This window comes from Solirubrobacter soli DSM 22325 (assembly GCF_000423665.1).
Lineage (GTDB): Bacteria > Actinomycetota > Thermoleophilia > Solirubrobacterales > Solirubrobacteraceae > Solirubrobacter > Solirubrobacter soli.
In genome coordinates, this window is record NZ_AUIK01000010.1 from 1 (window position 1) to 412,209 (window position 412,209).

The window sequence follows — 412,209 nt, forward strand, 5'->3', positions numbered from 1 at the left end:
GGGTCTCGGGCGGGGTGGGCGGCGCGGGCGGGCCGGGCGGCGCGGGCCGGCGGAGGGTCGCGGGCGGCGCGGACGGGCGGAGGGTCGCGGGCGGGGTGGGCGGCGTGGGCGGGCCGGGCGGCGCGCCGTCGCCGCCGCGCCACGACGAGGTGCGTCGGGCGTGTTCCGGATTCCGCAACGCAGCCGGCTCACCCGGCGCCGGGAGGGGCGGGACGAGGCGCAGGCGCCCGCGGCGGGCGGCGGCGACGTGCGGCTCGGCGGTCGGGTCGTCGGGCGTGTCGCTCATGCGCGCGCCACCTCCAGACCGAGGTCGCGGACGAGGCGCTCGGCCTGCTCGGCGACGACGCCGCCGCGGATCCACAGGGCGACGGTGCCGTGCGAGCCGGAGGAGGGGTAGAGGCCCATGTCCACGATGTCGATGGTGGCACGCCCGAGTGCGAGGGCGATCTCGGCGACGATCCCCGGGCGGTTGGGGACGAGCACGCGCAGCTCGTGGACCTCTCCGCCGGCGAGGTCTGACTCGAGCAGGCGGCGGCGGTCCTCGCGGGCCGAGTCGTTCCACACCCGGATGCCGTCGTCGTCACCGCCGGCGAGCTGGTCGCGGACGACCGTCAGGCGCGCGACCATGTCGTCGATCGCCGCCACGAGCGCGTCGGCGTTGGCGCGGTAGATGCCACCCCAGACGACCGAGTTCGCGCCCGCGACGCGGGTGACATCGCGGAAGGACGGGCCGGTCGCCGGCAGCCGCTCGCCCTCCGCGCTCAGGACCCGCGCGGCCTGGGCGACGAGCACGTTGGCCAGCACGTGCGGCAGATGTGACACCGACGCCATGACGACGTCGTGGGTCTCGGGCTCGATCGCGGTCGGCCACGCGCCGATCCGCGTGATGAAGCGGTGCAGGCGCTCGTACGCGGTGCCGCGGGTGGTGCCGGTGGGCGTGAGATACCAGGTCGCGTCGGCGAACAGGTCCGCCCGCGCGTGCTCGACCCCGGAGGTCTCCGCACCCGCGAGCGGGTGGCCGCCGATGAAGCGCTCGTCGTCCAATGGGCCGACGACCGCCCGCTTGACCGAGCCCACGTCGGTGACCACGCAGTCCTCGCCGGCGACGTCGAGCACGGAGCGGACCATGTCGGCCAGCATCTGGACGGGCGCGGCGACGAAGGCGAAGTCGGCGCCGTCGACCGCCGCGGCGACGGTGTCGTGGGCCTCCACCACCGCGCCGCGCGCGATCGCCGTCTCGCGCGCCGCCGCCGACGGGTCGTAGCCGCTCACGTGCGCCCCGAGGCGCTGGCGGGCGGCCAGGCCGATCGAGCCACCGATCAGCCCCACGCCGACGACGGCGACCTTCACGCGGCCGCGCTCAGCACTTTCCCCGCGACCGCCGCCGCGCGCTCGACCTGCTCGAGGTACGCCGGGAAGCTCTCGCTGTAGATCTGCTGCGGCCCGTCGCAGATGGCCTCTTCGGGGTTCGGGTGCACCTCGACGATGATCCCGTCCGCGCCCGCCGCCGCGGCGGCCAGCGACAGCGGCAGGACCATGTCGCGACGCCCGGGGGCGTGCGACGGGTCGACGATGACCGGCAGGTGCGAGAGCTCCTTGAGCATCGGGATGGCCATGATGTCGAGCGTGAAGCGGTAGGCGGTCTCGAACGTGCGGATGCCGCGCTCACACAGCATCACGTTCGGATTGCCCTCCTTGAGCACGTACTCGGCGGCCATCAACAGCTCTTCCAGCGTCGAGGACAAACCTCGTTTGATCAATACGGGCTTCCCCGTACGTCCGATCTCGGCCAGCAGCGGGTAGTTCTGCATGTTGCGCGCGCCGACCTGGATCACGTCGGCGACCTCGAGGATCGGCTCGACGTCGCGCGCGTCCATCAGCTCGGTGACGATCGGCAGCCCGGTCTCTGCCTTGGCCTCCGCGAGGATCCGCAGCCCGGCTTCACCCAGGCCCTGGAAGCTGTACGGCGAGGAGCGCGGCTTGTAGGCGCCGCCGCGGAACATCGACGCGCCCGCCTCGGCCACCACCCGCGCGGTCGAGAGCGTCTGCTCGCGCGACTCCACCGTGCACGGGCCGGCGATCATCGAGAAGTGCTCCCCGCCGATCCGGCGGCCGTCGATCTCGATCACCGTGCGCTCGCCATGAGCCGCGAACTGGCGCGAGGAGAGCTTGTACGGCTTCAGGATCGGGACGACCTGCTCGACCCCGGCGTGCTGCTCGAGGTTCAGGCGCTGCACGTGCTCGCGGTCGCCGACCGCGCCGATCACGGTCACCTCTTCGCCGCGCGAGGGGTGCGCCTTGGCGCCACAGCTCTCGATGCGGTCGATGACGGAGAGGATGTCTTCCTCGGTGGCCGTCGGCTTCATGACGATCATCATCTGCGTACTCCTGAAAAGTCCTGGCTGGAAACGGTAACGACGAGTGAGAGCTCCGGCGCTCGGCCCCTGGGCCGTTGATGCGGCGGCGTTCACACGCCGACCGAGCGCCTAGCTAAATCGCCAGGTGGAATACGCGTAGGTACGACCGTACGTCCGGAACCGGTGTGAAGAAGCGGTGATGGCGGACGTACGAGCCATGGCGCGAGGCGCGAGGTTACAGCAACGCGCCCAACGTTTCCAGGAACCGCTCGTTCTCGGCCTGGGTCCCGACCGTGACCCGCAGCGCGCCTTCGCGCCCGAGCGCCCCGCCGGCGCGCACGAGGATTCCGCGCTCGGCCAGGCCGCGCATGACGTCGGCCTCGACGCGCTCCTCACCCAGGTCGAACCAGACGAAGTTCGCCTGCGACTCGGCGGCGGTGATGCCCAACTCGGCCAGCCCGTCGGTGAGCGAGATGCGCTCGGCGAGGTTGCGCTCGACGCGGCGGGTGACCTCGTCCTGGTGCTTCAAGGACTCAAGCGCGGCGGCCTGCGCGGCAGCGTTGCAGAAGAACGGCTGGCGGACCTGGTCGACCGCGGTGCGGAAGTCCTCGGAACCGCACAGCGCGTAGCCGACCCGCAACCCGCAGAGCCCGTAGACCTTCGAGAACGTCCGCAGCAGCACCAGGTTCGGGTGCTTGGCGAGCAGGTCGACCGACTCGTCCGGGTCCTGCAGCACGTTGAACTCGATGTAGGCCTCGTCGAGGATGACCGCGACGTGGCGCGGGACGGAGCGCACGAAGTCCGCGATCTCGTCCAGCGGCAGCGCCGTCGAGGTCGGGTTGTTCGGGTTGCAGACGATCACCAGCCGCGTGGCGGCGGTGATCTCCTCGGCCATCTTGTCCAGCTGGTGGTAGTGCTTGGCGTCGAGCGGGACCTCGATCGCGCGCGCCCCGGACGCCGCGGCGAGGTGCGGGTAGACGCTGAAGGACGGCCACGCGTAGACGAGCTCCGCGCCCGGCTCGAGCAGCGCGTCGCCCGCCGCGAGCAGGATGTCGCAGGAGCCGTTGCCGATCGCGATCCGCGTCGCCGGCACGCCGGTCCGCTCGCTCAGCGCGCGACGCAGCGCGGCGTTGGTCGGATCGGGGTAGCGGTTCAGGCCGGTGAGGGCCTTCGTGACCGCCTCGACCACGGCCGGGATCGGCGGGTACGGGGACTCGTTGGAGGCGAGCTTGGCGATCGGCCCCTCCGAGGCATAGCCATCGGCGGCCGGATAGACGGGGATGCGGCGGACCTTCTCGGCGTACTCGATGGCCATCGTGGCCAAGAGGTTATCGGCGCAACGAGGCCTCGAAGCCGTCCAGCAGCCAGTTCAGGCCGTCCTCGAAGGACTGCATGACGGGCGGGCGGCCCAGCGTCAGGAACTGCTCGAGCATCGGGAACTCCCCGCTCTCGATCAGGTAGCGGATGTGCGGCTCGTTGTAGTCGTCCCGGAAGCGCTCGGCGATCTTGCGGCCGCGGTCCTCGGAGGCCGTGCCGCCCGCGAGCTCCCGCAGCGTGTAGCCGATCGTGTAGTCGTCGACGGCGGTGACGATCCCGGTCAGCCGCGCCGGATCGTGCCCGGCCTCGCCCAGCTCCCGCACGGACTGGGCGGACTGCTCGATGTGGCGCAGGAGGTTCGGCGAGACGCGCGGGCGGTCCTGGAGCGTGGTGAGCATCCACGGGTGCGCGACGAAGGCCGCCCGGCTGTGCTGGGCGATGGCCGTCAGTGCCGGCCGCCAGCCCGCGGGCAGCGACGGCACGAGCATCTCCGCGGCGACCCGGTCCCCCATCAGGTCCAGCAGCTCGTCGCGCGAGTCGAAGTAGTGGTACAGCGACATCGCGCCTGAACGCAGCTCGCGCGCGATCCGCCGGATCGAGACCTCGGCGAGCCCTTCCTCGTCGGCGATCTTGAGCGCCGTCTCGACGATCTGCTTGCGCGACAGCCCGCGGCTGCGCGGCTCAGGCCGAGCCCAGATCGGCGGCTTGGCCTCCCTTGACATTCGTACAGCGTACTACTAGCGTACGCCGTACGATGACGTACGCTGTACGAACCGAAGACCTCGGTCGGCGCTTCGGCGAGACCGAGGCCCTGAGCGGGCTGGACCTGTGCGTCGAGCCGGGGACCGTGCTCGGCCTGCTGGGCCACAACGGCGCCGGCAAGACCACCGCGGTGCGGATCCTCACCACGCTCCTCACCCCCACCTCTGGCCGCGCGCTGGTCGCCGGCCATGACGTCGCCCGCGAGCCGCAGGCGGTGCGCGAGTCGATCTCGCTCGCCGGCCAGCAGGCCTCGCTCGACGAGCGCCTGACCGGGCGCGAGAACCTGCGGCTGCTCGGGCGCCTGCAGAAGCTGACCAAGCGCGATGCGATCGACCGCGCGGCCCAGTTGCTGCGCCGGTTCGGCCTCGAGGACGCCGCCGACCGCCAGGTCGGGACCTACAGCGGCGGCATGCGCCGGCGCCTGGACCTCGCGGCGTGCATGGTCGTCCGCCGGCCCGTGATCTTCCTCGACGAGCCGACGACCGGGCTCGACCCCGGCGCGCGTGCCGAGATGTGGGGAGCGATCGAGGGCTTGGTGCAGGACGGCGCCGCGCTGCTGCTGACCACGCAGTACCTCGAGGAGGCCGACCGCCTCGCCGACGAGATCATCGTCCTGCGCGACGGCAGGACCGTCGCCGCGGGCCGGCCGGCGGAGCTGAAGGCGCGGGTGGGCGAGCGCCGCGTGCACCTGACGATCCCGGGCGACGGCGAGCTCGCCGGGGCGGCCCGGGTGTTCGAGCGCCTCGAGCCGGAGCTCGACGTGCGTGCGCGGCGGCTGAGCATTCCCGCCCCGGATGGGCCGCGCGACCTGCGCGCCGCCCTCGACGCGCTCGAGGCCGCGGGCATCGGCGTCGACGAGGCAGCGCTCTCCCAGCCCACGCTGGACGACGCCTTCTTCGCCCTCGCCGGAGAACGGGAGGCAATCGCCGCATGACCGCGACGCTCAACGAGGTCCGCTTCCTCGCGGGCCGCTCGCTGCGCCACATCCCGCGCATCCCCGAGAAGGCGTTCGGCGCGGTGCTGCTGCCGCTCGTCTTCGTCCTGCTCTTCGCCTACGTCTTCGGCTCCGCCATCGAGGTCCCGGGCGGCGGCGACTACCACTCCTACCTGGTGTCGGGGATCTTCGCCCAGACGATGATCGGCACGCTGCCGGGGATCGCCGTCGGCGTCGCCTCCGACATCCGCTCCGGCCTGATGGACCGGCTGCGGACGCTCCCGATCGCGCGTGGCTCGGTGATCGCCGGCCGCACCGTCGCCGAGCTGGTCGAGCTCTCCGGGGGCGTGGTGGTCGTCGCGCTCTGCGGGCTGGTCGTCGGCTGGGCGCCGCACGGCAGCGTCCTCGAGACCGTCGGCGCGTTCGCCCTGCTGCTCTTCATGGCCTTCGCCTTCACGTGGGCGGGCGTCTGGATCGGCCTGATGGTCCGCGACCCCGACGGCGCCGACGGGATCGTGATGTCGATCATCTTCCCGGCGATGTTCCTGAGCGGGATCTTCGTCCCGGTCGCGGGCCTGCCCGACGGCCTGCGTCAGATCGCCGAGCTGAACCCGCTGACCGCGCTCGCGACCGCGCTGCGGCAGCTCTTCCACTCCCCCACCGGCCCGCTCCCGGACGTCTTCACGCTCCAGCACCCGGTGATCACGTCGTTCATCTGGGCGGGCGTGATCATGGCGGTCTTCATCCCGCTGGCGATCCGCCGCTACCAGCGGATGGGCAAGTGAGCTACTGGGCGCCGGCGAGGTCCAGCCGGAGCTTGACCGCGTCGCCCAGGTAGACGTGCTCGGGCGGTGTGCCGTCCGGCTTGTAGGCGTGGATCAGCACGCGGATGACCTGTGGGAGCGCGCCCGGGACCGGGATCTCGCGGGCGCAGAGCAGCGGTACGGAGGACAGACCCATCTCGCGCGCGGCCACCGCGGGGAACTGGGCGTCGAGGTCCGGCGTGAGCGTGAAGATGCAGCTCACGAGGTCGTCGGCGCCGAGGCCGTTGCGGGACAGGATCTCGCGCATCAGCGCGTCCGTGGCCGAGAGGATCGCCTCGGAGGTGTTCTCGGTGACCGTGTTGGCACCGCGTAGCGCGACCAGCCGCATATGGCGGTCATTCAACCAAGCGAGCGGAGCTGTTCGATCTCCGATGCCTTCAGCTCGCGGAACTCGCCCTCACCGAGGCCGCCGAGCCGCAGCGGGCCGAACTGCACCCGCTCCAGGCGGTGGACCGGGTGACCCACGGCCTCGAGCATCCGCTTGACCTGGTGCTTGCGGCCCTCGTGGATCGTCAGCTCGAGCTGGTTGGAGGAGATCCGGCGCACCTTGGCGGGCGCGGTCGGGCCGTCCTCGAGCTCGACGCCGTCGCGCAGCGTCCGCAGCGCGGGCTCGTTGACGGGCGCGTTGGCGACCCGCGCGCGGTAGGTGCGCGGGACCTCGAAGCGCGGGTGGGTGAGCTTGTGCGCGAGGTCGCCGTCGTTGGTCAGCAGGATCAGCCCGGTCGTGTCGTAGTCGAGGCGTCCGACCGGGTAGAGGCGCTCGCCGGTGCGGACGAGCGAGACGACGGTCGGGCGGCCCTGCGGGTCCTTGGCCGTCGAGAGCACGCCGGCCGGCTTGTTGAGCAGGTAGACGTGATGCGTGGCGGCGGTCTTGACGCGCCGGCCGTCGACCTTGACGCTCTTGGAGTCGTCGACGTCGCGGGCGGGGTCGGTGATGACGGTGCCGTCGACGGTCACGCGGCCGTCGGCGATGATCAGCTCGGAGGCGCGCCGGGAGGCGACGCCGGAGTGGGCGAGGTACTTGGCGAGACGCATGGAAGTCGGCCTGCCACGATAGGTGGCGTGGATTTGCAGTTGCTGAACCAGGTGCTCGAAGGCGAGCCGGCCTTCCGCGCGCGCCAGGTGTGGCGCTGGGCGTCGGGCGGCGCGCACGCCTACGAGGAGATGACCGACCTGCCCGCCGCGCTGCGCGCGAAGCTGGCCGAGGAGGTCCCGTTCAGCACGCTCTCGCTGGTCCGCGAGGCCCACGCCTCCGACGGGACGGTCAAGGCGCTCTTCCACACCCACGACGGCCGCGCCGTCGAGGCGGTCCTGATGCGCTACCGCGACGGCCGCCGCTCGATCTGCGTCTCCTCGCAGTCCGGCTGCCCGCTCACGTGCACGTTCTGCGCCACGGGCACGATGAAGTTCGGCCGCAACCTGACCTCGGCGGAGATCCTGGACCAGGTCCTGCACTTCCGCCGCATCGAGCCGGTCGACCACCTCGTGTTCATGGGCATGGGCGAGCCGATGATGAACCTCGACAACGTGCTCGCCGCCTCGCGGCTGCTGCCCGACGTCGGGATCACCCACCGCCGCACCGGGATCTCGACCGTTGGCTGGGTCCCGGGCATCGAGCGACTGACCGAGAGCGACATGCCGATCCGCCTGGCGCTCTCGCTGCACGCCCCCGAGGACACCCTGCGCTCGCAGATCATGCCGGTCAACGAGCGCTACCCGCTGGCCGAGGTGCTGGGCGCCTGCGAACGTTTTTACGATAAGAAGCGCCGCCAGGTGTTCATCGAGTACGTGATGCTGGCCGGCGTGAACGACGGCTACGCGCAGGCCGTCCAGCTCGCCGAGCTGCTCGATCCGAAGATCTACAAGCTCAACCTGATCCCGTACAACCCGACGGACTCGATCTATGACGGGTCCTCGCGCAACGCGATCGACGCCTTCAAGGCGGCGCTCGAGGAGCACGGGCTGCGGGCCACGGTGCGGCTGACGCGCGGGCGCGACATCGACGCCGCCTGCGGCCAGCTCGCGGCCAAGCAGGCCGTCGCGAATTGACGCGCCCGCGCGCGGTCATCGCCGATGACGAGCTGCTGCTGCGGCAGGGGCTCGAGCGGCTGCTGACCGACGGCGGGGTCGACGTGGTCGCGAGCGCGGGCGACGCAACCGACCTGATCCGCAAGACCCAGGCGCACCGCCCGGACATCGTCATCACCGACGTCCGGATGCCGCCTGAGCTGACCGACGACGGCCTGCGGGCGGCGATCGCGATCCGCCGCGCGCTCCCCGGCACCGGCGTGCTGGTCGTCTCCCAGCACCTGGCCGAGCGCTACGCGCTGCAGCTGCTCGGCAACGACGCCCAGGGTGTCGGCTACCTGCTCAAGGACCGGATCGCCGACCTCGACGACTTCCTCGACGCCGTCCGCACCGTCGCCTCCGGCGGCACCGCGCTGGACGCCGAGGTCGTCGCCCGCATGATGGGCCGCCGCCGGCGCGAGAACCCGCTCGAGCACCTCACCCCGCGCGAACGCGACGTCCTGGCGCTGATCGTCGAAGGCCTCTCCAACCACGGCATCGCCGAGCGCCTGCACGTCGGGCCGCACGCGGTCGAGAAGCACGTCACGAGCATCTTCGAGAAGCTCGAACTGGGCCACGACCGCGCCGATCACCGCCGCGTGCTCGCCGTACTGAAGGTGCTCAGGGCGTCCTAGCAGGCGTCGTAGCCGAGGGCGTTGGCGATCGCGGTGCGCTTCGCGACGCCGAGCGGCTCGCCTGAGACCGCCTTGGGGATCGGGTTGACGTTGACGATCACGCCCGCGTGCCGTCGGCCGTCCTCGCTGTTGAGGAACTCGCTGCTGAAGCCCGGGAGATCGCCGCCGTTGCCCCAGACCGCGCCGCACCGCGGGCCGTACTGCGTCCAGCGGAAGATGCCGAGCCCGTAGCTGCCCGGGTAGCCCTTGGCGATCGGAACGGTGGTCTTCATCGCCTGCAGCTGCTCGGCGGGCAGCAGCTTGCCGCCCAGCAGGCCGCGCCAGAAGCGTGCCATGTCGGGCGCCGTGGTCACCGCGCCGCCGCCGGCCCAGCCCGCGGAGGCATTGAAGTCCGTCACGTCGCGCAACGTCCCGCCGACGTCGCCGTAGCCGTGCGTATGCCGCCCGCGGATCGCCGGCGTCGCCCCCGGGAGGTAGGTGTCGCGCATGCCCAATGGCTTGAAGATGCGCCGCGCGAGCTGCTCCCCCACGCTCTCGCCCGAGGCGCGCTCGATCATCATCCCGGCCAGGATGTAGCCCGTCGTCGAGTAGTTCCAGCCCGCGCCGGGAGCGAAGTCGGGGGTGTCCTTGACCATCGCGACGAGCTCGCGCGGCGTGTAGTCGCGTGTCAGGGCAGCGTGGTCGGCGACCATCTTGGGCTCGAGCCCGGGGACGTAGTCCGGAACCCCGCTGGTCATGTTCAGCAGCTGGCGCAGGTTGACCTGATCGCCGTACGGCAGGACTCCGGGCAGCCAGTGCTCGACCGTGTCCGACAGCGACAGCTTGCGCTCGGCGACGAACTGCAGCGCGAGCGTCGCGACCATCGTCTTGGTGTTGCTGCCGGCGCGGAAGCGATCGGTCGGGCGCAGCGCCCGCCGACTCGCGGTGTCGGCGACCCCGGACGCCTTGAGCGAGAGGCCGTGACCGTCGTCGACGGATGCGATGACACCAGGCGATCCGGCGGCGACGATCTGCCGCAGCTCGGACTCCAACGTGGGACGCGGGGGTGCGGCCCGTGTCGTGGGCGTCTGATCGGCGTGGCCGCAGGCGGCGACGGCGAGCGCCGGGAGCACTGCCACGGCTGCGAGGGCGATGGCTCTTGGGTGCGGTCTCATGGTCGTCCAGCATCGGGATCGCCGCAGGGCCTCACCATCGTGCTCGCCGGGGTGGCGCCATTCCCGTCCCGGCACGGGCACGTTCGCCGATGCGCCGTGGCGGCGCGTGCTGGCCGTACGTCGGTCAGGCGATCGGGAGCGAGGCGACGATCGTCGTCCCGCGGCCGGGCGGGGAGTCGACGGTCAGCGTGCCGCCGAGCGCGCCGACGCGGTCGGCGAGGCCGTGCAGGCCGCTGCCGCCGAGCGGATCGGCTCCACCGCGGCCGTCGTCCGAGACGGTCACGACCAACCGCCCGTTCTCACGCCCGGCGGCGACGTGGACCGCGGAGGCGTTCGCGTGCTTGGCGGCGTTGGCCAGCGCCTCGGAGACGACGAAGTAGGCCGCGGCCTCGACGTCGGCGGGGTGTCGTTCCTCGATGACTTCGAGGTCGACCGGGAGCGCGGCGTCGGCCGTCAGGTCCTCGAGCGCGGCGGCGAGACCGTGGTCGGTGAGGACGGCGGGATGGATGCCGGCGGCGAGGTCGCGCAGCTCGCGGACGGCGCGGCGGGTCTCCTCGGCGGCGGCGTCGAGGACGGGCGAGGGGGCGGAGCGGCGCGCCTCCTCGATCCGCAGCAATGCCTGGACGAGCCGCTGCTGCGCGCCGTCGTGCAGGTCGCGGACGATCCGGCGGCGCTCCTCGGCGGCCGCGGACACGATGCGGGCGCGCGACGCGGCCAGTTCCTCCGCCCGCGCCTGCTCGGCCACGGCGCGGGCGTTGTTGGCCTCGGCCTCGAGCTGGGCGGAGATGTCACGGAAGACGACGACCGCGCCGTTGCCCTCCTCGGTGGCGAAGGGCGCGCTGGCGTAGCCGACCGGGACCATCGTGCCGTCGCGGCGGACGAACCAGTCCTGCTCGACGCGGATCGGGCGCCCGGCGTGGCGGGCGTTGAGCAGCGGGCACTCGGACGCGGGGAACGGCGTGCCGTCGGGGCGGGAGTGGTGGATCGTCGAGTGGCTGTCGCGGCCGATCAGCTCGTCGGCCGAGTCATAGCCGAGCACGGCGACGCCCGCCGGGTTGACGAAGCGCACCTCGCCGTGCACGCCGACCAGGTAGATGGCGTCGGCCACCGTTGCCAGGAGGGCGTCCAGCAGGTCATTCACGCACTCACGATTATCCGGGAAATCACGACGAGCGGACAACGAGCCAGATCGCGTGCGCGGGCTCGGCGGCCGGATTGGCCCATGAGTGGGCCAGCAGCGTGCGGAAGTGGATCGAGTCACCGGCGCCGACGGGGTACTCGCGACCGTCGACGGTGAACCGCATCCGGCCGGTCAGGACGATCACCAGCTCCTCGCCCGGATGGCTCATCGGCGTCGGGCCGCTGTCGGCGTAGGGCTCGATCACCGCGTCGGCGCCGGCGATCAGGAACGGGCCGTAGCGACCTGAGATATTGCGCAGCTCCAGCCCCTGCTTGGAGGTGAAGACCTTCGCGCGCTCGTCCTGGCGGACGAGGTTGACGTCAGGCGTGTCCGGCTCCTCGACGAAGAACGACACGCTGCGCCCGAGCGCCGCCGCGATCTTCATCAGGCTCGCGATCGTCGGCGTCATGCCGCTCTTCTCGATCTTGTGCACGGCGGCGGGCGACATCCCCGCGCGCTGGGCGAGTTGCGCCAGCGACCAGCCACGCTCGGCCCGTTCGGCCGCCACCTTCGCCCCGAGACCGGAGACCTTGCGTTCGATCTCCCCTAGCGCTGCCGCGGCGTCGTCGGACACGCGGAATGATCCTACTTCGGCGGCTTCCAGGGCTGGCCGGGCTCGCGCGGAGGCGGCGTCCAGCCCTTGGCCGTCATCTGCAGCGTGTCCATCGCGCGCCGCTTGACCGCCCACGGGACGCGCTTGTAGAGCGGGACGAAGAGCAACCGCCAGGCGCGGCCGTCGGTGCCCTTATAGGGCGCCACCGTCCCCGGTGCGCCCTTGCCCAGCCGGCGTACGGAGTCCTGGAGCAGATAGTGCTCGGACCGCTCGCGCAGGCGTTGCTTGAGCTGGCTCATCACCGCAGCGCCGCGAGGCCGTTCTGGGCAGCGATGGCGATCGGCTCGAAGAGCGCGCCGATCGGCGGCGAGTAGATGTTCTCCATCCACGCCAGGTCGTCGAGCGTCGCGCCACGCTTGGCCGCGAAGGCGAGGAAGTCCGAGCGCTCCTTGACCCCCTCCCCACCGTGGATCTGGGCGCCGATGATCTTGTGCGTGTCCGGCTCGGCGAGGAGCTTGACGTGGGTGCGGGTCGCGCCCGGGAAGTAGCGGGCGCGCGAGACGCCGACGCCCTTGGCGACCACGTATGGGACGCCCATCGCGGTCGCAAGCGTCTCGCCGATCGAGAAGCCGCCGATCGTGTAGTCGCCGGCGACCATCCCCCACGGGATCCAGACCGGGTCGTAGACGAGGTCCTGCCCGGCGATGTTGAACGCGGCGACGCGCCCCTGTCCGTAGGCGTGCGAGCCCGTCAGCCCGCGGATCGGCAGCATCGAGAGCCCGTGCGGGACCTCGACGACGTCGCCCGCCGCCCACACGTTCGGCTTGGACGTGCGCATGCGCTCGTCGACCATGATCGCGCCGGTCGTGCCGAGCTTGACCCCGGCGGCCTGCGCGAGCCCCGCGCTCGGGACCTTGTGCAGGCAGACGATCACCGCGTCGCACTCGAGCTCGCCCGCGCTCGTCTGGACGGCGCGTACGCGCTCGTCGCCCACGAAGCCCTCGACCTTGGTGCCGAAATGGAGCTTCACGCCGCGGTTGATCAGCGACTCGTGCACGGGCTCGGCGACATCGGGGTCCAGCAGCTCGCTCAACGCCCACGGGCCTTCGTCGACGAAGTCGACCTCGAGCCCGCGGTGGCCGAGGTTGCCGGCCATCTCGACGCCGATCGGCGTGCCGCCGAAGACGACGATCTTCTTCATGGAGTCCAGTTCCTTGTCGAACTCCATCGCGGCGCGGATGTCCTTGACGTAGTGCAGCCCGGGCAGGTTGGAGCCGGGCACGCTCGGCTTCTCCCACGTCCAGCCGGTGCAGATCGCGAGCTTGTCGAAGCCCTCGTGGGTGTTGCGCGCGGTGACCGTGCCGCGGTCGAGGTCGATGTCGGTGACCGTGGTCTCCATGCGCATGTCGAGGCCGTCCTCGACGTAGCGCTCGACCGTGGAGAGGAACAGCGACTCGAACTTGTCGATCTCGCGGCCGTGGACGAACGGGATGCCACACGGCGAGTACGCGATGTCCGGGAACTCGGTGAACAGCGTGACCTTGAGGTTCGGGTTCAGCCGCTTGGCGATCGTGGCCGTCGCGGTGCCCGCGCCACCACCCCCGATGACGATCAGCCGCTCACTCATGAATCCTCCGTTCGGTACTCGATGTCAGGCGGCGCGGCGAACGTGTTCGAGACCCAGCAGAGCCGCCGGGCCCGCGCCATGTAGGGATCAAGCGGGACGTCGGCGCGCGCGGTGACGAGCATGCGCCCGTAGCGCAGCTCGCGGCCGGCGCGCTCCGCTTCGACCTCGACGGTCAGCCCGGGCAGCTCCTCGCCCTTCCCGCGGGCGACGTGGCCGAGCGCGAGCGCGAAGCAGCTCGCCAGGCCCGCGGCGACCAACTCGGTGGGCATCGAGCCGGTGTTCTCGCCCATCGGCTCGGGCTCGTCGACGGCGATCGTGTGGCCGCGCACGTCGACCGTGGCCGAGTAGCCGCCGTTGAAGGTCGCGGACACCTTCACCGCGCCACGCTCCCCACGGCCTCGTAGGCCGCCTCGTGCTCGGCGCCGGAGCGGTCCCAGCCGAATTGGGCCACGACCTCGTCGCCGCCGTCGCGCAGGCGGGCTCGCAGGTTCGGGTCGCGGGCGACGCGGGTCATCGCCGCGGCCAGCGCCTCGGCGTCGCCCACGGGGTGCAGCAGCGCGCTGCGCCCGTGGGTGAGGAAGCCGCGGAAGACCTCGATGTCGGAGGCGACCAGCGGGAGGCCGGCCGCGAGCGCCTCCAGCGCCGCGAGGCCGAAGCCCTCCTTGACCGAAGGGAACGCGAAGACGTCGGCGGCGCGGAACAGCTGCTCGATCTCGTCGGGCTCGAGCGGGCCGAGGCGGCGCACGTGGCGGGTCAGGCCGAGCTCCCTCAGGCGCTCCTCGAAGCGGTCGATCTCGTGCCGGTAGTCGAAGAGCGTCACGCCGCCGGCGATCAGCAGCAGCGGGTCGCGGTAGGCAAGCGTCTCGCGCAGGCGGGCGAAGCCGTCGAGCAGCGTGAGTGAGCCCTTGCGCGGCTCGACACCGCCGACGGTGAGGACGGTCAGGCGGTCCTCGACGCCCGCGGCGCGGCGGGCGGCGGCGCGCTCGGCGGCGTCGCGCGGCGGGCGGAAGCGGTGCGTGTCGACCCCGTTGCGGACGAGCCCGGCGCTGACGCCGAACTCGTCGCGCAGCCTCCTGACCCAGGGCGGGGAGACGCAGAGGACGTGGTCGGGGCTGACGATCGACCGGTCCTGGCACTCGACCAGCGACGGCGAGGTGAAGTCGTCGACGTGATGGACGGTGCGGATCACGTGCTCGATCGCGCCCTCGTCGCGCAGGATCAGCGCGGCATTGGCCGACAGGCAGTCCTGGGCGTGGACGATGTCGAAGCTCCCGCCGCCGAGCAGGGGTTTCAGCCCGTCGGCGTAGGCCTCGATCATGCCCTCGATGCGGCGGTCGAACGGGCCGTCGGCCGGCGTGTGGCGGACGATCCGCGTCGGTACCGGCGTGTCGCGGAAGAACGCGTCGCCGGGGCGGCCGAGCGCCATCAGCTCGACCTCGTGTCCGCGTCGCTGGAGCGCCTCGGCGACCTCGACCGCGTGCACCACGCCACCGCGCGGCTTCACCGAGTAGGTGAGCATCGCGATCCTCATGCGACGGCTCGTCTCGCGAGGCGTGCCGCGGCGGCATTCGTCGGGGCGACGATCACGCCCGCCGCGCGCAGGGTCTCCTCCTGGCGGCCGGCGTGCTGGGGATCGGAGTCCGTGCCACAGACGTGGGCGATGACCGGGATCCGGGTGCTGAGCCGCGCGAGCGCCGCCGCGAGGCCGCCCGCGGGGTCGGGGTGCGAGCCGTGCCCGATCACGACGTCGAGCAGGACGCAGCCGAGGCCGTCGCGCTCCGCGGCCTGCTCGAGGAACTGCAGGCGCACCTCGAGGTCGACCATCGGGTGCGGGCGGCCCTGGGTGTACTCCTCCTCCCCCAGGTCGAAGATCTCGTGCGGACCGCCCCCGTGGCCGGCGTTGCCGCCGATCGGACCGAGGACCGGTTCGAGGATCGTCACCGCCTCGTGGGCGAGCGAGCCGCCCGAGTACAGGCCGAGCAGCGTGCCGCCGCAGCGGCGGGCGTCGACGAGCGCCTCGAGGTCGTCGACGTTCGGCGCCTCGACGTTGGCCGCGGCGAACGCGCCCGCGTCGAGCGTCGCGTGGATCTCGAACGGGGCGTCAGGGGAATCCCAGCCGACGAAGGCGGCGACGACGCGCTTGCCGTTGACATCGACGTCGGCGAGCCGCTGGACGACCTCGGGCGCAGGCGGCTTGGAGACCAGCAGCAGGGTGTCGGTGTCCGCGTCGGCGGCGAGCATCCGCATCGCCTCGCCGAACATGATCCCCCCGACCTCGAGGGACAGGTCGCGCCCACCGACGCCGACGATCTGCGAGACGCCGACCTCCGCGCCGTCGAGCAGGCTCGCGGCTTCCTGCGCGCCGGTCCCGGCGGCGGCGACGATCCCGACGCTGCCGGCCCTGACGACGTTGGCGAAGCCGAGTCCGACCGTCCCGAGCATCGCGGTGCCACAGCCCGGGCCCATGACCAGCAGGCCGAGCTCCGCGCCGCGGCGCTTGAGCTCCACCTCGTCCTGCTCTGAGACATGGTCGGAGAAGAGGAAGACGTGCATGCCCTGCGTGAGCGCGCGGTGCGCCTCGAGCGTGGCGAACTCGCCGGGGACGGAGATCAGGGCGACGTTGGCCTCGGTGAGCGCGCGGGCGGCGGCGGGCAGCGAGCGCGGCGGCTCCTCGGCCGGCCCGTCCGAGGTTGCCGGAGGCGCGGTGAGGTCGTGCTCGGCACCGTCGAGCGCGGACTCCGGCCCTTCGAGGGCGATCACGATGTCACTCGGTCCCGCGTCGCACGTGACACCGAGGGCGGCGAGCGTCTCGAGGTTGGCGGGCGTGCCGATCGCGACCTCCGCGCGCCCGTGGGCGCGCAGGTCCTTCGCCACCTTCATGAGCTTGACGCTGTCCACGTAGCGGTTGCGGACGACCCGCACGGACCAGCTCATGCCGCGACCGCGAGCGTGGGAACCACCCACGTTCCACCCCTGCCGCCGACCGCGCCGACGAGGGTCTCGGCGTCGGTGATCAACGCGCGGCCGCCGCCCGACTCCTGGACGAAGCGCGCCGCCGACTCCATCTTGGGCCCCATGCTCCCCGCCGGGAAGTCGCCCTCGGCCAGGCCGCGCGCGACGTCTGGCGCGGTCATCCGGGAGAGCGTGCGCTCCCAGCGGGTGCCGAAGTCCAGCGACACCTGCGGGACGCCCGTGAGCAGCACCAGCACGTCGGCGTGGATGTCGACCGCCAGGCGCTCGGAGCAGCGGTCCTTGTCGATCACGCCCGCCACGCCGGTGACCGCCAGCCCCTCGACCGAGACCGGGATCCCGCCGCCGCCGCACGAGATGACGACGGTCCCGCGCTCGAGCAGCGCGACCACGTTCTCCTCGCCGAAGACCTTGATCGGATGCGGGCTCCCGACGACCCGCCGCCAGCCGCGGCCGGAGTCCGGCGCGACGTCCCAGCCGAAGCGCTCGGCGCGCGCCTTCGCCTCCGTCTCGTCGTAGAACGGGCCGACCGGCTTGGTCGGGTTCGCGAACGCCTCGTCGGCCGGATCCACGAGCACGCGCGTGAGCAGGCACGCGGTCGGGACGCGCGGATCGAGCGCCGCGAACGCGCTCTCGAGCAGGTAGCCGATCTGGCCCTGTGTCATCGCGATCAGGGCGTCCAGCGGGAGCGGCGCAGCCTCGCCCTCGCCCGCGGCGTTCTGGAGCAGCAACGCGCCCACCTGCGGGCCGTTTCCGTGTGTCAGCACGACCTCGTGGCCGGCCGCCCGCAGCTCGAGCACGGCCTGCGCGATCTCGCGCACATTGGCCAGCTGCTCGGGCCAGGTGCCCGCCTGATCGGCCCGGATGAGGGCGTTGCCACCGACTGCGACGACGATGCGCACTCGCTCGAACTCCTCCTCTTGAGTGGCTTGCGTTTCCTATCGTATATGCGGCCTCCCGGGGCGAGCGTTGGGTTTTCCCACCGATTTGGCTACACCAGGTTGCGGCGCGTTCACGATCCGATACGTTCGCAATCGTTCGTTTCGATCCCATGGGGAGGACACGTGGCGAAGTCCGACGTAATCCAGCGGCCTGACGCGGGCACCGAGCTTTTCGACACCTCGGAGAAGATCTTTCCCGACGTCAAGGCCGAGCCCGGCGAGAGCGCCTACACGTTCATGCACACGGTCCCGTACGAGGGATCGGTCGGTCTGGTCAACCTGCTCACGACCACCCGCGTCCAGCGCAAGGGGTTCAAGACGCACCTGGTGCTCTACGGACCGGGCGTGCTGATGGCCTCCGGCTCGCGCGGGTTCCCGAAGGTCGGCGATGAGGCCTTCCCGGGCCACATGGCCATCAACAACCAGCTGCGCACGTTCATGGACGAGGGCGGGACCGTGTACGCCTGTCGCTTCGCGTCCGGTGCGCTGTACGGGTTCCCGGAGAACCTGCTGATGGAAGGCGTCAAGCCGTTCCACCCGCTCGACGTACTCGACGCCGCGCTGACAGCGTGGCGCGACAAGGCGTTCCAGCTCAACACCTGGACCGTCTGAGCACATGCTCGTGCTGGACCGCGAAGCCGCAGTCGAACACTGGCGGCGCGCCGAGGCGCGGATCTATCCCTCCGTGATGGTCAACGCCGAGCTCTACCAGCAGTACATCGGCGTCGTGCGAGCCGTCGCCGAGGAGCTGCGCGACGTGCGCACCGAGGACGACCTCGTCGCGGCCTGGCACGAACGCGGCGACGTGGTGCGGGAGGTCGTCTCCCGCTCCGCTCCGCCGATGCTGGCGATCATGGACCTCGGCGCCGTGCGCGACGCGGCGTTCTGTCATCGCCACCGCGAGCTCACGCGCGAGCAGGGCAAGGCGCTGGCCGCCGAGCGGCTGCTGCGCGCGCGGATGTCAGGAGCCGAGTGGGTCGTCCTGTTCGAGGACGTCACGCCGCTCGGCTCCCACCGGCTCGAGATGCACGTCGCCTCCGGGCGCGCGATGCACGCCGCGGCCGAGCTGCCGCTCGACGCCGGCAAGCCGAAGTTCACGCTCGAGGTCGTCCAACTGGACCCGGCCGACGGTGCGTGGCAGCTGGACAAGGCACCGGCGATGCCGGAGCAGACCTTCGACACGCGAGAGGAATGGGAGGCGCGCATCGAGCAGGCCCGCGTCCTGTTCGGGAGGCGCTGAACATGGCCACGCACCCCCAGAAGATCATCGACGCGCACTGCCACATCGGCGAGATCCCGCCGTGGAAGTTCTACGACCTCGAGCACCCGGTCAAGCCGACGGTCTACGACTACAAGGACACGAAGGTCTTCGTCAAGAACCACATGGACGAGTTCAAGGTCGAGCGGGCCTTGGTCATGTCCAACTACGGCGTGCCGATCCACGAGTTGTCGTTCGATCTCAACGATGTCGTGATGGAGGCGGCGACGACGAATGACCGCATCCTGGCCGGCATCTGGGTGTCGTTCCTGCCGCGCAACGCGGAGCTGACGCGCAAGGCGCTGAAGCTGGCGGGCGAGTCGCGCGTGGTGGCGTTGAAGACGACGTTCCTGCTCGGCGGGAACCCGGATCCGGGCACGTGGGACGAGGAGACGACGGCCTTGGCCGACGAGATCTTCGACGTCTGTGAGAAGCACGACCTGATGTTCCACTTCCACACGTCGCCCGGCGGGAACTCGGACATCAACAACTTCATCCCGCTCGTGGAGAAGTACGGCAAGCGCTGCAAGTTCTACCTCGTGCACTTCGGCGGCGGCGTGTCGGGTCACATCAAGCTCGTCCCGAAGTTCCTGCAGTGGGTGCGCGACGGCTACAAGGTCTACACCGACACGTCGTGGGCGGTCGGGTTCGGCGCGCGCTGGCTGCTGACCGAGATCGAGAAGCAGGGCGTCGGCGGCGACCGCGTCTTCTTCGGCTCCGACGAGCCGTGGTCGGACTTCGACTCGGAGTACTGGAAGCTCAACGGCGTCCGGAACATCTCGCAGGAGCTCAAGAACCGCGTGTTCTGGCAGAACTACGAAGAGGTCTACGGCAACCATGCTTAGCCTCGACGACCGACAGCTGCTGGTCGAGCTGCAGTCGCTGGGGGTACGCGTGGTCGACGAGACGGCCGGGCCGCTGCCCGGCCGCCTTGGCGGGGCCGGCCCGTCGGACGCGCTGTTCCTGTGGGTGCGCGGCCTGCCGCTGACCGTTCCCTCGCACGCGGGCTACGTGTCCGCGTCGCCGTACGTCGTGCGGGTGGAGGGCCGCCGCGCGTCGTTGTACCGGTACGACGAGCTGATCGGGCCGGTGACGCTCCCGCCGCGCCCGCGGATCTATGACATGGAGACCGCGGACGGAGTCCCGTACTGGAAGATCGCGCTCCTGCACCTGGACTCGATCGCGTCCACGGTCGTGCAGAAGTGCATCTATTGGGGCACGGACGAGCAGTGCGGGTTCTGTGGGATCGAGCTGACGCGCGGCGAGCAGACGATCCCGGTCAAGACGCCGGCGCAGCTCGCCGAGGTGTGCACCGCGGCGCGCGACTACGACCACGCCGTGGATGTCACGCTGACCACGGGGTCTCTGAACCGCCGCGACCGGGGCGCGATCTACATCTCGCGCTGCGCGGCGGCGATCAAGGAGGCGTCCGGGCTGCCGATCCAGGTGCAGTTCGAGCCGCCGGACGATCTGCGGGTGCTGGACGAGGTGGCCCGGGCGGGGGTCGACGCGGTCGGCATCCACTCGGAGACGTTCGATCCGGACGTGCTGGCGCGGGTCGCGCCGGGCAAGGCGCAGTGTGGCATCGAGGGCTACTTCCGGACGTGGGAGCGAGCCGTCGACGTCTTCGGGCGCGGCTCGGTGACGACGTACGTCCTGTTGGGGATGGGCGAGCGCGAGGAGCTGATCATCGAGGGCTGCCGGCGGGCGATCTCGATGGGTGTCTACCCGTTCGTCGTGCCACTGCGGCCGGTGCCCGGGACGTTGATGGAGGATGCCTCGCCGCCCGACTCGGACTACGTCGCGCGGGTGTACGGCGAGGTGTCGCTGATGCTCGCCGACGCGGGCTTCGACCATCTGGACGCGAAGGCCGGGTGCGCGCGCTGTCAGGCGTGCTCCGGGCTCTCCGCGTGGGAACGCGTCATGCGTCGTGAGGACGGCGCCGGGCTCGATGATCTCTTCGTCGGCTCCCACAGCTGAGCTCGCGGTCGCGACCGACCTGGCGGCGCATCTCGCGGTGCGCCACCGGGTCTTCGTCGAGCTGCAGGGGCTCTTCGAGGGCACCGATCGCGACGCGCGCGACGAGGCGGCCGACACGGTACACGTGGTCGCGTGCGTGGACGGGGACGTCGTCGGCACGGTGCGGCTCTATCCGCTCGGCGACGGCCTGTGGAAGGGCGACCGGCTGGCGGTGCTGCCGGACGCGCGGGTGCATCGGCTCGGCGGCGCGCTGGTGGACTTCGCGGTGCGGACCGCGGGCTCGCTGGGCGGGCGCGTGATGGTCGCGCAGGTGCAGGTGGCGAACGTGCGGTTCTTCGAGCGGCTCGGGTGGGTGCGGGACGGCTCGCCGGCGCTCTACTGCGGCGTCATGCACCAGCCGATGGCGATAGGCCTGTCAGCGGCTGCTGAGTGAGATCCCAGGCCGTGGCCGTCGTGTCGCCCTGTCGGAGCTTGAGCGTGCGCGTGGCGTCGAAGCTGCCGCACGCCGCGGCCGCGAGGCCGTGCTCGGTGAACACGTCGATCGCGTGCTGCGCCGCCTCCGGCCGCGCCGCGAGCAGGAACCCGAAGCTCGGGAAGGTCAGGAGCCAGCGTTCGAGCGGGGTGCCGTCCGGCCTCGGGATGGCGTCGAGATCGAGCGTGGCGCCGACGTTCGCTCCCTCCGCGAACTGGAGCAGCGAGCCGGCGATGCCCGGCATGCTGATGTCGCGGGCGGCGTGCGCGAAGCCGCGTTCGGCGACCGTGATGAGCGCCTCGCCGTCCGTCTTCAGGGCTTCGGGATCGCGGTCGTGGAGGGCGGTGAAGAAGTCGTTGGCATCGGACATGTACCGGCCGTCGGTGGCGAAGGCCGCGATCAGGATGTCGTCCGGTCGCGCGTTGCTCGCTCGCAGCGGCGCCTTCGTGAAGCCGGTGGCGGAGGCGGACAGCGCGGGGGCGTGGCCGATCGTCAGGTGTCCGCCGAGGATCGGCACGCCGAGCTTGTCCGCCGCCCAGCGCATGCCTTGCAGCACCTGGTCGGCGTGCTCGTGGCTGGGCGAGACGAGCATGTCGACGATGCCATGTGGGCGGGCGCCCATCGCGCGGACATCGCTGATGTTCGTCACGACCGCGGCGCTGCCCGCGCCGTACGGGTCGGCGAGCAGGAACGGCGGCGAGATCGCCTCGCCGCAGACGACGAAGTACCCGTCCCCGTGTGGGATCAGCGCGCCGTCGTCGCCGTCCAGGCTCTGGTCGAGCCCGTTGACGACTGCGAGGTCGCGCTTGCCGAGCAGGCCGGGCGCGGTTGAGACGAGCGCGACCAGCGCTTCGAGATCGGCCATTGCGGCCATTGAACCAGTGCGGAGCTTTCGATGACACCTCGTGCCGATGTCCTTAGTCGCGTCGAAGCCGTGAACCTCGGGCTGACCCAGTTCGCCGACGCGCTGCGCTCCCAGGGCGCACCGGTCGTTCAGGTCGACTGGCGGCCGCCCGCGGGCGGCGACGCGGCCATGCTCGCGGTGTTGACGCGTCTCTGGGGGCGCCATGGCTCGGCCGTGGCCGCCGCCAACCGGCATGCGGTGTCGGTGATCGAGGGCTGCGCGCCGCGGGCGGTGACGGTCGCGCGGGCGGGTGCGGTGATCCCGGGGTTGTCGACGGACGGCGTGCTGCTGCACTCCGGGCCGCCGATCGAATGGGAGCGCGTCTGCGATCCGCAGCGGCGGGCGCTGCTGGCCGCGGTCGTCTTCGAGGGATGGGCGGCGTCGCGCGCGGAGGCGGCGGCGTTGTTGGAGCGCGGTGACGTGGTTCTGGCGCCGGGGAACGAGCACGGCCACGTCGGGCCGATGACGGGGGTGTGCTCGCCGTCGATGCCCGTGTGGGTGGTCGAGGACGGCGACGTGCGTGCGTTCTCCACCTTGAACGAGGGTCCCGGCCGCACGCTGTGGTTCGGCGTCGGTGACGACGAGGCGGTCGAGCGCTTGAAGTTCTTCCGCGACGACCTCGGGCCGCGGCTCGCCCAGATGCTCGAGTGGCGCGGCCCGCTGGACGTGTTCGGCCTCGCTGCGCAGGGGCTCAACATGGGCGACGAGCTGCACATGCGCTCGCAGGCGACGGGGAATCTGCTGATGCGCGAGCTGCTGGCCGCGTTCGCGGTCGTCGGCGGCGAGGAGGCCGCCCGGTTCATCGCGGGCAACCACCACTTCTACTTGAACCTGACGATGGCGGCGTCCAAGTGCGCGTCCCTGCGATTGGGATCGTGCCGCGGCTCGAGCGTGGTGTCCCTGATCTCCCGCAACGGCGTGGACGTCGGCATCCAGCTCGCGGGGATGCCGGACCGTTGGTTCGTCGCTCCTGCCGCGCCGGTCGCGGACGCGCTGCTGCGCGAGGGGAACTCGCCCGCGGACGCCGCGCGGGACATCGGCGACTCCGCGGTCATCGAGTGCGTCGGATTGGGTGGCATGGCCCTGGCCGCCGCTCCGGTCGTCGCGTCGTTCTTCGGCGGCGACGCGGCCGCCGCGGCCGCCCGCACCGAGCTGATGGCGCAGATCTGCGCGGCCCGGTCGGCCCGGTTCACCTTGAGCGGGCGCGACGGCATCGGCACGCCGGTCGGGATCGACGCCCGCCTGGTCGCCGAGCTCGACATCACGCCCCAGATCACGACCGGCGTGCTGCACGGCTCCTCGGGCGCGGGCCAGATCGGGGCGGGGGTCGCCCACCAGCCGGTCGAACCCTTCCGGGCCGCGATCACGGCGCTGGCCGAGGAGCTCGATGGTGCGTAGCGCCGCCGCGCCGTCCCTTACGCGGCCTCTCTGGGCCGGGCCGGGCGCCGCTCGCGTCCTCGCTCGCGCGTCGCGGGTCGGTGTCGTCGAGATCGCGTTGCACCCCGGCGGCTACGTGCGGTTCGGGGAGGACGACTGGGTGCTGGTCGCCGTGCCGAGCGCCCCGCGGGGGCCGTTGACCGTGCTCGTCGCGGGCCTCGACTCGGCGCCGCTCCGGCCGGGCGACGAGCTCCACGTCGCGCGAGTGTCGAGTTTCTCGAGCTGTGGTCGAGAACGTCGACACTCGCGAGCGGCGGGCTGGCGCGACGCGCTGTCGGCGGCGCTCGCCGAGGTCCCGCCGGCGCCGCCGGCGTTGGCGCCCGGGCTCGACGCGCTCCGCCGCGGCGACCTCGCCGCGGGCGTGCACGCGCTGGCCGGCCGCGGCGAGGGCCTGACGCCGGCGGGCGACGACGTCCTGGCCGGCTACGCCGCGTGGCGCCACGCGGCCGGCCGCCCGGTCGCGCTGGCCTCGGCCGCGCCGACCGTCGCCGCGCCCACCCCCGCGCCGCGCCTCGCCGCGCCGACCGTCGCCGCGCCCACCCCCGCGCCGCGCCTCGCCGCCCCGACCGTCGCCGCGCCCACCCCCGCGCCGCGCCTCGCCGCGCCGACCGTCGCCGCGCCCACCCCCGCGCCGCGCCTCGCCGCGGTCGCCCGCGAGCGCTGCTCTCCCCTCGGGCTCGCGTATCTCCGCTGCGCGCAGCTCGGCGAGCTCGCGGAGCCCGCCGACGCGGTGCTCCGTGCCGTGTGGGCCCGGGACGTCGCCGGGGCGCGGCAGACGGCGCGCGGGCTCGCGGGTTGGGGGTCGTCGTCCGGAGCCGCGATCCTATGGGGCATGGCGGTGGCCGCTTGATCGAGGCGAACTTCATCGCTCGGCCCTATCGGGGTGTGAGCGTGCAGGATGCGCCGTCGCTGGAGCCGGAGGCGCTGCTCGCGCACGTCCGGTCGCGGCGGGTGTATCGGCGGACGGAGTTCATCGTCGCGGTGCACGGTGATGAACGCGCCCTGGTGCAACTCGAGCGCGAGGACGGGGATGAGATCCTCCTCGGTGTGCGCGACGCCCGCCTGCTGGCCACGCCGGACCAGGTCGTGTTCGTCGTCGACCACGAGGTCGACACCGGGAACGCGAGCCAACTCGCGCGCGCGGCGAGGGCGAGCGGAGAGGACGCGCTCGTGTACGTGGTCGAGGGGCGCTATCAGCACGTCAACTTCATCTACGCGCCGACGCCGGTTCGCGTCCGCGTCGTGGAGGTCGTGCCGCCGCATCCGCCGAAGCTGCTCGACATGGCCCGGACGGTGCTCGAATACGACGAGGATCTACCGCCGCTGGAGCTCGACTTCGTACCGATCGACCTGCGCGAGCTCGCCGCCGCCCATCCCGCCGGGCACTATCTCTTCCCGTGCCGGTGCGCGGGGCTCGACCTCGATGCGACCGTCGATTTCCTCGACGCCGGGCCGCCGAGGGCGGCGGATTGGACGCTGATCGGGTGCGAGCGCTCGCGCCAGATCCACGAGGCGCTCTACGGTCACGAGCCGCACGCGCGGGTCGACTTCTGCCCGCTGCTGCACGACACCGACGAGCCGGACGCGCTCACGCTGCGCAAGTGCTGCCTGCGCGAGCGTGGCATCGAGCGCGAGGGGTCGCGGATGACGGTGCCGTGGGGTGCGAACCTCGAAGAGGTCCGCACCGCGTTGCGCTCGCTGGCGGGGGTGGCGGCATGAGTCAGGGGATCGACCTCGCCGACTCCGTGATCTACGGCCACCTGTGGGCGACCGACGAGGCGCGGGCGCTGCTGGGTGACGAGGGCCGCACGCGGGCGTGGGTGCGGATCATCGCGGCGCTCGCCGCCGCGCAGGGTGAGCTCGGGCTGATCCCGCCGGGGGCGGCGGCGGAGCTCGAAGGCCTCGACGCCACGGGCCTCGACCTCGCGGCGGTCGGCGAGGCCACGCGCGCCAGCGGCCACTCGACGCTCGGCCTGATCCGGGTGCTGCGCGAGGACCTCGGCCCGGAAGCAGCCGAATGGCTCTACTACGGCGCGACCGTCCAGGACGTGACCGACACGTGGTTCGGCCTGGTGATGCAGCGGATGCTGGCGATCGCCCGTCGCGATCTGGAAGCGACCGCGCGGGCGCTGTCCGAGCACGCGGAGCGCCACCGGGACACCGTCATGCTCGGCCGCACGCACGGCCAGCCCGGCCTGCCGATCACGTTCGGCTTCAAGGCCGCGGTCTGGGCCGCGGAGGTCCACCGCCACCTCGAGCGCATCGGCCAGGCCGAGCCGCGGCTCGCCGTCGGGCAGTTGGCCGGCGCCGTCGGGACGCTGTCCGCGTACGGCGACGCCGGGCTGGAGCTGCAGCGCCGGCTCATGGACCGGCTCGGTCTCGGTGTGCCCGACGCGAGCTGGCTCGTCGCACGCGACCGCGTCGCCGAGTTCGTCACGCTCCTCGCGCTGATCACCGGCACGCTGGCCAAGGTCGGCAACGAGGTCTACAACCTCCAGCGCCCCGAGTTGGGCGAGGTGTCCGAGGCGCCGACCGCGGGCGTCGTCGGCTCCATCACGATGCCACAGAAGCGCAACCCCGAGCGCTCCGAGCACCTGTGGACGCTCGCCCGCCTGGTCCGCGGTCATGCGGGTCTCGCGCTCGAAGGTCTCGTCGGCGAGCACGAACGCGACGGTGCGGCCTGGAAGACCGAGTGGGCCGTCCTCCCCCAGGCCGCCGCGGCCGCGTCCGTGTCGCTCGCGCTCGGCCGCGAGCTCGTCGAGGGCCTCCGCGTCGATGCCACCCGCATGCGCGAGAACCTCGACGCCCAGCGCGGCTACGTCCTCGCCGAGCCGGCGATGCTCGCGCTCGCCGCCCGGATCGGCAAGCACCACGCGCACGAGCTCGTCCACCGCGCCGCGCTGGCGGGTCAGGAGGCGGGGATGACGCTCCAGGAGGCGCTCGCGGCCGACGCCGAGATCGCGGCCGCGCTGTCGCGCGACGAGCTCGCGGCGCTGCTGCGCCCGGAGGCCGCGTTGGGCGCCGCGGGCGAGATGGTGGACGAGGTCGTCGCACGAGGGCGGACGCGATGAGCCCGGCGCCGCGCGGCGAGGCCGCGGGCAGCGACGCGGCGGCGCGCGGCGAGGCCGCGGGCGGCGACCGGGCGGCGCCCGCCGAGGCCGCGGGCGGCGACCGGGCGGCGCGCGGCGAGGCCGCGGGCGGCGACGCGGCGGCGCCGGGCGGCGCCGTTTCGCCTCCTCCCGGGTATCTCGGTGCGGAGGGGCGGGTGCGGAGTGGGCCGGCGCCGGAGCTCGTGGCGGCCGGGTATGAGCTCGAGCTCGCCGACGCGGATCTCCTCCACGGTGGGCTGACGCTTGCGGACCTCGCGCATGTCATCGCGCACCCGGCGATCCCGGACGGGGATCGGCGGACGTTGCTGAGAGCGCTGCTCGAGCTCGACGCCGGCGGGCCGGCCATCGAGGACCCGCGGTACGGGGATCTCGTCAACGTGCGCGAGCGGGAGTTGGAGCAGCGGATCGGGACCGCGGCGGGGTGGTTGAACGCCGGGCGGCCGCGGCGGGAGGCGGGGCGGATCGCCTTCCGGGTCGCGCTACGCACCCGTGTGCTCGACCTCGAACAGGCGGCGCTGCGGCTCGCCACAGCGCTCACCGATCAGGCGACCCGAGAGCGCGACACGCCGATGCCGGACTTCACGTACCTGCAGGCCGCGCAACCCACGACCGCCGGGCACTGGCTGCTCTCGCACGCCGCGCCCGCGCTACGGGACGCGGAACGCACGGCGCGCGACTTCGCCGCGATCAACCAGAGCCCTGCCGGAGCCGGCGGCGTCAACGGCTCGCGCTACCCGCTCGACCGGGAGCGCCTGGCCGCCCTGCTCGGCTTCGACGCCCCGATCACCCACACCCGCGACGCGATGTGGCGCACGGACGACATCACCGAGACCACCCACCATGCCGCCACCGTCGCCACGACCGCCTCGCGTTTCGCGGAGGACGTCGAGCTCTATTCCAGCGACGAGTTCGGCCTCATCCGCATCGGTGACGCCTTCTGTCGCGCCAGCGCGTTGATGCCACAGAAGCGCAACCCGTACGCGCTGGTCGTGATCCGCGGCGCGGCGGGCACGCTGCTCGGCCGCGCGACCGGCGTGCTCGCCACCCAGCGCACACCGTCGGGGCGCACCGACAACCTGCTCTACGCCTACGGCGAGGTCACCGGCGCGGTCGAGCTCGCCACGCGCACCGTCGACCTCGCCGCCGCGGTCACCGAAAGCCTCGACTTCAACGCGGCCGAGCTGCCCGAGGCGACCTTCGCCGCCGACGTCGCCGAGGCGCTCACGCGCCACCGAGGCATCGACTACCGCACGGCGTACAAGATCGTCGCGGCGGGCGGGGAGCTCGGGTTCGACCCGGCGCCGTACATGCGGTTCGACGCCGCGATGGCGACCCGGACGGTCACCGGCGGCGCCGCACCCGGCCCGATGGACGCCATGCTCGCCGACACACGCGAGACGATCGCCGCGGCGACGACGCGCCTGAAGCGGCGGCGCGAGGCGCTGAGAACCGCCGAGGCGGCGCTGCGTCAGCTCGCCGTCTGCTGAGGCAGCAGATCCAAGGTGTCGAAGCGCAGCCCGCGCCGCAGCGTCTCCAGCGCGATCACGTCCTCGGCCGAGATGTTCCCGAGGTTGACGTTCGGCCCGATCCGCCGCAGCAGCCACGCCTGCTGAGCACGCTGCGGCGCCTCGAAGATCACGGTCTCCTGCCCGACCGCGCCGACGATCGCGTCGACCAGCTCGCCGTGCACGGCGCCTGTGGCATCGAAGAGCCCGACGGTCCCGCTCTCGCGCCCTTCGGCGATCACCAACGCGGCCCCCGCCGCCAGATCCGAGAGCATCTCCGCGCACCAGTCGCTGGCGACCGCCTCGTCGCTCTTGGACCCCACCTCGGCGATCACCGTGAACTCGCGCGCCAGCTCGGCGATCAGCTCCGCCTTGCGCTCCCGCGCCAGCGGCAGCGAGCCGTTGGAGACCTCGACGTGATCGATCCCGAGCTCGCGCAGCCACTCGACGTAGCGGTCGAGCTTGCCCTGGTGCGCGGCGATCTCCAGCAGCGTCCCGCCGGGGCACACCGCGATCCCCGCGTCGCGACAGATCGCGACCTTGTCCGGCACGGCGCCGGTCACGTAGGCCGTCCCCCACCCGAGCTTGATCATGTCGATGTGCTCGCCCGCGGTGACGAGCAGCGACTCGAGCGCGAGCGGCGAGAGCCCGCGATCCATGACGTGCGTGATCCCCGCCCGGCGCGGCTTCACCGTCCGCGCGGGCAGATCCAGGAACGTCGGCATCCGGCGGCGCGGGACGTGCGGCGGGCCGACACCGTCCAGTCGCCAGGTACGATCGTCCACAGCTGAGAGTCTAGGCGCCGAGCAGGCTCTGCACGTGCTCCAGCAGCTCACCGGGCGTGAACGGCTTGGCCAGGAAGCGCGCGCCCGCGTCGAGCTGCACGTCCTCGCCCGCGTAGCCGGAGATGAACAGCACGCGCGTGCCCGGCGCGCGGGCCAGGATCCGGTCGGCCAGCTCGCGCCCGTTCATCCCCGGCATCAGGATGTCGGTGATCAGCAGGTCGGGATCGGCGCGGCGCAGCGCCTCCTCGCCCCCGCGCGCGAGCGTCACGCGGTAGCCGGCCGGCTCGAGCACGACCCGCACCAGGTCACGCAGCGCGTCGTCGTCCTCGACGACCAGAACCGACCCGGAACCGCTCCCCGGCACGACCTGCGCCGCCGGCGCGTCGACGTGGATCGGCGCGTCCTCGGAGCGCGGGAGCGAGATCGCGAACGTCGAGCCGACGTCGAGGCGGCTCTCGACCGCGATCCGCCCGCCGCTCTGGTGGACGATCCCGAACACGGTGGAGAGCCCGAGCCCCGTGCCCTTGCCCTCCTCCTTGGTGGTGAAGAACGGCTCGAAGATCTGCGCCTGCGTGCGGTCGTCCATGCCGGAGCCGGTGTCGGTGACGACGAGCCGGACCCAGACGTCGTCCACGCACTCGGTGGCGATCGTGAGCCGCCCGCGCCCGTCCATCGCGTCGCGGGCGTTGATCGCGAGGTTCATCACGACCTGCTCGAGCTGGGCGCGATCGGCGATCAGCGGGACCGGTTCGGCCTCGAGCGCGAACACGAGCTCGATCCCCTCCCCCAGCAGACGGCGCATCAGCGTCTCCATCTCACCCACGACGTGGTTGAGGTCGAGCGCCTTGGGCCGCAGCGTCTGCCGCCGGCCGAACGCCAGCAGCCGTTGCGTGAGCTCGGTCGCGCGCTCGCCGGAGCGCTTGGCCTCCTCGACGAACTCGCGCGTCGGGTCGCCTTGGCCGAGGCGCGCGAGCGCCAGCTCCGAGAACCCGATGACGCCGGTCATCAGGTTGTTGAAGTCGTGCGCGATGCCGCCCGCCAGACGCCCGACCGACTCGAGCTTCTGGGACTGCAGCAGCGCGCGCTCGAGCTCCTTGCGGGCGCTGATGTCGCGGGCGATCTCGGCGATCGCGACCACCGCGCCTTGGGCGTCGCGCACCGGCGAGAGCGTCAGGCTGACATCGATCTCGCGACCGTCGCGGGTCAGGCGGACCATCTCATGGCCTTGGATCGACTCGCCCCAGGCGACGCGGTCGAGCATCGCGCGCAGCTCGTCGACCTGGTCGGGACGGGCGACGAGCTCGATCGAGTTTCCGACCGCCTCGTCGCCGACATAGCCGTACAGGCGCGCGGCGCCGCGGTTCCAGGTCTCGATCCGCCCGTCGGGACCGAGCCTGACCATGCCGTCGTCGGCGGACTCGACGATCGCCGCCATCGCCCGCAGCGCCTCCTCGGCGCGACGGCGCGCGGCGATCTCGGCCGACAACTCCGACGTGCGCTCCTGCACGCGCCGTTCGAGGTGCTCCTGCAGCAGCGCCCGGTCCAGCGCGGCGCCGACCTGGGCCCCGAAGCCGTCGAGCGTGCGCAGCTCGTCGTCGTCGAGCAGGCGCTCGTCGGGGCCGACGAGCTGGAGGCGGCCGAGGATGCCGGGGCCCGTGCGGAGTGGCACCGTGAAGTCGACCGCCGGAGCGCGCTCGAGCGAGGCCATCCGCGCGACCGTCCCGGCGCTCCCGGCGAGCCGGTTCCCCTCGATCACGATCCAGGCGCCGCGCACGCCGGGCAGCTCCAGCGCGCGGGCGAGCGCCTCGAGCACGACGTCGCGCTCGGTCGTGCAGCGGTTCAGGCCCTCCGCGAGGCGGTAGAGCAGGTCGAGCGAGTGGTAGGAGCGGGTGAGCTCGTCGTCGAGGTGGACGGTCTCCTCGAAGGTCGAGAAGAGGAACTCCAGCACCTGCTCGCGCTCGGCGCCGACGGTGGCCGCCACCGGCACGCGGCTGCGCTCGGCGCCGTCGGCCAGGCAGCGCTCGACGCGCGCGAGCAGCGACGCGCTCTCGTACGGCTTGCGCACGAAGTTGTCCGCGCCGCACGCGAGCCCTTCGATCACGTCCTGCGGGCTCGTCAGCGAGGTGAGCAGGATCACCGGCGTGTCATTGAGCGCCGGGTCCTGCTTGATCGAGCGGCACAGCGTGTAGCCGTCCATGCGTGGCATCACGACGTCGGTCAGCACGAGATCGGGCGGGTGCGAGCGGGCGAGCTCGAGCGCGGCGACGCCGTCGGCCGCGGACACGGTTTCATAGCCGGCCTGCTCGAGCAGGTGCAGGAGCTGCTGTGCCTGGGTCGGGCTGTCCTCGACGACGAGAACCCGTCGGCTCATCGGACCCGCTCCGCCTCGACCACCCGCAGCGCCTCCGCGATCGCCGACGGCGCCAACACCTCGCACGCGGCCTTCAGCCGCACGGCCTCGCCCGGCATCCCGTAGATCACGCTCGACGCCTCATCCTGGGCGATGGTGAGCGCGCCCGCGTCGCGCATCTGGCGCAGGCCGTCGGCTCCGTCGCGGCCCATCCCGGTGAGCAGGATCCCGACCGCCTCGCGACCACAGCTGTCCGCGACGGAGTTGAACAGGCGGGTGATCGACGGGCAGAAGCCGTTCACCGGCGGCCCTTGCTCGAGCTGGACGCGGCCCTCGCGGGTGACCGTCATGTGCCGGCCGCCACCGGCCACGTACATGGTGCCCGGCTCGAGCGGCTGGCCGTGGGCCGCGACGACGACGCGCATCGACGTGCGGCTGCCGAGCCATTCGACGAATCCGTCGATGAAGCCATCGGTGATGTGCTGGACGAGCAGGACCGGGACGCCGAGCGGCGCGGGCAGGCCCTCGAGGATCGCCGACAGCGCCTGGGGGCCGCCGGTCGAGGCGCCGATCGCGATCACGCGAGGCTCGCGCGGACGGGTGAAGCGCTCAGGCGGGTGCTGCGCGACGCCGTTGGCCGAGCGGCGGCGCACGACCTTGACCTCTGACATCAGCTTGAGCGTGCGCAGCAGGCCGGCCGCGGCCTCGTCGTGGCCGTCCTCCCACAGCGCGGGCGGCTTGGCCAACAGGATCAGCGCGCCGGCTTCGAGCGCCGTGAAGCCGCCGCGGGTCTCGGACTGGCTCGAGCTCGCGGTCGCCATCACGATCGGCGTCGGCGCGACTTCCATGATCTTGCGGGTCGCCTCGTAGCCGTCCAGGACCGGCATGTGGACGTCCATCAGGATCACGTCGGGGCGCAGGCTCGCGGCCATGTCGACCGCTTCCTGGCCGTTCTTGGCCGCGCCCACGACCTCGATGCCAGGGTCCTCGTCGAGCAGGTAGGTGAGGTAGGCGCGGGTGACCGCGGAGTCCTCGGCGAGCAACACCCGGATCACTGGGGCGTGACCCCGAGCCGGTGGATGATCTCGAGCAGGTTGGACTGCTCGAAGCTGGATTTGACGACGTAGGCGTTGGCGCCGACCTCGATCCCGCGCTCCTGGTCCTCGCGGGCTTCGAGCGCCGAGACGAGCACGACCGGCAGGTCCTGCAGCGTCTCGTCGGCGCGGATGCGCTGGGTGAGCTCGAACCCGTTCATGCGCGGCATGTCGACGTCTGAGACGACGAGGTCGAAGCGCTCGGTCTTCAGCGTGGTCCAGGCGTCGACGCCGTCGACGGCGACCTTCACCTGGTAGCCGGCGAGCTCGAGCAGGCCGCGTTCCATCGCGCGCGTCGTGACCGCGTCGTCGACGACGAGCACCCACGGAGGGCTCTCCGGCGGTGTGACATCGGATGTCCTGGCCCCGCGCGGCTCGGCGGCGCCGGCGACGAGGTCGGCGGGGCGCAGCACGAGGACGAGCTCGCCGGCGCCGAGCAGGCCCGCGGCGGCGATGTGGCGGACGCGGATCAGCGGCGGCTCGAAGTCCTTGATCAGCACCTCGCGGTCGCCGACCATGTCCTCGACGAGCACGCCGGCGCGCCCCGAGCCGGTGTTCAGGATCGCGCACGCGACGTGCTCACCGGCCTCGAGACCGAGCAGCTCGGCGAGTGGCGCGCACGGCAGCAGCTCGTCCTCGTAACGGACCTTCAGGAGTCCGCCCTGGGCGATCGGCTCGGCGGCGATCACGCGCTCGATGGCGTCCAGCGGCAACAGGAAGCGCTGGCCGCCGGCGCGCACGAGCAGACCGCGGAAGGTGGCGATCGTCGCGGGCGCGAGCAGCCGGATCGTCGTGCCCTGTCCCCGGGTGCTCTCGAGCTCGACGCTGCCGCCGAGCTTGCCGACCTGATCCTTGACGATCGCGAGGCCGAGCCCGTGGCCGGAGACGTCGGTGATGACGAAGCTCGTGCTCAGGCCGGAGCGGAAGACGAGCGCCAGCGGGTCCTCGTCCGGGGCGACCGCGATCCGCGCCCGCCGGGCGGCGTCGTGGACCCTGTCGGAGTCGATCCCGCGGCCGTCGTCGGTGAGCACGAACTCGACGCGCCCACTCTCGAGCGCTCGCACGGTCGCGGTGATGCGCCCGGTCGGCGACTTGCCCGCCGCCGCGCGCTCCTCAGGCGTCTCCAGCCCGTGGTCGACCGCGTTGCGGACCATGTGGATCAGCGGGTCCTTGATCGCCTCCAGCACGCGCCGGTCGATCCGGGCGTCGCCGCCGGTCGCGCTGAACACGACCTGCTTGCCCTGCGCGCGGGCGAGGTCGCGGACGATCAGGGGCAGCACGTCGAGAACGCTGGACGCGGGCATCATGCGCACCCGCTGCGCCTGCTCGAGCAGCCCGTCGACCGCGCCGGCGATCGAGCGCCGGTCGCGCCGCAGCCCGCCGACCATCGCACGCGCGCTCGCCTCCAGGGCCTTCAGCTCGGCCAGCGGGTCCGCCGCGCGGGTGGCGCGCCGCAACTGCTCGTGCAGCGCCTCCGCCCCGGCCAGCCACTCGTCCGCGGCGAGCTTGATCGCGAGCAGGTCCTCCCCGCGCCGCAGGAGCGTGTCGAGATCGTCCGTGGCGAGGCGGATCGTGGAGGGACGCACGGCGGCGGCGAGCGCCGTGGGGGCGGCCGCGTCCGCGGCGGGGGCGGCCGTGGCGACGGCGGGCGCCGGCGAGGCCGCGGCAACGAGAGCCGACGAGCCGGCCGCGGGCGTCGGCGAGGCCTCGTCGGCCGCGGGAGCGGCGGGCGGCGCGTCGACGGCGGCCGGGTCGATCTCCGCGCGGTCCAGGCGTTCGAGGAGCTCGTTCGGGACCGGGGTGCCGGGGCCGCCGGCGACGAGCGAGGCGATCGCGGCGGTCGCTTCTTCGAGCAGCGCGACGATCGCCGGACTCGGCGCCGTCTCCGCGCGGGTCAGGGCCGAGAGCAGCGCCTCGCAGCTCGCGCACACGCGCTCGACGTCACGCTGGCCGACCGAGCGGGCCGCGCCCTTCAACGTGTGCATGTCGCGGAACGTCGTCTGGACGAGCTCGTGCGCGGCGGCGTCGCTCGTCGCGCCCGCGAGGTCGAGCAGGTGGCGGCGGAGCGCGGTGAGGTGCTCGTCGGCCTCGACTCCGAACGTCGCGAGGAGCCGCGCCATCAACTCCGCGTCACGCCTCGGCATGCGCCCCCGCCAGCGCGCGCTCGCGCCGCCCGTTGGTCGAGACCAGGCTCGTGAGGCGTTGGGCGAGGCCGTCGAGCTCGCGGGCGGCCTGCTCGACCTGACGGGTGGCCGCCATGTTCTGCGAGGAGGCCTGGCGGATGTTCTGCATGGCCATCGCGACCTGGTCGACGCCGGTCAACTGCTGCTGGGCGGAGGCGAGGATCTGCTGGGCGGAGTCGGCGGACTGGGCCAGGCGCTCGCCGAGCAGGCGGATCGCCTCGCCGGCCTCGCTCGTGATCGCCTCGCCCGCCTCGGACGCCTTGACGCCCTGCTCGGCCGCCATCACGGCCGCCTGCGTGGCCGTCTGGATCTCGCTCAGGATCTCGCGGATCTGCGCGGTGGCCTGGCGCGACTGCTCGGCCAGCGACTTGACCTCGCCGGCGACGACCGCGAACCCGCGTCCCGCCTCGCCCGCCTTGGCGGCCTCGATCCCCGCGTTCACACTGAGCAGGTTCGACTGCTCGGCGAGCCCGTTGACGGTGCGGACGATCTCGCCGATCGCCTGCGCCTGCTCGGACAGCGCGAGGATCCGCTCGGCCAGCGCCTCCATCCGCGTCCGCGCCTCCTGGGTCCCGCGCACGCTCTCGTCGACGGCGCGCCGCCCGTCGCGCGAGATCTCGGCGGTCTCGCGCGCGTCCTTGGCGACGAGCCGCGCCTTCTCGGTGGTCAGCGCGACCGTCTGCCTGACCTCGTCGGTCGTCGCGGTCGTCTGGTGGATCGCGGTCTCCTCCTCGGCGGCCCCGCTCGCCTGCTGGGCGGTCGCGGCGAGGATGCCGCTCGACGCCGCCGACAACGTCGCGACCGCGTCGTGCAGGTGACGCGTGACCGCGCGCCCGAGCAGCCACGCGAGGATGATGCCGACGATCGCGGCGACCGCCGCGACGATCACGACCAGCCAGATCGAGCGGAGCGCGGAGTCGCTGGCATGCGCGGCGGTGGCGGCGGAGCGCTTGCGTTCCGCGGCCACCAGGTCCACCGCCAGGTTGCGGGAGGTCGACCGGACGGGGATGACCTTGTCGTTGTAGGCGCGCAGCGCCCCCTCGTCGTCGCCGGAGCGCTTGAGCTCGATCGCGGCCTGCACCTCCCGGTTCCAGGTGTCCAGGTCGCTGACCACGTCCGTCCAGCCCGCGACCTGTGCCGGCGTGGTGCTCGACTCGCGCACCGCGACAGCGGCCGCGCGGGCGGTCTTGAAGCGCTCGTTGATCGTGTCGATGGCCGTCGAGCGCCCGGTCAGCAGATAGCTCGTGAAGGCCACCGAGGCGGCATCCATCCCCTGCAGCGTCTCCGTGCCCTGCAACGCGCGGTCCTGCAACGTCGCGACCGCGGTCGAGTAGTCCTCGCGCGACGCGCGCAGCGCCAGCACCGCGACGATCGCGGTCGCGACCAGCAACACGATCAGCACGGCGTAGCCGGCGGCCATGCGGCGGCCGATGGTCCAGGTGCGCATTACCGCTCCGCTTCCTTCATTCGTCGTCGATCCGCAGCCGCGGGTCCGCGGCCAGCGCCTCTAGATCCAGCACGGTCACCAGCGCCTCGTCGAGCGTCTCGCCAGTGGTCTCCTCGACGGCCTCGGCCGCGATCCCGAAGGTCACGCCGTCCACGGACACCGCCACGGTGTCCGTCAGCTCAGCCGCCGCGTCGCCCTGCGGCACGAGCTGCCGGCGCAGGTCCATCACCGGGAGCACGCGCCCGCGGTGGTTGACCACGCCGAGCAGGAACGGCGGCGTTCCCGGCACCGGCGTCGGCTCGCCGAGCGGCAGCGCCTCGAGGACGTGCTCGGCCGCGACCGCGAACGACTCGCCGCAGAGCGTGAAGCGAACGACGTCGCGGTTGCCGTCGGCGTCGCCCGCCTCCGGAGGCGTCGCCAGCGCGCGCGCCCGTTCCTCCAAGAGCGCTTGCTCCTCGGCGGGCGACAGCCGCGCGTCGAGCGCGTCGCGTGCAGCGGCGAGCCGCTCGCGCGCGAGGTCCCAGTCGAACTGTTGTGGCGTCACGAGCCGACCCGGGCGAGCAGCGGTGCGGGAGCGGCCTCGCCGAAGAGCTCGGCGGCGGTCGCGAGGCTGCGGCGCGCGGCGATCTCGTCGCCGCGGCGCAGCAGCAGCGTGCCGAGCCGGAAGTGGGCGGTGGGCGATTCGGGCGCGGTGTAGATCGCGCGCCGTACGGCGGCGATCGCCGCCGCCAGGTCCCCTCGTTCCTCCTCGACGGCCGCCATCAGCAGGTGCGCCTCGGCGTCGAGCGGGTCGTCGCGCAGGGCCTGCAGGCAGAGCGTGAGCGCGGCGTCGGAGCGGCCCTGGTCGGCGGCGGCGCGGGCGCGCTCGAGCGCGGGCGGCAACGGCGGCGTGGCCTCCGCGACGGGCTTTGGCGCGGGCGCCGGTTCCGGCTCGGGCGCGGGGACGTCGTCGCTGCGGGCGAGGAGGCGGACGCCGCCGGCGTCGTCGGGCTCGAGCAGCGGCTCCTCGAGCTCCGGCGAGGAGTCGAGCGGGCTCAGCGCGAGGCGGCCGGTCGGCGCGAGCGCGGCGCCCAGGCGCCGCACGGCCTCGGCGCGGACGTCGTCGGTCATGTACATCAGGACGTTGCGACAGACGATCAGGTCGAGCGAGCCAGGGAACGGGTCCATGGCAAGGTTCAACGGCGCGAACGTGACCATCTTGCGGATAGCCGCGGCGAGCGTGTGACGCTTGTCCGCGTCGGCACTGAAGTGTCGGCGCGCCCACACCGGCAGGTCGCGCAGCGCCCAATCGCTGTAGACGCCGGCGCGAGCCGCTTCGAGCGCGTCCTCATTGATGTCCGTGCCGAGGATCGTCACCTCCCACGCAGCCAGATCCGGCAGCAGCCGGTCCAGCACCATCGCCAGCGAGTAGGGTTCCTGGCCCTCGGAGCAGCCGGCGCTCCAGAACGTCAGGCGCAACTCGCCGGCGGCGCGCCGCTCGGCGACGAGCGCGGGCAGGACGCGCTCCGCGAGCGCGTCGAAGAGCGCATGGTCACGGAAGAAGTAGCTCTCCTGCACCGTGAGGGCGGCGATCAGGGTGCGCCACCCGCCGGAGGTGAGCGGCTCGTCGGCCAGCGCCGGGGGCGTGTCGCGGAGCGCCCGCGCGAGATCCTCCTCGCGGCGCGACGGGAAGTCGAGCCCCAGGCGATCGCGGACCAGCGCCCGCGCGAGATCCAAGGGAAGCGTCATCGTTCCGCCCCGGTCAGCGCCGTCGCGAGTTGCTCCTCGTCCGCGGCGGTCAGGAAGGCGTCGACGTCGTAGATCGCCAACACGCCCTCGGGCAGCGCGGCCGTCCCGGCCATCGGCGCGGGCACGCGCTCGATCGGCGGTCCGATCGCGTCGACCTCGATCACCCCGTGGACCTCGTCGACCGGGAGTGCCACGCGGCGGGTCGACGTTCGCGCCAGGACGAGCTGTGCCGCTGCCCCGCGGTCACGTCCCGGACGGCCGATGCGCACGTCGAGGTCGAGAACCGGCACGATCTCGCCGGCGACGTTGACGGCTCCGCGGACACCCGCCGGGGATGCCGGGAGCGGGGCGATCGCGACCATGCCGACGACCCGCTCGACCGAGGCGAGCGGAAGTGCCCAACGTTGCCCGCCGACGTCCACGGCGACGAGTTCCAGTGACATGGCGACGGCCTGTATAGCGCGGTGAGCGGCGGCGTGCCGCAGTTTCCATCGGCGCTCGGCCGGGATCGCCCGTGGCCGCTCGATTTCCCGGAAACCAGCGGGGGGAAAGTCGCAAGTCAGCGCGCGGACCTGCGGACCTGGACGTCCGCTTGTCATGAGGCGAAGCGGCCAGCTCCGCCTCATGAGCTTGTGCGGTCAGGCGGCCGTCGGCTTCACCGGCGCGCTCGTGGCGAGGACGTTGCCCGCGGCGTCGTAGGCGCGAAGTGCCACAAGCGTGGCGCTCGACTTCGCCGTCACGGCCGTCTCGAAGCCGTCGCGCTTGGCCGATCCGATCGGGGCGAGGGCGGTCGCGTCGGCGCCGGCGAGCAACTCCCAGCGGGCGACGTTGGTCGCGCCGTTCCAGCTCACCCGCGCCGTGATCGCGCCGCTCTTGGTGGTGGCGACGGCCTTGGGCGACGTGTCCGGCTGCCCCTGCCACTCGTAGCGGAAGGCGCGGTAGTTGTCGTTGCCGCGCGCCAGGTGGCCGTCGAAGAGCACCTCGCCGGTCGGGCTGAACTCGGTGAACCAGCGCTGCGAGCCCCAGCCGACGAACTCGTTGCCGTTGGGGAGGCGCTCGACGTTGCCCTGGCTGGCGGAGAGCAGCTTGCGCGGGTGGGTGAACGCGTTGATGACGGTCGCGGTCTTGGCCTGCGTGTCGAGCTTGAAGCTCAGGACGCGCGACGACTTGCGGACGGCAGGCGCGGCGCTGTTGTCGTAGAGCTTGTAGGTGCCGTCGGGCTGGGCGCGGATCGAGTGCTGCCAGTCGAACCGCATGCCCGGCCCCAGCTTGAAGTCGGACTTCTTGCCGCCCAGGCGCCACATGATCTTGCCGGTGGCCCGGTCGACCTTGTAGATCGTCGAGGTGTTGCGGGCGGAGATCAGGAAGTTGCCGTCGTTGTCCAGGTCGACGGCGTTGGCGTGGAAGTACTCCCACTCCGAGCCCTTCTCCTTCGGGACCGGGACGTTGGACTCCTCAGGCGAGACGTTGCCGAAGCTGTGCCACTCGAACAGCACCAGGCCGGTCTTGAGGTCGACCTCCTGGATGATGTTGTCGACGATCTTGGCGTCGGTCGGGCCGCCGAAGGCCTTCAGGCTGCGGTTGTAGCGCTCGTAGGCGATGACCAGCGCGGTGTTGCGCGGGGTGATCGTGAACTCATGCAGGTCGAACGTGTACCCGTTGCCGGTGCGGACGGTCGCGACCTGCTTGTAGTTGGTGTCGAAGATCTGGCCGACGCCATCGCCGTCGCCGACGAACAGCTGGCCCTCCCACCACGTCAGCACCGGCTTGCCGTCGTAGGTCTGGACGCGGAAGTCGGCCGCGATCTTGCCCTTCATCGGCTTGAACCAGACCAGGTGCCCCTGGTTGTCGATGATCATCGGGCCGTCCTGGCCGCGGCCGGCCTTGGGGGCGAGGAACACCAGGCCGGGTGCCGTGCCGGGCTTGTTGGTCGAGACGGTCACGGCCGGCGGGGTGATGTCCGTGCGGGTGGCGTAGGACTGGATCGCGCCGCGGCCGACGTCCGGCGCCTCGACGGGGCGCAGCGTGCGGCGGGTCTCGTCGCCGATCTGGAACGAGTAGTCGCCGCCCTTGATGCCGGCGATCGTGCGGTCGGTGCTGACGGTCACCGTCTCGTTCTCGGTGAACGGCTTGCCGGGCACGAAGCTCACGCCCTGACCGTCGGAATGCGGCTCCAGCGTCCCGGTGTGGGTGCCGCTCTTCGAGCCCTTGACCGTGATCGCGCCGATCGACGCCGCGTCACCGCCGCGGAAGGTGATCTGCGTCTTGGCCGACGCGGTCAGCGTCCCCGGAGCGGGATAGACCGAGTACGTGATGGGTTGCGTCTGCGCTTTCGCCAGACCGAGGAAGGAGAGGCAGCCGAAGGCCGCCAGCGCGCCAAGCGCGACGAACAGTTTCCGCACGCCGCTCGCAAAACCTGAGCACCGCAATAGTTGCGCTCATCTTTCTGTCATCCTCGCTGGTGTTCTCGCGTCCGCCTCACTCGCCGGCTGGGTCGCGCTGATCGCGACGGTGATCGGCCTGCTGGCGTTCGACCTGTTCTTCGCACATCGCGGAGACACGCACATCTCGTTGCGTCGAGCCGCCGGCTGGAGCGTCCTCTGGATGGTCGTCGGAGTCGCGTTCGGCCTCGTCGTGCTCGCCGCTTTGGGCACCGGCGCCGCGGGCGAGTACTGGTCCGGCTTTTTGATGGAGAAGGCGCTCTCGCTCGACAACGTCTTCGTGATCGCGGTGCTCCTGGGCACGTTCGCGGTGCCCGAAGCCTTGAAGTCCGACGTGCTGACCTTCGGCATCGCGGTCGCGCTGATGCTCCGAACCGTGTTCATCGTCGCCGGCGTGACGCTGCTCGAGCTCTTCCACCCGGTCTTGTACGTGATGGGCGCGCTGCTGATCTTCACGGGCATCCGGCTCGCTCTGTCGGCCGACACCGGCGAGGACTTCGCCGAAGGTCGCACGATGCGGGCGCTGCGGCGGGCGTTGCCGATCGGCCGCGAGTTCCACGGTCGTGCGGTGCTTGCGCACGAGCACGGCGCGCGGGTCGTCACGCCCTTGCTGGCGGCGTTGCTCGCGGTCGCTCTGGCGGACGTGATCTTCGCGATCGACTCGATCCCGGCCGTGCTGGCGATCACGACCGACACCTTCCTGGTCTTCGCCGCCAACGCGTTCGCTCTCTTGGGGTTGCGCGCGCTGTACTTCCTCTTGGACGGGATGGCGCAGCGCTTCGAGTACCTGCACTACGGGTTGGGCGCGCTGCTCATCTTCGTGGGCGTGAAGATGCTGGTCGAGGACGTCGTGGGACACCTGCCCGTGGGTGTGTCGCTGGCGGTGATCGCCGCGGTGCTGGGCGCGTCGGTGGGCGCGTCGCTGCTGCTCTCGGGGCGCAGGTCGACGACGCCCGCTTAGGGGCCGGCGCCGTGGACACCCCCGACTGCGCCTGGCTGCCGGGGGTGATCCCGGGGACTTTCGCCTGGCGAAAGCGCACGGGATCACCCCCACCAACGCGCCAACTCGAACAGTGCGAAGGTGTTCGCAACGCACTGTCTCAGCGCAAATCGATCACGATCGATCTCGCACGGCGCGGCGGCGCCGTCGGCCAGGCGCCGCGACGGACCGCGGCACGACCTATGCCGGGTACGACGGGAAGGTGCCGTCCTCGTTGCGTGCGAGCGGCGGCATGACGTCCAGCGGGCGGTCGAAGCGCTCTTCGGTCTCGCGGGGCGGCGGGGCGTCGGCGCGGGCGATCTCGATCCGCTGGGTGACCTTGACGGCGACGAGGATCGCGAGGAGGGCCATCGGGACGTCGAGGCCGTCGGAGACCGCGTAGGCCAGGGCGGAGTCGCGGAACTCCTGCGGGGTGTCGTCGCTGAGGGAGCGCAGGGCGAAGTTGCCGATCCAGCCGGTGACCAGGAACGCGGCCCACCACCAGGCCAGCCAGGCGGGTGGCGCGGTGCCGCCGGAGCGCCAGATGTCGTTGATGACCTCCTTCGGACGCCAGAGGTTCAGGAACGGGACGAACCAGCCGCCGATCGCCCAGCCGTGGCCGTAGCGGCGCTGCTCGGGGGCGACCGCGTCGAGGTTCTTGTAGGCGCGGTGCAGCCAGCGGAGGAAGACCACGACGCAGGCGATGTAGAGCCCGAACTGCAGCAGGCTGACGATGCCCACGCGCGTGTCGTCGGCGCTGAACTCGGCGTCGGTGACGTCCTCGCCCGCGATCACGCGATCCATCAAGCGCACTTCGAGGATGTCGGACACGCACGCGGCCAGTGCGGCCACGGCCATCAGCGCGAAGACGATCTTCAACGCTTTGAGGCGACCGTCCAGTGACTCATAGCCATCCGGGTTCATGGCGGGGCTCATACCCAGCTCACAACCGGTCTAACGCGCGGCGGCGGCTTCTCCTCGCGCCTCGCCCGCACGGAGCAGGCGATCCCGCAGGGCGGTGGCCTCCTCGGGTGACGGGTCCCACTGCGCGATGTCCGGCAGCTCGTCGGGCGACCCGAGCCCGAAGAGCTTGAGGAAGAGCCCCGTCGTGCGGTACAGGACGGCGCCGAACTGGCTGCGGCCCGCCTCTTCGATCAGCCCGCGGTCGGTCAGCGCGGAGGTCGCGGACTCCGACGCCACGCCGCGGATGCGGGCGACCTCGGGACGACTGACCGGCTGCAGGTAGGCGACGATCGCGAGCGTCTCGGCCTGGGCGGGTGTGAGCGCGGGCGTGCGCGGTCGGCCGAGCAGGCGCCGGGCGGCCTCCTCGGCGTCAGGATGCGACGCGAGCGCGAGCCCGCCGGCGAGCCGCCGCAGCACGAGGCCGCGGTCCTCGAGGTCGGCCTCGAGCTCGTTCGCGGCCTGGCCGACCGCCTCCTCGCCGACCTGCAACGCGTCGGCGAGCTCCTCGACCGAGACGGGGTCGGGCGCGAGGAAGAGCAGCGCCTCAAGCTGGGCGGCGAGCGTCACGGGCGCGCGCCTCGCGCGGCGGCGCGGCCCGGCGCGGCGGCCCGGCGCGGCCCGGCGGCGCGGCCCGGCCCGGCGGCCCGGCGCGGCGCGGCGGCGCGGCCCGTGGCGGCGGCCCGGCGCGGCCCGGCGGCGCGGCCCGGCGCGGCGGCGCGGCCCGGCGCGGCGGCCCGGCGCGGCGCGGCGGCGCGGCCCGTGGCGGCGGCCCGGCCCGGCGCGGCGGCGCGGCCCGGCGCGGCGGCGCGGCCCGGCCCGGCGGCGCGGCCCGGCCCGGCGGCGCGGCCCGGCCCGGCGGCGCGGCCCGGCGCGGCGGCGGCGCTCATGCCGCGGCCCTCTGGCGCGCGTCGGACGTCACCGTGATCGGGCCGAACGGCTCGTCCTGCTCCCACGCGGCCTCGCCGCGCTTGTAGAGCTCGAGCAGCGCGAAGACGGTGACGCAGATCGTGACGCGGTCGGCGTCCTTGACCGCCTCGTCGAAGCTGAACGTCCCCCGGCGCAGCAGGTCGCGCAGGACCTTCAGGCGCTCGGCGACGGTCACGCGCGGCATCGCCATGTGGGTCAGGTCGATCGGCGCGGGCACACGCAGCAGCGCGCCCAGAGAAGCGCCGAGCACGTCCGCGTCGTACGCCTTCTCCGCGCCCGCCTCCGACGCCTTGCGGAACTCGGGCGGCAGCGGCGCGGTCCGGTACAGGTAGCCCTGGCCGTGGTCGTGGCGACCCGCGAGATGCCCGCCGGCGCCGCGGAAGCGCGCGTACTGCAGCATCCGCTCGACCAGTTCCTCGGCGGCCTCGGCGGGCGCCAGCTCGTCGAGCTCCTCGATCTCCTCGCCCGGGAGCATCAGCCGCGACTTGAGCTCCAGCAGCGCCGCGATCAGCACCAGGAACTCGGTCGCGGACTCCAGGTCCAGCTCGTCGAGCGACTCCAGGTGGTCCAGGTAGGCGATGACGACCTCCGCCAGGTCGACCTCGAGCAGGTCGAGCTCCTCCCGCAGGATCAGCGAGAGGAGCAGATCGAAGGGACCGGCGAAGACGTCGAGGTCCAGCTCCAGCTGGGCGATGCGCACGCCCGAGAGGCTAGGTGGTGCTTCGGACGGGCTTTCCGACGCCCATCGCCTCGCGCACGTCGGCGAGCACCGGCGCCGCGATCGCCTGTGCCTTCTCGGCCCCCATCTCGAAGATCGACTCGATCGCGGCGGTGTCCTCGCGCAGCTCGAGGTAGCGCTCGCGGGTCGGTCGCAGCCATTCCGCGACCTCCTCGCCGACGGCGCCCTTGAAGTCGCCGTAGCCCTTGCCCTCGAAGTCGTGCTCGATGGCGGCCGGCGACGTCCCGCGCACGACCGAGAGGATCTCGATCATGTTCGTGATGCCGGGCTTGTCGTCGCCGCGGACGATCTCGCGCCCGGAGTCGGTCTCCGCGCGCTTGAACTTCTTGACGATGCTCCCCGGCTCCTCGTCGACGTAGACCGTGCCGCCGGGCGTGCCGCCGGTGGTCGACATCTTCTTGTCGGGCTCCTTGAGGTCGCGGATCCGCGCGCCGACCTTCGGGATGTTGCCCTCCGGGACGACGAGCGTCTCGCCGAAGCGCTTGTTGAACGCCTCCGCGACGTCGCGCATCAACTCGATGTGCTCGCGCTGGTCCTCACCCACCGGTACCTCGTGCGCGCGGTAGGCGAGCACGTCGGCCGCCATCAGCACCGGGTAGTACAGGAGCCCGGCGCTCACCCGGTCGCGCGCCGCGCCCGCCTTGTCGCGGAACTGGTGCATGCGGTTGAGCTGGCCCACGGACGTGACGCTCGACAGCAGCCACGTGAGTTCGGTGTGCTCGGGCACGTCGCCCTGGCGGAAGAGGATGCAGCGCGCGGGATCGAGCCCCGCGGCGACGAGCAGCGCGGCCGTGTCGCGGGTGCGCGTGCGCAGCTCCTCCGGCTCGTAGGCCACGGTCGTGCCGTGGAGGTCGACGATGCAGTAGATCGCGGGATCGGCGCGATCCTGACCCTCCACGTACTGCAGGATGGCCCCGATGTAGTTGCCGAGGTGCTTGCGCCCGGTGGGCTGGATGCCGGAGAAGATGACCATTTCGCCGCCGCCACGATATCGCCGCGGCGGCCGGAGCCCCGGCCGCCGCGAGCGGTTCGAACCTAGGGAGCCGGTTGACGAATACCGGTTCGCCCGCCGCGGCACATCCGCGGCGTCTCGCGCCACCCGCGCTGCTCGCGGCCCAGAGGGCCGCATCGCGAGCGCGTGCGACGCGAGCCACTGGCGACTGCACCACGCCGGTCGGACCGACCATTCATCAACAGACTCCTAGAGCGGCTGTCTGATGACAGGCCGCTTGGCCGCGCCGGCCTCGTCGAGGCGCCGGACCGGCGTCCCGTACGGGGCGTTGCGGGCGATCTCCGGGTCCTCGGCGCCCTCGCGCAGGATGTTCGCGAGCGCTTCGGCGAACGCGTCGAGGGTCTCCATCGTCTCGGTCTCGGTCGGCTCGATCAGCAGTGCCTCGTCGACCAGCAGCGGGAAGTAGACCGTCGGCGGGTGGAAGCCGTGGTCGAGCAGCCGCTTGGCCAGATCGAGCGTGCGCAGCCCGAGCTCCTTCTTCATCGGCGACCCGCTCAGCACGAACTCGTGCATGCACAGGCGGTCGAAGGCCGGCGGGAGGTACTCGGTGACGCCGAGCTGCTTGAGCTTGGCGAGCAGGTAGTTGGCGTTCAGGACCGCGGTCTCGGACGCCTCCTGCAGGCCGTCGGAGCCGAGCGACAGGATGTACGCGTAGGAGCGCACGAACACGCCGTAGTTGCCCTGGAAGCCGCGCAGGCGACCGATCGACTTCGGCCGGTCGTAGTCGAGGTCGAACGTGCCGTCGTCGAGCTTGACCACCTGCGGCTTGGTCAGGTACGGCTCCATGCGCTCGGACACCGCGATCGGGCCGGCGCCGGGACCGCCGCCGCCGTGCGGCTGCGTGAACGTCTTGTGCAGGTTGAAGTGCACGATGTCGAAGCCCATGTCACCCGGGCGCGTGCGCCCCATGACCGCGTTGAGGTTCGCGCCGTCGTAGTACAGCGTCGCGCCGACGCCGTGGACGATCTTGGCGATCTCCTCGATGTTGCGGTCGAACACGCCGAGCGTGTTCGGGTTGGTGAGCATCAGGCAGGCGACGGAGGAGTCGGCCTTGGACCGCAGGTCGTCGACGTCGACGCCGCCGTCGGCGTTGGTGCCGACCTTGACGACCTCGTAGCCGCCCATCGTCACCGTCGCCGGGTTGGTGCCGTGCGCGGTGTCCGGGGTGAGGATCTTGGTGCGGACGTCGCCGCGGTCCTCGTGGTAGGCGCGGGTGAGCAGGACGCCGGCGAGCTCGCCGTGCGAGCCCGCGGACGGCTGCAGCGAGACGTGCGGCAGCCCCGCGACCTCCCCCAGTGCGCCCTGCAGCTCGTGCATCAGCTGCAGCGCACCCTGCGCCCGCTTGGGCGACTGCAGCGGGTGCAGGCGCGAGTTGCCCGGCAGCGCCGCGACCCGCTCGTGCAGCTTCGGGTTGTGCTTCATCGTGCACGACCCGAGCGGGTAGAAGCCGGTGTCGAGGTCGAAGTTGCGCTTCGACAACCGGTTGTAGTGACGGACGATCTCCGGCTCGGCGATCTCCGGCAGCTTCGCCGGCTCCGAGCGCCGGAACTGCTCGGGCAGCTCGTGCTTGGGGACGTCCAGCTCGGGCGCGACGAACGCGCGCCGGCCGGGCTTGGACTTCTCGTAGATCGTCTTCGCGTGGTCGCGCTGCATGTCGGTCTCGACAAGCGCGCTCCGGCGCGGGTGCTGCTCGTGGGCCTCGATGCCGGGATCGGCGTGGAGGCGGTTCTCGGCGATCGTCATGCCACTGCCTCCTTGAGCACCTCGGCGAGGCGGTCGATGTCTGCTTTCGAGCGCTGCTCGGTGATCGCCACCAGCAGCACGTCGTCGCCCACCGGGTGGCCCGGGTTGACGCCCCGCTCGGCGCAGAACTCGACGACGTCGTGCACGTTCGGGATGCGCAGCGCGAACTCGCGCACGACCGGCTGGTCGTGGACGGCCTCGATGCCGTCGATGGCGGTCAGCGTCTCGCGGGCGTAGTGCGTCCGGGAGACCAGCAGCTCGCCGAGCTCGATCAACCCCTCGCGGCCGAGCCAGCTCAGGTAGATCATGCCCGCGAGCGCGTTCAGCGCCTGGGCGGTGCAGATGTTGTGCGTCGCCTTCTCGCGGCGGATGTGCTGCTCGCGCGTCTGCAGCGTGAGCACGAAGCCGCGGCGGCCGTCGACGTCGGTCGTCTCGCCCGCGATCCGGCCCGGCATCCGGCGGAGGTACTTCTGCTGGGCGGCGAAGAAGCCGAAGCTCGGGCCGCCGAAGTCGAGCCGGTTGCCGAGCGTCTGGCCCTCGCCGACGCAGATGTCGACGTCGAACTCGCCCGGGGGCTTGAGCACGCCGAGCGTCAGCGGGTCCGCCTGGACGATCAGCAGCGCGCCGTTCTTGACCGCCGCGAGCTGCTGGAGGTCCTCGATCGCGCCGTAGAAGTTCGGCTGGGCGACGAAGATCGCCGCGACGTCGTCGCCGACGTCCTGCAGGTCGGTCAGGCCGTTGGCGAGCGGGATCGTCTCGATCGTGGTGCCCCAGCCGGCCGAGGTCGTCTCGAGCGTCTCGCGGCTGTGCGGGTGCAGGCCCTCGGAGACGAGGAAGCGCGACTTGCGGGTCTCGGCGTGGGCGAGCCAGCCGGCGGCGGCGACCGCGCTCGGGCCCTCGTAGACCGACGCGTTGGAGACCGGCAGGCCGGTCAGCTCCGAGATCGCGGTCTGGTACTCGAACATCACCTGCAGCCCGCCCTGGCTGATCTCGGGCTGGTACGGCGTGTACGGCGTCAGGAACTCGGACCGCTGCAGGATCGAGTCGATCAGCGCGGGCACGTAGTGGTCGTACATGCCGGCGCCGAGGAACGTCAGCTCGTCCTCGGCCGAGACGTTGGAAGCGGCGAGGTCGCGCAGCTTCGCGTAGACCTCCTGCTCCGGCTTGCCGGCGGGAAGATCGAGGGCTCGGCCCAGCCGGACGCCCTCAGGGACGTCGGCGAACAGGTCGTCGATCGATTCAACACCGACGGCCGCCAGCATCTCCTGCCGGTCGGCCTCAGTGGCGGATGTGTAGCGGCTCATAGTGAGCCGCTCAGCTTATGACAGGGACTCCTGGTAGCTCGCGGAGTCCATCAGAGCGTCGATCTCGGACGGGTCGGAGAGCTTGACCTTGACGAGCCAGCCCTCGCCGTAGGAGTCCTCGTTGATCTGCTCCGGAGCGTCCTTGAGCGCATCGTTGACCTCGATGATCTCTCCGCTGACCGGGGCGATCACGTCCGAGACCGCCTTGACGGACTCGACCTCGGCGTACGGGGAGTCCTTGGAGATCGACGTGCCGACCTCCGGCGGGTCGAAGAACACGACCTCGCCGAGCTGGTCCTGGGCGTACCAGGTGATGCCGAGCACGGCGGTGTCGCCGTCGACGCGCGCCCAGTCGTGCTCGGCGTGGTACTTGAGGTCGTCGGGGTAGCTGGCGTCGGCCACTTAGGTCTCCTTGGTGTAGAGCGGCTTGCTGCGGACCTCCGCGGTGCGCGTGCGCCCGCGGACGTCGATCTCCAGAGTGGTGCCCGGCTCGGACTTGTCGATCGGGACGTAGGCCATGCCGATGCCCTCGTTCAGGGAAGGGCTGAGCGTGCCGGAGGTGACCTCGCCGCCGCCGTGGATCGGGTTGCCCTGGCGGGCGATGCCGCCGCCGGTGATCACGAACGGGACGAGCAGCTCGGACGGGCCGTTCTGCCGGGCGACCTTGATCGCCTCGGCGCCGATGAACCCCGTGTCCTCCTTCACGCACCAGCCGAGGCCGGCCTCGATCGGGCCGCGGGACTCCATCAGGTCGTTGCCGTAGAGGTGGAAGCAGACCTCCAGGCGCAGCGTGTCGCGCGCGCCGAGACCCGCGGGCTTGACCCCGGCTTCGAGCAGCGCGTCCCACACGTCGCCGGCATGGTCGGGCGCGACCAGCAGCTCCACGCCGTCCTCGCCGGTGTAGCCGGTGCCGCACACGAGGACGTCCGGCGCGCCCGCCACGGTGCGCGTGGCGGTGCGGAAGCGCTTGGGGAGCTCGCCGTCGGTGAGGGTCGCCACGATGGCGCGCGCCTCCGGGCCCTGGACCGCGAGCATCGCGTAGTCGTGCAGGCGATCGACGAGCGTGACGTCGAACGCCTCCGCCTGCTTGGTGAACCACGCGAGGTCCTTCTCGTGGTTGGCGGCGTTCGTGACCGTCAGGTAGCGGTTCTCGCCCAGCTTGTAGCTGAACAGGTCGTCCAGGACGCCCCCGTCCTCCTTCGTCAGGACGGAGTACTGGGCGCCGTCGTCGGCGAGCTTGGAGACGTCGTTGGAGAGGATGCGCTGGAGGAAGCGCTCGGCGTCCGGACCCGTGGTCTCGATCTCGCCCATGTGGCTGACGTCGAAGACGCCCGCGTGGGCGCGGACGTCGAGGTGCTCCTCCTTGATGCCCGCGTACTGCACCGGCATCTCCCAGCCGGCGAAGGGCACGAGCTTGGCGCCCGCCGCGACATGCCGGTCGTACAGCGGGGTGCGCTTCAGGGTGTCAGTGTCGGCCGCCATTTCGGACCGGACCCTAGCGCGAACTACCCTGTGGCCGTCGATGCGCAAGGAAGCCGCACTGCTGCTGGTGTTCGCGACGCTCGCGCTGCCCGTGGGGCGCGCGCAGGCCGGCACCTACGAGGTCACCGCGTGCGGTCCGGACCTCGTCAACCGGGCGTGGACGTTCGAGCGCTACAGCATGCTCGGCCGCGAGCTGTCCGATCCGTCGGCGTTCGTCACGTCCGCGGACCTCGCCCGCTGCGGTTCCGAGGACGGGGTCAGCGTCGTCTCGCGCGACGAGACGGGCGTCAAGCGGCTCGTGCGGACCGGCGAAGGCGCGGCCTTCGTGTTCCGCGCGCCCGCGGGCACCTCGGTGCGGTCGATTCAGCTGTGGCGCAACGCGGTCGTGCGCGAGAGCACCGACGATCCCGCGACGGCGCCCGTCGAGTCCGGCGTCTGGACCTACGTGGCGCGGACCGGCGACGCGTTCCCGCCGACGGGAACGATCGCCGCCGAGACCTGCCCGGGCAACCAGCACGGGTCCGACGGCGTGTACTGCCGGCGGGGGAACGCGCCGCGCTCCACCGTGGTCCCGGTCTCGTACGCCGTCGGCGCCTCGACGGTGGCGGTCGGGATCGAGTGCCAGGGCGACCCGTCGTCGTGGTGCTTCACCAACACCGGGGCGCAGGGCCAGGGCAACGCGGGGCTCAACTTCCAGCGGGCGATCGTCACGGTCGACGATCCCGTCGCCCCCACGGTGAGCATCGCGGAGGAGGCGTGGCGCCGGCCGGGAGACGCCATCGCGGTCACCGCCACCGACTCCGCCGGCGTGGGCCGCGTGCGGGCCACGATGGACGGCACCGACCGCGTCGTGGAGTCGCCGGCGTGCGACTACCGGCAGGCCGCGCCGTGCCCGACGAGCGCCTCACCCGGCGTCCCGCTGACCGGGCTGGCCGACGGCCGCCACTCGCTCGCGGTGATCGCCGTGGACGTCGGCGGCAACATCGCGCTCGCGAGCCGCGCCGTCGACGTCGACGGGACCGCGCCGACGGTCCGCTCGGTGGCGTTGAACGGCCGCGTGGTCTCGGCGGTCGTCGCCGACGCGCTGTCGGGCATCGCGGGCGGGGAGCTCTCGGTGCGGGCCGGCAAGGACGGCGCCTATACGGCGTTGCCGACCACCGTGCGCGGCGGCCGCCTGGTCGCCACCGTGCCGAGCACGATCTCCCGCTCGCGCCTCGGGATCCGCGTCAGCGTGAGCGACCGCGCGGGGAACGTCACGGCTGGCGCGGCGACGGCGTTGAGCCTCTCGGGCATCCGTGGTGGGCGCGCGACCGTCCGCTACGGGCGCTCGCTGCGGGTGAGCGGCCGGCTGACGCTGACCGACGGGACGATCCTGGGCTCGCAGTCGATCGCCGTCACCGCCACGTCGCGGGTCACCGGCGCCCGTCCGCGCACCCTGTCCCCCATGCGCACCGACGCGTCGGGTCGCTTCTCGTTCGTCATGCCCGCCGGCCCGAGCCGCGACCTGAACATCGGCTTCGCGGGTGCCGATGGGTTTCTCGCCTCGTCGCGCACCCTCTCCGTCCGCGTCCCGGCGTCCTCGTCGATCCGCGCGTCCTCCCGGACGCTGTCCGGCGCGGGGACGATCCGCTTCTCCGGCCGCCTGCGCACCCGCGGCGCGTCGATCCCGGCCGGCGGCAAGATCGTCGAGCTCCAGGCCCGCCAGGGGAACCGCTGGTCCACCGTGGCGACCACCCGCGCCCGCCCCTCCTGGCGTGCCGTCGCGCGCTTCCGCGGCACGCCGGGCCGCTACGCGATCCGCCTGCGCATCCGCCGCGAGGCCGCGTTCGGCTACGAGCTCGGCTACTCGCCCGCGGTCAGCGTCCGCGTCCGATGAGACGCCCCGTCGAGCTCGGCCTCGGGATCGCGACGCTGCTGCCGATCCCGATCTTCCTGGCGTTCGTCGCGCTGCTGATCGCCGATCCGCCCGCGGATGGCGAGTTCCCACTGGCACCGGTCCTGCTGATGGTGCTGTGGACGGCGGTGAACTTCCTCCCGGCGATCATCCTCGCCGTCGACGCCTACCAGCACGACGAGCCCGCTTGGACGGTGCTGCTCGTGATGTTCGGCGGCTTCCTGACGCCGGTGTACTTCTGGACGCGTCGCTGGCCGCGCGTCAGGTGAGCACGAACGGCACGGCCTTCGCCGAGGCCGTGGCGACGAAGGCGGCGACGACCGCCGGGTCGAACTGGGTGCCCGCGCAGCGCTGGAGCTCGGCGAGCGCCTCCTCGTGGGTGATCGCGGCGCGGTACGGGCGGCCGGCGGTCATGGCGTCGAAGGCGTCGGCGACGGCGACGATCCGCGCGCCGAGCGGGATCGCGTCGCCGGCGAGGCCGTCCGGGTAGCCGGCCCCGTCCCAGCGCTCGTGGCTTGACCGCACCAACCGCGCCACGGCGGTCAGGGCGGGCGCGGCGGCGATGATCCGCTCGCCGGCGAGGGTGTGGCGGCGGACGAACGTCCACTCCTCCTCGGTCAGCGGTCCGGCCTTGGCCAGGATCTCGTCGGGAATCGCGACCTTGCCGACGTCATGCAGCTCGGCGGCGAGGCGGACGACCTCGAGCTCATCGCGCGACAGACCGAGGCGGCGGGCGGTGCGCTCGGACAGCTCGGCGACGACGTTCATGTGCCCGCAGAGGGCGGGATCGCGTTCGGACAGCGCGCTCAACAGCACGTCCTTGGACTGTTTGGACGCGGAGCTACGGCTGGCGTGCTTCTGGGCGTACATGCGCTGGTCGGCGATGCGCAGGGCCTCGGCGGCGTCGGCCGCCTCGGTCGGAACCGCGATCGCGCCGTAGGAGGCGCCGATCCAGAAGCCCTCGCCCTGCTCGCTCAGCGCCAGCGCGGCGCCGTCGAGCAGCTCGACCTTGTCGGCGCCCGGCGCGATGGTGAAGAGCGCGCAGAACTCGTCGCCGCCCATGCGGAAGACCGTGCCGCGGGTGCCGAGGTACTTGCGCAGGTTCGCGCCCAGGCGGGTGAGCAGGACGTCGCCGGCGGGATGGCCGAAGGTGTCGTTGTAGTGCTTGAAGCCGTCGAGGTCGAAGAGCGCCAGCACGAGCGTCGCGTCGCCGGCGAAGGCCTCGTCGAGCGCGGCGGTCAGCGCGCGGCGGTTGCCGAGGCCGGTCAGCGCGTCGGTCATCGCCTCGTCGCGCGAGGCGCGCAACATGCCCACGTTCTGGCGGAACGTGAGCGTCAGGCGGACCATCACGAAGATCAAGGCCGCGGCCGCGAGCGCGACGGCGAGGAAGTTGAGGTCGCTCAGCGAGCCATAGACCAGGAGCTCCAGCGCGACCGCTCCGGAGGCGAGCGGGGCGGCCAGCAGGCGCAGCGAGTCGACCGCGGCGCGCGTGCGTCGCTCGGGGACCGGCTGCCAGGCGGCGAGGGCGATCAGGAACAGCCCGCCCCACCAGCCCGCGTCGAACCACCCGCCGGACTCATAGGTCCCCTCGGCGGCGCGCACGAGGTACAGCGAGTCCGCGAGCCAGAACAGCAGGATGCCGCCCACGAGCAGCGCCCAGGTGCGGTCCAGGCGCCAGCCAGTGCCGGCGAGCGCGCCGACGCCGACCGACAGCAGGATCAGGTCCAGCAGCGGATACGCGAGGCTGGTGCCGACGGCGACCGCCTCCCCGGAGGCGTGCTCGAGCACGGTCTGGAAGACGATCGCCGCGCTCAGCGCGCCGACGGCGAGCGCGGTGGCGATGCCGTCGACGATCAGCGCCGGCGACGACTTCGCGCGCGAGCGCAGCAGGAGGAACATGCCGGCGAACGTGAGCAGTGGGAAGAGCTGGTAGCCGACGTCGGCGGGCGACGGGATCGGCGGGGCGCTCTCGTCCCACAGGACGAACGTGAAGTAGATCTCGCCGAGGGTCCAGGCGAGGACGCCCGAGCCGATCAGCAGCCAGGCGGCGCGCTCGGCACGTACGCGCAGCGCGCGCCAGAGGATCGCGGCGGAGGCGCCCAGGAGGACGACGTCATGGGCGAAGCGCGAAGCGAGCGGGCCGACCGGGGTGTCCGGGAACGCGACGACGCGCAGCTCATACAGCGCCAGCCACACCGCGCTGACGGCGAGCAGCGCCACCAATCCGGGGTGCGGCCTGAGTTTCACGCCCCAGGTATCGGCGTATTGGACGCCGAACCTTGAGCGGGCCCGTCAGCGAAGGAACGGCGGGATGTCGAGATCGTCGTCGCGGATCTCGAGCGAGGAGCGCTGACGCTCGTCGATCCGCGGGCCGCGATCGCGCGGCGGGCGGGCTCGCTGCTCCTGGGCGGCGCGGACGCCGCCGTGGTCGAAACCGGTGGCGATCACCGTGACGCGGATGTCGTCGCCCATCCCCTCGTCGATCACCGCGCCGAAGATGATGTTCGAGTTGGCGTCGGCGGCGGAGTGGATCAGCTCGGCGGCCTCGTTGACCTCGAACAGGCCGAGGTCGCGGCCGCCCGTGATGTTGAGCAGGATGCCGGTGGCGCCCTCGACGGACTCCTCCAGCAGCGGGCTCGAGATCGCCTGCTTGGCGGCTTCTGACGCCCGCGACTCGCCGTTGGCGGTGCCGATGCCCATCAGCGCCGACCCGGCGTTGGCCATGATCGTGCGCACGTCGGCGAAATCGAGGTTGATCAGGCCGGGGATCGTGATCAGGTCGGTGATCCCCTGGACGCCCTGGCGCAGGACGTTGTCGGCCTCGCGGAACGCGTCGAGGATGCTCGTGCGGCGCTCGACCATCGCGAGCAGCTTCTCGTTCGGGATCACGATCAGCGTGTCGACCATCTCGCGCAGGCGGTCGATGCCCTCCTGCGCCTGACGGGAGCGCTGCGAGCCCTCGAAGGCGAACGGGCGGGTGACGACGCCGACCGTCAGAGCTCCTATTTCGTTCTTGGCGATCTCCGCGATCACGGGCGCGGCGCCCGTGCCGGTGCCACCACCCTCACCGGCGGTGACGAAGACCATGTCCGCGCCCTTGAGCGCTTCCTTGATGTCGTCGCGCGACTCCGCGGCGGCGCCCTGGCCGATCTGCGGGTTGGCGCCCGCGCCGAGACCCTTGGTGAGGTTGGCGCCGATGTGCAGCTTGAGGTCGGCGTCGGTCATCTGGAGCGCCTGGGCGTCCGTGTTCGCGGCGATGAACTCCACGCCGGACAGGCCTGCGTCGATCATCCGGTTGACGGCATTGGTTCCACCGCCGCCGACGCCGACGACCTTGATGACTGCGAGATAACCGCTGGCTTCCATGAGAAATTCCGTCCGTGCCTCTAGTTAGGGTCGAGCGTTTTAGCACGCTCGCTGACCGGGCGGATTACCGCAAGGTACGGGGATTTCGTTCCCGATGTCAACGAGAGCGAACCGCCGCAAAGATCGTTGCAGAAGGCCAAAGTCTCTACCCGCCGTTGAGAGTTGGGCTATTCTCACCCTCAGGTGGAGCGTTCGGGTCTGTACCCGCCGGCTCGACCGGCGCGAGCCCTCCTGCGGCCACCCGCCCGGGAATCCTGAGGTCGAGATAGGTCGCTCCCGCGGCTGAGCTCTCGGCCAGTACACGCGCCGCGGCGACCCACTTCGCGTGCGCGTCCGCGTCCGTCCCGAACACCAGTTCGGGGCCGTTTTTCAGACTCGCGACCACGCCTTGCTTGTTGACCGCGAGCGCCGAGACCTTTCGCAGCAGCTCGTCCGGGGCGGCCCCGGCGATCGTCAACGCGCGCAACGCGCGCTTGTCCGTGAGCTTGGAGCTGATCGCCGAGTCGGCGACGACGAGGCTCGGCAGGTCGCGATCCGCGGTCACTCCGGTCATCACGACACCGTCACCCGTGACCGGGATCCGGTCCTCGCCCTTGGGCGCGAGCGCGGCCACCGGCCGGCGCTCGTTGACGTGGATGCGGAGCGTGTGCGGAAAGTCCTTGGTCACCTCGAGCGACTTGACCGAGCTGAGGTTCGCGGTCGCGTCGCGCAGCGCCTGCGGGCGCACGTGCAGCGTCGTCATCTCCATCGCCGCGGTCTCGAGCGCGGTCTTGACCTGCTCACCGTCGGACGCGGTGACGCCGGTGATCTGCACGTCGCGGACTTCGACGAGGCTGGAGTCGCGCAGCCACATCCACCCCGCGGACAGGGCGGCGGCCAGGACGATGAGGCCGAAGGCCAGGCGCAGGAGGCGCCGGCCACGGCGTGTGACGGTCACGGCGACCATTGGCGCAGAGCTTCGACCCCGTTCCGCCGGTCCCTTCTATATGAGGGCCTTTCCCACTTGGTCGACGTCGCCCGCGCCCATCGTGAGGAGCAGGTCGTCCTTGCACAATTCGTTGCGGAGAAACGCCTCCGCGGCGGCATGGGTGCGCATCCAGGCGACGCGCTTTCCGCCGCCCGCGTCGTAGGTCGCCTCGGCGACGAGCAGGCCGGTGACGCCCGGGAAGTCCTCGGCGCGCTCGCGTGCGGGATAGACGTCGAGGACGACGGCCAGGTCGGCGAGCGCGAGCGCCTGGCCGAACGCTCTCGCCTCGCGTTGCGTGCGCGAGTACAGGTGCGGCTGGAAGCAGGCGATCACGCGGCGGGGTCGCAGAGTGCGCGCGGCCTCGATCGTCGCCCGCACCTCGGTCGGGTGGTGGGCGTAGTCGTCGACGACGAGCGCGCCGTTCGGGGTCGTGCCCACGTGCTCGAAGCGGCGGCCTGCGCCGATGAACGTCTCGAGCCGGGCCGCGGCCGCGTCCACGTCGCCGCCCGCGAGGCGGATCGCGGTGAGGGCCGCCGCCGCGTTGCGCGCGTTGTGGGCGCCCGGCACGCCGAGCCGCACCGGGTGGCCGTCGAACTCGAACGGCTCCCCCGCCTCGAACGTGGCCGCGCCGGGCGCGAGCCGCGTGAGGTCCGGCGGGACCACCTGCTCGCGCGCGAGCGCGAGGAAGGCCCGGAACGTCTCGTCGACGTCGCGCTGCGAGGAGTACGTCGTGTGGTGGTCGAGCTCGGCGTTGGTGACGACCGCGATCGTCGGGTGCAGCTTGAGCAGGCTGCGGTCGGACTCGTCGGCCTCGACGACCAGCCACTCCCCCGGGCCCCAGCCGGCGTTGGAGCCGGTGCTGCGGACCTCGCCGCCCACGAGGTAGCTGTCGGCCTGCAGGGCGTGCACGAGCATCGACGACGTGGTCGTCTTGCCGTGGGTGCCGGAGACCGCGATCGTCGGCTTGAGCCGCGTGATCTCGCCGAGCAGGTCCGCCCGGTGCATCTCGGGCGCGCGACGCTCCGGGTTCGTGGACGGGATCGCACTCGAATAGACGACCTCGGCGCCCTCGGGGACGTTGTCCGCGGCGTGGCCGACGATCGGCTCGATGCCGGCGGCTTGGAGCGTCGCGGCGTACGGGGAGCCCGCCGCGCGGTCGGAGCCGGTCACGCTCGCGCCGAGCGCCTGCGCGACGACCGCGAGGCCGCTCATGCCGGCGCCGCCGATCCCCACAAAGTGCAGTCTTCGTCCTGACCAGGGCTGGTCCATCCCTGTCACCCTAGGGCGCCTGGCCGACGAATCCCCGATCGACCGTGTGGCGCGCGAGGCGTTCGGCTACTCGGAGCTGCGGCCCGGGCAGCGCGAAGCGATCGAATCGGCCCTCGCGAAGCGCGACGCGCTGGTGGTCATGTCGACCGGGTCGGGGAAGTCGGCGATCTACCAGATCGCCGGGCTGCTGACCCCGGGCGCGACCGTCGTCGTCTCGCCGCTGATCGCGCTCCAGCGCGACCAGGTGGAGACCTTGAACGAGCTCGCCGCGGGCGGCGCCGCACAGCTGAACTCGACGATTAGCGCGGCGCAGCGCGAGCACGCGCTGCACGAGCTCGCGGAGGGGACGCTCGAGTTCCTCTTCCTCGCCCCCGAGCAGCTGGCGCGCCAGGACGTGCTCGACGAGTTGAGCGTGGCCCACATCTCGCTGTTCGTCGTCGACGAGGCGCACTCGATCTCCGAATGGGGCCACGACTTCCGGCCGGAGTACCTGCGGCTGGGCGCGGCGATCGACGCGCTCGGACGCCCACCCGTGCTCGCCCTGACCGCGACGGCGGCGCCGCCGGTGCGCGACGAGATCGTTGCGCGACTCGGGCTGCGCTCGCCGGACGTGCTGATCCGCGGGTTCGACCGGCCGAACCTGCACTTCAGCGTCGAGCGCTTCCACGGCGAGCAGGGCCACGAGCGCAAGTTGCGGGCGCTGGAGGCGCGCGTGGCTGCTGCTTCCGGCCCGGGCATCGTGTACGTGTCGACCCGACGCGAGTCCGAGGAGTTGGCGGCGGCGGTGCCGAACGCCGCCGCCTACCACGCCGGGATGCGATCGCACGAGCGCGACGAGGTGCAGGAGCGGTTCATGGACGGCTCGCTCGACGTCGTGGTGGCGACGACCGCGTTCGGGATGGGCATCGACAAGCACGACGTGCGCTGGGTGTTCCATGCCGAGGTCGCCGAGTCGCTGGACGCCTACTACCAGGAGGTGGGGCGCGCGGGCCGCGACGGCGAGCCGGCCGACATCGTCCTCTTCTATCGGAGCGAGGACGTCGGGCTGCGGCGGTTCTTCGCGGGCGGGCACGTCGAGGTCGACGAGATCGCCCACGTGCTCGACGCCGTGCGGCGCGCCGGGCATCTCGGGGCGGACGCGTTGCAGCACCGGACCGAGCTCTCGCACACGAAGCTGGCCTCGGCCCTGGCGCGGCTGGAGGACGCGGGCGCGGTGCACGTGCGCACCGACGGCGAGGTCGAGCGGGTCGACGACGCGCCGGCCGACGCGGTCCTGCGCGCGACGGAGGCGGAGGAGATGCGGCGCTCGTTCGACCGCTCCCGCGTGGACATGATGCGCGCCTACGCCGAGTCCAACGACTGCCGGCGGGCGTTCCTGCTGTCCTACTTCGGCGAGCCGTTCGAGCCGCCGTGCGGGCGCTGCGACAACTGCGAGGCGGGGCGGGTGCACAAGCCGCCTGCCGACGTGCCGTTCCCGGTCGGCGCGCGGGTCGTCCACGGCCAGTGGGGCGAGGGCGTCGTCCAGCGCTACGACGACGACGCGCTCGTGGTGCTCTTCGACGAGGCGGGCTACAAGACGCTCGCGCTCGCGGTCGTCCGCGAGCGCGAGATCCTTCGGCTCACCCAGTGAACTTCGGGGTGACCTTCGCGGCGGCGGCGCAGCCGCTGACGCGGGTGGTCAGCGTCTTGGTCGTGCCGTCGGTGAACGTGACCTTCGCGACGAGCTTGTGGGAGCCGGGCTTGAGCTGACCGAGCTTCGCCGTGGTGCGCTTGACGGTGCGCAGCTTGCGGCCGTCGAGGGTGAAGGCGACGGTGCGGATCGCGGAGCCTGAGACCCGGAGCGTCCTGGCCGTCTTCACGCAGGCCTTGGGCGCGGAGAGCTTGGCCGAGGTCTTGACGTGGGAGTCGCTGACGCCCAGGACCTCGACCTCGTTGGCCACGGGGACCTCGACCGGGCGGGGATCCGGCGCGGAGACGGTCGGCGTGGGCTCGGGCTCGGGGGTCGACGTGGGGGTCGGCGCCGGCGTGGTCGTCGGGGTGGGCGTGGCCGTGGGCGTCGGGGTGGGCGTCGGCGTGGGCGTCGTCACCGGGACGGGCGTCTTGGTGGGCGTGGGGGTCGGGGTGGCCGTCGGGGTCGGCGTCGGCGTCTTGACCGGCGTGGGGGTCGGCGTCGGGGTCTTCACCGGCGTCGGCGTGGGCGTGGGGGTCGGCGTGGGCTTCGGCCCGCACTTGCCCTTGAAGGAGACGTGGTGGATCTCGCCGGAGCCGGTGTGGCTGAAGCTCGACGCGACGATCTGGCCCTCGACGTTGGAGCGCGTCTGCAGCGAGACGGCGGCGCGCGGGGCGAGGATCGTGCCCTCGACGGTCGCGCTGTCGGCGGTCAGCGTCACCGACGTCGCCGACGGGAAGTCGAGCAGGATGCGGTCGGCGCCGGCCGCGCCGGCGAAGTTGGGGGCCTTCCAGATGCCGGTCGTCCAGTCCGGGACGACGATGAGCAGCGTCGCGTCGGCCGGCATCGAGCGGAACGTGACCGTGCCGAGACGGCGGAGCTGGGACGCGCTCAGGCGCCACACGTTCGTCCCGCTGGACAGGCTCAGATACGGGTTGACGGTCGTGGCGTTCCAGTCGAGGGAGCCGCCGTTGGCGTTCGTCGCGGAGACGTCGTTGCCGTAGGTCGCGTACGTGTCCGCCTCGTCGCGCAGCGCCGCGAAGGCGGAGTTGAAGTCGATCGCGTTCGACGGCGCGCCGAACATGCTCGTCGTCGCCTGGCCGGTGTTGATCGCGATCGAGCCGGTGCCGCGGCTGGGCGCGATCGTCGCGGTCGCGCCGCTCTTGGCGCCGGTGGCGCCGGTCGCGTTGACGATCCGCGCGTACTGGTTGCCGTTGATCGTCAGCCGGCCGCCGTTGAAGCGGACGGTGCCGCCGACGTAGAGCGCGGTCGGCGCGCTCGTGCCGGTCGCGGTGAACGCCGACTTGACGTTGTTGCCGACGCGGTAGTCGCCGCTGGACGGAAGGACGAGGTCGCCGCCGGACGCCATCGAGCCGTCGTTCTCGTTGGCCGTGACGGTGGCATCGCCGGCGCTGAACACGGTGAAGCCACGCGCCGCGGACAGCGGGTCCGCCGCGGAAGCGGAGGCGGGCAGCGCGAGAACAACCAGCAGCGACGGCGCGAGCACGCGCCAGCGTCGCCGAACGGCGGGGAATGCCAGCATGGAAACTCCTGAGAGCGAGGTGGGGAGCGGCCGGCAAGGGGGGAAACTCGGCCAGCACCTACCGTAGAGCCGTCTTGAGCGATTTGTGGCTTCTGGCCATATGTCCGATCAAGAACGAAAAAAGCCCGCCCGGCGGATGCCGGACGGGCTCTCGATGTGGCTCTGTGAGCGGTCTCAGCTGCCGCCGCCGGCGGCGTTGAGCTGGTCCTGCGCGTCCTCGAGTTGCTTCTTGACGTCGTCCGGGATGTCGGAGTCCTTGGCGGCGTCGATCGCGTCGTTGGTCAGCTTGTTGGCGTCGTCCTGGATGTCCTTGGCGGCCTGCTCGGCGTCGACCTTGCCGGACTTGATGTCCTCGGCGGTCTTCTGCGCCTTGTCCTGGAGCTCCTGGGACTGCTTCTGCAGCTTGTTGGCCTCGTCCTGGGAGATGCCATTGTCGTTCCCGCAGGCGGCGATCCCGACGGACGCGGTGATGAGGAGGCCGGCGAGCGAGGCGCGGATGATCATGGGGAGGTTCATTGCGGCGAACTCTCACATTTCTGTGTCGCGCATTCCTCACCCCGCGGGGTGAACAATTTCGCCCGTAACTGTTACGAGGATCTCGTGTGCGATGTCCTTTGCCGCGTCCGGCCTGGCCAGCGCGCTCGCGGCGTGTGACATCGCGGCGCGGTCGGCCAGTATCGCGTCGGTCTCGGCGCGGAGTCGCTGCGGTGTCAGCTCGGTGTCGGTGACGATGCGTGCGGCGCCGGCGTCGGCCATCCACCTGGCGTTGGAGCTCTGATGGTCGGCCGACGCGTGCGGGTACGGGATCAGCACGGCGGGAAGGCCGTACTGGGCGAGCTCGAAGACGGAGCCACCGGAGCGGGCGACGGCGGCGTCGGCGGCGGCCAGCGCGGTCCCGAACGGCGTCAGGTAGTCGAGCAGGACGTAGTGGTCGCCCGGTGGCGTCAGGTCGGGGTAGTCGCGCGTGCCGGCCACGTGCACGACCCGGTAGGGCGCGTCCTTGAACGCCTCGATCGCGGCGTGGTTGATCGAGCGTGCGCCGAGCGAGCCGCCGAAGATCAGCACGCACGTCTCATCGGGGCCGATGCCGAGCTGCGCTCGCGCGTGGGCCCGGTCGGTGACCTTCGGTGGCACCGGGCGCCCGGTGACGAGATAGCGGTCGCCCGTGCGGCCCTCGAGCGGGAACGCGAGACAGACGCGGCGGGCCTTGCCGGCGAGCGCGCGGTTGGAGATGCCGAGGTGGCTGTCGGCCTCGGACAGCACGAGCGGCGTCTTGGTCAGCACCGCGGCGAGGCCGACCGGGCCCGCCACGTATCCCCCACCGCCGAGCACGGCGTCCGCGTCGCGCTTCTTGAGGATCCCGCGGGCCTGCTGCACCGCGCCCGCCGCCTTGCCGAGCGCGCGAGCGGCCTTGAGCGGGTTCGTCCGGCTCAGGCCCTCGACCTTGAGCTGGTCGAGCGCGTAGCCGGCCTGTGGCACCAGCTCGGCCTCGGCGCGCTCGCCGCCGACGAAGGTGACCTCGGCGCCCTCAGCTCGCAGCGCGTCGGCGACCGCTATGGCCGGCACCACGTGTCCCGCGGTCCCTCCGGCTGCGATCACGATCTTCGGTCGAGCGGTCACTGGGCTGCGGAACCGCTCGCAGGTGGGTGGAGCCGCGGCCGCTCGCCACGTTGAGCAGCAGCCCCATCGCACCGAGCATCACGATGAGGCTCGTCGAACCCGACGAGATGAACGGCAGCGGGACGCCGGTCAGCGGCGCAAGGCCGAGAACCGCGTAGACGTTGAGGGTGGCTTGGCACAGGATCAGGGAGGTCAGGCCGCCGGCGAGGAGCTTCAGGTAGATGCCCTTGGCGTTGCGGGCGGTCCGCAGCCCGGCGTACCCGATGATGCCGTACAGCGACAGCAGCGCCAGGATCCCCGCCAGGCCGAGCTCCTCCCCGATGACGGCGAGGATGAAGTCGGTGTGGGCCTCGGGAACGTAGAAGATCTTCTGGATCGACGCGCCCAGCCCGTGGCCGAACAGCCCGCCGGAGCCGATCGCGATCTGCCCCTGCACCGCTTGGAACCCCGCGCCGGACGCGTGGTCCCACGGGTCCAGGAAGCTCGTCAGCCGCGCCCGCCGGTAGGGCTCGAGGATCGCGAACAGCATCACCAGCGTCGCCCCGGCGCCGAACGCCAGGCCGAGCTGACGCATCGGCAGCCCCGCCGCGACGACCATCGCGCCGACGGTCGCGCAGATCACGAGGTCGGTGCCCAGGTCCGGCTGCAGCGCGATCAGCAGCACCGCCGCGCCCGCGACCCCGATCACTGGGCCGGTCAGCGTCCGAATCGAGCGGGCGATCTTCGGCCGGTTGGCGATCACCCCGCTGATGTGCAGCACGAGCGCGATCTTCATGATCTCGCTCGGCTGGAACTGCAGCGGACCGAAGCCCAGCCAGCGGTGCGCGCCGTTGACCCGCACACCCACCCCTGGCACCTTGACCATCAGCAGCATCACGAACGCGGCGATCAGCAGCGCCCCCGTGTAGCGCCGCACGTGCTCCAGGTTCAGCCGGGACACGACGTGCATCCCGAGCAGCCCGACCGCCCCGTACGTGACGTACTTGATCAGGTACGACGTCCCATCGCCCTGACCCTGGAGCAGTGTTCTCGCGCTCGACGCCGAATACACCATCACCGCGCCGCCCGCGAGGAGGCAGAACGTGGCCGTGAGCAGCAGTCGATGCTCGAGCGGCTGCTGCATTTTTCGGCCCATCGGAGCGCCATTCGACGCGCCCCGCCGGACGCCTGCCGCGATTATCCGAGGTTCTCGACCAGGCGGCGGAAATGGTCCCCGCGCTCCTCATATGAGCGGTATTGGTCATACGACGCGCACCCGGGCGAGAGCAGCACTATGTCCCCCGGCCGCGCGTTGTCGCTCGCATGCGCGAACGCGGTCGCGAGGTCGTGCGCGTCGTCGATCGGGACGCCCGTGGGTCGCAGCGCCTCATCGATCCGCGGCGCGGTCTGGCCGATCGTGTAGACGGCCGTGCAGCGCTCCTTGACGGGCGCCGCGAGCGGCGTGAAGTCCGAGTGCTTCTCGCTCCCGCCGGCGATCAGGTGCACCCCGCGCGGGAAGCTCCGGACGCCCACCTCCGCCGACGCCACATTGGTCGCCTTGGAGTCGTTGACGTAGGTGACACCACCGACCGTCGCGATCTCCTCGAGCCGGTGCGGCACCCCGGCGAACGTCATCAACCCCTCGCGCACGGCGCCGGGGCCGATCCCCCGCGCGAGACACACCGCCGCCGCGGCCATCGCGTTCTCCCGATTGTGCGGTCCGCGCAACCGGATCTCGTCGGCCCGGACGAACGCCTCGCCGCGCCAGAAGAGCGACCCGTCGCGGTGCACGAGGTCGGCCTCCTCGCCGCCCGCCGCCCCGCCAGGCGCCGGCTCGCCGCCCACCGCCTCGCCCGGCGCCGCCTCGTCGTTCGGCGCCACCTCGCCGCCCGCTGCCGCGCCGCCCGGCGCCGCATCGCCGCCCGCCGCCCCGCCAGGCGCCACCTCGCCGCCCACCGCCCCGCCAGGCGCCGGCTCGCCGCCCACCGCCTCGCCCGGCGCCGCCTCGCCGTTCGGCGCCGCCTCGCCGCCCGCTGCCGCGCCGCCCGGCGCCGCGTCGTCGCCCGCCGCGCCGCCCGCTGCCGCGTCCTCGCCGAACGTCACCCTCGTGGCCTCGCCGCCGGCGTCCTCCAGCGGCAGTCCGGCCGGGACGACCGCGAGGGCGCCTGGCGGTTGGTGGGCGAAGATGGCGAGCTTGGCGGCGCGGTAGTTGGCGAACGTGCCGTGGCGGTCGAGGTGGTCCTCCTGGAGGTTGAGCAGGACGGCGGCGTCGGGCGCGAAGGCCAGCGTGTCCTCGAGCTGGAACGACGAGGCCTCGCAGACGATCACCGCGTCCGGGTCGAGCGTTCCCGGCAGCGAGGTCAGGGCCGTCCCGACGTTGCCGGCGACCGTCACCGGCACGCCCGCCGTACGGTGGATGTGACCGATCAGCTCGACCGTGGTCGTCTTGCCGTTGGAGCCCGTGAGCGCGATGAACGGGTGCTCGAGCAGCCGCCAGCCGAGCTCGAGCTCGCCCAGGACCGTGATCCCTCGCTCGAGCGCGGCGGCGACGAGCGGCGCCTCGCGCGGCACGCCGGGGCTCTTGATCAGCGTCGCGACCCCCTCGAGCAACTCGAGCCCGCCCTCCCCATCTCGGACCTCGGCGCCCATCGCCCGCAGCGCCTCCCGCACGTCATCGCCAACCCGCCGCGCGTCGGACGCCACGACCCGACCCCCGCGCGCCGTGAGCACGCGTGCGGCCGCGACCCCCGAACGGGCGAGTCCGAGCACGAGATACGGCCCAGGCGGCAACGGCGGACGAACGATCACGCGCCCCATTCAAGCGGCCGCCCCGGTCGGGAGGGGGTGTGATGCTCCGCTCCCGCATATCGAAACACCACCATCACACCCCACGACCGTCGCCCAGGAGGCTCACGAGACGCCACGGTCGGACCTGGACCCCGGCCGGCCGAGCTCGCCGCGCCGACCCGCCGCATCTCAGCTCGCCCGCGAGGCCGCGCGCTTCGCCAAACGGGGCCCGGCGCCCCGGGGGTGTGATTCTGAACCGTCCTGTCAGGACGGCAGAGCATCACACCCCAGACGAATCGCCCAGGCTCGCGAGACACCGCGGTCGACGGCATCACGGCCGCAGCGCCACCGGCCGCGCCGCGCAGCGACGAGGCTCGCGGGTCACGGCCGCGCCGCGGACCCCCGCCGCGCGAGTCACGAGCCGCGCCGCGCAACGACGAGGCGCGCGGGTCGCCGGCCGAGCCGCGCAGCGACGAGGCGCGCGGGTCGCCGGCCGAGCCGCGCAGCGACGAGGCACGCGGGTCACGGCCGCGCCGCGGACCCCCGCCGCGCGAATCACCCGCCATGCCGCGGCGCGACGAGGCGCGCGGCCTGGGGCCGCGCGGAACGGCGTTGCGGTGCGCTGCGGTGCGCCGGGGCACGCCGCGTCGTGCGAGGGTCGTGACGACGAGGCGCGTGCGGAGGGCTGCCGAGGGGAGCGCGTGACGGGGCGGGCAGCGCCGCGGGTGGTCACGCCGCCGCGGCGGGCTCGGGCGTGGCCGCGGCGGGCTCGGGCGTGGCCTCGCCGGACGGCGGGGTGAGGCGGGGTGGGCGGATGCGGGCGGCCTTGTCGGCGCGGCCGCCCTCGAACTCGAGGCCCTCGGACTCGAGGAGGCGGCGGACCCTGGCCGGGTCGCCGAGGGCGGTGCCGCCGATCGTGCCGTCGGACTTCAGGACGCGGTGGGCGCCGTCCAGCTCCTCGCGGATGAAGCGCTGGTTGAGGGTGCGCGCGTGGATGTCCGAGCCGCCCGCGGCGGCCGCGACGTCGCCGTAGCTCATCCAGGCGCCGGGCGGGATGGCGGCGACGGTCTCGCGCATCAGGTCGAGGTCCATGACGAGGGCTCCTTCCGGGTGGTCTTCACCGGGCCAGCACATCATGGGATCCGCGCGAATCCCCTGGATTGCGCAGATTTGTTGCAAAGAATGTGCAGTTATGTGAGGGACTGCTGGTAAAGCGTGAAGCCGATCGCCGCGCAGACCGCCGCGACGATCCAGAAGCGGAGGATGATCTTGGTCTCCGACCACCCTTCGAGCTCGAAGTGGTGGTGGATGGGCGCCATCTTGAAGACCCGCTTGCGGAAGGTCTGGAAGGAGAAGACCTGGATCAGGACCGACAGGGCCTCGATCACGAAGATCCCGCCGAGGATGATCAGCAGCACCTCGGTCTTGGTCATCACGGCCATGCCGGCGATCGCGCCGCCCAGCCCCAAGGACCCGGTATCCCCCATGAAGATCGACGCGGGGAACGAGTTGAACCAAAGGAAGCCCACGCACGCGCCCACCAGACAGCCGGCGACCAGCGACAACCCCAGTTGACCGGTCGTGAACGTGATCGCGATGTACGCGAGGAGCACGATCGCCGCACAGCCCGCGGCGAGCCCGTCCAGGCCGTCCGTCAGGTTCACCGCCGACGTCGTCCCCGCCACGACGAGATAGATGAAGAACGGGTACGTGATCCCGAGGTTGATGGAAGCGTCGACGATCCGCAGGTTCAGCGTGTCCGGCAGCCCCGCGCCCTCGGTCGCGGCCAGCCACAACCCGACCGAGATGAGCAGCGTGACGATCAGCTTCGTGCGCCCGCGCAGGCCCAGGGAGCGCCGCTTGACCAGCTTCGTGTAATCGTCGGCGAACCCCAGCAGCGCGCACGCGACCGCGACCCCGAAGACCCCCCACGACCGCCAGTCGATGTAGTCGGTCAAGAGCAGGAACGGCACCGCGATCGCGGTGAAGATGATGATCCCGCCCATCGTCGGCGTGCCGGCCTTCGCGTGGTGACCCTCGGGGCCCTCCTCGCGGATGTTCTGGCCGAACTCGCGCGCCCGCAGGAACGCGATGAACTTCGGCGACAGGAAGACGCAGATCAACAGCGAGGCGGTCCCGGCGATCAGGACCTCACCCACGCGCCAGCGCCTCCGCGACCGTCTCGAGCCCGATTCCCCGCGAGGCCTTCACGAGCACCACGTCGCCCGGCCGCACGAGCGACGACACCAGCGAAGCGGCCGCGGCAGCGTCGTCGACATGGTGCGACTCGCCCTCGTACGTGGAGAGCATGTGCGCGGACAACGGCCCCACGGCCACCAGGACGTCGGCGACGGAGGCATCCACACCGAGCGACCGGTGCTCCTCGACCTCGCCGTCCCCGAGCTCCAGCATGTCCCCGAGAACGGCCAAACGTCGCCCCCCATCAGGCGCCTGCGTGGCGAGATCGTCGAGCGCGGCGCGCATGGACAGCGGGTTGGCGTTGTAGCAGTCGTTGATGATGACGACCCCCGAGGGCAGCTCGATGCGCTCCCCCCGCATCGCCCCGAACGACACGTCGACGCGGCCGGAAGGCTCCACCCCGACCGCCTGGGCCGCCGCAACCGCGGCCGTCAGGTTGACGAGCTGGTGTCGGGAAGTGAACGGCACCTCGAGCTCCACCCGCAGCTCGCGGGCGAGGATCGTCACCCGCGGCGGGTCGAAGTCCTCCAGGGCGACATCCGAGCCGAACCGCACGACATCGAGCTCGGAAGCCAGATACGGATCCAACAGCGGCTCCTCGGCCGGAACCACCGCCACCGGCACGTGCGCCAGCAGTTCGCCCTTGGCGCGCGCGACGCCCTCCAAGGACCCCACGAGCTCGAGGTGGACCGGGCCGATGTTCGTGATCACGCCCACGTCGGGCTCCGCGATCCGCGCCAGCTCGTCGATCTGCCCGAACCCGCGCATCCCCATCTCCAGCACGAGCACCTCGGTGCCGGGCGGAGCGGCGAGGATGGCCAGCGGCAGCCCGATCTCGGTGTTCCAGTTCGCCGGGTTGGCCGCCACGCGCCGCCACGGCGAGATCAGCGCGGCGATCAACTGCTTGGTCGACGTCTTGCCGACCGACCCGGTCACGCCGATCACGGCCGCGTCGAGCTCCCGCCGCCATGCGGTGGCGAGCGTCTGCAAAGCGACCAGCGGGTCCGGGGCGACGAGAACGACGCCGGAGAGCCCCGCCGCGTGCTCGGGAGCGACCAGGACGCCCCACGCGCCGGCCGCGAGCGCGTCGGCGGCGAAGCGCCCCCCGTCCACCCGCTCCCCGCGCAAGCCGACGAAGAGGTCCCCCGGCTCGATCGAGCGGGTGTCGATGACGGCACGCGTCGGGCCCGCGTCCGCCGCCCCCGCAACCAGCGACGCTCCCGCGGCCGCGCCCACCTGTTCCGCGCTCCAGCCGATCACGCGCGCTCCGCGATCGCCTCACGGGCGACGGTCGTGTCGTCGAACGGCTCCTTGCGGCCGTTCTCGAACTCCTGGCCCTGCTCGTGGCCCTTGCCCGCGATCACCACCACGTCACCCGGCTCAGCCATCCCGATCGCGCGGAAGATCGACGCACGCCGATCCACATCGTGCGAGACCACGGCGTGCGGAGAGGACGGAATCCCGGCGACGATCTCGTCGATGATCGCCGACGGCTCCTCCGATCGCGGGTTGTCGGAGGTGATGAAGGCGTAGTCGGCCAGCCGAGCCGAGATCTCACCCATGATCGGGCGCTTGCCCCGGTCGCGGTCGCCGCCCGCGCCGACGACGACGATCAGCCGCCCCGAGGCCATCTCACGGGCCGCCAGCAGCACCTGCTCCAAGGCATCCGGCTTGTGGGCGTAGTCGACGACGACGCCGAACGGCTGGCCCGCGTCGACGGGCTGGAAACGGCCCGGGGCCGTGGCGGCGTGCGCCAGCGAGTCCGCCAGACCGGAAGCCGGCGCGCCAAGCGCCCGCGCCGCCGCCCACGCTCCCAGCGCGTTGAGCACGTTGAACCGGCCCGGCAACGGCACCCGCGCGGCGAACGAACCGTCCGGCGACTCCACGACGAAGTCGCACCCCGTCGCGTCCGTGCGCACATCCACCGCCCGGTAATCAGCGTCGCGCGAGATCGCGAACGTCACGCAGTCGAACTCCTCGATCAGCCGCCGCCCGTAGTCCGAATCCGCGTTGACGATGCGCGCACCTGTGAGCTCGGACGCGAACAGCAGCCGCTTGGCCTGGAAGTAGTCCTCCATCGTGGGATGGAAGTCGAGGTGATCCTGGGTCAAGTTGGTGAACACGGCCGCGGCGACGTGGATGCCGGTGGCGCGCTTGAGCTCCAGCGCGTGCGAGGAGATCTCCATCGCGCACGCCGCGTCGCCGGCGTCGAGCATCTCGCGGAACGTGCGCTGGAGGTCGAACGCCTCGGGCGTCGTGCGCACGACCGCCCGCTCCTCCCCGCCCACGACGGACTTGACCGTGCCGAGCAGGCCGGTCCGGATGCCCGCGCCCTCGAGCAGCGCGCGGGTGAGGAACGCCGTCGTCGTCTTGCCGTTGGTGCCGGTGATGCCGGCGACGCGCAACTCCTTCGTCGGGTCGCCGTAGAAGCGCGCCGCGGCGATCGACATCGCCTCGCGGACGTCGTCGACCAGGACCTCGGGCACGCCGAGCCTGAGCGGGCGCTGGACGACCAAGCCGACGGCGCCGCGCGCCACGGCATCCGGGGCGAAGTCATGCCCGTCACGGGTGAACCCGGGCACGCAGAAGAACAGGGTGCCCGGCGCGACGAGCCGATTGTCGAAAGTCAGGCCCGTGACGACCACGTCGGGGCCGTCCCCGAGCAGCTCGCGGAGCGTCATGCGTCCGGCAGTCTACGAGCGCGTCCGGCGGCGAGAATGCGCGGAGTGCCCATCGTCGGAGATATCGATCGCCCGGAACGCCGCACGCTGGTGGATGAGAACGGCCGGTCTGTCGCGCGCTACGTCCACGTCGAGCGCGACGGGCGGCCGATCGCGGACCTGCTCGCGCTCGACGTCCCGGTCGAGCGCGCGTTGCCCTACATCACGCGTGAGCTGCGGGGCATGCGCGTCGCCGGTTCGGAGGACCTCGGCCGCGCGCTCGTGGCCGTGGGCGCGCGGCTGTACCGGCACTCGCACGCCTACACGCACGATCTCGTCGCGCTCCCGCCGCTCGACTCCAGCCACCTCCTCACCCCGGTCGATCGCCCCGCGAGCGAGCTCCTCCCGGTCTACCTGACCGCGTTCGCCGTCGGCCACCCGGACCGGATGGAGGCCGACGAGGCCGCGCGCCACCTGGACGGTGTCGTCGCGGGCAAGCTCGGCGGCCTCCTCCCGGGGAGCGGGCTGGCGATCGAGGACGGCCGCGTCGTCGCGGCGATCCTGATCGGGACGATCACCGACGCCCCACCGCCGTTCGGCGGTCCGTGGATCATGGAGGTCTTCAGCACCGCCCGCGGGGCAGGACGTGCGCTGCTGGCGCGGGCGCTGCACCGCACCGAGGGAAGCCTGGGGCTGGCCGTGACGGAGGGGAACCCGGCGATCGCCGTGTACGAGTCGCTCGGCTTCCGCCGCACGTTCACGGCCTACACGGTCGATCTTTAGAGCTCGAGCGCGCGGGCAACGATCGCCGGCCCGTCAGCACCAGCCGGCAGCGTCCCGTAGACGCGCCCGCCGCCGCCCAGGCGGGCCGCGCAGAACGCGTCGGCGACGAACGGGGGAGCGAAGCGCACGAGCAAAGACGCCTGGAACGCCAGCGCGAGGTCCTCGACGGCGCGGCGCGCGCTCCACTGGTCGAGCTCGTTCGACAAGCCGTTCAGGTGCGCGTCGAGGCGGGCGTCGGCGCCGCGGGCGAGCTCGCACTCCGCGAGGAAGGCCTCGAGGCCGTCCGGCTCGCGGGCCAGTGCGCGGAGGACGTCGAGCGCGATGACGTTGCCCGACCCCTCCCAGATCCCGTTCAGCGGCGCGTCGCGGAGCAGGCGCGGCATCGGCGACTCCTCGACGTAGCCGTTGCCGCCGAGGCATTCGAGCGACTCGACCGCGTGCGGTGTCGCCCGCTTGCAGACCCAGTACTTCGCGATCGCGGTGGCGAAGCGGCGCAGCGCGTGATCGCCCTCGTCGTACGCCCGCGCCAGACGCAGGGCGGTCGCGGTGGCGGCCTCGCTCTCGAGCGCGAGGTCGGCGAGCACGTTGATCATCGCCGGCTGCTCGACCAGCCGCGCGCCGAACGCGGAACGGTGCCGCGCGTGCCAGATCGCCTCGGCGACGCCGCGCCGCATGGATGAGGCGCTGCCGATCACGCAGTCCAGGCGCGTGTGCGTGACCATCTCGATGATCGTCGCGACCCCGCGGCCCTCCGCGCCCAGCAACCGCGCCTCCGCGCCGCGGAACTCGACCTCCGAGGACGGCAGTGACCGCGTGCCCAGCTTGTCCTTGAGCCGCTGGAACTCCATCCCCTCGCCCCGCTCGAGCAGGAAGCACGAGACGCCGGCGTCGGTCTGCGCGAGGACGAGGAAGATGTCGCACGGCGGGTAGGAGCAGAACCACTTGTGGCCGGTCAGCTCGTACCAGCCGTCGCCGACCGGCTCGGCGCGGGTGACGTTGGCGCGCACGTCCGAGCCGCCCTGCTTCTCGGTCATCGCCATCCCGCAGAGCGCGCCGTCGAGCAGCCGCGGCTCCCACTCGGCCGCCAGCGACGGGTCGACCCGCAGCGCCGGCACCGCCGAGTACGTCATCGAGACCGGGCACATGACGCCCGCGTTGGCGTGCGTCCACACGTATTCCAAGGCCGCGCGGGCGACATGCGCGCCGGGCCGCGGATCGGCCCACGGCGCAGACGCGATGCCACGTGACACCGCGCCGTCGAGCAGCCAATGCCAGGACGGGTCGAGCTCGACCTGGTCGACGCGGGTGCCGAAACGGTCGAAGGCCACGAGCCGCGGCTCGTTGCGCTCGGCCCGGCGCGAGTGGGCCTGCGCCTCGGCCGAGGCGGCCACGACGCCCGCCTCGCGCACGCGATCGACGGCCCACCCCGCGCCCTCGCGCTCCAGCGCCTCGCGCAGCGCCGGGTCGCCCGCGAGCAGGTCGACATCCTCGAAGGGGACCGACTGGTTCACACGCCTAGTGTCGCGAATCGGAAGTTCGCGCGTTGATAGCGGCCCGCATCGTCGTGGCTGGGGGTCGCCGGTGATCCAGCGCATACTGGTGGTACGTGCGGGATCGCCGGCGGCCGCCCGGCGCGGCGAGGCGTCCGCTAGCGGCCCGCGAACTTCTGAATCGGGACATCAGTCTGGCGCGATCTTCAAGTAGGAGAGCGAGAAGTTCACGATCTCCTTCCAGGCGGGCGCGGCGACCTGGCCGCCGTAGATCTCTCCATTGGGCTCGTCGACCATCACGGCCACGAGCAGCTTCGGCTTGTCGGCGGGCGCGAACCCGATGAACGAGGCGACGTACTTGTCCTTGGAGTAGGTGCCGTTGATCGCCTTCTCGGCGGTGCCGGTCTTGCCGGCCAGCGTGTAGCCCTTGATCTCGGCGCCGGACGCGGTGCCGCCCGGCCCGAGCACGCCCTCGAGCATCTTGCGCACGGAGGCCGCGGTGGCCGCGGAGATCACGCGGTGGCCGGCCGGCAGCTTGGTCTTCTTGCCGCCGACGGAGGCGACGATGTGCGGCGGGCGCAGGATGCCGCCGTTGGCGATCGCGGCGTAGCCCGCGGCCATCTGCATCGGCGTGACGCCGATGCCCTGGCCGATCGGCAGGTTGCCCATCGTCGCGCCCGAGTACTGCTTGAGCGGCAGCACGAGGCCCTGCTCCTCGCCCGGCAGATCGACGCCGGTCGGCTTGCCGAAGCCCCAGGTGTGGATCCACGAGTCGAACCGGGGGGTGCCGACGCGCTTGGCGATCAGCACCGCGCCGATGTTCGAGGAGACCTTGAGGATGTCCGAGACCGACTTGGTCTCGTACCCGTGGGCCTCCGCGTCCTTGATCTCGCGGTCGGCGACCTGGAGCGTCGGCGGAAGATCGAACGTCGTGTCCGGCGTGACCTTGCCGTCCTCCAGCGCCGCGGCGACGGTGAACGCCTTGAAGGTCGAGCCCGGCTCGTAGATGGCGCCGATCGCGCGGTTCAGGCTGGCGTACGGCGGCGCCTCGTCGAGCGCGTTGGCGTTCACGAGCGGCCAGTTGGCCAACGCGAGGATCGCCCCGCTGTTGGGGTCCATGACCAGTGCGGTCGCACCCTTCGGCCGCCAGGTCTTGCCGACCTCCTTGAGCACGTCCTCGGCGCGGCCCTGGATGTTGGCGTCGAGCGTCAGCCGGACGTTGTGTCCCGGGCGGACCGGCTTGATGTCACGCATCTCGATCGGCTGGCCCATCGCGTCCTTGACCAGCTTGCGCTCGCCGTCGGTGCCGGTGAGCTGCTTGTCCAGCGAGATCTCGAGCCCGCCGAGGCCCTGGTCGTCGGTGCCGGTGCTGCCGAGCAGCTGCGATGCCAGCCAGTCGTTCGGATAGTCGCGCTTGTAGCGCGGGATGAACTCCAGCCCGGGGATCTTGAGCTTGACGATCTTGTCGGCGGTGTCGGCCGGGATGCCGCGGCCGAGATAGACGAACCCGGCGCGCTTGGCGAGCTTGCGCAGCAGCTCGTCCTCGCCCACGCCGATCAGCGGGGCGAGCTGTTGCGCCGCCTTGGTGACGTCCTTGATCAGGTACGTCGTCGCGGCGATGTCGACCGCGGGCTCCGAGACCGCGAGGTCGTTCCCGTTGACATCGGTGATCGACCCGCGGCGCGCGGGGATCGTGACGTCGGCCTCCTGCTGGATCACCGCGGCGCGCTTGAGCGGGCCGGCCTTGACGACGCCGAGCCACGCCGCCTTGGTCGCGCCGACGGCGAGCGCGAACAGGAAGACCGCGAAGAGCAGGCCGATGCGGCGCTCTACTAACGACACGACCTAGCCCACCGGCGACGTCGCCGCGCCCGTCGCGGGATCGGTCGTCACCGAGGGTGTCGTGGTGGGAACCGCGGTCGCGGTGGGGACCTGCGCCGTCGTGGCGGGCGGCGTGGCCGTCGCCTGCGGCGTCGTCGTGCCCGCCTGTGGCGTCGTCGACGTGTCCGCCTGCGGTGTGGCCGTTGCCACAGGCGGCGTCGCGCCCGCGGCCGCGGTCGACGCGTTCAGCGAGGCCGCCAGCTGCGCGGCCGCGGAGCCCGGCTCAGCCATCGCCCCGGGCAGCATGCCGTTGTTGGCCATGATCGCCTGCGCGCGCTCGCTCGGCGGCTTGTAGCGGCGTGCCGCGCGGGCGGGATCGGTCGCCGGGCGTGCCTCGAGATAGCGGGTCTGGCCCGCGGGCGGGTCGACCATCTGCCCCCCGGCGGCGCCCGCCGTGACGCGATCGCTCGATGTCAGCTCCGCGATCGAGCTCTGCAATCCCATGTTCTGCTTCTCGAGCGTCTGCTGCGTCTGGACCGCGCGGCTGATGCCACTGTTCAGGCGCAGCAGCGACACCTGCATCGCGACGATGCCACCGAGCAGCAGGCCGATCAGCCAGATGACGCCGCGGCTGCGCAGGACGCGGTCGACCACGAAGTGGTCGGGGAAGCGGCTGATGCGCTCGAAGACGCCGGTATGCCCGCGCGGGATCGGCGCCGCCGGCGCCAGCCTTCGCGACGGACCGGAGACCCGGCGCGGGTGGATCGGTGCGGTGCGGGTACGTACAGCTGCGTGCTCGGGCATGACTAGCGCTCCTCCCTGAGCTTGCGGGCGGCCCGGAGGCGAGCCGACTTCGATCGGGGGTTCGCCGCGATCTCGCCCGGGGTGGGCACGATCGAACGACGGTGCACGAGCTCCGCCTCGGGCGTGTTGCCGCACACGCACACGGGCAGGTCGGGCGGGCAGATGCAGCTGCGGGCCTTCTCGGCGAAGAACCGCTTCACGCGACGGTCCTCCAGCGAGTGGAAGGTGAGCGCCGCGACGCGGCCGCCGACCTTCGTCGCCTGCCAGGAGAGCGGGAGCGCCTCGTCGAGCTGCTGCAGCTCGCCGTTGACGGCGATCCGGATCGCCTGGAACGTCCGCTTGGCGGGGTGGCCGCCGGCGAAGCGGGCGGGCGCGGGGATCGCGGCCGTGATCGCCTCGTTGAGCTCGAAGGTCGTGGTCAGCTCCGCGCGGCCGCGGCGGCGGACGATCTCCCCCGCGATCCGGTCGGCGAAGCGCTCCTCGCCGTACTCGCGCAGCGTGCGCGCGATCCGGCGCCGGTCCCACGTGTTGACGACCTCGAAGGCGGTCAGCTGCTGGTCCGGGTCCATGCGCATGTCCAGCGGCGCGTCGTACGCGTAGGCGAAGCCGCGCTCGCGGTTGTCGACCTGCATCGAGCTCATCCCGAGGTCCATGTAGACCAGGTCGGCGCGCATGCCCTCCTCGATCAGCTGTGCAAGACCGCTGACGAAGTCGGCGCGGATGAACCGCGTCTCGCACGCCACCTCGGCGGCGAACTGGTTGAACGTGGCCTCTGCGGTCGGGTCGCGATCGATCGCGATCAGCGTTCCCGTGGGGCCGATCCGCTCGGCGACGAGGCGCGCGTGACCGGCGCCGCCGAGCGTGCAGTCGACGGCGATCATGCCGGGGCGCGGGTCAAGCGCCTCGATCAGCTCACCGGCAAGAACCGGGACGTGCGTCTGAGGCATGTCAAGAAGTGTGGCCAAGGGACTCGGTGAGGTCAGAGGCTCGCGCCGTCAGGTCGGATTCGTAGCCCTCCCAGGTGGAGCGGTCCCAGAGCTCGAGACAGTCGCCGACGCCGGTGATGACGACCTCGCGGCCGATCCCCGCGTGATCCAGGAAGCGCTGCGTCAGCATCACGCGACCGGCCGAGTCCAGCTCGGTCTCCAAGGCGTTGCCGTAGAGCAGGCGCCGGAGTTCCCGTCCCTGCTGAGAGAGCGGGTTCGGCACCTGCGAAAGGGCTTGCTCCGCCATCTGCGTATAGGTCTGTGCGGGATACAGCGACACGCAGTTCTCCATTGCCCTCGAAAGGAAGACGCCCTTGCTGAGGTCCGCCCGGAACTTGGACGGGATGGTCAGCCGGTTCTTGGCGTCGAGGTTGTGTTCGAAGGTGCCGGTGAAGGCCAAGGCGCATGTCGGATCGCGAAGCGGGAGGGGAGGTCAGTCGATCCCGGGTGGCGGAGTGGGAGGAGCCCCGCCACCCGGGAACGGCTTCGCATGAGGCAAAGTACCCCACTTCGTCCCACTCTGCAACACAGAACCCGCATTGCGACCCACATCAGCTCACGTTTGTCCGATCGCGCACGTGAAAGTCTTTGATTTGCAGGGAGTTCGTGGTGGGGCGATTTTCGTGCAGATCGACCGGCGTTTTGCACGTGGCGCTGCAACCCGCGCGTCTGCACGGCGGCTTGCGGTTCGGGGGCCCGAACTCGCCCCTTTGGGGGACGAAGTGGGAGGAATTGGCGTCAGCGTGTCGTGAGCGCGGGGATCAGCGCCGCGGCGATCAGCAGCAGCACCGCGGGCACGAGCAGCAGCGCGACGACCAGCTGGATCTTCGGGGCGGCCTTCGCGGCCTGCTCCGAGCGTTGGGCCGCGCGCTTGGCCCGCGCCTCGAGGGCCTGGGCCTGCAGGGTGGTTGAAAGTGGGGCGCCCTGTCGCTCGGCACGCTTGAGGGCGGCGACCAGCGGCGCGGCCAACGGGGCGCGGTGTTGGAGGTTGTCGAGCGCTTGTGCGGCGGGCTCCCCCATGTCGGCCCGGTCGGCGGCGCGCTTGAGCTCCTTCGCGAGCAGCCCGGGGTGGCGGCGGCCCACCTCCTGAAGCGCTCTGCGCGGTGCCAGACCGGCGGCGATGGCGACCCTGAGCAGGTCGAGCACGTCCGGCAGTTCGGACTCCATCACGCGTGCGCGCGTACGTGCGCGGGAACGGAGGGCGTACTCCGGCGCGAGGTAGCCGGCGATCGGCGCGGCGAGCAACAGCGCCGGCCCGAGGCGCCCCGGCGCGGTGGTGGCCAGTGGGAGGGTCGCCAACGAGGTCAGGAGCGCGAGCCCGGCCTGCAGGGCCACGATCTCGCTCGTCGGACGGTCGATGCCGGCCGCGGCGACGCGTCGTTGCAGCCCACCGGAGGGCTTGAAGCCGAGGCTGCGGCCGAGCTGCGCGATCAGGTGGAGCACGGTGGGACGGCGTGTGCGGGGGCGTCGCGCCGCGAGTACATCGGTGAAGCCGGCCGCCGCGGCGAGCGCGGCGGCGAGCGCGAGGACGACGCTCACCGCGTGCCCGCCCTCACCGCGCCGCGCCCGCACGGCCCGCCGCCCGGCGCGACCCCGGCGCCGCGCGCGCACGGCCCACCCACCGGCGCGACCGCCGCGCCGCGCGCGCACGACCCACCCACCGGCGCGGCCGCCGCGCCGCGCGCGCACGACCCACCCACCGGCGCGGCCGCGGCGCCGGGTGCGCCGGTTTCGTCGCGGAAGGCCAGACCAAACCGGCTCACCTGGTGACCGCCTTGGCGAGGCGGCGGACCGCGACCAGCGCGACGAGCTGCAGCAGCAGGGCGAGCGAGGTCAGCCACGCGCTCACCGGGTTGCTGAACAGGCCTTCGATGAGGCCGGGCTGGGCGAGCTCGGCCAGCAGCGCGGCGCCCACCGGCAACGTGAGGACGACCTTGGCGGTGAAGCGCGCTTGGGCGGTCGCCGCGATCGCGTCGCGATCCTGGCGTGCGGCGGCCTCCAGCGTGCGCGCGAGGTCGCGGAGCAGCGCGGGCAGGTCCCCGCCCGCGTCGCGCTGGAGCAGGATGCCCGCGACCATCGCGTCCCAGGCGGGTGAGGCGGCCTTGCGGCGGAGCCGTTCGAGCGCCGCCTCGGTGGGTGCCCCCAGCCGCAGATCGCGCGCCGTGTTCGTCAACTCATGGCCGGCCGGGCCGGGCGTCTGCGCGGCGACGAGGTCGAGCGCGCCCCGGACCGCGTGACCGGCGGACAGCGCGTCGGCGAACGCGCGGGCGACCCCGGGCGCGGCGGCGTTGACCGCCGCGCGAAAGCGCTTTCGTCGGGCTCGGAGCAGGGTCGCCGCGGCGGCCGGCCCGGCAACGGCGGCGACGAGCGCGAGCGGCACCCCGCCGACGAGCCACCCGGCCGCGGCCAGCGCCGCCGCCGCCAACATCGCCAGCCGCCGCCGCTCGCCGGTCGTCGGCGAGACGCCGTGACCCGCTCGGACGACGGGCGCGACCGCGTCCGTGACGGCCGCGACGACCCGCGTCCGCTCGACGGCCCCGAGCAGCTCCCACGCCCCGACGACACCGGCGGCGCCCGCCCCGAACGCGAGCACGACCGCAGGCGTCACGCCGCGGCCTCCAGCCGCGCCGCGAGGGCGTCTCCCAGCGCGGAGGACCAGTGCGGGGCTCCGTCTCGCCACACGTAGAGGTCTCGAGTGGCCGGGCCGGCGGCGACGCGGATGACTTCGGCGACCGCGACGACGCGGCGGGTGCCGTCGGGGCAGCGGGCTTGGCAGACGACGAGGTCGAAGGCGTCGGCGATCTGTTCGCGGATCGCGGCGTGTGGGAGGCCGACGTCGGACATAAGGGCGAGCACCTCGACGCGGCGCAGGGCCTCGGTGGGTGAGCCCGCGTGGACGGTGCAGAGCGAGCCGTCGTGGCCGGTCGACAACGCGGTGAGCATGTCGAGCGCCTCGGCGCCCCGCACCTCGCCGACGATGATCCGGTCCGGGCGCATGCGCAGGGCGTTGCGGACGAGGCGCCGGATCGTCACCTCGCCGCGGCCCTCCAGGTTGGGCGGGCGCGCTTCCAACCGCACCACGTGGGGCTGGCGCAACCGCAACTCGGCGGCGTCTTCGATCGTCACGACGCGCTCGTCGTCGCCCACGAATGAGCTCAACACGTTCAAGGTCGTCGTCTTGCCGGAGCCGGTCCCGCCGCACACCAGGATCGTCGCCCGCGCGCGCACGGCACGGCCGAGGAAGTCCAACAGCGGGCGGGTCAGCGTCCCGTTCTCGACCAGCTCCAACGGAGAGAACCCGCGACGGCGGAACCGCCGGATCGTCAAAGCCGGGCCATCCAGAGCCAAAGGCGGCAGGACGACGTTGATGCGCGAGCCGTCGGGCAGCCGGGCGTCCGCCAGCGGCTCCGCCTCGTCGACGCGCCGCCCCAGCGGAGCGAGGATGCGTTCGATCGCGTCGCGCAGGTCGGCCTCGCGCTCGAAGCGCACGCCGGTCGCTTCCAACCGCCCACCCCGCTCCACCCACACCGGCGCGGTCCCGCTGACCATGATCTCGTCGACCGACGGATCGCCCAGCAACGGCTCCAGCGGGCCGAGCCCGAACGCCCGCTCGGCGATCCGCGCCACGAGCTCCGCGCGCCGGTCCTCGCTCAGCACTCCCGCCTCGCGGTCGACCAGCGCGCGGATGCGCCCCGGCAGGTCCGGACCGTCCTCCCCCGCGCCCGCCAACAGGCGCTCCCGCAGGTCGGTGGCGAGGCGGTCGAGAAGGTCCATGTACCTCCTAGCTCACCCCGCGGAGACTTCGCCCCCCAGGTACGCATCGCTCAGCGCCCGCAACGCGGCGCGCGCGTCCGAGTCGTACGCCTGCGCGTCCGCCCGCGCCTCCGCCAGGCCGTTGAAGTACCGGCCGGAGACGTCGGTGCGCCCGACCAGCGACAGCGTCGCCTCCACCCCCTGCTCCAGTGACGAGATCGGATCGATCCCCGCCTGCACGACCATCTTGGTCGGCATGAACGTCGCGGGATGCAGGGCGTTCGCGGTCACGCCCGCCTCGGCGAGGTCGAACGCGTGCATGATCTGGGCGAGCTTGCTCTGGCAGTACGCGCGGTCGCCGCTGTAGCCCCGGGTGATCATCGGATCGTCGAAGTCGATCGGCGCCTGCCCGGCGCTCGCCACGTTGATCACCCGCGACGGAGCCAACGCGCCCGCCAGCAGATAGCCCGCCAGGTAGTTGACCTGGAAGCGCAGCTCGATCCCGTCCTCGCTCTCCTCCCGATCACCGAACCCGAGGCCGGCGTTGTTGACGAGGACGTCGATCGGCGGGAGCGCCGCAGCCAACCCGCGGACCGCATCCAGAGACGCGAAGTCGGCGAGGAAGAGCTCGCTGGCGCCGGTCTCGGCCAACGCGGCGGCGCCGCGGTCGGGGTCGCGGCCGTGGATGAGCACGGTGTCGCCGGCCTGCACCAATTCGCGCGCGAGCGCCCGGCCGAGGCCGTCGGTCGCGCCGGTCACGAGGACGGTGGTCATAGGCTGAGAGCATGATCGACCCGGTCCGCATCGCGCAGGAGTACTTCGGCCTCGACACCACCGCGACGCCGTTGCCGGGCGAGCACGACCTCAATTACGGCCTCGAGGAGCGCCACGTCCTCAAGGTCCATCGTCCGGGCGCGGACCTCAGTTATGAGGACGCGGTGCTCGAGCACCTGCGCGACGAGCCGTTCGCGCCGCACCTGCTCGGCCGCGTCCAGCACGAGGACCGGACCGTGCGGCTGCTCAGCTGGCTTCCGGGGCGGATGTGGGCCGAGCACCCCGGTGACATGGCGTCGCTCGGCCGCGTCGTGGCGCATGTCGACCGGGCGCTGGCGAGCTTCGACCAGCGCCGCGACCACCCGTGGGAGCTGCGCCACGCGCGCGACTTCGGGATCGACGTCCCGGAGCTCGACCACCTCCCCCACCAGGTCATCCACAACGACGCCAACGAGCACAACGTGCTGGTCGGCGACGACGGCATCGTCACCGGGCTCATCGACTTCGGCGACGTCGTCTACTCCGCGCGCGTCTGCGGCCTGGCGATCGCCGCCGCCTACGCGATGCAGGGCGCCGCCGATCCCGCCCGCGCGGTCGTCCCCGTCGTCCGCGGCTACCACGAGGTCACGCCGCTGCGCGAGGACGAGCTGGAGGTGCTGTACCCGCTGATCCGCGCGCGGCTGCAGATGAGCGTCGCGATGGCGGTCACCCAACACGCCGCCGCCCCGGACAACGAGTACCTGCTGATCTCGCAGGCCGGCGTGCGCGAGGCGCTGTCACGGCTGGAGGGCGAGGACGCGAGGCTGGCGCACTTCCGCTTCCGCGACGCGTGCGGATACGAGGCGAGCCCGCGGGCGCGCGCGGTCCGGCAGTTCCTGGCGACGTCGCGCGCGCACCCCGTCATGGACGGCGACCTCGCCAACGCGCCCGTGCTCGACCTCGGCAACGGGATGCCGCCCGTCGACGGGCTGGCGATCGGGCGCTACGACGAGGAGCGCTCGATCTACACCGCGCCCGAGTTCGAGACGCCGGACGGGCGCTGGCGGACGCGGCACATGGCGGTCGACATCTTCGCGCCGGCAGGCGCGCCCGTGTACGCGCCGTTCGACGGCACCGTGGTCGTGCGGGAGAACCGCAAGGCGCTCGGCGACTACGGCGGCCTGCTGGTGCTCGAGCACGACGGCTTCTTCACGCTGCACGGGCATCTGGATCCGGAGTCGCTGGCGACCGGCTCGGTGCGTGCGGGTGAGCCGATCGCGCGGCTGGGGTCTCCCGAAGTGAACGGCGGGTGGGAGCCGCACCTGCACCTGCAGCTGTTCACCGACCTGGTCTCAGACCTCCCCGGCGTGGCGTTGAGCGACGAGGCGGACCTGTGGCGCAGCGTCTGCCCTGATCCGAACCTGCTGCTCGGGCTGCCGGGCGGCGTCGCGGCGCGACCGCCGCGGACGGACATCGCGGCGCGGCGGCCGATCGTGCTCAGCCAGGCGCTCTCGAACACGGGGTTGCACATCGTCCGCGGCTCGGGCGCCTACCTCTATGACGCGGAGGGACGCGAGTACCTCGACCTCGTCAACAACGTCGCCCACGTCGGCCACTGCCACCCGCGGGTGGTCGAGGCGGGCGCGCGGCAGATGCGCGTCCTGAACACCAACACGCGCTACCTGCACGGCTCGGTGATCGACTACGCGCGGCGGCTCGCGGCGACGCTCCCGGACCCGCTCCACGTGTGCTTCTTCGTGAACAGCGGCTCCGAGGCCAACGACCTCGCTCTGCGGCTCGCGGCCGCGCACACGGGGCGCGAGGACGTCATCGTGCTCGACCACGCCTACCACGGGCACCTGCGCTCGACGATCGATCTGAGTCCGTACAAGTTCCGCGACGCTCGTCCGTCACGCACGCACGTCGCCGCGCTGCCGACCGAGCCGGGCGCGCTGGAGTCGTTGTACGCCGAGATCGACGCTCCCGCCGCCTTCTACGCCGAGTCGGTCCAGGGCTGCGGCGGGCAGATCGTCTACCCGCGGGGATATCTGACGGCGGCGTTCGAGGCGGTGCGCGCGGCCGGCGGTGTCTGCGTCGCCGATGAGGTGCAGGTCGGCTTCGGGCGCATCGGCGAGCACTTCTGGGGCTTCGAGCTCGACGGCGTCGTCCCCGACATCGTCACTCTGGGGAAGCCGATCGGCAACGGCCACCCGCTGGGCGCCGTCGTGACGACGCCGGAGATCGCCGACTCCTTCCTGACCGGGATGGAGTACTTCAACACGTTCGGCGGGAACCCGGTGTCGGCGGAGATCGGGCTCGCGGTCCTGGATGTGATCGAGGACGAGCGGCTCCAGGAGCACGCGCTGGAGATGGGCGCACGGTTGACGGCCGGGCTGCGCGAGTTCGACTTCGTCGACGTGCGCGGGCACGGGCTCTTCCTCGGCGTTCAGCTGGAGAGCCGGGAGCACGCTCACGCGCTGAAGGAAGGGCTGAAGGCGCGCGGCGTGCTGATCTCCACCGACGGCCCCAACGACGATGTCCTGAAGATCAAGCCGCCGCTGGTGCTCTCGGCGGCGGACTGCGACCGCTTCCTGGAGGCACTGTGGGATGTGCGCTAGTCACCGGGGCGGGAAGCCCCGACGGGATCGGGTTCGCCACCGCGCGGCTGCTGGCCGCGCGGGGGTTCGACGTGGTTTTGAGCTCGACGACCGAGCGGGTCCACGAGCGCGCGTCGGAGCTGGGCGCGCGGGGCGTGGTGGCGGATCTGACCGTCTGGGACGACGCGGAACGGCTGGTCGCGGACGCCGGGCCGATCGACGTGCTCGTCAACAACGCGGGGATGGTCCAGACGGGCGTGTCATCGCCCGATCGCCTCTTCACCGAGACCACCGAGGCCGAGTGGCTGCGCGGGATCGACATCAACCTGCACACGACGTTCCGGCTGTGCCGGCTGGTGGCGCCGTCGATGGGTCCCGGCGGGCGGATCGTCAACGTCTCGTCGCTGACCGGGCCATACACGGCGCTGATCTACTCGGCCGCCTATGGTGCGGCGAAGGCGGGCGTGGACGGGCTCACGCGGGCGCTGGCGCTCGAGTTGGCACCGCGCGGCGTGACGGTCAACGCGGTGGCACCGGGGTGGATCGGGACCGGCTCGTCGACCGAGGAGGAGCTGCGGGCGGGTGCGAACACGCCGGTCGGGCGGCCGGGGACGCCGGACGAGGTCGCCGAGGTGATCGCGTTCCTGGCCTCGCCGGGCGCGTCCTACGTCACCGGTCAGTCGATCGTGATCGACGGCGGGAACACGCTCCAGGAGCTGAAGCTATAGGCGGACGAGGACGTCGGCTCGTGAGGCCGTCATCTTCACGAGGTCCGCGTTGCGCTCGTCGGAGCGCATCACCCACGCGCGGGCGTACTCCGGGGTCTTGCCGAACTGGATGTGACGCTGGATGAGGCGCTGCACCCGCAGCTCCTCGTCGGTCTCCACGTACCAGGTCTCGTCGAGCAGCGCTCGGATCGGACCCCAACGCTCGTCGTCGAGCAGCAGGTAGTTGCCTTCGGTGACGACGAGGGGCGTCGTGCTCGGGATCGCGATCGCGCCCGCGATCGGCTCCTCGATCTCGCGGCGGAACTCGGGCGCGTAGACGACGGGCTCGTCGGACTTCAACCGCGCGAGCAGGGCGGCGTAGCCCGCGGCGTCGAAGGTGTCGGGCGCGCCCATCCGGTCCCTGCGGCCGAGCCGCACGAGCTCCGACTGCGCGAGGTGGAACCCGTCCATCGGCACCAGCCGCGCCTGCTCCCCCAGCTCGGCGACGACCTGCCGCGCCACGGTCGACTTCCCGCCGCCCGGCGGGCCCGCGATGCCGAGGATCCTTCGTTCGCCGGCCTGCGCGAGCTCACGCGCGCGGGTGACGAGCGCCGCTCCGTCCTCAATGACCATGCGGGCACACTAGAGGCCGTCGTCGACGACCAGCGCTCCCACCTTCCGGCGGTCGCCGGGCGCGCGGGCCAGGAGGCGCACGTCGCGGGCGAAGGTCTGCGCGGCGGCGAGGTAGACCGCCTGGGCCGCGCTGACGCGCAGGGTCGCCGTGACCTTCGGGCCGTTCTCGTCCTTGGCCGGGCGGGCGGCGAGGACCTCGACGTCCTCGAGCGCGACCCGCGTCGCCCCGTGGTCGTTGCGGTCCGTGGTGACGAGGACGTCCACGTGCGTGCCCGCGGTCACGGCCTGCGGCGAGCCGGTCGCGTTGATGTCGACCGCGCGCTGCCCGCGCTCGATCGCCGCCTCGGGCGCGGCCGAACGCCGCACGAGCAGCTCGGGCGTGACCGGCGCGCCCTTGGGCACCGGCACCGCGAGCTTCTGCCCGGCCAGCGCCGCCGCGAACGCCGGCTCCCCCGGCGGCGCGTACCGCTGCGGGAGCGAACGGACGCCGAGGTCGGACAGCTGGAGCGTCCGCCCGGCCGGCAGGTCGGTCCGCGCGACCACGACGTCGACCGCGGGCCCGAGCTGCGCTTTGAGGGCCGCCTCGCGGCGGGACATGTGCGTCGCCGACAACGTCCCGAGCAGCAGCGCGAGCCCGAGAAGGACCGCGGCCCGCCGACGGCGCGTCACGCCGCGCCGAGGTCGTCGGGGGCGAAGCGGCGGCGGGTCTCGGCGCGCGCGCCGAGACCGCCGTGCGCTGCGGCGCGGGCGTGCGTCGGGTGCGCGGCGGCGGAATCGGGCGCGAGCGGCGTCACGCGGCGGCGGGGTCGTGGGCGGCGGGCATCTCGAGCATCAGCCGGGCGCCGCCGTCCGAGGGCGCGGCGTGGAGGCGACCGCCGTGGTGCTCGGCGATCGCGGCCGCGATCGCGAGCCCGTGGCCGCGCCGACCCCGGCGCGCACGGGCGGCCGCGGTGAGCACGGAGACGCTCGCCGGCAGCCCCGGCCCGTCGTCGGCGACCTCGATCAGCACACGCCGGCCGGTGGCACGCACGCGCACCCGGACGACCCCTCCCCCGTGCTCGGCGGCGTTGCCCACGAGGTTCGCGCACGCCTGCGCGATCCGCAGCGGGTCAGCGAAGACCACCGCGGCCGGCGAGGCCGCGCGCGGCGAGCCGGCCGCGGCGTGACGCGGCGACGCCGCGGGCGGCGACGCGGCAACTGCGGCGTGGCGCGGCGACGCCGCGGGCGGCGACGCGGCAACCGCGGCGTGGCGCTGCGACGGCGCGGCGGGCGACGGCGTCGCGCGCGACGGCGCGGCGGGCGGCCTTGCGGCGGCTGCGCGGGCGCGGCGGCGAGACCACGCGCACGTCGCGGCCGCCGCGGGCGACACGGCCTCCCCGGTCGCGACGATCAGCGGCGGTTCCACCCGCAGCTCGGCGCCGTAGCCCGCGGCCAGGGTGCGCCACGCCGGGGCGTAGGACTCAACGAGGGCGATCACGTCGACGAGCTCGCGGGCGGTGCGGGGCTTCGCGCCCGCCGGGGCGGCGGCGAGGTCGTCGAGGGCGCGGCCGGCGCGGGCGAGTTCGAGCTCGATCGCGGCCAGGCGGGCGGGTTCGCCGCCGAGGGCGTGCAGGCCGAGGCCGACGGCGAAGAGCGGGCCGCGGAGCTCGTGGGTCGCGCGCGCGACGCGCACCAGTCGCAGGTGGGCGCGCAGGTAGGACACGATGAACGCGATCGTCAGCGCCCAGCTCGCCAGCATGAAGATCATGCGGCCCCGCTCTCGATCGGGCCGTCGACGAGGCGATAGCCGATGCCCCAGACGTTGACCACGAAGGCGTCTCCGTCGGCTCGCAGCTTCGTGCGCAGGCGGCAGGCGTGGGAGTCGAGCGTCCGGGTCGACCCGTGGGTGCGGAAGCCCCACACGTCGCGGAGCAGCTCGTCCTTGGTGAAGACGCGCGTCGGGGACGAGGCGAGCATCCGCAGCAGCGCGAACTCCTTCGCCGCGAGGTCGACGGGTTGTCCGCGCAGCTTCGTGGTGCGGCCCGCCGGGTCGATCTCCAGCTCGCCCACCCGCAGCAGCCCGCGCTGCATTCGCAGCTGGGAGCGTCGCAGCACCGCCGCGATCCGCAACCGGAGCTCCGGGTACGAGAACGGCTTCACCACATAGTCGTCGAGGCCGCGTTCAAAGCCGCGGATGCGGTCCAGGTCCGATCCGGAGCCGGAGAGCATCAGCAGCGGGAGCTCGGGGTCGAGGCGGCCGACGACCCCGTCCGCCGCCCGCACCCGACGGACGAGCTCGAGCCCGGAGCCGTCGGGGAGCTTGAGGTCGATGATCGCGAGGTCGGGGCGTTTGAACTCGAGCTCGCGGAGGGCGTCCTCGAGCGTCGACGTGACCACCAGCTCGTAGCCGTCGGCGGTCAGGTTGTCGGCGAGGAATGTCCGGATCAGCGGGTCGTCTTCGAGCAGCAGCAGGGTGGCGGTTTCGACGGACATGCCCAGCAGAGGGCGCGCCCGCGAAAGTTCGCCCCCCTCAGCGCAGCTGCACGGAGGTCGGCCGCGCGATCGAGCAGCGCGAGATGACCTTGCCGCCGCTCTTGATCACGGCGCTGCCGGTGACGGTCGCGGTGGCGGTGGTCGCGGAGGTGAAGCGGCCGTTCAGCTTCCAGGTGAACTCGCCCGTGCGCCCCGCCACACCGCCGAAGTTGCGCTCGGTTCCACGCACGGTCGCGGAGAAGCGTCCGCCGCGGGCGCGGACGGTCGGCTTGGCCTCGAGCGTCGAGACCCACGCCTCCTGGAGCCCGCCGCCCTTGCACTTGCCGTCGAAGCCCATGCGGACGAGGAACTTGTTGCCGTCGCGCGTGTCGGTCTCGATCCGCATCTGCTGCTGGCGCGGGAACTTGAGCGTGCCGCTGAGGATCGCGCCCGGGCGCGGGACCACGTCGGCCGCGACGGCGGTTCCCGCCAGCACAAGCGGGACGGCGAAGAGGGCGACGAGGGCGCGAACGGTCATCACACGAACCTATCCGCGCCAGCCGTACCTAAACACGGTGTATTGGGCACACCCTGGCTACTCGTCTAGTCACGGGCCGCCGGTAAACTCGCGGAATGGGCCGAATAGCCCGCAGGACGGCGACGACCGAGTGTCGCCTTTGCTTGACGTACTGCGACCGCGTGATCGCGCCCGCGAGCTGCGTGAGGGCGCAGTGCTCCTCGCTCTACGCGTACGACGACCCGCTCAGCGGCAACCGCTACATGGGCTGTGCACAGAACGTGTTCGCGACCGAGATCGACGTCGCGCTCTTCGAGGAGGCCGAGCGCGGGCGCGGGTACGGCACGTTGAAGCTGGCGCGCGAACCGCTCGCCTGCTGCGCCTTCTCGGTCGAGAAAGCGCACGAGAGTCCCGAGTTCCTCTGCCGCAACCGGCGCTTCGCGGATTTCCCCGAAACCGGTCCAGATGCCATAACGGCGTTCGACCTCAGACACGGTTTGGCGTCCTCATGAAAGATCGCCTTCAAGGGCAGACCGAGGGCAGGAACCGCGCATAAGATGCAGACGCCCCGGCGACCCCGGGCCCTCACGTTATGGATCAAATTCGCCGCGGCAACTATGACTCCGGTCAGGACTACGTGCTCGAGTACGGGGAGCTCCGCTTCACGTTCAACGAGCGCGACTTCAGCGAGCGGGTCGAGCAGGCCGCCCGCAAGCTCGGCTTCGTCGGGAACCCTCTCGAGGAGACCGAGCTCGAAGACCTCGTGAACCTCACGGTCAACGGCGAGGTCGTCGACCCCGCCTCCGGCCTGGGCGAGCACGTCAACGACTGCTGGCCCGACCTCGTCGGCCCCGCCGACCGCTCGCTCGTCCACTGGCTGCGGCGCCTCGTGTTCCGCTCCGCCTGGCTCGACCAGCGCGTGAAGGAAGGCGAGCTCGACGTCGTCTTCGACGAGATCACCCACACCTTCGGCTACGTCCAGCCGGAACGCGACCGCGAGCCGATCGAGCTCTCGCCCGAGCCGTCCTGGCGCCGGGTGGCCTACGGGCCGCGCCGCTTCTAGGGCGGGCGGCGCGGCGCGGGCCGGGTGGGGTGGGCGACGAGAGGGTCCGCTGTGGACCTTCTCGTCGCCCACCCCCAGGACGCGGCGCCGGCGACGGGTGCCGCCGGCGCCAGGATGACCGCTAGCTCGCGGCCGGCTTCTTGGCGGCGGGCTTGCGCTTGGCGGCGGGCTTCTTGGCCGCCGCCGGCTTCTTCGCGGCGGCGGGCTTCTTCGCGGCCGCCGCGGGCTTCTTGGCCGCCGCGGCCGGCTTCTTGGCCGCCGCCGCCGGCTTCTTCGCCGCGGCCGGCTTGGCCTTCGCCGCGGGCTTGGCCTTCGCGGCCGGCTTCTTGGCCGCCGCCGCGGGCTTCTTGGCCGCCGCGGCGGGCTTCTTCGCGGCCGCCGCGGGCTTCTTCGCCGCCGCCGCGGGCCGCTTCTTCGCGGCCGCCGCCGGCTTCGCCGCGGGGGCGGGCGTCGCAGCGGCCGGCTTCGCCTCGGGCGTCGCGGCGGCCGGCTTCGGCGTCGCCGTCTCGGCGGCCGCGGCCTTCGGCGCGCGCTTGCGGGCGCGGCCGGCCGGCTTCTTCGCCGCCGCCGGCGGAGTGGAAACGACGGGCTCGGCGACGGGCGCCGGCTCCTCGACCACGACGGGCGGCGCGGGCGGCGCCTCGACGAGCAGCTCCGGGCGCAGCGTGCCCGACTCCTCCGCGATCAGCGACGGGAAGGTGCCCGTGCGGCCGAGCGCGATGACCGTCGTCTCGCCGCCGAGCGCCGCCGGGGCGGTCGCGATCAGCGTCAGCGAGCCCGCGCCGGCCAGGTTGCGGCCCGCGGCCAGGGCACGGCGCGCGGCGGTGGCCGGGAGGTACTCGAGGGTGTCGATCAGCACGACGGCGTCGCCCCCGCGGGCGGCGACGCGGCGACCCACCTCGACCGCCTGCTCGATCGCCTGCGCCTGCGCGTCGACAGACGCCGCGAAGGTCAGCGCCGCGCCCGGCGCGATCGGGAACTCGGCGATCTCCTCGGGCCGCACGCCGACCAGCACCGCCGAGACCTCGAGACCGGAGGTGCCGGCCAGGGCGCCTGCGATGCGCCGCAGCGCCTCGGACTTGCCCGAGCGCGACGGCCCGGCGATCACGACGCGCGAGCCCTTGCCGAAGCGCACCGTGTTCGAGATCCCCTCGAGCGTCGGGTCGTTGCCGCCGAGGACGATCAGCTCGTTCGGCCACGCGACCGCCAGCTCCTCGAAGCGGGTGCCCTCGGCGACCTCCTCGGCCGGGCGGCCGTTGATCGTGTCGACGCGGATCAGCGACGGGAAGCGCTCCGAGCGACGCGCCGCGCGGACCGGGCCGGCGACGCGGTCGCCGGAGACGAGCTCGCAGCGCTTGACCTGCGCGGCGGAGATGTAGACGTCGTCGTCGGTCTGATCCGGCGGCGAGAGGCGCAGGAAGCCCGACCCGTTGGCGAGCAGCTCGACCGCGCCCTCGACGACACGGTCCTCGCCGCCACCGCGCGGCTCGGGCGTCTCGTCGCGCTCCTCGCGCCCGTCGCCGCCCTCGTCCTCGTCGCGGCGGCGGCCGCGACCGCCGCGGCGCCCGCGGCGCGAGCGCTTCGGCTGGTCGTCGTCGTCGGAGGGAGCAACGGCGGCGGCGGGAGCCTCCTCACCCGACTGGCGGCTGAGAATGGCGTCGACGAGGTCCTCCTTGCGGAGGCGGCGGAAGCCGTCGACCCCGAGCTCGTTGGCGAGCAGGTGCAGGTCGGCGAGTGGGCTCTGCTCCAGGGCGGAGCGGTCCAGGACGGAAGGCATGTTCTCCTCGAGAGAATCGGTGGGCTCCGGCCGCGTTGGGTTCAGCGACCGGCGATCGGGGCGCAGCCTAGCGTGCGCTACAGCGAGAGATGATCAGGGACACCGTCTGGGTACCGCTCGGGCGACAACCCCTCAAGCGGCCCGAGCACCCGCTCACCGCGCAGCACGGACCGCACGGCGAAGTAGTCGAACGCCCCCGCGACGTCGTGCACGCGCAGGATCGAAGCGCCCTCGTCGGCGCCCCAGCCCAGAGCGGCGAGCGTGCCCGCGTCGCGCTCCGCGGGCGCCCGCCCGGTGATCGCGCCCACGAAGTCCTTGCGCGACGCGGCCAGCAGGATCGGGCGGTCAAGTGCGCGCAGCAGGTCCATCCGCCGCAGCACCGCGACGGTCTGCGCGGGCGTCTTGGCGAAGTCCGGCCCCGGGTCGAGGATCAGCTGCTCGAGCTCGACGCCCGCCGCCAGCGCCACGACCATCCGCGCACGCAGGAACGACACGACCTCGGCCGACGGATCGCCATATGTCGCCGGATCGAGCAGCGTCCCCTTGGGCTCGACCGCGGTGTGCATGATCACGAGCGCCGCCCCTGTCGACGCGCACAACGACGCCAACCGCTCGTCCCGCAACCCCGACACGTCGTTGACGATCGACGCCCCCGCCGCGATCGCTGCCGCCGCGACGTCGTATTTGTACGTATCGATCGACGTGATCACGTCGTCCTTCACCAGCGCGGCGACGAGTTCTTCGACCCTGGCGATCTCCTCCGCCGCCGACACCGCCGGCCGGTCGCCGCGCGCGGACTCCCCGCCCACGTCGACGATGTCCGCCCCCGCGGCGACCAACGCCCGGCCCCGCGCCAGCCGCACGGACACGGGCTCGTCGCCGCGCCCGTCCGAGAACGAGTCGGGCGTGGCGTTGAGGATCCCCATCAGCAGCGGTCGCCCGCCGAGCGAGAGACGCTGCTGCCCCGCCCGCAGGATCACGACTTCTTGATGGTCAGCTTCGTCTCCTTGCGGGTCACGTTGCCCGCCTTGTCGACGGCGGCGACCTTCAGGGTGAACTTGCCGCGCTTGTAGCGGTGCCGCGTCGTGCGGGTCTGCGTCGTGGCCGACTTGTCGCCGTAGTCCACGGTCACATGATCCAGGCCCGAGCCGCCCGCGTCACGCACGGTCACGGAGATCTTCAGCGACTTGCCCGCCGCGCGCTTGCCGGAGACCTTCACGGTCAGCGTCGGCGGCGTCGCGTCGATCTTCAGGGTCCGCACGCGGCTGCGCGAGACCTGGCCCGCGCGGTCGACCGACACGACCTGCCAGGTGTGCTTGCCGGTGGTCAGCGGCGTCGCCGGCACGAGCGTCGAGGCCGTGGTCTGGCCGATCTGGACGCCGTCCATGAAGACCTGGAACGTCTGCACGCCCCACGGGTCGTTGCCGGGTCGCCAGCGCAGCTCCGGGCGCGTCTGGCGCTTGTAGGCCTCGGTCTCGTCGATGAACGGCGCGCCCGGCGGACGGTCGTAGATCGCGACCGCCAGCGTCCGCGCGCCCGGCGTGCCCTGGACCATCGCGACCGCGACGTCGCCCGAGCGATCCGCGGACACGGAGACCCCCGGGTCCGCCACCGGCCCGAGATCCGCGCGCGAGAGCGTCACCTCGGCGCCGAGCGCGCCGTTGGCGTCCTCGCCGTCGTGGTAGCGGGCGCGCACGAGCGAGCTGCCGTCCAAGCCGTTGAGGCGCCACGCGATCGCCGAGTCCTGCTGGTCGGTGGACGCGACCTCGGGGTTGTCGCCGCCGATCGAGTCGATGCTGTCCAGCCGCGCCGGCGAGTTGAAGTGGTCGTGATCGAGCCAGGCGCCGAAGACCTGAGCCCCTGCGGGCGTCTGCGCGACCGCGTAGCCCTGCCCGAGCCCGTTCATGTCGACCCGCGGGTCCTTCGACGGCACGCCCGCGTCGATGTACTCGGGCGCCTCGTACTGCGAGCCGACCAGGCGCCGCCCCATCGTCCGCGACGTCCCGCCCACGTCCTGGCGGAACACGATCCACGCGTAGGAGCCGTCGTTCTCGATGTCGATGTCCGGCGAGTCCGCGTTGCCCTCCCCGGGGATGTTGAGGTCCTGCGGGACCAGCGAGAGGTTCATCCCGGTGATCCGGCGGCCCCAGACGTGCGAGATGCCGTCGGGCATGACCTCGCCCCAGGTCGCGACGGCATAGCCCTCGGCGGAGACGGCCACGCGGGGCCGCAGCGCGCCCGTGCCGGCGATCCGGTTCGGGTCGATGTCGAGCGGCTGCGCGATCCGCGTCCACGTCGTGTCCTGCAGCCGGGCGGAGACGACGTTCCCGCCCTCCTGCCAGATCGCGTAGGCCGCGCCGTTGACGCCGAGGTCGACGTCCAGGTCCGACGCGCCCGGGCCGCCGATCGGCACCGCCGGGACGAACCCGCCCGGCGTGTCCCCGCCGGGCGTGACCGTGGCCCACACGTTCCCGTCGGCGATCCACGCGACCGCGAGCCGGTTGCCGTCGCCCGCGGCGACCTTGACGTCGGTCACGGTGCCGCCCGCGTAGCTGATCCGCTCGGGGGTCTGCCAGGCGCCGCCGTAGATCCGCGAGACCCACGCCTGCGGGACGCCGTCGCCGTTCTTGAGGTACGCGACAGCACCGGTGCCGTCGCGGGCGAGGTCGACGTTCCCGAGCGAGATGACGTCGGCGTTCGGACCGTCGACCGGGGCGGCCGGGAACCAGCCCGCGTGGGCGGGGCCCGCGAACGCGAGTAGGAAACCGAAGGTGAGCAGGACGATCAGACGGCGTGGCAAAGCGGCTCCAGGTCGAGGGGCTCCGCCGCCTCCAACCGGCGAGGGACCCGAAAGTTCCGGCGGACCTTACGACCCCGGCAGGATGCCTTCCGCGCGGGCCTCGTCGCGGAACGCGCCCGCCTCGCGCGCGACGCGCGTCTCATCCCAGCCGAGTTCGGCGCCCATCACGGCCGCGACGCGCTCGACGGCGTCGGATTCCAGGAGCGGTCGCGCCGCCGTCAACCCAAGCCGGGTGCGGCGCAGGAGCACATCCCCGACGGTGCGCGCCTGCTCGCGCCGCGAGGCGTAGATCACCTCCGCCATGAGGTCGGGCCGGCCCTCGACGACGGGCTCCAGGCGCCCGCACGCGATCACGTCGTGGGCGATGTGGCCGTAGCGGGCGGCGAGCTGCTCACGCGACGCGGGCGGCGCGGCCACGAGGTCCGCGGCGTCCACCGGCATCCCGAGCGGGACCGCGTGCGTGCGGCACTTTGTCTCCGAGCCGTCGCGCCAGACGATCCGGTCGACGGTCTCCTTGGCCATCCGCCGCCAGGTCGTGAGCTTGCCGCCGGTGATCGTGATCATCCCGGACGAGGTCTCGTAGAGCTCGGCCTTGCGCGAGATGTCGACCGACTTGCGCGGGTCGCCGGTCGAGATCAGCGGCCGCACCCCCGCGTAGGCGCCGACGAGATCGCCCTGATCGAGCGAGGTGGCGAAGAACGCGTTGACGGCGTCGAGCAGGTACGAGACCTCCTGCGACGACGGCTGGACGTGCTCGGCGGGACCGTCGTGATCGGTGTCGGTGGTGCCGATCAGCGTCTGGCCGAGCCAGGGCAGCACGAAGATCGTCCGCCCCTCCCCCGCCGGGACGATCGCGCCGGCGGTCAGCGGGAGCTGTTCGCGCTCGATGACCAGATGCGTACCGCGCGAGGGCCGGATGACCGGGACCTCGGCCTCGTCGTGCAGCTCGGCGGGCCTGAGCCGGTCCGCCCACACGCCGGTGGCGTTGACGACGTTCGTGGCGCGGACCTCGAGCTCGGAGCCGCTCTCGGCGTCGCGCAGGAGCGCCCCGATCGCCCGCCCGCCCTCCTCCAGCAGCCCGACGGCGTCGAGCCGGTTGGCGAACACCGCGCCGAAGCGTTCCGCCTCGGCCAGGACGGTCAGGACCAGGCGGGCGTCGTCGGTCTGGCAGTCGTAGAACAGGTAGCCGCCCGTCGGGGTGCGGTCGGCGAGCGCGGGCAGCAGCTCGAGGACGTCCGCGCCGGAGATCGCGCGGTGGCGCGCCGGGCTCCAGTCGGCCTCGTCGCGCCGGCGTCGCCGCAGCCGGTCCACGGCCATGACGTCGTAGGCGTTGAGGCCGAGCCCGACGACGCGATCGAGCCGCGCGCCGTCGAACGCGGGGACGACGAACCGCAGCGGCCGCACGAGGTGCGGCGCGAGGTTGACGTTGATCTGGCGCTCGAGCAGCGCCTCTCGCACCAACCCGAGATCGAAGTTCTGCAGGTAGCGCAGGCCGCCGTGGACCAGCTTGGAGGAGCGCGACGACGTGCCGGACGCGTAGTCCGCGCGCTCGATCAGGGCGACGCTGTACCCGCGCGTGGCCGCGTCGAGCGCGACGCCGGCGCCCGTGATCCCCCCGCCGATGACGAGGACGTCGAACGGCTCTGAGGCCAGCGTGGCGACGGCGTCGGCGCGGGAGAGCACGTCCTGCGACCCTATCGACCTCGTATGGCCGACGGGTATGTGCAGGGTCTGTGGCGATTCCCCGTGCTCGGGATGAAGGGCGAGCAGCTGCGTTCCTCGCAGGTGGACACCCGCGGGGTCGCTGGCGATCGCCAGCATTTCGCCGCCGGTCCCGAAGGGCAGCTGGACGCCCGCGATCTGCCCCGCCTGGCGCTCTGGGGCGCCGCGTACCCGTTCAACCCGGACGGGGCGATCATGCCCGACCGCCCGCCGCCGTTCCCGCTGCTGACGGCGCCCAACGGGCAGAAGGCGTGGCGCTGGGGCGATCCGCGGCTCGCGTACGCGCTCGAACGCGACCTCGGCCGCGAGGTGGAACTGGTGCGCGACCTGGACCTCACCCGCGGCGTGATCGTCGCCGCCAGCCCGCCCGACGGGGACCGCTCCGCGGCCGGGATCAACGTGCAGCTCAAGATCGCGCCGCCGGAGGGCGGATGGTCCGGCCGGGAGCTCGCGTTCCGCGACGGCGTGCGGCTCCGCCTGGTGGCTTCACGCGGCGACGGACCGGGAATCGAAGCGCGCGTGGTCGAGGCCGGGCGGCTGTTGCTCGGCGAGCCGGTCACGCTCAGTTAGGCTTCGCACGTTCAACGCGAAACTCGAAGGGAGACCCGACGGCCGTGCTGCGCATCGATGAGACTTCTGGGACGCTCGTGGCGCCGCAGGCTTCAGGCCTCGTGCAGGAGAGCCCGCCCGACCGCGAGGAGCTGCTCGGGCTCGTGACCTCCTCGTGGGACGCCTTCGCCGGCGAGCTCGGCCTGTCGGGCGTGCGGCTGCTGGCGCGCGAGCCCGTTCCGTACGTGGATCTGCTCGGGGTCGACGAGGCCGCGGGCCGCGTCGTCGTGATCCTGGTCACCGGCGACACGGTCGAGTGGCAGCTCGGGCGCGCGCTCGGCGCCGCGGCCGACGTCGCCTCGTGGGACCGCGAGCGCCTGCTGAGCGTCAACACCGAGCTCGAGTCGATCGACGGCAACCAGTCGCCCGCGCTCGTGCTCGTCGCGGGCGGGTACGACCCGCGCGCGCTGGCGACGATCGACTGGCTCGCGAGTCGCCACGACGTGCCCGTGTCCGCCTACACGGTGGCGATGGTGCGCTTCGGCGGCGAGCGCCTGCTGTCGGTCCGCCGCGAGCCCTCGGAGGAGTCCGAGCGCCCGCACGACGTCGACTGGCTGCTCTCCGGCGGCTCCTCCTCCGCAGCCCCGCGCCCGGCGCAGCCGGACGAGGCCGACGAGTACACGGAAGCTCCCTAACCAAAGAAGAGGCTGAACACGCCCCAGAGCTCGTCGGGGCGCCACTGAACCGGCGCCCCGCTGCGCATCCGGACGACGTCGCGGCCGGGTGTGCAGCCGAGCGCGCGCAGCGTCTCGAGCGCGGCGGCGTTGGACTCCGGGACGGCGAGCCGCAGGCCCGGGGCGATCAGCGCGCGCAGCAGGGTCGCGCCCGCGTCGGGGTCCGAGGCGACGATCGGGAGCGCGGGCCACGGCGGCCGGAAGGCGACGGCGGAGAGGTCCGGCGTGGCGATCGCTCCGTCCAGGCCGACGTCGAGCACGAGCGAGCGGGCCTCGCCGGTGACGCGGGCGTCGAGCGCGGCGACGGCGTCGCGGTCCGCGGCGGTGAGGCGGCGCAGGCCGTTGGCAGCGGGCGTCGCGGATTCCGGCCCCCACATCACCACGTAGCGCTCCTCGACCTCGAAGCCGAGGCGCTCGTAGATCGGGCGGCCGGCGTCGCTGGCCAGCAGGAGCAGGGTCTCGCGCGGGCCCAGCGCGTCGATCACGGCCTCGGTCAGCGCCTGGCCGAGCCGGGCGCCGCGGGCCTCCGGGGCGACCGCGATCCCGCCGATCCAGCCCGTCGGGCCGAACCCGACGCTGGCGCCGGTGGCCACGATGGCGCCGTCGCGCTCGACGGCCAGGAAGTGGCCGTCGTCGGCCTCGGCGACGGTCGTGTGGACGGTCGGGGGGCGGACGACGATCGAGAACGCGTCGCCGATGACCTTCAGGGCGGCGGGATATTCCTCAGCACGGACGGGGCGGATCACGGCGCATTGTCCTAGCACTGACCGCGGTCCTGCCCGATGGTCCAGGCGTTCGGGCACGCGAGCGAAAAGCCCTTCACGCGCCACCCATGCGTGTGTAGGTTCGCGCCGCTGGGTCGGAGAACGCTGACGGGAGGGTGAAGACAAGGATGTCGGGTCGACGCGCGCTGCGCGCCATGGTCGTGGCGTCCCTTGCCCTGTTCGCGGCCGCCCCCGCGCAGGCCGCGAAGCCCAGGCCCGACCTCACGGTCTCCAAGGCGAGCGCGAAGGCCGCGAGCGGCCGCTACGACGTCACGTGGACGATCAAGAACGGCGGCAAGGGCGCGGCGGGCAAGTCGACGACCGCGCTCGTCCTGTCCGCCGACGCGAAGCTCGACGCCAAGGACGCCAAGCTCGGCACCGCCGCCCAGAAGGCGATCAAGGCCAAGAAAGCCGCGACCGGCAAGCGCACGGCGACCGTCCCGCCCACCCTCGCCGCGGGCCGCTACTCGCTGCTCGTCTGCGCGGACTCGGCGAACAAGGTCAAGGAGAACTCGGAGGGCAACAACTGCCGCGTCGCGACCACGGTCGACGTCAAAGCCACCCTGCCCACGACGCCCGCCGCCACGCCGATCCCGCAGCCGTCGCAGCCGACGCCGCCGCCCGGCCCGATCGACAACCCGCCCGAGCCGCTCACCGTCGGTATCGACGCGCCCGCCGTCTTCGGCTCCACGACGGTCACGTTCAAGTTCGTCTCCGCCGGCACCTTCGAGTGCCGCATCGACGCCCGCCCGTACCAGGCCTGCGACGCCACCCAGACCTTCACCGGCGTCCTCGCGGGCGAGCACACCGTCGACGTGATCGCCCACCGCGGCGGCGAGACCGCCACCGCCCACAAGACCTTCCGGGTCGAGTTCGAGGCCCCCGCCCCCGGTCCCACCCCGCCCGCCGCGGCCGACCCGCAGACCCGCGCGACCGGCGTCACCGACGCCCAGGTCACGACGGTCTCGGACGCCACGAAGTTCCTCTACACCGGCAACGACCCGATCCAGAAGGGCGTCGCCGCCGACGCCGTCAAGCCGCTCCAGGCCGCGGTCATGCGCGGCCGGGTCGTCAGACGCAACGGCACCCCGGTGGAGGGCGTCGAGGTCACCGTGCTCGACCACCCCGAGCTCGGCCGCACCGCGACCCGCACCGACGGCGGCTTCGACATCGCCGTCAACGGCGGCGGGTCGGTCACGCTCAGCTTCGCCCGCGCCGGCTACATCCCGAGCCAGCGCCGCCTGGACGTCCCGACGCAGGACTACGACATCGTCGACCCCGTCGTGATCGTCCCCTACGAGGACAAGGTCACGGGCGTCGATCTCGCCACGAACGAGATCCAGGTCGCCACCGGCTCCGAGATCACCGATTCAGACGGCACCCGCAAGGCCACGCTGCTGCTGGACCCGGGCACGAACGCCACCGCGACGCTCCCCGACGGCACGACGAAGGACCTCGGCGACACGCTGAACATCCGCGCGACCGAGTTCACGATCGGCGACTCCGGCCCCGCCGCGATGCCCGGCGAGCTGCCGCCCACCTCGGCCTACACCTACGCCGTCGAGTACTCGGTCGACGAGGCCGACGCGCAGAAGGCCGTCGACGTCGAGTTCGACAAGCCGGTCGTCACCTACGTCGACAACCTGCTCGACTTCCCCGCCGGCACGGCCGTCCCGATGGGGTACTACGACCGCGAGAAGGCGCAGTGGGTCGCGGCCAAGAACGGCATCGTGATCAAGATCGTCGGCGAGTCCGGCGGCCGCGCGCAGCTCGACGTCACGGGCGACGGCCGGCCCGACAGCGTCACCACGCTCGGCATCGACGACGCCGAGCTGCAGAAGCTGGCGCAGCTCTACGACCCGGGCAAGAGCCTCTGGCGCGCCGCGATCGACCACTTCACGCCGTGGGACTACAACTGGCCGTACGGCCTCCCGGACGGCGCCGGCGGCCCCGGTCAGGGCGGCCCGAACGGCGGTGACCCGCCCGGCGACGACCCGTGCAACTCGCACGGCTCGATCATCCTCTGCGAGAACCAGGTCCTGGGCGAGCGCTCGCCCATCAGCGGCACCCCGTACACGCTCGCCTACCAGTCCGACCGCGTCCCCGGCCGGCGCACGGGCGACACGCTCGTGGTCCCGCTCACCGGCGCGACGCTCCCGCCCTCGCTCAAGCGCGTCGACCTGCAGATCGACGTCGCCGGGCGCACGTTCAAGTTCCCGTTCACCCCGAAGGTCAACGACAGCTACACGTTCGTCTTCGACGGCAAGGACGCCTACGGACGCCGCGTCCAGGGCCGGCAGAAGGCGGACATCACGCTCGACTACGTCTATCCGGCCGTCTACCGCACGCCCGACACGTTCCAGTCGAGCTTCGCGCAGGTCGGCGGCGCGATCCTCTCGACCAACTCGACCCGCACCGAGATCTCCGTCGCGCAGCGGTGGAGCGGCGTCGTCGGCGACGGCCTCCAGGCGCCGGCGAGCGCCCTGGCGGGCTGGAGCATCGACGTCCACCACACCTACGACCCCGTCGGCCACACGCTCTACCTCGGCGACGGGTCCAAGCGCAGCGCCGACGGCCAGAACTTCGACGTCATCCGCACCTTCAAGGCCGGCTTCGCAAGCCCGGAGGGCATGACCCGCACCGCCGACGGCGCGCTCCTGATCGCCGACGGCGCCGCCCAGGTGATCCGCAAGGTCGAGCCCGACGGGACCTCCACGATCGTCGCCGGCACGCTCAACAGTGCCGGCTTCGGCGGCGACGGCGGGCCCGCCACCGACGCCGAGCTCGACCACCCCGCCGACGTCGCGGTCGGCCCCGACGGCGCGCTCTATATCGCCGATCAGGGCAACAACCGCATCCGCCGCGTGCTCAAGGGCACGATCAGCACGATCGCGGGCACCGGCGACGGGGGCTATGCGGGCGACGGCGGACCCGCGCACCAAGCCCTGCTCGACGAGCCGACGGACGTCGCCGCCGACGGCAGCGGAGCGGTGCTGATCATCGACCGCGCCAACCAGGCGGTCCGCCGGATCGGCCCCGACGGCGTCATCACGACGCTCGCCGGCACGGGCGTCCCCGGCTTCAGCGGTGACGGCGACGTCGCCACCAAGGCCAAGCTGCGCAACCCCCGCGACCTCGTCGTCACCGGCGACGGCAGCGTCCTGATCGCCGACAGCGGCAACCAGCGGGTGCGGCGGATCGGCCCGGACGGCGTCATCGCCACGATCGCCGGCAACGGCGAGACGACGTTCGGCGGCGACGGCGGCCTGGCGACCGCCGCCCACCTGGACACGCCGTCGGCCGTCGCGCCCACCCCTGACGGCGGCCTGGTGATCGCCGACTCCGGCCACTGGCGCGTGCGCAAGGTCCAGTCCGACGGGACGATGGTCACGATCGCCGGCAACGGCGAGCAGGGCACGCGCGGCGACGGCGGGCCCGCCGGTCAGTCGCGGCTCCAGTTCCCGTCGGCGATCGTCCTCGGCGCCGACGGCACCATCTACTTCAGCGACGAGACGGCCGGCCGCGTGCGCAGCGTCGCCCCGAGCCTGCCCGCGCTGCAGCTGGGCGAGACCACGATCGCCTCCGACGACGGCCGCTCGGTCTACGTCTTCGACCCCAACGGCCGCCACCTGCGCACGGTCGACTCGCTCACCAAGGCGACCGTGCTGACGTTCGGCTACGACGCCGCGGGACGCCTGACCAGCATCACCGACGGCGACGGCCACAAGACGACGATCACCCGCGACGGGGCCGGCACGCCGACGTCGATCCTCGCCCCATACGGCCAGGTCACGACGCTCGGCGTGACCAACGGCTACCTGAGCTCGATCAAGAACTTCGCGGGCGACGAGATCAAGGCCACGTACGACGCCGGCGGCCTGCTCAAGACCCTGACCGACCCGCGCGGCGAGCTCCACAGCTTCGACTACGACCCCGCCGGACGCCTGATCCGCGACACGGCGCCGGGCAACGCGTCCCAGACGCTCACCCGGACCTCGAACGGCGACATCGTGACCGTCGTGCGCCGCAGCGCCGAGGGCCGCACGACGACCTACCGGGTCGAGCCGCGCAAGTCCGGGGAGATCGAGCGCTCGGTGACCGACGGGAAGGGCGCGAAGACGACGACGCTCGTCGGCACCGACGGCGTCGTCACCGTCACCCGCCCCGACGGGACGGTCGTGACCGAGGAGGCGGGGCCGGACCCGCGCTTCGGCATGGACGCGCCGCTCACCGCGCGGATGACCGTCACCAGCCCCGCGGGCCTGCGCACGGTGATGTCGCGCGCGCGGACGGTCGACCTCGCCACGCCCGGCGCGCCGCTCTCGCTGCGCTCCTTCACCGAGACGACCACGGTCAACGGCCGCGTGCAGACGTCGCGCTTCGACGCCGACACGCTGCGCTGGACCGACACCTCCCCCGCCGGGCGTCAGAAGGTCACGACCGTCGACGGCCAAGGCCGCCCGCTGCGGGTCGAGAGCGCGCAGATCACGCCCTCGGTCTTCACGTACGTCGACGGGCGGCTGACGAAGTCCGCGCAGGGCGCGCGCACCGAGTCCTACGCGTATGACGCGCGCGGGCGCGTGCAGAAGGTCACCGACGCGCTCGGGCGCGACACGACGTTCACCTACGACGACGCCGACCGCCCGCTCACGCAGACGACGCCCGACAACCGCGTCATCGCGTACTCGTACGACCGCAACGGCAACCTGCTGACGACGACGCCGCCCGGGAAGACGGCCCACAAGTTCGACTACTCCACCCGCGGCGTGATGACGAAGTACACACCGCCGCAGGTCGGCGCGACGACGGCGCCCACGTCCTACACCGCCGACGACGACGCGCTCGTGACGGCGATCGACCGCCCGAGCGGGGACGACATCGCGTTCGCGTACGACGACGCCTCGCGGCTGGAGAAGATCACCCACGGGGCGCGGTCGACCACGTACGCGTACAACAACGCGACCGGCCGCCTGACCAGCGCGACCGCGGGCGTCGAGAAGATCGCCTACCTCTACGACGGCGCGCTGCCGACCAAGACGACGGTCACCGGCAGCGTCGCGGGCGTGATCGACGACACGTACGACGACGAGTTCCGCGTCAAGACCGAGGCGGTGAGCGGCGGGCCGGCCGTCGCGTACGCGTTCGACCCCGACGGGCAGCTGACCGGCGCGGGCGCGCTGACGATCGCCCGCAACCCGGCCAACGGCCTGATCACCGGGCTGACCGCCGGCGTGAGCACGACGACGATCACGCCCAACGCCTTTGGCGAGACCGGCGCGTTCGACGCCGACGTCTACGCCGAGACCTACGCGCGCGACGACAGCGGCCGGATCACGGGCAAGACCGAGAAGCGCACCGCGGCCATCACGACGTACGAGTACGGCTACGACACCGCCGACCGGCTGGCGACGATCAAGCGCAACGGCGCGACGGTCCAGTCCTTCACCTACGACGCCAACGGCAACCGCGACAAGACGTCCGACGGGCAGCCGCTGACCTACGACGGCCAGGACCGGATCAACTCCGCGGGCTACGAGTACACCCCGGCGGGCGAGCTGCACAAGACGCCCGACGGCACGACCTACGACTACGACGCGCTCGGGGCGCTGCGCAAGGTCACGTTCGCCAACGGCAAGACGATCGACTACGCGATCGACTCCGGCGGCCGGCGCGTCGCGGAGAGCGGCGACGGCAGCACGCTCAAGCGGCGGTTCCTCTACGGCCGCGGGCTCGGGCCGGTGGCCGAGCTCGACTCCAACGACAACGTCGTCAGCCGCTTCATCTACGCGACGCACTCCAACGTCCCGGACCTGATGATCAAGGGCGGCAAGACCTACCGGATCGTCACCGACCAGGTCGGCAGCCCGCGCTCGGTCATCGACGTCGCCACCGGCACGGCGATGCAGGAGATCGACTACGACGCGTTCGGCAACATCACCCGGGACACGGACCCGGGCTTCCAGCCGTTCCGCTTCGCCGGCGGCCTGTACGACGTCGACACCAAGCTCGTGCGCTTCGGCGCGCGCGACTACGACCCGCGCACAGGCCGCTTCCTCGCCCCCGACCCGCTGCGCTTCGGCGGCGGCGGGACGAACCTCTACGGCTACGCGCTCGCGGACCCGGTCAACCTGACCGACCCGAGCGGCCAGATCCTGGACACGATCCTCGACATCGGGTTCATCGCGTACGACCTGTACCGGATCGGGAAGTCGCTGATGAACGGGTGCGGCGTCGACCCGTGGGACGTCGCCGCGCTCGGCGCCGACGTCGCGGGCGCGTTGATCCCGTTCGCCACCGGCGGCGGCGCCGCGGTCCGCGCCGGGCGCGAGGCCACCGAGGGCGTCTATGAGGTGGTGACCAAGGAAGGGCTCCCCTACGTCGGCCAGTCCAACAACATCGACCGGCGGCTCGCCGAGCACGTCCGCGACGGCAAGATCACGCAGGAGGCGGCGGACGCCGCCGCGCGCACCGAGGTGCTGGGCGGCAAGACCGCCCGCGAGGTCGCCGAGCAGCGGCGGATCAACGACCTGACCAACGGCGTCGGCGCGTCGGACCCGGGGATCGCCAATAAGGTGAACCCGATCGGGCCCAAACGCCAACACCTGATGGACCTGTATTGACGATCGGCGAGATCGACGGCCTGCCCGCCCTCGTCGTGCTCGAGGGCGGGTGGCGGGACGAGTACGCGCGCACGATCTCCGAGCGAGGGCTCGAGGTGCTCTCGATCCGTGAGGACGACCTGTCGTTCCTCGCGCAGGTACCGCGGCTGCGCGGGCTGGTCCTGAACGGGGGCGGCGTGCGCGACCTCTCCCCCGTGGCGCGGCTGGGCGCGTTGGAGACCCTGACGCTGAACACGCCGTCCAAGCCGAAGCTGCCGCTCGACTTCGGCGCGTTCGGAGCGTTGAAGACCCTGCGCATGTACTGGAACCCGGGCTTCGAGTCGGTGTTCGATTGCGGGTCGCTGGAGTCGCTGTTCGTCTTCGGGCCGCCGGACGCGGATCTGACCCGCTTCGGCGCGTTCGGACGCCTGCGCCGGCTGGAGCTCTCGCAAGGGCGCAAGCTGACCTCCACCGCCGGACTCGGCGCGAGCGTGCGCTTCCTCGGCCTCTACCAGCAGGGCGCGCTCAGCGAGCTGGCGGACCTCCCGCCGCTCGAGGTGCTGGCGATCGAGGGCTGCAAGCAGCTCGCGGAGATCGTCACGGTGCCGACGCTGCGCTCGCTGAAGGTCGCCAACTGCGGCGACATCGCCTCACTCGCGCCGCTGCGAGGCCTCACCCACTTGGAGGAGTTCTTCGCGTGGGAATCCACCCGCGTCCTCGACGGCGACCTGTCTGTGTTGCTCGAGCTCCCGCGCCTGCGGACGATCGGGATGCGCGACCGCCGCGAATATCGCCCGCGCGTCGCCGAGATCGAGGAGGCGTTGCAGGGTAGGTGACCTGCGATGAGCATCAAGGCCACCAGCGACCTGTGGTTCAAGGACGCGATCTTCTACTGCCTGGACGTCGAGACGTTCCTGGACTGGGACGGCGACGGCTGCGGCGACCTGCTGGGGCTGACCGAGCGCGTCGACTACCTCGCCGGCCTCGGGATCAGCTGCCTGTGGCTGATGCCGTTCTATCCGTCACCCAACCGGGACGACGGCTACGACATCACGGACTACTTCACCGTCGACCCGTCGTTGGGCACGTTCGGCGAGTTCACCGAGCTGATCCGCACCTGCCACGACCGCGGCATCCGCGTGATCGCGGACTTCGTCATGAACCACACGTCCGACCAGCACCCCTGGTTTCAGGCGGCGCGTGCGGACCCGGAGTCGCGGTACCGCGACTTCTACGTCTGGCGCGACGAGCGGCCGCCGGAGAAGCCGGGCGACGTCGTCTTCCCGGACCAGGAGAGCTCCAACTGGGCGTATGACCGCAAGGCCAAGCGGTACTACCTGCACAAGTTCTATGCGCACCAGCCGGATCTCAACCTCTCCAACCCGGCGGTCCGCGACGAGCTCGCGCAGGTCATGGCCTTCTGGCTCGCCCAGGGGCTGAGCGGGTTCCGGGTCGACGCCGTCCCGTTCCTGATCGAGGGCTCGATCGACGATCCGCACCAGGTCCTGCGCGACCTGCGCGCCTCCCTGAACCGCCGCGACGGGCAGGCGGTCCTGCTCGGCGAGGTCAACCTCGAGCCGCCCCAGGTGCGCGAGTTCCTCGGCGACGCCGACGGCGACGAATTGCACATGGTGCTCGACTTCATCGGCAACCAGGCGCTCTACCTGGCGCTCGCCCGCGGCGTCGCCGAGCCACTCGAGCGGGCGCTGCGCGACTTCCCGCCGATCCCGCCATCGGCCTCGCTCGGGCGCTTCGTGCGCAACCACGACGAGCTGACGCTGGACAAGCTGAGCGCATCCGAGCGCGCCGAGGTGTTCGCCCGCTTCGGTCCCGAGAAGGAGCTGCAGCTCTACGGCCGCGGCCTGCGGCGCCGGCTGCCGACGATGCTCGACGGCGACGAGCGCGCGATCCGGATGGTCTACTCGCTCGTCTTCTCGCTCCCCGGCACGCCGGTGCTGTTCTACGGCGAGGAGATCGGCATGGCCGAGAACCTCGCGATCGAGGGCCGCTACAGCGTGCGCGCGCCGATGCAATGGTCGCCCGACGGCGGCTTCTCCACGTCGGACACGCCGCGGCGGCCGCTGGTCGAGGGCGAATACGGGCCTGAGCGCATCAACGTCGCCGCCCAGCGCCGCGATCCCCACTCGCTGCTGAACTGGTTCGAGCGCCTGATCCGCCGCCGGCGCGAGTGTCCGGAGCTGGGGTTCGGGACGCTGACGCTGCTCGACACCGGCGCGCCGTCGGTCCTCGCCCACCGCTGCGACTGGGAGGGCGAGACGATCGTCGCCGTCCACGAGCTCTCCGGCCGCCCGGTCCGCGTCTCGCTGCCGGTCGAGGACGGCCTGGCGCTCGTCGACCTCCTGGGCGACCCGGAGCATCCGCTCCCGGCGACGCTCGACCTCGAGCCCTACGCCGCCCACTGGTACCGCGTGCGGCGCGCGGGCCGCCGCATGCCGCCGTGAACCTAAAGGGGCCTGACCCCTTTAGGTGTCGCGGCCGCGCAGCCGGTCGAACTGGCGGCGGTCGCGCTTGGTGGGGCGGGCGTTGCGGTCCACGCCCTGCGGGCGGGTCATCCGCATCTCGGCGACGCGCCGCTCGCGCTCGGTGCGGCTCTCCTCGGTCTCGGCGTAGAGGAGTTGCGCGTCGGCCGCGGGCAGGCGGCGCTCGGCCGTGGCCTTGATCAGGGCCTCGAGGCGGATCACGCCCTGGCTGAACTCGATCCGGTCACCGGGCTTGACGTCCTTGCTCGGCTTGGCCGGGAAGCCGTTGAGCTTCACGCGGCCGCCGCGGATCGCGTCGACCGCCAGCGCGCGGGTCTTGACCAGGCGCGCGGCCCACAACCACTTGTCGATCCGGACGGGTGTCTGATCCATCGGTCCTCATATTGTTCCCAACCTTCTCGGCGAACCGACGTTGTCGGAGTATGAGAAGGCTCCTCCCACTGCTCGTCGTGCCCGCGGTGGCACTCGTTCCGAGCACTGCACTCGCCCACGGCAAGTCCAAGACGAAGGTCTACAAGGGCACGTTCACGCTCGTCGGCGCCGACGGCGACTACGTGACCGGCAACTTCGGCAAGGTCCAGCTCGTCGACAACAAGCGCAACGACAAGCTGAGCGTCCATGTCCGCCGCGTCGCGGCGAAGACGACCTACACGTACAAGCTCGTTGCGGGCGTCTGCAAGCAGGGCGCGGCCGGCGGCGCCGAGGTGCCGGGCTTCAAGTACAAGCCGCTCAAGACCAACCGCAAGGGCGTCGGCAACTCGACCGCCCGCTCTCGGACGTTCACCGCCAAGCGCGGCGTCACGTACTCCGTCACGGTCTCGGCCGGCGGCGAGGTCGTCCTGTGCGCGCAGCTGCGCACCAAGGACTGGCCGAAGGAGCACGGCAAGAAGGACAAGCCGCACGGCAAGTCCGACAAGCCGCACGGCAAGTCCGAGGACAAGTCCAAGGGCAAGAAGGACGACGACCAGGGCGAGGACAAGGGCAACCAGGGCAAGCGCGACGACGCCCCGGGCCACGCCGAGGACAAGCAGCGCGGCAAGAGCGAGGACGCTCCCGGGCAGGCCGACGACAAGCAGCGCGGCAAGTCCGACGACGCCCCCGGCCACGACAAGGACAAGGGTAAGCCCCGCAAGTAGGGGGCGATCGCGACCCGCCGCCACCCCTGCGGCGGCGGGTCGCACAGCTCGCTAGTCGCGCGCGGCGGTGTCCAGCCAGCGCTGCAACGCGGCGTGGCCGGTCAGCGTGACCTCGCCGTCGGAGTCGATCCAGTCGCGCACCCGCAGCTCGCGCACGAGCCCGAGCGCGTCGCTCGGGCCGGGGCCCTCGCCGGTGGAGGACAACGCGCTCGTGCCGGGCTCGACGGTCCAGCGGCCGGAGTCCAGCGCCGCGAGCGCGCGGCCCTGATCCTCGGTCGGGACGTCGAGCGGGTCCGGGCCCGCGCCGGTCGGGAACGTCGTCCACGGCGTCTCGGCCGGACGCGACTCGCTGGATGGGCCCGGCCGCGACCCGGCGGTGTTGAAGGCGTCGGTCTGCGCGCGCAGCCAGCTGCCCGCGTCGTCCATGAAGCGCTTCGCGCGGTCGGAGTCGACGCCGAACTCGCGGGCCAGGTCCTCGATCTCGCCGCGCTGGACGCGCTCGATCCCGCGGGTGACCTCGTCGGCGAGAGCGCGCAGCGTCTCCTCGAAGGACTTCGGCTTGTCTTCGTCGCTCATGGACGCGATCATCGCACCCGAACATGCACGCCAGATCAAGGATCGTCGTGCTCGCCGCGATTGGCCTGCTGGCCGCATGCGGCGGTTCGGGTAAACCCCCGGCGCAGGCCTGCGGCAAGGTCGATCGCGGCGTCCTGCCCACCTGGGCGCGCGGCGGGTTCTCCGACGCGGAGCCGAAGATCCCGCACGTGATCGGCGACCGCGGCCAGATCACCGCGATCCTCTTCGAGGACATGACCACGGGCGACCGCGAGAAGAAGGTCCTGTGGGTCGCCCGCGAGCCCTGGACGGGAATGACCGACCTCAAGATCAGCGCGCGCGACGGCAAGGACGTCGTCCAGCGGACGGTCGCCGGCGGCCCCGGCCCTTCGGGCCTCGAGCTCCCCCACGCCGGCTGCTGGGACCTCACATTGCACTGGGCAGGGCGCCAGGATCGCCTCCAACTTGCTTACGGAGCATCGGATCCGGGACAATCGGTCCGGTGAGGGGACGGATCCTGGCCGCGAGCGCCGCGGCAGCAGTACTCGTAGGCGCAGGGGCAGCTTGGGCGGATCTGACTCCGGAGGCCGGGTCGCCATACGCGACCGGTCCCGGCCCGTACGGCGTCTACGCCGCTGACTTCAACGCGGACGGCCGCCCCGACCTGATCACGGCCAACGGCGACACCGGCCCGCCCGGGACGATGACGCTCTATCTGCGCCAGGCGGGCGGCGGCTTCGCCGAGGAGACCTCCTCGCCGCCGTACTCCGGCGGGACCAGCACCGGCGCGGTCGGGGACTTCAACGGCGACGGGCTGCCGGACATCGCGATCGCCGACTACACGGGCGGCACGGTCGCGATCAGGATCCGCTCGGCCGCCGGCGGCGGGTTCACGTCGGAGACGTCGCCGGTCGGCGGGTTCGGCTTCAGCGACGTGGCCGTCGCCGACTTCAACGGCGATCAGCGGCCGGACCTCGCGATCTCCAGCCTCGGCACCAACAACGTGACGATCGCGGTGCGCAACGCCGCCAACACCGGCTTCGACGTCCTCACGAACATCGCGGCCGGCGCCGGCCCGCGCGCCGTCGCGGCCGCCGACTTCGACGGCGACGGCGACAACGACGTGGCCGTTTCCGACGAGTCCGGCAACGACGTGATGCTGCTGCGCAACAACGGCCCGGGCGGCTTCGGACAGGAGAACCCGTCCGGAACGCCCACAGGAGCGCGTCCGGGCGACCTCGTCGCCGCCGACTTCAATGGCGACGGCCGTCCCGACGTCGCGGTCGTCAACCGCGACGCGAACACCGTCTCGGTGCTGCTGCGCAACGCGAGCAACGACGGCTTCACGGCCGGACTCGGCTCACCGATCGCCGTCAGTGCCGGCCCGAGCGGGATCGCCACCGCGGACTTCGACCGCAACGGCCAACCCGACCTGATCGTCGCCTCCTCCAGCGGCTTCGCCACCGTGCTGCGGCGCTCGGGCGACGGCTTCGCCGCCGACGCGCCGATCGCGCTGACCGGCAGCCCGGTCGCCGCCACGACGGCGGACTTCAACCTCGACGGCGTCCCCGACGCGGCGGTCAGCTCGCTCGGCTCCAACCACGTGGCCGTGCTGCTCTCGCCCTCCCCGCCCGCGCAGCCGACGCCCACACCGACCCCGTCCCCCACGCCCACCCCGCTCGACCAGCCCAAGTCGGGCGAGGTGAACCTGTTGCCCGTCAAGGGCACGGTCAAGGTCAAGCTCAAGGGCGCGAAGTCCTATGTGGACCTCAAGACCGGCATCCAGATCCCGGTGGGCGCGTCGGTCGACGCGCGCAAGGGCACGGTGACGATCGTCGGGCCCGGCAAGGACGACAAGGCGAACTTCTTCGACGGGCTGTTCAAGATCAGCCAGGCCAAGGGGCTCACGACGCTGACGCTTACCGAGGCGCTGGACTGCCGGACGAAGGCGAAGACCGCCGCGAAGAAGCCCAAGTCGCGCAAGCTGTGGGGCGACGGCAAGGGCAAGTTCCGCACGAAGGGCTCCTACAGCGCGGCGACCGTGCGCGGCACGAAGTGGCTCGTCAAGGACACGTGCACGTCGACCACGACGACGGTGACGCAGGGCGTCGTCCAGGTCGAGGACTTCGTCAAGCACGTCAAGAAGACCGTGCGCAAGGGCAAGCACTACACCGCGCGCAAGAAGAAGCGCTGACTCACCGCTGCATCCTCGGATCCTGGGTGGGGTCCGCGTACATGGCGGGGCATCCCTGCGCCGCGGCGTCGGGGCGCAGCTCGTAGTGCCAGGGCTCGTTGGCGTAGATCTGGCAGAGCCCGTAGGCGGCGCCGTGCCGCGACAGCCACGCCGTCGCGGTCGCGGGACCGACGTCGACCGCGTCTCCCGACACGTGCGCCGACGTCTTGGGCGTGGCCACCCAGCGGGCGGCCTCCTGGACCGAGCCGTACTTCGCGATCGCCTGATCGCGTAGGTGCTTCTGGTAGGCGGACGAACGCCAGCCGCTGTCGACCAGGAACTCGAGCCCGGCATCGGTCGACGCGCGGCGCACGGCGTCGAGGAGGTCGGCGTCGAGGTTGGCCACGCCCGGCACGTCGTCGTCGAAGACGGTCGTGCCGTCCGGGACCGCGCCGCCGGCCACGCCGAGCGCGGCGCGGGGCGGTTTCTCGTGATCCGGGCGCTCGGTGTGAAGGACGGGCGCGACCGTCTCCGACGAGGAGGCCGGCAACTGATGGCCCACGGCGATCGCGGCGAGCAGGCCGACGAGGACGGCGACCCGTCGCCGGCGAATCCGCGTCCGGTAGATCGTTGGTGGTGCGGTCACGCCGCCATTGAAGGCAGCGGGGCGTTGCCGGCACGTATGTGGTTTTCGATATGCCGACGATATGGCGACGGCCCTAGCATCCGTACATGCGCGATCGGCCGCCCGGCTTGAGCGTTCGCCTCAAGCTCACCCTCAGCTACGCCGGATTCGTGATCGTCGCCGGCGTCCTGCTCCTCGCCGTCGTGTGGGTGTTCCTGCTGCGCTACGTCCCCGACCGCTACATCTTCGGGCCCGGCCCGTCGTTCCCGAACCGCACCGACCTCCTGCGCGCGTTCGTCCCGAAGGCGGCGATGATGTCGGGGTTCCTGGTCGTGTTCGGCCTGGTGGGAGGCTGGCTCCTCGCCGGCCAGATGCTCAGGCCGCTGACCCGCATCACCGACGCCACGCGCATCGCGGCGACCGGGTCGCTCTCCCACCGCATCCGGCTGCACGGCCGCAACGACGAGTTCCGTGAGCTCGCCGACGCCTTCGACGCCATGCTCGCGCGGCTCGAAGCCCACGTCGCCGAGCAGCAGCGCTTCGCCGCCAATGCCTCGCACGAGCTGCGCACGCCGCTGGCGGTCACGCAGACCTTGCTCGACGTCGCCCGCAAGGATCCGAGCCGCGACCCCGCCGAGCTCGTCGAGCGCCTGTATACCGTCAACACCCGGGCGATCACCCTCACCGAGGCGTTGCTGCTGCTCAGCCGCGCGGACCAGCGGTCCTTCGCCCTCGAGCACGTCGACCTGTCACTGATCGCGGAGGAGTCCACCGAGACCCTCCTGCCGCTCGCGGAGAAGAGCGGCCTCACGATCGAGACGTCCGGGGACGCGGCCCCCACCGTCGGCTCTCCCGCGCTCCTGCAGCAGTTGAGCACGAACCTCGTGCACAACGCAATCGTCCACAACCTGCACGACGCGGGCACCGTGTGGGTCACGACCAGCGTTCACCCCAAGAGCGTGGTGCTGACCGTCGAGAACACCGGCGAGAAGCTGACGCCGCAACTGGTGTCCACGCTCGTCGAGCCGTTCCGCCGCGGCACCGGACGCATCCACGGCGACCATGTGGGCGTCGGCCTCGGCCTGGCGATCGCCAAGAGCATCACGCAGGCACACGACGGCACGCTCACCCTCACGCCCCGGGCAGCCGGCGGCCTGCGCGTCGCGGTCGAGCTCCCCGCCGCCTCTTAGAACGGCATCGTCGCCGGCGGGCCAGGCCGCCACTTGCCGAACGTCGCGTACGCCTCGCTCGGCTGCGTCGTCTCGGTCTCGACGCCGGCGCCGTGCTCGAGCGCGGTCTCGTCGCGTGTGTAGACGGCGCTGCCGCGATGCTCCCGCGCGCCCGCCATGAAGATCACGCACGGACCGTCGCCCGCGCCGACGAAGATGTGCTCGGTGCCCGGCGGGCAGTGGACGAAGTCCCAGGCCTTCAACGTTCGCGCTTGGCCGTCGAGGATCGCGACGCACTCGCCGGAGAGGACGAGGAAATCCTCCTGGTCGTCCTCGCGGTGGTACATCCCGTTCGGCTGTCCCGGCGCCAGGACCGCGAGCGTGTAGCCGATCTGGCCGAAGTCGACCGGCCCGCCCTCGAAGATGCAGCAGTCACCGAACGTTTCGCTCGTCACCCAGGCGGCGTCGCGGACGTTGACGGTGAACCAGCCGTCGTCGGCGGCGACCAGCCCGTATTCGCTGTCTACCAGTTGCGCTTCGTGTGTCATGCACGCACTGGTACCCGCACGCGCCGCAACGAGTCCCACGTGAAGACGCACACCGCGGCCCAGACGAGCACGAACCCCGCCCAGCGCGAGGCGGGCATGGCCTCGTGCTTGATCGCCACGCCGATGACGAACTGGATGATCGGCGCGACGTACTGGAGCAGGCCGATCGTGGTCAGCGGGATGCGCACCGCCGCCGCGCCGAAGAGGATCAGCGGCACCGCGGTCGCGATCCCGCCGCCCGCGAGCAGTAGCACGTGCCCGGTGCCCTCGGTCGTCAGCGTGCCGCTTCCGGTCGCCTGCAGGACGAGGATGCACGCGAGCGCGGGGACGAACAGGAACGTCGTCTCGACCGCGAGGCTCTGCGTCCCGCCCACGCCCACCTGCTTCTTGACCAGGCCGTAGAAGCCGAACGAGAACGCCAGCGTGAGCGCGATCCACGGCGGGCGGCCGTAGGCGATCGTGAGCACGACGACGGCGACGGCCGCGATCCCCACGGCCACCCACTGCGGGCGGCGCAGGCGTTCTCCCACCACGAGCACCGCGAGCGCGACCGTGACGAGGGGGTTGATGAAGTAGCCGAGCGCGGTCTCGACGACGTGGCCGCTGTTGACGCCGTAGATGTAGCCGCCCCAGTTGACCGTGATCAGCGCGGCGGCGAGGCCGAGCAGGAGCGTGCGGCGCCGGCCGAGCTCGCGCACCCAGCGAAAGCCCTGCGTCGCGGCCAACAGGACGGCGACGACGACCATCGACCAGACGATCCGGTGGGCGAGGATCTCGACCGCGCCCGCGGGCTCGAGCAGCGGCCAGTACAGCGGGAAGAGGCCCCACAGCAGGTACGCCGCGAGACCCGCGGCGAAGCCTGAACGGAGCACTCGTTTGACGATAGCCTGCCCTTGATCGATCTTCAGGCCATCCTCGACGCCACGATGGACGTCGTCGCCGTGTTCGACTCGCAGCGGCGCTTCGTCTTCGTCAACGCCGCGGCCTGCCGGTTCTACGGCCGCCCGCGGGAGGAGATCGTCGGCTCGCGGCTGGACGACTTCATCGGGGCCGAGCGCGCCGAGGCCGACTGGAAGGACTTCCTGACGCCGGAGCGGATCGCCGTCGGCATGGTCGAGCACGTCTGGGACGGCGAGCAGGACGGTCGCCGCACCGTGCTCGAGGTGCGGTCCACGCCCGAGTTCCTCCCGGGTCTGCACCTGTTCGTCGTGCGCGACATCACCCAGCACCGGATCACCGAGGAGCAGCTGCGCCAAGCGCAGAAGATGGAGGCGGTCGGGCAGCTGGCGGGCGGGATCGCGCACGACTTCAACAACCTGCTGACGGTGATCGCGGGCTACGGGGAGATCGCGCGGCGGCGGATCGGCGCCGGTCCCGGCTCGGGGGAGCTGGAGGAGATCGTCCGCGCCGCCGGCCGTGCGGGCGACCTGACGAAGCAGCTGCTGGCGTTCGCCCGCCGCCAGGTGCTCGAGCCGGTGCTGCTGGACGTCAACGCGGTCGTCGCGGGGCTCGTGCCGATGCTCTCGCGGCTGATCGGCGAGGCGATCGAGATCGCGATGCTGGCCGGCCGCGAGCTCCCGCCGGTGCTGGCCGACCGCGCCCAGCTCGAGCAGGTGGTCATCAACCTCGCCATCAACGCGCGCGACGCGATGCCCGCGGGCGGCACGCTGGCGATCGAGACCTCGGTGGCGGAGGACCACGTGCGGCTCGCGGTCTCCGACACCGGCACGGGGATCGACCCCGGGTCGCTCGAGCGGATCTTCGAGCCGTTCTACACGACCAAGGACGTCGGGCTCGGAACGGGGCTCGGGCTCGCGACCGTGCACGGGATCGTCAGCCAGTCGGGCGGGCACGTCGAGGTGCGCTCAGAGCACGGGCTCGGGTCGACGTTCACCGTCTTCCTGCCCGCGGCGGCGGGCGTGCGGGCGCCCGCGATCGAGCCGCCGCAGCCCCGGCCGCGGCACGGCGGCCACGAGACGCTGCTGCTGTGCGAGGACGAGGCCGGTGTGCGCAAGCTCGTCGAGGTCGTGCTCAGCGGCGCCGGCTACACGGTCCACGCGGCCGCGCATCCGGACGAGGCGCTGGCCATCGCGGGTCGCTGCGGCGGCGCGATCGACGCGCTCGTCACCGACATCGTGATGCCGGGCATGTCCGGGCTCGAACTCGCCGAGCGCCTGGCACCGATCCGCACGCTGTTCATCTCCGGCTACTCGGCCGAGGCTTTCGAGCGCGCCGGTGGCCTCCCGGCGGGCAGCTCGTTCCTGGAGAAGCCGTTCGACCATGGCGCGCTGCTGGCGGAGGTCCGGTCCCTGCTGGACTCCGCGCGCCCCATAGAGTCCCGCCCATGATCGACGAGAGCACGGATCTGGGGGCGCTGGTCGGGCGCCACCTGCGCGACGACCGCATCGTCTGGCTGACGACCGTCACGCCCGGCGGCTCCCCGGTGCCCAGCCCGGTGTGGTTCTGGTGGGACGGGGACAGCACGGTGCACGTGTTCTCGTTGCCCGATACCGCCCGCACCCGCAACATCGAGGGCAACGCGAAGGTGTCGCTGAACTTCGCGGGCGACGGCTCGGGCGGGGACATCGTGATCCTCTCGGGCGTCGCGTCGCTCACCGCGGACGGTCCGGGCGCCCACGAGTTCCCGGGCTTCGTGCGCAAGTACGGCTGGGGCTTCGAGCGGTTGCGGATCACCCCCGAGCAGTTCGCGACGCGCTACTCGATGCCGGTGCGGATCCGCTTGACCAAGGTGCGAGGGCACAAGTGACGGACGCCGTCCGCGTGGCGGCGGGCCCGGACGACGCGGCGGTCGTCGCCTCGCTCCTGATGGCCTTCCGCGACTGGATGGGCTACGCGCCGCCGGAGGTCGAGACGGTCCCCGCGACGGTCGCGCGGCTGATCGAGGACCCGAACACGGTGTACCTGCTGGCCGGCGACGCCGGGTTCGCGCAGGTGCGCTTTCGTCTGAGCGCCTGGACCGGCGTCGAGGACTGCTGGCTGGAGGACGTCTTCGTGCGCGAGTCCGCTCGCGGCACCGGGCTCGGGCGGGCGCTGGTGGACAAGGTCCTCGCCGTCGCCCGCGAGCGCGGCTGCAAGCGGGTCGAGCTCGACGTGCAGTCCGACAACGCCGGCGCCCGCGCGCTCTACACGTCGGTCGGGTTCTCCGACACGCCGAAGGGCCCGGTCCACACCTACTTCATGAGCTGCCGGCTCGACGACAGCAGCGCGGCGTAGGTGATCAGGCACAGCGCCAGCGCGAGTGGCACCGCGGTGTAGACGCCGAGCCCCGGCGCGGCGAGCGCGACCGTCACGGTGAAGACCAGGTAGGCGCGCAGCCCGCCGATCAGGCCCCGCAGCGCGGTCGCGGCGGACCGCGGGCCGCGGGTGCGGACGAGCAGGACCGCGAACGCCGTGCTCAACGCTGGGAACGCGCCGATCGCGCCCGCCGCCGCGGGCCCGGCGAGCTCCGCCGTGGTCAGCGCCGCGGCGACCATGACGAGGGCGGCCGCGGCACCGACCGCGGTCGCGCCGCGCATCGGGCCAGAGCGCGCCGGAACTAAGGGGTCTGACCCCTTAACGCTGCGTTCGCATGAAAATGCCTGCTCAGAGCGATTTCGCAATGTTGAGGGGTCTGACCCCAGGGTGAGGGCCGGGATGGCGAGGACGATGGCCAGCGGGGTTGGGAGCGGGGCGAGAAGCAGCGAGCCGAGGGCGAAGGCGGAGGCGCCGGCGAGGACGCCGAGGGCGGCGCCGCGGCGTTCGACGACCGCGGCGAAGGCGAGTGCGAACGCGACTTGGGCGACGACGTGGGCGGCGGCGCCGGCGGCGAGGGTCGCGCCGGCGTCGGCGCCGAGCTCGGCGCCGACGGCGAGCAGGATGACCGAGAGGGCGACCGGCATGGCGGCCATGGCGCCGGCGACGGCGGCGCCGAAGCGGCGCTCGGCGGCCGATACCGCGAACATCAGGGAGGGAGCGGCGACGAGGGGAACGAGGACCATGTCCTTTCACCCTCGGTGACGCGACGCGTTATTTCCAGCGACGGTTTCACACGGAAAAGCGTGAGATAATCCGAACGATGGAGCTTCGACGGCTGCGGCTGCTGCACGAGTTCTCGCGCCGTGGGACGGTCGCGGCGGTCGCCGAGGCGCTCAGCTACAGCCCGTCGTCGGTCTCGGTCCAGCTGGCCGAGCTCGAGCGCGAGGCGGGGACGCCGCTGCTGCGGCGCGTCGGGCGCACGCTGGAACTCACGCCCGCCGGGGTCCGCCTCGCCGAGCACGCGGCGCAGGCGCTCGCCGCGGACGAGGCGGTCCTCGCCGAGCTGGCGCGCCTGAGCGGCACGCCACGCGGCACCGTGCGGATGACGTTCGTGCAGACGCCGGCGCTCGCGCTGCTCTCCACCGCCCTGCGCGAGCTGGCCGAGACCGCGCCCGAGCTGCGTGTCGAGGTCACCCATCGCGAGACCGCGCCCGCGATCGCGTCACTGCGTTCCCGCGAGGTCGACCTCGTGGTGGGCATCGACTACGACCCGGTCCCCGTCCCCCGCCACCGCGACGTCGACCGCGAGGACCTGATCCGCGAAGCCGTCCTGCTCTGCGTCCCGACCGACCACCCGGCCGCCGCCGCCCCAGGCCCGATCTCGCTCGCCGCCTTCGAGCACGCCGCTTGGGCGGCCGACTTCCCCGGCAGCGGCCATCGCACCGCGCTCGAGCATCTCTGCAACGGCCTCGGCGGCTACGCGCCCGACATCGTCCACCACACCGACGACGCCCTGATCCTGCGAGCGCTCGTCGCCTCCGGCCGCGCGGTGACGATCCTCGCCGCCCTGATCGCCGCCGCGACCCCGCAGGTCGCCGCCCGCCCGATCGCCGAGGGCGCCGTGCACCGCACGATCTTCACCGCCGCCCGCGCCACGACCGTCGACGCGCCCGCGATCCAGGCCGTTCGCACCGCCCTGCGTCACGCCGCGGACGCCGCCACCCAGGGTCGTGAGGACGTCACGCTGCTCGCGGACTAGGCTTGCCCACGTGTCGTTGGTCCCGGGGCCGGAGTACGACCGCGCGAAGCTGATCGGCGGAGTGGTGCACTTCGGTGTGGGCGGCTTCCATCGCGCGCACCAGGCGATGTACCACGACCGCCTGCTCAACGCGGGCAAGGGGTTCGAGTACGGGATCGTCGGCGTCGGGGTGATGCCGCAGGACCGGGCGATGAAGGACGCGCTCGAGCGCCAGGACCACCTCTACACGCTCGTCGTCAAGCACGCGGACGGGACGTACGAGCCGCGGGTGATCGGGTCGATCGTCGACTACCTGTTCGCGCCCGACGACCCCGAGCGCGTGGTCGAGCAACTGGCGGCGCAGACCACGCGGATCGTCTCGCTGACGGTCACCGAGGGCGGCTATGAGCCCGACAACGTCGTCTTCCGCTACATCCTCGACGCGCTGGCGCTGCGCCGCGAACGAGGCCTCGAGCCCTTCACGGTGATGTCATGCGACAACCTGCCCGGCAACGGGCACCGGACGCGCCAGGTGTGCCTGGAGCTCGGGGGACCGGGGGCGATCGAGGGCGTCGCGTTCCCGAACGCGATGGTCGACCGGATCACGCCGCAGACGACCGACGCCGACCGCGCCGAGGTCAAGCAGCGCTTCGGCATCGAGGACGCGTGGCCCGTGGTCTGCGAGCCGTTCACGCAATGGGTGCTGGAGGACCACTTCACGCTCGGCCGGCCGCCGTACGAGGAGGCCGGTGCGCAGTTGGTGGCCGACGTCGAGCCGTACGAGCTGATGAAGCTGCGGCTGCTCAACGCGTCCCACCAGGCGCTCTGCTATTTCGCCTACCTCGACGGCTACCGGCTCGTCCACGAGGCGGCGCAGGATCCGCTGTACCGCACCTTCCTGCGGGATTACATGGACCGCGAGGGAACGCCGACGCTGCCGCCCGTCCCCGGCGTCGATCTCGACGACTACAAGACGACGCTGATCGAGCGATTCTCCAATCCGGAGGTCCGCGACACGGTCGCCCGCCTGTGCGCCGAGTCCAGCGACCGGATCCCGAAGTGGCTGCTCCCCGTCGTCCGCCACAACCTCGAGCACGACGGCGAGATCGAGCGCAGCGCCGCCGTCGTGGCCAGCTGGGCGCGCTACGCCGAGGGCACGGACGAGCAGGGCGAGCCGATCGCGGTCGTCGACCCGCTCGCGGACCGCGTGATGGTCAACGCGCAGGACGGCGGGTTCCTCGAGGACGCGGAGCTCTTCGGCGACCTCGGCGCCAACCACCGCTTCCGGTCGGCGTTCGACGAGGCGCTGAACTCACTGCACGAACACGGCGCCCGCAAGACGCTCGAGCGCTACCAGAGCGTGTAACCGCCGTCGAGAACGACCACCGAGCCGGTCATGAAGCTCGACGCGTCCGAGGCCATGAAGACGACCGGCGGCCCCAGCTCCTCCGGCAGCGCGTAGCGTCCCATCGGCGGGTCGTCGACCCACAGCGGCTTGAACTTCGGGTCGTCGACCGGTGCCATCTCGGTCTTCACATAGCCGGGCGCGAGCGCGTTGACGCGCACGTTGTGCGGCGCCCACTCCGCCGCCAGCGACTTCGTCAGCTGATGCACCGCCGCCTTGGACGCGTTGTACGCGGGCTGCCACTGCGGCCGGTTGACGATCTGCGCCGAGATCGAGCCGATGTTGACGATCACCCCTCCCCCGCGCTCGATCATCTGCTCGCCGACGACCCGCGAGCAGTTCCAGACGCCGTCGACGTTGACGTCCCACACGGACCGCCACTCGTCGTCGGGCACCTCGAGCGCCGGCCGGTGGTAACAGACGCCGGCGTTGTTGACCAGCACGTCGATCGGGCCGACCTCGGCGACCATCGCGCGCACGCTGTCGACGTCGGTCACGTCGGTGATCACGCCCTCGCTGCGCGACGCGATCACCACCTCGGCGCCGGCCTCGCGGAGTGCCGTCGCGACGGCGGCGCCGATCCCGCGGCCGCCGCCGGTGACGACGGCGCGTTTGCCGTCCAGGCGGAACGAGTCCATGACCGTCATGCAATGGAGTATCCCGCCGGAACAACGGGAATTGGCAGACGAGGGCGAAATACGCAACGCTGTGAGCTGACAGTGTCGAGGATGGGGGAGTGAAGCGGGATGGCCGAGATCACGTTCCAGAACGTGTGGAAGCGGTACCCGGATGGCTTCGAGGCCGTCAAGGACATGAATCTCGAGATCGGCGACGGGGAGTTCATGATCCTCGTCGGCCCGTCGGGCTGCGGGAAGTCGACAGCGCTGCGGATGGTCGCGGGTCTGGAGGACATCACCGACGGTGAGTTGGTCATCGGCGGCGAGCGGGTCAACGAGCTCGCCCCGCGCGACCGCGACATCGCGATGGTCTTTCAAAACTACGCGCTGTACCCGCACATGACCGTGCGCGAGAACATGGGCTTCGCGCTCAAGCTGGCCAAGGTCAACAAGTCAGAGATCGACAAGAAAGTCGACGAGGCCGCCGAGATCCTCGAGCTCGGCTCACACCTGGACCGCAAGCCCGCCAACCTCTCCGGCGGCCAGCGCCAGCGCGTCGCGATGGGCCGCGCGATCGTGCGCGACCCGAAGGCGTTCCTGATGGACGAGCCGCTCTCCAACCTCGACGCCAAACTCAGAGTGCAGATGCGCACCCAGGTCGCGCGCATCCAGCAACAGCTCGGCACCACGATGCTCTACGTCACCCACGACCAGACCGAGGCGATGACCCTCGGCGACCGCGTCGCCGTCATGCGCGCCGGCATCATCCAGCAAGTCGACACGCCCAAGGTCCTCTACGAAGACCCGATCAACCTCTTCGTCGCCGGCTTCATCGGCTCCCCCGCGATGAACTTCGTCCCCGCGCGCCTGGAGGAGAACAAGGTCCGCCTCCCCTTCGGCGACGCGCCGATCCCCGCCGGCGTGACCACCGACAAGCGCGAAGTGATCGCCGGCATCCGCCCCGAGCACTTCGAGGACGCCGCCTACGGCGACGACATCGTCGACGGCCTGCGCTTCAAGACGACCGTCGACGTCGTCGAGTCGATGGGCTCCGAGCTCTACGCCTACTTCGACATCAAGGGCGCCGAGGACCTGCACTCCGAACAGCTGGACGAGCTCGCCGCAGACGCCGGCATGGACGACGTCCCGGGCGGCGGCGCCTCGCACGTGGTCGCTCGCCTCGACGCCCGCTCCCAGGCCGAGCACGGCAAGGAGGTCGAGGTCGTCCTCGACACCTCGCAGATCAAGCTCTTCGACACCGACGGCGGCCGATCCCTCACGACGAAACGCTGACCACCTGGTCGGGGGCGTTCCGGCTGAACAGCGTCCCCGTCTGCGTGAACGGAGTGCTGGTGAAGAGCCCGCCGCCCCGGCGGGTTCCGCCGATCAGCCGGTTGGCCGTGATCGCCACGTGGTCGAGCGTCAACTCGACCGGCGGGCCTGACAGGGCGACGCCGTTCCAGACGCCGCCGCCCTCGGTCCGGCCGGCCGCTTGGACGCTGTTGTCGTGCACGAGCGTGCGGCGCAGCGTGAGGAGGCTGTTGTTGAAGACGCCGCCGCCGCGTGCGACGGCGTCGCCGGTGCGGGTGATCGCGGTCGCCTGGTTGCCCGCGACGACACTGTCGGTCATCACGACCGGCTTCGGATCGCCTTCGAAGGTGAAGACCGCGAGCGCGCCGTAGATCGCCGCCAAGCCCTGCGTGGTGCGCTGGACGGAGACGTTGCGGGTGAGGGCGGTGCGGGTCAGCGTGCCGCCGCCGTCGAGCTCGACCGCCCCGCCCGCGTCGCCCGTGTCCTCGGTGCTGGTGGCGACCCCGGTCAGGCGGTTGGCGTCGATCACCGTGTCGGAGATCGCCGCCGGTCCCTGCAGCAGCATCGCGGAGTTGAACGCCAGCGGTGCGCCGACCGGGTCGACGGCGGAGATCTCGTTGCGCGAGATCGAGCTGCGGTCGATCGTCGCGCTGACGCTCGGGTCGGTGTGGATCGCGCCCGCGTGGGCGTTCATGTCGATGTTGGCGTCGCCGACCTTGGCCGGCAGCGTGCTGGTCAGGTCGGCCACGTTGTCGTCGATCCGCGAGTCGCGGACGGTCAGCGTCCCACCGGTGACGAACAGGCCGCCGCCCTCGGCGAAGCGGCCGTGGGGTGGGACGGCGACGGCGCGGTTGTCGCTGACGACGCTGTGGTCGAGCGTAAGGCTGCCGGCGCCGCTGGAGATGCCGCCGCCGTCGGCGTCCGAGCTCAGAGGCCCGCCGGCCTGGTTGCCGGTCACACGCGTGCGGACCAGGGTCAGGTTGCCCCAGTTGTCGATCCCGCCGCCGGAGCCGAGCCCGAACCGGCACGGGCCGCCCGGGCAGACCGCGCGGATGCTCGACACCGTCTGCCCGTTCGCGGCGCGGTTGCCGGTGATGACGCTGTCTGTGATCGTCACGGTCGCGGGCGCGATGTCGTCCGGCGGCGGGCCGATCTCGACGCCGCCGCCGAGCGCCGTGCCCTTGACGTAGTCGGGCCCGCACAGCGGGCCGCAGTAGTCGCTGGCGGTGGTCACGCCGCCCGTGATCGTCACACCGTCGATCGAGACGGCCGCAGGGGCGTCGATCCGCACGACCGGGCCGCCGCCGCGGATCACCGACCCGTTGCCGATCAGCGCCAGGCTGTGGTCGATGTGGATCGGGCCGGCGTACGTGCCGCGGGTCAGGCGGATCGTGTCGCCCGGCTTGGACTGGTCGATGCGGGCCTGCAGCGAAGGCGCGGCCTGTGCCGCGGGGGCGAAGGCGAGCGCCGCCGCGAGCGCGATGAACGGAGTGGGCTTCATGGTCAGGCGACGCTAAGCGGCGGCGTGCGGCGCGGAAACAGGTCCCGCACCGAACCTCCGTCAGGGTCTGCCCTGATCTATCCGCGCAGGTAGGTGAGCACGGCGAGGACGCGGCGGCTGCTGTCCGAGGACTCGAGCAGGCCGAGCTTGATGAAGATGTGGCGCACGTGGCTCTCGACCGTCTTCGGGCTCAGGAAGCAGAGCTCGCAGATGCGCTTGTTCGAGTGGCCTTCGGCCATCAGGCCCAAGATCTCCCGCTCTCGCGCGGAGAGCTCGTCGAGTGGCCCCGGCTCGCGGACGCGGTTGAGCAGGCGGTTGACGATCGCGGGATCGAGCACGCACTCCCCGTGACTGATGCGGCGCAGGGCGTCGCCGAGCACGCCGGGGTCGCCGACGCGCTCCTTGAGCAGATAGCCCGTACCCGCCGGGTAGTCGGCGAACAGCGCCGCGGCGTAGCGGGCGTCGAGGTAGCTCGAGAGCAGCAGCACCGCCGTCTGCGGGTGATGCTTGCGGATCTCGGCCGCCGCCTTGAGGCCCTCGTCGGTCTGCGTCGGCGGCATCCGGATGTCGACCAGCGCCGCATCCGGGCGCTCGCGCGCGATCAGCCGGAGCAGCGCCTCGGGCTCCTCGGCCTCGCCCACGACCTCGAAGTCGCGGTCGGCGAGCAGCCGCGCCAGGCCGGCGCGCATGAGCGCCATGTCCTCGGCGATCACGATCCGCACGGCAGCCTCCCTTCCGCACCGCCGGACGCGATCGCGAGCGTGCCGCCGAGCGCCTCGAAGCGGTCGGCCGCATCCTGCAGGGCGGGCAGCGCGACGCCCGGGAGCGCGATCCGCGCGCTCACCTGCTCCGCGTCGCGCTCGACCGTGATCCGGACCGCGCGGCCGTCGCCGTGCCGTTCGGCGCACCGCACGCCGTCGAGGATCAGGCGGTAGACCGCGGATTCAAGGCTCGGGTGCAGGCGGTTGTGCGGCATCGCCTCGATCTTCAGCGGCACCGCCGCCTCGTCGGCGAGCTCGAGCGTCGCCGACTCCAGGCCGGCATCCGTGAGCGCGGCGGGATGGATGCCGTGCGCGAGCGCCCGCAGATCCGCCAGCGCTGCCTTGACCTCATCGCGAGCGCGGTCGTCGAGGGTCATCGACAGCGCGATCAGCCGCTGCTGGGCTCCGTCGTGGAGGTCGCGCTCGATCCGGCGGCGCTCGGCGTCGCCGACCTCGACGATGCGCCGGCGCGAGGCCGCGAGTTCGCTCAGCTCGGCCCTGACGCGGGCGCGCAGCGAGGCGTGCTCGAGCGCCAGACCGGCGCCGCGAGCCGCGGCGGCGACGTGCTCGGCCGTGGCTTGGTCGTGGCGCAACTCGGCGATGACGTCCGCTCCGCGGGTGACCTGCGTGACGGCGCGGCCCGGACTCGCCGGCGCCGGACGTCCGTCGGCGTCGACCGCACCGGCCCCGTGCGGGAAGACGATCTCGAGGCCGGGATCGCCGAACGCGGCGCGCAGTCCCACGGGCGACGGGAGCGCGGCCGCGACGAGGTCGGCGATCCGGCGGCTCAACCGCCGCGCGCGGACGTACTCGAACGCGACCGTGCCCGCGGCTACAGCCAGCGCGGTGGTCTGGGCGAGCCAGAGGGTGCGAGTGGTCTCGTCGATCGTCGGCACGCCGTGGGTCGCGTTGACCGCGAACCCGGCCGCGCCGAGCAATGCGGCCGCGGCCGCCGCGGCCCGCCGCCGCAGCCCGAGGAGCCCCGCCGCGGCGCAGGTCAAGGCGGCGGCGTAGAGGCCGCTGTGGACGAGCGCGTCGTGCAGGTCGGCGTCGGAGACGACGAGCAGGAGGTTGCGCGGGCAGTCGAAGCAGCCCGTGGCCTCCGGGTCGAACGTCGCGGTCGCGAGCAGACCGAGCCAGCCTGCGGTGGCCGCGAGCGCCGCGACCGCGAGGGCGGGGGGCACCCGCGATCCGGCGCGTGCGGCCACGCCGGCCTGCGCCGGCGCGACGGACTCGCGGCCTCGGCGCGGCGCGCGCCGGTGCAGCAGCGCGGCGGTCGCGGCCAGCGCCGGCGCGGTCGCGCCGAGCGTCAGCGCGGCCGTGAAGGCGAGCGCGCCACCGGCCTCGGGCAGCGGCCAGGCGGCGAGAAACAGCGCGGGGCCGGCGGCGGCGAGTGCGATGCCGCCCCGGTCGCGGGGCGCCACGTACACGCCGGCCACCCAGGCGCCGAGGCCGGCGACGAGCATCAGCGCGAGCGCCGCGGCTTCACCGCCCGTCAGCGTGTCCGCCGGGTGGGCGCGCGCGTGGGCGGCCGCGGCGACCCCGAGGGCGGCGACGACGCATGTGGAGGGGATCCCCATGGCCGGGCGATCATCTCGCGTTTGACAGGGGCCAGTGCACCGGTTCAGGGTCTGCACTGATGACAGTCGGCGCGCGAGGCGCGAGCGTGAGACCATGAGAGCCCTCCTGAGCACCGCGGTCGTCTTCGCCGCCGTCGCGCTGGCCGGCTGCGCGAGCGCGTCCGACAAGACCGGCGGCCGCGTCACCGAGCACGTGACGCTGACGCTTCAGATGCCGGACGCGGGCGACCCGCTCGGCGAGCGCTTCGCCCAGCTCGTCACCGAACGCTCCGGCGGGAGCGTGCGCATACGGGTCGACGACCGGTTCCGCTACGACAGCCGCGATCCGGCGGCCGAGGTGCGGCTCGCGCAGGCGTTGCGCGCGGGCAAGGAGGACATCGGCTATCTGCCGGCGCGCGCGTGGGCCGTCGAAGGGCTGTCGGCGTTCCGCGCGCTGCTCGCCCCGTTCACGGTGACGACCTATCCGGCCGCGCAGGCGCTGGCGACCGGCCCGATCGCGCGCGACGCGCTCGCCTCGCTGCCGGACACCGTGATCGGGCTCGCGCTGGTTCCCGCCCAGCTGCGGCGGGTGATCGCGACACGCCCGCTGACGAGCCTCGGCACGTTCCGCGGGCTGCGGGTCCGCGTCATCGACAATCCGCAGTCGGCGCGCGACTTCACCGCGCTCGCCACCGACCCGGTCGAGGGCCTGCACGCCGACGACGTCAGCGAGTTGCTGCATTCCGGTGGCCTCGACGCCGCGGAGACCTCCCCGAAGCCCGTGCTCGACAACAGCTACGGGGTCGACGCGAAGTACCTGACCTCCTACGCGATCTTTCCGAAGTTCCAGAGCATCGTCATCGGCGCCCATGTGTGGAAGCGACTGTCTGACCGCCAGCGATCGGTCCTGCGGTCGGCGGCGCGTGACGTGGTGGCGGCGGCCGGGACCGAGATCCCACGCGATGAGACGTCGCAGCTCGCGCAACTGTGCCGGACCGGCGTGCGGGTCCTGGTCCCGACGCCGGCGGAGCTGGCGTCGCTGGCGAAGGCCGCCGAACCCGCCGCGGCTGAGCTGGACCCGAAGCTGCTCGCCGCGCTGCGCGCGCTGCCCGGCGCCGGGCCGCAGGCCGAGGCGACCCGGCTGCCGCAGGACTGTCGCTCGCCCGCGGCGCCGCACCGGCCGGCGGCGAAGGGCCCGCGCTTCCCCGAGGGCGTCTTCGTCACCCGTATCACCGAGGAGGACGAGCGCCGCGGCAACGTCACCAACGAGGACATGCTGCAGGATCTGACGATCCGCACCCGCATGCGCGACGGGCGCTGGTACCAGACGCTGGACCCGAACCCACCCGGCCAAGGTCCCTTCAGCGGCACCTACACCGTCGATGGCGACGAGCTGACGTTCGTGATGCTCGAGGCCAACGGACCGGTCGCGGCCCCCGAGACCCTCCGCTGGAGCTACTTCAACGGGCGGCTGCGCTTCGAGATCGTCGAGGTCGCCGACTCCGCCGGGCGCGTCATGTACGCAGCGCACCCATGGCGAAAGGTCGGCTGATCGCAGGAACCGTCGTGGCGCTCGGCGTCGCGGCCGAGCTGCTGGGAGGCGTGACGGCGCGCGGCCTCGCCGTGGCCGACCTGCTCACCGGCATCGCCGCCGGCCTGGGCGGTGCCTGGCTGCTGCGCCGCGCCGGCGCCACGGCGGACCTGGCGGTGGCGACCGCGGTCGCGTGGTTCGCCGGAACGCTCGACGGGAGTGCGAACGCGGCGCTCGACGCGATCGGCGGCGTCTGCGTGCTCGCCTATCGCGGGCCGCTGCTGCATTTGCTGCTCCGCGTGGTGGGTGGGCGTGTGGCGCGCGGCCTCGTCGTCGCGGCGTGGCTCGGCGCGTTCCTGCCGAGCACGGTGACGATCGCGGTGGCGGCCGCGACGGGCGCCGTGGCACTGGCCCACGCGCGGCGTGCGGGAGCGGACCGGCGCCGGGCGCTGCTCGCGGCCGCCGCCTGCGCCATCGCTCTCGCGGCGCTCTGGACCGCGGCGCTCGAGGGAGGCGGCAGCACGGCGCTGACGCTGCTCAACGACGGGCTGGTGATCGCGACCGTGTCCGTCGGGCTCGCCGCCGCGAGCGGCCTGTGGGCGCGGGCGGCGGCGAGCCGCCTCGTCGTGGCGCTCGACCGCGACCGCCACCCCGGCCGACCGGTCACCGCGCAGCTCGCCCGCGCCCTCGCCGACCCGGACCTCGAGCTCTGTTACGCCGTACCCGGCCTCGGGTGGGTCGACGAGCGTGGCCAGCCGGTGACCGAGCCCGACGGTCGGGTCGTCTCCCGTGCGGCGGCGCCCGGTGGAGCGGAGGTCGCACTGGTGCACGGCGGCACCGCCGACCCGCGGCTCGTGGCGGCGGCGACTGCGGCCGCGGCGCTCGCACTGGACTCGGCGCGGCTCGAAGCGGAGCTGCGGGCGACCGCGGCCGGGGTGCGGGCCTCCCGGCGCCGTTTGCTGACGACCGCCGACGACGAGCGGCGCACGCTCGGGGAACAGCTCGAGACGCGCGTCCTCGCCCGCTTGCGGCGGGTCGAGCCGCTGCTCGCCGACGACCGCGCCCGCGCCGAGCTTGAAGCGGTGCGGGGCGAGCTCGCGGCGCTCGGGACCGGGCTCTACCCGCCCGCGCTGCGCAACGGCACGGGGATCGCCGAGGCGCTGAACGAGCTGGTCGCCCGCGCGGTCGTCCCGACCGACGTGATCGTCGACGGCGAGGACGACCTGCCCGCCGGCCACCGCGCGGCCCTCTGGTTCGTCTGCGCCGAGGCGCTCGCCAACGTGGACAAGCACGCGGGAGCGGCGAGCGCGACCCTTCGGCTGCGCCTGTCCCCGCGCACGGTCACGCTCGAACTGGCCGACGACGGCCGCGGCGGCGCCGTGCCGCGGCGCGGCCTGCGCGGCATCGGCGACCGGGTCGAGGCCCTCGGCGGCCACCTCGAGATCACGAGCCCGCCCGGCGGCCCGACGGTCGTGACCGCCGTGATCCCGCGCTGACCGGAATTCGTCGACCGGCTCCTAGGCGGCCGCGACCAGCCGGTTCGCCTTGCGCCTGGCGAACAGCGCGCGGGCCAGGTAGAGCGGGGTCGGCGGGACCCAGCCGAGCTGCAGCGCCGTGCCGAGGTCGTCGCGGTTGGCCCAGTGCTCGATCACCTTGCCGTCGGCGATCCGCAGCCAGTGCGTCTGCGTGCTCGCGAACGTGCGGCCGGTGGGCGGGAAGGCCTGCTCGACCCGCGCGTGCTCGTCGTAGTCGAGGAACACCTGGGTGTGGCGGCCCTTCATCGTGCAGTGCACGACGACCATGTCGCCCTCGGCCACGACCTCGCCGATGTCCCAGTGCAGGTCCTCGAAGGCGTGGCGGAGCCACTCGGCGGTGGCGTAGCAGGCCTCCGGGCCGCGGCCGCGGGCCGCGGGCGGCTCGTCCTTGGCCTCATGGTTGAGGAACTCGGGGTGCAGGACCTCGCGGAACTCATCCAGCGTGCCGTTGCCCATCAGGTGGATGGAGCGCACGGCGAGCGCCTTGGCGTCGTCGATGTTCATGGCGCCGATGCTCCCGGGACAGCGGGTCCCTTCGCATCAGGGGCAGCACCTGATCTTTCACGACAACGCGCGTGAGACGTCGCCGCGCGCCTTGACGTCGAGCTTCTGGAAGACGTGGCGCAGGTGGGTGTCGACGGTGGCGGCGGTCACGAAGAGCTCCTGCGCGATCTGGCGGTTCGTCAGGCCGGTGGCGGCGAGCTGCGCGACGCGCCGTTCGGACGGAGTGAGCGCGTCGGCGCCCTGCAGGGCGAGCCGGCGGGGCCGCGCTCCGGTGGCCAACAGCTCCGTGCGGGCGCGGTCGGCGAGCGGGTGCGCGCCGAGGGCGTGGGCGGCGTCCATGCCTTGGCGGAGGGGTTCGCGGGCCTTGGCGCGTTCTCCTCGGCGTCTGCGCGCGGCGCCGAGGTCGATGCGGGCGCGGGCGAGCTCGAGCCGGTGCGGCGAGGGCTCGAGGAGTCCCACCGCGGTCTCGAGCGCGTCGAGGTCGCCGGTGATCAGGCCGACGCCCCGGTGCGCGGTGGCGATGGCGAGCGGCGTCCCCCAGCGGTGGGCGAGCTCGAGCTCCTCGGCCGCGAGCGCTTCGTCGTCGGACAGGATCGCCGCGAGCGAGCGCCAAGGCGGCACGGCGCGGCGGATGTTCAGGCGGGCGTAGCGGCGGCCGACCTCCTGCGCGTCGGCGAACGCGTCGTCCTGGCGACCCTGGAGCAGGCGGGTGCGGCTGCGCCAGTACAGCAGCAGGTTCATCACCTGGTGCTCCGGGAGCGTGTCGGCGAGGTCGTGGCGCTCGAGCAGCTCGTCCGCGCGCTCGAACTCCCCCTGCTCGGCGACGACCACCGCGAGCAGCCCCGCCGCCGACGCGATCACCGGTTCCGGCAGCGCCACCTCGGGACCGAGCTGGAGTGCTGCCTCGAGGTCGTCGCGGGCCGCGCCCAGCTCCCCGCGCTCGGCCGCGGCCCACGCCCGCATCGACAGCATCGAGGCGTGCTGCTGGATCAGGCCGCCGGCGCGCGCCCGGTCGAGCACCTCCGACGCGATCCGCTCCGCCTCGTCCAGTCGCGCCGCCCGGATCAGGTTCGACACGACGCCGGTCTCGGTCACCCGTGCGCCGTCCGCCACGGTGCGTTGCAGCAGCCCCGCGACGCGGGCGTGCTCGGCGGCGGTGTCGACCGGCGTGATCAAGGCCGCGGCCGCGATCGCCCACCGCTCCGCGGGCGTGTCGCCGCCGAGCGTCTTCGCGAGCGCCGTCAGCCGCTCGGGCTCGGCGCCGCCGATCCGCGGGTCCATCCGCGCGCAGTCGGCCGCGAGCGCGAGCAGCCGCAGCCCGAGCTCACGGTCGTCCGTCTCGACCTCGCGCACGACCGCGACCGCCTCCGCCCACCGGGTCTGGTCGGCGAGCATCGTCGCCAGTTCGAGCGCGACCTCCGCGCTGCCGGTCGCCTTCCACGCTTCCCGCAGCCGGTCAGGCCCCTCGACCGACCCGGCCGCGTGCTCGGCGCGCCCGAGCTCGAGCAGCAGCGGGACATCGTGTGGCTCCACGAGCGCGTGGCGCAGGTACGTGGCAGCCAGCTCCGGTGCTCCCTGGGCGGTCGCCTCCAAGGCGGCGGCGCGGAGGGTCTCGGTCGCCCAGGCGTCGTGCGCCGGCGGGGCGGCGAGGAGGTGGGCGGCGAGGACGCCCGGTGGGCGGCCGCGGGCGGCCAGCAGGTGGGCGGCGCGGGCGTGGGCCTCGCCGCGCTCGACGGCCGGGAGGCGGTCGGCCACCGCGGCGCGGATCAGCGGGTGGCGGAAGCGCAGCAGGGGGTCGTCCTCGAAGAGGTCGGCGGCGACGAGCTCCGCCGCGGCCGCACGCGCCGCGTCCTCTCCCACGCCGGCCAGCGGAGCCGCGACCGCGAGCTCCGCGCCGTCGCCGAGCACGGCGACCGCGGCGGCCAGCGGCTCGGCGGCCTCGCCCAGCGCGGCGAGCCGCAGCCCGACGCGCCGCCCGATCGAGACCACCGCGCCGTCGGCGAGCGCCTCCTCCACCAACAGCGCGTTGCCGGCGGTCACGTGGTGGATCTCCGCGATGAACGCCGGGTCGGCCCCGGGGCCGGCGAGCGTGGCGATCGCGTCGGCGGTCAGCGGCGCCACCGCGAGGGTCGACGCGGACGCGGCGATCGTGTCGAGGATCGTCCGGTCCTCGGCCGGGAGCGGCGGGCGGGCGGCGAGCAGCAGCACGACGCCGAGGTCCGCCACGCGGCGGGCGAGGAACGCGAGGAAGCGCAGGCTGAGGTCGTCCGCCCACTGCGCGTCGTCGACGCACACCAGCACCGGGCCGTCCCGCTCGGCGACCAGCCAATACAACGCGTGCAGCACGGCGAAGCGATCGCCCCCGGAGAGGAGGTCGTCGACGCGCCCGAGCAGCTGGCGGACGACGCCGAACGCGAACTCGTGCTCGAGCTCCGAGCCCGAGGCGGACAGCACCGTCATCCCCGACGCCGCCGCGCGGGCCTCCCGCAGCAGCGCGGTCTTCCCGAGCCCCGCGGCACCCTCGACGACCACGACGGACCCGCGGCCCTCGCGTGCGCCCGCCAGCGCCGCGGCCAGCCGCGCCAGCTCGTCCTCCCGCTCCAGCAGCCGCACGTCAGTCGCCGACGACGCCGCCGCCGTCGGGCAGCTTCCGGCGGGCGAACTCGCCGGGCGACGCTCCCGCGAACTGCTGGAAGTCGCGGACCATGTGGGCCTGGTCGTAGTAGCCGCAGCGCGCGGCGATCTCCGCCCACCCGGGTCCGCCGCCCACCAGGGACACCGCTCTTTGGAACCGCAGGATGCGACCGAGGAGCTTCGGCGACACGCCCACCTGCTCGCGGAACCCGGCGGCGAGGTGCCGGCGGCTGCAGCCGATCTCCGCGGCGAGCGCGTCCACCCGCACCGTCCCGCCGCTCGCCCGCAGCCGGCCCAGCGCGCGGGTCACCGACGGGACGGGCGACAGCGCATCGTCGAGCCGCTCGAGGAGGAAGTCGTCCAGCAGCGCGAACCGCTCCTCCCAGCCGGAAGCGCCCGCGAGCGCCTCCCACAGCAACAGCCCCGCCCGGCCGAACAGCGCGTCGAGCCCGACCACCCGCCCCGCGAGCTCGTGCATCGGCACCCGCCACAGCAGGTGCGCGCCGACCGGGGAGAAGTCGATCTGCACGCCGCGCTGCGCGCCCACGGTCTCGCTCACCGCGAACGTGTCGTACATGCCCGCCAGAAAGCCGAACGCCTGATCCGTCCACCCGTCATATGGAGACAAGACGCGAATCGGGGCGCCGAAATTCACGATCGCGACAACTCGGTCCGACGGGAGCTCGCGGCGGCGCACGAACGAGCTGGTCCGCTCGTCGTACGCGCAGTAGCCGAGCACGTGGCCGCCCAGCCGCGGGTCCGGCGCGCCGTGGACCATCTCCCACCGGTCGCGCTCGGACTCGTGGCGGACGATGCGGGCCATCACACAGGCGGCTGGTGGAGTCCGAACGAGGACCCCTGGTCGTCCTTGCAGAACTTGAAGCGCCCGAACCGCCGGATCGACTCCTCGGTCTCCTCCGAGCCCATGTCCGGGAGGATCTCGCCGCCCAGCGTCTTGACCCGCTCGATCGCCGCGTCCATGTCGTCAACGGCGAAAAACAGATACGGGCCGCCGCCGGCGTCGCCGGGATGCATTCCGCCGCGAATGTTCGGCGTCTGCAGCATCCAGCCGTTCCCGGACGGCCCGGTCTCGAACCCCCAGCCGAACAAGCCCTCGTAAAACGCACGCCCAGCAGGGCTTTCGCCGACGCCGAGCTCGAAGAAGCTGATCGCTCCGTGCACTGTGCTCATGGTCGCAAACGTACGTCCTGGGATCCGCGAAATCTTGGACGAATGAGAGGTGTGAAAATCTCGACCTTTGAGCACTGGCGTTTCGGCCGTTCCGTTGGCACTCTTCCGCGCCATGGAGACGTATCGGTCGATCGTGATCGTCCCGTCCAGGACGATCGACAAGTTCCACGAGCCCGCGGCGGAGACGCAGGCATACGAGGAACGGCTGCTGTGTCTCCTGCTGATGCTCAGAGATCCGGGGCTACGGGTGGTCTACGTGACCTCGTCGCCCGTGGCGGAGCCGATCCTCGACTACTACCTGTCGCTTCTCGGGCCTGAGCTGGCGCTCGACGCCCGCGACCGGCTGACGATGATCAGCGCCGACGACGCCTCCGTGCGCCCGCTCTCGGCCAAGCTGCTCGAGCGCCCGCGCCTGCTCCGGCGCATCCGCTCGACGATCCCGGACATCGAGCGCTGCCATCTCGTCCCGTACGTCTCGACCGAGCTCGAGCACGCGGTGGGCGACGCGCTGGGCATCCCGGTCCACGGCGCCGATCCCGGCCTGGCCTACCTGGGCACGAAGAGCGGCTCGCGCGAGCTGTTCGAGCGCGCCGGCGTGCAGCACCCGCTGGGCGTGGAGCGGATCACCGGCCGCGCCGACGCCGTCAAGGCGATCGCCCGCCTGCGTGCCGCCAAGCCGGAGCTCCAGCAGGTCGTCGTCAAGCTCGACGCCGGCGTGTCCGGCGAGGGCAACGCGATCGTCGAGCTCGCCGGCCTGCCCGCGCCCGGGTCGCGCTACGAGAAGCACCGCATCGGCCTGCGCTTCGACGCCATGCAGCTGGAGGCGACCGGCGTGCCGATGGCGGTCTACCTCGAGCGCCTGTCGCACGGCGGCGTGGTCGAGGAGCGCATCCAGGGCCTCGAGCTGCGCAGCCCGAGCGTCCAGCTCGAGCTCTCCCCCGGCGCGCCCGCGCGGATCGTCTCCACGCATGATCAGATCCTGTCCGGCCAGCGCTATCTGGGCTGCCGGTTCCCGGCCGAGCCCGCGTATGCGCGGGCGATCACCGAGAGCGCGCGGCGGGTGGGCGCTGCACTCGTCGAATCCGGCGCGCGGGGCCGTGCGGGAATCGACTTCGTCGTCGCGCGCGACGAGACCGGTGTCTGGAACGCGTACGCGATCGAGGTCAACCTGCGCAGCGGCGGGACGACGCACCCGCTGGCGGCGCTGGAGCTGCTCTCCGGCGGCTACTACGACGCGGACACGGCGATCTTCACCGCCCCCTGCGGCTCCCCGCGGCACTACGTCGCGACCGACCACCTCGAGTCCCCGCGCCTGCGGGACCTCGGCCATGGCGGTCTGCTGCGGCTCGCCGCGCTGCCGCGGCTGGCGGCGGACGGCTGCGGCGTGGTGTTCCACATGCTGAGCGCGATCGACGAGCTCGGCCGCGTCGGGCTGACCGCGATCGGCACGACCGCCGCCGACGCCCAGAGCCGCTTCGAGCAGGTGCAGGCACTGCTGCTCGACGGCGTCGGGGAGTACGCCGTAGCCTGAGGCCCTTGCGGGCTCGATGGATCTGCGCGGCCGTCGCGGTCGCGCTCGCCGGATGCGGCGGCTCTTCCAAGCACCAGGAGAAGCCGCCGCCGAAGCGCACGCCGACGGCGACCCCGAAGCCGAAGACGACCGCCGCCGCGGTGGCGGCGCGCTCGCACGTCCCGGTCCTCTGTTACCACCAGATCCGCCCCCGGACGGGTGCCGACAGCGCGACCGATCGCCAGTACATCGTCAGCCCGTCGGTCCTCGACAAGCAATTTCAGGCGCTGGCGGACGCCGGCTACACGCCGATCAGCGGCGAGGACTATGTCGCCCACATGGCGCGCGGGGCGAAGCTGCCGCGCAAGCCGATCCTGCTCACGTTCGACGACGCCTCCGCGGGCCAGTACACGCAGGCGCTGCCGATCCTCCGCAAGCACCACTTCCGCGCCACCTTCTTCGTGATGACCGTGGTGTTGGGCAAGCCCGGCTGGCTGACCAAGGGCCAGGTCCGCGCGCTCGACCGCGCGGGGATGACGATCGGCGCCCACACCTACGACCACAAGGCGGTCCCGGAGTACACGACCGCCGACTACAAGACCCAGTTCACGGACCCGGGCCGCGAGCTGCGCAGGATCGTCGGCCACAAGGTCGAGCTCTTCGCGTACCCGTTCGGCTCCTACTCCTCCGACGCGATCCAGCCGATGTTCAGCGCCGGCTACCGCGCCGCCTTCCAACTCTCCGACAAGCTCGACAAACAGCACCCACTCTGGTCGATCCGCCGGATCATCGTGCCCGAGCTGACGGGCAAGCAGCTCTTGCGCGAGATCCGGCGCGATTTCTAAAGGGGCCTGACCCCTTTAGGTTCGGACGGAGTAGACGGGCGGGAGGTGGGTCGCCGCGGTGAACCAGGTGGCGCCCGCGTCGGGGGAGCCGAAGACGTCGCCCGAGGTCGCGCCGAAGTAGAGCTCCAGCGCGTCGCCCTCGCCGCGGCGGTCGAAGGCCTCGCGCAGGATGGTCAGGTAGGCGTGCTCGGCCGGCAGGCCCTCGCCGCGGGGCGCCCACGTCTCCCCCGCGTCGCGGGTCTCGTAGACGCGGACGTGGCCCTCGCAGGTGACGCGGTCCATGTCGGCCTTGAGCGGGATCACGTAGGCGCTGTCCGGGTCGGCCGGGTCGACGACCAGCGGGAAGCCGAAGTCCGACGGCAGCCCGGCGCCGATCTCCGTCCACGACTCGCCCGCGTCGTCTGAGCGGTAGACGCCGCCGTGGAACTGGATGAACATCCGCTCCGGCCGCCGCGGCGCGCGCTGGAGGTCGTGCACGCACAGGGTGAGCGTGTTCTCCTGCTGCTCCTGCGGGAGGTAGCGGGCGCCGAGGCCCTTGTTGCCGTGCCGCCACGTCTCACCGCCGTCGTCGGTCAACCACACGCCGACTGCCGACAAGGCCAGCGCGAGCTTGCCCGGCTCATTCGGCCATGGCGCGATCGAGTGCAGGCAGAGCCCGCCGCCGCCCGGCTGCCAGTCCGGCCGCGTCGGGTGCTCGAACAGGCTGCGCACCAGCTCCCAGTTGAGCCCGCCGTCGATCGACTTGAACAGCACGCCGGGGTCGCCGCCCGCGTAGAGCTCGCCGTCGGCCTCCCCCGGGACGATCACCCAGATCCGCGCGAGCGCCTCCTCGCCGCCCTCCGGCAACGCCAGGCCCCGCGCCTGCTCCCACTCCCCGCCGGCGTCGTCGGCGACGAAGATCTTCGGTCCGTAGAACGGGTTGATGACGCCCGCGAGGATGCGCCCCGTGCGCGGGTCGCGCATCGCGTACTCGACCGGCTCGCCGGCGAACGCGCGCGCCGTGACCTCGAACGGCTCCCCCGGCTCACCCTCGAGCACGAAGAGGCCCTTCTTCGTTCCCACGAGCAACTCGGTCATGCGCATCCTCCTGAGATCGCGGGAAGGACGTCGACGCAGTCGTCCGGCGCGATCGCCGTCTCCTCCCCGCCCCTCTCGCCGTTGACGAAGACGTTGATGTGGCGGCGGATCCGGCCGCGTTCGTCGAGGATCCAGCCGTGCAGCGCCGGCCGCTCGCGCTCCAGCGCGCCGAGCAGCTCAGCGATGGTGTCGCCCGCGACGGGGAGCTCTCCTCCCCCGGCGAGCGTCTTCAGCGGTCCGCGCAGGCGGACGAGTGCCATGGAGTGCATTCTCCACAGTTGGACTCGCGCCGGGCGCGAAAGTCATCGCTGCCGGCTAAAGGAGTGCTTTGAGGTCGTCGCGCAGGGCGCGCAGCCCGTCCGCGTCGAGCGAGGGGTTCGCGGTCTCGTTCATCCCGCGCTGGATCTCCTCGGGGATCAGCAGCGTGCCCATCCCCATCGACTCCATCACCCGCTCCATCAACCCTTCGATCTCCGAGCGGAGACCATTCACGTCCTCCTCCATACAGAGGACTATCTCAGAGCGCTTGGACCTCGGACAAGATGTCCGACACCGACGTCTTGGCGTCGCCGAAGAGCATCGCGGTCTTGGGGTCGTAGAAGAGCGGGTTGTCGATGCCGGCGAACCCGCTGTTCATCGAGCGCTTGAGGACGATGACGCTGCCGGACTTGTCGACGTCGAGGATCGGCATGCCGTAGATCGGCGACTCGCGGACCGTGCGGGCGGCCGGGTTGGTGACGTCGTTGGCGCCGATCACCAAAGACACGTCCGTGCGGGCGAACTCGCCGTTGATGTCGTCCATCTCCTTGAGCTTGTCGTAGGGGACGTCGGCCTCGGCGAGCAGCACGTTCATGTGGCCGGGCATGCGGCCCGCGACGGGATGGATCGCGTACAGGACCTCGACGCCGCGCTTCTCGAGCTCGGTCGCGAGATCGGCGACCGCGCGCTGCGCCTGGGCGACCGCCATGCCGTAGCCGGGGACCACGACGACCAGGCGGGCGTAGGAGAGCTGGATCGCGACGTCCGCGGCGGAGGTCGAGCGCGCCGTCCCGCCGCCGCCCGGGGCGGTCAGCGCGCCGCCGCCCCCGGTCCCGACGCCCGCGAAGAACACGTTGGCGATCGAGCGGTTCATGGCGTCGGCCATCTGCTTGGTGAGGATCGAGCCCGACGCGCCGACGAGCATGCCGGCCACGATCAGCGCCGTGTTGTCCAGCGCGATGCCCGCCGCCGCCGCTGAAAGGCCGGTGAAGGCGTTCAAGGTCGAGATCACCACGGGCATGTCGGCGCCGCCGATCGGCGCCACCGCGAACACGCCGAGTGCGCCCGCGCTCAACAAGATGAGCCAGAAGAGCGCCTCGGAGTCGCTGCCGGCGGCGATGACGACCGCCGCCGCGACCGCGATGGCCAGCAGCGCCGCGTTGACCGCCTTCGGCGTCGCGATCCCGCCCTTCCACAGCTCCTGCAGCTTCAGGAAGGCGACGTTGGAGCCCCAGAAGGAGATCGAGCCGATGATCGCCGCGAACAGGATCGGGATCAGCGTCTCCAGCGGGAGATCGCTCTCCGAACGGAACTCGACCACCGAGATCAGCGCCACCGCCCCGCCGCCGACGCCATTGAACAGCGCGACCATCTGCGGGATCGCGGTCATCTTCACGCTGCGCGCGCTCGGGATGCCGACGGCGACGCCGATCGCCACGCCGATCACGATCAACAGCCAATCGCCGACGCCCGGCTTGAGCAGGGTCGCGCCCACCGCGATCGCCATGCCGACCGCCGCGACCTGGTTGCCGCGCACGGCCGTCTTGGGCCCGCGCAGCATCCGCAGCCCTGTGATGAACAGGGTGAACGCGACGATGTAGAGGAGGTTGATGAGGTCGTTACGACTCATCGCGCTCGGGCTTCTTCCCCTTGAACATTCCCAACATGCGGTCGGTGACGAGGAAGCCGCCGATCACGTTGATCGTGCCGAACGCGATCGCGATCACCAGCAGCAGACTGTTCAGGAAGCCCTCCGCCGGCCCGATCAGGATCAGGCCGCCGAGCACGACGATGCCGTGGATCGCGTTCGTGCCGCTCATCAGCGGCGTGTGCAGCGTGTTCGGCACCTTCGAGATCACCTCGAAGCCGACGAACGCGGCGAGCACGAGGATCGCCAGCTCGGTCAGCAGGTCCACTCAGACCACCTCTCCATCGCGCACCACGGTCGCGCCCTTGACCACCTCGTCCTCGAAGTCGAACCCGAGCTCGACGAGGCTGAGGATGTTGCGCGCGTACAGCGCGGACGCGTGCTCGGCCATCTCCGACGGCAGGTTGAGCGGGCCGACGATCTTCACGCCGCCGTCGGTCACGAACGTCTCCCCCGGCCGCGTCAGCTCGCAGTTGCCGCCCGCCTCCGCCGCCAGGTCGATGATCACCGACCCCGGCTTCATGCCCTCGACCGCGCTCGCCGGGATCAGCTTCGGCGCGGGCCGCCCGGGCACGAGCGCGGTGGTGACGATGACGTCGGACTTGCCCATCTGCACGCTCAGCGCATCCTGCTGGATCTGCTGCTCCTCCGGCGTCAGCTCGCGCGCGTAGCCGCCCTCGGCCTCCGCGTCGCCCAGGCCCTCGACCTCGAAGAAGCGCGCGCCCAGCGACTGGATCTGCTCCTTCACGGCGGACCGGATGTCGAACCCGGTGACGACGGCGCCGAGCCGGCGCGCGGTCGCGATCGCCTGCAGCCCCGCCACACCCGCCCCGAGCACGAGCACCTGCGCGGGCGGAACCGTCCCCGCCGCGGTCATGAACATCGGGAAGAAGCGCTCGAGCTCGGTCGAGGCGATCAGCACCGCCCGGTACCCCGACACCGTCGCCTGCGACGACAACGCATCCATCGACTGCGCGCGGCTGATCCGCGGGATCCGCTCCATCGCCAGCGCGGTCGCGCCCGTGGCGGCGATCGCCTTCAACCCCTCCGGGTCGCCGAGCGGGTTGAGGAAGCCGACGAGGATCGTCCCTGAGCGCAGCTTGGCCAGCTCGGCCTCCGACGGCGGCGCCACCTTGGCGACCACCTCGGCGCTCCAGGGATCGCCGATCGACGCCCCCGCGGCGACGTACTGCTCGTCCGTCGCACCCGCCTCCAGGCCCGCGCCGGACTCGACGACGACCTCGTGCTCGGCCGCGCGAAGCCGCCGGACCACGTCCGGAACCAGGGCCACGCGACGCTCGCGCGCGGCCGTCTCTTTCGGCACGCCGATCTTCAAGAGGGCGGAACCCTAACTGACGAAGGCGACGTCTCCCAGGAACAACCGGCCGGTGGCGTCCAGCGACCCCACATCGGACGTGTGCAGGAAGCCGTCCTCGTCCAGGTGCGAGCTCGAGTCGCGGTGGTAGCCCTGGAACAGCGACCAGCCCTTGACCGCGATCCGCCCGCGCTCACCCGCGGGCAGCTCCTCCCCGGTCTCGAGGTCGAGGATCTTGACGAGGATGCCGTGGAACGGCCGGCCGACCGAGCTCAGCCGCAGCTCGTGGCTGTCGTCGAGCTGGCCGAGCGTGATCAGCCCGCCCGCCTCGGTCGAGCCGTACATCGACACCTGGGTGACCTCGGGGATGCGCTCGGCGGTCGTCTTGAGCAGGTCCGGACTGCCGTCGACGGCCACGAGCCAGAGCTCGGAGCGGTCGCGGCCTTCGAGCTCGTCGAGGATCGCGGCCCACAGCGCGTCGATCGCCGGGAACGCGGCCGTGCAGCGCTCCTCGGCGATGATCCGCGCCGCCTCGGCGGCGTCGAACTGCGCCATGCCGAAGTACGTCGCCCCGACCGCGAGGCAGCCGTTGAAGGGCTGCAGCGCGCCGAGACCGGCCAGCGGCAGCGGGTTGAAGAGGCGGTCGCCGGCCTCGAGCGGGAAGCGCTGCTCGGCGAGGATCCGCGCGGAGCGGATCATCCCCTCGTTGCTCAGCCGGCAGCCGCGCAGCGAGTCCGCGGGCGCGTACATGATGATCGCCGTGTCCGAGAGCGCCGCCGCGCGCTGCGCCTTGCGCACGACCGCTCCGGGCGTCTGCGCCGCGAGCGCCCGCAGCTCCGTCCCGGGCTGGATGAAGTGCTCGAGCTCCGGCGCGTCCGGGCGCTTGACGTCCGGCCCCGCGATCAGCGTCGTCAAGCCGGCGTGACGCGTGACGTCGCGCAGCTGCGCGCTGCGCAGGCCCGGGTCCAGCGGGACGCCGATCGCCCCGAGGCGCGCCGCGCCGTAGAGCGCCGTCAGCGCGGGGATGCCGATCGGCAGCAGTACGCCGACCGGGTCGCCCGCCCCGACGCCGAGCGCCGCCAGCGCCCGGGCGAACTCGAACGTCGCGTCCGCGAACTGCTCGAACGTCCGCCGGACGCCGTTGAAGACGAGCGCGTCGGCCTCGGGCCAGAGCGCGGCTGCGCGATCGACATGGTCGGCCAGGGTCCAGCAGGCGCTATACGGCTCGGGTCGACTCATCTCGCTGAGGGAGCCAGATGATGTCGAAGCGCGTCCGGAATCGCCGCAAGGCTCGGACCAGCGCCGGTCCGAAGGCCAGGCAGAAGAGCACGTTGCCGGTCGCGTGGGCGATGTCGAACGGCAACGAGGAGGCCGAGTAGGCGACCAGCTTGGCCGTCGTGTGGTCGCCCGAGAACGTGATCCAGGTGCCGAAGTTCATGATCGCGCCGAAGCCGAGGCCGGCGAGCCCGCACGCGACGGCGAGCGGGACCCGGCCGAGCTCCTGGCGCGTGAGCCGCCCGAGCCCCGCGCCGAAGAGCCCGACGCCGCCCCAGGCGACCATCTGCCACGGCGTCCACGGGCCCTGGCCGAAGAAGAGGTTGCTGGCGAGCGCGGCGGTCGCGCCGACCATGAACCCGGGCGCGCCGCCGAGCACGTACCCGGCGATCAGGACGATGTCGGTCGTCGGCTTGACGTTGGGTAGCGCGGCGAACGCGACCCTGCCGAGCGCGGCCATCGCCGCCAGCGTGGCCACGAGCGCGATCACCCGCGTGCTCGGGTGGGTGCGCTCGTACCAGGCGAAGCCGACGACGATGACGGCGCCGAGGATCAGCGACGAGGCGAGAATCCAAGTCACGCAACCACACCCGGGATGCCTGAAACCTGCGCCCGGGGCCTCGCCGGCCGCTGGCCAGGCTCGCTCATGCGGGAACCCTTTGCAGCAGCGCCGCGCCCTGCGCGGGGGTGAGCGCGCCGCCGGCGCCGCCGAGCACCCGCGCGACCTGCGTGGCGAAGTACCAGCCGCCCGCGAGCACCTCCGGCGGCGTCGCGTCGGCGACCGGGCGGCCGTCGCCGAGCAGGATCACGCGGGTGGCGAACGCCGCGGCGAACTCTGGGTCGTGGGTGGCGACGATCGTCACGCCGCCGCGCTGCGTCAGCCGCTGCGCGAGCGCGTCGCGGCGCCGCGGATCCATCCCGCGGGTCGGCTCGTCCAGCAGCAGCACCTCGGCCGGCGCGTTGAGCATGATCTCCAGCGCCGACCGCTGCCGCTCGCCTCCGGAGACGTCCCGCGGGTGGCGTTCGGCGAGCTCGGAGCCGGGGACGTCGGCGCCGATCGTGTCATGCAGCAGGTGGTCGCCCGGATGCTGGGTGAGCAGCGCGACGTCGGGCGTCTTGACCTTGCCCCGCGTGGCGTCGAGCAGGCCCGCGATGACCTTCAACAGCGTCGACTTGCCCGCGCCGTTTCGCCCCATCAGCGCGATCCGCTCGCCGGCGTGGGCGTGGACGCTGACCCCGCGCAGGACCGCCGGCCCGTCGCGCAGCTCGAGCCAGACGTTCTCGACTGAGAGGAGCGCGCCCTTGCGGGAGGACGGGCGGCTCGGCGGCACGGTCTCGTGCGGGAGCTCGGGGAGCTGCCGCCGCGCCTCCTTCACCGTGACGGGAGGCTCGCCCAGCCCGGCGAGCGCGAACAGCTGCGCCGCCGGGGTCGCGTGCGTCCGCGCCAGCCAGGCGCGCGGGGTCTCGTCCGCGACGAGGCGGCCGTCCTGCAGCTCGAGGACGCGGTCGGCGGCGGGCAGGCACCGCTCGAGCCGGTGCTCGGCGAGCACGATCGCGGTCCCCCACTCCTCGTTGAGCCGGCGCAGGACGCCGAGCAGCTCGTCGCCCGCGACCGGGTCCAGCTGCGAGGTCGGCTCGTCCAGCAGCAGCAGCCGCGGGCGTCCCGCCAGAGCGGCCGCGAGCGCGACGCGCTGCAACTCACCGCCGGAGAGCTCGTGCGTCGGACGGTCGAGCAGGCCGCCGAGGCCGAGCGCGAGCGCGGCCTCCTCGACGCCGCGGGCGACCGCGGGCGCGGCCCAGCCGAGGTTCTCCAGCCCGAAGGCGATCTCCGCCCGCACCGTCCCCATCACGACCTGCGTCTCGGGGTCCTGGAAGAGCGTGCCGGCGACCGCGGCGAGCTTCGCGGGGCCGTGGTCGCGGGTGTCGAGGCCGCCGGTCTCGACGCGCCCGCCGAACGTCCCGCCGTGGAAGTGCGGCACGAGCCCACAGGCCGCCCGCAGCAGCGTCGACTTGCCGGAGCCCGACCCTCCGGCCAGCAGCACCAGCTCGCCCGGCTCGACGGTCAGCGTGACGCCGTCCAGCGCCGGCCGCGCCACGCCCGGGTAGCGGTAGCTCAGGTCCTCGACGCGCAGCGTCATCCGATCCCCCGCCGATCGGCGAACGGGAGCAGCGCGGCCACGGCGAGCACGGCGATGATCACGAGCGTCGCGGCCGTCAGCGGCGCCTGGAGGCGCGGGTAGGGATCGAACGGCGCCCACAGGCCGAGCGCGCCGCCGGCGGCGATCGCGAACAGCACGACGGTGCTGGCTCCGAACGCGAAGTCGTGCCGCGACCAGGGCCGCGGCATCCGCGGCGGGCGCCCGCCGGAGCCGAAGCCGCGCACCTCGAGCGTCGCGGCGACGTCGGTGGCGCGGTCGAGCGCCCCGGCGGTCACCGCGTGCAGCACCTGCATCCGCGAGACACCGCCGCCGGGCAGGCAACGCTGCGCGTCGGCCATCCGCGCGGCGTCGCGCTTGAGCACGCCGAACAGGCGCATCGCCAAGGCGGCGGTCACCCCCGACCGCACCGAGACGCGCCGCAACGCCCGCAGCAGCTCGTCGTTGTCGATCGCGGCGGTGAGCAGGACCGCGGTCGCGAAGATCACCAGCATGCGCAAGCCGAGCACGGCGCCGTAGGCCGTCGCCTCGAGCGTGAAGTCGACCTGCCCGAAGACCGGCAGGTGCGGCCCGCGGAAGATCACCGTCGCCCCGTCGCGCGTGAGCAGCACGTTGACGGCCAGCACCACCAGCGCGAACGGCACGCCCCAGCGCGCCGTCTGGCGCAGTTGCGGCCCGAGCCCTGCGGCGACCCCCACGACGACCACCACCGCGAGCACGGCGACCAGCACGGCGGGATGCTCACACAGCCCCGCGACCGCCCCGAGCGCCAGGCACCACGCCCCGCCGACCCCCGCCCGGGTGGCGTGGAGCGGGCTGCGCCTCATCGCGCCACCGGCGGCGTCGCCCGCCGCGGCGCGTCCGCGCCGCGCGTCACGGCGCCTCGAGCGGCAGCGGGACTCCCCGCCCGGCGTCGATCGCGACCGCGAAGTGGTAGCGCAGCTGGTCCTCGTTCAGCGCCGCGGCCGCCGCCGCCACGCCCACGTCGTCGGTGCCCGTGACGATCCAGGTCGGGTGATCCTCCTGGTAGGAGGTGGCGGCGACCAGGCCCGAGCCGGGGCCGAGCGTGCGCTCGACCTGGCCGTCCGGGTTCATCAGCGCGATCGAGTTGCCGGCCGCGTTGGGCTTGGCGAAGACGCCGGACACCTCCGGCCCCTCCTCGAGCTGGCGAGACGCGATGTCCTTGCGCACGTCGGACCACTTGCCGACGAGGATGCGCAGGACCTCACCCGGCGAGGACTCGAGGTTCGAGCGCGCGACGTTGCGCACGCCCGCGCCGCTCAACCGCTGCTCGACCTCGTTGCACGAGCGGTCCTCCGCGGCGAAGCAGACGAGCCGGATCGGCAGCTTCTTGCCGTCCTGGCCGGAGCGGAACGGCTCCGGGAACGCGCCGACGACGGCCGGAACGCGCATCGCGGTCTCCCAGTCGTGGTGGTCCCACCAGACGCGGTCGCCGGGGTGCAGCTTGCGCTCGCCCGCGCCGATCGAGGACTCGATCCCGTTGACGTAGTAGAACCAGTCGACCCGGCGGCCGTCCTCACGCCCGCCCGAGACGCCGTCGATCTCCTGCACGAAGTTGCCGCCATAGCGCGTCTTGACGTCCGACGAGCGCTGCAGCAGGCGCATGACGGTCTCCCCCTCGCTCGCGGTCTGCCGGCTGGTGGGCACGAGCTGGGCGCGGCCGAAGTTCTGCGTGACGGCCACGGTGACCGACCCGCCGGTCTTCTTGCCCGCGCCGAAGCCGCACCCGGCCAGGGCGATGACGATGATGAGGAGGAGGCCGAGGCGCTTCATCGGACCGTGAACACCACCTGCGTGGTGCCGCGGACGAGCGGCGTGCGGTTGCCGGCGCCGTCGATCGCGATCGCGTCGAGCGTGTAGCGGCCCTTGCCCAGCCGCGCGGGCAGCAGGTAGGTCCAGTCGGCGCGATCGCCGATCGCGAAGTACTTCTCGGTGCCGCAGGCCGTGCGCCGGAACTTCTCCATGGTCCCCGAGAAGTACCAGCACTTGCCCCCGGAACGCTTCGCCAGGCGCAGCTTGACGGTCTTGATGCCCGACGGGTCGGCGCCGAAGGAGCCCTTGAGCTCGCGCGGCCCGGTCTTGAAGATCTGCTTGTCCTTGATGCCCGTCAGCGTGGCACTCGGCGCCGTCTTGTCGGGGGTGGCCGGGGTGACCGTCGCCGGCGGGCCCTTGGTCGGCGTCGCCACCACCACGTCATGCGTCTCGGACCGGACGAGACCGGCCTTCGTCGCCTGCAGGCGGACGGTGCCGTCGGCCGGGAACGTCGCGGTCGCCTTGCCCGCCGCGTCGGTGGTGACGCTCACGCCCGGGCCCGAGATCGTCGCGCCCTCGACCGGCGTGGCCTTCCCCGTCGTGTCGTACTTGACGACCGACAGCTCGGCGGCCTGCCCCGCCTGGACCTGCGCCGGCGCGGTCATCGCCAGCGGCTCGACCGGGGCGTTGGTGCACTCGAAGGTGGTCGGGTCGGCCGTGCAGTGGTCGACGAAGAACAGGACGTCGTCGCCCTCCTGCAGCTCGAACGCGCACGCTCCGACCATCGAGGACTTGTGGTTGACCCACACCGACCAGTAGTCGTCGCCGCTCGGCGTCTCGCCCTTGATCGTCTTGATGAAGTGGCCGAGGCCGTCGAAGTAGCCCGCGTCCCAGTCGCCCGCGGTGGCCTTGTCCAGGGCGCCGCCGGCGCTCGTCCCCGAGCAGTCGTGGCCGGCGCGCGAGACGGGCGCGGTGGTGGTCAAGACGCGCGTGGTCTCCACGCGCGTCGTCGTCGCGCCCTCGACGCGGACGGTGACGTTGGCGGGCGCGGCCAAGGCCGGCGCCGCGAAGGCGAGGAGCCCGGCGACCGTGCCGGTGATGACAGTGAGCTTCATGCTGAAAGCCCCTTTCCACGAGGGCGAATCGGCTTGGCGGTCGGAGGGAGGTCTCCTGGCTTCCGGGCCTTCCCTGTCGCGCCTTCCCGAGTTTCCTCAGTGGCCGGCGTTGCGCCGTGCGACGGGCTGCCCCCGGTGACAGTGGCGGGTCCGCGCCGGACTCGCACCGGCTTCCCTGACCACCGACCTGGATCGACGAGCATGGTATTACGGACGCCAAGCCATGACCGTGAACCTGACCCGCATCTATACCCGGCTCGGCGACGGCGGCGAGACCCACCTCGGCGACATGAGCCGCGTTCCCAAGACGCATGAGCGCATCGAGGCCTACGGGACCGTCGACGAGCTCAACGCCCAGCTCGGGGTCGCGCTCGCCCAGGGCGCTCTCAACGAGCGGACCGCGCAGTGGCTCACCCGCGTGCAGAACGACCTCTTCGACGTGGGTGCCGACATCAGCGTCCCGGAGGGCGGGGAGCGCGAGCGGCTGCGCGTCGTGCCGGAGCAGACCAAGTGGCTCGAAGCGGCCTGCGACGAGGCGAACGCCGAGCTGCCGCCGCTGAAGTCCTTCGTCCTTCCCGGTGGGACGCTCGCGGCCGCGCAACTGCATGTCTGCCGCACGGTCTGCCGACGCGCCGAGCGCCGGACGATCGCCTGCGGCGAGCGCGTCAACGCGGAGTGCGTGCGCTACCTCAACCGGCTCAGCGACCTGCTGTTCATCCTCTCGCGCGAGGCGAACGTGGGCGCCGCCGAGCCCCTATGGGAGCCGGGACGCTACCGCTGAGCACGAGCGCGCCCGCCGCGATCGCGAGCGCGCCGACGACGAACGTCGTGTTCGCGGTCGCGTAGGCGAACGCGTCGGCCGGCCGTAGGGCGACCGCGAAGACACCCGCCGCGGCGAGCACCGACCCGCCGAGCGCCGCGCCGCTCAGTGACGGCGTCCATTCGAGCCGCAGCAATGCGCTCGCCGCGCACGCCCAGGCCGTCGCCACCAGCAGGCCGCCGACGATGTCGCTCGGGTAGTGCGAGCCGAGCACGAGGATCGAGAAGACCGTCGCGACCGTGAGCAGCCCGCCGGCCGCCGAGGCGAGCGGGCGCAGCCGCGCGGGGCTGACGATGATCAGCGCGAGCGCGAGGCTCATCACCGCGGTCGTGTGGCCGCTCGGGTAGGCGACCGGGCCCATGAAGTGCGCCTCGGGGTAGTCGCGCTGGAACGCCAGCAGCGGCTTGAGCACCTGCGTCGTCACGCCCGCCCCGAGCATCGTCACCAGCGCCGCCGCGGCCGCCCGTGGGCGCCGGGCGATCGCCGCACCCGCCACGAGCGACAGCGACAGCACCGCGAACGGGACGGGGTTGAACATGCTCACGAGATCGAACGCGGCCGCCTTCCCCGGGAGGCCCATGAAGCCCTCCAGGACCCGCAGCTCGACGTCCGCGACCGCGGGGACGTGGATCGCGGCGTACAGCACCGCACCGGCGACGATGCAGGACAACGCGCTGGCGAGACGGAGCATTGCCGTGAGACGCTACTCGGGAGTTCTCAAGATCTCCTGAGGCGCAACCGGACGTCCTCCAACGGCGGCGGCGCGAGCATCCGCTGCCACCCGCGCGGCGAGAGCGCGAACGCCCCGTCGCGCTCGTTGAGCACGAGCCGCCCATCGGCGACCGCCAGCGGCGCCTCCGACAGCGGCCAGTCGCCGTACTCGCCCAGGTGGGAGATCGCGCGCCGGACCATCCGGTGCGAGACGCCGCGCTCGAGCAGCGTGTGCACCATCGCCGCCTCCGTGACGTCCTCGACGCTGTAGACGTGCGGATCGCCGGTCGACTGGGACGCGCGGATGTACCCCCAGCGCGCCCACTGGCCGATCGTGTTGCCGGTGACGCCCGCCAGCTCACCCACCTCGCCGGCGAGGAAGCTGCCATGGGCGCGCACTAGGAGTCTCTTGCCGAATGGTCGGTCCCACCGATGTGGTGCAGCCGCCAGTAACGCCGTGCCCGCCCACCCGCCCGCGCTCGCGATGCGTGCCTCTGGCACGTGAGCAGCGTGGGTGGCGCGAGGCGCTGCCCGAGGCGAAGCCGGTGACGAGCCCGCAGGGCGAGGCAGGATGCCGCAGCGGACGTACCGGTATTCGGCAAGCGGCTCCTAGTTGTCCGGGTCGAGCAACCTCACTGCCGCGTCGCGGTCCGGGACGCGCAGCTTGCGCAGGATCGCCGCCACGTGCGAGCGGACCGTGGCCGGCGAGACCACGAGCGTGCGGGCGATCTGGGCGGTCGTCATCTTGCGGCGCATCAGCTCCAGGACCTCCCACTCGCGGGAGGTCAGGCGCGGCTCGCCTTCGCGGGAGGGCATCAGCGCCCGGCGCCGCGGCGCGCGGTCGCGGAACTCCTCGACCAGCCGCGTGACCAGCGTGACGGGCAGCGCTGCCTCGCCCGCCATCACGTCGCGCAGGGCGTGCGGGAGCCGCTCCTGCTCGGTGTCCTTGAGCAGATAGCCGGCGGCGCCGGCCCGCAGCGCCGCGAAGACGTGGCTGTCGTCGCGCGAGATCGTCAGCATCACCACGCGGGTCGAGGGGAGCCGCGCCGTGATCTCCCACGCCGCGGCCAGGCCCGAGCCCGGCATGTTGACGTCCAGCAGCGCGAGGTCCGGCTGCTCGCGCAGCGCAGCGTCAACCGCCCCCGGCGCATCCTCCGCCGTGGCAATGACCTCGAAACCGCCGTCCTGACCCAGCGCCGTCGCGATGTCCTCGCGCGTCGGCGCGTGGTCATCAGCGACAAGAACGCGCACCCGGTCTATGGCAGCACCACCTGCACGAGAGTACCTGCGCCGCGGACGGATTCCAGCGAGAACTGTCCTCCGACCTGCTCGGCGCGCTCGCGCATGGCGATCAGGCCGTAGCCGGCGACCCCGAGGCCGCTGTTGGCGCCGTCGCGGAAACCGCTGCCGTCATCGATGATCCGGACGGCGAGCGGGGAGCCCGCGAGATCGACGCGCACATGGCGTGCGCCGCCGTGGTTGGCCGCGTTGCGGACCGCCTCGGAGATGATCCGGACGATCTCGCCGCGAACCTCGTCGCGCACCATCGTGTGGACGCGCACGTTGACCTGCACCTCGAGGCCGCACTCGGTCGCCAGGCGCGCGCCGAGGCGCTCCAGGGCGACGTGCAGCGGCTCGTGGGCGGGCGGGACGAGCGCCTCGATCGCGCGACGCGAGTCCTCCAGCGCGCGGTCGGCCGCGGCCGTGATCTCGATCCCGTCGGGCAGCTCGGCCAGGCGGGTCGCGCGGCGGCGGATGAACGCCAGCTCCTGCGCCACGCCGTCGTGCAGCTCGCGCGCCAGGCGGCGGCGCTCGGACTCGATCGCGGCCTGCGCACGCTGACGCATGTGGGTGCGCATCTCGCCGATCGCGGCGTAGAGCAGCACGCCCCAGGCGGCGACCCGCAGGACGTCACCCAGATGGACGTCGCTCGGGCCGACGGGCGGGAACAGCGCATAGTCGAGCTTGGCGAAGCCCGCGAGCACGACCGCGACGGCGACGAGGCGCAGCAGCGGCTCGCCCCGGCGGGTGAGGCCCGCGGCGGCGACGATCAGCGTGATGCCGGTCACGACCTGCACGATCACGCGGCCGATCTCCGGGTGGAACGTCGGCCAGCTCGCATTGGGTGCGCGCAGCGCCGGTCCGACGCCGGCCAACAGCGCGGCGAGCGCGAACACCACGACACCGAGGCCGGCTGCCGGGATGAGCACGTGCCGCGGATGGACCTTCAGCTTGTGCGACGGCGCGAACGCGGCGATCGCGAGCATCAGCGTGCCCGCGAGGTTGCCGCCCATCGCGTAGCGCGCCTTGTCGGGACCCCATGCGCCCGCGACGATCAACGACGCGGCGGTGAGTGACGTCAGCGCGAGGATGACCAATCCCGCGGTGAGCCACAGGTGATCGGCGCGCGACCGAAGCCCGCACTGCCGTACCAAAAGGCCGACGGTCGCAACCGCCAGCAGCGAACCACCCGTTTCGAGAGCGACCCGTAAGGACGGGGCCTCTACCGACATCCGCAGCCACGGAACCGCGACTACCGCAAGTGACACCCCCGCAGCGGCTGCTGCGGCGATCGACACCGTAGGAAGCGCCGGCTTCCGAGCCGGTCCTTGCTCCATCTGTTCCACCCTCCGAACCTCCGAACCCGGCGAGAGTTCTACCTGAAGCGTCAAACCGAGCACAAGGGCAGGAAAAGGTCCAAATCCGGTCAGGTGGTGTCCTGAGGCGCTTTACAACGAAAAACCTTTTACTGGTTTTTCGCTCTACGCGGCGGTTTGCGGGGTGTCGTTTTGCCGATCGACGGAAACCCGAGGCGGCCGTCAGTACATACGTCCAGTCTTGGCGTCGTTCGTTAGGTCCTGACCAATAGGTCAGTAAGGGGTGGAGGGCGGTTCTTTGGCGGCGTCTGCCTGATGTGCGGGGCCCGCCTCAGCACGAACCTGGACCACATGTTCAGAACGGGTTCAGGCCTCATCGACGCCGAGTACGCCTTCACCCGCGCCCGCCGCGCGAGCCGTCGCGCCGCGTTGGCACGGTCGCTCCGCCTCGGGCAGACCGCACGGCGCCTGCCCGTCCATTGCACGTCACAGCGCGCGAGGACGCCGGGGGCCGGCGGCTTGCGCGAGATCCCGCTGGACGCGATCTCCGGCACCCTCGAACCCGCCCGCGCGGCGCAGTTCGACGGCGCCTTCCGCCCGGTGACGAAGGCCGCCCGCTGCCGCTGGGAGCGGATCTGGCTCGCCGAGGACCGCGGGACCGTGCTGCCGCCGATCTCCGTGGTGCCGGTCGCCGACGGCGAGTACGCGCTGGTGGACGGCCACCACCGCGTGTCCGTCGCCCACGCCCGCGGGGCCGTCGCGATCGACGCGACCGTCGCCGCCCGCTGAGCGGCGTAGCCTTCGGCCCCATGCATGAAGACTTCGGGGCCAACGCGGGCCGGGAGCCCGACGCCGCCGAGCGCGCGTACCGCATCGACGTGCTCCTGGACGGCATCCCCGAGGTCGCCGGCTTCGTGCTGATGCAGCGGATCGCCGACCTGATCGTCGAAGAGGGCCTCGCCACCCCGGAAGGCGGCGACGTGCGCGCGGTGATCGGCATGCACCCGCACACCTGGACGCCGGAGCTCGCCGACGCGTTGCACGTGGTCGTGCCGCGGGCGGTCCCCCAGTCCCCGGACCTCGGCGCGAACTACTCGCCGAACTAGCCGCGCTCCGCGAGACGTCCGTTACAAGACTCGCCCCTCGGGCAACGTGCGTCACGCACGTCGGGAACGCGGCCCTCCCCTACGTCGCGAGAACGATCGCGACCTGCGGGCGCACGTTCGCCTGCGCCGCTTGGGCAGTGCGCGGGCGTGCGCTCAGGTCATCTCGCAGCGAAGCGACGGCGGCGCGGGCGTCGTCCAGCGTGTACTCGGCGGGCTCCGGAGCGGACGCCACGTGGAACTCGGCGCTGTCGGAGGCGCGTGACTTCGACGGCGCGGCCGACTCCCGTTTGGGGGCCGGCGCGGAAGCGGGCACGAAGCGGCTGACAGCTCCGACGTTGAAGTTCACTGGCATGCCCCATTCATCGGCCGACCGCGAGCAGTTCCCGCGAAGTTGGACGATTGGACGAGCGGCCCCACTTGACCCGGTCCGGCCCAGACGTCAGTCTCGCGTTCGTGGATGATCCAACGCTCCACGAGCTGATGATCCAGCGGGCAAGCTTGGTCGAACGCGGAGAGCTCGACAACGAGCGCGCCCGCGAACAACACCGCTTGATCGCAGAACGGTTCGACACGGCGATCGCCGCGCTCAAGTCAGAGGACGGGCTTCAAGAGGATCTGAGCGAGGTGTTCGGCGCGGCACGTCGGTTCTTCGAGGCCGAGAGCGCGCACCTCCCGTCGTCGCTCACGAGCACGGCGGGCGTGATCGAGCTGGCCTGCTCGGTGTCCGACGTCGACCCGAACTTCTTGGGATTGAAGGCGGACGACCTTCGCGTCGCCGTTGATTCGGCCGAGAACCTCGCCCGGGCGGCCGAGCTCCTCAAGCTCGCGCTGGCGCGCGGCCTCATCACCTAGTGAGAACGACGAAACCCGCCTGGCAGGCGGGTTTCTTTTAGTACCGCTACGGGGATTCGAACCCCGGTTTCCGCCGTGAGAGGGCGGCGTCCTAGTCCCCTAGACGATAGCGGCAGGGACCACTGCGCCCCAGCGTAGCAACGGGCGCAGAGAGTGCGGCTGAGAGGACTCGAACCTCCACGGGCGTAAAGCCCACAGGCACCTGAAGCCTGCGTGTATACCAATTTCACCACAGCCGCCAGCTGCGAGGCCGGGAAGCATAGCGACTAGGAGGCGCGTTGGACGGAGAGGATCGCGATGTCGTCGCGCAACCCGCCCTCCGGCGGTTGAAGCGCGGCCAGGAGGGCGCTGAGGTCGGCGGTCTTCGCGGCCGCGTCGGCGAGGCGGCGGAGGCTGGCGTCGATCGGCTCCCGGCGGCGCTCCACGAGGCCGTCGGTGTAGAGGATCAGCCGCTCCCCCGGGGCGAGGACGTCGGTCCCGGAGCCTGTCCACGCGTCGTAGGCGAGCAGCGGGGTCGACGCGCCGGCGGTGAGGAATCGAACCGCCCCGTCGGGCGCGACCACGGCGGGCGGGAGGTGGCCGGCGCTCGCGTGGCGCAGCGCTCCGGTCGCCGGGTCGAGGACCACGATCGCGACCGTCGCCATGTGGCCGGCGCGGTCGGCGAGGCGGTCGAGCACCCGCAGCGCCTCGTGCGGCGCGGCGCCCGAGAGCACGCCGGCACGCAGGCCGCCGCGCAGCTCGCCCATCAGCGTGGCGGCCGGGATGCCCTTGCCGGCGACGTCGCCGATCCCGAGCGCGAGTTGCCCGTCGTCGAGCTCGACCGCGTCGTACCAGTCCCCGCCGACCATGCCGGCGGCGGGCTCGAAGAGCGCGGCGAGCTCCAGGCCGGCGACATCCGGCAGGCGCTCGGGCAGCAGCGCGCGCTGGAGGGTCTCGGCGATCCCGCGCTCGCGGTCGAGCAGCTCGGCCGTGCGGCGGCGCTGGCGGACGAGCTCGCGGTGGGTGCTGACGAGCTCGTCGTTGAGCTCGAGCACCTTCTCGACCAGCCGCTCCTGCTCGTCGACGAGCGGCTCGCCGATCACCAGCAGCTCATCGCCGTTGCCGGCGATCCAGAGGCGGCGGTCCGTGGCGGGCCGGCCGGTCTCGCTGCGGAACGCAAAGGTGCCGGGACGCCAGCCGTCATCGGCGGCTGACAGGCGGCGCTCCAGCGCCGCGTGCTGATTCGGCTCGATCAGGTCGGCGAGCGAAGCACCCAGGCGGCCGCCGAGGTGCTCGAGCGCCGGATTGGCGCGCGTGATCACGCCGTCCGGCGTCAGCGCGGCCGCCAGCACGGCAACCGAACGCCACGTCCACTCCTCGATCGAGACGCCGACCACTTAGAAGAGGATCGCAAGCTCCTGCGCGAACCTCGCCGCATCGGGCGCGTAGATGTCCGCCCCCGTCCGGAAGGCGACGTCCGGGTCACCGCCGAAGGCCTGGCCGCCGACGGCGATCACGGGGACGGTCTCCAGCGCGCGCAGCGCCTCGACCGCGCGGACGATCTCGGGCATGCGCTGGCCGAGCGCGGCCGACAGCGCGACGACGTCCACGCGCTGCGCGGCCGCCAGTTCGGCGACGGCGGAGGGCGGCGAGAGCGCGCCGACGAACAGGACGTCCCAGCCGTCGGCCTCGAGGAAGTCGGCGACCATGCGGACGCCGATCGAGTGCAGTTCGCCCTCCGCGCAGGCGACCAGCGCGCGGCGGTCACGGCGCGGTCCGCCGTCCAAGCGCTCGGCGAGCCGCGCCATCGAGCTCTGGATCGCCGCGGTCGCCAGGTGCTCCTGCGCGACGGAGATCTCGGCCTCCTCCCAGCGGCGCCCGATCTCGTAGAGGGCGGGCTGCAGGACCTCGATGTAGAGCGCGCGGACGTCGGTGCCCGAGTCGACGATGAGGCGCTCCGCGGCGGCCAGATCTCCGGCCACGAGGGCGTCGACGTACCGGGTGCGGAGCTCCGACATGTCCGGCAGGCTACTTCCGCACAGATCTTTACCTCGCACTTGCACTTCTTAACGACAATGAGCGCTGCAAGGCACTGACCACGCCGTCCCGGAGGTTGCCCGTGGCCATCGCCGACCCTCGACTGAGTACGGAAGCGCCCACGCAGGAAACCGGCACGCTGCCCCGTCTGCCGGAGCAGGAACGCCGGAGAGCACCGAGAACCATGCCGCGCCTCTCACCGGGGCGCTATCTCGCGATCGAAGTCGGCGCGGACGTCGTCCTGCACGCCCTCGACCGAGACCTCACCCACATCGGGCGGAGCCCGTCGTCGGACATCGTGCTCGACGACGCGTCGGTCTCCCGCCGCCACGCGCTGATCACCCGGCGCGGCGAGCGCACCGTGATCCTCGATGACCGCAGCCGCAACGGCGTGCACGTCAACGGCGTGCGTGTCAGCGAGGCAGACCTGCACGACGGCGACACGGTCGCGTGCGGCCACGTCGCGCTCCGCTTCATCGAACGGTCTGAATAACTGAGCGTCCCCCGGACGGGGGGTTTTCGGACCACCCCGTCCGCATGACACTTACACTCCGCCGGGTCTCATGCCCCGGACGGATCACACGCGGGTCGTCTTCATCTCGCTGCTGCTGGCGGGGATGGCGTTCGCGCTCTCGCAGACCGTCGTCTCCCCCGCCCTGCCGGAGATCCAGCGCGAGTACGGCGCGGACCCGGCCTCGGCGGCGTGGATCCTGACCGGATACCTGCTCGCGGCGTCCGTCGCGACACCGATCGTCGGCAAGCTCGGCGACCTCTTCGGGCGCGGGCGGGTGCTGACGATGGTGCTGCTCGTCTTCGCCGCCGGCAGCGCCGTCTGCGCGCTGGCGCCGTCGCTCGGCGTGCTCGTCGTCGGTCGCGTGATCCAGGGCGTCGGCGGCGGGATCTTCCCGCTCGCCTTCGGGATCATCCGCGAGACCTTCCCGCCTGAGCGGGTCGCGACCGCGATCGGCGGGATCAGCGCGACGTTCGGCATCGGCGGCGGCGTCGGCCTGGTGATCGCGGGGCTGATCGTGTCCGCGCTGGACGCCTCCTGGCTGTTCTGGCTCGGATTGATGGCGCTGCCGGCCGCGTACGCGATCCATCGCTACGTGCCGCGCGAGGCGACCCGCCCGGACGCCAAGGTCGACTGGATCGGCGCGGCGCTGTTGTCCGTCGCTCTGGCGTCGTTGCTGTATGGGTTGAGCAAGGCGAACGCGTGGGGCTGGGGGTCGCCGAAGGTCGTCGCGCTCTCGCTGGGCGGGCTGCTGGTGGGCGCGTTCTGGGTCTGGGTGGAGACGCGTGTCGACCAACCGCTCGTCGACATGCGCGTGCTGCGCCGCCGGCCGGTGCTGATGACCAACGTCACCGCCGTGCTCGTCGGCTTCAGCATGTTCGCCTCGTTCCTGCTGATCCCGCAGCTGGCGCAGACCGACGAGAAGTTCGGCTACGGGTTCAGCGCGTCGGTGACGGGAGCGGGTCTGCTGATGCTGCCGAGCACGCTCGTGATGCTCGTCGCCGGGCCGCTGGCGGGGCGGATCGCCACGCGCGCGTCGTCGCGACTCCCGCTCGTGATCGGGACGTTCAGCGGGATGCTCGCCTTCATCTTCTACGCGCTCTTCCACAGTTCCCCGTGGGAGATCTGCGTCGGCGGGGCGTTCCTCGGCGTGGGCATCGGCTTCTCGTTCGCGTCGATGGCGAACCTGGTGGTCGAGTCCGTCCCGCGCGAGGAGGTCGGCGTGGCCACGGGGATCAACACGATCATGCGGTCGCTCGGCGGCGCGCTGGGCGCACAGCTGGTCGCGTCGTTGCTGGTCGGGAAGACGATCGCGGGGTCGGCGATCCCCGCCGAGGCCGCCTACACCGACGCCTTCATCGTCGCCGCGGTCGCCGCGGGGCTGGCGATGCTCGCCGCGCTGGCGATCCCGAAGACGCGCCGGCCGGAGCCGCAGCCCGCTCCGGAACCGGTCGCGGCCTAGTCAGAGGCTGAATAACATGGCTCGGCATGCGCCGTGCCGTTGCCGTACTCGCCTGTCTCGCGCTGCTCGCCGGTTGTGGGTCAGACGACTCCCCGCCCGCCTCCGGGTCCAAGCCGCAGCTGACCGTCTCCGCCGCTGCGTCGCTCAAGAACGCGTTCACCTCGTACGGGCAGGGCTTCGATGCGGCCACGGTGCGCTCGTCGTTCGCCGGCTCGGACGAGCTCGCGGCGCAGATCCGCCAGGGCGTCAAGCCGGACGTCTTCGCCTCGGCCAACACGAAGCTGCCGGATGCGTTGTATGAGGCGGGGCTGGTCGAGAAGCCGATCGTGTTCGCGGCCAACGAGCTGGTGCTGGCGGTTCCGAAGGACAGCACGGTGCGAGGCCTGGACGACCTGACCAAGAAGGGGACGACGATCGCCATGGGCTCGGAGTCCGTGCCGGTCGGCTCCTACACGCGCAAGGTCCTCGACGGGCTGCCGGCGGAGAAGAAGGCCGCCATCCTGGCCAATGTGCGCTCCAACGAGCCCGACGTCGCCGGTGTGGTCGGCAAGATCGCCCAGGGTGCGGTCGACGCGGGGTTCGTCTACGTGACCGACGTCGAGGCGACCGAGGGCAGGCTGCGCGCGATCGACCTCCCGGCCGACCTGAAGCCCCAGGTGGCGTACGGTGTCGCCGTGGTCAAGGGCGCAAAGCACCCCGAGCAGGCCAAGCAGTTCATCGACGGGCTGTTGTCGGGAGCGGGCCGCGAGGCGCTCGACCGCGCCGGCTTCCTCCCGCCGCCCGGTACGTGACCTGGTTCACCGCGCTGCTCGCCGGGGCGCTGGCCGTCGCGCTGGCGTTCCTGGTGCTGCCGGTGGTCGCGATCTTCGTCAACGTCGGCCCGGCGGACCTGCTGTCGTCGCTCGACGACCCCGCCGCGGTCGACGCGCTCCTGCTCTCTTTGCGGACCTCGCTCGCCGCGCTCGCGCTGATCGTCCTGTTCGGCACGCCCGCGGCCTGGTTTCTGGCGACGCGGTCGTTCCGGGGGCGCGAGCTGGTCATCACGCTGGTCGAGCTCCCGCTCGTCCTGCCGCCCGCGGTGGCGGGGATCGGGCTGCTGGCGGCGGTGGGGCCGCAGGGACTGCTGGCGCCGGTCGGCGTGTCGTTCACGCTCTCCACGGCGGCGGTCGTGGTCGCGCTGACGTTCGTCTCGGCGCCGTTCTACATGCGGCAGTCGCAGGCCGCGTTCGCGGCGCTCGACCGCTCGTGGCTGGACGCGTCGCGGACCCTGGGCGCGAGCGAGGCGCGGACCCTCGCGCGGGTCGCGATCCCGGCGGCGCTGCCGGGGATCTCCGCGGGTCTGGCGCTGGCGTGGGGGCGCGCGCTGGGCGAGTTCGGCGCGACGCTGATGTTCGCCGGCTCGTTCCGCGGGGTCACGCAGACGGTGCCGCTGGCGATCTACGAGCGGTTCTCGACCGACTTCACCGGCGCGCTCGGGTTGTCGGCGGTGCTCGTGTGCGTGTCGGCGGGGTTGTTGCTGGCGGTCAAGTTCGCGTTCCGTGTTGCGGATTGAGCTGACGACGGCGCGGGCCGGGCTGTCGCTCTCGCTCGAAGTGGGCGCGGGCGAGTGCGTCGCGCTCGCCGGGCCGTCGGGCGCGGGGAAGACGACGGTCCTGCAGGCCGTCGCGGGGCTCTTCCGGCCGGAACGCGGGCTCGTGTCGTGCGGCAGCGAGGTCTGGCTCGACACAGATTCGCGCGTGTTCGTCGCACCTGAGCGACGCCGTTGCGGCTATGTGTTCCAGGACTACGCACTCTTTCCGCACTTGAGCGCGTGGCGCAACGTCGCCTACGGGATATACGGACGCGAGCGTAGAAAACGCGCGTATGCGTATCTGGAGCGGTTCCAGATGACGGCGCGCGCCGAGGCCCGCCCCGCCCAATTGTCCGGCGGCGAGCGGCAGCGGGTGGCGCTCGCGCGCGCTCTAGCGCGGGATCCGGAGGTGTTGCTGCTCGACGAGCCGCTGTCGGCGCTCGACCCCCGCACCCGCGCGGCGGCCACCCGCGAACTGCTCGCGGTTCTGCACGAATTGCGCATTCCGTCGCTGTTGGTCACGCACGACTTCGCCGAGGCGGCACAGTTCGGCGATCGCGTGGGCGTGCTCGACGAGGGCGCGCTGGTGCAACTGGGCCCGCCGGCGGAGCTGTCCGCGCGGCCCGCGTCGGCGTTCGTCGCCGACTTCACGGGCGCGAACGTCCTGACCGGCGTCGCAACGGCAGGCCCCGACGGGCTGACCCTGGTGGCGCTGGACGGCGGCGGGTCGATCGTGTCCACCGACGTCGCCGACGGGCCGGTCGGCGCGAGCCTCTACCCGTGGGAGATCGTGCTCGAGGCGGGTGCCGCGCCGTCCTCGGCGCAGAACCACCTGGACGCCGAGGTCGTCTCGATCACCGAGATCGGCGGCCGCGCCCGCGTCGCCCTGCTCGCCGGTCAGCCGCTCGTGGCCGAGGTCACGGTCGCGTCGGTGGCGGCGCTCGGCCTCGCCCCGGGCGCGCGGGTCACCGCGACGTGGAAGGCGGCGGCGACGCGCTTGACCGCTCGCTGAGGGAGATGCTCAGCGCGACGGCGCGCTCGGCGTGCAGGCAGGTGGTGTCGAACACAGGCACGGGCGAGTCCTCGGCCCCCACCAACAGGTCGATCTCGGTGCAGCCCAGGAGGATGCCCTGCGCCCCCTCGCCGGCCAGCGCGCGCATGATCCGCCGGTACTCCTCGCGTGACTCGTCGCGCACCACGCCCAGGCAGAGCTCGTCGTAGATGACGTCGTGGACGATCTTGCGGTCGGCCGCGCCGGGCACGACCACCGCGAGCCCGTGCTCGCGCAGGCGGCCGACGTAGAACTCCTGCTCCATCGTGTACGCGGTCGCCAGCAGGCCCACGCGGGTGAGGCCCGCCCGCTTCACCGCATCCGCCGTGGTGTCGGCGATGTGCACGAAGGGGATCGAGATCGCCGCCGTGATCACCGGCGCGAGCCGGTGCATCGTGTTCGTGCACAGCACCAGCAGCTCGGCGCCTGCGGACTCCAACGCCCGCGCCTCGCCCGCGAGGATCTCCCCCGCCTCGTCCCAGCGGTCCTCGCGCTGCAGCACTTCGATGTCCGCGAAGTCGACGCTGCGCAGCAGGCAGTCCGCAGAGTGCAGCCCGCCGAGCCGCTCCGCGACGAGCTCGTTGACGAGCCGGTAGTACTCGATCGTCGACTCCCAGCTCATCCCGCCGAGCAGGCCGATCCGCTTCATCGCCCCACCGCCGGGAACACCGGCTGGACGGCGGGCGGGGCCACACGCACACGCGCGTCGACCACGGCGGCGCCGCGCGGGCCGGCCATCACCGGGTTGAGGTCGAGCTCCGCGATCGCGGGATGCGCGTCAGCCAGCGCGCCGACGCGGACGGCGATGTCGACGAGCGCGTCGAGATCCGCCCGCGCGCGCCGCAGCAGGGCGTGCGAGCGCAGTCCGGCGAACATCTCGCGCGCCTCCTCGACCGCGAGCGGGGCGAGTCGCACCGCGACGTCCTCGAGCACCTCGGCGGTGCCGCCGCCCGCGCCGCAGGCGACGACCGGGCCGAACCGCTCGTCCGCGAGCACGCCGACGAGCATCTCGACGCCCCCGCCCACCATCCGCTGCACCAGGAAGCCCTCCGCGGGCGTGCCGGCGGCTTCGAGCCTGCGCGCGATCTCCCCCGCCGCCCGCCGCACGGCGGTCGGACCGGAGAGCCCGAGCGTGACCGCGCCGGCCTGCGCCTTGTGCACCACTCCGGGAGCGACGCCCTTGAGCGCGACCACGCCGCCGAGCTCCGCCGCGGCCTTGGCCGCCGCCGCGACCGAGCCGACGCGCCGCTGCTCGACCAGCGCGATCCCGTACGCCTCCAGCAGCGTCTCGACCTCGTCCGGCCGCAGCCACCCGCCCCCGCGGGCCAGGGAGCCGGCGAGCACGGCGGCCGCGGCGTCGCCGTCGACGTCCTCGAGCCGCGCCGGCTCGGCCGGCGGACGAGCGCGGAAGCGCCCGTACGCCGCGGCCCGCCCGAGCGCCCGCGCGGCCGCCTCGGGCGCCCGGAACGTGGGGACCTTGACGGGGGTGGCGCGAAGTTTGTCCGGCAGCGGCCCAGGGGTCATGAAGACGGTCAGCAGCGGGATGCCCGCCGCGTGCAGGTCCGGTGCGGCGGCCGCCAGCGCGGCGGCGACCTCGTCGGCGCCGGTGGCGATGTGCTCGACGAAGATCGCGATGACGGCGTCGACGCCGTCTTCGGCCGCGACGCGCTCGACGGCGGCGCGGAAGCCCGCGGGCGTCTCGGAGGCGACCAGCTGCACCGGTCCGGCGACCTCCAGCCCCGCGTCGATGCACGCGTCGACGCAGACGACGGTGGGGCCGCGGGCGTTGCAGACGATCGCGACGGAGCCGCCACGCGGGGTCGGCTGCTCGGCCAGGACCGCCGCGGCGTCCAGCAGGTCGTCCAGGCCGTCGCAGCGGATCACGCCCGCGGACGCGAACAGCGCGTCGACCGTGTCGTCGGCGGCGGCGATCAGCGCACCGGTGTGCGAGGACGCGGCGCGGGCGCCCGCCGAGGTCCGCCCCGCCTTGACCGCCAGCACCGGCTTCGCGCGCGCCACCCGCCGCGCGACGCGGCCGAACTTGCGCGGGTTGCCGAACGACTCCAGATACAAGGCGACGACCTGCGTGGCCGGGTCCTGCTCCCAGTACTGCAGGACGTCGTTGGACGAGAGATCCGCCTTGTCGCCCAGCGAGACGAAGGCGGAGAGCCCGATCCCGCGGCGCGACATCCCGTCGATCGCCGCGGCCCCGAACGCCCCGCTCTGGGACACGAACCCGACCGTCCCGGACGGCACGTCCGCCCGCCCGAACGTGCCGGTGAAGGACACGGACGGATCGGTGTTGACCACGCCCATGGAGTTCGGCCCCACCAGGCGCATCCCGGTCGACCGGCACGCCTCGAGCAGCTCCGCCAGCCGCCCGGCGCCCTCCGCGCCCGCCTCGGCGAACCCCGCCGTGATCACCACCAGCCCCGAGACACCGGCTGAGGCGCACTCCCGCGCCACCTCCGGGACGGCCTCGGCCGGCACGGCCACGATCGCCAGGTCGACCGGCCCGGGCGTGTCCTTCACCGACGCCGCCGCGCGGCGGGAGCCGATGAAGTCCGCGTTCGGGTTGACGGGGTAGAGCTCGCCGCGGAAGCCGTTGTTCAGCACGTGGTGAAACGCCGCGCCGCCGAAGGAGCCCGCCCGCCGCGAGGCACCGATCACCGCGACGGAGCGTGGCTTGAGCACCCGCCCGACCGCCGCCACCGCGGCGACCCGGTCGCGATCCTCGAACTTGCGCCGCGCGTCCTCCCCCAGCTCCGTCGGGAACTCGAGCTCGATCCCGTCCGGCGACGCGCGCACGTGCACCGGGAAGCCGGACTCGCGGAACACGCTGATCATGCGCCGGTTCTCGGGGAGGACCGTGGCGGTGAAGGTCGTCACCCCGCGCGCGGAGGCGACCTGCGCCAGGTGCGCGATCAGGACCGTGGCCAGGCCGCGGCCCTGCATCTCGTCGGCGACCGCGAAGGCGACCTCGGCCCGGTCGGGCCGCTCGAGCTCGAACACCGCGTGGGCGACGACCCGCTCCTCCGCCCCCGTCGTGACGATCAGCCCGTAGCCCTCCGGCCGATCGCCCTTGGCGGCCATCGCCGCGGCCTTGTCGAGGTTCACGCCGAGCGAGAAGAACCGCAGCCAGCGGGAGTTCTCGCTCAGCCCGCCGAGGAACGTCCGCAGCGCGGGCTCGTCGGCGGGCGAGACCGGCCGGACGTGCGCGGTCGACCCGTCGCGCAGCGCGATGTGGACATCGGCGGCGACCGGGCCTCCGGTCACGGAGCCACCCTGGAACGCCCGAAACCGCACGGTTGGTCCGGCGCAGCCGGGGGCCGGGCTCTCACACGACCGCCTCCAGGATCGGCTCGGCGCCGAACCGCACGGGGTCGGTGGCGGGAAGGCCGGTCTCGGCCGCGGTGGCCTCGCAGGCCGCTCGTGCCTCCTCGTCGGAGAGCCCGCGCGTGTTCAGCGCGATCGCGACGACCTTCGCCGGGCGGACCCACCCGACCGCCGCCTCATACGACGCGATCAGCTCGATGAGCGGCGGGATCGGCGTCTCCGGATAGTCGTCGATGAAGGTCGTGCCGGCGCGGTGGCACAGCACCAGCGCGTCGGGCCGGCAGCCGTGCAGCAGCCCGAGCGTCACGCCGGAGTACGCCGGATGCCCGAGCGCGCCCTGACCCTCGACGAACAGCAGCGGCGCCCGCGTCGCGCCCTCGTCGACCAGCCGCGCGGCGGCGCCCGCGATGAAGTCCGAGATCACGTGGTCGACGGCGATCCCCCACCCGGTGATCGCGATCCCGGTCTGCCCGGTCGCGACGAACGCCGACTCGAGACCACGCTCCCGCGCGGCCGCGTCGAGCTCGAGGGTCACGGACATCTTCCCGATCGCGCAGTCGGAGCCGACCGTGTGGACGACCCGGACCTCGGGGCGCGAAGCGGGCGGGACGCTCAGGCCGGGCGGAGCGGCGCGCAGATCCCGCAGCTCGACCCCCGCCGAAGCGGCCGCCGCGGAGAGCTCGTCGTCCTCGGAGAGCACGGTGTGCAGACCCGCCTCGACGTGCATCCCGGCCTCGATGGCCTGCAGGATCGCCGCCCGCCACTCCGCGGTGAGATGGCCACCGAACGGCGCCACACCGATCACCAGTACGTTCGAGCCGAGCTTTACCGCTTCCTCGACGGTCGCCACGACCGGCACCTCGCGCCGCGCGTAGGGCACGACATCAGCGGCGACCGCGCCGGCCGACGTGTCGTCGACCACGCAGACCACCTCGCGGGTCCCGTAGCGGAGGATCCCGTGCGCGGTCTTGGCGTGCGAGTCGGCGAAGACGCCGCCGGTGAAGAGGGCGAGCCGGTCAGCCACGGGAGACACCCAGCCCGGGCGCGTCGGAGAGCACCAGCCGGCCTTCTGAGAGCCCCAGCCCGGTGAAGGGCGCGTTGGAGATCAGCAGGTGGCCGTCGAGGTCGATGTAGTCGACGAGCGAACCGAGCTGCGCGGCCGCGGAGATCCCCAGCTCGGACTCGATCATGCAGCCGAGCATGACCTCGAGGTCCAGCGCGCGCGCCGCATGGATCATCCGCAGCGCCTCGTGGATGCCGCCGGACTTGGCGAGCTTGATGACGATCCCGTCGGCGTACATCGCGATCGACGGGATCGAGCCGAGGTCCTTGCAGCCCTCGTCGATCAGCACCGGCAGGCGCTCGGGGAGCTGGCGGTACTCGACGAAGCTCTCGATGTCGGCCGCCGGGAACGGCTGCTCGACGAACTCGACGCCGAGCGCGATCAGCTCGGGCGTGAGCGCCTTCGCGGTGTCGAGGTCCCAGCCCTCGTTGCCGTCGATCCGCAGCCGCGCGGACGTCTCCGCACGGACCGCCCGCAGGCGTTCGAGGTCGCCCGGCCCGCCGACCTTGATCTTGTAGACCTCGTAACCGGGGTGGCGACGCACCTTGTCGGCCGTGCCCTCGACCGTGTCGATCCCGATCGTGTACGACGTCGGCGGCGTCAGCCGGTCCGTGCCGAGCACGTGGTGCAGCGGCTGCCCGAGCCGCTTGCCGAGCCAGTCGTGCACGACCCCGTCGAGCGCCATCTTCGCGCCCTGCGGACCGTCCCAGGCCCGCAGGCGGGCGGCGATCGCCGCGCCCGCGAACAGGTCGTCGCCCAGGAGGGCGGGCCCTTCGGCCTCGATCGCCTCGGCGATCCCCTCGGGCGTCTCGCCCCAGTAGTCCACCGGCGCGCCCTCGCCGAACGCGACGATCCCGTCGCGCTCGAGCTCGGCGACGACGACGGTCTCTTCGTCGGCGGCTCCGCGCGCGATCTGGAACGTCTCGCGCAGCAGGAGTTTCGGCAAGGAGGTCCGCATTGGGCGTATCCTCGCATCAGGACGTTCGACAGGGAGGCCCCGTGAAGGGCACCACGACCCTCGAGCTGCCCCGGCAGGCGGACTCGGCGGGGATCGCAAGACTCATCGTGACCGCGCACGGCTCCGCGCTGGAAAGCGAGCAGCTGCGCAATGCGAACGTCATGGTGAGCGAACTGGTGTCCAACGCCTTCAAGCACGGCGCCGGGCGGATCGAGCTGACCGTCGAATCCGGCCCCGACGGCGTATGGGCGTCCGTGCACGACGAGGGCACCGGCGTGATCGCCACCCCGGACCCGCGGCCGGCCCGCGGCGGCTGGGGCCTCTACTTCGTCGAGCGGCTGGCGGACTCCTGGGGCGTCGCCGAGGACGACTCGCGCGTCTGGTTCCGCGTCGCCTGACGCCCGATCGGCACGCACAACGGCGTCCCGGTGACCGGATCGGGGATCACCCGCGACCGCAGCCCGAACACGGACCACACGAGCTCCTCGGTGACGATCTCCTCGGGCGCGCCCGCGGCGACGACCACGCCTTCCCGCAACGCGACCAGATGGTGCGCGTAGCGGCACGCGTGGTTGAGGTCGTGCAGGACGATGCCGATCGTCCGCCCCGCCTCGTTGAGCTCGACCAGCAGGTCCAGCACGTCGAGCTGGTGGGCGAGGTCGAGGTAGCTCGTCGGCTCGTCCAACAAGAGGATCGACGTGTCCTGAGCCAAGGCCATCGCGATCCACGCCCGCTGGCGCTGCCCGCCGCTCAACCGGTCCAGCGGCCGGTCGCGCAGCTCCGAGATCCCCGTCGCCGCCAGCGCCCAGTCGACCCGCGAGCGATCCTCCGCGCTCGACCGCCGCCCCAGCCGCTGGTGCGGGAACCGCCCGCGCCGCACCAGGTCCTCGACGGTCAGCCCTTCGGGCGGCAACGGCGACTGCGGCAGGAACCCGAGCCGCCGCGCGACCTCGCGCGTGGGCAACGACCCGATCGCCACCCCGTCGAGCAACACCGCGCCGGACGACGGCTTCAGGAGCCGCGCGAACGAGCGCAGCAGCGTCGACTTCCCGGACGCGTTCGCACCCACGATCGCCGTGATCCGCCCCGCCGGGAGCGGCACGTCGACGCCGTGCAGCACCTCCCGCTCGCCGTACCCGACGACGAGGCCGGAAGCGGTCAGGCCGTCCGCGTGCGCCACAGCAAGACCGCCAGGTAGGGAGCGCCGATCATCGAGACGACCAGGCCGGAGGGGATCTCGGTCGGGGCGAACAGGGTGCGCCCGACGGTATCGGCCAGGCCGAGCAGCAGGGCGCCGAGCGCCATCGCCAGCGGCAGCGACCGCCGGTGGTTCCCGCCCGCGAGCAGCCGCGCGGCGTGGGGCGCGAGCAGGCCGATGAACGCGATCGCCCCGCACACCGCCACCGCCGCGGCGCCAAGAGCGGCGCCGACCGCGAGCAACGCGCCGCGATTGACGCCCACCCGCAGCCCGAGCGCCGCGGACAGCTCGTCGTCGAGCATCAGCACGTCGAGCCGGCGGACGGCCACCAATGCCACCGGCAACAGGACGAGCGCCGGGGCCGCGAGCAGCCGCAGGTCGCTCCAGCCGGTCGCGTAGGTGGACCCCGCCAGCCACGTGATCGCGGTCGCCGCCGCCGGCTGCGAATGCAGCAGCATCAGCTCGGTCACGGCCGCGCAGGCCGCCGTCACCGCGAGGCCGACCAGCGCCAGGCGCGCCGGTGAGCTCCCGCCCGCGAACGCGAGCACCAGCGCCATGGCGGCCAATGCGCCGCCGAACGACGCGAACGGCAGCACCAGCGACGACGCGCCCGGGAAGACGAGCAGCACGGTGAACGCGCCGACCGACGCGCCACCGACCACGCCCGCGAGCTCCGGCCCCGCGAACGGGTTGCGCACCGCCGCCTGCAGCACGGTCCCCGACGCCGCCAGGCACGCGCCGCCCAACAGCGCCACGCACAGCCGGGGCGCGCGCGAGTCCAGCGCGATCTCCCCCAGCGGAGAGCCGTCGCCGACGATCGAGCGGACGACCTCGCCCGGCCCGATCCCGATCTCGCCGAGGCAGAGCGAACCCACGACGGCCACCGGGAGCGACGCGGCGGCGAGCAGGACCAGCCGCGGGCGCCAGCGCGCCGCGCTCGCGGCCTTGTCGACCGCCGATCCGACCTCGCCGCGCAGCCGCCGCGCGATCACGATCAGCACCGGCGCGCCGATCAACGCGCACACGACGCCCGCCGGCGTCTCCGTGTCGAGCCCGGTGATCAGCCGGCCCGCGACGTCGGCCCACAGCAGGATCGCCGCGCCCCAGGGGATCGCGACGAGCAATGCCGAAGCATGGCCGCGCGGGCGCGCGAACCGCGCGACCCCGCCGGCGAGGATGCCGACGAACGCGATCGGCCCGCACAGCCCCACGGCGACCGCGGTCAGCACCGCCGCGCAGACGACCCCGACGACCTGCGTCAGCCCCGACCGCAGCCCGAGCCCACGCGCGGCCTCCTCCCCCAGCACCGCGACGTCCAGTGCACGCGTCAACGCGAAGACGACCAGCACCGCCGGGACGGCGATCAGCACTGCCGCCCGCACCGGCCCCCAGCCCGTCTGCAGCAGCGAGCCCGAGCCCCACAGAAACAGCCCGCTCGTCTCGGTCTCGCGCGCGAGCCGCACCGCACCCGACGCGGCCGCCAGCGCCAGGCCCACAGCCATCCCCGCCAGGATCAGCCGGACCCCGCCGCCGCCCGCGAAGGCCATCGCGCCGATCAGCGCCGTCCCGAGCGCCACGCCCACGAACGCCACCGCGATCGTCGGCGCGCCCGGGGCGAGCGAGGCGTACGCGGCCACCAGCGTGACGGTCAACGCGCCACCAGCGCTCAACCCCAGCGTCGCCGGCTCCGCCAGCGGGTTGCGCGTGATCGCCTGCAGCACGACCGCCGCGCACGCCAGGGCGCCTCCCGCGATCACGCCGGCAAGCGCTCGCGGCAGCCGGATGTCGGTGAAGAGCGCGTCACCCAGCGCGTCGCCGTGCCGGAAGATCGCCGCCCACACGTCGACGTCGCCCTGTCCCTGCCAGACGTCGGCGACCGCCGCGACGACCGCGAGCAGGACGCCGGCGGCCGCGACGCGCCGAACCACCTACGTGATTGCCGCCGTGAGGCGGTCGGCGAAGAGCATCGTCGAGCGCGGACCGCCGAACAGCCACGTCGTCCCGCCCAGCGTGCGCACGTGGCCCGCCTTCACGACCGGCAGCTTCTTGTACGCCGACTGCTTGGTGATCGAGTTGACCTGCTTGGCGAACTGCGGCGGGTAGACGAACGCCAGCCACCCGTTCACGCGCGAGAGGCCTTCGAGCCCGATCGTCGTGAAGCCGTAGCGGGCGGTCCCGGACCAGCCGTCGCGCAACCCGAGCCGGCGGACCACGTCGGCGCTCTGCGAGTTCGTGGTGAACATGCGGATCGCCGGGGCCGAGGACGTGCCGCCCGGCGTCGAGATCGCCACCGCCGTGCCCGCGCGAGCGCCGCGCTTGATCGCGGCCTTGTTGCGCGCGAGGTTGTTCGAGAGCTCCTGCAGCACCTTCTCGCCCCGGTCCTTCCGGCCCACGGCGACGGCGAGCCGCCGGAAGTCGGTGACCATCGCCCCGAACTGCGAGCCGGAGGCGGGGTACGGATGCGTGACCAGCACGGTCGCGATCTTCTTGAGCTGGCTGAGGTTCTTGGTCGAGCGGTAGTCCGGCACGACGATCAGATCCGGCTTGAGCGCCGCGATCCGCTCGATCGACGGCGACTGGCGCGAGCCGACGTCCTTCATCCCGCGCGGGCGCGGGGCGGCGACCCAGGTGTCGTAGCCCTTCATGTCCGCTGCGCCGACGGGCGCCATGCCGAGCATGTGCAGGTTCTCGACGGTGTCCCACTCGATCGCGACGACGCGCTTGGGGGCGGCGTGGGCGGTGGCGGGGACGAGCAGCGCGGCGCACAGGGCCGCCAGGAGCGCACGTTTCACTTCAACCTCAGCTTCTTCGACACGGTCTTGCCGCCCGCGTTGGTGGCCTTGACCGTCACCAGCAGGGGCTTGGTCTTCAACGTCTTCAGCGCGCTCGTGGACAGCGTGAACCTGACCGTCCTGCTCGATCCCGCGGCCAGCAAGTAGGCGACCTTCTTCGTCGCCTTGGTCATGGACACCGTGCCCTTGCACGGCGCGTCCGCGCACGCGATCGAAACGCTCACCGACCGGCCGGACCGCTTGAGCTTGGTCGTGCGCAGCGTCAGCACCGGGGCCTTGACCGCGGGCGGGGTGATCACGGGAGCGCTCGCCTCGATCCCGACGGTCTCGAACGCGCCGGCCACCGCGGCCGTCGGCGGCGCCGTGCCCTCGCCCGTCCCGGGCTGGCAGTCGATGTTGAGCTTGAGGCCGCCGGTGCCGATCGTCGCGCTGATGAACGCGCTGCCCGTCGGCTGGACGTTGCCGCCCGACGAGCCGACCGGAAGCGGCGGGAGCGAACCGGCGCCCGCCTGCGAGAACGCGACCGGCGCGGTGCCGGCGGACCACGCCGAGTCCGGCAGCGGCACGGTCACGTCAATCGGGGTTGACGACTGGTAGGCCCCGCTCGCGTCCTCGGTGATGGTCGTCCGGGCGACCGTCTGCAGCGCGAACACCTGGACGCCCTGCGGCGTGGCCGGGGCGGCGATGGCGACCCACGCCCGCGCCTGGAACTCGTTCTCGCCCGCCTTGAGGATGCCCAACCCGTGGCCCGCCTGGGCCAGGTAGTCGGGGAGCCGGACATGCACCGAAGCCGCCGTGAGATTGACGCCGGAGCCCGGCGCGACGGGGGCCGGGGACCCGGTCCCGGTCAGGTCGACGTCGAGGTGTCGCCAGTACCCGTCGGTCCACTTGCACGAGTTCTGGGTGGTGAGAGTGCCCGCGGCGGCCGGTGAGGCCGGAATGAGCAGCGCGCCCGCGACCGCGGCGAAGAGCGACGTCCAACGCATGTGTCAAGTAACCCTAACAAGATTGTGCAAGTTTGCTGGCGTCAGAATGCGAGCACTATGATGCAAGGCGATGAGCAAGCCGCATGGACACTCCATCGACGACTACCTGGAGGCGATCCATCTGCTCGTCTCCCCGATCGGCGTCTATGAGCCGGCCAAGGCTCCGGCAGCGATTGCGGCGCGTGTAGCCGAGGCGCTCGGCGTCTCCCGCACGGCCGTCGGGGAGATGCTCAAGCGGCTGACCGCCGAGGGTTTGCTCGAGCGCGGCGGCGGGCGTGAGCTGGTGCTGACGCCCGAGGGCACGGAGCGGGCGGAGAAGGTCATCCGCCGCAACCGCATCGTCGAGCGCTTCCTCGTCGACTTCCTCGGCTACGACACGGCGGAGGCGCACGAGCACGCCGGCCGCGTCGGCGCCGCGTTCACCGACGACATGGTCGAGCGGCTGCACGCGAAGCTCGGCTTCCCCGACCGCTGCCCGCACGGCTGGCCGGTCGCCCCCGACAAGGAGCGCGCGGAGAGCCGCGAGCTCGTCTCCCTGGCCGACCTGGGCAAGGGCGACAGCGGCGAGATCGTCCGCCAGGCCGAGCAGGACGGCGGCCTGCTCTCGTGGTTCGAGGCCGAGGGCCTGCGGCCGGGCGCGAAGGTCGAGGTGCGCGACATCCAGCCCGCGGCCGGGCACTTCAAGATCGAGATCGGCGGCGACGAGCAGTTCATCGCCGATCGCGCCGCCCGCGGCCTGTACGTCCGCCGCGAGCCGAAGACCGACTAGCTCCGTCAAGCTCCCTTTACTAAGATCGGGGCGGTTGCTTTACGCACTGCCCCGCCCGACCCTTGACGCTGCCTCCCAGGCGGCCACTACGACGTTGCTCAACTGCTATCTGCGGGAGGGCGGCGCCGGTGTCTTCGAGGGCGACGAGCTGGTCCTGACGGGGCTCGACGTGCGGGCGGTCGTGACGCATCGGTCGGCGTTCTTCCACCACCGCTTCCGCGGGCTCGCGCGACGGGCGGGTGAGGAGTTGGAGCCGGCTGAGCTGGCCGCGCTGCTGGCCCGCGCGCTCGACCCGCGGGCGGAGCCGGAGGCGCTGCTCGGCCGGGTGCGCGAGAGCCTCGCGTCGGTGACGCGGATCCTCGAGGCGCGCGCCGACGACGTCGAGCGGCTGTTCGCCGCCGACCCGCTGGCGTTCGAGGACACCGAGCAGGCGCTGTTGCTCGGCCACCCGCTCCACCCCACGCCGAAGGGGCTCTGCGGGCGGCTGGCGAGCTTCACCCCCGAGCTGCGCCCGCAGTTCCAGCTGCACTGGCTGTCGGTCGCCGCCGAGCGCGTCGAGCACGACAGCGCGCTGGCCGTCTCGGCGCCTGAGCTGGTCGCGCGGCTGCTCGGCCGCGAGCCCGAGCCCGGCCGGGTGCTGCTCCCCGCCCATCCGTGGGAGGCCGGGTACCTGTCGCGCGCGGCGGCGGAGCTGTTCGCCGGCGGCGACGTCGTCGACCTCGGGCCGGACGGCGCGCCGGTGACGCCGACGACCTCGGTGCGCACCGTCTATCGCGCGGGCTGGCCGTACATGCTCAAGTTCTCGCTGCACGCGCGGGTGACGAACTCGATGCGGGTGTCGCTGCCGAAGGAGCTGGAGCGGGCGGTCGAGGCGGCGCGGCTGTCGCAGACGCACGTCGGGTTCGCGGCGCGGCGGATCGCGCCCCGGTTCGCGATCCTGCACGACCCCGCGTACCTGCGGATCCCCGGCGAGGACGGCTTCAGCGTGCTCTTGCGCCAGAACCGTTGGCCGGGCGCCACCGATGTCACCGCCTTGACGGTGCTGTGCCAGGACCACCCGTTCGGCGGGCGCTCGCGGCTGTCGAACATCATCGCGTTCCTGGCGGAGGGCGCCCGCAAGGACGAGGTCGCGCGCGAGTGGTTCCGCGGCTACTGCGAAGCGGTCGTGGTGTCCTTGGTGCGGCTGTATCTCGATCTCGGGCTGTGCTTCGAGCCGCACCAGCAGAACACGCTGCTCGAGCTGCGGAGCGGGTGGCCGGAGCGCTGCGTCGTGCGCGACTCGCAGGGCTACTTCCATCGCGAGGCGGCGCACGCCGACCTCGTGCAGGTGATCCCCGGTCTGGGCGAGGCGAGCGAGTCGATCTTCCCGGAGGAGCTGGCCGACGAGCGGCTCGTCTATTACCCGTTCGTCAACAACGCGCTGGGTGTGATCGATGCCCTCGGGGCGGGCGGCTGCGTCTCCGAGGAGGTGCTGCTCGGCGATCTGCGCGCGGTGCTCGAGCGCGAGCGGGCGATCGGCGGCCGCTACCCGGGCACGCTGCTGGACCGGCTGCTGGACGACGATCGCTGGCCGTGCAAGGCCAACCTGCGCACCCGCTTGAATGACATGGACGAGCTCGTGGGTGACATCGCCGAGCAGTCCGTGTACGTGACGTTGCCGAACCCGCTGCGGGCGTGATCGAGCTGGTCGCCGCGGACCCCACGCGCCACGCGGACCTCGTCCGCGGCTGGATGCGCGAGCCGCACGTCGTGCCGTGGTGGGGCTCCGAACACGTGCCCGAGGCGCACGTGCAGCCGTGGATCGCGCTCGAGGGCGGCGTCGCGTTCGCCTACGTGGAGACCTACCGCGTGCTCGACGACCCGCTCGCCGCCTACTACGACGCGCGCCCTGACGATCTCGGGTTCCATCTGCTCGTGACGGGTTCCTTCGTCGGGTCCGGCGCGCCCCGCCGGCTCGTCCGGCAGTTGCTCACGCACCCCGGCCGCGTCGTGTGCGAGCCGGACGAACGCAACGCGCGCATGCTCGCGTTCTGCCGCGCGCTCGGCGGCGAGGTGCGGGAGATCCTGGAGTTGCCCGACAAGCGCGCGGCGCTGGTGGTGTGGGACTGATGCACGACGTCATCGGGGTCGGTCTCGGCCCGTTCAACCTCGGGCTGGCGGCGCTGCTGGCCCCGACGGGCGTCGACGCGGTCTTCTTCGACGACAAGCCGGAGTTCGCGTGGCATCCCGGGCTGATGCTGCCAGGGGCGGAGATCCAGGTGCCGTTCCTCGCCGACCTCGTGACGCTGGCCGATCCCACGAGCCCGTACACGTTCCTGAACTACCTGCACGCGCAGGGCCGGCTGTTCCGGTTCTACTTCCACGAGCGCTTCCACGTGCTGCGCGCGGAGTACGAGGACTACTGCCGGTGGGTGGCTTCGTCGCTCGAATCCTGCCGGTTCTCGCATCGCGTCGACGCGATCCGGCCGGTCGAGGGCGGCTGGGCGGTGTGGGCGCGCGGCGTCGAGCATCGGGCGCGGCACGTCGTGCTCGGTGTCGGGTGCGTTCCGTGGGTGCCGGAGTGCGCGCGCGCTCTCACGCACTCCTCCGCGTATCTCGGGCAGCGTGACGCGGCCTTGAGCGCGGGGTCGGTGACGGTGATCGGCAGCGGCCAGAGCGCCGCCGAGATCTTCGCCGACCTGCTGGAGCACGCGAGCGGCCGGGTCGACTGGTTCACGCGCAGCTCGGGCTTTCTGCCGATGGAGTACTCCAAGCTCGGGCTCGAGCACTTCTCCCCGGAGTACACCGCGTACTTCCACGCGCTGCCCGAGGCGCGCCGCGATGCCCTGCGCGGTACGCAAGCGCTCCTGTACAAGGGCATCGACGCGGGCACGAGCGAGCGCATCTACGACCTGCTGTATCGCCGCTCCGTCGGTGGGTCGGAGCCGGCCGTGCGCTACACGGCGCGGTGCGAGCTGCGCGGCGTCGAGGGCCGCCACCGCCTGCACCTGCGCCAGCTCGACCAGGACGTCGCGTTCACCCACGACACCGACGTCGTGATCCTCGCCACCGGCTACCAGCCCGCGCCGCTGCCACTGCCCGCGGGCCTGGTCTCGGCCGACGCCGCCGGGCGCCCGGTCGTCGAGCTCGATTACCGGCTGCGGCTGACGGACGGCGCGCCGTCGACCCTGTTCGTCCAGAACGCCGAGTTGCACACGCATGGCGTCGGCACCCCGGACCTCGGCCTCGGCGCCCACCGCAGCGCGGTGATCGCGAACGCGGTGTGCGGGCGCGAGGTCTACCCCGTGCGCGAGCGCAACGTCTTCCAGTCGTTCGGCGCGCCCGTGCCGCCCGCCGAGTCGGCCGCGGCATGACCTGGGAGCGCGCGAACCGCGAGTTGATCGCCAAGCTCCTGACCGAACTCGAGTTCGAGGAGCTCCTGGCGCCCGTGGTCGGCGACGAGTGGTCGCTGACGTTGGGCGGCTTGACGCTGCACTACAGCGCGCGGCGGAAGGCGCTCGGCCACGCGCGGGTCGATCCCGCATCGCTGCGGGCGAGCCGAGACGGCGTGCCGGTGCCACTGCCGGACGCGGTCGAGGTCGTCGCCATCGGGGCGCCCGCGCTCGGCGTCGATCCCGCGACCACCGCCGGGCTGATCGGCGAGATCTCCTCGACGCTGTTCTCGGATGTGCACCAGCTCGAGACCGGGCGGCCGGCGGCCGAGCTGATCGACCTCGACCCGGTCGCGCTCGAGGGCGAGCTGCGCGGGCACCCGTGGATCGTGGCCTCGAAGGGGCGCGTCGGGTTCTCGGCCGACGATCTGAAGCGCTACGCGCCTGAGGCGCGCACACCGGTGGGAATCCTGCTGCTGGCGGTCGAAGGCGCGGACTGGCGAGGGCGCGAGCCCGGGCTCGTCCCGGTTCACCCCTGGCAGTGGGAGAACCGCATCCAAACGCTGTACGCGGGCGACATCGCGCGCGGGCGCATCCGGCTGGCCGGCGCGTTGGACGGGCGCTGGACGGCGCAGCAGTCGATCCGGACCCTGGCCGACGCCGACGACCCGGAGCGCCACCACCTCAAGCTCGCGCTCTCGATCCTCAACACCTCGGTCTACCGTGGGCTCCCGCGCGACCGGACCCTGGCCGCGCCCGCCCTCAGCGCGTGGCTGAAGGAGCGGGTGGCGAGCGATCCGTTCCTGAAGGATCTGATCCTGCTGGGAGAGGTCGCGAGCGTGTCGGTCGCGCACCGCGCGTTCGAGGCGGTGCCCGACGTGCCGTATCAGCACACGGAGTTGCTCGGGGCGATCTGGCGGGAGTCGGTGACGGGGTTCCTGCGCGAGGGCGAGCGGGCGATCTCGCTCGCCGCGCTGTTGCATCGGGACCCCGCGGGCGTGCCGTTCGTCGTGCCGCTGATCGAGCGGTCCGGCCTGAGCGTCGCGGAGTGGGTCGAGCGGCTGCACGAGGTGACGCTGCCGCCGCTGTTGCACGTCCTCTACCGCTTCGGCGCGGCGTTCTCCCCACACGCGCAGAACTGCATGCTGGTGCTGCGCGACGACGCGCCGGCGCGCCTTGTGGTCAAGGACTTCGTGGACGACATGATGGTCAGCTCGGACCCGCTGCCCGAGCTCGAGGACATGCCGGCCGACGTCCGCGCGGCGCTCGGCGACGGCGTCGAGGCGGCGATCCTCGTGCAGTGGATCCAGGGCGGGTTGCTGGTGTGCGTCCACCGGTATCTGTCCGAGCTGCTGGAGGACGCGCTGGGCTACAGCGAATCCGCCTTCTGGGAGGCCGCCGAGCGCACCGTCGCTGCCTACCAGGCCCGGTTCGGAGAGCTCGAGGACCGCTTCGCGCTGTTCGACATGGACGCGCCCGCGTTCGTGAAGCTCTGCCTGAACCGCGTGCGGATGCTCGAGCGCGGCTATGCCGACGACGCGCAGCGGCCGGTGGCGGCGGCCGTCGGCTGGATCGACAACCCGCTGGCGCCGCGATGAACCTCTCGGAGCTGGCGGTCCACGTCGAGCACGAGCCCGCGCTCGACCGCCGCCTGTGGGCGCGGCCGGCGCTCGCCGAGCACGACACCGAGTTGCTCCACACCTGGATGCACAAGCCGCACGTCGTCCCGTTCTGGGCGATGGACTGGCCGCGCGACTGGATCCGCGACTACCTCGTGCGCCAGAACGAGGACCCCTCGCGCTCGCCCCTGCTCGGCTTCGTCGACGACACGCCCGTCGGCTACATCGAGGTCTACGATCCCGCCCACGACGTGCTCGGAGCGCATGCCCCGGTCCTGCCGGGTGACATCGGCGCGCACGTCCTGATCGGCGAGGAGGAGCACCTCGGCCGCTACAGCGTCGCGATCGGCCGCGCCGTGGTGCGGTTCCTGTTCAAGCGCCCCGGGGTGCTGCGGATCGTCGGCGAGCCCGACATCCGCAATCATCAGTTCCTCTCGCTGCTCGCGTTCCTCGGGTTCCGGCGCGCGGGCGAGATCGATCTGCCGGACAAGCGCGCGGCGTTCATGGTCTGCGAGCGCGAGGACTTCGAGCGGTTGTCCGGCCGCCGCCGCCGCGTGTCGGCATGAGGCTCGCAGGGGTCGTCAAGCGCTACGGCGATCGCGTGGCGCTCGACGGCGTCGACCTCGAGGTCGCGCCCGGCGAGATCTGCGCGCTGCTGGGACCCAACGGAGCCGGCAAGTCGACGCTCGTGGGTGTCGCGTGCGGCCGGCTCAAGCCCGACGCGGGGACGGTCCGCGTGTCCGGCCGGCCGGGCGTGGCACCGCAGGAGATCGGGATCTACCCGTCGCTGACCGTGCGCGAGAACCTGTGGGCGTTCGCGGAGGTCCACGGCGTCTCCCGCAAGCGGGCGGAGCGGGTGATCGAGCCGTTCGTCCTCTCCGCCTTGGCCGACCGGCCGGCGGGTCGTCTGAGCGGCGGCGAGCAGCGCCGTCTGCACACCGCCATCGCGCTCGTCCATCGCCCGCGCGTCGTGCTGCTCGACGAGCCGACCGCGGGCGCGGACACGCAGACGCGCACCGCGATCCTCGACGCCGTCAAGGCCGTCGCGGCCGACGGCACCGCGGTCGTCTACACCACCCACTACCTGCCGGAGGTCGAGGCGCTCGACGCGGGCGTGGCGCTGCTCGAGGCGGGCCGGATCATCGCGACCGGAACGGTCGCCGAGCTGGTCGCCGCGCACGCCGGGTCGGTCCTCGAGCTCACGTTCAGCGACGGGCGCACGGTGCGCCGCCCGGGCGCCTCGCTCCATGGGTTGGAGGACGGCGTGATCCGCGCCGAGGTCATCCGGCCGTCCTTGGAGGCCGTCTACCTGGCGCTCACCGGTCGCCGAAACGCCGCATGAGCATCGTCCGCACCGAGCTGCGCTTGCTCCGCCACGACCCCGTCCCGGCCGCGGTGCTGGTCGGCATGCCGCTCGTGCTGATGACCCTGCTCAGCGATGCCATGAAGTCGACGCTCGCCACCGAGGGGTACGACGTCGCCGGCTCCTCGCAGACGGTTCCGGGGATGGCGTGCGTATTCGCGTCGTTCGCGATCGCGGTCGTCGGCTTCGCGATCTTCCGCGAGCACGGCTGGCGTACCTGGCCGCGGCTGCGCGCCGCGGGCTTGAGCGGCCGAGCCCTGCTCGGTGGCAAGCTCGCGGTGCCGGCCGGGCTCGTCGCCGCCCAGCACGCGGTGCTGTTCGGCTTCGGCGTCGCGTTCCTGGATCTGCGGGTGAGTGGCTCGTGGCTCGCCGTGGTGGCGATCGCGGCGGCGTTCGCGGCGCTGGTGTTGGTGGCCGGCCTCGCCGCCGCGGCGGCGTTGAGCACGATCCAACAGGTCAACGCGGTCACCAACCTCGGCGCGATGGCACTCGGCGGCCTCGGCGGCGGGTTCGTCCCGGTCGAGTCGCTCCCGGACTGGATCGAGCCGCTCGCGCCGATCTCGCCCGTCTACTGGGCGATGGACGGCTACCGGACCGCGATCCTCGACGGCGGCGGGCTCGGCGACGTGCTCGGCCCGCTGGTCGTGCTCGCCGCCTTCACCGCCGTGTTCGCCGGGATCGCACTGTGGCGCCTGAAGCTCGACGAGCCCAAGCGCACCTGGGGCTAGCCGGGGAGCGTGTCCGTCCCGTGCACCACGCCCGCCTGGCGGGTGGTGTAGAGCCACGGGTCGTTGACGTCGCCGTCGCGGTAGTGGACGACGGCCAGCGGCTCGCCCGTCTCCGGCGCGACCATGAGCTCGATGCCGATGCCCTCGTGGATGTCCGGGTCGCCGTCGACCGCGACCGCCTTGCCGGGCCGGCCCAGCGGGTCGGTGACATCGCCGATCAGCCGCATCCCGGGGAGCGTGGCGAGGAAGTCGTAGACCGCTCGCAGGACGGCGGGTGGAGTCCGCTTGCGGCCGAAGACCATCAGCGTCGCGGCATTCAGGTAGTCACGCGCGGTCGGGGATTCGCCCGGGTCGATCTGGAACTTCGCGGCCTCCTCGCGCATCCGCGCCGCGAGCGCCTTCGGCTCGGTCGGCAGCGTCGCGGGGTCCGCGATCCGGCCGACGCCCCCACGTTCGTCGGACGCGGGCGTGCCGAGCCTGTCGTCGGCCTTGACCTTGCCGTCGACGAGGACCTGTTCGCGCCCCGCCTCGCCGCGCGCCCACGTGCGCGAGTCGACGCTGCGCGCGTCCTTCCCGGCCGCGGCGTACTGGCGGATCCGGACCGCGTAGTACTCGCCCTCGCCGAGTCGGAGAGGCGGTTCGGCGGCGGCGCGCTTGCCGAGCGCGTGCAGGACTGTCGCCGCGGTGGCGGCGGCCGGCCGGGTCGTGGTGGGCCTGCCGCCGGTGGTGAGGACGACGACGCCCGCGGCAACGGACGCGGCGACGAGCGCGAGCGCGGGGAGCCCGCGGCGCCGCGGCCGGGCGAGCGCGCCGCTGCGGCTTCGTCCCGCGCGGCCGGCGGGCAACCCACGGCGGCGTGGCCGGGCGAGCGCGAGCTCGTCGATCCGGGCGTGGATCGGGTCGGCGTCCAGGCCGGCGGGGACGGGGACGTCGCGCAGAGCGGTCAGGGGATCGGTCATGCGGTCGCTCCGTTCAGGTGGTCGGACAGTTTGCGGCGGGCGCGGTTGATGCGCGAGCGGACGGTGCCCACGGGGACGTTGAGCGCCGCGGCGACCTCCTCGTAGGTGAGCTCGCCCCACACGTGCAGCAGCAGGGCGTCGCGGTCGCGGCGGGCCAGCGACGTGAGGCCGTCGAACAGGCGCGGATCCAGCTGCGGCGACACGTCGGTGTGCGGCGCTCTCGGTTGCGCGGCCGCGCGGCGGTAGAGCTCGAGCTGGCGGCGCTCCTCGCGGCGGTGGCTCGCGACGGTCTTCGTCGCGATGCCGAGCAGCCACGGGCGGGCGGAGTCGTAGCGCTTGTCGAAGCGCTCGCGTCGTTTGAACGCGGTCACGAAGGTCTCCTGCGCGAGGTCCTGGGCGATGTCGGGGCCGACGCGGCGGGTGAGGAACGCGGCGACCGCGTCGAAGTGGCGATCGACGACCGCGTGGAACCGGTGCGCCGGCCCCGCGAGGTCCGCCGCGTCGGCGGTGTCTATCTCGAGTGTGAGGGCCATCTGGCCCCTATTGGGGAGTTCGCCGCGGGAAAGTTCACGCTCGCTCGAGCATGACGAACGCGATCGCCGCCGCGCCGTCGTGGCTCAAGCTCAGGTGCGTCGCGACGGGGCCGACCGCGTCCGCCAGCGCGCCGTGCAGACGCAGACCCGGGCGGCCGTAGCCGTCGTCGACGACCTCGATCTCGCGCAGGTCGACCGCGGCCAGCAGCGGCGGCTGCCCGAACCGCGAGCCCGACCAGGCCTTCACGAACGCCTCCTTGGCCGCGAACCGCGCGGCGAGCCGTCGCGCGTCCCCGGCCGCGACGCGCTGCTCGCGGGCGGTGAACGTGTGGGCGACGAACCCGCTCGCGGTGTCGGCGAGCTGCTCGGCGAAGCCCGGCACGTCGACGAGATCCACGCCGATCATCGCCGCACGACGGGTGGCCGCCCGTGCCGCATCTCGAGCCGGCGCTGGACGCCCTCGGCGCGACGCCTCGCCGCGCGACGCCGGTACTCTTCGGGGTCGTCGAGCGCGGCGAGGAACGTGTCCGGGTGCGCGATCGCGAGGATCGCGGAGACGTGGCCGAAGCCGAGCGACGCGATCAGCGCGGCCTTGAGCGGCTCGGCGAGCCGGATCGGCCGGTCACCGAGGGTCAGGTGGGCGTTGCCGCGTTGGATCGGGTCGACGCTCTCGAGGTTGCGGTTGCCCGGCACGATGCCCGTCTCGAGCATCCGCAGCACCCCGTCCACCTGCCAGGCGGCGGCGCCGCCCTTGGCGTGGCCGGTAACGGTCTTCTGCGAGACGACCAGCAGCGGGTTGCCGGGGGTGCGGCCGAGCGCGTCCTGGAGGCGCTCGTGCAGCTCGGCCTCGGTCGGGTCGTTCATCTCGGTCGACGTGTCGTGCTTGGACACGACGCCGATGTCATCCGCGGTCAGTCCATGCGCATGCAACGCCTCGCGCAGCGGCCCGGCGGCGCCGAGCGCGCCGAAGCCGGTGGCCGGGATCGACGCGTGCAGACCGTCGCCGAAGCTCCCCGCATACGCGATCACGCCCTTGACGGGCAGCCCGAGCCGCAGCGCGACATCCCCGCGCACGACCAGCTGCGTTCCCCCGCCTTGGGCCTCGACGAAGCCCGCGCGGCGGACGTCGTTGGCGCGTGAGGCCTCATGCGGCGCGAGCCCCATCGCGTCGAGCGCGTCGGACGAGGCGGTCGCGCCCATGTCCGCGAAGCCCAGCATGCCTTCGGGCGTGAGATCGTCGAACCCGCCCGCGACCACCGCCAGCGCGCCGCCGGAGCGGATCTTGTCGTAGGCGACCTCGAGTGACACCGCCGCGGTCGCGCACGCGCCGACCGGGTGGATCATGGGCCCGGCCGACCCGACATAGGTCTGCACGGTGTGGGCGGCCACGACGTTGCCGAGCGACTCCTGGACGCGGTCGTTCTGGCGCGGCTCGGCGAGCAGGTTGTCGAGCAGCAGCCGCCGCAGCGACGCCATCCCGCCCATGCCGGCGCCCTGCGTGTTGGCGACGCGCTCCTCCCCCACCTCGTCGATCAGCTCCCGCGGAGTGACACCGGCATCGGCGAACGCCTCGACCGTGCACGCGAGATTGACGAGCGCCATCCGGTCGGCGGTGGCGATCAGGTCGGCGGGGACGCCGAAGCGGGCGAGGTCGAGGCCGGTCGGCAGCTGACCGGCGACCCGTCGCGTGTGCGGGACGACGCGCGGGACGCGGATCTGCGTGCCCGCGGGCCGCGTCACCCGCCAGCGGTCGCCGACCTTGCGGGCGTCGGCGGCGAACGCGCGCGCCTCCTCCTCGGTGTCGACCTCGAACGTGAGCGGCTGATCGAGCGTGACCGGGGCGAGCACGGTCTGGCCGTGCTCCTCGATCGTCCCGTCGCCGTGCAGGGCGCGCAGGCCGACGCGGCTCGTGACCGCATCCGCGTAGCGCCCGGCGAGGTCCTCCTCGCGGACCTCTTCGCGGGTGGCGGTGTCGATCCAGCGGCCGCGGTAGCGCTCGACCTCGTAGGAGACGAGGCCCGTGACCCACGCCAGCTCGGCGACGACGCCGGGCGAGTCGAGCTCGTCCAGCTCGAGCGCGAAGCGGCTGCGGCCGGTGCCACCCGGCCCGAGCTCGCCGGTACCGACGATGACCACGCAGTCGTCGGGCCGCAGCGCGTGTCGTGGGAGCGCCGCCGCGGGGCGTGGCGCGGTGTCGGTCCCCGCGCCGGGCAGTGCTTCGACGCCGGACGGTTCGGCGTGGCGTGTGGGAACGCGGGGACGCGCGCGCAGCTCGCGCGCCAGCGGCTCGAGTGCCCCGCGCAGGTCGTCGATCGCCGACAGGCCGCCATCGAGGTCCGTGTGGCCCGTGGCGAGCAGCCAGCCCATCTCGTCCGCGCTGAACGTGCGGATGCCGAGGCGCTCCTCGACGAGCGGTGCGATCGCGTCGTTGGCGCCCATCAGCCCGGTCCCGCGGACCCACCCGATCCGCGGCGCCACGATCGTCGTGTTCGCGCCCCACGGCTCATTCCGGGCACGGCGGATCAGGGTCTCGAGCGCCGCCTTGGTCTCGCCGTACGGACCGTCGCCGCCGAACGAGCCGTGGTTCGGCGAGAGCGGGAGCAGTACCTTCAGCGGCGTGCGGAACGCGCCGACGAGCCGCTGCACTCCCAGCAGCTGCAGCCGGAACGCGGTCTCGAACCGCTCGCCCGCATCGCTGGCATCGCCGGTGGTCGGCATCGCCGCGAACGGTGCGAGCAGCGTCGGCGTGAAGGGGTCGATGCGCAGGTCGTCCCGCCCCGCACGTCCGCCGCCCGGCTCGCGCAGCCACGCCACGAGCGCGTCGATGTCGGCGAACGACGCGAGGTTCGCGGGCACGACGTGCAGCTCGGCGCCCGGCCCGGCCGCGGTCCGGTACAGCTCGCGGTAGAAGCGCCGCCGTTCGGGCGTGTCGGTCGAGGTGGTGACGACGACGGTCGCCCCGCCGCGCAGGAGGTGCCGGGCGAGCGCCGCGCCGATCGAGCCCGGCGAGGCGCCGGTGACGAGCGCCGTCTCGGCGCGGAAGTCGGGTGAGATGACGGCCCGGTTCAGTGAGGTCCACGTGTCGCTCGGCGCCACACGGGCGAAGGCCGGGATGCGTCGCACGAAGAGCGCGGCCGTGGCCGCGATCTGCGGCTCGTGGGCGTGGGCGGCGATGCGGTCGAGCTCGGAGTCCAGGATGGTGGCATCGATGCGCCCGGCGAGCGCGTCGTGGTACGTGGCGACGAGGTCCCAGCGCGCGCCGGCCCAGGCCGAGGTGAAGCGGACGTGGCGGCGGGCGTCGAAGCGCGGGGCGATCTCGGCGGCGCGTCTCGGGCCGAGCTCGGCGTCGAGGATCGCGAGGCGGTCGCGTTCGGGGTCGGGCTCCGGGAGCGGCTCGCCGACCTCCTCCTCGATCACACGCACCTCGGGTGTGACGTGTGGCACCTCAGGCGGTGGGTCGGAGACGATCCCGAGGTCGGCGGCGGCGCGCTCGAGCAGGTCGTCGCCGGGTGTGAGGCGCGCGAGCGCGCCACCGCGGGCCGATGGGCCGGGGCGGGTCTCGAGCGCGATGTGGGCCAGCAGCCGCTCGGTCGCACCCGGCGGGAGGCCGAGCGCGGTCGCGTCGGCGCGGCTCACGCCGGCGCGGGTCGACCCCGCGGCGAGCGCCTCGCGCAGGTACGCGCCCGGGAAGCGGTAGGCCGCGCCCTGCTCGCGCAGCATCGCGGCGAGCTCGCCGATCGAGTGGCGTTGGGCGCCCTCGCCCCCGGACAGGCCGAACTCGCGGCCGAGGTCGATCAGCACCTGGTTGCGCCGGGAGGAAACGCCCTGGAAGAGCTCGTCGAGGGTCTCGGCGTCGTCGAGCTGGTCGAGCCGCACGCGGGCCTGCAAGGCCAGCACGAGCATGAGGGCGTCGCCCGCGTCGAACGGCGCGACGGGTGTGTCGGCCGCGTTACGGGTTCCGGAACACCCCCGACTCACCTCGGCGGTGCGAGCGGACGTGTCCGCCCCGGTGGGCACCGCCACCGGGGCGGGCACCTCCGCTCGCACGACTTCGTCGCGCTCCAGCACGGCGTCGCGGTCGCGCTCCGCGTGCAGGATCGTCGCGTCGGGAACCGTGAGCCGGGCCAGCCCGGACAGCACGTCCGCGTGCGCGGGCGCGACCTCGATCAGGCGGCTGTGGCGCAGCTCGCGCTGGATGTCGATCCACCGCACCGGCGACGCCAGCTGGCGCGAGAGCAGCTCGCCCACGTCCTCGCCGGCGTACGGCGCTCCCGTCAGGTTCGGCACCCAGCGGTGCAGGTTCGCGGTCTCGATCGGGGTCGCCGCGACGTGCGCGCGGAACGCGTCGGCCGCCGGGGTCAGCACGCTCGAGTGGAACGGGACGTCGATGCCACCCAGCACCCGGGCGCGCTTGCCGAGCCGCTCGATCGCCTCGCGCGTCCCCGCGATCGCGTACTGGCGGCCGGGCGCGTTGTAGTTGACGACCTCGACGCCTTCAAGACCGTCGACGTCCTCCACCACCGCGAGCCGGTAGGGCGACGACCCGTCGGGCTCGCGCGGGACGTGCGCCTGCATCAGCTCGCCGCGCCGGTGGACGAGCGTCAGCGCGTCCTCCAGCGTGAGCGCGCCCAGCGCATGCAGGGCGGCGAACTCGCCGACGCTGTGCCCGGCCGCGCGGAAGTCGTCGCCGATCGCGCCCTCGGCGCGCAGCTCGGCGAGTTGCGCGGCGGCGAGCGCGACCAGCGCGGGCTGCGTGAACTCGGTCCGGAAGAGCACCCCGAGCGGGTGTCGGCGGACGCTCCCGTCGGCGAGCCGGAGCTCACGCGGGTTGCGGTCGACGACGTCCAGCAGCGAGAACCCGAGCGCGTCGCGCGTGTGCCGGTCCGCGCGTTCCCAGACCTGCCGCGCCGCGCGCGAGCGATGACCGGCAAGGCCCTGGCGCTGGATGCCCTGCCCGGGGAAGAGGAGCGCGGTCGGCGTCGGCGCGATGACCGCCTCACCGTGCGCGACGTCCGTCTCCCCCACCTTGACCCGCACCTGCACCACCCGCTGCCCGTCGACGACCGCGACCCGCGTGGCCTCGAGGTCGAGCAGCGCCCCGAGGCCGACGGGCGCGAGGAACGTCACCCGCCAGTCGCGCAGGAGGGTGGCATCGCCGCCGCACAGCGCGTCGACCACGAACGCCCCGGCGCGGGCGGCGGTCCACGCGCCGTGCACGACCGGCCGCTTGAGCCCGGCCATCCGCGCCGCCAGGACGGACCGATGCAGCGGGTTGCGATCCCCGCCAACCCGCGCGAAGGCCTCCATCGAGGTGGGCGCCGAGTCCACCGCGACGGCGAGTTGCTTGACGGGCCGGGTGTGCCGCTCCGGCGGGGCGGGCGCGAAGCGGGCGAGCGTGGCGGCGACGGGGTTCACGTCAACCGGCGACGACGGCGCCGCGGCGGCGCGCGGCGGCGTGGCCGCGGCGCGGGACGGCGTGGCGGCGGCCCGCGGCGGCGTGGCGGCGGCGCGGGGCGGCGTGGCCGCGGCGCGCGGCGGCGTGGCGGCGGCGCGCGGCGGCGGGGCGGCGGCGCCCGCCGGCGGCGGCCCGGCGGCCGGGCCGAGGGCGATCTCGCCGATCGTCTCGCCGGCGCGGGTGATCGTCCCGGTCGCGGCGTGCCGCGGTGCGCCCCCATGCGGGACGTCGACGGTCGTCTCGGCGCGGACCTGGAGGACGTCGCCGTCGGACAGCTCGGCGGTCAACGTCAGCCACGGCTGGGCGGCGAGGAGGTCGGCGTCGCCGGGCTGCGCCAGCGTGAGGACCGTGTCGTGGTGGTCGCATCGGCGAAGGGCGAAGGCGGTCGCCGGGGCGTCGACGAGGATCGCGAGCTCGGCCTCGACGTCGGCGACGGTGCCGCGGGGCGAGCTCACGCGGGCGTGGCAGCGGAGGCGGGTCGGGGCGCCGGACGGGTCGGCGAGCTCGACGAGCCGGGCGTGGGCGTGGCCGGTCTCGCCGGCACGCGGCGGCCAGGCCGGACCGGGGCGGACCGCGTGGGTGGCGTGGACGAGCTCGGCCGCGCGGGCCGCGAGCTCCGGGACGCTCAGCAGCGCCGAGAGCGCGGGCCAGGCGAGCGTGAGGGCGAGGTCGAGTGGGACGCCGTCATGCGCGGCACCCGTCGCGGCCCGGTACGCGCGCGGCAGCTCGTCCGCGCACGTCCACGGCGTCTCCACCCCCGCGAACGGGTCGTCGACCGTCGACTCGACGGAGTCCGCGACCTCGAAGATCGCCTCGGCGACGTCGAGCGTCGACTTTCGCGAGCTGTGCGCGAGAAACTCGACGCTCGCGCCCGACGTCGGGTCGGCGGAGCCCGATGAGGGGTCAGCGGGCGTCGCGCCGCGCGGCGCGACGTCGGCGCGGACGCGGTAGCGGCGGACGAGCGGTTCGGCCGCGGCCGTGTCGATCTCGACGCGCACCTCGTCGCCGGAGCCGGACAACGTGACGCGCTCGATCGTCGCCGACGACGGGCGGACGGTGACGACGCCGTCGTGCTCGGTGATCGTGTCCCCGGGGGCGATCAGTCGCCACAGCGGGTTGGGGAGCGTGCGGCCGTCGGCGCCGACCACGCACTGCGCGGCGAACAACGCCGCGACCGGGCCGCTGCCGTAGGACACGGCGGGGACGGCGAGCCGCTCTCGCTCCTCCCACGGCGACGCCACCCGCGCGATCGCCTCACCCTCGAACCGGGCGAACAACTCGGCGACGGGCTCGTCGACACGGGTGATCCCGCCGACGGCCTCTGGGCCGGGGATGACGAAGACCTCCTCGGCGGCGAGCCGATCGTCCTGCGCCTGCCACAACCCGTCGGCCATGTACCAGCGGCGCACCTCGCCGTCGAGCACGGGGACGAACGGGACCGGCTTGCCGTCGCGGTCGCAGACCTCGAGGAAGAACTGGGCGTCGGCCGGGTGCAGCAGCGAGGTCGCCGCGGGCGGGTAGGACGACGCGAACCGCGCGAGTGCACCCGCGGGGTCGTCGAGATCGACGCTCACCTCGATCGGACCCGAGTCGGCCGGATCGAGCCGCGCCGCGAACCGTCGTACGAGCGCCTCCGCGCGGGCGCGCCACGACGGATGGCCCCAGGCGCCGTCGTCGTAGCGGCCGAAGCGCCCGGTCGCGCAGCGCTCGAAGAAGCGCTCGAGCAGCGAGAGGTACGTCATCCGCGCCACGTCGCCGAAGTAGGGCTTCGCGGTGAGCGACAGCGCCGCGACGATCTCGTCGCGACGCGCGGCCACGGCCGCAGGATCGCCCGCCACGGACTCCAGCAGGTGCCCGGCGCGGGAGGCCGCGTTGTCGAGCAGGTGGATGTCCGCGTTGAGGTTGCTGCGAGCCGATGTCACGCCGCCGACGACGCCGCGGCGCGGGACCCAGCCCTCGACGCCCGACGCGGCGACGAGCGCGGCCTTGACCTGGGGTGACGCGGCGGCCTCGGCGACCGCCATCGCGGCAGTGCCGATCAGGACCGCGTCGACGGGCATGACCGGCGCGCCGTGCCGCGACGACCACGTGCCGTGCAGCAGCTCGGCCGCCCGCTCGGGCGTGCCGATGCCCCCGCCCGCGCAGACGAGCACGTTCTCGCGCCGGCGCAGGTCGTGGTAGGTGTCGAGCAGCAGCTGCTCGAGGTCCTCCCACGAGTGGTGCCCGCCCGCGCGGCCGCCTTCGACGTGCACCGCGATCGTGTGGTGCGGCGCGGCGTCGGCGATCGCCAGCACCTGGCGGATCTGCTCGGCCGTCCCGGGCTTGAACGCGTTCAGGCGCATGCCGTCGGCGGCGAGGCGGTCCAGGAGCGCGATCGCCTCCTCGACATCCGGGATGCCCGCCGACACGGTCACCCCGGACAGCGGCGCACCCGCCCGCCGCGCGCCGAACAGCAGCGCATCGCGCGCGATGTGCAGGTCCCACAGGTGCCGGTCGAGCAGCAGCGTGTTGAAGACGACCTCGAGGCCGGGCTGTAGGAGCGATGCCAGCTCCTCGACCCGCAGCTCGAACGTGCGCCGATCCGGCTGCCCGCCGCCCGCCAACTCGGCCATGTAGCCCGCGTTCGCGGCCGCGGCGACGATCGGCGCATCGACCGTCGTGGGCGTCATCCCCGCGAGGATCACCGGCGGCCGGCCCGTCATCCGGGTGTAGCGCGTGTCGAGGTGCACGCGCCCGTCGGGGAGCGAGACGACGCGCGGGACGAGCGCTTCGTAGGTGACATCGCGCTCGAGCGGCGCCGCGCCCGGCGACGTCAGCACGCGGCGCCCCTCAGGCGAGGCGAGCGCGAGCGTCCGGATGCCGCTTCCCCGCAGGTTCTCGGCGGTGAGGCGGGCGACCGCGGTGCCCGGCCCGAGGTCGAGCACCCAGTCCGCGCCGAGCCCGCGGATGTCCGCCGCGACCGCGTCCCAGCGGACGGGATCGACGAACTGCGCCCGAGCGGCACCACCGCCGACGCCCAACACCGGGGCCCAGAAGGTGCCATCGGCGTCGCCGCCCCACGCCTCGAACGCGGCGAGCGGCGCGGCCAGCGTGGGCGAGTGGAACGGCACGTCGACCGCGAGCGGCGACCACGAGAACCGCAACGGCGCCCAGAGATCGGCCGCGGCGGCGGCCTCGTCGAGCCGCGAACGCAGCGCCGCGAGCCCGGCCGGCGAGCCGGACACGACGACGCGCGTCCGCGTGTTGACGAGCGCGACGACGACAGCGGGCGGCGACGACGCGGCGGACGGCAGCGCCGCGGCGGACGGCAGCGCCGCGGCGGGCGGCAGCGAGACGGCGGGCGGCAGCGAGACGGCGGGCGGCGACGACGCGGCGGACGGCAGCGACGCGGCGGGCGCCGCGGCGCGCGCGTTCACGTCCGCCAGAAGCGGCTCGAGCTGGGCCAGCGTCAGGCCCTCGATCGACGCCATCGGCGACGCGCCGCACGTCGCCGCCGACATGAAGAGGCCCTGCACGGCGGCGCGTTCGACATGTGCCGCGAGCAGCGCGTCCGTGACCTCGCCGCCCGGCGCCGAAGCGACCAGCGACGCGGCGAGCAGGCCCTGGGAATGCCCCGCGAACCCGACGATGGAGCCCGCCGCGACCGCGTCCCGCAGCGCATCCGCGTACAGCGCCCGCCACAGCAGCGCCTGCGACAACAACGCCAGCGGGTACGACACCGCGACGCCGCGCACGTAGGACGCGGGCGGCGCGCCGTCCGGGTCCATCACCCACGCGCCCACGTCGACGCCATATCGATACGCACCCGACGACAGGGCAAGGTCCGACCGAGCCACCCGCGTCAGGACCTCGCCACCCAGCGCGACGCCCGCCGCCAGCTCCGGCCGCTGCGCGACCAGGGCGGCCAGTTCCTCGAGCACCGAGGCACCCTGGCCGGCGAATGAGACGACCGCCCGGCACGAGCCCGTGCCGAGGCGGCCCGCCAGCGAGGCGGACGAAACGACATGCGGAGTTGCGATCAAAGCCATTGAACGGTCATCATCAAGCGCACTTGCCAGGGAGCGGCAAGTCGCTAGTCGGGCACATTGAAGCGTAATCCGATTGATGGCGTCGGAATTTGTTAGGGTCCCCTAAGAGGCGACCCCGTCCGGGGCGCTCGGGGACTCAGGACGAACGGCTCTCGGAGGTCGGGACGTGAGCAGCAGCGACAGAGACACAGCGGTACGCAGGCCGGTCACGGCCCTGCCGTTCCGGCTGCACGCGTCGGTGACGTGCCCGCCGCCGGCGGAGCTGGCGCTCTCGCTGGCGTGGGAGCTCGGCGACTTCGACGCCGACCGCTCCGAGCGCAACCTGACCGCGCTGGCCGCCGCGATCCTGCCCGGGACCGAGCGCGATCCGGCGGCGCAGCTGCGGGCGCTGGGCGAGGCCGTGACGAACATGGTGCTGTGCTCGCGCAGCGACGGCGGCCCGAACGAGCTGCTGATCGACCAGGCGCTAGAGCACGGCCACGCCCACCCGGTGCTGGTCGCGATCGTGCTGCAGGAGATCGGCCGCCGCGCCGGGATCCCGGTGGGGATCGTCGCCAATGAGAACGGGCACTTCCTCGCCCACCAGCGGCTGACCGACGCCCGCGTCCTGGACCCCCGCACCGGCCGGCTCGTCGACGCGGACGCGCTCGGCGTCCTGCGCTGGCAGTGCGGCCACCAGGTCGCCGCCGAGCTGCTCGACCTGCTCCAGCCACGCTACGAGCGCAACGGCGACCTCACGCGTGCGCTGCACGTCGCCCGGCTGCGGACGACGCTGCCGTTCGAGGACATGGCCGAGGCCGAGCAGCGCCTGCGCCGCATCACCTCCCGCCTGAACTAGAACGTTGGACGGGTGGGCGACGACGGCGGAGCTCGCCGGGCCGCGACTGCACGACGCGCTCAAGGCCTGCGGCGACTCGCTGAACACGGACCGACCCGACATCCAGGGCCAGCGGCTGGTCGAGGTGGTCACGTGGGTGCTCGCCGAGCCGATCGCGACGGCGCTGATCAACGACGAGCCGCTCCCGGACCTGCATCCGGACCACGTCGAGTTCTGGATCGGCGAGGACATGCGGATCCGGCGCCACGCCGAGGCCACCTTCGACGGAGCGCCCGACGAGCACATCACGGCGCATCTGACACCGCTCATCGAGGCGGTCAACGCGACCACCAAACGCCCGACGAAGGCGCTCTGGCGCGCGGTCAAGGACCGGACGGACGGCGCGATCGCCTGGATCGCCGAGACGACCGGCAAGCGCCAGCGCGCGTTCGAGCTGCTGCACGACCGCGCCGAGCTGCGCATGCTGGACCTGCGCACCCACGAGATGCTGCTCCACGTCCGCGAGGGCTGCTGTCTGTACTACCGGACCCCCGCGAACGTGAAGTGCTTCGGCTGCCCGCTCCTCGACGACGAGGAACGGCGCCGTCTCAGCGGCGTAGCGTGAGCGATCTCACGACGAGCTTGCCGCCGGCCTGCCGCAACTCGGCGCGCACCCGGGCCGCGGCGTGCTTGCGCAGCAGCGCCCGCCCCGCCGATGACAGCGCGAGCCGCACCGTCGCGGACTTGCCCGCCGCGACCGTGTACTTCGCCGACGCCGTCAAGGCGACGGTCCGCTTCAAGCGCAGCGTCCCGCGACACGCGGTCTGACCCGCGCAGCGCACCACCACCGGCACCCGCGTACCCGACCTCTTCAACTTCGTCGACCGCACGGACGCCACACCCGCGACCGGCTTGGGCGCAGGGACCACGGTCGGCGCAGGCGTCGGCGCCGGTGTCGCGACGGCCGTCGGCACAACGGTCGGGACAGGGGTCCGGATCGGCGTCGGCGGATCGGGCTCGCGCAGCAACCGCGCGAACAGCGGCTCCCCCGCGCTCACCCGCGTGAGCGTGAGCGTCCGGGTCACGCCGCTCACGGTCGCCTGCGCGGAGATCACACGATCGGCGGACAGGTCGATGCCCTCGGTCCCGGTCGCCGTCCAGCTCGATGTCAGCAACGGCAGCAACACCGTCGACGGACCGTCGGCCGGCACGGTCGCCGTTCCCGAGAACGGGACGGTCTGGGACGCTTCGGCACTGCGCGCGCCGTGCACCACGACGCCGCCGGTCACCGTCGCGGCGCCACCGCTCCCCAGCCACGCCGCACGCTGCGCGGCGGTCAGCCGCAGGCGCAACGTCGCGCCGCCGAACGAGACCTCCTGGCCGTTGCCCACCCGCGGCGGCACGCGGGACAACGTGAGGTCGGCGTCGACCCGGTCGGCCAGCGGCGCACCGTCGACCGCGCCGGTCCAGCCCGGCACGGCGAACACGCTCAACGCGCCCGGGAGCACGTCGCCGAACGTGCCTCCCTCCAGCTCCTGCGTCGCTTGCAGGCAATCGAGGAAGAGCTTGGCGTCGCTCGCCAACGACGCCTCGACGTACAGCGAGCCGCGCACGCGGACGTCGTTGCCGTTGCGCCCGATGGGGAGCGGCGGCAGCGACTCGCCGAGCGCCTGGCGCACCTGCACCTCGCCGCCCGTCGCCGTCCACGACACAGGCGCGAACGGCGCCGCGATCACGATCAGGGACGAGCGCTGCTCGTCGACCTCTCCGCTCGGCAGCAGCTCGATGTGGGCGCGGGCGACCGTGTCGAGGGCGATCGGCGCCGTGACACCCTCCGCTGTGTTCGTGGCCTCGAGCGCAAGCCACGCCCGGACGGGCAGATCGGTGTCACCCGGCCCGATCATGCTGAAGTCGTAGGCGGTCTTGGGGATCCACGACGGCAGGACCGCCGAGACGGTCCCGTCCCGCAACACGACCTTGTCCCCGACGGCGAGCTTCGCGTCGTTGGCGAGCTCGGTGCCACCCGCGTCGGTCAGCTTGCCGCTGAAGACCATCGGCACCGGCCGCCAGAGGCCGTCGTAGCTGTACTGGCACTGGTTGTCGAACGACATCGCCGGGAAGGCGGAACCGCTCGCCGGCGCCACGAGGGCGCCGGCGAGCAGGCACAGCAGCGTCACCGCGAGGCGCATGGACCTATCCGCGCTTGAGCGTGATCGTCTTGGTCACCGCCGTGCCACCGGCGACCGGCGTGAGCGTCAGCTTGACCTTCAGCGTCTTGCGCGACTTCAGCAGCGTCTTCGCCGTCTTGGAGAGCGAGAACTTGACGCTGCTCGCGCCTGGCTTGAGCGTGATCTTCTTGCCCGCCGCGACCGTGACCACCTTCTTGGTCCTGCCGACCTTGTACTTGTTCACGGTCTTGGCCGAGAGCGTGTACTCCGCGTCCTCGGCGTTCGGGTTGGTCAGCTTGAGCGTCACGCTGCCGGCCGACGTCGGCTTCAGCGTCGAGGTCGATGCCAGCGTCACCGGCTTCGGCGCGGGAGCCGGGACCGGGACCGGAGCGATCGGCAGCGCCGCCGACGCGATCGCCGGCAGCGGCGCGAACGTCAAGCCGAAGCGCCCGCGCGAGCCGACCGCCTTCTGCTGCGTGCCCGCGCTGCCGCCGAGGTAGAAGCCCGGCATGTCCGGGTCGCCGACAGCCGCGTCGCCGCCCGCCGGGTCGACGTCGCCGAACAGCAGGTTCGGCTGCCCGCGCGAGATCTGCGTGTTGACGACCGTGACCTGGCCCGGGATGCAGTCGTTGCTGGCGCCGTAGGCCTCGGTCTGGGCGCGCACGTAGACGCTGCCGTACGGGCGGACGTTCAGCGGCTTGTTGTAGCCCGGGTAGCCGTAGCCCTTGGACTCGACCTGGATGATCCCCATGCTCCCGGGCGCGGCGACGGTGAAGTCGACGGCCCCGGCGCCGGTGGGCGTCCAGGTCGTGCGCGGCAGGTCGAGGATCACGGGCTCGATCGCCGCCGTCGGCTCGTTGTCGGTGTAGAGCGCCGGGTTGGAAGGCGTGCCGGGCGTCGAGTCCTGGATGTTGATCTGCCAGTAGCCGCGCACGCGCACGGTCTGCACGCCCTGCGTGGTGTTCGAGCCGGCGATCGTCACCCACGCGTCGAGCGGGAACTGGCTGTTGCCGACGTGCGACAGGTACCGGTGGGCGAGGTTCAGCGCCGGGGCCGCGGTGAAGTAGTCCGGCGTGTCCTTGGGCTGGTCGGCGAGCCGCATCTGCGGCAGGCCGGCCGAGACCTTGTTCGCGTAGACGTACACCGGCGCCTGCGACGTCCCTGTGTTGTACGACCAGTAGAGGACGTTGTTGTCGCCCGGGTTCGCGCGCTGGGAGAACGAGCGGACCGTGTCCTCGTCCTGGCCGCGCGGGATGCCGCTGTAGCTCGCGGTCGCTCCGCCCGTGCGCTTGTACATCTGCACCGCCACCCGTGGGTCGGTGAAGGTGAGCTGCAGCTGCAGGTCGCGCAGCGCCAACGGCTGGCCGGGGACCGCCGTCAGCGGCGACGCGTCGGCGCGCGCGAGCGTGATCGCCAGCGAGTCGACGATGTCGTTCGCCGCCGGAGGATCATCCGGGTAGTTCTGGTTGGTGTAGCTCGCGAACGGGCTGATGCAGGACCAGCCGTTGCCGTCCGCCGCGGAGGCGGGGTTCGCTCCGACCGCCGCGGCGAGCGCCGCCAGCGGGATGAGCATGCTGCGTCGATTCATTCTCTGCTCCGAGATCGTGGGCCCGGAACGGCCCGAGTGGTTCAGAACAGGAGTGCCGACGCCCGCGGTGCCAGGCGCCCTTCCCCCTCTATGTAAAGCATCCTTGCCAACTACAGAACGGAGGATATTACAGCTACCCTCCGAGGACGTGCGCACCGTCGAGGTCTGGCAGGCCGGTCTCGCTCAACCGCCCGAGCTGGTGGGCTGCCTGGAAGCGATGCTGTCCGACGCGGAGCGCACCCGCGCCGAGCGGCTGAGCTCCGCCCCGCGCTGGATCGTCGCCCGCGCCGCGCTGCGGATCGTGCTCGCCTCCCACCTCGCCGAGCACCCGGCCGACGTCGAGCTCGACACCGGCCCGCACGGCAAGCCCGAGATCCCCGGCTCCAGGCTGCGGTTCAACCTCTCGCACTCGGGGGACCTGGCGCTGATCGCGCTGACCCGAGACGCGGAGCTCGGCGTCGACGTGGAACGCACGTCGCGGCGCTCGACAGCGGTCGAGCGCACGCTCACCGACGGCGAGCGCTCGAGCCTGAACGGGCACGACCGCCACATCGGGCTGCTGCGGATCTGGTGCCGCAAGGAAGCGATGGCCAAGGCGGGCGGCGGCGGCCTCGGGTGGGCCCCGGAGACGTTCGACACGAGCGCCCCGGGCTCGTTCTCGCTGTCCGACCTGCGACTCCAGGACGGCTACGTGGGCGCGGTGGCGGTCCTTGGTCCTCCCGCCGACATCGCGTTGTACCGCGTCGCGTTCTGAGTAAAGATCCCGCGTGGGCGCGGCATGAACGCCGCGGGGTCTCACAGAGAGGGCAAAGATGAGGGGTAAGTACGTCGCCGGCCTGGCGACGGCGCTGGCGCTGGGTACGCCGGCTTTGGCCGTCGCGGGTCCGCCCGCGCCGGTCGATGCGCAGAACTGGACGTTCCAGGACAACTTCACCTGGAACGACTACCACCCGATCCCCGGCAAGGACTACTCGGATCCGAGCATCCAGCCGACCGTGAAGAAGTGGAAGGTCGCGCTCGTCCTGACCGACTTCCCGGACAAGACGTTCTTCGTCTCGCAGCCGGCCGGCTCGACGATCTACGGCACGCCGACGATCGAGGCGCATGACATCCCGCGCGCCGACGTCCCGGCGTTCTACCGCGACTTCCTCAACAAGCCGCAGCCGCTGAACCACTTCCAGACGATGAACCGCTATTGGATGGAGGACAGCTACGGCAAGTACGGCGTGCAGCTCGACTCGTTCGGGCCGTACAAGCTGCCGGGCAACTCCTACCAGTACTTCCTGACCGACCAGCAGGGCGCGGCGAACAATCCGGCGCACTGCCCCCAGCTGACGCCGGCCAAGCCGTGCAACCTGAACTTCCGCACCGACGCCCGCGCCGCGTGGCTGGCCGACGTCGGCGCGGCCAAGATCGCCGAGTACGACAACATCTTCTACGTCTCCGCCGGCGAGGACGAGTCGTCCACGTGGCAGGAGTTCGGCGAGATGAAGTTCCTCACGCAGAACGATGTCACGGACGCGTTCGGCCCGAAGGCCTACGGCGACCTCAACCAGACCAACTGGGCGGTCTCCCGCTACGTGCCGTGGAGCTCGTGGGTGACGGTGGCGAACATCTGGCCCAACGCGAGCGGCAACACCTCGGTCGAGGGCGAGAGCTCGGGCATGGGCACCTACGCCCATGAGCTGACCCACAACCTCGGCCTGCCCGACAACTACAACAACCCGTTCACGTCGCCCTACCAGCGGACCGCGACGGGCATGTGGGACATGATGAGCCGCGGCCAGTTCAACGGCGCCGGCGGCCAGCACACGCGCTACCTGATCCCGCCGACGACGGGCTCGGCGCTGGGCTCGCAGCACAACATGCGCAACAAGCGCTTCCTGAACTTCCTCACCGACAACGACATCCTGCGCCTGAACCGCGACGGCCTGAAGTCGTCGGGCATGGCGGTCGCCGATGTCACGGCGCGCGAGGTCGCGCCGACCACCGGCGAGATCTCGGGCGTGACGATCGTCCTCGACGGCGCCGGTGACACCGGCGCGCCGTGCGACTACGTCCAGAACCCGTACTGCGACGGCGTGCGCACCCAGGCCAACGGCACGATCACCGGCAAGTACAACAACTTCCACATGGAGGTCGTGCAGCAGATCGGCTCGGACTCCTTCGACCCGGGCCACGGCGTCCTGATCTCGAAGTCCAAGAACACGGCGTCCAGCTGCGGCAACTTCAGCTGCTTCGTGTGGTTCATCGACGCCCACCCGGAGGACATCAACCGGGTCGACTACATCGGCCCCGACGGGCAGCCGCGGCTGGCCACCCCGGGCGACGAGCGCCAGAAGAACGACGCGACGTTCAACGCGGGCACCAACTCCGGCACGCTGTCCGAGTACGAGGACACGGCCAACCGCCTGCACTTCTACATCCTCGACAAGCGCACCGACGCCCAGGGCGTCCTGCACTACAAGGTCGGCGTCCGCTCGCTCGACGGCTCGGGCCCGCAGACGCGCGGCGTCGCGCTCGCCTCGCCGCAACTGGGCAACGCCGAGGGCTACGCGACCTGCACGTTCGACCTCAAGAACACGGGCGCGATGGCCGCGGTGCCCAACGTCCACCCGCAGGACGCCTCCGCGTACCTGGACAGTGACATCTACCGGCTCTCCGCCTCGGCCACCGGCACGGGCTGGAGCGCCTACCTGAAGAACCAGTTCGCGTCGGCCGAGTTCGGCCAGTCGGTCAGCGTCCCGGTCTACATCGAGAAGGGCACCGGCGCGGGCACGGTCACGCTCAACGCCGTGTCCGAGTCGGACCCGTCCAAGACCGCCTCGGCGGTCTGCACGCTCGCCGACGGCACCGTCGGCGGCGCCGTCCCGGCGACGCTGGCGCTGACGATGGGCGCTCCGGCCAGCTTCGGCGGCTTCACCCCCGGCCTCGGCAAGGACTACTTCGCTTCCACCACCGCGACCGTCGTCTCGACGGCGGGCGACGCGACCCTGACCGTGGCCGACCCGTCGGCCACGGCCAACGGCCACCTGGTCAACGGCACGTTCTCGCTCCCGCAGGCGCTGCAGGCGTCCGGCTCGACGTCGGGTACGTACGCCGCGCTGCCGACCGCGCTGAAGGCCTACAACGGCCCGGTCTCCAACGACGTGGTCCCGGTCAGCTTCAAGCAGACCATCGGGGCCAACGACGCGCTGCGGACGGGCGCGTACACCAAGACGCTGACGTTCACGCTCAGCACGACCACACCGTAAGCTCACAAAAGCCCTGCTCCGTGGACGAATGTCCACGGAGCTGGACTTGACCGTCCGTTTTCTCCGTCGCAATATGGCCCGACGCGGTGCGCGAGCACCGCGAGGGTCTAAAAGAAGGGGAATACATGAAGGTGCTTGGAGCCGCCGGGATGGCGGCGCTGCTGGCGCTGGCCGCGCCGGCGGTCGCGAGCGCGGGTGCTCCCGCGCCCGTCGATCCGCAGAACTGGTCCTTCCAGGACAACCTCACCTGGAACGACTACAAGCCGTTGCCGGGAACGGACTACTCCAACCCGGACGTCCAGCCGACGGTGAAGAAGTGGAAGGTCGCGCTCGTCGTGACGGACTTCGCGGACAAGGGCTTCACGATCTCGCAGCCCGCGGGCTCGACGATCTTCGGCACGCCGACCACGGACGCCAACCAGGTCCCGCGCGATCAGGTGCCGGCGTTCTACCGCGACTTCCTCAACAAGCCGCAGGCGCTCAATCACTTCCAGACCATGAACCGGTACTGGATGGAGGACTCCTTCGGCAAGTACGGCGTGCAGCTGGACGCCTTCGGTCCGTACCGCCTCCCGGGTCGTTCGTACCAGTACTTCCACGACTACACGACGAACGCGCACTGCCCGGACGCCGCGCACTACCCGTGCACGCTGAACTTCCGCACCGACGCGCGCGCCGCCTGGCTGGCCGACGTCGGCACGGCCAAGATCGCCGAGTACGACAACATCTTCTACGTCTCCGCCGGTGAGGACCAGTCCTCGACCTGGCAGGAGTTCGGCCAGATGAAGTTCAAGACGCAGGACGATGTCACAGACGCCTTCGGTCCGAAGGCGTTCGATCCGCTGCAGACCAACTGGGCTCCGACCCGGTACGTGCCGTGGTCCTCGTGGGCGTCGTCGTCGACGATCTGGCCCAACGCGTCGGGCAACACGTCGATCGAGGCCGAGAGCTCCGGCATGGCGACCTACGCCCACGAGCTGACGCACAACCTCGGCCTGCCGGACAACTACGGCAACCCGTTCGGCACCACGCAGCAGCGCGCCGCCACGGGCATGTGGGACATGATGAGCCGCGGCTCGTTCAACGGCCCGGGCGGCCAGCACACCCGCTGGCAGATCCCGCCGACGCAGGGCGCCGCGCTCGGCTCGCAGCACAACATCCGCAACAAGCGCGTCCTGAACTTCATCGGCGACAACGACCTGCTGCGGCTCAACCGCGACGGGCTCGCGACGTCGGGCATGGCGGTCACCGATGTCACCGCGCGTGAGACGGCGCCGTCAGGCGGCGAGATCTCCGGTGTCAACATCGCGCTCAACGGCGCGGGCGACAAGGAACCGCCCTGCAACTACCTGACCGACCCGACCTGCGACGGCGTTCGCACGTCCGGCTCCTCGGTCACGGGCAAGTACGACAACTACACGATGGAGGTCGTGCAGCAGATCGGCTCGGACTCCTTCAGCCCGGGTCACGGCGTCCTGATCTCCAAGACGAAGAACACCGCGTCCTCCTGCGGCTCCTCGAGCTGCTTCGTGTGGGTCGTCGACGCGCACCCGGAGGACATCAACAAGGTCGACTTCGTCGCCGCCGACGGCACCGTCAACAAGGCCACCATCGGTGACGAGCGCCAGAAGAACGACGCCTCGTTCAATGCGGGTCTGAACTCCGGCTCGTCCTCGGAGTACGAGGACACGGCCAACCGCCTGCACTTCTACATCCTCGACAAGCACACCGACGCGCAGGGCATCCTGCACTACACGGTGGGCGTGCGCTCGCTCGACGGCTCGGGCCCGCAGACGCGCGGCGTCGCGCTGGCCTCGCCGGCGCTCGGCACCGACGCGGGTTACACGACCTGCACGTTCGACCTCAAGAACACGGGCGCCTCGGCGGCCGTCCCGGCCGGCACGCACCCGCAGGACGCGTCGGCCTACCTCAACAACGACATCTACCGCCTCTCGACCACGGCCACGGGCACCGGCTACGCCGCGTACCTCAAGAACGCGTTCGCGACGGCCAAGTTCGGCGAGTCGGTCTCGGTCCCGGTCTACATCGAGAAGGGCACGGGCTCCGGCACCGTCACGCTCAACGCCGTGTCGGAGTCGGATCCGTCCAAGACGGCCTCCGCCGTCTGCACCCTGGCGGACTCGAGCGTCGGCGGCTCCGTGCCGGCCACGCTCGCGCTGACGATGGGCGCTCCGGCCAGCTTCGGCGGGTTCACCCCCGGCCTGGGCAAGGACTACTACGCCTCGACGACGGCCACCGTCGTCTCGACCGCCGGTGACGCGACCCTGACGGTCGCCGACCCCGACGGCTCGGCCAACACCGGCCATCTGGTCAACGGCACGTTCGCGCTGCCGTCGGCGCTCCAGGCCTCCGGCTCCACCGCCGGCGCCTACTCGGCGCTGCCGGCCACGCTGAAGACCTACAGCGGCCCGGTCTCCAACGATCCGGCTCAGGTGAGCTTCAAGCAGACGATCTCCGACCACGACGCCCTGCGCACGGGCACCTACGCCAAGACGCTGACCTTCACTCTCAGCACCACCACACCGTAGGTTCATCTGGCTCTCCTCCGTGGACGCAAGTCCACGGAGGAGCGCTTGACCAGCGCCTTTATCTCCCCTGAATATGGCTCTCACGCGGCTCGCCAGTGCCGCGAGGGTCTAAAGAGAGGGAAGATTCATGAAGGTGCTTGGAGCCGCCGGTTTGGCGGCTGTGCTCGCGCTGGCGACGCCGACGGTCGCGTCGGCCGCCGGCCCGCCCGCGCCCATCGATCCGCAGAACTGGTCCTTCCAGGACAACTTGACCTGGAACGACTACCACGCGCTGCCCGGCACGGACTACTCCAACCCGGACATCCAGCCGACGGTCAAGAAGTGGAAGGTCGCGCTCGTCGTCACCGACTTCGACGACAAGCCCTTCTATCTCTCCCAGCCGGTCGGCAGCTCGGTCTTCGGCACGCCGACGACCCAGGCGCACGACATCCCGCGCGCCGACGTCCCGAACTTCCTGCGCGACTTCCTCAACAAGCCGCAGGCGCTCAATCACTTCCAGACCATGAACCGGTACTGGATGGAGGACAGCTTCGGCAAGTACGGCGTCCAGCTCGACGCCTTCGGCCCCTACCGCCTGCCGGGCCACTCCTACCAGTACTTCATGACCGAGTTCGGCGGCAACGCCAACCTCGCGCACTGCCCGGCGCTGACGCCGGCGCACCCGTGCAACCTGAACTTCCGCACCGACGCCCGCGCGGCGTGGCTGGCCGACGTCGGCCAGACCGTCATCAACGGCTACGACAACATCTTCTACGTCTCCGCCGGCGAGGACGAGTCCGCCACCTGGCAGGAGTTCGGCGAGATGAAGTTCAAGACCATGGACGACGTCACCGACGCGTTCGGCCCGAAGGCCTACGGCGACCTGACCCAGACCAACTGGGCCGTCACCCGCTACGTGCCGTGGTCCTCGTGGGCGGCCGTGTCCGGCATCTGGCCGAACGCGAGCGGCAACACGTCGATCGAGGCCGAGGCCTCCGGCATGGCGACCTACGCGCACGAGCTGACCCACAACCTGGGCCTGCCGGACAACTACAACAACCCGTTCGGCACCGTCCAGCAGGTCACCGCGACCGGCATGTGGGACATGATGAGCCGCGGCTCGTTCAACGGCCCGGGCGGCCAGCACCAGCGCTACCTGATCCCGCCCACGCAGGGTGAGGCGCTGGGCTCCCAGCACAACGTGCGCAACAAGCGCGTCCTGAACTTCATCACCGACAACGACCTGCTGCGGCTCAACCGCGACGGGCTCAAGCAGTCGGGCATGGCCGTGGCCGACGTCACCGCGCGTGAGACCGCGCCCTCAGGCGGCGAGATCTCGGGCGTGAACATCGTCCTCGACGGCACCGGCGACAACGAGCCGCCGTGCTACATCAACGGCACGCTGACCACCCCCAACTGCGACGGCGTCTCGCGCAACGCGGCGGGCACGATCGGCAACAAGTGGAACAACTACACGATGGAGGTCGTGCAGCAGATCGGCTCGGACTCCTTCGACCCGGGCCACGGCGTCCTGATCTCCAAGACCAAGAACGCCAACTCCTCCTGTGGCTCGTACAGCTGCTTCGTGTGGGTCGTCGACTCGCACCCGGAGGACATCAACCAGGTCGACTTCGTCTCCGCCGACGGCACGCCGAAGAAGGCCACGGTCGGCGACGAGCGCCAGAAGAACGACGGCTCGTTCAACGCCGGCCTGAACTCCGGCTCCTCGTACGAGTACGAGGACGCGCCGAACCGCCTGCACTTCTACATCCTCGACAAGAAGGCCGACGCGCAGGGCATCCTGCACTACACGGTCGGCGTGCGCTCGCTCGACGGCTCCGGCCCGCAGGCGCGCGGCGTCTCGCTCGCCACGCCCACGCAGGGCGCGGCCGACGGGTTCACCACCTGCACGTTCAACCTCAAGAACACCGGCGCCTCGGCCACGACGCCGAACGTCCACCCGCAGGACGCGTCCGCGTACCTGAACAGCGACATCTACCGGCTCTCGGTCTCGGCGAACGGCACGGGCTGGAACGCGTACCTCAAGAACGCGTTCGCGACCGCCAAGTTCGGCGACTCGGTCAGCGTCCCGGTCTACATCGAGAAGGGCACGGGCGCGGGCTCGATCACGCTCAACGCCGTCTCGGAGAGCGACCCGAGCAAGTCCGCCACGCAGATCTGCACGTTCGGCGACTCGACCGTCGGCGGCTCCGTCCCGGCGACGCTCGCCCTGACCATGGGCGCTCCGGCCTCGTTCGGCGCGTTCACCCCCGGCCTCGGCAAGGACTACTTCGCCTCCACCACGGCGACCGTCGTCTCCACCGCCGGTGACGCCGCGCTGACCGTCGCCGATCCGTCGACCACGGCCCCCGGCCATCTGGTCAACGGCACGTTCTCGCTCCCGCAGGCGCTGCAGGCGTCCGGCTCCACGTCGGGCACCTACGCCGCGCTGCCGACCACGCTGAAGACCTACAGCGGGCCCGTCTCCAACGACGTCGCCCCGATCAGCTTCAAGCAGACCGTCGGCTCGAGCGACCCGCTTCGCACGGGCACCTACGCGAAGACCTTGACGTTCACCCTGTCCACGACCACCCCTTAGTCGAGTGTTCGGCCTCCGTGGATCATTTTCCACGGAGGCCGTCTTGACCTGACCTTTAGCTCTCCGCGACCATTCATGAGAGGGCGGCAAGATGCCGCTGGGTCTATAGGAGGGCTTAGATGAGGGGAACTCGCGCCGCGGTCGCAGCGGCGTTGGCCGTTCTCGCCGCGCCTGTCGCCGCCAACGCGGCCGACACTGCGCCGGCACCGATCGATCCGCAGAACTGGTCCTGGCAGGACGAGCTCACGTGGAACGACTACAAGAAGCTGCCGGGACCGGACTACTCGGACCCGAGCATCCAGCCGACCGTGAAGAAATGGAAGGTCGCGCTCGTCGTGACCGACTTCCCGGGCACGCCCTACACGATCACGCGCCCGCAGGGCGGGACCGTGTTCGGCACGCCCACCGCCGAGGCGCACGACATCCCGCGCGCCAACGTCGCCACGTTCCTGCGCGACTTCTACAACACGCCGCAGCCGCTCAACCACTTCCAGACCATGAACCGGTACTGGATGGAGGACTCCTTCGGCCGCTACGGCGTGCAGCTCGACGCCTTCGGCCCCTACGAGCTGCCCGGCCGCCAGTACCAGTACTTCCTCAACGACCAGGGCTCGAACAACACGCGCTGCCCCACGGCCGCGACCACGCCCTGCAACAAGAACTTCCGCACCGACGCGCGCGCGGCCTGGCAGGCCGACGTCGGCGCGGCCAAGATCGCCGAGTACGACAACGTCTTCTACACCTCCGCCGGCGAGGACGAGTCCTCGACCTGGCAGGAGTTCGGCGAGATGAAGTGGATGACGCCGGAGGAGGTCACCGACCCGTTCGGCCCGGACCAGTTCGATTCCACGTTGCCGACCAACTGGGCCGCCACGCGCTACGTGCCGTGGACGTCGTGGGTCTCGGCGGCCACCAACTGGCCCAACGCGTCGGGCAACACGTCGGTCGAGGCGGAGAGCTCGGGCATGTCGACGTACGCCCACGAGCTCTCGCACAACCTCAACATCCCGGACAACTACGGCAACCCGTACGCGACGATCCAGCAGCGCGGGTTCACCGGCATGTGGGACATGATGAGCCGCGGCACGTTCAACGGCCCGGGCGGTCCTCACACCCGCTTCCTGATCCCGCCGACGCAGGGCTCCTCGCTCGGCTCGCAGCACAACCTGCGCAACAAGCGCTTCCTGAACTTCGTCTCCGACGGCGACCTAGTGCGCCTGAACCGCAACGGCCTGGCGTCGTCGGGCCTCGCGGTGGCGGACGTGACCGCGCGCGAGGTGCCGCATTCGACCGGCGAGGTCGCCGGCGTGCGGATCGAGCTCGACGGGGCGGTCGGCGACAACGCGACGCCCTGCAACTACCAGACCGATTGGCGCTGCGACGGCGTGCGCACGCAGGGCACGACGGTCACCGGCAAGTACAACGCGTACACGATGGAGGTCGTCCAGCAGATCGGGTCGGACTCCTTCGACCCGGGCCACGGCGTCCTGATCACCAAGGTCAAGAACAGCTCCTCCAGCTGCGGCGGGTCGTCCTGCTTCGCGTGGATCATCGACTCGCACCCGGATGACATCAACCACGTCGACTTCGTCCGGCCGGACGGCACGCCGAAGATCGCGACGCTCGGCGACGAGCGCCAGCTCAACGACGCGTCGTTCAACGCGGGCCTGGACTCCGGCTCCTCGTACGAGTGGACCGACGAGCGCAACCGCCTGCACTTCTACGTAGTCGACAAGACCACCGACGCGCAGGGCATCCTGCACTACAAGGTCGCCGTGAAGTCGCTCGACGGCGCGGGCCCGCAGAGCCGCGGCGTCGCGCTGCAGTCCGGCGTCTCGACCGAGGTCGCCCCCGGCCAGTGGTCGACCTGCACGTTCACTCTGAAGAACACGGGCGCGGCGGCGGCGACCGATCCGGCCCTGCACCCGCAGGACCAGAGCGCGAACCTGACCTCGGACGTCTACCGCCTGTCGGCCACGGCGACGGGCACCGGCTGGAGCGCGAAGATCCTCAACGCGCTGACCGCCGTCAAGTTCGGCGAGTCGGTCAAGGTCCCGGTCTACGTGACCAAGGGCACGGGCGCCTCGGCCAACGGCACGGCCTCGCTGACGGCCACCTCGGAGAGCGACCCGTCCAAGACCCAGACCGCGGTCTGCGGCCTCGGCTCGGGCGACGTCGGCGGCTCGGTGCCGGCGACGCTCGCGCTGACCCTCGGCACGCCGGCCTCGTTCGGCGCCTTCACGCCGGGCGTCGGCAAGCTCTACGCGGCGTCGACCACGGCCAACGTGATCTCGTCCGCCGGTGACGCGACCCTCACGGTCGCCGACCCGTCGGCGACCAACATCGGCAAGCTCGTCAACGGCACGTTCGCCTTGAACCAGCCGCTGATGGCGCAGGCCTCCTCCCCCGCCGCCGGTCCGGCGGGCGCGTTCGCGGCGGTCGGCGGCTCGGCCGCGCCGACGCAGCTGGCGAAGTGGACGAACCCGGTCGCCAACGACCCGGTGACGATCGGCTTCCAGCAGACGATCCTGGCGTCCGAGCCCCTGCGCACGGGTGCGTACGGCAAGACGCTGACGTTCACGCTCTCCACCACGACGCCTTAACGGCTCGCGGCCTTATCCTCCCCGGCTCCTATACCAGTGCCGGGGAGGAGAGGCCCAATGGCTGAGAGCGTCTACCGGGTGACCGAGGTCATCGGTGTCAGCAGCGAGTCGTGGGAAGGTGCCGCCCGTGCGGCGGTCGAGACCGCGGCCCGGACCGTCCGCGACCTCCGGGTCGCCGAGGTGGTGCGTCAGGACGTGACGATCGGCGACGGCGGCGTCGTCAACTTCCGCGTCCGGCTCGCGATCTCGTTCAAGTACGACACCGGCGAATAGATAAAGGGGCCTGACCCCTTTATCTGCCGAACGTCCGCACGAACTGGTGGGCTCGGCCCTGGAGGGCCTCCACCAGCGTGCGGACCTCGGCCAGGTCGGAGCGCAGCTCGCGATCGCCGACCTCGACCGGGAGCATCGAGTCCTGGAGCTCGACGAGCGCGTTGTCGGCCTCGTCGATCGCCTCGCCGGCGCGTTCGAGGAACGCGCGGGCGCCCTGGGACGGCGCGCCGGCGTTGGGCTGCCCGAACGTGCGGGTCGGGAGCGAGTAGCGGGTGGCGAACGCGGTGTGGGTGCGCTGCGCGCGGCCGAAGGCCGTTTGCACGCCGCGGAAGAGCTCCTCCTCCAGGCGGTCGGCGGAGTTGTCGTCGAGCAGCTCGTAGGCCGCGCCGAGGACCGCGAGCGCCATGGCGAGCTCCTCGATCGCGATCGCGAGGTCGTCGAGCAGCTGTTGCCGCGCCTCGGCGGTCACATAGGTCATGGGTCGGGCTCCAGGTTGCGCGTGGACCACCACTCCTCGCCGTAGTCGATGGTGAGCTCCTCGCCCGCATCGACGTCACGCGTGGTGACGAACGTGATCACCCGAGGACCGTCCTGGACGTACTCGCAGTTGGCCTCGTAAGAGTGGTTGTAGAGCATGCCGTAGCCGAGCAGCAGGATGACCTCGTGCTCGTCCTCCGCCGAGCCGAACACGTAGTCCCCGAGCCGGCCGGTGACGGTGTCCTCGGGCAGTTCCAGCGTCGGGCACGACTCGACGGACTCGCCCTTCTCGAACGCGCGCGTGGCGAACACGCCCCGGCCGTAGGGCCCTTCCTTGATCTCGATCCCGTCGTGCATCGGCAGCGCACCTTAGCCGCCGGAACGCCGGATACGGTCCCGCGCGTGTTGAGACTCCTCGGCAAGGAACCGTCGGCCGTCCTGCTGGCGGTCCAGCTGGCCGGCGTCCTCCTCTATCCGTTCATGGAAGGCCAGGGCACGGGGCAGGCGCTGTTCGCGATCTTCGGGATCGTCGCGCTCGGTCTGGTGGTGCTGGCCGTGCGGGCCTCGCCGGCGTTCACGTGGATCGCGCTGCTGCTCGGGATCCCGGCCACGGTGCTGTTGATCATCGAGGCGTTCGCCGGCACCGAGGGGCTTCTCGCCTACTCGTCGGCGCTCGAGGCGCTGCTGTACTTCTACGCCGCGTACGCGCTGATCGCGTACATGCTCGCCGACCACGAGATCACGCGAGACGAGTTGTTCGCGGTCGGCGCGACGTTCACCCTCGTCGCGTGGGGCTTCGCGCACGTCTACACGGTCTGGCAGGAGATCGAGCCGCACAGCTTCATCGCGGCGATCAACCCGGACAGCCCGCGGACCTGGATGGAGCTGCTCTTCCTGAGCTTCACCACGCTCTCGAGCACGGGCCTGAGCGATGTCGTGCCCGTCGAGCCGTTCGCCCGCAGCCTCTGCATGATCGAGCAGGTCGCGGGCGTGGCCTACATCGCGGTCGTGGTCTCCCGCTTGGTCGCGCTCACGATCCCGCGCCCGCGGGCGTGAGGCTGCGGTAGAGCTCGGAGGTCTGCTCGGCGATCGCCGGCCAGGCGAAGCTCGCCACCGCCCGCTCGCGCCCCGCGCGCCCCATCGCGTTCGCCCTCGCCGGGTCGGCGATCAGCGTGTTCACCCGCTCGGCGAAGTCGGCGGCGTACCGCTCCGGGTCGCGCGGCACGCCGGTCCCGTCGTCGCCGGGCTCGATCGGCACCAGGAACCCGGTCTCGTCGTCGACGACGACCTCGACGATCCCGCCCGTCGCGGTCGCCACGACGGCCGCCTCGCAGGCCATCGCCTCGAGGTTGACGATCCCGAGCGGCTCGTAGATCGACGGGCACGCGAAGACGGTCGCGTGGCTAAGGATCTGGATCACCTCGGGCTTGGGCAGCATCTGCTCGATCCAGAACACGCCCTCGCGCGACGCGCGCAGCTCGTCGACCTTGGCCTCGACCTCGGCGCCGAGCTCGGGCGTGTCGGCGCTGCCCGCGCACAGCACCAGCTGGGCGCTGGGATCGAAGTGGCGGGCCGCGTCGAGCAGGTGCGTGACGCCCTTCTGGCGGGTGATGCGCCCGACGAAGACGACGCTCGGCTTGGACGGGTCGATGCCGTGCTTGGCGAGGACCTCGGTGCCCGGGTCCGGCTCGTACTCGGCCGTGTCGATCCCGTTGTAGATCACGTGGACGTTCGCCGGGTCGATCTTCGGATAGACGCTGAGGATGTCGCGCTTGGTGCCGTTGGACACCGCGATCACCGCGTCGGCGTTCTCGAGCGCGGTCCGCTCGCAGAAGCTCGACAGCCGGTAGCCGCCGCCGAGCTGCTCCTCCTTCCAGGGCCGCAGCGGCTCGAGCGAGTGCACCGTGGCCACGTGCGGGATGCCCCACAGCAGCTTCGCCAGGTGCCCGCCGAAGTTCGCGTACCAGGTGTGCGAGTGGGCGAGGTCGGCGTCCTGCGCGCCCGCGGACATCGTCAGGTCGATGCTCACCGCCCGCAGCGCGGCGAGCTCGGGCGCGTCGCCGGACAGCGCGTCCCACGCCGTGTGCGGCACGTCACCCGTCCCCCACGCGTGCACCGTGACGTCCTCGAACGCCCGCAGCTCGCGGGCGAGGTACTCGACGTGCACGCCCGCCCCGCCGTAGACCTCCGGCGGGTACTCGCGGGTCATCAGCGCAATTCGCACAACGCCTCACTCTCGTTCGCGCCGCGGAAGCGAGCCGCCAGGCGAGTTTCCGCCGAAGTATGCGAGCGCGCAGCGCGAGTCATACGACTCATTCCGTCACCCGCATCCCCTTGGGGACGACGACGATGCCGCCCTCTGAGACGTGGAAGCGCTCGCGGTCCTTCTCCGCGTCGACGCCGATCTCCACGCCCTCCCCGATGTAGACGTTCTTGTCGAGGATCGCCCTCCGAACGACCGCGCTGCGGGCGATCTCGGTCTCGTGCATGACGATCGAGTCCTCGACCAGCGAGTACGAGTGCAGGTGGGCGAGCGGCGAGAGGATCGAGCGGCGCGCGGTCCCGCCCGAGAGCACGACCCCGGCGCAGACCATCGAGTCGACCGCGTGCCCGCGGCGGCCCTCCTCGTCGAACACGAACTTGGCCGGCTGCGTGATGCCCGGCCACGTGTGGATCGGCCAGTCGTGGTTGTACATGTTGAAGATCGGGTGGACCGAGATCAGGTCCATGTGCGCGTCGTAGTAGGCGTCGAGCGTGCCGACGTCGCGCCAGTAGCCCTTGTCGCGCTCGGTCGCGCCCGGCACCTCGTTGGAGGAGAAGTCGTAGACCTGCGCGTCGTTCTGGGAGACCAGCGCGGGGATGATGTTGCCGCCGAGGTCGTGCTTGGACGTCTCGTCGGCGGCGTCGGCCGAGACCGTGCTGATCAGCGCCTCGGTCGAGAAGACGTAGTTGCCCATCGAGGCGAAGACCTCGTTCGGGGAGTCGGGGAGACCGACCGGGTCGGATGGCTTCTCCCGGAACGCGGCGATGTCACGCCCGTTGGCGGCGGTCTCGATGACGCCGAACTGGTTCGCCTGGTCGATCGGGACCCGCAGCGCGGCGACGGTCACGCCCTTGCCGGACGCGATGTGCTGCTCGACCATCTGGCGCGGGTCCATGCGGTAGATGTGGTCGGCGCCGAAGACGATGATGTGCTCCGGCCGTTCGTCGGCGATCAGGTTGTAGTTCTGGTAGATCGCGTCCGCCGAGCCGACGAACCAGCGCGGCCCGAGCCGCATCTGCGCCGGCACGGGCGTCACGTAGTTGCCGAGCAGCGGCGACAGGCGCCACGTGGTGGTCACGTGGCGGTCGAGCGAATGGCTCTTGTACTGCGTCAGCACCACGATCTGGTGGTAGTTGGCGTTGACGAGGTTCGAGAGCGCGAAGTCGATCAGCCGGTAGTTGCCGCCGAACGGCACGGCGGGCTTGGCGCGGTCGGCCGTCAACGGCGCGAGGCGCTTGCCCTCGCCGCCCGCGAGGACCATGGTCAGAACTCGGCTCATGCGACGCTCCGAAATCGGGATGCCTGATCAGCCCCGCTGATCCCGTAACTGCGGTGGTTCAGGCTCCTCATGCCAGGATCTCCCGCGCGTCGTTGATGATCTGCTCGAGGTGCTCCGGGCCCTTCAGGGACTCGGCGTAGAGCTTGTAGATGTCCTCCGTGCCGGAGGGCCGGGCGGCGAACCAGCCGTCGGCGGTGACGACCTTCACGCCCCCGATCGCCGCCCCGTTGCCCGGCGCGGTGGTCAGGATCGCCTGGATCGGCTCGCCCGCCACCTCGGTCGCGGAGATGTCCGACGGCTCGAGCTTGAGCAGCTTCTCTTTGCGCTCGGGCGTGATCGGCGAGTCCGTCCGCTTGTAGGCGGGCGCGCCGAAGCGGGCGGTGAGTGCCTGGTAGCGCTCCCCCGGATCCTTGCCGGTCTTGGCGACGATCTCGGCCGCCAGCAGCGCGAGCAGGATGCCGTCCTTGTCGGTCGACCACGGCTTGCCGTCGAGGCGCAGGAAGGACGCGCCGGCGCTCTCCTCGCCGCCGAAGCCGAGCGAGCCGTCGACGAGGCCGTCGACGAACCACTTGAAGCCGACGGGGACCTCGACGAGCCGGCGACCGAGGTCGCGGGCCACGAGGTCGATCATCGTCGAGGACACGAGCGTCTTGCCGATCCCCGCGTCGCCCCAGTCGCGGGCGCCGCCGAACAGGTACTCGATCGCCACCGCGAGGTAGTGATTCGGGTTCAGCAGCCCGGTGGAGGGCGCGACGATCCCGTGCCGGTCGGCGTCCGGGTCGCAGGCGACCGCGATGTCGAACCGGTCCTTGTACTCGATCAGCCCGCTCATCACGTACGGCGAGGAGCAGTCCATGCGGATCTTGCCGTCGTGGTCGAGCGGGACGAAGCGGAACGTCGGGTCGACCTCGTCGTTGACGACCTCGAGGTCGAGCCCGTGGACGTCGGCGATCGCCTGGAAGTAGGCGACGCTCGCGCCGCCCAGCGGGTCGGCGCCGATCCGCACGCCCGCGTCCCGGATCGCGTCGATGTCGATCACGTTCGGAAGATCTTTGACGTACGCATCCACGTAGTCGTGTGGCGCTGTACGTGCGTCTGCAGTGTCGATCGCGGTGCCCAACAGCTCGTTGGCGACCGCCTCGACGCGCTTGGTGATGTCGGTGCCGGCCGGCCCGCCGCTCGGCGGGTTGTACTTGTAGCCGCCGTCCTCGGGCGGGTTGTGGCTCGGCGTGAGCACGATCCCGTCGCTGCCGGGGTGGGTGAGGATCGCGTGGCTGAGGGCCGGAGTCGGCGTGTAGCCGTCCGCGGCGTCCACCCGGACGTCGATCCCGTGCGCGCTGAAGACGCTGATGGCCGTGTGGAACGCGGGCTCCGAGAGCGCGTGCGTGTCGCGCGCGACGAACAAGGGCCCGGTGATCCCCTCCGACCTTCGATGCCGGGCGATCGCCTCGCTGATGGCCAGGACGTGGGCTTCGGTGAACGTGCCCTTGAGCGATGTGCCGCGGTGGCCGGAGGTCCCGAACGAGACCGGGCCCCTGGGTTCGCGGCGATATGCGGCGTAGAGCTCGTCGAGGTCGACGAGCATCGCCGCGTCTGGACGGGTGCCTGCGGAGGGGCTCACGCGGCGAACGATGGCACGACTGTGGATAGTGTGCGCGCATGCGGCAACTGACCAGCCTCGACGCGCAGTTCCTGGCGCTCGAGAACTCACGCCAGACGGGCCATGTGGGCAGCCTCGCCATGCTCGACGCGTCGACGGCCCTGAGCGGGGAGTTCGGGATCGAACAGGTCAAGCTGCTGCTCTCCGAGCGCGCTCCCCAGCTCCCGCCGCTGCGCTGGCGGCTGGCGACCGTGCCGCTCGGGCTCGACCACCCCTACTGGGTCGAGGAGGCCGAGATCGACCTCGGCTACCACGTCCGCGAGATGGCGCTCGCCCACCCGGGCACCGACGAGCAGCTGGCCGACCAGGTGGCGCGGATCATGTCGCGGCCGCTCGATCGCGCCCGGCCGTTGTGGGAGCTCTACGTGATCGAGGGCCACGAGTCCGGCCTCGTGTGCGTTCTGACCAAGATCCACCACGCGGTGATCGACGGGTTGTCCGGGGCCGAGATCATGGCGCTGCTGCTCGACCTGACGCCGGAGGGACGCGAGGCGCCGCCGGCGGCCGACGACGATCTCGCCGACCCGCCGCCCACGGGCCTGCAGATGTTCGGGCTCGGGCTGCTCGGTCTCCCCCGCTACCCGGTCCGCATGCTGCGGGCGCTGCCGAAGGCGATCCCCAACCTCGAGGACACGCCGTTCGGGATCTTCCCGGGGGCGGGCACGCTGTCCAAGGTGGCGGGTGTCCTCAACCGCGACGGCGTCGAGCGGCCGGACATGGTCGCGCCCAAGACGATCTTCAACGGCCGTGTCTCACCGCACCGGCGCTTCGTCTTCGGCCAGCTCCCGCTGAGCGAGTTCAAGGCGGCCAAGAACAACCACGGGGCGACGGTCAACGACGTGGTCGTGAGCGTGTGCGCGGGCGCGGTGCGGCGCTGGCTGATCGAGCACGACGACCTGCCGGACACGCCGCTGGTCGCCCAGGTGCCGGTGTCCGTGCGCACCGGCGAGCAGTTCGGGACCTACGGCAACCGGATCCTGCTGATGGCCGCGCCCCTGTTCACCGACGAGCCGGACCCGGTCGAGCGGCTGCGCCGGACCCACGAGGCGCTGGCGGACATGAAGGAGCGCCACAAGGCGCTGCCCGCCGAGCTGCTCCAGGACGCCAACAACTTCATCCCGCCCGCGGTCTTCTCGCGCGCCGCGCGGCTCACGTTCGGCTTCTCGACCTCGCGCCCCGGCCGTCCGACCTGGAACCTCGTGATCTCCAACGTGCCCGGCCCGCAGTTCCCGCTCTACATGGCGGGTGCGAGGCTCGAGGCGAACTACCCCGTCTCGGTCATCACCGACGGCATGGGGTTGAACATCACCGTGATGAGCTACATGGGGCACATGGACTTCGGGATCGTCGCCGACCGCGACCAGATGCCCGATCTGGACGTGCTGATGGACTACCTGCGCGAGGAGCTGGAAGCGCTTGAGTAGCGACGAGAACGAGCCCGGCGCACGGCTGCGAGGGGGCCAACCGCGGGTTTCGGGCATCGCGGGCGCCTCGGAGAACAGGCGTCGCGTGGAGGAAGGGGTCACGCGCGACCTGCGCGGCCGCCTCACCTACGCCGGCTATCTCGACCTCGAGAAGCTGCTCGACGCCCAGCACCCGCTGAGCGACCCCGAGCACCACGACGAGCTGCTCTTCATCATCCAGCACCAGACGAGCGAGCTGTGGATGCGGCTGATCATCCACGAGCTCGACGAGGTGCTCGCGCGGTTGGCCGTCGACGACCTCGGCCCCGCGCAGAAGGGGCTCGCGCGCGTGAAGCAGATCCAGCGCCAGCTCTTCGAGCAGTGGGGCGTGCTCTCGACGCTGACCCCGAGCGAGTACGTGAAGTTCCGCGACGTCCTCGGCCCCGCGAGCGGCTTCCAGTCGCTCCAGTACCGGATCATCGAGTTCCAGCTGGGCAACAAGAACCGCGAGATGCTCGAGGTCTTCGCCTACGACGAGGCCGCCTACGAGCGCCTGCGGCGCGTCCTGGAGGCGCCGAGCCTCTACGACGAGTTCCTCCGGCACCTCGCCCGCCGCGACTACGCCGTCCCGCCCGACTGCATCGACCGCGACTTCTCCGAGCCCCACCGCCGCCGCGACGACCTGCTCCCCGTCTTCAAGGCCATCTACGACGCCCCCAAGCGCGACTGGGAGGCCTACGAGATGTGCGAGGAGCTGATCGACGTCGAGGAGTCCTTCCAGCTCTGGCGCTTCCGCCACATGAAGACCGTCGAACGGATCATCGGCCACAAGCGCGGCACCGGCGGCTCCTCCGGTGTGGGGTTCCTCCGTGCCGCGCTGGACCTGACGTTCTTCCCGGAACTGCTCGACGTCCGGACCGAGATCGGCTCCTAGCGGTTCGCGACGTCGCGCGAGCGCGAGAACCGTCCCTCGCGCGCCGCGACGCCGAGGCCGGCGGCCACGCGCGCGCCAAGGTCGGCGTCGACGGCGCTCCAGTAGGCGACCACCCGCTCTTGCGTCGAGGTCGCCACGTCATCGCTCGCGTGGCCGACGATGTTCTCGACGAGGTGATCGCGATCGAGGTCGCTCATCACGTCGTTGTAGAGCGTGCGCGGCTGCGAGAAATCGTCGTCCTCGGCGTGCGCGACATTCGCGTAGCGGCCGATCTCGGCGCCCTCGACCGACCAGCCGACGTCCGCGCCCAGGTCCGGGTCGGCCATCGGGCCGCCGTGCGAGTTGGGGGCATAGACCGGCTGCGCGCCCGCGTGCCGGTAGGTCATGTGCCCGTCCTTGTTGTAGGAGTGCACCTCGGACTTCGGCGCGTTGATCGGCAGCTGCTCGTAGTTCGTGCCGATCCGGTGCAGGTGGGTGTCGTGGTAGCTGAAGATGCGGCCCATCAGCATCTTGTCCGGGCTCAGGCCGATCCCCGGCACGAGGTTCGCGGGCGAGAAGCCGGCCTGCTCGACCTCGGCGAAGAAGTTGGCCGGGTTGCGGTCCAGCGTCATCCGGCCCACCTCGATCAGCGGGTAGTCGGAGTGCGGCCAGACCTTCGTCAGGTCGAACGGGTTGAACCGGTACTCCGCGGCCTCGGCGAACGGCATCACCTGGACGTGCATCGTCCACGTCGGCGCGTCGCCCGAGTCGATCGCGTGGCGCAGGTCGCGGCGGTGGAAGTCCGGGTCCTCGGCGCTCATCGCGTCCGCCTCGGACTGGGTGAAGTTCTCGATCCCCTGGTCGGTGAGGAGGTGGTACTTGACCCAGAACTTCTCGCCGCCGGCGTTCATCCAGCTGAACGTGTGCGAACCGAACCCGTGCATGTGCCGGTAGGTGCGCGGCGTCCCGCGATCGGACATCAGGATCAGCACCTGATGCGCGCTCTCGGGCGAGAGCGTCCAGAAGTCCCACTGCATGTCGTTGGACCGCATGCCGGTGTCGGGCAGGCGCTTCTGGGAATGGATGAAGTCCTGGAACTTCGACGCGTCGCGGACGAAGAACACCGGCGTGTTGTTGCCGACCAGGTCGTAGTTGCCCTGCTCGGTGTAGAACTTCAGCGCGAACCCGCGCGGATCGCGGACCGTGTCGGCGAAGCCCTGCTCCCCCGCCACCGTCGAGAAGCGCGCGAACATCGCCGTGCGCCGGCCGGGCTGGAACAGGTCCGCCTTGGTGAACTGGCTGACGTCGCCCGTGACCTCGAAGAACCCGTGCGCGCCGCTGCCCTTGGCGTGCACCACCCGCTCCGGGACGCGTTCGCGGTTGAAGTGCTGGATCTTCTGGACCGTGTAGTGGTCATGGAGGACCGTGGGACCCTGCGGGCCGACCGTCAGCGAGAACTCGTCGCTGGAGGCCGGGATTCCGGAGTCGGTGGTCGTCGTGGGGCGTGTCTCGTCGGCCATACACCACACCTCTCCAACCTTGCTGCGGATCAAACCGCCACGTCAGGCCCCCGGGACGTAGCGGTCGCAGCGCGACGGGTCGCCGGACTCGAGGCCGAGGAGCCACGCGTCGCGGCGCTGCTCGGGCGTGCCGTGATGCTCGGCGGACTTCGCCGTCCCCGCACCCGGGCGCGCCGAGTGCGAGGAACAGAGTGAAAGGCAGGTGAGCGCGCGCACCGAAGGCGCGAACTCTACGGGCCGATGTCCACCCAGACGGCGTGGATCTCGGAGTCGATCTCGGCCATGTCGGTGGCCCAGACCTGGAGCTTGTAGCGGCGCAGCTTGTCGCGCAGGGCCTTCGGCGGCTTGATCGAGGCGCTCACCTCGCCCGCGTTGGTCTCCACGACCTCGGTGGCGACGACCTTCTTGCCGCGCTTGAGCCGCAGCGTCAGCGTCCCCGCCTCGGAGACGCGGACCTTGACCTTGGCCGCCGTCTCGGTCTCCTTGACCGAGAGCAGGTCGACGGTCGGCGCGGTGGTGTCGCCCTCCTCGAAGACCGTCGGCGGCGTCGTGGTGTTGGGCAGCGCCGGCGGGCCGGTCGGGGCGTCCGGGTCCTCCCAGTTGGGGTCGGTCCAGGGCTGGCCCGGGTCCAGCGGCGCGCCCGGGTCGGTCGTGCCGACCACGAGCTGGCCGTTCATGCCGCCCTGGGTCAGGCCGCCATGGATCGAGCAGTAGAACTGGTACGTCCCGGGCGCGTCGAGCACCTTCGTCGCCTTCGGCCCCAGGTAGGACGCGCCCAGCTGCTGCGGCGCGCCGCCGGGGGCGACGAGCCACAGGTCGTGGGTCGCCGCGTTCGGGTTGCCCGGCTGCGTGAAGCGCCACTCGATCGTGTCCCCCACCTGCGCGGGCACGTTGCGCGGCGTCCAGAGCGTGCGGAACGTCGGCGTGTCGAACGCCTGGATCGCCCGCGTCACCGCGGCCGAGGCCGACGCCGTCGGGAGGACGGCGGCCGCGACGAGCGCGCCGATCAGGACCCGGCGGATCACGCGACCACCTCCATCTGGCCCATCATCGACATGTCGCCGTGCTCGGCGGCGTGGCAGTGGAAGACGTAGACGCCCGAGTAGTAGTCGAAGTACGGCCGCACGACCACCGTCTGATGCGCGTAGACGGGGACCGTGTCCTTCCAGCCCGCGTCGCCCGGATGCGGCGGTTGCCCGTCGATCGAGACGATCCGGAAGTGGTAGCCGTGCATGTGCATCGGGTGCGTGCGCTCGGACGTGTTCACCCACGTCCAGAGCTCGGTCGTCCCCTGCCGCGGCTTGGCGTCGATCCGGTTCTCCGAGAAGCCGCCGCCCGCGATCCGCCACACCGAGCCGCCGCCGGCCAGACCCTCGAAGGTCAGCGGCCACGAGCGCTCCATGTTGACCTCGGGCAGCTCCTCGTCCTCGGCGAGCTGCTTCGGGATTCGCGCCTCCTCGGCGCCGCCCTTGACGACGTCGAAGCGCATCACCGCGGTCGTCGAGGACTCGCCGATCGTGTTGCGCAGGACGACCTTGGAGCCGACGCCGAACTGGCGGAAGTCGACCAGCACGTCGACGCGCTCGGCCGGCTCCATCGGGATCGACGTGCGCGCCACCGGCTTGCCCGGCAGCAGCCCGCCATCGGAGCCGATCTGGATCATCTTGCGCCCGTTGCCCAGCTCGAGCTTGTAGGGCCGGGCATTGGACGCGTTGAGGAACCGCAGCCGGTAGATCCGCCGCTCGACCGTCATCCGCGGCGCGACCGCGCCGTTGACGAGGATCGTGTCGCCGCGGAAGCCGCGGTCGAGGTCGAACCGGTAGCGGAAGGAGCCGTCGGCGTTGAACGAGCGGTCCTGGATCATCAACGGCACGTCGTACTTGCCCTGCGGCAGGTCGAGGTGCGCATCGTCCTTGTCATCCAGCAGGTAGAAGCCGGCCAGGCCCGCGAACAGCGTCAGGTGCGTCTCGCCGTGCGCGTGGTCGTGGTACCAGAGCGTCGCCGCGCGGGCGACGTTCGGGTACTTGTACAGCCGCTCCGTCCCGGTCGGGATGAAGTCGTGCGGGTGGCCGTCGAACTGCGGCTCCGTCACCCCGCCGTGCAGGTGCACGTTCAGGTCGCGCCCGCTCTGGTTGATCTGGCGGATCTGCACCTCGCGCCCGCGCGTGGCCTTGATCGTCGGCCCCGGGTAGAGGCCGTTGTAGCCCAGCACCGGCGTCTCGAGCCCGGTCAGGATGTCCGCCGTTCCCGGCTTCATCGTGATCGTGTACTGCTCGAGGTCCTTGGTCGCCGACGTCGGCGTGGCCACCGGCGGGATCGGCAGGTCGTGCTGGAAGGCGTCGAACGGGGTCGAGGACGCCGAGCGCACGAACGCCGAGGTCTTCTTGCCGTTCGTCGCCTTGCGCGGGTCGGCCTTGAAGGAACAGACCAGGGCGATGCCCCCGAAGCCGCGGGTCAGCGCGCCGCGGCGGGTGATTCCGTCGCTCATCGCACGACCTCGGCGCCATCTGACGCCTGAAACCCGCGGCTGGGGCCGCGGCGAACGTGGGTCAGGCTCATCGCGCGCGTCCCTTGCCCTTGAGGTTGATCTTCCGTGTCACGGTCGTCTGACCGATCGGCCCCGCCAGCGTGAGCGTGGCCGTGGTCTTGACCGTGCCTCTCCAGTCATCCAACGCCGCCTCGGCGGCGTCGTTCGGTTTCAGCTTGACCGTGAAGCGCCCGTTGGCGTCGCAGGTCGCCTTGGCCTGGCTGAGCTTGGTGCCCTTGAGGCCGATCTGATCGGCGACCGCCTTGGAGACCGTCAGGGTCATCGTGCCCGACCCGGCCGAGACGCAGCGGGCGACGACCTTCAGCTTGCCCTTGAGGAACTGCGCGACCGTCGTGGTCTTGACCGCGGGCGCGTCGATCGCCGCCCAGATGTTCGCCACCTTCGCCGGCGTCGTGTCGCGCGGCGGCTCGGGCGTGGCCGTGACCGTCGGCGTCGCGGTCGGCGACGTGGTCGGGACCGGCGTCGGCTCCGTACCGTCGTCGTTGCGGACCGTGATCGATCCGGTCATCTCCGTCGCGTGGGCGGAGCAGACGAACGAGTAGACCCCGGGCGTGTCGAACGTGCACTCGCCGGTCCAGCTCGCCGGCTGCGCGAACGCGGGCAGCGGCGGGCCGGGGGTGATCGCGATGCCGGTCTTCTGGACGCACGAGGTCGGCGCCGTGGTGAACACGACGTTGTGCGCGCTCGTTCCCGCGGGGTAGCTGAAGTCGACGGTCGCGCCCTTGTTGACCGTGACGGTGTTGTCGGCCGCGTCGGAGCTGGACGCGTCCTGGAACCAGTTCTTGACCGTTGGGCTGGTCGTGTCGTGGGCGACGATCCCGGCGCGGCCGACCGGCGTGGTCGTCGGCGTCGCGGTAGGCGTCGCCGTCGGCGTGGCGGTCGGGGTCGCGGTCGGCGTCGGAGTCGGCTCGCCACCCGCCTCGACGATGACCGTGCCGCTCATCTCGGCCGGGTGCGTCGAGCAGACGAACGTGTACGTGCCCGGCGTGTCGAAGGTGCAGGTGCCCTCCCAGCCGATCCCCTGCGCGAAGCCCGGCATCGGCGGCGCGTTGTCCGGGTCCAGGAACGGGACCGTGTTGGCCATCTTGGTCTGCGGGCACAGCGCCGGCTCGGGCGCGTTCGGGAACGTGACGTTGTGCGCGCTGGCGCCGGCCGGGTAGGCGAACGTGACCGTCCCGCCCGCCTTGATCGTCACTGAGTTGTCGTTCGCGTCACCCGTGACGTCCTGGAACCAGTTGCGCAGCGGGCTGGCCGAGTCGTGCGCCTCGACGCGCGCGGTGTTGGGCGTCGAGGTCGGCGTCGCGGTGGGCGTCGCCGTCGGGGTTGCCGTCGGGGTCGCCTCGGCGTGGACGACGACCGTCCCCTTGTTCTTGTCCGGGTCGACCCCCGAGTGGTACGTGTACGTGCCGGGCCTGGTGAACGTGCAGGTGCCGGCCCACGGCGCGGCCTGCAGCCACCACGGCAGCGTCGTCCCATCACCCCAGACGGGTCCTTCCGTCTGCTGGCACGACGCCGGCTCGAGGCTGCCGCGGTCCCACACGACGTTGAAACGACCCGTGCCGGTCGGGTAGGCGAAGTTCACCTTCCCGCCGACGAGGATGTCAACGGTCGCGGGCGCGAAGCCACCCGCATCCGACACGACGACGCTTGCCGAAGACGGCGGGTCTGCCTGACCCAGAGCAAGCGCAGGAACGACTGCTGCCGCCATCGTGGCGCAGACGACCCATGGCAGGTATCTCCTCCTCCTGCGGCCCAACGGAGTCCCCCTCCTGAACGTATTAACGCGACCGGAATCCTACGGGATTGTCAGACAATCCGCAATGACTTTGGGTTTATTGCGAGACTAAACAAACCGCCCAGGCCACCAGTTCTTCTCATTTAACAGGAGAGCGACGGACGGAACAAAGAACGTGCGAACGAGGAAGGCGTCGACGATCAGGCCGAGCGACACCGTGAAGCCGACCTGGAAGAGCGCCTCGAGGTCGAGCGCCATGAGCGCGGCGAACGTGCCCGCGAGGATCAGGCCGGCCGAGGTGATGACCCCGCCCGTCCGCTCCAGGCCGGCGATCACGGCCTCGCGGGTGCTGAGACCACGGCGATGCTCCTCGCGGATCCGGGTCATCAGGAAGATGTTGTCGTCGACCCCCAGCGCGACCAGGAAGATGAAGCAGAAGATCGCCAGGTTGGGGTCCGATCCGGACTGCCCGAGGACGTGGGTGAAGATCAGCGAGGAGATCCCGAGCGCGAACGCGAACGACAGGATCACGGTGCCGATCAGGTACAGCGGCGCCACCACGCAGCGCAGCAGGGCGATCAGCACGATCAGGATCAGGATCAGGACCAGCGGCACGATCAGCTTCGCGTCGCGGTGCAGCGCCTGCAGGTTGTCGTGGTTCTCGGCCGTCACACCCCCGATCAGCACCGTCTGCCCCTGCCCCGCCTTGCGCGCGACGTCGCGGATCCGCGGGATCATGTCCATCGTCGAGCGTTTGAACGGGTCCACCGAGAGCAGCACCTCGGTCGAGATCAGGTTGCCGTCGGTGGACTGGGAGTCGGTGTTGGCGTCGGCGATGCCCTTGGTGATGCGCAGCTGGTCGCGGACCTGGAGCGCGACCGGCGCGGACGTGACGAGGTCCAGCGGCGCGACCCGGCCGGGCGGGAAGCGCTTGAGGATCAGCTCCTGCCCCTGGACGGACTCCGGGGCGTTGCGGTACTGCTGGGAGAGATCCAGGTAGTCGCGGCCCTCGAGGTTGCCGAGCGCGCCGAGCGCGAGGAGTGCGGCGCAGCCGAACGCGAGCCGACGCGGGTGGCGGCGGACGAGCTCCGAGACGCGCTTCCACCCCGGACCGACCGCGGGAGCCTCCGGCTCGACCTTGGGGATCGCGGGCCAGAACGCCCGCCGGCCGAACGCCACCAGCAGCGCCGGCATCAGCGTCAGCCCCACGGCCATCATCACGACGATGCCGAGCGCGAGGATCGGCCCCATCTCGCGCGTCGCGTTGAAGTCGGCGAGGCCGAGCACGAGCATCGCGGCGACGACGATCCCGCCCGAGGCGAGGATCGCCGGCGAGGTGCGCGCGGTCGCCCGTGCCGCCGCGGCGTCCACGTCCGCGTCGCGGCGCAACTCGTCGCGGAAGCGGCTGACGATCAGCAGGCAGTAGTCGGTGCCCGCGCCGAACATCAGCACGATCAGGATCGCCGTCGACTGGCCGCTGACCGTCGTCGCGCCCGCCTCGACGAGGCCATAGACAGCACCCGTCGCGATCAGGTAGGCGATCGCCACCACGCCCAGCATCAGCGCCGCGATCAACGGCGAGCGATACGTCAGCAGCATCAGGGCGAGGACGAGCACCATCGTGATCGTCAGCAACGTCCCGTCGATCCCCTCGACCGCGGCGCTGCGGTCGGCGTCGAAGCCCGCGGGGCCCGTCACGAAGCTGCGCAGCGGCTCCGCGGTCGGCTTCGGCGCGATCGCGCGGATGGCGGCGACGTCGCGCGACACCGACTCGGTGTCGTCCTTGCGGCTGATCACCGGGACGAGCACCATCGTCTCGGGCGAGTCGTTGGAGAACGCCGACGGCGGGTTCTCCGGGCCGAGGTCGTGGCCGATGTCGCCGCACGCCACGCCGCCGGGGGCGCCGACGCCCTGGAGGTTCGGCAGCGTCGGCGAAGCGCAGATCTTGTCCATCGTCTCCGCGATGAGGCTGTTCTGCTCGTAGATCGAGCCGCGCGTCGCCTGGAACGCGATCACCGCGGTCGACCACGGTCCTTCCCGGAAGCGGCCGTCGAGCAGGTGGTGGACGGTCGTGGACTCCGCCCCACGTGCCCGGAACGTCTCGCTCTCGTCAGCCGCCTTGGCCTGGAGCTTGGGCTGCAGGCCGGCGAGCGCGACGGCGAGCAGCAGCCAGGTGCCGATCACCAGCCAGCGCGAACGCCGCCCGAGTGGGAAGGAAGTGAAAGTACGCATTCGAAAAAGGCCGTCCCCCCACCGCTGACCAAGCGATGGGGGGACGGTTATACGGCACCTGGGAGCCTTACGCCAAGGGCGTAAGGGACCTGCTTTACGGCGTGGTGGTGGCCAGGGTGAAGAGCAGGGTCTTCGAGTACTGGCCCGCGCGGAGGGCGTCGTTCGCCGCGACCGGCTGCTGGAAGCCCAGCGTCACCGCGTCGTTGGAGATCGGCGCCGCCCAGTTGAGCAGTGTCAGCGGGCTGCCGGAGACATCCGCGTATGTCGTGTTCGGGTTGGCGGCGTTGGTGGCGCGCGCCTTCAGGGCCTGCGGCAGGAACGACGTCCCGTTCGCATGCACCAGGCGGCCCGGAGCGGTCGTGCCCGGGTCGACGACCGTCAGCGCCGCGTTGCCCGCGGAGGAGACGACGTTGGCCGTGGTCGACGCCGTGTACGTGTTAGCGACGGCCGGCACGATCGCGCCGAACGTGGCCGGAGCGCCGAGCGTCAGGCCGAGGACGGTCGGGACCGTCGCGGTGACCGTGGACGGCTCGGTCGTCGGGACGTCGACGTCGAACGTCTTGGTCGAGACCTGGCCGTCCGCGTACGTGACCGCCAGGGTCGCCTGCTGCTTGCCGCCCTTGAGGTACGTGTAGGTCGCGGTCGGGCCCGACTGCTTGGACCCGTCCGGGAAGCTCCACTCGTAGGAGACGCCACCGGACTTGCCGATGTTGAACGCCACCTTGCTCGAGTTGCCGGTGGTGTACTGCGGGTCGGGACCCGGAGTGTCGTCGCCGCCGGTGTACGCGAAGCGCCAGACGCCGGTGTTGGCGTTGGAGATCGTGAAGTTCGAGCCGGAGTAGCTGGCCACGTAGAGCGCGCCGTCGGCCCCGAAGTCGAGGTCGATGGTGCGGTTGTTGTTCATCAGGCTGGTCGGGACGATGCCGTACAGCGAGTCGGCCGAGACCGGCGCGCCGCCGTCGAACTCCGTCGCCGGATCCATGAGCAGCGCGTGGCGGATGTTCGTGCCGCCGGCGAAGTCCGACAGGAACCAGCGGCCGTCCCAGTAGGCGGGCCAGGCGCCGGCCTTGGCGTTGTCCGGACGGCGGTACGTACCGGCCGTCATCGGGGCCTGGCTGCCACCGAACGCGAACGGGCAGCGACGGAACGCGTTCTCGTCGTTGGCCGCGGTGTTCGTGGCGTTGTAGATCGCGACCCCGTTGGCGTTGCGCTTGAAGTCGTAGCAACCGCCCTGCGGGCCGTACCAGATGTTGACCGGCTTCGGGGCGGGGATGTCCTTCAGGCCCGTGTTGTACGGGGAGTCGTTGGCGACCGGCTTGCCCGACGTGCAGTCCCAGAAGGCGCCCGTCTGGCCGTCCGCGCCACCGCCGACCGTGCCGCGCACGTTGTCGGTCAGGTTCGCCGCGCCGCCGCCGCCCGTGGTGGACGGGAGCTTCGCGCGATAGTCGAACCGGTTACCGGCCTGGCAGTAGGGCCAGCCGTAGTTGCCGGCCTTGTTGATCTGCGTCGCGTTCTCGGTCTTCGCCGGACCCCACGTGGTGGAGTTCGTGCCCTGGTCGGGGCCGACCCACGAGGCGGAGATCTTGTCCGTCTTGGAGTCGATGTCGATCGAGTACAGGTTGCGCACGCCCATGGCGAAGACCTCGGGCTTGGCCAGCTTGTCCTTCACGGCCTGGCTGTCCTCGGGGAACAGGTTGCCGCCGTTCGGGGCGTCGGCGCCCGGGATCGTGTACGTCGTGCCGATACCGGGGACGTTGCCCGGGTTGTCCATCGGGTGGATGCGCAGCAGCTTGCCTTCCCAGGCGTTGGTGTTGCCCGAGGTCTGGCGCGCGTCGGCGAAGGAGATCGTGCCGCCGCCGGACGTCGTGTTGTGGTTGGCGCGGACCACGCCGTCGACCGGGACGGTGTAGTTCGGGCTCGAGTTGGTGTAGCCGCCGTTGTTGGAGTTCGGCGTGTTGCCCGTGTTGTCGCCGGAGGCGAAGTACAGGTTGCCCTTGGAGTCCCAGTCCATCGAGCCGCCGAGGTGGCAGCAGGAGTAGACCTGGGTCATCCAGTGGAAGATGACCTTCTCCGAGCCCGCGACGAGCGTCTTGGTCGCCGGGTCGTAGGTGAAGCGCGACAGTCGCCGCTCGCCCATGAACGACTGGCGGTCGAAGCCCGGGCCGAGCTGCTTGGCCGGGTCGGTCGTGTACGTGCCCTGCTCACCCATGAAGTACGGGTGGTACTGGACGTAGATGTACGGGCGGCCGTTGGTGAAGTTGGGGTCCAGGGCGATGCCGAGGATGCCCTGCTCGTCCTTGGACGTCTGGCCCGACTCCGAGCCGCCGCCCTTGGCGCCGAAGACCGTCAGGTCGGCGACCTTGGCGACCTTGGCCGCGTTCTGGTCGTCGGAGCCGGCGACGTTCGGATCCCACACGTGGATCGTGCCGCAGCCCTTGCCGACCGTCGGGCGGCCGAGGCTGTCCAGCGGCGCGTCCCAGTTCGTGGTCTGTGGCATGTTCTGGAAGCAGACCGCGCGGCCGGCGTAGAACACGCGACCGTCCTTGGCCATCGCGAGGCCGTCGATCTCGCCCGTGAACGGGTTCAGGCCCTGCGTGTCGCCGGGCGGCGCCGGGTTCGGCACGGCCGGGTTCTGCGGCGTCAGGCGCGTCGCGGTGTAGTTGGAGTTGATCGTCGCCTTGCAGTTGCCGCGGACCATGCCGGCGGCCCACTGGATGGCGCCGAGCAGCTGCTTCTTGACGGCGTCGTCACCGTAGGAAGCGGCGGTCCCGCCGAGGCCGGTGTAGAAGGAGCGGCCCTGCTGGACGTCACGGCACCACGACAGCGCGCGCTCCTGCTGCGGCTGGATCGTGTTGGTCGTGCCCGTGAAGCGGGTGACGGCGTCGTTGGTGACCGACGTGCCGTCGGGCAGCACGTTGAAGCGCACGCGGGCGACCGTGTGGACCTGACCCGTCGGGTTCGCGGTCCAGGCGTAGTAGTTGTCCGAGTGGGCCTTCCACAGCAGCGGGTTGGCGCGCGTGGCCGGGTGGACGCGGTCGAGGAACTCGACGTCCTGCGCGGAGACCGCGGACGCGGCCGTCGTGCGCGGGTTGCCCGTGAGGCCGATGAGCGTGTCGAAGAAGGCGTTGCCCTCCTCGAGCTTGGCCGTCTCGCCGATGCCGACGAAGCCGCCGCCGCCCTGGACGTAGCCCTGCAGCGAGGCTTCCTGCTCCGGGTTGAGCGCGTCGCCCGCCGAGTTGACGAACGTGACCGCGCGATAGCCCGCGAGGTTCGCCGTGCTGATCTTCGTCGCGTCGTTGGTGACGTCGACGGTGAAGTTGTTCGCAGCGCCCAGCGCCTGGATCGCGGCCGCGGCGGGTGCGGTGGCGTCGTTCGCTGCGCCGGCCGTCCCCGTGAACACGAGCACCTTGCCCGCGTCAGCCGACGCCGGCGAAGCCCCGAGCATCGCGGTGAGCGCGAACGCTCCACCCATTGCAAGCACCGCACGCGTGCGGCGTCCCACAGCTGTTCCCATCCCCACTCTCCCCTCCTCCGAAGACGAACTGCCCCGTCCCGATGCTATTCAGCTTCCGGTACTCATGTCAACAGCTTTTGCATCGCGAATTCGCAAAAGTCGTGGATTACGCTAGGGACACGCAAAAAAGGGTGCGCGATGAGGAGAGAAAGATGAATCCACGGAGGGTCAGAACGGCGCTAGCCGTCCCGTTGGTCGCGGGATTGCTGGCCGGCTGCGGGGGTTCCAGCGACAAGCCGGCGCCGCCCGAGAAGGGCAAGGTCGTCCGTGGCGAGACCGAGACCGGCATGAAGATGACGGTCGACACCTTCCTCCCGGTCGCCGACGATCCGGTCCTCAAGAAGCTCGATGCCTACAGAGCGAAGGGTCACTACCCCGCGGTCGACTACCACCGCGTCACGGCCGACAACACGGCCGGTCAGGTGCCGGACCAGGGGCGCGAGGTCACGTTCGCCAAGGACGCCAACGCGATCGCGACGGGCCAGGGCGTGGAGACCCGCTTCGTCTGCGACCTGCTGCGCTTCGAGTGGGTGCCGTTGCAGGGCATGGAGCAGGCGCACGCCGAGCTCCAGGACGAGCTCTGCAAGAACGGGCCGCCGAAGCCGAATGGCATCGAGCCTGGTCAGAAGCAGGTCTACTACGTGATCACCGACCGCGGTTTCGGGCAGCGCGGTATCAGAAGCCAGAAGATCTTCGGGCCGCGCAGCGCGGAGTTCACCCCGGCCACGTGATACGGCTCGAGGGCCGCGGCGGTTCGACCGCCGCAGCCCTCGTCGTTCGCTACGGCTGAGTCGTGCTCAGCGTGAACGTGATCGTCTTGGCGTAGCCGCCCGCGAGCAGCGGCTCGGTGGCCGAGACGGCCTGGCGGACCGAGATCGTCACCGGGTCGTTGGAGATCTCCTTCGGCCAGGTCAGCAGCGTCACGGGGGTGCCGCTGAGCGGCGCGAACGCGGTCGTCTGGTTGGCGCCGTTGGTCGCCTTGACCTGCAGCGGCGAGGCGAACTTCATCGTCCCGTTGCTCAGCCGGCCTGAGCCGTCACCCGGATCGGAGACGCTCAGCGTCGCGTTGCCGGCGGTGCTCGTCACGACGGCCGGGACGCTCGCGTCGTAGGTCTGCGCGACGCCGGGGGTGATCGCGCCGAGGTTGGCCGTGCTCGAGCCGATCGTCAGCGCGAGCAGGGTCGGCACGGTCGCCGTCGGCGTGCTCGGGACCTCCGTCGGCGGGACCGGGGTCGACGTGGGCGTCGGGGTCGGGCTCGGCGTGGGCGTGGCGGTGGGCGTCGGCGTGGCGGTGGGCGTGGGCGTGGGCGTGGCCGTGGGCGTCGGCGTCGGCGTCGGCGTCGGCGTGGCCGTCGGGGTCGGCGTGGGCGTGGGCGTCGGGGTCGGCGTCGGCGTGGGCGTGGGCGTCGGCGTCGGCGTGGGCGTCGGCGTCGGCGTGGCCGTCGGGGTCGGCGTGGGCGTGGGCGTCGGCGTGGTCGTCGGCGTCGGCGTCGGCGTCGGCGTCGGCGTCGGCGTGGCCGTCGGGGTCGGCGTGGGCGTCGGCGTCGGCGTGGGCGTGGGCGTGGGCGTCGGCGTCGGTGTGGCCACGGGCTCCACGATCACCGTGCCGGTCATCTCCGGGTGCGTGCTGCAGACGAACGCGTATGTCCCGGCGGCATCGAACTGGCAGTAGCCCTCCCAGCCGGCCGGCGTGGCGAAGTCCGGCATCGGCGCGATCGTGTCGGCGTCGGCGATCGGCACCGAGGGCGAGTTCTTGGTCTTCACGCAGGTGGTCGGCTTCGGGTTGTTGTTGAACGCGACGTTGTGCGCGCTCGCGCCCGAGGGGTAGTTGAACGTGACCCGCTCGCCGACCTTGACCGTGACGCTGTTGTCGGTCGTGCTCGACTGCGACGCGTCCTGCCACCAGTTCACGCCCGCGTTGTCATGCGCGGTGATGGTCGGGCCGGTCGGCGTCGCGGTCGGGGTCGGGGTCGGCGTGGCCGTCGCGGTCGGCGTGGGCGTCGGGGTCGCCGTCGGCGTGGGCGTCGGAGTCGGAGTCGGCGTCGGAGTCGCGGTGGGCGTCGGCGTCGGCGTCGCCGTGCCGGTCACGATCACCTCGCCGGACATCGCGTCGCCGTGGGCGTCGCAGAAGAACGTGTATGTCCCCGGCGTGTTGAACGTGCACTCGCCGGCCCAGCCGGGCGGCTGGGAGAAGTTCGGCAGCGGCGACTTGTCGTCGGTCTCGATCGGGATGCCCGCGGGCGACGCCGTCTCGACGCACGACGTCGGCTGCGTCTCGAAGTCGAAGTCGACGTTGTGGACGCTGTTGTTCTGCGGGGCGACCGCGTAGGTGAAGGTGACCTTCTCCCCCGCCGCGATCGTCACGGAGTGGTCATCGCCGGATCCGCTCGCGTCGTTGTAGAAGTTGTCGCCGACCACGAACGCGGCGTTGGCCGCCGGTTGCGGGTCGCGCACGGGCTGACCCCACGCGAACGCTGGCACCACGATGGCGGCCAGCACGGCGCACGCCAGCCATGGCAAGAACGACTTCCGCATCCCGACAGCTCCCCCTCCGATGGACCCCGTAGCGGCGCAGAACTTATCGGCGCCTCACGCACAAGTCAACGACTTTTGCGCCACGAGTGCGCAAAACATGAGAGCTGTCAGCTGCAATACAGGGGAGCCGCGGCGGAGGTTTAGACCGCCGCGGCTCCGAACGTCCCTAAAGGGGTCAGGCCCCTTTATCTACGGTGTCGTCGTCGAGAGCGTGAACGTCAGCGTCTTCGTGTACGCCCCGCTCCGCAACGGCTCGTTCGCCCCGATCGTCTGGCGCAGCGTGATCGTCACCGCGTCCGCGGAGATCACGGTCGGGTAGGTCAGCAGCGTCAGCGGGTTGGCGGCACCCGTGATCGGCGCGAACGCCGCCGTCGGCTGCACCGGGCTGGTCGCCCGCGCGTTGATCGGGTTCACGAGCGCGCTCGTGCCGTTGACCATCCGGCCCGTCGCGACGTCGCTCGGGTCGGCGACGGTCAGGGCCGCGGTCGCGGCCGAGCTCGTCACCACCGCCGTGGTCGAGGCCGTGTAGTCGGCGCCCACACCCGGCGTGAACGCGCCGAACGTCGCCGGCCCGCCGAGCGTCAGCGCCAGCGTGGGCGGCACGTCGCCGGTGATCACGGTCGGGACGCTCGTCGCGGTCGGCGTCGCCGTCGGGGTGGCCGTCGGCGTCGCGGTGGGCGTGGCGGTCGGCGTCGCCGTCGGGGTGGCCGTGGGCGTCGCCGTCGGGGTCGGCGTCGCGACCGCCTCGACCGTGAACGCCCGGGTCGCCGGCGTGGCGTCGACGTTGCCCGCCGCGTCCTTCGCCCGCACCGAGAACGTGTAGTTCCCGAGCGTGGCCGTCGTGTACGCCTGCGGCGACGTGCACGCGGCGTAGGTCCCCGCGCCGGACGGCGTGTCGAGCTTGCACTCGAACGTCGCCCCCGCCTCGGACGTGAACGTGAACGACTGGCTCGTCGAGGTCGTCGTCCCGCTCGGGCCGCCCGTGATCGTCGTGTCCGGCGCGACCGTGTCCACGGTGAAGGCCCGCGTCGCGGGCGTCGCGTCGACGTTGCCGGCCGCGTCGGTCGCGCGCACGCTGAACGTGTACGCCCCGTTGGCCGTCGTGCTGTACGCCTGCGGCGAGGTGCAGGCCGCGTAGGTGCCCGCGCCGGACGGCGTGTCGAGCTTGCACTCGAACGTCGCCCCCGCCTCGGAGGTGAACGTGAACGACTGGCTCGTCGAGCTCGTCGTCCCGGTCACGCCACCGGTGATCGTGGTGTCCGGCGCGGCCGTGTCGACCGTGAACGTCCGCGTGGCCGGCGACGCGTCAGGCGTCCCCAGGCCGTCGGTGGCCCGCACGCTGAACGTGTACGAGCCGTCCGCCAGCGCGGTGTAGGCCTTCGGCGTGGTGCACGCGGCGTAGGTGCCGGTCGCCGCGCCCGGACCGTCGAGCTTGCACTCGAAGGTCGAGCCCGGCTTGGTCGAGCTGAAGCCGAACGACGGCGACGCGTTGTTGGTCGTGCCGGTCGGGCCGCTCGTGATCGAGGTGTCCGGCGCGGAGGTCTCGACGGTGAACGTCCGCGTCGCGGGCGTCGCGTCGACGTTGCCGGCAGCGTCCGTCGCCCGCACCGAGAACGTGTACGAGCCGTCCGCCAGCGGGCCGTAGGCCTTCAGCGACGTGCAGCTCGCGTATGTGCCCGTCGAGGCACCCGGGCCGTCGAGCTTGCACTCGAACGTCGCCCCCGCCTCGGACGAGAACCCGAACGACGGCGACGCGTTGTTGGTCGTGCCGGTCGGACCCGACGTGATCGTCGTGTCCGGCGCCGCCGTGTCGACCGTGAACGAGCGGGTCGCGGGGCTCGGATCCGGCGTGCCGGTCGAGTCCGTCGCCCGCACCGTGAACGTGTACGAACCATCCGCCAGGCCGCTGTAGGCCTTCGGCGACGTGCACGCGGCGTACGAGCCCGTGGCGGCCCCCGGGCCGTCGAGCTTGCACTCGAACGTTGACCCGGCCTTCGTCGAGGAGAACGTGAACGACGGGGACCCACTGTTGGTCACGCCGCTCGGACCCGAGTTGATCGTCGTGTCCGGCGCGGCCGTGTCAACGGTGAACGTCCGCGTCGCGGGCGAGCCGTCGACGTTGCCGGCGGCATCGGTCGCCCGCACCGAGAACGTGTACGCGCCGTCCACCAGCGGGCCGTAGGCCTTCGGCGACGTGCAGGCCGCGTACGTGCCCGTCGTCGCGCCCGGCCCGTCGAGCTTGCACTCGAACGTCGAGCCCGTCTCGGAGCTCGTGAACCCGAACGACGGCGAGGCGTTGTTCGTGGTGCCGGTCGGACCCGAGTTGATCGTCGTGTCCGGCGCCGCCGTGTCGACCGTGAACGTCCGCGTCGCGGGGCTCGGATCCGGCGTCCCCGTCGGGTCGGTCGCGCGCACCGAGAGGGTGTACGCGCCGTCGGCCAGCGGACCGTAGGCCTTGGGCGAGGTGCAGGCCGCGTACGTGCCCGTCGTCGCCCCCGGGCCGTCGAGCTTGCACTCGAACGTCGACCCGGCCTTCGTCGAGGAGAACGTGAACGACGGCGAGGCGTTGTTCGTCGCGCCGCTCGGACCGGTGTTGATCGACGTGTCCGGCGCGGCCGTGTCGACCGTGAACGCCCGCGTCGCGGGCGTCGCGTCCACGTTGCCGGCTGCGTCGGTCGCCCGCACCGAGAACGTGTAGGCGCCGTCGACCAGCGGACCGTAGGCGCGCGGCGAGGTGCAGCTCGAGTAGGTGCCGGTGGTCGCGCCCGGGCCGTCGAGCTTGCACTCGAACGTCGAGCCCGTCTCGGAGCTCGTGAACCCGAACGACGGCGAGGCGTTGTTCGTGGTGCCGGTCGGGCCCGAGTTGATCGTCGTGTCCGGCGCGGCCGTGTCGACCGTGAACGACCGCGTCGCGGGCGTCGCGTCGACGTTGCCGGCGGCATCTGTCGCCCGCACGCTGAACGTGTAGGCCCCGTTGGCCGTCGTCGTGTACGCCTGCGGCGAGGTGCACGCGGCGTAGGTGCCCGCCCCGGCCGGCGTGTCGAGCTTGCACTCGAACGTCGACCCGGTCTCGGAGCTCGTGAACGCGAACGACGGCGCCGTGCCGTTGGTCGCGCCCGACGGACCCGACGCGATCGTCGTGTCGGGCGCCGCCGTGTCGACCGTGAAGGAGCGGGTCGCCGGCGTCGCGTCGGTGTTGCCCGCGGCGTCGGTCGCCCGGACGGAGAACGTGTAGCTGCCGTTCGCGGTGCTGGTGTACGCCCGCGGCGAGGTGCAGGACGCGTAGGTCCCCGCGCCCGCCGGCGTGTCGAGCTTGCACTCGAACGTCGCACCCGCCTCGGACGTGAACGTGAACGACGGCGCCGTCTGGTTCGTCGTCCCGGTCGGGCCGCCCGTGATCGTCGTGTCGGGCGCGGCCGTGTCGACCGTGAAGGAGCGCGACGCGGCGGTGGCGTCGACGTTGCCGGCCGCGTCGGTCGCGCGCACGAGGAACGTGTACGCGCCGTCGGCCAGCGAGCCGAGGATGCGAGGCGACGTGCACGGGCCGTAGGAGCCGACCGCGGCGCCCGGGCCGTCCAGGCGGCACTCGAACGTCGAGCCGGTCTCGGTGCTCGTGAACGTCATCGTCGTGTTGTTGACGTTGATCGGGCCGTTCGCGCCGCCCGTGATCGTCGTGTCCGGGGCGGCGGTGTCGACCGTGAACGCGCGCGTCGCCGGCGACGGGTCAGGCGTGCCCAGGCTGTCGGTCGCCCGCACGCTGAACGTGTATGCGCCGTCCGCGAGCGAGCTGTACACCCGCGGCGAGGTGCACGCGGCGTAGGTGCCGGTCGCCGCGCCCGGGCCGTCGAGCTTGCACTCGAAGGTCGAGCCGGACTTCGTGGAGGTGAACGCGAACGAGGGCGAGGCGTTGTTGGTCGTGCCCGTCGGGCCGGACGTGATCGAGGTGTCCGGCGCGGAGGTCTCGACGGTGAACGCGCGCGTCGCCGGCGTGGCGTCGACGTTGCCGGCGGCGTCGGTCGCGCGCACGGAGAACGTGTAGGAGCCGTCCGTCAGCGGGCCGACGACCCGCGGCGACGTGCAGCTCACGTACGTCCCGGTCGTCGCGCCTGGGCCGTCGAGCTTGCACTCGAACGTCGACCCGGTCTCGGAGCTCGTGAACCCGAAGGACGGCGAGGTCTGGTTGGTCGTGCCGGTCGGACCCGAGTTGATCGTGGTGTCCGGAGCGGCCGTGTCGACGGTGAACGAGCGCGTCGCCGGCGTCGGATCGACGTTGCCCGCGGCGTCGGTCGCCCGCACGCTGAACGTGTAGGCGCCGTTGGCGGTCGTCGTGTACGCCTGCGGCGAGGTGCAGGCCGCGTAGGTGCCCGCACCGGCAGGCGTGTCGAGCTTGCACTCGAAGGTCGAGCCGACCTCGGTGCCCGAGAACTGGAACGACGGCGCGGTGCCGTTGGTCGTCCCGCTCGGGCCGCTGTTGATCGTGGTGTCGGGCGCGGCCGTGTCGACCGTGAACGAGCGCGTCGCCGGCGTCGCGTCGACGTTGCCCACCGCGTCGGTCGCCCGCACGCTGAAGGTGTACGTGCCGTCCGCGAGCGAGCTGTACGCCCGCGGCGAGGTGCAGCTCGCGTACGTGCCCGTCGTGGCGCCGGGGCCGTCGAGCTTGCACTCGAACGTCGCCCCCGCCTCGGACGAGAACCCGAAGGACGGCGACGCGTTGCTCGTCGCGCCCGAGGGACCCGAGCCGATCGTCGTGTCCGGCGCCACCGTGTCGACCGTGAAGGAGCGGGTCGCCGGCGACGGGTCGACGTTGCCGGCCGCGTCGGTCGCCCGCACGCTGAAGGTGTAGGCGCCGTTGGCCGTCGTCGTGTACGACCGCGGCGAGGTGCAGGACGCGTACGTCCCCGCGCCCGCCGGCGTGTCGAGCTTGCACTCGAACGTCGCGCCGGCCTCAGACGTGAACGTGAACGACGGCGCCGTCTGGTTCGTCGTCCCGGTCGGGCCGCCGGTGATGGTCGTATCCGGTGGCCCTGTGTCCACCGTGAAGGATCTGGTCGCCGGTGTCGGGTCGACGTTGCCCGCCGGGAACGCCGAGCGGACGCTGAAGGTGTAGTTGCCGTTGGCGGTCGTGGTGTAGGCGGCGGGCGACGTGCAGGCCGCGTACGTCCCCGCGCCGGACGGCGTGTCGAGCTTGCACTCGAACGTCGCCCCTACCGCTGTGGATGTGAAGGTGAACGACGCGTTGGTCGTGTTGGTCGGCCCCTGCGGGCCGCCCGTGATGTTCGTGTCCGGGGGCGTCGGCGTCGCGGTGGGCGTCGCGGTCGGTGTCGGTGTGGCCACCGGTTCGACGACCACCGTGCCGGTCATCTCCGGATGGATGCCGCAGACGAAGCTGTATGTCCCGGCGGCATCGAACTGGCAGTAGCCCTCCCAGCCCGCGGGTTGGAACGAGTCCGGCATCGGTGGGACCGTGTCGGCGTCGTTGACCGGGAACGACGGTGAGTTCTTGGTCTTGACGCACGTCGCCGGCTTCGGGTTGGTGTTGAACGCGACGTTGTGGACGCTCGTGCCCGACGGGTAGTTGAACGTCACGCGCTCGCCGGCCTTGATCGTGACGCTGTGGTCCGAGGTGTCGGAGGAGGAGGCGTCCTGCCACCAGTTGGGGACCCCGTCGTGGCCCGAGATCGTCGCTCCGGTCGGCGTGCTCGTCGGGGTGGCGGTCGGGGTCGCGGTGGGCGTGGCGGTCGGGGTCGCCGTCGGCGTCGGCGTGACGGACCCGGTCACGATGACCTCGCCCGTCATCGCGGTGCCGTGGGCCTCGCAGAAGAACGTGTAGGTGCCGGAGGCGTTGAACTTGCACTCGCCCGCCCACCCCGGTGACTGCGAGTGGTCAGGCAGCGGCTCGACCGTGTTGGTGTCGGGCTCGAAGCCCTCAGGGGCCTCGGTCTGGACGCACGACGTGGGCTTGGCCTCGTCGTCGAAGATCACGTTGTGAACGCTGTTGTTGGTCCCGTTGGCGGGGTAGGTGAAGGTGACGGTGTCGCCCGGGTTGATCGTCACCGAGTTGTCCTCGGGGGCCGTCCCGTTGGCGTCCACGTAGAAGTTGTCGCCGACGACGAACGCGCCGTTCGCCTTCGGTTGCTGCGGCTGCGGGTCACGCGCGGGAGCGCCCCACGCGAGCGTGGGGACGACGATGACCGCGATCACCGCGCACGCCAGCCATGGCAAGACCGACTTCCTCATGCCCAACACTCCCCCTCCAGAAGCACACCCTCGGACCGAAGGCCGAACCCTACGTTCCTTACGACATCAAGTCAACGGACTTGAGCCTTCAGAGGGGCAAAACTGCCGTCGCCTCGATCTCGACACGCGCAGAAGCCTCCACCAGCGCGACCACCTGGACGACGGCCATCGCCGGGAAGTGCTTGCCCATGACCTCGCGATAGGCCACGCCGATCTCCCGCTGGTGCGCGAGATAGTCCTCGCGGTCGGTGATGAACCAGGTCATCCTGGCGACATGCTCAGGCCGGCCGTCGGCCTCGGCGAGCACGGCGACGATGTTGAGCAGCGCCTGGCGCACCTGGCCCGCGAGGTCGGGCGCGAAGACCCCGGCCGAGTCCCAGCCGACCATCCCGCCCACGAAGACGAGCCGCCCCTCGGCGACCATGCCGTTCGCGTACCCGCGCGGCTCCGGCCAGCCCGGCGGCTGCAGCCGCCTCATGCCGACCGCTCCCGCAGCACGTTGCGCTGGACCTTGCCGGTGGGCGTGCGCGGCAGCGCGTCGACGAACTCGATCCGCCGCGGGTACTTGTACGGGGCAATCAGCGCCTTGACGTGGTCCTGCAGCTCGCGCGCGTCGACCGTCGCGCCGGCGACCACGTAGGCCATCACGACGTGCCCGCGCTCGGCGTCGGGCGCCGCGACGACCGCGCACTCGGCCACGGCCGGATGCTCGAGCAGCGCCGCCTCGACCTCGAAGCCGGAGATGTTGTAGCCCGAGGAGATGATCATGTCGTCGGTCCGCGCCGAGAACCAGAAGTAGCCGTCGGCGTCCATCGAGAACGCGTCGCCGGTCAGGTTCCAGCCGTCGCGGACGTAGACCGACTGGCGCTCGTCGTCGAGGTAGCGGCAGCCGGTCGGCCCGCGCACCGCGAGCCTGCCGACCTCGCCGGGCGCGAGCGTGGTCATGCCGTCGTCGACGATCCGCGCCTCGTAGCCCGGCACCGGCCGCCCACAGGAGCCGGGCCGCGCCTCGCTCGCGGGCGCGGCGATGAAGATGTGCAGCATCTCGGTCGAGCCGATCCCGTCGACGATCCGCAGGCCGGTCTTCTCGAACCAGGCGTCCGAGACCGCCGCGGGCAACGGCTCCCCCGCCGACACGCACGTGTGCAGGGAGCCCGGGACGTCCTGGCCGAGCATCGCGCGGTAGGCGGTCGGGGCGGTGAAGAGCGTCGTGACGCCGTGGGCGCGGAGCGTGTCGAGCAGGTCCGCCGGCTTCGGCACCGGCGCCATCGCCGCGCCGAAGCGCATCGGGAACAGCACCTGCCCGCCGAGCCCGAACGTGAACGCGATCGGCGGCGTCCCGGAGAAGACGTCGCCGGGCTGCGGGTCGAGGATGTGGCGGGCGAACGTGTCGCACGTGGCGAGCAGGTCGCGATGGCAGTGCACGCACCCCTTGGGCGGCCCGGTCGTGCCCGACGTGAACGCGATGATCGCGACGTCGTCCGCGGCCGTCTCGACGGGGTCGAACGACCCGCGCGCGGGGACGTCCTCGAGGGCGATGACGCGGAGCGCGGCGGCGGGCGGCCCGGCCGCGCCGCCGGGGGGCGCATCCGCGGCGGCGAGCTCGCCGGCACGCGCCACTTCGGCCGCCAGCGCGCGGGGCGCGAGCGCGACCGCGGGGCGCGCCTTCGCGGCGACCTTCGCGATCTCCCCCGCCCGCAACAGCGGCATCGTCGCCACGACGATCCCGCCCGCGAGCAGGATGCCCAGCCACGCCGCGATCGCCTCGGGCGTGTTCGGCGAGTGCAGCAGCACCCGCTCGCCCGGCTCGATCGCCAACGCTTCCGCCACGGCGCGAGCCCGCTCGCCCAGCTCGCCGTAGCTCCAGCCGCCGGCGATCGCCGTCCCCTCGTGGCGCAGCAACTCGGCCGCGGCGTTCACACGGTCCGGGCCGTCCAGCACGAGCAGGTCGGGCCACTGCTCGAGCGGCGGCAGATGATCGCGGGCGTAGGTGTCCATCAGCGCAGCAGCTCCCGGGCGATGATCAGTTGCTGGACCTCACTGGCGCCTTCGTAGATGCGCAACGCGCGGATCTCGCGGTAGAGCTCCTCCACCGGATGGCCTGCCCTGACGCCGAGCGCGCCGTGCAGCTGGACCGCGGCGTCGATCACCTGCTGCGCGGCCTCGGTCGCGTGCAGCTTGGCCATCGCCGCTTCCTTCGTGACGCGCCCGCCGGTCGTGTCCTTGACCCACGCCGACCGGTAGACGAGCAGCGCGCTGGCGTCGATCGCCAGCGCCATGTCGGCGAGCTTGGCCTGCACGAGCGGAAGCTCGCTCATGGCGCCGCCGAACAACCGGCGGGCGCGCACGCGTGCGAGCGCCTCGTCCAGCGCCCGCCGCGCGAACCCCAGCGCCGCGGCCCCGACGGTCGAGCGGAAGACGTCCAAGGTCGAGAGCGCGATCTTCATCCCCGCGCCCGGCGGGCCGAGCGGCTCGGCGGGCGTGTCGTCGAAGACCAGCGTGGCGAGCGGGTGCGGCGCGATCACGTCGATGCGCTCGGCGACCTCGACCTCGCCCGCCTCGACGATGAACGCGCTGATGCCGGCCTCGTCGCGCGCGAACACGGTGTAGAAGTCCGCGATCCCGCCGTTGGAGATCCACGTCTTGGTCCCGGTGAGGCGGTTGCCGGACGCGCGGGTCGTCATCGCCGCGACATCGCTTCCCGCGTCGGGCTCGGAGAGGGCGAACGCGGCGATCTTCTCCCCCGCCGCGACCGCCGGCAGGTAGCGCTCGCGCTGCGACGCGTCTCCGAACAGCGAGATCGGGCCCGATCCCAGTCCCTGCATCGCGAACGCGAAGTCCGCGAGCCCGTCGTGGCGGGCGAGGGCCTCGCGCGCGAGGCACAGCGTGCGGACGTCCAGCGACCCGACGGTGTGCTCGAGCCAGCCGTCGCGGGCCAGGGCGCGCACGAAGCCCCGGCAGCGCGCGTCGACGTCGTCCTCCAGCGCGTCGGGCAGATGCGCGGCCGCGAACGCCGCGAACTCGCGATGGCGGTCCTCGAAGAACGGCCAGTCAATCTCCTTCGAAGACAGGGCGCTCCTTCCCGATGAACGCGTGGTAGGCGCGCTCGAAGTCGCGCGTCTGCATGCAGATCGCCTGCGCCTGCGCCTCGGCCTCGATCGCGGCCGGCAGGGACATGTCCCACTCCTGGTCGAGCATCGTCTTGGTGATGCCGTGCGCGAACGTCGGTCCGCTCGCCAGCGACGCCGCCAACTCGGCCGCCGCGTCCTCCACAGGGTCGGCGAGGCGGTTGAAGAAGCCCCAGCGCTCGGCCTCCTCGGCGCCCATCGAGCGCCCGGTGAACAAGAGCTCGGCGGCCCGGCCCTGGCCGATGATCCGCGGCAGCATCGCGCACGCGCCCATGTCGGCCCCGGAGAGCCCCACGCGCGTGAAGAGGAACGCGACCTTGGCGCGCGGCGTGCCGAGCCGGATGTCCGACGCGGTGGCGATCATCGCCCCCGCGCCCACGCACACCCCGTCGATCGCGGTGATCACCGGTTGCGGACAGCCGCGGATCGCCTTGACCAGGTCGCCGGTCATGCGGGTGAAGCGCAGCAGGCCGCGCATGTCCATCTCGGTCAGCGGGCCGATGATGTCGCGCACGTCCCCGCCTGAGCTGAAGTTCCCCTGCTCGCCCGCGATCACGACGACCTTGACGTCATCGTCGTAGACGAGCTCGCGGAAGTGGTCGCGCAGCGCCGCGTAGGACTCGAACGTCAACGGGTTCTTGCGCTCGGCGCCGATCAGCGTGACGAAGCCGACGCCGTCGCGGACGTCCCAACCGAAACTCACTGTTGAATCCCCCCGCCGTCCATGATCAGCGACTGCCCGTTGATCGCCCCGGCCTCCGGCGCCGCGAAGAACGCGACCGCGAACGCGACCTCCTCGGGCTCGATCAGCCGCCCCAGCGCGGCCATCTTCGCCAGCGCCTCCTCGCCGTCGTCGCGGCCGGTCCGCTTCTCGATGTTCGCGATCGTCGCGTCGGTCATGTCAGAGCGCACGTACGCGGGACAGACGGAGTTGGCCGTCACGCCCGTCCCGGCGACCTCCGCGGCGACCGACCGCATGAACCCGAGCACCGCGTGCTTGGAGGCCGTGTACCCGGACGTGTAGCGCGAGCCGACGTGGCTCGCGGCACTCGCGACGGTCACGATCCGCCCGAACCCGCGCTCGCGCATCCCCTCCAGCACCGCGCGCGTGCACAGGAACGCACCGGTCGCGTTGACGCCGATCTGGCGCTCCCACTCCGCCAAGGTCGTGCGCTTGACCGGCGCGCTGGAGGAGACGCCCGCGTTGTTGACGAGGACGTCGACCTCGAGCGAGCCCAACACCCGCGCGACCGCGTCCTCGTCGGTCACGTCGAGGTCCGCGCTGCTCAACGGCAGCACCTCGTGGCCGGCCGCCTCGAAGTGCGCCGCGATCGCCGTCCCGATCCCGCGCTTGCCGCCCGTCACGACGACCTTCACGCGGGCACCCCGCTCTCGAACCGCCGCATCGGCATCCGCCGCACGTCCTTCCCGGTCTGCGGCGGCCGCGAGCCGCTCCGGTACTGCGGGATCCAGTGCATGTCGACTCCTTGATCGGCGGCGGCGTGCAGGGTCCAGTGCGGATCCCACAGGTGCGGACGGGCGAGCGCGCAGAGATCGGCGCGGCCCGCGAGGATGATCGTGTTGACGTCGTCGTAGCTGGAGATCGCGCCCACCGCGATCACCGGGATGCCCGCCTCGTGGCGGATCCGGTCGGCGTACGGCGTCTGGTAAGAGCGGCCGTAGGCGGGCTTCTGGTCGGGCGAGACCTGGCCGGTGGAGACGTCGACGATGTCGCAACCGGCCTCGACCAGCCGGCGGGCGAACACGACCGCGTCGTCGCCGTCGAACCCGCCCTGGACCCAGTCCGTCGCGCTGATCCGCACGCTCATCGGCTTCTCGGCGGGCCAGACCGCCCGGCACGCCGCGAAGACCTCGAGCGGGAACCGTGCGCGATCCTCGCCGTACTCGTCGTCGCGCACGTTGGTGAGTGGCGACAGGAAGCTCGACAGCAGGTAGCCGTGCGCCATGTGCAGCTCGAGCAGGTCGAAGCCGGCCTCGTCGGCCATCCGCGCCGCGCGCACGAAGTCGTCTCGCACCGCGTCCATGTCCGCGCGGGTCATCTCCCGCGGGACCTGCGAGACCCCCGCCAGATACGGCAGCGGCGAGGGCGCGATCAGCGGCCAGTTGCCCTCGGGCAGCGGCTGGTCCTCGCCCTCCCACAGCAGTTGCGTCGAGCCCTTGCGCCCCGCGTGGCCCAGCTGCGCGCCGATCGCCGACCGCGAGTGCTCGTGCACGAAGTCGACGATCCGCTTCCACGCGGCGAGATGCTCGGGCTCGTACATCCCGCCGCAGCCGGGGGTGATCCGCCCATCCGCGCTCGTGCAGATCATCTCGGTCATCACCAGCCCGGCGCCGCCGATCGCCCGCGACCCGAGGTGCACGAGGTGGAAGTCGCCGGGCGTCCCGTCGACCGAGCTGTACATGTCCATCGGCGAGACCACGACGCGGTTGGCGAGCTCGAGACCGCGCAGCTTCAACGGCGTGAACATCGGCACGGCGCCGGTCACGGAGGCGACGAAGTCCGGGTCGCGCATCTGCAGCTCGCCGTGGGTGATCCGGCGCGAGCGCGTCAGCAGGTTGAACGCGAACGTGCGCGGGTCCTGGCCCATGTAGCGGGAGATCCCCTCGAACCACTCCAGCGACCCCTGCGCCGCGCGCTGCGTGCTCTCCACGATCGGGCGGCGCTCGGCCTCGTAGGCGTCGATGTCGCCCTCGCGGACCGCCCACGCGAGCGAGATCGCGTCCTCCATCGCCAGCTTGGTACCGCTGCCGATCGAGAAGTGCGCCGTGTGCGCCGCGTCGCCGAGCAGGACCGTGTTCCCGTCCCGCCAGCGCTCGTTGCGGACCGTCACGAAGTTGATCCAGCGCGTCCGGTTCTCCACCAGCTCGTAGCCGAACAGCTCCTCGCAGGCGGCCTTGTCCAGCGGCAGCGCGTCCGTCGTCTCGACGATGAACGTGCTCATGTCGTCGCTGTACGGATACGCGTGGACCTGGACGACGCCGCGCGGCGTCTCGGCGATCAGGAACGTGAAGGACTCGAAGACGTGCGGCGTGCCGAACCAGGCATACGTGGCGCGACGCCGGTCGAGCGTGGTTCCGAACGCGTCGCCGCGAAGGGTGCTGTTGACGCCGTCGGCCGCGACCACCAGGTCACCGTCGAGCGAGGCGACCTCGGACCGGAAATGCAGGTCGACCCCCAGCTCACGCGCCCGCGTCTGCAGGATGTTCAGGAGCTGCTTGCGCCCGAGCGCCGAGAACCCGTGCCCGCCGCTGGTGACCACCTCGCCGCGGTAGTGCACGTCGATCTCGCTCCAGCGCACGAAGCGGCGCGTGATCTCCGCGTACGTCTCCGGGTCGGCGGCCTCGAACGCGGAGAGCGTCTCGTCGGAGAAGACCACCCCGAAGCCGAACGTGTCGTCCGGCGCATTGCGCTCGTGCAGCACCACCTCGTGCGCCGGGTCGAGCCGCTTCAAGAGGATCGAGAGGTACAACCCGCCGGGGCCGCCGCCCGCGATCGCGATCCGCATGACCGGAGAATAACCGGGGGGCTGCCGCCCCCCGGACCCCCCGCTTTATGCTTCGCGCCTCTATGGCACGACCAGTCACTTTGTTCACCGGCCAGTGGGCCGACCTCCCGCTCACCGAGCTCGCCGCGAAGGCCGGCGCCTGGGGCTTCGACGGCCTGGAACTGGCTTGCTGGGGCGACCACTTCGACGTCGACGCCGCGCTCGCGGACGCGAGCTACTGCAAGGAACGTCGCGAGCTGCTCGAGAGCCACGGCCTGAACGTCTGGACGATCGGCAACCACCTCGTCGGCCAGGCCGTCTGCGATCGCATCGACGCGCGTCATCAGGGCGTCGTGCCGCCGGACGTGTGGGGCGACGGCGACCCCGAGGGCGTCCGCCAACGCGCCGCCGACAAGCTCAAGGACACCGCCCGCGCCGCCGCGCGCCTGGGCGTGACCACGGTCACCGGCTTCACCGGCTCGCCGATCTGGCACCTCGTCTACTCGTTCCCGCCCAACGACTTCGACGAGATCGAGCGCGGCTACGAGGAGTTCGCCGAGCGCTTCGCGCCGATCATCGACGTCTTCGACGCCGAGGGCGTCAAGTTCGCGCTCGAGGTCCACCCGACCGAGATCGCCTACGACTTCGTGACCACGCGCAAGACGCTGGACGCGCTCGACAACCGCGAGGGCTTCGGCATCAACTTCGACCCGTCGCACTTCGAGCACCAGTTCCTCGACAGCGCGGCGTTCGTCACCGAGTTCGCCGACCGCATCTACCACGTCCACGTCAAGGACTCGATCAAGCGCCTCGACGGGCGTCGCTCGATCCTCGGCGGGCACCTGAACTTCGGCGAGGACGCGCGCGGTTGGGACTTCGTCTCCCCCGGCCACGGCGACGTCGACTTCGAGGAGCTGTTCCGCGCGCTGAACCGGATCGGCTACCAGGGCCCGCTCTCGATCGAGTGGGAGGACTCCGGGATGGACCGCGACTGGGGCGCCCCGGACGCGCTCGCGTTCGTGCGCTCGACCGACTTCTCCCCCTCCACGGTGGCGTTCGACGCCGCGTTCGAGCGTTAGCCGCGTCGCGATCGCAGGTGGCGCCGGCGGCGTTGGCTCGTCGCTGGCGTTCAGCCTGCTGCTCCGCCCGGAGCCGTTCGACGTCGTCGTGATCGACCGGCGGCCGGAGAAGGTCGCCTCGCACGTGATGGATCTCGAGCAGGTGCTCGGCCTCGGCGGCACCGCGTCCGTGGCCGCGGGTGCGTGGGAGGAGCTGGACGGCGTCGACGTGCTGGTCGTCTGTGCCGCGACGGCGCTCACCGCCAACACCTCACGCGAGGTCTACCTCGAGGCCAACAGCGCGATCGTCGACGGGATCGCGGCGCGGCTGGACGGCTGGGGTGGCGTGGTGGTCATGGTCACCAACCCCGTCGACCCGCTCACCGCGCGGCTGGCCCGGGCGCTGGGCGACCGGCGGCGGGTCGTCGGCTACACCCTCAACGACACGTTGCGGCTGCGGACGGCGATCGCGGCGTCGTTCGGCGTGCCCGCGTCGGCCGTTGAGGCGTGGGTGCTCGGCGAGCACGGCGACCGCGCTGTCCCGATCTTCAGCCGCGTGCGGGTGCACGGCGAGCCCGTGACGCTGAGTGCTGAGCGGCAGGCCGAGGCGGCCGGGTTCGTCCGCACCTGGTACCGGCGCCACGTCGCACTCGACGCCAACCGTTCCTCGACGTGGACGAGTGGCGCCGGCGTCGCGGCGCTGGTGGCCGCGATCGTCGCCGGGACGGTCGGTCCGTGGGTGGTGTCAACGCTGCTTGACGGCGAGTACGGGATCTCCGGAGCGTCGGTCGGGGTTCCCGTAGTACTCAAACCGGGCGGGGTCGAGCGGGTGCTCGAGTGGCCGCTGACGGACGCCGAGCTCGCCGCGCTGCGCTACGCGGCGCGCTGAATGTCCATCAGGTACGCGATGTGCGCGCGCATCGCCTTCTCGGCGGCGGCGGGCTGACGGCGGCGGACGGCGCGCTGGATGTCGCGGTGCTGGCGCAGGATCTCCGCCCCATCGACGAGCGGGGAGATCTTCTCGATTAGCTGCGGCTGGAGCACCTCGAGGATCCAGCCCGTGAACGCGAGCAGCAGCTCGTTCCCGGCGGCCTCGGCGAGGATCTGGTGGAAGCGCTTGTCGGCGTCGTTGAACGGGGGCGTCCCCGGCTTGTGCTCGGCGGCCTCGTCGATCGCGGCCTGCAGCGCCGCCGCGGTCTCGTCGGTCGCGTTGGCCGCTGCCAGGCCGGCGAGCGGGACCTCGAGGAACATGCGCGCGTCCAGCAGCTCGCCCAGCGAGACGGTCTCGGTGGCGAGCATCATCGAGATCGACTCGGTGACGTTGCGGGACATGCCCTCGCTCGGGGTCCGGGCGACGAAGATCCCGCCCGCGCGGCCGCGACCGACGCGGATCAGGTGCGAGGAGGCGAGCAGCCGCAGCCCCTCGCGCAGCGTGGGGCGCGAGACGCCGAACTCCGTCGCGAGCTCTTGCTCGGTCCCGATCCGGTCCCCGGGTTGCAGGCCCTCGCGCTCGAGATAGCGGCGGATCTCCAGGGCGATCTGATGACTGGCATCGACGCTCGCGGGGGCGAAACGCTGACGCGGGAGCTCGGACGCGGACATCGAGCGCCCATCCTACGCGAGCGCAAACATAAAATCATTTCTCTAGAGCGACGACGCCGCCGCCGATGAAGTCGAGCGCGAGCTCCAGCAGCTCGTCGAACGACTGATCGCCGCGCGCCGCGCGGGCGTTGGCCTCCATCAGCGCGACCGCCGTGGTCTCCCCCGCGATCCGCGCGACCAGCGAGTCCCCCGGCTCGTCGAGCTCCTCGGCGAACGCGACGGCGAGCATGTCCGCGAGCGGACGCACGTGCCGGCGCTCCAGCGCCCACAGCTCCGGGTCGCGGGAGATCGCCTCCTGGCGCAGGCGCGCGAAATCCGTGCCGTTCACCGCCCGGGCGCGCACCGCGGCGGCCGAGACGTCGTCCTGCTCGATTGACTCGCGACGGGCCCACTCCCCCACAACGGTGACCACTTTTGCGCCAGGTTCGCGGTTCATGAGCCGCTCGCCGAGCCGGTCGATCGCCTCCGAATAGGCCGCGAAGACGATGCCTTCCTTGCTCGGGAAGTACGTCGAGACGGTCCGCGGGGCCACCTCCGCGGCATCCGCGATCGCCACCAGCGTGGTAGCTGTGAAGCCATCACGGGCGAACAGCTCAAGGGCGACCCGCGTGATCGTCGCGCGCGTGCGCTCCTTCTTTCTGGCCCTTAACCCAGGGTTTTCCACGGGGTTGTAACGCTACCGGTCAGCGCATCTCAACGCAAATTTACAGTGGTTAGCAAGATTGCTTCCGCTTGTTGGTTTGTCAAGTATCCGCTACTGATCTAGTGAGCACGCTGTCATGCCTCACCAACGTCGCACTTGATCGAAGAACTTGTCAGCGCCAATGGCTTCTCTCCCGAGCCGGAGCACGGCGCGCTCATCACCGGACTGCTCGAAGCCGTCGCGTCGGACTCTGTCCCGGCCGAACGGCTCGCCAACGCGGGCGCGGAGCGACTCTCCACGGTCGTCGGGGACACCTGCATCGTCTCGCTCCTCCACGGCCGCTTCCTCGAGCCCATCGCCGTCTCTGACCGCCTCGACGAGGCCGTAGAGGCGCTCAGGCCACTCGTGGGTCAACGCGTTGCGGCGGGCCAGCGTCACGACCTCGGGGGCTACATCGAGCGCTTCGGCCTCGGCGCCGAGTTCATCGCCTCGATGCGCGCCCACGGGCGCGTGGTCGGTCAGGTCGTCGCGCTGCGGCGCGGGCAGCCGCGCCCCTTCACGCCGGGCGAGCTGCGCGTGATCCAGGTCGTCGCCGACGTGATCGCGCTCGGCCTGGAAGACCGCCGCGAGCCCGCCGGCGCCGAGGACGGCCTCGTGGCCGCCGACGCCGCCCCGGACAAGCTCAGCCGCCGCGAACGCGAGATCCTCGCCCTGCTCGCGCTCGGACACACCAATCGGGAGATCGCCGAACGCGTTCATCTGAGCGTCCGGACAGTCGAATGGCACCGGGCGAGGATCCAGTCCAAGCTGCATGTGACTGGGCGCGCGGCACTCGCGCGCATCGCCCGCCAGCACGGCTTGGTTGGCGGTACGGCAGTCGACCCGTTGGAGTAGGTTCATGGCTGAGGCTCCACGGAGCATGGAGATCGGCTCACACCTCCAGCGGATGGGGTGCTACAGCGCCCTCATTGCTGAGCGGCTCGGGTGCGACGCGGATCTCATCCGGATCGCCGCCCGACTCCATGACGTGGGAATGGCCGCCGTCTCAGGCGCGGTGACCAGCAAGCCCGGCGCGCTGACCCCCAACGAGCGCCGCGAGCTCGAGGCGCACCCTGGCCTGGGCCACGCCATGCTGACCGGCTCGGGGGTCGAGCTGCTCGAGACCGCCGCCGAGATCGCGCTCTCGCACCACGAGCGCTTCGACGGTGCCGGGTACCCGCGCGGGCTGGCGGGTGAGGAGATCCCGCTCGCCGGACGGATCGTCGCTGTCGCCGACGCGTTCGACGCCCTCACCACCGATCGCGTGTATCGCAGCGCGGGCAGCGTCGAGCAGGCGGTCGAGACGCTGCGCGCGGAACGCGGCCGCCATTTCGACCCGCGCGTGGTCGACGCCTTCGTGGACGCCCTCTCCGAGGCGGTCGAGATCCACGCCCGCTACGCCCCCGCGCCGGAGGAGCAGCCGGCGATGATGCCCGAGGACCGCCAGATCACGCTGCAGGCGGCCGCGGCCACCCTCGCGATCTCGCCCAGCCGCCTGCGCCGCTGGGCCGACGAGGGCCGGATCCCGAGCGTGCGCACGGCGGGCGGGCACCGCCGCTTCTCGCTCGCCGCCGTCCGCCGCCTCGCGGCCGAGAGCGGCGTGCGACCGACCGTGCGACCGGTCGAGCCGCCTGGCGAGCCGCTCCCGCTCCTGGCCGAGAACCTCCGCGCCCACGGCCGCCAGCTGGCAGCCGCCGCCGCGGCCGCGATCTACCGCGAGGGCCCGGTGGGCTGGTTCGCCTCCGACGCCGCGGTCGGCCACCTGCTCGACTGGAGCATCGACCTCGGCGAGAGCTGCGAGTCCGGCGTCTACGCCAGCGCCCTGCAGTCGACCACCTCCCTGATGACCCGCGCGCAGGGTCACGCCGCCACCCTGCTCGAGCGCCACGCCTTCCTGGAGCGCTTCGGTCAGGTGTGCGTGCGCACGCTGGTGCGGACAGGCGCCGAGCGCGAGGAGATCGCCGGCACCCGCCGCCTCTTCGCCTCCCTGCAGCAAGCCCTGCTCGAGGCCCGCGACTAACGGCTTGCATACACCTTGCACCCCGGGGTCAGGCCCCGGTATGCAAGTCGTATGCAGGGGTCAGGCCCCGGTATGCAAGTCGCATGCAGGGGTCAGGCCCCGGTATGCAAGTCGTATGCAAGGCCTGCTGGGTCAGCCGACTTCGACGACCAGCGCGGCGCCGGTGTCGCCGGCGGCGCAGCCGGTGAACAGGCCGCGACCGCCGCCGCGGTCGTGCAGCGCCCAGATCAGCTCGACGATGCCGCGGGCGCCGGTGGGGCCCTGCGGGTGGCCGTAGATCAGCGAGCATCCGTACGGGTTCATCGCGTCCAGGTCGGCGCCGGTCTCGCGGGCGAACCAGAGGTCGTTGACCGCGAACGGGTTGTGGGTCTTGATGAGGTCGATCTGGTCGAGGGTCAGGCCGGCGTCGTCGAGCGCCGCCTGGGCGGCCGGGACGGGCGCCTTGGGCATCTCGCCGCGGGCGACGCGGGCGAAGCCGGAGCTGAGGATCTTCACCTCGGCGGGCGCGGACGTGACGATCAGGCCGGCGCAGCCGTCGGCCGGGTGCGTCTGGGAGCCGTAGGAGACGACGCCGCCCTGCGTCACGGGCTTCAATCCCGCGAGCGTGTCGAGCGGCGCGGGGCGGATGCCCCAATCGGCGGCGATCTCGTCGCGCTTGACGGTGATCGGGACCATCCAGCGCTCCTGGAAGCCGTTCAGCGACTCCTCGTACTGCTCCCAGCGGCGGGCCGTGACGGCGTCGACCTCGGCCTTGGAGAAGCCGCCCTGCTCGGCGACGCGCTCGGCGGTGGCCAGCATGCCCTCGCCGGTGTTCGGGTCGCACCCGAAGGAGTCCATGACCCAGTTCTCGCTCTGCGGCGTCCCGCCGGGTGCCTTCGCGGACGGGTAGACGACGTGCGGGCCGTTGCTCGTGCGGTCGGTGAGGACGACGAGGCGGGTGCCGGTCCCGCCGGACGCGGCGGCGTGGATCGCGGCGACCGACGTCGCGCACGCCTGCATGATCAGCGGCCCGCTGACCGCGTCGAGGCCGAGCCTGGCGGCCAGCGTCGGAGCGCCGTAGAAGGACTCCTTCTGCGGGACCGTCAGGCCGAGCACGAGCTCGTCGATCTCGCCGATCTCTCGCTCGTCGAGTGCCCGCTTCGTCACCTGAGCGGCGACGTTGAGGCTCGAGACCTCGGCCGCCGGCCCCTGCCAGCGCACGAACGGCGACGACCAGGCGGCGTTCAACGGGATGTATGCGTTCTCGAACTTCACTTGGGCCTCACTGCAATCGTGACCCGGCTCACCGCGACGAGCCGGTCTTCGGAATCGGTGTGGTCGATCTCCCAGACCCACGTGGTGCGGCCGCGGTGCCGCGCCCGGGCGCGGGCCGTGATCCACTCCCCGCGCGCGGGCTTGAGGAAGCTGGTGTCGTTGGCGGTCCCCATCGCGGCGAACCCCTCGGGATGGACGTGCTTGACCGTCGCCTCGGTGGCGATCATCTCCGCCAGCGCCGCGTAGGCGCCGCCGTGGACGAGCCCGAACCGCTGGCGGACGCGATCGGCGATCGGGAAGCGCGCGACCGCCTCCCCGTCGCCGATCGAGACGACCTCGAAGCCGAGCACGCCGTCCAGGCAGTCCGCTTCGCCGACGACCTCGTCGCCGGTCGGGGGCATCCCGACGGGACTCATGGCCGAGATCGGCGGATCGCCGGCCAGATCGACGGGCGGGGCCCGCCGGAATCCGTCGGGTCGGCCATGAGTTCCGTTACCGGCAGATGATCACCTCGACTCCCGGCTCGTCGGCGAACAGCGCGGCGACGTGGACCGCGCGGCGCTCGAGCGCGGCGCGCTGGTTGACGTAGCCCTTGTCGGTGATCTCGTTGGCGTCCAGCGACGGCGGCTCGGCCAGCAGGACCACCCGCTCCACCCGCATCGAGGACGCGGGGTTCGCTCGGTTGTAGGCGATAAAGCGCTCGCGCAGGAACTCGGCCAGCTTCGGTGAGCGGACCAGCTCCTCGGCCCCGGCGTCCGGCTCGCCCGCGATCTCCTTCGCCGCGCCGACGTTCGGCCACGCGAGCAACGCCACGTAGTCGCGGTCGTGGCCGCAGACGACCGCGTCCATCAGCAGCGGCGAGGCGGCCGCGAGCGCGGCGATCCGCAGGTTGCCGACCGAGACGAACGTGCCGGTCGTGAGCTTGAAGTCCTCGACCACGCGGCCGTCGAAGACGAGGCCCTTGTTCGGGTCCTCGGGGTCCTCGAGCTTGCCGGCGTCGCCCGTGCGGTACCAGCCGTCCTCGTCGAACGCCTTCTCGTTGAGCTCGGGCTGGGCGAGGTAGCCCTGCGTCACGTTCGGCCCCTTCACCCGCATCTCGAGCTTGCCCTCGACCGGCGTCAGCTTGATCTCGACGCCCGGCACCGGGACGCCGATCACGCCCGCGCGGTCGATCGGGAAGTGCGCGGCGGTCGCCAGCGGCGAGGTCTCCGTCAGGCCCCAGCTCGACGTCATCATCACCGGCTCGCCGCGCTCCTCGCGGGCGACGTTCTCGAGCCGCGTCCAGAGGTCCTGCGGCAGCGCGGCCGCGGCGTAGAAGATCAGGTCCAGGCGCTCGAAGAAGCGGGCGCGCAGGTCGGCGTCGCGCTCCAGGAACGGCAGCAGCGCGCCGTAGCCCGCGGGGACGTTGAAGTAGATCGTCGGCGCGATCTCCGTCAGGTTGGAGACCGTGATCGGGATCAGCGGCGGCGCGGGCCGGCCCGCGTCGATGTACATCGTCCCGCCGCGCTTGAGGATCAGGTTGAAGTTGTGGTTGCCGCCGAACGTGTGGTTCCAGGGCAGCCAGTCGACGAGCACCGGCGGCGTGTCGTCGGTGAACGGCCAGATCTGGGCCAGCGACTGCTGGTTGGCGACGAGCATCCCGTGGGTGTTCAGGACGCCCTTGGGCATCGCCGTGGAGCCGGACGTGAACAGGACCTTCGCGAGGCTCTCCGGCCCGACGCCGGCCAGCGCGCGCTCGACGTCCTCGGTCGCGGGCGTGTCGACGAGCTCGCCGAACGCGGTCGCGCCGGTGCCCTTGGTGAGGACGATCTCCGCGCCGCCGAAGTCGACCGCGCTCAGCACGCCGCCGAACGGCGCCGCGTCGGCCGCGTAGACCAGCCCCGGCTTGACGAGGGCGGCGATGTGCTTGACCTTGCCGAAGTCCTGGCTCATCAGCGAGTAGGCGGGCGAGACCGGGACCACGGGCACGCCGGCGAGGAAGCCGCCGAGCGTCAGCAGCGCGTGGTCGAGCGCGTTGCCCGACAGGATCATCAGCGGCCGCTGCGGGCCGAGGCCGCGGTCCAGCAGCGCCTGCGCGATCGACGTCGCCTGGCGGTTCGCGTCGCCCCACGTGAGGTTGACCCACTCGCCGTCGCCGCCACGCTCGGCGAGGAAGACGTGGTCCGGCCGCTCGGCCGCCCAGCGCCGCAGCAGGACGCCGAGGCTGGCCTCGTAGGGCTCGAGCTCCATCGTGCTGCGCAGGACGCGACTGCCGTCCGGCAGGTCGGTGCTGACGATCTGCGGTGGCGCCAACCGTGGCTGTACGACGGTCATCGTTCTCTCCTCATCCCCTCACTGAACTGCACGAACGCATCGAGGGCAAGTGGGTCCAGCAACGCGCCTCTCGATGCCACTTCATCGGCCGCCGCCCCGCACAGGATGCGCTTGACGGGGGCCTCGAGCTTCTTGCCGGTCAGCGTGCGCGGGATCGCCGGGACAGCGGCGATCGTGTCCGGCACGTGGCGCGGCGAGAGCTCGGACCGCAGCGCCCGCGCGATCCGCGAGCGCAGGTCGTCGTCGAGCCCCTCGGCGACGACGAACAGCAACAACTCCCCTGAGCCGCCGCCGTCGTCCTCCAAGTGCACGACGAGGCTGTCCTGCACCTCGGCGAACTCCTCGACGACGCCGTAGAGCTCGCTCGTCCCCATCCGGACACCGCCGCGGTTGAGCGTCGCGTCCGAGCGCCCGGTGATGACACAGGTCCCCTGCTCCGAGAACCGCACCCAGTCCCCCTGGCGCCAGACGCCCGGGTACATGTCGAAGTAGGCGGCGCGGTAGCGCGATCCGTCCTCGTCGCCCCAGAACGCCACCGGCATCGACGGCATCGGCTGCCGGATCACCAGCTCCCCCAGCTCGCCGACGAGCTCGTTTGCGTCGAGGTCGTAGGCGGCGGTGTCGACGCCGAGGCAGCGGCCCGCGATCTCGCCGCGGTACACGGGAAGCATCGGGCAGCCGGAGACGATCGCGCTGCACACGTCGGTCCCACCGGAGCCGTTGATCAGCAGCACGTCGGGGCCGAGCTGCTCGTAGACGTAGTCGTAGCCCTCGGGCGGGAGCGGCGAGCCCGCGGTGGCGAGGCGGGTGATCCGGCCCTTGGGAATCCTGACGGCGGCCTTCCGGCAGGCCATCAGGTAGGCGGGGCTGACGCCCACGATCGTCGCCTCGGTCTCCTCCGCCACGCGCCACAGCTGGTCGAGCTCCGGCCACGCGACGTCGCCGTCGTACAGGACGATCGACGCGCCGAGCAGCGGCGCGCTGACGAGCGCGTTCCACATCATCCACGCGGTCGTCGTCGGCTGCAGGAGCCGGTCGCCGGGCTGGATGTCCCACGTGAGCCCGAGGTTCTTGAGGTGCTCGAGCAGGATGCCGCCGTGGCCGTGCACGATCGGCTTCGGCAGCCCGGTCGTGCCGGAGGAGAAGAGGACGTAGAGCGGGTGGTCGAAGGGCACCGGCTCGAAGGCGAGCTCGCCCGTCCCGGAGGGCAGCTCGGTCAGCGCGTGTTCGAGCGTCGGCAGGCCGGCGCGGATCGCCTCCAGCTCGGCGCGGCGGTCGATCTCGCGTCCGCGGTGCGTGTAGCCCTCGACGGCCAGCAGCACCTTCGGCTCGACTTGACGCGAAGCGGTCGATCACCGACCGCGGGCCGAACTCGGGCGAGACCGCGGCCCAGATCGCGCCGAGGCTCGCGGTCGCCAGGAACGCGACCAGCGTGTCGGGGACGTTGGGCAGGTAGGCGACGACGCGATCCCCCTTGCCCACCCCGAGCGCCTTCAGGCCCGCGCGGGCGTTCGCCACGCGCCCGCGCAGCTGCGCCCACGTCAGGTCGGTTCCGGGTCGCGCGACGACCACGACGCCGTCGCGGCCATCCAGCAGGCGCTCGGCGTAGTTGAGCGTCGCGCCCGGGAACCACTCGGCCCCGGGCATGTCGCGCGAGCCCAGCACCCGCTCGGCGTCCAGGTCGACGTCGTAGAAGTCCGCCAGCGCGCCCCAGAAGCCCTCGAGGTCCGTCACCGACCAGCGCTGGAGCGCGTCGAAGTCCGCGAAGCCGTTGCGCTCCGCGAAGCGCCGCATCGCGCTGTCCCGGCCGTCTGGACTCCAGAGGACCTGCACGCCGCTGACGCTACAGCGCGCGCTTGACGACGACGGACTTCGTGTCGGTGTAGTAGTCCAGCGCCTCGGAGCCGTGCTCCTTGCCGTAGCCGGAGGCCTTCAGGCCGCCGAACGGGAGCTCGTCGTAGACCTTGGTCGGCGAGTTGATCCAGGTGTAGCCGCAGTCGAGCTCGGCCGCGACGCGCTCCGCCGTCTGCAGACTGCTCGTCCACAGCGAGGAGCCGAGGCCGAACGGCGAGTCGTTGGCCAGCTCGATCGCCTCGTCGAGGTCCTTCACCCGCCAGATCGGCAGCGCGGGGCCGAAGACCTCCTCGCGCGCCATCGGCGAGTCCCTGCCGGGCTCGAGAACGACCGTCGGCTCGTGGAACCAGCCCTTCTCCAGGCCCTCCGGCCGCCCGCCGCCGGCGAGGATCTCGCCACCGGACTCCGCGATCTGGCGCTCCATGATCGCCCGCTGCTTCTCGGTGTGCATCGGCCCGAGCTGGGAGTCGGCGTCGCTGCCGATCCCCACCCGCAGGCGCTTGGCCTTCGCCGCGACGGCCTCGATGACCTCATCCGCGACGCTCTCGAAGACGTAGAGCCGCTTGATCGCCAGGCACGCCTGGCCGCAGTTGTAGAAGCGGCCCATCGCCGCGGCGCTCGCGGCCTTCTTGAGGTCGGCGTCGTCGCAGATGATCATGGGGTCGCTGCCGCCGAGCTCGAGCGTCACGCGCTTGGACCCGGCCGCGGCGAGCGCGTGCACGCGCTCACCCACCGGCGTGGAGCCTGTGAAGGCGACCTTGCGCACGCCCGAGTGCGTGACGAGCGCCTCGCCCACCACCGCCCCCGCGCCGGGGACGACGTTCAACACGCCCGCGGGCAGACCGGCCTCGTGGAAGATCTCGGCGAGGCGCAGGGTCGTGAACGGCGTCGTGTCCGCGGGCTTGGCGACGACCGTGTTCCCGGCGAGGAAGGCCGGGCCGAGCTTGTTGCACAGCAGCGTCGTCGGGAAGTTCCACGGGACGATCGCGGCGACGACGCCGAGCGGGCGGCGCAGCGTGCGTGCCTCGACGCCGGGGTCGACGTTGTGGACGCTGATCCCGCGCACCTGGCGCGAGAGACCCGCGTAGTGCTCGAGCGTGTCGGCCGCCTTGTGCAGCTCGATCTTGGCCTCGCGGATCGTCTTGCCCTGCTCGGCGACGAGGATCGGCGTAAGCTCGTCCACGTGCGCCTCGAAGGCCTCCGCGCACGCGTGGATGATCCTGCCGCGGTCGGCGTAGCCGAGCCGGGCCCAGTCCCTGAATGCCGCCTGTGCGGCAGCCACCGCCCGATCGGCGTCCTGCGCCGTGGCGTCGGTGACCCGCCCGACCAGCTCGCCAGTGCCCGGGTTCGTGATCTCCCGTTGCTCGCCGGACAGCGATTCCGCCGTCCCGGCGATGAACGGACCGGCCTCGATCAGGGTCTGAATGCTCACGGGTTCTCCTCGCCAACGCCTTGACGGTGCCCAGACTAGACGATACGCTGGCGTTCGTCAATTCTTTGTCACACGTGAGGAGAGCACATTGACCGCCACCGTCGAGGAACTCGCGCCTCGCACCGAGGACGAGGTCCGCGCGCATCTCGCCGCCGGCAAGCTGGTCGAGGGGCTGCAGCACATGTCGCCGGAGTACCTGAAGGGCATCCGGCGCATCCTCACCGTGTCCGCCGACACCGAGCTGGTCTCAGCGCCCGCGTACCTGCGCGCGGCCGCGCACGCGCCCGCGTTGAACAACTTCGGCTCCGCGGTCTCGATCATCCAGGACGAGCTCGCCCACGCCCACATCGGCTACCGGCTGCTGGGTGACCTCGGCGTCGACATGCAGGCGCTGATCTACGAGCGCGAGCCGTCGGCCTTCAAGTACCCGTACGCGTTCGACGTGCCGCTCGACAGCTGGTACGAGATGGTCCTGGCCAACGCGCTGTACGACCAGGCCGGGTTCGTGCTCTTGAGCGACGTGCACCAGCACTCGACCTTCGGGCCGTGGAAGCGCGCGCTGGCCAAGGTCGACAAGGAGGAGACCTTCCACCTGCGCCACGGGCGCACGTGGGTGAAGAAGCTCGCCGCCGACCCGGCCGACAAGGCTCGGTTGCAGTCCTCGCTGGACTGGATGTTCATCCTGACCCTGGAGTGGTTCGGCCTGCCGGACGAGCGCAAGAAGCACGGCATCCAGCTCGAGTACGGCTTCAAGGGCAAGTCCAACGACGAGCTGCGCCAGGACTGGATGGGGCACGTCGTCCCGTTCATGGACGAGGTCGGCCTCGAGGTCCCCGCCCACTACGACGAGGCCACCGATCGCTACGTGATCGACTGCCCGTTCCCGCAGCAGTTCGACTCCGACACGAAGACCTGGGGCGGCACGGAGATCTCGTGGGACGAGGTCATGGTCCGCTGGAAGGGCCGCGGGCCGATGAACGAGACCTATGTCGCGAAGCTCCAGAAGGGGTATCGCGGATGACCGTCGAAGCTCGGTTGTGGTCCGCGCTGCGCGAGGTCGAGGACCCCGAGATCCCGATCTCGGTGGTCGGCATGGGCCTGATCGTCGACCTGGCCTACGACGCCGGCGTCGTCGACGTCAAGCTCACGTTCACCGCGATGGGCTGCCCCGCGATGGAGTTCATCCAGGACGACATCCGCGAGCGGCTGCTGCAGGAGCCCGAGGTCCACGAGGTCCGGATCGAGATCGTGTGGGACCCGGTGTGGACCCGGTCGATGATCCGCGAGGAGGCACGGGACAAGATGCGTTCGCTGGGGATCGTGGCGTGATGGAGCCCGGACCACGCCGTGCAGGGACCGACCGCCCGGTTTCGGGCATTCCGGGGGTGGCGCAGTGAGTAGGGGAACCGTCTGGGAGGTCTTCGCCCGCAAGGCCTACGAGGAGCCGCTGCACCACGTCGGCACCGTCACCGAGGACGACGAGGACCTCGCGCTCGTCTCCGCCCGCTCGATCTACGACGAGCAGCCGTGGATCCACATGATCATCGTCCCGCGCACCGCCATCCGGGAGGCCATCAAGGCATGACCACCACGACGCAGACCGCGATGGCCTCGCTCGTCGCCTCGCTCGCCGACAACAAGGCCGCGTTGGGCCGTCGCTACGCGGACTGGGCCGTTTCGGCGCCGACTTTGGAGTCCGCCGTGGCCGCGGCCGCCATGGCCCAGGACGAGCTCGGCCACGCCCGCTCGACCTACCCCGTGCTGAAGGCGCTCGGCACCGAGACCGACGAGGTCTCCGGTGGCGACCGCCGGATGAAGCTCCTCGACTCCGACCTGCCGGACTGGAACGCGTTCATCGCCGCCAACCTGCTCGTCGACGGCGTGCTGACGACGTTCGTCGCCGCGTGCGTCGACTCGACCGTCGAGCAGATGGCCGCGCGCGCGAAGAAGATCCTCCAGGAGGAGGGCTCGCACCGCGTCCATGGCGAGGCCTGGGCCAAGCGCCTGTGCCGCGGCGACCAGCGCGACGCGTTCCTCGCCCGCGTGCGCGAGACGTGGGCGGAGGCCTCCCTGTGGCTCGGCCCGGACGACGATCCGGCCTACGCGGCCGCGTTGGAGGCGGGCGAGGTCAAGCAGACCGGCGCCCACCAGCGCGAGTTGATCCGTTCGTGGCTGACCGCGGTCCTCGCGACCGAGGGCGCCACCGTCGACCTCCCGGAGCCCACCGACTTCTCCGGCTGGGACCCCGAACGCCGCCGCCTGACATGACCTGCCCGTTCTGTTCGTCGGCGCAGGTCGAGCGGGTCGCCCAGTGGGGCGGCCAGATCATCACCGCCCAGTGGCGGTGCAACGCCTGCAACTCCTACTTCGAGGCCGTGCGGGAGGACTTCGACGACGTTCATCAAGACCTCACGCCCTAGCGCGAGCATGCGGCCGCGTGCCCGCTGACTCGTTCGACTTCGACGCCTCGACGCTTCGGGCCGACGGCGCGGAGGTCGGGGTGTTCGTCGAGGTGCTGGCCGCCAAGCTCGAGTCGGCGCTGCCCGCCGAGACCGAGGTGCGGCGGCGGGCCAAGGGGTTCCTCTCGCGCGAGAAGGTGGTCGAGGCGATCGAGGTCACACTCGGCGATCAGCGGTACGCGCTGCAGCGCCGCGACCGCGCGGTGACCGCTTCGCGGGCGCAGGAGGTTCGCGGCGTCGTGATCAAGCGCCAGCCGCTCGAGCTCGACGCGTGGGTCGACGCGTTGACGGCGCAGCTGCGCGAGCTGGCCGAGGACAGCACGGCGGCGCGGACGGCGCTGGAGCGCCTGGTCGGCTGATGGGCTTCCTCGATCGGCTGCGAGGCGGCGGCGGGAACGACGACGATCCGGCGCGCGCGACCGACATCGCGCGCGTGGCGGCGGGCGGCATCCCGCTCGCGGCCGAGCAGCGCGTCCGGGAGCTCGCCGGCGGCGGAACCGCGTTCACGTCGGGCCTCTCGATCGCCGACTTCGCGCTCAGCCACCGCGAGCGCGTGCGCCCGATCTGCCAGGTGATGGGCAGCTCCGTGTACAAGGTCGCCTGGCGGAACATGCAGGCGACCGCGTCGTGGGGCGCCGATGCGGGCCTGATCGAGCTGCGGCAGCTCAGCGACGCCTGGAACCACGCCCGATCGCTCGCCCTCGGCCGGCTCGCGGAGGAGGCGCGGCTCGCGGGCTGCCACGCCGTCGTCGACGTCAGCTTCTCGATGAAGCAGCACGAGTTCCTCGCCGGTGAGATCGAGGTCGCCGTCACCGGCACCGCGGTTCACCTGCCCGAGGGCGGCGACGCGCCGGTCCTGACCGATCTCTCGCTCCCGGACTACACGCTGCTGCGCCGCTGCGGCTACCGACCGGTCGGGATCGTCGCCCGCACCTCGGTCTTCTACATCGTGCCCGGGAGCGCGACCCGCCAGGCGACCAGCGGGTGGCAGCGCTTCCAGCCCAACCAGGAGCTCGTCGACTTCACCCAGGGCGTCTACGCCGCGCGCGAGCAGGCGCTCGAACACGCCCAGGCGCAAGCTCACGAGCTCGGCGCCGGCGGGCTGGTCGGCGTGACGATCGAGCATGACATCGAGGTCCGCGAGATCGAGAAGCCCGGGCGCAACCGCGAGGACCTGATCGTGACCTTCCACATCCTCGGCACGGCGATCGCGCCCGCCGGCGAGCACCGCCCCCTCGACCCACAGGTGGTTCTGAGACGATGAGCAGCTACGACCCGACCTCCCTGGAAGGCGTGCCGCAGGCGGGCCGCAGCCGGCTGGAGCAGAACAAGCGCGGCCTGTTCACGTCCGACCTCTCGGTGGCGGAGTTCCTGCTGGTCAAGGACGCGGGCTTCGACCCGCTCGGGCTCGTCGTCGGCTCGTCGATCTACCACATCGGCTTCCAGCAGTCCTCGTGGAAGGTCAGCGAGGAGATGCAGGTGCTCTCGGAGGCGATGTACGCCGCCCGCGAGCTCGCGATGACCCGGATGGAGGAGGAGGCCGACCAGCTCGGCGCGGACGGGATCGTCGGCGTGCGGCTCGACATCACCCGCTACGAGTGGGGCCAGGACATGGCGGAGTTCATCGCCATCGGCACCGCGATCCGCCACCGCGGGGGCGAGCTGCACCGCGCGCCCAACGGACGCCCGTTCACGTCCGATCTCTCCGGCCAGGACTTCTGGACGCTGCTGCGCACCGGGCATCGCCCGGTCGGCATGGTCATGGGGTCCTGCGTCTACCACGTCGCGCACCGCGGCATGATGCAGTCGTTCAAGCAGATGGGCCAGAACGTGGAGATGCCGAACTTCACCCAGGCGCTCTACGACGCGCGCGAGCTGGCGATGGAGCGCATGCAGGCCGAGGCCGAGTCGCTGCAGGCCGAGGGGATCGTCGGCGTGCAGCTCACCGAGCGATCGCACGGCTGGGGCTCGCACGTGATCGAGTTCTTCGCGCTCGGGACGGCGATCGTCCCGACCGGCGAGGCGACCGAGCTCGCCTCGCCGACCCCGGTGTTGGATCTCTCCTAGCGCAGGTGCGGCCCGATCAGCGTCAGGTCGGCTTCGCTGAGCCGGTCCGACGCCGACGCCGCCTGATGCCAGAACGGGTACAGCAGTGGCAGCGCGCTCAGCGTGTCGAGCCGTGCCCGCTCGTCGGCGCTGAGCACGACGTCGACCGCGGCCAGGTTGTCGGCGAGCTGCTCCTCGGTGCGGGCGCCGACGATCAGTGATGTCACTCCCGGGCGGCCGAGCGTCCAGGCGAGGGCGATCTGGGCGGCGGAGACGTCGTGCGCCTCGCCGATCTCGACCAGCGCCTCGACGATGTCATACAGGCCCTCCTGGTCGCGGACGGGCGGCTCGTCCCACTCGGTCAGCTGGCGCGAGCCGGCGGGCGCGTCGACGTCGCGGCGGTACTTACCCGAGAGCAGACCGCCGGCCAGCGGGCTCCAGATCAGCAGGCCGAGGCCCTGATCGATCGCGGCCGGGACGATCTCGTACTCGGCGTCGCGGGCCTGCAGCGAGTAGTAGACCTGGTTGGACACGAACGGCTGGTAGCCGTGCAGCGCGGAGGTGCCGAGCGCCTTGGACATCTGCCAACCGGCGTAGTTGGAGCAGCCGACATACCGGACCTTGCCGTCGCGGACGAGCGTGTCGAGCGCTGAGAGGGTCTCCTCGAGCGGCGTCTGGCCGTCCCACTCATGGACCTGATAGAGGTCGATCCAGTCGGTCCCGAGGCGGCGCAGGCTGTCCTCGCAGGCCTTGATGATGTGCGCGCGCGAGAGGCCCGCGTCGTTGGGGCCGTCGCCCATCGAGAAGCGCACCTTGGTGGCGAGCGTGATGCGGTTGCGGCGGCCCTTGATCGCCTTGCCGACGATCTCCTCCGAGGCGCCCTGCGAGTACACGTCGGCGGTGTCGACGAAGGTCACGCCCGCGTCGAGGCACAGGTCGATCTGCCGGCCGGCCGCCTGCAGGTCGAGTTCGCCGACGTGGGCGAACTTGCCCGCGCCGCCGAAACCCATCGTTCCGAGACCCAACACCGAGACACGCAGTCCTGATCGTCCGAGCTGTCGATGCTCCATGGTCATCAAACTAGCGTTCGGTCTTCCGAGAACGTTGTCTCGGTCGATAGCCCGGCTATGAAGCTGACGGTCAGAACAAAGTTGCTCGGCGCCTTTGGCGTGACCAACATGGGCTCGATGAACGCCAAGACGAAGACGATCACGAGCGTCGACATCCCGTCGATCGCGCGGATCGGCTCCGTCGACAGCGACCTGACCGACTACCGCGGCATGCTCTACAAGCACATCACGTCGCTCGACGGGCGCAGATCGCCGCCGCCGGGAAGACGATCGACGAGCTCGCGGCCAACATCGACCGCACGCTCACCGCGTACGAGAGCACGATCACCGACGCCGACGACCGCGCGCACTGGACCGAGGTGTCCAAGCTCTGGAAGAGCTACCACCAGGGCACGGCGCAGGTCACCGTGCTTTCGGCCAAGAACGCCGATGAGCAGGCGCTCGCGCTCATGACCGACCAGCAGGGCACGTTCGACCGCCTCCAGAAGGAGACCGCTGCCTGGTCCAAGCTCAACTCCGACTACGCCGAGCACGACGCCGAGCAGGCCGCGAGCGCCTACTCGTCGGCCAAGGCGCTCGCGAGCGCGATGGGCGCGCTCGCCGCGATCGTCGGCCTCGGCCTCGCGTGGCTGCTCTCGCGTTCGCTCACCCGTGGCATCGGGCAGATCCGCGCCGCCGCGCGTGGGATCTCCGAGGGCGACGTCAACCAGGACGTCCACATCCGCACCAAGGACGAGCTCGGCGAGACCGGCGAGGCGTTCGCCGAGATGGTCGCCTACCTCCAGGAGATGGCGGCCGCCGCCGACCGCGTGGCGGGCGGCGACCTCAGCGTCGAGGTCCGCCCGCGCTCCGAGCACGACCTGCTGGGCAACGCGTTCGACCGTCTCGTCGCGACCTCGGCGAGGTCATCGGCCAGGTCTCGCTGCAGGCCGAGAGCGTGTCGTCCGCGTCGCAGCAGATGGCATCGACCTCCGAGGAGGCCGGCCGCGCGGTCGGTGAGATCGCGTCGGCGGTCACCGACGTCGCCCAGGGCGCCGAGCGCCAGATCCGCATGGTCGAGTCGGCTCGCGACGCGGTCACCGAGGCCGGCCGTGCCGCCGCCTCGAGCGCCGAGCTGGCGACCGAGACCAGCCGCGCCGCCGAGGAGGCCAACGACGCCTCCCGCGACGGCGTCGCTGCCGCCCAGCAGGCCACCGATGCCATCCGCTCCGTCGCCGAGGCATCCGCGCAGGTCGGCGTCGCGATCGAGGGCCTGGCCACCAAGTCCGAGCGCATCGGCGGGATCGTCACGACCATCACCGGCCTGGCCGAGCAGACGAACCTGCTCGCGCTCAACGCCGCGATCGAGGCCGCCCGCGCCGGCGAGCAGGGCAAGGGCTTCGCTGTCGTCGCCGAAGAGGTCCGCAAGCTGGCGGAGGAGTCTTCGGACGCCGCCGCGCAGATCTGCGCGCTCATCGGCGAGATCCAGAGCGAGACCCGCCGCGTGGTGGACGTCGTCCAGGACGGCGCTCGCCGCACCGAGGAGGGCGTCGCCACGGTCGAGCACACGCGCGAGGCGTTCGAGCTGATCGGGGCCGCCGTGGGGACGATGAACGACCGCGTCGCCGAGATCACGGTCGCCGTCGGCCAGATCGCGGCCGAGGCCGAGCGCGCCCAGAGCGACATCACCGAGGTCGCGAGCGTCGCCGAGGAGTCCAGCGCGTCGGCCGAGCAGGTGTCGGCCTCGACGCAGGAGACCAGCGCCTCGAGCCAGGAGATCGCCGCGTCCGCGCAGGCGATGGCGGGTACCGCGCAGCTCCTGAGCGACCTCGTCGGCCGCTTCCAGCTCGCGGAGGAGGCGCGATGAGGAGCCCGGCAGCCGTCGCTGAGGGACCGACCGTCTGGTTTCGGGCATTCCGCTGGTGGCTCCGATGATCGACGAGCGTCAGCTGGTCGTCTTCGCCCTCGCCGGCGAGGAGTACGCGCTGCCGATCAACTCGGTCAGCGAGATCATCCGCTTCGTCGAGCCGCGCACGATCGCGTCGACCGAGACCGGGCTGCGCGGCGTGATCGGGCTGCGCGGCTCGATCGTGCCGATCTACGCGCTCGACGAGGTCCTCGGCGTGGCCGCGCCCGAGGGCGAGCCGGGCAAGATCATCATCGTCGAGGTCTCCGGGACCCGCTTCGGGCTGACCGTCGACGACGTCGACGAGGTCCGCACCGTCGTCGCCGACCAGCTCGAGCCGGTCGCCAACGGCGCCAGCCCGGCGATCGAGGCGATCGTGCGCGTCGACGACCGCCTGATCGTGCTGCTCGTGCCGGAGCTGCTCGTCGAGGTGCCCGCCTACGATTAGGCGTGATGAGCGGGGCGCGCTGGTTGTTGTCGGGTGGGCTGCTCGAGCCCGGCGCGCGCCGGACCGTCCGCGACTGGGTCGTGGACGCGTGCATCTTCGTCGTCGCGGTCGCGGCCGGGGTGTACGTCCTGCGCTCGACGTGGGACCAGCACTCGAGCGCGGTCGTGGCGCTCGACATCGTGCTCGGGTGCGTCGCGTGCGGCGCCCTGTGGTGGCGGCGCGAGCGGCCCGGGACGGTCGCGTTGATCGCGATCCCGTGCGCGGCCGTGTCCGCCTTGGCGGCGATGGCGCCGCTGCCGGCGCTGTTCAACGCCGCGATCCGGCTGCCGTTGCGGGCCGTGTTCGGGCTGACGGCGCTGTCGGTGGCGCTGTCGCCGGTGTTCGCGCTCCTGTATCCGGACGTGCACGGCCGCGGCGCGGGGTGGCAGGTGATCGTCGGTCTGCTGCTGACCGCGGTCGCGCTGGGCTGGGGGCTCTTCGTGCGCGCGCAGCGGGAGCTCGTGCGCGGGCTGCGCTCGCGCGCCGAGGACGAGGCGCGCGAGGCCGAGCGGCGGCGGATCGCCCGCGAGATGCACGACGTGCTCGCGCACCGGCTCTCGATCCTGAGCGTGCACGCGGGCGCGATGGAGAACGCGCCGCTGCCACCGGAGTACAAGGAGGCCGCGCACGTGATCCGGGAGAGCGCCCACGTCGCGTTGGAGGAGCTGCGGCAGGTGATCGGGCTGCTGCGGCGCGAGGAGGCCGTGGGCGTCGAGCCGCCGCAGCCGACGCTGGCGGAGATCCCCGCGCTGGTCGAGGAGTCGCGCTCGGCCGGGCTCGATGTCACCTTCGCGGGTGACCTGCCCGACGTCCCCGAGCTGGTCGGCCGGACCGCGTACCGCACGGTCCAGGAAGGGCTGACGAACGCGCGCAAGCACGCGGGCGACGAGCGGGTGGCGCTCACGATCGGCGGCGGACCACCTCTGGTCGTCGAGCTGGTGTCACACGGGTCCGCGTCGCGATCGTTGCCGGGAACGGGAACCGGGCTCGTGGGGATCGCCGAGCGGATCGAGCTGGCGGGCGGAACGCTCGCTTTCGGACCTTCGCCGGACGGCGCGTTCGTCCTGCGCGCCACACTGCCGTGGTGATCCGCGTTCTCCTGGTCGACGACGACCCGCTCCTGCGCTCGGGCTTGAAGCTGATGCTCGCGCCTGAGGAGCGGATCGAGGTCGTGGCGGAGGCGAGCGACGGCGACGAGGTGCTGGCCGCGATCGACCGGCACCGGCCGGACGTCGTGCTGATGGACATCCGGATGGCGCGGGTGGATGGCATCGCGGCGACGCGACTGGTGCGCGCGCAGGCCTCGCCGCCGGCGGTGATCGTGCTGACGACCTTCGACGCCGACGAGCTGGTCGTGCGCGGCCTCGAGGCGGGCGCGGTGGGGTTCCTGTTGAAGGACAGCTCGCCCAGCGAGATCGTCGAGGCGATCGTGCACGTCCACGCCGGCGAGGGCATGCTCTCCCCCAGCGTCGCCCGGCAGCTGATCGCGCTCGTGGCGGGCGACGGTGAGGCGGGCGCGCGGCGAGAGGCCGCTCGCGCGCGTCTGGCCGATCTCTCGCCCCGTGAGCTCGACGTCGCGCGGGCGATCGGGCGCGGCGCCTCCAACGCGGACATCGCGAGCGAGCTGCACATCAGCGTCGGGACCGTGAAGTCCCATGCGTCGCAGCTGCTCGCGAAGCTCGGCGTCGAGAACCGCGTCCAGGTCGCGCTGCTCGTTCAGGAAGCGCGGTAGCTCGCCCACCACGCGGCGCCGAGCGGGACCACGAGCGGGGCGCTGATGTAGAGCCACCAGGGGCTCTGCAGGCCGCCCGAGATGATGCAGGCGAGCGCCCAGATCGTGAAGTGGATCAGGGTGATCGCGGCCCAGATCATGGTCGCGATCCGCAGGACGTCATGCCATCTCGACATCGTTCACCTTCAGGTTGAGCGTGCGGGCGACCACGAAGGTCGGGATCAGGACGAGCGCCGCGATCACCGCGAGCGTCGCCGCGAACACCCAGACGGGGCCGGACGGGAGCGGCGAGCCGGCGGTGGCGATCGCCAGCGGGATCAGGCCGGCGATCGCGATCGCGGTGCCGGTGACGGTGCCGATCGCGGCGATCGTGAGCGCCTCCGCGTGCAGCATGCGGCGGATCTGCCGCGTGGTCGCGCCCGCCAGATGCAGCAGCGCGAGCTCGCGGCGACGGCCGGTGAGCGCGGCGACGAGCGCGTTGATCAGCGACAGCGCGGCGTAGGCGAGGATCACGCTCACGACCGCGAAGGTGATCCAGACGTCGACCTGCGGCGGCTCGCTGCGCGCCGGACCGGCGTGCGCGGCGAGGAGCGCCCGCGGCAGCAGGATCGCGCGGTTGCGGCTCGAGCCCTCGAGCACACGGTCGACCTTGACGCGCACGTGGGCGCCGTCGCCCAGGACCAGGCCGATGGTCTGGCCGGGCTTCGCTTCGATCCTGCTCGGGATCGCGACCTCATCGCCCGTGCCGATGACGGGCCACGGGTCGATCCGATGCGAGCGGTCGACCGGCTGCTCGACCCAACCCGCGGTGGAGATGAACTCGGCGCCCTTGGGCACGTCCTTGGCGCGGGCGTGCTCGACGGCGTTCTGCTGCGTGGTCTGCTGGTAGATGTTCGCGAGCGCGATCGACGCGACGAGGATCACCGGGATCACCAGTGCCGCGTTGCGGTGCGCGCGGGCGCGGACGTTGAGGACCGCGAGCTGTCCCGGAGCGTGCTTTGGCCGGACCTTCGCGGCCAGCCGCTCGATCAGCCTCGGCGCGACGAGCGCGGCCGCGAGCGCTCCACCCAGTGCGGTCCCGCCACCCGTCGCGGCCGCGTTCTCGGGTGACATGAACAACGTGACGCCGGCGCAGGTGAGCGCGCCGGCGGCGCATACCTCGGCGGCGGCCACGCGCGCCGGATGCAGCGTGCCGGGCAGCTCCTCGACCTCGCCGAGCGCGGCGCCGACCTTCGCCTTCGCGGCCTTGCGCGCCGCCAGACCCACCGCGACGCGGGTGATCAGGAACGCGCCGAGCGCGCCGGCGAGGATGCCGATGCCACTCTGGCGCAGTGCCAGCACCTCTGGCACGACCCCACCGTCCTGGATGCGTGCGAAGAGCAGTTTCGCGAGCGCCGGCCCGGCGAGCGCGCCGGCCACCGCGGCGAGCAGCGCCGGACGCGTCGTCGCCTTCACGACGAGCCGCCGCACCTGCCGCGGCGTCGCCCCGACCGTCCGCAACAACGTCAGCTCGCGCTGCCGCTGCTCGACCGCGAGCGACACGATCGTCACCAACAGGATCGCCATCACGATCAACGCGAGCCCGCCGAAGATCGCCGAGAGGAGCACGAGCTTGATCCGCGCCCCGGCCACGCCGACCGCCTCGGCCCGGCCGCGCGCATCGCCGGTGAGGACGGTGGCACCGCCGGCCGCCGCGGCCTGGCCGCCCCGCGCCGCGATGTCGCCGCCCCGCGCCGCGACGTCGCCGCCGCCCGCCGCCGCGGCCTCGCCGGCGCCCGCCACGCGCGCCCGCAGCGCCGCCACGTCGCGCGTCTTCACGCCGATCGCGCCCAGGTCGCGCAACTCGTCGGCCCGCGTGACGCCGGGCGTCGCGCGCACCGCGTCCAACGTCCCGGCCGGCAACGTGCCGCGCTCGGTCAGCGTCACCTGCTGCGCGGGTTTGCCGTCGCCGGCCGCCAATGTCGCGTGCTCGGCGGGCGCGACGATCGCGTCGTAGGCGGCCAGCCGCGGCGACGGCGGCGCGTCCAGGCGCAGGGCGGTCTCGAACAGGCCGCCGCAGGCCGACGCCAGAGCGGCGCCGAGCGCGACGGCGACCAGCGTGGCGAAGAGGGCCGCGCGGCGATGTCTCAGGCGGGGCATGCGCGCGGCTCCGTGAGGATCTCGGCGACGCGGTCGGCGGTCGGCGCGTGCAGCTCGTCCGCGATCCGGCCGTCGGCGAGGAACACGACCCGCTGGGCGTAGGACGCGGCGACCGGGTCGTGGGTGACCATGACCACCGTCGGGCAGACCTCGCGCAGCAGCTCCAGTACCTCGCCGGCGACGTGGAGGTCGAGCGCGCCGGTCGGCTCGTCCGCGAACGTCACCGCGGGCGCGGTGATCAGGGCGCGGGCGATCGCGACACGCTGGCGCTCGCCGCCTGAGAGCTCGAACGGGCGATGCTTTGCGCGCCCGCCGAGCCCGACCCGCTCCAAGAGCTCCGCCACGCTGCCACGTGCCGGCCGGCGGCCCGCGAGTCGCACGGGCAGCTCGACGTTCTGCGCGACCGTCAGGGTCGGAAGCAGGTTGAAGTTCTGGAAGACGAAGCCGATGCGATCGCGGCGGAGCTCGGTCAGCTCGGTCTCGCCGAGACCGGCCAGCGGGCGCCCCGCGAGCTCGACGGTGCCGGAGGACGGCGTCTCGAGCCCCGCCGCGAGCTGCAGCAGCGTGCTCTTGCCGGACCCGGACGGGCCCATGATCGCCGTGAACGTGTCGGCGGTGAAATCGAGGCTCACGCCTTGCAGCGCGCGCACCGCTCCCGGCCCGCGGCCGTAGGTCTTGGTGACGTCGCCGAGGCGGGCGACGAAGGGGTTCGTATCGAGCACACCGCGAGTCTCGGCTTCGCGCGCCCTCCCTCCCACCGCCCCGCGACCACACCCGCTCCGACTTAAGTGGCAATCCGACCCCGGCGACGGCTCGAACGGGCCGAACGTGCTCGCGGAGCGTGGCCGCCGTCCGCAGTGACATCACCTCGAGCTTCGGGGACGCGTCCGGGACGGCCGCCGGCGCCCCGGCCACGGTCGAGCTGACCCTGCGCGGCGTCCAGGAGAGCGACGAGGGCGGCAATCTCCGGACCTCGCAGCTCGCGATCCACCTCGCTCGACACCGACATGGTCTTCAGCGACGGTTACAAGAGCCGGCGCGCGACCGTGTCCGGCTCACCCGGGAGCGGCATCGCGCTCGAGCTCAACGTCGGCGTGTGAGCTCCAGCCCCCGCAGGTCACCGTCCTCGTCGGTGATCTCGCGCATCTCCTCATAGGGCAGCCGGGCGATGTCAGCGTCGAGGTCGCCGGCCTGTGAGCCGCCGACCTCGAGCACCAGCGCGCCGCCCGGCCGCAACCGCGCGGGCGCCTCCGACAGCACGCGCAGCAGGATGTCGAGCCCCTCCTCCCCACCGTCGTAGGCCAACGCGGTCTCGAAGCGGAACGTGTCGCGCTGCAGGAGCGGCAGCGCGCGCCGCGGGACGTACGGGACCACCGCGACGACGACGTCGGCGAGCCCGAGATCCGCCGGGACCGGCGCGAACAGGTCGCCCTCGTAGGCCTCGACGCCGTTCGCGCGCGCGTTCACGACCGCGTTTGGATCGAGGTCCGTCCCGACCACCCGCGCGCCCGGGTGGCGGGCCGAGAGCGTCGCCGCCAGCGCGCCCGAGCCGGTGCAGAGATCGATCGCCACACCGTCGTCCGGCAACCGCGAGGCGGCGCGCTCGGCGACCAGCTCGGTGTGCCACCGCGGCACGTAGACGTCGGAGTGCATCGTGATCCGTAGACCACAGAAGTCCACGAATCCGGTGATCCACGCGAGCGGCTCGCCGGTCTCACGCCGCGTCACCAGCTCCTCCAGCCGCGCACCGTCACCGGCCGCGACCTCCCACAGCTCAGCCGCCTCGTCCTCAGCGGCCACGAACCCGCCTGCCATAAGGCGCTCGGTCAATTCCTCGAGATTCACGCAAGGATTGTGCGCATGATCGCCGCCGCGCTGCTCGCCTCCGCGTCCATCTTCCACGGGACCCCGGTCACGTCCGAGCAGGCACCGTGGCTCGTCACGCTCACGACCCGCGCCCCGTTCTGCGGCGGCGCGCTGATCGCGCCGGACCGCGTCCTCACCGCCGCCCACTGTGTCCAGGGCGCCGATCCCGGCCGCGTGAGCGTCCGCATCCACGGCGTCCGCCACGCCTGGCGCGGCGCGTACTTCCCCACGAGCTACCGCGAGATCGCCTCGCCGGTGAACCCTGAGGACCCGAGCGCGTCGGGGACCGTCGACGACATCGCGGTGATCGTGCTCGCCAAGCCCGTGACCGGCGTCCCGGTGCTTCCGGTCGCGGGAACGCCGCCTGTCGTCGGCGAGGTGAGCCAGACGATCGGCACCGGCCGCACCGGGTCCTTCAGCGACGGTCCACGCAGCCCGCATGCCGCGAACCAGACCGTCAGCGACGCGTGCCCCGCCGCGTACGGCGCGCGGCTCTTCTTCCCCGCCAAGCACCTGTGCACCCTCGACGGCACGCCGAACGCCAGCCAGGCGTGTGCGGGAGACAGCGGCAGCCCGGTCATGGTCATGCGCGACGGCAACTGGGCGGTCGCCGGCGTCGTCACCTGGGGTGGCGAGACCTATGGGCGCGACTGCGGCGAAGGCCTGCCCGACGTCTCCGAGCGCATCGACGCCCACACCGCGCTGCTCACGGCGACCGGCGCGTTCGCGCCCTACGCCGAGCGTCGGGTGCGCGTCCGCCGCAGCGGCGAGGTCCGCCGCTGCGTGATCGGCGCGTGGCATCCGACCGCGACGTTCAAGGTCCGCTGGTGGCGTCGCAGCGGCACCGAGGTGACGCCGCTGAGCGGCCACGGGAGGACCCGGCGCGGCGGCCCCGCGGGCTGCTCAGTGACCGCCACCACCGCCGGCGGCTGGGCGCGCGAGGACTCCTACAACCAGCTCTGACCTCGGACCGCGCGCGATCGCCTTCGCGGCCTTCGCCGCCTCGCGCCCGCCATGGCGTAGCTGGGCCGGCCGCGGGTCATAGCCGACGAAGCGCAGGCCCGGAAGCGCCTCGCCGTCGGTCACGCGCGGCGCCCCGTGGTCGTCGAGCACGCCGAGATGACCCACGAGCGGCTCCAGCCCCGGCCGGTAGCCGGTAGCGGCGATGACCGCGTCCGGCTCGACGCGCGAGCCGTCCGCCAGCACCACGCCGGCCTCGTCGAAGGCCTCGACGGCGGCGACGATCTCGATCCGCCGCGCGCGGATCGCTTCGATCACCTCGGCGTCGACGATCATCGGCGCGACGCCGAGCCGCTGCAGCCGGCTGAAGACGCCCTCCTCGGGCATCGGGAGCCCGAACTCGCTCAGGTCCCCGATCGTCCGCCGCCGCACGAAGCGCATCACGGCGTCGCCGATCCCCGACGGCAGCCGACTGAAGAACACGGCCAGCGGCGCGCCCACGGCTTGGCGGACGATGATGTTCGGCGGCGTCCGCACGGCCAGCCGCACGCTGGCGGCGCCGCCCTCGACCAGATCGAAGGCGACCTCGGCGCCGGTGCAGCCCGGGCCGACGACGAGGACGTCGCGACCCACGTAGCCCGACGGCTCGCGGTAGCCCGCGGCGTGGATGATCTCGCCCGTGTACCGCGACCGTCCAGGCCATGCGGGCATGAACGGGCGGTGCTCGTAGCCGCCCGCGACGATCACGTGCGCCGCCCGGTGCGACCCGCGGCTCGTCACCACCAGCCAGCCGTCGCCCATGCTCTCCAGCCGCTCGACCTTCGTGTCGAAGCGGATGTCCAGCCCGGCCGCATAGGCCTCGAGGTACGCGACGACCTCGTCGCGCGAGGGGAACGTCCCGCCCGCGAACGCCGGCCCGCCGGGGAGGGTCGAGAACCAGCGCGGCGAGTTCAGCCGCAGCCGGTCATAGCGTGCGCGCCACTGCGGCGCGACCGCCTCGCCCTGCTCCAGCACCACGGCGGGTCTTCCGGCGCGGCGCAGGTGCGCCGCGGCGGCCAGTCCGGCCGGCCCCGCTCCGATCACGATCGTTGAGTCCATGCCTGCAAGGACGGCATGGCACCCGGGGCATTCCCCCGCTCACCCCCCGGATCTACCGAGCAGGTCCCCGAAACTCCCTGCCTGCCCGGCGAGCTGGGCGGCGAGATCGCCCGGCTCCGCCTCCACGACGTTGGTCGCGACACCCTTGAAGAACGTGTAGCTGAAGGTGCCGTCGTCGGCGGCGGTGCGATAGAGGTCGCGGATGCCCTCGTCGAAGCGATCGGCCGCGATCAGCCCGCGTGCGATCGCGGTCTCGCGCACGCCCTCGATCATCGCCGTGAACGTCTTGCGCGTGAAGCCGTCGATCAGGTCCGGACGGCTGCCGTCGACGTAGACCATCCGCGGCGAGACGGTGACGTCCTCGAACCCGGCCTCGCGGAGGAGCGGATAGACACGGCGGCCGATCAGCGCGTCGCCCGGCTGGAGCGCCACCAGGCATTGGATCGCCTCGTGGGCGGCCGCCGACTCCGGGTGGAAGTACGCCGAGCCGTGGTCGCCCTCGATGACGGTGATGGTGCCGCCGGGCCGCAGCAGCGTCTTCAGCCGCGCGAGCGCGGCGCCCGGATCGCTGAGGTGCTCGAGCACGAAGCAGACGAAGACGTGGTCGAACGTCTCCTCCGGCATCGTGAACAGGTCGGCCTGGCGGAACTCGACGTTGGGCAGCCCGCGGGCGCGGGCCACGGCGAGCGACTCCGCCGAGACGTCGATCGAGGTGAAGCGCGCCTTCGGGCTGCGGGCCGCGAGCGTGACGCTCTGCGCGCCGGTTCCGCAGCCCGCCTCCAGCACCCGCGCGCCCGCCGGGTAGGTCGTGTCGCCGTGCAGCAGCTCCACGAGCGCGCCCGCCTGATCGTGCAGGCGCTCGCTCTCGCGGTCGTCGTAGCCGTGGACGTAGGTCACACGGCCAGGCTACGGAATCGGGTCGAGCACCCCGGCGATCGTGAGCTCGGCCGCGTCGCCGTCGATCGGCGCGCCCTGCGCCGTCGAGCTCGCGGTCAGCACGATCGCGCCGTTCTCGAGGTCGGCCGTCCCGGTCAGCGCGAAGGGGATCTCGGCGGTGCCGAGCGGCGTGTCGAGCGCGATCCGCAGGTTGAGCGTCATCGCGCCCGTGGTCGGGTCGAAGGTGCCGGTCGCGGTCCCGACCATCGTCACCCGCGCGGCGCTGCCGACCACCGGCGGGAAGCTGTCGACGGTGAAGCTGCGGTGGGTGGCGTTGAAGGCGAGGCCGACCGCGACGGCCACCGTGTCGCTCCCGCCGAGCTGCGGGTCGGTGATGGTCACGGTCGCGTCGCCGGTGAGCGTGGCGCGGAACGCGGGCTTGGCGAGCTGCAGCGACGACAACTCGTTGCTGAACGTCTTGCGGCCGGTGGGCGCGACGACGACTTCCCCGGCCTGCGGCGCGGCGAGGTTCGCGATCAGCACGATGTTCTCGTCGGAGACCGCGACGTCGAGGCGGCCCGCGGACTGGTCGAAGTCGCGGCGGACGAACAGCCGCGCGCGCCGGGCCGCCGGACCGAGCAGGATCAGCGACGACAGCTCGTCCTCCGCCTCGATGTCGTTGAGCGTGCGCTCGATGAGCGTGATCGTGTTCAGGTTGGCCAGCCCGTCCGTGCGCACGAACGCCACGTGCTCGTGCGTCTGGAGCGCGGTGAGGAGGGTGCCGACGCGCACGGCGAGCGTGGCGAAGCGCGGGAACGCGTCGAGGTTCTGCGCCGCGGCGTGCAGTTGCGCCACGGCGGCCTTTATGGCCGCGACGCTCGTGAGCGGCGAGCTGCCGGGGACGACGAGCAGCGCCGCCCCGTGGTCGGCGGCCGAGAAGCCCGTGTTGCGGAAGAGCGCGAGCACGCTCGGGACGCGCAGCGCGTGGACGGAGACCTCGGTCTCCAGAGTGCGCTGCGCGGTTCCGAGCACGACCGTCGCGCGGAGGGTCGCGACGGCCGGCGCGGGCGTGGCGGCGAGCTGCTCGACGACCTCGGGCTCCAAGCGCAGGCCGCCGCCCTCGGCGACCGCGCCATCGGCGCCGAAGGTCACCGTCGCCCCGTTCGGCACCCCGAGCAACGCCGGCGTGCACAGCTCGCCGGGGGCGATCTGCCTGTCGAACGGGGCGAAGCGGACGAGCGCGAGTGCGGAGGAAGCGGTGGCGGTCATGTCGGCTCCAGACGCGCCGCGACCGCGACCACTTCCGCCGCTGAGACGGAGGTGAGACTAAGCCGGAACGGGCACGCCGCGCGGTGCCGGGCCGGTGTAGAGGGCGGTCGGGCGGATCAGCCGCGCCTCGCGCTTCTGCTCGAGGATGTGGGCGGACCAGCCCGCGGTGCGGGCGCACACGAAGAGTGGCGTGAAGAGGTCCGCCGGGACCTCGGCGAAGTCGAGCAGCACCGCGGACCAGAACTCGACGTTCGTGGCCAGGACGCGGTCGGGCTTGCGTTCGCGCAGGGCCTCCAGCGCGGCCGCCTCGAGCGCCTCGGCGACCTCGTAGCGGGTGGAGCCGAGCTCGCGGGCGGTGCGGCGCAGCACGCGTGAGCGCGGGTCTTCGGCGCGGTAGACGCGGTGGCCGAAGCCCATCAGCCGCTCGCCCCGGTCCAGCGCGTCGCGCACCCACGCGCCCGCGTCGCCGGTGCGCTCGACCTCTTCCAGCATCTTCAGGACACGGCTCGGCGCGCCGCCGTGCAGCGGGCCGGAGAGCGCGCCGATCGCCGCCGACACCGCCGCGGCCACGTCGGCGCCCGTGGAGGCGACGACGCGGGCGGTGAACGTGGAGGCGTTCATCCCATGCTCGGCGGCGCTCACCCAGTAGGCGTCGATGGCGCGCGCGTGGCGCGGGTCGGCCTCTCCGCGCCAGCGGGTGAGGAAGCGTTCGGCCGCGGTGCCGGAGGCCGCCGGCACCGGCGCCAGGTCGGCCCCGCGGGCCGACTGCGCGACGAAGTCGAGCGTGAGCGCGGACACGGTCGCCAGGTCGGTGCGCGCCTGCTCGTCGTCGATGTCGATCAGCGGCGCGGTCGCCAGCGTCGCGACCGCCGCCTGCACGTCCGCGCGGGTGTTGCCCGAACGCACCGGAAGGTCACGCGGCTCCGCCGCCGTCAGCCCGGGTGTGAGCGCGTCGTCGACCAGCAGCCCCCAGACCTGCTCGAACGGGACACGGCCCGCGAGCTCCTCGATGTCCACGCCGCGATAGCGCAACGCGCCGCCGTCGCGGTCGGGCTCGGCGATCGTGCTGGCGAACGCGACGACCCCCTCCAACCCTGAGCGCACTTCGGTCATGACGACTCCTCTCGTCGCCGGCGGCGATGCCGGCGGGCTTTTTCGACGTTGCCACACGCGGTGGGCGAGCAGTAGCGGCGGACGGCGGCGGGCGAGCGGTCGAAGAACCGCCCGCTGCACGTGTCCGACGCGCAGATCCGGATCCGCCCCGCCTGCTCGGGCGTGAACATGCGCGCGGCGTCGTGGGCGACGACGCCGAGGCCATAGGCGGCGGGGTGTTCCGGCTGCGCCGGGCGCAGCAGGAGACCATCGGCCCCGCGCACGAGCTCATCCGGCCGCGCGGCGAACGGGAGCTCGCGCGAGAGCGCGGCGCGGGTCGCCTCGGGCAGCGGCTCGCCGCCGATCACGGCGACCATCCCCGCGTCGATGTGCTCGCGCAGTGCGCGGGCGCGGGCCAGCAATCCGGGTGGGACGGGCGGCGGGGCGTCGAGGACCTCGGCGCGGACGAGCCACTCCCCGAGGTCCTCCTCGGTCACGAGCGTCTCGACCCGGCGACACCAGCGCTCGCGCATGGTGTTGACGAAGTCGATCGCCGGGCGACCGCCGCTCCAGTACCACCACGGCGCCCCGCGCTCGAGAGGGAGCGCGAGGTCGTCGGGCAGATCCATAACCACATGATTGCCGATCATGTGGTTACGCGTCAACTACGAGATGGTCAGCGTGAAGCTCCCAGAGCCGCTGTAGGCGTAGACGCGCCAGCGGTACGTGCCGGCGGTGCCGGTGTAGCTGACGTCCTCGTTGGCCGTGAAGCCGAGGCCGCTGGCCACGTTCGTCCACGTCGACCCGTTGAGCTTCTGCAGGTAGAGATCGAAGTCAGCGCCGCCCGGACCGCGGAGGGAGCCGCGCTGGGTGACGGTGGTCGTCGTCTGGCAGGTCGGGCTGTAGAGCGAGGCGCCGGTGCCGCTCAGCGTGCCGGTGAACGTCCCGGCGCACGTGGGCGTCGGCGTCGTGGTCGGCGTGGCCGTGGGCGTCGGCGTGGGGGTCGGCGTCGGCGCGCCGGACGGGTTCGTGAACAACAGGCGGTTCGGCGAGCCGCTGCCCGGGTTGCCGACGACGTTCGGCGTCGCGTTGCCCGTGATCGCCGCCGCGACCGTCGCGGGACTCGCCCCCTGGTTGCCCTCCAGGTAGAGCGCGGCCGCCCCGGTCACGTGCGGTGTCGCCATCGACGTGCCGCTGATCGTGTTGGTGGCCGTGTCGCTCGAGTACCAGGACGAGGTGATGCTCGAGCCGGGCGCGAAGACGTCGACGCAGGTGCCGAAGTGAGAACGACGAGCGCGCGTCGGTCGAGGTCGTCGAGCCGACGGTGAGCGCCGCGGCCACGCGCGACGGCGAGCTGTTGCACGCGTTCGCGTTGTCGTTGCCGGCGGCCACGGCGAACGTGACGCCGTCGTTGATCGCGCGCACGACCGCGTTGTCGAGCGTCGTCGAGACGCCGCCGCCGAGGCTCATGTTCGCCACCGCGGGCGCGCCCGCCTGGTGGTTGCCGGTCACCCAGTCGATGCCCGCGACGACGCCGGACGTGGTGCCCGAGCCGCTGCAGTTGAGGACGCGCACGCCCACGAGCTTGACCTGCTTGGCGACGCCGTAGGTCGAGCCGCCGACCGTGCCGGCGACGTGCGTCCCGTGGCCGTTGCAGTCGTCGGCGCTGCCGCCGTCGACCGCGTCGTAGCCCGACACGGCCCGCCCGCCGAACTGCTGGTGGGAGAAGCGGATGCCGGTGTCGATGATGTAGGCGGTGACGTCCGGCGCCGTCGTGTCGTAGCTGTAGGTGGTGCTCAGCGGCAGGTTGCGCTGGTCGATGCGGTCCAGCCCCCACGTGGCGTTGTTCTGGGTCGCGTCGAGCGTGATCACGCGATCAGGCTCGACGTAGGCCACGGCAGGGTCGCTCTTCACCTCCGCCAGCGCGTCCTTGCCCAGCTTCGCCGAGAAGCCCTTCAGGACCCGCGAGTACTCGCGCTGGACCTTGCCGCCGCGATCGCGTACGCGCGTCTTGGCCTTGTCCGCGGCGGGCGCGCTCGTCTGGTCCTTGAGGACGACGATGTACTGGCCCGGGATCTCCTGCGCTCCCGCGACCGAGGGCGTTGCGGCAACGGCAACGGTGCTCGCGACGAGCGCGAGCGTGAGACGTGACACCACTTCTGACTCCCCTGTCGGAGGTTCCTCCCGCCGGGAAAGTACCCCCGCTCAGCATCAGCGCAAGGACAATGTCAGAACATCGTTTTCGACCGGATTTCAGCTGTCGCGTATCACGTCTTCATCCGTGGCTCTCCATAGGGGCATGGACGACGAGCGCTACATCGGCTGCGACATCAAGCTGCTGCCGGAGGACCAGTGGGTGGACGCCGCACTGACCGCCGCGGAGGAGAACCCGGCGAACGCGCCGGCGACCTCGATCCTCGCCCTCGGCCTGCCGCAGGCGGTGATCGCGCCCGAGCACCTCGCGCTCGTGACGCAGAAGTTCTGGCGCAGCCACGGCGTCCACCTGACGGTCGGCTGGCTCGACAACCCACCCGCCGACCTGCGCCGCCGGATCCTGTCGCACATGAACGCGTGGGGCGCGTTCGCCGACGTCCGCTTCTCCGAGTCCGCGGTCGACCCGCAGGTCCGGATCTCACGCGGCGACGGCGGCTACTGGTCCAACCTCGGCACCGACATCCTCAGCGTCCCGAGCGATCAGCCGACGATGAACCTCGAGGGGTTCACGATGAATACGCGCGAGTCGGAGTTCGTGCGCGTCGTGCGCCACGAGACCGGCCACACGCTCGGCTTCCCGCACGAGCACCGGCGCGCGGAGATCGTCTCCAAGATCGACCGTGCGAAGGCGATCACGTTCTTCCAGGACACCCAGGGATGGGACCCCGCGAAGACGACCCAGCAGGTGCTGACCCCGCTGGAGCGCTCGGCGCTGATCGCCACCGCGACGGCCGATCCGCACTCGATCATGTGCTACGCCCTGCCCGGCACGATCATGCGGGACGGGCAACCGGTCCCGGGCGGAACCGACATCGACGCGACCGACCGCACGTTCGCCGCCAGCGTGTACCCGAAGCGGTAGACCGTCCGCCCCACCCGCTTTCATGCCGCCGGTGCTCGGGCGGCAGTTCGGATGGTTGTGGGCGGCGTATGCGGTGAGCACGGCGGGTACCTGGCTGGCGTTCGACGCCTTCCCGCTGATCGCGATCCTGGTGCTCGACGCGGGGCCGGCGGCGGTGTCGTTGCTGGCCGCCGCGGGGATGGCGGTCGCGGCGCTGCTGGCGATCCCGCTCGGCCCGTGGGTCGAGTTCCGGCGCAAGCGAGGAGTGATGATCGCGATGGACCTGCTCCGGTTCGCCGCGCTGATGACCGTTCCCGCCGCCTACTGGCTCGGGTGGCTGACGTTCGGCCAGCTGCTCGTGGTGGCGGTCGTCGTCGGCGCGTGCGACATCGCGTTCCGCGCGGCGAGCGGCGCCTGCCTGAAGGCGCTCGTGCCGCCCGAGGGGCTGCTGCTCGCCAACGCGCGGTTCGAGTCGACCACCTGGACGGCGACGGCGCTCGGGCCGCCGCTCGGTGGCGCGCTGATCGGGATCTTCGGACCGCTGGTGACCGTGGTGATCAACGCGGTCAGCTTCGTCCTGTCGGCGTTGGGCATCCGCGCGATCGGTGGCGACGAGCCGCGGCCGGTCGTCACGCAATCGGCCCGCGGCGGCCTGCTCGAGGGCTGGCGCTTCATCTTCGCCAACGCCACCTTGCGCGCACTGTTCCTGAACACGGTCGTCGTGAGCGCGCTGATCATGGCCACCGCGCCGCTGCTCGCCGTGTTGATGCTGGGCGAGCTCGGATTCGCGCCCTGGCAGTACGCCCTCGCGTTCGGCGCGCCCTGCGTCGGCGGCCTGGTGGGCGCGCGGCTTTCCCGCCGTGCCGTCGACCGCTTCGGCACCCACCGCGTGCTGCTGGTCGCGGGGACGCTGCGGGCGTGCTGGTCGGTCGGGCTCGCGTTCGTGAGCGCCGGCGTCGGCGGGCTCGCGCTCGTGATCGCGCTCCAGTTCGGGCTCGTGGCGAGCATGGGCGTCTTCAACCCGGTCCTCGCCACCCACCGGCTGGCCGCGACCCCGTCGGACCGCGTCGCGCGTGTTCTGGCCGCGTGGAACGTGACCAACAACGCCGCGCGCGCCGGGCTGACCGCGCTCTGGGGGCTGCTGGCCGCGCTGCTCGGTCTGCGGGCCGCGATCGCGCTCGCCGGCGTCCTGCTGCTCGCGACCCCGCTGTTGCTCCCCTTCAGCGCCGCGTCGCTGCGGCGTCGATCGCCGGCGCGTCAAGCAGCCTGAGGTTCGCGGGAGTCGCCGGGAGCCGCTCGAAGCGGTCGACCGTCTCGGTGATCCGCAGCTCGCCGGTCTTCTCACCGGCTACGGGCTTGCGCGTCTTCGGGTCGATCTTCACCCGGTAGGTGCTCGGCGTCGTGACGCTGCCGAGCGGGAGCGCGGTCTCGCGGTCCAGGTAGAACGTCTCGTCCCCGCTCGTGTACGCCCGCGCGGGTCGGCCGTTGAACGTGGTGTCGCCGGCGTCGCGCATGCCGCGATAGCGGGCGCGGAAGCGCTCGACCACGGTCTGCAGGTTCTCGGCGAAGCCCTTGGCGCCCTCGTCGTCCTTCCAGCCCGGGTCGTCGGAGCGGATCGCACGGACCTGGCCGTCGAGCAGCGTGCGGAAGACCGGACCGTTCTGGTCGTGCTCGTAGCGCCACGTCTTGCCGTTCTCGTCGACGTCCATGACGTTGTGGAGGCGGTCGCCGCGCTGCCACGAGGTGCTGTGGGTGATCGTGCGACGGTCGCCCGGTCCATCGAGGGTCAGGGTCGTCACCGTCAGGATCACGGCGTCCTCCGGCGCGGTGGCGGCGTAGGCGCGGGCGGCGAGGTCGACCTGGCTGGCCCCGGGGAGCAGCGTGAACGCGAGCGCGGCGACGCCCGCGACGGCGAGCGCGACCGCTGGGGCGAGCCTCCGGCGACGCTTGCGCGGGTGCGCGGTGATCCGCCCGAGCACGTCGGCGGGGGGCGCCGCGCTCGTGTCGAAGGCGTCGGCGGGGTCCGCGGCGCGCAGGCGGGTGAGCGTGTCAGACATCGGCGGGCTCCAGGAAGTGGTCGAGGTCGATCGCGGCGTCGCGGGCGTGCAGGGCAGCCGCCAGCCGCCGGCGGGCGCGCGAGACGCGGACGGCGAACGCGGCGCGGGTGACGCCGGCGGAGCGGGCGCCGTCGGCCAGGCTGAGGCGCTCCCACGCCGTCAGGCGCAGCGCTTCGCGGTCGCGTTCGGAGAGCGTGGCGAAGGCCTGCAGGACGACGTCGCGCTCCGCAAGCCGGTCGGCGGGGTCGCGGCCCGTCGGCCGGCGCTCCGCCGCGACTGCGTGCGAGCGCCTCATGTGGCGCGCCTCCGCGCGCCGCTGGTTGGCGAGCACGTGCGCCGCCGCGGCGTACAGCCACGGCAGCGGGTGCTCGCGCGGGACCTTGTCCAGCCGCCGCCATGCGACGAGGAACGCCTCGTTGGCGACCTCCTCGGCGAGCCCCGGCTCCGTGCGCCGCAGCGCGTAGCGGTGCACGTCCCGATAGTGGGCGGCGAACAGTGCCTCGAAGCGCGCTCGGTCGTGTGCGGCCATCGCCCTGTATGTGTCCGCGTCGCCCGCGGAGTTGACGTCAGTCGATCGCGACCAGGTCGACGACGAACACGAGCGTCTCGCCGGGGTTGATCGCGTCCCCCGCCCCCTGGTCGCCGTAGCCGAGGTCCGGCGGGACGATCAGCTCGCGCCGCCCGCCGACCTTCATCCCGGCGATGCCGCGATCGAAGCCCTCGATCACCTGGCCCTTGCCGAGCGCGAACGCGAACGGCTCGCCGCGGTCCCAGCTCGAGTCGACCTCCCTCCCGTCCGACCACGTCACGAGGCTGTACTGCACGGTGACGGTGTCGCCGCTCCTGGCGCGGCGGATGCTGCCGACGGCGAGGTCCTTCGTCTGAAGCGTGGTAGGTGGATCGCCCGTGGGCTTGGCGATCGCCGGCCGCGTGTCGAGGCACGTCTGGTAGGGACGTCTGACGGTCTTCCCGTCGGCTTTGAGCTCGAGCGTGTGGTGCCCGCGCGGGAGGAACCGCAGCCGGACGGTCCGGCCGCGCTGGTGGATTCGCTTGAACGGCTGCCCGTCCACGCGCGCCGTGACGTGCTCGGCGTGAAACGTCAGGGTCCGGTGGGTGATGCAGCGGTCCACCGGAGGGAGATCGAAGGCCACGGGCCCATCGTGGCAGCATCCCGGGGCATGACGATCGACGAGTACTGGCGTTGGTGGCAGGACGCGCGCGCGGACGTGCAGGCCGCGATCGAGCAGGGCGCCGACCGCGCCGTCCTGCACGAGGTGCTCGACCGCGTCTCCGCCCTCGGGCTCGCGTGCGAGATGTCGGCCGGGCTGCGGTCGCGCCACGCGATCTGCGCTTCGGCCAACGGCGATCCCGCGCTGCGCAAGCTCGCCTATCGCTGGCGGGACGCGGGCCCGCCCGCCGACGCGGTCTTCGAGTACCACGCGTCGCGGATCGCCGGCAACGCCGACGCGGTGCTGCGCATGAACGACCGCGAGTTCTCCTTCACCGACTTCCGGTTCGGCGTCGCGGTGGACGAGCCGCGCCGCGAGCTCGACCTCGACGTCCAGCACCCCGCGTTCGCCGGGATGGCGGAGCGCGAGCGCGCCCAGGTCGGGTTCATCGCGCTGGACACGATCCTCGGCGAGGAGGAGGTCGAGCGCTGGATCGGGTCGCTCGAGTGGAGCGGCGCTCGGCCGACGGCTTCCGTCACGCCGCTCGGATTGCGCGAGGAGGTCGCGCGGCTGCGGGCGTCGGAGCCGTCCGGCGAGTGGGCGCTGATGCGCTCCGACGACGCGGTCGCGGTCGCCGCCCGCCCGCTGCGCCCCGTCGACCATCCCTACCTCGACCTGTTGTGCGAGTTGCGCGCGCGACCGGTCGACCACGACCTGTCGGAGCTGCAGGACAACGAGGAGGCGCTCGGGCGCGAGTTCGCGTCGCGCGCCTTCCACGCCGCGAGCCTGACGCAGGGCGATGTGCGCACCGCGTTCGTGTACATCGACGGCGACACGTCGACCTCGCGCGAGCTGGAGGAGTGGGCCGTCGAGCGGGGTTATGCGACGACGTTCAGCCTCGATCCCGCGTGGGATGCCGTGCGCCCCTTCCGCTAGTCAAGTTGCCCATTGACAAACCGCTTGCGCTGAACATATCTGGGCAAATCTCCCAACTTTGTTGCAAGGTCCGTACACCGCGATACGTTCGTCACATGACGGACTTGCTGCAACAGCCCACGGGAGTGCACATCGACCTCACCGGTCGATCGCTCACGATCGACGAGGCGGTGAAGTTCGCTCGTGAAGGCGGGCGCGCCGTGTTGTCGGCAGAGGCCGCGCGGCGTGTCAACGAGACGCGGACGCTCAAGCAGGACCTGATCGCCCGCGAGATCCCGATCTACGGCGTCACCACGGGCTTCGGGGACTCCGCGCACCGCCAGATCGCTCCCGACAAGGCCGCCCGCCTGCAGCAGAACATGCTGCGCTTCCTCGGCGCCGGGACCGGGCAGATCGCCTCGCCCGAGGTCACCCGCGCGACGATGCTCTTCCGCGCCAATTGCCTGGCCAAGGGCAACAGCGGCGTGCGGCTCGAGCTGATCGAGCGGCTGCTGACGCTGCTCAATCACGACATCCTGCCGCTCATTCCCGAGCGTGGGTCGTGCGGCGCATCCGGCGATCTCATCCCGCTTTCGTACGTCGGCCGCGCGCTGGCCGGCGAGACCGAGGTCCTCTACGAGGGCCAGGTCCGCGAGGCCGCGGATGTACTCGCGGAGTTGGGGTTGGAGCCGTTGGAGCTCGAGGCCAAGGAAGGCCTCGCGATGACCAACGGCACGTCGTTCATGAGCGGCTTCGCGACTCTGGCCGTGCACGACGCGCGCGAGCTCGCCTTCGTCGCCGACCTGTGCACGTCGATGGCGTCGCAGGCGCTGATGGGCAACCACGGCCACTTCAACGCGTTCCTCTTCGAGGCCAAGCCGCACCCGGGGATCATCGAGAGCGCCGCCAACGTGCGGATGCTGATCGAGGGCTCCGCGCTCACCCACGACGCGGAGGACATCGTCCCGCTCGACGGCGCCGGCTTCCGCGAGCTCGAGCGCTCCGTGCAGGACAAGTACTCGATCCGCTGCGCTCCGCACATCACCGGCGCGCTGCGCGACACGCTCGAGTGGGTCGAGAAGTGGGTCAACATCGAGATCAACTCCTCCGACGACAACCCGCTCTTCGACGCCGGCCTCGGCCGTGTCCAGAGCGGCGGCAACTTCTACGGCAGCCACATCACGCAGGCGATGGACGCACTGAAGATCGCGCTGGCGAACATGTGCGACCTGATCGACCGTCAGCTCGAGCTGATCGTCGACGAGAAGTTCAACGCGGGACTGACACCCAACCTGATCCCGTACTTCGACCCCACAGACCCCGAAGCCGGGTTGCATCACGGCTTCAAGGGGATGCAGCTCTCGTGCTCGGCCCTCACCGCCGAGGCGTTGAAGCTGTGCAACCCGGCGAGCATCCACTCGCGCTCGACCGAGGCCCACAACCAGGACAAGGTCTCCATGGGGACGATCGCCGCGAGGGACGCGCGGTCGATCGTGGAGATCCTTCAGCACATCGCCGCCATCCACCTCATCGCGATCGTGCAGGCGCTCGACCTGCGCGGGGTGGAGAAGGCCAGCCCGAAGGCCCGCGAAGCGCATCGCCTGGTCCGCGCGCGCGTCGCATTCCTCGACGCTGACCGGCGGATGGACCGCGACATCGCCAGTGTCGTCGACCTGATCCGCTCCGGCGAGCTGTCAGCCGTCCTGGCGTAGGAGGGGTTGCAGCGAGTCGGCCGTCGGAGGGGACGGCCGGCTCGCTGCACAATCCCGCCTTTACGATCCGTTCGACGCGTCCGAGCGGTTCACACGCCTCGCGCTGATTCGAGCTACCTTGCGCGGCCGGTGCGCTTCATCCTGATTGCTCTGGCCGCGCTCACCTTCGCCGCCCCGGCGCGGGCCGATGTGTTCGTTGCGGCCGATCCGCCCCCGGCGCGTCAGGACACCGGCGGCTGCAGCGCTTCGCAGGGCGGCGTCGAGATGACAGGGCGGTATGCGCGCGATGGCTGGCACATCCGCGTGCGCGTCGCGGGCGGTCCATCGGAGCCGATCAAGGATCTGCGGAGCTGCCCGGAGCTGACGGTCGGCGCCACCGGCACGGTGGTGCTCACGACCGGTCGGTACGGCGACGCCGGCATCCGGGTCCGGGCGCCGGGCGGCGCCTTCGGGGCGCCGATCAAGCTCGGGTCCGCGCCGTGGATCGCAACCTCCGCATCTGGGTGGATCGCGGCGCTCACGGGCGACGAGGCCATCACGATCGCCCCGGCCGGCACGATCGCGCGCTCGAAGTTGACCGCCGGGGGAGACGGCACCTTCGGGGCGCTGAGGATCGACGACGCCGGGACCACGACCGTCGTCTGGTCCGAGGACGCCGCCATCCGCACCGAGCGTTCCGCTGCGGGCGGGCCATGGGTCCAGGGGCGCTCGTTCGCGCCGCTCGAGTACTCGTACGGGGTCGATCAGCTCGATCTCGCCGTGTCCCCCAACGGCCACACGCTCCTGACCTGGGCCGTGTCCGGCAACGTGCAGGCGTCGATCGACGGCGGCCCGGCGGAGACCGTCACGACCGCCGCCGCAGCGGGCAGCCCGCGCGCCGCGATCAACGACGCCGGCGATGCACTGATCGCGTTCGGCGCCCGGCCGGGCCGGGTGCTGGTCACGACCCGGCCCGCCGGCGGCACGTGGTCCCCCGCCCTGCCGGTGCAGGGCATGTTCAGCGCGATCGAGCGCAACGAGACCGGCGAGGAGTACGAGGACGAGCCACGAGAGCTCGAGCTGCACGCCGTGCTCGCGCCGGACGGCCGGGCCGCGGTGGCGTGGGAGGCTCGGCGACGCGCGTTCTTCGGCCTGGTCGGCGTCGGGCGCGGCGTCGGCGGCGGCTGGACGGCATCCGCGGCGCTCTCGTCACCGCTGCGACTGCTGTACGTCTGGAGCACCGGCCTCGACGCGACCGGCGCCCCACGGATCGACTGGGACGAGTACGAGGACGACACGCGCTCGTACACACGGCCGCGAGCGGCGGTGCTGGTCCCCGACGCGGCCGCGCCGCCCGCAGACCGGACCCCGCCGGAGGTGACCGTCGAACTGCCGACCAAGGCGCCACCGACGCGGACCGCCGACCTGCGCGTGCGCGTGCCGGTGCGCTGCTCGGAGGCGTGTGACGTCACCCTGTCGGTCGCGGGCTTCACCGACGCGCGTTCGCTCCCGGCCGGCCGGACGGTCACCCTCACCGCGCTCGTCCACCGACTCGACACCCACCCGGGCAACCGCCGCTTGGCTGTGCGCCTCTGGGCCGCCGACCGCGCGGGAAACGTCGTCCAGCGCGCCTCGACGTTGCGGGTCCGCGTGGCGCGCCACCCGCTGCGCAGCTACAAGGTCGCGCCGAACCACGACTTCGCGACCTGCACCCGCGGCGGCAACCGCCGTCTCGCCCAGCTCGTGAACTCGATCATCGAGGGACTCGCAGACCACTCGTTGGCCAACGCGCGAGCCATCCGCCGTGCGTGGAGCCGCGGCATCGCCGCGATCGAGCGCGACTTCCCCGACGAGTGCCTCGGCGACACCGACGTCCGCGAACACGTCTACGACGTCCTGGACACGCCCCTGACGCTCGCCGGCTATCCGGACTTCTACCTCGACGATTGACCTCCGCCCGCACACCCGTGCCGGCTCCCCGCGCCCGCGCACGCGCCGTCGTGTCCCCGCGCGTTCTCGCCCGCCGCGTCGCCCTCGCGTCCCCGCGCCCCGTTTCGCCGCGCGCCCTCGCCCCGCGCCCCGTCTCGCCGCGCGCCCTCGCCCCGCGCCCCGTTTCGCCGCGCGCCCCCGCCCCGCGCCCCGTTTCGCCGCGCGCCCTCGCCCCGCGTCCCGTTTCGCCGCGCGCCCCCGCCCCGCGTCCCGTCTCGCCGCGCGCCCTCGCCCCGCGTCCCGTCTCGCCGGCCGCCCTCGCCCCGCGTCCCGTCTCGCCGGCCGCCCTCGCCCCGCTGCCCGTCTCGCCGGCCGCCCTCGCCCCGCTGCCCGTCTCGCCGGCCGCCCTCGCCCCGCTGCCCGTCTCGCCGCGCGCCCTCGCCCCGCTGCCCGTTTCGCCGCGCGCCCTCGCCCCGCGTCCCGTCTCGCCGCGCGCCCCCGTCTCGCCGCGCGCCCCCGTCCTGCGCGCCCTCGCCCCGTGTGTCGCTCTCGCGTGTCTCATCGCCCTCGCGGTGTGCGGCCCCGCCCGGGCGGACGTCTTCGTCCCTGCCGACCCGCCACCGCTCAGCGGTGTGCGCTGCGCCGCGGGCGCCGGCGACGTGCTCGCGGCCGCCGTCGGCGACTCCGAGGTGCGGATCAGCCTCGCCGGTGGGCCATGGACGGCGGTCGGCGGGCTTACCGCGTGCCCGACGGTGGCCGCGGCCGCCGACGGGTCGGCGGCGCTGAGCGGCACGGACGTCGCGACGGGCGACGCCGTGCTCCGCGTGCGTGCGGCGGGCGGCGAGTTCGGACCTCCGATCGCTCTCGGCACGACGAACGGGGAGCCGACCGTCGCCGTCGCGCCGGGCGGGTGGGCGGCGGCGGCCTGGATCGCCGACGGCCGCGCGCTCCTCGCCCTGGTGGTGCGGCCGGACGGAACGACGACCCGAGCCGAGCTCGACCGCGGCGAGCGGGTCGTCGACGACGACCCCACGTTCCTGATGACGCCGCAGGTCGGGATCGACGCCAACGGCGACACCACGGTCGTCTGGCAGCGGTGGGCGCGCGCGAAGGTGCGGGTGCGGATCGCACGCGGTACGGCGGGAGGAGCGCCGGCGACCGGCCCGGACCTCAGCGTCAACGACGCTGAGAGCACCAACACCGCGGGGCCGAGCGTGTCGGTCGCGCCGTCCGGGACCGAGGTGGTCGCCTGGAGCACGCCGGACGGCGTCGCGGTCAGTGTCGACGGCCAGGCGTCGCAGCACTTCCCGGGCGGCGAAGCGAGGGTCGCGACCGCGGTCGCCGATGGCGGCCCGATCGTGCTCGCATACACGACGTCCGCTAACGAGATCGTGACCGTCGAGCGGGTCGGCGGCACGTGGTCGTCGCCGCGCGTGATCGCCACGGTGCCGCTGCGCGACGTCCCGGACTACGGCGAGCAGAGCGACGTGTCGATCGTCGGTGCGGCCGTCGCCCCGGACGGGCTCGCGACCGCGCTCTGGCAGCGGATCGACAACACGATGACGGCACGCCTCTATGGCGCGCTCGGCCGCGTCGGCGGCGCGTGGGGCGGGCCGCAGGCGCTGTCGTCGGTCACCCGCTCCTCCACAGCGGCCGGTCTCTGGCTCGATCCGACCGGCGCGTCGCGCGTCGTCTGGACCGAGGGTCCCCTCGGTCTACGCGGGGCGAGCGTCGCCGACCGTCCGGCGGACTCGACCCCTCCCATCGTCTCTGTCCGTTTCCCGTCCTCGGTCTCCGCGAACCGCGTCGGCCGGTTCACCGCCCGTGTCCGCGTGCGCTGCTCGGAGGCGTGCGACGCGCGGCTCGCCTTTCCCGGCGCGGTGGACGAGTACAACAGCGTCGTCCGTTCGCTCGCGGCAGGGCGCACGCAGGAGTTCCGGCTGGGTCCGTCCGCCGAGCTCGTCGAGAAGCTCCTCCGCGAGCCGAAGTCCCGCCGCGTCCACCTCCAACTGGTCGTCACCGACCGCGCCGGCAACATCGTCCGCCGCACCGGAGTGCTGCGCGTCCGCGTCATCGAGAAGCCGATCCGCGCCCTCAAGGTGGCCCCGAACCACGACTTCGGCATGAAGACCGCTGAGGGCAACCGCCTCGTCGTCAAGCTCGTCAACGACGTGATCGACGCCGCCGCGGCTCGCCGGGTGACCCAGCGCGCCCTCAACCGCCGGTTCGACCGCGGCCGCACCGCGATCCGCCGCGCCGGCCACCGCGAGATCACCTCCGGCCGCGTCTACACCAAGCTCTACGAGGCCCTCGCGCTCCCGCTCTCCCGCGCGGGCTACGACATCGAGGAGCTCTTCAGGTGATCAGCCGCGCGGCACGGCGCGAGTGCCGTGCCGCGCCGGGCCTCGCCTCGCGCCGCCCACGGCGGCGCGCCGCCCCACGAGCGCCTTCGTCGCGCCCGGCGGCGCACGCGGCCACCCCACGCGCCCCCGCGCCGGCCACGGCTACGCGGCCGCCGCGGCGAGCTTCGCGCCCGCGGGGGCGAGGCGGCGGGTCAGCACGAGCGTCGGCAGGAGCGCCGCGGCCAGCAGGATCGCGGCCATCGTGAACGCGATCGTGTAGCCGTCGCCGCTGCCAGGGTGGGCGGAGACGATCGCGGCGGCGAGCTGTGCGCCGATCGCCGCGCCGGATGCGCGCATGATCGTGTTCATCCCGCTGGCGACCCCGGTCTCCTCCGGGCGGCAGTGGTCGATCACGAGGGCGCCGATCGCGGCCAGCGAGAACGCCATGCCGAGGCCCATGATCGGCAGCCAGAGGGCGAACACGAGCTGGTTGGCGTGCAGCGCGGCGAGGCCGGCCAGACTCGCGGCGCCGAGCAGCAGCCCGATCCGCAGCGGCACCACCCGCCCGCGCCGCGTCCCGAGCGCGCCGGCGGCCGGCCCGGCGGCGATCATCGCGAGGCTGAACGGGAGCAGCAGCAGACCCGCGCTGGTGGGGCTCAGCCCGAAACCGAACCCGTCCGCCTGCAGGAAGCCGGGCACGAGCACGAAGAACGCGGTCATCGAGAACCCGAGCAGCACGGTGCTCGCGTTGGTCGCGGCCATCGCGGGCCGCAGCAGGCTCTGGAGGTCCACGAGCGGGTCCTCGACGCGTCGCTCGATCGCGATCCAGCCGGCGAGCGCCGCCGCGCTGATCGCGACGAGCGCGAGCACGCCGACCGAGGTCCAGCCCCACTCGGTGCCTTCGCTCAGCGCGAGCAGCAGGCTCGCGAAGCCCACGGACAACGCCGCCGCACCCTTGTAGTCCGGCTTCGCCGGGGTCTTGATCGGCGACTCGGGCACGAACTTCGCGATCAGCACCGTCGAGATCAGCACGGGGATCGCGCCGATCAGGAACAGGAAATGCCAGCTCAGGTGCTCGACGATCAGCCCGCTCAGCACCAGTCCCACGCCGCCGCCGATCCCGAACACCGACGACACGGTGCCGATCGCCACGCCCACCTTGTGCGGCGGGAACTCGTCGCGGATGATCCCGAAGCTGAGCGGGAAGATCGCCGCCCCGGCGCCCTGCAGCGCGCGGAACGCGATCAGCACGCCGATGTTCGGCGCCAGCGTCGCCCCGAGGCTCGCGAACCCGAAGATCCCGAGCGACACCACCAGCAGCTTCTTCTTGCCGTGCGCGTCGCCGAGCTTGCCGATGATCGGCGTCAGCACCGACGAGCTCACGAGGAACGACGTCACCAGCCACGTGACCCACGCCGGCGAGGTGTCGAACTCCGTCACGAAGAACGGCAGCGACGGCACGACGAGCGTCTGCATGATTGCGAACGAGATGCCCGCGACCGTCAGCAGCGTGAGGGTCAGTTTGTGGGAGGCGGAGGGCACAACCAGCACTTTGCCGTCCCACGTCTCGGCGGGCGAGGGGGTTCGCCCGCGACCGCCGGTGCGGCTCTCCACACACGAATCCGGCGGGAATCCTCGCCCCCATCACGACGTCCGCGCATGACGTCGATGAGCGGCAACGCGCCAGCTCGCGAATCCGGGCTAAAGGTTCTCGTGAGGGCCGCCGATAACCGTGAGTAGACCGCCCGCCGAGGCGGTTTTCGCGTTTCAGGAGCGGGTGCCCCTCGCCAGTTTCGCCTGACGAAACCCCCGAGCGTCACCCCCACCCCCGCGCTTCGACGCGAGCGCTGCACACGCCCGGCCGCGCCGCCACGCCAACGCCGCCCACGCCCCGGCCCCGCCGCCACGCCGACGCCGCCCACGCCCCGGCCCCTCCGCCACGCCAACGCCGGCGCACACCGGCCGCGCCGCCACGCCAACGCCGCCCACGCCCCGGCCCCGCCGCCTAGACCAGCGCCGGCGCACACCGGCCGCGCCGCCACGCCAGCGCCGCCCACGCCCCGGCCGCGCCGCCACGCCAGCGCCGCCCACGCCCCGGCCGCGCCGCCACGCCAGCGCCGCCCACGCCCCGGCCCCGCCGCCTAGACCAGCGCCGGCGCACACCGGCCGCGCCGCCACGCCAACGCCGGCGCACACCGGCCCCGCCGCACACGCCAGCGCCGCACCCAACTCTGCCGCGCCGGCCCTCGGCGCCGTCGCCGCGCCCAACCCGCCCCACGGGACCACCGCGTCGTGCGTCGCGCGCCCGCCCGCGGTTTGCCGCGCCGCCGCCCGGCCCACCCCGGTGGCGGCGCGGCCCGGCGCCCTAGGCGGGCGGCACGAACTGGCTGAGCGTGAGGATCGCGCCGTCCGGGTCGCGGATCACGGTCGAGCGCGAGTACGGGACGTCGAAGGGCTCGACGAGGACGGTGCCGCCGAGCTCGCTCGTGCGGGTGGCGGCGACGTCGGCGTCCGCGACCGAGATCGTGACCGCCCAGCGGGCGGGGCTTTCGGGCTTGTGCGGAGTCTGCATCCAGCCGATCGCGTCGGAGAATCCCTCCGGCGCGCCGCCCTCCTTGTGGCGGGCGAGCGTGCCGGGGTTGAGCGCCTCGAGGTGCTCGCCGTAGCCCGGGACGCGGATCATGACCGCCGCGCCCGCGCCGAAATCGATGTCCGTGTACTCCCAGCCGAACACCGCCGCGTAGAACGCCTTCGCGGCCTCGAAATCGCGGGTCTGGAGGTCGCTCCAGTTCCATGCTCCCGGCGCGTTGACCAGGTCCGCCCCGTGTGCCTCGCGCGGCTCCCACACACGGAAGACCGCGCCCTCGGGGTCGGCGAAGACCGCCATCCGCCCCGCCCCGCCGAAGTCCAATGGCCCGACGAGCGTCGTCCCGCCCGCCGCTTCCACCTTCGCGACCGTCGCGTCCGCGCTCTCGACGGACACGTACGTGTTCCACGCGGCCGGGCCGCCGTTGCCCGCCTCGCCGATCCCTGCCACGTCCAAGCCGTCGAGGTGCGCGAGCGCGAACCGCGGCGCGCCCTCCGGCGACACGTCCTTGTACGACCAGCCGAGCAGCCCGCCATAGAAGGACATGGCGGCGTCCACGTCGGTGCGCTCGGTGTCGATGAAGCAGCTGACGCCGGGGGGATAGGTCTCACGAGGCTTGAGCATGGAGGGCAAGCTACGGGCTATTGCGGTCAAAATCGGTCCTCAATTTCAATCGATCGGGAGAAGTGGCATCTCGATCCCGGAATCGCGGCCCAAGAGCACGCCCCGCGTGAGCAGCGCACCCCCGAACTTCGATCGCACCTCATCGACCGCCTCGTCGAGCGCGAGCGTCCGCACGCGGTCGACCGGGAACGCCAATTGGACGGCGTCGATGTCCTCCAGGTTCGTGAACGACAGCCCCACGAGCGTGCACCCACGCACCGAGATCAACGCCATCGCGCCCTCCATCAACTCGCGCGCAGCGCCTAACAGCACCCGCGACTCCGCCGACGCCTCCGCAAGCGTCAACGATCGCGTCGCGCGCGTGAAGTCGTCGAAGCGGAGTCGCAGGATCACCGTCCGCGCGACCCGCCGCGCCGCCCGCAGACGCCGCGTGATCCGGTCGATCAACGCCACCAACGTCTCGTCCAGCTGTTCCGGCGACTTCGGCACGCCCCGCCGGCCGATCGCCCGCTGCCCGCCGATCGATCGCCGCCGCACACCCACGGTCACCCGCCGCGGATCACGCCCGTTCGACAGCGCATGCAACTGCCGCCCGGACGCCTTGCCGAGCATCCCGACGAGCGCGAGCTCGGACAGCGCCGCGACCTCCCCCACGGTGGTGATCCCGCGCGCGTGCAGCTTGTCCGCCGTCTTGACCCCCACCCCCCACAACTTCTCGACCGGCAGCGGGTGCAGGAACTCGAGCTCCCGCGACGGCTCGACCAGCAGCAGTCCGTCAGGCTTCGCCACCCCCGACGCGACCTTCGCCAGGAACTTCGTCCGCGCCACGCCGACCGTGATCGGCAGCCCCACCTCCTCGCGCACCCGCTCCCGCAGGCGCGCGGCGATCTCGACCGGCTCCCCCGCGATCCGCCGCATCCCCCGCACGTCGATGAACGCCTCGTCGATCGACAGCCCTTCGACGACCGGCGCCATGTCGTCGAAGATCTTGAAGACCTCCTTGGAGGCGGCGCTGTAGGCCTCGAAGCGAGGCGAGACGACCACCGCGTGTGGGCACAACTCGAGCGCCATCCGCCCGGGCATGGGCGTTCGCACCCCGAACGCCTTCGCCTCGTACGAGGCGGCCACCACGACCCCCGCGCCGACGATCACCGGACGCCCTGCCAGCCGCGGATCGTCGCGTTGCTCGACCGACGCGAAGAACGAGTCGAGGTCGGCGTGGAGGATGTTGGCTTCTGACGACACGAACACATGTTCCCATCCGGCCCGGATGGAACACTCCCCGAGATGCCCCTCGAAACCCACGGTCGCTGGCCCCTCGTAGGCGCTGCCGCGCTCCTTCCGGTCGCGCTGAAAGCCATCGATGAGCCGCGCCTACGGCCGCTCGCCGCGCTGCTCGCCCACCAGACCGAGGAGTGGGTCTGGCCCGGCGGCTTCCTGCCGTGGATCAACCGCGAGGTGATCGGCTCCGACGAGGACGAGTTCCCGCTCGACAGGCGCGTCGGGTTCTTCGTGAACGTCATCTTCGGCTGGGGCACGAGCCTGGCGGCGGGCGCGGGGAGCGACGTCGCCGCGGGCTTCCTCTACACCACCCACCTCGGCAACGCCGCGCTCCACGTCGGCTGGGCGGCCGAGCACCGCCGGTATGACCCCGGCACGCTCACCGCGATCGCCACGCTCGCGCCGACGGCGCTCGCCGGGCTGCGTGCCCACGCGACCCAGGGCGACAAACGCGCGCTCGCGGCCGGCGTCGCCATCGGGCTGCTCGGGAGCGTGACCCTGATGCCCGCGCTCAAGCGCCGGGGAGCGCGCCGGTGATGTCCACGCGCAACACTTCAGCTACAGCGACGGGGAGGAGACCCGGCCATGCATACGATCACGACCACTGGGATCGACCAGGTGCTGCACGACGCGGTCGAGAACGGCGTTGTGCCGAACGTCGTCGCGATGGCGGCGGATCACCACGGTCCGATCTACGAGGGTGCGGCCGGGCCGCGGGTCGCCGGTGGGTCGGACACGGTGACCGCCGACACGACCTTCCGCATCGCATCGATGACCAAGATGGTCGCGACGACCGCCGCGCTGCAATTGGTCGAGGAGGGCAAGCTCGACCTCAACGATCCCGTCGAGAAGTACCGGCCGGAGTTCGCGAAGCTGCAGGTGCTCGAGGGCTTCGACGGCGACACGCCGCGTCTGCGCGAGCCCAGGACCAAGGCCACCGTCCGCCACCTCGCCAGCCACACGTCGGGCGTCTCCTACTGGTTCTGGAACGCGGACATCGTGCGCTGGGAGGAGGCCACCGGCACGCCGAACGTGCTGTCGGGCGACGAGGTGATCTTCACCGCCCCGCTGGTCGCCGACCCGGGGACGACGTACGAGTACGGGATCAACACGGACTGGCTGGGCCGCGTCGTGGAGGCGGCGAGCGACACCCCGTTGGACGTCTACATCACCGACCACATCCTCAAGCCGCTCGGGATGGAGCACACGGCGTTCGCGATCGGCGACGAGCAGCGCGCGGACCTGGTGCCGATCCACCTCCGCGGCGAGGACGGCCGGTGGGCGGCGACCGAGATCGACTGGGCGCTGAACCCGGACTACTGGGCGGGCGGCCACGGGCTCTACTCGACCCCGCGCGACTACCTGCGCTTCCAGCAGATGCTGCTCAACAGCGGCACGCTGGACGGTGTGCAGATCCTCGAGCACGGGACGGTGGACGCCGCGTTCTCGAACCAGATCGGCAGCCTGTACTTCCCGGAGGTGATCAAGACCGCCGACCCGGGCTCGAGCGCGGACTTCTTGGCTGGCCCCGGCTACAAGTTCGGCCTCGGCCTGCTGCTCAACGACCACGACGTCCCGGGGATGCGGCGGGTCGGCAGCGGAGCGTGGGCGGGCCTGTTCAACACCCACTTCTGGGTCGACCGGAAGACGGGCGTAACGGGAGCGATCTACTCGCAGACGCTCCCGTTCGTCGAACCGCCCGTCTTCCAGATGTACGCGGACTTCGAGAAGGCGCTCTACGCCAGCCTCTAAGCGTGCATGAGCACGGGCGTCGCCTCGTCGGCGCCCGGCTCGTCGTCCTCGATCGGCTCGGGCTTCATACGCGGCAGCAGGAGCGCCACGAACACGGCGGGCACGATCAGCGCGACCGCCCACCAGTAGGTGTGCGTGAACGCCTCGGTCATCAGGTTGCGCACTGCCAGCGGCAGGTCCTGGCCGGTGCCGCCGAGGCCGTTGCCGCCGCCCGAGTTCGGGAAGCGGTCGCTCAGCGCCATGGTGAGGATCACGGACATCACCGCGGTGCCGATCGAGGCGCCGACCTGCTGGATGATGTTCAGCGTGGTCGAGGCGCGCGCGACCTGGGCGCGGCGCAGCGTCTGCATGGCGCCCGACATCAGCGGCATCATCGAGAAGCCCATGCCGATGCCCATGACGAACAGGACCGCGCTCAGCGTCCAGTAGGAGGTGTCACCGGTCAGCTGCGTGAGGCCGACCGTCGACGCGAGCAGCACGATCAGGCCCGGGATGACGATCTTGCCGACGCCGGTCTTGTCGGTGAGCTGGCCGGCGATCGGCATCGCGATCATCGCGCCGATGCCCTGCGGGGCGAGCAGAAGGCCGGAGTTGAACGCGGACTCGCCGCGGACGGCCTGCAGGTAGAGCGGCAGGAGGAGCATCGCGCCGAAGACGCTGATGATCATCAGGATCAGCGTGCCCGCCGAGACCGCGAACGTGCGGTTGCCGAACAGGCGCAGGTCGATCAGCGCGTGCTCGGTGCGCAGGCCGTGCAGGACGAACCCCACGATCAGGAGGAACCCGACGACCGCCGGGATCAGCACCTTGGCCTCGCCGAAGCCACCCGACGACGCGGACTGGGCCAGGCCGTAGATCATCAGCGCCAGGCCCGGGGAGAGCAGCAGCAGGCCGAGGGTGTCGAAGCGTTCGGCGGGCTGCGGCGAGTCCTTCGGCAGGATGCGCAGCGAGGCGAAGAGCGCGGCCGCGCCGATCGGGATGTTGATGAAGAAGATCCAGCGCCAGGAGAAGTCGTCGACCAGCCAGCCGCCGAGGATCGGGCCCAGGATCGGGCCGAGCATCATCGGCACGCCGATGATCGCCATGACGCGGCCGACGCGCTGCGGCCCCGCCGCGCGGGTCAGGATCGTCATGCCGGCGGGCATGAGCATGCCGCCGCCGAGGCCCTGGAGGATGCGGAAGAAGATCAGCGATTCAGCCGACCACGCGGCGCCGGACAGCGCCGAGCCGGCGAGGAACAGGCCGATCGAGAGCATGTAGAGGCGCTTGGTGCCGAAACGATCGGCCGCCCAGCCCGTGATCGGGATGACGGTCGCGAGCGCCAGCGTGTAGCCGGTGACGATCCACTGGATCGTCGAGAGCTGGGTGTCGAAGTCACGCGCGAGGGTGTTGATCGCGACGTTGACGACGGTCGTGTCGAGGATCGACATGATCGCGCCGAGCACGACCACGCTCGAGATCGCGAGCAGTTTGCGGTCCAGGCCCTCACTGGCGGCGGAGGACCCGTTGGGAGACGACATGGGCTTCTAGTTGTCCTTGGGGAGGAGTGGGAGTACAGGCAGGAGCACGTGGTCCACGAGCTCGAAAAGGAACGCTTGGTCGACCGGCTCGCCGGTGATGACGGCGCGGGAGAAGATGAGCGAGCCGGCCAGGTCGTGGAACAGCGGCGTGATGCGCGCGTCCGCGGAGAGCTCGCCACGCGCCACGGCGCGCGACAACAGCTTGTCGACGCGGTTGCGCTCATACACGACGACCTCCTCACGCAGGAGCGTGCTGAGCTCTTCGCTGTCGCGCAGCTGGCTGATCAGCCCGCCTGCGAGGTGCGCGTCCTCGTGCATGTGCTCGACCATGGTCTGCAGCAGCGCGAGCAGGTCGCCCCGCAGGCTGCCCTGGTCCGGGATCGCGTCCGCGTCCGCGTGCTTGGTGCGGATCGCGTCGAGGACGATCTCCTTCTTGCCGTGAGGCCAGCGCCGGTAGATCGTCGGCTTGCTGACGCCCGCCCGACCCGCGATCGCCTCGACGGTCATCCGGTCATAGCCGACCTCGGCGATGAGCTCGACCGCGGCCCGCAGGATCGCCTCACGGCGCTTCGGGTCGCGCGGACGCCCACGCAGGTTCGGCTGGGTCGGCACACTCATATTTACGACACGGTATCGTAAACCTTGAGGCTCGCAATGTCCGCGCAGGACACCTGTCCACGCCATCCGGGCCAATCGGTCCGGTGCGTGACGGGTGGGGTCAAAAGATTGCGCGTGGCGCAACTCATTGACCGCACCCGTCACGCGCCCCGCGTCGATCGGGCCCCCGAGAAGCGCGGCGCGGCTCGGCGGCGCGGGCGGGCGGCGCGGGCGGGCGGCGCGGGCGGCGCGGCGCGGGCGGGCGGCGCGGGCGGGCGGACGGCGCGGGCGGGCGGGCGGCTCGGGCGGCTCGGCGACGCGGGCGGGCGGCGCGGGCGGGCGGCCGGCGAGGCCTGGCGCCGCGGGCACGCGCGGCGCGGCCGGAGGCCGCGCGGGAATAAGGTGCTGGTGTGACCCTCACCCTCGGCTACAAGGCGTCCAACGAGCAGTTCGGTCCTCGTGAGCTGCTCGAGCTCGTACAGCACGCGGAGGACCGCGGCTTCGAGGTCTCAGGCGTCTCTGACCACCTGCAGCCGTGGCGCCACAATGGCGGCCACGCTCCCGGCGTCCTGCCCTGGCTCGGCGCCGCGGCGGCGACGACGACGAAGATCGCCCTCGGCACGAGCGTGCTGACGCCCACGATGCGCTACCACCCGGCGATCGTCGCGCAGGCGTTCGCGACGCTCGGGTGTCTGGCGCCCAACCGGATCTTCCTCGGCGTCGGCACCGGCGAGGCGATGAACGAGACGCCGATCACCGGCGGCGAGTTCCCCGGTCGCAAGGAGCGGCGCCTGAAGATGGCCGAGGCGATCCAGGTGATCAAGAAGCTGTGGTCGGAGGAGCGCGTCGACCACGAGGGCGAGTACTACAAGCTCCGGCGCGCCACGATCTACGACCGGCCGGACCAACCGGTCCCGATCTACGTGGCGGCGTCCGGCCCGCTGGCGGCCAAGCTCGCCGGGCGGGTCGGCGACGGCTTCATCTGCACGTCCGGCAAGAACCCGCAGCTCTACGTCGACCTGCTGGCCAACGTCAGGGAGGGCGCCGAGAAGGCGGGCCGCGACTACGACGCCATCAAGCGCATGATCGAGATCAAGGTCTCCTACGACCGCGACCTCGACACCGCGATGCAGGCCACCCACTGGTGGGCCGCGCTGGCCCTCACGCCCGAGGAGAAGGAAGGCGTCGAGGACCCGGTGGAGATGGAGCGCCTCGCCGACGCCGCCGTCGACCGCGCGCACACCCGCTTCATCGTCTCCGACGACCCACAACAAGTCGCCGACAAGATCCAGCCCTACATCGACCTCGGGTTCACCGAGCTGGTCTTCCACTTCCCCGGCAACGACCAGAAGCGCTACATCGACGAGTTCGCCCGAGACGTCTTCCCCCTCCTGCGCAAATGAGCTTCGAGATCCTCGATCCCAGGTTCGAGCCGCTGGTCAAGACGACCGCGAAGCTCGACCACCTGTACGACGGCTGCCGCTGGGCGGAGGGTCCCGCCTACTTCCCCGCCCACCGCGCGCTGGTCTGGTCGGACATCCCGAACGACCGCATGCTGCGCTACGACGAGGCCACCGGCAACGTCGGAACCTTCCGCACCCCCGCGGGCAATACGAACGGCCACACCGTCGACCCGCAAGGCCGCCTGGTCAGCTGCGAGCACGGGAACCGCCGCGTCACCCGCACCGAGCACGACGGCACGATCACCGTGCTCGCCGACGAGCACGAGGGCCACAAGCTCAACTCGCCGAACGACGTCGTCGTCAGAAGCGACGGGACGATCTACTTCACCGATCCCGACTACGGCATCAGCGGCTGGTACGAGGGCTACAAGGCACCGCAGGAGTACGGCGGCTGCAACGTCTTCAAGATCGACCCGATCACGGGCGCGCTGGACGTGGTCGCCGACGACATGGACCACCCGAACGGGCTCGCGTTCAGCCTCGACGAGCGGCTCCTCTATGTCAGCGACACCGGGACGAAGGACATGAGCGTCTTCGACGTCGCCGACGACGGCGCGCTCACCAACCGCCGCCATTTCGCCACCTGCACCAACGGGGGCTTCGACGGCTTCCGCCTGGACGAGGACGGCCGGATCTGGACGAGCGCCGGCGACGGCGTGCACGTCTATGACCCGGACGGCACGCTGATCGGCAAGGTGCTGGTCCCGGAGATCGTCGCCAACGTCGCCTGGGGCTGGCCGAAGCGCAACCGGCTGTACATCTGCGCGACGACTTCGCTGTACGCGATCTTGCTCCCCGTGGCCGGAGCGAAGACGATGTAGCGATGATCGACCTCCACATCCACTTCCCGATGCGACTGCTGGAAGAGGTGGAGGCCCCGCGCGACGTCATCAAAGGCATGGCGAAGGTGCGGGACCGGGAGGGCGGGAAGATCCGCGCGGCGGTGTTCGCGATCGCCGCGCGGCTGCTCAATTTCCGCAACTGGGACGGCTCCTGGCGGGTCACGCCGGACCTGCTGCGGCAAGGCGACGTGAGCATCGCCTGCTCGGTGCTCTACCGCCCGTTCAGCGAGATGGACCTCGGCGAGCCGTACGCGGCGCCGCCCGAGAGCGCCTACTTCGCCAAGCTGATCGAGCTGCTGGAGGCGACCGAGCGCGAGGTCGCGCGGACCGGCGGGGTCATCGTGCGCACCGCCGCGGACCTCGAGAAGAGCCAGACGCGCTACGTGCACTGCGTCGAGGGCGGGTTCCACCTCGGCGCGACGCCCGAGGAGGTCACGCGCAACGTCAACGACCTCGCCGATCGCGGCGTCATGTACATCACGCTCGCCCACCTCTTCTGGCGCCGCGTGGCGACCAACGCGCCCGCGCTGCCGTTCCTCCCGGAGCGCGTCTACAACGTGATCTTCCCGCAGGAGAAGGGCGCGGCGCTCTCCGAGCTCGGCGAGGCGGCCGTGCGCGCCATGTACGAGCGCAAGGTGCTGGTCGACATCAGCCACATGCGCGAGGACGCCATCAAGGAGACGTTCGAGCTCGTCGAGCAGTTGGACAAGGAGACCGGCCGCGACCCGCACGAGTACCCGGTGATCGCCTCCCACGCAGGCTATCGCTTCGGCGGCCAGCAGTACAACGTCTCCGACCACACGATCGTCAAGGTCACGGGGCGCGGCGGCGTGATCGGCCTGATCTTCGCCCAGCACCAGATGAACGACGGCCTGCGGCGGACGGAGACCAAGACGCTGGTCGAGTCGGTGGCGGTCCTCGCGCGCCACATCGACGCCATCGGCCCGCAGCACGTGGCGCTCGGCTCCGACCTCGACGGCTTCATCAAGCCGACGCTCGGCGGGATCGAGAACGCCGGCGACCTCGCGGCGCTGGCGGCGGCGCTCCGGAACCGCTATCCGACCGACGCCGACGCGATCCTGGAAGGCAACGCGCGGCGGGTCATCGAGACCCGGTTCGCCACTCCATGACCCGCACGCCGCGCATGTCCATGTGCCCGCGGGCGTAGCGCAGCAGGACGCCCTCGCAGTTCGGGCAGCGCAGGACGGTGCGGTACAGCATCGCCTCCGCGAGGGGACCGGTCGTGCCGCAGCCGACGCACGTCACGACCGCCGTGGTGACATCGAGCGCGAAGACCTCGGACAGCTCGCCCGCGGCCGCGTTGCCGTCGAGATGCTCCATCGTCACCCTCCGCCGAAGCGCTCGGTCCTGATGGTGGCCGGTTCCTCCCCGAGCGCGACGAGGTGGTTGGCCACGGTCTCCACGAAGGTGGTGGGACCGCAGATGTAGGTGCGGCCGCCCAGGAGCGCGGTCTCCTGGAGCATCGCGCGATCGACGCGCCGGGAGTAGCCCGTCCACCCGCTCGGCTGGCGGCGCGTGTAGGTGAGCGTGACGTCGACGCCGAGCAGCTCGAGCTCCCGCGCGTACAGGACGTCGTCGGCCTCGCGGGCGCTCACCAGCAGCTTGGCCTGGACGTCGGAGCCCGCGTTGCGACGGTGGCGCAGCATCGACATCAGCGGCACCAGGCCCGACCCGCCGGCGATCAGCATCAGCGGCGTCGTGTCGCTCGCGTCCCACACGAACCAGCCGCCGAACGGCCCTCGGACCTCGAACTGGTCGCCTTCGCGCGCGACCTGCACGAACCACGGCGACACCTCGCCGTCGAAGAGCTCCTCGACGGTGATCATCGGCTTGCCGTCCTCGGGGGCGGACGCGATCGAGTACGAGCGCTGCGCCCGGTAGCCGTCCTCCGCCGTGAGCCGGACGTCGATGTGCTGGCCCGCGCGGTGGCCGTCCCACCCGGGGACGTCGAGCGTCAGCGTGGCGGCGCGTGGAGTCTCGGGGGCGATCGCGGCGACGGTCGCCACGCGCCAGTCAGTCGCCCTGATAACGCTGTTCAAGCCAGGGGTCTCCGCGGTCGTGGTAGCCGAGCGTCTCCCAGAAGCCCGGGTCGTCGGACTCGGTGAAGTACAGGCCGCGCACCCACTTCGCGCTCTTCCAGAAGTAGAGGTGCGGGACGAGCAGGCGGGCGGGACCGCCGTGCTCGGGCTCGAGGTCGTCGCCCTCGTAGCCGTACACGACCCAGGCGCGGCCGCCCGTGATGTCCTCCACCGGCAGGTTGGTCGTGTAGCCGCCGTCGGAGAACGCGGTCACGTAGCCGCCGAGCGGCTCGATCCCCTCGAGCAGGGTGTCGACCGACACCCCCTCCCACGACGTGTCGAACTTCGACCAGGTCGTGACGCAGTGGATGTCGACGGTCGGCGTGTCGGACTCGAGCGCCCGGAACTCCTCCCAGGACCACTCGCGCTCGGTGTCGACCGCGCCGGCGATCCGGAACGTCCACTCGTCGAGGGGCGTCTCCGGCGTCGGGCCGGCGCTGAGCACCGGGAAGCCGCGCTCGAGGTACTGGCCGGGCGGGAGCCGGTCGCCGGGCGTCGTGTCGCGCCGCCGGTGGAAGCCGCGGGTGATCATCCGGGCGTGTGGCAGACGGCTTCGGCGTTGTTGCCGTCCGGGTCGAGGGCGTACGCGCCGTAGTAGTGCGGGTGGTACTCGGGGCGCAGGCCGGGATGGCCGTGGTCGCGCCCGCCCGCGGCCACCGCCGCGGCGTGGAACGCGTCGACGTTCTCCCGGTCATTCGCCTGGAACGCGATGTGCACGCCACTGGACGGCTCGCGATCCATGAGGAAGAAGATGGGACGGGCGGTGGGACCGAAGGCGGCGTAGTGCTCGCCCTCCATCACGACCCCGAACCCGAGCGGCGCGAGGGCCGCCTCGTAGAACGCTCGCGAGGCGGCGAGATCCCGGACGCCGATGGCGAAGTGGTCGAGCATGCAGCCGGGACGCTACATGCCCGTCCAAATGTGGACTAGAGTCGTGCGACTGCTTCTCAGGTCCAGGTGCACTTCGCCTCGGCCATGGCCGGGAGAAGCAGCGTCGCGGCGAGCGCGGTGGAGATGGTGAGGACCTTGATCTTGTTCATGGTGCGTAGCTTCCCGGCGGCCGGATACGCGGCGGTTATGCGGCGGTAAGTCGGTACAGCCCGTCGTAGCCGTCGACCGCCGTGCCGTGCTGCTGGACCCATTGGTCGATCGTGCCGTCGCCGGAAGCGAGCGCGTACTCGACCTCGCCCTTGGCCACCATGCTCGCGAACTGCTCGACGGTCGGCGCGTTGTCGCGACCGCTGAACCCGCCGATCGTGACCACGGCCTTGCCGGTCTGGATGATGATCGGGGCGGTCGTCTGCGACCCGTTCGCGGCGACGAGGTACTTCGCGCTGCCCTGGTGGGCCTCGAGGTAGGCGAGCATGTCCGTGGAGACGTTCGCGCGCCCGCCGAACCCGCCGCCGCCGGGAGGGCCGCCCGCCATGCCCGCGCCGCCGCCCGGCGCGACGCCACTCGGTGGCTGCCCGCCGCCGAAGCCGCCGCCCGGACCGCCACCGCCGAAGGCGCCGCGGCTCACGTCCGACGGACCCGCGAGGACGTTGTTGCCGTTCAGGCTGTGGCCGACGTTCGCCACGGCATACGAGCCCGGACCGGCGAGCAGCGCGACCCCCGTCGCGGCGATCGCGATCCACCGCTGCTTCGCGAGCAGCGCGAGCGCGGCGACCGCGGCGGCGATCGGGATCGCCACCCGCAGCCACGGTGCGAAGTCCGGGGTCCGGTTCAGCAACTCGACCGCGAGCCACGCGGTCGCCACCACGGACACGGCGAGCACGCCTCGCGGCAGACGGGTCACGCCCATCCCGACGAGTGCGGCGACCGCCGGGGCCAGCGCGCTGACGTAGTACGGGTGGAAGATCCCCTGCTGCGAGGAGAAGACCGCGACGTGCACGAGCGCCCACACGCCGAAGAGGACGAAGCCGGCGCGCGCGATCCCACGGGTCTTCCACGCGCCGTACGCGAAGGACACGCCCGCGAGCGGGAGCAGCCAGGCGATCTGCGCGCCCACCTGCTCGTTGAACATCCGCAGCCAGCCCGCGGCGCCGCCGAACGTCGGACCACCGCCGCCGCCCATGCCGCCGCCCTCGCCGAAGATCCGGCCGAAGCCGTTGTAGCCGAGGATCAGATCCCACACCGAGCCGTCGGTCGAGCCGCCGATGTATGGCTTCGCGCCCGGCCACAGTGACACCGCGAGCGGCCACGCCACGCTGACGAGGACCATCGCGGCGCCCGCGATCAGCAGCTGCCGCACGCGCGTCCACACCGGCACGGGCGCGAAGCCCACGTAGGCGACCGCCAGGGCGGGCACGATCATCCAGCCCTGGAGCATCTTGGTCATGAACGCGAGGCCGACGAGCGCGCCCGCGATGACCAGGTGCTTGGTGCGGCCGGACTCGAGCGCGCGAACGGTGAAGTAGGCGCTCAGCACGAGCAGCAGGACGAGCAATGCGTCAGGGTTGTTCACCCGCGCGACCGCGATCGCGATCGGGCTGAGCGCGAACGCGAGTGCCGCGATCAGCGCCGACGCGTCACCGGCGATGCGGCGGACGGTGGCGAACAGCGCGCCGACCGCGGCGATCGTGCACAGCGCCTGCGGCAGCAGCACGCTGAACGACGAGAAGCCGAGGACGCGCGCGGAGAGCCCGCTGAGCCAGAGCGACAGCGGCGGCTTGTCGACGGTGATGAAGCTGCCCGGGTCGATCGCGCCGAAGAACCACGCCTTCCAGCTCTCCGCGCCGGCGCGGGTCGCGGCGGCGTAGTACTCGTTCGAGTAACCGCTGATCGTGAGGTTCCAGAGACACAGCGCCGCGGCCAGGACGAGGACGCCGGCGAAGGACAGCTTGACCCAGTTCGGCCGTGACAGGACCGCCGGACGGCGCAGAGCGAGCGTCGTCATGTCAGCGGCTCACGAGGTCGAGCGACGGGCGGAGCGCGCGGCGGCGCCGGGTGAACACCCACGTGCGCATCGCGATGTAGCGGGTCACCGTCGCCGTCAGCGAGGCCGCGATCAGCACCGCGAGCTGCACGCTGCGGGCCGGGTGCGGGTCGAGACCGTGCAGGACCGCGAGCGCGCCGTTGGTCAGCGCGAGCGTGAGCACGAACACCAGCGCCCCGCGCACATGGTGGCGGGCGAGGTCATCCCTCCCCCGGACGCCGAATGTGAGGCGCCGGTTGGCGGCGGTGTTGGCGACCGCGGTGATCGCCAGCGCCGCGGCGTTGGCGCCGAGCGCGCCGAGCACCGGAGCGAGCCCGAGATAGATCAACGCGTACGCGATCGTGCTGAGCACGCCGATGCCCATGAACTTCGCGATCGGGCCTCCGGCCAACAGGCGGGCGACGCCCTTGAGGTCGGTGATCGCGGTGTGGACGATGTCGACCCGCGAGTCGGGGTCGTCGACCCAGTCCACCGGGACCTCGTGAATACGCAGTCCTCGACGCTGCGCGAGGACCAGCAGCTCGGTGTCGAAGAACCAGCCCTCGTCGACGACGTCGTCGAGCAGGTTCTCCAGGGCGTCGCGGCGGACCGCCTTGAAGCCGCACTGGGCGTCGGAGAACTTCGCCCGTAGCACCGTGTGCAGGAGGCGGTTGTAGCTGCGCGAGATGAACTCGCGCTTCGGTCCGCGCACCACCCGCGAGCCGTGGGCGAGGCGGGTGCCGATCGCGAGGTCGCTGTGACCGGACAACAGCGGCGCGACCAGCGGCATCAGGCCGCGCAGGTCCGTCGAGAGATCGACGTCCATGTAGGTCACGACCTTCGCCGCGCTCGCGGACCAGGCGGCGCGCAGCGCGCGGCCGCGGCCCTTGCGCTCGAGCCGCACATAGCGCACGCTCGGCAGCGTCAGGGCCAGCCGGCGGGCGATGTCGGGCGTCGCATCGACCGACGCGTTGTCGGCGATCACGATCCGCCACGAGAACGGGAAGCCGTCCGAGAGGAACCGGTGCAGCCGGCGGATGCTGTGCTCGAGACCGGCGGCCTCGTTGTACACGGGGACGACGATCTCGACGTCGGGTGCCGCCGCGGCCGCGAGCGCGCGCCGAGGGGCGGAAGTCAGGAGCGGAGAGGCGAGCTCGGGCATGGCTTCAGCTTCGGCTCACCGCGTCAGAGCGCACTGTGACGTGGCTGAGAGGTTCCTGGGGACAACGGCACGGCGGCTGAGGACTACCCCCGAGCTTGCCGGGAAACGGCTGAGAGGCGGCGCTCGAGGAAGCGGCGCTCAGGGTCGGTGGGCTCGAGTGACAGCGCGCGGGCGTACTCGAGCGCCGCCTCGCCGTCCCGCCCCAGCCGGCGCAGCAGCTCCGCCCTCGTCGAGTGCAGGTACCGGTAGTCGTCCAGCGACAGCGCGTCGACGAGTGACAACGCGCCCGCCGCGTCGCCCGCCTCGGCCACAGCGACCGCGCGGTTGAGCTCGACCACCGGCGACCGGGTCAGCGCCGCGAGCTCTCCATACAACGCGACGACCTGCGGCCAGTCGACCGGCGACTCGAGCTGGAGCGACGCGATCGCCGCCTGGAACACGTACGCACCGGGGATCGTCAGCGGAATCGCCCTCGCTTCGGCGATCTGCGCCCGGTTCCACAGCGACCGGTCCTGGTCGGCGAGCAGCACGAGCTCGCCGTCCACCACGCGGGCGGCGCGGCGGGCGTCGTGACACAGCATCAGCGCGAGCAGGCCGCCGACCTCGGGCTCGTCCGGCATCAGCGAGCGCAGCACACGCCCGAGGCGGATCGCCTCGACCGCGAGCTCGCCGCGTCCGTCATAGCCCGCGTTGAAGATCAGGTACACGACGCCGAGGACCGCCGACAGCCGGTCCGGCAGCAGTTCGTCCGCCGGCACGGCGAACGGGATGCCGGCGCCGCGGATCTTCGCCTTCGCTCGCGTCAGGCGCCGCTTCATCGTCTCGGGGGCGACGAGGAACGCCGACGCGATCTCCCCCACGCTCAGCCCGCCCAGCGCGCGCAGGGTCAGTGCCACCTGCGCCTCGCGCGACAACGCCGGGTGGCAGCAGGTGAAGATCAGCTCCAGCCGCTCGTCGGGGATGGTCGGTTCCTCGGTCTCCACGGGCTCCTCGATCAGGGCGAGCTTGGACGCCAGCACGCGCTCGCGGCGGATCCGGTCGATCGCGCGCCGCTTGGCCACGGTCACGAGCCAGGCGGTCGCCTTCGCCGGCTCGCCGTCGCGGGGCCAGCGCTCGGCCGCGGCCACGAACGCCTCCTGCGTGGCCTCCTCGGCGAGGTCGAAGTCGCCGAGGAAGCCGACGAGGATGGCGAGGACGCGACCCCACTCCTCGCGGGTGTTCAGCGCAGGAACCCCCGCACGGGGCGGATCTCGACGCACCCGCCGAAGCGGGCGGCGGGGACGCGGGCGGCGAGCGCGATCGCCCCGTCGAGGTCGTCGGCCTCGATCACGTAGTAGCCGCCGAAGACGTCCTTGGTCTCGGCGAACGGACCGTCGGTGACGAGCGTCTCGCCGTCGGCCACGCGGACCGTCGTCGCCATCGAGACCGGCTGCAGGTGCGCCGAGCCGACGGACTCCTCGCCCACCGCCATGTACTCGGCGGTCATCGCGCGACGGTCGTCGTCGGTGAGCCCCTCGTAGTTCGCGGGGCGTTCGTAGATCAGGAGTGCGTAGTGCATGACCGTGTGACGAACAGGATGCACGTTTGGGGACAGGGGGAGGCTCGCGTGCCGGCGCCGGGGGTGCGATGAGGTGGTCAAGCTCACCGGAACGCCGGTCGCGAAAGCATGGACACGGACGTGGGCCGGCACGCGAGCGCCCTTCCAGTGTGTCGTGTGATCGGCGATACACAAGACTTCAGGAGCGGTAGGCGATCCCTTCGGTCGTGTCGACCAGCCAAACATTCCGGCCGTCGGCGATCAGGCCGTGCACGTCGAGCCGGCCGGTCGGCTCGACGCTGGACACCTTTCCGGACGGCGTGACGCGGCGCAGCGCCTCCATCGTCGGCAGGCCGCCGGCGTCGATCGCCTCGCTGCGCGCCGGGACGACGAGCTTCCCGCCCGCGACCACGACGTCGATCCCGCTCCCGCCGATCTCGACGCGCTTCGTGATCCGGCCCCGGTCGTCGACGCGGAGCAGGTCCGTCCCGCGACCCGTGACCCACAGCGCCCCGTCGAGGCGGGCGATCCGCTCCGGCACCTCGGCGTCGAGCGTCGCCACCATGCGCGCGCGATTGGTGCGCGTATCGAAGCTGACCAGCGCGCGGTCGCGATGGTTGACGATCCATGCGGTCGAGCCGTCGAAGACCATGTCCGCCGGCCCGTCGCCGACCGCGACCTTGGCGACCACCTCGCCTTGCGGGTCGATCCGGATGACCTCGCCGGTCCGATCGTCCATCGACCACAGCGAGCCCGCGCCCTGCCACAGGTTGTACGGCGCGGCCGTCTCGAGATCGATCGTCCGCGTGACCCGGTCGTCCTCGATCTCGTAGAGGGTGCCGCGGGCATCGAGCGCCCACAGCGCGTCGAAGGCGCTCAGGATCGCGATCGGCGAGCCGTCGAGGTCGATCTGCGCGCCGTCGAGCGAGATCAGGCGGTTGTCCCACTTGCACGCCACCCACGTCCGGCGGCCGGTGCGGGCGAGGACCATCGTCGGCCAGAAGTCGCCCGCGGCGGCGCAGGCGCGGTAGGCCCGGGCGCCGGGGAGACGGCCACGGACGCGGCGGGCGGGGGTGAGACTGCGCGACGGGGTCGCGGTGGCCTCGGGCGAGGCGGCGGGTGTGGCGGTGCGGGTGGGCGCGGCGTGCTCACCGCACCCGGCCAGCAGCAGCGCCACGACGACCACGCGACCCCTCATCGGTCAAGGGATGTGCGCCGCGTGAAAGCCGCGTCAGTTTCGGGCCGGGAGGCGCACCTCGAACGCCGCTCCCCCACCTGGAGCATTGCTCGCGCGGACCGAGCCGGCGTGCCCGTCGACGATCCCCGCGACGATCGCGAGCCCCAGGCCCGCCCCGTCCTTGCCGCGCTCGCGCCCGCCCTCGGCGCGCCAGAAGCGCTCGAACAGCGCGTCGGCGTCATCGGTCGGCAGGCCAGGGCCGTGATCGCGCACGGCCAGCCGCACGCCGCCGTTCTCGCGCTCGACCGAGACCTCGATCGGCGTGCCCGCCGGCGTGTGCACGAGCGCGTTGCGCAGGAGGTTGGCGAGCACCTGGCGGAGCTGGTCGGCGTCGCCGGTGACGGCGACGGGTGTCGCGTGCAGCTCGATGTCGCGGTCGGGATCCGTGGCGCGGGCGTCGTCGACCGCGTCACGGGCGAGCACCGAGAGATCGACCGCGCCGTGCTCGGCCTCGCGCACCTCGTCCAGCCGCGCCAACGTCAGCAGGTCCTCGACGAGGACGCCCATGCGCGCGGCCTCGTCCTCGATCCGGCGCATCGCCTTCGCGATGTCCTCCGGCTTGTTCGCGGCGCCCATGCGGAACAGCTCGGCGTAGCCGCGGATCGACACCAGCGGCGTGCGCAGCTCATGCGACGCGTCGGCGATGAAGCGGCGCAGCCGCTCCTGCGATGCCTCGCGGGCCGCGAAGGCATCCTCGAGCCGGTCGAGCATGCGGTTCAAGGCGAGCCCGAGCCGCCCGACCTCGGTGCGCGAGTCGGTGGTCTCGACGCGGTGGGAGAGGTCGCCGCCGGCGATCGCCGCGGCCGTGTGGCCCATGCGGTCCAGCGGGAGCAGACCGACGCGGACGACCACGAGCGCGAACCCACCGATGAAGCCGAGCGCGACCACGATCACGATGCCCTCGACGAGCAGCAGCCGCTCGAGGGTCTGGTTGGTGGCGCTCATCGGGATCGCGGCGACGATCGTCTGTCCGTCGAAGGTGCGCTGCGCCAGCACGCGGTACTCGCCGATGCTGGTGTCGACCGTCTTCGGCTCGCCGATCTCGAGGTCGGCCGGCAGCGCGGGCTTCTCCCCCGTCTCGCTCTGGCCGAGGAAGTCGGACGCGATCACGGTGCCGGAGCTGTCGCGCAGCTGGCCGAACGTGTCCTGGGGCGCGCCGCCACCGGGAGGCGGGGCGCCGCGGCGCGGGCCGCCGCCGAAGTCCTCGTCGGCGCCCGAGAGCTTGTGCTGGAGCACCATGCTCACGCTCGACAGCTGCGAGTCGACGCGGTCGAGCTGGAACGAGCGCTGCGATGCATACGTGACCGCGCCGACGAGCAGCATCCCGGCGGCGGCCAGGACGAGCACGCCCGCGACGAGCCGGCCACGCAGCGACGCGATCATGCGCGCGGCGTCCTCAGCGTGTAGCCGACCCCACGCACGGTGTGGATCAGCGACGGCCCGTAGAGGTCGAGCTTCTTGCGCAGGTAGCTGATGTAGGTCTCCAGCACGCGGGCGTCGCCGCCGAAGTCGTAGTCCCACACGTGGTCGAGCAGCTGCGCGCGGGTGAGCACGCGGCGCGGGTTGAGCATCAGGTAGCGCAGGAGCCGGTACTCGGTGGCGGTGAGGTCGATCGGGTTGCCGTCGCGGCTGACCTCGCGCGAGTCCTCGTCGAGCTCGAGGTCCTCGAAGCTCAGCCGGCTCGACTCCGCCTCGACCCGGCCGGAGCGGCGCAGGACGTTGCGCACGCGTGCCAGCAGCTCCTCGAGACTGAAGGGCTTGGTCACGTAGTCATCCCCACCGGTGGTGAGCCCGCGGATCTTGTCCTCGGGCGCATCACGAGCGGTGAGGAAGATGATCGGCGTGCCGGCCCGCTCGGCGCCGAGCCGGCGCGCGACCTCGAAGCCCTCCATGTCCGGGAGCATCACGTCGAGGACGATCAGGTCGGGGCGGAAGGCGGCCACCTTGGCGAGCGCATCCGTGCCCGTCCCGGCGGACTCCACCGTGAAACCCTGAAAGTTCAGGGCCATGGAGATGACGTCGACGATGTTCGGCTCATCGTCGACGACCAGTACGCGGTTGCTCTCACTCATCGCGGGCAGTATCGGCCCCGAAGCTGTGAGTTTCCTGGGAGGGGTCTGAGCGGTTACTGCGTGAAGTCGGGGCGGTCGAGCACGCGCAGCCAGGAGCCGTCCGGCTGGCGGCGGACGACCTGGGCGCGGGCGCCGGCATCGTCCTGCGGCTGGGTGGCAGTGAGCGCGAGATCGTCGGTGACGAGCGTGGTCAGCGGCTCCTCGTACTCGAAGTGCGGCCTGTCCGCCACGAGCGCCTCGTAGAGCTTGACGATCGCCTCGCGGCCCCGCGTGATCCTGCCGGGCGGGAAGGCGATCACCGCGTCGGACTCGTAGAGGTCGGCGAGCCCGTTCGCATCGCCGGCGTTGACGCGTTCGACGAACAGGCGGGTGATGTCCTCGGGGGTCTGTGCCTTGGTCATGCCCTTCATGGTCGCCGCGGTCGCCCATACGCACAACAGCTGATTCGTATGGGAGCTAGCATTTCTGCGTATGGAGCTGCGGCAGCTGGAGTACTTCGTCGCGGTGGTCGAGGAGGCGAGCTTCACGCGCGCCGCCGAGCGCGTGCTGGTGGCGCAGTCAGGCGTCAGCGCGCAGGTGCGGCGGCTCGAGCGCGAGCTCGGCGTGGCGTTGCTCGAGCGCGGGCCGGTGCGGCCGACGGAGGCGGGGCTCGCCGTGTTGCCGTTCGCTCGGGCCGCTCTGGCCGCGGTGGGCGGCGTGCGCGAGTCGGTCGACGAGCTGCGCGGCCTCGTGCGCGGGCACGTCCAGCTCGGCATGATCACCGCGGGGCCGGCGGTGACGATCGGCGAGATCCTGGCCACCTTCCACGCCGCGCACCCGGACGTCGAGATCACGCTCACCGAGCACGCCTCGGACGAGCTGTTCGCGGGCGTACGCGAGGGGACGCTCGACCTCGCCGTCGCATCGCTCGGCGCCGAGGCGCCCGCCGGCGTCGAGACGCACGTGATCATCGACGCCCCGATCGTCGCCGCGATGCGCGCCGATCACCCGCTCGCGCGCCGCACGTCGCTGCGTCCCGCCGATCTGACCGCGTATGCGTTGATCTGCCTTCCCCGCGGCACCGGGGTCCGCGCGATCTGGGATGCCACCGGCGTGCCCGCCCGGGTGGCATTCGAGGCGTCGGACCCGGGTGTGCTCGCCCAGCTCGCGGCGCGCGGACTCGGCGTCGCCATCCTTCCCGCCCCCGCGGCGGCGGGGTTGCACACGTATCAATTGGGCCTGCGCGGGCGGGTCGCGCTGGTGTGGCGCGAAGGCGGGCCCTCATCCCCCGCGGCACGCGCGTTCATGGAGCACGCGAGGGGTAGCGTGTGACTCACCATGCGCGCACCGTTCCAACTGGACCTGCACGTCCCGAATTTCAACTGGCCGGACACGCCGCCTGAGGCGTTCTTCGACAAGCTCGTCGACATCGCGACGACCGCCGAGAGCTCCGGCTTCAGCTCCATCTCGATGATGGACCACCTCCACCAGATCCCGCCGGTCGGTCCGCCGGAGAACTGGATGATGGAGGGCAACGCGATCCTCGCCGGACTGGCGGCGCGGACGTCGTCGATCCACCTCGGCCTGCTGGTCGGCGGCGTCACCTACCGCAACCCGGCGCTGGTGGCGAAGATGACGACGACGATCGACATCATCTCCGGCGGCCGCGCCGTGCTCGGCATCGGCGCGGCGTGGTTCGAGGCGGAGCATCTCGCCTACGGGTTCGACTTCCCGCCGCTCAAGGAGCGCTTCGAGCGGTTGGAGGACGCGCTGAACATCACGCGGTCGCTCTTCACCCAGGACGTCTCGACCTACGAGGGCACGCACTACCGCGTCGAGAACGCGTTCAACAACCCGAAGCCGATCCGCGGCGACATCCCGATCCTGATCGGCGGCTCGGGCGAGCGCAAGACGCTGCGGATGGTCGCGCAGTACGCCGACGGGTCGAACCTGTTCGGCGACGTCGAACGGGTCAAGCACCTGCTGGGCGTGCTCGAGGGGCACTGCGAGACGTTCGACCGCGACCCGGCCGAGATCACCAAGACCCGCATGGGCCGCGTCTACATCGGCGCCACCCACGAGGAGGGCGAGGCGAAGTTCGCGCCGGTGCTGGCCGCGTCCAACGATCCGGAGCGCGAGCGCGCGCAGGCATTCATCGGCGAGCCGTCGGAGATCGCCGAGCAGGTCCAGGCCTACCTCGACGCCGGCCTGGACGGCATCACCTTCTCGATGCCCGACGTGTGGGACCTCGAGGCGGTCGCGTTGGCCGGCGAGACCCTGAGCGCGGTCATCGGGACCCGCACGACGTAAGTGGTCGCCCCGGAGGACGTCAAGCGGATCGCCGCGCTCGAGAGCCCCGTCCTCCGGAACCTCGAGATCACCCACGCCTACTCGCTTCTCGCCGCGGCGGTCGCGGCGAGGAGCGGCACGGGCGCGAACTGGTGCACGTTCGCGACGTGGGCGTCGCGCCAGGCGGGGGCGACGATCCGCGGCGAGGACGCCCTCGACGTGCTGACCGAGCGGCTCGGCGGCAGGTCGCTGATGCACCCGTTGCAGTCGCTGGGACGCTGGCTGCTGCGGCGCGGGCTGCTGGACCCCGGGTCGCGAGTGGGCCGGGTCATGGGTCGTCTGCACACGCCGTTCGACGCGGTCGAACTGGCGTCGGACGCGGTCGCGCGCGGCAACCGGAAGGTGTTCGAGGAGATCGGCTACGAGTTCGCGCGCTGGCTGGCGGACGTCCCCGATTTCTACGACGGATTGCGTCCGGGCGATCCGCCGGACGGGCAGCGGCTCTTGCGGACGGCGTTCACCGTGTACTCGGCGCCGTCCCCCGGGCCGCAGCAACTCTTCTACGCCAACGTGCTGATCGGGCTGCACGAGCAGACGCGGCTGCAGCCGGAGATCTGCGAGGCGCTCGACGCCCCGTATGTGACGTCGGAGGAGTTGGGCCGGATGCTCTGCCCGCGGTCGCGGCCGCGGGTCCAGCGCCTGGCGGCGGTGGTCGCCGGCCCGGTCCAGGGATGGCTCGCGAAGGTCTCGCGCGAGGTCATCACGCACTCGCTGATGGTGCTGTCCGTGCCGGGACGCGTGCTGCTGCTCGGGCGCGATCTCGTCGACCCGTTCCCGTCCGTGCTCCGCGTGCTGAGCGATGCCGAGCTGGCCGCGCTGGTGGCGCAGTTCGAGCCGGCGGGCGGCGTCGATCGCTCCGGCGCCGTCGACTGGTCTGACCTGCACCAGCGGATGCACTACATCATCCACCTCTTCCGGGCGTTCGCTGAGAGCCACACGCTGTTCGAGCCGCCGTTCACGCCCGCCCAGGTCGAGCAGATCCTCGCCGGGCGGATCCCGGACGGCGACCTGTAGGGACCCGTCCAGCGACGGGTCCCCGAAGGCCGAGTCGTCAGTCGACGAGTGGCTCGCAGCCGTTGGTCCCGTGGCCGGCGTTGGAACAGACGTGCCCATCGGGGTCAGAGGTTGGGCGGTCGTACGCGGCACGGGCGGCGGGCGGCGGGTCCAGGCCGACCGCGGCCATCCGGGCCGGATCGCGAGCCTGCACTCGGACTGACAGCATCCTGCTGTTCCTCCTGGGTCGCTTCGTCGCTCGCTGGCGACTCGTCATGTAGGACGCACCAGGACCTGGCAGGTTGGATGGTTGCGACGCGCCAGTTTCCCGCCATCCTTGTGCGTGATGGGTGTCGTGGTCGTCCCGCTGCTCCGGCTGGCGTCGGATCAGCGCCTCGCTGAACTGATCTCCGGCGGGTCGGCGCACGCCTTCGAGGTGCTCTACGACCGCCACCATCGACCGGTGCTCGGGTTCTGCCGGCACATGCTGGGCTCGCTCGACGAGGCCGAGGACGTGCTCCAGCACACGTTCGAGGCGGCCTACCGCGACCTGCGCCGGTCCGGCCCGCCCTCGGCCGTCCGGCCGTGGTTGTTCGTGATCGCGCGCAACCGCTGCATCTCGCTCCTCCGCGCCCGCCGCGAGTTGCCCGCCGCCGAACTCCCGGAGCTGACCAGCGACCGGCTCGCGACCGACGTCGTCCTGCGCGAGGAGCTGCGGGCGGTGTTCGCGGGGCTGGCCCGCCTCCCCGACGACCAGCGCGCGGCGCTCGTCCTTTCCGAGCTGGGTGACATCACCCACGACGAGATCGCCCGCATCCTCGACTGCCGGCGAGAGCAGGTGAAGGCGTACGTCTTCCAGGCCCGGACGTCGCTGGTCGCCGACCGCGTCGCCCGTGACACACCGTGTGCCGAGATCCGCGAGCAACTCGTCGAGTCGCGAGGCGCGCAACTGCGCCGCCGCGCGCTGCGGCGACACCTCGACGAGTGCGTCGGCTGCCGCGAGTTCCGCGAGGCGCTCGGGGCCCAGCGCCGCGGGCTGCGCTCGCTGATCCCGGTCGCCCCGGTGCTCGCGCTCAAGCGCAGCGTGCTCGGCGCCGTGCTGGCCGGCGGCGGCGGCGGTGGCGCCGGCGCCGGTCTCTCCGTCGGAGGCCTGGCCGCGACGGCGCTGATCGTGATCGCCGTGCCGATCGGTGGCGCGGCCGTTGCGCGCGGTGACGACCATGCGTCGTCGTCGTCGTCGGCGGCGGCGGCGGCGGGGTCGGGGTCGGGGTCGGCGAGCGCCGCGGGTGCGCGCGATGCCACGGCGTCCTCCGTGGGAGGCGCAGCCGCGAGCTTGATCGTTTCGGCGCGTGGCGGGACGGGCGCGCGCAGTGGGCGCGACGCGCAGGGCGGGGTGGCGCCGGTTGGCGTGGCCCCAGGCGAGGCGTTGCCGGGCGGCTTCGCCCCGGCCGTCGACGTGGGCGGTCTTCCGGGCGTGGTCGACGACACGGCGAGCGCGACCGACCCCGATGCGGGCCCCGACCGCGGCGGAGTCGGCGACGCGAGCCCTGGCCGCGACAGCGACGGAACAGCCGACCCCGGCGACGGCTCCGGACGGGCGACCAGCCCCGACGAGGGTGAGGGGCGGGCGTCGAACCCCGGCCATGGCGGCACGAACCCCGGGCACGGCGGCACGAACCCCGGGCACGGTGGGACGAACCCCGGCCACGGTGGGACGAACCCCGGCCACGGTGGGACGAACCCCGGCCACGGTGGCACGAACCCCGGCCACGGTGGGACGAACCCCGGCCACGGTGGGACGAACCCCGGGCACGGCGGGACGAACCCCGGCCACGGTGGGACGAACCCCGGGCACGGTGGCACGAACCCCGGCCACGGTGGGACGAACCCCGGCCACGGCGGGACGAACCCCGGCCAGGGCACCGGACCGACGTCAAACCCCGGCCACAGCGGGACGAACCCCGGCCACGGCGGAACAAACCCCGGCCAGAGTGCCGGACCGACGTCGAACCCCGGCCACGGCGGGACGAACTCCGACCGCGGCGAGGGAGGAACTGACGCGGGCGGACACGCCGAGGCCGGGCGTGGTGGACGACCTGCAGACGAGGAGCGGGCCTCGAACGGGCGCGGACCTCAGGCCGACCGCGGCAGCGACGGCACCCCCGCGCCAGGGCGTCCCACCGATCCGGGGCCTGCCTCGGGCGATTCGCGCGGGAATGGCGCCGGCCCGCCGGGACAGAACGGACGCGACAACGGATCGCCGGCCGACACGACGCCGAAGAACGACAAGGCGAAGGGGCCCGAGCCCGCGGCTCCGGCGGCCAACGGCGGGTCAACGCCCGCCGCGGACCCGAAGCCGGGCGGCGGCCCGGGCGGCAAACCCGACAAGTCGCCCCCGGGTCACGATCCGCGCTAGTTCCGACCGGGGGGTGGCCAGGATTTCCGTCCTCTGAGTCAAGAAATCCTTGCCACCCCCCCGGGGTCACGGCTGGATCAGCACTTTCAGCGTGCCCGGGTGGGTGAGCTGCTCGAGCGCGTCGCGGGTGCGTTCGAGCGGGTAGGTGCCCGTGACGACCGGCTCGGTCTTGACCTTCCCGCTCGTGATCAGCGCGATCGCGTCGGGCCAGAAGCCGACCGAGCCGAGCACGCCGATCAGGTCGATGTCACGCACGACCATCCCGTCCCAGTCGAACGGGATCTGCGGCGCGCCGGACAGGCCGACGGCGACCACAGTCCCACCGGGGCGGACGGCCGCGAACGCGCTCGCGATCGCCGCCGGGCCGCCGGCGCAGAGGATCGCGACGTCGATCAGGTCGCGCTCGCCGATCGCGTCCATCGCCGCGCGGATCGCGGCGGGGTCGCCCCACCCGCCGGACGGGACGAGCGGGCCGTGGCCGTGCCCGGCGTGGCCGTGCCCCGCGTGGCCGCCGTGGCCGCCCGCGCCCGAAGCGCCCGGCCCGCCACCCGCGCCCGGCCCGCCACCCGCGCCCGCCCCGCGCCCCGGGGCGCCACCCGCGCCCGGCCCGCCACCCGCGCCCGCCCCGCGCCCCGGCCCGCCACCCGCGCCCGTGCCACGCGCCGCTCCCCCGAGCGCCTCGTCGTCCGGCAGCTCCATCGCCGGCGCGAAGCCGAGGGCGGCGGCGAGGGTCAGGCGGTCCTGGCGGGTGTCGGTGATCACGACGTCGGTGGCGCCCTCGGCGCGGGCGCACTGGGCGGCGAGGAGGCCGATCGGGCCGGCGCCGACGACGAGCACGCGCTGGCCCGCGACGCGGCCGCGGCGGACGGCGTGCAGGGCGACCGAGGTGGGTTCGACGAGCGCGCCCGCGCGAGGGTCGAGCTCGACGCGGTGGGCGTACGCGGCCGGGAAGACCAGGCGCGACGCCATCGCGCCGTCCATGTGGACGATGCCGGTCTCGGTGCGTTTGGCGCAGAGGTGGCGGCGGCCGGCGCGGCAGCGGACGCAGACGCCGCAGCCGATCGCGACCTCGCCGACGACGCGGTCACCCGGCGCGAACCCGGTGACCGCCTTGCCCACGTCGACGATCGTTCCCGTCCACTCGTGGCCGGGAACGATCGGGTACTTCGCCAGGCCCATCCGGAAATAGGCGAGTGAGCCGTCGAAGATCTCGATGTCGGTGCCGCAGATGCCGACGCCTGTCGGCTGGATCAACAATTGGCCCTCCCCCGGTGTGGGGTCGGGACGCTCGACGATCTCGAGCTGTTCGTCTCCGTGGAACTCGATTGCGCGCATGTCGTAACGAGAATTGAACAACCGTCGAAGGAACTCCGGACGGGTGACGATGGTGACGGAACCCGCCAGGGCATAGCGTCGCGCCGCGAATGAGGACGCTCCTCCCACCCGCCCCTGGCGCTGCGCCGGCGGGCTCCGACCGCGAGGCGCGCGTCCGCGCGCTCGGCCGTCAGATCGCCGCCGGCCAGGCCGCCGCGGGCCGCGGCCGTACCCACGCGCTGGAGGACCGCGGCATGGAGCTGCTCTCGCGCGACCCGGCCTTGAAGGCCGCGCTGTTTCGTCTTGTGGACGTGGCCCCCGCTTGCTCGGGGCCGCGCGAAGTGGCCGCCCACCTCGCATCTCTCCTCGGCGAGGTGGAGCGGCCGCTCGCGCCTTCCGACGCGGGCGGGACGGGCCGCGGCGCCGATGGGCGAGGCCGCGCGCGCGGCGGCGACACGTCACGAAGCGGACGCGGCGGTCCCATACGCGGCGTTGCGTATGAGCCCGTAGCGGCGATACGCAATGCGTCGTTGCGGCCCGTATCGAGCCGCGCGGTGGGTGGCGTGGCGGGGCTCGCGGTGCACCGGATGGCGAAGCGGTTCATCGTCGGCGCGGGGCCGAAGGAGGCCATTCCCGCGCTGCAGCGCCTGTGGGTGAGCGGCGCGGCGACGTCCGTCGACCTGCTCGGCGAGGCGACCGTCACCGCCGCCGAGGCCGACCGCTACGCGCAGCGCTGCGACGAGGCTTTGCGCACACTTGCGCATTCCGTAACACCTTGGCCCGCGCGGCCGACGCTCGAGGCGGACTCGTACGGCCCGATCCCGCGGGTGAACCTCTCCGTGAAGGTCACCGCGCTCACCGCCCGCGTGCGCAGCGAGGCGCCCGAGCTCGGGATCGAGGACGCCAAGCACCGGCTGCGCGGACTGTTGCGCACGGCCAAGGAGGTCGGGGCGCACCTGCACGTCGACATGGAGTCGATGGACAGCCGCGACCTGATCACCGAGCTCGTGATCCAGCTCCTGAATGAGCCGGAGTTCAAGCACGGGCCGAGCGCCGGGATCGTCCTGCAGGCCTACCTCCGCGACGCGGACGAGCAGCTCGACCGCCTGCTCGACGGCTACGCCGCGGCCGAACGCACCACGCCGCTCACGATCCGCCTGGTCAAGGGCGCGTACTGGGAGCACGAGACCGTCAAGGCGCGCCAGCACGGGTGGACGCCCCCGGTGTTCGAGGCCAAGGTCGAGTCGGACCGCAACTTCGAGCGCCTGACCAAGCGCCTGATCGCGTCGAGACCGCTCGTCCGACCCGCGATCGCGTCACACAACGTGCGCTCGATCGCCCATGCGCTCGCCCACGCCGACGACCCGCGCGACATCGAGTTCCAGGTCCTGCGCGGCCTCGGCGACGATCTGCAGCAGGCGCTCGCGCAGATGGATCTACGCGTCCGCACGTATTGCCCCGTAGGAGACCTCGTCGCCGGCATGAGCTACCTCGTGCGGCGGCTGCTCGAGAACACCTCCAATGACTCGTTCCTGTTGAGCCGTTCCCGCGGCGATGACCTCGACCACCTTCTCGCCGCCCCATGACCGCCTTCATCAACGAACCCCTGCTCGAGCTGCGTCGCGCCCCCGTCCGGGAGACGCTCGTCGACGCGCTGGCCGCGCTCGACCTCAAGCTCCCGCTCAAAGTGCCTGTCGTCATCGGCGGCGAGGCGCGCGACGAGCCCACTTTCGAATCGACCGATCCTGGCGCCCCCGAGCGGGTCGTCGCGCTGGCGACCGCGGCCACCCCCGCCGACGTGGACGCCGCGGTGCGGATGGCTGCCGCAGCCGCACCGGCGTGGGAGGATCGCGGCGCTCATGCCCGCGCCGCGATCCTCTCGCGTGCAGCCGGTGAGCTGCGCAGACGACGCGCCACCCTCGCCGCGCTGGCCGTGCGCGAGTGCGCGAAGCCGTGGGCGGAGGCCGACGCCGACGTCTGCGAGGCGATCGACTTCCTCGAGTACTACGCGCAGCAGGCCGTCCAGCTCGAGCACGCCGACGGGCTCGTCCAGCTCCCGGGCGAGCGCAACTCGATCCGCTACGCCGCCCGCGGCGTCGTCGCCGTCATCGGCCCGTGGAACTTCCCGCTCGCGATCCCGTGTGGCATGGTCGCCGCGGGTCTCGCCACCGGCAACGGCGTCGTGCTCAAACCCGCCGAGCAGTCACCCGCCTGTGCCTACGCCGTCGTCGAGGCCCTGCTGGAAGCCGGCGTCCCCGAGGGTGTCATCAACTTCCTCCCCGGCGAGGGTGACGTCGGCGCCGCGCTCGTCGCCCACCCCGGCGTGCACACGATCGCGTTCACGGGCTCGGGCGCCGTCGGCCTGGAGATCCTGAAACGCAGCACGGACCTCGCCCCCGGCCAGCACCACCTCAAGCGCGTCGTCGCCGAGATGGGCGGGAAGAACTGCGTGATCGTGGACGCCGACGCCGACCTCGACGACGTCGTCCCCGCCCTCGCCTACTCCGCGTTCGGCTTCGCCGGCCAGAAGTGCAGCGCCGCGAGTCGCGCGCTCGTCCACGGGCGGATCGCCGACGCCCTCCTCGAGCGCCTGCACGGCGCCGTCGAGGCGCTGCTGGTCGACCAGGCGCAGCGCTTCGGGGTCGACGTCCCGCCGGTGATCGAACCGGCGACGCAGGAACGCGTGGCGAAGTACCTCAGGATCGCCCGCGAGGAGGGCGCCCGCGTCTTCCAGCCCGGCGAGACGCCCGAGCACGGCCACTTCGTGGCGCCCGCGGTCGTCGACGGCCTGCCACTCGGCAGCCGTGTCGCCGAGGAGGAGATCTTCGGCCCGCTGCTCGCGGTGCAGCGCGTCAAGAGCGTCGACGAGGCCTGCCGGATCGTGTCCAACCAGCCGTTCGCGCTCACCGGCGGCCTGTTCAGCCGCGACCCCGCGACCGTGGACCGGGTGAGCCGGGCGCTCCCGGTCGGCAACCTCTACGTCAACCGGCACATCACCGGCGCGATGGTCGGCCGCCAGCCGTTCGGCGGCAACCGGCTGAGTGGCACCGGCAGCAAGGCGGGCGGCCCGGACTACCTCCTCCATTTCGTCGAGCCGCGGGTGGTGACGGAGGACACGATGCGCCACGGACTCGTCGTGTGACGCGCAATGATGCGGGAGTGGAGGCGGGTCTCCAAGAGATCGTCGACGCCCTGAGCGTCCGCCTCTCACGCCCGGTGCTGGTCGACGACGTCGACCTGCGCCCGCTCGCGTACAGCATCCAGTTCGGCGATCTCGACGCGGTCCGCACCGAGAGCATCCTCGGCCGCACGGCGCCCGACGCCGCCCGCGACTCGCTGTTCGGCCACGGCATCCGCTCGGCGCTGGAGCCCGTCCGCACCCCCGCGCACCCCGACATCGGGATGGAGGCGCGGATCTGCATCCCGATCCTGCGCGCCGGCCGCCGGCTCGGGTTCCTGTGGCTGATCGAGGACCGGCCGATCGACGACGACGAGCTGCGTCTCGCGCGCGCGGCCGCGTCGGAGGCGGCGACGGTCCTGCAGACCGAGGTCGACAGCCAGCTCGACCGCCGCCGCCGCGAGCAGGAGCTCCTCAGCGCGCTGCTGAGCGCCGACAACAGCGCGTCGAGCGGCGCCGCCGCGGTCCTCGAGGCCGATCACTACGTCCCGCCGCGGCCGCTGATCGTGATCGTGGGCGCCGGCGCGGCGGTGTCGGACGCGATCGACCGCTTCCGGGCGCGCATCCCGGTCAAGCATGCGCTCTGTGGCGAGGTCGGCGGGCGCGCGACGTGCGTCGTGGGCGCGCAGGCGACGATGCGCGGGGCGCAGCTCGCCGAGGCGCTCAGGAGCGTCGTCCCGGAGGGTGCCGCCGCGCACGTCGGCGAAGGCGACCCCGTGTCGGAGCTCAGCGAGGTGCGCTCCTCACACCGCCGGGCGCTGCAGGCGCTGCGCGTCGCGATCGACCGCGACCTGGACCTCGCCCGCTGGGACGAGCTGCGCGCCTACCGGCTGCTGACCGCGCTTCCGCCGACCGCGTTCGACGACGTCCCGGAGGGGCTGAGAAAGCTTCTCGAGGGCGGTCACGAGCAGCTCGTGCTGACGCTGGAGACCTATCTCGACCACGCGGGCGACGTGAAGTCGACCGCGGCCGAGCTGTGGCTGCACCGGACCTCGCTCTACTACCGGCTGCGCCGGATCGAGGAGATCGCGGGCGTCGACCTCAACCGCGGCGAGGACCGGCTCCTCTGCCACGTGGCGCTGCGCCTGTCACGGCTTCAGCGCGTTCCCGAGCAGCGCGGCTGAGCGGGTGGACTCGCTCAGACCTTGCTGGCGGAGGCGATGTCGATCATCTCGCCCGTGCGCACGAGCTTCACGCGCGGACGGCCCTGGGGCTCGCCGAGGCCGGTCTCGTGGACGTCGATCGCGCGCCAGCCCTCCCACGTGACGAGCTCCGGGCACTGCGCGGCGAGGAAGGCCTCGCACGCGGCCGGGTCGGCGTCCTTGGGGGTGTTGAGCTTGCCCGCGTCGCGGTCCTCGAGAATGCGGGCGACGGTGTCGGTCGCGTCCTTCTTGTTGGTGCCGATGACGCCGGACGGGCCGCGCTTGACCCAGCCGACGACGTACTCGCCGACCTCGTGCTCCCCGCTCTCGCCGAGCACCCGCCCGCCCAGGTTGGAGATCAGGCCCCGGCGCTCGTCGAACGGGATGCCGGCCAGCGGCGCGCCGCGGTAGCCGATCGAGCGGATCACGAGGCCGCAGGCGATGACCTCCTCCTCGCCCGTGGCCACGGCGCGGCCGTCGACGATCTCGTTCTTGACGATCCGGACGCCGGTGACGGGGCCGTCGTCGCCCTCGCCGAGGATCTCGAGGGGCGAGCGCAGGAAGCGCAACTCGACCTTGCGCTCGTGGCCGGCCGGCTCGCGCTGCGAGTACTCGCGCATCAGGTCGACGTTGCGCTTGTTGGTCGGGTCGCCTTCCTCCTCGAGCCATTTCTCGCTGAAGGGATCGAGCTCCATGTCGGCCGGGTCGACGATGATGTCCGCGCGGGTGAGCTCACCCAGCTCGCGCAGCTCGGGCGTCGTGAAGGCGGCCTGGGCGGGCCCGCGGCGGCCGAGGACGATCACGTCGTGGACCTCGGCGGCGTTGAGCGGCCCGATCGCGTGGTCGGCGGTGTCGGTGACCGCCATCTCGTCGGGGTGCAGGACGAGCATGCGGGCGACGTCGACCGCGACGTTCCCGTTCCCGATCACGACCGCGCGCGTGGCCGAGAGGTCGAACTCCTGGTCGGCGTAGTCCGGGTGGCCGTTGTACCAGGCCACGAACTCGAGGGCGCCGTGCGAGCCCGGCCGGTCCTCGCCCGGGATCCCGAGCTTGTTGTCGGACGCGGTGCCGACCGCGTAGAGCACCACGTGGTAGCGGTCGAGCAGGTCCTGGCGGCTGATGTGACCGCCCAGCTCGACGCTCCCATAGAACCGGAAGCCCGGATGCGTCGCGGTCTTCTCGTAGACCCGCGTGACGCTCTTGATCTTGGGGTGATCAGGCGCCACGCCTGCGCGCACCAGCCCGAACGGGGTCGGGAGGACTTCCAGCAGGTCGACTTCGAAGCCTGCCTTCAGAAGCTGGTCGGTCGCGTAGAAACCGGACGGGCCGGCACCCACGACCGCGGCACGCGGTGCGGTCTCGCTCATATGGCCTCAGATCGTAGAACGAGCCCCGCGTTCACGAGAGCGACACGCGGTCCAGCCTCCACGGGCGCGCGGGTAGCAGCGGGTCGATCGTGCGCTGCTCGATGCAACCGCGCCAGAGGCCGAGACCGTACGCGAGATCGTCGGCGAGCTGGAGCGGGCTCTTGGTGGCCAGCGCAGCGGCGAGCGGGAGGCGGGCCTTCGGGTGCAGCGCCGCCGCGGCGGAGAGCGGCCACCAGGCGCGGGTGAGCGCGTCGGCGACGACGCGGCCGGAGCGGAAGGAGCCGACGGCGGCGAGCTGGAAGGCCCGCGCGGGCTCGACCTCGCGCGCGGTCAGCGCGGTGGCGACGCCGACGATCCCGACCGCTGCGACGGGCCGGCGCGCCGCCAGCGCGAGCCAGGCCGCGGTCGTCCACGGCGAGACGTTGAGCGGGCGTGCTTTGCCGGGATGGCGCTTGGCGATGCCCGCCGCCGTCCGGCCGTAGTAGACGCGGCGTCCGAACCAGGCGCGGGGGTCAGTCCGGTGGGCGTGGGCGACGTGGGCGGCCGGCTCGTAACGCACGTACGGGACCCGCCACACGAACTCGACGTCCTCGCCGCCGCGCAGCGTGGGGTCGAACCTGAGGTGGCGGCGGGTGATGAGGGCGGCGCCGGGGACGAAGGGCACGCGACCGTAGGGGATGACGCGTGCGGGGTCGGGGCCGCGGTCGAGCGGGGACCGCTCGCGCTCGTAGTCGCGCAGTGCGCGGGCGAGCCGGCGCGGGGCGACGTGGTCAGCCGCCGCAGCGTCGAGCGCGACGACCCGGGGCGCGATCGCACTCAGTTCCGGGTCCGCGAAGTGCGGCAGGAGCACGTCGAGCCAGCCCGCGAGCGGCAGCGTGTCGCTGTCGAGGCAGGCGACGAGGTCGTGGCGCGCGAGCGACAGGCCGTCGTTGCGGGCCGCGGCGGCGCCGCCCTGGACGTCCCGCCGCACGTACCGGACACCGCGAGCCTCCTCGCGAACGATGTCGGTCTCCGAGGCGTCGTCGACCACGATCACGTCGTCCGACTCCAAGGCGTGTAGCAGCGGCGCGATCGAGCGGTCGCGCACCGGGATCACCACGGTGACCGGCGGGGCCGCACGTGACGGAGGGATCGGCTGCGCCAGGTTCGCCGCCACGAGCGCGCGGGCGAGCGCGCCGTCCTCCCCCACCGGATCGCCCGCGACCCACGACCGGATCCGCGCCGCCGCGCGCTCGGACAGGTCCACGAGCGCGAACGGCTCGCCCCCGAGGAGGCGGCGGCCCTCGAAGTGGGCGGTCAGGGTGACGTGGAAGTCGGCAGGCAGCATGTAACGTTGCGCCGCGGAGAGACCCGCTGGCGAAGGGAGCGAAGCATGCTTGATCCTGAGGTCGTCGAAGAGGACGCCGCCGTCGAGGAGACCGAGACCGAGCCCGAACTGGTCGAGGAGGACCTGCTGGTCGAGGACGTCTCGATCGACGGGATGTGCGGCGTCTACTAGTGGACGTCGAGCACCTCCGCCGCGCCGCCCGCCTGGGCGACAGCACGGCGCTGCGCCCGGAGCGCTTCGGCGCGCTGGCGTACGACTTCGACACGCGCCGGCTGAGCTTCATCCGCCGCCGCGCGCAGGCGCACGGCGCGCTCAACGACGAGTTCGAGCGCGGGCTCGACGCGCCGATCTGCCTCACCTGGGAGCTCACCTACGCGTGCAACCTCGCGTGCGTCCATTGCCTGAGCTCCTCCGGCCGCCGCGACCCGCGCGAGCTCAGCACCGCCGAGTGCAAGGCGGTGATCGACGAGCTCGAGCGGATGCAGGTCTTCTACGTGAACATCGGCGGCGGCGAGCCGACCGTCCGCAAGGACTTCTGGGAGCTCGTCGAGTACGCGACCGCGCACCACGTGGGCGTGAAGTTCTCGACCAACGGCCACCGGATCGACGCCCAACGGGCGCGATGGCTGCGCGGGAACGACTACGTCGACGTGCAGATCTCGCTCGACGGAGCGACCGCGCAGGTCAACGACCGCGTCCGTGGTCCCGGCAGCTACGAGACGGCACTGCGCGCGATGGAGCACCTCCGCGGGACGGGGTTCAAGCTGAGTGTCGTCGTCACGCGCGAGAACGTCGGCCAGCTCGACGCCTTCAAAGCGATCGCGGACGACTACGGCGCGCAACTGCGGCTCACGCGGCTGCGTCCGTCCGGCCGCGGCGCCGACGTCTGGGACACGCTGCACCCCACGGCCGACCAACAGCGGATCGTCTACGAGTGGCTGCTGCGCCACGGCGAGGACGTCCTGACCGGCGACTCGTTCTTCCACCTCGCGGCGTACGGCTCGCCGCTGCCGGGTCTGAACCTGTGCGGCGCCGGCCGGGTCGTGTGCCTGATCGATCCCGTCGGGGACGTCTACGCGTGCCCGTTCGCGATCCACGAGACGTTCCTGGCCGGCAACGTCCGCGACGCGGGCTTCGCGCCCGTGTGGCGGGAGTCGGAGCTCTTCCGCGAGTTGCGCGAGCCGCAATCCACGGGGGCGTGTACGTCGTGCGACATGTACGACGCCTGCCGCGGCGGGTGCATGGCGGCGAAGTTCTTCACCGGCCTGCCGCTCGACGGCCCCGACCCGGAGTGCGTGAAGGGCCACGGTGAAGCCGCGCTGGCCATCGCCACTCCGCGCAAGCCGAGCGTCGATCACTCGATCCGCAGACGCGCCATGGTTCCTGTCACGATCGTCGAGCGCCCCTGTAACGAGTCCCCTGTATGAGCTGGTTCGAGAGCGTCGCCGAGGCGGAGCGGCGCGCCAAGCGCATCCTCCCGCCGAGCGTGTTCAACGCCATCCGCGCGGGAACGGAACGCGGGCTGACGCTCTCGGACAATGTCGCGGCGTTCTCCGAGCTGGGGTTCGCGCCGCACGTCGCCGGAAGCTCCCCGCAGCGGGAGCTGGGGACGAGCGTGATGGGCGTCGAGCTGGCGCTGCCGGTGATCCTCTCCCCCGTCGGCGTCCAGGCGGTCCACCCCGTCGCGGAGCCCGGCGCGGCGCGGGCGGCGGCGGCGCGTGGAACGGCGTTCGGGCTCTCGGCGCTGGGGTCCACCGCCATCGAGGACGTCGTCAAAGAGAACCCGAAGACCTTCGCGCAGACCTACTGGGCGGGGTCGCGCGAAGCGATCGAGCAGCGGGTCGAGCGGGCGCGGCAGGCGGGCGCCGCGGGCCTCATCGTCACGCTCGACTGGACCTGGTCGCATTCGCGTGACTGGGGCTCGCCGTTCATCCCCCAGCAGCTCGACCTCAAGACGATGGCCAAGCTCGCGCCCGAGGTGCTGCGGCGGCCGGTGTGGGCGTACCGGTGGGCGCAGACTGGTGGCCCTCCCGGGCTCACCGTGCCGAACTTCGAAGGGTCGCCCGGGTTCTTCGCCGCCTACGGCGAGTGGATGGGGACGCCGCCTCCGTCGTGGGAGGACGTCGCGTGGCTGCGCTCCCTCTGGGACGGGCCGTTCATGGTCAAGGGGATCGTCCGGGTCGACGACGCGCGCCGTGCGGTCCAGGACGTCGGCGCCACCGCTGTGAGTGTCTCCAATCACGGCGGGAACAACCTCGACGGCACGCCGGCGACGATCCGCGCGCTGGCCGCGGTCGTCGAGGCGGTCGACGGGCGCGCCGAGGTGCTGCTGGACGGCGGCGTGCGGCGCGGCTCGGACGTCGTCAAGGCGCTCGCGCTCGGCGCACGCGCGGTGATGATCGGGCGGCCGTACCTGTGGGGCCTCGCCGCCGACGGCCAAGCGGGCGTCGAGAACGTGCTCGACGTGCTGCGCTCCGGGATCGACTCCGCTCTGCTCGGCCTCGGCCGCGCCTCCGTGCACGACCTCGTCCCATCCGATCTACTGGTGCCCGATGGCTTCTCCCGGCGCCTCGGCGCTTGACGAGCTGACGACGCTGGAAGCGGCCGGCGACGTGCTCGTCGTCCCCCTTGGGGCGACCGAGCAGCACGGCCCGCACCTGCCGCTCGGCACCGACACGATCATCGCGACCGCGCTCGCCGCCTCGCTCGACGCGGTCGTCGCGCCCGCGCTCCCCTACGGCTCCAGCGGCGAGCACGCGGGCTTCGCGGGCACGCTCTCGATCGGCCGCGAGGCGCTGGTCGCGGTCCTCGTCGAGCTCGTGCGCTCGTCGTCGTTCGCGCGGGTCGTGTTCGTGAGCGGACACGGCGGGAACGCCGAGCCGCTCGCCACCGCGGTCCGCCGGCTGCGCGACGAGGGCCACGACGTGTGGGCCTGGGCGCCGGCCTGGGGCGGCGACGCCCACGCGGGCCGCATCGAGACCTCGCTCCTGCTCGCGCTCGAGCCGCGGCTCGTGGGCGAGGCGCGCGAGCCGGGGAACACGGAGCCGCTGAGCGCGTTGATGCCGCGCCTGCGAGCCGAAGGCGTGCGCGGCGTGGCACCGAACGGCGTCCTCGGCGACCCGACGGGTGCGAGCGAGGAAGAGGGCCGCGCGCTGCTGGCGGCGGCGATCGCGGACCTGCGCGCGTTCGTGGCGAGCCTGCCGCCGGTGGCGGCGCGCGGCGAGTCCGCGCGGAGCCGCGGCGACGCCGCGCAGGCGGGCGGCGACACCGCGCGGGCGCGCGGCGACATCGCGCGGGCGGGCGGCGAGTCCGCGCGAAGCCGCGGCGACACCGCGCAGGCGGGCGGCGACACCGCGCGGGCGGGCGGCGACACCGCGCGGGCGGGCGGCTGCGCCCTCGCGCCAGGCGGCGCCACGCGGCTCGTCGGAGGCCGCCCGTGACGCGGCCGCGCTCCATGACCTCCTCCCGCACCCGGCTCGCCCGGCAGCGGTCTCGGCTCCCCCTCGGTGGGCGGTCGCGCGGGGTCGCGCTCGTCACCGGGGCCGCGCGTGGCATCGGGCACGCGACGGTGCGGCAGCTGTCCTCCGACGGCTGGAACGTCGTCGCGGTCGATCGCGGCGCGGACGACCCGCGGCTTCCCTACGCGCTCGGCACCGCAGCCGAGTTGCAGCGACTCGGCAACGAGCGCGTCGTCGCGATCCCCGCCGACGTCACCGACCCCGAGGCGCTCGCGGGCGCGGTCGAGATCGCGGAGCGGCGCTGGGGCGGGCTCGACGTGGTCGTCGCGGCCGCCGGCGTGATCGCCGGAGGGGCGGACGCGTGGGAGCTCGACCCCGAGCAGGAGCGGGCCGTGCTGGAGATCAACCTCGGCGGCGTCATCAACACCGCCCGCGCCGGGATCCCCGCCCTGCTCAGGCGCCCGCAGCCGAGAGAGGGACGGTTCATCGCCGTCGCCTCCACGGCCGCCACGAAGGGCCTCCCGATGCTCGCCGCCTACTGCGCCTCGAAGGCGGGCGTGACCGGGTTCGTCCGCGCGCTCGCGCTCGAGTTGGCGGGCACGGGCGTGACCGCCAACTCGGTCAGCCCGGGCTCCACGCGGACCCCGATCCTCGACGAGTCCGCCCGCCTCTACGGTCTCCCCACCGCCGAGGCCTTCGCCGACCAGCAGCCCTGCAACCGGCTGCTGGAGCCCGAGGAGATCGCTGGGCTGATCGCGTGGCTCGCCGGGCCGCACAGCGGCGGCGCGACCGGCGCCGACTACCCGCTTGACGGCGGTCTTTCCCTCTAGCTCGAGCCCCTGTACGTAAAGTCGCGCTCAGGGGTTCCGTCGCGTCCGTCTGCGCGTACAATAGGTGGACTTCCAACTATCTTAGGCCCGAGCATCCCCTATGAGCGCACCCGCTGTCAAACGCACGCAGGACGCCGCCACGAAGGAGCGCACGACGCTCTCGGGCGAGCCGATCAAGGCGCTCTATGGGCCTGAGGACGTTCGCGACCACGACGCGAACATCGGCAACCCGGGCGAGTTCCCGTTCACTCGCGGCGTCTACCCGTCGATGTATCGCGGGCGCCTGTGGACGATGCGGCAGTTCGCCGGCTTCGGCACCCCCGAGGAGACCAACGAGCGCTTCCGCTACCTGCTCGACCACGGCCAGACGGGTCTGAGCACGGCCTTCGACATGCCCACGCTGATGGGCCACGACTCCGACAGCGCCCGCAGCCTCGGCGAGGTCGGGCGCGAGGGCGTCGCCGTCGACACCGTCGACGACATGGAGACGCTGTTCAACGGCATCGACCTCGGCGACGTGACGGTCTCCATGACCATCAACGCCCCCGCGGCGATGATCATGGCGATGTACGTGGTCGCGGCCGAGAACTCCGGCGTGCCCGCGCACAAGCTCGGCGGGACGATCCAGGCCGACATCCTCAAGGAGTACATCGCCCAGAAGGAGTGGGCCTTCCCGGTCGATCCGGCGATGCGCCTGCTGGGCGACATGATGGAGTGGTCGACGAAGACGATGCCGCGCTGGCATCCCGTGAGCATCTCCGGCTACCACATCCGCGAGGCCGGGGCGACCGCGGCGCAGGAGCTCGCGTTCACGCTCAAGGACGGCCTGACCTACGTCGAGGAGCAGATGGCCCGAGGCATCGACGTCGACGACTTCGCGCCGCGCCTGAGCTTCTTCTTCAACGCGCAGATCGACTTCTTCGAGGAGATCGCCAAGTACCGCGCCGCCCGCCGGATCTGGGCGCGCGAGCTCAGGGAGACCTACGGGGCGAAGAACCCGCGCTCCTGGCTCATGCGCTTCCACACGCAGACCGCCGGCGTGAGCCTCACCGCCCAGCAGCCGCTCAACAACATCGTCCGCACGGCGATCGAGGCGCTCGCGGGCGTCCTCGGCGGCACCCAGTCGCTGCACACCAACTCCTACGACGAGGCGCTCGCGCTCCCGACCGAGGACGCGGTCCGCATCGCCCTGCGCACCCAGCAGATCATCGCCCACGAGACCGGCGTGACGAACACCGTCGACCCGCTCGGCGGCTCCTACTTCGTCGAGGCGCTCACCGACCGCCTGGAGGAGCAGGCCTACGCCTACTTCGCCAAGATCGACGAGCTCGGCGGCATGGTCGAGGCGGTCAAGCGCAACTACCCGCAGCGCGAGATCGCCGACGCGGCGTTCGAGCTGCAGGAGAAGATCGACGACCACGAGCAGATCGTCGTCGGCGTCAACAAGTACACCGAGGGCGACGACGGCGAGACCCCGATCCTGCGCATCGACCCCGCGCTCGAGCGCAAGCAGATCGGCCGCGTCCAGGCCGTGCGCGCCCGCCGCGACGGCGCCGAGGTCGAGCGCAAGCTCGCCGAGCTCCGCAACGCCGCCGCGACCGACGTCAACCTGATGCCGACCCTGGTCGAGTGCGCTCGCGTGCACGCGACCGAGGGCGAGATGGTGGACGCGCTCCAGCACGTGTGGGGCGCGTACACCGAATCGCCGGTTTTCTAAAGGGGCCAGGCCCCTTTAGGTTCGCCCCGTGTGGCCCGCCGCGCAGCGGCGGGCCGGCGGGGGGTTAGAGCGCCTCGCTGTCGAGCTCGAGGAAGTCCGTGACCTCGTTGTCCCAGCGCTCGGACACGAACGACACGTGGTCCGGGTGGGCGCTGTAGGCGTCGTACGCGGCGCGGTCGACGAACTCCATGACGAGCGAGAACGCGTAGTCGTTCTTCGGCGAGACCTCGCGCATGATCTCGAAGGCCTCGACGCCGGGGATCGAGGCCAGCTCCGCGTTGGCGCGAAGGAAGTCCGCCTCCTCGGGCGAGCCTTCCGCGTGCTTCAAAGTGAAAACGACTCCGTGACGAACACGGCCGGGTGTCAGGATTGGCATAGGGTGAGAAGTCAATCAGGCGTGGGGCGATAGACGGGGCCTCGCGCGACGACGCTGTCGAGCAGGCCGTCGTCGAGGTAGTCCGGGGCGGCGTCGGGGTCGATCGGCCGCGCCTCCAGACCCGGGTAGCCGATCGCCTCGCGCATCGCCGGGTTGAGGAAGTAGGCCGCGGGGACGACCGCGGTGATCACGCCCCAAGCGCCGGCGTCGGCCCGCAACGCCGCGATCGGATCGGCCGCGCCCTCGACCGACGCCAGCGCCGCCTCCAGGGGCGAGGCGAGGTCCGGCCGCGCGGCCAGCACCTCGTCCAGGTACTGCCCCGCGACGCCGGCCTCAGAGGCCGACGGCATCCCCGAGCCTGCTGGGATCAGCACGTCGGCGATCGCGGCCAACTGCGCGCGATGAGCATCCGAGATCATGCCGCCACCCTCTGGTCTCGCCGGGACTCGATCAATTGGTCGGCGAACCGCAGTGCCAGCGCCGCGATCGTCGCCGTCGGGTTCATTCCGGCCGACGTGGGCCAGACGCTGCCGTCGAAGACGTACAGGTTCGGCACGTCGTGGCAGCGCCCGGAGGCGTCGACGACCGACGTCGCCGGATCGTCGCCCATCATCGTCGTCCCGAGCAGATGCCAGCCCGTGGCGCGGATGAACGGCGCCACGACCACGTCGCGCGCACCCGCCGCGAGCAGCGACTCGCGCGCCCGCGCCTGGTGGAACTCGACCAGCCGCCGCGAGTTCTCCGACAGCTTGTACTCGATCTTCGCGCCCGCGATCCCGTACGCGTCCTTCACCGCAGGGTCGAGCACGACCCGGTTGGACTCCTCCGGCAGATCCTCGGCGATGATGCCCCACATCGTCGAGTGCCCGAGCCGCCCGCGGACGGCGTCCTGGAACCCGGAACCCCAGATCTCGTTCTCCGCGCCCCACGGGTACGCGCTCGTCATCGAGAACGGCCCGCCGGTCGGCTGGAGCCCCCACTTCGCCCCGCGCACGAACCCGCGCGACGCGTCGGTCTCGTAGAACTCGAGCGAGTGGATGTACTGGCCCCACGGGCCCTGCCACGCGCGGAAGTCCTCGTCGAAGACGCCGACGACGGTCCCGAACGGGTGCATCATCAGCCGCTTGCCGACGAGCCCGCTCGAGTTGGCGACGCCGTCCGGCGAATCGCCCGAGAGCAGCAGCAGCCGCGGCGTCCCGATCCCGTTGGCGGCGAGGATCGTCACGCCCGCGCGGACCTCGTGCTCGACGCCGTCGCCGTCCACGTAGACGCAGCCCCCGACGAGCCCGTCCGGCCGCATCACCAGCTCCCGCACCCGCGCACGCGTCCGCAGCTCGACGCCGAGCTCGAGCGCCCGCGGCCAGTGGGTGCGGTCGACGGTCCCCTTCGCGCCGTCCATGCACGCCTGCAGGCAGGTGCCGCGCTGGACGCAGGCGTTCAGGTTCCCGTAGCGGCGGGTGGCGATCGCCAGCGGCGCGGGCCACCAGTGCCAGCCGAGCTCATTGTGCGCGCGGGCGACACGCTTTCCGGCGGGTCCCAGCGGGACGGGCGGCAACGGCGGGCCCTCGCCGGGCGGGAACGCCGTGTCGCCCGCGAGCCCGGAGATCCCGAAGTCGCGCTCGACCCGCACGTAGTAGGGCTCGAGGTCCTCGTAGGTGAGCGGCCAGTCGTCGGCGACGCCGTCCAATGTCCGCACCCGGAAGTCCGACGGCATGTTGCGCTGCCACTGCGCCGCGTAGACCACGGTCCCGCCGCCGACGCCGTTCCACATCAGCGCGGTGATGTCGGACTCCGAGTCGTTGATCGGGTAGTCGCCGGGCGCCTGGCGGACGTTCGGGTCCCAGCCCCAGTCGCGGCCCGCGGTCAGCGGGAAGTCCTCGCGGGTGACCGTGGCCTTCGCGTAGTCGGGCCAGTCCCCCTGCTCGAGCACCAGGACCGAGAACCCCTCCTCGGCCAGCCGTTTGGCCGCGATCGCGCCGGACGGCCCGGCACCGACGATCAGGACGTCGGGCTCCTTAGACATCGATCTCCTCCTTGTCCATCACCACTGCCTCCACGGCCCGCGGGCCGAAAATCATCCCGAGCATGAGGCCCGCGACGTAGTGCGGGCCCTGGAGCCCGCCCGCGTCGCCGCCCGCGCAGTACAGCCCCGGCACCCGCGCGCCGTCGCGGTCCAGCACCCGGCCCCACGCGTCGACCTTCACGCCCCCGAGCGTGAACGTGATCGTCGGCTGGAACTCGACCGCCCAGAACGGCGCCTCGCGCAGCTGGTTCGGACCGCTGTATCCCTCGAGCGTCTCGCGCAACGCGGCGGCGTCGACGCCCCACTCCCCCACATGCCCGATCAGCTCGTCGACCGTCGGCGCCGACACGATCCGGGCGCCCAGCGACCGCGCGTGCTCGAAGCGATCGATCACCTGCCCGTGCGGGTACGGCGCGCTGACCACCCGCACGCGGCGCACGGCGTCGTCGCACAGCAGCACGCCGCGCGCGCCCGGCTGGCGCAGCGTCAGCTGGTTGGCGACCTCGTCGCCCAGCGCCTCGTCGTGGTACCGGCGTCCCAGCCGGTTGACGAGGATGCACCACTTCGAGTGGTACTGGGCGAGCGGCAGGTAGCTGGACGGCTCGAAGGAGGTCAGCGGCGACGCGACGGTGTGCCCGTAGAACGTGCCCAACCCCGCCGACGCGGCCCCACCGGCATCGCGCGCCATGCGAAACCCGTCGCCCACGGACCACGGATTCGAGCGCACGAGCACGCGATCGGCGTCCCACCCGAGGAACGTCTTGACCAGTTCGCGGTCGCCCTGGAAGCCGCCCGTGGCGAGCAGCACGGCGCGGGCGCGGATCTCCTCACCGCCGACGACCGCCCCGACGACACACCCGTCCTCGACGAGCAGCGAGCGCACCGGCGCCGAGAGCCGCAGATCGTCGATCCGGGACGCCCAGTGGTCGTGCAGCGCATGGATGTCGGTGCGGTAGGCGACGCCGAAGCCGAGGTGCTCGGTCCAGCGCTCCGTGATCGGCACGCCGGCGTCGCGCGCGGCGGCCACGGCGGGTTCGAAGCCCTCGACCAGCACCCGCCCGAGGTCCGGATCGCCGTCGGGCAGCAGCGAGGTCAGCGTGGGGACGTCCGGCGCGGTCCAGAGAATCCCCGCGGAAAAGTAGGCTGAACCGCCATACCGTCCGGCCTTCTCACATACGATCGCGGAGAGCCCACGCGCGGCCGCGGCCGCACCCGCGGCCAGCCCCGCCTGTCCCCCGCCCACGACGAGAAGATCGATCACGTGCCCACCTCCGTAACGTAACCGCCGTGGCGTCTCTCAGCGACATCTCCCGGCACGCGGGCGTCTCGATCGCCACGTGCTCGCGCGTCCTCAACGGCTCGGCCCATCCGGTGTCCGAAGCGACCCGCACGCGCGTGCTCAACGCGGCGCAGGAGCTCGGGTACGCGCCGTCCGCGCTCGCCCGTGCCCTCGTGACCCGCTCGAGCCGGATCATCGGCGTGATCGTGGGCGACATCGTCGACCCGTACTTCGCCGAGATCGCCCGCGGCGTGGAGGAGGTCGGCGCCGACCTCGGGTACCTGACGATGGTGTGCAGCGCCGAGGTGGGCAGCGACGCCGAGCTCGGCCACCTCCGGCAGTTGCGCGACTACCACGCCGCCGGGATCGTCTTCGCGGCGTCCGGCCGCGCCAACGACCCGAGCGCGCTCGAGCTGGGCGAGGCGGTCGTCGACGCGCGCGAACGCGGATCGGTGATCGTCGCGCTCGCGCAACGCGACTTCGACGCGCCCACGATCGTCTTCGACAACGAGGCGGCGACCCACGACATCACGGCCTACGTGAAGAGCCTCGGCCACGAGCGCGTCACGTTCGTCGAGGGCCCGGCGGGGCTGCACACGAGCGCGCTGCGGCTCAAAGGCTTCCAGCGGGCGGGCGGGACGGACAAGATCGTCGGCGGCTTCTCCTACGAGGATGGCGTCCGCGCGGCGGACACGCTGCTGGGGCGCGACCGGCTGCCCGACGCCATCGTCGCCGCCAACGACGAGGCCGCGATCGGCGTGCTCATGCGTCTGCGCGACCGCGGCGTCGACGTGCCGGGCCAGGTCTCGGTCGCGGGCATCGACGACGTCCGCACCGCGCACTTCGTCGGCCTGACGACGGTCAGCGTCCCGCTGCACGAGATGGGCAAGCGAGCGGCGCACACCGTGCTCGGCGGTTACAACGCCGAGGACGTGGTGCTGGCGCACAAGGTCGTGCCGCGCGCCACGACCGCGCCGCGGAGCTAGAGCACGCATCGCTCGAAGCGCTCGACCGTCAGCCGCATCAGCTCGGCGCGGGGCAGGTCCCAGATCGCCGGGTTGAGGATCTCGACCTCGATCGGGCCGCAGTAGCCCGCGGCCTCGATCATCGCGCTGAAGCCGTGCAGGTCGATGATGCCGTCGCCCATCATGCCGCGCTCCAGCAGGGTGTGGGAGGTCTCGCGAAGCCAGTCGTTGACGTGGTAGCCGACGATCCGGCCGGCGGCGCGGGCGACCTGCTCGGGCAGCGACGCGTCCCAGAACGTGTGGTAGACGTCGATGACGACGCCGACGCCGGGGTCGCCGATCCGCTCGGCGATGTCGAGCGCGTTGCCGAGCGAGGTGATCGCCGAGCGCTCGCCGATCATCATCGGGTGCAGCGGCTCGATCCCCAGCCGGACGCCGAGCTCGTTGGCGTGCGGGAGGAGCTTCTCGATGCCACGCCGGATCGTGTCGCGCGCCTGCGCCAGGTCCTTGGTGGCCGGCGGGCCGCAGACGAGCACGAGCGCGTCGGTCCCGAGCGCCGCGGCCTCCTCGACCGCGCGCCGGTTGTCGGCGTCGGCGTCCTCGGCGGCGAAGAACCCGCCGCGGCACAGCGACGAGACCTTCAGGCCGGCGGCGTCGATCCGCTTGCGCGCGTCCTCGACCCCGATCTCCGCGACCTTGTGCCGCCATGGCCCGATCCACTCGATGCCATGCTCGGCGCACGCGTCAATGACCTCGGCCAACGGCCAGCGGTCCGCGGTCATCGAGTTGAAGGAGAGCCGGGAGCTCAATTGACGCCTGCCAGAGCCAGCACGTGGCGCATGCGTTCGCTCGCGAGCTCCGGGTCGCGCAGCAGGCCGGCCCGGTCGGCGAGGACGAACAGCTCGGCCAGGTGCAGCACGCTGCGCCCGCTCTCCAGCCCGCCGACCATGCGGAAGTGCTGCTGGTGGCCGTTGAGGAAGGCGAGGTAGACGACGCCCGTCTTGTAGTACTGGGTGGGCGGGGCGAAGATGTGGCGCGAGAGTGGCACCGTCGGTGCCAGCAGCTCGTCGTAGCGCGCGGTGTCACCCTCGTCGAGCGCGTGCATCGCCGCCGCGGCGGCGGGCGCGATGGCGTCGAAGATGCCGAGCAGCGCGTGGCTGCCGCTCGCGATCAGCTGCGGGTAGTTGAAGTCGTCGCCCGTGTACATCTTCACGCCCGCGGGCAGCCGCTCGCGCAGCGCGATCTCCTTGTCCGCGTCCAGCAGCGAGATCTTGATGCCGTCGACCTTCTCGACGTGCGCGTCGATGATCGACACCACCACGTCCAGCGCATCCTCGAACACGCGCGAACCCCAGTATCCGGCGAGCAGCGGGTCGAACATGTCGCCGAGCCAGTGCAGGATCACGGGCGCAGAGGCGGCGTCCAGCAGCTCGCCGTAGATGTTCCGGTAGTCGTCGGCGGACGAGGCGGCCGCGCAGAGCGCCCGCGACGCCATCAGGATCACCGGCGCGCCCTCGCCCTCGATGAACTCGAGCTGCTCCGTGTACGCGCGGCGCACGTCGTCGAGCGTCGCCGGGCCGGCCGGAAGCTGGTCCGTGCCCGCCCCCGCCGCCAGTTGCCCGCCGACGGCCTTGGCCTCGGCGACGCTGCGCCGGATCAGCTCCTGCGTCGCGGCCCAGTCCAGCCCCATCCCCCGCTGGGCGGTGTCCATCGCCTCCGCCACGCGCAGCCCGTGCGCCCACAGGTGGCGGCGGAAGTGCAGCGTCGTCTCCCAGTCCAGCTGCGCGGGACCGGTCGGGTCGCCGCCGGCCAGCGGATCGGCGACGACGTGCGCGGCGGCGAAGCAGACCCGTGAGCGCGGCTCGGCGCCGAGCACCGGCAGCGGCTCCCGAGCGACCGGCTCGTAGGGCTCCAGGACGCCGCCGGCGCGCGGCAGCACGAGGGCGCTCATAGCGTCAGCTCCGGCACGTCGACCCAGCGACGCTCGCGCCACGACTGCTCGCCGAGCTCGTACAGCTGCACGCCACGCGCGCCCTCGACGAAGTCCCAGCGGAACGGCTCGTCGAGCACCACGTGGCGCAGGAACGCCTCCCACTGGAGCTTGAAGCCGTTCTCGGGCGGCTCGACGACCGGCACGTCGGTCCACGAGGCGCGATGGTCGACGGGGTCCGGCAGGTCCGGGTTCCAGACCGACTTGGGCGTGGTCACCGCGGACTGCACCTTGCAGTCGCGCAGGCCGGCGACCGCGCTTCCCTGCGTCCCGTCCACCTGCAGCTCGAACAGCTCGTCGCGGTTGACCCGCACGCACCAGGACGAGTTCATCTGCACGATCAGCCCGCCGTCGAACTGGAACATCGCGTACGCGGCGTCCTCGGCGGTCGCCTCATACGGCTCGCCTGCCTCGTCGATCCGTTCGGGAATGTGCGTGGCGCCAACAGCGCAGACCGATCGAACAGGTCCGAACACGTTGTCCAGCACGTAGCGCCAGTGCGGGAACATGTCGCTGATGATGCCGCCGCCGTCGGCGGTGCGGTAGTTCCACGACGGGCGCTGCGGCTTCGGGTCCGGGCCCGGATAGACCCAGTAGCCGAACTCGCCGCGCGCGGCGATGATCCGGCCGAAGAAGCCCGACTCGACCAGGCGGCGGAGCTTGATCAGACCCGGCAGGAAGAGCTTGTCCTGCACGACGCCGACCTTGACGCCGCGATCCCGCGCGGCCCGCGCGAGCGACAGCGCGCTGGCCACGTCGGGCGTGACCGGCTTCTCGCAGTAGATGTGCTTGCCGGCCGCGATCGCGGCCTCGACGGCGGGCGGGCGCGCCGATGTCAGCTGCGCGTCGAAGTAGATCTCGTACGCCGGCTCGGCCAGCAGGGCGTCCAGGTCGGTCGACCACTTCTCCAGTCCATGCGCCGACGCCAGCGCCGCGAGCTTCGCCTCGCTGCGCCCGACGAGCACCGGCTCGGGCCAGATCACGTCCCCGTTGCCGTTGATGGGCAGCCCGCCCTGCTCGCGCAGCGCGAGGATCGACCGGATGAGGTGCTGGTTCATCCCCATCCGCCCGGTGACACCGTTCATGATGATTCCAACGACGCGCTGCGCCACAGTTCTCCCCCATGGAAAGCGTTTGCCACGAGGCAATGTAACGCGGACCCGCCCAAAAGAAAAGGCGGCCGCCCTGACCAGGGACGACCGCCTCTTCGAATCTAAAGCCCACCTAAGGGGTCAGACCCCTTAGGCGAGCTTTAGGTTTGCCCTAGCGGATCGCGAGCGTGATCGTGCGCGTCGACTGCTTCGCCGACTTGCCGTTCGCGCGCAGGCTCACGCCGAGCGTGACCTTCACGGACCCCTTGGCCTTCTTCAGTGCGCGCTTGACCGCCGCAGACGGCTTCAGCGTCACGGACTTCGCGCCGGCGGTGGTGAACTTCACCTTGCCGGACGCCAGCGTGGTCTTCTTCAGACCCAGCTTCTTGGCGACCGCCTTGGAGACCGTCAGGGTCGCCGTGCCGGTCATCGCCTCGGTGGCCGTGACCTTGACCGCGAGGCCGCTCTTGGAGAACGCGGCGATCGTGGTCTTGTTGGTCTTGGCCACGCCGAACCACGGCTCGACCGCGGGCGCCGGGGTGACCTCGTCGGCCTTGACGTTCGGAGCCGGCGCCGCCTGGGCCGCCGTCACTGTGACCGTCGTGGTCGCGGTCGTCACCGCACCGCGGCGATCCTGGACCCGCAGCGTGACCGTGTAGGTACCGGCCGCCGTGAACGTGTGGACCGGGTTGGCGTCGGCCGAGCCGCCGCCGTCGCCGAAGTTCCACGCGATCGACAGGCCGTCCTCGTCGTCGGACACCTGCGAGCTGAACTGCACCCGCAGCGGAGCCGTGCCGGAGATCGGATCGCTGGTGATCTTCACCGTCGGCGCGGCGTTGGCCGTCGCGGTCACGTTGACCGCGATCGTCTTGGTCGCCTTGGCACCGTGCGGATCGGTGACCGTCAGGACGACGTTGTAGGAGCCCACACGCGGGAACTTGTGCGTGAGCGTCTCACCCGTGCCCTTGGCCGAGCCGTCGGCGAAGTCCCACTCGTAGGTGAGCTTCTCCTTCTCCGGATCCGTCGCGCGGGCGCTGAACTGGTACGTCAGCTCGTCCACGGCGAACGGGGTGCCGGTCTCCTCGATCGTCGGGGCCTGGTTGCCCGCCGGATCGGTGACCGTGATGGTGATGTTCTTCTGCGCGGTGGCGCCCGAGGCGTCCTCGACCGTGACCTTCGCGGTGTAGGTGCCCTTCGCGCCGTACGTGTGCGTGGGGTTCTGCTCGAACGACTTGCCGCCGTCGCCGAAGTCCCACGCGTACAGCAGCTTGCTGCTGTCGCCGTCCGGATCGGTGCCGGTCGCGGTGAACGCCACGGTCAGGCGGGCGGGCCCGCTGGTGACGTTGGCGCTCGCCTCGACGGTCGGCGCCTGGACGCCGGCCTTCGTGACCACGACCGTGACCTCCTTGGAGGCCGTCTCGCCCTGGCCGTCGGTGGCCGTGACCTTGCCGATGTAGGTGCCCGGCTTGGTGAACGTGCGCGTGACGCCGCGGCCGAGGAACGAGCCGTCCGCGAACTCCCACTTGTACGTCAGCTCGCTGCCGTCGGGGTCATAGCCCGAGGCCGAGAACCGCGTCTGCAGCGGGGCCACGCCGTTGGCCGGATCGGCGAACGCCTCGATGACCGGGGTGCCCGGCTCCGGGATGTCGATGCCGAACGCGACCGACTTGGTGGCCTCGGCGTTGCCCGCCTTGTCCACCGAGCGGTACTCGACGGTGTGCTGACCCTCGGCCGAGACCGTGGCCTGCGAGGTGAACGGGTTCGTGCCGGCCGTGTTGGTGGCCTTCACCCAGTCGCCCTGCGTGGCATCGGTCTTGACGCGGTACTCCGTGTAGTCGACGCCGGACGGCGCGTTGCCGGCCGGAGCGGCGGACACGGTGAGCGTGCCGAGCATCGCGGCGTGGATCGTGCACTGGAACGTGTACGTGCCCGCCTCGGTCACGACCTTCGTGGCGGAGTTGCCACCCGGGAACGTGATGTCCGCGACCTGGTTGGCCGCGCTCGGGCTGCCGCCCGCCTTGTACAGGTACGCGTTGTGCGGGAACGTCGCCGTCGCTTCGGGGAAGTTGAAGCGGACGGTGTCACCGACGATCGCCGTCAGCGACGTCGGGTCCCACTGATCGCCGGAGGCGCTGATGTTGACCGTCTTCGGAGCGGGGCCGCCCTCGGACGGGTCCTCGGCCGAGAACTTGACCGTGACCGGGCCGCTGTACGTCCGGCCGGCGCCCGGCGCGGCCGGGTCCAGCGTCGACGTGGTGACCGGAGCCAGGTGGTCGTTGATCCGGGCCTTGATGGTGAACGTGACCGTCTTGGCCGTCTCGACGTTGCCGGCGGCATCCGTCGAGCGGTAGTCGATCGAGTACGCGCCGGCCGCCGTGAAGGACGGCTTGTTGGCCGGGTCGTACGTCACCCACTCGGCCGCGGCCGCGTTGGCGACGAACTTGGCCGCGCCGAACGCGCCGAACGCGGTCGGCGAGTTGACCATGTACTCGCTCTTGGCCACGCCGGAGGTGGCATCGGTCGCGGCCAGCGTCAGCTGGACGGGGCCGTCGTAGGTGCCACCCGGGCCGGGCGTCGCCGGCGACAGCGTCGCGGTCGAGCTCGGCGCCACCTTGTCGACCTTGACCGTGAGGGTCTTGGTCGCCTCGGTGTTGTTGTTCTTGTCGACCGAGCGGTACTCGATCGTGTGCGTGCCGGCCGTCGTGACGGCGATCGGCGCGGTGTAGGCGGCGAAGGCGCCGCCGTCGACCTTGTACTCGGTCTTGTCGACGCCCGAGCCACCCTGGTTGTCCGTGGCCGCGAGGGTCACGTTGACGTCCGAGGTGAACCAGCCGTTGGTGCCGTTCGGAGCGGCCGGAGCCGTCGTCGCGGTGGTGGTCGGAGCCGTGGTGTCGGCGCCGGTCGGGCAGTTGTCCGGGGTGACCCGGAAGTAGTCGACGTGGGCGATGGCCGGGACGCCGTTGGACGGGAACGTGCCGCCCGCGGGCCAGTTGTCTTGGGCGATCAGGCCGATGCGCGAGCCGACGGCGTCACGCCGCGCGCCGCTCGACGGGTTCAGGTCCAGGTTCCCGGTGATGCTCGGGAAGTTGACCCAGTCGGCGTTGGCCGCCGAGGCCGGGGCGATGACCTGGTACTGCGCCTGAACGGTGTTGGCGCCGTTGGAGCGGATGTACCGCATCTTGATCGTCACCGGACCGGTGTTGGTCGGCAGGATGTTCGCGCTCGAGCCGCCGGTGCGAGCACCCTCGGTCGAGGACGGAGCGTCCTTGGAGGACTCGACGAAGATCGCCGAGGAACCCAGGTTGTGGGTGATGGTGGAGCGGAAGAAGTTGTTGTCCCCGTTCCAGACCACCAGGCCCACGTTCTGCCAGCCGCCGCGGAACTGCACGGTGAACTGCGTCTCCGCGGTCCAGTTCGTGCCCAGAGCGGGCAGGTCCTGGCCGAGGAAGTTGATCGGACCGACCGACGTGGTCGCGGCGGCGTCGATCTCGAGGTCGTTCGTCGGCAGGTGCAGCTGGCCGCCGGAGACCGTCGGCGCGAGCGGGCCCGTGGTGGGCGTGCCGCCGTTGCGCGTGTGACGGATCCAGCGCGGCAGGATGTCCGTGCCGTCGAACTCGTCGGAGCGATCGCAGACCGGGAGCTGCACCTTGAACGTGACCGACTTGGTCGTCTCGGTGTTGGCCGCCTTGTCCGTCGAGCGGAACTCGACGAGGTGCGTGCCGGAGCTCGAGATGTTGATCGAGTTCACGAACGGGTTGTCGCCGGCGCTGTTGTTCAGCGTCGTCCAGTTGCCCGCGGTGCCGTTGGTGGTGATGCGGTACTCGGTCTTGTCGACGCCGGACGCGTTGGTGCCGGTGTCGGCGGCCGAGAAGTTCACCTTGACCGCGCGGTCGTACGTGTCGCCGGTCGCCGGGGCGGCCGGGTCGAGCGTCGCCGTCGTGGCCGGGGCGTCGGTCTCGCAGGTGAGCGGATCCGGGGTGACCCGGAAGTAGTTGACGTCGACCGTGCCGGGCGTGCCGCTGTACGGGTAGGTGCCCGTGGTGCCCGGGAAGTTCGACTGGGTGATGATGCCGATGCGCGAGCCGGTGGCGTCACGACGCGCGCCACCCGACGGGTTCAGGTCCAGGAAGGTGGAGCTGCCGCCGAAGTTCGCCCAATCCGCCATCGCCAGGTTGGCCGGAGCCATGACGCGGTACTGCGACGTGACGGTGTTGGAGCCGCTGGCGCGGACGTAGCGCATGCGGATCGTGATCGGGTCGTTCTTGTTCGGCGCGATCGTGATGTTGCTGCCGGCCTGAGAGCGGGCGCCCTCGGTCGTCGTCGGGTTGTCCTTGGACTGCTCGACGTAGATGTTGCCGGCGGACAGGCTGTGCGTGATCGAGGAACGGAAGAAGTTGTTGTCGCCGTTCCAGACGATCAGGCCGGTGTTCTGCCAACCACCGGTGTACTTGACCGTGAACTCGGTCTCGGCGGTCCACGCCGAGCCGAGCGCCGCCAGGTCCTGGCCGATGAAGTTCACCGGGCCGACCGACGTCGCGGCCGCGGCCGCGTCGAGCTCGAAGTCCGCCGTCGGCATGTGCAGCTGGCCGTCGGAGAACGTGAAGGCGGTCAGCGGCGAGCCGCCGTTGCGCGTGTGGCGCTGCCACTGCGCACCGAGGGAGGTGCCGTTGAACTCGTCCGAGCGGGCCGAGGTGCAGCCGGCGCCCGTGATGATCTTGAACGTGATCGTCTTGACCGTCGAGACGTTGGCGACCTTGTCGGTCGCGCGGTAGTCGACGGTGTAGTCGCCGGCCGAGTTGAAGGCGACCGGAGCGGAGTAGACCGTGTACGCGCCGCCGTTGACGCGGTACTCGATCTTGTCGACGCCGGAGCCCGTCGCGTCATCGGTCGCCGTGATGGCGAGCGACGTCGAGCCGACGAAGATGCCGCGCTGGTCGACGGCGCCCGTCGTGGTGGCCGTGGCCGTCGGGGCGGTCTCGTCGTGGATCTCGAGGACCTCGAAGTCGGTCGTCTTGACGGCCGAGACGTTGTCCTTGGCGTCCGTCGCGCGGAACTCGATCGTGTACTTCTTCGCCGCCGTGAAGTCGACGGCCGCGGTATAGGGCTTCCAGTCGGTCGTGCCCGCTTCGCGGTACTCGATCGTCTTGACGCCCGCGCAGCCTGAGTCGGTGGCGGTGAGCCTGAGCGTGGCCTTGTTGACGAACGTGTTCGCCTGGCCCGGGTACGCCTGGCCGGTGACGTCGGCGACCGCGGTCGGGGCGGCCGTGTCCGTCAGGCACTCGTCCTGCACGTTGAACGAGATCTTCACGATCTGCGTCTGGTTGGAGGCGCTCGTGTTCGAGCGGCAGCAGCCGACCGAGAAGCGGGCCATGTAGAGCTCGCCGTCCGGGGCGAACTGCGTGCCGATCACGAGGCTCGAGTTGGCGCTGTTCGGGTTGACGCCGCCGTTGTACGGGAGCCAGTCCTGGACCCGCAGCATCTGGTTGTTGTCCTTGCGCATCCGGACTTCCTTCCAGAAGCCGGTGTTGTCGCCGCGGTTGTTGATGAACCAGGAGCCGTCGTAGTAGCGCGGGAACGCGCCCTGGCCGGCGCTGGCCTGGTCGTAGCGGTAGATCGGGCCGGTGATCGGCTGCATGCCGCCGGCGCTGAGGTCGCCGTAGTCAGCCGTGCTCTGGCCGCCCGAGGCGCCCGCGTACTTCTTCCAGATCGTCGCCGGGATCGGCTTTGGCAGCGTGTCCAAGCCGTCGAACGTCGGATCGACCGGGGTCTGGCCGTCCGGCGCGTAGCGGATGTCGGACGGGATCGTCGCGGTCGAGCAGTCGTACTGCTGGCCCGTCGACTGGCCCGTCGCGTAGTTCCAGCGGTAGTTCGTGTTCGCCGGCGACTGGTCGCCCATGCAGAACGGCCAACCGAAGTTGCCGGCCTTGTTGATCAGGTTCCACTCGCAGATGCCGGCCGGCGAGCGGTTGGCACCGTTGGCGTTGTTGTCGTGGCAGTACTCGCCCATGCCGATGATGCCCGGGTTGGCCGGGTCGGTGTGGACGGTGAACGGCTGCCGGAAGCCCATCGCGTAGATCTCGGGACGGGTCTTGGCGGTGCCGACCGGGAACAGGTTGCCCGTCGGGATCGAGTACGTGGCATCGACGCCCGGATCGGTGTTCGCCGGGATGTCGCCCTGCTTGGGCGTGATGCGGATGATCTTGCCGCGGAGGTCGGCGGTGTTGGCCGACGTCTTGCGGGCGTCCCAGCGCTCCTTGGCGCGGTAGTCCAGCGGCGTGTAGCCGTTGTGGCCGGAGGCGTTGGGCGACACGTCGTCGCCGACGCCGAGGTACAGGTTGCCGGCCGAGTCGAAGTCGAGGCCGGCGCCGCCCACGTGGCCGGGGCCGGAGTCGGTCGGGCCGCCCGCGAAGCCGGAGGGCGAGCCGGAGATCTTGGCCTTGGGGACGCGCAGGATCACGCGCTCGGAGTTGGGCTCGGCGGCGGTGCCGTCGGCCGTCAGCGTCCAGCGGCTGATCTGGTTGTAGCCGACGACCTGGACGTTGCCCGTCATGGGCCAGTCGGGGTTGCGCGGCGAGTAGTAGACGAAGATGTTGCGCTTGTTCGGGTCAGTCAGGTCGAAGCCCGGCTGCAGGCTCATGCCGAGGACGCCGTCCTCGGAGTTGCCGTGATCCGCGCGCGTCGGGATCGTGATGACGGTGGTCTTGTTCCCCGCGGGCTTGAGCGGGTCGTACATCTTCACGTAGCCCTCGGAGGTCAGGCTGATCGGGTTGCCGATCTCGGACCAGTAGACCTTGCCGTCCTTGGCGACATCGATGCCGATCGGGTTGTTGGCATCGGGCACGACGACCGTGCGGGTGAACGAGGACCAGACCGTGCCCGAGCAGTCGGACTTGCGGCCCTCGCCGGCGACCCAGCGGACGCCGCCCACGATCATCTTCACGAAGTTGTTGTCGCCGCCGTTGGCGGTGTAGGACGCGCCGAAGTGGCCCATCGACGTGACCCAGGTGCGGCCGTCGCGGTAGCTCTTGGGCGTGCCCGTGTTGTCGTTGACGTTGTCGCCGTCGTAGAGCTTGCACCACGTGACCGGGTGGTCCTGGCCCATGGCGTTGCCGCCCGGCGTGTAGGTCCGCTCGTCGAGCGTGGCGAGCACGTGGTGGTCGCCGCGGACGTTGCGGTTGAAGTTGTAGTGCTCGTCACCGAACGTGAACGTGTCCGGCAGGTCGCGCGTCGACAGGTGGTTGTGGTCCTCCACCTGGACGGTCGCGACGTTGTTGAGGTCGGTGGCGGCGTGGCCCTTCATCGTCGAGCCGACGACGGAGTTGGCGTTGTTGCCGTCCCACCAGTTCCACGTCTCCTGCAGCGTGCCCTGATCGGTCGCGTTGTGGATGCCGGCGATGCCACCGCCGTTCTGGATGTACTTGATGATGGACGCCTTCTGGGCGTCCGACCACAAGGGGCCGGGCGGCCCGGCCGAAGCGTTCAATAGAACGATCGCGTCATACCGAGCGAGGTTGTCGTCGGTGAAGATGCGCGGGTTCTTGTTGGCGTTGTCGCAGTTGTTCGCGCCGCCGCCGTTATTGGTGCAGTCCTCCCAGTCGACCGTGTAACCGGCGGCCTCGAGCGCCGCCTGGACGACGGGGCGACCGCCGTTGATGCCATCGGTGTGACGGAAGCCGGTCGTGCCCGTATAGAGCAGCAGGCGCTTGGTCTGCGTGCCCTGCGCCTGAGCGGCGGAGGGGGCGAGCACTGCCGTCAACAGCGTCGCGATTGCCAGACACCACAACAGAACGACACGCCGCGCAGGCATGCCGAACGACCCTCGGTGAACCATCCGAAAAACTCCTCCTCCCGGGGAATCCATTCCCTCTCCCCCGGTTTCGCTGACTTACGTATTCCGTACGACAGAAACCCAGTTAGGCAGCACTCCGACCGTCAAGCTACGTCCTTTAGCTAACGATGTCAAGAGCTTTTGCTCGTTTGTGCTACACAAGTTCAGGCTTTGAGGGCCACCAATTGCGTTCTCCGAGGAGAATTGCGATGGAAGGCACCAAAAGTGCCCGCACGAGGAACGTGTCCGCGAGCAGGCCGAGCGCGACGACGAATCCCACCTGGAACAGCGATTCCAGCGGCAGCGCCATCAGGACGCTGAACGTCGCGGCGAGCACCAGACCGGCGCTCGTGATCACGCCGCCGGTCCGCTCGAGGGCGGACACGACGGCGGCTTTTGTCGAATCCTGTCGCGCGCGCTCCTCCCGGATGCGCGCGAGCAGGAAGACGTTGTAGTCGACCCCGAGGGCGACCAGGAAGATGAACGCGAACTGCTCGAGGCTCTCGTCGGAGGCCGGCTGGCCCATGACGTGCGTGAAGACGAGCGAGCTCACGCCCAGCGCGAAACCGTAGGACAGGATCACGGTCGCGACGACGTAAAGCGGCATGACCACCGCGCGCAGGAGCACGGCGAGAATGACCAGGATGAGCGCGAGGCCGATCGGGACGATGAGCCGCGTGTCGCGGCGCAGCGCCTGCTGGGTGTCGTAGGCCTCGGGGACCTCCCCGCCCAGGAGCACGGGCCTGCCACCCGCCGCCGCGCGCGCGGCGCGGCGGAGTCCCGGTACGGAGTCGGTCGCCTCATCTGAGAAAGGATTCATCTTCAGATAGGCGCTGGCCAAGGCTAGTTGCGACTCCTGGCCGTTCGGGGGAAGCGAGCCCGCCGAGAGGTACGCCTCTTGGACAGGTGTCGTCAGTCCATCCGTCAATTTGGCCAGCACGGCTTCCCGTGCGCCGTACGGCATGACGACGTTGATCGGGGCGGCGCGCCCCGGGATGAAGCGGTCGGTGATCAGCTGCTCGCCGGCGACCGATTGCGGTGGGGTGCGGAAGGCCTCCGAGAAGTCCAGCGGCTCGCGACCGCCCACCGCGCCGAGCGCGCCGAGGAGCAGGATCGCGGTGACCGAGCCCGCCGTCACCTTCGGGTGACGGGCGACCAACGCGCCCACGCGACGCCACATCCGGCTCGGCGGCCGAGCCTCGACCTCGACCTGAGGCACAGCCGGCCAGAACGACCGCCGGCCGAGCGTGCCGAGGATCGCGGGCAGCAGCGTCAGCCCGGCGGCGACCATCACGACGATGCCGAGCGCGAGGATCGGGCCCATCTCGCGGGTGGCATTGAAGTCGGCGACCGCCAGGACGAGCATCGCCACGACGACGATCGCGCCCGCGCTGAGGATCGCGGGCCCGGTGCGCTCGGTGGCGGCACCCATCGCCGCGCCGACGTCCTGCGTCCGGCGCAGCTCGTCGCGTAAGCGGGCGACGATCAGCAGGCAGTAGTCCGTCCCCGCGCCGAACATCAGCACGATCAGGATCGCGGTCGTCTGGCCGCTGACCGATGTCACGCCGGCCTCGACGAGCATGTACGTCAGGCCGCCGGCGACGACGTAGGCGATCCCGACGACCACCAGCGGGACCAGCGCCACCAGCGGTGAGCGGTAGATCGCCAGCAGCAGCAGGACGAGCACGCTGCAGGTCACGATCAGCAGCTTGTCGTCGATCGTCTTGACCGCCTCCGAGCGGTCGGCCTCGAAGCCGACCTCGCCCGTGACATAGGCGCGCAGCCCGGTCTTGTCGCCGGTGGGCGGAGGCACGATCTTGCGGATCGTGTCGACCGCCACCTCGGCGGCGGGCGTGCTGTCGTCGGTCATCAGCGCCGTCGCCAGGCCGACGCTCGCGTCGGAGGACGTGAGCAGGCCCGGGCCGCCGGGGCTGAGGTCGAGCGGGTCGGTCTTGCCGCAGCCGAGCCCGTACGGCGTCCCGACGAGCTTCAGGCTCGGGATCGCCCGCGAGGCGCAGATCCGCCGCGCGTCGCTGACCATCCGGTCGTGGTCGGGCGACTGCAGCCCGCCGTCGCGGAAGTAGGCGATCACCGCGGCGCTCTCCGAGCCCGCGCGGAAGCGGGCGTCGATCGTGCGCTTGGCCTTCAGCGACTCCGAGCCGCGCACCATGAAGGTGTCGCTCTCGTCGGCCGCGCGGCCCTGCAACGGACCCTGGAGCGGGACCATCGCGGCCGCCAACAGAAGCCACGCGCCGATGACCACCCAGCGCGAACGTGCACTCGCCGCCAGCGAGGACAGCGACTGCAGCATCGGCTAGATGCCGCCGCCGACGCCTTCGATCTGGGTCACCGCGTCGTTCTCGGTGTAGACGTAGATCAGCTTCGGGTTGAGCTCGATCGGCACGGGCTGGCCGGCGCCGTCCTTGACCGACACGACGATGTCACAGCCCTTCGCGCTCGCCTTGCTGCGGGCGTCGTCAAGCTTGAGACCTATCAATTCGGCGGTGTCGAACGCGTTCTTGGCGGGCCTATACTCGGGCTCACCGCCGGCGCTGGTCGCGCCAGTGGGTTCGAGCGGGCAGCGGATCGCGGTCAGATCGGCGCCCTTATTCGGTTTCTTCTCCTCCTCACCGCCTCGGGCCGCAATGGCGATGCTCGCGATGGCGAGCACGGCCACGGCCACGAGGGTGAGCAACCACCTCGTCCTCACAGCGACCGGAAGCTAGCACCTTGATCGCACGATGACAACGACCTTCTGGACATATAGACGTGGACTTTGGTCAACTATGTGTGGTAACTTCGCCGACGATCGGCCTAAGAGGAGAGGATGAACACCGGTTTTCGTAAGCGTCGCCGCGGCATCCTCGCGGCGACTTCAACGCTCGTCGTCGCGGCAGGGATCGCCGCCGCGAGCGTCGCGGGTGCTGCGCAGGACACGACGATCTTCGCGTCCGACAACGGCGGCAACTGCTTCACCACGACTCCGGGCGGCGCGCCGTGCGGGGCGGGCGGGCCTGTCGACATCACGATCGAGACGGGTGACACCGTCACCTGGGACTTCCGGACCGGCACGAACCTGCACAACATCGCCGCCGCCGACAAGGACGCGTCCAACCCGCCGGACGCGGACTGGAACAAGTTCAAGCCCGTGCTCTACCACAACCCGGGCGAGGGCGTCGACACCTACACCTTCGGCAAGCCCGGCGTCTACAAGTACGTCTGCCAGCTGCACGCCACCGCGATGCACGGCACGATCACGGTCGAGGGCGACCCGGTCGAGACCGCCACGCCGACGGCCACCGCGACCGCGACGGCCACGCCGACGTTCTCCGCGACGGCGACCCCGACGGCGACCGCGTCGGCGAGCCCGACCGCCACGCCGGACGATCACACCTCGACGCCAGCTCCCGGGCACACCTCGGCGAAGGACTCCGAGGCGCCGCGCCTGCAGCGTGCGAGCGTGAAGAAGGTCGCAACCGGCGCCCAGCTGCGCTTCTGGCTGTCCGAGCCGGCCACGGTCACGATCGATTTCGTGCGCAAGGGTGCGAAGTCGTCCACGACGTCGGCCGTCGTCCAGGCGCCCGCCGGGACGCGCACGTTCGTCCTGCGCACCCGCGCGCTGCGCAAGGGCACTTACACCGTCACGCTCTCGCCCACCGACGCGATGGGCAACAAGGGCCCACGCGGGGTCAAGATCCTGAAGGTCGCGAAGTGAGCCCGTTCCGCGCACCCGCCGACGCCTGGTCGCGGCGCGACTTCATGGTCAACGGCTTCGGCTCGCTCGCGCTGCTGTGCACGGTCGCCGCGCCGGGCAGGCTGCGTGGCAAGGCCGAGGTGACATCGGCCGCGCTGCGGTCCCAGGCGCGCTCGCCGTTCGAGCCCTTCCAGCGCGACCTGCCACGGATCCCGGACCTGCTGCCGACGACGTCCTCGCGCGCGCGGGATACTTACGAGATCGCGATCCGCGAGGGCATGGCCGAGATCCTGCCCGGGTTCCAGACCCCGATCTACGGCTACGAGGGGATCTACCCCGGGCCCACGATCCGGGCGCGCAAGGGCCGCGAGGCCGTCGTGCGGCAGAAGAACACGCTGCCGTTCGAGACCAACGTGCACCTGCACGGCGGGTACGTCCCCGCCGCCCACGACGGGCATCCGATGGATGTCATCTCGGCCGGCGGGACGTTCGACTACCACTACCCGAACCAGCAGGACGCGGCGTCGATGTGGTACCACGACCACGCGCACGGCCGCACCGCGCACACGCTCTACTACGGCCTGCTCGCGATGTACGTGCTCGAGGACGACCTCGAGACCCAGCTCGGCCTTCCGCAGGGCGAGTACGACGTGCCGATCGTGATCGCCGACCACGCCTTCAACAAGGACGGGTCGTTCCGCTACGAGGAGAACGTCGACCTCGGCTTCCGCGGTGACACGATCCTGGTCAACGGCGCGGTCTCCCCGCGGATGAAGGTGCAGCGGCGCAAGTACCGGCTGCGCTTCCTCAACGCGTCCAACGCCCGCTCCTACTCGCTCAAGCTCGGCAACGGGCGCCCGATGCTGCAGGTCGCCGGTGACGGCGGGCTGCTGTCCAAGCCGGTGACGCGGACGAAGATCCCGTTCCACCCGGCCGAGCGCATCGATCTCGTGCTCGACTTCTCGGCGTACGGCCCCGGCGAGCAGCTCGTGCTCAGCAACGCCGACGGGCTCGGCGGGACGGCACCGATCATGCGCTTCGACGTCGAGGGCGGGCGGACGAGCGAGGACTTCACGGTGCCGTCGCGGATGCGCGAGCCGGAGCGCCTGCCGGTCGCGAACGCCCGCCGCACGTGGAACCTCGCCCTCGGCACCGCCGCGTGGCAGATCAACGGTCTCGGCTTCGATCCCAACCGGATCGACGTCCGCCCCCGCCGCGGCTCCACGGAGATCTGGACGTTCGTGAACAAGTCCCCGCGCGTGCACCCGATGCACCTGCACGGGTTCCAGTTCCGGGTGCTGGAGCGCTCGAGCGCGCCGGTCGAGGTCGCCGACAAGTCCGGCTGGAAGGACACCGTGGGCGTGTTGCCAAACGAGACCGTGACGGTGCTCGCGTGGTTCGCGCCCTACAGCGGCAAGTACGTGTTCCACTGCCACGCGCTCGAGCACGCCGACAAGGCGATGATGCTGCAGATGGAGGTCGTGTGATGCGTCTTGCCGGCCTCACCCTCGTCGCGGTCCTGGCGCTTCCCAGCGCCGCGTTCGCCGATGCCACAGTCCAGGCCACCGACGGCACCCTGCCGGACGGCAGCGACAACCGCTGGACGCCCAACGCCCTGACGATCAAGGCGGGCGAGACCGTCACCTGGTCCTTCGCCGGCACCACGATCGCCCACAACGTCAAGTCCGCCGCCGGCTGGGACCTGGTGAACGCCCCGGCGGTCGCCGGCCCGCCCGCGACCTACACGTTCACGACGCCGGGCACGTACGAGTTCTTCTGCCAGCTCCACGCGACGCCGATGCGCGGCACGATCACGGTGACCGACGCGACGGGCACCGCCCCGCCGCCTCCCCCGCCGCCGCCGCTGAGCGAGCAGCCCTTCGTCAACGACTTCCCCGGGCCGACCGTGCTCGAGGTCCGCGACACCGTCGCACCGACGCTCGACCGCGTCACCGTGACCCGCGCCCGCAAGAGCGCCAAGGTCCGCGTCCGGTTGTCCGAGGCGGGCAAGGTCGCGGTCGAGCTCACCCGCGGCAAGCTCGTCAAGCGCCGCACAGTCGAGGTCCCCAAGGGCAGCTCCTCGTTCACCGTCACCGGCCTGCGCGCGGGCACCTACCGCGTCAAGGTCAGCGCCTCCGACCTCGCGGGCAACGCCGCGAAGGCCTCGAAGCGCACCCGCATCACGATCCGCTGACGCGGCGCGGCGCGGCGTGGAGCCGCGTCGCATGGCGGTGCCGCGCGCGGTTCGGCGCCGCGCCGCGGCGTGGAGCGGCGTCGCATGGCGGTGCCGCGCGAGGTGCGGCGCCGCGCCGCGGCGTGGAGCGGTGCCGCGTGACGCGCCGCCCGCGCACGGCGCCGCGCCGTGACGCGCCGCCCGCCGCGAGTGTCGGCTCGACCCGCCGCCCCGCGGCGCGCCACGCCTCGCCAGAACGACGGAGGGCCCGCTCGCGCGGGCCCTCCAAGGCACTGCTATCGCGTGGTGGCTACGGAGTCGTCGTGGTGAGGACGAACCGGAGCGTCCGCGCGTACTGGCCTGAGACGAGGACGTCGGTGGCCTGGATCGCCTGGCTGAACTGGATGTTCGCGGTGGTGCTGGCGACCGGGGTCGCCCAGGTGGCCACCGTCCGCGGGGTGCCCGAGTTCGAGATGTTGGCGAGGGTGCCGCTGGCCTGCATGACCTGCAGGTTGCGCGGGATCACGGACGTGCCGTTCACGAGCCGGCCGTTGTTGGTCGTGTCGGGATCGTAGACCTGCAGCTGGGCGTTGGCCCAGGAGGAGGTCACGGTCGCCGCGGCGGTGCCCGTGTACGTCTGCGCCAGGCCCGGGATGAACGGGCCGAGCGTGGTCGGGGCGACGGCGAGCCCGAGGAAGCTCGGGACGGTCGCCTGGACCGCGGAGTCGACGACGGTCGGGTTCATGATCGTGAACGTCGCCGTCTTGGTCTCCTCGGCGTTGCCGCCGCGGTCGACGCCGCGGTACTCGATCGCGTAGTTGCCCTGGTCGGTCACCGTGACCGAGTTGGACAGGAACGGGTTCGAGAGACCGGCGTTGCTGTTCTTCTGCCACGCGCCCGGGACGCCGTTGAGGATCACGCGGTACTCCGTGTAGTCGACGCCGGCCATCGGCAGCGACGGGTCGGCGGCGCCGGCGTCGGTCGACGTGAACTTCACGGTGACCGGGCCGGAGTACGTGCGGCCGACACCCGGCGTCGCGGGGTCGAGCGTCACGGTGGTCGTCGGGGCCGCGGTCTCCTCGTAGACGTCGAACGTGATCTTCACGATCTGCGCCGTCGAGGTGGCCGTGACGTTGTTGCGGCAGCAGGTGACCGGGTAGCGGCTCATGTAGAGCGCGCCGTCGGAGCCGAACTGCGTGCCGATCACGAGGCTGTTCTGCTGGGCCGTGGCGCTACCCGCGTGGTTGTAGGGCAGCCAGTCCTGCATCCGCAGCATCGTGTTGTTGTCGCGGCGCAGGCGGACTTCCTTCCAGAAGCCGGTGTTCGAGCCGCGGTTGTTGATCAGCCAGGCGCCGTCGTAGTAGGCCGGGAAGCCGCCGGTGCCGAGCTTGGAGCCGTCGTAGCGGTAGATCGGGCCGGAGACCGGCTGCATGCCGCCCTCGGTGAGGTTTCCGAAGTCGGCCTCGCTCTGCTGGCCCGGGTTCGGCGCGGTGGTGGTGCCCGGGTACTTCTTCCAGATCGTGGCCGGGATCGGCTTGGGGATCTGGGCCAGGCCCTGGAACGTCGGGGCGACCGGCGTCTGGCCGTCCGGCGCGTAGTTGATGTCGGACGGGATCGTGTCGGTCGAGCAGTCGTACTTCTGCCCGGTCGACGTGTTGCCCGCGTAGTTCCAGCGGGTCATCGTGTTCGTCGGGGACTGATCGCCGACGCAGAACGGCCAGCCGAAGTTGCCGGCCTTGTTGATCAGGTTCCACTCGCAGGTACCTGCGGGCGAGCGGTCGGCGCGATCCGCGGACGCGTCGTGGCAGTACTCGCCCACGCCGATGATGCCCGGGTTCTTGGGATCGGTGTGCACCGTGAACGGCTGCCGGAAGCCCATGTTGTAGATCTCCGGCCGCGTGTTCGCGGTCCCGACCGGGAACAGGTTGCCCGACGGGATGTCATACGTGGTGCCGACGCCCGGGGACGCACCCGCGGCGATGTCGCCCTGCTTGGGCGTAATGCGCAGGACCTTGCCGCGCAGGTCCGCGGTGTTGGCCGCGGTCTTGCGGGCGTCCCAGCGCTCGGCGGAGCGGTAGTCCATCGGCGCGTACCCGCTGTGGCCGGAGGCGTTCGGCGAGACGTCGTCACCGACGCCGAGGTACATGTTGCCGGCGGAGTCGAAGTCCAGGCCGGCGCCACCCACGTGGCCCGGGCCGGAGTCCGTCGGACCGCCCGGGAAGCCGGACGGCGAGCCGCCGATCTTCGCCTTGGGAACGCGCAGGATCACGCGCTCGGAGCCGTCGACGACCGCGGTGCCCGCGGCGTTGAGCGTGAAGCGGCTGACCTGGTTGTAGCCGACCGTCTGCGCGGCGGGCGTGGCCACGATCGGCCAGCTGTCATTCGGGCCGGGCCGCGGCGAGTGGTACACGAAGACGTTGCGCTTGTTCGGGTCGCTCAAGTCGAAGCCCGGCTGCAGGGACATGCCCAGCACGCCGTCCTCGGAGTTGCCGTGATCCGCACGCGTGAGGATCGTGCCGACGATCGTCTTGTTGCCGGCGGGACCCTTCTGGTCGTGCATCATGATGTAGCCCTGCGAGTTGTACTGGTTGGCCACGACGCCGGCCTGACCCATCTCGGACCAGTAGACCTTGCCGTCGGGCGCCACGTCGATGCCGATCGGCTGATTGGCATCGGGCACCAGGACCGTGCGGTGGAAGCTCGACCACACCGTGCCGGAGCAGTCGGTCTTCTTGCCCTCGCCGGCCACCCAGCGCACGCCGCCGACGATCATCTTCACGAGGTTCGTGTCGCCGCCGTTCTCGGTGTAGCGGACGCCGAAGTGGCCCATGCCGGTGACCCAGGAGCGGCCGTCGCGGTACGTGCGGCGCGTGGGCGTGCCGTCGTCGATGTTGACGCCGTCGTAGAGCTTGCAGTACGTGATCGGGTGATCCTGGCCGCGGGCGTTGACGCCCGGGTTGTACGTGCGCTCGTCGAACGTCGCGAGCACGTGATGATCACCGCGCACGTTGCGCAGGTAGTTGTAGTGCTCGTCCATGAACGTCCACGTGTCCGGGAGGTCCTTGGTCGAGAGGTGGTTCGGGTCCGACACCTGGACCGTCGCCGCGTTGCCCGTGGCGTTGGTCGCCGCGTGGCCGGGCATCGTCGTGCCGACGAGCGAGTTGTTGCCGCCGTCCCACCAGTCCCAGATCGACTGACCCGCGCCGGCGTCGGTCGCGTTGTGGATGGCGGCGATGCCACCACCGTTCTGGACGTACTTGATGATCGCGTTCTTCTGCGGGTCCTGGAGCAGCGGGCCCGGCAGGTTGCCGCCCGCGAACTTCCACGACATGTTGAGCATCACGACCGCGTCGTACCGGGCGAGGTTCGCGTCCGTGAAGATGCGCGGGTTCTTGTCCGCGTTGTCGCACGTGCCCGTGCCTCCGCCGAGGAGGTTGCAGTCCTCCCAGTCGACGGTGTAGCCGAGCGCCTCCAGCTTCTGCTGGATGACCGGGCGACCGTTGTTGATGCCGTCGGTGTGACGGAACCCGGTCGTGCCCGTGTAGAGCATCACGCGCTTGCCCTGCCCCTGGGCCTGCGCTGCCGCCGGCAGTGCCAGCGCTCCCAACACGGCGCACGCAAGCGCGCCGTGCCAGAGACGACGTCTTCCCATCCCTCTCCCCCTCATGGACGAACGGTTAGTCGAAGGTGAGAAAGCTATGGGTGCGCTAAACCGATGTCAAGGTACTTCGGTTCGACACACGACAGAAGAAGCGCGCGTCAGGCGAACAATTCGCGCAGAAACACCAACCCGTCCACCGCAATGGCGTCCTGGGAGGCCTCGAGCGGGCGCCAGACCGAAGCGGCGGTGGCGATCGTCTCGTTCTCGGCCGTGAACGACTCGATCACGATCGGGCCTGCGTAGCCCGTATCGCGGATGGCGTCGCGGAATCCGGGCCAGTCGATGTGGTCCGAACCGGGCGCGCCGCGGTCGTTGGCCGAGGCGTGCACGTGCACGATCCGCGACCCGCCGGCCCGGAAGGAGCCGGCGAAGTCCTTCTCCTCCACGTTCGCGTGGTAGGTGTCCAGCAGCAGCCCGACCGAGTCGGGCAGCGGGTCGATGGCCTCCAGGGCCTGCTCGACCGTGTTGATCAGGCTCGTCTCATATCTGACCAGCGGCTCGATGCCGATCTTCACGCCCACCTGACCCGCGTGGTCGGCGACCGGCTTGAGGTTCTCGCGCAGCTCCGCGTACAGCGAAACGCGCTCATCCGGCGAGATCCGCCAGGTCCTGCCGGTGGAGGTGTAGATCGGGCCCGCGATCGCGCCCGCCCCCACCGTCGCCGCGACGTCCAGGCATTCCCGCAGGAATGCCTGGGTCGTCGCAACTGTCTCAGCGTCGGCGCCACACAACTCACGCCCCGGAGCCATCGCCACCGCGATCGAGGCACCGAGCCCGTGCTCGGTCAGTACCTCAGCGGCGTGTTCAGGACTCCAGTCCCCTAGCTGCTCGATCGGGAGCTCGACGACGTCGAACCCCATATCGCGCACCCGCGGCGCGAGCTGGGTCAGCCGCTCATCAGTGAGCGGGGAGACCCAGATCCACGTGTTGGCGCCGAGCTTGTTCATAGACCTACTTGCCGCCCCACTTCTGCGGGAAGCCCGGCAGGTCCTCGCAGCCGCACAGCGCGTAGTACAGCGGCGGCATGTTCGGCTTGACGTACTGGTCGAGGTTGTCGGCCGTGATCTTCGGCTGCGGCAGCACCCACTCCTTCGGGACCTCCTCGCCCTTCAGGATCTTGGTCGCGGCCACGACGGCCGTGCGCCACTGGAAGTTCGAGTACGTCGGAGCGACGGCGGTCAGGCCCTCGTCCTTCCACTTGGTCAGGAAGTCGTTCTGGTCCTCGCCGGTGATCGGCGGGACGTCCTGGCCGGAGTCCTCGAACGCCTCGATGGCGGCGACGGAGGTCGCACCGGCGTCCATCCAGACGCCGTCGAGGGAGCCTTCCTTCTGGATGTAGTCGGACACGATCGACTTCGTCTTGGCCGGGTCACCGTCGGTGAACTCGACGCCGACGACGTTCAGGCCGGCCTCGTCGAAGATCTTCTTGGCGCCGGACCACCGGGTCTCGAGCACGTCCACGCCCGGCAGGATGCGCAGGGCGAGGATCTTGCCACCCGGCTTGACCTTCTCCTTCAGGAACTCGGCCGCGTCAGCACCGAAGGCGTAGCCGCCGATCGGGTGGATGAACGTGACCGGGCAGTCGGTGGTGACACCGCGGTCGAAGACGATGACCGGAACGTCGGTCTTGCACGCGGCCTCGACGGCCGGGGTCAGCGTCTTGGTGGTGTTCGGGGCGATGATGATCGCATCGCACTTGCCGCCCGAGGTGAGCGACTCGATGTCAGAGATCTGCTTGTCGTCCTTCGCCTCGGCGTCGACGACCGTGAACTTCGCGATGTCCTTGTCGTTGTCCGCAGCGGCCTTCATCGTCTTGAGACCGTTCTGGCGCCACGGGTTGTCCGACGCGGCGTTCGAGAAGCAGACGTTCCAGCCCGTGCTCTTCTTGGACTTGAAGTCCGCCGTATCGACCATCTCCGGCTCGATCATCTGCAGCCACGGCGTGGACGCGTCGCCCTCCGGCGTCACGGACCGCTGCGCGAGCTGCTTGTCCATGTCCGCCTGATTGAAGAACTCCGCGTTGTTCTCGCCGGTGTTCGACTTCGCCGGGGTCTCCGTAGCGGCGGGCGTCGACGCGGTGTCGGTCCCCTTGTCACCGCTCGAAGTGTCGTCCGTCGTGCCGCACGCGGCGACGGTGGCACAGCAAGCCAGCAGGGCGAAGGGCCCCGCCAGTCTCCTCCAGGTCATCCGTTTCCTCCTCTGTTGTTGTGCATCTCCGTCACCGCGCGCCGCGAAGCCGGTACGACGCGAACGCGACGGCGGCGATGATGATCACGCCCTGGACTGTGTCCTCGAGCGCACCGGAGATGCCCTGCAGGTTGAGCCACGTGAACAGCGCCTCGAGGGTGAGGGCGCCGGCCATCGCGGCCACGACCGATCCACGGCCGCCACCGAGCACGACCCCGCCCAGCACGCAGGCGGTGATCGCGTCGAACTCGAGGCCCTTGCCGACCTGGGCCGAGACCCCGCCGAAGCCTGCGAGCAGAATGCCCGCGACGGCGGCCAGGGTGCCCGAGAGCACGAAGGCCATGATCCGCACGCGGTCCACGCGCACGCCCGACAAGCGGGCGGCTCGTTCATTGTCGCCCGTGGCGATCAGCTGCCGGCCGAAGTCGGAGCGCATCAAGACCACGGATGCGCCGCCGATGACGACCAGGATGATCACCGACCACGGGAGCTGCTCGATCCAGGGGATCCCATCGATCCCCTGACGACCGATCGAGCGGAAGTTGTCGGCCAGCGCGCCCGTTGGCGCGCCGCCTGTCCATAGGAACACGGCTCCGTTGAGGATCAGCAGCATGCCGAGCGTCGTGATGAACGACGGCACGCGCAGGATCGTCGAGATGAAGCCGTTGACCAAGCCGACCGTGACCCCGATCAGCAGGAGCAGCACGATCACGGGCCAGGTCCGGTCGCTTTCGCCGTCGATCAGCTTCGCGGCGACGACCACGATCACTGTCACCAGCGAGCCGACCGAGAGGTCGAAGTTGCCGCTGATGAGCACGAAGTACGAGCCGGCGGCCAGGATCACGAGCGGGGCCGAGCGCTTCAGGTAGGCCAGGAACGGCCCGGGCTCGGCGAACGTCGGGTTCAGGATCGTGATCCAGACCCAGAGGATCAGCAGCAGCACGAAGATCGTGCCGGTGCTCGTCAGCGACTTCAGGATCCGGCGCCCGCGGTCGCCCGCGTCCGCGCCGAACCCCGAGGCGGTGGCGTTCTCGGTGCTCATCGGATGCCCTCCCCACAATGGGACGCCTGAAACCCGCGCTTGGGGCCGCGGTGGCCTGCCATCAGGCTCATGCCTTCTTCTCCGTCCGCCGGGCGTAGACCGCGACCGCGGCGATGATGATGATCCCTCGGACGACGTCCTTGAGGAACGCGTTGAACTCGAGCTGGTTGAACACGTTGTCGAGCACCGCGAGGATCGCGACGCCGCCCATCGTGCCCACCACGCCGCCGCGGCCGCCGGTCAGGGCGGTGCCGCCGAGGACCACCGCGGCGATCGACTCGAGGTCGTAGCCGCCGTCGGTGCCCACGGTGGGCGTGCCCGCCCGCAGGCGCGCGGCGAGGAAGATGCCGGTGATCACCGCGGTCAGCGAGCACACGACGTGCGCCGCGATGATCGTGCGGTGCGTGCGCAGGCCGGAGAGCTTGGACACATCCTCCGAGCCGCCGACCGCGTAGATGCGGTAGCCGAAGCGCGTGCTGCGCAGCATGACGAAGACGACGATCGCGACCGCCAGCAGCAGGAAGAACGACATCGGGATCAGGCCGAAGCGCGTGTACCCGAGGTCCTGCGAGAACCCGACCGGCACACCGCCGGCGGGGCCGTCCCACTTGTTCTGGATGATGCCGTCGAGGATCAGCGCCATGCCGAGCGTCGCGATGAACGCGTTGACGCGCAGCTTGGTGATGATCAGGCCGTTGGCCAGGCCGACCACGACGCCGAGTCCGAGCACGAGCAGGATCGCCGGCAGCACGTTGGACTGCTGGCCGTCCATCGTCTGCGATGTCAGTAGCGATGACAGCGAGATCAGCTGCGCGACCGACAGGTCGAGCGAGCCGAGCAGGATCACCACGGTCTGGCCGACGGCCACGATGCCGAGCGCGACGGAGCGCTGCAGCATGTTCACGATGTTGCCGGTGGTCAGGAAGTCGCCGCCGTGGATCGTGACCACGATCCAGCCGATGACGAAGATGCCGATCAGCGCGCCATAGACCGGCGCGGCCGGCGAGGAGAGCACACCGATACGCCACGCGGCGATGCGCTCCGAGCGCGGCGTGGGGCGCGAGCCCGTGGACTGCTCCGGCGGGTCCACCACGGTCATGCCGCTGCCTCCTCATGCGAGCCGGTGGCGTATTCCATGATCTGCGGCTCGGAAGCGCCCGCGGGCAGCTCGCCCGCCAGCTCGCCCTCGTGCATCACGAGGATCCGGTCGCTCATCCCGATCAGCTCCGGGAGCTCGGAGGAGATCATCAGTACGGCGACACCATCCTTCGCGAGCTTGCGGATCAGGTCGTGGATGCCGGCCTTGGCGCCGACGTCGATGCCACGCGTCGGCTCGTCGAAGATCAGGATCTTCGGCTGGCACTCCAGCCACTTGGACAGCACGACCTTCTGCTGGTTGCCGCCCGAGAGGAAGCGGACCTCCTGGTCGGGGCCGGTGGCGCGCAGCTCGGTGACCTCGGCCAGCTCCTTGACGGTCATCAGCCCCGGCGTGTTGCGGCGCTTGCGCGCGGGCAGCACGGTCCGGACCGCGAGCATCATGTTGTCGGCGATCGACTGGCCGAGCGCGAGGCCCTCGGCCTTGCGGTCCTCGGTGATGAACCCGACGCCGGCCTTGACGGCCTGGCGCGGGTGGCGGAACCGCGACGCCTTGCCGTTGATCTCGATCGTGCCCGAGCTCACGGGGTCGGCGCCGAAGATCGCGCGCGCGATCTCGGTGCGCCCGGAGCCCTGCAGGCCCGCGAGGCCGACGATCTCGCCCGCCCGCACCTCGAGATTGACATCGCGCAGCAGCGGTGTCGTGAGGCCCGAGACCTTCACGCGCACCTCGCCGACGTCCTCCTTGACACCGCGCGGCGGGAAGTAGCCGTCGAGCTCGCGACCGACCATCAGCGACACGAGCGTGCGCTGGTCGCAGTCGGAGGTGGCAAGCGTCTTGACGACGCCGCCGTCCTTGATGACCGTGATGCGATCGGAGAGCTGGAAGACCTCGCGCAGGCGGTGCGAGATGTAGAGGATGCCGACGCCCAGCTCCTGCAGGCGGCGGATCAGCGTGAACAGCAGCTCGACCTCGTTGTCGGCCAGCGCCGCGGTCGGCTCGTCGAGCACGAGGATGCGCGCATTGAGCGAGCGCGCCTTGATGATCTCGACGACCTGCTGCTGCGCGACCGACAGCCAGCGCACGGGCGTGCGCGGGCTGAAGCTGCTCTCGCCGACCTCCTCCAGGAGCGCGGCGGTCTCGCGCTCCATGCGCTTGCGGTCGACGAACCCGCCCTTCGTCGGCTCACGGCCGACGAAGACGTTCTCGGCGACGTTGCGCTCGGGCAGGAGGTTGAACTCCTGGTAGACGATGCCGACGCCGGCGGCCTGGGCCTGCGCCGGGTGCGAGAAGTGCTGCTCGGCGCCGTCGATCGTGATCGAGCCCTCGTCCGGCGTGTAGACGCCCGAGAGGATCTTCATCATCGTCGACTTGCCGGCGCCGTTCTCGCCCACGATCGCGTGCACCTCGCCCGCGCGCAGGTCGAGGTCGACGCCGTGCAGGACCTGCACGCCGACGAACGACTTCTTGATCCCCTGCATGCGCAGGAGCTGCTGATCAGACATCGACCGACCCCGCCGTCAGGGCGGCCGCGTCCGGCACGTCCACCCAGGTCTCGGTGCGGGCGGAGGACAGCACTGCGGCGGTGATGCGCGCGGCGCGCAACCCGTCGCGGAACGTCGGCATGCCCTCCGGCGCGTCACCCGTCTGCGCCGCCGCGTAGGCGTCGGCGACGAAGGCGTCGAAGCAGTCGTGGTAGCCCTGTGGGTGGCCGGCGGGAAGCGTCGTCATGCGCGCCGCCGGGGCGGACAGGGCACCCGGGTCGCGCTTGATGACGGTCGCGTTCTCGCGCCGGCCGACCCACAGCTCCTCCGGCCCCTCCTGATTGAAGGCCAAGGCCTCGTTGGCACCGTCGATCTCGAGCGCGAGCATGTTCTTGCGGCCCGCGGAGATCTGGGAGATGACGGCACTGCCGACCGCGCCGCGGTCGGTCTCGAACTGCAGGATCACTGCGTCCTCCGTCACGCGCTCGGGGACAGACGTAAAGAGGCGGGCGCTCACGCGCGTGATCCGGTGACCGGTCACGAACTCCGCCAGGTCGCACCAGTGCGATCCGATGTCGGCGAAGGCCCGCGACGCGCCGCCGAGCTGCTCGTCGACGCGCCAGTTGTCGTCGGTGGGGCGCAGCAGCCAGTCCTGGAGGTAACCGCCGTGGATCAGGCGGACCGGGCCGCTGACGCCCGTGCGGATGCGCTCGCGCGCCTCCCGCACCGTGGGGTAGTAGCGGTACACGAACGGCACCGCGGTGGCGAGGCCCGAGGCCGTCGCCGCATCGACCATCTCCTCCGCCCCGCGGTCGTCGACCGCCAGCGGCTTCTCGCAGATCACGTGCTTGCCGGCGGCCAGCGCGGCCTCGGCGAGCGGCAGGTGCAGATGGTTGGGCGTGCAGATGTGCACGACGTCGACGTCAGGAGCCTCGACGAGCTCCTCCGCCGTATCGAACGAGCGCTCGGCCCCGAGCGCCGCAGCGGCGAGTAAACCCCTCTCGGGCGAGGATGCGGCGACGCCAACAAGGCGTGCACCCGCGAGACGCGCGGACCGAGCGTGGACAGCACCGATGAACCCCGTCCCCGCAATGGCGACGCGAACCTCTCCTCCAGACATGAACGCGGACCCTAGGCTCCCTTAGCCCGGATGTCAAGCAAAAGGTTGTTGAATTCTGGCGGGTCGCCCGACTAAATACGAACTCAATGTTGCACTTCGGTCGGAAGTGAGCACGAAGTCTGGTTAACTCGTGGACATGCTCGAAGGCACGACCGGCGCCGGCGGCGTGCTGAAGCTCATCCGCGACGGCCGAGCCACCACACGCACAGAATTGGCTGAGCAGAGCGGACTTTCGCGTTCCACGCTGGCCGAACGCGTCCAGTCGCTGCTGGCTCTAGACCTATTGCAGGAAGCCATCGGCGTCGCTTCCACGGGCGGACGTCCTCCTGCAACCCTCACCTTCAATCGTAGTGCCGGAGTCGTCCTCGTGGCGGATCTGGACGCATCTCGGAGCCGGGTTGCCGTCTGCGACCTCGGTGCAACCCCGCTGGCGGAGCACTCGCTGACGCTGGATCCCACGTTGGAGCCCGCCGCGGTGTTGAGCGAGATCCACACCGAGTTGGGTTTACTTTTGGAGCGCGGTGGTATCGCGCCCTCGCGTGCGCGGGGTATCGGTGTTGCTGTGCGGGCGCCGGTGGCGATCGGCCGCGGCGCTCCCGTCGACGCGCGGATGATGCCGGGCTGGGAGGGCTTGGAGATCCCGCGCTGGTTCGCCACCCACTCGGACCTGCCCGTGCTCGTCGACAGCCACGTCAACGTGATGGCCCTGGGCGAGCACTTCGAGCACTGGCGTGACGTCGACCACATCGTGTTCGTCAACGTCGGCACGACGATCGAGTGCGGGATCGTGTCCGGGCACGGCGTCCACCGCGGCGCGCACGGGGCGGCGGGCGACATCGGCCACATCCGGCTCGCCGGCCACGACGACGTGCTCTGCCCGTGCGGGAACACCGGCTGCCTGGAGGCGGTCGCGGGCGGCGACGCGCTCGCGGCGAACCTGACGGCGGCGGGGCTGCCGGCCCGCTCGGTGCGCGACGTGATCGCGCACGCGCGCGCAGGGGAGGCGGTCGCGCTGCAGGCGATCCGCGGCGCCGGGCGCGCGGTGGGCGAGGTCCTGGCCGAGTGCATCAACTTCTACAACCCCGGCGCGATCGTGGTCGGCGGCGCGCTGGCCGACGCGCCGCAGCAGCTGCTGGCGGGCGTGCGCGAGACCGCGATCGCGCGCTCGCTGCCGATGGCGACACGCGACCTGCGGATGGGGGCGGCCCGTCTCGGCGCCCGCGCGGGCGTGATCGGGGCGGCGGTGATGGTGATCGAGCACGTGCTCGCGCCCGAGAACGTGGATCGCGCCGTTCAGCGTCACGCGCGCTAGTAACTGGTGGACGCGACCGCGAGCACGGTCGATCGCCGGCCAGATCACCGGTCGTCCCTGCCGGGACGCGGTCGGCGCGTGCATACCGGTGGTACGTGGGCGCCGGCCGGGGCCCGGCAGGAACGAGCGGGGCCCGCCAGAATCGACCGTGCTCTCGGGAGCGGCCACTAGTCTGTCCGGCCTTGCCTGACTTCGACCCCGTTGCCGAGGCGCGGCGGAACTGGAGCGCCCACTGGGGCGACGAGCCGGTCCCGTCGATGAGCGCCGTCACCTCGATCATGCGCGTCCAGCAGATCCTGCTCGCGCGTCTGAACGAGGAGCTGAAGGCGTTCGACTTGACGTTTCCGCGCTACGAGGCGCTGATGCTGCTGTATTACTCGCGGGCCGGGGCGCTCCCGCTGGGCAAGATGGGCGACCGGCTGCAGGTGCACCGCACGTCGGTGACCAACATCATCGACGGGCTCGAGCGCTCCGGCTACGTCACGCGCGAGCCGCACGAGCGCGACCGCCGGACGACGCTGGCGGCGATCACCGAGCGCGGCCGCGAGGTCGCCGCGACGGCGACCCCGGTGCTCAACGGGCTGAAGTTCGGGACGGCGCCGCTGGAAGCGGCAGACCTCGACTCGATCACGGCCGTGCTCGAACGCCTGCGCGCCGACGCGGACGGCTTTACGCCCGCACCTCGTCCGTGAGATCGACCCAGCGGGCCTCGCTCGCCGAGGTCAGCACGGCGTCGGTGATGCGGGCGGCGCGCAGCCCGTCCTTGAAGGCCGGCATGCCCTCCGGCGCCGTCCCCGCCGCGACCGCGGCATAGGTCTCGGCGACGAAGGCGTCGAAGCAGTCGCCGTAGCCCTGCGGGTGGCCGGGCGGTAGGTGGTTGTAGCGGGCGGCGGCCGCGGTCAGGTGCTCGGGGTCGCGCTTGAGCAGCGCCACCGCCTCGCGGCGCCCGATCCACAGCGTCTCCGGCTCCTCCTGGTTGAACTCCAGCGCCTCCTCGGCGCCGTCGAGCTCGAGCAGCAGGCGGTTCTTGCGGCCCGCGGAGATCTGCGAGATCACCGCGGTGCCGAGCGCGCCCTGATCGGTCTCGAACTGGATCAGCGCCGCGTCCTCGGTGTCGACGACCTTCGGCGCGCCGTGGCCGTCGGCGGCGGCGAACGCGGCGTGGGCCTCGCTGCTGAGCCGTTCAGGAAGGGCGGTCACAGTGCGCGCTGAGACCTTCGTGATCCGGTGGCCGGAGACGAACTCGGCGAGGTCGCACCAGTGGCTGCCGATGTCGGCGAAGGCGCGCGAGGCGCCGCCGTACTGCGCGTCGACGCGCCAATTGTCGTCCTCGGGGCGCAGCAGCCAGTCCTGCAGGTAGCTGCCGTGGAGCAGGCGGATCGGCCCGCTCACGCCCGTGCGCACGCGTTCGCGCGCCTCACGCACCGTCGGGTAGTAGCGGTAGACGAACGGGACGCTCGCGATCCGGCCGCTGGCGTCGGCGGCGTCGCTGAGCGCCTGAGCGCCGGCGCCGTCGAGGGCGATCGGCTTCTCGCACACGACGTGCTTGCCGGCGGCGAGGGCCGCCTCGGCGAGCGGGACGTGCAGGTGATTCGGCGTGCAGATGTGCACGACATCGATGTCGGGCGCTTCGACCAGCCGTTCGGCGGTGTCGAAGGCGAGCTCGGCCCCGAGGGCCGCGGCCGCGCGCTCGGCGCGGTCGGCAGTGGATGCGGCGACCCCGACAAGGCGCGCACCTGCGAGCCGGGCGGACCGCGCATGGACGGCACCGATGAACCCGGTCCCAGCAATGGCAACGCGTAGACGTCGAGACATGTGAACCAACCTAGTTCGGCTTTATCCGAGTGTCAAGCAAAAGCCCCGCAGTATTGACCCGAGGCGACCATGCATTACACGTGTCATCAGAGGGACTTCAGTCGACTCCGACCGAGAAGTCTGGTTAACTTCTCTCATGCTCACCGCGGGAGAGAGCCACGACCCCACGTCACCGACGGGGGCCGGGCGCGTGCTCAGCTTGATTCGGGATGGCGAAGCGGTGACGCGCGCGGACCTGGCTCGGCGCACCGGCCTGGCCCGCTCGACGGTGGCCCAACGCGTGGAGGCGCTCCTCGCGCACCAGCTGGTCTACGAGGCCGGGGGCTCGGCCTCCACCGGCGGGCGCCCGCCCACCGTACTCGCTTTCAACCGGTCCGCGGGCGTGGTGCTCGTCGCCGACCTCGGCGCGACCCATTCACGACTCGCGGTCTCTGACCTTGCGGGGGCCCCTCTGAGCGAGCGCGCGTACGACACGGACGTCGCGCGCGCCCCGGAGGAAGTTCTCGGGTGGGTGCACGAGCGCTTCACCGCGCTGCTCGAGGAGATCGGGCGCGATCCTGACGACGTCCGCGGGATCGGCATCGGCGTGCCCGCGCCGGTCGCGTTCTCGCGGGGAGAGCCGGTGGCGCCGCCGATGATGCCGGGATGGGACGGTTTCTCGATCCCGGGCTGGTTCTCGCGCCACTACGACGCGCCGGTGCTCGTCGACAACGACGTCAACATCATGGCGCTGGGCGAGCATTGGTCGCACTGGCGTGAGACCGAGCACCTGCTCTACGTGAAGATCGGGACCGGGATCGGCTGCGGGATCGTGTCGGGACGCCGGATCCACCGCGGCGCGCAGGGCGCGGCGGGGGACATCGGCCACGTCCGGCTGGCGGGACATGACGACATCGTGTGCCGCTGTGGCAACGTCGGCTGCCTCGAAGCGGTCGCGGGCGGGCGGGCGCTGGCGGCCAAGCTGGCCGACGCGGGCCTTCCGGCGCGCAGCTCGCGCGACGTGGTCAGGTTCGTCAAAGCGGGCGAGCCGCTGGCGATCCAGGCCGTCCGCGAGGCCGGCCGCTGCCTCGGCGAGGTGCTCGCCGAGTGCATCAACTTCTTCAACCCGGGCGCGATCGTGCTCGGCGGCGACCTCGCCGAGGCGCACCAGCAGCTGCTGGCCGGCGTGCGCGAGGTCTCCTTCGGCCGCTCGCTGCCGATGGCGACGCGGGACCTGCGGCTCGGCTGCTCGCAGCTGGGTGACCGGGCGGGCGTGATCGGCGCGGCGATCATGGTGATCGAGCACGTGCTCGCGCCGGAGACGGTCGACCGCGCGATCCAGGCCTACATGAGCGGTGGCGCGCGCCGTCGCCAGCAGACCGTCTAGGCCTTCGGGGTTAGAACGTGTTTCTTCGCAACGCGTGTAAAGCTGGCCAGTTTGTCGGATCACCCGCGTAACTTTCGGCCATTATGCGATCCAAACCCGCCGCTACCTCTGCTTTACTTCCGTCGATGGCGGACCGTATGACGATTGGAGCAAGATGACCGGCGCGGGTTCGCTGCTCCGATTGATCCGCAACGGCGAGGCCGTCACACGCGCGGACCTGGTCCGGCGCACAGGGCTGGCACGTTCGACCGTCGCCCAGCGCCTGGACGCGCTGCTGGCGCATCAGCTGGTCTACGAAGCCGGTGGGTCGGCTTCCACCGGTGGGCGTCCCCCGACCGTCCTGGCGTTCAACCAAGGCGCGGGCGTGGTCCTCGTGGCGGATCTCGGAGCGACCCATTCGCGCCTCGTCGTGTCCGACCTGGCCGGCGCGCCGCTGGCCGAGACGACGTTCGACATGGACATCGCCGACGGCCCCGAGGCCGTGCTCGACTACGTCCACCAGCGCTTCGAGCTGCTGCTGGGCGAGATCTCGCGCGCTGCCGCGGACGTGCGTGGCATCGGCGTCGGTGTCCCCGGTCCGGTCGCGTTCTCGCGCGGCGAGCCGGTCGCCCCGCCGATCATGCCGGGCTGGGACGGGTTCTCGGTCCCCGACTGGTTCTCCAAGCACTACGACGCCCCGGTGCTCGTCGACAACGACGTCAACATCATGGCGCTGGGCGAGCACTGGACCCACTGGCGCGACATCGAGCACCTGCTCTACGTGAAGATCGGCACCGGTATCGGCTGCGGCATAGTGGCCGGCCGCCGGATCCATCGCGGCGCCCAGGGCGCGGCCGGCGACATCGGCCACGTGCGCCTGGCCGGCCATGACGACGTCGTGTGCCGCTGCGGCAACATCGGCTGCCTCGAGGCGGTCGCGGGCGGGCGCGCCCTGGCCGCGAACCTCTCCGCCGTCGGCCTGCACGCCGAGTCCTCGCGCGAGGTCGTCGCGTTGGTGCGCGCCGGCGAGCCCCAGGCGATCCAGGCCGTCCGCGACGCGGGCCGCTACCTCGGCGAGGTCCTCGCGGGCTGCGTGAACTTCTTCAACCCGGGCGCCATCGTCATCGGCGGCGACATCTCCGAGGCCCACCAGCAGCTGCTGGCGGGCGTGCGCGAGGTGATCTTCCAGCGCTCACTGCCGCTCGCCACGGGCGATCTGCGGATCGTGCCGTCGCGCCTGGGCGACCGCGCGGGCGCGATCGGTGCGGCGATCATGGTGATCGAGCACGTTCTGGCGCCGGAAGCGGTTGACCGGGCCATTCAGGCCGGTCTCGCCGCTTAGGACGACGGCAAGCACTCAAGGCGTGCGGGAGAGCCCTGCCGCTGCGGCGGCCGGGCGCAACCGCGCGCGGGCACGCCGCCGCGCCTCGCCCGCGCCACGCCGGCGCCGCGCCACGCCGGCGCCGCGCCACGCCGGCGCCGCGCCACGCCGGGGTGGCGAACGTTTCGCCCTCGTACAGGGGCGAAACGTTCGCCACCCCCTCGAAATCAGGCCCTCGCGGACTCCGTGACGCCGCTCAGGTCGAGCAGGAGATCGCGCACTTCCGTGGCGGCGATTCGTTCGCGAGCGAAGGAACCCTCGCTGCAGAGGAAGACGGGTCCGTCCTCGTCTGAGGGGGGCAGGAGGCCGTGGGTGCCCTTGACGTACTTGGACGCGTCGAGGCCCACGACGCTCATGACGTAGCGGAAGCCGGTCATCTTGCGTCCGAGGGCGAGGCCCGCGCGGAGCTTGGCGCCCTTTTCGTCGTCCGGGTCCATGAACAGCTCGGCGGGGTCGTAGCCCGGCTTGCGGTGGATCTCCACCTGGCGGCCGAAGTCCGGGGCGTGGGCGTTGTCGAGCCAGTAGTGGTAGGTGAACCAGGCGTCGCGCTCGGCTAGGACGACGAGCTCGCCGGAGCGCTCGTGCGCGAGGCCGGCGGCGGCGAGCGCCTCGCCTTCCAGCACCTCCCCCACGCCGTCGAGTCCCGCGATCGCCTCGCGGGCGGCGGGGAGATCGGCGGGGTTGGCGACGTAGACGTGGGCGATCTGGTGGTCCGACACCGCAAACGCGCGCGAGGTCCACGGATCGAGGTACTCCATGCCCGCCTGCGTGTAGACGTTCAGGAGCCCCGCGCGGCGTAGGGCGCGGTTGATCTCCACCGGGCGCTTGGCCTCGGTGATGCCGTACTCGCTCAGCACGACGGCCTTGTCGCCGCGACCCTGGATGTGATCAAGCAGGTCGCCCAGGACCTCGTCGAGCTCACGCGCGGCCTTGGCCGCCTCGGGGCTGTTGGGGCCGAAGCGCTGGTGGTCGTAGTCGAGGTGCGGCAGGTAGACCAGCAGCAGGTCGAGCTGCTCGTTGTCGAGCACGATCTTGGCCGCGTCGGCGATCCACTTGGTGGACTTGATCGACGCCGTCGGGCCCCAGTACTGGAAGAGCGGGAAGTCGCCCAGCGGGCCGGTCAGGTTGTCGTGCAGCTGCGGCGGGTACGTGTAGCAATCCGGCGACTTGCGGCCGTCGGCGTGGTAGATCGGGCGCGGCGTGACCACGAGGTCCGTCGACATCCCCATCGCGTACCACCAGCAGAGGTTCGCGGCGCGGAAGCCCGGCTTGGAGCGGCGCGCGGTGTCCCACACGTTCTCGCCCTGCACGAGCTTGTTGTGCTGGCGCCAGAGGAAGACCTCGCCGAGGTCGCGGAAGTACCAGCCGTTGCCGACGATGCCGTGGTCGGTGGGGGTCAACCCCGTGGTGAACGTCGCCTGGACCGAACAGGTGACCGCGGGCACGATCGGGTCAAGTGCGGCCTGGAAGCCGTCCGCGCCGAGCTTGGAGACCCGGGGCATGTCCTTCAGTGCGCGCGGCGTGAGCCCCACCGCGTCAATGACCACGAGCGTCATTCGATCACCTCTGCTCCCAGCGCGACCAACCGGTCGCGCGTCCATTCCAGTTCACCCGCCAGACCGGCCACGAGTCCCTCGTCGTCGCGCGGCGCGTCGCGCATCACGCTCCACGTGTAGGTCTCGACCTCATAGTGACGGGTCAGCGGCGCGGGCCCGCCGGCGAGCGCGGCCAGGGTCGCGCTCAGCTCGGCCTGCGTCGTGTGCTCGGCCGAGTTGACCGGCACGTGGAAGTGCACCCGCCACTCGCGCTCGCCCGGCAGGCCGCCGGCCAGCGCCTCGGGCAGGTCGTCCGTCCCCTCGACGTGCGAGTTCACGCACTCGCGCACCTGGTGCAGGAACTTCGGCTCGTCGAAGCGGGCGAGCAGCTCGCGCCCCTCCTCAGTCCCGGGCGAAGGGACGCGAAGCGCCGAACTCACTTGTGTCTTGACGATCGGAACATTTTTTGATGCGAGCAGCTCGACCGCCTCGGCGGGGTCCTCGAACTGCACCGCGAGGTGGCAGGCGTCGAGGCAGACGCCGATCCAGTCGGGCGCGAGGCCGCCGATCGCGTCGCACGCCTGCGCGATCGTCTCGACCGTGCAGCCGGGCTCGGGCTCGAGCGCCAGCCGGATCGTCTTGCCGGTCGCGTGCTCGATCTCCTCGAGCTCGACGGCGAGATCGGCGAGCGCGCGCAGCGCGGCGTCCTGGGCGGCGTCGTCCCAACCCTCGCGCCAGCCGAGCGGCAGCGTCGAGATCGACCCGTCGGTCACGTCGGCGGGCAGCAGCTTGGCCAGCAGGCGGGCGAGCCCGAGCGTGTACTCGCGGCGGTCGTCCTGCGCCCAGTGCGGCCAGTAGACGTCGCGCTTGACGACGTCCGCGTGGAACGCCTTGTACGGGAACCCGTTCAACGTGACCACTTCCAGCGAGAGCCGCTCGAGCTGATCGGCGAGCCGCGAAGCGGCCGCCTCGTCGGCGACCGCGGGCGCGGCGACCCAGAGCCCGATGCCGAGTTTCGGCACGTCGAGCTTCTCGCGCACGCGCGCGGTGAACCGTTCGAGCTGCGCCGCGACCCCGTCGAGATCGTCAGCCGGGTGGACGTTGGAGCAGTAGGCGAGGTGCAGCAGGCTGCCGTCGGCGTGCCGCAGCCTCACGCCCGCTCACCGCGAAGCACACCGGACCCTTCGAACGTCGCCGTCAAATCCGCCTCGCCCAGCTCGTCGAGGATCAGCCGCCCGCTCTGGGCGAAGAACTCGACCGGGTTGCGCCAGACGACCTGGTCGATGACGTCGTCGTCGAACCCGGCCTCCTTCATCGCATCCGCGGTCTTGCGGACCTTCAGCGGATCGCTCACGCCCCAGTCGCACGCCGAGTTGACGATGATCCGCTCCGGCCCGTGCTCCTCGAGCACGCGGACCATGCGGTACTCGTCCATCTTCGTGCCCGGGTAGATCGAGAAGCCCGCCCAGGAGCCGGACGCCAGCACCTCGTTGACCGTGAGCTCGTTGTTGTGGTCGATGACCACGAGCTCGGGCGCGATGCCGGATTCCTCGACCAGCTCGATCGTCCGCCGCGTGCCGGCCGCCTTGTCGCGGTGCGGGGTGTGCACGAGCACGGGCAGCTCGAACTCGACCGCCAGCTTGAGCTGCTCGCGGAACGCCTCGTCCTCGGCGGGCGTCATCGAGTCGAAGCCGATCTCGCCGACCGCCACCACGCCGTCCTTGGCCAGGAAGCGCGGGAGGACGTCGAGGACGTCGCGGCGCAGCTGGTCGTCGTTGGCCTCCTTGGGGTTGAGGCCGATCGTGCAGTGATGGCGGATGCCGAACTGCGCCGCGCGGAAGCGCTCCCAGCCCAGCAGCGAGTTGAAGTAGTCGATGAACGAGCCGACGTACGTGCGCGGCTGGCCGAGCCAGAAGGCCGGCTCGACCAACACCTTGACGCCCGAGGCCGCCATCGCCTCGTAGTCGTCGGTGGTCCGCGACGTCATGTGCGCGTGCGGGTCGAAGATCCTCATGGCTGGCTCTCCACTCTCAAGGTCGGATGATCGGGGTGGGGCGGAGGGGCTGCCCGCCTTGATCTCTGTGGCTCAACGCACGCTGGGCGGCGGCTCGGCGGTCTTCGAACTCGCTGTCGAGCTCGGCCTCGATCGCGGCGATCTCCTCCGCGTGCGGGTACTTGTCGATGACGATCCAGACGGCGGGCGGGACGTCGCGCCCGGCGGCGACGCGCTCGTGCACGAACGCGGCGAGCATCCGCGCGCCGTCCGGGGTCACGCGCTCGGGGATGCCGTCGATCCCGGTGATCGGGACGCCGACGAACACGCACTTCAAGACCGCCTGGTCATAGGCAGCGTCCGGCAGGTGCTCGGTGGCGTACGGCCCGAGCGCGGCGGCGATCAGCCGCGTGTCGTTGGTGCGGATCGCGTCGTCGGTGAGGACGATCCCGCGATCGCCGATCTCAAGGAACGGCAGCGCGCGCAGGAGGCCGCGGCGCTCGGCTGCGTCGCCGAAGCGGTACAGCTCGGCCAATTCGGCCTCGGCGCCCTCCCCCATCGCGGCCAGCAGCAGGACGCGCGCGGCGTCGTCGACGCTCCAGGTCCACACGTCGGCCGGGTCCGCGCCCTCGTCGAGCGTGTCGCGCCCGACCTTGCGGCCGACCATCGGGAACAGCGTCCGGACCTTCGTGGCGTCGGCGGCGACGTTGGCGCTCGCCTCGCGCAGCCAGGCGAGGCCTTCGGGCGTGGCGCGGGACTCGAGAGCGATAGAGAGTTCAGACAGATTCACCGTGCCACCACCTCCCGTTCGGACGCGCGCAGGGCCGCCATCGCGCGCGGCACCATCTCGTGGGCGGCGTGCGAGTGGCGCGAGAGCTCCACCGCGACCATGCCCCCGTAGCCGACCTCGGTCAGCACCGCGAGCGCCTCGTCGAGGTCCAGCTCGCCCGCGCCGAACTCCAGGTGCTCGTGAACGCCGCGCCGCATGTCCTCGATGTGGACGTGCGCGAGCGTGGCCGCACCGCGCCGCACGCACTCGGTGACCGACATCGGCTCGAGGCAGATGATGTGGCCGATGTCGAGCGTCAGGCCCAGCGCCGGCGGGTGACCGAGGCGCTCGGCGAGCAGCTCGTAGTCGGCCAGCGTCTCGACCAGCATCCCGGGCTCGGGCTCGAAGGCGAGCGTGATGCCGTTGTCGGCGGCGTGCGTCAGGACTCGCTCGCAGCCGTCGACCAGGAGATCCCAGGCGAGCTCACGCGGCTCGTGCTCCGGCGCGGCGCCCGACCACATCGAGACGACCGGGGCGCCGAGCTCGGCCGCGACGTCGACCGCCGTGCAGAGCAGGTCCACCCGCCGCTGGCGCCCGTCGCTCACGAGCGTCGGGAAGTGCTTGCGTCGCGGGTCGAGCACGAAACGCGCACCCGTCTCCACGACCACGTCCAACCCGAGCGCATCGAGCTCGTTGCGCAGCCGCGCCGCCCGGGCGCGCATCCGCGGCGCGAACGGGTCGAAGTGGATGTGGTCCAGCGTCAGCGCGACGCCGGAGTACCTGTTCTCCGCGAGCAACTCGAGCGCGTGCTCGAGGCGATGATCCGACAATCCGTTCGAGACATACCCGAAGCGCAGGCTCACGATCGGCTTCCCCCCTCCGCGACGTGACCAGCGTCGCGCGTCAAGTGACAGCTCTCTTTTTTGCGGCCTTGCGGGCGATCGGCCACAACGTGGCCACGCCCGCGGCCGGCACGATAGCTCCGGAACCGGCCAACAGACCGGCCTCCAGTGGGATCAAACCCAGGATCCCCGCGCCCACCGCGCGCTGCATGCGCGCGGGCGAGGGATCGGCGACCGCGTCGGCGTGCGCGCGGCCGACGATGCCCGCGTAGGCGCCGACGAGCCCGAGCGCGGCGGCGCGGCCCAGGCGGGGCGCGCGGCGGCTCAGCAGCGCACCCGCGGCGGCGACCCCCAGCGTCGCGACCAGCGCGCGCTTGGGCACGGCCGGGTCACCGCCGGTGACCTCGCGGCGCGAGACCTCCGTGACCACCGCGATGTGCGCGGCGACGACGGCCGCGGCCGGGACCGCCGCGGCGGCACCGTGCGCGCCCGCGCCCATCATCACGTCCAGCCCGCGACAGGCGGACATCGAGGCGCTCGCGATCGGCTGCGACTTGAGCGTCAGGTCATAGCCCCAGACCGCGGCGGCGAGCGGAGCCGTCACCGCGAGCGCGCGGGGACCGTCCGCGGCGACCGACAGCGCCGCGGCGCCGAGCGTCAGCGCGCCCGCGAGCCCGAGCGCGAACCCCGGGGTGACCCGCCCCGACGGGATCGGCCGACCCGGCCGCTCCACGGCGTCGATCTCGCGGTCGGCGTAGTCGTTGAGCGCCATCCCCGCCAAGTACATGCAGGAGGAGGCGGCGACCAGCCCCGCGGTGCGCGGCAGGTCGCGCACCTGGCCCGACACGGCGGCCCCGACGAGCACGTCGCCGGGAACGCTCAACACCGCCGGCAGGCGGACCAGCTCCGCCACATCCGCCGGCGCCGGAAGACTCATGCGGCGACTTTCTGGAGCACCCAGCGCTCCAACATCTCGAATTGCTTGTGCAGCTCGTGCTCACCGGTTCGGACCGGGTCCTTGAAGAAGAACGCGAGGTTGACCATCGGGCCCGCCTCCCGGCGCTCGAGCGCGAGCGCCGCCAGCCGGATCAGGTCGAGCAGCAGCGGCGCCGCCAGCGCCGAGTCGCAGCCCTCCCACGTGAACTGCAGCTTCATCCGGATGCCGAGGAAGCCTTCGAAGACGATGTGATCCCAGGCGGTCTTCCACTCGCCCATGTCGCGCACGTCCTCGATGTGGATCGGCGCCTCGACCGGGTAGCCGAGGATCTCCTCGAGCAAGCGGCCCTTGGAGTCGAGCTTGGACTGGGCGCGCGCCGGATCGGCCAGGGCCGCGCCGTCACCGCCGCCGAGGATGTTCATGCCAGACCACGAGCGCACCTTCAGCGCGCGGGCGGCGAACGCGGGCGCCAGCGCCGACTTCATGAACGTCTCGCCGGTCTTGCCGTCCGAGCCTGCCAGCGGCACCTCGTGGGCCTCGGCCAGCGCCTCGATCGCGGGCAGCCGCGCGCCGACGGACGGCGTGAAGTCCACGAACGCGCACCCGGTCTCGATCGCCGCGAGCGCGTACAGCGCGCTCGGCGGGAGGATCCCGAGGTTCTGGTCGAGCGCGTCCATCAGCGCGCGCGGGTCCGCGTGGGCCGGATGCGGCTCCACGGGCGCCTCGGTCGAGGAGACGTTGACGACGACCACTCGCGAGAGGTCGTGGCGGGTGCGGAAGGCGTTGAGGTCGGTGACGATGCGGGCGAGCGCGGCCTGCGGCTCCATCCGCGCCTCGCGACCGGTGATCCCGGGACGCTGCTCGGACTCGGCCGCCTCGAGGGCGCCGGCGAGCGCTCCAGGCAGTCCGACCGGCAACACGCCGTCGTCCACCAGGCGTGACGCGCGGACCGCCAAGGGCGTCTCGACGACGTCGTGGCCGCCGAAGACCAGATCACCGAGAGACGGCAGTCCGGCGTCCGTGAACGGCGCGCGCATCGTGACGAGCCCGGTCGGCTCCGCGAGACCCGCGGCGACCGCCGCCGCGCCCGTCATCGCGGTCGTCGCGACCGACCCACGGCCCCCGACGAGCCACACCCCCACGCGGCTTTCTGTGTTCATTCCCTCGGACCCTCCGACACCGCACGAGCGTAGCGTCGTGCCTCTCCACGGCTCATCGATTGCACTTTATGCTGGTTGTCAAGACCAAGTCTGATTGTTGGATGGCAAAACAAATCTTTCGACTAGTTCCCATTGTGATAGCGGTCGTCGTTTCGTTCGCGTGCGGCGGCGAGCGTTCGATCGCCACCTCGGCGCCGAAGCCGTTCCGCGCGCTGGTGTTCACGAAGACGACCGGCTACCGCCACGACTCGATCCCCGCCGGGGTCGCGGCCATCAGGCGCCTCGCGTCCCGGCATGCCTTCCAAGTGGATACGACGAGCGACGCGCGGAAGTTCACCGCCCGCTCACTGCGTCGATACGACGTCGTCATCTTCCTCTCCACGACCGGCACCCCGATCAAGGATGAGACGCAGCGGTCCGCTTTTGTGTCGTACATCCGCCGAGGGGGCGGATTCCTCGGTGTGCACGCCGCGTCCGACACCCGTGGGGACTGGCCCTGGTACGAGGGCCTGGTGGGCGCGCGCTTCAAGCGCCACGACCGTGGGATCACGCGTCGCGCCGTGCAGCTGGTCGACACGACGAGCGCCGCCACTCGCGGTCTCCCGAATCCGTGGGAGCGCACCGACGAGTGGTACGAGTTCCGCTCCCAGCCCCAAGCGCACCTGCTCGCCCGCCTCGACGAGTCGCGTCCGCTCGCCTGGTGTCACCGCTACGATGGCGGCCGCTCGGTGTACACCGCAATGGGTCATACGAAGGAGTCCTACGCCGAGCCTCGCTTCGTTCGCCACCTCCTCGGGGCGATCGAGATGGCCGCGGGCCGCGCGAGGTTCGACTGTGCGGCGTGAGCGCCTCGCGCGCGCGTGCGTGCTCGCCACATTGGCGCTCAGCGCGTGCGGCGGCAGCGACCCCGAGCCCGCCGCGCCGACGGACACGACCGCACCGGCGGAGACCGCCACCGAGGCGCCGGCGGTCGAGACCGCGCCGCCCGACACCGGCGCGAGCGACGGCTCGAGCCCCGCGATCAACTCGGTCACGGTCGACCCGGGCGACGGCACGATCATGATCGGGTCCGGCCCGGCGCTGTACCGGATCAAGCCAGGCGCGAAGGACGCCGAGAAGCTCACCGGCACGGTCGACGGCGGCACCGTCTCCGGCAACCTCGTCGTGCGCTTCAAGGGCCCGAACGACCTGCTCGCCTCGGGCCACCCGCTCCAGGGCCAGCTGCCGGAGAACCTCGGCCTGATCCACTCCGCCGACCACGGCGAGACGTGGGACCGCGTCCAGGGCCCGGAGGCCGACTACCACGAGCTCGAGATCGCCGGCAAGAAGATCATCGGCGTCAATGCCGAGTCGCCCGACATCCAGGTCTCGAGCGACGGCGGCGCCACGTGGGAGACGCGCACGCCGCCGGCCGCGCCGATCGACGTCGTCGTCAACCCCGGCGACCCCAACCAGTGGGCCGTCTCGACCGAGCAGGGCACGTTCATCTCCGCGAACGCCGGCCAGTCCTGGCGCCCGCGCGACACGACGTTCGGCGCACGGCTGGCCTGGCCGAGCAAGGACGCCCTGTTCAGCGTCGACCGCAACGGCAAGGTCCGGGTCAGCCCGGACGGCGGGCGCAAGTGGGAGGACCGGGGCGAAGTGGGCGGCCTCCCCTCCGAAGTTGCGGTCGGGCGTCAGAACGAGGTGCTCGCGGCCGTTGTCGGAGGGAAGATCCGACGCACGAAGGACGGCGGACGTACCTGGTCAACAGTCGCGACTTTGCGCTGAGGCTCGACCAAAAGCGGATTGACTTCGCTCCGAAAGTTCTAATAGTCTTCTCATCGGGTTGTCATCGACCTCGCCGGTTCGAGGTCACCGAAGAGGAGGAAGCAAGTGAAGGGAATCTCCCGGCGCACGCGTGCGTGCGCCGTCGTCGCCGCGACGTCCGTCGCGGTGCTCGCCGGGTCTTCGGCCGCGAATGCGCAGCGGCCTGAGAAGACCGGCAACGGCATCCCCGCCGGCCAGGCCAGCACGCAGATGTTCAACTACGGCGGCTACCTGAACAACGGCGGCAACACGGGCGCGGCGAACCCGATCACCGGCGTCTCGGCGGCGTGCGCGACCTCGACGACGGCCGCGTGCCGGCTCGAGCGCCTCGAGGGCCTGTTCGCGTTCTTCCAGAAGAAGGGCTGGACGAACATCGAGCTCTTCGCGCACTCCGGCTTCCCGGCCCAGAACGACATCCCGGGCCTGGTCGCCTACCGCGCGCTGCTGGACAAGTACGGCCTGCACGCCGCGGGCTGGCACGGCACCGTGACCGACGTCGGCCCGGCCTGGACCGAGCGCATCGCCGCGGCCAAGATCCTCGGCGCCGACTACATCGGCTCGGGCGGCGTCGCCAACCCGGGCATCGGCACCTACGACTCGACGCTCCGCACCGCTGAGACGCTGAACCGCCTCGGCAAGGAGTCCGTCGAGTCCGGCGTCGGCCCGGTCTACATCCACAACCACACGGGCGAGTTCGACGCCAAGTACGTCGACAACGGCGTCCTGAAGTCGGCCTGGCAGATCCTGATGGACCGCACCGACGCCCGCTACGTGCAGGCCGAGATCGACGTCTTTTGGTCGTCGGACGCGTTCAACGACACGACCGGCAACGCGACCGCGGCGCTGATCAACGCGAACCCGACCCGCGTGAAGATGCTGCACATCAAGGACGGCATCAACATCGTCGGCGACGTCAGCCCGACCAACAGCCGCACCGGCTCCCCGCGCCCGACGGGCACCGGCGAGCTCGACTTCCGTCCGATCTTCACCGCCGCGAAGAACCGGGCGCAGTACTACCACCACGAGCACGACGGCGGCACGATCACCGACGCCGACACGTCCTTCACGAACCTGTCGCCGATCGGCGCCTCGATCGCTCCGGCCGTCCTCGGCCTGCCGACGAGCTTCCCGACGGTCGCCGCCGGCACCCCGGCCGCCGAGAACGCGGTCGACGTGAAGATCACCAACACGGGCCAGGCCCCGCTGACGATCACGGCCAACTCGATCGCCACGACGGCCCAGGGCAGCACCGATCCGGGCGACTTCGCGATCGTCTCGAGCACCTGCGTCAACGCGACGCTGCCCGCCGGCGACCCGAACGCCACCCCCGCCGTCCCGCGCGGCAGCTGCACGGTCAAGGTCGGCTTCAAGCCCACCAAGACCAACTTCCGCTCGGTCGCCCTGCTGCGCATCACCTCCAACGCCGATGACGCGACGGAGTCGATCCTCCTGACGGGCGCGAGCACCTCGAGCGCCATCGGCGGCATCGGCGGCACGGTCGCCTCGTCGCTGGCACTCACGCTCGGCGGCACGGGCAGCTTCGGCGCCTTCACGCCCGCCGTCGCCCGCAACTACGACACCGCCGTGGGCGCGTCGGTCGTCAGCACCGCCGCGGACGCGACGCTCTCGGTCACCGATCCGAGCACGACCGCCACCGGTCACCTGGTCAACGGCACGTTCGCGCTGCCGGCGGCCCTGCAGGTCCGCGCGGCCAACACCGCCACCCCGAACCCGGCGTACGCGCCGCTGAGCGAGACGGCCAACACGCCGCTCAACCTGCTCACGTACACCGGCCCGACCGCGGGCGCGGACGTCGTCACGATCGGCTTCCGCCAGGCGATCGGCGCCACCGACACCCTCCGTGCCGGTAGCTACAGCAAGACGCTCACCTTCACGGTGAGCACCACCACTCCGTAAGCAAGGGGTCCGTACCCGGGGGCGTCGGCCGCTTACGCGCGGCCGGCGCCCCCGTGCTCTTTCCGAGGGACACATGAGATCGTTGTTTGCCGTCGCCGGGCTCGCGCTCCTGCTGCTCGCGGGCTGCGGCTCAGAGAAGCGGGCCGAGCCCACCCCGACCGCCACCGCGACGCCGCCGCCGGCGCGGGCCGAGGACCCCGACCTGGCGGGGTACTCGCAGGGCGTCAAGGACTACTACGTCGAGGTCCACGACGAGCCCACGGGCGACGAGCACGCCGACGTCGAGGCGGAGTACCACCAGCCGCCCAAGCCCGCCGAGGCGGGGCTCGGCGACGCGATCACGCTCACCGGCGTGAACATCGGCATCCGCCAGAAGGTGACCGTGACCAAGGTCGACCGCGCGGGCGATTACACCGCCGTGCACCTGAGGCTCGAGAACACGGGCATCACGGTCTACGAGGCGCCGCTGCGCAACGCGAGCGTGACGTACGCGGACGGCGATCCCGTGGGGGTCGAGGAGGGCGCCAGCGCGGCCTGCTCGAAGGGCATGGACGCCGATCCCTGGCGGCTCGACGTCGGCCGCACGAAGACCGGCTGCCTGCTCTTCCCCTCGCACGGCGAGCTGCCGCCCGACCGCTTCCAGCTCGCGCTCGAGATCGTGCCCACCAACGCGGGCGGGATCTGGAACCTGGGCGCGTAGGGTGCTCAGGCCTCGGCCACGGTGATCGACTCGATCAGCACCGGGTCGTCCGGGAAGTCCGTCCGCGGGTCGGTGACGATCGCGCCGATCTTGTCGGCCACGTCCATCCCGGACGTGACCTTGCCGAGCAGCGCGTAGTCCGGCGTGAGCTGCTCCGCGTCCGGACCGGTGACGACGAAGAACTGCGACCCGGAGGTGCCCGCGGGCTCCTGGCCGGTCTTGGCCATCGCCACCACGTACTTGTCGTACTTGAGGTCCTTGGGCGGCGCCTCTTCGATCGTGTAGCCGGGGCCGCCCTCGCCCGTGCCCTGCGGGTCGCCGCCCTGAAAGACGAAGCCGGGGACGATCCGGTGGATCAGCAGCCCGTTGTAGAAGCCCTGGTCGGCCAGGTACTTGAACGACCCACCGGTCTTCGGCGCCCGCTCGGAGTCGAGCGTGATCTGAAACGTGCCGCAATTGGTCTTGACGGTCGCGACGTAGGTGCGCGAGGCGTCGAGCTCCTCGTCGGGCTTGGCGAGCTTGTCGCGCGTCTGCTTGCCGGGATCGGCGGCGCGCGCGCACTTGTTGCCGTCGGTGTCCGCGTTCGCCGCGGCGGTGATCTCCGGGTTCGGCGTGGCGGTCGGCTTGGGCTTGTCCGACCCCCCGCACGCGGTGAGCAGCAGGGCGAGGCACGCGGAAGCGACGGCGAAGGACCTGGACACGGCGGGCAAGGATAGTTCTCGCGCCTTCCCAGGAAGCTCTCAGGGACCTCCGAGTCATCTCTTAGGGCGCGAACCGATGCTGGCCCCATGTCTGTCGCGACCCATGACGGCCTGCGCGTCGGAGCCCGCCCGGGCGCGCGCGGGCGTGCCGTAAGCCTCCCCCGCCCTGAAGTCTGCGCCCTGCTCGTGCTGGCGGGCGCCCTGAACCTGTGGGCGCTCTCGCGCAACGGATGGGCGAACGAGTACTACGCGGGCGCGGTGCGCTCGATGGCGGGGTCGTGGCACGCGTTCCTGTACGGGTCGCTGGACCCGGGCGGGGTGATGACCGTCGACAAGCCGCCGATGGCGTTGTGGGTGCAGGCGCTGTCGGTGCGCGTGTTCGGATACTCGTCGTGGGCGATGCTCGTGCCGCAGGCGCTGATGGGCGTCGCGTCGGTCTGGCTCGTCTATGACCTGGTCGCGCGTCGGTTCGGTCGTGCGGGCGGGTTCATCGCGGGCGCGGTGCTGGCGCTGACGCCGATCGCGGTCGCGGTCTCGCGTCACAACAACCCGGACGCGCTGCTGATCCTCTGCGTCGTCGGTGCGGTGTGGGCGACGGTGCGGGGCTTGGAGGCCGGGCGCGTGCGCTGGATGGTGCTCGCGGGCGCGTGCGTGGGGCTCGGGTTCGAGACCAAGATGGGCGCGGCGCTGCTGGTCGTGCCGGCATTGGCGGTCGCTTGGGTGTGGGCGGCGCCGCGCAGCCAGGTGCGCGGGCTGCTCGCGGGCGGGCTCGCCCTGCTCGTCGCCGGCGGTGCCTGGCCGCTGCTCGTCGCGCTGACCCCGGCGTCCTCGAGGCCGTGGATCTCGGGGACGTCGGACAACTCGATCTGGTCGCTGATCACCGACTACAACGGCCTGGGCCGGCTCGACGGGCAGGCAGGGGGGCCCGCGGGGATGGGCGGCGGTGGCGGCGGTGGCTTCGGCGGCGGCAACGGGCTCTTCGGCGGCGATCCGGGCGTCTTCCGGCTCTTGAACGCCGCGCTGGGCGGTCAGGCGGGCTGGCTGCTCGGGTTCGCCCTCGTGTCGGGCGTCGCGCTCGTCGTCTCGACGCGGCTCTCGCGCCGCGATCCGGCCACCGGCTGGGTGCTCGCCGTGGGTGGGACGGCGCTGACCGCGGCGGTCGCGTTCTCGAGCGCCAAGGGCATCTTTCATCCCTACTACGTCAGCGAGCTGGCGCCGTTCACCGCCGCGCTGATCGGCGCGGGCGCGGTGCGGTTCGCCGAGGGCGACCTGCTGGCGCGCGTCGCGGGCCCGCTCGCGATCGGCGCCGCCGTCGTGACCGAGCTCGCCGTCCTCGGGAACACCACCGGCCTCCAGTGGCTGCCTCCGGTGCTCGTCGTCGTCGGCGTGCTCGCGGCGGGCGCGCTCGCGTTCGCCCCGGACGCCCGCACCCGCCACGCCGGCGTGGCGGGTGCGATCGCGGCGCTGCTGATCGCCCCGGCGACCTGGTCCGTCCAGACCCTCGGCCACGCCACGAGTGGCACGTTCCCGGCGGGCGGTCCGGCGACGGCGGGCGTGGGCTTCGGCGGCGGCCCGGGCGGGCCCGGCGGCCGCGGCGGCTTCGGCGGAGGGCGGTTCGCGCCCCCCAACGGCGCGGCGCCCGGCGGCGCGGCGCCCGGCGGCGCGGCGCCCGGCGGCGCGGCGCCCGGCGGCGCGACGCCCGGGTTCACCCCCGGCGGCGCCGCGCCGGGCGCGAGCGGGACGACGACCCCGGGCGCGGGCGGCTTCGGTCCCGGCGGCGCGGGCGGCGGCTTCGGCGGCCCGGGCGGCGGTGGCGGCCCGTTCGGCGGCAACTCCACCTCGCTGACCTCGGCGCTCGCCTACATCAAGGCCAACGGCGGCGGCACCCTCGCCGTCTCCAGCCAGTCCACCGCGGCGGCGGCGATCATCTCCTCCAACGCCGACATCGCCGGTATCGGCGGGTTCTCCGGCCGCGAGAGCGCCGTCACCCCCCAGTGGCTGGCCGACGAGGTCGCCCGGGGCAAGATCCGGTGGGTCCTCGCCGACGGCGACGGCGGAGGCGGCCTGCGCAACGACGGCCGCCCGGGCTCCACCGCCGCGATGACCGCCGTCGAGAACGCCTGCCGGCCGGTCGACGCCGACGGCGTGACCCTCTACGACTGCGCCGGCGCCTCCACGTCCCTAAACGCCAGCTAAAGGGTCAGACCCCTTAGGTTTCCTTTAGGCGCGCGCCGCGCCGTAGCGCGGCGCGCAACCCTAACGACGACCTAAAGGGTCAGACCCTTTAGGTGGGCTTTAGGGTGAGCGAGAAGGTCATCGGGCCGGGCAGCAGGCGGTACTGCGGGAGGACGCCCGGGCCGCAGGAGGCGGAGCCGAGGCCCTGTTGGGCGAGGTCGGCGTTGACCCACACCCAGTCCGGGTCCGGGGCGAGGTCCGGTGGGTGCTTGGCGGCGGCCAGCGCCTCGGAGGTCCACGGTCGCACCGTCAGGCCGAAGTGCGGGTGGCCCTCGAGGCGCAGACCTCCGAGGCTCGCCCAGCGGACCTCGGTGCGGTGACCGTTCTCCTGCGGCATCAGGTACGGCGTCTGCAGGTCCTCGACCGAGGAGGAGAAGCGGCCGACGCGGGCGGCTCGGCTCGAGTCGGGGTAGGCCTCGCCCGGGCCGCGGCCGAACCACTCGACCCGGTCCAGGGGCGCGGGGACGGCGAAGCGCACACCGACCCGCGGGAGCGGGAACGGCCACTCGCCTTCGAACTGCAGGTCGAGCGCCAGCGCGAGCGCCTCGTCCACACCGGTCCACGTGTAGGTGGCGAGGATCCCCATGTCCGACGCCGCCGGGGCGACGCGGGTACGGACGACCAGGGTCTCGCCGACGCGATCGACCGCGATCGTGCGGTGGCGCATCCGGTCCAGCCCGTTGCCCCGCCACACCGGGCCGAGTTGGTCGGGGCCGTGGTAGCCCTCGTCATTGTCCGTCGGCGCGCGCCACACGTCCAACCGCGGCCCGATCAGGGACACCCCGCCGAGCCGCGCCAGCACGCCGGTCCGCGGATCGAACTCCGCCAACCTAAAGGGGTCAGGCCCCTTTAGGTTTTGCGAGGACGGCGCCGGGCGGATCGGGAGCTGGCCCCAGGCGACCTCGTGGCCGGCGGGCGCCCAGGGCTGGTCGGCCGAGAGGACCGCGCGCACGGTAAGCCAGGTCTCGCCGACGCAGGAAGGCAACGAGGGCAGCGGCAGCTCCGCCACCGCACCCGCCGGCAGCGACCCCAACTCGAGCGAGCCGGAGGCCACGGCCACGCCCTCCTCCTCCAGCGCCCACTCGAGCGCGAGGTGCGAGAGGTCGCGGAACGTGAAGCGGTTCTCGATTCGCAGGGCCCCGCCGTGCGCCTCCGTGATCCGCACCGGCTCGAACACCTTCTTGAGCTCCACCAGCCCCGGCGACGGGACCCGGTCCGGGAAGAGGAGCCCGTCGGCGACGAAGTTGCCGTCGTGCAGCGGTTCGCCGAAGTCGCCGCCGTACGCGTAGAAACCGCGATCCACCTCCCACAGGCCGTGGTCGATCCACTCCCACACGAACCCGCCCTGACAGCGTGGGTGGCGCTCGAACAGCGCCTGGTAGTCGGCCAACCCTCCCGGCCCGGTGCCCATCGCGTGCGCGTACTCGCACAGCAGGAACGGCATCCGCCGGCGCCGCGCGTCCAACGCCGCGTCCTCCAAAGGCGACTCCTCCCCACGCCCGATCGCATCGACCTCCTCGTGTGAGGCGTACATGCGCGAGTAGACGTCGACGTCGCGGCAGGACCAGTCGTGCTCGTAGTGCAGCGGCCGCGAGGGATCGCGCCCCCGCGCCCACGCCGCCATCGCGCTCAGGTTGCGCCCCGACCCGCTCTCGTTGCCCAGCGACCACAGGACGATCGACGGGTGGTTCTTGTCGCGCTCGACCATCCGCCGCATGCGGTCGACCAGCGCGTGCTCCCACTCGACATCGTCGGACGGGTTCCCGCGCCAGTCCAGCGGCCAGAAGCCGTGCGTCTCCAGGTCGCACTCGTCGATCACGTAGAGCCCGAGCTCGTCGCAGAGCTCGAGGAAGCGCGGATGCGGCGGGTAGTGGGAGGTGCGCACGGCGTTGACGTTGTGCGTCTTCATCAGCTCGATGTCCTGGCGCATAAGAGACTCCGAGACCACACGCCCACGCAGCGGGTCGAACTCGTGCCGGTTGACCCCGTGGAACTGGACGCGGTGCCCGTTGACCTGCAGCAGCCCGTCCTCGATCACCACGCGCCGGAAGCCGATCCGCAACGTCACGCGCTCGGTGGCCGACGCCACCACGCAGTCATAGAGCCGCGGGACCTCGGCGCTCCAGGCCTCGACCCGCTCGACCGTCACGGTCTCCCCGCCGAGCGCCGCGATCCCGAGCTCCGGAACCGTCACCCGCGCGGACACGCCCGGCACGTCGACCCGCAGCGACCCGCTCCCGCTCACGTGGTCGTAGTCGGCGTGCACGAAGACGTCCTCGATCGCGCCGGAAGCCGGGCGCGACAACAGCGTCACGTCGCGGAAGATCCCCGATAGCCACCACATGTCCTGATCCTCGAGGTAGGACCCCGACGACCACTGGTGCACCCGCACCGCCAGGACGTTCGCCTCACCCACTCGCAACACGCCGCCGACGTCGAACTCCGCCGGGAGCCGCGAACCGCGGGTCGTCCCCAGGTAGTCGCCGTTGAGCCAGACCCGCGCGCAGGAGTCGACGCCCTCGAAGCGCAGAACGGCCGGCCCGTCGAAGCCTTCAGGGACGTCGAACCAGCGGCGGTAGTCGCCTGTCGGGTTCTCGTCCGGCACGAACGGCGGGTCGACGGGGAACGGGTAGCGCACGTTCGTGTACGCGGGCGCGCCGTAGCCGTGCAGCTGCCAGTGCGACGGGACGGGCAGCCGCGCCCAGCCGCTCTCGTCGTAGTCGCGATCGACGAAGTCGGCGGGCACGTCGGCCCGCTCGCTGTAGCGGAACGCCCACTCGCCGTTCAAAGACAGCGACGGCGCGTCGGAACGCAGGAACGCGCGCGCGGGCCGGACCCCTTCGCCCGGCGAGCGCTCTTCGAAATACCGCATCGCCGGTAGCGTGACACCCATGGGCCTGCGCACGGTGCGTTACATAGTCCCCGCCGTCCTGGTGGTGATCGGGTTCGTGATCCTGTTCACGACGGACGAGTCGCTGCGCTGGGAGGGTTGGGCGATGTGCGTCGGCGCCGGCCTGGCGATCCTGCTGCTCAACGTCCTCTATCGCTACGGGGCGAGCGGCGACCGCGAGCGCACCGCGGAGGACGAGGCGCGCGCCTACTTCTCAGAGCACGGACGTTGGCCTGATGAAGATTAAGGGCGCCCTCCTGATTGTCGGCGGACCGGCGGCCACGTAGCGTCGCCTGATGCTCCTCCCCGCCCTCATGCTCACGGCCGCGCTCGCGGCGCCCACGATGTCCACCGACCGCGAGTGCTACGCGGCCGGCCAGGACACGATCACGATCACCGGCTCCGGCTTCGCTCCCAGCTCGCCGGTCACGCTCCAGTTCACCGGCAACGACGAGATCCTGACCTCCGACGCGACCTCCGACGCGACCGGCGCGCTCGACACCGAGGTGACCGCGCCGGACCTGAAGGACTTCAACGCGGACTCCTCCGCGATCCCGGTCGCGCTCGACACCGCCGACGGCGCCACCGCCGGCTTCGACCTGACTGCCTGGGACGGCACGCTCACGGGCTACCGCTCGACGATCCGCCGCGGCCAGCGCCTGCGCTTCGAGACGACCGGCTGGACCGGCGCCGACGAGCTCTTCCTGCACTACGTGCGCGGCGGCAAGACCGTGTTCACGCAGCGGCTCGGCGCGACCTCCGGCCCGTGCGGCGACCTGACGAAGAGCTTCAAGGCGTTCACGTTCCGCGGCGCCAAGCTCGGCAGCTACAACCTGCGCATCTCGCCCAACGAGGAGTTCACCAACGAGGACCGCTGGTTCGGTTTCAAGAGGACGCGCCTGGTCTCATAAGCTGAATGGAGTGCCGTTCTCCGTTCAGCTCGGTCTCTTCTTCGCCTTCCTGACCGCGCTGGGGTCGGTCCTCGGCTTCTTCCTCAAGCACAAGGGCGCGGTGCAGGCACCGCCGGTGGAGTGGAAGCGCCCGCTGCACTCCACCATCGCCCTGTTCCGCTCGCCGATCTACACGATCGGCTGCGTGGTGGCGACGACCTCGTGGGGCTTTCACGTGATCGCCCTCGGGCTGGCGCCGATCAGCGTCGTGCAGGCGACGATCGCGGGCGGGCTGGTGCTCGTCACCGTCGTCGCCGACCGCGTCTTCGGGCAGTCGGTGACCCGCCGCGAGTGGATCGGCGTCGGGCTCACCGCCGCCGGTCTGGCGTTCCTCGCCGCGACGCTCGAGGGCACGGCCGATACCGCCCACGGCGACTACGACGACATCACGTTCGCGATCACCGTGTGCGGTGCCACGCTCGCCGCCTTCATCCTCGCCCGCCGCGCCCACAGCGGTCCCGCGCTCGCGGTCTCGGCCGGCCTCTTCTGGGCCGCGTCGGACGTCACGATCAAGGCCCTCAGCGGCAAGGCGTCCGACCTCGGGGTCGCCGTGATCTGGCACCCGTTCGCGTTCGTGATCGTCGCGCTGAGCTTGATCGGGCTGCTCGTCTCCGCCCGCTCGCTGCAGATCGGCCCCGCCGTCCCGGTGATCGCGCTCACGAGCGCCACCGCCAACGTGCTGACGATCGCGGCCGGCCCGTTCGTCTTCCAGGAGCCGCTCCCGGAGGATCCGCTCGCGTTGCTGATCCGGATCGCCGCGTTCGCGCTGGTGATCACGGCCGCCGCGATGACCCCGCCGCCGATGGACTCCGAACCTACGCCCGCAGACTTGCGGCGAGCGAGTCCCGCAGCGGAACACGCGGGATGAGCGTCGCCTGCAGCGCGTGGTAGACGTCGGGCTTGCCGTCCCAGACCGTGCTCGACGGGCGATTGGCCGCGTCGAGCTCGTGGCGCCATGAGCCGTCCTCGCGGTCGATGAAGACGCGTTCGGCGAGCTCCCACCACTCGGCCTGCAGCGCGTCCTCCCCCAGCACCGCCGCCGCGGCGATCGCCTCGCACAGCACCCAGTGCAGGTGGTCCGAGACGACGGGCGTGCCGTCCCAGTCGACCGTGTAGACGAAGCCCGCGCCGTCCCATCCGGTCTGCACGCCCGCCGTGAAGAGGCGCCGCGCGTCGGCCTCGAAGCGGAAACGGTCGAGCGTGAACGCCAGCCGCGCCCACTCGAACCAGTGCCCGATCGTGGCCCCGTAGGGCCGGAACGGGTGCGCCGGCGTGGCGCGGTTGTAGTCGGGCAGCGGCTGCCAGCGAGCGTCGAAGTGCTCGTTGAGCATCGGATGGTTGTCGACCACCAGCCGCTGCGTCATCCGCACGGCGCGCTCACGCCAGAGCGGGTCGCCGGACGCGAGCAGCGCCTCGACGCCGTGCATGTTCGCGTTGGCGCCGCGGTAGGGCTCCAATTCGCTCCAGTCACGGTTCCAGACATCGGCGAGCGCGCCGGAAGACTCCTCCCAGAAGCGGGTGTCGAGCACCTCGAGCGCCTCCCCCAGCAGCTCGTCGTCACCCGCCGACGCCGCCGCCAGCACCACGAAGACGTGCTCGTAGGCGCGCTTGTCGGTCGACCCGCCCACCTGCGCGAACCAGCCGCCGTGCACGCCGTCGCGGAAGTCGTGGCGCAGCGAGTCCAGCCCGTGCGCCACCAGCTCGGCGGCACCCGGCCACCCGAGCAGCTCGCCGAGCGCGAACACGTGTGTCATCCGCGTCGTGATCCACAGCTCGCGCGGGCGGTCGAGGTCCGGCGTGCCGTCCGAGCGCAGCCAGGCGAAGCCGCCCTCGGGGTGCCGCGAGCCCTCCGCGAAGCTCAGCAGGCGCTCGGTTTCGGCGGCGAGGTCGATCATCAGCGATGAATCCTGCCCGAACCGGCAGTCTGTGAGGCCATGACCAAGGTGATCGCTGATCTTTCCATCTCGCTCGACGGCTTCGTCGCAGGCCCGGACCCGAGCCAGCAGGACCCGCTCGGGATCGGCGGCATGCAGCTGCACGAGTGGGCGTTCAAGGCGATGTCCTGGCAGCAGGAGCACGGCGGCCAGGGAGGCGAGGACAACGCGGACTCCAGGCACATCGCGGCCCTGCGTGCCCGCATCGGCGCCGGGATCATGGGCCGCAAGATGTACAGCGGCGGCGCCGGCGGGTGGGAGGACGACTCGAACCCGCGCGGCTGGTGGGGCGACGACCCGCCCTTCCACCACGACGTCTACGTCCTCACCCACCACGCGCGCGAGCCGCTCGAGATGGAGGGCGGGACGACCTTCCACTACGTCACCGACGGCGTCCGCTCGGCCTACGAGCAGGCGATCGCGGCCGCGGGCGAGAAGGACGTGCAGGTCCACGGCGGCGGCAGCGCGGTCTCGCAACTCCTGCGGGAGGGCCTGCTCGACGAGCTCAACGTCCACATCGCACCGGTCCTCCTGGGCAGCGGCTCGCGCCTGCTCGACGACGTCCCGGCCGGCAAGCTCGAGCGGCTCGAGACCTTCGGCTCCGACGACACCGGCGTCGTGCATGTGAGGTACGCCGTCCTGAGATGAGACAGCGGCGTCGCAGTTAAGCGCTACGCTGCTGTCTCAGATGACCCGCCCGGTCGAGTTCCTGCGCGCGGACGCCGCCCGCAACGTCCACCGGATCGTGGAGGTGGCCGCGCGCCTGCTGGGCACCGACCCGGGCATCGGGATGGCGGAGGTCGCGGCCGCCGCGGGCGTGAGCCGCGCGACCGTCTACCGCCACTTCCCGACGCGCGAGGCGCTGATCGCCGCGATCCAGCGCCAGGCCGTCGAGCAGAGCGAGCGGGCGCTGCTGGACTGCCGGCTCGACGAGGACAGCGCCACCGAGGCGCTGCGGCGCCTGTGCACGGCGTGGCTGGACGTCGCCGAGCGCTACGCCTTCACCCAGCTCGGCCACGAGCTCGACGAGGAGACCAAGGCGCATCGCCGCCGCATCCTCGGCGAGCCGCTGCGCGCTCTGGTCGAGCGCGGCAAGGCCGGCGGCGAGTTCTCACCCACGGTCTCGACCGAATGGTGTGTCCGCTCGTTCGGCGCGCTGCTGCTGGCCGGGGCTCGCGCCGTGGCCGACGGCGCGCTCACCCACGACGAGGCTCCCGGCGTCGTCTTTGACTCGCTGTACGAAGGGCTGCGCGCATGACCGCCGAGAACGGCAACACCACCTCCGACGTCCTGACCGGCCGCGCGCTGGTCCCCGTCTTCGGCGCGCTGATGCTGGGCATGTTCCTGGCCGCGCTGGACCAGACGATCGTGTCCACCGCGCTGCCGACGATCGTCGGCGACCTCGGCGGCCTGGACCACCTCAGCTGGGTCGTCACGTCGTACCTGCTCGCGACGACCGCGTCGACGCCGCTCTACGGAAAGCTCGGCGACATGTACGGCCGCAAGCCGGTGTTCCTGGCGGCCATCCTGATCTTCCTCGCGGGCTCGCTGCTCAGCGGCATGAGCCAGTCGATGGGCGAGCTGATCGCGTTCCGCGCGCTGCAGGGCCTCGGCGCCGGCGGGTTGATGGTCGGCGCGCAGGCGATCATCGCCGAGATCGTCCCGCCCCGCGACCGCGGGCGCTACATGGGCCTGATCGGCTCGGTGTTCGCCGTCGCCAGCGTCGCCGGCCCGCTGCTCGGTGGCTTCTTCGTCGAGACGCTCTCGTGGCGCTGGGTCTTCTACGTGAACATGCCGATCGGCGTGCTCGCGGTGCTGGTCGTCGCGTTCCGCCTGCACCTGCACGTCCCCACGCACCGCCACAAGATCGACTACCTCGGCGCCGTGCTGCTGACCGCCGGCGTGAGCGCGCTGATCCTCGTGACCACGTGGGGCGGCAACCAATACGAGTGGGGCTCGCCGACCATCATCGGCCTCGCCGTGGCCGGCTTCGTCCTGATCGCGATCTTCCTCCGCCAGGAGACCCGCGCCGCGGAACCGATCATCCCGCTGAAGCTCTTCCGCTCGAGCGTCTTCAGCGTCGCCTCCTCGATCGGCTTCGTGATCGGCCTGGCGATGTTCGGCGCGATCATCTTCATCCCGCTGTTCCTGCAGCTCGTCTACGGCGTCTCGCCCACGTCGTCCGGCCTGCGGATGCTGCCGCTGATGGGCGGCCTGTTGACCGCGAGCATCCTCAGCGGCCGCGCGATCAGCCGCATCGGCCGCTACAAGGTCTTCCCGATCGTCGGCACCGCCGTGACCACGCTCGGCCTCTTCCTGCTGAGCCGCCTGGAGGTCGACACCCCGCCGTGGCTGGCGAGCGTGTTCATGCTCGTGCTCGGCGTCGGCATCGGCCTCGTCATGCAGGTGATCGTCCTCGTCGTCCAGAACGACGCGCCCCCGCGCGACATCGGCGTGGCGACGAGCACCGCGACGTTCTTCCGCAGCATGGGCGGCTCGCTCGGCGTCGCGCTCTTCGGCGCCATCTTCGCGACGCGCCTGAACGACGAGCTCGCAGCGCTGCCGCACGACGTCGCCGCCCGCTTCTCCGGCGGGGTGAACGTCAGCCCCGCTGAGGTCCACGCACTCCCGCCCGTGATCCTCGACGACTTCCTGCACGCGTTCGTGAACGCATTGCAACCGGTGTTCCTCGTCGGTGCCGCGGTGACCCTGATCGCCTTCGTTCTCGCCTGCCTGCTCAAAGAGGTTCCGCTGCGTGGTACGACCCACGCGCCGCCGCCCGACCCGGTCACCGATCCCGGGCTCGAGGCGGAATATGAGACGACGCCCCGGAACTGAGGGCGCTGGGACTGCACAACCGTAAGGAGTGGGTCAACAACCTCCACGATTGTGCGAATTACCAGTAGGGTGGATACGTGAGTCCGAATTCGTGGCTCGCCGTCGACGGAGAGACGACGCCCAAGGTGCGAGCGCAGGAATTGCGCTTCGCATGGGAGCGCTTCCTCGCCGCCGACGACGAGGAGTCCTCAGACCTCGTCCGCGAGGCGATCACCGACTCTTGGCGTCGGTCCCAGTCGGCCGGGGTCGATCCCACGGGCGGGCGCAAGGCCCCGGTGGTGGCGGACGAGGCGGAGGCGCATGAGCGCTGGGAGGAGCACCCGCTCGCCGCCGCGTCGACGCTGATCCACGAGTGCCTGTCGGCGATCGCCGACGAGCAGGGCTACCTGATCGTGGTCAGCGATGCCAACGGCATGCTGATGACGATCGAGGGCTCCGCGCAGGTGCGGCTCCGCGCGGCGGGCGACATGAACTTCGCCGAGGGCACGCTGTGGAGCGAAGGCGGCGCGGGCACGAACGCGATCGGCACAGCGCTGGCGCTCGACCATGCCGTGCAGGTCTTCGGACCCGAGCACTTCTCGGATCCCGTGCAGCGCTGGACCTGCAGCGCCGCCCCGATCCACGACCCGGACACCGGCGCCATGATCGGCGTGATCGACCTCACGGGCGATCTCTCGACCGTCCACCCGCACAGCCTCGCCGTCGCCACCGCGACCGCGCGCGCCGTCGAGGCCAGCCTGCAACTCGCCCTTCAGGAGCGCGACGCCCGCCTGCACGCCCGCTACGGCGACCGCGTCGCGCCCGACCGGAGCGCGTTGATGACGCCCTCGGGCCGCGCGATCGGCACGGTCCCGCCCGGCTGGGGCGTCGTCGGGCGCCTCGCGATCCCGCCCGGCGGCGGCGCCCTGACGCTCCCATCGGGCACGCCGGCCGTCGCCGAACCGGTCTCCCCCACGCTGGAGGCCTTCGTCGTGCACGCGGTCGAGTCGCGGCGGGTGACGAGCGTCGCAAGGCCGCTCGCCAAGCTCGGGTTCCTCGGCCGCGACCGGGCGACGCTGTCGATCGACGACCGCCACACCGAGCTGCGCCCGCGGCTGGCGGAGATCCTCGCGCTGCTGTGCGCGAACCCCAACGGGATGACCGCGGACACGCTGTGCGCGGACCTGCACGGCGACGGCGGCAGCGTGTCGAGCGTGCGCGTCGAGGTCTCGCGCCTGCGCAAGCTGCTCGGCCCCTGGATCGACACCGACCGCTACCGCCTCACCTGCGACGTCGAGACCGACGTGCGCCTGATCGAAGGTCTTCTCGCGGGCGGGCGCGTGCGCGAGGCCGCCGAGGCCTACCCGGGCCCGCTGCTCCCGACCTCCGAGGCGCCGGGCGTGCAGCGCGAGCGCGAGCGCCTGGACACCTGGCTGCGCCAGGCCGTGATGACTTCCGACGACGCCGAGGCGCTGTGGGGGTGGGTCAATACGCCCACCGGCGAGGACGACCTTCCGGCCTGGAAGCGACTGCTCACACACCTCGAGTTCCGCGACCCGCGACGGTCGCTGGCCGCCGCCCGCGTGGGCGAGCTGCGTCGTGCAGCGCTGATGTAACGCCCGCAGGGGAGACTGGATCCAGTTGATCCAGTTATCCGGTGGGAGGAGACCGCGAGGATGCAGGCAACGAGGTCACACCGTGGCCTGAGTACGGCACGCGCCGCACTGAGTGTCACGTGGCTTCTCGCCCGCGCTCCGGACGGTGTTCGCGCCGATGAGGTCGCGGAGTCGCTCGGCAAGAGCGTCTCCACGGCTTACAACCTGCTCGCGAGCCTGTGCGACGAGGGCGTCGCCGAGCGTCTGCCCGGCGGCCTGTACCACCTGTCGCCGGAGTTCCGTGAGACCGTCGCCGAGGAGTCCGACAGGCACGATCTGTCGGGCGTCGTCGACGACCTGCTCGCGCGCACGCACAAGCGCGCGTATCTGGCGGTGCTGCGCGGTGGACACCTTCGGGTCGTGCTCGAGCGTGGTCTGCAGGGCATGCCGAAGCTGCCCGGGATGAATCCGGAGATCCGCGACAACGCCCATGCTCTCGCGCTCGGCAAGGTCGTTCTCGCCCGCGCACCCGCCAGCGCACTCGAGCGCTATCTGAGCGCCGGCCTCAAGCGCTTCACGCCGGACACGATCATCGATCCGAACACGTTGCGCACCGATCTCCGCCGCGTCCGCCGCACCGGCATCGCGACCGACCGCGAGGAGATCGCCCCCGATTTCTGCTGTATCGCCGCGCCGTTGCTCGACGAGCACGGCCACTTCCTCGGCGCCGCGGGCATCTCGATGTCCGTGCGCGCTTTCGACGCCGAGCACGAGCACCTGATCGAGGTCCTGAGGGACATCGTCGGATTCCAAGCATGTGCGGATCGTCGCGAAGTTCTTGAAGTAGGTCGATCCCCAGTCCTAGCGTCCGCACCCGAGCACCTCGCGGTGAAACGTCGGCTGCGCCAAAGGAGGTAGCCAGTCGTGAGCAGAGCAAGCATCACGAAGGCCCACAACAAGATCCAGGAACTTTCCTGGGACCCGACGTTCGTGGAGCCGGTCGACAAGTACCCGACCGATTACACGTTCGAGAAGGCACCGAAGAAGGACCCGCTCAAGCAGGTCCTGCGCTCCTACTTCCCGATGGAAGAGGAGAAGGACAACCGTGTGTTCGGCGCGATGGACGGCGCCATCCGCGGCAACATGTTCCGCCAGGTCCAGCAGCGCTGGATGGAGTGGCAGAAGCTCTTCCTGAGCATCATCCCGTTCCCGGAGATCTCCGCGGCCCGCGCGATGCCGCTGGCCATCAACGCGGTCCCGAATCCTGAGGTCCACAACGGCCTCGCGATTCAGATGATCGACGAGGTCCGCCACTCGACGATCCAGATGAACCTGAAGCGCCTGTACATGAACCACTACATCGATCCGGCCGGCTTCGACCTGACCGAGAAGGGGTTCGCGAACTGCTACGCCGGCACCATCGGCCGCCAGTTCGGTGAGGGCTTCATCACGGGCGACGCGATCACCGCCGCCAACGTCTACCTGACGATCGTGGCCGAGACGGCCTTCACGAACGTCCTGTTCGTCGCCATGCCCGGCGAGGCCGCGGCCAACGGCGACTACCTGCTGCCGACGGTCTTCCACTCGGTGCAGTCCGACGAGAGCCGCCACATCTCGAATGGCTACTCGATCATCCTCATGGCGCTCGCCGACGAGCGCAACCGCCAGCTGCTCGAGCGCGACCTGCGGTACGCGTGGTGGAACAACCACGCCGTCGTGGACGCGGCGATCGGCACGTTCATCGAGTACGGCACCAAGGACCGCCGCAAGGATCGCGAGTCCTACGCCGAGGCCTGGCGCCGCTGGATCTATGACGACTACTACCGGTCGTACCTGGTCCCGCTGGAGAAGTACGGCCTGACGATCCCCCACGACCTCGTCGAGGAGTCCTGGAACCGGATCTGGAACAAGGGCTACATCCACGAGACGGCGCAGTTCTTCGCGACCGGCTGGTTCGCCAACTACTGGCGGATCGACGCGATGGACGACACCGACTTCGAGTGGTTCGAGTTCAAGTACCCGGGCTGGTACGACAAGTACGGCCGCTGGTGGGAGAAGTACGGCGAGCTCTCGAAGAAGAACGGCCACAAGCCGATCGCCTTCGAGGCCGAGGCCAACTACCAGTACCCGCACCGCTGCTGGACCTGCATGGTCCCGTGCCTGATCCGTGAGGACGCGGTCATGGACGAGGTCGACGGCCAGGTGCGCACGTACTGCTCGGAGACCTGCCACTGGACGGACAAGGTCGCCTTCCGGCCCGAGTACGAAGGCCGGCCGACCCCGTCGATGGGCAAGCTCTCCGGCGTCCGCGAGTGGGAGACCCTGCATCACGGCAACGACCTCGCCGACATCATGCAGACCCTCGGCTACGTCCGCGACGACGGCAACACGCTGGTCCCGCAGCCGCATCTCAACCTCGATCCGAAGGAGATGTGGACGCTGGACGAGTGCCGCGGCATCACGCTCAACAGCCCGAACATCTTGCTGAACGAGATGACGCCGGAGGAGCGCGAGCAGCACATGGCCGAGTACAAGCGAGGCGGACCGGCCGGCCGGCCGGCGGCGGCCTAAGCGGAGAGGTCTCGCCGTCGTGGCTGACAAGACGCACACCGTCCGCTTCGAACCCGTTGGCATCGAGATCGAGGTCGACGAGTCCGAGACGATCCTCAACGCGGCCTTCCGGCAGGGCATCATGCTCATGCACGGCTGCAAGGAGGGTCAGTGCTCGGCGTGCAAGTCGTTCATCCTCGACGGCGAGGTCGACCTCGACCGCTACTCGACGTTCGCGCTGCCCGACTTCGAGGAGGCAGAAGGGTGGACGCTGCTCTGCCGCGCCCACCCCTACTCCGACATGGAGATCGAGCTGATCAACTACGACGAGGAGATCATCCACGGCGGTACGCCGCCACGGACGATCTCCACGTCGGTCGAGGCGGTCGAGCCGCTCACCTCGGACATCTTCTTCCTGAAACTGAAGCCGTCCGAGCCGCTCGAGTACAAGGCCGGGCAGTACGTCGACATCCGGATCCCGGGCACCGAGCACCACCGCTCGTTCTCGATGGCGGGAACGAGCCCGGACTCGCTCGAGTTCATGATCAAGGCGTACCCCGGCGGCAAGTTCTCCGGGCTGCTCGCCGACGGCTCGGTCAAGCCGGGCGATGAGATCGAGGTGACCGGACCCTACGGGGTCTTCACGCTGCGGCCGAGCTCGCCCCGGCGGCTGCTGTTCATCGGCGGCGGCGCCGGCATGGCGCCGATCCTCGCGCTCCTGCGCTCGATGCAGGAGAACGGGATCGACCGTGAGGCGGCCTACTACTACGGCGCTCGCACCGAGGCCGACCTCTTCCAGGTGGAGGAGCTCGGCACCCTGCCCTGCGGCTTCGTCCCCGCGCTGTCGGAGGACTCCAACGGGTGGAAGGGCGAGAGCGGCCTGATCACCGACGTCGTCGATCGCCTCGAAGGCGACGTCGCCGAAGTGGACGCCTACGTCTGCGGCCCCCCGCCGATGGTGGAGGCAGCCATTGCGCTCCTCGAAGCCAAAGGCGTGCCCGAGGCGCACATCTATTACGACAAGTTCACCACCACAGCGGACGAGTGAGGAGACCCATGGCGACAGAGGTCAAGGAACGCAGCGTCCCCAAGCCTGTGTTCACGGATGCCGAGGCCGGGGCGCAGGAATTCCCCTCCTGGCAGAGCCGCAGCTACAACTACTTCACGCCGCGCAAGCGCCGCGCGACGGTCTACGAGGACGTCACGATGGACGTCCAGCCCGACCCCGCGCGTCACTTGACGCAGGGCTGGGTCTACTCCTTCGCCAACGGCGACGCCGGTTACCCGCAGGAGTGGTCGGCGCTGAAGTCGACCAACTGGCACGCGTTCCTCGATCCCAACGAGGAGTGGGAGCAGACGATCTATCGCAACAACGCGAACGTCGTCCGCCAGATCTCGCAGAACATCGAGCACGGCCGCACGGCGCACGTGTTCCAGGCGATGAACCCCGCGTGGGTCAAGGTGCTCTCGCATCACGTGTTCGCGTGGGCGCACGCCGAGCACGGCATCGGGATGCACGTCTACACGCCGGCCCAGCGCGATGCCCCGACGAACATGATCAACAACGCGATCTGCGTCGGCGCCGTGCACAAGCTGCGCTTCGCACAGGACCTGATCCTCTACAACCTCGCGCTCAGCGAGGAGATCGACGACTTCGAGGGCTCGGTGCACAAGGAGGTCTGGCAGTCGGACCCGATCTGGCAGCCGACGCGCGAACTGGTCGAGGGCCTGACCGGGATCCGCGACTGGTCGGAGGCGTTCTTCGCCACGACGGTCGTCTTCGAGCAGCTCGTCGGTGAGCTGTTCCGCTCGGGCTTCGTCATGCAGGCCGCCGCGCCGCAGGGTGACTTCGTGACCCCGACGATCATCGGCGCCGGCGAGTCCGACGCCGCCCGCGAGCAGCGCGGCGCACGGGCGCTGTTCCAGATGCTGGCCGAGGACTCCGAGCACGGCGCCGCCAACAAGGCGACGATGCAGGGCTGGCTCGAGAAGTACACCCCCGCGGCGGTCAACGCCGGCCGCAACCTGCAGCCGATCTGGTCGCAGCTCTCGGAGAAGGTCGTCCGGTTCGAGGACTCCTACGACCGCTCGCGCAGCCGCTTCCAGGAGCTCTGCTCGTACCTCGGCCTCGAGACCCCGAAGGAGGTCAACGCATGAGCCACTTCGCCGCGGACAACACGCCCTCCAACCGGGCCGGCGTGACGCTGATGAACAACCAGGTCGGCTACGTCGTCGCCAACGTGATGCGCGACAAGGAGAACGTCACGGTCGAAGAACTGCCCTCGATGATCCGCGTCGACGGCGTCAACAAGATCGACTTCGACTACGAGGAGATCGCGGAAGCGCTGGGTTGGGAGGACTTCGGCAACAACGACTTCGAAGAGATCATGAGCACCCACTACGGGCGTATGGTGGTCCTCGACGATCGCGTCGTGCTGTTCGCCAACCCGGAGGACGCGGCCGAGTACATCGACTTCGATCTCCAAGTCGTCGAGTAGGAGGAGCTAGATGTACGAGAAAGACGGCAAGAAGTACTTCATCTTCGACAGCCACCTGCACTTCTGGGACGCGTCTCCCGCCAACTGGGTCAAGGGCCACGAGGAGTACGCCAAGGGCTGGATCGAGTGCTTCCACGCGTACCAGGGCCTCGGCCCGGCGGAGACGCACTGGACGCTCGAGAAGTTCCAGAAGTACACGATCGAGGACTTCGAGAAGGACGTCTTCACCAACGGCGGCGTCGACAAGGCCGTCTTTCAGTCGACGTACCTGAAGGAGTGGTACACGACCGGCTTCAACGACGTCGATGCCAACGGGGCGCTGCTCGAGCGCTTCCCCGGGAAGCTCATCGTCAACGGTCGCTGGGACCCGCGCGAGGGCACGGCGGGCCTGGAACAGCTCGAGGCCGACAACGAGAAGTACGACCTCAAGGGCGTCAAGCTCTATACCGCCGAGTGGTACAAGGGCTCGCGCGGCTGGAAGCTGACCGACGAGGAGGCCAAGCCGTTCTTCGACAAGTGCGTCGAGCTCGGCATCACGAACATCCACGTCCACAAGGGCCCGACGATCTGGCCGCTGGACAAGGACGCCTTCGACGTCGCCGACGTCGACCACGTCGCGACCGACTACAACGGCCGGCTCAACTTCATCGTCGAGCACGTGGGCCTGCCGCGGATCGAGGACTTCTGCTTCATGGCGACGCAGGAGCCCAACGTCTACGCCGGCCTCGCCGTGGTCATCGGCGGCCTCTCGCACGCCCGCCCGAACTTCTTCAACAAGGTCATGGGCGAGCTGCTGTTCTGGGTCGGCGAGGACAAGATGCTGTTCGGCTCGGACTACGCGATCTGGGAGCCGCAGTGGCAGATCGAGAAGTTCCTGGCGTGGGAGATGCCGGACGATCCGGCCTATAGCGACTTCCCGGGCCTGGACGAGAACGGCAAGCGCAAGATCCTCGGCCTCAATGGCGCCAAGCTGTATGACGTCGAGGTCCCCGCTGACCTGCGCGGCGACGTGCCCGCCGACGAGCCGGCCTCCGAAGAGAGCGCAGTGGGCGTCGGATGAACCTCCGCTCCCGAGTCCTCCAAGAGCTCGGGACGGTCTACGACCCGGAGCTCGACGAGCCGATCACCACGCTCGGCTTCGTCGGCTCCTGCGTCGTGACCGACGCGGGAGATGTCTCGGTGCGGCTGCGGCTTCCGACGCCGCAGTGTGCGCCGAACTTCGCCTTCCTGATGGCTGCTGACGCCCGGGCCGCGGTCGGCCGCGTGCCCGGGTTGGGGCGGGTCGTGATCGAGCTCGAGGACCACTACACGGGCGCCGAGATCAACACCGCCATCGACGCCGGCGGCGATTTCGAGAGCGCGTTCCCGGGCGAGACCCGGGGCGAGCTGGACGCGCTGCGGGCGCTGTTCCAGCGCAAGGCGCTGGTCGCCCGGCAGGGGCGGTTGCTGGCGTCGTATGACGATCCGGCGTCGGTGCGGCTCGGCGAGCTGCGCGGGCCGGACGCCGAGCGGGTCCGCGAGCTGCGGGCCGAGCTGGGCTATGACACGTCCGACGAGGCTCCGGCGTTCGTCACCGGCGACGGCCAGCCCGTCGCCGATTTCGCACGGTTCCGGCGGATGGCGTCGCTGACGGCACTGTCGCTGGAGACCAACGGCGGTATGTGCCGTGATCTTTTGCGTGTTCGTTACGCCGAGGAGGGAGTCGCCGCATGAAGGCCGCGCGTCTGCACAAGTACCACGAGGCTCTGAAGGTCGAGGAGATCGACGAGCCGAAGATCCTCGGTCCCCACGACGTGATCGTGAAGATCGGCGCGGCCGGCCTGTGCCGCACCGACCTGCACATCCAGGAAGGCCAGTGGGCGGAGAAGTCCCAGGTCGTCCTGCCGTACGTCCCCGGGCACGAGAACGCGGGCTGGGTCCACGAGATCGGCTCCGACGTGAGCAACGTCGAGGTCGGCGACACGGTGATCGTCCACCCGTTCATCTCATGCGGGCTCTGCCGGCCGTGCCGCAAGGGCGACGACATGCACTGCATCAACGGCGAGTTCCCGGGCATCGGGCGCGACGGCGGGTTCGCGGAGTTCCTGCACACCTCCGCGCGCTCGGTGATCAAGCTCGACCCGTCGCTGCACCCGACTGACATCGCCGCCCTGGCCGACGCCGGGTTGACCGCCATCCACGCGGTCAAGAAGGCGATCCCGGTGCTGGGCGCCGGGACGAAGACCGTCGTCATCGGGGCCGGCGGCCTCGGCCACATCGGCATCCAGTGCCTGAAGGCCTACACGCCGACCGAGATCATCGTCATCGATCCGTCCGAGAAGGCGCTCGCGCTGGCCAAGGAGACCGGCGCCGACCACACGGTCAAGGTCGACGGCACGCAACGCGACATCGTTCGCGAGTTGACGGACGGGATGGGCGCCGAGGCGATCATCGACTTCGTCGGCGAGAAGGGCGCCATCGAGGATGGCGTCGACATGGTGCAGGACGGCGGTTTCTACTACGTGATCGGCTACGGCGAGAACATCAACGTGCCGACGATCGACATCATCTCGCGCGAGATCTCGTTCATCGGCAACCTCGTCGGCACCTACATCGACCTGCAGGACCTGATGACCCTGACCGCCCAGGGCAAGGTCAAGCTCCACACCTCGCAGTACCCGCTCGACGCCATCAATGACGCGATGGCCGACCTGGACAACGGACGCCTGCAGGGTCGAGGCATCCTCGTTCCCGCCTAAGAGGAGAGACAGATGGGCAAGCGCCTCTACTTCAATCACGAGGCTCGTCTCCTGCTGCAAGCAGGCGTCGACGAGCTGGCCAACACGGTCAAGGTGACCCTGGGCCCGAAGGGGCGCAACGTCGTGTTGGAACGCCTCGCCGGCGCTCCCACGATCACCAATGACGGGGTGACGATCGCGCGCGAGATCGAGCTCACCAACCAGTACAAGAACATGGGCGCTCAGCTCGTCCGCGAGGTCGCGAACAAGACCTCCGATCAGACGGGCGATGGCACCACGACGGCGACGCTCCTGGCCCAGGCGATCGTGCGCGAGGGCATGCGCGCACTGGACGAAGGGGCCAACCCGATGCTGCTGCGCCGTGGCATCGAGGAGGGCGCAGCCGCCGTGGTCGCCGAACTGCAGCGCGTGTCCCGCAAGGTCGAGGGCTCAGAGCTCGTCCACGTCGCGACGATCGCGGCCAAGGAGGACGAGGTCATCGGCCGCGTGGTCGCCGAGGCGCTCGAGCGGGTCGGCCCTGAGGGTGTCGTCACGATCGAGGAGTCCGACGAGCCGGGCGTGGGCGTGCGCTTCGTCGAAGGCATGGTCGTCGAGAACGGGTGGCTGTCCCCCTACATGGTGCGCGACCAGCACCGTATGGAGACGGTCTACGAGAACCCGCTCATCTTCATGACCAACAAGCCGTTGAAGCACCCGAACGACCTGTTGCCGGTCATGGATGCGCTGGCCAAGAGCGGCGGCTCGCGGCCGCTGGTCGTGCTGGCCGAGAACGTCGAGGCGTCGGCGTTGGGGATGTTGGTCTCCAACATGCGCCACGGGACGATCGAGGCCGTCGCGGTGCGCGCGCCGGGCTTCGGCCACCGGCGGGTGCAGCATCTCGGCGACCTGGCCGCGTTCTGCGGCGGTGTCGTGATCGCCGAAGAGGCCGGCCTGTCGATCGCGGACGTCGCGCCGGAGCACCTCGGCACCTGCAAGCGGGTGATCGTCACCGCCGACGACTGCACGTTCATCGAGGGCGCCGGCGGCTCCGAGGCCGTCGAGGGGCGGCTCGCCCAGCTGCGGGTGGAGCTCTCGCGGGCGGTCCATGACCGCGACGTCGAGATCCTCGGCGAGCGGATCGCGCGGCTCTCGGCCAACCTCGCCGTGATCCGTGTGGGCGCGCCGTCCGAGGTGGCCCAGAAGGAGCGCTTCCGGCGCACCGAGGGCTCGCTGGCGGCGACCCAGGCCGCCGTGTCCGAGGGCGTCGTCCCGGGCGGCGGCACCGCGCTGCTGCGGGCGGCGGTTGCGCTGGACGGGTTGTCTCTCGAGGGCGACTACGCCCGCGGGGCGGAGATCGTCCGCGACGTTCTCTCCGAGCCGCTCTATTGGATCGCTTCCAACGCCGGCTACGACGGCCACGCGACCGTCGACCAGGTGCGCGCGATGCCCGCGGGCCACGGCCTGAACGCGCTGACGGGCGAGTTCGGCGACCTGTACGAGAAGGGCGTCATCGACCCCGTGCGCGTGACGCGGCTCTCGCTGGAGCACGCCGCGTCGGTGGCGGCGCTGCTGCTGACCACCGAGGCGCTCGTCGCCGAGGAACTGATCGCCCAGCCGGGCGCGATCATCGCCCCGGGCTTCGGCGACCTCGCCGAGGGGTTGGCGCGTCCCTCGTCGCCGATCTAGGCCGACCCCGCCCGGGGTCTGACCCACCGTCCTCCCCGCCCGGGCCGCGACGCGGCCCGGGCCCGGGTCTGACCCCGATCCGGTACGGTCGGCCGGTGCTCGTCGGAGCGCCGGCCACCACCATCGCCTCGCGCGTCACGGCGGGCGACGTCTCGGCGGCCGAGGTCTTCCTCGGCCACGTCGCCGCGATCGACCCCGCCGTCAACGCGATCGTCGCCACCGCGAAGTTCGTCGCGCCCGTCGCGGGCCCGCTCTGCGGCGTGCCGTTCACCGTCAAGGACAACATCGCGGCGGCCGGTCTCCCCTTCGTCGCGGGTGTGGCGGAGCGGCGCGACGAGATCGCCGACTCGGACGCGGTCGCCGTCGCGCGGCTTCGCGCCGCGGGCGCCGTGCTTCTCGGCAAGACGAACCTCCCGCCGTGGGGCGGCGGGATCGAGACCGACAACGAGGTGTTCGGGCGCACGAACAACCCGCACGCGTTGGATCGCTCCGCGGGCGGCTCGAGCGGTGGCGCGGCGGCGTCCGTCGCCGAGGGCTCCTCCGCGTTCGCGCTGGGGACCGACTCGGGCGCTTCGGTGCGGCTTCCGGCCCATTTCTGCGGTGTCGCGGCGCTGAAGCCGTCGGCGGGGCGGGTGCCGATCGCGGGCGTGATCGACGACGCCGGCCCGCTCGGGCCGTTGCGCGACCCGCGCACGCAGATCGGGGTGGTGGCGCGCACGGTCGCCGACCTCGCGCTGGTCCTGTCGGTGATCGACGGCCGCGCCGGCGCGCCGTGGCCGCCCGCCGTGGGTCCGGCCGCAGCCGCCGCGCGGTTGTCCCCCGCGGCCGCGCCCGCCCTGCCGGCCCTGTCGGCGGACGTCCGCCGCCTGCGCGTCGCGCTGCTCGCCGACGACGGGATCTCCCGGCCCGACGCCGACACGGCGCAGGTCGTCGCCGACGCGGCCGAGGCGCTCGCTTCCCTGGGCGCGCACATCGTCGAGGACCCGCCGCCCGCGGGCGGGCATGCCCTCACCGAGGAGGTGTGGGCGTCGTATGGCGCGGACGCGATCTCCTACGACCTGCTCGGGCGCTGGGACGCGTATCGGACCGCCATGGCCGCGTACGCCGAGGACGTCGACGTCGTCCTCTCCCCCGTCTACCCGACCGCGGCGCCGCGGCACGGTTCGGTCGCCAACCACACGAGCTACACGACGCCGCAGAACATGTCCGGGTGGGCGGCGGTGACGGTGCGGTGCGGATCCTCCGGAGGGCTTCCGGTGGGCGTGCAGGTCGCCGCCGCGCGGGACGAGGTCGCGCTCGCCGCGGCGCTCGCGCTGGAGGAGGCGTTCGCGTGACTGCCTTCCCGGCCGGTCCGAGCGAGTCCCCGACGCTGCAGACCGCGCGCTGGCTGATCCGGCCGATCGCGTTCATGGAGTCCTGCCGGCGTCGCTACGGCGACACGTTCAGCGTGCTCTTCCGCGGCTTCAGGACGCCGCTGGTCATGGTCTCCTCGCCCGAGGTGATCCGCGCGCTCTACTCCGAGCGCGGGCACCATCTGCCGCCCGGCCGGACGGTCACGCTCGGGCCGCTCGTCGGGCCCCGGTCGCTGCTGCTGCTCGAGGGTGCCGACCACCTGTCGCGGCGCAAGATGATGCTGCCGCCGTTCCACGGCGAGCGCATGCGGGCGTACGAGTCGGTGGTCCGCGAGGTGACCGAGCGCGAGCTCTCGGGCTGGCCCGAGGGCGCCAGGTTCGCCGTCCACCCGAGCATGCAGGCGATCACGCTCGAGGTGATCGAGCGGGCGGTCTTCGGGGTGAGCGAGCGCGGGCCGCTGCACGACCTCCTTCGCGACCTGCTGAGCATGACGGTCTCGCGCGAGCTGCAGTTCTCGGTGCTGTTCGGCCGCAGCGAGCCGATGGACCGCCTGCGCGAGCTCGCTACCGGGATCGACGCGCACCTGCTCTCCGAGATCGCGGCCCGGCGTGCGAACCCCGGGGACGACATTTGCTCATTGCTCGTCCAGGCGCGCTTCGAGGACGGCACGGCGATGAGCGACCGCGAGGTTCGCGACCAGCTGATGACGCTGCTCCTCGCGGGTCACGAGACCACGGCGACGGGCCTCGCCTGGACCCTCGATCTGCTGACCCGCAATCCGGAGGTGCTCCGGCGTGCTCACAGCGGCGGCGACGAGTACCTGCGCGCGGTCGTCGCGGAGTCGTTGCGGCTGCGGCCGGTCGTGCCGCTCGCCGGCCGGCGGCTGGTGACCGACCTCGACGCCGACGGCGTCCATCTCCCCGCCGGCACCGACGTCACCCCCGCGATCTGGCTCGCCCACACCCGCCCCGAGGCCTACCCGGACCCCTACGCCTTCCGCCCGGAGCGCTTCCTCACCAAGCCGCCCTCGACCTACACCTGGATCCCCTACGGCGGCGGTGTGCGCCGCTGCCTCGGCGCCGCGTTCGCGGAGATGGAGATGCGCGTCGTGCTGGGCGAGATCCTCCAGCGCTTCGACCTGCGCGCGGGCTCGCGGAGAGCCGAGCGTGTCGCCCGCCGCAACGTCACCTTCTCCCCCCGCCACGGCACCCGCGTCATCGCGACGCGACGCTGACCTAAACGCCACCTAAGGGGTCTGACCCCTTAAGTGGGCTTTAGGAAGGAGGAAGGTGTCAGAGCGAGAACACTCCAGAAGTTGTTGTCGGTCCGGACATGGATGTCGGCGGCGGCGGTCGCGGCGTGCTTTCTCGCACCCGGGACCGCGACGGCTGCCTCCCCGCGTGTGGCTGCGCTGCAGGTCGCGTTGCGCGCGCATGGCGTCTACGCCGGGGCTGTCGACGGCATCGACGGGCCCGGGACCGCGTCCGGCGTGCGCCGCCTCCAGCGTCGCAACGGGCTGGTCGCGGACGGGATCGTCGGCCCGCGGACCCGCCGCGCGCTCGGCGCGCAAGGCCGCCACCCGATCGGCTCCAGGCCGCTGCGGCTCGGCCATCGCGGGTGGGACGTCGCGGCGCTGCAGTTCGCGCTCGAGACCCACGGCTTCCCGTGCGGGACCGTCGACGGCGGCTTCGGCGCCCGCACCACCAACGCGGTAAAGCGCCTGCAGACGTTCGCCGGACTGTCCCCCGACGGCGTCGCCGGCCCCGCCACGCTTGCCGCGCTGCGCCGCCCACCGGTCCGCGCCCCCGCGCTGCGCCGGCCGATCGCCGCCGCCCTGGGCGATCGCTACGGCCCGCGCGGCAACCAGTTCCACGCCGGCCTGGACTTCCCGGCCCCGACGGGCACCGCGATCACCGCGGCCGCCGCGGGCCGCACGATCTTCGCCGGCTACGACGACGGCTGGGGCCTGACCGTCGTCCTGGACCACGGCAACGGCGTCCACACCCGCTACGCCCACCTCTCGCAAGCGCTCGTCAGCGTCGGCACGTCGGTCAACGCGGGAACCCAGGTCGGAAAGGTCGGCTCGACCGGCTTCGCGACGGGACCGCACCTCCACTTCGAGGTGACCGTCCGCGGAGCGAACGCCGACCCGGGCCCCGCCCTCGGCCTCTACTAAAGGGTCTGTCCCCTCAACACTGGATTTGGCTCTACGCCGTGCTTCGCAATGTTGAGGGGTCTGACCCCTGGGGGTGGGGGCGGTTGTCGGTGATGCGCTGGAAGCGCAGTTCGAGGACGGTCAGGTCGAGCAGGATCGCGCGCTCGTAGCGGGCCTCGCTCCAGGCGATCGAGGCGGTGTAGAGCGCGGCGCCGAGCACGCAGCAGAGCAGCGTCAGCCCGGAGGAGAGCCCGAAGGCCACGCAGAGGACGAGTACGCAGAGCGCGCCCGCGACCGGGGCGGTCGCCCACACGCCCATGCGGTCGCCGCGCCAGGCGAACGGGACGCCGTCGAGGGCATCGGCGAGGAGGCGCCAGCGGGCACCGAACGCGAAGAACCACGGCAACCCTCCCAGTGCTGCCGCGCCTCCCCACGCCAGTGCCCACCCGCCACCGCCTGCCGCCACCGACGCCAACGTGCACGTCGCGACGACGACGAACCCCGCAACCAACGCGACGCGCCGATCAGCGGACTGGCGGGCGGGTTCGAGCGTGCGGAGGTCCAACATGACGCCGACGAGCGGTTTCGCCCGGCGCCAGGTTTTCTCCTCTTCACTGCAAGCCTAGGTTCACGCGGCCGATCACCCGGGAGATGAGGCTCCGGCCCCTGACCGACACAGAAGTGATCGAGATGCGCGCCCAGGACGTCGTGATCGGCGGCGTGCTCGCGATCGGGACGGCGATCGCGATCATCGCGTACCTGCTGCAGTCGACCCGCAGCGCGCACGAGACCTTCCTCTGCACGGTCTGCGTCCTCTGGGCGTTCGCGAGCTGCGGCATGTTCGCGCTGCCGCGCCGGCGGCTCGTCGCCTCGCGCTGGCGCGAGCCGTTCTTCCTGCTGTGGAGCTTCCTCGTCGTCTTCTCGATCGCGCTCGGCACCGTGCTCGAGGACCGGACGAACTCACCGCTCCTGTTCGCGTTCATCCTCCCGCTGATCTTCGCGGCGATCTCCTACCCGGTCGTCTCGACCGCGATCGTCGGCTCGATGGTGCTCGTGTTCGCCGCCGCGGCCGGAGCGCTCACCGGCCAGAGCGCGGCCGACCTCACGTTCGAGCTGATGGTGCTCGCGTTCGCGGCCGTGATGGGCGTCTGGCAGGCCTACGGCCGCGCACGCCGGGCCGCGCAGCTGTCGAGCGAGCACGGCCGCGCGCAGCAGTACCTCGACGTCGCCGGGACGATGATCGTCGTGCTCGACGGCCACGGCGTGGTCGAGCGCGTCAACCGCCGCACGTGCGAGGTCCTCGGGTACAGCGAGGAGGAGCTGCTCGACGAGGACTGGTTCGAGATCGCCGTCCCTGTCGACTTCCGCGACATCGCGCGTGAGAACTTCGTCCGCCCGCTCGCCGGCCTGCCCCCGAAGGACCCGCGCCGCGAGACCCCGCTCGAGACCCGCGCAGGCGACCGGCGGTACGTGCGCTGGGTCGGGCGCCGCGTCCAGACGCGCACCGGGCTGGGGATGCTGATCGCCGGCGAGGACGTCACCGACCAGCTCGCCGCCGAGGAGCACGTGCGCCACATGGCCTACCACGACGCGCTCACGGGCCTGGCCAATCGCGCGAAGCTGGAGGAGCACGTGACCGCGGCGCTCGCGCGCGCCCGCCGCCATAAGCGCTCCGCCGCGGTCCTCTACATCGACCTCGACCGCTTCAAGCTCGTCAACGACACGCTCGGCCACGCCGCCGGCGACGAGCTCCTGCGCCAGGTCGCCGCCCGCCTCGCCGAGCGCACCCGCGCCACCGACCTGCTCGCCCGCCACGGCGGCGACGAGTTCATGCTCCTGCTCGCCGACCTCGACGGCGACGCCCGCTCCACCGCGGGCCGCGTCGCCCAGAGCCTGTTGGAGACGCTCGAGCGGCCGTTCACGCTCGAGGGCCACGAGTTCGAGATCGCGGCCAGCATCGGCATCGCCACCTACCCGGACGACGGCGCCGAGATGCCGGCGGTGCTCAAGCGCGCCGACAACGCGCTCTACGACGCCAAGCGCGACGGCCGCGGCACGATCCGCTTCGCCGCCGGTGAGGAGACGCCCGCGACCGGCCAGCTGACGCTCACCGCCCGCCTGCGCCGCGCGCTCGCCCGCGAGGAGTTCGAGGTCTACTACCAGCCCGTCTTCGAGGTCGCCACGCGCCGGCCCGTCGCGGTCGAGGCGCTGCTGCGCTGGAACGATCCGGAGCGCGGGATGGTCCCGCCGGGCGAGTTCATCCCGGGCGCCGAGGACAGCGGGTTGATCGAGCCGATCGGCGACTGGGTCGTCGACGCCGTCATCGCGCAGTCCGCGGCGTGGCGCCATCTCGGCCTGCGGCCGGACATCGCCTTCAACGTCTCCCCGCGCCAGCTGCGCTCGGACGGGTTCGCCGACCGCCTGCTGGCGAAGCTGAGCGCGGTCGACCCGCGCCAGTTCATCGCCGAGATCACCGAGTCCGCCGCGATGGCCGACCCCGAGCGCACGGTCCCGCTGCTCGAGCGCCTCGCCGCGTCAGGGCTCAAGCTCGCGATCGACGACTTCGGCGCCGACTTCTCCTCGCTCGCCCGGCTGCGCGACCTCCCGGTGCACGAGCTCAAGATCGACCGCTCGTTCCTGCGCGACGTGCCCGGCGAAGGACGCTCGTCGGCGATCGTCACCGCGATCATCCAGCTCGCGCAGGCGCTGGAGCTCAGCGGGGTCGCGGAGGGCGTCGAGCATCCCGAGCAGCTCGAGTTCCTCGCCCGCCACGGCTGCGCGCTCGCGCAGGGCTTCCACCTCGCCCGGCCGCTCCCGTCCGGCCTGGTCACCCCGTTGCTGCAGGGTCACGCACGTACAGTCGTGCGCGCCGGTTGACCTCGTCCTGCGGGTAGATGTCGTCGAGCTTGCGGATTCGCGAGCGCAGCCACTCGGGCAGCCGGGACGCGCCCGGGGTGTCGATCTCGAGCAGGTTGCCGGCGGGGTCGCGGACGTAGGTCTGGGCGACGTCGCCGGGCAGCTCGATGATGTGGTTGGCGTGCGAGTCGTGGTCGAGCGCGCCGAGCGCCTCGGCCTTGCGGTAGACGGGCTCGAGGTCCTCGACGGTGAGGCCGAAGTGGTGGTGGCTCTGGGCCGTCGCGTCGCGGACGAAGACGTGCAGCTGCGTGCCCCCGAGGCCGAGCCACTGCACCTGCACGCCGAAGTTCGGCGTGTCCAGGAGCTCCGCCTCCAGCAGCTCCACGTAGAACCGAACGGACTCGTCGAGGTCGATCGCGTGGATGCTGACGTGGTTGATCCCACTCGTGCGCATGCTGCGTTTATACCCCCGCGGGGAAGCGACGCGCGCGTTCGATCCAGTCAGTAACTTCATCGGTCACTCATTGGAGGCTCATAGGAGGGCTTGATGCAGTTGCGCACCGGCGGCGCTGTCCTTGCGACGGCGCTGGCCGCGCTGGGTGTCTCGGCACCCATGGCCTCGGCGGCGCGGGAGCCGCTGAACGCCTACCGGGTCGCTCCGACCCAGGAGAACAAGCAACGGCTCGCCAAGGCGGGCTACGACATGGTCGAGGCCGACCATGGCAGCTACCTCGAGATCTACGGCACGGCCAAGCAGGCGGCCGCGCTGACCAAGCAGGGTCTCGCGCCCGCGCTGCAGGGCAAGGCCAACACGGTCACCTCGCAGTCCGCCGATGTGCCGGTCGGCTCGGACGCCCAATACAACGTCTGGCGTCGCTACGACCGCGTCGCCGGCGACAACAAGGAGCAGTACCTCGAGCTCTATGACCGGCTCGAGGGAATGAGCATCGTCAAGAAGGTCATCCTCGGCAAGACGCGTATGAACCGTGACATCGTCGCGCTGAAGGTCACGTCGGGCGCCAAGACGCGGACCGACAACACGCGGCCGGCGGTGCTCTACAACGCGATGCAGCACGCCCGCGAGTGGCTGGCGGGCGAGACCTGCAAGCGGACGCTGAACTACTTCACGACCAACTACGGCAAGGCGACGCCCGACGGCGCGATCGCCACCGAGCTGGTCAACACGCGCGAGCTGTGGTTCGTCTGCGTCAACAACCCGGACGGCTACGAGTACACGTTCACGCCCGGCAACCGCCTGTGGCGCAAGAACATGAACGACAACAACGCCAACGGCGTGCTCGGCGAGGCCGTCGACGGCGTGGACATCAACCGCAACCACGCCACCCACTGGGGTTACGACAACGAGGGCTCGAGCGAGGACTTCCTGTCGGAGACCTACCGCGGCGCGGGCCCGGACTCAGAGCCTGAGACCAAGGCGATCAAGAAGCTCTGGGGCATGGTCGACTTCGTCTTCAACAAGAACGACCACACGGCGGCCGAGCTGCTGCTGTGGCCGAACGGCTTCCAGCAGTACACGCCGACGCCCGACGACAAGCTCTTCGAGGCGTACGCGGGCACCGATGCGTCTCCCGCGATCGCCGACGGCCACTACGACGCCGACGGCGAGTGGGAGATCACCGGCCACCGGTTCGACCCCGACATCGGCGCCGAGCTCTACATCACCAACGGCGACCTGACCGACGACGCCTACGCCAACGGCATCCTCGCCTACACGCCCGAGGGCTCGGAGCCGGACATCCCGAACGTGAGCGGGTTCGAGTTCCAGGACGTCGAGGCCGACATCCAGGCGGAGTTCTTGCGCCACAAGGAGTTCGTGCTCGACCTCGCGCGCTCGGCCGACGATCCCGCGAATCCGATCTCGCACCTCGGCAACACGGTGGAGAACTTCTACGTCGAGACGTTCGCGGACTCCTACGGTGACCCGCAGCCCGTGCAGGTCGTGGCCAAGAAGTCGCTGGGCGAGGTGAAGCTGCGCTACCGGATCAACGACGGTCCCGTTCGGACCGTGGCGACCGCCGGCTTCACCGGCGGCGAGCGGTTCGACCAGGAGCCGGGGTTGTACTACCACCGTCTGCGCGGGACGGTGACCGGCACGTCGCCGGGCGACGAGGTCGAGGTGTGGTTCGAGGGCGGCCGCAAGTCCTCGCCGCACTTCACCTACACGGCGCGCGCCGAGTCGGGCGCCAAGGTGCTGATCCTCAGCGCCGAGAACTACACGGCCGGCGTCCCGGCCTACCCGGACACGACCGGCCCGTCGTACCTGACGTACTACACCGATGCCCTGGAGGCCAACGGCGTCGCGTATGACATCTACGACGTCGACAAGCGCGGGAACCGCTCGCCGGACTGGCTCGGGGTGCTGGGTCACTACGACGCCGTCCTCTGGTACATGGGCGACGACTACCTGACGCGCCGGCCCGGGCAGCCCGCGGGCACCGGCACCGCGCGGCTGGCGGTCGAGGAGATGATCGACGTCCGCCACTTCCTCAACGAGGGCGGCAAGCTGTTCTTCACCGGCAAGAGCGCGGGCCAGCAGTGGGCGGAGGGCAACGTCTTCCGCAACTTCGGCTTCCCGGAGCCGCCGGAGGGCGGCCGGTGGTGCGACAACGCGCTGCCGGAGTTCGATCCGGACGATCCAGCGGCCGCGGACGGCTGCATCGCCCACAACGACGACTTCCTCCAGTACTACCTGGGCGCCTACATCTACGCCACGCCCGGCAACACGTTCGACGACGAGGCAGGCCGGCCGTACGGCCTGCGCGGGTCCGGGCCGTACAACGGCATGTCGTGGCTGTTCGACGAGACCGGCGCGAACAACCAGGACCATTCGGCGACGTTCGTGGTCACGAGCTCGGTGCTGCCGCCCGCGCAGTTCCCGATGTTCGCGTCCTCGCGGTCCGTGGCCGACTGGCTGCGGCCCGGCGCCGCCCCGTTCAGCCCCTACAGCGGCACGATGTACATGTCCGCGGGAGCCGACAGCCAGGCCTACAAGCGGCTGGGCAAGACGCTCGATCTCACCGGCCGCGCGGCGCCGAAGCTGAGCTTCAAGTTCAGCGGCGACGTCGAGGCCAACTGGGACTGGGTGACCGTCGAGGCCCGCGATGTCACGACCGACCCGAACAGCGACGCGTGGACGACGCTGCCCGAGGCCGACACCGACGGTGCCGGCGATGCCGACGTCTCGCTGACGACGCAGGAGACCGGCGACTCCTGCGCCGAGGGCCTGGCGACGGACTCCGACGCGCCGCACCCGTTCCTGCTGCACTACTGGTCGCCGACGTGTGAGCCGACGGGGACGACCGGTGTGTGGAACGCGTTCACCGGCTCGTCCGGCGGGTGGACGGACTGGACGGTCGATCTGTCCGCGTACGCGGGCAAGAAGGTCGACCTGCGGATCAGCGTCATCACCGACTGGGGCACCCTCGGCCTGGGCGTCTGGGTCGACGACCTCAAGCTCACCGACGGCGCCACCGTGCTCGAGTCCAACGACTTCGAGACGGGCACCGGCGGGTGGGTCGCAGGCCCGCCGCCGGCCGGCACCGACGTCCCCGTCAACGGCTGGGAGCGGCGCACGGAGGAGTTCAAGGAGGGCGGCGTCGTCACCACCGACGACACCGTCTACACCGGGTTCGGCTTCGAGGGCATCAACGAGTCGGCGCGGGTGGAGTTCATGAAGCGCACGCTGACCCATCTGGGTGTGTTGGGCGGCGGCTCCGTGAGCGTCCCGGTCGTCGTCGAGGGTGAGGTCGAGCCGACGCCGACGCCCGCCCCGCCGGTCACGGCCCCGTCGCCCGTGGCACCGTCGGGTGGGGTGCTCGGACAGTCGAAGACCCTGCGCGCCAGCGCGAAGCTCAAGTCCGCCAAGACGCTGCGCGTGCGCGGCGGGCGGACGGTCTCGGTGCGGGTGAACTGCACGGGTGACGCGGGTGCGGTGTGCCGCGGCACCGTCCAGCTCGTGCGCGGCAAGACCAAGCTGGCGACGAAGAAGTACGCCGTGCGTGCGGGGAAGACCGCCACGGTCAAGCTCCGCGTCAAGGGCGCGAAGACCGTCAAGGCGACGGTCAAGCTGAAGTAGCGGGCGGGGCCCCTTCCCCCCATGCGGGGAAGGGGCCTCCCTTCAGCAGCGGGTCCAGCGCGGATTGACGACCTCGAAGACGCCGAAGTCGTCGACATAGACCGGCCGCCCGCGGTCGAGCCCAATGCCGCCGTGCCACGGGAAGCCGTCGCCGGGCTCGAGGTATTGGCAGCCCCGCAGGTCGAGGCGCTTGCGGCCGAGCGACGCACGCTCGGTGTCGGGGCTCTCGACCCAGTAGACGTAGCCGCCGCCGATCGCTCCGCCGTCGATCAGGCAGCAGTCGAGGTTGCCGCTCATCACGGTCTTCGGCTTGCCGTCGAGCGTGGCGATGCGCAGCCGCCACCCGCTGCCGTGGTAGAGCGTCTCGTGCCAGGTGACGCGGCCGTCGCGCAGGTCGCCGAGCGCGTCGGCGAAGCGGCTCATCCGTCGCGCCTTCGCCGTGCCGCGACGGAGCCAGAGCCCGGCGGCGCGCTGCGGGCAGCCGCGCTTGTGCGTGACGACGTAGGCGAGCGCCGTCTCCCAGCGCGCGACGTCGCGGACCTCGCACCCCGACGGCACGCGGATCGCCAGCCGCCGCTCGTGGGTGCCGTCGAGGCTCGATGTCACCGGCGTGCAGCGCGTGCGACCACAGCGTCGGCGCGTCAGGACCGGCGTGTCGGGCTTCGCCCGCCCGATGCGTGGGCGCGGCTCCTTCCGTGATGCCTTCGCGGGGATCTCGCCCTGTGTCGTCGCCAGCACGTAGTGGTGCGGCCCGAGGCGGCGCGACCAGACGATCGCGCCGTCGTGGGCGGTGACGGTCGCGGCTTTGACGTCGGCGGCGATCAGGCGATCGCCGGGGGTGGGGATGATCGCGACGTGGCCGTCAGCGGTCGCCACGGCAAGGTCGGGCTGTCGGTCGCCGGCGAACAGGCCCGTCTGGAGCGCGACCGGCTGGGGCAGTGCCTTGAGCGCGCGCGCCGCACGGAAGCTCCCGCCCGCGGTCACGTAGAGCGTGAGCACCGCGCCCGTGCCGCTCGCCGCGACGTAGACATCAGCGCCCGCGTCCTCATAGGGCCGGTGGACGTACTCGAGCGCGACCGGCCGGCTGTCTGCCCCGCCGGGGAGCGACACGCGCGGTCCAGGCCGCGGCAGGCCCTCACGGCCGAACAGGGGCGCGAGCGTGCCGTCGAGGCTGTCGGCCACCAGGAGGTCCTCGATCTCGTCGCCGTCGAGGTCGGCCGCGAGGAACGCGACGGGCCCGGCGCCGACGGGGAGGTCGGTGGCGGCGCGGGTGAAGCCGCCCTTGGTGTCGCCGAGCAGCAGGCTGACCGAGTTCGACCCGGAGTTGGCGACCGCGAGGTCGAGCCCAGCCTCGTGGTCGAGGTCGGTCTCGACCAGCGCGCGCGGCCGCTCACCGACCGCGATCCGGCGCTCGGGCAGGAAGGTCGATCTCGGCCCGCCGAGGATGATCGAGACATCGTTCGACCCCTCGTTCGCGACGGCGAGGTCCGGCTCGTCGTCCGTGTTGAAATCGCCGACCTCGAGCGCACTCGGGCGCGTCCCGACATTGAGCGTCGCTATCTGCGCGCCCCGGTCCAGGACGAGCACGGACTCCGACGCCTGGTCGAGGATGAACGTGAGCGGCCCGTATCTCGCCGCCGCGACCGGCTCCGCGTGCGGCAGCCCGAGCGTGCGGGTGACCGCGGCGCCGCCCTCGATCCGCGGCGTGATCGTCGACAACCCACCTTCGTGCGTCGCCCACAGCGTGTCGAGACCCTGGTCGGTCCCGTCGTCACCCAGCGCCAGCGACGTCGCGGGCGCGGGCAGTGCCACGCCCTCCCCGCCCGCCGCACCGTCGCCCGCCCCCCACCGCAGGCCGCGAGGCACAGTCCCAACACCGAGACGAGGGCACGAGATCGCATGTCGGGACGCCTCGCCGATCATAAACCCCACATAAGGGGTCTGACCCCTTATGTGCGCTTTAGGAAGCGGGCGACGTTGGTGCGGAACCCCTCGGAGCCGTAGGCCGCGAGGACGAGGTCGTCGCCGCCCGGGACCTGACGGGCGCGGCGGAGGGCTTCCTTGGTGACGTAGAGCGTCGTGGGCGAGTGGTCGGACAGCACGGCGCACAGCCGTTCGACGTGGGGCTCCGGGTCGTCGGTGACGAGCTCGGACGCGAAGCCGATCGCGAGCGCCTCGTCGGCCTCGATCGGGCGGGCGCGGAACATCACGTCCTTCAGGCGGGCGGCGCCGAGGGCCTGGGCGAGGCGGGCGTAGTTGGCCATTGACAAGCAGTTGCCCACGGTTCGCGCGATCGGCATCCCGAACTTGGCGTTCGGGGTGATGACGCGCAGGTCGCACGCGGCGGCGATCGCGAGGCCGGAGCCCATGGCGAAGCCGTCCACGAGCGCGACCGTGGGCTTGCGCACCGTCTCCAGGCGATCGAGCACCGCGTCGATGCGGGCCTCGTAGACGAGGCCGTCCTCGGCGGTCTCGAACTCGGCGAACTGGCGGATGTCGGTGCCGGCGACGAACGCGCGGCCGCCCGCGCCGCGCAGGACCATCGCCGTGATCGCGTCGTCGCCGTCGACGGTCTCGCAGTGCTCGACGAGACGGTCGTACATCGCGAACGTCATCGCGTTGTGGGCCTCGGGGCGGTCGAACGTCACCCAGGCGGTGCCGTCGCGCCGGGTCAGTGTCACGTCAGCCATTCGCGGAGCACCTCGTCGTTGTGCTGGCCGAGCAGCGGAGCGGGACGACGGATCGTGCCGGGCGTGGCGCTGAGCTTGACGGGGATGCCGAGGGCGTTGACCGTGCCGGCTTCTGGGTGCTCCATCTCCACCACCATGTCACGTGCGCGAGTGTGGGGGTCGGCGACGACCTGGGCGTAGTCGAGGATCGGGCCGGCGGGGACGCCCGCTTCCAGCAGCGCGTCGACCCACTCGGCGGTCGTGCGCGCCGCGAGTGCGCGTTCGAGCTCCTCGGCCAGCGCGGCGCGGTTGGCCATGCGGTCGGGGTTGGTGGCGAAGCGCGGGTCGTCCGGGAGGTCCTCCCGCCCGATCGTCGCGCACAGCCGCCGCCACAGCTTGTCGTTGTTGCCGCCGACGGTGATGTGGCCGTCGCGCGTGCGCAGTGCTTGATAGGGCGCCGTGAGGCGGTGCGCGGAGCCGAGCGGCTGCGGCGCCTTGCCCGTCACCCACAGCTCGGCGGTCTCCCAGATGCCGAGCGCGAGCGCGCCCTCCCACAGCGAGGTGTCGACCCACTGCCCCTCCCCCGTCCGCGCGCGGCTGTGCAGGGCGGAGAGGATGCCGATCGCGCAGAACAGCCCGGCGGAGAGATCGGAGACCGGCACGCCCGCCTTGACCGGGTTCCCGCCCGGCTCGCCGGTGACGCTCATCACGCCCGCCGCGCCCTGCGCGATCAGGTCGAAGCCGGGCCGCTGAGCGTACGGCCCGGTCTGCCCGAAGCCCGAGATCGACGCGTAGACGAGGCGCGGGTTCACGTCCCGCAACGTCTCGTAGTCGGCGTTCAGGCGCTTCGACACCCCGGGACGGAAGTTCTCGGTGAGGACGTCCGCGGCCGCGACCAGGCGGTGGAACGTCGCGACGTCCTCATCCCGCTTGAGGTCGAGCGTGACGCTGCGCTTGTTGCGGTTGACGGCGCGGAAGGCGTGATCGCCCATCCCGACCCGCGTCTGATCCCCGGTGCCAGGCGGCTCGACCTTGACCACGTCCGCCCCCATGTCCCCCAGCACCTGCCCGCAGAACGGCCCGGCCATGACCTGGCAGAGCTCGATCACCCGCACCCCGTCGAGCGGGCCGTTCACCGCTGCAGGTACTCCAGCGCCGCGCTCACGCCGTCCCCCACGTCGTGACCGGCCAGCTTCAGGCCCATCTGCACGCCGCTCAGCGTGCCCGCGAGCATGAGGTCGTTGAAGTCGCCGAGATGGCCGATCCGGAAGACCTTGTCGGCGAGCCGGCCGAGGCCCGCGCCGAGTGACATGTCGAACCGCTCGAGGATGGTGTTGCGCAGCTCGTCCGAGCCGTCGAGCAGCACCGCGGTCAGCGAGCTCGAGTACTCGCGCTCGTCGAGCGCCAGCACCTCGAGCCCCCAGCCCGCGACAGCGGCGCGGGTGGCGGCCGCGTGACGGGCATGGCGGGCGAAGACGTTCTCCAGCCCTTCGTCTCGGAGCAGGATCTGGAGCGACTCGTGCAGCCCGTAGAGCAGGTTGGTCGCGGACGTGTAGGGCCAGAAACCGCGCTCGTTCGCGGCGAGGATCGGTGCCCAGTCCCAGTACGAACGGGGCAGCTTCGCGGACTTCGACGCCTCGAGCGCCTTCGCGGAGATTGCGTTGAAGCTCAGGCCCGCGGGGAGCATCAGGCCCTTCTGCGAACCGCCGACGGTGACGTCGACGCCCCACTCGTCGTGGCGGTAGTCGATGCTCGCGAGCGAGGAGATCGTGTCGACGAGGAGCAGCGCGTCATGGTCGCCGAGCGCCGCCCGCACGTCGGGGATGCGGCTGGTGACACCGGTCGAGGTCTCGTTGTGGACGACCATCACCGCGCGGGTGTCGGGCGTCAGCGCGTTTGCGATCCGCTCGGGGTCGGCGCCGGTGCGCCAGTCGCCCTCGAGCCAGACGACGTCGAGGCCCAGACGCAGTGCCATCGCTCGCCACAGCGTCGCGAAATGCCCGGTCTCGTAGGCGATCACCCGGTCGCCCGGCGAGAGCGTGTTGACGAGCGCCGCCTCCCACGCACCGGTGCCTGAAGCGGGGTAGATGGCAATTTGTCGTTCGGTACGACAAACTGTCCTCAGGTCGTCGAGCACCTCGAGGCCCAGTTGCGCGAAGTCCGGACCGCGGTGGTCGATGGTGGGCGCGTCGATCGCCCGCAGCACCCGGTCGGGAACATTCGTGGGGCCGGGGATCTGGAGGAAGTGACGGCCGGGTCTATACACCAGATGTTTCACACCCTAGCGAGAGGGCAAGTTTTGACCATGGAGGAGCTCGCGACCGCGTTGAAGCGGGAGCTGGCAGGGGACGTGCGGGCCGACGCCTACACGCGGCATCTCTACGCGGCCGACGCGAGCATGTTCGCCGTGGAGCCGCTCGCGGTCGCGTTCCCGCGTGACGCCGACGACGTCGCGGCCGCGGTGAGCGTGGCTGCGCGGCTGGGCGTTCCGATCGTCCCCCGCGGCGGTGGCACGAGCCTCGCCGGCCAGGCGGCGGGCGGCCGTGGTCTGGTGCTCGACCTCTCGCGCCATATGGACGCGATCGGCGACGTCGACGTCGCCGGACGGCGCGTGCGCGTCGAGCCGGGCGTGGTGCAGGAGCGGCTCAACGCGGCCGCCGCGGTGCACGGGCTCGGCTTCGGTCCTGACACGTCGACCTCCAACCGGGCGACGCTCGGCGGCATGATCGGCAACAACTCCTCCGGGAGCGAGTCGATCGTCTATGGCACGACGGTCGATCACGTGGTCGAGCTCGAGGTCGTGCTGGCCGACGGCTCGCGGGCGACGTTCTCGGCCGACTCGGTGCCCGCGTCGGCGTTCGAGCGGTCGCTCTACGACGGCGTGCGGGGTGTGCTGCGTGACCACGCGCGGGCGATCGCCTCCGACTACCCGAAGCACTGGCGCCAGTCCGGTGGGTACCGGCTCGACCGACTCGATCCGTTCGACCTCTCGAAGCTGATCGTGGGCTCCGAAGGGACGCTGGCGATCGTCACCGGTGCCACCGTCAAGCTCGTCGAGTTGCCCAAGGCGAAGATGTTCGCCGTCGGGCACTTCGACTCGCTGCTCGGCGCGATCGACGCCACCCACGACGCGCTCGAGCTCGGGCCGGCGTCCGTGGAGATGATCGACCGGATGATCCTCGGGCTCTCGCGCGCGAAGCTCGAGTACCGCAGCCTGGCCGACTCGCTGGCCGGCGATCCCGAGGCCCTGCTGTTCGTGGCGTTCTCCGGTGACAGCGACGCGGAGGTCCGCGACAAGCTCGACCGGCTGGAGCGCGTGTGGCAGCGCAACGGCCACGGCTACCACTTCCTGCGCGCCGAGACGGCGGCCGAGCAAGCGGCGCTGACCAAGGTGCGCAAAGCCGGGCTCGGCCTGCTGATGGCGTCCAGCGAGGGCCGCACCCGGCCGGCGGCGTTCGTCGAGGACACCGCGGTGCCGCCCGAGCACCTCCATGACTACGTCGTCCGCTTTCAGGAGATCTTCGCCGCGCACGGACTGCGGGCCGGCTTCTACGGCCACTGCTCCGTCGGCTGTCTGCACATCCGCCCCTTCCTCGACCTCTCGCGTCCCGACCAGGTCGAGCTGATGCAGGCGGTGGCGAGCGAGGTCGTCGATCTCGTCGCCGAGTTCGACGGCGTGAACTCGAGCGAGCACGGCGACGGCCGCATCCGCTCGCCGTTCAACCCGCGGATCTTCGGCGAGGAGCTCTACGGGGCGATGCGGAAGGTGAAGCGGCTGTTCGACCCCGCCGGCGTGTTCAACCCGGGCGTGATGGTCGACGCCGAGCCGCTCCCGGTCCACATCCGCGACGCCGAGTACCCGCAGCCCGCGCCGCTGGAGACCCACTTCACGTTCGCCGAGGGGTCGATGCACGCCGCCGCCGACCGCTGCCAGCGGATCGGGGCGTGCCGCAAGGTCGGCAGCGGCGTCATGTGCCCGTCCTACATGGCCACACGCGAGGAGGAGCACGCCACCCGCGGGCGCGCCAACGCGCTCGTCAAGGCGCTGGCATCGCCGGACCCGGCCGCCGCCCTCGGCGACGAGCGCCTGCACGAGATCCTCGACCTCTGCCTCGAGTGCAAGGCGTGCAAGAGCGAATGCCCGCTCTCGGTCGACATGGCGACCTTGAAGTCCGAGTTCCTCTCCCAGTACAACGCGATCCACGGCACCCCGCTGCGCTCCCGGCTGTTCGCCTCCATCAGAACGCTCAATCGTGTCGGAAGTGCAACGGCTCCGTTGTCGAACCTGCCCGTTCCGCGTCGCCTGCTGGAGAAAGTGACGGGAATCGATCACCGTCGCCCACTCCCGCGCTTCGAGCGCGAGACTTTGGTCAAATGGTCAGACCGCACGCGGCGCCGCGAAGAGGGCGCCGGGCCGCGCCGCGGCGCGGCGGGCGCGAGCGGCGCGGCGGCCGCGGGCGGCGCGGCGGGCGCGAGCGGCGCGGCGGGCGTGGGCGGCGCGGCGGGCGCGAGCGGCGCGGCGGGCGCGAGCGGCGCGGCGGGCGCGAGCGGCGCGGCGGGCGCGAGGGGCCAGGTCGTGTTCCTCGCGGACTCGTTCAC

Annotated in this window: 358 protein-coding genes, 2 tRNA genes, 4 pseudogenes and 1 riboswitch; of the genes and pseudogenes, 150 read left to right on the top strand and 214 right to left on the bottom strand. The window is 71.8% G+C overall.

Going from position 1 to position 412,209, the window contains the following annotated elements; genetic code table 11:
• The 5 genes and pseudogenes from G569_RS47055 to G569_RS47060 all read right to left on the bottom strand — a co-directional run.
• Positions 1-286, bottom strand: a pseudogene (locus tag G569_RS47055) (hypothetical protein); the annotation flags it as partial.
• Complete coding sequence (locus G569_RS0109935; RefSeq protein ID WP_028063303.1) at positions 283-1,350, bottom strand: prephenate dehydrogenase/arogenate dehydrogenase family protein; 1,068 nt, start codon at positions 1,348-1,350, stop codon at positions 283-285. The gene G569_RS0109935 and the pseudogene G569_RS47055, both read right to left, overlap by 4 nt.
• Entirely contained in the window at positions 1,347-2,378 is a 1,032-nt protein-coding gene (gene aroF, locus G569_RS0109940; protein ID WP_028063304.1) for a 3-deoxy-7-phosphoheptulonate synthase, read from the bottom strand. The genes G569_RS0109935 and aroF overlap by 4 nt, the downstream gene beginning before the upstream one ends.
• Before the next feature lie 214 nt (positions 2,379-2,592).
• The gene (gene hisC, locus G569_RS0109945; protein ID WP_028063305.1) at positions 2,593-3,672 is read right to left on the bottom strand and encodes a histidinol-phosphate transaminase; all 1,080 of its coding nucleotides are present in this window, start codon (positions 3,670-3,672) and stop codon (positions 2,593-2,595) included.
• A gap of 13 nt (positions 3,673-3,685) precedes the next feature.
• A complete protein-coding gene (locus tag G569_RS47060; RefSeq protein ID WP_037495791.1) occupies positions 3,686-4,396 on the bottom strand; it encodes a TetR/AcrR family transcriptional regulator in 711 nt (236 codons plus the stop codon).
• A gap of 32 nt (positions 4,397-4,428) precedes the next feature.
• Here G569_RS47060 and G569_RS0109955 point away from each other — a divergent pair, with 32 nt between their 5' ends.
• Both G569_RS0109955 and G569_RS47065 read left to right on the top strand, forming a co-directional pair.
• Complete coding sequence (locus tag G569_RS0109955; protein WP_028063306.1) at positions 4,429-5,370, top strand: ATP-binding cassette domain-containing protein; 942 nt, start codon at positions 4,429-4,431, stop codon at positions 5,368-5,370.
• Positions 5,367-6,155 carry an ABC transporter permease gene (locus G569_RS47065; protein WP_037495792.1) on the top strand — a complete coding sequence of 263 codons (789 nt, stop codon included), beginning with the start codon at positions 5,367-5,369 and terminating at the stop codon, positions 6,153-6,155. The genes G569_RS0109955 and G569_RS47065 overlap by 4 nt, the downstream gene beginning before the upstream one ends.
• 1 nt (position 6,156) lies before the next feature.
• On the opposite strand, the gene aroH is transcribed toward G569_RS47065, so the two are convergent.
• Both aroH and G569_RS0109970 read right to left on the bottom strand, forming a co-directional pair.
• Positions 6,157-6,537: a chorismate mutase gene (gene aroH, locus G569_RS0109965; protein WP_245602464.1), complete on the bottom strand. Its 381-nt coding sequence runs from the start codon at positions 6,535-6,537 to the stop codon at positions 6,157-6,159.
• The gene (locus G569_RS0109970; RefSeq protein WP_028063308.1) at positions 6,534-7,229 is read right to left on the bottom strand and encodes a pseudouridine synthase; all 696 of its coding nucleotides are present in this window, start codon (positions 7,227-7,229) and stop codon (positions 6,534-6,536) included. Before G569_RS0109970 ends, aroH begins: the two co-directional genes overlap by 4 nt.
• Positions 7,230-7,256: 27 nt before the next feature.
• Here G569_RS0109970 and rlmN point away from each other — a divergent pair, with 27 nt between their 5' ends.
• Both rlmN and G569_RS0109980 read left to right on the top strand, forming a co-directional pair.
• Positions 7,257-8,243 carry a dual-specificity RNA methyltransferase RlmN gene (gene rlmN, locus G569_RS0109975; RefSeq protein WP_169542111.1) on the top strand — a complete coding sequence of 329 codons (987 nt, stop codon included), beginning with the start codon at positions 7,257-7,259 and terminating at the stop codon, positions 8,241-8,243.
• On the top strand, positions 8,240-8,896 hold the full coding sequence (locus G569_RS0109980; RefSeq protein WP_028063310.1) for a response regulator transcription factor: 657 nt from the start codon (positions 8,240-8,242) through the stop codon (positions 8,894-8,896). The genes rlmN and G569_RS0109980 overlap by 4 nt, the downstream gene beginning before the upstream one ends.
• On the opposite strand, the gene G569_RS47070 is transcribed toward G569_RS0109980, so the two are convergent.
• The 9 genes from G569_RS47070 to G569_RS0110025 all read right to left on the bottom strand — a co-directional run bounded on the left by G569_RS47070 (position 8,893) and on the right by G569_RS0110025 (position 17,282).
• Positions 8,893-10,014 (bottom strand): serine hydrolase domain-containing protein, encoded by a 1,122-nt coding sequence (locus G569_RS47070; RefSeq protein ID WP_169542112.1) that lies wholly within the window; start codon positions 10,012-10,014, stop codon positions 8,893-8,895. The genes G569_RS0109980 and G569_RS47070 overlap by 4 nt on opposite strands.
• Positions 10,015-10,174: 160 nt before the next feature.
• Positions 10,175-11,191, bottom strand: coding sequence for a PAS domain-containing sensor histidine kinase (locus tag G569_RS0109990; RefSeq protein ID WP_064750308.1), 1,017 nt, complete (start codon positions 11,189-11,191; stop codon positions 10,175-10,177).
• 22 nt (positions 11,192-11,213) lie between these two features.
• Positions 11,214-11,804 (bottom strand): helix-turn-helix domain-containing protein, encoded by a 591-nt coding sequence (locus tag G569_RS0109995; protein WP_028063312.1) that lies wholly within the window; start codon positions 11,802-11,804, stop codon positions 11,214-11,216.
• A gap of 11 nt (positions 11,805-11,815) precedes the next feature.
• The gene (locus G569_RS0110000) at positions 11,816-12,082 is read right to left on the bottom strand and encodes a hypothetical protein (protein ID WP_028063313.1); all 267 of its coding nucleotides are present in this window, start codon (positions 12,080-12,082) and stop codon (positions 11,816-11,818) included.
• The gene (locus tag G569_RS0110005; RefSeq protein ID WP_028063314.1) at positions 12,082-13,410 is read right to left on the bottom strand and encodes an FAD-dependent oxidoreductase; all 1,329 of its coding nucleotides are present in this window, start codon (positions 13,408-13,410) and stop codon (positions 12,082-12,084) included. The genes G569_RS0110000 and G569_RS0110005 overlap by 1 nt, the downstream gene beginning before the upstream one ends.
• A complete protein-coding gene (locus tag G569_RS47075) occupies positions 13,407-13,787 on the bottom strand; it encodes an OsmC family protein (protein WP_053226129.1) in 381 nt (126 codons plus the stop codon). The genes G569_RS0110005 and G569_RS47075 overlap by 4 nt, the downstream gene beginning before the upstream one ends.
• Positions 13,784-14,941 (bottom strand): MSMEG_0565 family glycosyltransferase, encoded by a 1,158-nt coding sequence (locus tag G569_RS47080; protein ID WP_053226130.1) that lies wholly within the window; start codon positions 14,939-14,941, stop codon positions 13,784-13,786. The genes G569_RS47075 and G569_RS47080 overlap by 4 nt, the downstream gene beginning before the upstream one ends.
• Entirely contained in the window at positions 14,938-16,344 is a 1,407-nt protein-coding gene (locus G569_RS47085) for an AllF/FdrA family protein (RefSeq protein WP_037495795.1), read from the bottom strand. Before G569_RS47085 ends, G569_RS47080 begins: the two co-directional genes overlap by 4 nt.
• Positions 16,341-17,282, bottom strand: a complete 942-nt coding sequence (locus tag G569_RS0110025) for a carbamate kinase (RefSeq protein ID WP_028063315.1) — start codon at positions 17,280-17,282, stop codon at positions 16,341-16,343. The genes G569_RS47085 and G569_RS0110025 overlap by 4 nt, the downstream gene beginning before the upstream one ends.
• A 162-nt stretch (positions 17,283-17,444) precedes the next feature.
• On the opposite strand from G569_RS0110025, the gene G569_RS0110030 reads away from it, so the two are divergent.
• From G569_RS0110030 to G569_RS47095, 5 genes are read left to right on the top strand one after another with little or no spacing between them, the layout of a single operon-like run.
• Positions 17,445-17,933 (top strand): MSMEG_0572/Sll0783 family nitrogen starvation response protein, encoded by a 489-nt coding sequence (locus G569_RS0110030; protein ID WP_053226131.1) that lies wholly within the window; start codon positions 17,445-17,447, stop codon positions 17,931-17,933.
• Between the two features lie 4 nt (positions 17,934-17,937).
• Positions 17,938-18,561 (top strand): hypothetical protein, encoded by a 624-nt coding sequence (locus G569_RS0110035; protein WP_028063317.1) that lies wholly within the window; start codon positions 17,938-17,940, stop codon positions 18,559-18,561.
• 2 nt (positions 18,562-18,563) lie between these two features.
• Positions 18,564-19,424 carry an amidohydrolase family protein gene (locus G569_RS0110040; protein ID WP_028063318.1) on the top strand — a complete coding sequence of 287 codons (861 nt, stop codon included), beginning with the start codon at positions 18,564-18,566 and terminating at the stop codon, positions 19,422-19,424.
• Positions 19,417-20,559, top strand: coding sequence for an MSMEG_0568 family radical SAM protein (locus tag G569_RS47090; protein ID WP_053226132.1), 1,143 nt, complete (start codon positions 19,417-19,419; stop codon positions 20,557-20,559). The genes G569_RS0110040 and G569_RS47090 overlap by 8 nt, the downstream gene beginning before the upstream one ends.
• Positions 20,531-20,992, top strand: a complete 462-nt coding sequence (locus tag G569_RS47095) for an MSMEG_0567/Sll0786 family nitrogen starvation N-acetyltransferase (protein WP_053226133.1) — start codon at positions 20,531-20,533, stop codon at positions 20,990-20,992. The genes G569_RS47090 and G569_RS47095 overlap by 29 nt, the downstream gene beginning before the upstream one ends.
• Here the strand turns inward: G569_RS47095 and G569_RS0110055 are convergent.
• Positions 20,946-21,896 (bottom strand): AIR synthase related protein, encoded by a 951-nt coding sequence (locus G569_RS0110055; protein ID WP_053226134.1) that lies wholly within the window; start codon positions 21,894-21,896, stop codon positions 20,946-20,948. The two genes, G569_RS47095 and G569_RS0110055, sit on opposite strands and share 47 nt — an antisense overlap.
• Positions 21,897-21,965: 69 nt before the next feature.
• Here G569_RS0110055 and G569_RS0110060 point away from each other — a divergent pair, with 69 nt between their 5' ends.
• From G569_RS0110060 to G569_RS47100, 5 genes are read left to right on the top strand one after another with little or no spacing between them, the layout of a single operon-like run.
• Entirely contained in the window at positions 21,966-23,333 is a 1,368-nt protein-coding gene (locus G569_RS0110060) for a YlbE family protein (protein WP_053226135.1), read from the top strand.
• Positions 23,326-24,222 carry an oxamate carbamoyltransferase subunit AllH family protein gene (locus G569_RS0110065; protein ID WP_169542113.1) on the top strand — a complete coding sequence of 299 codons (897 nt, stop codon included), beginning with the start codon at positions 23,326-23,328 and terminating at the stop codon, positions 24,220-24,222. The genes G569_RS0110060 and G569_RS0110065 overlap by 8 nt, the downstream gene beginning before the upstream one ends.
• The gene (locus G569_RS0110070; protein WP_053226136.1) at positions 24,198-25,091 is read left to right on the top strand and encodes an XcbA family protein; all 894 of its coding nucleotides are present in this window, start codon (positions 24,198-24,200) and stop codon (positions 25,089-25,091) included. The genes G569_RS0110065 and G569_RS0110070 overlap by 25 nt, the downstream gene beginning before the upstream one ends.
• The gene (gene xcbD / locus G569_RS0110075; RefSeq protein WP_037495798.1) at positions 25,088-26,443 is read left to right on the top strand and encodes a 3-sulfopropionylcysteine synthase XcbD; all 1,356 of its coding nucleotides are present in this window, start codon (positions 25,088-25,090) and stop codon (positions 26,441-26,443) included. The genes G569_RS0110070 and xcbD overlap by 4 nt, the downstream gene beginning before the upstream one ends.
• Positions 26,440-27,969 carry a lyase family protein gene (locus G569_RS47100; protein WP_053226137.1) on the top strand — a complete coding sequence of 510 codons (1,530 nt, stop codon included), beginning with the start codon at positions 26,440-26,442 and terminating at the stop codon, positions 27,967-27,969. Before xcbD ends, G569_RS47100 begins: the two co-directional genes overlap by 4 nt.
• On the opposite strand, the gene G569_RS0110085 is transcribed toward G569_RS47100, so the two are convergent.
• The 9 genes from G569_RS0110085 to G569_RS47120 all read right to left on the bottom strand — a co-directional run bounded on the left by G569_RS0110085 (position 27,951) and on the right by G569_RS47120 (position 39,976).
• Positions 27,951-28,772, bottom strand: coding sequence for a phosphosulfolactate synthase (locus tag G569_RS0110085; protein ID WP_245602465.1), 822 nt, complete (start codon positions 28,770-28,772; stop codon positions 27,951-27,953). The genes G569_RS47100 and G569_RS0110085 overlap by 19 nt on opposite strands.
• A gap of 10 nt (positions 28,773-28,782) precedes the next feature.
• Positions 28,783-31,143 carry an ATP-binding response regulator gene (locus G569_RS57630; protein WP_053226138.1) on the bottom strand — a complete coding sequence of 787 codons (2,361 nt, stop codon included), beginning with the start codon at positions 31,141-31,143 and terminating at the stop codon, positions 28,783-28,785.
• Positions 31,140-32,168 carry a chemotaxis-specific protein-glutamate methyltransferase CheB gene (gene cheB, locus G569_RS0110095; protein WP_211232946.1) on the bottom strand — a complete coding sequence of 343 codons (1,029 nt, stop codon included), beginning with the start codon at positions 32,166-32,168 and terminating at the stop codon, positions 31,140-31,142. The genes G569_RS57630 and cheB overlap by 4 nt, the downstream gene beginning before the upstream one ends.
• Positions 32,169-32,173: 5 nt before the next feature.
• Positions 32,174-34,336, bottom strand: a complete 2,163-nt coding sequence (locus G569_RS0110100; protein ID WP_169542114.1) for a hybrid sensor histidine kinase/response regulator — start codon at positions 34,334-34,336, stop codon at positions 32,174-32,176.
• Between the two features lie 10 nt (positions 34,337-34,346).
• Positions 34,347-35,846 carry a HAMP domain-containing methyl-accepting chemotaxis protein gene (locus tag G569_RS57635; protein ID WP_053226139.1) on the bottom strand — a complete coding sequence of 500 codons (1,500 nt, stop codon included), beginning with the start codon at positions 35,844-35,846 and terminating at the stop codon, positions 34,347-34,349.
• Between the two features lie 16 nt (positions 35,847-35,862).
• Positions 35,863-36,390: a chemotaxis protein CheW gene (locus G569_RS57640; protein ID WP_053226140.1), complete on the bottom strand. Its 528-nt coding sequence runs from the start codon at positions 36,388-36,390 to the stop codon at positions 35,863-35,865.
• Positions 36,387-37,574: a CheR family methyltransferase gene (locus G569_RS0110115; RefSeq protein ID WP_084284623.1), complete on the bottom strand. Its 1,188-nt coding sequence runs from the start codon at positions 37,572-37,574 to the stop codon at positions 36,387-36,389. Before G569_RS0110115 ends, G569_RS57640 begins: the two co-directional genes overlap by 4 nt.
• Positions 37,571-38,017 (bottom strand): chemotaxis protein CheW, encoded by a 447-nt coding sequence (locus tag G569_RS0110120; protein WP_037495799.1) that lies wholly within the window; start codon positions 38,015-38,017, stop codon positions 37,571-37,573. Before G569_RS0110120 ends, G569_RS0110115 begins: the two co-directional genes overlap by 4 nt.
• Before the next feature lie 195 nt (positions 38,018-38,212).
• Positions 38,213-39,976, bottom strand: coding sequence for an arylsulfotransferase family protein (locus G569_RS47120; RefSeq protein WP_053226141.1), 1,764 nt, complete (start codon positions 39,974-39,976; stop codon positions 38,213-38,215).
• Between G569_RS47120 and G569_RS0110135 the strand changes: the two genes are divergently transcribed.
• Positions 39,888-40,976 carry a TerC/Alx family metal homeostasis membrane protein gene (locus G569_RS0110135; protein WP_084284756.1) on the top strand — a complete coding sequence of 363 codons (1,089 nt, stop codon included), beginning with the start codon at positions 39,888-39,890 and terminating at the stop codon, positions 40,974-40,976. The two genes, G569_RS47120 and G569_RS0110135, sit on opposite strands and share 89 nt — an antisense overlap.
• Before the next feature lie 219 nt (positions 40,977-41,195).
• Here the strand turns inward: G569_RS0110135 and G569_RS0110140 are convergent, their stop codons facing one another.
• The 9 genes from G569_RS0110140 to gcvT all read right to left on the bottom strand — a co-directional run bounded on the left by G569_RS0110140 (position 41,196) and on the right by gcvT (position 49,164).
• Positions 41,196-41,918, bottom strand: a complete 723-nt coding sequence (locus tag G569_RS0110140; protein ID WP_028063330.1) for a DUF4328 domain-containing protein — start codon at positions 41,916-41,918, stop codon at positions 41,196-41,198.
• 30 nt (positions 41,919-41,948) lie between these two features.
• Entirely contained in the window at positions 41,949-42,524 is a 576-nt protein-coding gene (gene scpB, locus G569_RS47125; protein ID WP_053226143.1) for an SMC-Scp complex subunit ScpB, read from the bottom strand.
• Positions 42,521-42,844 carry a hypothetical protein gene (locus G569_RS0110150; protein ID WP_028063331.1) on the bottom strand — a complete coding sequence of 108 codons (324 nt, stop codon included), beginning with the start codon at positions 42,842-42,844 and terminating at the stop codon, positions 42,521-42,523. The genes scpB and G569_RS0110150 overlap by 4 nt, the downstream gene beginning before the upstream one ends.
• Entirely contained in the window at positions 42,841-43,584 is a 744-nt protein-coding gene (locus G569_RS0110155) for a segregation and condensation protein A (RefSeq protein WP_028063332.1), read from the bottom strand. Before G569_RS0110155 ends, G569_RS0110150 begins: the two co-directional genes overlap by 4 nt.
• A 10-nt stretch (positions 43,585-43,594) precedes the next feature.
• On the bottom strand, positions 43,595-44,596 hold the full coding sequence (gene trpS, locus G569_RS47130; RefSeq protein ID WP_037495804.1) for a tryptophan--tRNA ligase: 1,002 nt from the start codon (positions 44,594-44,596) through the stop codon (positions 43,595-43,597).
• Between the two features lie 228 nt (positions 44,597-44,824).
• Entirely contained in the window at positions 44,825-46,288 is a 1,464-nt protein-coding gene (gene gcvPB / locus G569_RS0110165) for an aminomethyl-transferring glycine dehydrogenase subunit GcvPB (RefSeq protein ID WP_028063333.1), read from the bottom strand.
• 86 nt (positions 46,289-46,374) lie between these two features.
• A complete protein-coding gene (gcvPA, locus tag G569_RS0110170) occupies positions 46,375-47,682 on the bottom strand; it encodes an aminomethyl-transferring glycine dehydrogenase subunit GcvPA (RefSeq protein WP_028063334.1) in 1,308 nt (435 codons plus the stop codon).
• Positions 47,683-47,697: 15 nt separating this feature from the next.
• Positions 47,698-48,084 carry a glycine cleavage system protein GcvH gene (gene gcvH / locus G569_RS0110175; protein ID WP_028063335.1) on the bottom strand — a complete coding sequence of 129 codons (387 nt, stop codon included), beginning with the start codon at positions 48,082-48,084 and terminating at the stop codon, positions 47,698-47,700.
• Complete coding sequence (gene gcvT / locus G569_RS0110180; protein WP_028063336.1) at positions 48,085-49,164, bottom strand: glycine cleavage system aminomethyltransferase GcvT; 1,080 nt, start codon at positions 49,162-49,164, stop codon at positions 48,085-48,087.
• A gap of 40 nt (positions 49,165-49,204) precedes the next feature.
• Here gcvT and G569_RS0110185 point away from each other — a divergent pair, with 40 nt between their 5' ends.
• Positions 49,205-51,040, top strand: a complete 1,836-nt coding sequence (locus G569_RS0110185) for a hypothetical protein (protein ID WP_028063337.1) — start codon at positions 49,205-49,207, stop codon at positions 51,038-51,040.
• Positions 51,037-51,327 carry a hypothetical protein gene (locus G569_RS0110190; RefSeq protein WP_028063338.1) on the top strand — a complete coding sequence of 97 codons (291 nt, stop codon included), beginning with the start codon at positions 51,037-51,039 and terminating at the stop codon, positions 51,325-51,327. Before G569_RS0110185 ends, G569_RS0110190 begins: the two co-directional genes overlap by 4 nt.
• Here the strand turns inward: G569_RS0110190 and G569_RS57645 are convergent.
• The 4 genes from G569_RS57645 to G569_RS0110210 form a co-directional block, all read right to left on the bottom strand.
• Positions 51,320-53,305 carry a diguanylate cyclase gene (locus G569_RS57645; protein WP_157591937.1) on the bottom strand — a complete coding sequence of 662 codons (1,986 nt, stop codon included), beginning with the start codon at positions 53,303-53,305 and terminating at the stop codon, positions 51,320-51,322. The two genes, G569_RS0110190 and G569_RS57645, sit on opposite strands and share 8 nt — an antisense overlap.
• 45 nt (positions 53,306-53,350) lie before the next feature.
• Complete coding sequence (gene ftsZ / locus G569_RS0110200) at positions 53,351-54,424, bottom strand: cell division protein FtsZ (protein WP_028063340.1); 1,074 nt, start codon at positions 54,422-54,424, stop codon at positions 53,351-53,353.
• Positions 54,425-54,569: 145 nt separating this feature from the next.
• Positions 54,570-55,361 carry a cell division protein FtsQ/DivIB gene (locus G569_RS0110205; protein WP_211232947.1) on the bottom strand — a complete coding sequence of 264 codons (792 nt, stop codon included), beginning with the start codon at positions 55,359-55,361 and terminating at the stop codon, positions 54,570-54,572.
• Positions 55,362-55,406: 45 nt separating this feature from the next.
• The gene (locus G569_RS0110210; protein ID WP_037495944.1) at positions 55,407-56,660 is read right to left on the bottom strand and encodes a UDP-N-acetylmuramate--L-alanine ligase; all 1,254 of its coding nucleotides are present in this window, start codon (positions 56,658-56,660) and stop codon (positions 55,407-55,409) included.
• 46 nt (positions 56,661-56,706) lie between these two features.
• Here G569_RS0110210 and G569_RS0110215 point away from each other — a divergent pair, with 46 nt between their 5' ends.
• Positions 56,707-58,290 carry a RecQ family ATP-dependent DNA helicase gene (locus tag G569_RS0110215; protein ID WP_211232948.1) on the top strand — a complete coding sequence of 528 codons (1,584 nt, stop codon included), beginning with the start codon at positions 56,707-56,709 and terminating at the stop codon, positions 58,288-58,290.
• Here the strand turns inward: G569_RS0110215 and G569_RS47140 are convergent.
• The 9 genes from G569_RS47140 to G569_RS0110260 form a co-directional block, all read right to left on the bottom strand.
• A complete protein-coding gene (locus tag G569_RS47140) occupies positions 58,280-59,872 on the bottom strand; it encodes a choice-of-anchor A family protein (RefSeq protein WP_084284631.1) in 1,593 nt (530 codons plus the stop codon). The genes G569_RS0110215 and G569_RS47140 overlap by 11 nt on opposite strands.
• Before the next feature lie 174 nt (positions 59,873-60,046).
• Positions 60,047-60,388: a hypothetical protein gene (locus G569_RS0110225; RefSeq protein WP_053226144.1), complete on the bottom strand. Its 342-nt coding sequence runs from the start codon at positions 60,386-60,388 to the stop codon at positions 60,047-60,049.
• 36 nt (positions 60,389-60,424) lie between these two features.
• Positions 60,425-61,441 (bottom strand): UDP-N-acetylglucosamine--N-acetylmuramyl-(pentapeptide) pyrophosphoryl-undecaprenol N-acetylglucosamine transferase, encoded by a 1,017-nt coding sequence (locus G569_RS0110230; protein ID WP_245602467.1) that lies wholly within the window; start codon positions 61,439-61,441, stop codon positions 60,425-60,427.
• Entirely contained in the window at positions 61,401-62,615 is a 1,215-nt protein-coding gene (ftsW, locus tag G569_RS47145) for a putative lipid II flippase FtsW (RefSeq protein WP_053226145.1), read from the bottom strand. Before ftsW ends, G569_RS0110230 begins: the two co-directional genes overlap by 41 nt.
• A 53-nt stretch (positions 62,616-62,668) precedes the next feature.
• A complete protein-coding gene (locus G569_RS57650) occupies positions 62,669-64,279 on the bottom strand; it encodes a Mur ligase family protein (RefSeq protein ID WP_157591938.1) in 1,611 nt (536 codons plus the stop codon).
• 708 nt (positions 64,280-64,987) lie between these two features.
• Positions 64,988-65,350, bottom strand: coding sequence for an MGMT family protein (locus tag G569_RS0110245; RefSeq protein ID WP_028063346.1), 363 nt, complete (start codon positions 65,348-65,350; stop codon positions 64,988-64,990).
• A gap of 98 nt (positions 65,351-65,448) precedes the next feature.
• On the bottom strand, positions 65,449-66,384 hold the full coding sequence (mraY, locus tag G569_RS0110250; protein ID WP_371683461.1) for a phospho-N-acetylmuramoyl-pentapeptide-transferase: 936 nt from the start codon (positions 66,382-66,384) through the stop codon (positions 65,449-65,451).
• Between the two features lie 25 nt (positions 66,385-66,409).
• Positions 66,410-67,717: a UDP-N-acetylmuramoyl-tripeptide--D-alanyl-D-alanine ligase gene (locus G569_RS0110255; protein ID WP_028063348.1), complete on the bottom strand. Its 1,308-nt coding sequence runs from the start codon at positions 67,715-67,717 to the stop codon at positions 66,410-66,412.
• A complete protein-coding gene (locus tag G569_RS0110260) occupies positions 67,714-69,138 on the bottom strand; it encodes a UDP-N-acetylmuramoyl-L-alanyl-D-glutamate--2,6-diaminopimelate ligase (protein ID WP_028063349.1) in 1,425 nt (474 codons plus the stop codon). Before G569_RS0110260 ends, G569_RS0110255 begins: the two co-directional genes overlap by 4 nt.
• Positions 69,139-69,183: 45 nt before the next feature.
• On the opposite strand from G569_RS0110260, the gene G569_RS0110265 reads away from it, so the two are divergent.
• Positions 69,184-69,900, top strand: coding sequence for an N-acetyltransferase (locus tag G569_RS0110265; protein WP_157591939.1), 717 nt, complete (start codon positions 69,184-69,186; stop codon positions 69,898-69,900).
• Here the strand turns inward: G569_RS0110265 and G569_RS0110270 are convergent.
• From G569_RS0110270 to G569_RS0110315, 9 genes are all read right to left on the bottom strand, one after another.
• Positions 69,897-71,495, bottom strand: coding sequence for an acyl-CoA dehydrogenase family protein (locus G569_RS0110270; protein WP_084284640.1), 1,599 nt, complete (start codon positions 71,493-71,495; stop codon positions 69,897-69,899). The genes G569_RS0110265 and G569_RS0110270 overlap by 4 nt on opposite strands.
• Before the next feature lie 84 nt (positions 71,496-71,579).
• Positions 71,580-73,232 carry a peptidoglycan D,D-transpeptidase FtsI family protein gene (locus tag G569_RS47160; protein WP_037495953.1) on the bottom strand — a complete coding sequence of 551 codons (1,653 nt, stop codon included), beginning with the start codon at positions 73,230-73,232 and terminating at the stop codon, positions 71,580-71,582.
• A gap of 3 nt (positions 73,233-73,235) precedes the next feature.
• Positions 73,236-74,015: a hypothetical protein gene (locus tag G569_RS57655; protein ID WP_053226147.1), complete on the bottom strand. Its 780-nt coding sequence runs from the start codon at positions 74,013-74,015 to the stop codon at positions 73,236-73,238.
• 2 nt (positions 74,016-74,017) lie between these two features.
• Positions 74,018-74,962 (bottom strand): 16S rRNA (cytosine(1402)-N(4))-methyltransferase RsmH, encoded by a 945-nt coding sequence (gene rsmH / locus G569_RS0110285; protein WP_028063352.1) that lies wholly within the window; start codon positions 74,960-74,962, stop codon positions 74,018-74,020.
• Position 74,963: 1 nt separating this feature from the next.
• Positions 74,964-75,401, bottom strand: coding sequence for a division/cell wall cluster transcriptional repressor MraZ (mraZ, locus tag G569_RS47170; RefSeq protein WP_053226148.1), 438 nt, complete (start codon positions 75,399-75,401; stop codon positions 74,964-74,966).
• A gap of 338 nt (positions 75,402-75,739) precedes the next feature.
• On the bottom strand, positions 75,740-76,540 hold the full coding sequence (locus G569_RS0110295) for a type II secretion system F family protein (RefSeq protein WP_157591940.1): 801 nt from the start codon (positions 76,538-76,540) through the stop codon (positions 75,740-75,742).
• 220 nt (positions 76,541-76,760) lie between these two features.
• Complete coding sequence (locus G569_RS0110305; protein WP_037495814.1) at positions 76,761-77,609, bottom strand: type II secretion system F family protein; 849 nt, start codon at positions 77,607-77,609, stop codon at positions 76,761-76,763.
• Complete coding sequence (locus G569_RS47175; RefSeq protein WP_064750310.1) at positions 77,606-78,775, bottom strand: TadA family conjugal transfer-associated ATPase; 1,170 nt, start codon at positions 78,773-78,775, stop codon at positions 77,606-77,608. The genes G569_RS0110305 and G569_RS47175 overlap by 4 nt, the downstream gene beginning before the upstream one ends.
• Before the next feature lie 12 nt (positions 78,776-78,787).
• Positions 78,788-79,528, bottom strand: coding sequence for an SDR family NAD(P)-dependent oxidoreductase (locus G569_RS0110315; RefSeq protein ID WP_028063356.1), 741 nt, complete (start codon positions 79,526-79,528; stop codon positions 78,788-78,790).
• A gap of 11 nt (positions 79,529-79,539) precedes the next feature.
• Between G569_RS0110315 and G569_RS0110320 the strand changes: the two genes are divergently transcribed.
• Together G569_RS0110320 and G569_RS63735 are read left to right on the top strand one after the other, a co-directional pair.
• The gene (locus G569_RS0110320; protein ID WP_028063357.1) at positions 79,540-82,125 is read left to right on the top strand and encodes an aminotransferase class III-fold pyridoxal phosphate-dependent enzyme; all 2,586 of its coding nucleotides are present in this window, start codon (positions 79,540-79,542) and stop codon (positions 82,123-82,125) included.
• Complete coding sequence (locus tag G569_RS63735; protein ID WP_037495817.1) at positions 82,110-82,832, top strand: SDR family NAD(P)-dependent oxidoreductase; 723 nt, start codon at positions 82,110-82,112, stop codon at positions 82,830-82,832. The genes G569_RS0110320 and G569_RS63735 overlap by 16 nt, the downstream gene beginning before the upstream one ends.
• Here the strand turns inward: G569_RS63735 and G569_RS0110330 are convergent.
• From G569_RS0110330 to G569_RS0110355, 6 genes are read right to left on the bottom strand one after another with little or no spacing between them, the layout of a single operon-like run.
• Complete coding sequence (locus G569_RS0110330; protein ID WP_028063359.1) at positions 82,827-83,444, bottom strand: nucleoside/nucleotide kinase family protein; 618 nt, start codon at positions 83,442-83,444, stop codon at positions 82,827-82,829. The two genes, G569_RS63735 and G569_RS0110330, sit on opposite strands and share 6 nt — an antisense overlap.
• Positions 83,445-83,453: 9 nt before the next feature.
• Positions 83,454-84,113, bottom strand: a complete 660-nt coding sequence (gene cpaB, locus G569_RS0110335; RefSeq protein ID WP_028063360.1) for a Flp pilus assembly protein CpaB — start codon at positions 84,111-84,113, stop codon at positions 83,454-83,456.
• The gene (locus G569_RS65905) at positions 84,110-84,238 is read right to left on the bottom strand and encodes a hypothetical protein (RefSeq protein WP_306765003.1); all 129 of its coding nucleotides are present in this window, start codon (positions 84,236-84,238) and stop codon (positions 84,110-84,112) included. The genes cpaB and G569_RS65905 overlap by 4 nt, the downstream gene beginning before the upstream one ends.
• On the bottom strand, positions 84,235-85,191 hold the full coding sequence (locus tag G569_RS0110345; RefSeq protein WP_028063361.1) for an ATP-binding protein: 957 nt from the start codon (positions 85,189-85,191) through the stop codon (positions 84,235-84,237). The genes G569_RS65905 and G569_RS0110345 overlap by 4 nt, the downstream gene beginning before the upstream one ends.
• Entirely contained in the window at positions 85,188-85,916 is a 729-nt protein-coding gene (locus G569_RS0110350) for a response regulator transcription factor (protein WP_028063362.1), read from the bottom strand. Before G569_RS0110350 ends, G569_RS0110345 begins: the two co-directional genes overlap by 4 nt.
• Positions 85,917-85,953: 37 nt before the next feature.
• The gene (locus G569_RS0110355; RefSeq protein ID WP_028063363.1) at positions 85,954-86,433 is read right to left on the bottom strand and encodes a hypothetical protein; all 480 of its coding nucleotides are present in this window, start codon (positions 86,431-86,433) and stop codon (positions 85,954-85,956) included.
• A gap of 143 nt (positions 86,434-86,576) precedes the next feature.
• On the opposite strand from G569_RS0110355, the gene G569_RS0110360 reads away from it, so the two are divergent.
• Both G569_RS0110360 and G569_RS0110365 read left to right on the top strand, forming a co-directional pair.
• Complete coding sequence (locus tag G569_RS0110360) at positions 86,577-86,924, top strand: hypothetical protein (RefSeq protein WP_037495820.1); 348 nt, start codon at positions 86,577-86,579, stop codon at positions 86,922-86,924.
• Positions 86,925-87,004: 80 nt separating this feature from the next.
• Positions 87,005-87,475, top strand: coding sequence for a hypothetical protein (locus tag G569_RS0110365; RefSeq protein ID WP_028063365.1), 471 nt, complete (start codon positions 87,005-87,007; stop codon positions 87,473-87,475).
• A 121-nt stretch (positions 87,476-87,596) separates the two neighbouring features.
• Here G569_RS0110365 and G569_RS47185 read toward each other — a convergent pair whose 3' ends face one another.
• From G569_RS47185 to G569_RS47190, 4 genes are all read right to left on the bottom strand, one after another.
• Positions 87,597-89,252, bottom strand: coding sequence for a Rho termination factor N-terminal domain-containing protein (locus G569_RS47185; RefSeq protein ID WP_064750311.1), 1,656 nt, complete (start codon positions 89,250-89,252; stop codon positions 87,597-87,599).
• A 77-nt stretch (positions 89,253-89,329) separates the two neighbouring features.
• Positions 89,330-90,232, bottom strand: coding sequence for a dihydropteroate synthase (folP, locus tag G569_RS0110380; protein ID WP_028063366.1), 903 nt, complete (start codon positions 90,230-90,232; stop codon positions 89,330-89,332).
• Entirely contained in the window at positions 90,229-92,052 is a 1,824-nt protein-coding gene (locus G569_RS0110385) for an Ig-like domain-containing protein (protein ID WP_028063367.1), read from the bottom strand. Before G569_RS0110385 ends, folP begins: the two co-directional genes overlap by 4 nt.
• A gap of 66 nt (positions 92,053-92,118) precedes the next feature.
• Entirely contained in the window at positions 92,119-93,735 is a 1,617-nt protein-coding gene (locus G569_RS47190; protein ID WP_053226149.1) for a glycerol-3-phosphate dehydrogenase/oxidase, read from the bottom strand.
• A gap of 24 nt (positions 93,736-93,759) precedes the next feature.
• On the opposite strand from G569_RS47190, the gene G569_RS57660 reads away from it, so the two are divergent.
• Both G569_RS57660 and G569_RS0110400 read left to right on the top strand, forming a co-directional pair.
• Positions 93,760-94,344 (top strand): MOSC N-terminal beta barrel domain-containing protein, encoded by a 585-nt coding sequence (locus G569_RS57660; RefSeq protein WP_053226150.1) that lies wholly within the window; start codon positions 93,760-93,762, stop codon positions 94,342-94,344.
• Positions 94,345-94,388: 44 nt separating this feature from the next.
• Positions 94,389-95,018 carry a hypothetical protein gene (locus G569_RS0110400; RefSeq protein WP_028063368.1) on the top strand — a complete coding sequence of 210 codons (630 nt, stop codon included), beginning with the start codon at positions 94,389-94,391 and terminating at the stop codon, positions 95,016-95,018.
• Here G569_RS0110400 and G569_RS57665 read toward each other — a convergent pair.
• Positions 95,015-95,803, bottom strand: a complete 789-nt coding sequence (locus tag G569_RS57665) for a GNAT family N-acetyltransferase (protein ID WP_028063369.1) — start codon at positions 95,801-95,803, stop codon at positions 95,015-95,017. The two genes, G569_RS0110400 and G569_RS57665, sit on opposite strands and share 4 nt — an antisense overlap.
• Positions 95,804-95,949: 146 nt before the next feature.
• Between G569_RS57665 and G569_RS57670 the strand changes: the two genes are divergently transcribed.
• The 3 genes from G569_RS57670 to G569_RS0110420 are packed head-to-tail and all read left to right on the top strand — an operon-like array spanning position 95,950 to position 104,882.
• Entirely contained in the window at positions 95,950-102,441 is a 6,492-nt protein-coding gene (locus G569_RS57670) for an NHL domain-containing protein (protein WP_084284650.1), read from the top strand.
• On the top strand, positions 102,438-103,256 hold the full coding sequence (locus tag G569_RS0110415; RefSeq protein ID WP_028063370.1) for a leucine-rich repeat domain-containing protein: 819 nt from the start codon (positions 102,438-102,440) through the stop codon (positions 103,254-103,256). Before G569_RS57670 ends, G569_RS0110415 begins: the two co-directional genes overlap by 4 nt.
• 6 nt (positions 103,257-103,262) lie before the next feature.
• Entirely contained in the window at positions 103,263-104,882 is a 1,620-nt protein-coding gene (locus G569_RS0110420; RefSeq protein WP_028063371.1) for an alpha-amylase family protein, read from the top strand.
• 21 nt (positions 104,883-104,903) lie between these two features.
• On the opposite strand, the gene G569_RS0110425 is transcribed toward G569_RS0110420, so the two are convergent.
• Positions 104,904-105,293: an RNA-binding S4 domain-containing protein gene (locus tag G569_RS0110425; protein WP_028063372.1), complete on the bottom strand. Its 390-nt coding sequence runs from the start codon at positions 105,291-105,293 to the stop codon at positions 104,904-104,906.
• Positions 105,294-105,343: 50 nt separating this feature from the next.
• Here G569_RS0110425 and G569_RS0110430 point away from each other — a divergent pair, with 50 nt between their 5' ends.
• Positions 105,344-106,057, top strand: a complete 714-nt coding sequence (locus tag G569_RS0110430; RefSeq protein ID WP_157591941.1) for a hypothetical protein — start codon at positions 105,344-105,346, stop codon at positions 106,055-106,057.
• A 51-nt stretch (positions 106,058-106,108) separates the two neighbouring features.
• Here G569_RS0110430 and G569_RS0110435 read toward each other — a convergent pair whose 3' ends face one another.
• Positions 106,109-106,633: a hypothetical protein gene (locus tag G569_RS0110435; RefSeq protein ID WP_157591942.1), complete on the bottom strand. Its 525-nt coding sequence runs from the start codon at positions 106,631-106,633 to the stop codon at positions 106,109-106,111.
• Positions 106,634-106,680: 47 nt separating this feature from the next.
• Between G569_RS0110435 and G569_RS63740 the strand changes: the two genes are divergently transcribed.
• Both G569_RS63740 and G569_RS0110445 read left to right on the top strand, forming a co-directional pair.
• The gene (locus G569_RS63740; protein ID WP_053226152.1) at positions 106,681-107,118 is read left to right on the top strand and encodes a hypothetical protein; all 438 of its coding nucleotides are present in this window, start codon (positions 106,681-106,683) and stop codon (positions 107,116-107,118) included.
• On the top strand, positions 107,115-108,806 hold the full coding sequence (locus G569_RS0110445; RefSeq protein WP_169542115.1) for an FG-GAP repeat domain-containing protein: 1,692 nt from the start codon (positions 107,115-107,117) through the stop codon (positions 108,804-108,806). Before G569_RS63740 ends, G569_RS0110445 begins: the two co-directional genes overlap by 4 nt.
• 1 nt (position 108,807) lies before the next feature.
• Here the strand turns inward: G569_RS0110445 and G569_RS0110450 are convergent, their stop codons facing one another.
• Positions 108,808-109,431 (bottom strand): M15 family metallopeptidase, encoded by a 624-nt coding sequence (locus G569_RS0110450; protein ID WP_028063376.1) that lies wholly within the window; start codon positions 109,429-109,431, stop codon positions 108,808-108,810.
• 86 nt (positions 109,432-109,517) lie between these two features.
• Between G569_RS0110450 and G569_RS0110455 the strand changes: the two genes are divergently transcribed.
• Positions 109,518-110,600, top strand: coding sequence for a sensor histidine kinase (locus G569_RS0110455; protein WP_037495825.1), 1,083 nt, complete (start codon positions 109,518-109,520; stop codon positions 110,598-110,600).
• Here the strand turns inward: G569_RS0110455 and G569_RS0110460 are convergent.
• Entirely contained in the window at positions 110,597-111,127 is a 531-nt protein-coding gene (locus G569_RS0110460) for a cupin domain-containing protein (protein WP_028063378.1), read from the bottom strand. The genes G569_RS0110455 and G569_RS0110460 overlap by 4 nt on opposite strands.
• On the bottom strand, positions 111,124-111,999 hold the full coding sequence (gene rarD / locus G569_RS47220; RefSeq protein WP_053226153.1) for an EamA family transporter RarD: 876 nt from the start codon (positions 111,997-111,999) through the stop codon (positions 111,124-111,126). Before rarD ends, G569_RS0110460 begins: the two co-directional genes overlap by 4 nt.
• 21 nt (positions 112,000-112,020) lie before the next feature.
• Here rarD and G569_RS47225 point away from each other — a divergent pair, with 21 nt between their 5' ends.
• Genes G569_RS47225 through G569_RS57675 form a run of 3 tightly spaced genes read left to right on the top strand, consistent with a single transcriptional unit; the run spans position 112,021 to position 114,361 of the window.
• Positions 112,021-113,475, top strand: coding sequence for an ATP-binding protein (locus G569_RS47225; RefSeq protein WP_053226154.1), 1,455 nt, complete (start codon positions 112,021-112,023; stop codon positions 113,473-113,475).
• Positions 113,472-113,894, top strand: a complete 423-nt coding sequence (locus G569_RS0110475) for a TIGR03667 family PPOX class F420-dependent oxidoreductase (RefSeq protein ID WP_028063379.1) — start codon at positions 113,472-113,474, stop codon at positions 113,892-113,894. The genes G569_RS47225 and G569_RS0110475 overlap by 4 nt, the downstream gene beginning before the upstream one ends.
• The gene (locus G569_RS57675; protein ID WP_053226155.1) at positions 113,891-114,361 is read left to right on the top strand and encodes a GNAT family N-acetyltransferase; all 471 of its coding nucleotides are present in this window, start codon (positions 113,891-113,893) and stop codon (positions 114,359-114,361) included. Before G569_RS0110475 ends, G569_RS57675 begins: the two co-directional genes overlap by 4 nt.
• Here G569_RS57675 and G569_RS0110485 read toward each other — a convergent pair.
• Entirely contained in the window at positions 114,319-115,125 is an 807-nt protein-coding gene (locus G569_RS0110485) for a hypothetical protein (RefSeq protein WP_037495828.1), read from the bottom strand. The genes G569_RS57675 and G569_RS0110485 overlap by 43 nt on opposite strands.
• A 77-nt stretch (positions 115,126-115,202) precedes the next feature.
• On the opposite strand from G569_RS0110485, the gene G569_RS47235 reads away from it, so the two are divergent.
• A complete protein-coding gene (locus tag G569_RS47235) occupies positions 115,203-116,141 on the top strand; it encodes a LysR family transcriptional regulator (protein ID WP_053226156.1) in 939 nt (312 codons plus the stop codon).
• 10 nt (positions 116,142-116,151) lie between these two features.
• Complete coding sequence (locus G569_RS0110495; RefSeq protein ID WP_028063381.1) at positions 116,152-117,486, top strand: mannitol dehydrogenase family protein; 1,335 nt, start codon at positions 116,152-116,154, stop codon at positions 117,484-117,486.
• On the opposite strand, the gene G569_RS0110500 is transcribed toward G569_RS0110495, so the two are convergent.
• The gene (locus tag G569_RS0110500; protein WP_028063382.1) at positions 117,471-118,172 is read right to left on the bottom strand and encodes an SDR family NAD(P)-dependent oxidoreductase; all 702 of its coding nucleotides are present in this window, start codon (positions 118,170-118,172) and stop codon (positions 117,471-117,473) included. The two genes, G569_RS0110495 and G569_RS0110500, sit on opposite strands and share 16 nt — an antisense overlap.
• Before the next feature lie 99 nt (positions 118,173-118,271).
• Between G569_RS0110500 and G569_RS0110505 the strand changes: the two genes are divergently transcribed.
• The gene (locus G569_RS0110505) at positions 118,272-119,435 is read left to right on the top strand and encodes an ABC transporter ATP-binding protein (RefSeq protein WP_028063383.1); all 1,164 of its coding nucleotides are present in this window, start codon (positions 118,272-118,274) and stop codon (positions 119,433-119,435) included.
• Here G569_RS0110505 and G569_RS0110510 read toward each other — a convergent pair.
• The 3 genes from G569_RS0110510 to G569_RS57680 all read right to left on the bottom strand — a co-directional run bounded on the left by G569_RS0110510 (position 119,419) and on the right by G569_RS57680 (position 123,295).
• Positions 119,419-120,954 (bottom strand): right-handed parallel beta-helix repeat-containing protein, encoded by a 1,536-nt coding sequence (locus G569_RS0110510; RefSeq protein ID WP_028063384.1) that lies wholly within the window; start codon positions 120,952-120,954, stop codon positions 119,419-119,421. The two genes, G569_RS0110505 and G569_RS0110510, sit on opposite strands and share 17 nt — an antisense overlap.
• Before the next feature lie 77 nt (positions 120,955-121,031).
• Positions 121,032-121,676 (bottom strand): response regulator transcription factor, encoded by a 645-nt coding sequence (locus G569_RS0110515; protein WP_028063385.1) that lies wholly within the window; start codon positions 121,674-121,676, stop codon positions 121,032-121,034.
• On the bottom strand, positions 121,664-123,295 hold the full coding sequence (locus G569_RS57680) for a sensor histidine kinase (RefSeq protein WP_028063386.1): 1,632 nt from the start codon (positions 123,293-123,295) through the stop codon (positions 121,664-121,666). Before G569_RS57680 ends, G569_RS0110515 begins: the two co-directional genes overlap by 13 nt.
• A gap of 94 nt (positions 123,296-123,389) precedes the next feature.
• Here G569_RS57680 and G569_RS0110525 point away from each other — a divergent pair, with 94 nt between their 5' ends.
• Complete coding sequence (locus G569_RS0110525) at positions 123,390-124,826, top strand: TRAP transporter substrate-binding protein (protein ID WP_028063387.1); 1,437 nt, start codon at positions 123,390-123,392, stop codon at positions 124,824-124,826.
• Positions 124,808-126,301, top strand: coding sequence for a sensor histidine kinase (locus tag G569_RS57685; RefSeq protein ID WP_028063388.1), 1,494 nt, complete (start codon positions 124,808-124,810; stop codon positions 126,299-126,301). The genes G569_RS0110525 and G569_RS57685 overlap by 19 nt, the downstream gene beginning before the upstream one ends.
• 21 nt (positions 126,302-126,322) lie before the next feature.
• Here the strand turns inward: G569_RS57685 and G569_RS0110535 are convergent, their stop codons facing one another.
• Genes G569_RS0110535 through G569_RS0110550 form a run of 4 tightly spaced genes read right to left on the bottom strand, consistent with a single transcriptional unit; the run spans position 126,323 to position 130,660 of the window.
• The gene (locus G569_RS0110535) at positions 126,323-126,844 is read right to left on the bottom strand and encodes an ester cyclase (protein ID WP_028063389.1); all 522 of its coding nucleotides are present in this window, start codon (positions 126,842-126,844) and stop codon (positions 126,323-126,325) included.
• 57 nt (positions 126,845-126,901) lie between these two features.
• Positions 126,902-129,457, bottom strand: coding sequence for an AAA family ATPase (locus tag G569_RS0110540; protein WP_028063390.1), 2,556 nt, complete (start codon positions 129,455-129,457; stop codon positions 126,902-126,904).
• Between the two features lies 1 nt (position 129,458).
• Positions 129,459-130,301, bottom strand: a complete 843-nt coding sequence (locus G569_RS0110545) for a helix-turn-helix domain-containing protein (protein ID WP_028063391.1) — start codon at positions 130,299-130,301, stop codon at positions 129,459-129,461.
• Entirely contained in the window at positions 130,301-130,660 is a 360-nt protein-coding gene (locus G569_RS0110550) for a VOC family protein (RefSeq protein ID WP_028063392.1), read from the bottom strand. Before G569_RS0110550 ends, G569_RS0110545 begins: the two co-directional genes overlap by 1 nt.
• 121 nt (positions 130,661-130,781) lie before the next feature.
• Between G569_RS0110550 and G569_RS47250 the strand changes: the two genes are divergently transcribed.
• Together G569_RS47250 and G569_RS47255 are read left to right on the top strand one after the other, a co-directional pair.
• On the top strand, positions 130,782-132,200 hold the full coding sequence (locus tag G569_RS47250; RefSeq protein WP_053226158.1) for an ATP-grasp domain-containing protein: 1,419 nt from the start codon (positions 130,782-130,784) through the stop codon (positions 132,198-132,200).
• A gap of 5 nt (positions 132,201-132,205) precedes the next feature.
• Positions 132,206-133,024 (top strand): polysaccharide deacetylase family protein, encoded by an 819-nt coding sequence (locus tag G569_RS47255; RefSeq protein ID WP_053226159.1) that lies wholly within the window; start codon positions 132,206-132,208, stop codon positions 133,022-133,024.
• Positions 133,025-133,039: 15 nt separating this feature from the next.
• Here G569_RS47255 and G569_RS0110565 read toward each other — a convergent pair whose 3' ends face one another.
• The 12 genes from G569_RS0110565 to G569_RS0110620 form a co-directional block, all read right to left on the bottom strand.
• The gene (locus G569_RS0110565) at positions 133,040-134,101 is read right to left on the bottom strand and encodes a WD40/YVTN/BNR-like repeat-containing protein (protein WP_157591943.1); all 1,062 of its coding nucleotides are present in this window, start codon (positions 134,099-134,101) and stop codon (positions 133,040-133,042) included.
• The gene (locus G569_RS0110570) at positions 134,098-134,361 is read right to left on the bottom strand and encodes a MoaD/ThiS family protein (RefSeq protein ID WP_028063394.1); all 264 of its coding nucleotides are present in this window, start codon (positions 134,359-134,361) and stop codon (positions 134,098-134,100) included. The genes G569_RS0110565 and G569_RS0110570 overlap by 4 nt, the downstream gene beginning before the upstream one ends.
• 55 nt (positions 134,362-134,416) lie before the next feature.
• Entirely contained in the window at positions 134,417-134,605 is a 189-nt protein-coding gene (locus G569_RS0110575; protein WP_028063395.1) for a hypothetical protein, read from the bottom strand.
• 13 nt (positions 134,606-134,618) lie between these two features.
• A complete protein-coding gene (locus tag G569_RS0110580) occupies positions 134,619-135,989 on the bottom strand; it encodes an NAD(P)(+) transhydrogenase (Re/Si-specific) subunit beta (RefSeq protein ID WP_028063396.1) in 1,371 nt (456 codons plus the stop codon).
• Entirely contained in the window at positions 135,979-136,275 is a 297-nt protein-coding gene (locus G569_RS0110585; protein WP_211232949.1) for an NAD(P) transhydrogenase subunit alpha part 2, read from the bottom strand. Before G569_RS0110585 ends, G569_RS0110580 begins: the two co-directional genes overlap by 11 nt.
• A complete protein-coding gene (locus tag G569_RS62400) occupies positions 136,276-137,343 on the bottom strand; it encodes a Re/Si-specific NAD(P)(+) transhydrogenase subunit alpha (RefSeq protein ID WP_028063398.1) in 1,068 nt (355 codons plus the stop codon). It abuts the gene before it with no gap.
• Positions 137,344-137,355: 12 nt separating this feature from the next.
• Positions 137,356-138,561 (bottom strand): class I adenylate-forming enzyme family protein, encoded by a 1,206-nt coding sequence (locus tag G569_RS62405; RefSeq protein ID WP_028063399.1) that lies wholly within the window; start codon positions 138,559-138,561, stop codon positions 137,356-137,358.
• The gene (locus G569_RS47260) at positions 138,539-139,177 is read right to left on the bottom strand and encodes an ECF transporter S component family protein (protein WP_053226161.1); all 639 of its coding nucleotides are present in this window, start codon (positions 139,175-139,177) and stop codon (positions 138,539-138,541) included. The genes G569_RS62405 and G569_RS47260 overlap by 23 nt, the downstream gene beginning before the upstream one ends.
• Positions 139,178-139,241: 64 nt before the next feature.
• On the bottom strand, positions 139,242-140,735 hold the full coding sequence (locus G569_RS0110605) for an ABC transporter ATP-binding protein (protein WP_028063400.1): 1,494 nt from the start codon (positions 140,733-140,735) through the stop codon (positions 139,242-139,244).
• Positions 140,732-141,580 (bottom strand): energy-coupling factor transporter transmembrane component T, encoded by an 849-nt coding sequence (locus G569_RS0110610; protein WP_084284658.1) that lies wholly within the window; start codon positions 141,578-141,580, stop codon positions 140,732-140,734. The genes G569_RS0110605 and G569_RS0110610 overlap by 4 nt, the downstream gene beginning before the upstream one ends.
• Positions 141,581-141,626: 46 nt before the next feature.
• Positions 141,627-142,547 (bottom strand): DUF4430 domain-containing protein, encoded by a 921-nt coding sequence (locus tag G569_RS0110615; protein ID WP_028063402.1) that lies wholly within the window; start codon positions 142,545-142,547, stop codon positions 141,627-141,629.
• Positions 142,544-143,641, bottom strand: a complete 1,098-nt coding sequence (locus G569_RS0110620) for a DUF4430 domain-containing protein (protein ID WP_028063403.1) — start codon at positions 143,639-143,641, stop codon at positions 142,544-142,546. The genes G569_RS0110615 and G569_RS0110620 overlap by 4 nt, the downstream gene beginning before the upstream one ends.
• A gap of 27 nt (positions 143,642-143,668) precedes the next feature.
• Positions 143,669-143,851: riboswitch (cobalamin riboswitch) on the bottom strand.
• 13 nt (positions 143,852-143,864) lie between these two features.
• Here G569_RS0110620 and G569_RS0110625 point away from each other — a divergent pair.
• Positions 143,865-144,422 (top strand): cob(I)yrinic acid a,c-diamide adenosyltransferase, encoded by a 558-nt coding sequence (locus G569_RS0110625; protein ID WP_028063404.1) that lies wholly within the window; start codon positions 143,865-143,867, stop codon positions 144,420-144,422.
• Here the strand turns inward: G569_RS0110625 and G569_RS57690 are convergent.
• The 4 genes from G569_RS57690 to G569_RS0110645 all read right to left on the bottom strand — a co-directional run bounded on the left by G569_RS57690 (position 144,355) and on the right by G569_RS0110645 (position 147,607).
• Positions 144,355-145,152: a phosphatase PAP2 family protein gene (locus G569_RS57690; protein WP_053226162.1), complete on the bottom strand. Its 798-nt coding sequence runs from the start codon at positions 145,150-145,152 to the stop codon at positions 144,355-144,357. The two genes, G569_RS0110625 and G569_RS57690, sit on opposite strands and share 68 nt — an antisense overlap.
• Before the next feature lie 26 nt (positions 145,153-145,178).
• Positions 145,179-145,571, bottom strand: a complete 393-nt coding sequence (locus G569_RS0110635) for a MerR family transcriptional regulator (RefSeq protein WP_028063405.1) — start codon at positions 145,569-145,571, stop codon at positions 145,179-145,181.
• Between the two features lie 210 nt (positions 145,572-145,781).
• Positions 145,782-146,423, bottom strand: coding sequence for a response regulator (locus G569_RS0110640; protein ID WP_211232950.1), 642 nt, complete (start codon positions 146,421-146,423; stop codon positions 145,782-145,784).
• A 5-nt stretch (positions 146,424-146,428) separates the two neighbouring features.
• Positions 146,429-147,607, bottom strand: a complete 1,179-nt coding sequence (locus G569_RS0110645) for a sensor histidine kinase (protein WP_169542116.1) — start codon at positions 147,605-147,607, stop codon at positions 146,429-146,431.
• A gap of 513 nt (positions 147,608-148,120) precedes the next feature.
• Between G569_RS0110645 and G569_RS47270 the strand changes: the two genes are divergently transcribed.
• Both G569_RS47270 and G569_RS0110655 read left to right on the top strand, forming a co-directional pair.
• Positions 148,121-148,558 (top strand): ParB N-terminal domain-containing protein, encoded by a 438-nt coding sequence (locus tag G569_RS47270; protein ID WP_169542117.1) that lies wholly within the window; start codon positions 148,121-148,123, stop codon positions 148,556-148,558.
• Positions 148,559-148,578: 20 nt separating this feature from the next.
• On the top strand, positions 148,579-148,875 hold the full coding sequence (locus G569_RS0110655; protein ID WP_028063408.1) for a hypothetical protein: 297 nt from the start codon (positions 148,579-148,581) through the stop codon (positions 148,873-148,875).
• A 79-nt stretch (positions 148,876-148,954) separates the two neighbouring features.
• Here the strand turns inward: G569_RS0110655 and G569_RS0110660 are convergent, their stop codons facing one another.
• On the bottom strand, positions 148,955-149,227 hold the full coding sequence (locus G569_RS0110660) for a hypothetical protein (protein WP_157591945.1): 273 nt from the start codon (positions 149,225-149,227) through the stop codon (positions 148,955-148,957).
• A gap of 101 nt (positions 149,228-149,328) precedes the next feature.
• On the opposite strand from G569_RS0110660, the gene G569_RS0110665 reads away from it, so the two are divergent.
• Entirely contained in the window at positions 149,329-149,727 is a 399-nt protein-coding gene (locus G569_RS0110665) for a hypothetical protein (RefSeq protein WP_157591946.1), read from the top strand.
• 41 nt (positions 149,728-149,768) lie between these two features.
• On the opposite strand, the gene G569_RS0110670 is transcribed toward G569_RS0110665, so the two are convergent.
• The 4 genes from G569_RS0110670 to G569_RS0110685 all read right to left on the bottom strand — a co-directional run bounded on the left by G569_RS0110670 (position 149,769) and on the right by G569_RS0110685 (position 151,724).
• Positions 149,769-149,841: transfer RNA gene (locus G569_RS0110670), tRNA-Glu, on the bottom strand.
• Between the two features lie 40 nt (positions 149,842-149,881).
• A tRNA-Leu gene (locus G569_RS0110675) sits at positions 149,882-149,966 on the bottom strand.
• A gap of 27 nt (positions 149,967-149,993) precedes the next feature.
• The gene (locus G569_RS57695; protein WP_053226164.1) at positions 149,994-151,103 is read right to left on the bottom strand and encodes a PP2C family protein-serine/threonine phosphatase; all 1,110 of its coding nucleotides are present in this window, start codon (positions 151,101-151,103) and stop codon (positions 149,994-149,996) included.
• Positions 151,104-151,724 (bottom strand): cobalamin B12-binding domain-containing protein, encoded by a 621-nt coding sequence (locus G569_RS0110685; protein ID WP_037495832.1) that lies wholly within the window; start codon positions 151,722-151,724, stop codon positions 151,104-151,106.
• Positions 151,725-151,825: 101 nt separating this feature from the next.
• Here G569_RS0110685 and G569_RS47280 point away from each other — a divergent pair, with 101 nt between their 5' ends.
• The 5 genes from G569_RS47280 to G569_RS0110710 all read left to right on the top strand — a co-directional run bounded on the left by G569_RS47280 (position 151,826) and on the right by G569_RS0110710 (position 156,298).
• A complete protein-coding gene (locus tag G569_RS47280) occupies positions 151,826-152,236 on the top strand; it encodes an FHA domain-containing protein (RefSeq protein WP_157591947.1) in 411 nt (136 codons plus the stop codon).
• Positions 152,237-152,306: 70 nt separating this feature from the next.
• Positions 152,307-153,716, top strand: a complete 1,410-nt coding sequence (locus G569_RS47285) for an MFS transporter (protein WP_037495835.1) — start codon at positions 152,307-152,309, stop codon at positions 153,714-153,716.
• Between the two features lie 26 nt (positions 153,717-153,742).
• A complete protein-coding gene (gene modA / locus G569_RS0110700; protein ID WP_028063412.1) occupies positions 153,743-154,507 on the top strand; it encodes a molybdate ABC transporter substrate-binding protein in 765 nt (254 codons plus the stop codon).
• A complete protein-coding gene (modB, locus tag G569_RS0110705; RefSeq protein ID WP_028063413.1) occupies positions 154,504-155,268 on the top strand; it encodes a molybdate ABC transporter permease subunit in 765 nt (254 codons plus the stop codon). Before modA ends, modB begins: the two co-directional genes overlap by 4 nt.
• On the top strand, positions 155,255-156,298 hold the full coding sequence (locus G569_RS0110710; RefSeq protein ID WP_053226166.1) for an ABC transporter ATP-binding protein: 1,044 nt from the start codon (positions 155,255-155,257) through the stop codon (positions 156,296-156,298). The genes modB and G569_RS0110710 overlap by 14 nt, the downstream gene beginning before the upstream one ends.
• Here G569_RS0110710 and G569_RS47290 read toward each other — a convergent pair.
• From G569_RS47290 to G569_RS0110730, 4 genes are all read right to left on the bottom strand, one after another.
• On the bottom strand, positions 156,252-156,986 hold the full coding sequence (locus G569_RS47290) for an aspartate/glutamate racemase family protein (RefSeq protein WP_053226167.1): 735 nt from the start codon (positions 156,984-156,986) through the stop codon (positions 156,252-156,254). The two genes, G569_RS0110710 and G569_RS47290, sit on opposite strands and share 47 nt — an antisense overlap.
• Positions 156,983-159,613: a bifunctional acetate--CoA ligase family protein/GNAT family N-acetyltransferase gene (locus tag G569_RS0110720; RefSeq protein WP_028063415.1), complete on the bottom strand. Its 2,631-nt coding sequence runs from the start codon at positions 159,611-159,613 to the stop codon at positions 156,983-156,985. The genes G569_RS47290 and G569_RS0110720 overlap by 4 nt, the downstream gene beginning before the upstream one ends.
• Before the next feature lie 61 nt (positions 159,614-159,674).
• Positions 159,675-160,697 carry an N-acetyltransferase DgcN family protein gene (locus G569_RS0110725; RefSeq protein WP_037495838.1) on the bottom strand — a complete coding sequence of 341 codons (1,023 nt, stop codon included), beginning with the start codon at positions 160,695-160,697 and terminating at the stop codon, positions 159,675-159,677.
• Entirely contained in the window at positions 160,690-161,694 is a 1,005-nt protein-coding gene (locus tag G569_RS0110730; RefSeq protein ID WP_028063417.1) for a dipeptide epimerase, read from the bottom strand. The genes G569_RS0110725 and G569_RS0110730 overlap by 8 nt, the downstream gene beginning before the upstream one ends.
• Positions 161,695-161,735: 41 nt before the next feature.
• Here G569_RS0110730 and G569_RS47295 point away from each other — a divergent pair, with 41 nt between their 5' ends.
• Entirely contained in the window at positions 161,736-162,092 is a 357-nt protein-coding gene (locus G569_RS47295) for an ATP-binding protein (RefSeq protein WP_053226168.1), read from the top strand.
• Here G569_RS47295 and G569_RS47300 read toward each other — a convergent pair.
• The 4 genes from G569_RS47300 to G569_RS0110755 are packed head-to-tail and all read right to left on the bottom strand — an operon-like array spanning position 162,017 to position 166,670.
• Positions 162,017-162,874, bottom strand: a complete 858-nt coding sequence (locus tag G569_RS47300) for an ABC transporter ATP-binding protein (protein WP_037495839.1) — start codon at positions 162,872-162,874, stop codon at positions 162,017-162,019. The genes G569_RS47295 and G569_RS47300 overlap by 76 nt on opposite strands.
• Positions 162,853-164,820 carry an iron ABC transporter permease gene (locus G569_RS0110745; RefSeq protein ID WP_028063418.1) on the bottom strand — a complete coding sequence of 656 codons (1,968 nt, stop codon included), beginning with the start codon at positions 164,818-164,820 and terminating at the stop codon, positions 162,853-162,855. Before G569_RS0110745 ends, G569_RS47300 begins: the two co-directional genes overlap by 22 nt.
• Positions 164,821-165,684 carry an ABC transporter substrate-binding protein gene (locus tag G569_RS47305; RefSeq protein ID WP_053226169.1) on the bottom strand — a complete coding sequence of 288 codons (864 nt, stop codon included), beginning with the start codon at positions 165,682-165,684 and terminating at the stop codon, positions 164,821-164,823.
• Complete coding sequence (locus tag G569_RS0110755; RefSeq protein ID WP_028063419.1) at positions 165,681-166,670, bottom strand: hypothetical protein; 990 nt, start codon at positions 166,668-166,670, stop codon at positions 165,681-165,683. Before G569_RS0110755 ends, G569_RS47305 begins: the two co-directional genes overlap by 4 nt.
• Positions 166,671-166,740: 70 nt before the next feature.
• Between G569_RS0110755 and G569_RS0110760 the strand changes: the two genes are divergently transcribed.
• The 8 genes from G569_RS0110760 to G569_RS47320 are packed head-to-tail and all read left to right on the top strand — an operon-like array spanning position 166,741 to position 174,520.
• Positions 166,741-167,439 carry a metal-dependent transcriptional regulator gene (locus tag G569_RS0110760; protein ID WP_028063420.1) on the top strand — a complete coding sequence of 233 codons (699 nt, stop codon included), beginning with the start codon at positions 166,741-166,743 and terminating at the stop codon, positions 167,437-167,439.
• A 34-nt stretch (positions 167,440-167,473) separates the two neighbouring features.
• Positions 167,474-169,117, top strand: a complete 1,644-nt coding sequence (locus tag G569_RS0110765; RefSeq protein ID WP_028063421.1) for an IucA/IucC family protein — start codon at positions 167,474-167,476, stop codon at positions 169,115-169,117.
• A complete protein-coding gene (locus G569_RS47310; RefSeq protein WP_053226171.1) occupies positions 169,114-169,548 on the top strand; it encodes a GNAT family N-acetyltransferase in 435 nt (144 codons plus the stop codon). Before G569_RS0110765 ends, G569_RS47310 begins: the two co-directional genes overlap by 4 nt.
• On the top strand, positions 169,548-170,792 hold the full coding sequence (locus G569_RS0110775) for a lysine N(6)-hydroxylase/L-ornithine N(5)-oxygenase family protein (protein WP_028063422.1): 1,245 nt from the start codon (positions 169,548-169,550) through the stop codon (positions 170,790-170,792). The genes G569_RS47310 and G569_RS0110775 overlap by 1 nt, the downstream gene beginning before the upstream one ends.
• Entirely contained in the window at positions 170,789-172,408 is a 1,620-nt protein-coding gene (locus G569_RS0110780) for an IucA/IucC family protein (protein ID WP_028063423.1), read from the top strand. Before G569_RS0110775 ends, G569_RS0110780 begins: the two co-directional genes overlap by 4 nt.
• Positions 172,405-172,995 (top strand): GNAT family N-acetyltransferase, encoded by a 591-nt coding sequence (locus G569_RS0110785; RefSeq protein ID WP_028063424.1) that lies wholly within the window; start codon positions 172,405-172,407, stop codon positions 172,993-172,995. Before G569_RS0110780 ends, G569_RS0110785 begins: the two co-directional genes overlap by 4 nt.
• On the top strand, positions 172,992-173,771 hold the full coding sequence (locus G569_RS47315; RefSeq protein WP_037495840.1) for an ABC transporter ATP-binding protein: 780 nt from the start codon (positions 172,992-172,994) through the stop codon (positions 173,769-173,771). The genes G569_RS0110785 and G569_RS47315 overlap by 4 nt, the downstream gene beginning before the upstream one ends.
• Complete coding sequence (locus G569_RS47320) at positions 173,768-174,520, top strand: ABC transporter permease (RefSeq protein ID WP_037495841.1); 753 nt, start codon at positions 173,768-173,770, stop codon at positions 174,518-174,520. The genes G569_RS47315 and G569_RS47320 overlap by 4 nt, the downstream gene beginning before the upstream one ends.
• Here the strand turns inward: G569_RS47320 and G569_RS0110800 are convergent.
• From G569_RS0110800 to G569_RS57700, 4 genes are read right to left on the bottom strand one after another with little or no spacing between them, the layout of a single operon-like run.
• The gene (locus G569_RS0110800; RefSeq protein WP_028063425.1) at positions 174,517-175,479 is read right to left on the bottom strand and encodes a hypothetical protein; all 963 of its coding nucleotides are present in this window, start codon (positions 175,477-175,479) and stop codon (positions 174,517-174,519) included. The two genes, G569_RS47320 and G569_RS0110800, sit on opposite strands and share 4 nt — an antisense overlap.
• Positions 175,476-176,012 carry an RNA polymerase sigma factor gene (locus G569_RS0110805; RefSeq protein WP_028063426.1) on the bottom strand — a complete coding sequence of 179 codons (537 nt, stop codon included), beginning with the start codon at positions 176,010-176,012 and terminating at the stop codon, positions 175,476-175,478. Before G569_RS0110805 ends, G569_RS0110800 begins: the two co-directional genes overlap by 4 nt.
• Positions 176,013-176,046: 34 nt before the next feature.
• Positions 176,047-176,418: a holo-ACP synthase AcpS gene (gene acpS, locus G569_RS0110810; protein ID WP_037495843.1), complete on the bottom strand. Its 372-nt coding sequence runs from the start codon at positions 176,416-176,418 to the stop codon at positions 176,047-176,049.
• Entirely contained in the window at positions 176,415-185,495 is a 9,081-nt protein-coding gene (locus G569_RS57700) for a type I polyketide synthase (RefSeq protein ID WP_157591948.1), read from the bottom strand. Before G569_RS57700 ends, acpS begins: the two co-directional genes overlap by 4 nt.
• 166 nt (positions 185,496-185,661) lie before the next feature.
• Between G569_RS57700 and G569_RS0110820 the strand changes: the two genes are divergently transcribed.
• On the top strand, positions 185,662-186,333 hold the full coding sequence (locus G569_RS0110820) for a transglutaminase family protein (protein ID WP_084284671.1): 672 nt from the start codon (positions 185,662-185,664) through the stop codon (positions 186,331-186,333).
• Between the two features lie 4 nt (positions 186,334-186,337).
• A complete protein-coding gene (locus tag G569_RS0110825) occupies positions 186,338-186,937 on the top strand; it encodes a (2Fe-2S)-binding protein (protein ID WP_028063429.1) in 600 nt (199 codons plus the stop codon).
• Here the strand turns inward: G569_RS0110825 and G569_RS0110830 are convergent.
• Both G569_RS0110830 and G569_RS0110835 read right to left on the bottom strand, forming a co-directional pair.
• Positions 186,921-188,501 (bottom strand): hypothetical protein, encoded by a 1,581-nt coding sequence (locus G569_RS0110830; RefSeq protein WP_028063430.1) that lies wholly within the window; start codon positions 188,499-188,501, stop codon positions 186,921-186,923. The genes G569_RS0110825 and G569_RS0110830 overlap by 17 nt on opposite strands.
• A gap of 4 nt (positions 188,502-188,505) precedes the next feature.
• Complete coding sequence (locus G569_RS0110835; protein ID WP_157591949.1) at positions 188,506-190,068, bottom strand: hypothetical protein; 1,563 nt, start codon at positions 190,066-190,068, stop codon at positions 188,506-188,508.
• 148 nt (positions 190,069-190,216) lie between these two features.
• On the opposite strand from G569_RS0110835, the gene G569_RS57705 reads away from it, so the two are divergent.
• The 6 genes from G569_RS57705 to G569_RS0110865 all read left to right on the top strand — a co-directional run bounded on the left by G569_RS57705 (position 190,217) and on the right by G569_RS0110865 (position 201,325).
• Complete coding sequence (locus tag G569_RS57705; RefSeq protein ID WP_053226173.1) at positions 190,217-190,822, top strand: 4'-phosphopantetheinyl transferase family protein; 606 nt, start codon at positions 190,217-190,219, stop codon at positions 190,820-190,822.
• A gap of 58 nt (positions 190,823-190,880) precedes the next feature.
• The gene (locus G569_RS47340; protein ID WP_157591950.1) at positions 190,881-193,322 is read left to right on the top strand and encodes a M6 family metalloprotease domain-containing protein; all 2,442 of its coding nucleotides are present in this window, start codon (positions 190,881-190,883) and stop codon (positions 193,320-193,322) included.
• Between the two features lie 125 nt (positions 193,323-193,447).
• Positions 193,448-195,871 carry a M6 family metalloprotease domain-containing protein gene (locus tag G569_RS47345; protein WP_157591951.1) on the top strand — a complete coding sequence of 808 codons (2,424 nt, stop codon included), beginning with the start codon at positions 193,448-193,450 and terminating at the stop codon, positions 195,869-195,871.
• A gap of 127 nt (positions 195,872-195,998) precedes the next feature.
• The gene (locus tag G569_RS47350; RefSeq protein ID WP_157591952.1) at positions 195,999-198,449 is read left to right on the top strand and encodes a M6 family metalloprotease domain-containing protein; all 2,451 of its coding nucleotides are present in this window, start codon (positions 195,999-196,001) and stop codon (positions 198,447-198,449) included.
• Positions 198,450-198,568: 119 nt separating this feature from the next.
• Positions 198,569-201,052, top strand: a complete 2,484-nt coding sequence (locus G569_RS47355; protein WP_211232951.1) for an immune inhibitor A domain-containing protein — start codon at positions 198,569-198,571, stop codon at positions 201,050-201,052.
• A gap of 57 nt (positions 201,053-201,109) precedes the next feature.
• A complete protein-coding gene (locus tag G569_RS0110865; RefSeq protein ID WP_028063432.1) occupies positions 201,110-201,325 on the top strand; it encodes a dodecin family protein in 216 nt (71 codons plus the stop codon).
• A 19-nt stretch (positions 201,326-201,344) separates the two neighbouring features.
• Here G569_RS0110865 and G569_RS0110870 read toward each other — a convergent pair whose 3' ends face one another.
• Positions 201,345-201,803, bottom strand: coding sequence for a hypothetical protein (locus G569_RS0110870; RefSeq protein WP_028063433.1), 459 nt, complete (start codon positions 201,801-201,803; stop codon positions 201,345-201,347).
• Positions 201,800-202,159, bottom strand: coding sequence for an SET domain-containing protein-lysine N-methyltransferase (locus tag G569_RS47360; RefSeq protein ID WP_037495846.1), 360 nt, complete (start codon positions 202,157-202,159; stop codon positions 201,800-201,802). Before G569_RS47360 ends, G569_RS0110870 begins: the two co-directional genes overlap by 4 nt.
• Positions 202,160-202,207: 48 nt before the next feature.
• Here G569_RS47360 and G569_RS0110880 point away from each other — a divergent pair, with 48 nt between their 5' ends.
• Positions 202,208-202,858 (top strand): ion channel, encoded by a 651-nt coding sequence (locus tag G569_RS0110880; protein WP_028063434.1) that lies wholly within the window; start codon positions 202,208-202,210, stop codon positions 202,856-202,858.
• Here G569_RS0110880 and glgA read toward each other — a convergent pair.
• The 3 genes from glgA to G569_RS0110895 form a co-directional block, all read right to left on the bottom strand.
• Positions 202,833-204,011, bottom strand: coding sequence for a glycogen synthase (gene glgA, locus G569_RS0110885; RefSeq protein WP_037495852.1), 1,179 nt, complete (start codon positions 204,009-204,011; stop codon positions 202,833-202,835). The two genes, G569_RS0110880 and glgA, sit on opposite strands and share 26 nt — an antisense overlap.
• Positions 204,012-204,114: 103 nt before the next feature.
• On the bottom strand, positions 204,115-205,344 hold the full coding sequence (gene glgC, locus G569_RS0110890; RefSeq protein WP_037495855.1) for a glucose-1-phosphate adenylyltransferase: 1,230 nt from the start codon (positions 205,342-205,344) through the stop codon (positions 204,115-204,117).
• A gap of 67 nt (positions 205,345-205,411) precedes the next feature.
• Entirely contained in the window at positions 205,412-206,929 is a 1,518-nt protein-coding gene (locus tag G569_RS0110895) for a phosphohexomutase domain-containing protein (RefSeq protein WP_053226176.1), read from the bottom strand.
• A gap of 74 nt (positions 206,930-207,003) precedes the next feature.
• Here G569_RS0110895 and G569_RS0110900 point away from each other — a divergent pair, with 74 nt between their 5' ends.
• Together G569_RS0110900 and G569_RS0110905 are read left to right on the top strand one after the other, a co-directional pair.
• Positions 207,004-208,428: a WS/DGAT/MGAT family O-acyltransferase gene (locus G569_RS0110900; RefSeq protein ID WP_028063437.1), complete on the top strand. Its 1,425-nt coding sequence runs from the start codon at positions 207,004-207,006 to the stop codon at positions 208,426-208,428.
• Between the two features lie 85 nt (positions 208,429-208,513).
• Positions 208,514-209,341: a tryptophan 2,3-dioxygenase gene (locus tag G569_RS0110905; protein WP_211232952.1), complete on the top strand. Its 828-nt coding sequence runs from the start codon at positions 208,514-208,516 to the stop codon at positions 209,339-209,341.
• On the opposite strand, the gene G569_RS47365 is transcribed toward G569_RS0110905, so the two are convergent.
• The 7 genes from G569_RS47365 to G569_RS47375 form a co-directional block, all read right to left on the bottom strand.
• Positions 209,338-210,840, bottom strand: a complete 1,503-nt coding sequence (locus G569_RS47365; protein WP_053226177.1) for a catalase — start codon at positions 210,838-210,840, stop codon at positions 209,338-209,340. The genes G569_RS0110905 and G569_RS47365 overlap by 4 nt on opposite strands.
• A gap of 42 nt (positions 210,841-210,882) precedes the next feature.
• Complete coding sequence (locus G569_RS62410) at positions 210,883-211,056, bottom strand: hypothetical protein (RefSeq protein WP_157591953.1); 174 nt, start codon at positions 211,054-211,056, stop codon at positions 210,883-210,885.
• Positions 211,057-211,070: 14 nt separating this feature from the next.
• Positions 211,071-211,865 (bottom strand): cupredoxin domain-containing protein, encoded by a 795-nt coding sequence (locus G569_RS0110920; protein WP_028063439.1) that lies wholly within the window; start codon positions 211,863-211,865, stop codon positions 211,071-211,073.
• Positions 211,862-213,328, bottom strand: a complete 1,467-nt coding sequence (locus G569_RS0110925; RefSeq protein ID WP_028063440.1) for a multicopper oxidase family protein — start codon at positions 213,326-213,328, stop codon at positions 211,862-211,864. Before G569_RS0110925 ends, G569_RS0110920 begins: the two co-directional genes overlap by 4 nt.
• 67 nt (positions 213,329-213,395) lie before the next feature.
• Positions 213,396-215,027: a cupredoxin domain-containing protein gene (locus tag G569_RS0110930; RefSeq protein WP_028063441.1), complete on the bottom strand. Its 1,632-nt coding sequence runs from the start codon at positions 215,025-215,027 to the stop codon at positions 213,396-213,398.
• 204 nt (positions 215,028-215,231) lie between these two features.
• Positions 215,232-217,355 carry an MMPL family transporter gene (locus G569_RS47370; RefSeq protein WP_084284675.1) on the bottom strand — a complete coding sequence of 708 codons (2,124 nt, stop codon included), beginning with the start codon at positions 217,353-217,355 and terminating at the stop codon, positions 215,232-215,234.
• 94 nt (positions 217,356-217,449) lie between these two features.
• Positions 217,450-220,827, bottom strand: coding sequence for a ThuA domain-containing protein (locus G569_RS47375; RefSeq protein WP_053226179.1), 3,378 nt, complete (start codon positions 220,825-220,827; stop codon positions 217,450-217,452).
• A gap of 194 nt (positions 220,828-221,021) precedes the next feature.
• Between G569_RS47375 and G569_RS0110945 the strand changes: the two genes are divergently transcribed.
• Positions 221,022-221,600 carry a hypothetical protein gene (locus G569_RS0110945; protein WP_157591954.1) on the top strand — a complete coding sequence of 193 codons (579 nt, stop codon included), beginning with the start codon at positions 221,022-221,024 and terminating at the stop codon, positions 221,598-221,600.
• A gap of 49 nt (positions 221,601-221,649) precedes the next feature.
• Here the strand turns inward: G569_RS0110945 and G569_RS64520 are convergent, their stop codons facing one another.
• From G569_RS64520 to G569_RS47400, 8 genes are all read right to left on the bottom strand, one after another.
• Positions 221,650-223,404, bottom strand: a complete 1,755-nt coding sequence (locus G569_RS64520) for a plastocyanin/azurin family copper-binding protein (RefSeq protein WP_028063443.1) — start codon at positions 223,402-223,404, stop codon at positions 221,650-221,652.
• A 189-nt stretch (positions 223,405-223,593) separates the two neighbouring features.
• Positions 223,594-229,641, bottom strand: a complete 6,048-nt coding sequence (locus G569_RS57715; RefSeq protein ID WP_028063444.1) for an Ig-like domain-containing protein — start codon at positions 229,639-229,641, stop codon at positions 223,594-223,596.
• 88 nt (positions 229,642-229,729) lie between these two features.
• Entirely contained in the window at positions 229,730-230,119 is a 390-nt protein-coding gene (locus G569_RS0110960) for a RidA family protein (protein ID WP_028063445.1), read from the bottom strand.
• Positions 230,116-231,639, bottom strand: a complete 1,524-nt coding sequence (locus tag G569_RS0110965) for an AMP-binding protein (RefSeq protein WP_037495864.1) — start codon at positions 231,637-231,639, stop codon at positions 230,116-230,118. Before G569_RS0110965 ends, G569_RS0110960 begins: the two co-directional genes overlap by 4 nt.
• Entirely contained in the window at positions 231,639-232,712 is a 1,074-nt protein-coding gene (locus G569_RS0110970) for an acyl-CoA dehydrogenase family protein (protein WP_028063447.1), read from the bottom strand. The genes G569_RS0110965 and G569_RS0110970 overlap by 1 nt, the downstream gene beginning before the upstream one ends.
• Positions 232,693-233,472, bottom strand: a complete 780-nt coding sequence (locus G569_RS0110975) for an enoyl-CoA hydratase family protein (RefSeq protein ID WP_028063448.1) — start codon at positions 233,470-233,472, stop codon at positions 232,693-232,695. Before G569_RS0110975 ends, G569_RS0110970 begins: the two co-directional genes overlap by 20 nt.
• Positions 233,469-234,146, bottom strand: coding sequence for an SDR family NAD(P)-dependent oxidoreductase (locus G569_RS0110980; protein ID WP_028063449.1), 678 nt, complete (start codon positions 234,144-234,146; stop codon positions 233,469-233,471). The genes G569_RS0110975 and G569_RS0110980 overlap by 4 nt, the downstream gene beginning before the upstream one ends.
• On the bottom strand, positions 234,143-236,296 hold the full coding sequence (locus tag G569_RS47400) for an oxidoreductase (RefSeq protein ID WP_053226180.1): 2,154 nt from the start codon (positions 236,294-236,296) through the stop codon (positions 234,143-234,145). The genes G569_RS0110980 and G569_RS47400 overlap by 4 nt, the downstream gene beginning before the upstream one ends.
• Positions 236,297-236,358: 62 nt before the next feature.
• Between G569_RS47400 and G569_RS0110990 the strand changes: the two genes are divergently transcribed.
• Both G569_RS0110990 and G569_RS0110995 read left to right on the top strand, forming a co-directional pair.
• Positions 236,359-237,354: a sugar phosphate isomerase/epimerase family protein gene (locus tag G569_RS0110990; RefSeq protein WP_028063450.1), complete on the top strand. Its 996-nt coding sequence runs from the start codon at positions 236,359-236,361 to the stop codon at positions 237,352-237,354.
• Positions 237,355-237,364: 10 nt separating this feature from the next.
• Positions 237,365-238,222, top strand: a complete 858-nt coding sequence (locus tag G569_RS0110995; RefSeq protein ID WP_037495873.1) for a malate dehydrogenase — start codon at positions 237,365-237,367, stop codon at positions 238,220-238,222.
• Here the strand turns inward: G569_RS0110995 and G569_RS0111000 are convergent.
• A complete protein-coding gene (locus G569_RS0111000; RefSeq protein ID WP_028063452.1) occupies positions 238,207-238,935 on the bottom strand; it encodes a FadR/GntR family transcriptional regulator in 729 nt (242 codons plus the stop codon). The two genes, G569_RS0110995 and G569_RS0111000, sit on opposite strands and share 16 nt — an antisense overlap.
• 34 nt (positions 238,936-238,969) lie before the next feature.
• Complete coding sequence (locus tag G569_RS57720; protein ID WP_084284681.1) at positions 238,970-239,599, bottom strand: TetR/AcrR family transcriptional regulator; 630 nt, start codon at positions 239,597-239,599, stop codon at positions 238,970-238,972.
• 135 nt (positions 239,600-239,734) lie between these two features.
• Here G569_RS57720 and G569_RS57725 point away from each other — a divergent pair, with 135 nt between their 5' ends.
• Together G569_RS57725 and G569_RS57730 are read left to right on the top strand one after the other, a co-directional pair.
• On the top strand, positions 239,735-240,472 hold the full coding sequence (locus G569_RS57725) for a helix-turn-helix transcriptional regulator (protein ID WP_053226182.1): 738 nt from the start codon (positions 239,735-239,737) through the stop codon (positions 240,470-240,472).
• Between the two features lie 25 nt (positions 240,473-240,497).
• Positions 240,498-241,637, top strand: a complete 1,140-nt coding sequence (locus G569_RS57730) for an HD domain-containing phosphohydrolase (RefSeq protein ID WP_169542119.1) — start codon at positions 240,498-240,500, stop codon at positions 241,635-241,637.
• A gap of 132 nt (positions 241,638-241,769) precedes the next feature.
• Here the strand turns inward: G569_RS57730 and G569_RS0111020 are convergent, their stop codons facing one another.
• The 5 genes and pseudogenes from G569_RS0111020 to G569_RS0111040 form a co-directional block, all read right to left on the bottom strand.
• Positions 241,770-242,891 carry a thiolase family protein gene (locus G569_RS0111020; protein WP_028063453.1) on the bottom strand — a complete coding sequence of 374 codons (1,122 nt, stop codon included), beginning with the start codon at positions 242,889-242,891 and terminating at the stop codon, positions 241,770-241,772.
• Positions 242,888-243,307, bottom strand: a complete 420-nt coding sequence (locus G569_RS0111025; RefSeq protein ID WP_084284686.1) for a PaaI family thioesterase — start codon at positions 243,305-243,307, stop codon at positions 242,888-242,890. The genes G569_RS0111020 and G569_RS0111025 overlap by 4 nt, the downstream gene beginning before the upstream one ends.
• Positions 243,308-243,383: 76 nt before the next feature.
• Complete coding sequence (locus tag G569_RS0111030; RefSeq protein ID WP_028063455.1) at positions 243,384-245,204, bottom strand: feruloyl-CoA synthase; 1,821 nt, start codon at positions 245,202-245,204, stop codon at positions 243,384-243,386.
• Positions 245,201-246,998 (bottom strand): annotated as a pseudogene (locus tag G569_RS47420) (acetoacetate--CoA ligase). The gene G569_RS0111030 and the pseudogene G569_RS47420 overlap by 4 nt, the downstream one beginning before the upstream one ends.
• A 49-nt stretch (positions 246,999-247,047) precedes the next feature.
• Positions 247,048-248,490, bottom strand: a complete 1,443-nt coding sequence (locus G569_RS0111040; RefSeq protein WP_211232955.1) for an aldehyde dehydrogenase family protein — start codon at positions 248,488-248,490, stop codon at positions 247,048-247,050.
• A gap of 88 nt (positions 248,491-248,578) precedes the next feature.
• On the opposite strand from G569_RS0111040, the gene G569_RS0111045 reads away from it, so the two are divergent.
• The 8 genes from G569_RS0111045 to G569_RS0111080 all read left to right on the top strand — a co-directional run bounded on the left by G569_RS0111045 (position 248,579) and on the right by G569_RS0111080 (position 253,016).
• Positions 248,579-249,511, top strand: a complete 933-nt coding sequence (locus G569_RS0111045; RefSeq protein ID WP_028063457.1) for a Phenylacetic acid catabolic protein — start codon at positions 248,579-248,581, stop codon at positions 249,509-249,511.
• Positions 249,508-249,819 carry a metal-sulfur cluster assembly factor gene (locus G569_RS0111050; RefSeq protein ID WP_028063458.1) on the top strand — a complete coding sequence of 104 codons (312 nt, stop codon included), beginning with the start codon at positions 249,508-249,510 and terminating at the stop codon, positions 249,817-249,819. The genes G569_RS0111045 and G569_RS0111050 overlap by 4 nt, the downstream gene beginning before the upstream one ends.
• A gap of 64 nt (positions 249,820-249,883) precedes the next feature.
• Positions 249,884-250,075 carry a hypothetical protein gene (locus tag G569_RS0111055; RefSeq protein WP_028063459.1) on the top strand — a complete coding sequence of 64 codons (192 nt, stop codon included), beginning with the start codon at positions 249,884-249,886 and terminating at the stop codon, positions 250,073-250,075.
• Positions 250,072-250,758 (top strand): Phenylacetic acid catabolic protein, encoded by a 687-nt coding sequence (locus tag G569_RS57735; protein ID WP_053226184.1) that lies wholly within the window; start codon positions 250,072-250,074, stop codon positions 250,756-250,758. The genes G569_RS0111055 and G569_RS57735 overlap by 4 nt, the downstream gene beginning before the upstream one ends.
• Positions 250,755-250,910: a PaaD-like zinc ribbon domain-containing protein gene (locus tag G569_RS62415; protein ID WP_157591955.1), complete on the top strand. Its 156-nt coding sequence runs from the start codon at positions 250,755-250,757 to the stop codon at positions 250,908-250,910. The genes G569_RS57735 and G569_RS62415 overlap by 4 nt, the downstream gene beginning before the upstream one ends.
• 17 nt (positions 250,911-250,927) lie before the next feature.
• Positions 250,928-251,308, top strand: a complete 381-nt coding sequence (locus G569_RS0111070) for a hypothetical protein (RefSeq protein ID WP_028063460.1) — start codon at positions 250,928-250,930, stop codon at positions 251,306-251,308.
• Positions 251,308-252,213 carry a heavy metal-binding domain-containing protein gene (locus G569_RS0111075; protein ID WP_028063461.1) on the top strand — a complete coding sequence of 302 codons (906 nt, stop codon included), beginning with the start codon at positions 251,308-251,310 and terminating at the stop codon, positions 252,211-252,213. Before G569_RS0111070 ends, G569_RS0111075 begins: the two co-directional genes overlap by 1 nt.
• Complete coding sequence (locus tag G569_RS0111080; RefSeq protein ID WP_028063462.1) at positions 252,210-253,016, top strand: heavy metal-binding domain-containing protein; 807 nt, start codon at positions 252,210-252,212, stop codon at positions 253,014-253,016. The genes G569_RS0111075 and G569_RS0111080 overlap by 4 nt, the downstream gene beginning before the upstream one ends.
• Here G569_RS0111080 and G569_RS0111085 read toward each other — a convergent pair.
• Positions 253,013-254,065, bottom strand: a complete 1,053-nt coding sequence (locus G569_RS0111085) for an aldo/keto reductase (protein WP_028063463.1) — start codon at positions 254,063-254,065, stop codon at positions 253,013-253,015. The genes G569_RS0111080 and G569_RS0111085 overlap by 4 nt on opposite strands.
• A gap of 290 nt (positions 254,066-254,355) precedes the next feature.
• Here G569_RS0111085 and G569_RS66305 point away from each other — a divergent pair.
• The 5 genes and pseudogenes from G569_RS66305 to G569_RS0111115 all read left to right on the top strand — a co-directional run.
• A pseudogene (locus G569_RS66305) lies at positions 254,356-254,898 on the top strand (HAMP domain-containing protein); the annotation flags it as partial.
• 125 nt (positions 254,899-255,023) lie between these two features.
• Positions 255,024-255,911: a methyl-accepting chemotaxis protein gene (locus G569_RS47430; RefSeq protein ID WP_157591956.1), complete on the top strand. Its 888-nt coding sequence runs from the start codon at positions 255,024-255,026 to the stop codon at positions 255,909-255,911.
• 64 nt (positions 255,912-255,975) lie between these two features.
• Positions 255,976-256,398 (top strand): chemotaxis protein CheW, encoded by a 423-nt coding sequence (locus tag G569_RS47435; RefSeq protein WP_053226186.1) that lies wholly within the window; start codon positions 255,976-255,978, stop codon positions 256,396-256,398.
• A gap of 5 nt (positions 256,399-256,403) precedes the next feature.
• A complete protein-coding gene (locus tag G569_RS0111110) occupies positions 256,404-257,525 on the top strand; it encodes a sensor histidine kinase (protein WP_037496080.1) in 1,122 nt (373 codons plus the stop codon).
• Positions 257,522-258,169 (top strand): response regulator, encoded by a 648-nt coding sequence (locus G569_RS0111115; protein ID WP_211232957.1) that lies wholly within the window; start codon positions 257,522-257,524, stop codon positions 258,167-258,169. The genes G569_RS0111110 and G569_RS0111115 overlap by 4 nt, the downstream gene beginning before the upstream one ends.
• Here the strand turns inward: G569_RS0111115 and G569_RS47440 are convergent.
• The 4 genes from G569_RS47440 to G569_RS47445 all read right to left on the bottom strand — a co-directional run bounded on the left by G569_RS47440 (position 258,154) and on the right by G569_RS47445 (position 262,138).
• Positions 258,154-258,345: a hypothetical protein gene (locus tag G569_RS47440; protein ID WP_037495876.1), complete on the bottom strand. Its 192-nt coding sequence runs from the start codon at positions 258,343-258,345 to the stop codon at positions 258,154-258,156. The genes G569_RS0111115 and G569_RS47440 overlap by 16 nt on opposite strands.
• Positions 258,329-260,308 carry an FtsX-like permease family protein gene (locus G569_RS0111125; protein ID WP_028063466.1) on the bottom strand — a complete coding sequence of 660 codons (1,980 nt, stop codon included), beginning with the start codon at positions 260,306-260,308 and terminating at the stop codon, positions 258,329-258,331. The genes G569_RS47440 and G569_RS0111125 overlap by 17 nt, the downstream gene beginning before the upstream one ends.
• Positions 260,296-261,030: an ABC transporter ATP-binding protein gene (locus tag G569_RS0111130; RefSeq protein ID WP_028063467.1), complete on the bottom strand. Its 735-nt coding sequence runs from the start codon at positions 261,028-261,030 to the stop codon at positions 260,296-260,298. Before G569_RS0111130 ends, G569_RS0111125 begins: the two co-directional genes overlap by 13 nt.
• Positions 261,031-261,391: 361 nt before the next feature.
• Positions 261,392-262,138, bottom strand: a complete 747-nt coding sequence (locus G569_RS47445) for a N5-glutamine methyltransferase family protein (RefSeq protein WP_157591958.1) — start codon at positions 262,136-262,138, stop codon at positions 261,392-261,394.
• A gap of 30 nt (positions 262,139-262,168) precedes the next feature.
• Here G569_RS47445 and G569_RS0111145 point away from each other — a divergent pair, with 30 nt between their 5' ends.
• Positions 262,169-263,137, top strand: coding sequence for a S1 family peptidase (locus tag G569_RS0111145; RefSeq protein WP_028063468.1), 969 nt, complete (start codon positions 262,169-262,171; stop codon positions 263,135-263,137).
• Here the strand turns inward: G569_RS0111145 and G569_RS47450 are convergent.
• From G569_RS47450 to G569_RS47460, 7 genes and pseudogenes are all read right to left on the bottom strand, one after another.
• Complete coding sequence (locus G569_RS47450; protein ID WP_053226188.1) at positions 263,078-264,232, bottom strand: flavin-containing monooxygenase; 1,155 nt, start codon at positions 264,230-264,232, stop codon at positions 263,078-263,080. The genes G569_RS0111145 and G569_RS47450 overlap by 60 nt on opposite strands.
• Positions 264,233-264,271: 39 nt before the next feature.
• Positions 264,272-265,129 (bottom strand): methyltransferase domain-containing protein, encoded by an 858-nt coding sequence (locus G569_RS47455; protein ID WP_064750314.1) that lies wholly within the window; start codon positions 265,127-265,129, stop codon positions 264,272-264,274.
• A 9-nt stretch (positions 265,130-265,138) separates the two neighbouring features.
• On the bottom strand, positions 265,139-266,377 hold the full coding sequence (locus G569_RS0111160) for a hypothetical protein (RefSeq protein WP_028063469.1): 1,239 nt from the start codon (positions 266,375-266,377) through the stop codon (positions 265,139-265,141).
• Positions 266,378-266,434: 57 nt separating this feature from the next.
• Positions 266,435-267,490 (bottom strand): citrate synthase 2, encoded by a 1,056-nt coding sequence (locus G569_RS0111165; RefSeq protein WP_028063470.1) that lies wholly within the window; start codon positions 267,488-267,490, stop codon positions 266,435-266,437.
• Positions 267,487-268,098, bottom strand: a complete 612-nt coding sequence (locus G569_RS0111170; RefSeq protein ID WP_053226189.1) for a CGNR zinc finger domain-containing protein — start codon at positions 268,096-268,098, stop codon at positions 267,487-267,489. The genes G569_RS0111165 and G569_RS0111170 overlap by 4 nt, the downstream gene beginning before the upstream one ends.
• A gap of 36 nt (positions 268,099-268,134) precedes the next feature.
• Complete coding sequence (locus tag G569_RS66310; RefSeq protein ID WP_371683462.1) at positions 268,135-268,506, bottom strand: pre-peptidase C-terminal domain-containing protein; 372 nt, start codon at positions 268,504-268,506, stop codon at positions 268,135-268,137.
• Between the two features lie 99 nt (positions 268,507-268,605).
• Positions 268,606-269,626: pseudogene (locus tag G569_RS47460) on the bottom strand (S8 family peptidase); the annotation flags it as partial.
• A 124-nt stretch (positions 269,627-269,750) separates the two neighbouring features.
• Here G569_RS47460 and G569_RS47465 point away from each other — a divergent pair.
• Together G569_RS47465 and G569_RS47470 are read left to right on the top strand one after the other, a co-directional pair.
• Entirely contained in the window at positions 269,751-270,545 is a 795-nt protein-coding gene (locus tag G569_RS47465; protein WP_157591959.1) for a zinc metalloprotease, read from the top strand.
• 22 nt (positions 270,546-270,567) lie between these two features.
• Positions 270,568-271,794 carry an MFS transporter gene (locus G569_RS47470; protein ID WP_037495879.1) on the top strand — a complete coding sequence of 409 codons (1,227 nt, stop codon included), beginning with the start codon at positions 270,568-270,570 and terminating at the stop codon, positions 271,792-271,794.
• Here the strand turns inward: G569_RS47470 and G569_RS0111190 are convergent.
• From G569_RS0111190 to G569_RS66315, 3 genes are read right to left on the bottom strand one after another with little or no spacing between them, the layout of a single operon-like run.
• The gene (locus tag G569_RS0111190) at positions 271,745-272,581 is read right to left on the bottom strand and encodes a hypothetical protein (RefSeq protein ID WP_028063472.1); all 837 of its coding nucleotides are present in this window, start codon (positions 272,579-272,581) and stop codon (positions 271,745-271,747) included. The genes G569_RS47470 and G569_RS0111190 overlap by 50 nt on opposite strands.
• Positions 272,574-273,110, bottom strand: coding sequence for an RNA polymerase sigma factor (locus G569_RS47475; protein ID WP_053226191.1), 537 nt, complete (start codon positions 273,108-273,110; stop codon positions 272,574-272,576). The genes G569_RS0111190 and G569_RS47475 overlap by 8 nt, the downstream gene beginning before the upstream one ends.
• 37 nt (positions 273,111-273,147) lie before the next feature.
• The gene (locus G569_RS66315) at positions 273,148-273,501 is read right to left on the bottom strand and encodes an FKBP-type peptidyl-prolyl cis-trans isomerase (RefSeq protein WP_028063473.1); all 354 of its coding nucleotides are present in this window, start codon (positions 273,499-273,501) and stop codon (positions 273,148-273,150) included.
• A 258-nt stretch (positions 273,502-273,759) separates the two neighbouring features.
• Between G569_RS66315 and G569_RS65210 the strand changes: the two genes are divergently transcribed.
• The 4 genes from G569_RS65210 (at position 273,760) to G569_RS57740 (ending at position 280,648) form a co-directional block, all read left to right on the top strand.
• On the top strand, positions 273,760-274,686 hold the full coding sequence (locus G569_RS65210) for a hypothetical protein (RefSeq protein WP_028063474.1): 927 nt from the start codon (positions 273,760-273,762) through the stop codon (positions 274,684-274,686).
• A gap of 95 nt (positions 274,687-274,781) precedes the next feature.
• The gene (locus G569_RS0111210; RefSeq protein ID WP_053226192.1) at positions 274,782-276,377 is read left to right on the top strand and encodes an HAL/PAL/TAL family ammonia-lyase; all 1,596 of its coding nucleotides are present in this window, start codon (positions 274,782-274,784) and stop codon (positions 276,375-276,377) included.
• Between the two features lie 129 nt (positions 276,378-276,506).
• Positions 276,507-278,306 carry a hypothetical protein gene (locus tag G569_RS0111215; protein ID WP_028063476.1) on the top strand — a complete coding sequence of 600 codons (1,800 nt, stop codon included), beginning with the start codon at positions 276,507-276,509 and terminating at the stop codon, positions 278,304-278,306.
• 551 nt (positions 278,307-278,857) lie between these two features.
• Positions 278,858-280,648 carry a hypothetical protein gene (locus G569_RS57740; protein WP_157591962.1) on the top strand — a complete coding sequence of 597 codons (1,791 nt, stop codon included), beginning with the start codon at positions 278,858-278,860 and terminating at the stop codon, positions 280,646-280,648.
• A 141-nt stretch (positions 280,649-280,789) separates the two neighbouring features.
• Here G569_RS57740 and G569_RS47485 read toward each other — a convergent pair whose 3' ends face one another.
• The 3 genes from G569_RS47485 to dinB form a co-directional block, all read right to left on the bottom strand.
• Positions 280,790-282,169 carry an MFS transporter gene (locus tag G569_RS47485; protein ID WP_157591963.1) on the bottom strand — a complete coding sequence of 460 codons (1,380 nt, stop codon included), beginning with the start codon at positions 282,167-282,169 and terminating at the stop codon, positions 280,790-280,792.
• An 823-nt stretch (positions 282,170-282,992) separates the two neighbouring features.
• Positions 282,993-283,838, bottom strand: coding sequence for a VOC family protein (locus G569_RS0111230; protein WP_028063478.1), 846 nt, complete (start codon positions 283,836-283,838; stop codon positions 282,993-282,995).
• Positions 283,839-283,883: 45 nt separating this feature from the next.
• Complete coding sequence (gene dinB / locus G569_RS0111235) at positions 283,884-285,089, bottom strand: DNA polymerase IV (protein WP_028063479.1); 1,206 nt, start codon at positions 285,087-285,089, stop codon at positions 283,884-283,886.
• Between the two features lie 36 nt (positions 285,090-285,125).
• Between dinB and G569_RS0111240 the strand changes: the two genes are divergently transcribed.
• Together G569_RS0111240 and G569_RS0111245 are read left to right on the top strand one after the other, a co-directional pair.
• The gene (locus G569_RS0111240; RefSeq protein ID WP_028063480.1) at positions 285,126-285,656 is read left to right on the top strand and encodes an HXXEE domain-containing protein; all 531 of its coding nucleotides are present in this window, start codon (positions 285,126-285,128) and stop codon (positions 285,654-285,656) included.
• A gap of 48 nt (positions 285,657-285,704) precedes the next feature.
• Positions 285,705-286,871, top strand: coding sequence for a serine hydrolase domain-containing protein (locus G569_RS0111245; protein WP_028063481.1), 1,167 nt, complete (start codon positions 285,705-285,707; stop codon positions 286,869-286,871).
• On the opposite strand, the gene G569_RS0111250 is transcribed toward G569_RS0111245, so the two are convergent.
• Together G569_RS0111250 and G569_RS0111255 are read right to left on the bottom strand one after the other, a co-directional pair.
• Positions 286,868-288,391: a DHA2 family efflux MFS transporter permease subunit gene (locus tag G569_RS0111250; protein WP_028063482.1), complete on the bottom strand. Its 1,524-nt coding sequence runs from the start codon at positions 288,389-288,391 to the stop codon at positions 286,868-286,870. The two genes, G569_RS0111245 and G569_RS0111250, sit on opposite strands and share 4 nt — an antisense overlap.
• Positions 288,392-288,397: 6 nt before the next feature.
• Positions 288,398-289,009, bottom strand: a complete 612-nt coding sequence (locus G569_RS0111255; RefSeq protein WP_028063483.1) for a TetR/AcrR family transcriptional regulator — start codon at positions 289,007-289,009, stop codon at positions 288,398-288,400.
• Positions 289,010-289,123: 114 nt separating this feature from the next.
• Between G569_RS0111255 and G569_RS62435 the strand changes: the two genes are divergently transcribed.
• From G569_RS62435 to G569_RS0111275, 4 genes are read left to right on the top strand one after another with little or no spacing between them, the layout of a single operon-like run.
• On the top strand, positions 289,124-289,402 hold the full coding sequence (locus tag G569_RS62435) for a hypothetical protein (RefSeq protein ID WP_028063484.1): 279 nt from the start codon (positions 289,124-289,126) through the stop codon (positions 289,400-289,402).
• Positions 289,399-290,391: a glucose-6-phosphate dehydrogenase (coenzyme-F420) gene (gene fgd, locus G569_RS0111265; protein ID WP_028063485.1), complete on the top strand. Its 993-nt coding sequence runs from the start codon at positions 289,399-289,401 to the stop codon at positions 290,389-290,391. The genes G569_RS62435 and fgd overlap by 4 nt, the downstream gene beginning before the upstream one ends.
• On the top strand, positions 290,388-291,272 hold the full coding sequence (locus G569_RS0111270; RefSeq protein ID WP_028063486.1) for an SMP-30/gluconolactonase/LRE family protein: 885 nt from the start codon (positions 290,388-290,390) through the stop codon (positions 291,270-291,272). The genes fgd and G569_RS0111270 overlap by 4 nt, the downstream gene beginning before the upstream one ends.
• 2 nt (positions 291,273-291,274) lie before the next feature.
• Complete coding sequence (locus G569_RS0111275; RefSeq protein WP_028063487.1) at positions 291,275-292,423, top strand: membrane dipeptidase; 1,149 nt, start codon at positions 291,275-291,277, stop codon at positions 292,421-292,423.
• Here the strand turns inward: G569_RS0111275 and G569_RS0111280 are convergent.
• The 12 genes from G569_RS0111280 to G569_RS0111340 all read right to left on the bottom strand — a co-directional run bounded on the left by G569_RS0111280 (position 292,395) and on the right by G569_RS0111340 (position 302,724).
• Complete coding sequence (locus G569_RS0111280; RefSeq protein WP_028063488.1) at positions 292,395-292,634, bottom strand: DUF6510 family protein; 240 nt, start codon at positions 292,632-292,634, stop codon at positions 292,395-292,397. The two genes, G569_RS0111275 and G569_RS0111280, sit on opposite strands and share 29 nt — an antisense overlap.
• A 2-nt stretch (positions 292,635-292,636) precedes the next feature.
• Entirely contained in the window at positions 292,637-293,320 is a 684-nt protein-coding gene (locus G569_RS0111285) for a ferredoxin reductase (RefSeq protein ID WP_053226193.1), read from the bottom strand.
• 7 nt (positions 293,321-293,327) lie between these two features.
• On the bottom strand, positions 293,328-293,924 hold the full coding sequence (locus G569_RS0111290; protein WP_037495883.1) for a molybdopterin-dependent oxidoreductase: 597 nt from the start codon (positions 293,922-293,924) through the stop codon (positions 293,328-293,330).
• Positions 293,921-294,283 carry a VOC family protein gene (locus tag G569_RS0111295; RefSeq protein ID WP_028063491.1) on the bottom strand — a complete coding sequence of 121 codons (363 nt, stop codon included), beginning with the start codon at positions 294,281-294,283 and terminating at the stop codon, positions 293,921-293,923. The genes G569_RS0111290 and G569_RS0111295 overlap by 4 nt, the downstream gene beginning before the upstream one ends.
• 184 nt (positions 294,284-294,467) lie before the next feature.
• Positions 294,468-296,288 carry an ArnT family glycosyltransferase gene (locus tag G569_RS0111305; RefSeq protein WP_028063492.1) on the bottom strand — a complete coding sequence of 607 codons (1,821 nt, stop codon included), beginning with the start codon at positions 296,286-296,288 and terminating at the stop codon, positions 294,468-294,470.
• Between the two features lies 1 nt (position 296,289).
• Positions 296,290-297,468 (bottom strand): bifunctional glycosyltransferase family 2/GtrA family protein, encoded by a 1,179-nt coding sequence (locus G569_RS0111310; RefSeq protein WP_028063493.1) that lies wholly within the window; start codon positions 297,466-297,468, stop codon positions 296,290-296,292.
• A gap of 83 nt (positions 297,469-297,551) precedes the next feature.
• Positions 297,552-298,727 carry an RNA polymerase sigma factor gene (locus tag G569_RS0111315; protein ID WP_245602472.1) on the bottom strand — a complete coding sequence of 392 codons (1,176 nt, stop codon included), beginning with the start codon at positions 298,725-298,727 and terminating at the stop codon, positions 297,552-297,554.
• Entirely contained in the window at positions 298,688-299,026 is a 339-nt protein-coding gene (locus G569_RS0111320; protein WP_028063495.1) for a YciI family protein, read from the bottom strand. The genes G569_RS0111315 and G569_RS0111320 overlap by 40 nt, the downstream gene beginning before the upstream one ends.
• Positions 299,027-299,204: 178 nt before the next feature.
• Positions 299,205-300,203, bottom strand: coding sequence for a hypothetical protein (locus tag G569_RS0111325; protein WP_157591964.1), 999 nt, complete (start codon positions 300,201-300,203; stop codon positions 299,205-299,207).
• Between the two features lie 33 nt (positions 300,204-300,236).
• Positions 300,237-301,625 carry a sensor histidine kinase gene (locus tag G569_RS0111330; protein ID WP_037495885.1) on the bottom strand — a complete coding sequence of 463 codons (1,389 nt, stop codon included), beginning with the start codon at positions 301,623-301,625 and terminating at the stop codon, positions 300,237-300,239.
• Positions 301,622-302,314: a response regulator transcription factor gene (locus G569_RS0111335; RefSeq protein ID WP_028063498.1), complete on the bottom strand. Its 693-nt coding sequence runs from the start codon at positions 302,312-302,314 to the stop codon at positions 301,622-301,624. Before G569_RS0111335 ends, G569_RS0111330 begins: the two co-directional genes overlap by 4 nt.
• A 53-nt stretch (positions 302,315-302,367) precedes the next feature.
• Positions 302,368-302,724: a YybH family protein gene (locus tag G569_RS0111340; RefSeq protein WP_028063499.1), complete on the bottom strand. Its 357-nt coding sequence runs from the start codon at positions 302,722-302,724 to the stop codon at positions 302,368-302,370.
• 61 nt (positions 302,725-302,785) lie between these two features.
• On the opposite strand from G569_RS0111340, the gene G569_RS0111345 reads away from it, so the two are divergent.
• The 3 genes from G569_RS0111345 to G569_RS0111355 are packed head-to-tail and all read left to right on the top strand — an operon-like array spanning position 302,786 to position 305,656.
• Entirely contained in the window at positions 302,786-303,625 is an 840-nt protein-coding gene (locus G569_RS0111345; protein WP_028063500.1) for a LysR family transcriptional regulator, read from the top strand.
• A 6-nt stretch (positions 303,626-303,631) separates the two neighbouring features.
• The gene (locus G569_RS0111350; protein WP_028063501.1) at positions 303,632-304,603 is read left to right on the top strand and encodes an LLM class F420-dependent oxidoreductase; all 972 of its coding nucleotides are present in this window, start codon (positions 303,632-303,634) and stop codon (positions 304,601-304,603) included.
• The gene (locus G569_RS0111355) at positions 304,604-305,656 is read left to right on the top strand and encodes a hypothetical protein (RefSeq protein ID WP_028063502.1); all 1,053 of its coding nucleotides are present in this window, start codon (positions 304,604-304,606) and stop codon (positions 305,654-305,656) included.
• A 37-nt stretch (positions 305,657-305,693) separates the two neighbouring features.
• On the opposite strand, the gene G569_RS62440 is transcribed toward G569_RS0111355, so the two are convergent.
• Positions 305,694-305,864: a hypothetical protein gene (locus G569_RS62440; RefSeq protein ID WP_157591965.1), complete on the bottom strand. Its 171-nt coding sequence runs from the start codon at positions 305,862-305,864 to the stop codon at positions 305,694-305,696.
• Between the two features lie 117 nt (positions 305,865-305,981).
• Here G569_RS62440 and G569_RS0111360 point away from each other — a divergent pair, with 117 nt between their 5' ends.
• A complete protein-coding gene (locus tag G569_RS0111360; protein WP_028063503.1) occupies positions 305,982-308,051 on the top strand; it encodes a sigma-70 family RNA polymerase sigma factor in 2,070 nt (689 codons plus the stop codon).
• 66 nt (positions 308,052-308,117) lie between these two features.
• Here G569_RS0111360 and G569_RS57745 read toward each other — a convergent pair whose 3' ends face one another.
• Complete coding sequence (locus G569_RS57745) at positions 308,118-309,386, bottom strand: zinc-dependent alcohol dehydrogenase (RefSeq protein WP_053226194.1); 1,269 nt, start codon at positions 309,384-309,386, stop codon at positions 308,118-308,120.
• Between the two features lie 89 nt (positions 309,387-309,475).
• On the opposite strand from G569_RS57745, the gene G569_RS57750 reads away from it, so the two are divergent.
• Genes G569_RS57750 through G569_RS0111375 form a run of 3 tightly spaced genes read left to right on the top strand, consistent with a single transcriptional unit; the run spans position 309,476 to position 313,667 of the window.
• A complete protein-coding gene (locus G569_RS57750; RefSeq protein WP_084284701.1) occupies positions 309,476-310,951 on the top strand; it encodes a proline dehydrogenase family protein in 1,476 nt (491 codons plus the stop codon).
• Positions 310,948-312,507: an aldehyde dehydrogenase family protein gene (locus tag G569_RS57755; protein WP_053226196.1), complete on the top strand. Its 1,560-nt coding sequence runs from the start codon at positions 310,948-310,950 to the stop codon at positions 312,505-312,507. The genes G569_RS57750 and G569_RS57755 overlap by 4 nt, the downstream gene beginning before the upstream one ends.
• A gap of 17 nt (positions 312,508-312,524) precedes the next feature.
• Positions 312,525-313,667, top strand: a complete 1,143-nt coding sequence (locus G569_RS0111375; protein WP_028063504.1) for a PucR family transcriptional regulator — start codon at positions 312,525-312,527, stop codon at positions 313,665-313,667.
• Between the two features lie 14 nt (positions 313,668-313,681).
• Here the strand turns inward: G569_RS0111375 and G569_RS0111380 are convergent, their stop codons facing one another.
• Positions 313,682-315,052, bottom strand: coding sequence for an FAD-dependent oxidoreductase (locus tag G569_RS0111380; protein ID WP_028063505.1), 1,371 nt, complete (start codon positions 315,050-315,052; stop codon positions 313,682-313,684).
• 31 nt (positions 315,053-315,083) lie between these two features.
• Positions 315,084-316,379 (bottom strand): mycofactocin biosynthesis glycosyltransferase MftF, encoded by a 1,296-nt coding sequence (mftF, locus tag G569_RS47505; RefSeq protein ID WP_053226197.1) that lies wholly within the window; start codon positions 316,377-316,379, stop codon positions 315,084-315,086.
• Between the two features lie 45 nt (positions 316,380-316,424).
• On the opposite strand from mftF, the gene mftA reads away from it, so the two are divergent.
• The 6 genes from mftA to G569_RS0111415 all read left to right on the top strand — a co-directional run bounded on the left by mftA (position 316,425) and on the right by G569_RS0111415 (position 322,384).
• Positions 316,425-316,550 (top strand): mycofactocin precursor MftA, encoded by a 126-nt coding sequence (mftA, locus tag G569_RS64530; RefSeq protein ID WP_064750316.1) that lies wholly within the window; start codon positions 316,425-316,427, stop codon positions 316,548-316,550.
• Positions 316,550-317,806, top strand: a complete 1,257-nt coding sequence (mftC, locus tag G569_RS0111395; protein WP_169542120.1) for a mycofactocin radical SAM maturase — start codon at positions 316,550-316,552, stop codon at positions 317,804-317,806. Before mftA ends, mftC begins: the two co-directional genes overlap by 1 nt.
• Complete coding sequence (mftD, locus tag G569_RS0111400; RefSeq protein WP_028063507.1) at positions 317,803-318,960, top strand: pre-mycofactocin synthase MftD; 1,158 nt, start codon at positions 317,803-317,805, stop codon at positions 318,958-318,960. The genes mftC and mftD overlap by 4 nt, the downstream gene beginning before the upstream one ends.
• Positions 318,932-319,819: a mycofactocin biosynthesis peptidyl-dipeptidase MftE gene (mftE, locus tag G569_RS47510; protein WP_064750317.1), complete on the top strand. Its 888-nt coding sequence runs from the start codon at positions 318,932-318,934 to the stop codon at positions 319,817-319,819. Before mftD ends, mftE begins: the two co-directional genes overlap by 29 nt.
• 14 nt (positions 319,820-319,833) lie before the next feature.
• Positions 319,834-320,667: a mycofactocin-coupled SDR family oxidoreductase gene (locus tag G569_RS0111410; protein ID WP_028063508.1), complete on the top strand. Its 834-nt coding sequence runs from the start codon at positions 319,834-319,836 to the stop codon at positions 320,665-320,667.
• A gap of 100 nt (positions 320,668-320,767) precedes the next feature.
• Positions 320,768-322,384, top strand: coding sequence for an acyl-CoA mutase large subunit family protein (locus G569_RS0111415; protein WP_028063509.1), 1,617 nt, complete (start codon positions 320,768-320,770; stop codon positions 322,382-322,384).
• A 64-nt stretch (positions 322,385-322,448) separates the two neighbouring features.
• On the opposite strand, the gene G569_RS0111420 is transcribed toward G569_RS0111415, so the two are convergent.
• From G569_RS0111420 to G569_RS0111435, 4 genes are read right to left on the bottom strand one after another with little or no spacing between them, the layout of a single operon-like run.
• The gene (locus G569_RS0111420; RefSeq protein WP_037495888.1) at positions 322,449-322,760 is read right to left on the bottom strand and encodes a Dabb family protein; all 312 of its coding nucleotides are present in this window, start codon (positions 322,758-322,760) and stop codon (positions 322,449-322,451) included.
• Between the two features lie 11 nt (positions 322,761-322,771).
• Positions 322,772-323,179: a hypothetical protein gene (locus G569_RS0111425; protein WP_028063511.1), complete on the bottom strand. Its 408-nt coding sequence runs from the start codon at positions 323,177-323,179 to the stop codon at positions 322,772-322,774.
• On the bottom strand, positions 323,176-324,783 hold the full coding sequence (locus G569_RS0111430) for a GMC family oxidoreductase (RefSeq protein WP_028063512.1): 1,608 nt from the start codon (positions 324,781-324,783) through the stop codon (positions 323,176-323,178). The genes G569_RS0111425 and G569_RS0111430 overlap by 4 nt, the downstream gene beginning before the upstream one ends.
• Positions 324,776-326,044 (bottom strand): FAD-binding protein, encoded by a 1,269-nt coding sequence (locus G569_RS0111435; protein WP_028063513.1) that lies wholly within the window; start codon positions 326,042-326,044, stop codon positions 324,776-324,778. The genes G569_RS0111430 and G569_RS0111435 overlap by 8 nt, the downstream gene beginning before the upstream one ends.
• Before the next feature lie 26 nt (positions 326,045-326,070).
• On the opposite strand from G569_RS0111435, the gene G569_RS0111440 reads away from it, so the two are divergent.
• The gene (locus G569_RS0111440; protein ID WP_028063514.1) at positions 326,071-327,048 is read left to right on the top strand and encodes a LacI family DNA-binding transcriptional regulator; all 978 of its coding nucleotides are present in this window, start codon (positions 326,071-326,073) and stop codon (positions 327,046-327,048) included.
• On the opposite strand, the gene G569_RS0111445 is transcribed toward G569_RS0111440, so the two are convergent.
• The 6 genes from G569_RS0111445 to G569_RS0111470 all read right to left on the bottom strand — a co-directional run bounded on the left by G569_RS0111445 (position 327,045) and on the right by G569_RS0111470 (position 340,613).
• Complete coding sequence (locus G569_RS0111445; protein WP_028063515.1) at positions 327,045-327,836, bottom strand: sugar phosphate isomerase/epimerase family protein; 792 nt, start codon at positions 327,834-327,836, stop codon at positions 327,045-327,047. The two genes, G569_RS0111440 and G569_RS0111445, sit on opposite strands and share 4 nt — an antisense overlap.
• Positions 327,833-328,978 carry a dihydrodipicolinate synthase family protein gene (locus tag G569_RS0111450; RefSeq protein WP_028063516.1) on the bottom strand — a complete coding sequence of 382 codons (1,146 nt, stop codon included), beginning with the start codon at positions 328,976-328,978 and terminating at the stop codon, positions 327,833-327,835. Before G569_RS0111450 ends, G569_RS0111445 begins: the two co-directional genes overlap by 4 nt.
• Positions 328,975-330,129: a Gfo/Idh/MocA family protein gene (locus G569_RS0111455; protein ID WP_028063517.1), complete on the bottom strand. Its 1,155-nt coding sequence runs from the start codon at positions 330,127-330,129 to the stop codon at positions 328,975-328,977. The genes G569_RS0111450 and G569_RS0111455 overlap by 4 nt, the downstream gene beginning before the upstream one ends.
• A gap of 151 nt (positions 330,130-330,280) precedes the next feature.
• Positions 330,281-337,915 carry an OmpL47-type beta-barrel domain-containing protein gene (locus tag G569_RS0111460; RefSeq protein WP_169542121.1) on the bottom strand — a complete coding sequence of 2,545 codons (7,635 nt, stop codon included), beginning with the start codon at positions 337,913-337,915 and terminating at the stop codon, positions 330,281-330,283.
• 175 nt (positions 337,916-338,090) lie between these two features.
• Entirely contained in the window at positions 338,091-340,247 is a 2,157-nt protein-coding gene (locus G569_RS47515) for an MMPL family transporter (protein ID WP_053226198.1), read from the bottom strand.
• A gap of 3 nt (positions 340,248-340,250) precedes the next feature.
• Positions 340,251-340,613 (bottom strand): hypothetical protein, encoded by a 363-nt coding sequence (locus G569_RS0111470; protein ID WP_157591968.1) that lies wholly within the window; start codon positions 340,611-340,613, stop codon positions 340,251-340,253.
• Between the two features lie 150 nt (positions 340,614-340,763).
• Here G569_RS0111470 and G569_RS0111475 point away from each other — a divergent pair, with 150 nt between their 5' ends.
• Genes G569_RS0111475 through G569_RS57760 form a run of 3 tightly spaced genes read left to right on the top strand, consistent with a single transcriptional unit; the run spans position 340,764 to position 343,824 of the window.
• Positions 340,764-341,651, top strand: a complete 888-nt coding sequence (locus G569_RS0111475) for a cupredoxin domain-containing protein (RefSeq protein WP_028063520.1) — start codon at positions 340,764-340,766, stop codon at positions 341,649-341,651.
• Positions 341,648-343,117 carry a multicopper oxidase family protein gene (locus tag G569_RS0111480; protein ID WP_028063521.1) on the top strand — a complete coding sequence of 490 codons (1,470 nt, stop codon included), beginning with the start codon at positions 341,648-341,650 and terminating at the stop codon, positions 343,115-343,117. The genes G569_RS0111475 and G569_RS0111480 overlap by 4 nt, the downstream gene beginning before the upstream one ends.
• Positions 343,117-343,824 carry a cupredoxin domain-containing protein gene (locus G569_RS57760; protein ID WP_053226199.1) on the top strand — a complete coding sequence of 236 codons (708 nt, stop codon included), beginning with the start codon at positions 343,117-343,119 and terminating at the stop codon, positions 343,822-343,824. The genes G569_RS0111480 and G569_RS57760 overlap by 1 nt, the downstream gene beginning before the upstream one ends.
• 289 nt (positions 343,825-344,113) lie before the next feature.
• Here the strand turns inward: G569_RS57760 and G569_RS0111490 are convergent, their stop codons facing one another.
• The 7 genes from G569_RS0111490 to G569_RS47525 all read right to left on the bottom strand — a co-directional run bounded on the left by G569_RS0111490 (position 344,114) and on the right by G569_RS47525 (position 354,393).
• On the bottom strand, positions 344,114-347,455 hold the full coding sequence (locus G569_RS0111490) for a ThuA domain-containing protein (RefSeq protein ID WP_169542122.1): 3,342 nt from the start codon (positions 347,453-347,455) through the stop codon (positions 344,114-344,116).
• A 107-nt stretch (positions 347,456-347,562) separates the two neighbouring features.
• Positions 347,563-348,411 (bottom strand): sugar phosphate isomerase/epimerase family protein, encoded by an 849-nt coding sequence (locus tag G569_RS0111495; RefSeq protein WP_028063523.1) that lies wholly within the window; start codon positions 348,409-348,411, stop codon positions 347,563-347,565.
• 4 nt (positions 348,412-348,415) lie between these two features.
• On the bottom strand, positions 348,416-349,651 hold the full coding sequence (locus G569_RS0111500; protein ID WP_028063524.1) for an ABC transporter substrate-binding protein: 1,236 nt from the start codon (positions 349,649-349,651) through the stop codon (positions 348,416-348,418).
• A 31-nt stretch (positions 349,652-349,682) separates the two neighbouring features.
• The gene (locus tag G569_RS0111505; protein ID WP_084284709.1) at positions 349,683-350,693 is read right to left on the bottom strand and encodes an ABC transporter permease; all 1,011 of its coding nucleotides are present in this window, start codon (positions 350,691-350,693) and stop codon (positions 349,683-349,685) included.
• A 67-nt stretch (positions 350,694-350,760) separates the two neighbouring features.
• Positions 350,761-351,792, bottom strand: coding sequence for an ABC transporter permease (locus G569_RS0111510; RefSeq protein WP_084284710.1), 1,032 nt, complete (start codon positions 351,790-351,792; stop codon positions 350,761-350,763).
• Positions 351,789-353,294: a sugar ABC transporter ATP-binding protein gene (locus tag G569_RS0111515; protein WP_028063527.1), complete on the bottom strand. Its 1,506-nt coding sequence runs from the start codon at positions 353,292-353,294 to the stop codon at positions 351,789-351,791. Before G569_RS0111515 ends, G569_RS0111510 begins: the two co-directional genes overlap by 4 nt.
• Positions 353,287-354,393 (bottom strand): Gfo/Idh/MocA family protein, encoded by a 1,107-nt coding sequence (locus G569_RS47525; protein ID WP_084284712.1) that lies wholly within the window; start codon positions 354,391-354,393, stop codon positions 353,287-353,289. Before G569_RS47525 ends, G569_RS0111515 begins: the two co-directional genes overlap by 8 nt.
• A 136-nt stretch (positions 354,394-354,529) precedes the next feature.
• Between G569_RS47525 and G569_RS65915 the strand changes: the two genes are divergently transcribed.
• Both G569_RS65915 and G569_RS0111530 read left to right on the top strand, forming a co-directional pair.
• A complete protein-coding gene (locus G569_RS65915) occupies positions 354,530-355,705 on the top strand; it encodes an ROK family transcriptional regulator (RefSeq protein WP_037496122.1) in 1,176 nt (391 codons plus the stop codon).
• A gap of 182 nt (positions 355,706-355,887) precedes the next feature.
• Entirely contained in the window at positions 355,888-356,397 is a 510-nt protein-coding gene (locus G569_RS0111530; protein WP_028063529.1) for a MarR family winged helix-turn-helix transcriptional regulator, read from the top strand.
• Here G569_RS0111530 and G569_RS47530 read toward each other — a convergent pair.
• A complete protein-coding gene (locus G569_RS47530) occupies positions 356,375-357,520 on the bottom strand; it encodes a Gfo/Idh/MocA family protein (RefSeq protein WP_084284716.1) in 1,146 nt (381 codons plus the stop codon). The two genes, G569_RS0111530 and G569_RS47530, sit on opposite strands and share 23 nt — an antisense overlap.
• 136 nt (positions 357,521-357,656) lie before the next feature.
• Here G569_RS47530 and G569_RS47535 point away from each other — a divergent pair, with 136 nt between their 5' ends.
• Both G569_RS47535 and G569_RS0111545 read left to right on the top strand, forming a co-directional pair.
• Positions 357,657-358,886, top strand: coding sequence for an ROK family transcriptional regulator (locus G569_RS47535; RefSeq protein WP_053226200.1), 1,230 nt, complete (start codon positions 357,657-357,659; stop codon positions 358,884-358,886).
• A 154-nt stretch (positions 358,887-359,040) separates the two neighbouring features.
• Positions 359,041-360,207 (top strand): ROK family transcriptional regulator, encoded by a 1,167-nt coding sequence (locus G569_RS0111545; protein ID WP_028063530.1) that lies wholly within the window; start codon positions 359,041-359,043, stop codon positions 360,205-360,207.
• 206 nt (positions 360,208-360,413) lie between these two features.
• Here G569_RS0111545 and G569_RS0111550 read toward each other — a convergent pair whose 3' ends face one another.
• Genes G569_RS0111550 through G569_RS0111580 form a run of 7 tightly spaced genes read right to left on the bottom strand, consistent with a single transcriptional unit; the run spans position 360,414 to position 367,482 of the window.
• On the bottom strand, positions 360,414-361,802 hold the full coding sequence (locus G569_RS0111550; RefSeq protein WP_028063531.1) for an alkaline phosphatase family protein: 1,389 nt from the start codon (positions 361,800-361,802) through the stop codon (positions 360,414-360,416).
• Positions 361,799-362,935 (bottom strand): metabolite traffic protein EboE, encoded by a 1,137-nt coding sequence (gene eboE, locus G569_RS0111555; protein WP_028063532.1) that lies wholly within the window; start codon positions 362,933-362,935, stop codon positions 361,799-361,801. The genes G569_RS0111550 and eboE overlap by 4 nt, the downstream gene beginning before the upstream one ends.
• Positions 362,932-363,795, bottom strand: a complete 864-nt coding sequence (locus G569_RS0111560) for a TatD family hydrolase (protein WP_028063533.1) — start codon at positions 363,793-363,795, stop codon at positions 362,932-362,934. The genes eboE and G569_RS0111560 overlap by 4 nt, the downstream gene beginning before the upstream one ends.
• A 16-nt stretch (positions 363,796-363,811) precedes the next feature.
• The gene (locus tag G569_RS63755) at positions 363,812-364,564 is read right to left on the bottom strand and encodes an EboA domain-containing protein (RefSeq protein ID WP_211232963.1); all 753 of its coding nucleotides are present in this window, start codon (positions 364,562-364,564) and stop codon (positions 363,812-363,814) included.
• Positions 364,561-365,406, bottom strand: coding sequence for a sugar phosphate isomerase/epimerase family protein (locus G569_RS63760; protein WP_211232964.1), 846 nt, complete (start codon positions 365,404-365,406; stop codon positions 364,561-364,563). Before G569_RS63760 ends, G569_RS63755 begins: the two co-directional genes overlap by 4 nt.
• Before the next feature lie 40 nt (positions 365,407-365,446).
• Positions 365,447-366,322, bottom strand: coding sequence for an SCO3242 family prenyltransferase (locus G569_RS0111575; protein ID WP_028063535.1), 876 nt, complete (start codon positions 366,320-366,322; stop codon positions 365,447-365,449).
• Positions 366,319-367,482 carry an inositol-3-phosphate synthase gene (locus tag G569_RS0111580; protein ID WP_028063536.1) on the bottom strand — a complete coding sequence of 388 codons (1,164 nt, stop codon included), beginning with the start codon at positions 367,480-367,482 and terminating at the stop codon, positions 366,319-366,321. Before G569_RS0111580 ends, G569_RS0111575 begins: the two co-directional genes overlap by 4 nt.
• Before the next feature lie 68 nt (positions 367,483-367,550).
• Here G569_RS0111580 and G569_RS0111585 point away from each other — a divergent pair, with 68 nt between their 5' ends.
• The 4 genes from G569_RS0111585 (at position 367,551) to G569_RS0111600 (ending at position 371,908) form a co-directional block, all read left to right on the top strand.
• A complete protein-coding gene (locus tag G569_RS0111585; protein ID WP_157591969.1) occupies positions 367,551-368,327 on the top strand; it encodes a ThuA domain-containing protein in 777 nt (258 codons plus the stop codon).
• Positions 368,317-369,252, top strand: a complete 936-nt coding sequence (locus tag G569_RS0111590) for a WD40/YVTN/BNR-like repeat-containing protein (protein WP_028063538.1) — start codon at positions 368,317-368,319, stop codon at positions 369,250-369,252. The genes G569_RS0111585 and G569_RS0111590 overlap by 11 nt, the downstream gene beginning before the upstream one ends.
• A 105-nt stretch (positions 369,253-369,357) precedes the next feature.
• The gene (locus tag G569_RS0111595) at positions 369,358-371,208 is read left to right on the top strand and encodes a TIM barrel protein (RefSeq protein WP_028063539.1); all 1,851 of its coding nucleotides are present in this window, start codon (positions 369,358-369,360) and stop codon (positions 371,206-371,208) included.
• Positions 371,209-371,281: 73 nt separating this feature from the next.
• Positions 371,282-371,908, top strand: coding sequence for a hypothetical protein (locus G569_RS0111600; RefSeq protein WP_037495890.1), 627 nt, complete (start codon positions 371,282-371,284; stop codon positions 371,906-371,908).
• Between the two features lie 5 nt (positions 371,909-371,913).
• Here the strand turns inward: G569_RS0111600 and G569_RS47545 are convergent, their stop codons facing one another.
• Positions 371,914-372,609: a peptidylprolyl isomerase gene (locus G569_RS47545; RefSeq protein ID WP_053226202.1), complete on the bottom strand. Its 696-nt coding sequence runs from the start codon at positions 372,607-372,609 to the stop codon at positions 371,914-371,916.
• Positions 372,610-372,696: 87 nt separating this feature from the next.
• Between G569_RS47545 and G569_RS47550 the strand changes: the two genes are divergently transcribed.
• The gene (locus G569_RS47550) at positions 372,697-374,805 is read left to right on the top strand and encodes an ArnT family glycosyltransferase (protein WP_084284721.1); all 2,109 of its coding nucleotides are present in this window, start codon (positions 372,697-372,699) and stop codon (positions 374,803-374,805) included.
• 88 nt (positions 374,806-374,893) lie between these two features.
• Here G569_RS47550 and G569_RS0111615 read toward each other — a convergent pair whose 3' ends face one another.
• Positions 374,894-377,716: a glycoside hydrolase family 2 TIM barrel-domain containing protein gene (locus G569_RS0111615; RefSeq protein WP_028063541.1), complete on the bottom strand. Its 2,823-nt coding sequence runs from the start codon at positions 377,714-377,716 to the stop codon at positions 374,894-374,896.
• Positions 377,717-377,735: 19 nt separating this feature from the next.
• Here G569_RS0111615 and G569_RS0111620 point away from each other — a divergent pair, with 19 nt between their 5' ends.
• Genes G569_RS0111620 through G569_RS47555 form a run of 3 tightly spaced genes read left to right on the top strand, consistent with a single transcriptional unit; the run spans position 377,736 to position 379,552 of the window.
• Complete coding sequence (locus G569_RS0111620; RefSeq protein ID WP_037495892.1) at positions 377,736-377,981, top strand: hypothetical protein; 246 nt, start codon at positions 377,736-377,738, stop codon at positions 377,979-377,981.
• Between the two features lie 49 nt (positions 377,982-378,030).
• A complete protein-coding gene (locus tag G569_RS0111625) occupies positions 378,031-378,645 on the top strand; it encodes a hypothetical protein (protein WP_028063543.1) in 615 nt (204 codons plus the stop codon).
• 10 nt (positions 378,646-378,655) lie between these two features.
• Entirely contained in the window at positions 378,656-379,552 is an 897-nt protein-coding gene (locus tag G569_RS47555; RefSeq protein WP_053226204.1) for a DMT family protein, read from the top strand.
• Here the strand turns inward: G569_RS47555 and G569_RS0111635 are convergent.
• The gene (locus G569_RS0111635; protein ID WP_037495894.1) at positions 379,500-380,579 is read right to left on the bottom strand and encodes an AGE family epimerase/isomerase; all 1,080 of its coding nucleotides are present in this window, start codon (positions 380,577-380,579) and stop codon (positions 379,500-379,502) included. The genes G569_RS47555 and G569_RS0111635 overlap by 53 nt on opposite strands.
• A gap of 39 nt (positions 380,580-380,618) precedes the next feature.
• Between G569_RS0111635 and G569_RS0111640 the strand changes: the two genes are divergently transcribed.
• The 16 genes from G569_RS0111640 to G569_RS57765 all read left to right on the top strand — a co-directional run bounded on the left by G569_RS0111640 (position 380,619) and on the right by G569_RS57765 (position 398,010).
• Positions 380,619-381,266, top strand: a complete 648-nt coding sequence (locus G569_RS0111640) for a dihydrofolate reductase family protein (RefSeq protein WP_028063596.1) — start codon at positions 380,619-380,621, stop codon at positions 381,264-381,266.
• A gap of 40 nt (positions 381,267-381,306) precedes the next feature.
• Positions 381,307-381,876, top strand: coding sequence for a TetR/AcrR family transcriptional regulator (locus tag G569_RS47560; RefSeq protein WP_053226205.1), 570 nt, complete (start codon positions 381,307-381,309; stop codon positions 381,874-381,876).
• Positions 381,873-383,456: an MDR family MFS transporter gene (locus tag G569_RS47565; RefSeq protein ID WP_053226206.1), complete on the top strand. Its 1,584-nt coding sequence runs from the start codon at positions 381,873-381,875 to the stop codon at positions 383,454-383,456. Before G569_RS47560 ends, G569_RS47565 begins: the two co-directional genes overlap by 4 nt.
• A 77-nt stretch (positions 383,457-383,533) precedes the next feature.
• Positions 383,534-385,051 (top strand): GAF domain-containing protein, encoded by a 1,518-nt coding sequence (locus tag G569_RS47570; RefSeq protein WP_157591970.1) that lies wholly within the window; start codon positions 383,534-383,536, stop codon positions 385,049-385,051.
• A gap of 60 nt (positions 385,052-385,111) precedes the next feature.
• Entirely contained in the window at positions 385,112-385,948 is an 837-nt protein-coding gene (locus G569_RS0111660; RefSeq protein ID WP_028063545.1) for an IclR family transcriptional regulator, read from the top strand.
• Positions 385,949-385,954: 6 nt separating this feature from the next.
• Positions 385,955-387,601, top strand: coding sequence for a ferritin family protein (locus tag G569_RS0111665; protein WP_028063546.1), 1,647 nt, complete (start codon positions 385,955-385,957; stop codon positions 387,599-387,601).
• A 19-nt stretch (positions 387,602-387,620) separates the two neighbouring features.
• A complete protein-coding gene (locus G569_RS0111670; RefSeq protein WP_028063547.1) occupies positions 387,621-388,628 on the top strand; it encodes an NADH:ubiquinone reductase (Na(+)-transporting) subunit F in 1,008 nt (335 codons plus the stop codon).
• 8 nt (positions 388,629-388,636) lie between these two features.
• On the top strand, positions 388,637-389,737 hold the full coding sequence (locus G569_RS0111675) for an aromatic/alkene monooxygenase hydroxylase subunit beta (RefSeq protein WP_028063548.1): 1,101 nt from the start codon (positions 388,637-388,639) through the stop codon (positions 389,735-389,737).
• Entirely contained in the window at positions 389,734-390,078 is a 345-nt protein-coding gene (gene mimD / locus G569_RS0111680; RefSeq protein ID WP_028063549.1) for a propane 2-monooxygenase effector subunit MimD, read from the top strand. Before G569_RS0111675 ends, mimD begins: the two co-directional genes overlap by 4 nt.
• A 10-nt stretch (positions 390,079-390,088) precedes the next feature.
• Entirely contained in the window at positions 390,089-391,138 is a 1,050-nt protein-coding gene (locus G569_RS0111685) for an amidohydrolase family protein (protein ID WP_028063550.1), read from the top strand.
• Positions 391,135-391,791: a metal-sulfur cluster assembly factor gene (locus G569_RS0111690; RefSeq protein ID WP_028063551.1), complete on the top strand. Its 657-nt coding sequence runs from the start codon at positions 391,135-391,137 to the stop codon at positions 391,789-391,791. The genes G569_RS0111685 and G569_RS0111690 overlap by 4 nt, the downstream gene beginning before the upstream one ends.
• A complete protein-coding gene (locus tag G569_RS0111695) occupies positions 391,788-392,816 on the top strand; it encodes an NAD(P)-dependent alcohol dehydrogenase (protein ID WP_028063552.1) in 1,029 nt (342 codons plus the stop codon). The genes G569_RS0111690 and G569_RS0111695 overlap by 4 nt, the downstream gene beginning before the upstream one ends.
• Before the next feature lie 12 nt (positions 392,817-392,828).
• The gene (gene groL, locus G569_RS0111700) at positions 392,829-394,481 is read left to right on the top strand and encodes a chaperonin GroEL (protein ID WP_028063553.1); all 1,653 of its coding nucleotides are present in this window, start codon (positions 392,829-392,831) and stop codon (positions 394,479-394,481) included.
• A gap of 95 nt (positions 394,482-394,576) precedes the next feature.
• Positions 394,577-395,815, top strand: coding sequence for an amidase (locus tag G569_RS62455; protein ID WP_037495896.1), 1,239 nt, complete (start codon positions 394,577-394,579; stop codon positions 395,813-395,815).
• Positions 395,812-397,068, top strand: coding sequence for a cytochrome P450 (locus G569_RS0111710; protein ID WP_169542123.1), 1,257 nt, complete (start codon positions 395,812-395,814; stop codon positions 397,066-397,068). The genes G569_RS62455 and G569_RS0111710 overlap by 4 nt, the downstream gene beginning before the upstream one ends.
• 168 nt (positions 397,069-397,236) lie before the next feature.
• Complete coding sequence (locus tag G569_RS57765) at positions 397,237-398,010, top strand: peptidoglycan-binding protein (protein ID WP_053226208.1); 774 nt, start codon at positions 397,237-397,239, stop codon at positions 398,008-398,010.
• Positions 398,011-398,041: 31 nt separating this feature from the next.
• On the opposite strand, the gene G569_RS0111720 is transcribed toward G569_RS57765, so the two are convergent.
• Complete coding sequence (locus G569_RS0111720) at positions 398,042-398,557, bottom strand: hypothetical protein (RefSeq protein ID WP_028063555.1); 516 nt, start codon at positions 398,555-398,557, stop codon at positions 398,042-398,044.
• Between the two features lie 83 nt (positions 398,558-398,640).
• Between G569_RS0111720 and G569_RS47580 the strand changes: the two genes are divergently transcribed.
• The gene (locus G569_RS47580; RefSeq protein ID WP_157591973.1) at positions 398,641-400,866 is read left to right on the top strand and encodes a putative bifunctional diguanylate cyclase/phosphodiesterase; all 2,226 of its coding nucleotides are present in this window, start codon (positions 398,641-398,643) and stop codon (positions 400,864-400,866) included.
• Here G569_RS47580 and G569_RS0111730 read toward each other — a convergent pair.
• Positions 400,817-401,299, bottom strand: a complete 483-nt coding sequence (locus tag G569_RS0111730; protein ID WP_028063556.1) for a VOC family protein — start codon at positions 401,297-401,299, stop codon at positions 400,817-400,819. The two genes, G569_RS47580 and G569_RS0111730, sit on opposite strands and share 50 nt — an antisense overlap.
• A 93-nt stretch (positions 401,300-401,392) precedes the next feature.
• Between G569_RS0111730 and G569_RS47585 the strand changes: the two genes are divergently transcribed.
• The gene (locus G569_RS47585) at positions 401,393-404,941 is read left to right on the top strand and encodes a M14 family zinc carboxypeptidase (RefSeq protein ID WP_053226210.1); all 3,549 of its coding nucleotides are present in this window, start codon (positions 401,393-401,395) and stop codon (positions 404,939-404,941) included.
• A 42-nt stretch (positions 404,942-404,983) separates the two neighbouring features.
• Here G569_RS47585 and G569_RS0111740 read toward each other — a convergent pair whose 3' ends face one another.
• The 4 genes from G569_RS0111740 to G569_RS0111755 all read right to left on the bottom strand — a co-directional run bounded on the left by G569_RS0111740 (position 404,984) and on the right by G569_RS0111755 (position 409,879).
• Positions 404,984-406,807 (bottom strand): FG-GAP-like repeat-containing protein, encoded by a 1,824-nt coding sequence (locus G569_RS0111740; protein ID WP_028063557.1) that lies wholly within the window; start codon positions 406,805-406,807, stop codon positions 404,984-404,986.
• 83 nt (positions 406,808-406,890) lie between these two features.
• Positions 406,891-407,631 carry an enoyl-CoA hydratase gene (locus G569_RS0111745; RefSeq protein ID WP_028063558.1) on the bottom strand — a complete coding sequence of 247 codons (741 nt, stop codon included), beginning with the start codon at positions 407,629-407,631 and terminating at the stop codon, positions 406,891-406,893.
• Positions 407,619-408,746: a CaiB/BaiF CoA transferase family protein gene (locus G569_RS0111750; RefSeq protein WP_028063559.1), complete on the bottom strand. Its 1,128-nt coding sequence runs from the start codon at positions 408,744-408,746 to the stop codon at positions 407,619-407,621. Before G569_RS0111750 ends, G569_RS0111745 begins: the two co-directional genes overlap by 13 nt.
• On the bottom strand, positions 408,743-409,879 hold the full coding sequence (locus G569_RS0111755) for a pyridoxal-phosphate-dependent aminotransferase family protein (protein WP_028063560.1): 1,137 nt from the start codon (positions 409,877-409,879) through the stop codon (positions 408,743-408,745). Before G569_RS0111755 ends, G569_RS0111750 begins: the two co-directional genes overlap by 4 nt.
• A 36-nt stretch (positions 409,880-409,915) precedes the next feature.
• Between G569_RS0111755 and G569_RS0111760 the strand changes: the two genes are divergently transcribed.
• The coding region (locus G569_RS0111760) for an FAD-binding and (Fe-S)-binding domain-containing protein (RefSeq protein ID WP_211232966.1) at positions 409,916-412,209 on the top strand (2,294 nt) is incomplete at its 3' end.

Bases quoted from the DNA above. Each gene is read 5' to 3' on its own strand.
- aroF (WP_028063304.1), bottom strand. From the start codon at position 2,378: ATGATGATCGTCATGAAGCCGACGGCCACCGAGGAAGACATCCTCTCC.
- hisC (WP_028063305.1), bottom strand. From the start codon at position 3,672: ATGGCCATCGAGTACGCCGAGAAGGTCCGCCGCATCCCCGTCTATCCG.
- G569_RS47060 (WP_037495791.1), bottom strand. From the start codon at position 4,396: ATGTCAAGGGAGGCCAAGCCGCCGATCTGGGCTCGGCCTGAGCCGCGC.
- G569_RS0109955 (WP_028063306.1), top strand. From the start codon at position 4,429: ATGACGTACGCTGTACGAACCGAAGACCTCGGTCGGCGCTTCGGCGAG.
- G569_RS47065 (WP_037495792.1), top strand. From the start codon at position 5,367: ATGACCGCGACGCTCAACGAGGTCCGCTTCCTCGCGGGCCGCTCGCTG.
- G569_RS0109970 (WP_028063308.1), bottom strand. From the start codon at position 7,229: ATGCGTCTCGCCAAGTACCTCGCCCACTCCGGCGTCGCCTCCCGGCGC.
- G569_RS0110000 (WP_028063313.1), bottom strand. From the start codon at position 12,082: ATGAGCCAGCTCAAGCAACGCCTGCGCGAGCGGTCCGAGCACTATCTG.
- G569_RS0110005 (WP_028063314.1), bottom strand. From the start codon at position 13,410: ATGAGTGAGCGGCTGATCGTCATCGGGGGTGGTGGCGCGGGCACCGCG.
- G569_RS47080 (WP_053226130.1), bottom strand. From the start codon at position 14,941: ATGAGGATCGCGATGCTCACCTACTCGGTGAAGCCGCGCGGTGGCGTG.
- G569_RS47085 (WP_037495795.1), bottom strand. From the start codon at position 16,344: ATGAGCTGGTCCGTGCGGGTCGTCCGCAACCGCTACGTGGACAGCGTC.
- G569_RS0110035 (WP_028063317.1), top strand. From the start codon at position 17,938: ATGCTCGTGCTGGACCGCGAAGCCGCAGTCGAACACTGGCGGCGCGCC.
- G569_RS0110040 (WP_028063318.1), top strand. From the start codon at position 18,564: ATGGCCACGCACCCCCAGAAGATCATCGACGCGCACTGCCACATCGGC.
- G569_RS47090 (WP_053226132.1), top strand. From the start codon at position 19,417: ATGCTTAGCCTCGACGACCGACAGCTGCTGGTCGAGCTGCAGTCGCTG.
- G569_RS47095 (WP_053226133.1), top strand. From the start codon at position 20,531: ATGATCTCTTCGTCGGCTCCCACAGCTGAGCTCGCGGTCGCGACCGAC.
- G569_RS0110055 (WP_053226134.1), bottom strand. From the start codon at position 21,896: ATGGCCGATCTCGAAGCGCTGGTCGCGCTCGTCTCAACCGCGCCCGGC.
- G569_RS0110070 (WP_053226136.1), top strand. From the start codon at position 24,198: ATGGGGCATGGCGGTGGCCGCTTGATCGAGGCGAACTTCATCGCTCGG.
- xcbD (WP_037495798.1), top strand. From the start codon at position 25,088: ATGAGTCAGGGGATCGACCTCGCCGACTCCGTGATCTACGGCCACCTG.
- G569_RS47100 (WP_053226137.1), top strand. From the start codon at position 26,440: ATGAGCCCGGCGCCGCGCGGCGAGGCCGCGGGCAGCGACGCGGCGGCG.
- G569_RS57630 (WP_053226138.1), bottom strand. From the start codon at position 31,143: ATGAGCCGACGGGTTCTCGTCGTCGAGGACAGCCCGACCCAGGCACAG.
- G569_RS0110100 (WP_169542114.1), bottom strand. From the start codon at position 34,336: ATGGCGCGGCTCCTCGCGACGTTCGGAGTCGAGGCCGACGAGCACCTC.
- G569_RS57635 (WP_053226139.1), bottom strand. From the start codon at position 35,846: ATGCGCACCTGGACCATCGGCCGCCGCATGGCCGCCGGCTACGCCGTG.
- G569_RS0110115 (WP_084284623.1), bottom strand. From the start codon at position 37,574: ATGACGCTTCCCTTGGATCTCGCGCGGGCGCTGGTCCGCGATCGCCTG.
- G569_RS0110120 (WP_037495799.1), bottom strand. From the start codon at position 38,017: ATGTCACTGGAACTCGTCGCCGTGGACGTCGGCGGGCAACGTTGGGCA.
- G569_RS0110135 (WP_084284756.1), top strand. From the start codon at position 39,888: ATGGGTTGCGTCTGCGCTTTCGCCAGACCGAGGAAGGAGAGGCAGCCG.
- G569_RS0110140 (WP_028063330.1), bottom strand. From the start codon at position 41,918: ATGAACCCGGATGGCTATGAGTCACTGGACGGTCGCCTCAAAGCGTTG.
- G569_RS0110150 (WP_028063331.1), bottom strand. From the start codon at position 42,844: ATGAGCGCCGCCGCCGCGCCGGGCCGCGCCGCCGGGCCGGGCCGCGCC.
- trpS (WP_037495804.1), bottom strand. From the start codon at position 44,596: ATGGTCATCTTCTCCGGCATCCAGCCCACCGGGCGCAAGCACCTCGGC.
- gcvPB (WP_028063333.1), bottom strand. From the start codon at position 46,288: ATGCAGCGCGACCACGCGAAGACGATCTACGAGAAGTCCAAGCCCGGC.
- gcvPA (WP_028063334.1), bottom strand. From the start codon at position 47,682: ATGAGCCGCTACACATCCGCCACTGAGGCCGACCGGCAGGAGATGCTG.
- gcvT (WP_028063336.1), bottom strand. From the start codon at position 49,164: ATGGCGGCCGACACTGACACCCTGAAGCGCACCCCGCTGTACGACCGG.
- G569_RS0110185 (WP_028063337.1), top strand. From the start codon at position 49,205: ATGCGCAAGGAAGCCGCACTGCTGCTGGTGTTCGCGACGCTCGCGCTG.
- G569_RS0110190 (WP_028063338.1), top strand. From the start codon at position 51,037: ATGAGACGCCCCGTCGAGCTCGGCCTCGGGATCGCGACGCTGCTGCCG.
- ftsZ (WP_028063340.1), bottom strand. From the start codon at position 54,424: ATGGAAGCCAGCGGTTATCTCGCAGTCATCAAGGTCGTCGGCGTCGGC.
- G569_RS0110210 (WP_037495944.1), bottom strand. From the start codon at position 56,660: ATGGACCAGCCCTGGTCAGGACGAAGACTGCACTTTGTGGGGATCGGC.
- G569_RS47140 (WP_084284631.1), bottom strand. From the start codon at position 59,872: ATGCTGGCATTCCCCGCCGTTCGGCGACGCTGGCGCGTGCTCGCGCCG.
- G569_RS0110225 (WP_053226144.1), bottom strand. From the start codon at position 60,388: ATGAACCTCCCCATGATCATCCGCGCCTCGCTCGCCGGCCTCCTCATC.
- ftsW (WP_053226145.1), bottom strand. From the start codon at position 62,615: ATGCAGCAGCCGCTCGAGCATCGACTGCTGCTCACGGCCACGTTCTGC.
- G569_RS0110245 (WP_028063346.1), bottom strand. From the start codon at position 65,350: ATGGACCTCGACCTGATGCGCGAGACCGTCGCCGCCATCCCGCCCGGC.
- G569_RS0110260 (WP_028063349.1), bottom strand. From the start codon at position 69,138: ATGACGCTCCGCGAGCTGCTCGGGGACGGCCCCGACGTGGTCGTCACG.
- G569_RS0110270 (WP_084284640.1), bottom strand. From the start codon at position 71,495: ATGCGCTGGATCACCGGCGACCCCCAGCCACGACGATGCGGGCCGCTA.
- G569_RS57655 (WP_053226147.1), bottom strand. From the start codon at position 74,015: ATGCCCGAGCACGCAGCTGTACGTACCCGCACCGCACCGATCCACCCG.
- rsmH (WP_028063352.1), bottom strand. From the start codon at position 74,962: ATGCCTCAGACGCACGTCCCGGTTCTTGCCGGTGAGCTGATCGAGGCG.
- G569_RS47175 (WP_064750310.1), bottom strand. From the start codon at position 78,775: ATGGACCTTCTCGACCGCCTCGCCACCGACCTGCGGGAGCGCCTGTTG.
- G569_RS0110315 (WP_028063356.1), bottom strand. From the start codon at position 79,528: ATGACCACCGTCCTCGTGACCGGCGCGACCGACGGCCTCGGCCGGGCG.
- G569_RS0110320 (WP_028063357.1), top strand. From the start codon at position 79,540: ATGATCGACCCGGTCCGCATCGCGCAGGAGTACTTCGGCCTCGACACC.
- G569_RS0110330 (WP_028063359.1), bottom strand. From the start codon at position 83,444: ATGGTCATTGAGGACGGAGCGGCGCTCGTCACCCGCGCGCGTGAGCTC.
- G569_RS0110345 (WP_028063361.1), bottom strand. From the start codon at position 85,191: ATGATCTTCATGCTGGCGAGCTGGGCGCTGACGATCGCGTTCATCGTG.
- G569_RS0110350 (WP_028063362.1), bottom strand. From the start codon at position 85,916: ATGTCCGTCGAAACCGCCACCCTGCTGCTGCTCGAAGACGACCCGCTG.
- G569_RS0110355 (WP_028063363.1), bottom strand. From the start codon at position 86,433: ATGACCGTTCGCGCCCTCGTCGCCCTCTTCGCCGTCCCGCTTGTGCTG.
- G569_RS0110365 (WP_028063365.1), top strand. From the start codon at position 87,005: ATGGATCAAATTCGCCGCGGCAACTATGACTCCGGTCAGGACTACGTG.
- G569_RS47185 (WP_064750311.1), bottom strand. From the start codon at position 89,252: ATGCCTTCCGTCCTGGACCGCTCCGCCCTGGAGCAGAGCCCACTCGCC.
- G569_RS57660 (WP_053226150.1), top strand. From the start codon at position 93,760: ATGGCCGACGGGTATGTGCAGGGTCTGTGGCGATTCCCCGTGCTCGGG.
- G569_RS57670 (WP_084284650.1), top strand. From the start codon at position 95,950: ATGTCGGGTCGACGCGCGCTGCGCGCCATGGTCGTGGCGTCCCTTGCC.
- G569_RS0110420 (WP_028063371.1), top strand. From the start codon at position 103,263: ATGAGCATCAAGGCCACCAGCGACCTGTGGTTCAAGGACGCGATCTTC.
- G569_RS0110425 (WP_028063372.1), bottom strand. From the start codon at position 105,293: ATGGATCAGACACCCGTCCGGATCGACAAGTGGTTGTGGGCCGCGCGC.
- G569_RS0110430 (WP_157591941.1), top strand. From the start codon at position 105,344: ATGAGAAGGCTCCTCCCACTGCTCGTCGTGCCCGCGGTGGCACTCGTT.
- G569_RS0110435 (WP_157591942.1), bottom strand. From the start codon at position 106,633: ATGAGCGACGAAGACAAGCCGAAGTCCTTCGAGGAGACGCTGCGCGCT.
- G569_RS0110455 (WP_037495825.1), top strand. From the start codon at position 109,518: ATGCGCGATCGGCCGCCCGGCTTGAGCGTTCGCCTCAAGCTCACCCTC.
- G569_RS0110460 (WP_028063378.1), bottom strand. From the start codon at position 111,127: ATGACACACGAAGCGCAACTGGTAGACAGCGAATACGGGCTGGTCGCC.
- G569_RS0110475 (WP_028063379.1), top strand. From the start codon at position 113,472: ATGATCGACGAGAGCACGGATCTGGGGGCGCTGGTCGGGCGCCACCTG.
- G569_RS0110485 (WP_037495828.1), bottom strand. From the start codon at position 115,125: ATGGTCCTCGTTCCCCTCGTCGCCGCTCCCTCCCTGATGTTCGCGGTA.
- G569_RS47235 (WP_053226156.1), top strand. From the start codon at position 115,203: ATGGAGCTTCGACGGCTGCGGCTGCTGCACGAGTTCTCGCGCCGTGGG.
- G569_RS0110500 (WP_028063382.1), bottom strand. From the start codon at position 118,172: ATGACGGTCATGGACTCGTTCCGCCTGGACGGCAAACGCGCCGTCGTC.
- G569_RS0110505 (WP_028063383.1), top strand. From the start codon at position 118,272: ATGGCCGAGATCACGTTCCAGAACGTGTGGAAGCGGTACCCGGATGGC.
- G569_RS0110510 (WP_028063384.1), bottom strand. From the start codon at position 120,954: ATGAAGCCCACTCCGTTCATCGCGCTCGCGGCGGCGCTCGCCTTCGCC.
- G569_RS57680 (WP_028063386.1), bottom strand. From the start codon at position 123,295: ATGGGGATCCCCTCCACATGCGTCGTCGCCGCCCTCGGGGTCGCCGCG.
- G569_RS0110525 (WP_028063387.1), top strand. From the start codon at position 123,390: ATGAGAGCCCTCCTGAGCACCGCGGTCGTCTTCGCCGCCGTCGCGCTG.
- G569_RS57685 (WP_028063388.1), top strand. From the start codon at position 124,808: ATGGCGAAAGGTCGGCTGATCGCAGGAACCGTCGTGGCGCTCGGCGTC.
- G569_RS0110535 (WP_028063389.1), bottom strand. From the start codon at position 126,844: ATGAACATCGACGACGCCAAGGCGCTCGCCGTGCGCTCCATCCACCTG.
- G569_RS0110545 (WP_028063391.1), bottom strand. From the start codon at position 130,301: ATGGCCCGCATCGTCCGCCACGAGTCCGAGCGCGACCGGTGGGAGATG.
- G569_RS47250 (WP_053226158.1), top strand. From the start codon at position 130,782: ATGGAGACGTATCGGTCGATCGTGATCGTCCCGTCCAGGACGATCGAC.
- G569_RS0110565 (WP_157591943.1), bottom strand. From the start codon at position 134,101: ATGACCGAGTTGCTCGTGGGAACGAAGAAGGGCCTCTTCGTGCTCGAG.
- G569_RS0110570 (WP_028063394.1), bottom strand. From the start codon at position 134,361: ATGGCACTCGTCCGCCTGCGCGGACCGCTGAAGACGCTCGCCGGGGGA.
- G569_RS0110575 (WP_028063395.1), bottom strand. From the start codon at position 134,605: ATGGAGGAGGACGTGAATGGTCTCCGCTCGGAGATCGAAGGGTTGATG.
- G569_RS0110580 (WP_028063396.1), bottom strand. From the start codon at position 135,989: ATGAGTCGTAACGACCTCATCAACCTCCTCTACATCGTCGCGTTCACC.
- G569_RS62405 (WP_028063399.1), bottom strand. From the start codon at position 138,561: ATGAGTCGACCCGAGCCGTATAGCGCCTGCTGGACCCTGGCCGACCAT.
- G569_RS0110605 (WP_028063400.1), bottom strand. From the start codon at position 140,735: ATGACGCTGCGCGTCGAGGACCTGAGCTACCGCTACCCGGGCGTGGCG.
- G569_RS0110610 (WP_084284658.1), bottom strand. From the start codon at position 141,580: ATGAGGCGCAGCCCGCTCCACGCCACCCGGGCGGGGGTCGGCGGGGCG.
- G569_RS0110615 (WP_028063402.1), bottom strand. From the start codon at position 142,547: ATGAAGCGCCTCGGCCTCCTCCTCATCATCGTCATCGCCCTGGCCGGG.
- G569_RS0110620 (WP_028063403.1), bottom strand. From the start codon at position 143,641: ATGAAGCTCACTGTCATCACCGGCACGGTCGCCGGGCTCCTCGCCTTC.
- G569_RS0110625 (WP_028063404.1), top strand. From the start codon at position 143,865: ATGACCGTGAACCTGACCCGCATCTATACCCGGCTCGGCGACGGCGGC.
- G569_RS57690 (WP_053226162.1), bottom strand. From the start codon at position 145,152: ATGCTCCGTCTCGCCAGCGCGTTGTCCTGCATCGTCGCCGGTGCGGTG.
- G569_RS47270 (WP_169542117.1), top strand. From the start codon at position 148,121: ATGTTCAGAACGGGTTCAGGCCTCATCGACGCCGAGTACGCCTTCACC.
- G569_RS0110655 (WP_028063408.1), top strand. From the start codon at position 148,579: ATGCATGAAGACTTCGGGGCCAACGCGGGCCGGGAGCCCGACGCCGCC.
- G569_RS0110660 (WP_157591945.1), bottom strand. From the start codon at position 149,227: ATGCCAGTGAACTTCAACGTCGGAGCTGTCAGCCGCTTCGTGCCCGCT.
- G569_RS0110685 (WP_037495832.1), bottom strand. From the start codon at position 151,724: ATGTCGGAGCTCCGCACCCGGTACGTCGACGCCCTCGTGGCCGGAGAT.
- G569_RS47285 (WP_037495835.1), top strand. From the start codon at position 152,307: ATGCCCCGGACGGATCACACGCGGGTCGTCTTCATCTCGCTGCTGCTG.
- modA (WP_028063412.1), top strand. From the start codon at position 153,743: ATGCGCCGTGCCGTTGCCGTACTCGCCTGTCTCGCGCTGCTCGCCGGT.
- G569_RS47290 (WP_053226167.1), bottom strand. From the start codon at position 156,986: ATGAAGCGGATCGGCCTGCTCGGCGGGATGAGCTGGGAGTCGACGATC.
- G569_RS0110730 (WP_028063417.1), bottom strand. From the start codon at position 161,694: ATGCGGACCTCCTTGCCGAAACTCCTGCTGCGCGAGACGTTCCAGATC.
- G569_RS0110755 (WP_028063419.1), bottom strand. From the start codon at position 166,670: ATGCGTTGGACGTCGCTCTTCGCCGCGGTCGCGGGCGCGCTGCTCATT.
- G569_RS0110760 (WP_028063420.1), top strand. From the start codon at position 166,741: ATGAGCAAGCCGCATGGACACTCCATCGACGACTACCTGGAGGCGATC.
- G569_RS0110775 (WP_028063422.1), top strand. From the start codon at position 169,548: ATGCACGACGTCATCGGGGTCGGTCTCGGCCCGTTCAACCTCGGGCTG.
- G569_RS0110780 (WP_028063423.1), top strand. From the start codon at position 170,789: ATGACCTGGGAGCGCGCGAACCGCGAGTTGATCGCCAAGCTCCTGACC.
- G569_RS0110785 (WP_028063424.1), top strand. From the start codon at position 172,405: ATGAACCTCTCGGAGCTGGCGGTCCACGTCGAGCACGAGCCCGCGCTC.
- G569_RS47315 (WP_037495840.1), top strand. From the start codon at position 172,992: ATGAGGCTCGCAGGGGTCGTCAAGCGCTACGGCGATCGCGTGGCGCTC.
- G569_RS47320 (WP_037495841.1), top strand. From the start codon at position 173,768: ATGAGCATCGTCCGCACCGAGCTGCGCTTGCTCCGCCACGACCCCGTC.
- G569_RS0110800 (WP_028063425.1), bottom strand. From the start codon at position 175,479: ATGACCGATCCCCTGACCGCTCTGCGCGACGTCCCCGTCCCCGCCGGC.
- G569_RS0110805 (WP_028063426.1), bottom strand. From the start codon at position 176,012: ATGGCCCTCACACTCGAGATAGACACCGCCGACGCGGCGGACCTCGCG.
- acpS (WP_037495843.1), bottom strand. From the start codon at position 176,418: ATGATCGGCGTGGATCTCGTCGACGTGCCGGGCTTCGCCGAGCAGCTC.
- G569_RS57700 (WP_157591948.1), bottom strand. From the start codon at position 185,495: ATGGCTTTGATCGCAACTCCGCATGTCGTTTCGTCCGCCTCGCTGGCG.
- G569_RS0110830 (WP_028063430.1), bottom strand. From the start codon at position 188,501: ATGCGCCTCGCGGTGACGCTGCTGTGCCTGCTCGCCGGCGCCCTCGTG.
- G569_RS0110835 (WP_157591949.1), bottom strand. From the start codon at position 190,068: ATGAATCGACGCAGCATGCTCATCCCGCTGGCGGCGCTCGCCGCGGCG.
- G569_RS47340 (WP_157591950.1), top strand. From the start codon at position 190,881: ATGAGGGGTAAGTACGTCGCCGGCCTGGCGACGGCGCTGGCGCTGGGT.
- G569_RS47345 (WP_157591951.1), top strand. From the start codon at position 193,448: ATGAAGGTGCTTGGAGCCGCCGGGATGGCGGCGCTGCTGGCGCTGGCC.
- G569_RS47350 (WP_157591952.1), top strand. From the start codon at position 195,999: ATGAAGGTGCTTGGAGCCGCCGGTTTGGCGGCTGTGCTCGCGCTGGCG.
- G569_RS47355 (WP_211232951.1), top strand. From the start codon at position 198,569: ATGAGGGGAACTCGCGCCGCGGTCGCAGCGGCGTTGGCCGTTCTCGCC.
- G569_RS0110865 (WP_028063432.1), top strand. From the start codon at position 201,110: ATGGCTGAGAGCGTCTACCGGGTGACCGAGGTCATCGGTGTCAGCAGC.
- G569_RS0110870 (WP_028063433.1), bottom strand. From the start codon at position 201,803: ATGACCTATGTGACCGCCGAGGCGCGGCAACAGCTGCTCGACGACCTC.
- G569_RS47360 (WP_037495846.1), bottom strand. From the start codon at position 202,159: ATGCACGACGGGATCGAGATCAAGGAAGGGCCCTACGGCCGGGGCGTG.
- glgA (WP_037495852.1), bottom strand. From the start codon at position 204,011: ATGACCCGCGAGTACCCGCCGGAGGTCTACGGCGGGGCGGGCGTGCAC.
- glgC (WP_037495855.1), bottom strand. From the start codon at position 205,344: ATGAGCCGAGTTCTGACCATGGTCCTCGCGGGCGGCGAGGGCAAGCGC.
- G569_RS0110895 (WP_053226176.1), bottom strand. From the start codon at position 206,929: ATGCTCGTCGACCTCGACGAGCTCTACGCCGCATATCGCCGCGAACCC.
- G569_RS0110900 (WP_028063437.1), top strand. From the start codon at position 207,004: ATGCGGCAACTGACCAGCCTCGACGCGCAGTTCCTGGCGCTCGAGAAC.
- G569_RS47365 (WP_053226177.1), bottom strand. From the start codon at position 210,840: ATGGCCGACGAGACACGCCCCACGACGACCACCGACTCCGGAATCCCG.
- G569_RS0110925 (WP_028063440.1), bottom strand. From the start codon at position 213,328: ATGAGCGACGGAATCACCCGCCGCGGCGCGCTGACCCGCGGCTTCGGG.
- G569_RS47370 (WP_084284675.1), bottom strand. From the start codon at position 217,355: ATGCGTACTTTCACTTCCTTCCCACTCGGGCGGCGTTCGCGCTGGCTG.
- G569_RS47375 (WP_053226179.1), bottom strand. From the start codon at position 220,827: ATGGGTGGAGCGTTCGCGCTCACCGCGATGCTCGGGGCTTCGCCGGCG.
- G569_RS0110945 (WP_157591954.1), top strand. From the start codon at position 221,022: ATGAATCCACGGAGGGTCAGAACGGCGCTAGCCGTCCCGTTGGTCGCG.
- G569_RS64520 (WP_028063443.1), bottom strand. From the start codon at position 223,404: ATGCGGAAGTCGTTCTTGCCATGGCTGGCGTGCGCCGTGCTGGCCGCC.
- G569_RS57715 (WP_028063444.1), bottom strand. From the start codon at position 229,641: ATGAGGAAGTCGGTCTTGCCATGGCTGGCGTGCGCGGTGATCGCGGTC.
- G569_RS0110960 (WP_028063445.1), bottom strand. From the start codon at position 230,119: ATGAGGCGGCTGCAGCCGCCGGGCTGGCCGGAGCCGCGCGGGTACGCG.
- G569_RS0110965 (WP_037495864.1), bottom strand. From the start codon at position 231,639: ATGGACACCTACGCCCGCGATCATCTGCCGCCGCTCGAGCAGTGGCCC.
- G569_RS47400 (WP_053226180.1), bottom strand. From the start codon at position 236,296: ATGCGGATCGCGATCGCGGGCGGCGGCCCCGGCGGGTTGTACCTCTCG.
- G569_RS0110990 (WP_028063450.1), top strand. From the start codon at position 236,359: ATGGCACGACCAGTCACTTTGTTCACCGGCCAGTGGGCCGACCTCCCG.
- G569_RS0111000 (WP_028063452.1), bottom strand. From the start codon at position 238,935: ATGTCCGCGTCCGAGCTCCCGCGTCAGCGTTTCGCCCCCGCGAGCGTC.
- G569_RS57730 (WP_169542119.1), top strand. From the start codon at position 240,498: ATGGAGATCGGCTCACACCTCCAGCGGATGGGGTGCTACAGCGCCCTC.
- G569_RS0111025 (WP_084284686.1), bottom strand. From the start codon at position 243,307: ATGAGTCCCGTCGGGATGCCCCCGACCGGCGACGAGGTCGTCGGCGAA.
- G569_RS0111030 (WP_028063455.1), bottom strand. From the start codon at position 245,204: ATGACCGTCGTACAGCCACGGTTGGCGCCACCGCAGATCGTCAGCACC.
- G569_RS0111050 (WP_028063458.1), top strand. From the start codon at position 249,508: ATGACCGTCGAAGCTCGGTTGTGGTCCGCGCTGCGCGAGGTCGAGGAC.
- G569_RS57735 (WP_053226184.1), top strand. From the start codon at position 250,072: ATGACCACCACGACGCAGACCGCGATGGCCTCGCTCGTCGCCTCGCTC.
- G569_RS62415 (WP_157591955.1), top strand. From the start codon at position 250,755: ATGACCTGCCCGTTCTGTTCGTCGGCGCAGGTCGAGCGGGTCGCCCAG.
- G569_RS0111075 (WP_028063461.1), top strand. From the start codon at position 251,308: ATGGGCTTCCTCGATCGGCTGCGAGGCGGCGGCGGGAACGACGACGAT.
- G569_RS0111080 (WP_028063462.1), top strand. From the start codon at position 252,210: ATGAGCAGCTACGACCCGACCTCCCTGGAAGGCGTGCCGCAGGCGGGC.
- G569_RS0111085 (WP_028063463.1), bottom strand. From the start codon at position 254,065: ATGGAGCATCGACAGCTCGGACGATCAGGACTGCGTGTCTCGGTGTTG.
- G569_RS47430 (WP_157591956.1), top strand. From the start codon at position 255,024: ATGGCATCGACCTCCGAGGAGGCCGGCCGCGCGGTCGGTGAGATCGCG.
- G569_RS47435 (WP_053226186.1), top strand. From the start codon at position 255,976: ATGATCGACGAGCGTCAGCTGGTCGTCTTCGCCCTCGCCGGCGAGGAG.
- G569_RS0111110 (WP_037496080.1), top strand. From the start codon at position 256,404: ATGAGCGGGGCGCGCTGGTTGTTGTCGGGTGGGCTGCTCGAGCCCGGC.
- G569_RS47440 (WP_037495876.1), bottom strand. From the start codon at position 258,345: ATGTCGAGATGGCATGACGTCCTGCGGATCGCGACCATGATCTGGGCC.
- G569_RS0111125 (WP_028063466.1), bottom strand. From the start codon at position 260,308: ATGCCCCGCCTGAGACATCGCCGCGCGGCCCTCTTCGCCACGCTGGTC.
- G569_RS0111145 (WP_028063468.1), top strand. From the start codon at position 262,169: ATGATCGCCGCCGCGCTGCTCGCCTCCGCGTCCATCTTCCACGGGACC.
- G569_RS47450 (WP_053226188.1), bottom strand. From the start codon at position 264,232: ATGGACTCAACGATCGTGATCGGAGCGGGGCCGGCCGGACTGGCCGCC.
- G569_RS0111160 (WP_028063469.1), bottom strand. From the start codon at position 266,377: ATGACCGCCACCGCTTCCTCCGCACTCGCGCTCGTCCGCTTCGCCCCG.
- G569_RS0111165 (WP_028063470.1), bottom strand. From the start codon at position 267,490: ATGACCGAAGTGCGCTCAGGGTTGGAGGGGGTCGTCGCGTTCGCCAGC.
- G569_RS0111170 (WP_053226189.1), bottom strand. From the start codon at position 268,098: ATGGATCTGCCCGACGACCTCGCGCTCCCTCTCGAGCGCGGGGCGCCG.
- G569_RS47470 (WP_037495879.1), top strand. From the start codon at position 270,568: ATGCCGCCGGTGCTCGGGCGGCAGTTCGGATGGTTGTGGGCGGCGTAT.
- G569_RS0111190 (WP_028063472.1), bottom strand. From the start codon at position 272,581: ATGTCTGACACGCTCACCCGCCTGCGCGCCGCGGACCCCGCCGACGCC.
- G569_RS47475 (WP_053226191.1), bottom strand. From the start codon at position 273,110: ATGGCCGCACACGACCGAGCGCGCTTCGAGGCACTGTTCGCCGCCCAC.
- G569_RS65210 (WP_028063474.1), top strand. From the start codon at position 273,760: ATGACGATCGACGAGTACTGGCGTTGGTGGCAGGACGCGCGCGCGGAC.
- G569_RS0111210 (WP_053226192.1), top strand. From the start codon at position 274,782: ATGACGGACTTGCTGCAACAGCCCACGGGAGTGCACATCGACCTCACC.
- G569_RS0111230 (WP_028063478.1), bottom strand. From the start codon at position 283,838: ATGCTCAAGCCTCGTGAGACCTATCCCCCCGGCGTCAGCTGCTTCATC.
- G569_RS0111240 (WP_028063480.1), top strand. From the start codon at position 285,126: ATGCCCCTCGAAACCCACGGTCGCTGGCCCCTCGTAGGCGCTGCCGCG.
- G569_RS0111245 (WP_028063481.1), top strand. From the start codon at position 285,705: ATGCATACGATCACGACCACTGGGATCGACCAGGTGCTGCACGACGCG.
- G569_RS0111250 (WP_028063482.1), bottom strand. From the start codon at position 288,391: ATGTCGTCTCCCAACGGGTCCTCCGCCGCCAGTGAGGGCCTGGACCGC.
- G569_RS0111255 (WP_028063483.1), bottom strand. From the start codon at position 289,009: ATGAGTGTGCCGACCCAGCCGAACCTGCGTGGGCGTCCGCGCGACCCG.
- G569_RS0111270 (WP_028063486.1), top strand. From the start codon at position 290,388: ATGAGCTTCGAGATCCTCGATCCCAGGTTCGAGCCGCTGGTCAAGACG.
- G569_RS0111275 (WP_028063487.1), top strand. From the start codon at position 291,275: ATGATCGACCTCCACATCCACTTCCCGATGCGACTGCTGGAAGAGGTG.
- G569_RS0111280 (WP_028063488.1), bottom strand. From the start codon at position 292,634: ATGGAGCATCTCGACGGCAACGCGGCCGCGGGCGAGCTGTCCGAGGTC.
- G569_RS0111290 (WP_037495883.1), bottom strand. From the start codon at position 293,924: ATGATCACCCGCGGCTTCCACCGGCGGCGCGACACGACGCCCGGCGAC.
- G569_RS0111295 (WP_028063491.1), bottom strand. From the start codon at position 294,283: ATGCTCGACCACTTCGCCATCGGCGTCCGGGATCTCGCCGCCTCGCGA.
- G569_RS0111305 (WP_028063492.1), bottom strand. From the start codon at position 296,288: ATGACGACGCTCGCTCTGCGCCGTCCGGCGGTCCTGTCACGGCCGAAC.
- G569_RS0111310 (WP_028063493.1), bottom strand. From the start codon at position 297,468: ATGCCCGAGCTCGCCTCTCCGCTCCTGACTTCCGCCCCTCGGCGCGCG.
- G569_RS0111320 (WP_028063495.1), bottom strand. From the start codon at position 299,026: ATGCACTACGCACTCCTGATCTACGAACGCCCCGCGAACTACGAGGGG.
- G569_RS0111325 (WP_157591964.1), bottom strand. From the start codon at position 300,203: ATGAGGGGTCGCGTGGTCGTCGTGGCGCTGCTGCTGGCCGGGTGCGGT.
- G569_RS0111330 (WP_037495885.1), bottom strand. From the start codon at position 301,625: ATGATCGCGTCGCTGCGTGGCCGGCTCGTCGCGGGCGTGCTCGTCCTG.
- G569_RS0111335 (WP_028063498.1), bottom strand. From the start codon at position 302,314: ATGAGTGAGAGCAACCGCGTACTGGTCGTCGACGATGAGCCGAACATC.
- G569_RS0111340 (WP_028063499.1), bottom strand. From the start codon at position 302,724: ATGAAGGGCATGACCAAGGCACAGACCCCCGAGGACATCACCCGCCTG.
- G569_RS0111345 (WP_028063500.1), top strand. From the start codon at position 302,786: ATGGAGCTGCGGCAGCTGGAGTACTTCGTCGCGGTGGTCGAGGAGGCG.
- G569_RS0111350 (WP_028063501.1), top strand. From the start codon at position 303,632: ATGCGCGCACCGTTCCAACTGGACCTGCACGTCCCGAATTTCAACTGG.
- G569_RS62440 (WP_157591965.1), bottom strand. From the start codon at position 305,864: ATGCTGTCAGTCCGAGTGCAGGCTCGCGATCCGGCCCGGATGGCCGCG.
- G569_RS0111360 (WP_028063503.1), top strand. From the start codon at position 305,982: ATGGGTGTCGTGGTCGTCCCGCTGCTCCGGCTGGCGTCGGATCAGCGC.
- G569_RS57745 (WP_053226194.1), bottom strand. From the start codon at position 309,386: ATGCGCGCAATCGAGTTCCACGGAGACGAACAGCTCGAGATCGTCGAG.
- G569_RS57750 (WP_084284701.1), top strand. From the start codon at position 309,476: ATGAGGACGCTCCTCCCACCCGCCCCTGGCGCTGCGCCGGCGGGCTCC.
- G569_RS57755 (WP_053226196.1), top strand. From the start codon at position 310,948: ATGACCGCCTTCATCAACGAACCCCTGCTCGAGCTGCGTCGCGCCCCC.
- G569_RS0111380 (WP_028063505.1), bottom strand. From the start codon at position 315,052: ATGAGCGAGACCGCACCGCGTGCCGCGGTCGTGGGTGCCGGCCCGTCC.
- mftF (WP_053226197.1), bottom strand. From the start codon at position 316,379: ATGCTGCCTGCCGACTTCCACGTCACCCTGACCGCCCACTTCGAGGGC.
- mftA (WP_064750316.1), top strand. From the start codon at position 316,425: ATGCTTGATCCTGAGGTCGTCGAAGAGGACGCCGCCGTCGAGGAGACC.
- mftD (WP_028063507.1), top strand. From the start codon at position 317,803: ATGAGCTGGTTCGAGAGCGTCGCCGAGGCGGAGCGGCGCGCCAAGCGC.
- mftE (WP_064750317.1), top strand. From the start codon at position 318,932: ATGGCTTCTCCCGGCGCCTCGGCGCTTGACGAGCTGACGACGCTGGAA.
- G569_RS0111410 (WP_028063508.1), top strand. From the start codon at position 319,834: ATGACCTCCTCCCGCACCCGGCTCGCCCGGCAGCGGTCTCGGCTCCCC.
- G569_RS0111415 (WP_028063509.1), top strand. From the start codon at position 320,768: ATGAGCGCACCCGCTGTCAAACGCACGCAGGACGCCGCCACGAAGGAG.
- G569_RS0111420 (WP_037495888.1), bottom strand. From the start codon at position 322,760: ATGCCAATCCTGACACCCGGCCGTGTTCGTCACGGAGTCGTTTTCACT.
- G569_RS0111425 (WP_028063511.1), bottom strand. From the start codon at position 323,179: ATGATCTCGGATGCTCATCGCGCGCAGTTGGCCGCGATCGCCGACGTG.
- G569_RS0111430 (WP_028063512.1), bottom strand. From the start codon at position 324,783: ATGTCTAAGGAGCCCGACGTCCTGATCGTCGGTGCCGGGCCGTCCGGC.
- G569_RS0111450 (WP_028063516.1), bottom strand. From the start codon at position 328,978: ATGAGCGCCCTCGTGCTGCCGCGCGCCGGCGGCGTCCTGGAGCCCTAC.
- G569_RS0111460 (WP_169542121.1), bottom strand. From the start codon at position 337,915: ATGCCTGCGCGGCGTGTCGTTCTGTTGTGGTGTCTGGCAATCGCGACG.
- G569_RS47515 (WP_053226198.1), bottom strand. From the start codon at position 340,247: ATGCTGCAGTCGCTGTCCTCGCTGGCGGCGAGTGCACGTTCGCGCTGG.
- G569_RS0111475 (WP_028063520.1), top strand. From the start codon at position 340,764: ATGAACACCGGTTTTCGTAAGCGTCGCCGCGGCATCCTCGCGGCGACT.
- G569_RS57760 (WP_053226199.1), top strand. From the start codon at position 343,117: ATGCGTCTTGCCGGCCTCACCCTCGTCGCGGTCCTGGCGCTTCCCAGC.
- G569_RS0111490 (WP_169542122.1), bottom strand. From the start codon at position 347,455: ATGGGAAGACGTCGTCTCTGGCACGGCGCGCTTGCGTGCGCCGTGTTG.
- G569_RS0111495 (WP_028063523.1), bottom strand. From the start codon at position 348,411: ATGAACAAGCTCGGCGCCAACACGTGGATCTGGGTCTCCCCGCTCACT.
- G569_RS0111500 (WP_028063524.1), bottom strand. From the start codon at position 349,651: ATGACCTGGAGGAGACTGGCGGGGCCCTTCGCCCTGCTGGCTTGCTGT.
- G569_RS0111505 (WP_084284709.1), bottom strand. From the start codon at position 350,693: ATGAGCACCGAGAACGCCACCGCCTCGGGGTTCGGCGCGGACGCGGGC.
- G569_RS0111510 (WP_084284710.1), bottom strand. From the start codon at position 351,792: ATGACCGTGGTGGACCCGCCGGAGCAGTCCACGGGCTCGCGCCCCACG.
- G569_RS0111515 (WP_028063527.1), bottom strand. From the start codon at position 353,294: ATGTCTGATCAGCAGCTCCTGCGCATGCAGGGGATCAAGAAGTCGTTC.
- G569_RS47525 (WP_084284712.1), bottom strand. From the start codon at position 354,393: ATGTCTGGAGGAGAGGTTCGCGTCGCCATTGCGGGGACGGGGTTCATC.
- G569_RS65915 (WP_037496122.1), top strand. From the start codon at position 354,530: ATGCTCGAAGGCACGACCGGCGCCGGCGGCGTGCTGAAGCTCATCCGC.
- G569_RS47530 (WP_084284716.1), bottom strand. From the start codon at position 357,520: ATGTCTCGACGTCTACGCGTTGCCATTGCTGGGACCGGGTTCATCGGT.
- G569_RS47535 (WP_053226200.1), top strand. From the start codon at position 357,657: ATGCTCACCGCGGGAGAGAGCCACGACCCCACGTCACCGACGGGGGCC.
- G569_RS0111545 (WP_028063530.1), top strand. From the start codon at position 359,041: ATGACCGGCGCGGGTTCGCTGCTCCGATTGATCCGCAACGGCGAGGCC.
- G569_RS0111550 (WP_028063531.1), bottom strand. From the start codon at position 361,802: ATGACGCTCGTGGTCATTGACGCGGTGGGGCTCACGCCGCGCGCACTG.
- G569_RS0111560 (WP_028063533.1), bottom strand. From the start codon at position 363,795: ATGAGGATCTTCGACCCGCACGCGCACATGACGTCGCGGACCACCGAC.
- G569_RS0111575 (WP_028063535.1), bottom strand. From the start codon at position 366,322: ATGAGTCTTCCGGCGCCGGCGGATGTGGCGGAGCTGGTCCGCCTGCCG.
- G569_RS0111580 (WP_028063536.1), bottom strand. From the start codon at position 367,482: ATGAACACAGAAAGCCGCGTGGGGGTGTGGCTCGTCGGGGGCCGTGGG.
- G569_RS0111585 (WP_157591969.1), top strand. From the start codon at position 367,551: ATGCTGGTTGTCAAGACCAAGTCTGATTGTTGGATGGCAAAACAAATC.
- G569_RS0111600 (WP_037495890.1), top strand. From the start codon at position 371,282: ATGAGATCGTTGTTTGCCGTCGCCGGGCTCGCGCTCCTGCTGCTCGCG.
- G569_RS47550 (WP_084284721.1), top strand. From the start codon at position 372,697: ATGTCTGTCGCGACCCATGACGGCCTGCGCGTCGGAGCCCGCCCGGGC.
- G569_RS0111615 (WP_028063541.1), bottom strand. From the start codon at position 377,716: ATGCGGTATTTCGAAGAGCGCTCGCCGGGCGAAGGGGTCCGGCCCGCG.
- G569_RS0111620 (WP_037495892.1), top strand. From the start codon at position 377,736: ATGGGCCTGCGCACGGTGCGTTACATAGTCCCCGCCGTCCTGGTGGTG.
- G569_RS0111625 (WP_028063543.1), top strand. From the start codon at position 378,031: ATGCTCCTCCCCGCCCTCATGCTCACGGCCGCGCTCGCGGCGCCCACG.
- G569_RS0111635 (WP_037495894.1), bottom strand. From the start codon at position 380,579: ATGATCGACCTCGCCGCCGAAACCGAGCGCCTGCTGAGCTTCGCGGAG.
- G569_RS0111640 (WP_028063596.1), top strand. From the start codon at position 380,619: ATGACCAAGGTGATCGCTGATCTTTCCATCTCGCTCGACGGCTTCGTC.
- G569_RS47560 (WP_053226205.1), top strand. From the start codon at position 381,307: ATGACCCGCCCGGTCGAGTTCCTGCGCGCGGACGCCGCCCGCAACGTC.
- G569_RS47565 (WP_053226206.1), top strand. From the start codon at position 381,873: ATGACCGCCGAGAACGGCAACACCACCTCCGACGTCCTGACCGGCCGC.
- G569_RS0111660 (WP_028063545.1), top strand. From the start codon at position 385,112: ATGCAGGCAACGAGGTCACACCGTGGCCTGAGTACGGCACGCGCCGCA.
- G569_RS0111675 (WP_028063548.1), top strand. From the start codon at position 388,637: ATGGCGACAGAGGTCAAGGAACGCAGCGTCCCCAAGCCTGTGTTCACG.
- mimD (WP_028063549.1), top strand. From the start codon at position 389,734: ATGAGCCACTTCGCCGCGGACAACACGCCCTCCAACCGGGCCGGCGTG.
- G569_RS0111685 (WP_028063550.1), top strand. From the start codon at position 390,089: ATGTACGAGAAAGACGGCAAGAAGTACTTCATCTTCGACAGCCACCTG.
- G569_RS0111690 (WP_028063551.1), top strand. From the start codon at position 391,135: ATGAACCTCCGCTCCCGAGTCCTCCAAGAGCTCGGGACGGTCTACGAC.
- G569_RS0111695 (WP_028063552.1), top strand. From the start codon at position 391,788: ATGAAGGCCGCGCGTCTGCACAAGTACCACGAGGCTCTGAAGGTCGAG.
- groL (WP_028063553.1), top strand. From the start codon at position 392,829: ATGGGCAAGCGCCTCTACTTCAATCACGAGGCTCGTCTCCTGCTGCAA.
- G569_RS0111720 (WP_028063555.1), bottom strand. From the start codon at position 398,557: ATGTTGGACCTCCGCACGCTCGAACCCGCCCGCCAGTCCGCTGATCGG.
- G569_RS47580 (WP_157591973.1), top strand. From the start codon at position 398,641: ATGAGGCTCCGGCCCCTGACCGACACAGAAGTGATCGAGATGCGCGCC.
- G569_RS0111730 (WP_028063556.1), bottom strand. From the start codon at position 401,299: ATGCGCACGAGTGGGATCAACCACGTCAGCATCCACGCGATCGACCTC.
- G569_RS47585 (WP_053226210.1), top strand. From the start codon at position 401,393: ATGCAGTTGCGCACCGGCGGCGCTGTCCTTGCGACGGCGCTGGCCGCG.
- G569_RS0111745 (WP_028063558.1), bottom strand. From the start codon at position 407,631: ATGGCTGACGTGACACTGACCCGGCGCGACGGCACCGCCTGGGTGACG.